Annotated in this window: 411 protein-coding genes, 5 tRNA genes, 4 pseudogenes and 1 other annotated feature (2 of these 421 only partly in view); of the genes and pseudogenes, 174 read left to right on the top strand and 246 right to left on the bottom strand. The window is 61.6% G+C overall.

Going from position 1 to position 456,069, the window contains the following annotated elements; translation table 11 throughout:
- Both KUG85_RS10200 and KUG85_RS10195 read left to right on the top strand, forming a co-directional pair.
- Positions 1-904 carry the 3' portion of an error-prone DNA polymerase gene (locus tag KUG85_RS10200; RefSeq protein WP_223005095.1) on the top strand. 2,411 nt of this gene lie to the left of the window's left edge, so 904 of the gene's 3,315 nt are visible here — the last part of the coding sequence; the start codon falls outside the window, past its left edge; it ends in the stop codon at positions 902-904.
- An 85-nt stretch (positions 905-989) separates the two neighbouring features.
- Positions 990-1,919 (top strand): carbohydrate kinase family protein, encoded by a 930-nt coding sequence (locus tag KUG85_RS10195; RefSeq protein ID WP_223005094.1) that lies wholly within the window; start codon positions 990-992, stop codon positions 1,917-1,919.
- Positions 1,920-2,180: 261 nt separating this feature from the next.
- Here the strand turns inward: KUG85_RS10195 and cysQ are convergent, their stop codons facing one another.
- From cysQ to KUG85_RS10175, 4 genes are all read right to left on the bottom strand, one after another.
- Positions 2,181-2,981 carry a 3'(2'),5'-bisphosphate nucleotidase CysQ gene (gene cysQ, locus KUG85_RS10190; protein ID WP_223005263.1) on the bottom strand — a complete coding sequence of 267 codons (801 nt, stop codon included), beginning with the start codon at positions 2,979-2,981 and terminating at the stop codon, positions 2,181-2,183.
- Between the two features lie 45 nt (positions 2,982-3,026).
- Positions 3,027-4,946 carry a sulfate adenylyltransferase subunit CysN gene (gene cysN / locus KUG85_RS10185; RefSeq protein ID WP_223005093.1) on the bottom strand — a complete coding sequence of 640 codons (1,920 nt, stop codon included), beginning with the start codon at positions 4,944-4,946 and terminating at the stop codon, positions 3,027-3,029.
- A gap of 2 nt (positions 4,947-4,948) precedes the next feature.
- Positions 4,949-5,911 (bottom strand): sulfate adenylyltransferase subunit CysD, encoded by a 963-nt coding sequence (gene cysD, locus KUG85_RS10180; RefSeq protein WP_223005262.1) that lies wholly within the window; start codon positions 5,909-5,911, stop codon positions 4,949-4,951.
- Positions 5,912-6,084: 173 nt separating this feature from the next.
- Entirely contained in the window at positions 6,085-7,203 is a 1,119-nt protein-coding gene (locus KUG85_RS10175) for a DegT/DnrJ/EryC1/StrS family aminotransferase (RefSeq protein ID WP_223005092.1), read from the bottom strand.
- 296 nt (positions 7,204-7,499) lie between these two features.
- Between KUG85_RS10175 and KUG85_RS10170 the strand changes: the two genes are divergently transcribed.
- On the top strand, positions 7,500-8,861 hold the full coding sequence (locus KUG85_RS10170; RefSeq protein WP_223005091.1) for a phosphohexomutase domain-containing protein: 1,362 nt from the start codon (positions 7,500-7,502) through the stop codon (positions 8,859-8,861).
- 140 nt (positions 8,862-9,001) lie between these two features.
- A complete protein-coding gene (locus tag KUG85_RS10165; protein ID WP_223005090.1) occupies positions 9,002-9,259 on the top strand; it encodes a hypothetical protein in 258 nt (85 codons plus the stop codon).
- A 689-nt stretch (positions 9,260-9,948) separates the two neighbouring features.
- Here KUG85_RS10165 and KUG85_RS10160 read toward each other — a convergent pair.
- The 3 genes from KUG85_RS10160 to KUG85_RS10150 all read right to left on the bottom strand — a co-directional run bounded on the left by KUG85_RS10160 (position 9,949) and on the right by KUG85_RS10150 (position 11,563).
- Positions 9,949-10,200, bottom strand: a complete 252-nt coding sequence (locus KUG85_RS10160; protein WP_206554031.1) for a GIY-YIG nuclease family protein — start codon at positions 10,198-10,200, stop codon at positions 9,949-9,951.
- Between the two features lie 90 nt (positions 10,201-10,290).
- A tRNA-Gln gene (locus KUG85_RS10155) sits at positions 10,291-10,365 on the bottom strand.
- Between the two features lie 97 nt (positions 10,366-10,462).
- Positions 10,463-11,563 carry a DUF2793 domain-containing protein gene (locus KUG85_RS10150; protein ID WP_223005089.1) on the bottom strand — a complete coding sequence of 367 codons (1,101 nt, stop codon included), beginning with the start codon at positions 11,561-11,563 and terminating at the stop codon, positions 10,463-10,465.
- Between the two features lie 341 nt (positions 11,564-11,904).
- Between KUG85_RS10150 and KUG85_RS10145 the strand changes: the two genes are divergently transcribed.
- Positions 11,905-13,311, top strand: coding sequence for a mannose-1-phosphate guanylyltransferase/mannose-6-phosphate isomerase (locus tag KUG85_RS10145; protein WP_223005088.1), 1,407 nt, complete (start codon positions 11,905-11,907; stop codon positions 13,309-13,311).
- Between the two features lie 2 nt (positions 13,312-13,313).
- Here KUG85_RS10145 and KUG85_RS10140 read toward each other — a convergent pair whose 3' ends face one another.
- From KUG85_RS10140 to KUG85_RS10130, 3 genes are all read right to left on the bottom strand, one after another.
- Positions 13,314-14,552, bottom strand: a complete 1,239-nt coding sequence (locus tag KUG85_RS10140) for an O-antigen ligase family protein (RefSeq protein WP_255606346.1) — start codon at positions 14,550-14,552, stop codon at positions 13,314-13,316.
- Positions 14,549-15,538 carry a UDP-glucose 4-epimerase GalE gene (gene galE, locus KUG85_RS10135; RefSeq protein ID WP_223005087.1) on the bottom strand — a complete coding sequence of 330 codons (990 nt, stop codon included), beginning with the start codon at positions 15,536-15,538 and terminating at the stop codon, positions 14,549-14,551. The genes KUG85_RS10140 and galE overlap by 4 nt, the downstream gene beginning before the upstream one ends.
- Before the next feature lie 85 nt (positions 15,539-15,623).
- Positions 15,624-16,229: a biotin transporter BioY gene (locus KUG85_RS10130; RefSeq protein ID WP_065816046.1), complete on the bottom strand. Its 606-nt coding sequence runs from the start codon at positions 16,227-16,229 to the stop codon at positions 15,624-15,626.
- Between the two features lie 128 nt (positions 16,230-16,357).
- Here KUG85_RS10130 and KUG85_RS10125 point away from each other — a divergent pair, with 128 nt between their 5' ends.
- The gene (locus KUG85_RS10125) at positions 16,358-17,263 is read left to right on the top strand and encodes an MBL fold metallo-hydrolase (protein ID WP_223005086.1); all 906 of its coding nucleotides are present in this window, start codon (positions 16,358-16,360) and stop codon (positions 17,261-17,263) included.
- A gap of 105 nt (positions 17,264-17,368) precedes the next feature.
- Here KUG85_RS10125 and KUG85_RS10120 read toward each other — a convergent pair whose 3' ends face one another.
- A complete protein-coding gene (locus tag KUG85_RS10120; protein ID WP_223005085.1) occupies positions 17,369-18,148 on the bottom strand; it encodes a DUF1499 domain-containing protein in 780 nt (259 codons plus the stop codon).
- 279 nt (positions 18,149-18,427) lie between these two features.
- Between KUG85_RS10120 and KUG85_RS10115 the strand changes: the two genes are divergently transcribed.
- Both KUG85_RS10115 and KUG85_RS10110 read left to right on the top strand, forming a co-directional pair.
- The gene (locus tag KUG85_RS10115) at positions 18,428-18,790 is read left to right on the top strand and encodes a hypothetical protein (protein ID WP_223005084.1); all 363 of its coding nucleotides are present in this window, start codon (positions 18,428-18,430) and stop codon (positions 18,788-18,790) included.
- Between the two features lie 85 nt (positions 18,791-18,875).
- Complete coding sequence (locus KUG85_RS10110; protein WP_065816050.1) at positions 18,876-19,259, top strand: DUF427 domain-containing protein; 384 nt, start codon at positions 18,876-18,878, stop codon at positions 19,257-19,259.
- Positions 19,260-19,301: 42 nt separating this feature from the next.
- On the opposite strand, the gene ppdK is transcribed toward KUG85_RS10110, so the two are convergent.
- Complete coding sequence (gene ppdK, locus KUG85_RS10105; protein ID WP_223005083.1) at positions 19,302-21,977, bottom strand: pyruvate, phosphate dikinase; 2,676 nt, start codon at positions 21,975-21,977, stop codon at positions 19,302-19,304.
- 220 nt (positions 21,978-22,197) lie between these two features.
- A complete protein-coding gene (locus KUG85_RS10100) occupies positions 22,198-23,397 on the bottom strand; it encodes an MFS transporter (protein WP_223005082.1) in 1,200 nt (399 codons plus the stop codon).
- An 86-nt stretch (positions 23,398-23,483) separates the two neighbouring features.
- On the opposite strand from KUG85_RS10100, the gene KUG85_RS10095 reads away from it, so the two are divergent.
- Positions 23,484-24,515: an AraC family transcriptional regulator gene (locus tag KUG85_RS10095; protein WP_223005081.1), complete on the top strand. Its 1,032-nt coding sequence runs from the start codon at positions 23,484-23,486 to the stop codon at positions 24,513-24,515.
- On the opposite strand, the gene KUG85_RS10090 is transcribed toward KUG85_RS10095, so the two are convergent.
- On the bottom strand, positions 24,475-24,933 hold the full coding sequence (locus tag KUG85_RS10090; protein WP_255606345.1) for a DUF1810 domain-containing protein: 459 nt from the start codon (positions 24,931-24,933) through the stop codon (positions 24,475-24,477). The two genes, KUG85_RS10095 and KUG85_RS10090, sit on opposite strands and share 41 nt — an antisense overlap.
- Positions 24,934-25,061: 128 nt before the next feature.
- On the opposite strand from KUG85_RS10090, the gene KUG85_RS10085 reads away from it, so the two are divergent.
- Positions 25,062-25,406 (top strand): VOC family protein, encoded by a 345-nt coding sequence (locus KUG85_RS10085; RefSeq protein WP_007009305.1) that lies wholly within the window; start codon positions 25,062-25,064, stop codon positions 25,404-25,406.
- 173 nt (positions 25,407-25,579) lie between these two features.
- Here the strand turns inward: KUG85_RS10085 and smc are convergent, their stop codons facing one another.
- From smc to KUG85_RS10065, 4 genes are all read right to left on the bottom strand, one after another.
- Positions 25,580-29,038 (bottom strand): chromosome segregation protein SMC, encoded by a 3,459-nt coding sequence (gene smc / locus KUG85_RS10080; protein WP_223005079.1) that lies wholly within the window; start codon positions 29,036-29,038, stop codon positions 25,580-25,582.
- 54 nt (positions 29,039-29,092) lie between these two features.
- Complete coding sequence (locus KUG85_RS10075) at positions 29,093-29,785, bottom strand: DsbA family protein (protein WP_255606377.1); 693 nt, start codon at positions 29,783-29,785, stop codon at positions 29,093-29,095.
- A gap of 30 nt (positions 29,786-29,815) precedes the next feature.
- On the bottom strand, positions 29,816-30,526 hold the full coding sequence (locus tag KUG85_RS10070) for a DsbA family protein (RefSeq protein ID WP_065816056.1): 711 nt from the start codon (positions 30,524-30,526) through the stop codon (positions 29,816-29,818).
- Positions 30,527-30,665: 139 nt separating this feature from the next.
- On the bottom strand, positions 30,666-31,163 hold the full coding sequence (locus tag KUG85_RS10065; protein ID WP_223005078.1) for a DUF721 domain-containing protein: 498 nt from the start codon (positions 31,161-31,163) through the stop codon (positions 30,666-30,668).
- A 50-nt stretch (positions 31,164-31,213) separates the two neighbouring features.
- Here KUG85_RS10065 and mutY point away from each other — a divergent pair, with 50 nt between their 5' ends.
- The gene (mutY, locus tag KUG85_RS10060) at positions 31,214-32,347 is read left to right on the top strand and encodes an A/G-specific adenine glycosylase (protein ID WP_223005077.1); all 1,134 of its coding nucleotides are present in this window, start codon (positions 31,214-31,216) and stop codon (positions 32,345-32,347) included.
- 6 nt (positions 32,348-32,353) lie between these two features.
- A complete protein-coding gene (locus tag KUG85_RS10055; RefSeq protein ID WP_223005076.1) occupies positions 32,354-32,965 on the top strand; it encodes an HAD family hydrolase in 612 nt (203 codons plus the stop codon).
- Between the two features lie 111 nt (positions 32,966-33,076).
- Here the strand turns inward: KUG85_RS10055 and KUG85_RS10050 are convergent, their stop codons facing one another.
- Positions 33,077-34,210, bottom strand: a complete 1,134-nt coding sequence (locus KUG85_RS10050) for a site-specific DNA-methyltransferase (protein WP_007008003.1) — start codon at positions 34,208-34,210, stop codon at positions 33,077-33,079.
- A 144-nt stretch (positions 34,211-34,354) separates the two neighbouring features.
- Here KUG85_RS10050 and KUG85_RS10045 point away from each other — a divergent pair, with 144 nt between their 5' ends.
- Positions 34,355-36,007, top strand: coding sequence for a vWA domain-containing protein (locus KUG85_RS10045; RefSeq protein ID WP_223005075.1), 1,653 nt, complete (start codon positions 34,355-34,357; stop codon positions 36,005-36,007).
- A gap of 98 nt (positions 36,008-36,105) precedes the next feature.
- A complete protein-coding gene (locus KUG85_RS10040) occupies positions 36,106-36,795 on the top strand; it encodes an HAD family hydrolase (RefSeq protein WP_223005074.1) in 690 nt (229 codons plus the stop codon).
- 215 nt (positions 36,796-37,010) lie between these two features.
- Here KUG85_RS10040 and KUG85_RS10035 read toward each other — a convergent pair whose 3' ends face one another.
- Positions 37,011-37,598 (bottom strand): hypothetical protein, encoded by a 588-nt coding sequence (locus KUG85_RS10035; protein ID WP_223005073.1) that lies wholly within the window; start codon positions 37,596-37,598, stop codon positions 37,011-37,013.
- A 253-nt stretch (positions 37,599-37,851) separates the two neighbouring features.
- Here KUG85_RS10035 and thrC point away from each other — a divergent pair, with 253 nt between their 5' ends.
- Genes thrC through KUG85_RS10015 form a run of 4 tightly spaced genes read left to right on the top strand, consistent with a single transcriptional unit; the run spans position 37,852 to position 44,084 of the window.
- Positions 37,852-39,255, top strand: a complete 1,404-nt coding sequence (gene thrC / locus KUG85_RS10030) for a threonine synthase (RefSeq protein ID WP_223005072.1) — start codon at positions 37,852-37,854, stop codon at positions 39,253-39,255.
- Positions 39,256-39,279: 24 nt separating this feature from the next.
- Entirely contained in the window at positions 39,280-40,572 is a 1,293-nt protein-coding gene (locus KUG85_RS10025) for a M16 family metallopeptidase (RefSeq protein ID WP_065816064.1), read from the top strand.
- 15 nt (positions 40,573-40,587) lie between these two features.
- On the top strand, positions 40,588-41,190 hold the full coding sequence (locus KUG85_RS10020) for a GNAT family N-acetyltransferase (protein ID WP_007008009.1): 603 nt from the start codon (positions 40,588-40,590) through the stop codon (positions 41,188-41,190).
- 5 nt (positions 41,191-41,195) lie between these two features.
- Positions 41,196-44,084 (top strand): EAL domain-containing protein, encoded by a 2,889-nt coding sequence (locus KUG85_RS10015; protein WP_223005071.1) that lies wholly within the window; start codon positions 41,196-41,198, stop codon positions 44,082-44,084.
- A 41-nt stretch (positions 44,085-44,125) separates the two neighbouring features.
- Here KUG85_RS10015 and KUG85_RS10010 read toward each other — a convergent pair whose 3' ends face one another.
- Positions 44,126-44,707 (bottom strand): YqgE/AlgH family protein, encoded by a 582-nt coding sequence (locus tag KUG85_RS10010; protein WP_065816511.1) that lies wholly within the window; start codon positions 44,705-44,707, stop codon positions 44,126-44,128.
- A 179-nt stretch (positions 44,708-44,886) separates the two neighbouring features.
- Here KUG85_RS10010 and KUG85_RS10005 point away from each other — a divergent pair, with 179 nt between their 5' ends.
- Positions 44,887-45,687: a protein-disulfide reductase DsbD domain-containing protein gene (locus KUG85_RS10005; RefSeq protein ID WP_223005070.1), complete on the top strand. Its 801-nt coding sequence runs from the start codon at positions 44,887-44,889 to the stop codon at positions 45,685-45,687.
- A gap of 36 nt (positions 45,688-45,723) precedes the next feature.
- On the top strand, positions 45,724-46,236 hold the full coding sequence (locus KUG85_RS10000; RefSeq protein ID WP_065816068.1) for a peroxiredoxin: 513 nt from the start codon (positions 45,724-45,726) through the stop codon (positions 46,234-46,236).
- A 138-nt stretch (positions 46,237-46,374) separates the two neighbouring features.
- Here KUG85_RS10000 and rnhA read toward each other — a convergent pair whose 3' ends face one another.
- From rnhA to coxB, 11 genes are all read right to left on the bottom strand, one after another.
- A complete protein-coding gene (rnhA, locus tag KUG85_RS09995; protein WP_065816069.1) occupies positions 46,375-46,821 on the bottom strand; it encodes a ribonuclease HI in 447 nt (148 codons plus the stop codon).
- The gene (locus KUG85_RS09990) at positions 46,818-47,786 is read right to left on the bottom strand and encodes a homoserine kinase (protein WP_223005069.1); all 969 of its coding nucleotides are present in this window, start codon (positions 47,784-47,786) and stop codon (positions 46,818-46,820) included. The genes rnhA and KUG85_RS09990 overlap by 4 nt, the downstream gene beginning before the upstream one ends.
- Before the next feature lie 2 nt (positions 47,787-47,788).
- Positions 47,789-48,787, bottom strand: coding sequence for a 4-hydroxy-3-methylbut-2-enyl diphosphate reductase (gene ispH / locus KUG85_RS09985; protein WP_374730114.1), 999 nt, complete (start codon positions 48,785-48,787; stop codon positions 47,789-47,791).
- Between the two features lie 91 nt (positions 48,788-48,878).
- Positions 48,879-49,628 (bottom strand): SURF1 family protein, encoded by a 750-nt coding sequence (locus KUG85_RS09980; RefSeq protein ID WP_223005067.1) that lies wholly within the window; start codon positions 49,626-49,628, stop codon positions 48,879-48,881.
- A complete protein-coding gene (locus KUG85_RS09975) occupies positions 49,628-50,044 on the bottom strand; it encodes a DUF983 domain-containing protein (RefSeq protein ID WP_223005066.1) in 417 nt (138 codons plus the stop codon). The genes KUG85_RS09980 and KUG85_RS09975 overlap by 1 nt, the downstream gene beginning before the upstream one ends.
- 211 nt (positions 50,045-50,255) lie before the next feature.
- On the bottom strand, positions 50,256-51,140 hold the full coding sequence (locus KUG85_RS09970; RefSeq protein WP_223005065.1) for a cytochrome c oxidase subunit 3: 885 nt from the start codon (positions 51,138-51,140) through the stop codon (positions 50,256-50,258).
- A 1-nt stretch (position 51,141) separates the two neighbouring features.
- On the bottom strand, positions 51,142-51,756 hold the full coding sequence (locus KUG85_RS09965; RefSeq protein ID WP_065816074.1) for a cytochrome c oxidase assembly protein: 615 nt from the start codon (positions 51,754-51,756) through the stop codon (positions 51,142-51,144).
- 8 nt (positions 51,757-51,764) lie between these two features.
- Positions 51,765-51,920, bottom strand: a complete 156-nt coding sequence (locus KUG85_RS09960; RefSeq protein WP_223005064.1) for a hypothetical protein — start codon at positions 51,918-51,920, stop codon at positions 51,765-51,767.
- Positions 51,921-51,929: 9 nt separating this feature from the next.
- On the bottom strand, positions 51,930-52,868 hold the full coding sequence (locus KUG85_RS09955) for a heme o synthase (RefSeq protein WP_223005063.1): 939 nt from the start codon (positions 52,866-52,868) through the stop codon (positions 51,930-51,932).
- Positions 52,869-52,951: 83 nt separating this feature from the next.
- Positions 52,952-54,604, bottom strand: a complete 1,653-nt coding sequence (gene ctaD / locus KUG85_RS09950) for a cytochrome c oxidase subunit I (protein WP_007009826.1) — start codon at positions 54,602-54,604, stop codon at positions 52,952-52,954.
- A 38-nt stretch (positions 54,605-54,642) separates the two neighbouring features.
- Positions 54,643-55,503: a cytochrome c oxidase subunit II gene (gene coxB / locus KUG85_RS09945; protein ID WP_083212925.1), complete on the bottom strand. Its 861-nt coding sequence runs from the start codon at positions 55,501-55,503 to the stop codon at positions 54,643-54,645.
- 395 nt (positions 55,504-55,898) lie between these two features.
- On the opposite strand from coxB, the gene KUG85_RS09940 reads away from it, so the two are divergent.
- The 3 genes from KUG85_RS09940 to KUG85_RS09930 all read left to right on the top strand — a co-directional run bounded on the left by KUG85_RS09940 (position 55,899) and on the right by KUG85_RS09930 (position 59,153).
- Positions 55,899-56,369, top strand: a complete 471-nt coding sequence (locus tag KUG85_RS09940) for an invasion associated locus B family protein (RefSeq protein ID WP_244423510.1) — start codon at positions 55,899-55,901, stop codon at positions 56,367-56,369.
- Between the two features lie 83 nt (positions 56,370-56,452).
- A complete protein-coding gene (gene tldD, locus KUG85_RS09935; RefSeq protein ID WP_223005062.1) occupies positions 56,453-57,871 on the top strand; it encodes a metalloprotease TldD in 1,419 nt (472 codons plus the stop codon).
- 136 nt (positions 57,872-58,007) lie between these two features.
- Positions 58,008-59,153, top strand: coding sequence for a Fic family protein (locus tag KUG85_RS09930; RefSeq protein WP_223005061.1), 1,146 nt, complete (start codon positions 58,008-58,010; stop codon positions 59,151-59,153).
- Between the two features lie 19 nt (positions 59,154-59,172).
- On the opposite strand, the gene KUG85_RS09925 is transcribed toward KUG85_RS09930, so the two are convergent.
- From KUG85_RS09925 to KUG85_RS09895, 7 genes are all read right to left on the bottom strand, one after another.
- Positions 59,173-60,414, bottom strand: coding sequence for a class I SAM-dependent RNA methyltransferase (locus KUG85_RS09925; protein WP_223005060.1), 1,242 nt, complete (start codon positions 60,412-60,414; stop codon positions 59,173-59,175).
- Positions 60,411-61,145 carry a TlyA family RNA methyltransferase gene (locus KUG85_RS09920; RefSeq protein WP_223005059.1) on the bottom strand — a complete coding sequence of 245 codons (735 nt, stop codon included), beginning with the start codon at positions 61,143-61,145 and terminating at the stop codon, positions 60,411-60,413. The genes KUG85_RS09925 and KUG85_RS09920 overlap by 4 nt, the downstream gene beginning before the upstream one ends.
- 219 nt (positions 61,146-61,364) lie before the next feature.
- Complete coding sequence (gene dxs / locus KUG85_RS09915) at positions 61,365-63,281, bottom strand: 1-deoxy-D-xylulose-5-phosphate synthase (protein ID WP_223005259.1); 1,917 nt, start codon at positions 63,279-63,281, stop codon at positions 61,365-61,367.
- A gap of 175 nt (positions 63,282-63,456) precedes the next feature.
- The gene (locus KUG85_RS09910; RefSeq protein WP_025029491.1) at positions 63,457-63,708 is read right to left on the bottom strand and encodes an exodeoxyribonuclease VII small subunit; all 252 of its coding nucleotides are present in this window, start codon (positions 63,706-63,708) and stop codon (positions 63,457-63,459) included.
- A 3-nt stretch (positions 63,709-63,711) separates the two neighbouring features.
- A complete protein-coding gene (locus tag KUG85_RS09905; RefSeq protein ID WP_223005258.1) occupies positions 63,712-64,638 on the bottom strand; it encodes a histone deacetylase family protein in 927 nt (308 codons plus the stop codon).
- Between the two features lie 74 nt (positions 64,639-64,712).
- Positions 64,713-65,699 (bottom strand): hypothetical protein, encoded by a 987-nt coding sequence (locus tag KUG85_RS09900; protein WP_223005058.1) that lies wholly within the window; start codon positions 65,697-65,699, stop codon positions 64,713-64,715.
- Positions 65,700-65,765: 66 nt separating this feature from the next.
- Entirely contained in the window at positions 65,766-66,371 is a 606-nt protein-coding gene (locus KUG85_RS09895; RefSeq protein WP_090329658.1) for a TetR/AcrR family transcriptional regulator, read from the bottom strand.
- Between the two features lie 119 nt (positions 66,372-66,490).
- On the opposite strand from KUG85_RS09895, the gene KUG85_RS09890 reads away from it, so the two are divergent.
- A complete protein-coding gene (locus KUG85_RS09890; protein WP_223005057.1) occupies positions 66,491-67,708 on the top strand; it encodes an MFS transporter in 1,218 nt (405 codons plus the stop codon).
- Between the two features lie 56 nt (positions 67,709-67,764).
- Here KUG85_RS09890 and ribB read toward each other — a convergent pair whose 3' ends face one another.
- Positions 67,765-68,865, bottom strand: a complete 1,101-nt coding sequence (gene ribB, locus KUG85_RS09885; protein ID WP_223005056.1) for a 3,4-dihydroxy-2-butanone-4-phosphate synthase — start codon at positions 68,863-68,865, stop codon at positions 67,765-67,767.
- A gap of 13 nt (positions 68,866-68,878) precedes the next feature.
- Entirely contained in the window at positions 68,879-69,979 is a 1,101-nt protein-coding gene (gene aroC / locus KUG85_RS09880; protein WP_223005055.1) for a chorismate synthase, read from the bottom strand.
- Positions 69,980-70,213: 234 nt separating this feature from the next.
- Between aroC and KUG85_RS09875 the strand changes: the two genes are divergently transcribed.
- The gene (locus KUG85_RS09875) at positions 70,214-70,429 is read left to right on the top strand and encodes a DUF1344 domain-containing protein (RefSeq protein WP_322098562.1); all 216 of its coding nucleotides are present in this window, start codon (positions 70,214-70,216) and stop codon (positions 70,427-70,429) included.
- A 3-nt stretch (positions 70,430-70,432) separates the two neighbouring features.
- On the opposite strand, the gene KUG85_RS09870 is transcribed toward KUG85_RS09875, so the two are convergent.
- The 4 genes from KUG85_RS09870 to KUG85_RS09855 all read right to left on the bottom strand — a co-directional run bounded on the left by KUG85_RS09870 (position 70,433) and on the right by KUG85_RS09855 (position 73,466).
- Positions 70,433-71,023 (bottom strand): histidine phosphatase family protein, encoded by a 591-nt coding sequence (locus tag KUG85_RS09870; protein ID WP_223005053.1) that lies wholly within the window; start codon positions 71,021-71,023, stop codon positions 70,433-70,435.
- A gap of 15 nt (positions 71,024-71,038) precedes the next feature.
- Positions 71,039-71,857, bottom strand: coding sequence for an enoyl-ACP reductase FabI (gene fabI, locus KUG85_RS09865; protein ID WP_065816088.1), 819 nt, complete (start codon positions 71,855-71,857; stop codon positions 71,039-71,041).
- Between the two features lie 155 nt (positions 71,858-72,012).
- Entirely contained in the window at positions 72,013-72,969 is a 957-nt protein-coding gene (locus tag KUG85_RS09860; protein WP_223005052.1) for a DnaJ C-terminal domain-containing protein, read from the bottom strand.
- A gap of 119 nt (positions 72,970-73,088) precedes the next feature.
- Positions 73,089-73,466 carry an RT0821/Lpp0805 family surface protein gene (locus tag KUG85_RS09855; RefSeq protein ID WP_223005051.1) on the bottom strand — a complete coding sequence of 126 codons (378 nt, stop codon included), beginning with the start codon at positions 73,464-73,466 and terminating at the stop codon, positions 73,089-73,091.
- 115 nt (positions 73,467-73,581) lie between these two features.
- Here KUG85_RS09855 and pdxH point away from each other — a divergent pair, with 115 nt between their 5' ends.
- Positions 73,582-74,199, top strand: coding sequence for a pyridoxamine 5'-phosphate oxidase (pdxH, locus tag KUG85_RS09850; RefSeq protein WP_223005050.1), 618 nt, complete (start codon positions 73,582-73,584; stop codon positions 74,197-74,199).
- Positions 74,200-74,317: 118 nt separating this feature from the next.
- Here the strand turns inward: pdxH and KUG85_RS09845 are convergent, their stop codons facing one another.
- Complete coding sequence (locus KUG85_RS09845) at positions 74,318-75,064, bottom strand: crotonase/enoyl-CoA hydratase family protein (protein ID WP_223005049.1); 747 nt, start codon at positions 75,062-75,064, stop codon at positions 74,318-74,320.
- Positions 75,065-75,074: 10 nt separating this feature from the next.
- Positions 75,075-76,847 (bottom strand): acyl-CoA dehydrogenase, encoded by a 1,773-nt coding sequence (locus KUG85_RS09840; RefSeq protein ID WP_223005048.1) that lies wholly within the window; start codon positions 76,845-76,847, stop codon positions 75,075-75,077.
- A 214-nt stretch (positions 76,848-77,061) separates the two neighbouring features.
- Here KUG85_RS09840 and KUG85_RS09835 point away from each other — a divergent pair, with 214 nt between their 5' ends.
- The gene (locus KUG85_RS09835) at positions 77,062-77,298 is read left to right on the top strand and encodes a hypothetical protein (RefSeq protein ID WP_223005047.1); all 237 of its coding nucleotides are present in this window, start codon (positions 77,062-77,064) and stop codon (positions 77,296-77,298) included.
- A 36-nt stretch (positions 77,299-77,334) separates the two neighbouring features.
- Here the strand turns inward: KUG85_RS09835 and purD are convergent, their stop codons facing one another.
- Positions 77,335-78,609: a phosphoribosylamine--glycine ligase gene (gene purD, locus KUG85_RS09830; RefSeq protein ID WP_223005046.1), complete on the bottom strand. Its 1,275-nt coding sequence runs from the start codon at positions 78,607-78,609 to the stop codon at positions 77,335-77,337.
- Between the two features lie 159 nt (positions 78,610-78,768).
- Between purD and ubiA the strand changes: the two genes are divergently transcribed.
- On the top strand, positions 78,769-79,752 hold the full coding sequence (gene ubiA / locus KUG85_RS09825; RefSeq protein ID WP_065816094.1) for a 4-hydroxybenzoate octaprenyltransferase: 984 nt from the start codon (positions 78,769-78,771) through the stop codon (positions 79,750-79,752).
- 9 nt (positions 79,753-79,761) lie between these two features.
- Here the strand turns inward: ubiA and KUG85_RS09820 are convergent, their stop codons facing one another.
- The 3 genes from KUG85_RS09820 to KUG85_RS09810 all read right to left on the bottom strand — a co-directional run bounded on the left by KUG85_RS09820 (position 79,762) and on the right by KUG85_RS09810 (position 82,992).
- Positions 79,762-80,325: a DUF6101 family protein gene (locus KUG85_RS09820; RefSeq protein ID WP_025029476.1), complete on the bottom strand. Its 564-nt coding sequence runs from the start codon at positions 80,323-80,325 to the stop codon at positions 79,762-79,764.
- A gap of 272 nt (positions 80,326-80,597) precedes the next feature.
- A complete protein-coding gene (locus KUG85_RS09815; protein ID WP_223005045.1) occupies positions 80,598-82,013 on the bottom strand; it encodes an FAD-binding oxidoreductase in 1,416 nt (471 codons plus the stop codon).
- 22 nt (positions 82,014-82,035) lie between these two features.
- A complete protein-coding gene (locus KUG85_RS09810) occupies positions 82,036-82,992 on the bottom strand; it encodes an L-threonylcarbamoyladenylate synthase (RefSeq protein ID WP_223005044.1) in 957 nt (318 codons plus the stop codon).
- Positions 82,993-83,152: 160 nt separating this feature from the next.
- Here KUG85_RS09810 and KUG85_RS09805 point away from each other — a divergent pair, with 160 nt between their 5' ends.
- Positions 83,153-83,683 (top strand): hypothetical protein, encoded by a 531-nt coding sequence (locus tag KUG85_RS09805; protein ID WP_223005043.1) that lies wholly within the window; start codon positions 83,153-83,155, stop codon positions 83,681-83,683.
- Positions 83,684-83,782: 99 nt separating this feature from the next.
- Positions 83,783-84,196: a hypothetical protein gene (locus KUG85_RS09800; protein WP_223005042.1), complete on the top strand. Its 414-nt coding sequence runs from the start codon at positions 83,783-83,785 to the stop codon at positions 84,194-84,196.
- Positions 84,197-84,299: 103 nt separating this feature from the next.
- On the opposite strand, the gene glyS is transcribed toward KUG85_RS09800, so the two are convergent.
- The gene (gene glyS, locus KUG85_RS09795) at positions 84,300-86,558 is read right to left on the bottom strand and encodes a glycine--tRNA ligase subunit beta (RefSeq protein WP_223005041.1); all 2,259 of its coding nucleotides are present in this window, start codon (positions 86,556-86,558) and stop codon (positions 84,300-84,302) included.
- A gap of 142 nt (positions 86,559-86,700) precedes the next feature.
- Between glyS and KUG85_RS09790 the strand changes: the two genes are divergently transcribed.
- Positions 86,701-86,946, top strand: coding sequence for a hypothetical protein (locus tag KUG85_RS09790; RefSeq protein WP_223005040.1), 246 nt, complete (start codon positions 86,701-86,703; stop codon positions 86,944-86,946).
- An 88-nt stretch (positions 86,947-87,034) separates the two neighbouring features.
- Here the strand turns inward: KUG85_RS09790 and KUG85_RS09785 are convergent, their stop codons facing one another.
- The 4 genes from KUG85_RS09785 to KUG85_RS09770 all read right to left on the bottom strand — a co-directional run bounded on the left by KUG85_RS09785 (position 87,035) and on the right by KUG85_RS09770 (position 91,717).
- On the bottom strand, positions 87,035-87,418 hold the full coding sequence (locus KUG85_RS09785) for a VOC family protein (RefSeq protein ID WP_223005039.1): 384 nt from the start codon (positions 87,416-87,418) through the stop codon (positions 87,035-87,037).
- Positions 87,419-87,499: 81 nt separating this feature from the next.
- On the bottom strand, positions 87,500-88,432 hold the full coding sequence (locus tag KUG85_RS09780; RefSeq protein WP_407673661.1) for a glycine--tRNA ligase subunit alpha: 933 nt from the start codon (positions 88,430-88,432) through the stop codon (positions 87,500-87,502).
- A 103-nt stretch (positions 88,433-88,535) separates the two neighbouring features.
- A complete protein-coding gene (locus KUG85_RS09775; protein ID WP_223005037.1) occupies positions 88,536-90,569 on the bottom strand; it encodes a tetratricopeptide repeat protein in 2,034 nt (677 codons plus the stop codon).
- Between the two features lie 134 nt (positions 90,570-90,703).
- On the bottom strand, positions 90,704-91,717 hold the full coding sequence (locus tag KUG85_RS09770; RefSeq protein ID WP_090329643.1) for a polyprenyl synthetase family protein: 1,014 nt from the start codon (positions 91,715-91,717) through the stop codon (positions 90,704-90,706).
- 180 nt (positions 91,718-91,897) lie between these two features.
- On the opposite strand from KUG85_RS09770, the gene KUG85_RS09765 reads away from it, so the two are divergent.
- The 8 genes from KUG85_RS09765 to KUG85_RS09730 all read left to right on the top strand — a co-directional run bounded on the left by KUG85_RS09765 (position 91,898) and on the right by KUG85_RS09730 (position 97,994).
- The gene (locus tag KUG85_RS09765; RefSeq protein ID WP_223005036.1) at positions 91,898-92,137 is read left to right on the top strand and encodes a putative signal transducing protein; all 240 of its coding nucleotides are present in this window, start codon (positions 91,898-91,900) and stop codon (positions 92,135-92,137) included.
- A complete protein-coding gene (locus tag KUG85_RS09760; RefSeq protein WP_223005035.1) occupies positions 92,130-92,912 on the top strand; it encodes a tRNA1(Val) (adenine(37)-N6)-methyltransferase in 783 nt (260 codons plus the stop codon). Before KUG85_RS09765 ends, KUG85_RS09760 begins: the two co-directional genes overlap by 8 nt.
- An 83-nt stretch (positions 92,913-92,995) precedes the next feature.
- The gene (locus KUG85_RS09755) at positions 92,996-93,871 is read left to right on the top strand and encodes a S49 family peptidase (RefSeq protein WP_223005257.1); all 876 of its coding nucleotides are present in this window, start codon (positions 92,996-92,998) and stop codon (positions 93,869-93,871) included.
- 49 nt (positions 93,872-93,920) lie between these two features.
- Positions 93,921-94,106, top strand: a complete 186-nt coding sequence (locus KUG85_RS09750) for a hypothetical protein (RefSeq protein WP_007006833.1) — start codon at positions 93,921-93,923, stop codon at positions 94,104-94,106.
- Between the two features lie 24 nt (positions 94,107-94,130).
- Positions 94,131-95,027 carry a 4-(cytidine 5'-diphospho)-2-C-methyl-D-erythritol kinase gene (locus KUG85_RS09745; protein ID WP_223005256.1) on the top strand — a complete coding sequence of 299 codons (897 nt, stop codon included), beginning with the start codon at positions 94,131-94,133 and terminating at the stop codon, positions 95,025-95,027.
- The gene (gene moaB / locus KUG85_RS09740) at positions 95,005-95,559 is read left to right on the top strand and encodes a molybdenum cofactor biosynthesis protein B (RefSeq protein ID WP_223005034.1); all 555 of its coding nucleotides are present in this window, start codon (positions 95,005-95,007) and stop codon (positions 95,557-95,559) included. Before KUG85_RS09745 ends, moaB begins: the two co-directional genes overlap by 23 nt.
- A 323-nt stretch (positions 95,560-95,882) precedes the next feature.
- Complete coding sequence (locus tag KUG85_RS09735; RefSeq protein WP_025029464.1) at positions 95,883-97,037, top strand: PA0069 family radical SAM protein; 1,155 nt, start codon at positions 95,883-95,885, stop codon at positions 97,035-97,037.
- A gap of 213 nt (positions 97,038-97,250) precedes the next feature.
- Positions 97,251-97,994, top strand: coding sequence for a ribonuclease HII (locus KUG85_RS09730; RefSeq protein WP_223005033.1), 744 nt, complete (start codon positions 97,251-97,253; stop codon positions 97,992-97,994).
- Here the strand turns inward: KUG85_RS09730 and KUG85_RS09725 are convergent.
- Positions 97,920-98,489 (bottom strand): NnrU family protein, encoded by a 570-nt coding sequence (locus KUG85_RS09725; RefSeq protein ID WP_223005032.1) that lies wholly within the window; start codon positions 98,487-98,489, stop codon positions 97,920-97,922. The genes KUG85_RS09730 and KUG85_RS09725 overlap by 75 nt on opposite strands.
- Positions 98,490-98,553: 64 nt before the next feature.
- Between KUG85_RS09725 and KUG85_RS09720 the strand changes: the two genes are divergently transcribed.
- Positions 98,554-99,297 (top strand): TetR/AcrR family transcriptional regulator, encoded by a 744-nt coding sequence (locus KUG85_RS09720; RefSeq protein WP_223005031.1) that lies wholly within the window; start codon positions 98,554-98,556, stop codon positions 99,295-99,297.
- A 64-nt stretch (positions 99,298-99,361) separates the two neighbouring features.
- On the opposite strand, the gene KUG85_RS09715 is transcribed toward KUG85_RS09720, so the two are convergent.
- The 8 genes from KUG85_RS09715 to KUG85_RS09680 form a co-directional block, all read right to left on the bottom strand.
- Positions 99,362-99,841, bottom strand: coding sequence for a F0F1 ATP synthase subunit B (locus KUG85_RS09715; protein ID WP_065816110.1), 480 nt, complete (start codon positions 99,839-99,841; stop codon positions 99,362-99,364).
- A gap of 9 nt (positions 99,842-99,850) precedes the next feature.
- A complete protein-coding gene (locus tag KUG85_RS09710; protein WP_065816111.1) occupies positions 99,851-100,432 on the bottom strand; it encodes a F0F1 ATP synthase subunit B in 582 nt (193 codons plus the stop codon).
- A 65-nt stretch (positions 100,433-100,497) separates the two neighbouring features.
- Entirely contained in the window at positions 100,498-100,722 is a 225-nt protein-coding gene (locus KUG85_RS09705; protein WP_065816112.1) for a F0F1 ATP synthase subunit C, read from the bottom strand.
- A gap of 127 nt (positions 100,723-100,849) precedes the next feature.
- Complete coding sequence (locus KUG85_RS09700) at positions 100,850-101,599, bottom strand: F0F1 ATP synthase subunit A (RefSeq protein ID WP_223005030.1); 750 nt, start codon at positions 101,597-101,599, stop codon at positions 100,850-100,852.
- A 39-nt stretch (positions 101,600-101,638) separates the two neighbouring features.
- Positions 101,639-101,992 carry an AtpZ/AtpI family protein gene (locus KUG85_RS09695; protein ID WP_065816114.1) on the bottom strand — a complete coding sequence of 118 codons (354 nt, stop codon included), beginning with the start codon at positions 101,990-101,992 and terminating at the stop codon, positions 101,639-101,641.
- A gap of 245 nt (positions 101,993-102,237) precedes the next feature.
- Positions 102,238-103,422, bottom strand: coding sequence for a cell wall hydrolase (locus KUG85_RS09690; RefSeq protein WP_223005029.1), 1,185 nt, complete (start codon positions 103,420-103,422; stop codon positions 102,238-102,240).
- Between the two features lie 168 nt (positions 103,423-103,590).
- Positions 103,591-105,021: a ribosome biogenesis GTPase Der gene (der, locus tag KUG85_RS09685; RefSeq protein WP_065816116.1), complete on the bottom strand. Its 1,431-nt coding sequence runs from the start codon at positions 105,019-105,021 to the stop codon at positions 103,591-103,593.
- A 19-nt stretch (positions 105,022-105,040) separates the two neighbouring features.
- Positions 105,041-105,706 carry a tetratricopeptide repeat protein gene (locus KUG85_RS09680; protein WP_065816117.1) on the bottom strand — a complete coding sequence of 222 codons (666 nt, stop codon included), beginning with the start codon at positions 105,704-105,706 and terminating at the stop codon, positions 105,041-105,043.
- A 215-nt stretch (positions 105,707-105,921) separates the two neighbouring features.
- Between KUG85_RS09680 and KUG85_RS09675 the strand changes: the two genes are divergently transcribed.
- The gene (locus KUG85_RS09675) at positions 105,922-106,911 is read left to right on the top strand and encodes a polysaccharide deacetylase family protein (RefSeq protein ID WP_255606374.1); all 990 of its coding nucleotides are present in this window, start codon (positions 105,922-105,924) and stop codon (positions 106,909-106,911) included.
- Between the two features lie 170 nt (positions 106,912-107,081).
- Here KUG85_RS09675 and KUG85_RS09670 read toward each other — a convergent pair whose 3' ends face one another.
- On the bottom strand, positions 107,082-108,671 hold the full coding sequence (locus tag KUG85_RS09670) for a BCCT family transporter (RefSeq protein ID WP_065816118.1): 1,590 nt from the start codon (positions 108,669-108,671) through the stop codon (positions 107,082-107,084).
- A gap of 424 nt (positions 108,672-109,095) precedes the next feature.
- Between KUG85_RS09670 and KUG85_RS09665 the strand changes: the two genes are divergently transcribed.
- The 3 genes from KUG85_RS09665 (at position 109,096) to KUG85_RS09655 (ending at position 112,807) form a co-directional block, all read left to right on the top strand.
- On the top strand, positions 109,096-109,365 hold the full coding sequence (locus KUG85_RS09665; protein ID WP_065816119.1) for a YMGG-like glycine zipper-containing protein: 270 nt from the start codon (positions 109,096-109,098) through the stop codon (positions 109,363-109,365).
- Between the two features lie 376 nt (positions 109,366-109,741).
- A complete protein-coding gene (locus KUG85_RS09660; protein WP_223005028.1) occupies positions 109,742-110,707 on the top strand; it encodes a sugar-binding transcriptional regulator in 966 nt (321 codons plus the stop codon).
- Between the two features lie 45 nt (positions 110,708-110,752).
- Positions 110,753-112,807, top strand: a complete 2,055-nt coding sequence (locus KUG85_RS09655; protein ID WP_223005027.1) for a bifunctional aldolase/short-chain dehydrogenase — start codon at positions 110,753-110,755, stop codon at positions 112,805-112,807.
- A 688-nt stretch (positions 112,808-113,495) separates the two neighbouring features.
- Here the strand turns inward: KUG85_RS09655 and KUG85_RS09650 are convergent.
- The 3 genes from KUG85_RS09650 to KUG85_RS09640 are packed head-to-tail and all read right to left on the bottom strand — an operon-like array spanning position 113,496 to position 117,180.
- Positions 113,496-114,551, bottom strand: coding sequence for a substrate-binding domain-containing protein (locus KUG85_RS09650; protein ID WP_223005026.1), 1,056 nt, complete (start codon positions 114,549-114,551; stop codon positions 113,496-113,498).
- A 40-nt stretch (positions 114,552-114,591) separates the two neighbouring features.
- Positions 114,592-115,659: an ABC transporter permease gene (locus tag KUG85_RS09645; RefSeq protein WP_245291769.1), complete on the bottom strand. Its 1,068-nt coding sequence runs from the start codon at positions 115,657-115,659 to the stop codon at positions 114,592-114,594.
- Between the two features lie 3 nt (positions 115,660-115,662).
- A complete protein-coding gene (locus KUG85_RS09640; protein ID WP_223005025.1) occupies positions 115,663-117,180 on the bottom strand; it encodes a sugar ABC transporter ATP-binding protein in 1,518 nt (505 codons plus the stop codon).
- A gap of 205 nt (positions 117,181-117,385) precedes the next feature.
- Between KUG85_RS09640 and mtnK the strand changes: the two genes are divergently transcribed.
- Positions 117,386-118,651 carry an S-methyl-5-thioribose kinase gene (mtnK, locus tag KUG85_RS09635; RefSeq protein ID WP_223005024.1) on the top strand — a complete coding sequence of 422 codons (1,266 nt, stop codon included), beginning with the start codon at positions 117,386-117,388 and terminating at the stop codon, positions 118,649-118,651.
- Positions 118,648-119,757: an S-methyl-5-thioribose-1-phosphate isomerase gene (gene mtnA, locus KUG85_RS09630; protein WP_223005023.1), complete on the top strand. Its 1,110-nt coding sequence runs from the start codon at positions 118,648-118,650 to the stop codon at positions 119,755-119,757. The genes mtnK and mtnA overlap by 4 nt, the downstream gene beginning before the upstream one ends.
- A 223-nt stretch (positions 119,758-119,980) precedes the next feature.
- On the opposite strand, the gene KUG85_RS09625 is transcribed toward mtnA, so the two are convergent.
- The 8 genes from KUG85_RS09625 to KUG85_RS09590 form a co-directional block, all read right to left on the bottom strand.
- Entirely contained in the window at positions 119,981-120,748 is a 768-nt protein-coding gene (locus KUG85_RS09625; protein WP_223005022.1) for an SDR family NAD(P)-dependent oxidoreductase, read from the bottom strand.
- Between the two features lie 83 nt (positions 120,749-120,831).
- Positions 120,832-121,614, bottom strand: coding sequence for an SDR family NAD(P)-dependent oxidoreductase (locus tag KUG85_RS09620; protein ID WP_223005021.1), 783 nt, complete (start codon positions 121,612-121,614; stop codon positions 120,832-120,834).
- A gap of 2 nt (positions 121,615-121,616) precedes the next feature.
- Positions 121,617-122,453: a purine-nucleoside phosphorylase gene (locus tag KUG85_RS09615; RefSeq protein ID WP_223005020.1), complete on the bottom strand. Its 837-nt coding sequence runs from the start codon at positions 122,451-122,453 to the stop codon at positions 121,617-121,619.
- Positions 122,454-122,476: 23 nt separating this feature from the next.
- The gene (locus KUG85_RS09610) at positions 122,477-123,796 is read right to left on the bottom strand and encodes an amidohydrolase family protein (RefSeq protein WP_223005019.1); all 1,320 of its coding nucleotides are present in this window, start codon (positions 123,794-123,796) and stop codon (positions 122,477-122,479) included.
- On the bottom strand, positions 123,793-124,707 hold the full coding sequence (locus tag KUG85_RS09605) for an ABC transporter permease (protein WP_223005018.1): 915 nt from the start codon (positions 124,705-124,707) through the stop codon (positions 123,793-123,795). The genes KUG85_RS09610 and KUG85_RS09605 overlap by 4 nt, the downstream gene beginning before the upstream one ends.
- Entirely contained in the window at positions 124,700-125,761 is a 1,062-nt protein-coding gene (locus tag KUG85_RS09600; RefSeq protein WP_223005017.1) for an ABC transporter permease, read from the bottom strand. The genes KUG85_RS09605 and KUG85_RS09600 overlap by 8 nt, the downstream gene beginning before the upstream one ends.
- Complete coding sequence (locus KUG85_RS09595) at positions 125,758-127,293, bottom strand: ABC transporter ATP-binding protein (RefSeq protein ID WP_223005016.1); 1,536 nt, start codon at positions 127,291-127,293, stop codon at positions 125,758-125,760. The genes KUG85_RS09600 and KUG85_RS09595 overlap by 4 nt, the downstream gene beginning before the upstream one ends.
- Before the next feature lie 22 nt (positions 127,294-127,315).
- Entirely contained in the window at positions 127,316-128,326 is a 1,011-nt protein-coding gene (locus tag KUG85_RS09590; protein WP_065816134.1) for a BMP family ABC transporter substrate-binding protein, read from the bottom strand.
- A gap of 215 nt (positions 128,327-128,541) precedes the next feature.
- On the opposite strand from KUG85_RS09590, the gene KUG85_RS09585 reads away from it, so the two are divergent.
- Positions 128,542-128,910 (top strand): cupin domain-containing protein, encoded by a 369-nt coding sequence (locus KUG85_RS09585; protein ID WP_223005015.1) that lies wholly within the window; start codon positions 128,542-128,544, stop codon positions 128,908-128,910.
- Between the two features lie 89 nt (positions 128,911-128,999).
- Here KUG85_RS09585 and KUG85_RS21210 read toward each other — a convergent pair.
- The 5 genes and pseudogenes from KUG85_RS21210 to KUG85_RS09565 form a co-directional block, all read right to left on the bottom strand.
- A pseudogene (locus KUG85_RS21210) lies at positions 129,000-129,146 on the bottom strand (response regulator transcription factor); the annotation flags it as partial.
- A 15-nt stretch (positions 129,147-129,161) separates the two neighbouring features.
- The gene (locus tag KUG85_RS09580; RefSeq protein WP_322098561.1) at positions 129,162-129,713 is read right to left on the bottom strand and encodes a response regulator; all 552 of its coding nucleotides are present in this window, start codon (positions 129,711-129,713) and stop codon (positions 129,162-129,164) included.
- Positions 129,714-130,246: 533 nt separating this feature from the next.
- Complete coding sequence (locus tag KUG85_RS09575) at positions 130,247-130,990, bottom strand: Crp/Fnr family transcriptional regulator (RefSeq protein WP_065816137.1); 744 nt, start codon at positions 130,988-130,990, stop codon at positions 130,247-130,249.
- A gap of 422 nt (positions 130,991-131,412) precedes the next feature.
- Complete coding sequence (locus KUG85_RS09570; RefSeq protein ID WP_223005014.1) at positions 131,413-132,621, bottom strand: polysaccharide pyruvyl transferase family protein; 1,209 nt, start codon at positions 132,619-132,621, stop codon at positions 131,413-131,415.
- The gene (locus KUG85_RS09565) at positions 132,618-133,958 is read right to left on the bottom strand and encodes a hypothetical protein (RefSeq protein WP_223005013.1); all 1,341 of its coding nucleotides are present in this window, start codon (positions 133,956-133,958) and stop codon (positions 132,618-132,620) included. The genes KUG85_RS09570 and KUG85_RS09565 overlap by 4 nt, the downstream gene beginning before the upstream one ends.
- Positions 133,959-134,295: 337 nt before the next feature.
- Between KUG85_RS09565 and KUG85_RS09560 the strand changes: the two genes are divergently transcribed.
- The 5 genes from KUG85_RS09560 to KUG85_RS09540 all read left to right on the top strand — a co-directional run bounded on the left by KUG85_RS09560 (position 134,296) and on the right by KUG85_RS09540 (position 150,028).
- Positions 134,296-135,150: a glycoside hydrolase family 16 protein gene (locus KUG85_RS09560; RefSeq protein WP_255606333.1), complete on the top strand. Its 855-nt coding sequence runs from the start codon at positions 134,296-134,298 to the stop codon at positions 135,148-135,150.
- 521 nt (positions 135,151-135,671) lie between these two features.
- On the top strand, positions 135,672-137,609 hold the full coding sequence (locus tag KUG85_RS09555) for a non-ribosomal peptide synthetase (RefSeq protein WP_223005012.1): 1,938 nt from the start codon (positions 135,672-135,674) through the stop codon (positions 137,607-137,609).
- Positions 137,606-145,606 carry a non-ribosomal peptide synthetase/type I polyketide synthase gene (locus KUG85_RS09550; protein ID WP_255606332.1) on the top strand — a complete coding sequence of 2,667 codons (8,001 nt, stop codon included), beginning with the start codon at positions 137,606-137,608 and terminating at the stop codon, positions 145,604-145,606. Before KUG85_RS09555 ends, KUG85_RS09550 begins: the two co-directional genes overlap by 4 nt.
- Positions 145,603-148,410 carry a condensation domain-containing protein gene (locus KUG85_RS09545; protein WP_223005011.1) on the top strand — a complete coding sequence of 936 codons (2,808 nt, stop codon included), beginning with the start codon at positions 145,603-145,605 and terminating at the stop codon, positions 148,408-148,410. The genes KUG85_RS09550 and KUG85_RS09545 overlap by 4 nt, the downstream gene beginning before the upstream one ends.
- Positions 148,411-148,444: 34 nt before the next feature.
- Entirely contained in the window at positions 148,445-150,028 is a 1,584-nt protein-coding gene (locus KUG85_RS09540) for a glucosamine inositolphosphorylceramide transferase family protein (RefSeq protein ID WP_255606331.1), read from the top strand.
- Here the strand turns inward: KUG85_RS09540 and KUG85_RS09535 are convergent.
- Both KUG85_RS09535 and KUG85_RS09530 read right to left on the bottom strand, forming a co-directional pair.
- Positions 149,998-150,804, bottom strand: a complete 807-nt coding sequence (locus KUG85_RS09535; RefSeq protein ID WP_223005009.1) for a 4'-phosphopantetheinyl transferase family protein — start codon at positions 150,802-150,804, stop codon at positions 149,998-150,000. The genes KUG85_RS09540 and KUG85_RS09535 overlap by 31 nt on opposite strands.
- Positions 150,794-151,972: a DegT/DnrJ/EryC1/StrS family aminotransferase gene (locus tag KUG85_RS09530; RefSeq protein ID WP_223005008.1), complete on the bottom strand. Its 1,179-nt coding sequence runs from the start codon at positions 151,970-151,972 to the stop codon at positions 150,794-150,796. Before KUG85_RS09530 ends, KUG85_RS09535 begins: the two co-directional genes overlap by 11 nt.
- A 290-nt stretch (positions 151,973-152,262) precedes the next feature.
- On the opposite strand from KUG85_RS09530, the gene KUG85_RS09525 reads away from it, so the two are divergent.
- Positions 152,263-153,918: a GMC oxidoreductase gene (locus KUG85_RS09525; RefSeq protein ID WP_083212976.1), complete on the top strand. Its 1,656-nt coding sequence runs from the start codon at positions 152,263-152,265 to the stop codon at positions 153,916-153,918.
- A gap of 24 nt (positions 153,919-153,942) precedes the next feature.
- Here KUG85_RS09525 and KUG85_RS09520 read toward each other — a convergent pair whose 3' ends face one another.
- The gene (locus KUG85_RS09520) at positions 153,943-155,400 is read right to left on the bottom strand and encodes an oligosaccharide flippase family protein (protein WP_245291772.1); all 1,458 of its coding nucleotides are present in this window, start codon (positions 155,398-155,400) and stop codon (positions 153,943-153,945) included.
- Between the two features lie 262 nt (positions 155,401-155,662).
- Between KUG85_RS09520 and KUG85_RS09515 the strand changes: the two genes are divergently transcribed.
- Complete coding sequence (locus tag KUG85_RS09515) at positions 155,663-155,812, top strand: hypothetical protein (protein ID WP_171900080.1); 150 nt, start codon at positions 155,663-155,665, stop codon at positions 155,810-155,812.
- Positions 155,813-155,839: 27 nt separating this feature from the next.
- On the opposite strand, the gene KUG85_RS09510 is transcribed toward KUG85_RS09515, so the two are convergent.
- From KUG85_RS09510 to KUG85_RS09490, 5 genes are all read right to left on the bottom strand, one after another.
- Positions 155,840-156,439, bottom strand: a complete 600-nt coding sequence (locus tag KUG85_RS09510) for a sugar transferase (RefSeq protein ID WP_245291797.1) — start codon at positions 156,437-156,439, stop codon at positions 155,840-155,842.
- 231 nt (positions 156,440-156,670) lie between these two features.
- Positions 156,671-158,023 (bottom strand): glycosyltransferase family 4 protein, encoded by a 1,353-nt coding sequence (locus KUG85_RS09505; RefSeq protein WP_223005007.1) that lies wholly within the window; start codon positions 158,021-158,023, stop codon positions 156,671-156,673.
- Positions 158,024-158,032: 9 nt separating this feature from the next.
- Positions 158,033-158,947 carry a glycosyltransferase family 2 protein gene (locus KUG85_RS09500; RefSeq protein ID WP_223005006.1) on the bottom strand — a complete coding sequence of 305 codons (915 nt, stop codon included), beginning with the start codon at positions 158,945-158,947 and terminating at the stop codon, positions 158,033-158,035.
- Positions 158,937-161,204 (bottom strand): GumC family protein, encoded by a 2,268-nt coding sequence (locus KUG85_RS09495; protein ID WP_255606330.1) that lies wholly within the window; start codon positions 161,202-161,204, stop codon positions 158,937-158,939. The genes KUG85_RS09500 and KUG85_RS09495 overlap by 11 nt, the downstream gene beginning before the upstream one ends.
- Positions 161,205-161,520: 316 nt before the next feature.
- Positions 161,521-162,921 (bottom strand): polysaccharide biosynthesis/export family protein, encoded by a 1,401-nt coding sequence (locus tag KUG85_RS09490; protein WP_255606329.1) that lies wholly within the window; start codon positions 162,919-162,921, stop codon positions 161,521-161,523.
- 255 nt (positions 162,922-163,176) lie between these two features.
- Between KUG85_RS09490 and KUG85_RS09485 the strand changes: the two genes are divergently transcribed.
- The 5 genes from KUG85_RS09485 to panC all read left to right on the top strand — a co-directional run bounded on the left by KUG85_RS09485 (position 163,177) and on the right by panC (position 168,022).
- Positions 163,177-164,373 carry a glycosyltransferase gene (locus KUG85_RS09485; protein WP_223005004.1) on the top strand — a complete coding sequence of 399 codons (1,197 nt, stop codon included), beginning with the start codon at positions 163,177-163,179 and terminating at the stop codon, positions 164,371-164,373.
- Positions 164,374-164,380: 7 nt separating this feature from the next.
- Entirely contained in the window at positions 164,381-164,758 is a 378-nt protein-coding gene (locus KUG85_RS09480) for a hypothetical protein (protein ID WP_223005003.1), read from the top strand.
- A 468-nt stretch (positions 164,759-165,226) separates the two neighbouring features.
- On the top strand, positions 165,227-166,216 hold the full coding sequence (locus KUG85_RS09475) for a hypothetical protein (protein WP_223005002.1): 990 nt from the start codon (positions 165,227-165,229) through the stop codon (positions 166,214-166,216).
- A 118-nt stretch (positions 166,217-166,334) separates the two neighbouring features.
- The gene (gene panB, locus KUG85_RS09470) at positions 166,335-167,168 is read left to right on the top strand and encodes a 3-methyl-2-oxobutanoate hydroxymethyltransferase (protein WP_223005001.1); all 834 of its coding nucleotides are present in this window, start codon (positions 166,335-166,337) and stop codon (positions 167,166-167,168) included.
- Positions 167,165-168,022: a pantoate--beta-alanine ligase gene (panC, locus tag KUG85_RS09465; RefSeq protein WP_223005000.1), complete on the top strand. Its 858-nt coding sequence runs from the start codon at positions 167,165-167,167 to the stop codon at positions 168,020-168,022. Before panB ends, panC begins: the two co-directional genes overlap by 4 nt.
- A 12-nt stretch (positions 168,023-168,034) precedes the next feature.
- Here the strand turns inward: panC and KUG85_RS09460 are convergent, their stop codons facing one another.
- The 14 genes from KUG85_RS09460 to KUG85_RS09395 all read right to left on the bottom strand — a co-directional run bounded on the left by KUG85_RS09460 (position 168,035) and on the right by KUG85_RS09395 (position 181,186).
- Positions 168,035-169,114, bottom strand: coding sequence for an AI-2E family transporter (locus tag KUG85_RS09460; protein ID WP_065816155.1), 1,080 nt, complete (start codon positions 169,112-169,114; stop codon positions 168,035-168,037).
- A complete protein-coding gene (locus tag KUG85_RS09455; protein WP_255606373.1) occupies positions 169,098-169,598 on the bottom strand; it encodes a DUF308 domain-containing protein in 501 nt (166 codons plus the stop codon). Before KUG85_RS09455 ends, KUG85_RS09460 begins: the two co-directional genes overlap by 17 nt.
- Positions 169,599-169,648: 50 nt before the next feature.
- Positions 169,649-171,235, bottom strand: a complete 1,587-nt coding sequence (locus tag KUG85_RS09450; protein WP_245291773.1) for a phospholipase D family protein — start codon at positions 171,233-171,235, stop codon at positions 169,649-169,651.
- Between the two features lie 84 nt (positions 171,236-171,319).
- Positions 171,320-171,685 (bottom strand): ArsC family reductase, encoded by a 366-nt coding sequence (locus KUG85_RS09445; RefSeq protein WP_223004998.1) that lies wholly within the window; start codon positions 171,683-171,685, stop codon positions 171,320-171,322.
- A 181-nt stretch (positions 171,686-171,866) separates the two neighbouring features.
- The gene (locus KUG85_RS09440) at positions 171,867-172,628 is read right to left on the bottom strand and encodes an HpcH/HpaI aldolase family protein (protein WP_223004997.1); all 762 of its coding nucleotides are present in this window, start codon (positions 172,626-172,628) and stop codon (positions 171,867-171,869) included.
- Positions 172,629-172,636: 8 nt separating this feature from the next.
- A complete protein-coding gene (hpaH, locus tag KUG85_RS09435) occupies positions 172,637-173,419 on the bottom strand; it encodes a 2-oxo-hept-4-ene-1,7-dioate hydratase (RefSeq protein WP_223004996.1) in 783 nt (260 codons plus the stop codon).
- Between the two features lie 73 nt (positions 173,420-173,492).
- Positions 173,493-174,947 carry a 2-hydroxymuconic semialdehyde dehydrogenase gene (locus KUG85_RS09430; protein WP_223004995.1) on the bottom strand — a complete coding sequence of 485 codons (1,455 nt, stop codon included), beginning with the start codon at positions 174,945-174,947 and terminating at the stop codon, positions 173,493-173,495.
- A 25-nt stretch (positions 174,948-174,972) separates the two neighbouring features.
- Positions 174,973-175,656 carry a class II aldolase/adducin family protein gene (locus KUG85_RS09425; protein WP_255606328.1) on the bottom strand — a complete coding sequence of 228 codons (684 nt, stop codon included), beginning with the start codon at positions 175,654-175,656 and terminating at the stop codon, positions 174,973-174,975.
- Between the two features lie 3 nt (positions 175,657-175,659).
- Positions 175,660-176,517, bottom strand: coding sequence for a VOC family protein (locus tag KUG85_RS09420; RefSeq protein ID WP_223004994.1), 858 nt, complete (start codon positions 176,515-176,517; stop codon positions 175,660-175,662).
- Between the two features lie 17 nt (positions 176,518-176,534).
- A complete protein-coding gene (locus tag KUG85_RS09415) occupies positions 176,535-177,389 on the bottom strand; it encodes a VOC family protein (protein WP_223004993.1) in 855 nt (284 codons plus the stop codon).
- Positions 177,390-177,451: 62 nt separating this feature from the next.
- The gene (locus KUG85_RS09410; RefSeq protein WP_065816163.1) at positions 177,452-178,420 is read right to left on the bottom strand and encodes a TRAP transporter substrate-binding protein; all 969 of its coding nucleotides are present in this window, start codon (positions 178,418-178,420) and stop codon (positions 177,452-177,454) included.
- Positions 178,414-179,388, bottom strand: coding sequence for a 3-hydroxyacyl-CoA dehydrogenase NAD-binding domain-containing protein (locus KUG85_RS09405; RefSeq protein ID WP_223004992.1), 975 nt, complete (start codon positions 179,386-179,388; stop codon positions 178,414-178,416). The genes KUG85_RS09410 and KUG85_RS09405 overlap by 7 nt, the downstream gene beginning before the upstream one ends.
- Positions 179,388-180,659: a TRAP transporter large permease gene (locus tag KUG85_RS09400; RefSeq protein WP_223004991.1), complete on the bottom strand. Its 1,272-nt coding sequence runs from the start codon at positions 180,657-180,659 to the stop codon at positions 179,388-179,390. The genes KUG85_RS09405 and KUG85_RS09400 overlap by 1 nt, the downstream gene beginning before the upstream one ends.
- Complete coding sequence (locus KUG85_RS09395; RefSeq protein ID WP_255606327.1) at positions 180,656-181,186, bottom strand: TRAP transporter small permease; 531 nt, start codon at positions 181,184-181,186, stop codon at positions 180,656-180,658. The genes KUG85_RS09400 and KUG85_RS09395 overlap by 4 nt, the downstream gene beginning before the upstream one ends.
- A 200-nt stretch (positions 181,187-181,386) precedes the next feature.
- Here KUG85_RS09395 and KUG85_RS09390 point away from each other — a divergent pair, with 200 nt between their 5' ends.
- Positions 181,387-182,115, top strand: coding sequence for a GntR family transcriptional regulator (locus tag KUG85_RS09390; RefSeq protein WP_223004989.1), 729 nt, complete (start codon positions 181,387-181,389; stop codon positions 182,113-182,115).
- Between the two features lie 197 nt (positions 182,116-182,312).
- Here KUG85_RS09390 and KUG85_RS09385 read toward each other — a convergent pair whose 3' ends face one another.
- Genes KUG85_RS09385 through KUG85_RS09375 form a run of 3 tightly spaced genes read right to left on the bottom strand, consistent with a single transcriptional unit; the run spans position 182,313 to position 185,041 of the window.
- Positions 182,313-183,185 carry an isocitrate lyase/PEP mutase family protein gene (locus tag KUG85_RS09385; RefSeq protein ID WP_025029245.1) on the bottom strand — a complete coding sequence of 291 codons (873 nt, stop codon included), beginning with the start codon at positions 183,183-183,185 and terminating at the stop codon, positions 182,313-182,315.
- 48 nt (positions 183,186-183,233) lie between these two features.
- Positions 183,234-184,370, bottom strand: a complete 1,137-nt coding sequence (locus KUG85_RS09380) for a PrpF domain-containing protein (RefSeq protein ID WP_223004988.1) — start codon at positions 184,368-184,370, stop codon at positions 183,234-183,236.
- The gene (locus KUG85_RS09375) at positions 184,367-185,041 is read right to left on the bottom strand and encodes a GntR family transcriptional regulator (RefSeq protein ID WP_223004987.1); all 675 of its coding nucleotides are present in this window, start codon (positions 185,039-185,041) and stop codon (positions 184,367-184,369) included. The genes KUG85_RS09380 and KUG85_RS09375 overlap by 4 nt, the downstream gene beginning before the upstream one ends.
- A gap of 197 nt (positions 185,042-185,238) precedes the next feature.
- On the opposite strand from KUG85_RS09375, the gene KUG85_RS09370 reads away from it, so the two are divergent.
- The 5 genes from KUG85_RS09370 (at position 185,239) to KUG85_RS09350 (ending at position 190,403) form a co-directional block, all read left to right on the top strand.
- Complete coding sequence (locus KUG85_RS09370) at positions 185,239-186,228, top strand: Bug family tripartite tricarboxylate transporter substrate binding protein (RefSeq protein ID WP_223004986.1); 990 nt, start codon at positions 185,239-185,241, stop codon at positions 186,226-186,228.
- Positions 186,229-186,290: 62 nt separating this feature from the next.
- Positions 186,291-186,725, top strand: a complete 435-nt coding sequence (locus KUG85_RS09365; RefSeq protein ID WP_223004985.1) for a tripartite tricarboxylate transporter TctB family protein — start codon at positions 186,291-186,293, stop codon at positions 186,723-186,725.
- A gap of 1 nt (position 186,726) precedes the next feature.
- A complete protein-coding gene (locus KUG85_RS09360) occupies positions 186,727-188,241 on the top strand; it encodes a tripartite tricarboxylate transporter permease (RefSeq protein WP_065816172.1) in 1,515 nt (504 codons plus the stop codon).
- Between the two features lie 2 nt (positions 188,242-188,243).
- Positions 188,244-189,305, top strand: coding sequence for an AbrB family transcriptional regulator (locus KUG85_RS09355; protein WP_223004984.1), 1,062 nt, complete (start codon positions 188,244-188,246; stop codon positions 189,303-189,305).
- Positions 189,306-189,482: 177 nt separating this feature from the next.
- Positions 189,483-190,403, top strand: coding sequence for a LysR family transcriptional regulator (locus tag KUG85_RS09350; RefSeq protein WP_223004983.1), 921 nt, complete (start codon positions 189,483-189,485; stop codon positions 190,401-190,403).
- A 67-nt stretch (positions 190,404-190,470) separates the two neighbouring features.
- On the opposite strand, the gene KUG85_RS09345 is transcribed toward KUG85_RS09350, so the two are convergent.
- The 7 genes from KUG85_RS09345 to KUG85_RS09315 form a co-directional block, all read right to left on the bottom strand.
- Positions 190,471-191,901: an aminobutyraldehyde dehydrogenase gene (locus KUG85_RS09345; RefSeq protein WP_223004982.1), complete on the bottom strand. Its 1,431-nt coding sequence runs from the start codon at positions 191,899-191,901 to the stop codon at positions 190,471-190,473.
- 78 nt (positions 191,902-191,979) lie between these two features.
- Positions 191,980-193,032, bottom strand: coding sequence for an ABC transporter ATP-binding protein (locus tag KUG85_RS09340; RefSeq protein WP_223004981.1), 1,053 nt, complete (start codon positions 193,030-193,032; stop codon positions 191,980-191,982).
- Positions 193,033-193,035: 3 nt separating this feature from the next.
- Positions 193,036-193,839: an ABC transporter permease gene (locus KUG85_RS09335; protein WP_065816175.1), complete on the bottom strand. Its 804-nt coding sequence runs from the start codon at positions 193,837-193,839 to the stop codon at positions 193,036-193,038.
- On the bottom strand, positions 193,832-194,653 hold the full coding sequence (locus KUG85_RS09330; RefSeq protein ID WP_223004980.1) for an ABC transporter permease: 822 nt from the start codon (positions 194,651-194,653) through the stop codon (positions 193,832-193,834). The genes KUG85_RS09335 and KUG85_RS09330 overlap by 8 nt, the downstream gene beginning before the upstream one ends.
- Positions 194,654-194,773: 120 nt before the next feature.
- The gene (locus tag KUG85_RS09325; protein ID WP_223004979.1) at positions 194,774-195,808 is read right to left on the bottom strand and encodes an ABC transporter substrate-binding protein; all 1,035 of its coding nucleotides are present in this window, start codon (positions 195,806-195,808) and stop codon (positions 194,774-194,776) included.
- 78 nt (positions 195,809-195,886) lie between these two features.
- A complete protein-coding gene (locus KUG85_RS09320; protein WP_007009463.1) occupies positions 195,887-196,363 on the bottom strand; it encodes a DUF3830 family protein in 477 nt (158 codons plus the stop codon).
- Between the two features lie 111 nt (positions 196,364-196,474).
- Positions 196,475-197,233, bottom strand: a complete 759-nt coding sequence (locus KUG85_RS09315) for a gamma-glutamyl-gamma-aminobutyrate hydrolase family protein (protein WP_223004978.1) — start codon at positions 197,231-197,233, stop codon at positions 196,475-196,477.
- A gap of 701 nt (positions 197,234-197,934) precedes the next feature.
- Here KUG85_RS09315 and KUG85_RS09310 point away from each other — a divergent pair.
- The gene (locus KUG85_RS09310; RefSeq protein WP_223004977.1) at positions 197,935-198,567 is read left to right on the top strand and encodes a response regulator; all 633 of its coding nucleotides are present in this window, start codon (positions 197,935-197,937) and stop codon (positions 198,565-198,567) included.
- Here KUG85_RS09310 and KUG85_RS09305 read toward each other — a convergent pair.
- From KUG85_RS09305 to KUG85_RS09260, 10 genes and pseudogenes are all read right to left on the bottom strand, one after another.
- Positions 198,559-200,175, bottom strand: coding sequence for a hybrid sensor histidine kinase/response regulator (locus tag KUG85_RS09305; RefSeq protein WP_255606326.1), 1,617 nt, complete (start codon positions 200,173-200,175; stop codon positions 198,559-198,561). The genes KUG85_RS09310 and KUG85_RS09305 overlap by 9 nt on opposite strands.
- A 74-nt stretch (positions 200,176-200,249) precedes the next feature.
- The gene (locus tag KUG85_RS09300; RefSeq protein WP_255606325.1) at positions 200,250-201,185 is read right to left on the bottom strand and encodes an OmpA family protein; all 936 of its coding nucleotides are present in this window, start codon (positions 201,183-201,185) and stop codon (positions 200,250-200,252) included.
- A gap of 74 nt (positions 201,186-201,259) precedes the next feature.
- Positions 201,260-203,425: a peptidase domain-containing ABC transporter gene (locus KUG85_RS09295; protein ID WP_255606324.1), complete on the bottom strand. Its 2,166-nt coding sequence runs from the start codon at positions 203,423-203,425 to the stop codon at positions 201,260-201,262.
- A gap of 4 nt (positions 203,426-203,429) precedes the next feature.
- Positions 203,430-204,770, bottom strand: a complete 1,341-nt coding sequence (locus KUG85_RS09290) for an HlyD family secretion protein (protein WP_223004974.1) — start codon at positions 204,768-204,770, stop codon at positions 203,430-203,432.
- 154 nt (positions 204,771-204,924) lie between these two features.
- Positions 204,925-205,125, bottom strand: coding sequence for a hypothetical protein (locus tag KUG85_RS09285; RefSeq protein ID WP_223004973.1), 201 nt, complete (start codon positions 205,123-205,125; stop codon positions 204,925-204,927).
- A 19-nt stretch (positions 205,126-205,144) separates the two neighbouring features.
- The gene (locus KUG85_RS09280) at positions 205,145-205,333 is read right to left on the bottom strand and encodes a hypothetical protein (RefSeq protein WP_065816183.1); all 189 of its coding nucleotides are present in this window, start codon (positions 205,331-205,333) and stop codon (positions 205,145-205,147) included.
- A gap of 154 nt (positions 205,334-205,487) precedes the next feature.
- Positions 205,488-205,625, bottom strand: a pseudogene (locus KUG85_RS09275) (IS3 family transposase); the annotation flags it as partial.
- Positions 205,626-205,644: 19 nt separating this feature from the next.
- Positions 205,645-206,499, bottom strand: a pseudogene (locus KUG85_RS09270) (NAD(P)/FAD-dependent oxidoreductase); the annotation flags it as partial.
- 431 nt (positions 206,500-206,930) lie between these two features.
- Positions 206,931-208,490, bottom strand: coding sequence for a glutamine-hydrolyzing GMP synthase (gene guaA / locus KUG85_RS09265; protein ID WP_223004972.1), 1,560 nt, complete (start codon positions 208,488-208,490; stop codon positions 206,931-206,933).
- A 38-nt stretch (positions 208,491-208,528) separates the two neighbouring features.
- Positions 208,529-209,008 (bottom strand): MarR family winged helix-turn-helix transcriptional regulator, encoded by a 480-nt coding sequence (locus tag KUG85_RS09260; protein ID WP_223004971.1) that lies wholly within the window; start codon positions 209,006-209,008, stop codon positions 208,529-208,531.
- 91 nt (positions 209,009-209,099) lie between these two features.
- Here KUG85_RS09260 and KUG85_RS09255 point away from each other — a divergent pair, with 91 nt between their 5' ends.
- Positions 209,100-209,417 carry a hypothetical protein gene (locus KUG85_RS09255; RefSeq protein WP_065816186.1) on the top strand — a complete coding sequence of 106 codons (318 nt, stop codon included), beginning with the start codon at positions 209,100-209,102 and terminating at the stop codon, positions 209,415-209,417.
- 5 nt (positions 209,418-209,422) lie between these two features.
- Here KUG85_RS09255 and KUG85_RS09250 read toward each other — a convergent pair whose 3' ends face one another.
- The 4 genes from KUG85_RS09250 to katA form a co-directional block, all read right to left on the bottom strand.
- Positions 209,423-210,070, bottom strand: a complete 648-nt coding sequence (locus tag KUG85_RS09250; protein ID WP_065816187.1) for a 5'-methylthioadenosine/S-adenosylhomocysteine nucleosidase — start codon at positions 210,068-210,070, stop codon at positions 209,423-209,425.
- Positions 210,067-210,522, bottom strand: a complete 456-nt coding sequence (locus tag KUG85_RS09245; protein WP_223004970.1) for a PaaI family thioesterase — start codon at positions 210,520-210,522, stop codon at positions 210,067-210,069. The genes KUG85_RS09250 and KUG85_RS09245 overlap by 4 nt, the downstream gene beginning before the upstream one ends.
- 18 nt (positions 210,523-210,540) lie before the next feature.
- Positions 210,541-211,827, bottom strand: a complete 1,287-nt coding sequence (locus KUG85_RS09240; protein WP_223004969.1) for an RsmB/NOP family class I SAM-dependent RNA methyltransferase — start codon at positions 211,825-211,827, stop codon at positions 210,541-210,543.
- A 119-nt stretch (positions 211,828-211,946) separates the two neighbouring features.
- A complete protein-coding gene (gene katA / locus KUG85_RS09235) occupies positions 211,947-213,452 on the bottom strand; it encodes a catalase KatA (RefSeq protein WP_223004968.1) in 1,506 nt (501 codons plus the stop codon).
- A gap of 140 nt (positions 213,453-213,592) precedes the next feature.
- Between katA and KUG85_RS09230 the strand changes: the two genes are divergently transcribed.
- Entirely contained in the window at positions 213,593-214,504 is a 912-nt protein-coding gene (locus tag KUG85_RS09230; protein ID WP_223004967.1) for a hydrogen peroxide-inducible genes activator, read from the top strand.
- Between the two features lie 3 nt (positions 214,505-214,507).
- Here the strand turns inward: KUG85_RS09230 and KUG85_RS09225 are convergent, their stop codons facing one another.
- Complete coding sequence (locus tag KUG85_RS09225) at positions 214,508-214,927, bottom strand: MAPEG family protein (RefSeq protein WP_223004966.1); 420 nt, start codon at positions 214,925-214,927, stop codon at positions 214,508-214,510.
- Positions 214,928-215,031: 104 nt separating this feature from the next.
- Here KUG85_RS09225 and KUG85_RS09220 point away from each other — a divergent pair.
- Positions 215,032-215,715 (top strand): annotated as a pseudogene (locus tag KUG85_RS09220) (MIP/aquaporin family protein); the annotation flags it as partial.
- A 56-nt stretch (positions 215,716-215,771) separates the two neighbouring features.
- Here the strand turns inward: KUG85_RS09220 and guaB are convergent.
- On the bottom strand, positions 215,772-217,274 hold the full coding sequence (guaB, locus tag KUG85_RS09215; RefSeq protein WP_223004965.1) for an IMP dehydrogenase: 1,503 nt from the start codon (positions 217,272-217,274) through the stop codon (positions 215,772-215,774).
- A 294-nt stretch (positions 217,275-217,568) separates the two neighbouring features.
- On the opposite strand from guaB, the gene KUG85_RS09210 reads away from it, so the two are divergent.
- Positions 217,569-218,984 (top strand): DHA2 family efflux MFS transporter permease subunit, encoded by a 1,416-nt coding sequence (locus KUG85_RS09210; RefSeq protein ID WP_407673654.1) that lies wholly within the window; start codon positions 217,569-217,571, stop codon positions 218,982-218,984.
- Between the two features lie 17 nt (positions 218,985-219,001).
- On the opposite strand, the gene KUG85_RS09205 is transcribed toward KUG85_RS09210, so the two are convergent.
- A complete protein-coding gene (locus KUG85_RS09205; RefSeq protein ID WP_223004964.1) occupies positions 219,002-219,721 on the bottom strand; it encodes an RlmE family RNA methyltransferase in 720 nt (239 codons plus the stop codon).
- A gap of 10 nt (positions 219,722-219,731) precedes the next feature.
- Positions 219,732-221,201, bottom strand: coding sequence for a Ppx/GppA phosphatase family protein (locus tag KUG85_RS09200; RefSeq protein WP_407673653.1), 1,470 nt, complete (start codon positions 221,199-221,201; stop codon positions 219,732-219,734).
- Between the two features lie 235 nt (positions 221,202-221,436).
- Between KUG85_RS09200 and KUG85_RS09195 the strand changes: the two genes are divergently transcribed.
- Positions 221,437-221,510, top strand: a tRNA-Gln gene (locus KUG85_RS09195).
- 85 nt (positions 221,511-221,595) lie between these two features.
- Here KUG85_RS09195 and KUG85_RS09190 read toward each other — a convergent pair.
- The 7 genes from KUG85_RS09190 to KUG85_RS09160 all read right to left on the bottom strand — a co-directional run bounded on the left by KUG85_RS09190 (position 221,596) and on the right by KUG85_RS09160 (position 230,178).
- The gene (locus KUG85_RS09190; RefSeq protein WP_223004963.1) at positions 221,596-223,392 is read right to left on the bottom strand and encodes an ABC transporter ATP-binding protein; all 1,797 of its coding nucleotides are present in this window, start codon (positions 223,390-223,392) and stop codon (positions 221,596-221,598) included.
- The gene (locus KUG85_RS09185; protein WP_083212938.1) at positions 223,389-224,291 is read right to left on the bottom strand and encodes an ABC transporter permease; all 903 of its coding nucleotides are present in this window, start codon (positions 224,289-224,291) and stop codon (positions 223,389-223,391) included. Before KUG85_RS09185 ends, KUG85_RS09190 begins: the two co-directional genes overlap by 4 nt.
- On the bottom strand, positions 224,288-225,229 hold the full coding sequence (locus tag KUG85_RS09180) for an ABC transporter permease (RefSeq protein ID WP_223004962.1): 942 nt from the start codon (positions 225,227-225,229) through the stop codon (positions 224,288-224,290). Before KUG85_RS09180 ends, KUG85_RS09185 begins: the two co-directional genes overlap by 4 nt.
- Positions 225,230-225,327: 98 nt before the next feature.
- Positions 225,328-226,869, bottom strand: coding sequence for an ABC transporter substrate-binding protein (locus tag KUG85_RS09175; protein WP_223004961.1), 1,542 nt, complete (start codon positions 226,867-226,869; stop codon positions 225,328-225,330).
- Positions 226,870-226,911: 42 nt separating this feature from the next.
- Positions 226,912-227,625, bottom strand: a complete 714-nt coding sequence (locus KUG85_RS09170; protein ID WP_255606322.1) for an SDR family NAD(P)-dependent oxidoreductase — start codon at positions 227,623-227,625, stop codon at positions 226,912-226,914.
- A gap of 73 nt (positions 227,626-227,698) precedes the next feature.
- On the bottom strand, positions 227,699-228,865 hold the full coding sequence (locus tag KUG85_RS09165; protein ID WP_223004960.1) for an NAD(P)/FAD-dependent oxidoreductase: 1,167 nt from the start codon (positions 228,863-228,865) through the stop codon (positions 227,699-227,701).
- Entirely contained in the window at positions 228,862-230,178 is a 1,317-nt protein-coding gene (locus KUG85_RS09160; protein ID WP_223004959.1) for an NAD(P)/FAD-dependent oxidoreductase, read from the bottom strand. The genes KUG85_RS09165 and KUG85_RS09160 overlap by 4 nt, the downstream gene beginning before the upstream one ends.
- A gap of 105 nt (positions 230,179-230,283) precedes the next feature.
- Here KUG85_RS09160 and KUG85_RS09155 point away from each other — a divergent pair, with 105 nt between their 5' ends.
- The 5 genes from KUG85_RS09155 to KUG85_RS09135 all read left to right on the top strand — a co-directional run bounded on the left by KUG85_RS09155 (position 230,284) and on the right by KUG85_RS09135 (position 235,996).
- Positions 230,284-231,177 carry a LysR family transcriptional regulator gene (locus tag KUG85_RS09155; protein WP_223004958.1) on the top strand — a complete coding sequence of 298 codons (894 nt, stop codon included), beginning with the start codon at positions 230,284-230,286 and terminating at the stop codon, positions 231,175-231,177.
- Between the two features lie 385 nt (positions 231,178-231,562).
- Entirely contained in the window at positions 231,563-232,570 is a 1,008-nt protein-coding gene (locus KUG85_RS09150; RefSeq protein ID WP_223004957.1) for a hypothetical protein, read from the top strand.
- A gap of 145 nt (positions 232,571-232,715) precedes the next feature.
- The gene (locus KUG85_RS09145; protein WP_223004956.1) at positions 232,716-233,867 is read left to right on the top strand and encodes an MFS transporter; all 1,152 of its coding nucleotides are present in this window, start codon (positions 232,716-232,718) and stop codon (positions 233,865-233,867) included.
- A 120-nt stretch (positions 233,868-233,987) separates the two neighbouring features.
- The gene (locus KUG85_RS09140) at positions 233,988-234,635 is read left to right on the top strand and encodes a LysE family translocator (RefSeq protein ID WP_223004955.1); all 648 of its coding nucleotides are present in this window, start codon (positions 233,988-233,990) and stop codon (positions 234,633-234,635) included.
- A gap of 132 nt (positions 234,636-234,767) precedes the next feature.
- Positions 234,768-235,996, top strand: a protein-coding gene (locus KUG85_RS09135; RefSeq protein ID WP_223004289.1) for an IS3 family transposase whose coding sequence is annotated in 2 segments (ribosomal slippage) — positions 234,768-235,056 and positions 235,056-235,996 — 1,230 coding nt in all. Because the reading frame shifts where the segments join, the coding sequence is not laid out codon by codon here.
- Positions 235,049-235,165: a sequence feature (AL1L pseudoknot), on the top strand. (Overlaps the previous gene by 117 nt.)
- Positions 235,997-236,352: 356 nt before the next feature.
- On the opposite strand, the gene KUG85_RS09130 is transcribed toward KUG85_RS09135, so the two are convergent.
- Positions 236,353-238,878, bottom strand: coding sequence for a glycosyltransferase family 4 protein (locus tag KUG85_RS09130; protein ID WP_223004954.1), 2,526 nt, complete (start codon positions 238,876-238,878; stop codon positions 236,353-236,355).
- Between the two features lie 256 nt (positions 238,879-239,134).
- On the opposite strand from KUG85_RS09130, the gene KUG85_RS09125 reads away from it, so the two are divergent.
- The 4 genes from KUG85_RS09125 (at position 239,135) to KUG85_RS09110 (ending at position 243,256) form a co-directional block, all read left to right on the top strand.
- The gene (locus tag KUG85_RS09125) at positions 239,135-240,433 is read left to right on the top strand and encodes a nucleotide sugar dehydrogenase (protein WP_272491825.1); all 1,299 of its coding nucleotides are present in this window, start codon (positions 239,135-239,137) and stop codon (positions 240,431-240,433) included.
- Between the two features lie 52 nt (positions 240,434-240,485).
- Complete coding sequence (locus tag KUG85_RS09120; protein ID WP_223004953.1) at positions 240,486-241,607, top strand: glycosyltransferase family 4 protein; 1,122 nt, start codon at positions 240,486-240,488, stop codon at positions 241,605-241,607.
- Positions 241,608-241,691: 84 nt separating this feature from the next.
- On the top strand, positions 241,692-242,681 hold the full coding sequence (locus tag KUG85_RS09115; protein WP_223004952.1) for a Gfo/Idh/MocA family protein: 990 nt from the start codon (positions 241,692-241,694) through the stop codon (positions 242,679-242,681).
- A 2-nt stretch (positions 242,682-242,683) separates the two neighbouring features.
- Positions 242,684-243,256, top strand: a complete 573-nt coding sequence (locus KUG85_RS09110) for an acyltransferase (RefSeq protein WP_223004951.1) — start codon at positions 242,684-242,686, stop codon at positions 243,254-243,256.
- 97 nt (positions 243,257-243,353) lie between these two features.
- On the opposite strand, the gene KUG85_RS09105 is transcribed toward KUG85_RS09110, so the two are convergent.
- Positions 243,354-244,628, bottom strand: coding sequence for a glycosyltransferase family 4 protein (locus tag KUG85_RS09105; protein ID WP_223004950.1), 1,275 nt, complete (start codon positions 244,626-244,628; stop codon positions 243,354-243,356).
- Positions 244,629-244,870: 242 nt separating this feature from the next.
- Between KUG85_RS09105 and KUG85_RS09100 the strand changes: the two genes are divergently transcribed.
- Positions 244,871-245,989 (top strand): DegT/DnrJ/EryC1/StrS family aminotransferase, encoded by a 1,119-nt coding sequence (locus KUG85_RS09100; RefSeq protein WP_223004949.1) that lies wholly within the window; start codon positions 244,871-244,873, stop codon positions 245,987-245,989.
- Between the two features lie 440 nt (positions 245,990-246,429).
- Here the strand turns inward: KUG85_RS09100 and KUG85_RS09095 are convergent, their stop codons facing one another.
- Positions 246,430-246,810 (bottom strand): hypothetical protein, encoded by a 381-nt coding sequence (locus KUG85_RS09095; RefSeq protein ID WP_223004948.1) that lies wholly within the window; start codon positions 246,808-246,810, stop codon positions 246,430-246,432.
- Between the two features lie 194 nt (positions 246,811-247,004).
- Between KUG85_RS09095 and KUG85_RS09090 the strand changes: the two genes are divergently transcribed.
- Positions 247,005-247,751 (top strand): ABC transporter ATP-binding protein, encoded by a 747-nt coding sequence (locus KUG85_RS09090; RefSeq protein ID WP_223004947.1) that lies wholly within the window; start codon positions 247,005-247,007, stop codon positions 247,749-247,751.
- Positions 247,752-247,809: 58 nt separating this feature from the next.
- Here KUG85_RS09090 and KUG85_RS09085 read toward each other — a convergent pair whose 3' ends face one another.
- The 4 genes from KUG85_RS09085 to KUG85_RS09070 form a co-directional block, all read right to left on the bottom strand.
- A complete protein-coding gene (locus KUG85_RS09085; RefSeq protein ID WP_223004946.1) occupies positions 247,810-248,478 on the bottom strand; it encodes a helix-turn-helix domain-containing protein in 669 nt (222 codons plus the stop codon).
- A gap of 68 nt (positions 248,479-248,546) precedes the next feature.
- Positions 248,547-248,918 carry a DNA-binding transcriptional response regulator gene (locus tag KUG85_RS09080; RefSeq protein WP_255606321.1) on the bottom strand — a complete coding sequence of 124 codons (372 nt, stop codon included), beginning with the start codon at positions 248,916-248,918 and terminating at the stop codon, positions 248,547-248,549.
- A gap of 116 nt (positions 248,919-249,034) precedes the next feature.
- Complete coding sequence (gene fixJ, locus KUG85_RS09075) at positions 249,035-249,652, bottom strand: response regulator FixJ (RefSeq protein ID WP_223004945.1); 618 nt, start codon at positions 249,650-249,652, stop codon at positions 249,035-249,037.
- Positions 249,645-251,132 (bottom strand): PAS domain S-box protein, encoded by a 1,488-nt coding sequence (locus tag KUG85_RS09070; RefSeq protein WP_223004944.1) that lies wholly within the window; start codon positions 251,130-251,132, stop codon positions 249,645-249,647. The genes fixJ and KUG85_RS09070 overlap by 8 nt, the downstream gene beginning before the upstream one ends.
- Positions 251,133-251,247: 115 nt before the next feature.
- Here KUG85_RS09070 and KUG85_RS09065 point away from each other — a divergent pair, with 115 nt between their 5' ends.
- Entirely contained in the window at positions 251,248-251,613 is a 366-nt protein-coding gene (locus KUG85_RS09065; protein ID WP_255606320.1) for a DUF6455 family protein, read from the top strand.
- 394 nt (positions 251,614-252,007) lie between these two features.
- Here the strand turns inward: KUG85_RS09065 and hemN are convergent, their stop codons facing one another.
- The gene (gene hemN / locus KUG85_RS09060) at positions 252,008-253,384 is read right to left on the bottom strand and encodes an oxygen-independent coproporphyrinogen III oxidase (RefSeq protein WP_223004943.1); all 1,377 of its coding nucleotides are present in this window, start codon (positions 253,382-253,384) and stop codon (positions 252,008-252,010) included.
- A gap of 156 nt (positions 253,385-253,540) precedes the next feature.
- Here hemN and ccoN point away from each other — a divergent pair, with 156 nt between their 5' ends.
- The 8 genes from ccoN to ccoS all read left to right on the top strand — a co-directional run bounded on the left by ccoN (position 253,541) and on the right by ccoS (position 261,630).
- A complete protein-coding gene (gene ccoN / locus KUG85_RS09055; RefSeq protein ID WP_223004942.1) occupies positions 253,541-255,181 on the top strand; it encodes a cytochrome-c oxidase, cbb3-type subunit I in 1,641 nt (546 codons plus the stop codon).
- A gap of 12 nt (positions 255,182-255,193) precedes the next feature.
- Positions 255,194-255,925, top strand: coding sequence for a cytochrome-c oxidase, cbb3-type subunit II (ccoO, locus tag KUG85_RS09050; RefSeq protein WP_025030523.1), 732 nt, complete (start codon positions 255,194-255,196; stop codon positions 255,923-255,925).
- 12 nt (positions 255,926-255,937) lie between these two features.
- Positions 255,938-256,090 carry a cbb3-type cytochrome c oxidase subunit 3 gene (locus KUG85_RS09045; RefSeq protein WP_223004941.1) on the top strand — a complete coding sequence of 51 codons (153 nt, stop codon included), beginning with the start codon at positions 255,938-255,940 and terminating at the stop codon, positions 256,088-256,090.
- Position 256,091: 1 nt separating this feature from the next.
- The gene (ccoP, locus tag KUG85_RS09040; RefSeq protein WP_223004940.1) at positions 256,092-256,958 is read left to right on the top strand and encodes a cytochrome-c oxidase, cbb3-type subunit III; all 867 of its coding nucleotides are present in this window, start codon (positions 256,092-256,094) and stop codon (positions 256,956-256,958) included.
- Positions 256,959-257,094: 136 nt separating this feature from the next.
- Entirely contained in the window at positions 257,095-258,687 is a 1,593-nt protein-coding gene (ccoG, locus tag KUG85_RS09035; protein WP_223004939.1) for a cytochrome c oxidase accessory protein CcoG, read from the top strand.
- Positions 258,684-259,181, top strand: coding sequence for a FixH family protein (locus KUG85_RS09030; protein ID WP_223004938.1), 498 nt, complete (start codon positions 258,684-258,686; stop codon positions 259,179-259,181). Before ccoG ends, KUG85_RS09030 begins: the two co-directional genes overlap by 4 nt.
- Positions 259,178-261,463, top strand: a complete 2,286-nt coding sequence (locus tag KUG85_RS09025) for a cation-translocating P-type ATPase (protein ID WP_223004937.1) — start codon at positions 259,178-259,180, stop codon at positions 261,461-261,463. The genes KUG85_RS09030 and KUG85_RS09025 overlap by 4 nt, the downstream gene beginning before the upstream one ends.
- The gene (gene ccoS / locus KUG85_RS09020) at positions 261,460-261,630 is read left to right on the top strand and encodes a cbb3-type cytochrome oxidase assembly protein CcoS (RefSeq protein ID WP_223004936.1); all 171 of its coding nucleotides are present in this window, start codon (positions 261,460-261,462) and stop codon (positions 261,628-261,630) included. The genes KUG85_RS09025 and ccoS overlap by 4 nt, the downstream gene beginning before the upstream one ends.
- Here ccoS and KUG85_RS09015 read toward each other — a convergent pair.
- From KUG85_RS09015 to KUG85_RS08995, 5 genes are all read right to left on the bottom strand, one after another.
- Positions 261,627-262,052 carry a universal stress protein gene (locus KUG85_RS09015; protein WP_065816238.1) on the bottom strand — a complete coding sequence of 142 codons (426 nt, stop codon included), beginning with the start codon at positions 262,050-262,052 and terminating at the stop codon, positions 261,627-261,629. The two genes, ccoS and KUG85_RS09015, sit on opposite strands and share 4 nt — an antisense overlap.
- Positions 262,053-262,063: 11 nt before the next feature.
- A complete protein-coding gene (locus KUG85_RS09010; RefSeq protein ID WP_223004935.1) occupies positions 262,064-264,757 on the bottom strand; it encodes a TRAP transporter permease in 2,694 nt (897 codons plus the stop codon).
- 87 nt (positions 264,758-264,844) lie between these two features.
- A complete protein-coding gene (locus tag KUG85_RS09005; RefSeq protein ID WP_065816240.1) occupies positions 264,845-265,819 on the bottom strand; it encodes a TAXI family TRAP transporter solute-binding subunit in 975 nt (324 codons plus the stop codon).
- 290 nt (positions 265,820-266,109) lie between these two features.
- Positions 266,110-267,432 carry an aspartate aminotransferase family protein gene (locus tag KUG85_RS09000; RefSeq protein WP_223004934.1) on the bottom strand — a complete coding sequence of 441 codons (1,323 nt, stop codon included), beginning with the start codon at positions 267,430-267,432 and terminating at the stop codon, positions 266,110-266,112.
- Complete coding sequence (locus tag KUG85_RS08995) at positions 267,429-268,334, bottom strand: MurR/RpiR family transcriptional regulator (protein WP_223004933.1); 906 nt, start codon at positions 268,332-268,334, stop codon at positions 267,429-267,431. The genes KUG85_RS09000 and KUG85_RS08995 overlap by 4 nt, the downstream gene beginning before the upstream one ends.
- Positions 268,335-268,394: 60 nt before the next feature.
- Between KUG85_RS08995 and KUG85_RS08990 the strand changes: the two genes are divergently transcribed.
- The 7 genes from KUG85_RS08990 (at position 268,395) to KUG85_RS08960 (ending at position 274,060) form a co-directional block, all read left to right on the top strand.
- A complete protein-coding gene (locus tag KUG85_RS08990; protein WP_223004932.1) occupies positions 268,395-269,258 on the top strand; it encodes a BKACE family enzyme in 864 nt (287 codons plus the stop codon).
- A gap of 81 nt (positions 269,259-269,339) precedes the next feature.
- Positions 269,340-269,753, top strand: a complete 414-nt coding sequence (locus tag KUG85_RS08985) for an OsmC family protein (RefSeq protein WP_223004931.1) — start codon at positions 269,340-269,342, stop codon at positions 269,751-269,753.
- Positions 269,754-269,841: 88 nt separating this feature from the next.
- Positions 269,842-270,639 carry a 3-oxoadipate enol-lactonase gene (gene pcaD / locus KUG85_RS08980; RefSeq protein WP_223004930.1) on the top strand — a complete coding sequence of 266 codons (798 nt, stop codon included), beginning with the start codon at positions 269,842-269,844 and terminating at the stop codon, positions 270,637-270,639.
- A 40-nt stretch (positions 270,640-270,679) separates the two neighbouring features.
- Positions 270,680-272,752: a 3-hydroxyacyl-CoA dehydrogenase NAD-binding domain-containing protein gene (locus KUG85_RS08975; RefSeq protein ID WP_223004929.1), complete on the top strand. Its 2,073-nt coding sequence runs from the start codon at positions 270,680-270,682 to the stop codon at positions 272,750-272,752.
- Positions 272,753-272,840: 88 nt separating this feature from the next.
- A complete protein-coding gene (locus KUG85_RS08970; protein WP_065816247.1) occupies positions 272,841-273,263 on the top strand; it encodes a YeeE/YedE family protein in 423 nt (140 codons plus the stop codon).
- A 3-nt stretch (positions 273,264-273,266) separates the two neighbouring features.
- Positions 273,267-273,713 (top strand): DUF6691 family protein, encoded by a 447-nt coding sequence (locus KUG85_RS08965; RefSeq protein WP_223004928.1) that lies wholly within the window; start codon positions 273,267-273,269, stop codon positions 273,711-273,713.
- Between the two features lie 8 nt (positions 273,714-273,721).
- The gene (locus KUG85_RS08960; RefSeq protein ID WP_065816249.1) at positions 273,722-274,060 is read left to right on the top strand and encodes a TIGR01244 family sulfur transferase; all 339 of its coding nucleotides are present in this window, start codon (positions 273,722-273,724) and stop codon (positions 274,058-274,060) included.
- A 205-nt stretch (positions 274,061-274,265) separates the two neighbouring features.
- On the opposite strand, the gene KUG85_RS08955 is transcribed toward KUG85_RS08960, so the two are convergent.
- The 4 genes from KUG85_RS08955 to KUG85_RS08940 all read right to left on the bottom strand — a co-directional run bounded on the left by KUG85_RS08955 (position 274,266) and on the right by KUG85_RS08940 (position 278,088).
- The gene (locus KUG85_RS08955; RefSeq protein WP_223004927.1) at positions 274,266-275,588 is read right to left on the bottom strand and encodes a TRAP transporter large permease; all 1,323 of its coding nucleotides are present in this window, start codon (positions 275,586-275,588) and stop codon (positions 274,266-274,268) included.
- Positions 275,585-276,115 (bottom strand): TRAP transporter small permease, encoded by a 531-nt coding sequence (locus KUG85_RS08950; RefSeq protein ID WP_223004926.1) that lies wholly within the window; start codon positions 276,113-276,115, stop codon positions 275,585-275,587. Before KUG85_RS08950 ends, KUG85_RS08955 begins: the two co-directional genes overlap by 4 nt.
- A 250-nt stretch (positions 276,116-276,365) precedes the next feature.
- Positions 276,366-277,415, bottom strand: a complete 1,050-nt coding sequence (locus tag KUG85_RS08945; RefSeq protein ID WP_223004925.1) for a TRAP transporter substrate-binding protein — start codon at positions 277,413-277,415, stop codon at positions 276,366-276,368.
- 205 nt (positions 277,416-277,620) lie between these two features.
- On the bottom strand, positions 277,621-278,088 hold the full coding sequence (locus KUG85_RS08940) for an Lrp/AsnC family transcriptional regulator (protein WP_065816253.1): 468 nt from the start codon (positions 278,086-278,088) through the stop codon (positions 277,621-277,623).
- 146 nt (positions 278,089-278,234) lie between these two features.
- On the opposite strand from KUG85_RS08940, the gene hppD reads away from it, so the two are divergent.
- The 3 genes from hppD (at position 278,235) to KUG85_RS08925 (ending at position 281,559) form a co-directional block, all read left to right on the top strand.
- Positions 278,235-279,347 (top strand): 4-hydroxyphenylpyruvate dioxygenase, encoded by a 1,113-nt coding sequence (hppD, locus tag KUG85_RS08935; protein ID WP_223004924.1) that lies wholly within the window; start codon positions 278,235-278,237, stop codon positions 279,345-279,347.
- Between the two features lie 204 nt (positions 279,348-279,551).
- Positions 279,552-281,138, top strand: a complete 1,587-nt coding sequence (locus KUG85_RS08930) for a flavin monoamine oxidase family protein (RefSeq protein ID WP_255606319.1) — start codon at positions 279,552-279,554, stop codon at positions 281,136-281,138.
- Positions 281,139-281,163: 25 nt separating this feature from the next.
- Positions 281,164-281,559 carry a c-type cytochrome gene (locus tag KUG85_RS08925; protein WP_255606317.1) on the top strand — a complete coding sequence of 132 codons (396 nt, stop codon included), beginning with the start codon at positions 281,164-281,166 and terminating at the stop codon, positions 281,557-281,559.
- Between the two features lie 32 nt (positions 281,560-281,591).
- On the opposite strand, the gene KUG85_RS08920 is transcribed toward KUG85_RS08925, so the two are convergent.
- The 6 genes from KUG85_RS08920 to hmgA all read right to left on the bottom strand — a co-directional run bounded on the left by KUG85_RS08920 (position 281,592) and on the right by hmgA (position 287,494).
- Positions 281,592-281,804: a DUF2783 domain-containing protein gene (locus KUG85_RS08920; protein WP_223004923.1), complete on the bottom strand. Its 213-nt coding sequence runs from the start codon at positions 281,802-281,804 to the stop codon at positions 281,592-281,594.
- A gap of 2 nt (positions 281,805-281,806) precedes the next feature.
- Positions 281,807-283,423, bottom strand: a complete 1,617-nt coding sequence (locus KUG85_RS08915) for an FAD-dependent oxidoreductase (RefSeq protein ID WP_223004922.1) — start codon at positions 283,421-283,423, stop codon at positions 281,807-281,809.
- Between the two features lie 336 nt (positions 283,424-283,759).
- On the bottom strand, positions 283,760-284,710 hold the full coding sequence (locus KUG85_RS08910) for an MBL fold metallo-hydrolase (protein ID WP_223004921.1): 951 nt from the start codon (positions 284,708-284,710) through the stop codon (positions 283,760-283,762).
- A 24-nt stretch (positions 284,711-284,734) separates the two neighbouring features.
- Positions 284,735-285,070 (bottom strand): hypothetical protein, encoded by a 336-nt coding sequence (locus tag KUG85_RS08905; protein WP_223004920.1) that lies wholly within the window; start codon positions 285,068-285,070, stop codon positions 284,735-284,737.
- A gap of 2 nt (positions 285,071-285,072) precedes the next feature.
- Positions 285,073-286,089 (bottom strand): fumarylacetoacetate hydrolase family protein, encoded by a 1,017-nt coding sequence (locus KUG85_RS08900; RefSeq protein WP_223004919.1) that lies wholly within the window; start codon positions 286,087-286,089, stop codon positions 285,073-285,075.
- A gap of 91 nt (positions 286,090-286,180) precedes the next feature.
- Entirely contained in the window at positions 286,181-287,494 is a 1,314-nt protein-coding gene (gene hmgA / locus KUG85_RS08895; RefSeq protein WP_223004918.1) for a homogentisate 1,2-dioxygenase, read from the bottom strand.
- Between the two features lie 110 nt (positions 287,495-287,604).
- On the opposite strand from hmgA, the gene KUG85_RS08890 reads away from it, so the two are divergent.
- The 3 genes from KUG85_RS08890 to KUG85_RS08880 are packed head-to-tail and all read left to right on the top strand — an operon-like array spanning position 287,605 to position 288,765.
- The gene (locus KUG85_RS08890; protein WP_223004917.1) at positions 287,605-288,051 is read left to right on the top strand and encodes a MarR family winged helix-turn-helix transcriptional regulator; all 447 of its coding nucleotides are present in this window, start codon (positions 287,605-287,607) and stop codon (positions 288,049-288,051) included.
- Positions 288,052-288,091: 40 nt separating this feature from the next.
- Positions 288,092-288,361, top strand: a complete 270-nt coding sequence (locus KUG85_RS08885; RefSeq protein ID WP_007010132.1) for a type II toxin-antitoxin system Phd/YefM family antitoxin — start codon at positions 288,092-288,094, stop codon at positions 288,359-288,361.
- 8 nt (positions 288,362-288,369) lie between these two features.
- Positions 288,370-288,765, top strand: coding sequence for a type II toxin-antitoxin system VapC family toxin (locus KUG85_RS08880; RefSeq protein ID WP_223004916.1), 396 nt, complete (start codon positions 288,370-288,372; stop codon positions 288,763-288,765).
- A 4-nt stretch (positions 288,766-288,769) separates the two neighbouring features.
- On the opposite strand, the gene tdh is transcribed toward KUG85_RS08880, so the two are convergent.
- The 3 genes from tdh to KUG85_RS08865 form a co-directional block, all read right to left on the bottom strand.
- Positions 288,770-289,804, bottom strand: coding sequence for an L-threonine 3-dehydrogenase (gene tdh / locus KUG85_RS08875; RefSeq protein ID WP_223004915.1), 1,035 nt, complete (start codon positions 289,802-289,804; stop codon positions 288,770-288,772).
- A 183-nt stretch (positions 289,805-289,987) separates the two neighbouring features.
- A complete protein-coding gene (locus tag KUG85_RS08870) occupies positions 289,988-291,175 on the bottom strand; it encodes a glycine C-acetyltransferase (protein ID WP_223004914.1) in 1,188 nt (395 codons plus the stop codon).
- Positions 291,176-291,528: 353 nt separating this feature from the next.
- Positions 291,529-292,740, bottom strand: coding sequence for an acyl-CoA dehydrogenase (locus KUG85_RS08865; RefSeq protein WP_223005241.1), 1,212 nt, complete (start codon positions 292,738-292,740; stop codon positions 291,529-291,531).
- 541 nt (positions 292,741-293,281) lie between these two features.
- On the opposite strand from KUG85_RS08865, the gene KUG85_RS08860 reads away from it, so the two are divergent.
- The 4 genes from KUG85_RS08860 (at position 293,282) to KUG85_RS08845 (ending at position 299,297) form a co-directional block, all read left to right on the top strand.
- Positions 293,282-294,397 carry an SIR2 family protein gene (locus KUG85_RS08860; RefSeq protein ID WP_223004913.1) on the top strand — a complete coding sequence of 372 codons (1,116 nt, stop codon included), beginning with the start codon at positions 293,282-293,284 and terminating at the stop codon, positions 294,395-294,397.
- A gap of 2 nt (positions 294,398-294,399) precedes the next feature.
- Positions 294,400-296,193 (top strand): ATP-binding protein, encoded by a 1,794-nt coding sequence (locus KUG85_RS08855; RefSeq protein WP_223004912.1) that lies wholly within the window; start codon positions 294,400-294,402, stop codon positions 296,191-296,193.
- Positions 296,194-297,147: 954 nt separating this feature from the next.
- Complete coding sequence (gene mutL, locus KUG85_RS08850) at positions 297,148-299,004, top strand: DNA mismatch repair endonuclease MutL (RefSeq protein ID WP_223004911.1); 1,857 nt, start codon at positions 297,148-297,150, stop codon at positions 299,002-299,004.
- Positions 299,005-299,066: 62 nt separating this feature from the next.
- Positions 299,067-299,297 (top strand): DUF2093 domain-containing protein, encoded by a 231-nt coding sequence (locus KUG85_RS08845; RefSeq protein ID WP_223004910.1) that lies wholly within the window; start codon positions 299,067-299,069, stop codon positions 299,295-299,297.
- 62 nt (positions 299,298-299,359) lie between these two features.
- Here the strand turns inward: KUG85_RS08845 and lpxK are convergent, their stop codons facing one another.
- The 6 genes from lpxK to KUG85_RS08815 form a co-directional block, all read right to left on the bottom strand.
- Positions 299,360-300,385 (bottom strand): tetraacyldisaccharide 4'-kinase, encoded by a 1,026-nt coding sequence (gene lpxK, locus KUG85_RS08840; protein WP_223004909.1) that lies wholly within the window; start codon positions 300,383-300,385, stop codon positions 299,360-299,362.
- The gene (gene waaA, locus KUG85_RS08835) at positions 300,378-301,697 is read right to left on the bottom strand and encodes a lipid IV(A) 3-deoxy-D-manno-octulosonic acid transferase (RefSeq protein ID WP_223004908.1); all 1,320 of its coding nucleotides are present in this window, start codon (positions 301,695-301,697) and stop codon (positions 300,378-300,380) included. The genes lpxK and waaA overlap by 8 nt, the downstream gene beginning before the upstream one ends.
- A 3-nt stretch (positions 301,698-301,700) precedes the next feature.
- Positions 301,701-302,486: a lysophospholipid acyltransferase family protein gene (locus KUG85_RS08830; protein WP_007010080.1), complete on the bottom strand. Its 786-nt coding sequence runs from the start codon at positions 302,484-302,486 to the stop codon at positions 301,701-301,703.
- Between the two features lie 26 nt (positions 302,487-302,512).
- On the bottom strand, positions 302,513-302,761 hold the full coding sequence (locus KUG85_RS08825; RefSeq protein WP_223004907.1) for a DUF4170 domain-containing protein: 249 nt from the start codon (positions 302,759-302,761) through the stop codon (positions 302,513-302,515).
- Between the two features lie 92 nt (positions 302,762-302,853).
- Positions 302,854-303,654, bottom strand: a complete 801-nt coding sequence (locus KUG85_RS08820; RefSeq protein ID WP_223004906.1) for a 3'(2'),5'-bisphosphate nucleotidase CysQ — start codon at positions 303,652-303,654, stop codon at positions 302,854-302,856.
- Positions 303,641-304,987: a TldD/PmbA family protein gene (locus KUG85_RS08815; protein WP_065816273.1), complete on the bottom strand. Its 1,347-nt coding sequence runs from the start codon at positions 304,985-304,987 to the stop codon at positions 303,641-303,643. Before KUG85_RS08815 ends, KUG85_RS08820 begins: the two co-directional genes overlap by 14 nt.
- Before the next feature lie 127 nt (positions 304,988-305,114).
- Between KUG85_RS08815 and KUG85_RS08810 the strand changes: the two genes are divergently transcribed.
- Complete coding sequence (locus tag KUG85_RS08810; RefSeq protein WP_065816274.1) at positions 305,115-306,920, top strand: monovalent cation:proton antiporter-2 (CPA2) family protein; 1,806 nt, start codon at positions 305,115-305,117, stop codon at positions 306,918-306,920.
- 211 nt (positions 306,921-307,131) lie between these two features.
- Here the strand turns inward: KUG85_RS08810 and KUG85_RS08805 are convergent, their stop codons facing one another.
- The 5 genes from KUG85_RS08805 to KUG85_RS08785 all read right to left on the bottom strand — a co-directional run bounded on the left by KUG85_RS08805 (position 307,132) and on the right by KUG85_RS08785 (position 312,970).
- Positions 307,132-308,022, bottom strand: coding sequence for a patatin-like phospholipase family protein (locus KUG85_RS08805; protein WP_223004905.1), 891 nt, complete (start codon positions 308,020-308,022; stop codon positions 307,132-307,134).
- Between the two features lie 3 nt (positions 308,023-308,025).
- Complete coding sequence (locus KUG85_RS08800; protein WP_255606316.1) at positions 308,026-309,381, bottom strand: M16 family metallopeptidase; 1,356 nt, start codon at positions 309,379-309,381, stop codon at positions 308,026-308,028.
- Positions 309,378-310,751 (bottom strand): M16 family metallopeptidase, encoded by a 1,374-nt coding sequence (locus tag KUG85_RS08795; protein WP_223004904.1) that lies wholly within the window; start codon positions 310,749-310,751, stop codon positions 309,378-309,380. Before KUG85_RS08795 ends, KUG85_RS08800 begins: the two co-directional genes overlap by 4 nt.
- A gap of 89 nt (positions 310,752-310,840) precedes the next feature.
- Complete coding sequence (rsmD, locus tag KUG85_RS08790; protein WP_065816278.1) at positions 310,841-311,395, bottom strand: 16S rRNA (guanine(966)-N(2))-methyltransferase RsmD; 555 nt, start codon at positions 311,393-311,395, stop codon at positions 310,841-310,843.
- Between the two features lie 3 nt (positions 311,396-311,398).
- A complete protein-coding gene (locus tag KUG85_RS08785; RefSeq protein ID WP_223004903.1) occupies positions 311,399-312,970 on the bottom strand; it encodes a pseudouridine synthase in 1,572 nt (523 codons plus the stop codon).
- A 256-nt stretch (positions 312,971-313,226) separates the two neighbouring features.
- Between KUG85_RS08785 and KUG85_RS08780 the strand changes: the two genes are divergently transcribed.
- Entirely contained in the window at positions 313,227-313,688 is a 462-nt protein-coding gene (locus tag KUG85_RS08780) for a nucleoside deaminase (RefSeq protein ID WP_065816280.1), read from the top strand.
- A gap of 42 nt (positions 313,689-313,730) precedes the next feature.
- Here the strand turns inward: KUG85_RS08780 and KUG85_RS08775 are convergent, their stop codons facing one another.
- From KUG85_RS08775 to KUG85_RS08760, 4 genes are all read right to left on the bottom strand, one after another.
- Entirely contained in the window at positions 313,731-314,399 is a 669-nt protein-coding gene (locus tag KUG85_RS08775) for a hypothetical protein (protein WP_083212944.1), read from the bottom strand.
- Between the two features lie 200 nt (positions 314,400-314,599).
- Positions 314,600-317,656 carry an isoleucine--tRNA ligase gene (ileS, locus tag KUG85_RS08770; protein ID WP_223004902.1) on the bottom strand — a complete coding sequence of 1,019 codons (3,057 nt, stop codon included), beginning with the start codon at positions 317,654-317,656 and terminating at the stop codon, positions 314,600-314,602.
- 227 nt (positions 317,657-317,883) lie between these two features.
- The gene (locus KUG85_RS08765) at positions 317,884-318,882 is read right to left on the bottom strand and encodes a bifunctional riboflavin kinase/FAD synthetase (protein WP_255606315.1); all 999 of its coding nucleotides are present in this window, start codon (positions 318,880-318,882) and stop codon (positions 317,884-317,886) included.
- Positions 318,883-318,891: 9 nt separating this feature from the next.
- Positions 318,892-319,752: a TIGR01459 family HAD-type hydrolase gene (locus tag KUG85_RS08760; protein ID WP_065816282.1), complete on the bottom strand. Its 861-nt coding sequence runs from the start codon at positions 319,750-319,752 to the stop codon at positions 318,892-318,894.
- 234 nt (positions 319,753-319,986) lie between these two features.
- Between KUG85_RS08760 and KUG85_RS08755 the strand changes: the two genes are divergently transcribed.
- From KUG85_RS08755 to hisG, 4 genes are all read left to right on the top strand, one after another.
- The gene (locus tag KUG85_RS08755) at positions 319,987-321,909 is read left to right on the top strand and encodes a TadE/TadG family type IV pilus assembly protein (protein WP_223004901.1); all 1,923 of its coding nucleotides are present in this window, start codon (positions 319,987-319,989) and stop codon (positions 321,907-321,909) included.
- 108 nt (positions 321,910-322,017) lie between these two features.
- Positions 322,018-323,658 (top strand): histidine--tRNA ligase, encoded by a 1,641-nt coding sequence (locus tag KUG85_RS08750; RefSeq protein WP_223004900.1) that lies wholly within the window; start codon positions 322,018-322,020, stop codon positions 323,656-323,658.
- Between the two features lie 217 nt (positions 323,659-323,875).
- The gene (locus KUG85_RS08745) at positions 323,876-324,994 is read left to right on the top strand and encodes an ATP phosphoribosyltransferase regulatory subunit (protein WP_223004899.1); all 1,119 of its coding nucleotides are present in this window, start codon (positions 323,876-323,878) and stop codon (positions 324,992-324,994) included.
- Positions 324,991-325,683 (top strand): ATP phosphoribosyltransferase, encoded by a 693-nt coding sequence (gene hisG / locus KUG85_RS08740; RefSeq protein WP_223004898.1) that lies wholly within the window; start codon positions 324,991-324,993, stop codon positions 325,681-325,683. The genes KUG85_RS08745 and hisG overlap by 4 nt, the downstream gene beginning before the upstream one ends.
- Before the next feature lie 67 nt (positions 325,684-325,750).
- Here the strand turns inward: hisG and KUG85_RS08735 are convergent, their stop codons facing one another.
- Positions 325,751-326,986, bottom strand: coding sequence for an MFS transporter (locus KUG85_RS08735; RefSeq protein WP_223004897.1), 1,236 nt, complete (start codon positions 326,984-326,986; stop codon positions 325,751-325,753).
- A gap of 51 nt (positions 326,987-327,037) precedes the next feature.
- Positions 327,038-328,306, bottom strand: coding sequence for a DNA recombination protein RmuC (locus KUG85_RS08730; RefSeq protein WP_223004896.1), 1,269 nt, complete (start codon positions 328,304-328,306; stop codon positions 327,038-327,040).
- Between the two features lie 98 nt (positions 328,307-328,404).
- Here KUG85_RS08730 and def point away from each other — a divergent pair, with 98 nt between their 5' ends.
- From def to truA, 3 genes are all read left to right on the top strand, one after another.
- Positions 328,405-328,935 carry a peptide deformylase gene (gene def / locus KUG85_RS08725; RefSeq protein ID WP_223004895.1) on the top strand — a complete coding sequence of 177 codons (531 nt, stop codon included), beginning with the start codon at positions 328,405-328,407 and terminating at the stop codon, positions 328,933-328,935.
- A 124-nt stretch (positions 328,936-329,059) separates the two neighbouring features.
- Entirely contained in the window at positions 329,060-329,995 is a 936-nt protein-coding gene (gene fmt, locus KUG85_RS08720) for a methionyl-tRNA formyltransferase (RefSeq protein WP_223004894.1), read from the top strand.
- Between the two features lie 55 nt (positions 329,996-330,050).
- Positions 330,051-330,794 carry a tRNA pseudouridine(38-40) synthase TruA gene (gene truA, locus KUG85_RS08715; protein ID WP_223004893.1) on the top strand — a complete coding sequence of 248 codons (744 nt, stop codon included), beginning with the start codon at positions 330,051-330,053 and terminating at the stop codon, positions 330,792-330,794.
- On the opposite strand, the gene KUG85_RS08710 is transcribed toward truA, so the two are convergent.
- Positions 330,788-331,330: an Lrp/AsnC family transcriptional regulator gene (locus KUG85_RS08710; RefSeq protein ID WP_223004892.1), complete on the bottom strand. Its 543-nt coding sequence runs from the start codon at positions 331,328-331,330 to the stop codon at positions 330,788-330,790. The two genes, truA and KUG85_RS08710, sit on opposite strands and share 7 nt — an antisense overlap.
- A 51-nt stretch (positions 331,331-331,381) precedes the next feature.
- Here KUG85_RS08710 and KUG85_RS08705 point away from each other — a divergent pair, with 51 nt between their 5' ends.
- Positions 331,382-332,557 carry an MFS transporter gene (locus KUG85_RS08705; protein WP_223004891.1) on the top strand — a complete coding sequence of 392 codons (1,176 nt, stop codon included), beginning with the start codon at positions 331,382-331,384 and terminating at the stop codon, positions 332,555-332,557.
- 22 nt (positions 332,558-332,579) lie between these two features.
- Here KUG85_RS08705 and KUG85_RS08700 read toward each other — a convergent pair whose 3' ends face one another.
- From KUG85_RS08700 to dapD, 4 genes are read right to left on the bottom strand one after another with little or no spacing between them, the layout of a single operon-like run.
- On the bottom strand, positions 332,580-333,176 hold the full coding sequence (locus KUG85_RS08700) for a transporter (protein WP_223004890.1): 597 nt from the start codon (positions 333,174-333,176) through the stop codon (positions 332,580-332,582).
- Positions 333,177-334,364, bottom strand: a complete 1,188-nt coding sequence (dapE, locus tag KUG85_RS08695) for a succinyl-diaminopimelate desuccinylase (RefSeq protein WP_223005238.1) — start codon at positions 334,362-334,364, stop codon at positions 333,177-333,179.
- A 59-nt stretch (positions 334,365-334,423) separates the two neighbouring features.
- Complete coding sequence (locus KUG85_RS08690; protein WP_223004889.1) at positions 334,424-334,795, bottom strand: DUF805 domain-containing protein; 372 nt, start codon at positions 334,793-334,795, stop codon at positions 334,424-334,426.
- Positions 334,796-334,815: 20 nt separating this feature from the next.
- The gene (gene dapD, locus KUG85_RS08685) at positions 334,816-335,670 is read right to left on the bottom strand and encodes a 2,3,4,5-tetrahydropyridine-2,6-dicarboxylate N-succinyltransferase (protein WP_007009660.1); all 855 of its coding nucleotides are present in this window, start codon (positions 335,668-335,670) and stop codon (positions 334,816-334,818) included.
- A gap of 144 nt (positions 335,671-335,814) precedes the next feature.
- Here dapD and KUG85_RS08680 point away from each other — a divergent pair, with 144 nt between their 5' ends.
- Together KUG85_RS08680 and KUG85_RS08675 are read left to right on the top strand one after the other, a co-directional pair.
- A complete protein-coding gene (locus KUG85_RS08680) occupies positions 335,815-336,654 on the top strand; it encodes an LOG family protein (protein ID WP_007009661.1) in 840 nt (279 codons plus the stop codon).
- Positions 336,655-337,183: 529 nt separating this feature from the next.
- Complete coding sequence (locus KUG85_RS08675) at positions 337,184-337,726, top strand: copper chaperone PCu(A)C (protein ID WP_255606314.1); 543 nt, start codon at positions 337,184-337,186, stop codon at positions 337,724-337,726.
- A 122-nt stretch (positions 337,727-337,848) separates the two neighbouring features.
- On the opposite strand, the gene KUG85_RS08670 is transcribed toward KUG85_RS08675, so the two are convergent.
- Together KUG85_RS08670 and KUG85_RS08665 are read right to left on the bottom strand one after the other, a co-directional pair.
- Positions 337,849-338,751 (bottom strand): DUF817 domain-containing protein, encoded by a 903-nt coding sequence (locus tag KUG85_RS08670; protein ID WP_223004887.1) that lies wholly within the window; start codon positions 338,749-338,751, stop codon positions 337,849-337,851.
- Positions 338,752-338,756: 5 nt separating this feature from the next.
- Positions 338,757-339,473 (bottom strand): pyrimidine 5'-nucleotidase, encoded by a 717-nt coding sequence (locus tag KUG85_RS08665; protein ID WP_223004886.1) that lies wholly within the window; start codon positions 339,471-339,473, stop codon positions 338,757-338,759.
- Positions 339,474-339,628: 155 nt separating this feature from the next.
- Between KUG85_RS08665 and KUG85_RS08660 the strand changes: the two genes are divergently transcribed.
- Positions 339,629-340,531: an EamA family transporter gene (locus tag KUG85_RS08660; protein ID WP_223004885.1), complete on the top strand. Its 903-nt coding sequence runs from the start codon at positions 339,629-339,631 to the stop codon at positions 340,529-340,531.
- Positions 340,532-340,723: 192 nt separating this feature from the next.
- On the opposite strand, the gene KUG85_RS08655 is transcribed toward KUG85_RS08660, so the two are convergent.
- The 7 genes from KUG85_RS08655 to argB form a co-directional block, all read right to left on the bottom strand.
- On the bottom strand, positions 340,724-341,389 hold the full coding sequence (locus KUG85_RS08655; RefSeq protein ID WP_223004884.1) for an ArsR/SmtB family transcription factor: 666 nt from the start codon (positions 341,387-341,389) through the stop codon (positions 340,724-340,726).
- Between the two features lie 170 nt (positions 341,390-341,559).
- Positions 341,560-342,954, bottom strand: a complete 1,395-nt coding sequence (locus KUG85_RS08650; protein ID WP_255606313.1) for an MFS transporter — start codon at positions 342,952-342,954, stop codon at positions 341,560-341,562.
- A 464-nt stretch (positions 342,955-343,418) separates the two neighbouring features.
- Positions 343,419-344,093, bottom strand: coding sequence for a DUF6920 family protein (locus KUG85_RS08645; protein WP_223004882.1), 675 nt, complete (start codon positions 344,091-344,093; stop codon positions 343,419-343,421).
- On the bottom strand, positions 344,093-344,530 hold the full coding sequence (locus tag KUG85_RS08640) for a carboxymuconolactone decarboxylase family protein (RefSeq protein WP_255606312.1): 438 nt from the start codon (positions 344,528-344,530) through the stop codon (positions 344,093-344,095). Before KUG85_RS08640 ends, KUG85_RS08645 begins: the two co-directional genes overlap by 1 nt.
- Positions 344,511-344,915: a MerR family transcriptional regulator gene (locus tag KUG85_RS08635; protein ID WP_223004881.1), complete on the bottom strand. Its 405-nt coding sequence runs from the start codon at positions 344,913-344,915 to the stop codon at positions 344,511-344,513. Before KUG85_RS08635 ends, KUG85_RS08640 begins: the two co-directional genes overlap by 20 nt.
- The gene (locus tag KUG85_RS08630) at positions 344,912-345,328 is read right to left on the bottom strand and encodes a nuclear transport factor 2 family protein (RefSeq protein ID WP_223004880.1); all 417 of its coding nucleotides are present in this window, start codon (positions 345,326-345,328) and stop codon (positions 344,912-344,914) included. Before KUG85_RS08630 ends, KUG85_RS08635 begins: the two co-directional genes overlap by 4 nt.
- 90 nt (positions 345,329-345,418) lie before the next feature.
- Positions 345,419-346,312 carry an acetylglutamate kinase gene (argB, locus tag KUG85_RS08625; RefSeq protein WP_065816308.1) on the bottom strand — a complete coding sequence of 298 codons (894 nt, stop codon included), beginning with the start codon at positions 346,310-346,312 and terminating at the stop codon, positions 345,419-345,421.
- 191 nt (positions 346,313-346,503) lie between these two features.
- Between argB and KUG85_RS08620 the strand changes: the two genes are divergently transcribed.
- The 4 genes from KUG85_RS08620 to msrB all read left to right on the top strand — a co-directional run bounded on the left by KUG85_RS08620 (position 346,504) and on the right by msrB (position 349,131).
- Positions 346,504-347,043: a sigma-70 family RNA polymerase sigma factor gene (locus KUG85_RS08620; protein ID WP_223004879.1), complete on the top strand. Its 540-nt coding sequence runs from the start codon at positions 346,504-346,506 to the stop codon at positions 347,041-347,043.
- Positions 347,040-347,765 (top strand): anti-sigma factor, encoded by a 726-nt coding sequence (locus KUG85_RS08615; protein WP_083212947.1) that lies wholly within the window; start codon positions 347,040-347,042, stop codon positions 347,763-347,765. The genes KUG85_RS08620 and KUG85_RS08615 overlap by 4 nt, the downstream gene beginning before the upstream one ends.
- 130 nt (positions 347,766-347,895) lie before the next feature.
- Entirely contained in the window at positions 347,896-348,450 is a 555-nt protein-coding gene (locus tag KUG85_RS08610; RefSeq protein ID WP_223004878.1) for a fasciclin domain-containing protein, read from the top strand.
- 171 nt (positions 348,451-348,621) lie between these two features.
- Positions 348,622-349,131, top strand: a complete 510-nt coding sequence (gene msrB / locus KUG85_RS08605; RefSeq protein ID WP_223004877.1) for a peptide-methionine (R)-S-oxide reductase MsrB — start codon at positions 348,622-348,624, stop codon at positions 349,129-349,131.
- Between the two features lie 11 nt (positions 349,132-349,142).
- Here the strand turns inward: msrB and yihA are convergent, their stop codons facing one another.
- The 6 genes from yihA to KUG85_RS08575 all read right to left on the bottom strand — a co-directional run bounded on the left by yihA (position 349,143) and on the right by KUG85_RS08575 (position 352,891).
- Positions 349,143-349,820 carry a ribosome biogenesis GTP-binding protein YihA/YsxC gene (gene yihA, locus KUG85_RS08600; RefSeq protein ID WP_065816313.1) on the bottom strand — a complete coding sequence of 226 codons (678 nt, stop codon included), beginning with the start codon at positions 349,818-349,820 and terminating at the stop codon, positions 349,143-349,145.
- 93 nt (positions 349,821-349,913) lie between these two features.
- The gene (locus KUG85_RS08595; protein WP_223004876.1) at positions 349,914-350,222 is read right to left on the bottom strand and encodes a hypothetical protein; all 309 of its coding nucleotides are present in this window, start codon (positions 350,220-350,222) and stop codon (positions 349,914-349,916) included.
- The gene (locus KUG85_RS08590) at positions 350,209-350,586 is read right to left on the bottom strand and encodes a hypothetical protein (protein WP_065816315.1); all 378 of its coding nucleotides are present in this window, start codon (positions 350,584-350,586) and stop codon (positions 350,209-350,211) included. The genes KUG85_RS08595 and KUG85_RS08590 overlap by 14 nt, the downstream gene beginning before the upstream one ends.
- Before the next feature lie 111 nt (positions 350,587-350,697).
- A complete protein-coding gene (locus KUG85_RS08585; RefSeq protein ID WP_223004875.1) occupies positions 350,698-351,336 on the bottom strand; it encodes a CatB-related O-acetyltransferase in 639 nt (212 codons plus the stop codon).
- Between the two features lie 166 nt (positions 351,337-351,502).
- Positions 351,503-351,991, bottom strand: a complete 489-nt coding sequence (locus KUG85_RS08580) for an anthrone oxygenase family protein (RefSeq protein WP_223004874.1) — start codon at positions 351,989-351,991, stop codon at positions 351,503-351,505.
- 36 nt (positions 351,992-352,027) lie between these two features.
- A complete protein-coding gene (locus tag KUG85_RS08575) occupies positions 352,028-352,891 on the bottom strand; it encodes a Rossmann-fold NAD(P)-binding domain-containing protein (RefSeq protein WP_223004873.1) in 864 nt (287 codons plus the stop codon).
- 105 nt (positions 352,892-352,996) lie between these two features.
- Between KUG85_RS08575 and KUG85_RS08570 the strand changes: the two genes are divergently transcribed.
- Positions 352,997-353,620 (top strand): TetR/AcrR family transcriptional regulator, encoded by a 624-nt coding sequence (locus tag KUG85_RS08570; RefSeq protein WP_223004872.1) that lies wholly within the window; start codon positions 352,997-352,999, stop codon positions 353,618-353,620.
- 65 nt (positions 353,621-353,685) lie between these two features.
- Here KUG85_RS08570 and yidC read toward each other — a convergent pair whose 3' ends face one another.
- From yidC to KUG85_RS08530, 8 genes are all read right to left on the bottom strand, one after another.
- A complete protein-coding gene (yidC, locus tag KUG85_RS08565) occupies positions 353,686-355,503 on the bottom strand; it encodes a membrane protein insertase YidC (protein WP_223004871.1) in 1,818 nt (605 codons plus the stop codon).
- Positions 355,496-355,876 (bottom strand): ribonuclease P protein component, encoded by a 381-nt coding sequence (gene rnpA / locus KUG85_RS08560; RefSeq protein ID WP_065816320.1) that lies wholly within the window; start codon positions 355,874-355,876, stop codon positions 355,496-355,498. Before rnpA ends, yidC begins: the two co-directional genes overlap by 8 nt.
- Positions 355,877-355,899: 23 nt before the next feature.
- Positions 355,900-356,034, bottom strand: coding sequence for a 50S ribosomal protein L34 (gene rpmH, locus KUG85_RS08555; RefSeq protein ID WP_007009688.1), 135 nt, complete (start codon positions 356,032-356,034; stop codon positions 355,900-355,902).
- Positions 356,035-356,250: 216 nt separating this feature from the next.
- A complete protein-coding gene (locus tag KUG85_RS08550; RefSeq protein WP_223004870.1) occupies positions 356,251-356,877 on the bottom strand; it encodes an FMN-binding negative transcriptional regulator in 627 nt (208 codons plus the stop codon).
- A 104-nt stretch (positions 356,878-356,981) separates the two neighbouring features.
- The gene (locus KUG85_RS08545) at positions 356,982-357,881 is read right to left on the bottom strand and encodes a DUF937 domain-containing protein (protein WP_223004869.1); all 900 of its coding nucleotides are present in this window, start codon (positions 357,879-357,881) and stop codon (positions 356,982-356,984) included.
- Positions 357,882-357,984: 103 nt separating this feature from the next.
- On the bottom strand, positions 357,985-359,358 hold the full coding sequence (locus KUG85_RS08540) for a glutamate--cysteine ligase (RefSeq protein ID WP_223004868.1): 1,374 nt from the start codon (positions 359,356-359,358) through the stop codon (positions 357,985-357,987).
- Positions 359,359-359,473: 115 nt separating this feature from the next.
- Positions 359,474-360,211 (bottom strand): 16S rRNA (uracil(1498)-N(3))-methyltransferase, encoded by a 738-nt coding sequence (locus KUG85_RS08535; protein WP_223005236.1) that lies wholly within the window; start codon positions 360,209-360,211, stop codon positions 359,474-359,476.
- Positions 360,212-360,242: 31 nt separating this feature from the next.
- Positions 360,243-360,887, bottom strand: coding sequence for a hypothetical protein (locus KUG85_RS08530; protein WP_223004867.1), 645 nt, complete (start codon positions 360,885-360,887; stop codon positions 360,243-360,245).
- Positions 360,888-361,033: 146 nt separating this feature from the next.
- Between KUG85_RS08530 and KUG85_RS08525 the strand changes: the two genes are divergently transcribed.
- On the top strand, positions 361,034-361,174 hold the full coding sequence (locus KUG85_RS08525; RefSeq protein ID WP_223004866.1) for a hypothetical protein: 141 nt from the start codon (positions 361,034-361,036) through the stop codon (positions 361,172-361,174).
- 7 nt (positions 361,175-361,181) lie between these two features.
- Here KUG85_RS08525 and KUG85_RS08520 read toward each other — a convergent pair whose 3' ends face one another.
- Genes KUG85_RS08520 through KUG85_RS08500 form a run of 5 tightly spaced genes read right to left on the bottom strand, consistent with a single transcriptional unit; the run spans position 361,182 to position 365,628 of the window.
- Positions 361,182-361,922, bottom strand: a complete 741-nt coding sequence (locus KUG85_RS08520; RefSeq protein WP_223004865.1) for a metallophosphoesterase — start codon at positions 361,920-361,922, stop codon at positions 361,182-361,184.
- Positions 361,923-361,925: 3 nt separating this feature from the next.
- A complete protein-coding gene (locus KUG85_RS08515) occupies positions 361,926-362,600 on the bottom strand; it encodes a LutC/YkgG family protein (protein WP_223004864.1) in 675 nt (224 codons plus the stop codon).
- Positions 362,597-364,036 carry a LutB/LldF family L-lactate oxidation iron-sulfur protein gene (locus KUG85_RS08510; protein WP_223004863.1) on the bottom strand — a complete coding sequence of 480 codons (1,440 nt, stop codon included), beginning with the start codon at positions 364,034-364,036 and terminating at the stop codon, positions 362,597-362,599. The genes KUG85_RS08515 and KUG85_RS08510 overlap by 4 nt, the downstream gene beginning before the upstream one ends.
- Complete coding sequence (locus tag KUG85_RS08505) at positions 364,036-364,797, bottom strand: (Fe-S)-binding protein (protein WP_255606311.1); 762 nt, start codon at positions 364,795-364,797, stop codon at positions 364,036-364,038. The genes KUG85_RS08510 and KUG85_RS08505 overlap by 1 nt, the downstream gene beginning before the upstream one ends.
- Positions 364,798-364,842: 45 nt before the next feature.
- Positions 364,843-365,628 (bottom strand): FCD domain-containing protein, encoded by a 786-nt coding sequence (locus KUG85_RS08500; protein ID WP_065816330.1) that lies wholly within the window; start codon positions 365,626-365,628, stop codon positions 364,843-364,845.
- Positions 365,629-365,809: 181 nt separating this feature from the next.
- On the opposite strand from KUG85_RS08500, the gene KUG85_RS08495 reads away from it, so the two are divergent.
- The 5 genes from KUG85_RS08495 to glcF all read left to right on the top strand — a co-directional run bounded on the left by KUG85_RS08495 (position 365,810) and on the right by glcF (position 371,792).
- A complete protein-coding gene (locus tag KUG85_RS08495; protein ID WP_407673652.1) occupies positions 365,810-367,180 on the top strand; it encodes a DUF3422 family protein in 1,371 nt (456 codons plus the stop codon).
- A gap of 78 nt (positions 367,181-367,258) precedes the next feature.
- Complete coding sequence (locus KUG85_RS08490) at positions 367,259-368,755, top strand: FAD-linked oxidase C-terminal domain-containing protein (protein ID WP_223004861.1); 1,497 nt, start codon at positions 367,259-367,261, stop codon at positions 368,753-368,755.
- A 52-nt stretch (positions 368,756-368,807) separates the two neighbouring features.
- Complete coding sequence (locus KUG85_RS08485) at positions 368,808-370,016, top strand: FAD-binding protein (RefSeq protein ID WP_223004860.1); 1,209 nt, start codon at positions 368,808-368,810, stop codon at positions 370,014-370,016.
- Between the two features lie 41 nt (positions 370,017-370,057).
- Positions 370,058-370,438, top strand: a complete 381-nt coding sequence (locus KUG85_RS08480) for a DUF4870 family protein (protein WP_223004859.1) — start codon at positions 370,058-370,060, stop codon at positions 370,436-370,438.
- A gap of 10 nt (positions 370,439-370,448) precedes the next feature.
- Positions 370,449-371,792, top strand: coding sequence for a glycolate oxidase subunit GlcF (gene glcF / locus KUG85_RS08475; protein ID WP_223004858.1), 1,344 nt, complete (start codon positions 370,449-370,451; stop codon positions 371,790-371,792).
- Between the two features lie 81 nt (positions 371,793-371,873).
- Here the strand turns inward: glcF and KUG85_RS08470 are convergent, their stop codons facing one another.
- A complete protein-coding gene (locus KUG85_RS08470) occupies positions 371,874-372,695 on the bottom strand; it encodes a L,D-transpeptidase (protein ID WP_223004857.1) in 822 nt (273 codons plus the stop codon).
- 272 nt (positions 372,696-372,967) lie between these two features.
- On the opposite strand from KUG85_RS08470, the gene KUG85_RS08465 reads away from it, so the two are divergent.
- From KUG85_RS08465 to groL, 3 genes are all read left to right on the top strand, one after another.
- The gene (locus KUG85_RS08465; RefSeq protein WP_223004856.1) at positions 372,968-373,606 is read left to right on the top strand and encodes a DNA-3-methyladenine glycosylase I; all 639 of its coding nucleotides are present in this window, start codon (positions 372,968-372,970) and stop codon (positions 373,604-373,606) included.
- A 214-nt stretch (positions 373,607-373,820) separates the two neighbouring features.
- Positions 373,821-374,117 carry a co-chaperone GroES gene (groES, locus tag KUG85_RS08460; protein ID WP_007009707.1) on the top strand — a complete coding sequence of 99 codons (297 nt, stop codon included), beginning with the start codon at positions 373,821-373,823 and terminating at the stop codon, positions 374,115-374,117.
- Between the two features lie 62 nt (positions 374,118-374,179).
- Positions 374,180-375,823 (top strand): chaperonin GroEL, encoded by a 1,644-nt coding sequence (gene groL / locus KUG85_RS08455; RefSeq protein ID WP_065816337.1) that lies wholly within the window; start codon positions 374,180-374,182, stop codon positions 375,821-375,823.
- 76 nt (positions 375,824-375,899) lie between these two features.
- Here the strand turns inward: groL and KUG85_RS08450 are convergent, their stop codons facing one another.
- Positions 375,900-376,964: a calcium:proton antiporter gene (locus KUG85_RS08450; protein ID WP_223004855.1), complete on the bottom strand. Its 1,065-nt coding sequence runs from the start codon at positions 376,962-376,964 to the stop codon at positions 375,900-375,902.
- 294 nt (positions 376,965-377,258) lie between these two features.
- Between KUG85_RS08450 and fumC the strand changes: the two genes are divergently transcribed.
- From fumC to KUG85_RS08420, 6 genes are all read left to right on the top strand, one after another.
- On the top strand, positions 377,259-378,650 hold the full coding sequence (fumC, locus tag KUG85_RS08445) for a class II fumarate hydratase (RefSeq protein ID WP_223004854.1): 1,392 nt from the start codon (positions 377,259-377,261) through the stop codon (positions 378,648-378,650).
- Between the two features lie 173 nt (positions 378,651-378,823).
- Entirely contained in the window at positions 378,824-379,207 is a 384-nt protein-coding gene (locus KUG85_RS08440) for a DoxX family protein (protein ID WP_223004853.1), read from the top strand.
- A gap of 205 nt (positions 379,208-379,412) precedes the next feature.
- Positions 379,413-380,174 carry a TVP38/TMEM64 family protein gene (locus tag KUG85_RS08435; RefSeq protein WP_065816341.1) on the top strand — a complete coding sequence of 254 codons (762 nt, stop codon included), beginning with the start codon at positions 379,413-379,415 and terminating at the stop codon, positions 380,172-380,174.
- A 27-nt stretch (positions 380,175-380,201) separates the two neighbouring features.
- The gene (locus KUG85_RS08430; RefSeq protein WP_223004852.1) at positions 380,202-381,626 is read left to right on the top strand and encodes a dihydrolipoyl dehydrogenase family protein; all 1,425 of its coding nucleotides are present in this window, start codon (positions 380,202-380,204) and stop codon (positions 381,624-381,626) included.
- 62 nt (positions 381,627-381,688) lie between these two features.
- On the top strand, positions 381,689-383,143 hold the full coding sequence (locus tag KUG85_RS08425) for an ATP-binding protein (protein WP_065816343.1): 1,455 nt from the start codon (positions 381,689-381,691) through the stop codon (positions 383,141-383,143).
- A gap of 140 nt (positions 383,144-383,283) precedes the next feature.
- Positions 383,284-383,360: transfer RNA gene (locus KUG85_RS08420), tRNA-Arg, on the top strand.
- 108 nt (positions 383,361-383,468) lie between these two features.
- Here KUG85_RS08420 and chrA read toward each other — a convergent pair.
- The 3 genes from chrA to KUG85_RS08405 form a co-directional block, all read right to left on the bottom strand.
- Positions 383,469-384,836, bottom strand: coding sequence for a chromate efflux transporter (gene chrA / locus KUG85_RS08415; protein WP_065816377.1), 1,368 nt, complete (start codon positions 384,834-384,836; stop codon positions 383,469-383,471).
- The gene (locus KUG85_RS08410) at positions 384,836-385,657 is read right to left on the bottom strand and encodes a chromate resistance protein ChrB domain-containing protein (protein WP_223005234.1); all 822 of its coding nucleotides are present in this window, start codon (positions 385,655-385,657) and stop codon (positions 384,836-384,838) included. Before KUG85_RS08410 ends, chrA begins: the two co-directional genes overlap by 1 nt.
- A 429-nt stretch (positions 385,658-386,086) precedes the next feature.
- A complete protein-coding gene (locus tag KUG85_RS08405) occupies positions 386,087-386,338 on the bottom strand; it encodes a hypothetical protein (protein ID WP_223004851.1) in 252 nt (83 codons plus the stop codon).
- A 41-nt stretch (positions 386,339-386,379) separates the two neighbouring features.
- On the opposite strand from KUG85_RS08405, the gene KUG85_RS08400 reads away from it, so the two are divergent.
- The 4 genes from KUG85_RS08400 to KUG85_RS08385 all read left to right on the top strand — a co-directional run bounded on the left by KUG85_RS08400 (position 386,380) and on the right by KUG85_RS08385 (position 390,695).
- A complete protein-coding gene (locus KUG85_RS08400; RefSeq protein ID WP_223004850.1) occupies positions 386,380-387,534 on the top strand; it encodes a hypothetical protein in 1,155 nt (384 codons plus the stop codon).
- 968 nt (positions 387,535-388,502) lie between these two features.
- Positions 388,503-389,912 (top strand): PTS galactitol transporter subunit IIC, encoded by a 1,410-nt coding sequence (locus KUG85_RS08395; RefSeq protein WP_065816379.1) that lies wholly within the window; start codon positions 388,503-388,505, stop codon positions 389,910-389,912.
- Between the two features lie 12 nt (positions 389,913-389,924).
- Positions 389,925-390,386 (top strand): PTS sugar transporter subunit IIA, encoded by a 462-nt coding sequence (locus tag KUG85_RS08390; RefSeq protein ID WP_223004849.1) that lies wholly within the window; start codon positions 389,925-389,927, stop codon positions 390,384-390,386.
- A gap of 24 nt (positions 390,387-390,410) precedes the next feature.
- Positions 390,411-390,695 (top strand): PTS sugar transporter subunit IIB, encoded by a 285-nt coding sequence (locus tag KUG85_RS08385; RefSeq protein WP_007008973.1) that lies wholly within the window; start codon positions 390,411-390,413, stop codon positions 390,693-390,695.
- A gap of 233 nt (positions 390,696-390,928) precedes the next feature.
- Here KUG85_RS08385 and arsH read toward each other — a convergent pair whose 3' ends face one another.
- From arsH to KUG85_RS08365, 4 genes are all read right to left on the bottom strand, one after another.
- Positions 390,929-391,696: an arsenical resistance protein ArsH gene (arsH, locus tag KUG85_RS08380; protein WP_223004848.1), complete on the bottom strand. Its 768-nt coding sequence runs from the start codon at positions 391,694-391,696 to the stop codon at positions 390,929-390,931.
- A 116-nt stretch (positions 391,697-391,812) separates the two neighbouring features.
- A complete protein-coding gene (locus tag KUG85_RS08375) occupies positions 391,813-392,154 on the bottom strand; it encodes a PadR family transcriptional regulator (RefSeq protein ID WP_223004847.1) in 342 nt (113 codons plus the stop codon).
- Between the two features lie 177 nt (positions 392,155-392,331).
- A complete protein-coding gene (locus tag KUG85_RS08370) occupies positions 392,332-396,492 on the bottom strand; it encodes a DUF7507 domain-containing protein (RefSeq protein ID WP_223004846.1) in 4,161 nt (1,386 codons plus the stop codon).
- 168 nt (positions 396,493-396,660) lie between these two features.
- Positions 396,661-396,735, bottom strand: a tRNA-Thr gene (locus KUG85_RS08365).
- A 240-nt stretch (positions 396,736-396,975) separates the two neighbouring features.
- Between KUG85_RS08365 and KUG85_RS08360 the strand changes: the two genes are divergently transcribed.
- The 8 genes from KUG85_RS08360 (at position 396,976) to yacG (ending at position 401,365) form a co-directional block, all read left to right on the top strand.
- Positions 396,976-397,179 (top strand): hypothetical protein, encoded by a 204-nt coding sequence (locus tag KUG85_RS08360; RefSeq protein WP_065816390.1) that lies wholly within the window; start codon positions 396,976-396,978, stop codon positions 397,177-397,179.
- Positions 397,180-397,405: 226 nt separating this feature from the next.
- Positions 397,406-398,695 carry a UDP-N-acetylglucosamine 1-carboxyvinyltransferase gene (murA, locus tag KUG85_RS08355; protein WP_223004845.1) on the top strand — a complete coding sequence of 430 codons (1,290 nt, stop codon included), beginning with the start codon at positions 397,406-397,408 and terminating at the stop codon, positions 398,693-398,695.
- Between the two features lie 20 nt (positions 398,696-398,715).
- The gene (locus KUG85_RS08350) at positions 398,716-399,162 is read left to right on the top strand and encodes a DUF2948 family protein (protein ID WP_223004844.1); all 447 of its coding nucleotides are present in this window, start codon (positions 398,716-398,718) and stop codon (positions 399,160-399,162) included.
- A 1-nt stretch (position 399,163) separates the two neighbouring features.
- Positions 399,164-399,649 (top strand): UPF0262 family protein, encoded by a 486-nt coding sequence (locus tag KUG85_RS08345; protein WP_223004843.1) that lies wholly within the window; start codon positions 399,164-399,166, stop codon positions 399,647-399,649.
- Between the two features lie 67 nt (positions 399,650-399,716).
- Entirely contained in the window at positions 399,717-400,163 is a 447-nt protein-coding gene (locus tag KUG85_RS08340) for an arsenate-mycothiol transferase ArsC (protein ID WP_065816393.1), read from the top strand.
- Positions 400,164-400,288: 125 nt separating this feature from the next.
- Positions 400,289-400,507, top strand: coding sequence for a translation initiation factor IF-1 (gene infA / locus KUG85_RS08335; RefSeq protein ID WP_006200926.1), 219 nt, complete (start codon positions 400,289-400,291; stop codon positions 400,505-400,507).
- Positions 400,508-400,533: 26 nt separating this feature from the next.
- Complete coding sequence (locus KUG85_RS08330; protein WP_065816394.1) at positions 400,534-401,166, top strand: Maf-like protein; 633 nt, start codon at positions 400,534-400,536, stop codon at positions 401,164-401,166.
- 1 nt (position 401,167) lies between these two features.
- A complete protein-coding gene (gene yacG / locus KUG85_RS08325) occupies positions 401,168-401,365 on the top strand; it encodes a DNA gyrase inhibitor YacG (protein ID WP_007008982.1) in 198 nt (65 codons plus the stop codon).
- A gap of 118 nt (positions 401,366-401,483) precedes the next feature.
- Here yacG and KUG85_RS08320 read toward each other — a convergent pair whose 3' ends face one another.
- Positions 401,484-401,786 carry a DUF1127 domain-containing protein gene (locus tag KUG85_RS08320; protein ID WP_223004842.1) on the bottom strand — a complete coding sequence of 101 codons (303 nt, stop codon included), beginning with the start codon at positions 401,784-401,786 and terminating at the stop codon, positions 401,484-401,486.
- 160 nt (positions 401,787-401,946) lie between these two features.
- Here KUG85_RS08320 and KUG85_RS08315 point away from each other — a divergent pair, with 160 nt between their 5' ends.
- The 3 genes from KUG85_RS08315 to KUG85_RS08305 all read left to right on the top strand — a co-directional run bounded on the left by KUG85_RS08315 (position 401,947) and on the right by KUG85_RS08305 (position 406,110).
- Positions 401,947-402,909 (top strand): LysR substrate-binding domain-containing protein, encoded by a 963-nt coding sequence (locus KUG85_RS08315; protein WP_223005233.1) that lies wholly within the window; start codon positions 401,947-401,949, stop codon positions 402,907-402,909.
- 334 nt (positions 402,910-403,243) lie between these two features.
- Positions 403,244-404,815 (top strand): exodeoxyribonuclease VII large subunit, encoded by a 1,572-nt coding sequence (gene xseA / locus KUG85_RS08310; RefSeq protein ID WP_223004841.1) that lies wholly within the window; start codon positions 403,244-403,246, stop codon positions 404,813-404,815.
- A 194-nt stretch (positions 404,816-405,009) separates the two neighbouring features.
- Positions 405,010-406,110 (top strand): diguanylate cyclase, encoded by a 1,101-nt coding sequence (locus KUG85_RS08305; RefSeq protein ID WP_223004840.1) that lies wholly within the window; start codon positions 405,010-405,012, stop codon positions 406,108-406,110.
- Between the two features lie 12 nt (positions 406,111-406,122).
- Here the strand turns inward: KUG85_RS08305 and KUG85_RS08300 are convergent, their stop codons facing one another.
- From KUG85_RS08300 to KUG85_RS08285, 4 genes are all read right to left on the bottom strand, one after another.
- Positions 406,123-406,404, bottom strand: a complete 282-nt coding sequence (locus KUG85_RS08300) for a hypothetical protein (RefSeq protein ID WP_065816397.1) — start codon at positions 406,402-406,404, stop codon at positions 406,123-406,125.
- Positions 406,405-406,579: 175 nt separating this feature from the next.
- Positions 406,580-407,194, bottom strand: a complete 615-nt coding sequence (locus KUG85_RS08295; RefSeq protein ID WP_223004839.1) for a hypothetical protein — start codon at positions 407,192-407,194, stop codon at positions 406,580-406,582.
- Between the two features lie 273 nt (positions 407,195-407,467).
- Positions 407,468-407,544, bottom strand: a tRNA-His gene (locus KUG85_RS08290).
- Positions 407,545-407,737: 193 nt separating this feature from the next.
- Complete coding sequence (locus tag KUG85_RS08285; RefSeq protein ID WP_065816557.1) at positions 407,738-408,193, bottom strand: phasin; 456 nt, start codon at positions 408,191-408,193, stop codon at positions 407,738-407,740.
- A gap of 352 nt (positions 408,194-408,545) precedes the next feature.
- Here KUG85_RS08285 and KUG85_RS08280 point away from each other — a divergent pair, with 352 nt between their 5' ends.
- The 3 genes from KUG85_RS08280 to KUG85_RS08270 all read left to right on the top strand — a co-directional run bounded on the left by KUG85_RS08280 (position 408,546) and on the right by KUG85_RS08270 (position 414,937).
- A complete protein-coding gene (locus KUG85_RS08280) occupies positions 408,546-411,911 on the top strand; it encodes a PAS domain S-box protein (RefSeq protein ID WP_223004838.1) in 3,366 nt (1,121 codons plus the stop codon).
- Positions 411,912-412,090: 179 nt separating this feature from the next.
- Entirely contained in the window at positions 412,091-413,149 is a 1,059-nt protein-coding gene (locus KUG85_RS08275; RefSeq protein WP_407673651.1) for a Fe(3+) ABC transporter substrate-binding protein, read from the top strand.
- 90 nt (positions 413,150-413,239) lie between these two features.
- Positions 413,240-414,937, top strand: a complete 1,698-nt coding sequence (locus KUG85_RS08270) for an ABC transporter permease (protein ID WP_255606310.1) — start codon at positions 413,240-413,242, stop codon at positions 414,935-414,937.
- 304 nt (positions 414,938-415,241) lie between these two features.
- Here the strand turns inward: KUG85_RS08270 and KUG85_RS08265 are convergent, their stop codons facing one another.
- Positions 415,242-417,200 (bottom strand): acetoacetate--CoA ligase, encoded by a 1,959-nt coding sequence (locus KUG85_RS08265; RefSeq protein WP_223004837.1) that lies wholly within the window; start codon positions 417,198-417,200, stop codon positions 415,242-415,244.
- Between the two features lie 306 nt (positions 417,201-417,506).
- Here KUG85_RS08265 and KUG85_RS08260 point away from each other — a divergent pair, with 306 nt between their 5' ends.
- Complete coding sequence (locus KUG85_RS08260) at positions 417,507-419,357, top strand: AsmA family protein (RefSeq protein WP_255606309.1); 1,851 nt, start codon at positions 417,507-417,509, stop codon at positions 419,355-419,357.
- Between the two features lie 19 nt (positions 419,358-419,376).
- Here KUG85_RS08260 and KUG85_RS08255 read toward each other — a convergent pair whose 3' ends face one another.
- The 5 genes from KUG85_RS08255 to KUG85_RS08235 form a co-directional block, all read right to left on the bottom strand.
- Positions 419,377-420,201, bottom strand: a complete 825-nt coding sequence (locus tag KUG85_RS08255; protein ID WP_223004836.1) for an ABC transporter permease — start codon at positions 420,199-420,201, stop codon at positions 419,377-419,379.
- A 2-nt stretch (positions 420,202-420,203) separates the two neighbouring features.
- The gene (locus KUG85_RS08250) at positions 420,204-421,115 is read right to left on the bottom strand and encodes an ABC transporter permease subunit (protein ID WP_065816405.1); all 912 of its coding nucleotides are present in this window, start codon (positions 421,113-421,115) and stop codon (positions 420,204-420,206) included.
- 6 nt (positions 421,116-421,121) lie between these two features.
- Positions 421,122-422,261, bottom strand: coding sequence for an ABC transporter ATP-binding protein (locus KUG85_RS08245; protein WP_223004835.1), 1,140 nt, complete (start codon positions 422,259-422,261; stop codon positions 421,122-421,124).
- 24 nt (positions 422,262-422,285) lie between these two features.
- The gene (locus KUG85_RS08240) at positions 422,286-423,398 is read right to left on the bottom strand and encodes a polyamine ABC transporter substrate-binding protein (protein ID WP_407673660.1); all 1,113 of its coding nucleotides are present in this window, start codon (positions 423,396-423,398) and stop codon (positions 422,286-422,288) included.
- Positions 423,399-423,501: 103 nt separating this feature from the next.
- Positions 423,502-424,968, bottom strand: a complete 1,467-nt coding sequence (locus KUG85_RS08235; RefSeq protein ID WP_223004834.1) for a glutamine synthetase family protein — start codon at positions 424,966-424,968, stop codon at positions 423,502-423,504.
- A 109-nt stretch (positions 424,969-425,077) separates the two neighbouring features.
- Here KUG85_RS08235 and KUG85_RS08230 point away from each other — a divergent pair, with 109 nt between their 5' ends.
- Positions 425,078-426,055: an NADPH:quinone reductase gene (locus tag KUG85_RS08230; protein WP_223004833.1), complete on the top strand. Its 978-nt coding sequence runs from the start codon at positions 425,078-425,080 to the stop codon at positions 426,053-426,055.
- Between the two features lie 6 nt (positions 426,056-426,061).
- Here the strand turns inward: KUG85_RS08230 and KUG85_RS08225 are convergent, their stop codons facing one another.
- Positions 426,062-427,507, bottom strand: a complete 1,446-nt coding sequence (locus tag KUG85_RS08225) for a helix-turn-helix domain-containing protein (RefSeq protein WP_223004832.1) — start codon at positions 427,505-427,507, stop codon at positions 426,062-426,064.
- Between the two features lie 326 nt (positions 427,508-427,833).
- Between KUG85_RS08225 and aceA the strand changes: the two genes are divergently transcribed.
- The 5 genes from aceA (at position 427,834) to KUG85_RS08200 (ending at position 432,952) form a co-directional block, all read left to right on the top strand.
- The gene (aceA, locus tag KUG85_RS08220) at positions 427,834-429,123 is read left to right on the top strand and encodes an isocitrate lyase (RefSeq protein WP_223004831.1); all 1,290 of its coding nucleotides are present in this window, start codon (positions 427,834-427,836) and stop codon (positions 429,121-429,123) included.
- Positions 429,124-429,159: 36 nt separating this feature from the next.
- Complete coding sequence (locus KUG85_RS08215) at positions 429,160-429,405, top strand: SMc00767 family acetate metabolism repressor (protein ID WP_007006956.1); 246 nt, start codon at positions 429,160-429,162, stop codon at positions 429,403-429,405.
- Between the two features lie 285 nt (positions 429,406-429,690).
- The gene (locus KUG85_RS08210) at positions 429,691-430,149 is read left to right on the top strand and encodes a response regulator (protein ID WP_223004830.1); all 459 of its coding nucleotides are present in this window, start codon (positions 429,691-429,693) and stop codon (positions 430,147-430,149) included.
- A gap of 71 nt (positions 430,150-430,220) precedes the next feature.
- A complete protein-coding gene (locus KUG85_RS08205) occupies positions 430,221-431,654 on the top strand; it encodes a glutamine synthetase family protein (protein WP_223004829.1) in 1,434 nt (477 codons plus the stop codon).
- A gap of 11 nt (positions 431,655-431,665) precedes the next feature.
- Positions 431,666-432,952 (top strand): NAD(P)/FAD-dependent oxidoreductase, encoded by a 1,287-nt coding sequence (locus KUG85_RS08200; RefSeq protein WP_223004828.1) that lies wholly within the window; start codon positions 431,666-431,668, stop codon positions 432,950-432,952.
- 177 nt (positions 432,953-433,129) lie between these two features.
- Here the strand turns inward: KUG85_RS08200 and KUG85_RS08195 are convergent, their stop codons facing one another.
- The 3 genes from KUG85_RS08195 to KUG85_RS08185 all read right to left on the bottom strand — a co-directional run bounded on the left by KUG85_RS08195 (position 433,130) and on the right by KUG85_RS08185 (position 437,275).
- Positions 433,130-434,902 (bottom strand): SLC13 family permease, encoded by a 1,773-nt coding sequence (locus KUG85_RS08195; protein ID WP_223004827.1) that lies wholly within the window; start codon positions 434,900-434,902, stop codon positions 433,130-433,132.
- Positions 434,903-435,029: 127 nt separating this feature from the next.
- Positions 435,030-435,779, bottom strand: a complete 750-nt coding sequence (locus KUG85_RS08190; protein WP_223004826.1) for an SDR family oxidoreductase — start codon at positions 435,777-435,779, stop codon at positions 435,030-435,032.
- A gap of 20 nt (positions 435,780-435,799) precedes the next feature.
- A complete protein-coding gene (locus KUG85_RS08185) occupies positions 435,800-437,275 on the bottom strand; it encodes an aldehyde dehydrogenase family protein (protein WP_223004825.1) in 1,476 nt (491 codons plus the stop codon).
- A gap of 211 nt (positions 437,276-437,486) precedes the next feature.
- On the opposite strand from KUG85_RS08185, the gene zwf reads away from it, so the two are divergent.
- Genes zwf through KUG85_RS08165 form a run of 4 tightly spaced genes read left to right on the top strand, consistent with a single transcriptional unit; the run spans position 437,487 to position 442,876 of the window.
- Entirely contained in the window at positions 437,487-438,959 is a 1,473-nt protein-coding gene (zwf, locus tag KUG85_RS08180; RefSeq protein ID WP_223004824.1) for a glucose-6-phosphate dehydrogenase, read from the top strand.
- 2 nt (positions 438,960-438,961) lie between these two features.
- Positions 438,962-439,675, top strand: a complete 714-nt coding sequence (gene pgl / locus KUG85_RS08175) for a 6-phosphogluconolactonase (protein WP_223004823.1) — start codon at positions 438,962-438,964, stop codon at positions 439,673-439,675.
- A 36-nt stretch (positions 439,676-439,711) separates the two neighbouring features.
- Positions 439,712-441,526, top strand: coding sequence for a phosphogluconate dehydratase (edd, locus tag KUG85_RS08170; RefSeq protein WP_223004822.1), 1,815 nt, complete (start codon positions 439,712-439,714; stop codon positions 441,524-441,526).
- 51 nt (positions 441,527-441,577) lie between these two features.
- Positions 441,578-442,876, top strand: coding sequence for a DUF2254 domain-containing protein (locus KUG85_RS08165; RefSeq protein ID WP_223004821.1), 1,299 nt, complete (start codon positions 441,578-441,580; stop codon positions 442,874-442,876).
- Between the two features lie 129 nt (positions 442,877-443,005).
- On the opposite strand, the gene KUG85_RS08160 is transcribed toward KUG85_RS08165, so the two are convergent.
- The 3 genes from KUG85_RS08160 to KUG85_RS08150 all read right to left on the bottom strand — a co-directional run bounded on the left by KUG85_RS08160 (position 443,006) and on the right by KUG85_RS08150 (position 447,586).
- Positions 443,006-443,968 (bottom strand): GlxA family transcriptional regulator, encoded by a 963-nt coding sequence (locus KUG85_RS08160; RefSeq protein ID WP_007006944.1) that lies wholly within the window; start codon positions 443,966-443,968, stop codon positions 443,006-443,008.
- 70 nt (positions 443,969-444,038) lie between these two features.
- Positions 444,039-444,935, bottom strand: coding sequence for a bifunctional methylenetetrahydrofolate dehydrogenase/methenyltetrahydrofolate cyclohydrolase FolD (gene folD / locus KUG85_RS08155; protein WP_223004820.1), 897 nt, complete (start codon positions 444,933-444,935; stop codon positions 444,039-444,041).
- A 149-nt stretch (positions 444,936-445,084) separates the two neighbouring features.
- Positions 445,085-447,586, bottom strand: coding sequence for a GumC family protein (locus KUG85_RS08150; RefSeq protein ID WP_255606308.1), 2,502 nt, complete (start codon positions 447,584-447,586; stop codon positions 445,085-445,087).
- Positions 447,587-447,943: 357 nt separating this feature from the next.
- Between KUG85_RS08150 and KUG85_RS08145 the strand changes: the two genes are divergently transcribed.
- Positions 447,944-449,164: a lipopolysaccharide biosynthesis protein gene (locus KUG85_RS08145; protein WP_407673650.1), complete on the top strand. Its 1,221-nt coding sequence runs from the start codon at positions 447,944-447,946 to the stop codon at positions 449,162-449,164.
- 107 nt (positions 449,165-449,271) lie between these two features.
- On the opposite strand, the gene KUG85_RS08140 is transcribed toward KUG85_RS08145, so the two are convergent.
- The 3 genes from KUG85_RS08140 to KUG85_RS08130 are packed head-to-tail and all read right to left on the bottom strand — an operon-like array spanning position 449,272 to position 452,101.
- The gene (locus KUG85_RS08140) at positions 449,272-450,144 is read right to left on the bottom strand and encodes a DUF6492 family protein (RefSeq protein ID WP_223004818.1); all 873 of its coding nucleotides are present in this window, start codon (positions 450,142-450,144) and stop codon (positions 449,272-449,274) included.
- Positions 450,145-450,146: 2 nt separating this feature from the next.
- Positions 450,147-450,929 (bottom strand): WecB/TagA/CpsF family glycosyltransferase, encoded by a 783-nt coding sequence (locus tag KUG85_RS08135; protein WP_065816423.1) that lies wholly within the window; start codon positions 450,927-450,929, stop codon positions 450,147-450,149.
- A complete protein-coding gene (locus KUG85_RS08130; RefSeq protein WP_223004817.1) occupies positions 450,926-452,101 on the bottom strand; it encodes a glycosyltransferase in 1,176 nt (391 codons plus the stop codon). Before KUG85_RS08130 ends, KUG85_RS08135 begins: the two co-directional genes overlap by 4 nt.
- A 181-nt stretch (positions 452,102-452,282) precedes the next feature.
- Here KUG85_RS08130 and KUG85_RS08125 point away from each other — a divergent pair, with 181 nt between their 5' ends.
- The 3 genes from KUG85_RS08125 to proC all read left to right on the top strand — a co-directional run bounded on the left by KUG85_RS08125 (position 452,283) and on the right by proC (position 455,765).
- Complete coding sequence (locus KUG85_RS08125; protein ID WP_223004816.1) at positions 452,283-453,281, top strand: glycosyltransferase family 2 protein; 999 nt, start codon at positions 452,283-452,285, stop codon at positions 453,279-453,281.
- 83 nt (positions 453,282-453,364) lie between these two features.
- The gene (locus tag KUG85_RS08120; protein ID WP_223004815.1) at positions 453,365-454,624 is read left to right on the top strand and encodes an Hsp70 family protein; all 1,260 of its coding nucleotides are present in this window, start codon (positions 453,365-453,367) and stop codon (positions 454,622-454,624) included.
- A 334-nt stretch (positions 454,625-454,958) separates the two neighbouring features.
- Complete coding sequence (gene proC / locus KUG85_RS08115; protein ID WP_223004814.1) at positions 454,959-455,765, top strand: pyrroline-5-carboxylate reductase; 807 nt, start codon at positions 454,959-454,961, stop codon at positions 455,763-455,765.
- Between the two features lie 252 nt (positions 455,766-456,017).
- Here proC and KUG85_RS08110 read toward each other — a convergent pair whose 3' ends face one another.
- Positions 456,018-456,069: the 3' end of an NAD(P)H-dependent oxidoreductase gene (locus tag KUG85_RS08110; RefSeq protein ID WP_223004813.1), read on the bottom strand. 1,268 nt of this gene lie beyond the right edge of the window; the window shows 52 of its 1,320 coding nt (coding positions 1,269-1,320); its start codon lies beyond the right edge, outside the window — the gene reads right to left on this strand; it ends in the stop codon at positions 456,018-456,020.

The raw sequence follows: 456,069 nt of genomic DNA, 5'->3' as shown, positions 1-456,069 counted from the left end.
CCCCGTCGATATCAATCACAGCGGCTGGGATCACACGCTGGAGCCTGCGGCGAAGCCCGGTGCGATCGGCCATGCGCTGCGGCTCGGCCTGCGCCAGGTGGACGGCATGCGCGAGGCGGCGGCGCTCAAGATCATGGCTGCGCGCGGCGCGGGCTTTGCCTCCGTGCGCGATCTCTATTTCCGTTCCGGCATCGATATGTTTTCGTTGCGCCGGCTGGCCGAGGCAGACGCCTTCCGTTCGCTCGGGCTCGACCGGCGCGCCGCCCTTTGGGACGTGCGCGGCCTGAGCGGCCATCAGGGCGTGCGCGCGGCGGCGGAGGAACTGCCGCTCTTTGCCAGCGCCAAAAGCGCAGCCGCAACGCCCCTTCAGGAAGAGGAAAGCGTCGCGCTGACGGACCTTCTTCCCGGCGAGCAGGTGGTGGAGGATTACGGCACGCTCGGCCTCTCGCTCAAGGCGCATCCCGTCTCCTTCCTGCGCCGTCTGCTGGACAGGCGCCGCGTCCTGAAAACCCGCGCCCTTGCCGAGACCCCAGCGGGCCGCTTCGTGCGTGTGTCGGGCCTTGTGCTGGTGCGCCAGCGCCCGGGCACCGCCAGCGGCGTCATCTTCATGACGCTAGAGGATGAAACCGGCATCGCCAACGTCATCGTCTGGCCGCGCGTCTTCCAGCGGTTCCGCCGCATCGTCTTCGGTGCGCGCATGGTGACGGTCGAGGGCATTCTGCAGAAGGAAAGCGATGTCATCCACGTGGTTGCACGGCGTCTCATCGACACGACCCCCGATCTTCTTGTCGCCATGTCCGATCGGGGCGCGGGTGCTGTGGAAGAAAAGGCCGCCACGGCGCAAAACCTCTGGCGGCACCCGCGCGATGTGCGCGTTCTGCCCAAGGGCCGCAATTTCCATTGAACGCAAGAGCCTTTCCGCGTAACCAGACTGCTCCTTGTTGAAAGGGGTGGGAGAACCCCGAAGGGGAACGAACGGGAGGCTTTTCATGATCCTTTGCTGCGGCGAGGCGCTGATCGACATGCTGCCGCGCCAGACAGGCCAGGGCGAGGCTGCATTTGCGCCCTATACGGGTGGCGCGGTCTTCAACAGTGCCATCGCCATTGCGCGCCTTGGTGTGCCGTGCGGCTTCTTTACCGGGCTTTCGAACGATCTTTTCGGACGGATGCTGCGGGAGAAGCTCGAGGAAAGCCATGTCGATCTGAGCCTGGCGCAATTTTCGAGCCGTCCCACCACGCTCGCCTTCGTGACCCTCGCCGACGGCCAGGCCGAGTATGATTTCTACGACGAAGGCACAGCCGGGCGCATGATCGAGCCATCCGATCTGCCGGCCATCGGCGCCGACGTGCCGGCCATGCTCTTCGGTGGCATCAGCCTCGTTTCAGAACCCTGCGGCTCGGCCTATGAGGCGCTGATGGCGCGCGAGGCCAAAAGCCGCGTCCTCATGCTCGACCCCAATATCCGCCCCGCCTTCATCACCGATGCGGCCGCCCACCGCGCCCGCATCGCGCGCATGGTGGCGAACGCCGACATTGTGAAAATTTCAGCCGACGATCTGGAATGGTTCGGAGAGACAGGCAGCACCGACGAAATTCTCACCCGCTGGCTGGAGCGCGGCCCCAGCCTCGTCATCCTCACCGATGGCGGAAAAGGTGCAACAGCCTACACGAAATCGCAAAAGCAGTTCGTTCCGGCAACGCCGGTCGAGGTGGTGGACACGGTCGGGGCCGGAGACACATTCAACGGTGCGCTTCTGGCGGCCCTTGAGACGGCAGGGCTTCTGACGAAGGACAAAATCGCGGTGCTCGACGAGGCGCAGATTTCCAAGGCAATCGCCTACGCCTCCCGCGCCGCCGCCATCACCGTGTCGCGCGCGGGGGCCAATCCGCCATGGAAGAATGAGCTGATGGGGGTCTGATTGGACGGTCAGGCGGAAAAGCCTGTGCTCTGCCTTCCCATCAAGGAGCGCCAAGGTTTCGGCCATCCTCCTTCTCCCCGTGCGCGGGGAGAAGGTCCCGGCAGGGGGATGAGGGGCCGCGCCGGCCTCGACATGAGACCGCCGCCTTCATTCAGAACCCGGCACTGACTGTAGCTGTAGGCGCTCGCCCCTCATCCTCACCTTCTCCCCGCAAGCGGGGAGAAGGGGCATCAACGTTGCGGCCAAACAAGCGAGACGCTATCAGCCCACTCCCTCAGCCACGAAAGAGGGACTCACAAAGGCTTCCAGCCCCTTGCCCCCCTTCGGCCCATAGGTGAGCGGCGCGCCATCGAGCGTGCGTGCCATGCCGCCTGCCGCGCGCAGGATCGCATCGCCTGCCGCCGTGTCCCACTGCATGGTGCGGCCAAAACGCGGATAGAGGTCCGCATCGCCCCGCGCGATCATGCAGAATTTTAGCGACGATCCGATGGAAACCGTCTCGGCATCGGGATAGCGGGCAATGAAGGCGCGCGTTTCGTCGGTGCAGTGCGAGCGGCTGGCAAGAATGGCGGGCGGTGACCGGCGCGGCCGCGCCCTGATCGCGCGCCGCTCCTGCGGCTTTCCGCCCACCACCGGAATTTCAAACGCGGAACCCGGACGCGCCGAATAAAGCAGGTCGCGTGCCGGCGCATAGACAACGCCCGCCACCGGCTCGCCATTGCGGATCAAGCCGATATTGACGGTAAAATCCGGACGCCGCGCGATGAATTCGCGCGTGCCGTCGAGCGGATCGACCAGAAGAAAATTGCCGTCGCCGCACGCCGGAATGACGCCGCCGGACGCGGCCTCTTCGGAGACGCAGGGCGTTCCAAGCCCGACATTCCGGAAACCGTCGAGAATCACCTTCTCCGCCGCGCGGTCGGCTGCCGTCACCGGCGTGTCGTCGGCCTTCTGCTCCACCTCGAAGCCCGCCTCGTAGTGCTGCATGATCGCAGCCCCCGCCGCCAGCGCCAGTTCCTCAAACAGCGCCAGAAGTGCTGCGTCGTCCTTCATCATGCCCATGGGCCAGTCAGTCTTTCCACTCAAGTCATCGGCAACAGCCGCAGATCAGCAATAACCGCGTTCCTTGAGCCAGGCCTCGACCTCGTCGACCAGCTCTTCCGGCGCGCGGGCTGTCGTCTCGATGTGGATATCAGCCCTTTCCGGCGTCTCATAGGGGGAATCGACACCCGTGAAGTTCTGGATCTCGCCGTTGAGCGCCTTGGCATAGAGCCCTTTCGGGTCGCGCCTCGCGCATTCCTCGAAGGGCGTGTCCACGAAAACCTCCACGAATTCGCCCTCGTTCATCAGCTCGCGCGCCATGCGCCGCTCGGCCCTGAAGGGCGAGATGAACGAGACGAGCACGATCAGCCCGGCATCCGCCATCAGCTTCGCCGTCTCAGCCACCCGACGGATGTTCTCCACGCGGTCCTCGTCGGTAAAGCCCAGATCCCGGTTCAGCCCGTGGCGAATATTGTCGCCGTCCAGAACATAGGTGTGCCGGCCGGCCGCGTGCAGCTTCTTTTCCAGAAGGCTGGCAATGGTCGACTTGCCGGAGCCAGAAAGCCCGGTGAACCACAGAACCGCCGGCTTCTGGTGCTTCAGCTCCGCGCGCGACTGGCGCGTCACGTCGAGCGCCTGCCAGTGGATGTTCGCCGCGCGCCGCAATGGCCGCTGGATCATGCCGGCCCCGACCGTCGCATTGGTCAGCCGGTCGATCAGGATGAAAGCGCCCGTGGTGCGGTTGTCGCTGAACGCGTCAAAGGCAATCGGCGCCTGCAGCGAGAAATTGCACAGCCCCACCTCGTTCAGATCGAGGCTGGTCGCCGCTTCCTCGGCAAAATTGTTGATGTTGCGGCGATGCTTGAGCTGGCTCACCGTCGCCGAAACCTCATCCGTTTCGGTGCGCAGAATGTAGGAGCGCCCCGGCAGGAGCGGCTTTTCATCGAACCACACAAGCGTCGCGGAAAACTGATCGGCCACATGCGGGCGCGCCTCTGGCGTCACCAGCATGTTGCCGCGCGAAAGCTCTACCTCGTCTTCGAGCAGAAGCGTCACCGCCTGCCCCTCGGATGCGACCTCCAGATCGCCATCCTGCGTGACGATGCGGCGGATGCGCGTCTGCTTGCCCGACTTGGCGACCGTAACCCGCTCGCCGACGCCGATGCTGCCAGCAGCCACCGTGCCCGAGAAACCGCGAAAATCGAGGTTCGGCCGCGAGACATACTGCACCGGAAAGCGAAAGGGCTTTCCCTCTGCCTCGGCCTCGATGTCGACCGTCTCCAGATGCTCCAGCAGCGAAGGTCCGTCATACCAGGGCGTCTTGCCCGACGAGCGGATGACATTGTCGCCATAGCGCGCCGACATGGGGATCGGCTGGATGGTCGTGAAGCCGAGCTCTTCGGCAAATTCGCGATATTCCGCCGCGATGCGCTCGAACACGGCTTCGTCAAAGCCGACAAGGTCGATCTTGTTCACCGCCAGAACGATGTGACGAATGCCCAGAAGCGAGGCGATCATCGAGTGCCGGCGCGTCTGCGGCAGGATGCCCTGCCGCGCGTCCACCAGCACGATGGCCACATCTGCCGTGGATGCGCCGGTCGCCATGTTGCGCGTGTACTGCTCATGGCCCGGCGTATCGGCCACGATGAACTTGCGACGCGGCGTGGAGAAGAAGCGATAGGCCACGTCGATGGTGATGCCCTGCTCGCGTTCCGCCTCCAGCCCGTCGACCAGAAGTGCGAAATCGATCTCGTCGCCGGCCGTGCCGTGTTTGCGGGAATCGTTCTCAAGCGCTGCCAGCTGGTCCTCGAAGATCAGCTTGGTGTCGAACAGGAGACGCCCGATCAGCGTCGACTTGCCGTCATCCACCGACCCGCAGGTCAGGAACCGCAAAAGCCCCTTGTTCTCCTGCCCGGCCACATAGTCGCGGATATCGACCAAGGCATCGTCATCTTCACGCAGAAGCGCTGTGTTGGCGGTCAACATGATCAGAAATACCCCTCGCGCTTCTTCTTTTCCATGGAGCCCGCCTCATCGCGGTCGATCAGACGCCCCTGCCGTTCGGAGGTGCGGGCCGTCAGCATCTCGCCGACGATTTCCTCGAGCGTGGTGGCGGTCGACGGGATCGCGCCCGTCAGCGGGTAGCAGCCAAGCGTGCGGAAGCGCACCAGACGCTCCTCCACCTTCTCGCCCGGCTGAAGGCGCATCCGGTCGTCATCGACCATGATGGTCATCCCGCCCCGATCCACCACCGGCCGTCTGGCGGCGAAATAGAGCGGAACGATGGGAATGTTCTCCTGCAGGATGTATTGCCAGATGTCCTGCTCGGTCCAGTTGGAGAGCGGGAAGACACGGATCGATTCACCCTGCGCCACGCGCGTGTTGTAGATCTTCCACATTTCCGGGCGCTGGTTCTTCGGGTCCCAGCCATGGCCTGCGGAGCGGAACGAGAAAATGCGTTCCTTGGCGCGGCTTTTCTCTTCGTCGCGCCGCGCGCCGCCAAAGGCCGCGTCAAATCCGTATTTGTCGAGCGCCTGGCGCAGCGCCACCGTCTTCATCACATGGGTGTGCGTGTTGGATCCGTGGTCGAACGGGTTGATGCCGTCGCGCACGCCCTCCTCGTTCACGTGCACCAGAAGGTCAAACCCTTTTTCGCGCGCCATCCGGTCGCGGAACGCGATCATCTCGCGAAACTTCCAGGTGGTGTCCACATGCAGAAAGGGAAATGGCGGTTTGGCGGGATAGAACGCCTTCATCGCCAGATGCATCAGCACGGACGAGTCCTTGCCGACAGAGTAAAGCATTACCGGCTTTGAAAAGGTCGCCGCCACTTCGCGGAAGATGTGGATCGCCTCGGCTTCCAGCCTGTCGAGATGGGTAAGGGCTGCCGGCATGTCTTCGCCTTCGCGTCTTTGTCGCTGCGGCCGGAGCCTTCGCGGCTTCCGGATCATGCCCTTGAGGTACCATGCGGTTTTCGGCCCTCTCAAGGCGCGCACGCCCAACCTCACCCCGGTTTGCGAGGCACATTTTGCGTTGTTTCCGGCAAAGGGGAAAAGGCATTTCAGAATGCGAAAAAGGCCCGTTTTCACGAGCCTTTTAGAGGTTTCCGAGGCCGCTTTTTTGCCTATTCGGCGACAGCGCTGCGAATGGTCTCGATCACGCGGTCCTGGTCGCTCTCGGCCAGATAAGGGTGCATCGGCAGGCACAGGATGCGGTGCGGCAGGCTCTCCGACACGGCAAGCCCACCCGGCGCTTTCGCATGCATCTCATAGGCCTTCTGCAGGTGCAGCGGCTTCTCGTAATAGACAACCGAGGGAATGCCCGCCTCGCCAAGGCGCTTGCGCACCAGGTCGCGCTTCCCGGTCTCGATGGCATATTGCGCCCAGGCCGAGCGATGGCCCTTCGGCGTCACCGCCACCTTCACCACATCGCCAAGGCCTTCGGCATAGCGTGCGGCAACCTTCTGGCGCGCTTCCATCTCGTCTTCGAGGATGGCCAGCTTCTCGATCAGGATCGCGGCCTGGATCGTGTCGAGGCGCGAATTCAGGCCCACGCGCACATTGTCATACTGGCTTTCGCCCTTGCCGTGGAAAGCGATGGAGCGCAGCACATCGGCCAGCTCGTCATCATCGGTGAACATCGCGCCGCCATCGCCATAGCAGCCGAGCGGCTTTGCCGGGTAGAAGCTCGTCGACGCAACATGGCCGAACGCACCGCAGCGCTTGTTGTTGAGCGTGCCACCGATGGACTGAGCAGCGTCCTCGATAATGCGCAGCCCCTCGCGCGCGGCAATGCCTTCGATGGCTCCGTAGTCGGCAGCCAGTCCGAAGAGGTCCACCGGGATCACCGCCTTCGGCGTCAGCCGGCCTTCCGCCTTGATGTGGTCGATGGCAGCCGTCAGGCTCTTGGGGGCCATATTGTAGGTGTCGGCGTCGATTTCCACGAAGACCGGCTCCGCACCCGCGAGCGCCACGACTTCTGCCGTCGCCGCGAAGGTGAAGCTCGGGCAGAACACGGCGTCGCCCGGTCCGATGCCATAGGCCATCAGCGGCATGAGCAGGGCGTCGGTGCCATTGGCGCAGGCAATCGCGTGCTTGGTGCCGACATAGGCTGCGAGTTGTTCTTCGAAAGCGCCGACCTGCGGCCCTAAAATATAACGTCCCTCAGCCACGACCGTGTCGATTGCAGCTGCGAGCCTGTCCTTGATGCGCTCACGCTGAGCGCCGAGATCGATAAATTGCATTTATTGCCCAATCGGTTGCGGGTGATTCCGCGTTAGCCCCGTCCGTTGAATAGGGCCCTCGCGTGCGCTCTGCAACCAAAGCGCCTCTTCAAACTGATGCGCCAGCTGTTACACGAGGTGAACAAGCCCGCATGCAACCGTTTCAGCTCTTGTGTATTTGCGTAGCGTGCGCATTTGTCGCCGCAATTCTGTCTCTGTGTGCGATCACCCGACTCTAACAAAACTTCAATCAATCATTGCAATGCTAAACGATGACAGAGCATTGTTCATCTTCGAGATTATTCAGGAAGGAAAGTATGGGCGCCCCCTTTAAAGCGTATGACGTTCGCGGCCGTATCCCCGCAGAAATCAATGTTCCCTTCGCCTATCGCTTTTCGCAGGCGCTCAAGCAAAGCCTCAATCCCGGCACGGTCGTTATCGGCCACGACATGCGCATGGACAGCCCGGCGCTGGCCGAAGCGCTGACCCAGGGCCTTCTCGACAGCGGCGTCGATGTGCGCCCCGTTGGCCGCTGCGGCACGGAAGAGGTCTATTTCCACACCGCCGCCAGCGGCGCGGATGCCGGCCTCATGGTCACCGCCAGCCACAACCCACCCGATTACAACGGCATCAAAATGGTGCTGAAAGGCGCGTCCGCCGCCACACCGGACAACGCCTTCAACGGGATCGAAGAGATCATGCGTTCCGATGCCGTGCTTCAGCCAGTTGCCGATTATGCCGCGCGCGGCGCCCTGCACGATCTTTGCGACCGCGACGCCTATATCGAACGCCTTCTCAACGAAGTGGCCGGTCAGGACCTGAAACCGATGAAGATCGTCTGCCATGCCGGCAATGGCTGTGCGGGACCGATCATCGACCTTCTGGAAAAGCACCTGCCCTTCACCTTCATCAAGATCGACCATAAGCCCGATCCGCGCCTGCCCAATGGCGTGCCAAACCCGCTGCTGCCGGAGAAGCGCGAGAAGGCCAGCAAGGCAGTGATCGAGCACGGCGCGGATCTCGCCATCGCCTGGGACGGCGATTTCGACCGCTGCTTCCTCTACGACCACAAGGGCCGTTTCGTGGAAGGCTATTATCTGGTCGGCATGATCGCCCAGTCCCTGCTCGCCAAGCATCCGGGCGGCACGATCCTCTACGACCCGCGCCTGACCTGGAACACGATCGACATGGTGGAAAGCGCCGGCGGCGTGGCAAAACCCTGCCGCACCGGCCATGCCTATTTCAAAAAGATGATGCGCGAGGAAAACGCCATCTATGGCGGCGAGATGAGCGCGCACCACTACTTCCGCGATTTCGCCTATTGCGATTCGGGCATGCTTGCATGGCTCGATGTGGTGGCGGACCTTTCGGCCAGCGGCACCACGCTTGCCGAGCGCCTGGAAGAGCGCATCGCCGCCTATCCCTGCTCCGGCGAGATCAATTTCACCGTTTCGGATGCGGCCGAGGTACAAAAACGCATTTCCGACCACTACATGCCGCAGAACCCCGAGATCGAGAGTCAGGACGGCCTCGGCATGGTATTCGACGACTGGCGCTTCAACCTGCGCGCCTCCAACACCGAGCCGCTCTTGCGCCTCAACGTGGAAACCCGCGGCGACAAGGCGCTGTTGAAGGCAAAGGTGGATGAGTTGCGGGGGATGATCGAGGGGGTAGGTTGACCGCATACCTCTATGAAGTTGCCGAAGGCCCGTTGCTCACAGCAGCGGGCTTTTTCAACTGAATGATGTTCGGTGGCTTACCCAGCCGTAGCTTTAGGCTGAATCGACATTCATCACATCCATATTAGTGCGGCAGCGATTTGCAGGAATCCGAGGAAGTATACGGCCTGCCTGTCGAATCGGGTGGCGATACGTCTGAAGTGTTTCAGCTTATTGAAACATCGTTCGACGGTGTTGCGAACCTTGTAGGCCTCAAAGCCGTAGGGGATCGGTTGCTTGGAGGGTTTTTCTTCTCCTGTATTGATGACATCATGCCGGCAAGGAATCGGGGGATGAGCCGCGGGAATCCGAAAGCATTTGCGCGAGTCAATCGCGGCATGGTCGCTGTTGTTAGATGAGTTCGCAGACACAGCATCCAAGAGGACGATTTCACAGCAGTTTGAGAGAACAAAGAAGGTATCTGACTTTATTGGTTTTCTAACTAGGCTTGCCTTTCTCGCCGCTATTCAATCCTTTATCAGCAGCGAGATGGATGATTCTGGTTTTATATGGAAATGGACTTTGGCGGTTTTCGGTTCCATAATCTTCTTTGTTCAGCTATATTTTAGCTACTCGATCTCATATATAATCAAAAAATTTTTCCTAATAGCCCTTCCGATATTACTGGACACTGATAGGGATTTTCGACCGGGCCCAAATTCGAAGAGTGTTATTATGTTTTCGGTCCTGATTATTATTCAGATGTTTTATTTCATTATGTTCTCCTTAATAGTTGGCATGATGTCAGATCGGGTCGGTTAGCGGCGCGCATCTGGACGCGCGCCGCTGCGGAGGCTCAAAGGTTCTGAAGCTGCCGCGCTTCCGGCAGCGGATGCCATTGCAAGCTTGGCATGGGGCACTGATAGGGGTTTTCCCATAGCCCGCGAAGCTCACCGTTGATGACGTTGGTTCCGCATTGCTCCTACGCTTGCACGCATGGAAGAGCCCAGATTGAGAACACACCCGGACAGATCAGGTAATTTTCTGGCAGGCTTTCCTGAGATACCTCCGCATCCAAGCAGCGTAGCGATCGCAATGCAAGATGACGTCAGAAATGTCTCTTCGCGAATGCGCGACCTGAACCGGATTTCAGATACTTTTCGAAGGCAAATGCCTTCGCCTTGTCTTCGAACCCAATCTGGACAACCAGTTTCCACGGACCAAACATGGATGAGTGGCGCGACTGCGATTCTGATCGGCCTGCATTGTGCCTTCTCAGCCGCTCATCAACGTCGTTTGTGCATCCGACATAATGCTTGTCGGGATATGTCAGGCTTTGCAGAATATAGACATAGTGCATGGCGTCTCCGGCCCGCCTTCGCCCTTTGGGCTTCGGCGTGGCAGCCTCCACTCGCGCTCCGGCTTGCCCAGCCGTAGCTTTAGCGGAGGCTGGCTGGGGCGGCAGGATTCGAACCTGCGAATGACGGTACCAAAAACCGTTGCCTTACCACTTGGCGACGCCCCAAGACCGAGCGAAGCGGTGGATAGCAGAAGCGCCGCCCCACGACAAGCAGGCGTTTTGTGCCTTTCTGTGGAGCACGCGCTTCCCATTCCCGCACGTGTCAGGCCATCCACTCTCCCCAGAACCGCGTGACCGTCGCCGGCACATAGCCATCAAGACCGCCGAAGAACTGTGCAAGCTCCACCGTGTCGCCCGCTGTGAGGTTCGCCATCACGTGAAGGTGCAGCGCCGTCTCCGACCCGTCGACCGCGAGACTGGCCACATCGCCCTTCACCAGAGGCGCGCAGAGGTCGCCCACACCATTCAGCACCAGCTTCGCCTTCACCACAATCGGAACGTTCGCACCGTTCTGCTTCCAGCCGATGGCCGCTCCGAAGCGATAGAGCCCGTCGGACGGCGCGGTAAAGCGGTTCGTTCCCGTGTCGAAGGCGATCTGATCGTTGGCCAGCGTGTTGTTGATGGCCACAGTCTGCCAGGTGTCGGCAGCGACATACTGGTCGTAGTTGATGAAGCCCAGAAATTTGGGGTTCGACGGCAGCGCGACACGACCGGAGTTCTCGTCCGCGCGAATCGCATCGTTGAAGGCCGTGCCGTCTGCAGAGACCGCAAGCCGCCAGCCATCCGACCGGAGAAGGCCCATCGTCGCCCTGGTGACAAACCCGCTCTGCAGCAAGAAGCCGACATCGCCGGCAGGTGCCTCCTTGTTCATCGTGCAGAACAGGCTTCCTGTTCCCCCTTCAGCCACGTAGCGGGCCGTCCAGAGTGCCCTGTCGAGTTTTGCGGAAAACGGGTTTGCCGCATCGGCGCTGGTTCCAAGCCCGAACAGGGCCGCGTTCTGGATTTCGGCCCCGCTTTCCGGCACACCGTCGATTGGCTGCCAGCCCACCCCATCGAACACCGCAAAGCATGCCTCGTCCACGATCCAGGCGCGCCAGCCCGTAACCGGCGCAAGCTTTTCCCATGCGCCGTCGACGAAATAGGCGATCGCACCTTCCCAGCCGGTCCATTCACCGCTGGCCGAGAGGCCGACAATGTAACAGTCGCCATCGTCTGGAGTGACCGGCGGTGCCGCGAGGTCGCGGTCGCGCACGGCAAGGTGCACCAGCCCGTCGAGCAACCGGATCGCTTCGTTGTGGGTCACGTGCTTTTGCGCCTGCGAGGGCATGATATAGGGCAGTTTGAGCTTTGCAGTCTGTTCCATGTCGGCCGTTCCTTGTGAAGGCACAAGTCTAAGGGCGGTTGCGCCTACGGGGATAAACGCGTGCGTGCCCGTTCCGGCCTCCCCCCGGCAAAGGGCGCAGCACGCCTGCGCTTTTGGCTGCTTTCACGGGTTGCGGTGGGGAAAAAGAGCCTGTCGGGGTAGCCCCCTCTCCCCATGGACGCACCAAATCCACGGATGGACCTATTGCCTACACCCCGTGTCAACGTTTCCAATCTAGTCTCGGGGCACTCTTCGTGAAGGCATTCTGAAACGCTGAAAAGTGTTTCGCCGCGTTCACGGTCAAGACAACGCATTTTGGACGATGATGGCGGGGTAGGCTCATGTTGGTACCGGTGATCATGGCGGGCGGAATGGGAACGCGGCTGTGGCCGGTTTCGCGCGAGCACTATCCGAAACAGTTCTGCGCGCTGGTTGGCGACACGACAATGCTGCAGCAGACGATCGGGCGTCTCGACGGCCTCGACTGCGCTCCCCCGCTTACCGTCTGCAATGAAGAACACCGTTTTCTGGCCGCCGAGCAGCTTCGACAGGCCGGCATTGAGAATGCCCCGATTCTGCTCGAACCGGTGGGCCGCAACACGGCACCGGCGATCACGCTTGCCGCATTGCAGGCGATGGCACATGGAGCTGATCCGCTGCTTCTGGTAATGCCTGCCGACCATCTGATCCCGGATGTGCCCGCCTTCCACAGAGGTGTCGAAGAGGCAAAGACACTGGCTGAGGAAGGCCGGCTGGTGACCTTCGGCATCGTGCCGACCGGTCCAGAGACCGGCTTCGGCTATATTCGCCGTGGCGAAAAGATCGGCGAGACGGGGTTTGCGGTTTCCGGTTTCGAGGAGAAGCCGGATCTGGCGACCGCAAAATCCTACCTCAAGGATGGCGGATACGACTGGAACAGCGGCATGTTCGTGTTTCGGGCCAGCGTGTATCTGGACGCCATGCAGACGCATGCCCCGGCGATACTGGATGCGTGCAGGACGGCGATAGCGGGCGTAGAAAGCGACGCCTATTTCCTGCGGCCCGAACGCACGGCCTTCGAAGCCTGTCCGTCCGACTCCATCGACTATGCGGTGATGGAAAAAACCGATCGGGCTGCCGTCGTACCGCTCGATGCGGGCTGGAACGATATCGGGTCATGGTCGGCCATATGGGAAGCGCAGGACAAGGATGCCGACGGAAACGCGCTGACCGGCGACGTGTTGCAGGTTGCCTCGAAAAACTCCATCGTCTCCGCCCAGAAGCGCCTCGTCGCCATTGTCGGCGTGGAAGAGCTGGTCGTGGTCGAGACGGCGGACGCGGTCCTCGTCGCCAGCCGCGACGCGGTACAGAACGTCAAGGAGATCGTCACGCAGCTCAGGTCGGCCAAGCGCACCGAACACATGGACCACCGCCGGGTTTACCGCCCATGGGGCGACTACGATTCCATCGATTTCGGCAACCGGTATCAGGTCAAGCGCATTACGGTGAAGCCCGGCGCAAAGCTCTCCGTGCAGAAGCATCACCATCGTTCCGAACACTGGGTGGTCGTGCGCGGCACCGCGCGGGTCCTGAAGGGGGAAGAATCAATCACGCTGACCGAGAACCAGTCGACCTATATCCCGCTTGGCGAGATTCACGCGCTTGAAAACCCTGGCAAAATCCCGCTCGAACTGATCGAAGTGCAGTCGGGATCGTATCTTGGCGAGGACGACATCATTCGGCTGGAGGACCGATACGGCCGCGTTTGACGTTACCGAGAGGGTAGCGGTGCTCCGGCATCGGCCAGGCGCGACGTGCCCCGCGCGAGAAAGAGCCCGATGATCAGGAAGATCATGAAGACCGTGTCGAGAATGTCGTGCCCGAAGATGAGGTTCACGCTTCCACCGCCGGCGTAGACGGCTGCCAATATCAACAGCACCGCACCTCCCAGACGCTCCAGTCGATCCCCGGCCTTCGCGAGACTGCGCACTGCGATGACGGTTATCAGCGCAAACATGGCAATGATGGCAAGACCGGCAACGATGCCGCCTTCCACGAGGATGGTCAGGAAGCCGTTGTGAAAATGTGTGAACCCCACCTCAAGGCCGAAATTCTGCTCCATACGTTCCCGAATCAAGCTGGAAACGTTCTGCATTCCATGACCGAAGATCGGATCCTCGGCAAAGAGCCGCCCGCCGGTGCTCCAAACCGCCACCCGAAGCCCCACGGAGGAGTTGTAGTCTCCTCCTTCCGTCAGCCTGTCCATATTATGCCAGAGTGCCTCGAAGCGGTTTACGATCAAGCCGGATGTGAGTACGGCGATCACGATCGCAATGCCCAACAGCGCGAGGACACGCCCACGAAGAAGAGGCAGAACGCGGCGGCGGAATATGAATAGCTGCCCAAGTGTGAGAACGATCATCACCCCCCAGACTGAGCGCGATCCCGACAGCATCACGGCGCCGAACGCGGCTGCAAAGGCAGCAAGCAGAATCAATGATCGCCTGGTTTCAAGGATGAGAGCGCCTGCAAGGCACATCAACCCCGCCAGACAGATCACATCGGCAAACACCAGCGCATTGCCGGCGCCGCCTTCAGCACGCATTCCCAGAAATCTGTATTGAACGAGCGCGAAGGCGAGCCCCCCAAAACTTGCTATGGCGGCACCCGTAAGCGCCGCATGTGCAACCTCTTCTCTGTCAGCTATCGTCCAAACCGAATAGGAAAAAGGAAACAGCAGAAATGTCGAGAGCGGAAGAAGCTTGTAAACCATTTCCAGCGACGGCTCGTTCACGAGGAACGAAACGACGTTGGCCAGCACATAGACCAGCATGAGCAGCGCGACCCACCGCATCGCGGTGTCGGGGCTCAGCCGCCGCCTGCCGGAAAGAACCTCAAACACACACCAGAGCGCACCGCCATGCCAGACCACGCTGGTGGCTGACCCGACAATGGGCGGCATGGAAAAAACGGCCAGGGTGAACAGCCTGTTGACGACCCGATAATTCATTGTCTGTTCCGCCTGGTGAGCTTCGTTTCCCAGTTCAGTGCGTGGGTCACGATCGTTTTCAGATCGTCGTAGCGCGGCTGCCATGCCAGTTCCCGGCGGCAACGTGCCGCCTCCGCGACGATCGCCACCGCATCGCCCGGCCTGCGACCGGTGGTGCGCACGTCGAAGTCAGTCTGCGCCACGTCCTTCACGGCATTTATAACCTCAAGCACCGAGTAGCCCTTGCCATAACCGCAGTTCGCCACGAGGCTGCCCTTGCCTTCCCGCATGCGCAGAAGCGCCAGATAGTGGGCGTTCACCAGATCGGAAACGTGAATGTAGTCTCGAATGCAGGTTCCGTCCGGCGTGTCGTAGTCGGTGCCGAACACGTCCATATGGTCGCGCTTGCCCGTCGCGGTTTCGCACGCGACCTTGATCAGGTGCGTCGCGCCTTTGGTCGATTGCCCGGTCCGAAGTTCCGGGTCCGCACCGGAGACGTTGAAGTAGCGCAGCGCCGTATAGGCGAAGTCATGCGCCGCAGCACAGTCGCGCAGCATCAGTTCCGTCATCATCTTCGACGTCCCGTAGGGAGATTCAGGCCGCAGTTCCGTATCCTCACCAACCGGGAAACTGGCCGGACTGCCATAGACGGCTGCCGTGGACGAAAAGATGAAATGACGCACGCCACAGCGCACTGCGCTTGCGATCAGGCTCTGCGATTTCACCGTGTTGTTCAGGTAATAGCCCAGCGGATCGGACACGGATTCGGGCACGATGATCGATCCCGCGAAGTGAACGATGGCGTCTATACCGTGCTTGCGGATGATATCATCCACCAGTGCCTCATCGGCAATATCACCGACAACGAGCGTTGCTGCATCTGCGACAGCCCAGTCAAAGCCGGTGCTGAGACGATCCAGAACCACCACCTCTTCGCCGTGGTCCAGCAGTTCCCAAACCATGTGGCTGCCGATGTAACCGGCACCGCCGGTGACCAGAACACTCATCGCAGTCCCCTCGAAAAAAAATCGGGCCAGATACCCCATCCGGCCCGATCTGCATTCCGCTCTAAATCGGCAATTCCATGGCGGGTCAGCGCCCGGAGACGCCCAGTCCCCGCAGCAATGCCCACGCTGCCGGCATGAAACAGGCGGCCAGGGCGACCTTGATCAGGTCGGGCAGGATAAACGGCGCAACGCCGAACTGCCAGGCCTTGTCCGCACCGATCAGTCCGGCGAGCCAGGCAAATCCAAGTGCCATCATGACCATTTCCGCGAACAGCATGGCACCGCCAAGCTTTAACGGGCTGCGGTCCCATCCGCGATCAGCGGCCCAGCCCGCAATTGCGGCCATGGCCACGAATCCAAGCAGATAACCACCTGTCGGCCCCATCATATAGGCAAAGCCAATTCCCTTTTCGGGCGTACCCTGAAACACCGGAAGGCCCATAGCGCCTTCGGCCATGTACAGGAGAAGTGTTGCCACGCCGAGGCGCATGCCGAAGGTCGCACCGATCACGAGCACGGCCAGCGTCTGAAGAGAAAGGTCGACCGGTCCGAGCACGACGCGGGTCTTCGCCGACAGGGCGAGAATCACAGTTGCGCCGATGGCGAGGAAAAGCTGCGTCGCCAGACGCTGGGCGGCGTTGCGCGGAAGCGTCTGCGAAACGAGGGATTTTGAGGCGATAGCGAGCGACATGGCTCCTCCGTTCAGGCTCTTTGCGAAATAATGCGCGTTTCTTCTCCTATAAGCGCTTCCATGATATGCGGCAACCTGAATGCGGCTTCGTGCCGTTCGGTGCCCTTTAATTTCCGGACAATCTGCCAATGGCCCTCGAATTTGAAACGCGTTTCGATCCCGCCTATGGCGACGCGGTCAAGGTCGCACCGGATGTTCTGCGCCTCACGGTCAACAATCCGAGCGCCTTCACCTTCCACGGCACCAACAGCTACATTGTCGGCAGGTCCGTCCTCGCCGTCATCGATCCCGGTCCGGAAGACGAAGCCCATCTGCGAGCACTTCTCAAGGCCATTGACGGACGGCCGGTAAGCCACATCTTCGTCAGCCACACGCACCGGGACCACTCGCCGCTCGCCACACATCTGGCGCGCGAAACCGGGGCGCTGGTCTGCGCAGAAGGCCCGCACCGCGCCGCCAGGCCGTTGAGAATCGGAGAGACCAATCCCCTTGATGCAAGCGCGGATATGGATTTTGTGCCAGACTGGGCGCTCGCCGATGACGAGCTTGTCGAGGGCGACGGCTGGGCCATCCGGGCCATCCACACCCCCGGTCATGCAGCCAACCACGCTGCCTTTGCGCTTGAGAATACGGGCATCCTCTTCTCCGCAGACCATGTGATGGCGTGGGCCACCTCCATCGTTGCTCCGCCCGATGGCGCCATGTCGGATTACATGGCCTCGCTCGACCGCCTGCTGGCGCGTGACGATACGATGTTCTTTCCCGGCCACGGCAGCAGGGTGAAAAACCCACAGCGTTTCATGCGTGGACTGAAAGCTCACCGCAAAATGCGCGAACGCGCCATACTCGACCGCGTCACGCGTGGCGACCGCACAATTCCCGAGATGGTCAGCTCCATCTATCGGGATACGGATCCCAGGCTGCACGGGGCAGCGGCCCTTTCGGTTCTCGCCCATCTGGAAGATCTCGTCGCGCGCGGGGCCGTGACAACCGAGACAGAACCGTCCATCGATGCGGTCTATCTGCCTGGCTGAGCCTGGAACATCGGACCGAAAAGTGGAATCCGGTTTTCGGATTGTTCCGATGCTCTATCAATAATTTAGATCGTCCTTTGTGCGTCCGCATGGACGCACGGCGATCTAGACTGCTGCCAGCAGGGCCATTCTTTCATCGAGTTCTTTGAGAAATCGCTGGATGCGAGCGGCATTGTCTCCCAGATCGTGGCGCGCATAGCGCGAGACGGACCGCATGTCGACGAAAGTTGCGGTCTGGTCGTCCTCTATGCGGATCGCGACGTCTGCCGGGAACCCCAGAATGAAGGAATGGGCAACGCCTTCCAGCGTGATGCTGCCGCCGGCGAGCTGTTCACCTTCCGGGCCTCTGGGCTGCCAGCCCTTGTCCTGCATCATCGAACGCACCACCTCGAGAACCTTGTCCGCCGTGTGCTCGTAGCGCCGTCCGGCGACTTCGGGATATCCCTCTTCCTGCAACGCGCGGTCTTCGGGGGAGATGTCCTTGACCGGATTCATGGCACCGGTGCGCGCGGCCGCAGCCAACGGCATCTGCGGAGGGCGGTCGAGGTCGGTGGAGATGTCGATCAGCCGTGGATGCTCGAACACGCGAACGCCCGATATTCCGTATGGGGTGAGCACGATAGCGGCAATCAATATTCCGGTGCCGGCAATCGACGCGCCGGACGACCCGTGTTCCCAAACCTGAACCAGCGCAATCACACCAAGCGCGAAACCGGTAAGGGCAAGAATGCCGCTCAACCCCAGCAGCCAGAAAAAGGGAACCGTTTCCACCAGTCCGAACCGGTGCCCGGCTCCCGAGACCGCAAGAAGGACCGCCGCGAATACTGCAAGCCTGAGGCTCCAGGGAGCGGCGGGAGCGCGTTGCGGTACCAGAGTTGCCTTCATGTAACGAACCAGGCATGTCTTGATGCTGAAGATAGGTCTCTCTTAAACCAATGCCTGCCTGCGGGAAATGCGGTTTCCGTATATTCCTTGAGGATTCAGTCCCTTGTGTCTTTTGGCTGCGAAACTGATTCACCTTTATGGAGCCGCACTGCGCCATGCAGCGTTCTTCTCTCAAAAGCGTTTCCTTTGGTCGATATAACACGCCACATTCCGGCCATGCTGACCGGCACAATGAACCGGGCGGAGGGGGTGCGTGGGAGAAAGTTATGAGGTTCCGCCATGCAGACAGTGCTTCCAGAACATCATGAAATCGCCTCGAGCTCACTGGAACTGGTTGAGCTGGAACTTGCTCTGAAGCATCAGGATTTCGTCGAGCTCGGCTTCGAAGGCGCGGTGCGACAGGCACTGGACCAGATCAACGGGCGTCTGCTTTTCCACATGCGGCTTGATGGAATGAACGATTGCGACTGGGTGGCTGCCGTCGTGCTGGAGGAGCATGATGAACATGCTTACGCCCTCGTGGTTCAGCGGACCGGAAGCGGATCGCTTGAAGTCGAGGACATCAACACAAGCGAACTGCCGGTGGCCAGGATCGTCAACGCCTATGCAGGCCTCATGACATCGCTCGATCGCGTGCAGTAAACCGGCGCACGGCGTTACAAGCCGTTGCCCCACGCAAGGAACCCACAGCACTCCAGCGCGTTCCCTCCACAACGGAGTGAACGTCATGACTGACAACGGAAATCCAGCCCCCGGCTTCATGCGCAATCCGCACAAGCGCATCACCATCACGCCGCACGCCAAAAAGATCATCGTGAAGGCGGATGGGATTGAAATTGCGGCAACGAAGGCCGCCAAGCTTCTGCGCGAGACCGGCTGCCGGGATGTGCTTTACATCCCCTTCACGGACATCAATTTCGCCGGCCTTGAACCGACCCAGACCAGAACCCACTGCCCTTACAAGGGAGATGCCTCCTACTGGCGGCTGACCGGCGCCGGGGAGCCGGGCAGCGACATCATGTGGGCGTATGAAACGCCGTATGACGAAGCTCAGGAGATCAAGGAGCACGGCGCATTTTATGCCGAGCTCGTTGACATTGAGGAGCACTAGAGTATCGGATCCCAAAGGGGTACGGGCCTACCTCGAACTGCCCTATCCGGCAGCCCTGCTTTCGCTGATGGCAGCCTGCGCGGCAGCCAGCCGGGCGATCGGCACGCGGAATGGCGAGCACGAAACATAGTCCAGCCCCACGCTCTCGCAGAAGCGAATGGAAGCGGGGTCGCCGCCGTGCTCGCCGCAGATGCCCAGCTTGATGTCCGACCGTGTATGGCGTCCCTTCCGGGAGGCAATCCGCACCAGTTCGCCAACGCCGTCGACATCCAGAGACACGAACGGATCCTGCTCGATGATGCCGCGTGTGCGGTAGGTCTCGAGGAACGAGGCCGCATCGTCACGCGAGATGCCGAATGCCGTCTGCGTCAGATCATTGGTTCCGAAAGAGAAAAACTCTGCGCTGGCCGCGATTTCATCCGCTCTGAGAGCTGCACGCGGCAGTTCGATCATTGTGCCGACGAGATAGCTGAACGTGACACCCCGCTCCGCCATCACTGTCTTCGCCACCGCGTCGATGCGGTCCTTCACAAAGGTCAGCTCGGCGGACATGCCGACGAGCGGCACCATCACCTCCGGTACCACCGGCGCGCCTGCCTTTTCCGCAGCCTCGGCGGCCGCCTCGAAGATCGCGCGCGCCTGCATCTCCGCAATCTCCGGATAGGAAATCGCCAGACGACAGCCACGGTGGCCAAGCATCGGATTGAACTCGTGCAAAGCCTCGGTCCGCTGGCGCAGTTTCTCCGCCGAAACGCCCATCGCCTCGGCCACCTCGGCGATTTCCTCCTCGGTCTTGGGCAGGAACTCGTGGAGTGGCGGGTCGAGCAGGCGGATGGTGACGGGAAGCCCCGCCATCACCTCGAATATCTCCACGAAGTCGGAGCGCTGCATTGGCAGAAGCTTGGCGAGTGCCACGCGCCGCTCGCTTTCCGTATCCGCCAGAATCATCTCGCGCATGGCGAGGATGCGGCCGTCGTCGAAGAACATGTGCTCGGTGCGGCAAAGGCCGATGCCCTCCGCGCCGAAGGACCGCGCCGTGCGCGCATCGGCCGGCGTTTCGGCATTGGCGCGCACCCGCATGCGCCGTGCTTCGTCGGCCCAGCCCATGATCGTGGAGAAATCGCCCGAGAGTTCCGGCTGGAGCATCGGCACCGAGCCCTTCAGCACCTGTCCCGTCGCGCCGTCGATGGTGATCGTATCGCCGGCCTTCAGCATCTGCCCCATGGCCAGGAGAACGCCCTTCCTGTGATCGACGCGCAGGGAACCCGCGCCCGAAACGCAGGGCTTGCCCATGCCGCGCGCCACCACCGCCGCGTGGCTCGTCATGCCGCCGCGCGTGGTCAGGATGCCTTCTGCGGCATGCATGCCGTGAATGTCTTCCGGGCTCGTTTCCACCCGCACCAGGATCACCCGGCGCCCTTCCGCCTTCGCCTCTTCGGCAGCCTCCGATGAGAATACGATCTCGCCCGTCGCAGCGCCCGGCGAGGCCGGCAGGCCCATGCCGATGATGTCGCGCGGGGCGGAAGGATCGATGGTGGGATGAAGAAGCTGGTCGAGCGACGCCGCATCAATGCGCGCCACGGCCTCTTCCTTCGTTATGAGCCCCTCATTGGCCATGTCGACCGCAACCTTGAGGGCCGCGCTTGCCGTGCGCTTGCCGGAGCGCGTCTGCAGCATCCACAGCTTGCCACGCTCGATGGTGAACTCCAGATCCTGCATGTCGCGGTAGTGCCGCTCCAGCGTGTCGGCGATCTGAACGAAGGCGGCGAAGGCTTCCGGCATCAGCTTTTCGAGCGAAGGCTTGTCGGAGCCGGCCGCGAGCCGCGCCGCCTCGGTAATGTTCTGCGGCGTGCGGATGCCCGCCACCACGTCCTCACCCTGCGCATTGACGAGAAATTCGCCGTAGAGCGCTTTTTCGCCGGTCGAGGGGTCACGCGTGAAAGCCACGCCCGTTGCCGAATCCTCGCCCCGGTTGCCGAACACCATGGCCTGCACGTTCACCGCCGTGCCCCAGCTTTCGGGAATGTCGTGCAGGCGGCGATAGGTCACCGCGCGCGGGTTCATCCACGAAGAGAAGACGGCGCCCACCGCGCCCCAGAGCTGTTCGTGCGGATCCTGCGGAAACGGCGCGCCCAGTTCGGTCTCGATCCGCCCCTTGTAGAGCGCGATCACGTTCTGCCAGTCTTCGGCCGAGAACTCCGTGTCGACCTCATAGCCGCGCCGCGCCTTTTCCTCTTCGAGGATCTCCTCGAAGACGTCGTGGTCGAGCCCAAGCACCACATTGCAGTACATCTGGATGAAGCGGCGGTAGCTGTCATAGGCAAAGCGCGCATCCCCCGCCTCCGCAGCGATCGCCTCGACCGTCGCATCGTTGAGGCCGAGATTGAGCACCGTGTCCATCATGCCGGGCATGGAAGCGCGGGCACCGGAGCGCACGGAAACCAGAAGCGGCGCACCGGCATCGCCGAAGCGGCGGCCGGCCACACGGCCCACCTCTTCGAGTGCCGCCTCGACCTGTGTTTTCAATTCGTCCGGATAGGTGCGGCCACTGGCGTAATAGTGGGAGCAGAGCTCGGTCGTGATCGTAAAGCCGGGCGGTACGGGCAGCCCGAGGCTGCACATCTCCGCCAGGTTTGCGCCTTTGCCGCCGAGCAGATTCCTGTCGCCCGCGCTGCCTTCGGCACGTCCATCGCCAAACACATAGACCCACTTGGTCATGCTGCATTCCCCTTCCGGTCGATTTGCCGGCACCTGGAACCATAATGCACCGGCCACGGGACGCAGCGTTAAGCGGCAGCGCGCGCCAAGGCAAGGCCGGCTTCCCGGCCATCCGCCTCTTTATCGATTGAAGAGAAGATTTTTTCTGATCAGGCGTCCTTGAACGACGCAGGCGGGGCGAAGCCAAAGCCCCGCCCCGCCCTGATAGCCTTCAGACCGGTCAGGCCGCAGCGGCAACCGCCCTTGGGCGCACCCCGATGAAGATCATCACCGCTGCCAGCACCAGGACAATGCTCGCCACGCTGAACACGCCCTGCGCCCCGCTGATGTCGAAGATCAGCCCGCCGCCGGCGGCCCCAATGGCAATCGCGAGCTGAATCGCCGCGACCAGCAACCCGCCGGCGCTCTCGGCCTGATCGGGCACGGTGCGCGCCAGCCACGTAGACCAGCCGACCGGGACAGCGCCAAATGCAAGTCCCCAGAGCGCGATCATCACCGCGCTGGCCGCCGGCATCGAGCCGGCCGAGACGAGCCCGAAGCCCAGCACGCTCATCAACAGCGGCACGGTCATCAGCGTGCGGCGCAGACTACGCTCGACCAGAAGCCCGCCGAACAGCGAACCGAGGAAATTGGCGAGACCGAAACCCAGCAGAATGCCGGAGACCGCCGTGATGCTCGCATCAGTAATGTTTTCCAGATGCGGCCTGATATAGGTGAAGAAGGCGAAGTGGCCGGCAAAGACCAGCATGGCCGCCAGAAGTCCAAGCCCCACGCCCGGCCGCACCAGCACATCGACCAGCGTGCGCAGTCGTGTCGCGGCATTGGGCGCCAGATTCGGCAGAGTGGCAAACTGGACCACGAACGTGATGACGCCGAGTGCGGTCGCCAGCACGAACACGCTGCGCCAGCCGAACATATCCCCCACATAGCTGCCGACAGGAGCGGCAACGATCGTTGCCGCGGCGACGCCGCTGACGATCATTGAAAGCGCCCTTGGCACCAGCGCATCGGGCACGAGCCGCATGGCGACCGCCGTCGACATGGTCCAGAACCCGCCCAGCCCAATGCCGAGCAGGACCCGCCCTGTGAGCAGCACCGCGATGTTGGGTGCGAATGCCACCATCAAGTTTGATCCGATGAGAAGCAGGGTGAACCCGAGCAACACATAGCGCCGGTCGATGCTGCGTGTGGCAGCCGAAACCAGCAGGCTCGTTAACAGCCCCACCACGGCCGTCGCCGTCACGGCCTGGCCGGCCATCCCTTCCGAAACGCCGAGGTCCAGCGCCATCGGCGTCAGAAGGCTTGCCGGCAGAAATTCCGCCGTCACCAGCCCGAACACGCCGAGCGCCATGGAAACCACCGCACCCCAGGCCGGCTTCCGGCTGGCCTGGGCATTTGTCCACTGCGGGACTTCGTCCATCTGTCTGTCCTTTCACATGCAGGGTGTTTTGCAGTGCGACAGAGATAGGCTGGACACTTCGGACGCACCATGTCATAAAATCCGAAATGCTTGATCGAAACGCCGAAAATTCCTCGCTTCACCCCAACCCTGACCTGGTCAGCGACCTACTCATGGGCATGCGTCTTTATGGGATGGAGTACAATCGCACCCAGATCTCGCCTCCCTTCGGCCTCCGCTTCCCGGCCATTGAGGGGCGCGCTCAATTTCACTTTGTGGGCCGCGGGCCGGTGTTTCTGCGTGGGCCCGGTGACGCGCTTCATGCGCTCGATACCGGCGACGCCGTGCTTCTCCCTCGTGGCGGGGAACATTCGCTTCTGTCCGATGCGGAGATGAAGTGTCACTGCATTACGCAGTTCCAGCCAAAGACACTGTGCCGGAACGTCAATGAGATCATGGCCTGTTCGAACGAGAAGGACCACACGTCCGATGCCCTCATCTTCTCGGGCTGCATGGAGTTCGATCTGGGCAGCATGCATCCCCTTGTCGCCCTGATGCCCGACGTGATGCTGGTCAACACGCTCCTGAAGCGATATCCGGAAATCCTGCCGATCCTTGACGCCATGGAACGCGAAGCGAAGGAAGACCGTGCGGGGTTCGCCGGCATTCTCGCCCGGCTCGCCGACGTGGTCTCGGCCTTCATCGTACGCGCCTGGGTGGAATGCGGCTGCGGTGGTTCAAGCGGCTGGGTGGCCGCCCTGCGCGATCCACGTCTTGGGCGCGTCATCGCCGCCCTGCACCGCGATCCGGGCCGCAACTGGACCGTGGCGGAACTCGCCGGCCAGATGGGCAGTTCCCGCTCCGTCTTCGCCGATCGGTTCCAGGCCGTCACCGGCATGACACCCGTGCGCTACCTTACTGAATTGAGGATGCGGCTTGCCGCGCAATGGATCAGCCGCGAGGGCATGGCCATCGAAACGGCAGCGCAGCGCCTGGGTTACGGCTCCCAGGCCGCGTTCAGCCGCGCATTCAAGCGCGTCATCGGCAAGCCGCCCGGCGCCGTCCGCACGCTCACATCGCCGCGCCCGCATACAGCCGCTACCGTTCACGGAGCGGCCCCCGCCGCGCAGACCCCGTGAGGCGAAGCGTCACCTCATCCACCTGCCCGCCGCACCACCGCGCCAATGCGTCGGAAAAGAGCGTTTCGCTCTCCTGCGAGGCGAGCGCGAAAAGCGTCATACACGAGCAGAATTTCAGGTCATCCGGCGTGCCAAGGATCGCCCGCAGGGACTGGCCGGGCGCCTCCAGCATCACACACGTCACGTCCCGCAATCGTGAACCGAGCACCGGGTGAGCGAGGTAAGCGCGCGCTTCCTCCAGAGAGGAGAGGCCGTAATACTTCGCGGTCGGTGAACGCCCCAGACCGCGCAATTGTGGAAAGACGAACCACATCCAGTGGGTTCGCTTGCGGCCGGTCTGCAGCTCCCGGACAGCCGTCTCGAACACGCCCTCCTGCGCTTCCATGAAACGCTGCAGCTCGAATGGGTCTTTCGCCACCTGTCTCCTCCTGCGCGCGTCACCATACGATCCACAGCTTATCCCTGTCCGGCAACAAGAATGAGGATTTCGGCCTTGCAAAAAGCGCGGAAACGAAATAGAACAAAAATAGAACATTGGAGACCATCATGCGCAAGACCGGAAAGCTCGACTATATTGAAATGCCGGCGGGCGGCGGCAGCATCGACCGGGTTAAAGCCTTTTACGCCAATGCCTTTTCCTGGTCGTTTACCGACTACGGCCCCGGCTACTCAGCCTTTAACGAGGGTCTGGACGGCGGTTTCGACGGCAATCCGGACGGGAACGATAAACCACTTCCGGTGCTCTTCTCTGAAGACCTCGAGGCCACGCTGAAAACGGTCGAGGATGCTGGCGGAAAGATCGTGAGACCGATCTTTTCCTTTCCCGGCGGCCGCCGCTTCCACTTCACCGATCCGGCCGGCAACGAACTGGCGGTCTGGAGCGAGACATGAGGTCGTTGAACGCAGCGTTCGTGGTCGAGGCCGGGCCTTTAGCATTTTGCAGTCAGGTGGAATCACCTGACGTGCGCACGAATGCGGTAAAACAGATAGATAGAGCCGGGCACCGTTTCCAAGGAACGGTGAACCGCTCTAACCCGGATGAAGCGGACGAGCGGGAAGAAATGCTAGCCTGCCTCGCGCAGGCGCTCGGCGGTCTGGAGATCGACAGAGACGAGTTGGCTGACGCCCTGCTCGGCCATGGTCACACCAAAGAGCCGGTTCATGCGCGCCATGGTGATGGGGTTGTGCGTGATGACAACAAAGCGGGTATCCGTTGACGCCGCCATCTCGTCCATAAGATTGCAGAAACGCTCGACATTGTGATCGTCGAGCGGCGCATCCACCTCGTCCAGCACGCAGATGGGGGCGGGATTGGTCAGGAACACGGCGAAGATCAGCGCCATCGCCGTCAGAGCCTGCTCGCCACCTGACAGAAGCGTCATGGTCTGCGGACGCTTGCCGGGCGGGCGGGCGAGAATTTCAAGCCCTGCCTCAAGCGGGTCGTCGGATTCGATCAGTTGCAGTTCCGCGGTACCACCGCCGAAGAGATGGGTGAACAGCCGCTGGAACTGCTCGTTGACCACATCGAATGCAGCCAGCAGGCGCTCGCGCCCTTCCCTGTTCAGGTTCTGGATCGCATGACGCAGTTTGCGAATGGCCTCGATCACGTCCTCGCGCTCGGAAACGATGGTCCCGTGACGTTCTGTGAGTTCCGTCTGCTCCTCCTCGGCGCGCAGATTGACTGCGCCCAGCCGTTCCCGCTCCATCTTGAGGCGCTCCAGCCGACGCTCCACTTCGGCGATCTCCGGCATCGGCGCATCCGGCTCCAGTTCGGCCATCGCCAGAACCCTGTGCGGCGCAACGTTCAACACTTCCTGAATTCGGGCTTCCGCCTCCTTGCGCCGTTCCTCGGCTGCCGTCACGCGCTCCTCGGCACGGGCCCTGGCTTCGCGCGCCGATGAAAGCGCCTGGATGCTCTCGGTCGCCCGCTTGTCGAGCTCCGTCTGGCGGTTTTCGGCTTCCTGCAGAGTGTCAGCCGCTTCCCTGCGCACGGCTTCCGCCTTCGCAATCTCCGAAAGAAGCGAGCGGCCGCGCGCCTCGATCTCCTCGGGCGCTTCGGCGAGTTCTTCAAGCTCGGCTTCCGTATCGGCGCGGCGCTGCAGAAGGGCCGCGGTGTGCCGGTCGGCGTTCTCCACGCGTGACTGCCAGCCACGCCGTTCCGCAGCGATAGCCTCCAGCCGGCGCCGGCGCGCTTCCGCCTCGCGCCGCAATCCCTCATAGGCCGCACGCGCTTCGGCCACCGCCGCGCGTTTGGCGGAAACCTCGGCGGACTGCTGTTCAAGCTGCGCCTGCAGTTCGGTCAGATCGGGCGCGGCTTCCAGCGCTTCCTCCGCAGCCACTGTCGCCGCGGCGGCCTCTTCGTGATCCTCGACCACCCGGCTGCGCGCCTCATCAAGGCTCACGCGGCGACTGGAAAGCTCGCCCGCCGCCTTTTCTGCACCAGCCAGCGCATCGCGCGCCCGGCCAAGCGCGGCCTGCGCTTCGCGCGCTTCCTCGCGGGAGCGGCGTTCGGCTTCCACCGCGCTCTTCACCCCCTGCTCGGCATCGGCCAGCGCGGTTTCTGTCGCGCGGAGCCGCGCGGTCGCCTCGATTACCTCTCCATCGAGCTCGGCAAGGCGGTTCTTCTGCGCCAGCCTCTGCGCCGCCGCCGTGGGCGCGTCGGCGCTGGCGCGATATCCGTCCCAGCGCCACAATGCCCCGTCGCGCGCCACCAGCCGCTGACCGGGCTTCAGCATTTTTTGCAGCCGTGGCCCGTCCCCGGCGTCCACGATGCCGATCTGCGCCAGACGACGCGCAAGCTGCGCGGGCGCTTTCACCACAGAGGAAAGCGCCATCACGCCCTCTGGAAGGGCGGGGTCGTCGGCAGCTATCTCCGAAGGCCCCCAATAAACGGGTGCGGCACTGTCGAGCGGCACATCGAGGTCTTCGCCGAGAGCGGCACCCAGCGCGGTCTCGAAGCCCCGCTCCACACGCAATTGCTCGAGAACCGCCGGAAAGAGATCCGCCCCTCCGGCATTCAGAATCTTGCGCAGGGTCTGCGCTTCTGTCTCCACCCGGCCAAGTTCGGCCCGCGCCTCCTGCAGAGGCGGGCGGGCGGCCTGCTCGGCCTCGCGGGCGGCGGCGACACGCTCCTCGTTTTCGACTGCAGCCGCCTCCGCCATTTCCAGCCGCTCGGCTGCTTCGTCGACGAGCATGCGCTTTTCGACCGGGTCCGGCAGCCCGGCAATCCGGCTGGCGATCTCCGCAAGCTCGGCATCCATACTGGCGATCTGCCGCGCCAGCCGGTCGCGGCGCTCGGCCTGATCGCGGATTGCACGCTCGGCCTGCTGCCGTGTCGCCGAAGCCTCTGCCTTCTCCGCCGTCAGCCGCGAGAGCAGTTCTTCGGCAGCCGAAAGTTCGGTGGAAACCGTTTCGAAGACATTCTGCAGTTCGGTTTCACGCCCTTCAGCGCCTTCTTCAGTCTCTTTGAGCGCTTCTTCCTCTTCTGCCAGTCGCGCCAGCGCATCGGCATTGTCGCGCACCATCTGCTCTTCGCGCGCCACGTCTGCGTTCAGCTGGTCGATGCGCTTCTTCAGTTCCTGCGTGCGCGCGTCTATGCGCTTGGCCTCTTCCTCCACCTGCGTGCGTGCGATGGTCAGCCGTTGCAGGGCAGCGGCGGCGGCGGCTTCAGCATCGCGCAACGCCGGCAGCTTGTGCGCACCGATGGCCTGTGCCTTGGCCGCTTCCATCTGGCCGCTGGCGTTTTCGCCCACCAGTGCCGTCGCCTCAGACAGCGCGCTCTGGGCCTCGGCCTCCTGCGCCTTGGCCGAAGACCAGCGCAGGTGCAGCAGGATCGCCTCGGCCTTGCGCACTTCGGCAGAAAGTTTCTTGAAGCGCGAGGCCTGACGCGCCTGTCGTTTCAGGCTCTCGATCTGGCTGTCGAGCTCGCTCACCACATCGTCGAGCCGTTCCAGATTCTGTTCGGCGGCGCGCAGCCTGAGTTCAGCCTCATGGCGGCGTGAATGAAGCCCGGAAATGCCGGCAGCCTCTTCAAGCAGCGCCCGGCGCGCCTGCGGCTTTGCCTGGATCAGTTCACCGATCCGCCCCTGCCCCACCATGGAGGGCGAGCGCGCGCCGGTCGACTGATCGGCGAACAGAAGCTGTACGTCGCGGGCGCGCGCTTCCTTGCCGTTGATGCGGTAGACCGAGCCTGCCTCACGCTCGATGCGGCGCGACACCTGCAACTCGTCCGCATCGTTGAAAGCGGCCGGCGCAGTGCGGTCGGAATTTTCGAGAAACAGCGTCACCTCGGCCGTGTTTCGGGCCGGGCGCGTGCCCGAACCGGAGAAGATGACATCGTCCATCCCGGAGGCGCGCATGTTCTTGTAGGAGTTTTCGCCCATCACCCAGCGCAGCGCTTCGACCAGATTGGACTTGCCGCAGCCATTCGGACCGACCACCCCGGTCAGCCCGTTCTCGATAACGAACTCACTCGGCTCGACGAAGGATTTGAAGCCCAGAAGGCGCAGTTTGGTGAACTTCATGCCGGTCGCGCCTCAATCAGCGCACACGAAAACGGCGGACAAACGCGTTGTCCGCTAAAGCATGCCGTCGATGATCGCCGACATTTCCTCAATCGACATGGCTCCCGAGTGCTTCATCCCGTTGATGAAGAATGTTGGAACAGCCTCGATCCCCAGACGCTCCAGACCCCAATTGCGCATTGACCTGACTTCATCCAGAAGCTTGCTGTCCGTCAAGCAAGCTTCAAAGCTCTCCTGTGAGAAACCTGCATTTATGGCGGTTTTCAACAGGGCAGAGCGTCCATCCTGCACCCAGGCCCACTGCGTCTGGGTTCTATAGAGGAGATCGGAGACGCGGAAATAATCGTCCTTCGCGCAATAGGCAAGCATCAAGCCGGCCTCAGCGCGCGGGTCCGTTGGCAGCCCGCGCACGACATAGCGCACCTTGCCCGTGTCGATATACCGGCGCTTCAGTGCCGGCAGGGTCTCGACATGATAGCGGGCACAGTGTGCGCAGGTCATCGATGCATATTCGATGACAGTCACCGGCGCTTCGGGATCGCCGAGCGCCTGTTCCTCGAGCCCGCCCGTTTCAGCGAGCGCTTCCATATCCACGCTGGCGGCGATTGCCACCACAGCCCCGTTCAGTGAAAAACCGGCTGCAAAAAGCGTCAATCCCAATGTCAGAATCAAACGACGCCGTTGGCCGCCCCCAAGGCAAGCCAAAAGAAAATTCATCAATAAAAACCCGATAAATAAAAACGCCACCGGCAAAACCGGTGGCGCAGCTACGCTAAATTAAAGCATCCCGTCGATGACAGCCGAGATCTCGTCGATGGACATCGCACCGGAATACTTCTTTCCGTTGATGAAGAAGGTCGGCGTGGCATCGACGCCGAAATCGCTCGCGCCGCGGGCGCGCACGGCCCGCACCTTCGTCAGAAGTTCCTGATCCGTCAGGCAGGCTTCAAAGCTCTCCTGGGTGAACCCGGCGAGCTTGGAAATCTTCAGGAGAGCAGACTGTGCATCCTGCACCGGTGCCCAGTTGTTCTGCTGCTTGAAGAGCACGTCAACCATCGCAAAGTACTTGTCGTCGGAGCAGCGCGCCAGCATGAAGCCCGCTTCCGCGCGCGGATCGAACGGGAACTCGCGCATGATAAAGCGCACCTTGCCCGTCTCAATGTACTTCTTCTTCAGCTCCGGATAGGTCCGGGTGTGGAAGGTGGCGCAGTGGCTACACGTCATGGACGCGTATTCGACAATGGTCACCGGCGCATTTTCATCGCCGAGAACCTTGTCCTCCAGCGCTCCTTCTTCGAGCAGCTTGTCCATGTCCACCGTTCCGCTGGAGGGCGGGGCTTCGACGGCTGCCGTGGTGACGGGATCCGTAGCAGGTGCTTCCGCCTCCGCTTCGGCATTGCTGTCGGTGCACGCCGCCAGTCCAAGCCCAAGCGCCGGCAAGGCGGCCATGGAAAGAAGAAGTCTGCGGCGCTGGATCAGTTCGGACATGAATTTTCACCTGTTCGTCTTGGAGTGTTACCTGCGTTCACGCCACAAAGCGGGCGTTTCGGGCGAATTTGGGTCAGGGGCGCGTTTTTCTGAAGCAAGCGCCCCATCACGTTTTGGTGATCGCCGGGATCATGATCTGTCATTTGCGCCGGCCTAATATGCTCGCCCCCAGCTTTTGCAGCGATTGGCGCAGCCCCTCATCTTCCACCCCGGCGACAAGCGCACCGATCCGGGCGCTTTCCGATCCTGTAAGAGGGCGCGCGGTCGGCGCGCGGCGCACCTGTGGCTGAGCAACCGGCTTCTGCACGATCTTTATGCGCCCCACCGCGGCAAAGCCGAGGAAGGCATTGACGCGGGCGATCACCTCACCCGTCTCGTGCTGCAGGCGCAGCGCCGCCGCACCTTCGCACGCGATCACCAGCGTGGCCGGCTCAAACGGGTCGTCCTCGTGCCGGCGGCGCGGCCAGGCGAGCTTTTCAGGCCGCGTGCTGAGCGCCAGCCGCTCGCCCACGATCTCGCCCCAGCACTGGACAAGCTCCACCGAAAGCCCTGCGCGCTTGCGCATCACCGGATCGAGAATACCGGTGGCAAGATCGCTCACCGCGACGGGATTGCCCGATTGCCTCTTCCCTGTCATGACATGAAGTCTCGAATTGATCCGCAACGCATATTGAGTTTCGCTCCAGTATGGCACGCAGAGAAGCGTCGGTCACCGACGCACAGGCCTCTTCGACCGATTTTTCGCGCCCGCTGCTCGCGTGGTATGACCGCCATCACCGGAGCCTGCCCTGGCGCACTCCGCCCGACGAGACAAAACTCGGTGTCCTTCCCGACCCCTACCGCGTCTGGCTGTCGGAAGTAATGCTTCAGCAGACCACGGTCGGTGCGGTCAAGCGCTATTTCGAGGCATTTACCGATGCATGGCCGACGGTCGAAGCCCTCGCCACCGCCGAAACCGACGACGTGATGAAGGCATGGGCGGGGCTCGGCTATTATTCGCGCGCCCGCAATCTGAAGAAATGCGCCGAGACCGTCGCCAGCGAATATGGTGGCCGCTTTCCAGATACCGAGGCCGGCCTCAAGACCCTTCCCGGCATCGGCGACTACACAGCCGCGGCCATTGCAGCCATTGCCTTCAACCGCCCCGCCGCCGTGGTGGATGGCAATATCGAGCGCGTCATCACACGGCTTCATGCCATCGAGACACCTCTACCGCAGGCCAAACCCGAGATTCGCGCCCGGGTCGCGCAGGCTCTTCCGCATGATCGACCGGGCGACTTCGCGCAGGCCATGATGGATCTGGGTGCAACCATCTGCACGCCGCGCAGGCCAGCCTGCGTGCTTTGCCCCATCGCCGATGGCTGCACGGCGCGGCGCGAAGGCACCGCCGAGCGCTTCCCCGTCAAGGCGCCGAAGATGGAGAAGCCCACCCGCTGCGGCGCGGCCTTCGTCGCCGTACGCACCGACGGCGCGGTGCTTTTACGGCAGCGCCCGCCCACCGGCCTTCTGGGCGGCATGACGGAAGTCCCCGGCAGCCACTGGACCGCGCGGCAGGATGGCAGCACCGACACCTCCGCCGCCCCCTTCCCCGCCGACTGGCGTGAAACCGGGTCGATCCGCCACGTCTTCACGCATTTCGCGCTGGAGCTTTCCGTTTTTCGGGCCGATCTTCACAATGATCAACCGCCCGGCGATCAAATGCCCGGCGATGGCTGGTGGTCGTCCCCCGACACACTGCCCGGCGAAGCCCTGCCCACTGTCATGAAAAAGGCTATCGAGGCTGCGATACCCGGAGCCACCAAGAAGCCCCGCAAAGGATAGAACCGCATGAGCGAGATCCGTCACATCGTTTTCGATATCGGCAGGGTCCTGATCCACTATGATCCAGAAATTCCCTATCGCCGCCTCATCCCCGACGATGCCCAACGTCGCTGGTTTCTGGAGAATGTCTGCACCGGCGACTGGAACATCGAACAGGATCGCGGACGCGGGTGGGAGGACGCCGAGGCGCTTCTTATCGCCGAGCACCCGCAGGAGGAAGAGAACATTCGTGGCTTCCGCCGTCACTGGCACGAAATGGTGCCTTACGCCTATGACGATTCGGTCGCCATGCTCGAAACGCTCATCGACGCCGGCCATGACGTGACCATGCTCACGAATTTTGCGGCAGACACATTCGCCGAGGCCCGCGAGCGCTATACCTTTCTCAACCGGCCACGCGGCGTGACCGTCTCGGGCGAAGTGGGGCTCCTCAAGCCTGACCGCGCGATCTACGACATCCATGTCGAAAGCTTCGGCCTCGAGCCGGCCGCCACGCTGTTCATCGACGACAGCGAGAAGAATGTGGAAGGTGCAAGAGATGCCGGCTGGCAGGCCGTGCATTTCAGCGGCGCAGAGAAGCTGCGAAGCGATCTGGCCGGCTATGGCTTCGCAGTCTGAAAAAAGCGCTCCGCAGAATCATACAGAGATTCATCGAAGCGCTCTATCTTGCTGATAGTCTTTGGCTTTTGCGGCTCCGGGCTTCTCCACCTGAGCCTACGCGCCTGATGCTCAGGCGGCAACGCCCTGCATGTTGTCGCGCATGATCTGGCGCAGATCGTCGATCGGCTTCAGGCTGCCCTTTTCCTCGAAATGCCAGAAGGTCCAGCCATTGCAGGCCTCGAGCCCCTGAACGCGTGCGCCGATTCGGTGGATCGAGCCTGCCTCGTCGCCGATGGCAATCGTGCCGTCGGCACGCACATTGGCGGTCCAGCGACGCTTGGAATCGTGCAATTGCGTGCCCGGCTGCATGAGGCCTGCCTCCAGCAGGCTGCCGAAGGCCACGCGTGGCGCGGAACGCTTGGCCTGCATCTGGGCAAGATCCATCTCGTCCAGCGGTTCGATGCCGGCGATACGAGCGCTCGCCGCTTCGATATACTCATCCTGCCGATCGATGCCGACAAAGTGGCGGCCAAGCCGCTTGGCAACCGCCCCGGTCGTGCCTGAGCCGAAGAATGGATCGAGCACCACATCGCCGGGCTTGGTCGATGCCATCATCACCCGTGCAAGCAGCGCTTCCGGCTTCTGCGTGGGATGCAGCTTGCCGCCATCCTCGTTCTTCAGGCGTTCCTTGCCCGTGCAGATGGGGAAGAGCCAGTCGGAGCGCATCTGCACATCGTCATTGGAGGCCTTCAGCGCTTCATAATTGAAGGTATAGCCCTTGGACGACTTGTCGCGCGAAGCCCAGATCATCGTCTCATGCGCGTTCTGGAACCGGCGCCCGCGAAAATTCGGCATCGGGTTCGTCTTGCGCCAGACAATGTCGTTGAGCAGCCAGTAACCCAGGTCCTGCATCACCGTGCCGACCCGAAAAATGTTGTGATAGGAGCCGATCACCCAGATCGTGCCGTTCGGCTTCAAGACGCGACGCGCTGCCAGCATCCATGCGCGGGTGAAGGCATCATAGGCAGCAAAACTGTCGAACTGGTCCCAGGCATCGTCAACCGCATCGACGCGCGATTGATCGGGGCGGTGGAGGTCTCCACCAAGCTGCAGATTGTAGGGTGGATCGGCAAAGATCACATCGACCGATTTTTCCGGCAGACGGTCAAGTGCGGCGACACAGTCCCCCTTGATGATCGTATCGAGCCATTCGGCCTTTTTCGGTTCGGGTGCAAGCTCATCGATACGACGCACAGCGGACATGGACTGACCTCTAACTCGGACTGTTTACCTGCCGTTATGGTTACGGAAGATGGTAAATATTCCGTAAGGGTCCGCGCCGATTTGCGGCCCATGCGAAGCTGTGCAATCTTCCCTTGCGTCAAGTTTCACCCACGGAGATCCGGTATGATCCGCACCCGCCTGTTGAGCGTCCTGGCAGCCCTGTTGTTTGCCTTCCCCGCGATGGCCGCAGGCAAAACGATCATCGTCCTGGATGGCTCCGGCTCCATGTGGGGACAGATCGACGGCACGACGAAGATCGAGATCGCACGCGATACGCTGCGCAAAGTCTTGGAAACGCTGCCCGAGGACACCGAGCTTGGCCTCGTGGCCTACGGGCACCGGGAGAAAGGTTCCTGTTCCGACATCGAGATCGCCATTCCGCCGGCAACAGGCACGGCAGCCGCGGTCGCCGATTTCGCCGACCGCCTCAACCCGAAGGGAAAGACGCCCCTCACCGATGCGGTTCGGAAGGCCGCCGAGGAACTGCGCATTGAAGAAAATGCTGCGACCGTCATCCTTGTCACCGATGGGCTGGAGACCTGCAATGCGGACCCCTGTGCGCTCGGACGCGAGCTTGAGGCCTCTGGCGTCGATTTTACTGCGCATGTGGTCGGTTTCGGCCTGTCCGAGGAAGAAGGACAGGAAGTTGCCTGTCTCGCGGAAAACACCGGTGGGCTCTATCTCAAGGCTGACGACGCAGGCCAGTTCGCGGAAGCGCTCGAAACCACGGTCGCAAAGGTGCCCGACCCGAAGCCAGAGCCAAAGCCGCAACCGGCCAGTGTCGAGTTCAATGTGCGTGGCATCGCACGCCTTTCGCAGGATGGCCCGGACATGGCCGACAGTTCGGAAGTGCGCTGGGACTTCATCCCTTTGGATGCAAATGGCGAGCCCGCGAACCGCAGCGCAGACGGCGGCTATCGCGGCGTGTTCGCTGCCAGCGTACCCGCCGGATCCTATCGTGCGAAAGCGCGGCTTGGCCGCATCACATTCGAGACCGATGTGGAGCTGACCGACGACAAGACAACGGACGTCATTGCCGTGCTCGATGCCGGGCTCGTCGAAATCACGCCGAAACGGACCCCCGAAGACACCGAGGCCGACACGGGCGCGCGCGTCGACGTGCATTTCGACGGCACGAAGGATGGCGGATATGGCCAGACACGCGTCTGGGCGAAGGCCGGTTCCATCAGGGTCACCGGACGGATCGGCAAGGCCACCGTCGAAGAAAGCCACGAACTCGCCGCCGGCGAGACCCTCAAACTCGACTTGGTCATCGGCTCCGGCCTTGTCGTCCCGTCTGCCGTTTATGCGGAGGGCGGGCCGGAGGTGGAAGGCAACGCAATTCGCTTCGAGGTCCAGGACGCCAGGGCCGACATTAACGGAAAGCGCAAATCGCTTGGCGGCCAGTATGGCCCAGGCAAGCAGGGAATGGATGTTCCACCCGGCGATTACATGCTTTATGCGCGCCTCGGAAAGGCCGAAGCCATGACGCCGATCAGCGTCAGGGCGGGCGAACGCACCGAGGCGACGATCAATATCAATGCCGGCGTCCTCGCCGTCTCCGCTCCGGGCGCCTACAGGATCGAATTTCTTGAGGGCAAGAAAGACATCCAGGGCAACCAGAAGAATCTGGGCGGCACCTATGACGTCGAGGCACAGGAGACTTTGCCGCCGGGAGACTATGAAGTGCTTGTGCGCTACGAAGGCGACAGGGCGGAACAGCGCCGGAAAGCCAGCGTGACCGCTGGCGAGCGCACAGAGGTCGTCGTCGAATAGCGCGTTCAGCCATGGCTTTGTGGAGTTGTCTCGGGGCGGCATAACGGCTATGCCCCCAACGCGCCACCATCAGGCTTCAATTCAGAACAGGTCTTGCCATGCCAGCTCCCGAACTCGTCATCTTCGATTGCGATGGCGTTCTCGTCGATTCGGAAATCATCGCGTCGCGTGTCGAAGCGCGGGTGCTGACGGAAGCGGGCTTCGAGATCACGCCTGAGGAACTGGCCAGCCGCTATGCCGGCCTCACCTTCAAGGACATCCTTTTATCAATCGAGGAAAATGCCGACGCGCCGCTGCAGGCCACGCTGATCGATCAGGCTGAAAGCGAAGTCGACAAGAAAGTACGCAAGGAGGTAAAGCCTCTGGAAGGCGTGCACGAAGCGGTCGCAGCCGTCACCGTGCCGAAATGCGTCTGTTCGAATTCGAGCCACGAGCGCGTGGAGGCGATGCTGTCCCGTACACGGCTCCTGCCCTTCTTCAAGGACCGCATCTATTCCTCTCTGGAAACGCTCTCGCGCCAGCCCAAGCCTGCGCCGGACGTATTCCTTTATGCCGCCGAGAAGATGGGAGCCGCACCCGGGCGCTGCTTCGTCATTGAAGATTCAGTGCATGGGATCGCGGGCGCGAAAGCCGCCGGCATGCGCGTCATCGGCTTCACCGGTGGAGCGCACATCCAGCCCGGCCATGCCGACCTTCTGATGGAAGCGGGCGCGGAGACTGTCATTCACCGTTTCCAGGACCTTGCCGGCGTCATCGAAGCCCTGTCGGAATGGAGCGAGGATGCCTGAGGGCAACCCTGACAGATTGATTCAGCCCGCGCTCCAAACACCCTGATATTCCACAAAAAACGGGGGACTTGCCCCCGCCTTCATCTTGAGCGGTTTAGAGACCGGTCGCAAGGTTAAAGCATTTTGCAGTCAGGTGGAATCACCTGACGTCAGCACAAATGCAGGAAATCAGACAGATAGAGCGGAGCAGCGTTTCCGTGAAACGGTGAACCGCTCTAGCGGCCGCCGTTCGGCCCTTCGTCAAACCCGACCATCAACTGAATGCTGCGATCGGGCGTCCCCGTGATCATCACATTCGGATCGTTGAAGATGAACTGGGTTGCGCCGGCGGTGTCGCTGATCGCGACCTGATGCTGGAACAGCTTTGAATAGACAACCTCGCCGCCACGAACGGCGACGATGCGGATCGGCATTGTGATCGTGCCGGTATTGCCTTTCGGACCCGGGACGACGCGACCGGCCACGGCCACCGTCATGCCGAACGAACCCGTGCCGTAGGTACACTTGCGCGTCACATCGGTGATCGAGGCCTGATAGATCACGCTGCCGGGCTGGTCCTGCCCGCCCTTTTCATAGGTGGTGAAATAGGCCGTGCCTTCTCGCAGGGAGACCGGCGGACAGAAAGCGCGCAATTCGCTTTCGCGCACCACATCCTCAGCCGGTCCGGCTGTCTGGGCACCCTGCTGTTGAAGATTGCCGCCCTGCACGCCCAGTCCGCCCGTCGCATCATCGGACTGGCAGCCCGAAACGATGGCAGTGGCGGAGAGCAGGATAGAACTGATGAAAAGACGATAATTGACCAAGTGACATGCCCCGTGGATCTGCGCATTCTGCAAGCACCGGCAACGACCGGGCAAAAAAGCAACGGAGAGATGACAGATTTTTCCGGCAAATTCCAGAAATCCCGTCATCGACATTCAATTTCCGTGCGGTTTGAGTGGAAAACCGGTTCCCACCCGTCCAGATCATGCTCTATACCAGACGCGCGGCCGGAATGCGACGGGCTCTTGCGGGCGCCGGCTGTCCTCCCTCGCAGTTCATGAGGCAATACGACGAATGGCGACAGATTATATCAGCACGCGTGGCGATGCGCCGGCGCTTGGGTTTTCCGATGCGATGCTGGCAGGGCTTGCCCGCGATGGCGGTCTTTACGTTCCCCGCGCGTGGCCGCAGTTCTCCGATGACGACATCCGCGCCATGCGCGGCCAGAGCTATGGCGAGATCGCCTTTCGCGTGCTCGCTCCCTTCGTAGGCGATGAAATAGACGCGTCGACCCTGCGCCGCATCATTGACGAGAGCTACGCCACTTTCCGCCACCCCGCGGTGTGCCCCCTTGTTCAGACCGGTCCGAACGAGTTCATCCTGGAGCTTTTTCACGGCCCCACCCTCGCCTTCAAGGATGTTGCCATGCAGCTTCTGGCGCGGCTGATGGATCATGTTCTTGCCGAGCGCGGCGAGCGTGTCACCATCGTCGGCGCGACATCGGGCGACACCGGGGGGGCTGCCATAGAGGCCTTTGCCGGGACCGAACGGGCGGATGTCTTCATCCTCTTCCCCGAGGGGCGTGTCTCCCCGGTACAGCAGCGCCAGATGACCACATCCGGCGCCGCCAACGTGCATGCGCTTGCCGTTAAAGGCAATTTCGACGACTGCCAGGGCCTGCTCAAGGACATGTTCAACGATCACGGTTTCCGTGACAGCGTAGCTCTTTCCGGCGTGAATTCGATCAACTGGGCCCGCGTGATGGCCCAGATCGTCTACTACTTCACCGCCGCCGTCTCACTCGGCGGTCCCGACCGCACGATCTCGTTCACCGTACCCACCGGCAATTTCGGCGATATTTTCGCCGGCTATGCGGCAAAGGAAATGGGCCTGCCCATCGATCGTCTCGTGATCGCCACCAACGACAACGACATTCTCGCCCGCACGCTCGCCACCGGTGAATACGCCACGCGTGAAGTGGTGGCGACCACATCGCCCTCGATGGACATTCAGGTTTCCTCCAATTTCGAACGCCTGCTCTATTTTGCTTCCGGCAGGAATGCGGATGAAATCCGCCGCTACATGCAGATGCTGAAGCAGTCAGGCAGCTTCACGGTCGAGCCAGAGACGCTGGAGGTCATCCGCAAAGGCTTTTCTGCCGGTCGCTCGGAGATGGCGGAAACGGCGCAAACGATCGGCGCGGTCCGGCGCGAGAGCGGCTATCTGCTCGACCCGCACACAGCCACGGGCGTGAAAGTTGCGCGTGCAATGCCGGCATCGGCGTCGCCCATGGTGGTTCTGTCGACCGCCCATCCGGCCAAGTTCCCGGCTGCCGTCAGGGATGCCAGCGGCATCGAGCCGGCCCTGCCCGAATGGCTCGGCGACCTGATGAAACGCAAAGAGTCCTTTACAGTCCTTCCCTCAGATTTAAGAATGCTGCAGGATCACATAAGCCGCCACGCCAGAGCGGCACGTTGAGTTCGTTCAAGGAGTAAGAAGCATATGGGTGTTGAGGTAAGCCGTCTGTCGAACGGCCTGACGGTCGCAACCGAAACCCTGCCTCATCTGGAAACCGTTGCGCTGGGCATCTGGGTTAAATCCGGATCGCGCAATGAGCACGAGAATGAGCACGGTATTGCGCATCTCCTTGAGCACATGGCGTTCAAGGGAACGACCAAACGCAGTGCCCGTCAGATTGCGACCGATATCGAGGATGTTGGCGGTGAGATCAACGCTGCGACCAGCGTCGAGACAACCGCATTCTATGCACGCGTTCTCAGCGCAGACATGCCGCTGGCGGTAGAGCTCCTTTCCGACATTCTGACCGATTCCAAATTCGACCCGCACGAGCTGGAACGCGAGCAGCATGTGATCCTCCAGGAGATCGGCGCTGCGCACGACATTCCCGACGACATCGTCTTCGACCGCTTCACCGAGACGGCGTTCCGCCATCAGGCGCTTGGCCGTTCGGTGCTCGGAACCCCCGAGACGGTCCAGTCCTTTACCCCGGACCAGCTTCGCGGCTTTCTCGAACGCCAGTACTCGGCCGATCGCATGGTCATTGTCGCCGCCGGCGGGCTGAAGCACGAAGATTTCGTGCGCGAGGTGGAAAGCCGCCTCGGCAGTTTCCGCAGCAAGGCCGAAGGCACCACACCGCCCTATGCACACTATGTGGGCGGTGACTTCCGCGAGCATCGCGATCTCATGGATGCGCAGATCATTCTGGGCTTTGAGGGCCGTGCCTACCATGTGCGCGACTTCTATGCCTCGCAGGTGCTCTCCACCATTCTCGGCGGCGGCATGTCCTCGAGGCTTTTCCAGGAAATACGTGAGAAGCACGGCCTCTGCTACTCGGTCTACGCCTTCCACTGGGGGTTCTCGGACACCGGCATTTTCGGCATCCACGCTGCGACCGGCAAAAGCGACATCGAAGAGCTTGTGCCCCTGCTCCTCGGCGAGTTGCAGAAAGCGGGACAGGCCATCGGTCAGGACGAGCTCGACCGGGCACGTGCGCAATATCGCGCCGGCCTCATGATGGCGCGTGAAAACCCGGCAAGCCGCGCCTCGCAGATCGCGCGCCAGCTTCTGCTCTACGGCCGGCCGATCGACGTGGACGAATTGATGGATCGCCTGTCCAACCTCACCGTTGATCGCCTGACCGATCTCTCGCAGCGTCTCTTCACCTCCAAGCCGACCGTTGCGGCGATTGGCCCCGTCGGCAGCCTTGCACCCTTCGAATCCATTCAGGATGCGCTCGCCGATCAGGGGTCCATGCCTCGCAAGCTCGCCGTGTAGGACCGTCGCAGACATATGCTGGACGTGCCCTTCTTCCGCCGCCCGCCTCCGGCGCTCAAGGGCGAAACCGTGTTCCTCAGAACACCGGTCATGGGCGATCATGCGGAATGGGCAGCCCTGCGCGACGAAAGCCGCGGCTTTCTCGTGCCCTGGGAGCCAAGCTGGGCACCCGACGAATTGTCCAGAAGCGCTTTCCGGCACCGGCTCAAGCGCTATCGCACCGAATATGAAAACGGCACCGGCATCAGTTTCTTCGTCTTTGATGCGCCGACGGAAGCCCTGGCGGGTGGAATCACACTCTCCAACATCAGGCGCGGCGTCGCGCAGACCGCCAGCATAGGCTACTGGATGGGCGAACGATATGCCGGTCGCGGCATGATGCTTTCGGCCCTGCGGCTGCTCATTCCCTATGCTTTCGACGGCTTGCGGTTGCACCGTCTGGAAGCCGCCTGTATTCCAGACAACAAACGTTCTGTCGGTTTACTTGAAAAAGCCGGATTTCAGCGCGAAGGCCTGCTCAGGTCCTATCTCAGGATCAACGGTACTTGGCGTGATCACTATCTCTATGCGCTGGTCGCTGAGGAGCGTCACGTGCCTGCACTAGAAACACGAGGCTGATTTCCTTGTCGCGTTCCTTCTTCCCCGCTTTTCTGGTGGCCCTGGCCGCGGCATTCATCACCCTTGTTTCAGCCGTCGGCACGGCAGAAGCGATCGAACCGATCAAGATCGCCCGTGATGATGTGGCGCTCGACCTGTCAGGAGCGGTGGAAATCTACCGCGCGCAGGGAGACGCGTTTCAGGTGTCGACAGCGCCCGACGTCGACGGCATCGTCCGGCGCATTGAGGTGGAAGCGCAGGATGAACGCTCCACGGGAGACTGGGCGGTGTTCGCTCTCGCCAACACGACGGACCAGCAGCTTGACCGCCTCATCGTCGCGCCGCATTTCCGTCTGGTCGGCTCAGGCCTTGTCTGGCCCGACCTTGGCTCGCAGCGCATTGCCGCCATTACACCGAGTTCCGGTTTCACGCTCGACAGGCAGGAAAGCCCGGATGCGGATGAGTTTCACGTCACGCTCAATCCCGGCTCTGTCGTTACCTTCGTCGCAGAGCTTTCCTCGCCAAACCTGCCGCAGGTCTATCTGTGGGATCCCGGCGCCTACAAGGACACGGTGAACGCCTACACGCTCTTCCGCGGCATCGTCATCGGCATTGCCGGCCTGCTGGCCCTGTTTTTGACCATCCTGTTCGTGGTCAAGGGAACCTCGATGTTTCCGGCCACGGCGGCACTGGCCTGGGCGGTTCTTGCCTATATCTCCATTGATTTCGGGTTCCTGAGCAAAGTGATCGAGATCACGCCTGGCAATGAGCAGATATGGCGCGCCGGTACCGAGGTCGGTCTGGCTGCCACGCTTGTGGTCTTCCTTTTTGCCTATCTCAATCTCAACCGCTGGCACGACCATTTCAGCTATGGCGTGCTCGCCTGGATCCTGGGTCTCGGCATCATTGCCGGTTTCGCCATCATCGACCCCGCCGTGGCCGCCGGCATCGCCCGCATCTCCTTCGCCGCCACAGCCGTGGTCGGCCTTGGCATCATCATCTATCTCAGTCTCCAGGGCTATGACCGTGCCATCATGCTGGTTCCCAGCTGGGTCATGATCATCGCCTGGATGGTCGGCTCGTGGATGGCGATCACCGGGGTTCTCGACAACGACATCGTCCAGCCGGCAATCGGCGGCGGCCTTATCCTGATCATTCTCCTGATCGGCTTCACAGTCATGCAGCACGCCTTTGCCGGCGGCGCTCTCTTCCAGGGCCTGTTCAGCGACATGGAACGTCAGGCGCTGGCGATTTCCGGCTCGGGAGACGTGGTCTGGGACTGGGACGTTTCGCGCGACCGCATCATCACGCGACCCGATGTCAGCCGCCAACTCGGCCTCCCCTCGGGCAGCCTGCATGGCCCGGCCCGCGACTGGCTTTCCACCCTACACACCGAGGACCGCGACACATTCCGCACGACGCTCGACGTGGTGCTCGAACAGCGCCGCGGACGCATCTCCCAGTGCTTCCGCCTGCGCGGTGCGGACGGCCACTATCACTGGTTCGACCTGCGCGCGCGCCCTGTCATCGGCTCCGATGGCCAGGTCATCCGCTGTGTCGGCACCATGGTTGACGTCACCGAGCAGAAAAAGGCTGAAGAGCGCCTCCTGCACGATGCGGTTCATGACAATCTTACCGGGCTTCCAAGCCGGGAACTGTTCCTCAACCGGCTCGATGCGATCATTTCCATAGCCCGCATGGAGCAGCAGGTGCGGCCGACCGTCTTCGTGATCGACATCGACCGTTTCAAGCAGGTCAATGAGGAGCTCGGCATCTCGGTGGGCGACACGATCCTGCTCACCATTGCCCGCCGGCTGCACAGGCTCCTGAAGCCGCGCGATTCGCTCTGCCGCCTGTCCGGCGACCAGTTCGCCATGATCCTTCTGTCCGAGCAGGAGCCAGCGCGCATCGCCGCCGTGGCAGACGCGGTCAAGCAGGCGATCCGCACCCCGGTGACCTTCGCCCGCCGCGAGATTGTCCTCACCTCCTCCATCGGCCTCATTTCCTGGACCACGACACAGGAATCGGCGGAGGAGATGCTCAAGGACGCCGAGCTCGCCATGTATCAGGCCAAGCGTTTCGGTGGCGACCGGATCGAGCCCTTCCGCCCTGCCTTCCGCTCGAACGACAACAATCGCCTGCGCATGGAGGCGGATCTGCGCCGCGCGATCGAGCGTTCCGAGCTTAAGCTTGTCTATCAGCCGATCATTCGCCTGGAAGACCAGACCATTGCCGGCTTCGAGGCTCTTCTGCGCTGGGATCACCCGCGCCGCGGTGCCATACCGCCATCGGACTTCATACCGATTGCCGAGAGCTCCGGCCTGATCGTCCAGCTCGGCCTTTTTGCCATGCAGCAGGCGGCCGAGGATCTTTATCGCTGGCAGAAGCAGTTTCCGGATTTGCCGCTCGTCATGTCGGTCAATCTCTCAAGCCGGCAGCTTATCCGCCGCGATCTCGTGGGCGACGTACGGTCTGTCATCGCCCGTTCGGGCGTTTCACCGGAGAGCTTCCGGCTTGAGTTGACCGAATCCGTGGTCATGGACAATCCCGAGCAGTCCGCCCATGTGCTCGAGAAGCTGAGGCAGATCGGCATCGGCCTGTCGCTGGACGATTTCGGCACGGGCTATTCTTCGCTGTCCTATCTTTCGAGCTTCCCTTTCGACACCATCAAGATCGACCGGCGGTTTCTGGAAGATCACAGCGCACGTGGGATCGTCATGGTGCGTTCCATGGTCAAGATGGCCAAGGAGCTCGAACTGTCCGTCGTGGCGGAAGGCGTGGTCGATCAACAGGATGCGCAGCAACTTGCCGAGATGGGGTGCGACTACGCCCAGAGCTTCGTTTTCGGCGAACCGGAAGATGCCGAAACCACCGGCAAGCTGCTGTTCGAGCACACAACCGCAGCCAAGTCTTAAAGGGACAGGGCGTTCCGTTCGGCGAGAAGAGGTGTCGCCTCTCAGGCGTGGCCGGCAATCTGGCTGAGATTTGCCGCATCAATGCCAATCGATGCGAGGACGCCATCATATTTCTGTTCGATATTGCCCTCGAACAGAAGCTGCGGCGTTGCCGGACAGGTCAGCCAGCCGTTCTCGCCGATCTCCATTTCAAGCTGCCCGGCGCCCCAGCCGGCATAGCCGAGCGCCATCAGGGCATGACGCGGCCCCTGGCCGAGCGATATGGCTCTAAGCATGTCGACCGTGGCCGTCAGGCAGATGCTGTCGGAAACCGGCATTGAAGATTCCACGACATAGTCGTCCGTATGCAGCACGAAGCCCCGGCTTCGGTCCACGGGACCGCCATTGCGCACGGGCATGTTGCGCGCTTCCTGCGGCAGCCGGATGGCTTCCGACTGTTCTAGAATGCCGAGCTGCACGAGGATATCGGGAAAAGCGAGCTGCTGCGGCTGGTTGATGATCAGCCCCATCGCCCCCTCCTCGCTATGGGCGCACAGATAGATCACCGCGCGCGCAAACCGTTCATCGCGCATGCCGGGCATGGCGATCAGGAAATGGTTTTCCAGATATGGAAGTGCCGTCATTTCCTTTTGTACCCTTGGTCCCTGCTGCATTCTGGGTTTCCGTGCTTTCAGCCTAACCCGTTTTCCCATGGCGTGAAAGGCGGATATCGCCCTGCCGCAGGCCGCCGGTCACGCATTTATGATGCTGCCAGAGCGAAGTGTTCCTTGCCGGCCCGGCGTCTCCGCTGCACTCTCCCACCATGATTCGAGCCCCATCCCTGACCCTTGCACTACTCATGATGGCCCCGCAGGCACATGGCGCGTCCAGCCAATGGCAGGAAACCGAAGGCGGATCGGTTCGTCTCGTTACCGTCGGGCTTCCGGATGAAGACGGCCGTCTCCGTGGGGCTCTCGAAATCAGTCTCAAACCCGGCTGGAAGACCTATTGGCGCAACCCGGGCGCTGCCGGCATTCCCCCGCAGGTCGATGTCTCCCGAAGTTCCCATATCCGCGCGGTCGAAGTGCAGTACCCGGCCCCGGAACGCATTCATGATGGCGGAACCCAGTGGGCGGGCTACAGGCAATCCGTTTCGCTGCCCATCACCTTCACACTCGACCAGGCGAACGCTGCGACACTGATCGATGCGGACGTCTTTCTCGGAATCTGCGAGACGATCTGCATCCCCTTCCAGGCCTCTTTCACCTTCGACCCGGGCGCCGACGCCGACAATGTCAGCGACGCGCTCGCGGTGCGGCGTGCATTCGCATCCCTTCCCGCCCCCGCCGATGCGACGTTTGGAATCGCTTCTGTCGAGAAAACGGGCGGCGCGCTTGTCCTTGAAGGGAGGCTACCCGCCTCGGCGCTGGAACCAGCCCTCTTCCTCGATCATGCCCACGCTCATCTGCTCGGGACACCAAGGCTTGAAGCCCTCAAGGAGGGAGCGGCCAGGTTCGTTGTTGAAATATTGGACGGCGATGTCGGGAAACTTGAAAACAGCGATCTTATATATACGCTGACGGCTGATGGAGAGGCTGTCTCAGGGGATATTGAAATCCCCTGAAAATCATTGATTTTAAATAGTTTTCAGGAGCCCCTGATGAAAGTTTCCGTTGGTGATCGCATTCCCGATACAAACTTCAAGAAAGTGAGCGCCGAAGGCGCGAACGATATCGCAGCGCCCGATTTCTTTGCCGGTCGCAAAGTCGTCCTCTTCGGCGTACCCGGGGCCTTCACCCCGACCTGCAGCAACAGCCATCTGCCGGGCTTTGTCGAAAATGGCGATGCGATCCGCGCTCGTGGCGCCGATGACATCGCCGTCATCTCCGTGAACGACGCCTTCGTGATGAAGGCCTGGGCCGGGTTCACCGGCGCGGAAGACAAGATCACCTTCATTGCCGATGGCAATGGCGATTTCACCAGGGCGCTCGGCCTCGATACAGATCTTTCGGTTGCAGGTCTCGGCAGCCGTTCCAAGCGGTATTCGATGATCGTCGATGACGGCGTCGTGAGCGCGATCAACATCGAGGAGAATCCCGGACAGGCCGAGACAAGCGGCGCCGCCCGCATCCTCGATCAGCTTCAGGCGCAGAACCACCTGGCATCCGCATAGATGCGGAAAAGCAGACAGATAGAACGGAGCGATGTTTCCGTGAAACGGTGAACCGTTCAACTGTGCCGGACCGAAAAACGAATCCGCTTTTCGGTCCGACGCTTCTCGGATGGTCTGGATCGCCGGTATCGCCCTGGCTCAGCGCCGCTTTTTCTTGAAAGGCTCCATGCCGGCGCGTGCAAGCGCGTCGGCGCGTTCATTCTCGGGATGGCCCGCATGGCCCTTGACCCAGTGCCATTTGATTTTGTGGCGCTTCTGCGCCTCGTCCAGCGCCTGCCATAGCTCGGCGTTCTTGACCGGCTTCCTGGCTGCCGTTTTCCAGCCATTGCGCTTCCAGCCCTCGATCCAGCCGGAAATGCCGTCGCGCACATAGACGCTGTCGGTGTAGAGGTCCACGTCGCAGGACCTCTTCAGGGCGTTGAGCGCCTCGATGGCCGCCTTGAGTTCCATCCGGTTGTTGGTGGTCTCGGCCTCGCCGCCCGACAGTTCCTTCTCGACGCCATTGTGGCGCAGAAGCGCGCCCCAGCCGCCGGGACCCGGATTGCCCGAACAGGCGCCGTCGGTAAAAATTTCCACGCTTGTCACTTCAGGCCGATCCCGTATTCAGATGCAGAGCTAATCTGCCGGTGAAAGCGCAGCCGACGCACATATTCCATCGGGTCGCGCTTGTTCACCAGCGCGCCGTTGGAAACGGTCAGCCAGTCATAGAGCCGCGTCAGCATGAAACGCAGCGCGGAACCACGTGCCAGAAGCGGCAGCGCCTCGATCTCGGCCGCGTCCAGCGGGCGCACCGACTGATAGCCCTCGAGCAGTGCCGACCCCTTGGTCAGGTTGTAGGACCCGTCCTTCTCAAAGCACCAGGCATTGAGACAGGTGGCAATGTCGTAGGCCAGCAGATCATTGCAGGCGAAATAGAAATCGATGATCCCCGAAACCCGGTCACCGAGAAAAAAGACATTGTCAGGAAAAAGGTCCGCATGAATGACGCCGGTCGGAAGGTCGGCCGGCCAGCCTTGGGCAAGCTCAGCAAGATCAGCCTCGACCTCCGCCTCCAGTCCCTCTTCCACCTCGTTTGCCCGAGGCTTCGCCTTTTCCCAGAGCGGACGCCAGTCGCCCACGGTCAGCGCATTTGCCCGTGTCGGTTCAAAGCCGCGCGCGGCCAGATGCATCCCCGCCATGGCCCTGCCCACTTCGCGGCAGTGCTGCGGGGCGGGTTTCCTGAGCCACATGCCTTCCAGAAAGGTGATGAGTGCCGCAGGCCGACCGGCAATTTCGCTCACCACCGCGCGATCGTTCCTGCGCACCGGAAGCGGACAGTTCACGCCATGCTGCGCCAGATGCTCCATCAGGCCGAGAAAAAATGGCAGGTCGGAGCGCTCAACGCGCTGCTCGTAAAGGGTCAGGATGAAGGCTGCTTTTGATGTGTGGAGCAGGTAGTTGGAATTCTCCGTCCCCTCGGCGATGCCCTTGTAGGACAACAACTCGCCCACATCGTATTCCTTCAGGAGCGCGCCGAGCTCGACCTCGGAAATATCCGTATAGACCGCCATGCTTATGCGTTGCCGTTCACGAAGGCCATGTCGGCGCTGGTCAGTTCCACGTCGCGGATCGCGCGCATGACGGGGAAATTCTCGGTTTCCTCGGCGGTGATCGCGAGTTCCACCGTCACGTCGAAGCGCTCGCGGAACGCATCGATGATCTCGTTGACGATGATTTCGGGCGCCGAGGCGCCGGCCGAAAGTCCGAGGACGCGAATGCCGTCCACCTCGTCCCAGGGGATTTCAGAAGCCCGCTGCACAAGCAGGGATCGCTTCGCCCCTGCCCGCTCCGCAACCTCCACCAGACGGCGCGAGTTCGACGAGTTGGGTGCGCCCACGACGAGGAAAAGGTCCGATCCGGGTGCCGCCTTCTTCACAGCCTCCTGCCGGTTGGTGGTGGCATAGCAGATGGATTCGGCTGCCGGCGCGTGCAGGTCCGGGAAACGGTCTTCCAGCGCCTTGAGAATATCTGCCGTGTCCTCCACCGAGAGCGTGGTCTGGCTGACAAAGCCAAGCTCCGCACCATCTGGCCGCTCGAGCGTGTTGGCGCCTTCCACCGTCTCCACCAGGGTCACCGTGCCTTCGGGCAGTTGCCCCATCGTGCCGATCACTTCCGGATGTCCCGCATGGCCGATCAGCAGCACGTGACGACCGAGCCTGTGGTGGCGCATGGCCTGTTTGTGGACCTTGGAAACCAGCGGGCAGGTCGCATCAAGATAGAAGAGGTTGCGGTTCTGCGCATCCGCCGGCACCGATTTCGGCACACCATGGGCGGAAAAGACAACCGGGCAATCGCGATGATCTTCCGGAATCTCGCTCAGTTCCTCGATGAAGACGGCGCCGCGCTCCTGCAGCCCCTCAACCACATAGCGGTTGTGGACGATCTCATGGCGCACATAGACCGGCGCACCATATTTCTTCAGCGCCAGCACGACGATCTGAATGGCGCGGTCAACGCCGGCGCAGAAACCGCGTGGCCCGCAAAGCCGCACCGTCAGCTTCTGTCTTGTCATGTCGGCAACCGTCATCTGATTTCCCCTTGCTGGAGCCGGAATTGGGGGCGTGGGGCGCTCAATGTCAAGAGCCCCGGCCAAAGAGCCGCGATCAGGAGCGCCGCCGGTTGCGCCGCCACCAGACGAACAGAACGCCGCAGAGCGCCGCGGCAAGCCCATACCAGGTGATCGCATATTGCAGATGGCTGTTCGGCAGGTCGATGCGTGTCACCCCGCCCACGGGCAAACCGCCGGCATTGGGCGAATCATCGGCGTCGACATAGAACGGCAGCACCCGGGCAGTGTCAGGCAGCCCCGCCGTACGCGCCATCGTGCCGAGGTCCTTCCAGTAGAAGATGTTCTGGCCGATGTTGTTGTCGGGGACGATGAAGGACGGCTTTTCGCCAATCCCGTTGCGCGCCAGCCCGCTGATGCGAACACCGCCGACGATCTGTCCTTCGGCGCGTGTTTCCGCGTCCTTCCGGTCGAAGGGCACGAACCCGCGATTGACGAAGATAAAGCGCCCGTCCTCGAGCCTGAGGGGGGTGTGGACGAAGTAGCCCGACTGTCCCTTCCAGGTTGCGAAATAGTGGCGCTCGCCCGTGTGCCGGAAGGCGCCCTCAACGCGCATGGGCCGGTACTCGACATCGCCGGTTTCAGCGTAGATGCGCTCGATGCTGGCGAGATCCGCCGGTTCTGCGTTGATCCGCGCTTCGATCTGCGCAAGCAGCGCCTCTTTCCATTGAAGCCGCTGCACCTGCCACGTTCCCAGCGCCAGCAGGCACATTAGCACGACAAGGCTCAGGAGCAGGAGAAGCCAGTTGAGGCTCGACCGGGAGGATTTGACTTCAGTCACGGCCATTATCGTTCGAGTTCCCCCTGCTCTGCCTTGTTGCGATATTGCAGTGCTATCAGCAGGCCCTTCATGAGGCGGAGAGCCGTGAGGCAAAGGACCAGCGCAAGCGGTATCCATATGAGGAAATGCACCCAGAGTGCAGGCCCGAGTGAAACCTCCATCCACAGCGCCAGCCCCACGACCAGAAAACCAATGATCAGGATAACGAACACTGCCGGTCCGTCCCCCGCATCGGCAAAACCGTAATCGAGCCCGCAATTGTGACAGCGGTGCCCGACCGTGAGAAAGCCGGAGAAGAGGCGCCCCTCGCCACAGCGCGGGCAGCGTCCGCCAAGTCCGGCGCGGACCGGATCGACCGGCGGCCAGATCGCCTGATCGACGACCGGCTCGTCACCGTGTGTGTTGTTCTGTCGCTCGGTCATGTCGTTTTAGTCCCGCGTCAGGTCAGGGAGAAGTAGGTCCATCCGGTTACATGCCCGTGCGCTCTAGCACGGCGGGTCCAGCCCGGTCGACGCCGCCCCGTGACGCATCCCACGGATAGGACGAGAATGCGTCCCAAAAAAGAAAGCGACCGGGCCAAAAAGAAAGCGGCCGGGTTTCCCCAGCCGCCTCTCGCATTCTCAGGCTGCCATATCAGCCATGCGCGACGGTCGCACCGGCCGAGGCCCAGACATAGACGAAAGTGAAGAGGAACAGCCACACCACGTCAACGAAGTGCCAGTACCAGGCAGCCGCCTCGAAGCCGAAATGCTGCTTCGGCGTAAAGTCGCCGGCCATGGCGCGCAGCAGGCAGACCAGAAGGAAGATGGTTCCGATGAGAACGTGGAAACCGTGGAAGCCGGTCGCCATGTAGAAGGTCGCGCCATAGATCGAGTCGGAGAAGGCAAACGGTGCGTGCATGTACTCGTAAACCTGAACACAGGAGAACAGAGCACCGAGTGCAACCGTTAGCACCAGGCCCCAGACCAGGCCCTTGCGATCGTCTTCGAGCAACGCATGGTGGGCCCAGGTCACCGTCGTGCCGGAGAGCAGCAGGATGATCGTGTTGTAGAGCGGCAGGTGGAAGGGATCGAGAACCTCGACGCCTGCCGGCGGCCACATGCCACCGGTGAACTGGGCGCGCGTTGCCTGCACCGCCTCGCCCGGGAACAGGCTCGCATCGAAGAAGGCCCAGAACCATGCCACGAAGAACATCAGCTCCGAGGCGATGAACATGATCATGCCGTAGCGCAGATGAAGCGAAACGACGCGGGTGTGGTGGCCCTCATGCCCTTCGCGGATGGTGTCGGCCCACCAGGAATACATGGTGAAAAGCACCAGGAAGAGACCGATCAGGAAAAGCCAGAAATTGGTCGCGGCAAGGTCCACACCGAAGATGGTGAACTCCGAGCCGTTGAGCGCCTTCATCCAGGCGATGCCGCCAATGGCCATGATCAGGGCGCCAAGCGAGCCAAGGAAAGGCCATGGGCTCGGGTCGATGATGTGATAGTCGTGATGTTTTGCGTGCGCGTCGGCCATGTCAGCCCCCGAGATTCTCGTTCTGATTGGTGTTGGTCTTGGGCGCGGCAGCCACCGGCGCCTTCTTCTCAAGCGGGAAGAATGTGTAGGAAAGCGTAATCGTTTTCAGGTTCTTCAACTCAGGCACGTTGACGATCTCCGGGTCGACAAAGAACACGACCGGCATGTCATAGGATTGCCCCGGTTGCAACTCCTGTTCCGTAAAGCAGAAGCACTCAACCTTGTTGAAATAGGCACCGGCCCGCGCCGGCGAAACATTGAAGGTTGCCGTGCCCGACGTGGGCACGTTCGAAAGGTTGCGCGAAACGTAGGAGATCTGCTTCGTTTCGCCGAGACGCAGCGTCACTTCGCGCTGTTTCGGCTGGAACTCCCACGGAACACCGTTTGTGTTGGCATCAAACCGGACGGTGATGGTCTGGTCCAGAATCGTATCGGAATACTGCTCGACACGCTGTGTGGTGCCGCCATAGCCCGTCACCTGGCAGAAAAGCTGGTAGAGCGGGACCGCGGCGTAAGCCATGCCGACCATGCCGCCAACCACGGCAACACACAGGATCGCCGCATTGCGATTCCGGTTTCCGGCTGCCGATTTCTGGCTTCCTTGCTCGCCGCTCATGTCACACCTCACATCGCACGCTCGAACAGGCCGGGACCGAGCTTGGCCAGACTGCCGATATAGACGATCACGACAAACACGGCGAGCGCGATGGCAAGCGCAATGGAGCGCTTGCGGCGCGCCTTGAGCTGGGCTTCGGTCGGCTTCATAAATTCCTTGTCCATCATGTCACCTCACGAAACCAGGCCAAGGCTGGCAAGCAGCCGGTCGGCGAGAAGCGCCGTGAACAGGACGAAAAGATAGAGCAACGAATAGCCGAACAATGCCTTGGCGGGCTTCATGGCCGCATCGCTCTCGGGCATGCGCAGCACCTGCCAGGAATACCAGACGAAGCCGGCCCCCAAAATGACCGCAACCGCGCCATAGGCAAAGCTCGCAAAACCTGCCACCACCGGCAGGATACCGCTTGCGGCGAGAAGCAGCGCATAGATGAAAATCTGCTTCTTGGTCGCGGCATGTCCGGCGACATTGGGCAGCATTGGAATGCCCGCGCGCTCGTAGTCGCCCGATTTGAAAAGCGCCAGCGCCCAGAAGTGCGGCGGCGTCCACAGGAAGATGATGAGGAAGAGCACGAGGCTTTCCATGCTCACCGTGCCGGTGACCGCTGCCCAGCCAACGACCGGCGGCAGCGCACCCGCGGCACCGCCGATAACGATGTTCTGCGGCGTCGAGCGTTTGAGCCACATCGTGTAGATCACGGCGTAGAAGAAAATCGTGAAGGCCAGCAGCGCCGCCGCCGTCCAGTTGGCCATCAGGCCGAGTGTGGCGACGGAAAACGCCGAGAGCACCAGACCGAAGCCAAGCGCCTCGCCCGGCGTGACGCGACCGGCCGGAACGGGCCGGCGGGCCGTGCGCCCCATCACCGCATCAATGTCGGCGTCATACCACATGTTGAGCGCGCCCGAGGCGCCTGCACCGACGGCGATGGCCGCGATGGAGATCATGGCGAGCAGCGGGTTCGGCACCCCCGGTGCCATCACCATGCCCACAAAAGCCGTAAAGACGACAAGCGACATCACGCGCGGCTTCAACAGCGCAATGAAATCGCCGGGCGCTGCCTCGGAAAGGCGCAGCCCCGTATCGTCCATATGCTCCTGATCAACCAGTGCCATGTTGTGCCTTCGTTCTGTTAATCGGTTGCGCGGCACATTCGAAGACGGGCCGCGCAACCTTCATGCTTTGTATTTGCCTGCGATCAGCGGATCTTCGGCAGCTGTTCCCACTGGTGGAAAGGCGGCGGCGAAGAAAGCTGCCACTCAAGCGTCGTCGCGCCCTCGCCCCACGGGTTGGCACCGGCCGGACGCTTCTTGGCGAAAGCCTCGAACACACCGAACAGGAACACCAGCACACCGATGGCCGCCAGATAGGAGCCGTAGGACGACACCATGTTCCAGCCGGCAAACGCATCCGGGTAGTCGATATAGCGGCGCGGCATGCCGGCCAGGCCCAGGAAGTGCTGCGGGAAGAAGATGACGTTCACGCCGATGAAGGTGATCCAGAAGTGAACGCGGGCGATGAACGAGTTGTACATGTAGCCCGTCATCTTCGGGAACCAGTAGTACCAGGCCGCGAAAATCGCGAACACGGCGCCCATGGACAGCACGTAATGGAAGTGTGCAACCACGTAGTAGGTGTCGTGCATGGCTCGGTCGAGACCGGCATTGGCAAGCTGCACGCCCGTCACACCGCCAACGGTGAACAGGAAGATGAAGGCGATGGCCCAGATCATCGGCGTGCGGAACTCGATGGAACCGCCCCACATGGTGGCGATCCACGAGAAGATCTTCACGCCCGTCGGAACCGCGATCACCATCGTTGCGAACACGAAGTAACGCTGCGTGTCGAGCGACAGGCCGGTCGTGTACATGTGGTGCGCCCACACGATGAAGCCGACGGCGCCAATGGCGACCATGGCGTAAGCCATGCCGAGATAACCGAAAATCGGCTTTCTCGAGAAGGTCGAGACGATGTGGCTGACAATGCCGAAGCCCGGCAGGATCAGAATGTACACTTCCGGATGACCGAAGAACCAGAACAGATGCTGGAACAGGATCGGGTCGCCGCCGCCTTCAGGCGCAAAGAACGTGGTGCCGAAGTTGCGGTCCGTCAGAAGCATGGTGATGCCGCCGGCCAGAACCGGGAGCGACAAGAGAAGCAGGAACGCGGTAATCAGCACCGACCAGGCAAACAGCGGCATCTTGTGCAGCGTCATGCCCGGAGCGCGCATGTTGAAGATGGTGGTGATGAAGTTGATCGCGCCGAGGATCGACGAAGCACCGGCAATGTGGATCGACAGAATTGCGAGATCCATTGCGGGGCCGGGCTGACCGGACGTCGAAAGCGGCGGATAGATCGTCCAGCCGCCACCCGTACCGTAAGCACCGGCCGGCCCCTGAACGAAGAGGGACATGAGCAGAAGAATGAACGCCGGCGGAAGAAGCCAGAACGAGATGTTGTTCATCCGCGGGAACGCCATATCCGGCGCACCGATCATAATCGGCACCATCCAGTTGGCGAAGCCGCCGATCAGCGCGGGCATGACCATGAAGAAGATCATGATGAGGCCGTGCGCCGTGGTGAACACGTTGAACATGTGCTTGCCGGCGTCGATGGCTGCATCGCCCTCGAAACCGTAGACCATGGCGGCAAGGCCATGGAAAATCTGGATGCCGGGCTCAGCAAGCTCCCAGCGCATCATGACGGACAGGAAGCCGCCGATGATACCCGCGCAGATGGCGAAGATCAGGTAGAGCGTGCCGATGTCCTTGTGGTTGGTGGAATAAACCCACCGGGTCCATCCGGTTGGCTTGTGTTCGCCATGGGCGTCTTGGGTTGTAGCGCCTGCCATTTCCTACCGCTCCATTTCCTCTCTAGACGTCTGCCGGCTCATTCGCCAGCAGACGCAACTTTCGTCTTGCCCTCGATCGCGGCCATCAAAGCCTTGTTGGCGCCGGCGAGGTCCTCGCCCGCGGCTGCGATCCAGGTGTCATATTGGTCTTGAGCCACAACGCGGATGGCAATCGGCATATAGGCATGGTCCTTGCCGCACAGTTCCGAGCACTGGCCATAATAAAGGCCTTCCTTCTCGGCCTTGAACCAGGTCTCGTTGATGCGGCCGGGAACGGCGTCCACCTTGATGCCGAAAGCCGGCATGGCAAAAGCGTGGATCACGTCGCTGGCCGTCACGAGAACGCGCACGGTGGCGTCCACGGGGACAACGATTTCATTGTCCACTGCCAGAAGGCGCGGATAGACGGACTTGTCTTCCTTGCCTGCGTCGGCGCGCTCGTCTTCCTTGAGCATGAGAGAGCTGAAGGAAACGGGCTCTTCAAGCTGGTATTCGTAGTCCCAGTACCACTGGACGCCGGTCGCCTTGATGGTGAATGCCGGCTCCTCCTCAGGCGTGTACTGCGCCGTCAGAAGCTGGAAGGACGGCACCGCCAGGAACAGAAGCACGATCACCGGACCAACAGTCCAGATGACTTCGATCAGCGTGTTGTGGCTGGTGCGCGACGGCGTGGGGTTTGCCTTTGCGCGGAAACGCAGGATGCACCAGGCCAGCAGGGCCATCACCAGAATGGTGATCGGCACGATGAACCACAAAGTGTATTCCTCGAACCAGGTGATCTCATGCATGATGCCGGTTGCGGCCGGTTGAAAGCGCATCTGCCAGGGCTCAGGTTGCGCAGCAACGGCGCCCGTGGCGAGAAACGGCAGAGTGGCAAGGCCAACAGCGATATTCTTCATAACCCTCGTCATCTCCCGTGGCGACACGGCAAGCCGGACGGTCCGGTTTTGCCGCAAAGGGAATTCTGGCTTTTTATAGGCGCGTTCAAACCATACTCTCATTTGAACCGCAAGGAAGGCGTTGGATGCGACGTGCGGCATTTTTGCGCCCCTTCGGCAGGCTCATACTGCCGTCCATATTGAAAGTGCAATAGCACAAAACGCCGGGGCGTCCCATTTCGGTCGGAATTGCCCGCAAATGTCATTATTGATTTCGCATAAACGGGTTTTCCCAATCTTTTGCCGACGCCATCCCTTTTCGCCAACCGCGATCGCAGGATAAATTGCCCTGATTCGTACGGGAGCCAGGAACCATGAGCACGTCCTTCCTCAAATGCGCGGCAGCCGCGCTCGCGATGACCGTTTTCCCCGTCCTGGGCGCGCATGCGCAGCAGAGCGGGACGGTTCGCTCGACTCATGGTGCCTGGTCGATCCTCTGCGACACGCCCGCCGGCGCCTCCAGCGAGCAATGCGCGATGATGCAGAATGTCGTCGCAGAAGACCGGCCGGAAATGGGCCTTTCGGTCGTCGTGCTGCGCACCGCCGATGGAAAGGCCGAGATCCTGCGTGTTCTGGCGCCGCTCGGCGTGCTCCTGCCAAACGGGCTAGGCCTCAATGTGGACGGCAAGGATATCGGCCGCGCCTATTTCGTGCGCTGCTTCCAGGATGGCTGCTATGCCGAGGTGATCCTTGAGGATCAGCTTGTGGAAACCTTCAAGACCGGCCAGTCCGCCACCTTCATCGTCTTCCAGACCCCGGAAGAAGGCATTGGCATCCCCGTCGACCTCAACGGTTTCGCGGAAGGTTTCGACGCCCTGCCCCGCTAATCGCGGAAGTTCCTGTTCAAGCTGCACTGGATTGCGTGCACGTGCTCCCTTAAATGAAAGGGAGTTTCGACAGGATATTGTACATGACCGCCAAATCGCTTCTCGACGCCTTCGACTGCTCCCCTGATCGTCTGAAATCCCTCATTGCCGACACGATCAGCGGCGCGGATGACGGAGAACTTTTCCTTGAATTCAGGGAAGGAGAAGCGCTTGTTTTCGACGATGGACGCCTGAAGACCGCCAGCTTCAACACCGACCAGGGTTTTGGCCTGCGCGCCGTTGCCGGTGAAGCCTCGGGCTATGCCCATTCCAGCGAGTTGACCGAAGCCTCGCTGCGCCGTGCCGCCGATGCCGTCTCGACTGTGAAAGATGGGTATTCCGGCAAGCTCGCCACCGCTCCCGCCGGCACGAATCAGCGTCTTTATGGAGAGGAGAACCCGATCGCCTCACCAGGCTTCGAGGAAAAAGCGAAGCTCCTGCAGGAAATCGATGGCTGGCTTCGAGCGAAAGACCCCCGTGTGCGGCAGGTCACCGCCTCGCTCGCCGCCTCATGGCAGCATGTGGAAATCGTGCGTGCCGACGGCCAGATCGCCCGCGACATCCGCCCGCTCGTTCGCGTCAATGTCTCCGTCATGGTCGGCGATGGCGACCGGCAGGAAACGGGCTCCTATGGCATGGGCGGACGCAAGAGTTTTGGTGAGTTTCTGGCCGAGGATTCCTGGCAGTTCGCCGCGAGCGAGGCGCTGCGCCAGGCGCTCGTCAATCTGGAAGCCGTTCCCGCGCCTGCCGGCACCTTCGATATCGTGCTCGCCAATGGCTGGCCGGGTGTGATGCTGCATGAAGCCGTCGGGCACGGGCTCGAAGGCGACTTCAACCGCAAGAAGACCTCAGCCTTTGCCGGCCTGATGGGCGAACAGGTCGCAGCAAAAGGCGTGACCGTTGTCGATGACGGCACCATCTCGGAGCGCCGCGGCTCGCTCACCATCGACGATGAAGGCACACCGTCGGGCCGCAACGTCCTGATCGAGGACGGAAAGCTGGTCGGCTACATGCAGGACCGCCAGAACGCCCGCCTGATGGGCATGGCCCCCACCGGCAACGGTCGGCGCGAATCCTATGCGCATGAGCCCATGCCCCGCATGACCAACACCTACATGACGGGCGGCGACAGGACGCCCGAAGAAATCATCGCCTCTGTAAAGAAGGGCATTTACGCCGTGTCCTTCGGCGGCGGTCAGGTGGACATCACCTCCGGCAAGTTCGTGTTCGGCTGCACCGAGGCCTACATGATCGAGGACGGCAAGGTTACCCAGCCCGTGAAGGGCGCCATGCTGATCGGCAATGGACCAGACGCCATGCACCGCGTTTCCATGGTCGGCAATGACATGACCCTCGACAATGGCATCGGCATGTGCGGCAAGGCCGGACAGGGCGTGCCCGTCGGCGTCGGCCAGCCGCATCTGCGCATGGACCAGATGACCGTGGGCGGCACGCAGACCTGATGGATTTCCAGCGCAGGTTGATCACACAGATTTCAAATGATACAAAACACCCTTCTTTGTATCACAATCTCGGCTGATTGCTACTTGTGTAACATTCCTTCAAGGTTTTGATACCCAACAGGCTCTTTGGTATCAAATGAACTTGGAACAGTTTTCTCCCATGGCCCCCGGCCATCTCGTCGATACGATTGAGAATGCAAAGGCTTTTGTGCCGGCACCTCTTCCGCCTGAGATTGATTTCGCATCAATCTTCAAGGAGTACGGTGCCGCGATGGCGGCGATCGGGATGCTGAATGCAAAGATGGTCCAGCTCAGCAATCCTGGCCTGATCATAAGGCCGCTACAGCGTCGTGAAGCACTGCTCTCGTCTGCAATGGAGGGGACATTCACGACCAGCGACGAGTTGGCTCTGCTTGAAGCTGGTGCGGAAGGGGCCGGAAAGGCTGATACGCGGGAAGTGCTCAACTACGTGAAGGCATTGACCCATTCGGTAGGCCTCATGAAACAGCTTCCCATTTGCCACCGGTTGATCCGCGAAGCCCATGAAAAACTTCTGACTGGTCTGTCAAATCAAAGGGGCGGTCACAAGCGTCCGGGTGAATACAAGAAAGAGCAGAACTGGATCGGCGGACCGACGCCGGCAAAGGCGAGATTTGTTCCTCCACCCCCGTCTGAAACAATGAAGGCGATGGATGAGCTGGAAGCATTCATCAACCGCGAGACGCCCGCCGACATTCCACCGTTGATCGAAGCAGCGCTGGTTCATTATCAGTTTGAGACGATCCATCCCTTCTCCGATGGAAACGGTCGGGTGGGGCGCATTCTCATCCCACTGATTCTTCTTGCCCGCGGTCTCATCTCCGAACCCGTTTTCTATCCCAGCGCCACCCTGGAAAGCCGGAAGGATACCTACATCGACCGCATGTTCGATGTCTCCGCAAAGGGGGATTGGACAAGCTGGATTCGCTTCTTCCTGAAGGCCTGTGAAGACACCTGCACCTCATCGGTAGAGGTAGTAGACCGGATGCTCAACCTACAGGCTGACTACCGAGAGCGAGCCATGAAAGAATTCAAATCAAACAACGTTATCATCTTGATCGATCATCTTTTCTCCTCCCCTGCGGTCAGCACACCGATTGTACAAAATTTGCTCGGTGTCACTCATCGAGCAGCCCGCATGACGATTGCAAACCTTGAGAAGATAGGAATTCTCGAAAAAATGGATGGCTTTTCGATGCCGGAGTTCTTCGTAGCAAAGGGAGTGTTGAGAGCAGGCAGCTAAAAGCCAGCCTTGGCATCCATCAGCGCCGCTTTGGCTTCTTCTCCAGAAGCGCCACCGCTTCCACATGCGGCGACCAGAGAAACTGATCGATCGGAACAATCCGCGTGACCCGGTAGCCCCCGGCCACAAGGATCGCCAGATCCCGCGCCAGCGTGCCCGGATTGCACGAAACCGCAGCCACCCGTTTCACCTCTGAACGCGCAATCTGCCGGCATTGAAACTCCGCCCCCGCGCGCGGCGGGTCGAACACCAGCCCGTCGAACTGCGCCAGTTCCTTCGTCAGCAGCGGACGATGAAAAAGATCGCGCTTTTCCGCAGTCACCGGCTTCAAAGACGGCCATTGCCGTGCGGCAATATCGAGCGTGACAAGCGCAATCGCATCGCCTTCAGCCGCATAGACCCGTGCTTTCTGCGCCAGCCGCAGCGCGAACGTGCCACTGCCGGCGAAGAGGTCGGCAACGTGCTTGCACCCTTCCAGGTGTTTGCTCACCAATCCGGCCATTGCCTCTTCCGCAGCAAGCGTGGCCTGCAAAAAACCTGCCGGCGGAATGGCCACCGGCACGTCTGCAAACATCACGCTGGGCTTCCGGCCTTCCACGATGATCTCGCCATCGGCCGAAAGCCGGGCAAATCCCTTTGCCAGCGCCAGATCGATCACCGCACGGCGCTGTTTTTCGCCAAGCCGCCCAGCGCCGGCGGCTGCAATGTCGAGGCCGGTGCGGGTTTCCGTCACCGTCAGGTGAAAGGGCTTTGGCGTCGCGGCTATGGCCTTTGCCAGAACCCGCAGGTCCTCAAGCGCGGCGACAATGCCGGGTGTTGCCACCGGACATTCCTCGACCACGACGATGCGATGGGATTGCGCGGCATTGAAGCCCAGAAGAACTTCCGAACCCAACCGCCTTGCGGTAAACGTTACTCGGCGGCGCGAATGCGGCGGGCAGGCAAGCGTCTCATCCACTTCGGTCTTGATGCCGCGTGTTGCCAGTGCGCCCACCACTTTCTCGCGTTTCCAGGCGAGATAGGCTTCGCTCTCGAGGTGCTGCACCGCGCAGCCGCCGCAATCGCCAAAATGCCGGCATGCCGGCTCCACACGCTCGGGAGCGGCCTTGCGCAATATGGTCTTTGCAGCGCGCCCCTTGCGCACGTCCGCTTCCACCACTTCACCCGGAAGAGCAAATGGCACATAGACGGGACCCGCCGGCGAGGCTGCCACACCGTCGCCCTGTGCACCCAGATGATCAATCGTCAGCGTTTCGCTCATTTGTCCTTGCGCCCGGCCAGTAGAAATTCGCGGTTTCCGTCTCCGCCTTCGATGGGTGATGGCGCAAGCCCTGTCGCCTGCCAGCCGGCATTCGTCCCCAGCCAATTCTTCAGATCGTCGGCAATCTCCTCCGCGCGCGCCGGATCGCGCAGCAATCCGCCCTTGCCGATCGCCTCCCGGCCCGCCTCGAATTGCGGCTTCACCAGAAAGATGGCGCGCGCTCCCGGCGCGGCAAGGGCGAGCGCCGGCGGCAGGGCGAGCTTGAGCGAAATGAAGCTCACATCCGAAACGAGAAAATCCGGTGTCCGCGCGCCCAGGTGCTCCGTGCCCAGGTGCCGTGCATTCACCCCTTCCAGCGCGGTCACGCGCGGATCGCCGGCAATGCGCGCATCCATCTGGCCGGTGCCCACATCGATGGCCGTGACATGGTCCGCACCGCGCTCCAGAAGCACCTGCGTGAACCCGCCGGTCGAGGCGCCGATGTCGAGTGCATGGCAACCTGCCGGGTCGAAACCGAAAACGTCGAGGCCGTGCAGGAGTTTCAGTGCGGCGCGCGAAACATAGGCGCTTGCCGGGTCGTCGACGGCGACCCCGGCAGTGGGCGCAACCGTCTGCCCCGGCTTTCTCGCCGGTGCTCCATCCACTTGCACTGTACCGCGCAGAATTGCATCGCGCGCGCGGGCGCGACTGTCGAAAAATCCACGTTCTACGAGAAACTGGTCGAGCCTCATGCCGGCGGTCCGCACGGCATCTTTGGACGGCGCAGTTCACCCCCCTCTGCCTTGCCAGGCATCTCCCCCTCAAGGGGGGAGATTGGAGGTGTCACTGGTCCTGCCAGACGATCAAGGGAGAGTGCTGCTTTCCTGCAGCCCGATCTCCCCGCTTGTGGGGGAGATGGCCGGCAGGCCAGAGGGGTGTAGACTGCGCCCCTCTTCGCCCTCGCCCTATTCTCATGCACGCGCTGCACTCTCGGCACTCTGCCCCAAGGCAGCAAACACGGTGCGCACAATCGCTCCTGCATCGAGCCCCGCATCCTCCACCATACGCTCGGGCCGGGCATGGTTGATGAAGCGATCCGGCATGGCCATGGGTCGCACCTTCACGCCGCTCTCAAGCAGACCTTCATGGGCCAGGAAGTTCAGAACATGCGAGCCGAAGCCGCCAATCGCGCCCTCCTCAATGGGTATCAGCACCTCATGCTCCAGCGCCAGACGCCGGATGAGTGCCGTGTCCAGCGGCTTGGCGAACCGCGCATCGGCCACGGTTGTCGAAAGGCCGGCTGCATCCAGTTCGTCCGCCGCCTTCAAACAGTCCTCAAGTCTGCTTCCGAGCGACAGCAGCGCCACCTTCGTGCCCTCGCGCATCACCCGTCCCCTGCCGAGTTCCAGCACTTCGCCGCGCTCGGGCATCTCCACGCCCACGCCATTGCCACGCGGATAGCGGAAGGCGATGGGGCCCTGATCGTGTTCGACGGCCGTGCGCACCATGTGCCGCAGTTCCGCCTCGTCGCTTGCTGCCATGACGACGAAATTCGGCAGGCTGGCCAGATAGGTGATGTCGAACGCGCCGCAATGGGTGGGGCCATCGGCACCGACAAAACCCGCCCGGTCGATGGCAAAACGCACCGGCAGGTTCTGCAGCGCCACGTCATGCACCACCTGGTCATAGCCGCGCTGCAGAAAGGTCGAATAGATCGCCGCAAACGGGCGCAGCCCCTCGGTTGCCAAACCGGCGGCGAACGTCACCGCGTGCTGCTCGGCAATGCCGACATCGAAGGTGCGCTCGGGGAACTCCTTCTCGAAAAGGTCGAGCCCCGTCCCCGACGGCATGGCGGCCGTCACAGCGACAATCCGCTCGTCCTCGCGCGCTTCCTGAACCAGCGACTGAGCAAACACCTTGGTGTAGCTCGGCGCATTGGCAGGCGCCTTGGCCTGCGCGCCGGTGATGACGTCGAACCTGTTGACGCCATGATACTTGTCGGCAGCGGCCTCGGCTGGTGGATAGCCCTTGCCCTTCTTCGTCACCACATGGATGAGCACCGGCCCGTTTCCGTTGTCGCGCACATTCTTCAAAACCGGAACGAGGTGCTTTAAGTTGTGCCCGTCAATGGGGCCGATATGGAAGAACCCCATTTCCTCAAACAGCGTACCGCCGGTCACATAACCGCGCGCGTGCTCCACGGCGCGCGTGATGGCGCGGTCGATACCCTCGCCGAGATAGGAAGTCAGCTTCTTGCCGAAATCGCGTACACCCTGATAGGTGCGCCCGGAGGCGAGACGCGCCAGATAGGCGCTCATCGCGCCCTGCGGCGGCGCAATCGACATGTCGTTGTCGTTCAAAATGACGATGAGCCGCGCATCGAGCGCACCGGCATTGTTCATCGCCTCATAGGCCATGCCGGCCGACATGGCGCCGTCGCCGATCACCGCAATCACATTGCGCTTTTCCCCTGCGAGCCCATGGGCAACGGCCATGCCGAGGCCGGCCGAGATGGACGTCGAGGAATGCGCAGTGCCGAAGGGATCGTATTCGCTTTCCGACCGCTTGGTGAAGCCGTAGAGCCCCCCTTCCTGGCGCAGCGTGCGGATGCGGTCGCGCCGCCCGGTGAGGATTTTGTGCGGATAGGCCTGGTGGCCCACGTCCCAGATCAGCCGGTCGTCCGGTGTGTCGAACACATAGTGCAGCGCCACGGTCAGTTCGACCACGCCAAGCCCGGCCCCCAGATGGCCACCGGTCTTCGAAACCGCATCGATCAGTTCCGCGCGCAGCTCGTCGGCAAGCTGGGGAAGGTCGTCCTGTGAAAGGCGCTTCAGGTCGGCGGGTGTGCCGACCGTATCAAGAAGGGGTGTGTCGGGCGGCGATTTCACGCGCGTCACCTCGGCTGTTTGCATCACTTCGACATAGGGCTTCGGCCACGCAAAGTAAACGCAATGCGATGAAACAGTACAGTTTCACCGGAACCTGATTTTCGAACCACGAATACAAAACAACCCCCGCACAAACAAATGTACAGAGGTTGCGGGCCCCGGAATTATTTCGGGCTCAGCCCTCGTCGAGCGGCTCGCTGCCGGCGGCCTGGCCTTCACGCGACAGGCGGATCTTCTCCACCTTGTCCTCGGCAGACTTCAGGAGCTGGTCGCAATGCTTCTTCAGCGCCTCGCCGCGCTCATAAATCCTGATCGACTGGTCGAGCGGCACATCGCCACGCTCGAGATCCTCAACGATCTTCTCCAGCGCCTCGAGCGCCTGCTCGAAGCTCATGCCCTTGATGTCGCTGTTGGCTTCTTCGGCCATCTCTTATCCCTTCAATAAACGGCCGACATGCGCAGCGACCGACACGGAAAGCCCCTGCAGGTCGTACCCACCTTCAAGCAGGCTGACAACCCGCCCCTGTGACAAACGGTCGGCCCGCTCCATCAGAACGCCGGTCGCCCAGTCGAAATCATCGGCTTCCAGATTGAGTTCCGCCAGCGGGTCGCGCCGGTGTGCATCGAAACCGGCGGAGATGATGATCAGGTCGGGCGCAAACCGGTCGATCGCCGGCAGCACCTTTTCGTCGAACGCCTCGCGGAAAGCCTCCGAACCGGAGCCTGCAGGCAGCGGCGCGTTGACGATGTTGCCGGCGCCCGTTTCATGGGCTGCACCCGTGCCCGGGTAAAGCGGCATCTGGTGCGTGGAGCAGTAGAGCACGCTCGGATCGTCCCAGAAGACATCCTGGGTTCCATTGCCGTGATGCACATCCCAGTCGACGATGGCGATGCGCTCTGCACCGTGTTTCTTCTGCGCGTAGCGGGCTGCAATGGCGGCATTGTTGAAGAGACAGAAGCCCATGGCCCGGTTCTTCTCGGCATGGTGGCCGGGCGGACGTCCGGCAACAAAAACGTTCCCGGCCTCGCCCGAAAACACGTCGTCCACGCCGGCCAGTGCCCCGCCGATGGCCGTCAGCGCGGCTTCCAGGCTCTTCGGACTCACGGTCGTGTCATCATCAATCACGGCCAGCCCCTCGTCCGGAATGCTGGCCTTCACCTTGTCGAGATGCTCGGCCGGGTGCGCGAGAAGCACCGTCTCTTCATCAGCCAGCGGTGCCTCAAGCCGTTCGAGATAGGCGAAGGGCTCGTCGTCCAGCCGGTCGACGATCACCCGCAGGCGATCGGGCCGCTCGGGGTGGCCGGGCGGTGTGAGGTGCTCACGGCAGATTGGGTGTGTGTAGAAGCGGGTTCTCATCCCATAAGTGTAGTGGCCAAACCATGGCTTGGCCATGATGGGTTGCCGCGCTTTGCGCGCATGTCAACAAGGTTTCACCCGGCTGGTTTTGCCGGCGTTGCACGTGAACGGACACCCACGGTTTCCAGCGCTCGTTCCTTCAATTCGCGGAACTGCCTTGATGCGCTGCTCAGCCGCTCATCCCATTCGCGATTGGGTGTCTGTCCCTCGATAACCTTGAAATAGACGGACATCAGCGCGGCAATGGCAAAGGGCTCGATGAGCGCGGCCTTCACCGCCCATGCGAAGACAATGGCCAGCACAAAGGCCCAGCCCGCCAGTTGCCCCGGCATGGCGTAGAGGATCGCTCCGGCCGGTGCCAGCATGACGAGGAAGACGACAAAAGTCAGAAGCCACATGAAGAGCGCCAGCCAGACAGCGTTCTTCAGCATGGTCCTGCCATTCTGGGCATAGAGCACCACGCCCTGCCGTGCGGTCTCGAACGGTGTGCTGGAACCGATGCGGATGTTGTAACCAAGGATGATCTCATCGACATAGGTAAGCGCAATGCGGATCACCGTGTTGACGAAACGCATGAGTGTGTCGAGGCCGGGAATGGGCAGAAAACCGGCAATCCCGCCCAGCAGTCCGGTCAAGACGCGAATCACGCCCTTTACGAGCTGATCGAGAACAAAAAGCACATTTGCCTCGGCAAAACGCGCCGTCACTTCCTGACGCGCATAGGTGATCTGGTTCTTGCCATCGGGCACATCCCGCCCGTCGATCAGATGCACCATCACCGCGATATGGCCGGCCTTGACGATGTAGAGGATGTATTCGCGTATCCAGTAGACGATTGCGGAAACCAGCCCAAAGCCGACAATGCCGCCCCAGAGCGCAAATGTACCGGGACCGCCGGGATCGCTCGAGATATGGCCCACACCGTAGCCGATGCCCGCCCCCGTTCCGGTGGCGAAGATATAGGCCGTCGTGATACCGAAATAGACCAGCATGCGCAGCACGATGAAAGGCCATGTCCGGCCCATGATCGCCAGCGTCCTGCCAATATCGAAATCCCACATGGAAAAGCCCCCTGCGAACAGCTCTCCTGCCGTTTCCCGGGGAGGATGAACGATGCGGCCGGATTGTCAACCGGAGGAAGGGGCGCCTGTGCGCAGACCTTCGAGCAGGCGCTTGAAGGCGGCGACGGCGCGCTTCGATGTCGCCTCGGGATCATCTGAGTTTGCTATCCAGAGCGATGCATGGAGGCTTGCGCCGCTGACAAGGCGCGCCGTCGCTTCCGGATCCGCCACATCAGCCTGTCCGTCCGCGACAAGCCTTTTGAGACTGTTCGTCAGGGAACGGATGCAGCCCGGCTGGTTGGGCCAGTTGAACGGATTGCCCAGAACCGCCGGCCCATCAAGCAGCATGATGCGCTGGATTTCAGGCTCCAGCGCCATCTCGATATAGCCAACGCATTCCTCCACGAACCCCTGCCAGGGGTCTGAAAAGCGTGCCGAAACACCGTTCAGCCGCGCCGACATTTCCGCATCGATCTGCGTGATGACCGCTTCCAGGAGGCCCTGCTTTCCGCCGAAATGGTGGTAGAGCGCTCCGCGTGTCAGGCCGGCTCCCGCGGTGAAATCGTCCATTGAGGCATTCGCATAGCCGACCCGCCCAAAGGCGTCCCGCGCGGCGGCGACGAGCTTGGCTCTGGTTTCAGCGATCATTTCACTGCGCGGTTTGTGCGCCATTCCAGTCTCCATTCACATACGCGACGTATATCAATTGACATACGCCGCGTATGCAATTATCTAATCCGCATACGCCGCGTATGTAAAACACTCCCGACCCCGCATCAAGGATCATTCCAATGCCTAACCCCTATCGCCAGATATTCAAGGCACCGGGTGCCAAGGGCTTCGCGGCTGCCGGTTTCTTCGCCCGCCTGCCCATTGCCATGGCGCCGATCGGCATCGTCGCCATGCTGTCGCAGACCCATGGCGAATACTGGCTCGCCGGTGCCGTCTCCGCCACCTTCGCCCTGACCAACGCCTTTGTCGCACCGCAGATCTCCCGCCTCGTCGACCGGCGCGGCCAGAGTGCCGTGCTGACGCCGTCTGCCACGATATCCGTCATCGCGTTTCTGGCGCTCATTGTCGCGGCAAACCGCGACTGGCCATTATGGACACTGTTTGCCGCAGCTCTCGCCGCAGCAACCATGCCCAGCATCCCGGCCATGGTGCGCTCCCGCTGGACGGAAATCTTCCACGGCCGCCCGGAACTCAACACCGCCTTCGCCTTCGAGTCGGTCGCCGACGAGCTGGTCTATATCGCCGGCGCTTCTCTCTCTGTGGGCCTGAGCGTCTCATTCTTCCCGGAAGCCGGGATGCTCGCCAGCACGCTCTTCCTTGCCTTCGGCACCGCGGCGTTCGTGCTGCAGCGCTCCACCGAACCGGGCATACGCCCTGCCGGAGACGGGCCGGCGCATTCCGCGATCCGCCTGCGCTCGGTCCAGATCGTCACGCTTGCCCTGATCTTCGTCGGTGCCATCTTCGCAACGGCTGAAGTCAGCTCCGTGGCCATCACCAAGGCCCTCGGCCAGCCAGGTGCCGCCAGCCTTGTCATCGGCGTCTACGCCGTTGGCTCGTTCCTGATCGGCATCGTCATCGGCGCGCTTAACCTCAAAATGCCCCTGCAGCGCCAGCTCGCGATTGCCGTGGCCGTCATCGCGTTCACCACGCTGCCGCTTCTCTTCGCCGATACAGTGCCTCTGCTCGCCGTGGCGGTGTTCGTTAGCGGCCTTGCCGTCTCGCCCACCTTCATTACCGCATTCGGCGTGATCGAGCGCCGCGTGTCTCCGGCCATGCTGACGGAAGGCATTACCTGGGTCATGACCGGTATCGGCATCGGCATGGCGCTCGGCTCGTTTGTTGCCGGCTGGGTGATCGATGCATTCGGGCCGCAGAATGGCTTCTGGGTCTCGGTGGCGGCTGGTTTTTCGGCCCTGTTGACGGTTCTGCTCGGCCAGAGGAGCCTCGCCGGCGAGCGTCGCGCCACGGCTGACGCGGCGTTCCAGCCAGCCGAGTAAAACCGGCTGACGCAGACGGGAGACAGGTCCGGATGAGCCGGACCTGTTTCACCGACTCAAACGATATCGGTCGAGGCGATCTCGATGCCGAAGCCTTCAAGCCCGACATAGTGCCGCTCACGCGAGGCCATCAGCTTGATGGAGGAGATGCCGAGATCCTTGAGGATCTGTGCCCCAAGGCCGATCTCGCGCCACTCGCTTTCCCGCCGCAGCGCCTCATCATGGTCCTCGCGATCGCTGCCTGCCGGGCGCCGCCGGTTCTCATGGGCAACGCCCACCGAACCTTCGCGCAGATAGACCAGAACGCCACGGCCAAGGCCGGCCATGCGGTTCATCGCCTCGCGCAGGCGCTCCTCCCGGCCGAACACATCCGCCATGACATCCTCGGTGTGGAGCCTGACGGGGATATCCACCCCGTCACGAATGTCGCCGAAGACGATTGCCACATGCTGCATCACTTCCCAGGGAAGCGTGTAGGCATGCGCTTTTGCCGGTCCGCTTGGCGTGTCGATGTCAAAACTCGCCACCCGCTCGACCAGCGTTTCCTGCCGCTGGCGATAGGCGATGAGATCGGCAACCGACACCTGCAACAGCCCGTTCTTCTCCGCAAAGGCCGAAACCTGCGGTCCGCGCATCACGGTGCCGTCATCGTTCACCAGCTCGCAGATGACGCCGATGGGGGGTAGCCCGGCGAGCTTGCACAGATCGACGGCAGCCTCCGTGTGGCCCGAGCGCATCAGCACCCCGCCCTCGCGCGCAACCAGCGGGAAGATGTGGCCCGGACGCACGAAATCACCCGGCCCCACATTCGGGTTCGCCAGATTGCGCACCGTCAGTGTGCGATCCTCGGCGGAAATGCCGGTCGTGGTGCCATGTTTGAAATCGACGCTGACAGTGAACGCCGTCGCATGCGGCGCATCGTTCTCGGCCACCATGGGCGCCAGGTTCAGCCGCCGCGCCTCGCCATGCGGCATGGGCGCGCAGACGATGCCCGATGTGTGGCGCACGATGAACGCCATCTTTTCCGGCGTGCAGTGCACCGCCGCAACGATGATGTCGCCCTCGTTCTCGCGTCCGTCATCGTCCATGACGACGACCATCTCGCCCTTCTCAAAGGCGCGCAGGGCTTCAACGACCTTCTTCTGGTCATAGGGCATGCAAAAAACTCCGTCAGATGCGGCCTGTCTGGCCGCGGTGGCGCAGGTAGTGATCGGCGATCGCGCAGGCAACCATCGCCTCGGCGATCGGCACGGCGCGGATGCCCACACACGGGTCGTGCCTGCCCTTGGTCAGAACGTCGACCTCATTGCCATCCCTGTCGATGCTCTGGCGCGGCGTCAGGATCGACGAGGTCGGCTTGACGGCAAAGCGCGCGACAATGGGCTCACCGGTGGAGATGCCGCCCAGAATGCCGCCAGCATTGTTGCTCAGGAAACGCGGCGTGCCGTCATTGCCCATCCTCATCTCGTCGGCGTTGTCCTCGCCGGTAATGCGCGCCGCCTCGAAACCGTTGCCGATCTCAACGCCCTTGACGGCGTTGATCGACATGAGATTGGCGCAGATTTCCTGATCGAGCTTGGCATAGACCGGCGCACCGAGCCCCGCCGGCACCCCTTCCGCCACCACCTCAATGACCGCCCCCACCGAGGAGCCGGCCTTGCGAATGCCATCGAGATATTCGGTAAAGACCGTAACGGACTTCGGATCCGGCGTAAAAAACGGGTTTTCCGCATCACCGATGAAATCCCAGGTCCAGTTCGCCCGGTCGATTTCCTTCTCGCCCATGGCAACCAGAGCGGCACGCACAGTCATGCCCGGCACCACCTTGCGGGCAAGCGCGCCGGCCGCAACCCGCGTTGCCGTCTCGCGCGCCGAAGAGCGCCCGCCACCGCGATAGTCGCGCAGACCGTATTTGGTCTCATAGGTGTAGTCGGCATGCCCCGGCCGGTAGCGTTTTGCGATCTCGCCGTAATCCTTGGAGCGCTGGTCGACGTTCTCGATCAGCATGGAAACCGGTGTCCCTGTGGTGATCAGCGTTTCACCATCCTCATCCGGCAGCACACCTGACAGGATCTTCACTTCATCCGGCTCGCGCCGCTGCGTAACGAAGCGCGACTGCCCCGGCCGCCGCCTGTCGAGCTCGGCCTGGATGTCGGCCTGCGTGAAACGAATGCCGGGCGGGCACCCGTCAACCACACAGCCAATGGCCGGACCATGACTCTCGCCCCAGGTGGTGACACGAAACAGATGACCGAATGTGTTGTGAGACATGAATGCAGGCTTCCACAGATCAGAAAGAGCGACCATTGCGCGGTTGCCGCTGGCCGGTCGCTCCGCTTCTATTGGCCTTTGCGAATGTGGTCAAACCGGATTGCTTAATGCGCAAGTTTTGACACATTTAGGTGGTTTAAGAAATCGTTCGAATCTGCGCCATGAGAACTGGTGCCCAAGTCGAAATCCGAGAGGTATGGAATGCGCATTTTCGCTGCAGCAATGGGCTTATTCATGCTCGCTTCCTCCGCCTTCGCCCTTGATGCCGAGGGTAAGGTCGCCAATGTCGACCCGGAGAAGCTGACCATCACCCTGGACAATGGACAGACCTACAAACTGCCGAGCGAAATGGACGTCTCCGCCATTGAACCGGGCATGAGTGTCATTCTGGCCTACCGCGAAGTCGATGACGGCGTGAAGCAGATCACCGACATGCTGTTGCCTGAATAATCTTCAGAGCCAGTCCGCCGCGCCGTTGTCAAACCGGAGAATCCTGTCCTGCGGGATGGCGAGTGCTGCGGCCTCGTCGCTCGAAGCATGACCCGTCAGATAAAGGAGCGACCGGATGACCCCGCCATGGGTCACGCACACCGTGGGGCCTTCTACTTCTTCCAGCCAGGGTTTTACGCGCTCGGCGAGCGCCTCATAGCTCTCGGCTGCTTCGCCGGGCGGCACAAAACCCCATTTGTCGCTGGAGCGCCCCGCCGTGCAGCCGGGTTCGGCAGCTTCCAGTTCGGCATAGGTAAAGCCCTGCCAGTCGCCGAAATTCAGCTCCATCAGCCGCGGGTCGGTCCGATAGCCTTCGCGCGGGAGGCCAAGCCCGGCACGCACGCGCTCCATGGTTTCGCGGGTGCGCCGCAGCGGGCTTGCAACGAAATCGAAGCCGTCAGCATCGTGGTTCAGAAGATCGGCAAGACGGACGCCATTGCGGTCGGCCTGAACCTGACCAACCGCATTGATGTCCGTATCGGCCTGTCCCTGCAAACGCTCTTCCACGTTCCACGCGGTCTGGCCGTGGCGGATGATGTATAGCAATGGAAGCACAATGCGCCTTCGTGCCTACTCCGTCACGACGGAGATGTCCGGAGCATCAACCGCCTTCATGCCGACGACATGGTAGCCTGAATCCACATGCAGCACTTCGCCGGTTACACCGCGCGAAAGGTGCGAGAGCATATAAAGTGCTGAATCACCCACTTCGTCGGTGGTGACAACGCGCTTCAGGGGCGAGTTGTACTCATTCCAGCGCAGGATATAGCGGAAATCGCCGATGCCGGAAGCGGCAAGCGTCTTGATCGGGCCTGCCGAAATCGCGTTGACCCGGATGTTGCTGCCGCCAAGGTCGACCGCCAGATAACGCACGCTCGCCTCAAGCGCTGCCTTGGCGACGCCCATGACGTTGTAATGCGGCATCACCTTCTCGGCGCCGTAATAGGTCAGCGTCAGGATCGACCCGCCATCGCTCATCAGCGGCTCGGCGCGCTTTGCAAGCGCCGTCAGCGAGTAGACCGAAATATCCATGCTGCGCAGGAAATTGTCGCGGCTCGTGTCGACATAACGGCCGGTCAGCTCGTCCTTGTCGGAGAAAGCGACAGCATGAACCAGGAAGTCCAGCCTGCCCCACTCTTTCTCAAGCTTCTTGAACACCGCATCGACGCTGTCCATGTCGGTCACATCGCAATGACCGGCGACAATCGCACCGAGTTCTTCAGCCAGCGGTTCAACCCGTTTCTTAAGCGCGTCGCCCTGATAGGTGAGCGCCAGTTCCGCACCCGCATTGGCGCATGCCTTGGCGATCCCCCAGGCGATCGAGCGGTTGTTGGCGACCCCCAGAATGAGTCCGCGCTTTCCGGCCATCAGGCCATTGCCATTTGTCATGGAATGGTTCTCCGAATTCAATTGCCGAAGCGTCATGCTTTCACCTGAAGGCGCGGCGCTTCATCATCCTGTGTTCTGCACCCGCACGTGCCGGCGATTCTCCGGTCGCGCAATGCGATAAACCGGCAGCCCTATCGCACAGCCCGGCCAAGGCATCAAGCAGATTGGCGGAACAATGCTTCCAGAGCAGGGTCTCCGCCTTCCGGCAGCATGATCTGGACATGGGCGTAGAGATCGCCATTGCCCTCGGTCTTGCGCGGCAGCCCACGTCCCTTGAGGCGCATCGCCTTGCCCGAGCTGGTCCACGCCGGAACCGTCAGCGCCAGCCTTCCGGTCGGCGTTTCGACAGGCACTTTGGCGCCCAGAACCGCATCACGCAGGCTCACCGGCAGGTCCACATGCAGATCGCGCCCCTCGACCCGGTAGCGTGGATGCGTCCTGAAACGCAGCTTGACCAGCGCATCGCCGCGCTCGCCGAACGGCGTCTCCTCGCCCTGCCCCTTGAGGCGGATGGTCTGCCCATCCTCCACATAACGTGGCAGCTTGACCGCGATGCGCCGTCCACCCGGGAAAATCGCCGTCACCTTGGAAGCCTTTGCCACGTCCTCGATGTCGACATCCAGTGTCGCGTTCAGGTCGCCCATGCCAGTGGGACGTCTGGTGCCACCAGCCGTACGGCGCCCCTGCCCGGTATGCCCTGCAGGGCCGCCCTGAGAGAATGCGTCGCCGAAAATCTGGCTGAAAATGTCCGCACCGCTGAAGCCGGCACCATCGGGACCGCCGCTTCTGAACTCGAAATGCTGGGCTCCGGGCCCGCCACGGCCGGAACGGCGGAAGCCCGCAAACGGGTCGCCCCCTGCACCGGCGCCTTCAAAACCAGCAAAACGGGGCTTGCCCTCGGCATCGATCTCGCCGCGGTCGAAAGCGCCGCGCTGCTTCTCGTCGCCCAGTATCTCATAGGCCTGCCCGATCTCGGCAAAGCGTTCCTTGGCCTTCGGATCGTCAGGCTTCTGATCCGGATGATATTGCTTCGCCAGCTTTCGGTAAGCCGATTTTATCTCCTTGGACGAGGCGTTTTTGGCCACGCCCAAAACGTCATATGGATTGCGCATGTGCAACTCTGTTCCTGGTCGTTCCCCATTATAGGGCAAAACGCTCGTGAATTCGGGATGTTGTTCACTATATGCGTTCGGTTAGGAAGAAATTCCAGACCTTCCACCGGTTTCGTTCGTCAAACCGCTTCAAAAGCCTGAATCTGCCACCCGAATTCCGGGCTTGGGCAAGCGGTGCCGCGATAAAGGCTTATCCCGTCGAAACTTTCGCGCGTGGTCACGAAGCGCCGGCACATCCCCTCATCATATATGTGAGAGATCACACCACGCACACCGTTTTCCTCATCGGCCCAGGAGAGCGGCGGCGCACCGTCGAGCATTTCCCCCATCTCGGCAACCATCGCATACAGCATCGCATCCGTTCCCACGGGCAGATGTGCGGGCGGGGTCGTTTCCGGGGCGGGGGCAATCGAACCGGTCACAACCGAAGGGTCGATGCCCGGCTCCTCCATATCCAGGGCCGACACGCTGCAACCGGCAAGAAGGGCGACCGCCACGGGGAAAAAAAGACGCCGGGAAAGCCGTAGAGCCAAGGCCATACCCCGAACTGGCGCTTGCGTTGCCCCCGACAATCGGCATTCTCCCCGTAGAATAAGCGAACAGGCAGCCAGTATGATTGACGAGACGTTAAAATCCGGTGACTTCACGGAGCGTGAAGAGCCTTTCCGGCTCTTTGCCGAATGGCTTGAAGATGCCACCAAATCCGAGCCCAACGATCCCAATGCGCTGGCTCTGGCCACCGTCGATCCCGATGGAATGCCCAATGTGCGCATGGTGCTTCTGAAGGGCTTCGATGAGCGCGGCTTCGTGTTCTACACAAATTTCGAGAGCGCCAAGGGACAGGAAGTCCTGAGCGCAAAGAAAGCGGCCATGTGCTTTCACTGGAAGAGCCTGCGCCGACAGGTGCGCATTCGCGGGCCGGTTGAAGTTGTGAGCGATGCCGAGGCCGACGAATACTATGCCTCGCGTCCACGCGGCAGCCGTATCGGGGCCTGGGCCTCAAAACAGTCGCGGCCGCTTGAAAGCCGGTTCGCGCTGGAAAAAGCGGTTGCCGAATACACGGCAAAATTCGCCGTCGGCACGATCCCGCGCCCTTCGCACTGGTCGGGTTTCCGGATCGTTCCGCAAACCATCGAATTCTGGCACGACCGCCCCTTCCGCCTGCACGACCGCGTCGTCTTCAGCCGCGACGAAAAGGGAGACTGGCAAACCGAGCGGCTTTATCCGTAAGACAACCGCCCTCAATCACGGCCTCCTTCTCCCCGCGAGCGGGGAGAAGGTCCCGGCAGGGGGATGAGAGGCAGGCGTTGCATCACTGATCGAGGCGTCCAACACTCCTCGACCCACCCTATTTGCGGCTCATAAAGGCCATGAAGGCGGCCCGCGCTTCATCCGATTTCAGACGCGCGCGAAAATGCTCGCCCTCTTCCCTGATGCGTGCGACAATATCGCCGCGCGGCCCGCGCAACAGATTGCGAGCAATGCGCAGCGCCTCCGGCGGTTTTGCGGCAAGCGCCTCTGCCGCCTTGAAAACCGCATCCTCGAGTTCATCCTGCCCAACCACACGGTGGATTAAGCCTGCTGCGCAGGCATCCTGTGCCGGCAGTCCCTCAGCCGCGACGAGCAGCGCAAATGCGCGCTGATGCCCCATGATTGCCGGCCCAAGCAGGCTCGACCCCGCCTCCGGCACGAGGCCCAGATCCACAAACGGCGTTGAAAACACCGTCGCCGGCGTGGCGAAAGTCAGATCACAATGCATGTGGATCGTCGTACCGATCCCCACCGCAATGCCATCCACACCCGAGACCAGCGGCTTTTCCGCCCCAGCCAGCGCCAGAAGAAAATCATAAACCTCCGCACCGCCTTCGCCACCGGCGGCCACGGCCATGAAATCGGCAAGGTCGTTGCCAGCCGAAAACGCGCCGGGCTGGCCCAGAAGCACATGGCAGCGCACTGCCTCACCCGCGTCACCCGCCTTCAGCGCTTCCGCCATCGCCGCATACATGGCACGCGTGATGGCATTCTTCTTCTCCGGGCGATTGAGACGGATGACCTGCACCGCTCCGCGCCGCTCAATGAGAACATGCTCGCTCATGATCGTCTCCTCAGGCCGAAAGCAGGGCGTCGGCCGCCGCATCGAGGCTCCCCGCCCCCTCCGTTACTCTCTGCCTCAGTGCGCCCGTCTCACCAAGCAGGTTCTCCGCCATGAAACGCACCAGCGCGGCATGGCCGGGGTTTTCGTTGCCGGCAACAGCCCGCGCATTGAAGGCCACGCCGATGACGAGCGAGAAAAGGCGGAGATAGGGCGTCGCGCCCGCAAGCGCCTCGTTCACACGCCCCTCGGCCAAAGTGCTGGTCATGAATGCGGTCGCCGCCTCGAGATCATCGAGCGCGTTGGCCAGCTTCTCGCCAGTCGCCCCCAGACCGCGTGCCTGGGCAACCGCCTTCTGGTCCGCGCGCAACTCGTCAATCAGAGCCGCCACCGCCTCACCGCCCTGAAGCGGCAGCTTGCGCATGACCAGATCGATCGCCTGAATGCCGTTCGTGCCCTCATAGATCGGCGCGATCCGCGCATCGCGGTAGAGTGCAGCAGCCCCCGTTTCCTCCACATAGCCCATGCCGCCATGCACCTGCAGGCCGAGCGAGGCAACCTCCACGCCCACATCGGTGGAAAAGGCCTTCGCCATGGGGGTCAGGATATCAGCGCGCGCCTGCCAGGCTGTCGCCTCGTCGCCCTCGTCAAGCCGTGCCCGGTCGATCGCATAGGCGCAGGCATAGGTGATCGCACGCGCCATCTGGGTCTCTGCCTTCATGGTCAAAAGCGTGCGCCTGATGTCGGGATGCTCGACAATCGGGCTCATTCCGCCATCCTTGGGCGCACCGGCGGCGCGGCCCTGCCGGCGCTCCTGCGCATAAGCAATCGCCTTCTGCGTTGCCGCCTCGGCAATCCCCACACCCTGCATTCCGACCGCAAGCCGGGCGTTGTTCATCATGGTGAACATGCAGGCGAGACCCCGATTTTCCTCGCCAATTAGCCAGCCGACAGCGCCCGGCGTGTCGCCAAACTTTCCATCGCCATAGATCATGGTGCAGGTGGGCGAGGCATGAATGCCCAGCTTGTGCTCCATGGAAGCGCAGAAGACATCGTTGCGCGCACCCAACGATCCGTCGTTATTGACGAAAAACTTTGGCACGAGAAACAGCGAAATGCCCTTCGTTCCCGCCGGCGCATCCGGCAGCCTTGCCAGCACCAGATGCACGATGTTGTCGGTGAAATCGTGCTCGCCATAGGTGATGAAGATTTTTTGTCCGAAGATGCGATAGGTGCCGTCGCCCACCGGTTCCGCGCGCGCCTTGAGCGCATTGAGATCGGACCCGGCCTGCGGCTCCGTCAGGTTCATCGTGCCCATCCATTCGCCCGAGACGAGCTTTTCAAGATAGGTCTTTTGCAGTTCCGGCGTCGCGTGCTTTTCCAGCGCCTCGATGGCGCCAACCGTCAATGTCGGACCGATTGCAAAGGCCATGGAGCCGGAGTTCCACATCTCGATTGCCGCAACCGAAAGCAGCGTTGGCAGGCCCTGCCCGCCAAATTCTTCCGGCGCTGCAAGGCCGTTCCATCCGCCCTCGCACCAGCGGCGATAGAGATCGGCCCAGCCCGGCGGCGTGGTGACGGTTCCGTCCTTTAAGACCGCCCCCTTTTCGTCGCCCACTTTCGCAAGCGGCGCGATTTCCTCCGCCGCAAAGCGTCCGGCCTCGCCAATGATCGCATCCACAAGATCTTCGGAGAGATCGCCAAACCGGCCAGCATCCAGATCGGCGCCGAACCCGGTGACATGTTTCAGGGTGAAGGCGATTTCGTCGACCGGGGCTCGATACATGCTGCAATCCTCCTGATGTCCCGACAGCGCCTGGAAGTGCGGCGCGCGCCAAAATGTCCAGCGTGCGGCCGGGCCCAAACCTACCCGCTCGACCACACCCCCGCCATCATACCTTGGCGCAAGATTGCTAGTTTCTTTTTACGTAAACGTCAATGTTGAAAAGCTTGCAGCCTACCCGGCCGAAGGATAGAACCCCTCCAAAGGAAGGGCCTCAATGCTTGCAAGACCGGAAAAGAACCGCTGCATCGAATGCGGAAAAATGTTCGGAACGCCGGGCTTTGCCTATCATGAAGGCCTGATCGAAAACGGCCCCGCCTACTGGGCGGATCGCGGCATTCTCTGTTCCATCGAGTGTTCGCTCACCCACCACAAAAAGCGGATGGCTGACGGCACCGTCCCTGAAAAACCCGCTCCCGATCCGTTCGAGACGGCGCATCTGTTCGAGGAATAGAGCCGCAGAAAGCTACGCGCCCAGCCCTGAGGCCCCTCAGCCTTCGCGTTCCACCGCGCGCCAGCCAATGTCGCGTCGGCAGAAGCCTTCCGACCAGTTGATCAGATCGACCGCACGGTAAGCCTTTTCCTGAGCCTCTTTCACCGAGCCGCCCAGTGCGGTGACATTCAGCACCCGCCCGCCATTGGCCACCAGCGCGCCGTCCTTCATCGCGGTGCCGGCGTGAAATATCTCGACACCTTCATCAGCACCCGCCGCGTCCACGCCGCGGATCACGGTGCCTTTTTCAGGGCTTGCCGGGTAGCCTTTGGCGGCCAGCACCACGGTCAGCGCCGCCTCGTCGCGCCAGCGGGCAGAGACATGCGCGAGTTGCCCGTCCACAGCAGCATTGATCAGAAGCAAAAGGTCTTCCTTGAGCCGCATCATCAGCACCTGGCATTCCGGATCGCCAAAGCGCACATTGTATTCGATGAGCTTGGGGCCGTCCTTCGTCAGCATCAGCCCGGCATAGAGAACGCCGGTGAAGGGCGTGCCCATCTCCGCCATGCCCTTCAGCGTCGGCTCGATGATCTCGGCCATGGTGCGGGCGAGCGTTTCATCATCCAACACCGGAGCCGGCGAATAGGCGCCCATGCCGCCCGTGTTCGGCCCCGTATCGCCATCGCCAACGCGCTTGTGGTCCTGCGCGGTGCCGAAGGGCAGCGCCGTCTTGCCATCGCACAGGCAGAAGAAACTCGCCTCCTCGCCCTCCAGAAACTCTTCCACGACAACAGAAGCACCCGCCTCGCCGAAGCTGCCGTCAAAGCAGTCGTCGATGGCGGCGATGGCCTCATCCTCCGTCATGGCCACAGTCACGCCCTTGCCGGCGGCAAGCCCGTCCGCCTTGATGACGATGGGCGCGCCCTGCTCGCGCACATAGTCGCGTGCGGCCAGCGCGTTGTCGAACCGGCCATAGGCCGCCGTGGGTATCGCGTAGCGGTCGCAGAGTTCCTTGGTGAAGCTCTTGGAGCCTTCAAGCCGGGCAGCGGCGGCGCTCGGACCGAAGACACGGATACCCGCATCAGTCAGCGCATCGGCAAGGCCGGCAACGAGCGGCGCTTCCGGCCCCACCACAACAAGGTCTATCGCCTTTTCGCGGCAGTAGGCGACAACTGCAGCGTGATCGGAAACGTCGAGCGCCACGCATTCGGCATCCCCTGCCATGCCGGGATTACCGGGCGCTGCATAAAGCTTCGTCAGCACAGGAGATGCAGCCAGCTTCCAGGCCAGTGCATGCTCGCGGCCACCGGACCCGATCAGGAGAACATTCATCGTGCGCATCCCCGCTTGTTCAATCACTGCCTCGGGCTATGGCCCTTCGCGCCGAAAATCAAGGCGCTTGTCCGCCGTTCCCCGACAGAAACGCTTGACGCGGAGAGGCGGGCTTGCCACTCCCTGCGGAGAAGACACATAAAACGGACGGTTTGCACGATGGAAAAGATCCAGTCCCGCCAAGGTCAGGGCCGCGTTGCCGATGCCCCATCCGGCCACTGGGTCTATCGCGTCATGCCGCGCGGCATGTGGCCCTATGCACAGCTTGCCCGCTGGGATCGCCCCATCGGCTGGCAGTTGCTTCTGTGGCCCTGCCTCTGGTCCACGGCCCTTGCGGCCTCCGCCTATGCGCAGCCCGGCGCCCCCCTTGCCGAGGTGCTTCCCTCGCTCTGGCACATCCTGCTCTTCCTCGTCGGCGCGATTGCCATGCGCGGGGCCGGCTGCACCTATAATGATCTGGTGGATGAGCGCATCGACAATGCGGTCGAGCGCACGCGCTCACGCCCCCTGCCCTCCGGTCAGGTTTCGCGCGGTCAGGCGTGGGCCTTCCTTCTGGCGCAGGCGCTGCTCGGGCTTCTGGTGCTCGTTCAGTTCAATGCCTTCGCCATCGCGCTTGGCTTCGCCTCGCTCATCGTGGTGGCGATCTACCCCTTCGCGAAGAGATTCACGGACTGGCCGCAACTCTTTCTGGGACTTGCCTTTTCCTGGGGTGCGCTGATGGGCTGGGCGGCCGATTTCGAGAGCCTGTCGCTCGCGCCCGTGCTTCTCTATTTCGGCTCCATCCTATGGGTGATCGGCTATGACACGATCTATGCCCATCAGGACAAGGAAGACGATGCCATAGTCGGCGTTCGCTCCACCGCGCGCCTGTTTGGCGAGAAAACCCGTCAATGGTTGATCGCGCTTTATGGCGGCGCGCTTCTGTTCTTTGCGGTCGCCTTCGCGCTTGCCGAAGTGCCGATGCCAGCACTTGCCGGCCTTGTCGCCGCAGGTGCCCATATGGCACGGCAAATCCGGGTCATCGACATCGACAACCCGGATCAGTGTCTGGCGCTCTTCCGCTCCAACAATGTGGTTGGCTGGCTGATCTTCCTCGGCCTGATCGGCGGTGGCCTGTGGGCCGTGATCAGCCCACAGTTCTGACCGGCGCAATCAGTCGCGAGCGATAATCTCCGCTCCGCCAACAACCATGCGCACACCCAGGCTGCCGCATCGGCGACGCGCGAGGAAACGCGGGCGGCGCGCCCGAACAGCATGGCCCTGACGCCGATGCTTCGGCGGATTTGCCTTCACCTCTCCAATGCTCTCTTCGAGCGGGCGGGCCAGTCCGTCGGCCTCGATCATCAGCATGGGAAGCCCCAGCGCCTCCGACCATGCACGCCAGTCGGCAGCCACATCATCCAGATCACCCGCCACCAGAAGCGGCACGCACAGCATCGCATCCGTGTGAAGCAGTTCGAGCGTCACCGTCACATCGCCGAGATCATCCTCGATGGCGCGTGCCGCAACGCCGCGAAACGCGCGCGTCGGCAGGGCGAACGTCACCGGCAGGCCGCTCTTGTTGAGAACACGCTTCATGCGCACGCCGCGATTGTCCACAGTAAAGGACACTTCGCCGAAATCGTCGTGCGATGCATAGCTCACCGCCTGTGGCAGGCGAAAGGGGTCGAGCCGCATTGCGCGGCCCGCCCAGACTGGCTTGAGCCCACTGTTCATATTCTTGCCTTCCTGTCACTCCTGAGAGCCGGTTTTCCGGTTCTCTCACCGGGCCGTTTTCGGCCTCGTTATGGAAGGCACCCTAGCGCCGAGCCCGTTACCGTCAGGCTTAGAAAGTCGGTTAAATTTTGCTGACCTTACAGTTGGTTAGCGATTTCCAACCAAGTGTAACGATCTGGCAAGAGGCGTGACCGGGAGGTAAATGGCGCAACCCCGGTACGAAGATGCCTGAGCGCAAGACGCATTGCGCGCCCCGCCCAACGCTTTTGAATTCAGATCACCTTGCGCGGGTTCATGATGCCCGCCGGGTCAAACGCTGCCTTCACCCGGCGCATCAGCTCCGTGGCTATGGCGGGTTGCGTGGCGATCAACTCGTCGCGCTTCATACGCCCGATGCCGTGTTCGGCCGAAAAAGACCCGCCCAGATCGCGCACGATGGCGTGGATGGCATCGTTCATCTTCCGGTAGAGGGCCAGATAGGCGTCGCGGTCGCCATCCTTTGGCTGCGAGATGTTGTAGTGCAGATTGCCGTCGCCCATATGGCCGAAGCAGACCACGCGGCAGCCCGGCGCGACCTTCTGCGCCTCGTCGCCGGCACGCTCGATGAATTCGGGGATCGCCGCCACCGGCACGGAAATGTCGTGCTTGATCGAGCCGCCTTCCGGCTTCTGCGCCTCCGACATGGATTCGCGCAGATGGCGGAAGGCATTGGCCTGCCCTTCGTTCTGGGCAATCGCGGCGTCCACCACCAGCCCTTCCTCGAAGGCGACCGTCAGCACTTCCTCCATCAGCTCCTTGGCATCATCACCGGAACGCCCGGAGGAAATCTCTATCATCACATACCAGGGATGCGCCTCGGTCAGCGGATCGACAGAGCCGGGCACATGCGCCAACGTGAAGGCAAGCGGCGTGCGCTCGATAAGCTCGAAGGCCGTCAGGCCATTGCCGGCGCGGTCATTGGCCAGCTCGAAAAAGCGCAGCGCATCGGCAGGCGTCGGCAGAGCCGCCCAGGCCAGTTCCCGCCCCTTGGGCATGGGAAAGAGCTTCACAACCGCCGCCGTGATCACGCCCAGCGTGCCCTCGCCGCCCACAAACAGATCTTTCAAATCGTAGCCGGTGTTGTCCTTCTTGAGCTTGCGCAGATCGTCAAAAACCTCGCCCGTGGGCAGCACCACCTCGACACCGAGGCAAAGATCGCGCGCCGTGCCATAGGCCAGCGCACCGACGCCGCCGGCGTTGGACGAAAGATTGCCACCGATCTGGCAGGAGCCCTGCGAACCGAGCGATAGGGGAAAAAGGCGGTCCTTCTCGGCCGCCGCGTCCTGCAGCACCTGCAGCACCACGCCGGCCTCCACCGTCGCCGTGTTGGATTTCAGATCGATCTCGCGGATCCTGTTGAGGCGCGAAAGCGAAAGCACGATCTCGTTGCCTTCGCCGTCAGGCATCTGGCCGCCTACAAGGCCCGTATTGCCGCCCTGCGGCACGATCGCCGTGCCGGTTTCGCTGGCAAGCTTCAGGATTGCGCTCACCTCGTCCACCGAGCCTGGGCGCAGCACCAGCGGCGTCTTTCCGCGAAACAGCCCGCGTGGCTCTTCCTCGTAAGGCGCGATCTCCTCCGCAGCGGTCAGGGCGTGGCGCTCGCCGACGATTTTGGCAAAACGGGCGAGAAGAGCGGCGTCGATGGTCATGAAGTTGCGGTTTCCTGAAGCGTTAGCGGTCACGGGGTGCGGCTGCGCGCGCGAGGCGATCATTGATGGCTTCGCCAAGCCCTTCAAGGGGCACAGGCTCGACAGCAATTGTGGCAGCGCCCGACCGGTCTAGCGCAAGCAGATGCGAGAACAAATTGGCTGCCGCCTCGCGCATCTCTCCGCTCTCCGAAAGATTGCGCATGGCAACCGCCCTCTCCGCCCCCGCCACACGTTGCGGCCCAAAGGCAAGCAGCGCCTCTCCCGGTTTCACCTCGGCCACCCCAAGCCGCATATGGGCATTGGGCGCATAGTGAGAGGCAAGCATGCCGGGGGCCTGCACCCCCTTGGCACCACGCATCAGCGCCATACCGGTGACGCGCTCGATCTCATCAGCCGCAACGCCGCCCGGACGCAGAAGCGTAATGCCGTTTTCCTCCACCTTCACAATGGTGGATTCCAGCCCCACCGGCGTCGGGCCGCCATCCACGATCAAAGGAATGCGAGCGCCGAGATCAGCCTCCACCGCTTCGGCCGTTGTGCCGCTGATGCGACCCGATGAATTGGCGCTTGGAGCCGCCACCGGTCGCCCCAGCGCTTCGATCACTCGCGCGCCAAACCCTTTCGGGCAGCGCAGCGCAATCGTGTCGAGCCCGGCAGTGACCAGAGGATGAACGCCGGATCCTGCACGATGGGGCAGAACCAGCGTCAGCGGCCCCGGCCAGAAGGCATCCGCAAGGAGGCGCGCGAGCGGGTTGAAAACCGCGATGCGCTCGGCCATCGCCCGATCCGCCACATGCGCGATCAGCGGATTGAACTGCGGGCGTCCCTTGGTCTCATAAATGCGCGCCACCGCCTCGCCATTGGTGGCATCGGCGGCAAGCCCGTAAACCGTTTCCGTGGGGATGGCGATGGCCTCCCCCGCGCGCAACAGTTCAACCGCCCTGGAAAGGGCTTCCCGCTCCGGCAATATGTCGGCCAAGCACATATCCTCTCAAAAAAGCCCCTGCTGAGTATCGCGCCTGCCGCAGTCGGGCAAGGTCGCGAATCCACGGGTTTGCTGAATCTTAAGGGAATTCGCGTCTTGTTGTCCGGGCGATATGAAATGCGCGCAAAGACCGCCAATGATTGGGGGAAGAAGAATGCAGTCATGGCCCGTAAAGCCGCTGCTCGTCACCATGCTGCTTTTTGCGGCCGGGGGCGTTCGTGCTTCATCCCTCCTCGAACTCCTGAACGAAGCATCGCCCCAGCCGCAATCGACCGTGGTTCTACGGCAGATCGAGCGAAAGTCCCCTCCGCAAACAGCACCGAGCCAGCCGCTTCTCTCCTACCCGGCTCCATCCTTCAGCCAGGCGCAGGCAGCGGAGCTGCTCCGGCTTTCTCCGTCCATGATCGGCATTGGAACCCCTTTGCCCGCGCTGCACCCGGAAGCGGGAGAGATCACCAGCGCCATCCCGCGCGGCCAACACCGGATGCCGCAGATGATCCGCGGCGGTGAGACCGGTACCGTGCCGCCACGGCAGGTTTCCGCCCCTCGGCCGTCGCAATCCGAAGCGGCCGCATCGAAGGAGCGCAGGCCTCAGGCGCGACCGGAACCGGAACCTGAAAACACTGCCGCAGTGGAACCTCCCGCACCGCCGCCAGTCGGCGAGCCAGTGGGGCATCCCGAATAGCTCCTGTCATCAGGCTGGCAGGAGAACGGCTCACGCCCGGCTTGACGTCTTGTGCAGCGCGGCGCACCTTCCGCGCATCACTGTTCGGAGACCAACGCCATGCTCACCTTCATGAAAATCCTGCATTTCTTCGGCCTCATGCTGGGGGCGGCCGGTGGCATGGGCGGCATGCTGGTGGCCATACAGGCCAAACGCTCCGACGGCGCGCCGCCACCCGGCCTTCTGGCGCTGCGCCCGCGCTTCACGCTCATCACGCTTTCAGGCGTTGTGCTCCTGTGGCTGACAGGCCTTTGGCTTTGGCTGGTGCGCTATGAGGGCGCGCTTTTGAGCACGGCCTTCCTGCTCAAGCTCGTGGCGGCGGCCTTCATCCTTGCCGTCGCCGTGCTTGGCTTCATGGCCGTGCGGCGCGGCCAGCCCGGCACGCCGCCTCCGGCCTATCTGCAGCGGCTCGGCCCGCTGGCGGGCCTCGCCTCCTATATCGCCGTGGCGCTGGCGGTCTACGTTTTCGGCTAGCTAGATCGCCGTGCGTCCATCCGGACGCACAAAGGACGATCTAGACGATTGATGGAGCATCGGAATAAACCGAAAACCGGTTTCCACTTTTCGGTCCGATGCTCTAGCCAGTGATGCGGGAGAAATCCGCGACCTGTGCCGTGGCGCTGCGAATGCGTGAAAGCAGCGCCAGCCGGTTTGCCCGAACCGCTTCGTCTTCCGCATTGACCATCACGCCATCGAGGAAGGCATCGACCGGCTGGCGCAGCCGCGCCAGGAAGGACAGCGCCTTCACATAATCATTGGCGGCGATGGCCTGAGCGGCAAAGTTCTCCGCCTCTTCCAGACTGTCGAACAGCGCCCGTTCCTCATCGGTTTCAAAGAGCTTCGCATCGACCGTCCCGGCGATGGCCGTTCCCTTCTTCTCGGCATCGGCCACGATGTTCGCCGCCCGCTTGGCGCCCGCCAGAAGGTTCTCGCCATCCGTAGTCGCCAGAAACTCCGAAAGCGCCTCCACGCGCCGCACGATCAGGAGGAGGTCGTCGGCATCATCGGCGATCACCGCATCGATCAGATCATACCGCGCACCCTGATCGCGCAGATAGACTTTGAGGCGATCATGGAAGAAGGAGAGGAGGTCGGCAATCTGCGTATTGATGATCCGCTCGTTTATATTTCTACTAACACTTAGAGATGCAGGACTCCCAAAAATCCCGACATTCTGCTTTGCCATTTGAGCCTTAAGGGCAGCAGTATCTACATCTTTGACAACAGACTGCCGATGTTTTTCACAGATATCTACTAGAGTAGAGAACAAGCCGTTCTCAATCACCGTCCGGATCACCCCCAGAGCCGCGCGTCTCAGCGCATACGGATCCTTGGAGCCCGTGGGCTTCTCGTCAATCGCCCAGAAGCCCACAAGCATGTCCAGCTTGTCCGCCAGCGCAACGGCCACGGCCACCGGGTCGGTCGGCACGGCGTCGTTGGGCCCCTGCGGCTTGTAGTGATCCTCGATGGCCGCTGCCACCGCAGCGCTCTCGCCCTGCAGTTCGGCATATTTTCGGCCCATGAAGCCCTGCAGCTCGGGGAATTCTCCCACCACCTCGGTCTGGAGATCGGCCTTGGCGAGATGCGCCGCGCGCACGGCCTCCGCCGGGTCCGCCCCCACCACAGGCGCAAGCTCCTTTGCCAGTGCCGCAATCCGCGCCACGCGCTGACCCTGCGTGCCGAGCTTGGCATGGAAGGTCACGCCCAGATGGTCGAGCCGCGCCATGCGCTGGTCGAGCGGCTTTGAAAGATCGAGCCCGAATTTTTCAGCCGATTCCTCAAGCCTGCCGAGATCCGGCAGAGAAGCCTGGTCCGTCTTCCAGAAGTAGAGCGCATCGGAAAGCCGTGCCCGCACCACCTTGCCATTGCCATGCGCGATTTCCCTGCCGCCGTCCTTCGCCTCGATATTGGCGGTGATCACGAAGCGGTTGGACAGCTTTTCCGTCTCGCCCTGCGGGCGGCAGACAAAGCATTTCTGGTTGGCGCGGATCGTCAGCCGGATCACCTCCGGCGGAATGGTCAGATAGTCTTCCTCGAATTCGCCGAGCAGCACCACAGGCCATTCCACAAGGCCGGAGACCTCTTCCAGAAGCCCCTCGTCTTCCACAAGCTCCAGCCCGTTGGCGAAGGCCAGATTGCGCGCGTCGTCGAGGATGATGCGCTTGCGGCGATCAGGGTCGAGCACGACCTTCGCCGCTTCCAGTTTCTCCACGTAATCATCGAAGCGCCGCACGGTCATGGCATCGGGCGCATGGAAGCGGTGGCCGAAGGTGATATTTCCGGAGCGGATGTCGTCGATCTCGAAATCGACCACCACCGGCTCCTCGGTTTCCGGCCCGAAGGTGCACAGGATCGATTGCAGCGGGCGCACCCAGCGCAGGCTGCCGGGCTTTGCCGAGGCTGCGCCCCAGCGCATGGATTTCGGCCACGGGAAATTGCGGATGATGCCCGGCATGATCTCGGCAACGATCTCTTCGGCCGCCCGGCCGGGCTTCTCGATCACCGCGACATAGAAATCGCCCTTTTTCGGGTCGCTCTGGATTTCCGCCTCATCGATGGAGGAAAGCCCCGCCCCGCGCAAAAAGCCCTGAATGGCCTTTTCCGGCGCGTCGGTGCGCGGACCCTTGCGCTCCTCGCGCACATCCCTGGAGCGGGCGGTCACGCCGCGAATGTCGAGCGCCAGCCGGCGCGGCGTCCAGTATTCGGTGGCCGCCTCATAGGTCAGCCCCGCATCCACGAGACCGTCCGTCACCAGCTTCTTCAGATCGCCGGCGGCCTTGCGCTGCATGCGGGCGGGAATTTCCTCGGAGCGGAGTTCGAGAAGAAGATCGGGCATTGGGAGGTCTCTGAAAAGCGGACTGTATCGCGCCCGGCAATAGCAACTCCGCCCGCCAATGTCACCCGCCACGCGGCGCGAATGAACCTTTTCGTCGCCCGGTGCGACTGACCGGTATCAGATCACCACCCGGACGAGAACCATGACAGCCGCCCCCGCTCTCCTGCATTCCATCGCGCTCTGCGCCTGCCTGACCATCCAGGCCGTGCCGGGCAGCATCGAGCGCCCCTCCGGCATCCGCCGCGCCCTGCAGACGCTTTCGGCTGAGCGAACACCAGCCACCGTCATCCCGGAAGCCCGAAGGGCTATCCGGGACCCATTGGAAGAACATCAAGAGGCGCGGCCCGGTTCTGTTTGGGCAACCCTTGGCGATGCCGGTCTCTTCTGAGGAAATCGGCCCCGCTGCTCAATGGGTCCCGGCTCTCCCTTTGGTCGGCCGGGATGACGCGGATAAGGTCCGACCGAGAAACCAGAACCTACTCCTGCGGCGCAGGCGTCATCCAGCCGATCGTCGCGCCACCCGGCTCGCGCAGGATGGCAATGCGGCCGACCCCCGGCACATCGAAGGGTTCACGCAGAACCTCGGCACCCTTGCCCTTCGCCTTGTCGAGAGCCCCATCCACGCCGTCGACCGCAAGATAAGGCATCCAGTGTTCGGGGACACCTTCGAAATCCGGGCCGGCCATGGTGAAAATGCCGGCAACCGGCGCTTCGCCCACCATGGCAATCCAGTAGGTCTGCCCGCCGCCCATATCCATGTCGTCAAAGGTCCAGCCCACCGTGTCCGCGTAGAAGCTCTTTATCTTCTCCGCGTCGCGGGTCATCAGTTCGTTCCAGTGGAAATAGCCATGCTGTGTCATGATTTCCTCCCTTGGCCCCGTACGAAAAACGGGGCGCATCCATGATACGCCCCGTCGCTTCAATCACCAAAGGAAGTTGGTTCAGGCCGCAGCTTTCTCCGCGCCGCCCGCATCCGTCTTCAAGAATGCCTCGCCGCAGGCTTTCGCCAGTTCACGCACGCGCAAAATGTAGCTCTGCCGCTCCGTCACGGAGATCACGCCGCGTGCATCCAGCAGGTTGAAGACGTGGCTCGCCTTGATGCACTGGTCATAGGCCGGGAACACGCATTTGTGCAGATGCCCCTCATCCGCCGGCGCGCCGGCCGTAAGGATCGCCTGGCATTCGGCCTCGGCATCCTTGAAATGCTGGAACAGGATGTCCGTGTCGGCATATTCGAAATTGAAGCGCGAATATTCCTGCTCGGCCTGCAGGAAGACGTCGCCATAGGTCACCTTGGCGTCGCCTTCGAGGCCGTTGAAGTTCAGGTCATAGACATTGTCGACGCCCTGCACATACATGGCGAGCCGCTCCAGACCATAGGTCAGTTCGCCGGCAACAGGCGCGCATTCAATGCCGCAGACCTGCTGGAAATAGGTGAACTGCGAAACCTCCATCCCGTCGCACCAGCATTCCCAGCCAAGGCCCCATGCGCCCAGCGTCGGGCTTTCCCAGTCGTCTTCCACGAAGCGCACATCATGCGTCGCCATGTCGAGGCCGATGGCCTCCAGCGAGCCGAGATAAAGCTCCTGCAGGTTCGACGGGTTCGGCTTCAGGAGCACCTGATACTGGTAATAGTGCTGCAGCCGGTTCGGGTTCTCGCCATAGCGGCCATCGCTTGGCCGGCGCGAGGGCTGAACGTAAGCCGCATTCCACGGTTTCGGCCCGAGCGAGCGCAGCGTCGTTGCCGGGTGAAACGTGCCCGCGCCCACTTCCATGTCATAGGGCTGCAGGATCACGCAGCCATGCGCGGCCCAGTAATTGTGCAGGGTCAGGATAAGCCCCTGAAACGAGCGCGTGGGGTGCGTGTTGGGCAGATCGGTGCTTGGCGCGGTCACAATGCTTCTCCGGATGGTGCCGGCACGTCCTATTCCGCGCCCCGGCAAGCGTCAAGGCCGATGGGGCGCGGAAGGAACGAACTCACTCAGGAAGCCGGATTTCCTGGCCTGCGCGAAGCAGGTCGGGATTGCGCCGGAGATCGGGATTGATCGCCAGAATTTCGCGGAACCGTTCGCCGTCGCCAAGCTGCTCGACAGCGATGGACCAGAGCGTCTCGCCGGGTTTTATCGTGTACATCGCATCGCCCATGGCGGCCTTTTCGGCTGCGTCGGGTGCCTTGGCTTCGCTCTTCGGCTCATCTGTCTCGCCGCTGGGTGTCGCTTCGGACACGCCCGTCTCATCAGAGATCACCGTTTCCGGGGACGAAACCTCGGCCACCCGCTTTGCCTCCTTATCGGGCAGCCCTTCTTTCAGCTTCTTTTCCACCTCGGCGAGCAGTTCGGGCTCGGGATCGAGGTCGCGCGCATGCGACCATTGATAGGTGGCTTCCAGCCTGCGGCCCGTGCGCCAGTAGGCATCGCCCAGATGGTCGTTCAGAACCGGGTCTTCAGGACGGAGCGAAACGGCGCGCTCAAGCTCCTTCGCCGCTTCCTCGTAACGGCCAAGACGATAATGCGCCCAACCGAGCGAATCGACGATGTAACCGTCATTGGGGCGCAGTTCGACCGCACGGCCGATAAGCTCCAGCCCCTCCTCCAGCTTGATGTTCATGTCGACCCAGGAATAGCCCAGATAGTTCAGCACCTGAGGCTGATCGGGATAAAGCTCCAGCGCCTTGAAGAAATTCGGCTCCGCCTTTTCCCACTCCTTCAGCCGCTCATAGGCGATGCCGCGCTGGTAGAACAGGCTCCAGTCTTCGCGCTCCGGCTCTTTGATGCGCGCAACAGCGCGGTCATAGACCCCGGCGGCAGAGCGGAAATCCTTCTGCACCGCATAGACGCGGCCCAGAGAAAGATAGGCGCGAATATCGTCAGGGTCCTTTTCGATGGCGGCGTTCAGATAGGTCTCCGCCTCATCGTGCCGGTCGAGATCGGCAAGGTTCAGTCCCGTCTGCAGTTCGGCCAGACGGCGCCACGGCGAGCCCGGCTTGATCCGATCATAAAATCCAATGGCCTTTTCAGGCTCGCTCTGCTGCTCGGCGAGCGAGGCGAGCTGGATCAGGATATCGTCATTGTCGGGGCTCAGCGCCAGTGCATAATTCAGGTAAAGCTTTACGAAAGGCTCGCCGCCACCACGGTTGAGTGCGGTGGCGATGTTGAGCAGGATTTCGGCAGCACCGGCGCGCGGATCAGGCACCGGAAACGCGACCGGTTCGTCTGCCTCGATCTTTTCGCGCAGAATTGTCGTGGCAGCGCGGCCGGTGATGTAGGTTTCCCCCTTCTCGAGCGCGGCAAGCGCCTTGTCCTTTTCGCCCCGGCCGACCAGCCAGGCCGCATAGGCTTCGGCCGCACGCATATAGGTGTCCGGGCCGGCCGATGCGGCTGACACGTCGCCGAGCAGCGCATCGAAAGCCTTCTCGGCTTCGGCATCCCTGCCGCTCTGCGCCAGCATGAGCGCACGGTGATACGACTGGAACAGGCGGTACCAGTCGGGCCCTTCGAGGTCACCGAGGGTTTTGAGCGCCTCATCGGCCCGCCCCTGTCCCAGCTCCGTCCATGTGGACATGATGGACGTGATCAACCGGTCGAGATCCGATTCCAGAACGAGCTTCAGCCAGTTCTCGGCCTGCGCGTATTTCTCCTTGCGCAGCGCATCGACGGCGAGACCGAGCCGCGAAAAGCGCTCCATTTCGGGTACGGATTTCAGAGCCCGGGCGTGCGGCAGCGCATCGTCGAACCGGCCCTCGGCGACCAGCGCCAGGAGCAGGCTTTGCTGGATGCCCTGATTGTCCGGCTCAAAGGCAAGCGCGCGCTCGTAATAATCGATGGCGCTCTCGAAATCATTGTCCGCCTCGGCAGCCCGTGCGGCAAGAAAAGCGCCAGAGAACGAGGAAATCGCGATCAGGTCCCGATCGTCGGCGCCTCCCTCCTTCGCCATGCCCGTTTGAGGAGCAAGCGCGAGGAACCCCGCGAGGCCAACCGTTGCCAACAGTCCCGAGTTGAAGCGCTTTCTCATTTACCGTCCCGCTGCATACTGTCCTCGTCTCTTCTTCCTCCGCCAAAGCGAAGAGGTTGGGAATCCGTTTTTCCCTCGCAGACAAGCATGGCCTTTTTGCGGAAACGCTTCAACGGGGACTGTCTCCCCTGATATCAGGTCACCCGGCTGATGCAGAAATCAATCACATCAAGAAGCGCGTCTTTCTGCGGCGTCGGCCTGAGCGGTGCCAGCGCATCGCGGGCGATTTCGCCAAAGTGGCGCGCCCGTCCGATCGTGTCGCCAATTGCGCCATGCTTGTGCAAAAGCCCGATCGCCTTCTCGAGCGCCGCGTCGTCGCACTGATTGTCCTCGATGGCGCTTTTCCAGAAGGCCCGTTCATCCGGGCTGCCGCGGCGATAGCTCAGGATCACCGGCAGGGTCACTTTGCCCTCGCGAAAATCGTCGCCGACATTCTTGCCGAGGTCCGAGCTCTTGCCGCCATAGTCGAGTGCATCGTCGACAAGCTGGAACGCCAGGCCGAGATTGGTGCCGTAGGAGCGCAGCGCCGCGCGGTCGTTGCGGGTCGCGCCCGCCACAACGGGGCCGACTTCGGCAGCCGCCGAAAAGAGGGCGGCCGTCTTCGCCTTGATGACCGCCAGATACTCGTCTTCGGTCGTCTCGAGGTTCTTGGCGACGCTGAGCTGAAGCACTTCGCCTTCGGCAATGACGGACGCCGCCGTGGACAGGATGTCGAGCGCGTCGAGCGAGCCGACCTCGACCATCATGCGAAACGCCTGGCCAAGCAGGAAGTCGCCCACCAGAACGCTTGCCTGATTGCCCCAGATCATGCGCGCTGTCTTGCGGCCACGGCGCAAATCGCTTTCATCCACCACGTCGTCATGCAGCAGCGTGGCCGTGTGCATGAACTCCACACTGGTGGCGAGCTTCACATGCCCCTCACCCTCATAATCGAACATCTGGGCGGCGGCGAGCGTTACCATCGGGCGCAGGCGCTTGCCGCCGGAATCGATGAGATGTTTTGCCAGTTCCGGGATGAGCTCGACGTCCGAACCGGCCTTCGACAGGATCAGTTCGTTGACGCGCGCCATTTCGTCAGCGGTCAGGTCCATGAGGCTTGCGACGGAGGCTGCGCCACGCTTGCCATCGAGATTCAACACTACACCCACAGATGGTCCTCCAATCACGACCGGACACGGACCGGCACGGCCGGACCGAAACGTTCAAAACATTCCGGGCAATCTAGTGCCCTGCCCCCACGCGGGGCAAGCGGCGAATGCGCACGGTGCGCTTACCCGCCAATCACGAAGTCGTTTACAGGGGTTGCGCAAACTGTCAACGTCGCGCCCATGATCGAACTTGTCCGTACCAATGATCCCGTGGTCATTTCCTTTGTTGAGAGCCTCCTGCGCGACGCCGGCATCGCTTGTTTCGTCGCGGACCAGAACATGAGCATTATGGAAGGCTCGCTCGGCATCCTGCCGCGCCGTGTCATGATCGACGCGAATGACGAGGCGGCGGCCCGGCAATTGCTGAAAGATGCAGGCATCGGGGATGAAGCCCGTTTCGATGATGGAAACAATGCCTGACACGCGTACCGAAGGTTTGCACAGCGTCGATTCCTTCCATCGCGATGCGTTCCGGCTCGTCCAGCCCACGGGTCGCGGCCACCGCTCCGGCGTCGATGCCATGCTCGTGGCCTCCGCCCTGCCGGGCAGCCTTGAAGGCGCAGTTGCCGATCTCGGTGCCGGTGCCGGTGCTGCCGGTTTCGCCGTCGCCGTCCGTTGTCCCAAAACCTGTGTCACCCTTGTCGAGAATGCTCCGGAAATGGCCGAATGCGCCCGCCGCAGCATTGCGCTGCCGGAAAACGCCGCCTTTTCCGACCGTATGCGCCTGATCGAGGCCGATGTCACGCTGTCGGGCGATGCGCGCGAGAGGGCCGGGCTTTTGCGCAATGCCTATGCCGCCACCATCATGAACCCGCCCTTCAACAGCGCCAGCGACCGCGCCACGCCGGATGCATTGAAGCGCGCCGCCCATGTCATGGACGACAACCTTTTCGAGGCATGGCTGCGCACGGCAGCCGCCATCACCAAGCCAGGCGGATTTCTGGCGCTGATCGCTCGCCCCGCCTCGCTGTCGCCCATTCTCCAGGCGCTTGAGGGCCGTTTCGGCAGTGCGCGCATCGTCCCGGTGCATGGGCGCGCCGGCAATCCGGCCATCCGCATTCTCCTGCGAGCGCAGAAGGGCAACCGCGCCGGGCTGACGCTCGAACCGCCCCTCATCCTGCGCGACGCCGACAACCAGGTGACCGAACGCGCCGAGGCGCTGACCAACGGACAGGCGGCGCTTTTCGGCGATTGAACGCGCCCGGCCATTGCACGAACCGCGCAAATGCCTACATGCTCACGAGCAACACGTTCCATTCTTCTGGAGTAAGCACGCCCTTGCGACGCCTTGTCAGCCGTCTCGTCCCCAAAAAACTCCGCGGTGATGCCGTCACCATTCCGGTGATCCGGCTTTCCGGCGCGATCATGCCGTCCAACAGCCTGACACGCCAGAACCTCTCGCTCGCGACCACCGCGACCGTGATCGAGAAGGCGTTTGCCGTGCCCGACGCGCCGGCCGTCGCCATCGCGCTCAATTCGCCGGGCGGCTCGCCCGTGCAGTCGCGCCTGATCTTCCGCCGCATCCGCGATCTGGCGGTGGAGAAAGACAGGAAGGTCTTCATCTTCGTCGAGGATGTGGCCGCTTCCGGCGGCTACATGATTGCCGCAGCGGGCGACGAGATCATCGCCGACCCCTCCTCCATCGTCGGCTCTATCGGCGTCGTGTCCGCCGGCTTCGGCTTTCAGGAGCTTATCAAGAAGATCGGCGTTGAGCGCCGCGTCCACACGGCCGGCCAGAACAAGGCGATCCTCGATCCCTTCCAGCCGGAAAAGAAGGAAGACGTCGAGCGCCTGAAGGCCCTGCAGCTCGAGATGCACGAGATGTTCATCAATCTCGTCAAGGAGCGGCGCGGCGCCAAGCTCGCCGACGATCCGGAGCTTTTCACCGGTGCCTTCTGGACGGGCACGCGCGCGCTCGATCTCGGTCTGGTTGACGGTCTCGGCGACATGCGCTCCGTTCTCAAGGAACGCTATGGCAAGAAAACGAAACTCGCGCTCATCACCCAGCCGCGCGGCCTGTTCGGACGCAAGCTCGGTATTTCCAGCAGCGCCGGCAGCATTCCGGATCTCGGTGCTGCAATCGCCGGCAATGCCGCCACGGGTCTGATCGAGGCTGCCGAGGAACAGGCGCTCTGGCGCCGTTTTGGACTTTGACGAGGCGCGCCCGGGCGTTAAACTCGCGCGCGAAACCGGAGGATCGACAATGCCGCAACTGATCTTCTTTGCCGCGGTGGGCGTGGTGGCCTATGTCGGCTACCGCAAATTCGTCCGCGAGGCAGAGCGCGTCACCGCAAAGGCGCGGCGCGCGCGCAGGGAAGCGGCGAATGGCAGCATGGGAACGCTCGTCTACGACCCGAAGACCGGCGAATACCGCGTCGCCAAAGACTGATACCTGAGTAGAAGCATGCAAAGCATGATCGCCCCCGCCAAGGTGAATCTGGCGTTGCACGTCACCGGACGGCGCGTCGACGGCTATCATCTGCTGCACAGTCTTGTCGCCTTTTCCAGCCATGGCGACCTGCTCGAGGTGGAAGACGGGGCGGAAGACGATTTCTTCGTTTCCGGCCACTTCGCCGCCCATGTCCCCATCGGCGAGACCAATCTGGTCACCCGCGCCCGCGATCTTCTGCGTGAAACATTCGGGGAGAGAGCCGGCGCACCCGTCCATCTGCACCTTGAAAAGAACCTGCCCGTCGCCTCCGGCATCGGTGGCGGTTCGGCCGACGCGGCTGCCGCGCTCAAGCTTCTCGTCCGCCACTGGCAGATCGACGTCGACGAGGTCGCGCTCGCCAGGCTTAGCCTCAGCCTTGGCGCAGATGTCCCCATGTGCCTGTCCTCGAGACCGCTCCTTGCGCGCGGCATCGGCGAAACGCTCGAGGAACTGCCGCATTTCCCGGCCCTGCCGCTTGTTCTGGTGAACCCCAACATCCCGCTCTCCACACCAGATGTCTTTTCAGGGCTTGAGCGGCGCGACAATGCTCCCCTGCCCGCCCTCGACACGTTCCCCGACACCGTATCGGCCGCCAAATGGCTCGAAGGCGCGCGCAACGATCTGGAAGAGCCGGCCTGCCGGCTCGTACCGCAGATCAGGGATGTGCTCGGCGCTCTCAGGGAAGCCGGCGCGCTTGCCGCCCGCATGTCCGGTTCCGGGGCCACCTGTTTCGGCGTCTTCGGCTCGTCGCACAAGGCGCGTCAGGCCGCATCCATTCTTGAAGCCCGTCATCCCGACTGGTTTGTCCTTGCCACCCAAACCACTGCCCCAGAGCACGGCCAGACCGAGCATGACCATGCCCACTACGCCAGCGCGTGATTTCATCCCCGTCCGCTTCGCCGTGCTGACCGTTTCCGACACGCGCGGCCTTGAGGACGACCGTTCCGGCCAGACCCTTGCCGAACGGATCGCGCAGGCCGGCCACACGCTCGCCGACCGGAAAATCGTCGCAGACGATATCGAAGCCATCCGCATGGCTGTCAAACTGTGGTGCGCCGATCCCGGGGTCGATGCCGTCATCACCACGGGTGGCACCGGCTTCACCGGGCGCGACGTGACGCCGGAGGCTCTGGAACCGCTGTTCGACAAGCGCATGGATGGCTTCTCGCAGGTCTTCCACCGCATCTCCTACGAGAAAATCGGCACCTCCACCGTCCAGTCGCGCGCCACCGCAGGGCTTATCGACCAGACCTTCGTCTTTGTCCTGCCCGGCTCCACCGGCGCCTGCCGCGACGCCTGGGACGGTATCCTGAAAGACCAGTTCGACTACCGGCACATGCCGTGCAATTTCGTGGAAATCATGCCGCGCCTGGCCGAACATCTGAAGCGCGGCGGCGGCAAGTCCGCCTGATCCCTTCCTGAGCTTGAAAACCTGAAGCATTTTGCAGTCAGGTGGAATCACCTGACGTCCGCACAAATGCGGAAAAACAGACAGATAGAGCGGAGCAGCGTTTCCGTGAAACGGTGAACCGCTCTGAAGACTGCGGCACCGTCACCGCGATCCCTTCCGCACGCCTGTGGAAAACTCGCGCGCCTCGATTTTGCCAAAAGTTCTTGCTTTGTTCTTATTCTTCGAATAGGAATAGATTCATCGGCAGCGACGCTGATTCTGCTTTCGGCTTTGGTCCCCGCGTACTGGAAAGCCAGCGAAATCGCTCAGTCATGGAGCAAGCCATGGAACAGATTGTGAGAGCAGATGCAGCCGCCTTCGATGGCGGCGGGGCCGCGATGGCCAACACGGTTATCGACCGGTCGGGCATTCGCATCGATTCCGAGCGCCGGCGGGGCCGTGCCGCAGGCATCAATCCATCGGGCCGCTATGAGCCGGTCTCCCGTCATGTCTTTGACGATGGCTGGGGTTCGCTTGAGGAATTGCCGCCCTTCAAGACCGAGGTCCAGGTGGAAAGGCCGCGCACCATCATCACGCGCAACGCCTCGCCCGACATCTCCTTTGACCGTTCCATCAATCCCTATCGCGGCTGCGAACATGGCTGCGTCTATTGTTTCGCCCGCCCCACCCACGCCTATATGGGTCTGTCGGCGGGGCTCGACTTCGAGGCAAAGCTCTTTGCCAAGCCGGATGCCGCCCGGCTTCTGGAGCGTGAGATTTCCAAACCGGGCTATCAGCCGCGCACCATCGCCATCGGCACCAACACCGATCCCTACCAGCCCATCGAGAAGAAATACCGCATCATGCGCGAGATTCTCGAAGTGCTTGAGGCGCACGGGCACCCCGTCGGCATCGTCACCAAGTCGGCGCTCGTCATGCGCGACATGGATATCCTCTCCCGGATGGCCGAACAGGGGCTGGCGAAGGTGGCGCTTTCCATCACGACGCTCGACCGCAAGCTTGCCCGCACCATGGAGCCCCGTGCGGCAACGCCCCCGCGCCGTCTGGAGACCGTGCGAGCGCTGAGTGAAGCCGGCATCCCGACATCGGTGATGATGGGGCCTGTCATTCCCGGCCTCACCGATTGCGAGATAGAACGCATCCTGGAATCCGCGGCCACTGCCGGCGCGCGCGAGGCGGGCTATATCATCCTGCGCCTGCCGCTCGAGGTCAGCCCCATTTTCAAGGAGTGGCTTCTGCGCCATGCACCCGACCGTTATCGCCACGTCCTGTCCCTGATCCGCTCCATGCGCGGCGGCAAGGATTACGACGCCGAATGGGGCAAGCGGATGAAGGGCACCGGCCCCTATGCCTGGCAGATCGGCCGGCGCTTCGAGATCGCGGCAAAGCGGCTCGGGCTCAATCAGGAAAAGCGCAGGCTGAGAACGGACCTGTTCAGGCAGCCGCAGCCGGGAGGCGAACAGCTCATGCTGCTTTGACAGCGCCCTGCCCGATCCGCCTCCTGCTTCGGCATCGCAGATCGACGCATCGGAGCGGCACCCTGTTTCCGTAAGACAGCGCCGTTTCCGACAGCACACCCTTCCCGTCCGGCTTGCATCCCCGTAGCCGACGGAAGCTTCCCGGCCCATCCGCCCCCTCGTTGCCGGGAGGCCCTTGCGGAGAATCGGAAGCGATGCGAGCATCGCCGCATCATGGCTCGCACGCGTTCCGATTCTCCCACTCTTTTCAACCTGCCCGTTCGTCCCGACTTCCAGATGGAGGCAGGCCTTCTGCGCGAGGGGCTTGCCCCCGTGGCAGGGCTCGACGAGGCGGGACGCGGTCCGCTGGCAGGCCCTGTTGTCGCCGCCGCAGTCATTCTCGATGTGAACCGTCTTCCCGACGGGCTGGACGATTCCAAACGGCTTTCCGCCGAGGCGCGCGACAGGCTCTTCGAAGCCATCATCGAGATGGCCGTCAGCGTCTCCGTCGCGTCCCTCAGCGCTGCGAGCATTGACGGATCCGACATCCTGCGCGCCAGCCTTGAGGCCATGCGCCGCGCAGCGGCCGGGCTTTGCGTCACGCCGCTCTTTGCACTGGCCGATGGCCGCGATGTGCCGCCGGGGCTGTGCTGCCCGGCGCGTGCCGTGGTGAAGGGCGATCAGCGCAGCCAGTCCATCGCCGCTGCTTCCATCGTCGCCAAAGTGACGCGGGACCGCATGATGACGCGTGCGGGCGGTGTGACGCCGGCCTACGGTTTCGAGGCGCATATGGGCTACGGCACCAAGCGCCACCGCTCAGCCATAACGGAGCATGGCGCAGTGTCGCGCCTGCACCGGATGAGCTTCGCCCCGCTGCGCGATCTTGGACCGTCGCTACCCGCCTCAGAAAGGCGAAACACCGATCAGCCACTGGTGGAGGCCGGCGACAAACACGCCATAGATCGCCAGCCCGCCTAGAACGGCAACCGCATCCCCCGTCCACCCAACAGGCTGCCTGACCTTGCCGCTGCCGGGCCGGTTCGCAGCCGAAATCCAGTCGATCGCCGCCCAGACGGCGAAGCCGCCGAAAAGCGCTACGTCTGCAAGCGTTCCGTTCGCCATGAGATGAGCGATGCCCCACAGAACCGTCGCGAGCAGCATGGGGTGGCCCACAGCCATCCTGATCCGGCTCGGCACATAGGCGGCGATGAGCAGGGGAAAGACGGGCAGAAGGAGAACAAGCGCCAGATGGCGCAGCGATACAGGCGGTGCGTAAACCAGTGTCGGGGCCATACGGGCCAGGCCATAACCCCACACAATCAACACCAGCCCGACAATCGAGATCCCGGTGTATGTAAGCAGCCACGCGCGTTCGCCATTGCTTGCCATCATCTGCGTTCGGAAGCCCGGCGCTACGATCCGTAAGGAATGGACCGCCAGGAAGAGGACAAGCCCGGTCACGAGTACCGACATGGGGGTCTCCGTTTGCATATCAATCTATAGTTAGATACTATAACTAAAATTAGAAGCTATAGCGATGCAAATGAAATCTGCAGCGAGAGTAGAAGTGCCAAGCCGAAAGGAGGCTCAACGCGCTGCCACCTTGCGCGAGATCCATACAATCGCGCGAGACCTGCTTGTTCATAACGGAAGCAGTGCGGTCACCATCAACGCGATCGCGCGCCAAATGGGCATGAGCGGACCGGCTCTCTATCGCTATTATCCGAGCCAGGCGGCTCTGATTGAAGCACTGCGCGCGCAGTTTTTCGAGGAGTTGATCGCTTTCATGCGGGCGGCTGGCGAGCAGCCAGGGGCCGACACGCCGGGCCGCCGTCTGAATGCCATTTGCCGGGCGCTGCGCCATTGGGCGCTCGCGCATTCAGCCGAGTTCGGCTGGCTGTTCGCAGACCCCGTAGCTGCCAGCCGAGCTGTCGCGCTTCCGCATGACGCGCATCACGCATCTCCCGGTGCGTTTGGGCAGGTATTCCTCGAACAGGTCGCCGCAATCTGGCACACGCAAAGGTTTCCCATCCCGGACCTCGACGGCATGCCGACCACGCAGGTCGAGCAGCTCATCGCGTTCAGCAGCCGTATCGACGGCCTTCTTCCGCCCGATGCGGCGCATGTCTTTTTAAAATGCTGGATCAGGCTCTACGGTCATCTGTGCATGGAAGTCTTTCAGCAGGTCGCCTTTGCCTACACCGACATGGAGCCGTCCTTCGAGGAATGCCTGAGCGAGCTCTGTGCGCTGCTTGATGTGCCCTGTGAGCCGCCGGTCTGAGGCCCAATAAAAAACGCCGCCGGAAACCGGCGGCGTTTCAAAATGTTACGCTTTCGAAAGCTCGTCAGTTCAGCTTCGACTTCACGTCCTGGATTGAAGCCTTGAAAAGCTCTCCGCCGGTCTTGGCGTCGACCTTCTCGGCCAGAATGCTGCGGGCGGCTTCCACGGCGAGGTCGACGGCGCTTGCGCGCACCTCGTTCACCGCGTCCTGCTCGGCCTGCACGATTTTTTGCTCGGCAAGGGCCGTGCGACGGGCGACATACTCGTCCGTCTTCTGCTTGGCTTCCTTGACGATAAGCTCGGCCTCGTGCTTGGCGGCGCTGACGATGTCCTGCGCTTCCTGCTCGGCTTCCTGCCGCTTGCGCTGATACTCGGCGAGCAGCTGCTGCGCGTCCTCACGCAGCTTGCGTGCTTCATCCAGCTCATTGCGGATGCGTTCGGCACGCCCGTCGAGCGCGCCGTTGATCATGCCCGGCACCTTGAAGTAGGCAAGGACACCCAGGAAGATTATCAGGGCAACAAACGCCCAGAATGTCGCGTCCATGGCCCTCTCCTACTGCTTCACGGACTTGACGGCGGCTTTCGCCGCAGTCTTGTCGAGCTGGCCGCCGACCAGTTCCTGAACGATGGACGCCGCTGTGTCTTCGGCGATCGTGCCAACGTCCTTCATGGCCGTTTCCTTGATCGAAGCAATGCGCTTCTCGGCCTCGTCGAGCTTGGCGTCGAGCTGCTTCTCGATCTCGCGACGTTCAGCGTCCGCTTCCGCCTTGGCGGCGTCGCGGGCTTCCTGGCCGATGACATTGGCCTTCTTGCGGGCGTCAGCCAGCTCCTGCTCATAGGCAGCAACAGCCTCGTCCGCCTCTTCCTTCATCCGCGCCGCCTGGTCGAGATCCTGCGCAATGCGGTCGCGCCGCACTTCCAGGATACCGCCGATGCGCGGCAGCACGACGCGCTTCAGGAACAGATAGAACAGCCCGAAGGTGATCGCCAGCCACAGAATCTGCGACGGAAATGTGGACGAATCGAAAGGCGGGAAGCCGGCCTCGTGTGCGCCGTCAGACGCAACGCCGGTTTCCGAATGGGTCGCTTCCGCGGCGTCTTGCGCCGAGGCTGCGAATGCCGATGCCACAAACATTGTCTACCTCTTTTAAAACCGGCCGGACGCCCGAGAGCGGCCGGCCACGCACACGAAAGGCGCGCTTAGGTGAAGAGGAGGAGCAGGGCGATGAGCAGCGAGAAGATGCCGAGAGCTTCCGTCACGGCGAAGCCGAAGATCAGGCGGCCGAACTGGCCGTCTGCTGCCGACGGGTTGCGCAGGGCGCCCGAAAGGTAGCTGCCGAAGATGTTGCCGAGGCCAAGCGCTGCACCGGCCATGCCGAAACAAGCGATACCGGCGCCGATGGCCTTTGCTGCTTCTACTTCCATTTTAAAACTCCTTGTGATCGCGGATTTGCGTGTTTTCTTCAGACTTGGCGGAAACCGCCGGTGAAACCTGTTTTCCTCTGACCGGCCCTTGAGGCCGGAACGAAGCCGATCTTTTCAAACCTCTTGATCAGTGGCCGGGATGAACGGCGTCGTTCAGATACATGCAGGTGAGAACGGCAAAGACGTAGGCCTGCATGAAGGCGACGAGGAATTCGAGACCGGTGATCGCCACGGTCATGATCAGCGGCAGAATGGCACCGGCCACGCCGGCCGCGCCAAGCGCGCTCATGGAGGTGACGAAGCCGGCAAAAACCTTGAGCGTGATGTGTCCCGCCAGCATGTTGGCGAAGAGGCGGACCGAAAGGCTGACCGGACGCGACAGGAACGAGACAATCTCGATCAGCACCACCAGCGGCACCACAATGCCCGGCACGCCCTGCGGCACGAAGAGCTTTAAAAAGCCGAAACCGTGCTTCCAGAAACCGTAGACGACCACCGTTCCGATCACCAGAAGCGCGAGCGCGAAGGTGACGATGATGTGGCTGGTCACGGTGAAGAAGTAAGGGAAGAGGCCGAGCAGGTTGGCCATCAGGACGAACATGAAGATCGAGAACACGAACGGGAAGAACCGCATTCCGTGCGAGCCCGCCGAATCGCGCAGCATGGAGGCCACGAATTCGTAACTCATTTCCGAGATGGACTGCAGCCGGCCGGGAACCAGGCCACGGCTCGACGTCGTCAGGAACAGGAAAGCACCGGCAGCCACCACGGTCGCAACCATGAAGGCGGACGAGTTCGTAAAGGAGAAATCCAGTCCGCCGACCTCAATGGGAATCCACTTGGAGATCTGGAACTGATGGATCGGATCGTTGGCCACCTGGCCCCCCTCACTTCTGGTCTGGCGCCCGGGCGCCGTTCACTTCTTCTCAGGATCCCGCCCATCATCGGATGAGCGGATCCCAAATTCAGCAACAAGTCCCGCCGAGCGCAGGACATTGAGAACACCCGCCCCGAAACCGAGGAGCAGGAAAATGATCAGTCCCCAGGGAGACGTACCGGCAAAATGATCGATGAACCATCCAAGAGCAGCGCCGACACCCACGCCGGCAATAAACTCGCTGGACAGTCTGAGCGCCTGCGCGGCGCCTGCCATATCGCCCTTCGTCTCCCCCTCACCGCCGTCCTGCTTCGCCGGTCGTTTTTCCGCGAGAGCCTTCTCCAGATCGGCGCGCCGGCGCTCCAGGTCGTCCGGCTGATCCTTGTCGGCCACCGCAATCTCCGTACCGGGTTTGCTGGTCAGCGGCTATCCGCTTGAAAGTCGCGCGCAACATAGTGAGCACCCACGCCCCAGTCAAGCCGCTGTCGATGCCATTCACAAAGACGAAAATGTATTGAAAAACAATAATATAAGAAGATGCGACAATGCGCGCAGCGGCAAATGGCACGATGAAAACGGGAATCGCGGCAGGTCCTGCCGCATTTCAGCCTGTCATTTGCGCGATTTCGGCGCCCCTGTCAGTTCCAGCCGCCGCCATAGGTGCGGTAGAAAATGTGCTGACCGATCTTCTTCATGCGCTGCATAGCGCCGGCCCAGCGCGGATGCACATAGGTCGCATGATAGTGCGTGGAGGAGCCCACTTCGGGCAACCAGATCTTGCCGGCGGTCGTGGCCATCGCCACTTCCTGCGCGGTCTTGAAGTGGCCCGGGCTCTTCACACGGTCGCGGATTCCGTCGCAGGCGAATGAAAACTGGCAGCGATTGCGCCACTTCTCGTTCTGGTAGACGACGCCGCAGATAGTGTTCGGATAGGTGGGATTGCGCACGCGGTTCAGGATCACCTGCGCCACGGCGGCCTGACCCTTTACGGATTCGCCCCGCGCCTCGAAATAGATGCCGGCGGCAAGGCACTGCTGCTCCCTGTCGGAGAAAACCGTCTCCGGAAGCGGCTCACGCGCCCAGGGGTGATCCTTTGCGCCGACCGGAGGAATGAAACGGCCACCCGCCGGGTCTTCCTCGCGCAGAATGCTGGCGAACGGCGAGGCCTTCGCATAGTCCGGCTTCTGCGGCGCATAGGCCGTTGCAAGAATGTCTGGCCGATCATTGTTGACGAGTTCGGCAATCGCGCGCGGCAGGGCCGGATCGGCCTTCCTGTCCTTTTTCATGTAGAAAGCGGACGCGATGCGCACCTCCTCACCCTTGATGTCGGGATCGACAAAGGCCATCAGCTTCTGGTCGGGCTTCGGCTTTTCGAGAAGAAAGCTTGTTTTTTCAAAGATCGTGCCGGCTTCAAAGAGTTTGGGGGGCTGCACGGGCACGACCTGCACGAGACGCCCGGTCTTCTCTGCACGGTTGATGCGGGCTTCGTCCGGCGTGGTGCCGGTAAACCCTTTCTTGCCACGGAAGGCGATCTTCCCGATGCCGGGTGCAGCCATGCCCGATCCCGAAATACTGCCGGTCTTCAGATCACCGTCGACAAAGGGCATTTCGGCCTGGTGGATCGAACCGGCGACCGATTTCTCCACGAAAGCCGCCCAGCGCGGCCCCGTGCCTTCTTCTCCTGAGACGAGCCCGGCCATGTCCTGATGCGCGACAATACCTGGAAATCCGATCCAGAACCCCAGCGCCACCAAAGCTGGTGCCAGAAAGGAACGCGATTCATCAACCGCCTTGCGCGGTACTCTTCCACTCCGACGAAGCACCCACACTCTCCGCTACGCAACTCAACCCGATTTCCAAAACCATATTTGGTTAACCTTGATCACTGGTTAACGGGCTGGCCGGTCTTGCAGGCGCAACAGCGAACGCAAACGAAAACGGGCCTTGCGATGCAAAGCCCGTCACCTTTTGAACGCGTGGTGATACCGCCTTCAGCGGCGTTTCTTCGCCCGCCCCGCATAGGGGTTGTCGGAGGTGCGCAGCGCAACACGGATTGGAACACCGTAGAGATTGAACGTCTCTCGCAAGCCGTTCATGAGATAGCGCACATAGGATTGTGGCATCGCTTCAGGCCGCGAACAGGAGACAACGAAGCCCGGCGGCCGTGTCTTGATCTGCGTTATGTACTTCACCTTGAGCCGGCGTCCGGCCACGGCCGGTGGCGGATGCTGGCCCGTCGCGCCTTCCAGCCACCGGTTGAGGCGGCCCGTCGAGATGCGGCTGTTCCAGGTGCGGTGGGTCTTTTCCACCGCTTCCATAAGCTTGTCGAAGCCGCGCCCGGTCTCCGCAGAAATTGGAACGGCCTGCAGCCCGCGCACCTGCGGCAAAAGCCGCGCCGTCTTCTCATGCAGTTCGGCAAGCGTCTCCTGCCGGTCCTCGATCAGATCCCATTTATTGAAGGCGATGACCGGCGCCCTGCCCTCGCGGATGATCAGATCGGCGATCTGCAGGTCCTGTTTCTCGAACGGGATGGTCGCGTCGAAGACCACGATCACCACTTCGGCAAAACGCACCGCGCGCAGCCCGTCGGATACGGAAAGTTTTTCCAGCTTTTCCTGCACGCGCGCCTTGCGGCGCATGCCGGCCGTGTCGAACAGCTTGATCTTGCGGCCACGCCACTGCCAGTCGACGGAAATCGAATCGCGCGTGATGCCGGCTTCGGGGCCCGTCAGCATGCGTTCCTCGCCGAGAAGCGCGTTGATCAGCGTCGACTTGCCGACATTGGGACGCCCTACAATGGCGATCCGCAACGGTTTGGACGAATCGTAAACCGCCTCTTCTTCCGAATCGGGCTCGATGTCCTCGCCGACAGTGATTTCGTCCGTCGTGAGAACGGCCTCTTCCGGCTCTTCCGCCAGTGCCCGGTCCTCGCCGAGCGCCTCGACGATGGCGTCACGCAGGTCGGACATGCCGAGACCGTGTTCCGCCGAAACCTCGACCGGATCGCCCAGCCCCAGTTCCCATGCGTCAAGAACCCCGCTGCGGGCGGCATTCACGTCCATCTTGTTGGCGACGAGGACGACCGGCTTGCCGCTGCGGCGCAGAAGATTGGCGAAGGTCGCATCGTCGGGCATCACCCCGGCACGGGCATCGATCATGAAAAGCGCGATATCGGCCTCATCGATCGCCTGCTCCGTCTGGGCGCGCATGCGGCCTTCCAGCGTCGGTGCGGCGGCGCTTTCCAGACCGGCCGTGTCGATCACCTCGAATTTGAGGTCCTGAAGGCGGGCAGGATGCGAGCGGCGGTCGCGCGTCACGCCCGGTGTGTCATCGACAATGGCCAGGCGTCGGCCGGCAAGCCGGTTGAACAGGGTCGATTTGCCGACATTCGGCCGGCCGATGATTGCAAGCTTGAAGGCCATGGCGGCTTACCGGTTCCGGCTATTCGGCCGGGCTCGAGCCGAGAATCAGCTCGATCATCATCTCGGCACGCTGGCGCGTGTTGCGGGGTGCCTCGGCATCGCCGGAAATCTGCTGGAAGAGCTGCAGCGCATCGTCACGCTTTCCCTCTTTCCATGCGGAGAGCCCGAGCGCTTCGCGCGCAGTGTGGCGCAGCGCGTTACCGTCAGCCGTCAGCGTTTCAACCCGCGCGGAAACATCCGTATAGGAACCGTGATCCACCAGCAGAAGCCCGGAGCGCAGGCGGGCGATGTCGGCGATCACATCGGTCACGGACCTGTCAGCGGCAATCGCATCGAAGGCAGCGACAGCCCCTTCGGTATCGCCATCGGCGGCCAGAACCGTGGCAGCGCGCATGCGCGCGAGAAGCGGGTAGGAGCCGTACCCCCCCTCTTCCAGTTCCCTGAAGGCGGCCAGCGCTTCGTCGTTCTCGCCCTGGCGGGCCAGTTCCAGCGCCTGGGAAAAGGCATCGCCCGAGGCGTTTGCGCGCGAGGAGGTCCAGCGCTCATAGCCGACATAGCCTGCGGTCACGACCACGAGCAGCACGGCGGCACCAATAGCAATGGGCCCGAAACGACGCCAAAGAGATTTGAACTGATCCTGGCGGAGCTCTTCGTTGACTTCGCGAATGAAACTGTCGTCGGACATATGCGACCCATGTCTGGCGGGCATTTCCCGCGCTTTTCCGGTTCCGGGCTTTTTAGACGAAATTTGCCGCCATGGAAGGGGGGGCCGCCATTTCGTCCCGATTCTGTTGATTTGAAGTCAACATCAGCCGCGGCGCAACGGTGCTGCTTTCCAAACTCGGCCATATTTGGGCGGTAACGCTGCCCGCTTCGATTTGCATACTGGATTGCCCGATGATGCTCAAATTTCTCTGCGCCGGCGCGACCGCGCTGGCGTTGACAGGTTCCTGTTTTGCCGGCGACGCCGCGAAAGCGCAAAAGCCGCAATACGTGATCATCTCCTTCGATGGGGCGCTGCATCTGGAACAGTGGGAGCGCAGTCGCGCGCTCGGTCAGAAGACCGGTGCCCGCTTCACCTACTTTCTGTCCTGCGTTTATCTGCTCTCGCCCGAAACGCGCAAAGCCTACGAGGCCCCCGGCTTGCCGCGCGGGCGCTCGAATGTGGGAAGCGGCTATTCACGCGAGGATGTCGAGGGCCGTCTCGGCCAGATCTGGACTGCCCGTTCCGAAGGGCACGAAGTGGCAAGTCATGGCTGCGGGCATTTCGACGGGAAGAACTGGAGCGCCGAGGACTGGGCGCAGGAATTCGACCAGTTCACGACGATTGTCGCCGATGCCTGGAAACTGAACGGGATCGATGGAGAACCCCGGGGCTGGCAGGATTTCGCGCGCAGGGAAATTCGCGGTTTCAGGGCACCGTATCTGTCCACAAACAAAGGGCTTTTCAAGACACTCGAGAATGCGGGGTTCGCCTATGACGCGAGCACCGTTTCAAGCGGCCCTGTCCTGCCCAGAACACGCAATGGCGTCGCGCATTTTTCGCTTCCGCTGATACCGGAGGGGCCGCGCGACAGACAGATCATCGCCATGGACTACAATCTCTATGTGCGCCACTCCGGCGGCAAGGAAAAGCCGGAAGCTGCCGCCGCCTTTGAGCAGCGAACCTATGATGCCTTCATGGCCACCTTCGAGAAGGAGTATGCCGGACGTCGCACACCCTTCCAGCTCGGCTTTCATTTTACACTGATGAACGATGGCGCCTACTGGAACGCGCTGGAGCGTTTCGCAGAAGACGTCTGTGTCATGGAAGATGTGAAATGTGTGAGCTATCGCGACTACCTGGCAGCAGTCTCCGAAGCCGGCACACCCGCCCAGGGGGGAACCTGACTGAATCAATGAGCCCCGGCAGGTCCATGCCGGGGCTCATTGTACATTCAGATGGACGCACGGCGATCTAGAGCATCGGACCGAAAAGTGGAAACCGGTTTTCGGTTTATTCCGATGCTCCATCAATCGTTTAGATCGTCCTTTGTGCGTCCGGATGGACGCACGGCGATCTAGTTCCCGCTTGCCCTTTCATGCCGCAGCGCCTTGAAGGTGGCGTAGAGCATGACCATCAGAAGGATGGCGAAGGGGAAGCCCGTTGCAATCGCACCGGCCTGAAGCGCGGCCAGCCCGCCACCGAGCAGAAGCACGATCGCGACCAGGCCCTCGAAGAGCGCCCAGAAGACACGCTGCGCCACCGGAGCATCGATCTTGCCGCCGGCGGTGATCGTGTCGATCACCAGCGAACCGGAATCCGACGACGTCACGAAGAAGACAACCACCAGAATGATGCCGATCAGTGAGCTGATACCGGCCAGCGGCAGGTCAGCCAGCATCGCGAACAGCGAAAGTTCCGGCACATAATCCACCACCGTCTGCTGAACGCCCGTATAGCCTTCCGCAAGGAACTGGTTCATCGCCGTGCCGCCGAACGTGGTCATCCAGAGGATCGAAACCAGTGTCGGAATGATGAGTACGCAGACGATGAACTCACGCACCGTGCGCCCCTTCGAAACGCGGGCGATGAACATGCCCACGAAGGGCGACCAGGAAATCCACCACGCCCAGTAGAACGTGGTCCAGCCATGCATGAAGCCTGTGTCTTCACGACCGATCCAGTTCGACAGTTCGGGCAGTTCCTTCACATAGGACCATGTGTTGGAGAAAAAGCCTGTGATGATCGCCAGTGTCGGGCCAAATATAATGACGAACAGCAGAAGAAGGATGGCGAGCACCATGTTGATCTCGGAAAGGCGCTTCACACCGGCATCCAGCCCCGCCACCACGGAAACCAGTGCCACACAGGTGATGCCCATGATGAGCAGAACCTTGATCGTGTCCGTGTTCGGAACACCATAAAGCTCGTTCAGCCCGGCAAGGGCCTGCGAGGCGCCAAAGCCGAGGGAAGTTGCAAGACCAAAGAGCGTCGCGAAGACCGCCATAATGTCGATCAAGTGACCGGGCCAGCCGCGCACCCGTTCCCCCAGAATCGGGTAGAATGCCGAACGGATAGATAGCGGCAGCCCCTTGTTGTAGGCGGCAAGCGACAGCGAAAGCGCCAGCACGGCATAAATCGCCCAGGGATGCAGCCCCCAATGGAAGATGGTCGCCGCCATGCCCATTTCACGGGCTGCCGGCACCGCGCTCGCGACAAGTTCGCCATCGGCAAGCGGCGCCTCAAGACCGAGCGGCGGGTTGTTGAAATGATACATCGGTTCGAGAACGCCGAAGAACATCAGACCGATGCCCATGCCAGCGGCGAAGAGCATGGCAAACCAGCCGGAATAGGAATATTCGGGCACCGCATCCTTGCCGCCCAGCCGAACCTTGCCAAGGGGTGTCAGCGCGACCACGATGCAGAACAGCACAAACAGATTGGCCGACAGCATGAACACCCAGTCGAAGGTCGAGGTCAGCCAGACCCGAAGACCGCCCAGAACGTCGCCCGCTGCATCGCGAAAAATCAGTGTGACGATCACGAAAGCGACAATCAGCACGGCGGAAACGAAGAAAACGGGGTTGTGAACGTCGAGACCCAGCAGACGAATATTGTCCTGCCCCGGTTCAAGCCCGTGGTCCTCCTCAATGATTTCATTTGACATGTCTCACTCCATTTCTGTCCGAGAGCTGGAAGCGAACGACAGAATGGCCACCCGTCCCCGGAACACTCCTCCACACATTGAAGGGTGGCCCAAAAGCGCCATCGCACATTGTCTGTATGCGACCTCGACCGTGTGGATTGAGACCAAGGTCGGGCAAATAGAAGGCAGATGGAACCCCATGAGGCCAAATTTCTGCCCAAAAAAAACCAAAATCTGCATTTCGCGACGAAATTCGCGTTGATTTCAGTGGTCTAACTCACACAAGAAGACGAGAAATAGACACAAACTGCGCTTGTCTAACGGAGTTTTGCCGGATTTCATGTCCATGCTATATCGCTATAGGGACATCATTATTCGGACAGCTACAGACGGAACCAAATCAATGTCTGCAGCTTATGAACAAGGAACCAATTGGAGAGGATCCATGAAAAAGTCACTTCTTATCGTACCAGCACTGCTTCTCGGTGTCGCGGCCTGCACGCCAACCGAGCAGGGCGCCGCTTTCGGTGGCGCCAGCGGCGCGGCCATCGGCGCGCTCGCCTCGGGCAACAAGGTTGAGGGCGCCATCATTGGCGGCGCCATCGGCACCGTGGCCGGCGCCCTCGTCGGTCGCGCATCGGAAAACAGCAATCGCTGCATCTACCGCGACGAATACGGCCGTCGCTACGAGGCACGCTGCCCGCGCGGTTACTGATCGCCCGGCAGCGCAGGCCGCGCTGCCCGACGTCACAAAACATGGCGAAGGCCGGGATGCACCGCGCATCCCGGCCTTTCTCATGCCTGCATCCCTTGCGCCCCGGCCAGCCACGTCCTCCCGGAGAAGCGTGCCACGCTAGAGCAGATCACCGTTTCACGGAAACGCCACTCCGCTCTATCTATCTGTTTTTCCGCATTTATGCGGACGTCAGGTGATTCCACCTGACTGCAAAATACTCTAGAACGGCACCGCCTCCCCGACCTCTCGCGTCTTCTCGCTCCCCCGCTCCCCCGCTCCCCAAGCCTGCCCCTTCTTCCCGACGGTGAATTGACTTTTGTCAATCGCCGTGAATAATGTCGAAAGGAGGCGTGGAATGGCTTATCGTCCTGCAGACCAGATCATACACAAGGCCGCCTGGCTTTATTATACGCATGGCCTGCGTCAGGACGAAGTCGCGCGGCGGCTGAACATTTCGCGCGCGTCGGTGGCGCTTTATCTGCGCAAGGCGCGCGAGGCCGGCATCGTCAACATCTCCACCTCCACGCATCTCTTCAGTGGCGAGCGCCTTGCACGCCAGATGGAGGATGCGTTCGGGCTGGAGACCGTCTGGCTTGTGGGCGAGGATGCCTTTTCCCCTTCACCAGCCTCGGAGATTCCCACCCTCGCCGCAAATGTCTTTCTCGAGATGGTCGAGAATGGCGATCGTGTCTGCGTGGCCTGGGGACGTACGGTCTACGACATCGCCGATGCGATGAGCTATGCCGACCGCGAAGGCGTCACTGTCGTTGAAATGTGCGGCAATCTCGGCTCGCCCTATGCCTATCGCCCCGATCAGTGCACGATGGAGATCGCCCGCCGTCTGAACGCCAAGGGTCTGAACTTCTATGCCCCCCTTGTTCTGAGCACCGAGGAACTGGCCCGCGCCCTGCGCGAAGAGCCCGTCATCCGCGAACAGCTCGACGGCATCGGCGACTGCGATCTGGCGCTGTTCACCGTGGGTGCGCTCGATATCGACAGCCATGTCATCAAATGCGGTGCGCTCAGCATCGAGGAACTGGAGAAGCTCAAGGCGATGGGCGCGACCGGCGTCATCGCCGGCCAGATCATCACCGCCACCGGAACGCTGCTCGACTGCGACTACAACCGGCGCATGATCTCGGCCGATTTCGACGCCATCCGCGCCATTCCGAAACGCCTGATGGTGGTTCAGGAAGACGAGAAATTCGAACCCCTGCAGGCCGCAATCGCCGGCCGTTTCTTCACCCATCTGGTGACCACGTCATCCATGGCGACGAAGCTTCTGAAGCATCACATCGCCAGTGAACCCACGCCGGCCTGATCCACGCCGGCAAGCGCAACCCTTCAAGACACATACAGGACAGACATGCAGAACCTCTGGAAAGACAGCGAAGCCGAAAAGCTTGTCGAGCATTACGCCGCAAAGGGCGTCGACCGCGATCTGGCGCTGCGCGTCTACACGACCCGCCTTCTGGGCGGCGAGCCGCGCCTCGTGCTGCATGGCGGCGGCAACACCTCGCTGAAAAGCAAGGCGACCGACATTCTGGGCCGCGAATATGACGTGCTCTGCGTCAAGGGCAGCGGCTGGGACATGGGCGTGATCGAGCCGGAAGGCCTGCCTGCCGTGAAGATGGACGCGCTTCTGGCCGCCCGCAAGCTCGATGCGCTGGCCGACGAAGACATGGTTGCCATGCAGCGCGCCAACCTCATCGATCCGGGTTCCCCAAACCCATCCATCGAGACCCTGCTCCACGCCTTCCTGCCGCACAAATTCGTCGACCACACCCACTCGACCGCCATCCTCGCGCTGGTCGACCAGAAAGATTCCGAAGCGCTCTGCAGAAAGGTCTTTGGCGACCGGCTCGGCTTCGTGCCCTACATCAAGCCGGGCTTCGACCTCGCCAAGGAAGCCGCCGACATCTACGACAAGAACCCGTCCGTCGAGGGCCTGATCCTCGACAAGCACGGCATCTTCACCTTCGCCGAAGACGCGAAGACGGCCTACGATCTCATGATCGAGTTCGTCACCATGGCCGAGGACTATGTGGCCAAAAACGGCAAGGCTCCCTTCAAGCCGGTGGCGCTTCCCAAGGAACTTGCCACGCCGTCCGAGATCATGCCCTATCTGCGCGGCGCGATCGCTATTGACGAGGGCGAGGGCAAATATGGCCGCATGGTCTGCGATTTCCGCACCTCGCCGAAAATCCTCGATTATGTGAACGCCGACACGGCCGAAGAACTCGCCACCCGCGGCGTCTCCACGCCGGACCTTTCGATCCGCATCAAGACCGGCCCCATGGTTCTGCCCGCGCCGGAAGCCGGCAAGCTCAATGACTATGGCAAGGTGATCCGCGAAAAAGTCGCGGAATTCTCCGCCCGCTACAAGGACTATTTCGAGACCAACAACGCCGCCGACGATGTCGAGCGCACCATGCTCGACACCATGCCGCGCCTCACACTGGTGCGCGGGCTCGGCCTCATCGGCCATGGCCGCAGCATGAAGGAGGCGAAGATCGCCGCCGATGTGGGCGAGATGCTGGTGGAAGCGGTCACCGGTGCCGAGGCCATCGGCTCCTTCCACCCGCTCGCGCTCTCCGATCTCTTCGAGTTGGAATACTGGTCGCTTGAACAGGCCAAGCTCGCCTCCAACAAGCCCAAGCCGCTGTCCGGCCAGGTCACGCTGGTCACCGGCGGCGCAGGTGCCATCGGTGCCGCCACGGCAAAACTTTTCGCATCGCAGGGCTCCCATGTGGTGGTCGTCGACATGCATGCCGACAAGGCCGAAGAGGTCGCGAAATCAATCGGCAATGCCGCCATCGGCATTGGTGCCGACGTGACCGACGCGACAGCCGTGCGCGCCGCCTTCGACAAGGCGCGCGATGTGTTCGGCGGTGTCGACATCGTCGTCTCCAATGCGGGTGCGGCATGGGAAGGCAAGATCGGCGAGCTGGAAGACGCCACGCTGCGCAAGAGTTTCGAGCTCAATTTCTTCGCTCATCAGAGCGTTGCGCAGAATGCGGTGCGCCTCTTCAAGCAGCAGGGCACCGGCGGCGTTCTCCTCTTCAACGCCTCCAAGCAGGCGGTCAATCCGGGGGCGAATTTCGGCGCCTACGGCCTGCCCAAGGCGGCAACGCTGTTCCTCTCGCGCCAATATGCGCTGGATTACGGCTCCATCGGGGTCCGTTCCAACGCGGTCAACGCCGACCGCATCCGTTCCGGCCTTCTGACCAACGAGATGATCGCCAACCGCTCCACCGCGCGCGGCGTTTCGGAGAAGGATTATATGGGCGGCAATCTTCTCGGCCTCGAGGTCCGCGCCGAGGATGTGGCGCAGGCTTTCCTCAACCACGCCCTTGCCGAACGCACCACCGCCGACGTCACCACCGTCGACGGCGGCAACATCGCGGCAGCACTGCGCTGATATAGAGAGCCGGCAGGCCCCTCATCCGCCTGCCGGCACCTTCTCCCCGTAAACGGGGAGAAGGAGGAAGCTTCGATTGTCACGCCTCCAATCGCAACGTTGAAACAGCTCCACCACCCTCTCCACGCTTTCCTTCTCCCCGCCAGCGGGGAGAAGGTGCCGGCAGGCGGATGAGGGGCGAGCTCCAACGATCACAAGATCGCGCCCGCCATCCCGCACTCGCCCTTCGACAGGCTCAGGATGAGGGCTTTCGTTGCCACTTCACCGCAAGCCACGTACCCCGTTCAAGCCACCCCCGGCCTCCTTGCCCTTTCCCTCATCCTGAGCATCTTGAGCTTGCCGAAAGGCGAAGGGCCGAGGGAAAGGGCTCGCACAATCATCTCCGCGCTTTCCTTCTCCCCGCCAGCGGGGAGAAGGTGCCGGCAGGCGGATGAGGGGCAAGCGCCAACACTGCAAAGATCGCGCCTGCCATCCCGCCCTCGCCCTTCGACAAGCTCAGGATGAGGGCTTTCGTCGCCACTTCATCGCGAGCCAAGTACCCCGTTCAAGCCGCCCCCCGGCCTCCTTGCCCTTTCCCTCACCCTGAGCTTGTCGAAGGGCCGAGGGAAAGGACACGCACCATCATCTCCGCGCAAAACAAAAAGGGCGACCCGAAAGCCGCCCTCTTCAATCCATCCCACTCGCGGCCTCAGTCCCGCTCAGGCAGCGGCATCCAATCCGGCACCGCCACATCGGCATGGGCAAACTGCGGCATCTTCGCCGAGAGGTCGTCCATGTTCTTGATGTCGCCATCGTTCAGCGCCTGCTGGGTGATCAGCGTCGGCGGAACGATGACGCTCTTGCCCGGCTCCTCGCCGGCCAGAAGCATGGCAAGCGCGCGCACCGAAACCTCGCCCACAACGGCGGGGTTCGTGGCAGCTGTCGCCACCCAGGCGCTGCCCGGCTCACGCATGGCCGAAATGTCAGCCGTCGAAACGTCAGCCGAATAGATCTTGATGCTGTCGGAAAGACCGGCCTCGTCCACGGCGATCTTCACGCCCTTGGCGAATTCGTCATAGGGCGCGAACATGACCTGAATGTCCGGGTTTGCCGTCACCACCGAGCGCGCTTGGTTGGCCACCGAATTGGCGATCGGATTGTCGAGCGTGCCGAACTGCGCCACTTCCTCGATGCCCGAATATTTTTCCTTGAACTCGCGCCAGGTCTCGTCGCGGCGGTCGAGCGGCGCAATGCCGGCCACATAGACATAGCCCGCCTTCCACGCCTCGCCATTGTCCTTGATCGCCTGTTCCAGCGCCAGCCGCGCCAAATCCCGGTCGGACTGCTCGATCTGCGGGATCGCATCATTCTCGACATTCACGTCGAAAGCCACGACCTTGATGCCCGCATCGACGGCGCGCTGTGCGGCTTCCTTCATGGATTCGGTCAGGCCGTGCTGGATGATGATGCCATCAACACCAAGCGCAATCGCCTGATCCACCATGTCGGCCTGAAGGGCGGCGTCCTGCCGGCTGTCGAGCACGCGCAGGTTCACGCCCAGCGCCTCAGCCTGCTTTTCCACGCCCGAAAGATAGGCCTGAAAGAAATCGCCCGTGGAAAGATAACGCACCAGCGCGATCTCCACATCGCCCGGATTGTCGAATGGCGCGGGTTTGTCCTGCGCGCCGGCGGCTGCCGGCAGAAGCATGGTGGCGCCGGCCAGTGCCGCGGCCATCTTGCCCAGAAGTCTGCGTGAAATTTCCATACTCTTACTCCTCCACTGCCTGTTTTCTCTTGAACGGGCGCTACCGGGCATTCCTCCCCAGAAGCGCAAAGGTGAAGATCAGAGCGATGACGAGCACCGCGCCCTTGACGAAATCCTGCGTGTAATACGGCACGTTCATCATGGTGAGCCCCTGCAGGAGCACGCCGACGAACAGCGCCCCGATGGCCGTTCCGAACGCGTTCGGCTTGGCAGCGCCCAGCACCGCAAAACCGATCAGCGCCGCCGCCACCGCATCCAGAAGCAGATTGTTGCCCGATGCGATGTCGCCACGTCCCAGGCGCGCGGCCAGAAGAATGCCGCCGATCGAGGCGAAGACGCCCGAGATCACATAGGCCCAGATGCGGTAGGCCTTGACCGGCGCGCCGGCGAATTCCGCAGCCCGCGCATTGGATCCCACCGCATACATCATGCGGCCAAACCGCGTGTATTCGAGGAAGAACCAGATCAGGATGGCAAGCACGATCAGCACCACCACCGAGGCCGGCACAAGATTTTCGATGAAGAGGTCGAACCGATGTCGGCCGAGCGCCAGAAAGGCCTGGCTGAACGTGCCCTCGGCGGTCGAGCCATCAGGCAGCGTCATGCCGGTGGCGATGGAGCGCCCTTCGGTCGGAATGCGCTGCAGACCGATCAGCAGGAACATCATTCCGAGCGTCGCCAGAAGATCGGGCACCCGCATGTAGCAGATGATCAAACCGTTGATCAGCCCGACCAGCGCGCCGATGGCGAGGCACACCAAAACCGCGACAAGCGCGTTCTGCTCCAGCACCACCATCACATAGGCCGCCGCCATCATCGAGCTTGTGGCAATCGAGCCGATGGAGAGGTCGAAGCCGCCCACCACCAGCGTCGCTGTCACGCCAAGCGCCAGAATGCCGGTAATCGAAACGGATTGTAGGATGAAGACCGCCGCCTGCGGCGAGGTGAAGCCGCGCGTGGCAAGCGAAAAGAAGATGATCAGCCCCACCAGCAGGCTCAGAAAGCCATAGCGGATGGCCAGCTCGCGCAGCGAGCGGCCGTCTTTCGGCTGCGCCAGCGCCTCAGCCGGGGTTTCAACCGGGGTCTTGTCCGCCGTACGGCTGTCCATTCTCTAAACGCTCCCTGCGGGTTCCAGACGCTGGCCGGCCACTTCGGCCAGCAGCCGGTCCATATCCACGTCGGCATTGCGATGCTCGCCGACAATCGTGTTCTCGGACATGACGAGGATGCGGTCGGCCGTCTCCAGCGCCTCGTCCAGTTCGGTCAGAAAGACCAGTGTCGCGCGGTCACGGGCGCTTTCGCGCAGCTTGGCCGCGATGTCGTGGCGCGCGGCAATGTCGACGCCCTGAAACGGCTCGTCCAGGATCAGAAGCCGCGAGGGCTGCGTCAGCCAGCGCGCCACCGTCACCTTTTGCTGATTGCCGCCTGAAAGCGTTGCCAGATCGTCGCGCTCGGAGCGGCAGACGATCTTCAGATCGGCAATCTGGTCACGCGCCGTCTGGCGCTCGCTGCGCCGCCGCATCACGCCCACATTGGCGAAACGCGGCAGAAAGGGCAGGCTCATATTCTCATAAATGTTGAATTCCGGCACGATGCCCGTGGAGGCGCGGTCCTTGGCGACGAGGAAAACGCCATCCCGGATCGCGCTCTGCGGCGTCTTTGGCGCATAGGGTCTGCCGTCCAGCTCCATCGTGCCCGACAGAGGCGCGTGAATGCCAAAAAGGGTTTCTGCTAGCTGCGTCTTGCCCACGCCCACAAGGCCCGTCACGGCCACGATCTCGCCCGCACCCAGTTCAAGCGAGATCGGCTTTGCACCCTGTGCGATCCTCAAATCACGCGCCGAAAAGACCGGCGTCCCCGCCGCGCGCACATCAATGCTGTGGCGGCCGAGATTCTGCCCCAGCATGGCATTGACCGCGCCTTCGTAATCGAGCGGCTTGTCTTCGAACTGGCCGACAATCGCCCCGTCGCGCAGGCTCACGATCCTGTCGGCAACACGGCGGATATCCGACATGCGGTGCGAAATATAGAGAATGGCGACGCCACGCGCCTTCAGCCGGTCGATGAGCGCGAACAGCCGTTCGGCCTCATTGCTCGAAAGCGAAGAGGTTGGTTCATCGAGGATCATCACCTGCGGCTCGTGCGACATGGCGCGCGCAATCGCCACCATCTGCCGGTCGGCCAGCGAAAGGTCGGTCACTTCCGCGCCAAGATCGATCCCCAGCCCCATGCGCTCGGCCACGTCGCGCGCCTCACGCCGCACCTTGCGCGGATTGAAGAAGAAGCCGCTGCCCGCGCCATTCAGCCGGTCGAGCACCAGATTGCTGGCCACGTCGAGCGCGCCCACCACACCGTCATTGATGTTTTGATGCACCGTCACCACGCCGGCGCGCATCGCTTCTGCCGGGGTGGCAGGAGAGAAAGGCTTGTCGCCCAGCATCATCACACCACGGTCGGCGCGGTGAACGCCGCTCATGATCTTGACGAGCGTCGACTTGCCGGCGCCGTTGGCGCCCATCAGAACCGTTACCTCGCCAGCGCGCAGGTCGAGCCCCACTCCACGCAACACAGCGTTGGGTCCGAATGCCTTGGTCAGGCCGGCAATACGAAAAACGGCGGTGTCGCCCATGCTCTCCTCCCAATATGACGCTATCAGGTAACAAGCATTTGTCAACACGATTGACAAATGACAGAGCATTGGTAGCGTGGCATCAGAATTGACGACGCTGGCACCATGGCCATCGTCCTTCTCCCCGCACGCGGGAAGAAGGTGCCGGCAGGCGGATGAGGGGCAAACGTCGCACGCTCGCGTGCGAAAGGGAGGAGACGGAGAGATGAAAGAGAACGCCTTCGAGGCTTTGACGGTGGAAACCCTGCCGGATCGCCTTGGCAGCATCCCCGAGATTGCGGACCGTCTCGGGGGCACGCCCGCCGCTTGGAAAGTCCGCGAAGTGGGCGACGGCAATCTCAATCTCGTCTTCATCGTGGAAGGTGAAGCGCAAACGCTCATCATCAAGCAGGCATTGCCCTATGTGCGGCTCGTCGGCGACAGCTGGCCGCTTCCCCTGAAGCGCTCCTTCTTCGAATATCACGCGCTGACCCGCCAGGAAAAACGCGCGCCGGGAACCGTGCCTGCCGTCTATTACTTCGATGAGGCGCAGGCCCTCATCGCCATGGAGTTCCTGTCCCCGCACATCATTCTGCGCCGCGCCCTTATCGAGGGGCAGGAACTGCCGAAGATCGGCAGGGACCTCGGCCTTTTCATGGCCCGCACCCTCTTCCGAGGGTCCGACCTTTCCATGAAAGCGGCAGACCGCAAGGCCGATCTCGCCCTCTTCGCCGACAATGTCGACCTATGCGACATCACGGAAAATCTCGTCTTTTCCGATCCCTATTTCGAAGCGCCGATGAACCGGCACACGCCCGGTCTCGACGCTTTGGTGAAGGAACTGCGTTCAGACCGCGATCTGAAGGTCGCCGCCCAGCGCATGAAGCACCTCTTTGCTTCAAAAGCCGAGACCATGGTGCATGGCGATCTCCATTCCGGCTCCGTCATGGTCACGAAGGACGATACCCGCGTCATCGATCCGGAATTCGCCTTCTACGGCCCCATGGCCTTCGATGTCGGCATGTTGCTTGCCAATTACTGGATGGCCTATTTCTCCCAGCGCGGGCATGAGGAACAGGGCAGCCGCGCCTCCATGCGCGGCTATCTGCTTGGCGTCATCTCCGAGACATGGACCACCTTCCGCGACGAGTTCGCCCAACTGTGGCGCACCGAGCGCAGCGGAATTCTTTATCAAACCGCCCTATATGAAGATCAGGACGACGGGCTCGCCGCCGAACAGGCGCTCAACCATGTGATCCACGATCTGTGGACCGACATGCTTGGCTTTGCCGGCATCGAGATGCACCGCCGCATTCTGGGGCTTGCCCACAATGCCGACTTTGAGGACATCGCCGACGAGAAGCTTCGTGCCTCCTGCGAGGCACCGGCTCTGAAATTCGGCCGCCACATCGTCGTCAATCGCAACAACATTCAGTCGCTGGCCGAGCTTGATAGGCTGGCCGAAGCACTTGATCAGGGGAAACTGTCATGAAGGTTGGAGACAAGCACTACCGCACCATCTGGGTGAACGAGGATGGCTGGTCTGTCGATCTCATCGACCAGCGCTGGCTGCCGCATGAGCTGCGCATCGAAAACGTGCAGACCGTCGAGGGCATCGCCACTGCCATCCGCGACATGTGGGTACGCGGCGCGCCGCTGATCGGCGTCACCGCCGCCTATGGCGTTGCCATGCGCATGCGCGAGGATGCTTCCGATGCCGCACTCGATGCGGTGTGGGAACAGCTCCACGAGACGCGCCCCACCGCGATCAATCTGCGCTGGGCGCTGGATGAAATGCGCGGCCTCCTGCGCGACATTCCCGAGGCCGACCGCGCCGGGGCGGCCTACAGGCGCGCCGCCGAGATCGCCGATGAAGATGTGGAGTTGAACCGCAGCATCGGCCGGAACGGTCTCGAAATCATTCGCGAGATCGCCGCACGCAAGAAGCCCGGCGAGCCGGTCAACATTCTCACCCACTGCAATGCCGGCTGGCTGGCCACCGTCGATTTCGGCACCGCCACCTCGCCCATCTACCACGCGGTGGAAGAAGGCATTGCCGTTCATGTCTATGTGGACGAAACCCGCCCGCGCAACCAGGGCGCTCAGCTCACCGCCTGGGAAATGGCCGGCCACGGCGTTCCCCACACGCTGGTGGTCGACAATGCCGGTGGCCATCTCATGCAGCACGGCATGGTGGACATGGTGATCGTCGGCACCGACCGCACCACCGCCGATGGCGATGTCTGCAACAAGATCGGCACCTATCTGAAGGCGCTGGCGGCGAAGGACAACAATGTCCCCTTCTATGTCGCACTCCCCTCGCCCACCATCGACTGGACGGTGCATGACGGCGTGAAGGAGATTCCCATCGAGGAACGTTCGGGCGACGAGGTCTCTCTCGTCTGGGGCAAGGATGAGGACGGCAAGGTGCGGCAGGTGCGGATTTCGCCCGAGGCATCGCCTGCCGGAAACCCCGCCTTCGACGTGACGCCGGCCCGGCTTGTCACCGGTCTCATCACCGAGCGCGGCATCGCCGATGCCTCCCCCGAAGGGCTCGCCAAACTCTTCCCCGACCGGGCGAAATCGAACGCTGCGTGAATCTCAGAAAACGATTCAGAAATTCTTGAAAATCACCTGTTTCTGAATCGTTTTCGGGAATTTTCAGGCGTTTTCCGGAAATCCGGAAATCGCCCCGCCCTCGTGGTTCGACAGGCTCACCATGAGGGCTATATCGACGCCTCTCCTGGCGCCTTGATGCCGCCCTCCGCCACGCCAAAGGCCCTCATGGTGAGCCTGTCGAACCACGAGGGCAGCGCGCCCATCAATAAGGCGTGTCGCCACCATCAATGGTGATGGACTGTCCGCGGATGATCATTGCCGCATCAGACAACAGAAAAACAACCACACGCCCCACCTCGACCGGCTGGATGTGACGGCCAAGCTGTGCGGGAACCATCTGCTTCATCATCTCTTCCGACTTCGCCGCATCGCCACCGACGATGAAGTCAGCCACCGTCTTGAGCATGTCGGTTGCCACGCCACCCGGGCACACGGCGTTGACGTTGATCCCGCGTGCTGCCCATTCGAGCGAGAGCGAGCGGGTCAGGTTGATCACCGCCGCCTTGGAGGCGTTGTAGCCGGCCATGTTGGGATAGCCGACCTTGCCGGCATTCGACGCGATGTTAACGATCGCGCCGCCCTTTTCCATCTGGCGCGCGGCTGCCTGCGAGGCGAGCAGAACCCCCTTCACATTGACCGCCATTTCGAGATCGACGTCGTCTCCGGTCAATTTGTCTGCTGCCCCAAGCCGCACCACGCCGGCATTGTTGACCAGACCGTCAAGCCTGCCCATACGGACCACCACCTCGTTGAACGCGGCCTCCATGCTGGCGCTGTCGGTCACGTCGCTTGCAGCCGCCATGACATTGGGTTCGCCGCCCAGATCCTTGAGTGCCGCCTCGAGTTTTGGCCCCGGCAGATCGAGCAGCGCCACGCGCCCGCCCGCCTCGATGATCGCCTGAGCGATGCCACGGCCAATACCGCCGGCTGCCCCGGTAACCGCGATGACCTTGCCTTCAAGTGCCTTCATTCCAAGCCCCTGTCATTCTTCGGAACTCACCTCACGGTCTGATTCCGATTCTTGTTGTAATTGTCTGTTTCAGTTTGGTTTTCTCACCAGGTCGAGCGGGCGCTGACGCCACCGTCGACGGTGATGTTCGTGCCGCTCACCCAGCGCGAAGCCTCTGAGAGAAGGAAGAGCGCGGCGTCGCCGATATCCTCCGGCTGGCCGAGCCGGCCAAGCGGTGCCGCCTCCTTCCAGCGGTTCACACCTTCGGGCCAACCTTCCTCGATGCCGTCGCGGTGGATCAGACCCGGAGAGACGGAATTGACGCGAATGCCAAGCCCGCCAAGCTCCAGCGCTGCCGCCTTGGTGAACATCAAAAGCGCGGCCTTGGAGGCCGCATAATGGGCATGGCCGGGGGCCGGCTGATGCCCTTCGATGGAGGCGATGTTGACGACCGCACCACCGCCACCACGCGCCTCCACATGGTCGGCAAGAGCGCGCGTCAGGAGAAACGGAGCGCCGGTGTTGATCGCCATCATCTGCGCCCAGCCGGCCTCGTCGATCTCCCGCAACGCCTCGACAGGCTGGAAGCCGGCATTGTTGACCACGCCGTGAACAGCGCCGAATTCTTCGAGCGCCGCTTGCATGAGAGAGGCCGCTTCGGCTTCCTTCGAAAGGTCACCGCCGGCAGCGAACGCCCGCGCGCCCAATTCGCCCGCAAGCGCCTCGGCGGCACTTTTGTTGCCATTGTAGTGACACACCACATTCGCACCCGCCTCATGCAGCCGCCGTGCAATGCCGCCGCCAATGCCGCCGCTGGCGCCGGTGACGATGACCGTGCGACCGGTGAGATCAAGCAATGATGCGACGGGTGGGATGGTTGCAGCCATGATCAGGCTCCTTTCAGGTTGGGCAGAAGCTTGGCCAGGATCGCCTCGATTTTGCGCCCGGCAATTTCGGCATTGGCAAACACCTCTTCGATCGTGTCGGGCTGCTGGTCGGGACCGCCGGTCGCCTTGTTGGTGATGGCCGAAAGCCCGATGACGGGCAGCGATGCGTGGCCAGCGGCAATCACCTCGGTCACCGTCGACATGCCGACGGCGTCCGAACCCGAGGCGCGGTAATAGCGGCGCTCCGCCGAGGTTTCGAGGGACGGTCCCAGGACGCCCGCATAGATGCCCTGCCGGACGGCAATGCCAGCCGCATCCGCCGCCTTCTTTGTCATGGCAAGAAGGTCAGGATCATAGGCGCGCGACATGTCGGGAAAGCGCAGGCCGATCTCATCGTCATTGGGCCCGACCAGCGGGTTCAGCCCCGTGAAGTTCATGTGATCCTCGATGAGCATCACGTCTCCGGGGTCGTAATCGGGATTGAGCGAGCCGGCGGCATTGGTGACGATCAGCGTTTGTGCACCGAGGCGCTTGAGCAGATAGACGGCAAGCGCAATGTCGCGCGGCGACCAGCCTTCATAAAGATGCAGCCGGCCCTGCATCATGATCACGCGCTGGCCTTCCAGATGGCCGATCACGAAAGCGCCCTTGTGGCCGGGTGCGGTGGAGACCGGAAAGCCCTCGACCTCTCCGTAAGGGATCGTGACTGCATCCTCCACCCGGTCGGCGAGCTGGCCGAGCCCCGACCCCAGCATGATGGCGATGGGTGCTGGCGCCCCTGCCCGCTTGGCAATCGATGCATGGGCGCGTTCAAGACGCGCGAGTTGGCTTTCGCTCATTTCATTCTCCCAGGGTTTTACTGTCAGGCCACGGTGGCGGCGATGCGCGGCGCAAGCTCTGCCACTGCGTCCAGCGTGTCGTCGATCGAGTGACGGGTGAGCACGCCATCGCGCACCACCTGCTCGCCACCGACGAACACATGGCGCACGTCGGATTTGGCGGTGGAATAGACGAGATGGGTGACGGGATCGAACATCGGCACCGCATGCGGGCGCTTCACATCGATCAGGATCATGTCGGCGAGCTTGCCTTTTTCGAGACTGCCCAGCCTGTCGGACGCGCCCAGCGCCCGCGCGCCGGAGCGTGTCACCATGGCCAACGCCTGATGGGTGGAGACGGCATCGGCCCGCTGGCTCGCGCCCTTGTGCAGCGTGGCGGCCAGCCGCAGCGCCATCCACATGTCGAGATCATTGCCGCTGATCGCGCCATCGGTTCCGAGTGCGACATGGACACCGGCTGCCAGCATGTCAGGTATGCGGGCAATCCCGGAGGCGAGTTTCAGGTTGGACATGGGGTTGTGCGAAACGGTCGTGCCCGTGCGCGCCAGAATGGCGATTTCCTCATCGTCCAGATGGACGCAATGGGCGAGCGTAGTGCGCTCATCAAGGAGATCAAGATGATCGAGATGGCGGATGACGGAACTGCCATAGCGGCCTTCCACATCGGCCTGTTCGGCCTTCGTTTCCGCCGCATGCGTGCTGAAGAGCCCACCGTGTTTGTTTGTGATATCCCTGGCCGTCTTCAGGTTTTCGGGCCCCACCGTATAGGCTCCGTGGGGCATGGTTGCCGGGAAGACATCGTCTGCACCCGCAAACGCTTCAAAGAACGCCTCAGCACTGGCAATGCGGTCATCGAGCGTTGCCCCGTCCACTCCCGGACCGTCGAAGAAGATGCCCCCTGTCGACACCCGCATGCCCACTTCGCGCGCGGCGCGAACCGTTTCCACCGGATACCAGAACATGTCCATCGTGCTGGTGACACCGGAAAGAAGCAGTTCGGAAAAGCCCAAAAGGCTGCCAAGATGCGAGGTCTGCGGATTGAGGATTGCGCCTTCGGCGGTCCACACCTTCTGCAGCCACGGCTCCAGCGGCAGATCCTCCACCAGACCGCGAAACAGGCTGTCGGCGGCATGGCAATGGCTGTTGATCAGCCCCGGCATCAGGATGTGCCCGCTGCCATCAATGACGTTGCGGGCGTTCCCCGCGGCCTGTTCGAGCGCTGCGCTCTCGCCAATCTGCGTGATGCGGCTATTTGAGACCGCAACGCCGCCACCCCGGATCACCGTCTGCTTTTCATCGCAGGTCACGACAATGGCGTTTTTGACAACCAGATCGACGGTCATGAAGCATCTCCTTTTGCGCGTCTTGCCCGCCACCATGACAGGGCAACCAGCACGATAAGGGTCGCCAGATACGGCATCATGTCGGTGAACTGCTGGGCAAGCCCCAGACCCTGCACGCGGAAGGACAGGCTGTCGACGGCACCGAACAGAAGCGCGATGAAGAAGAGCGGCCACGGGCGGCCACGGGTCAAGAGCACCGCGACAACGGCGATCCAGCCGCGCCCGGCGCTCATGTTTTCAACGAAGAGATTGACATTGGCGATGGAAAGCTGCGCCCCGCCCAGACCGCAGAGCGCGCCGCATGCAATGAGCGCCAGAAGCTGGACACGTTTTGGACTGACACCGCCAGCCCGAAGCGCCTGAGGGTTTTCACCCGCCGCCCGAATGCGCAGGCCAAGCCGGTGGCGGGCGAGAAACACATGCAGGAACGGAACGCTGAGAAGCGCCAGATAGAAGGGCAGCGCCTGGCCGCTCAGGATCGGGCCGAGAAGCGGCACATCTTCTATGAAGGGCAAACGGATGGGTGCGAACCCGGCAATCGCCGGATCGCTGAAGGCACCCGTGACATCGAAAATGGCGCGCAGGAAGAAGGTCGTGAGACCCGCTGCCAGAAGGTTGATGGCGATGGAAACGACGATGGAATCGCCACCGCGCCGCACATTGAACTCGGCGAAAACAACACCAAGCGCCATGCCGGCCACCATGGCCGTCAACGCGCCGATATAGGGCGTGCCGGAAAAATAGGCACCCAGCACCGCCGCGAAAGCGCCCACGAGCAGAAAGCCTTCCAGCGCGATGTTGAAGACACCGGCCCGCTCGCACAGCGCGCCGCCAAGGGCGGCCAGAAGGATGGGCGTGACAAAGCGCGGAATGGAGGCGGCGAAGGAGGGATCGGCGATCAGCTCAAACATGGCCGTCTCCATCGCCGCGCGATGCTGTCAGCGCGCCGGAGACGCGGCTTGCCACGAAGAGGATGATGACCGCCTGCACCACCAGCGCGATCTCCTTGGGAACGCCGGCCGCCCGCTCCATGCCGGCCGCCCCCGTCTGGACAGCGGCAAAGAAGAAGCCGGAAATCGGCACCGCCCACGGCACCATGCCCACCAGAAGCACCGCGATGATGCCAGTCCACGCATAGAGCGGCTGTACCAGCATGCCGTCGATATAGCGGTGGTGAATGCCGAACACGGCGATTGCGCCGACCATGCCCGCAATCGCACCGCTGAGCGCCAGTGTCTGCAGCGTGAGCCTGCGCACCGGCAGGCCGACCGTGCGGGCGAACTCGGGCGAAAGCCCGTTGAGCCGCGTGTGATAGCCATGGACGGTCCAGTAGCTGTAGATCAGCGCAAAGGCTGCCGCCACCGCCGTGAAGAGAATGCCGATGTCGAGCCGGGTTCCCGGGAAATAGGCAAACCAGGTTTCCTGCGGCACGAGATGCGACTGCACCATGCCCGACTGCACGTCGCGATAAGGATGCGCCACCAGATAGGAGGCGATGTAGCGGATCGGATAATTGAGGAGGAGCGAACCGACCAGCAGCGGCACGCCCATGAAAAGCTGGAGCACACCGGCAAGCAGTGCCCATAAGGCACCGGCCAGCATGGCAGCGAGGATCGCCACGACAAGCACTAGCAAGGGCGGCCCCGGCAGGAGCACAGCAACAAGGGCTGCCACCAGCCCGCCGGCAACAAGCTGCCCCTCGCCGCCAATGTTGAACAGCCCGGCACGAAAGCTCAGCATGACCGAAAGCGCCATGCCGACAATCAGCGCCGAGCGGCTGAGCGTCGCCATAAGATAGGCGTTTCTGCGCCCGCCGAAAGCGCCGTTCCAGAAGCCGGAAAGCGCCTCGCCCACCGGCGCACCAACAAAAAGCAGCAGCGCCAGAATGATCGCGGCGATCCACAGGAAGGTGAAGAGCCATGGCAGCGCGCTGCGGGTGGCCTTGCCGGCATCGAAAGCCATCATGCAGCAGCTCCCGGCGACGCCGCGCCCAGCGCATCGGCGGCACGTGAGGTCATCAGTGCGCCGACGCGGTCGCGGCTCGCCTCACCGCCATCCACCTCTCCGGCGATTGCGCCGTCATACATGACCAGAATGCGGTCGGACAAAGCGATCACCTCGTCGAGCTCGGTGGAGACCAGAAGAATGGCGTGGCCCGCATCGCGCATGCGCATCAACTCGCCATGAATGAAATCAATCGCGCCGATATCGACGCCCCAAGTGGGATTTTCGGCGATCACCAGCGGCGTGTTGCGCGAGAGTTCGCGCCCGACCACGAGCTTCTGCTTGTTGCCTCCCGACATGGTGGAGGCGGAAGCGCGCGGACCGGCCACGCGAATGCGATAACGCTCGATCAGGGAGCGCGCATATTGGGCCATGGCTCCGTGTTTCAGGAACGGCCCCGCGGTGAAAGCGCCCGCATCGTCGCGGCCCGCATTGGCGTTTTCGCTGACGGAGGCGCGAAGGGCGAGCCCCATACGCTGCCGGTCTTCGGGGATGTAGCTCATGCCGCCCTGCCGGCGCGCCTCCACATCCAGGTTCTGTATCTCATTTCCGCACAGGATGATGGAGCCGGAACGCACGGGCACAAGCCCTGTCAGCGCGCGGATGAGCTCTGCCTGGCCATTGCCGCTCACGCCGGCAATGCCAACGATCTCGCCTGCACGAAGATCGAAGGAAACGGGCCCGACGTCTCGCCCACGCCGTGCGACGGTGAGGTTATCGACGGCAAGCACCGTTCCGCCGGGCGAATGGGCCTTACGGGTTCTGGCCGCCGGCAGATCGCCGCCGACAATGCCACGGGCGATCTCGTCCTTCGAGGTTTCGGCTAGCGGTGAGGAGGCGACAAGACGCCCTGCCCGCATCACGCTCACCCGGTCGGCAATCTCCATCACCTCATCGAGCTTGTGGGTAATGAGGACGATCGCCTTGCCCGCCTCGCGGAAGCTCTTGAGCGTTGCGAAAAGCCGGTCCTTCTCCTGCGGGGTGAGCACGGCGGTCGGCTCGTCGAGGATCAGGACTTCGGCCTCGCGGTAGAGAACTTTGAGGATCTCCACCGCCTGCCGCTCGCCGACGGAAAGGCGGCCGACGCGCCGGTCGAGATCGATGGCGACACCATGGGTTTTGGCGATCTCATCGAGGCGCGACCGCGCGCGGGTGAAATCGACAAAGCCGAAGCGGCCCACCGGCTCTGCGCAAAGCACGATGTTTTCCAGCACCGTCATCTCTTCCTGCAGCATGAAATGCTGATGCACCATGCCCAGCCCATGGGCGATGGCATCCTGCGGCGAGGCCCAGCGGCGCGCCTTACCATCCAGACTGATCGTGCCGCTTGCCGGCATAACCAGCCCGAACAGCGCGTTCATGAGGGTGGACTTGCCAGCACCGTTTTCACCCAGAAGCGCGTGGATTTCGCCCGGCTTGATGCCGAGCGATACATTGTCCACGGCCGTGACCGGGCCAAAACGGACCGTGACGTCCTGCAGGTCGATGCGCATGATGCGTGCTGCTCTGGCGCGCTTACTTGGCGAACATCGGGTCTTCGAGTTTTAGCGAGCCATCCTCGATCTGGCCTGCGACCTCGCGCATCTTGGCCACCACCTCCGGATGATCGGCGATGAGGCAGCCGCTGTCGGCCAGTTCGTCTTCCTCGAGCGCGATGGTCGATACGCCACCTTCCTTGAGGCCGAGCGCCATTGTGAGCTTCTTCTCGCCTTCAAGGATCGCGCCAATGGCCTGAACCATGGCGTTGTCGACGCGCTTCAGCGTGACATCGACCACGTGGCCGGGCGCATTGGGGCACTGGTTCACATCGACGGAATAGACCTGGAAATCCTTTTCCTTCGCCGCCTCGAAGACGCCGAAATCACCGCCCGATGTGGCCGTGAAGATCTGGTCGGCGCCGGCCGCCTGCATGGCCACGGCCTGTTCCTTGGCACGCACCGGATCGGCAAACGGATTTTCGCCACCCACCCAGCGAATGTCGACCGAGGCGTCGGCATTCACCGACTTGACGCCATCGGCATAGGCATCCGTGTAGCGGTGCAGGAAGGGGATATCGAGCGCGCCGACAACGCCAACCTTGTTGCTCTCGGTCAGCATGCCGGCGGCGACGCCGACGAGATAGCTCGCCTCATATTCGCGGAAGACCGCGCAATGCACATTGTCAGGCCGGTCGTCGATGCACTGGTCGACGATGAGGAACTGCGTGTCGGGCGCGGTGGGCGCGACCTGTTTGACGATGTCGTTGAACTCGAAACCGAGGAGCACGACGATGTCCGCGCCCTCGTTGACGGCGGCGTTGACGTTTTCGAGACGATCGGCAGCCGTGCGGCTCTCATAGGTTTCGACATCCGCACCGTATTTTTCGCCAGCCTGCTCGATGCCGGCCTGGCCAAGCTTCAGGAAGGCGTTGACGCCGATCTGGTCGGGAGAGACGTAGACGAAAAATTTATCCGCCGCAGAAGCGGGCACAGTGAACGCTGTCGTTGCCAGAAGCCCCACCGCCAACCAGTTTTTCAAACCCCTCATGCCACCACTCCCTGTCTGGTCCTTAGATCGCCATGCGTTCATCCGGACGCGAAAAGGACGATCTGATCTTCTGATGGAGCATCGGAATAACCCGAGAACCGGTTTCCGCTTTTCGGTCCGATGCTTTAGTCGAAGGCATACTGACGCACCGACAGGACTTTGACAATTGTCAAGCTGACTGATCATTGTGGAAGTTTGCTCGAGAGAGGTTTGTCATGTCCCCTTCATGGTTTGTACAAAATGCCGGTCAGGCGGAGTTCTGGACAGAGGAGCGGTGCTACATCACCGAGTTGATGAACACGCCGGCCTCGCCCGAAACCTCGCTGGCGATCGCCCGTGTGGAACCCGGCGTGACAACACAGCTGCACAGTCTGACAGGAATCTGTGAGCGCTATGTGGTTCGCAGGGGTGAAGGCGTGGTGGAAATCGAGGGTGTGCGGCAGGCCCTTGCGGTCGGGGACCAGGCGATCATTCCAGCGGGCGCGGCGCAGCGCATCGCCAATACGGGGACGGAGGATCTGGAGTTCTACTGCGTCTGCACCCCCCGCTTTAAGCCTGAGACCTATGTGAATCTCGAAGACTGAAAGAAAAAAGGTCGATCTTTCGACCGACCCAAAAAACGTTTGCTGGCCTGAGTGTTTCGCTAGACCGTTAAGGTCGTGCTTCGTGGCCGTCAGGACTGCATTTCACGAATTTTGTAGGCGACCTCGGTTCTGTTGGTCGCGTTCAGCTTTTTCATGATGTTGCGAATGTGCACCTTCACGGTGCTCTCGCATAGCTGCAGTTCATAGGCGATGATCTTGTTGGCCTTGCCGCGCCGGAGCGCCTCGGCGACCTACGCCTCGCGGGCGGTGAAGAGATTGCCAAGCCCGACCACGCGGCTGCTGTTCGAATTGATGACATCGCGCATGGCCAGGACACCGCTGGCGGGAACGAACACACCGCCGGCACGGGCCAGGAGTATGGCCTCCGCGGCGACATCAACGCCGACATTGCTGGGAATGTATCCCTTTGCGCCGGCTTCCAGCGCTTTCAGTATCTGCCCAAGATCATCCGTGTCGGCGATGACAATGACCGGCTGCTCCTCGAACTCTTCGGCAAGATCGTGGATTTCGTTGCAGATGCCCTGCTCGGTGATCTTGCGGCTGCCGACGATCAGAAGCACCGCCTCGGGCTGGCGCCCGTCGGCAATCTTGTGCCATTCCTCAGAAGAGCCGACAGCGAAAATGTCGAGAGACGGGTTCTGCGTTTCCAGACTGCGTGCCAGACATTCCCGGTCCAGCACCCGGGGATCGATCAGAAGCACGAGCTCCCGATCCGTATCCTCGCGAGCCTCATCCCAGTCCTTCGGACCGGTCGCTGCGAGCGCGCCACCCGGCGCTTTCATGATTCCGTGTAGATTATTGCTGCTGCTACTCTGCCCTATCTTTGCGTGTTCCATGACCAATGCTCCCCAACACTCACCCAAAACAAACCCCAGTGATATTGGAGAAGCGCATTTTTGTTTTTATTGCACGCCCCATCCCCCACCGAACAGAGTATCGGCGGCGCGAACCCCTCAGAGAGGCCCCCAAACAGGATTATCACTTGGAGATTTATTATCCTCACGATTAGGGAGTTTGTGCATTAACATGGATCAATTTTATGCAAGAATCATTCAATATGATTATAATCACGAAATACTTTGTTAAAGTTGTACTTCACTCAAAATACCAGACATAATTGAAAAACCGGCCTTGTCGCCGTCTGGTTGTCCCGCACATCAATGGGTTGGCGGTATCCATCATCCTCAAGGGGATGTGGTTTCAGATCATGACTGCATTGTATCGGAGGAAGGCATAGGCCTGACAAGCACCCAAAAGCTGTAACCACAGTCTTTTGATCTATGGCTTATATAATGGGTTATACAGATATGAAAAATTAGGGAGTGACCGGCTCGGCAAGTGCGAGGTAAGACCCCTCAAAGCCCGTGGCCTCGATCAATCCCGCACGGTTCTGAAACGTTACCACACCACTGCGGAAAGACACGTAACCACTTTCGCGCAGTTTTCTCAAAACACGATTGACGTGAACGACCGACAGGCCGAGGGCATCGCCCAGATCCACCTGGGTGAGCGGGCAGGCAAAGGAGCTCGCCCCCTGCCCTTCATAGACACCAACGCGGAATGACAGTTCGAGCAGAAGATGCGCGACCCGCTCAAACGCACCCCGACGGCTGATGTTGACGAAATGCTCGGCCGCGCGCGCATAGCGCCGCGCCATCCCCTTGAGAATGAACTCGCGTACGTGACGCGGATAGGTCGACAGGTTTTCGTAGATCGCGCCAGGAAACTCAAACAGTGTGACAGCCGTGAGCGCCCGCACCTCTTCTCGTGCCCACTCGGTGGTTCCCACGGTAATGACATCGCCGGTCAGGGAAAAGTCGACCACCGTGCGCGAGCCGTCTTCAAGTTCTTTGCCATTGGAAACCCAGCCCGAGACAACCAGGAGAACGGCGCGCTTCTGGCCATCCATATCCGCAATCGTGTCGCCGCTCGAATATATGCGCTTGCGCAGCCCGGTATGGTTCGACTTGTTCGCCGCCATGCCGAACAGTCCGCGAGCCGTTTCAGCCTCCAGATAGTGTAGAATTTCCCTGTAATTTTCGGTGCCCCGAACCGGCATGCTACCCCGCATCCTGCGCTCCCGATCCTCCGCAGATCGACCACTATAGCGATCGGCAGTACTCATGGAGCAAATACCCGAGTTTTAAACGCCCCATCCATAGCCTCGGTTCCACTTATAGTCGTCAGCCGGCAATTAAACGCCTCCGAAATACGACCATCGGACCTTGGAAACACTAGAGCATCGGACCGAAAAGTGGAATTCGGTTTTCGGATTATTCCGATGCTCCATCAATCGTTTAGATCGTCCTTTGTGCGTCTGGATGGACGCACGGCGATCTAGACAAGAAGGCTCGATGCCCAAATCACAATAACGTTAGCTGGCATGACGTGTAGCTAGAACCAACAGCAAACCATGGTGGCTGCCGAACCGGTCTCCAGATATTCGCCGCGTCATCCCGCAAAGCCTCTTCGACGTCGCCGTCATGCGGTCTCGCGTTCCGATCCACGGATCGTCATCTTCAACTCCGCTGCCAGACCATCAATTGCCTTCTCCGCCCTTTCGATACACTGGCGGCGATCATCAAGGTCAATTCCTTCTCCAAGCGTCGTCAAAATGCGTTCTCCAATCATCTCCACGTCTCCTTTGTGCGCGGAAACGAAGAATGGTTCACGGCCGATCAACTGGAAGAAGGACTCCACCTTCTGATCCCAACCGAGACCGACTAGAGGGACCCCGAGCGCATAGGCTGTGATGCAGGCGTGCAGTCGATGCGCTGCCACAGCGTCGAGCGTGCCGAGCAATGCAATCAGCTCCTGCGGAGTGTTTGGCCGTTCAGCAAAGCTGCAGCGGTCCGGCGCCCGGCTTTTTGCCCTGGAGAGCGTATTCCGGATCTGTTCCAGACAGGCCTGATCTTCCACCGCACCATTGGTAAAGAAGACGACGTCGCACCCCGCGTCCATTAGCCATTCAGCCAATGCGCCATACCCCTGCACGGTCCCGAGCGGGATATCCTGCGTGCTCACACTGGCATGCCGCCTGAGAACGAGCGGGTGGGTCACGCATAGACCGACCAGCGGGCGGGCGCGGTCACGCATCGCGTGCATTTCCACCCGCAAGGTCAGGGCCGGGTCGGGCGCGATGTTCGGGCTCGGCCAATCGGGAAAATGCTGCTCCCAGTTCTGCCGTGCCCCATGATCGCGCACCGAAACACCAAGCACATTGCAGGTGCGAAGCGTATCGAACAGTGTTGCAGCACGCCGCGACCAGTGCCGCCCCACACCAACGGCGTGGATCGCCACGGGGCAGTTTTCTTCACGGCAGAGCTCCAGAACCTGCGCGATCTTCAACGGGAAATTCAGATCGTCATCCTGAAAAAGATTGCCGCCGCCGATGACCACCGCATCGGCCCCGGCGATTTTCCCTCGCCACAGAGCGCGTAATGCGGCCAGTCTTGAACCGAGCACACGCGCGACCAGCATGCGGCGTACGGGCGGCGGCATGGCCCGCAACAGGAGCAGGGCACCCGAACGCCGCGCATCCGCAATGCCATAGGCAGTGCGGCCAGCCAGGTCCAGGGTTTCGATTTCCGCGCCTGGCAGCGACACGCCAAGCCGGCGCTCCAGACATTCGGCAAGTACGCCGTCCCCCAGATTGGGGCTGTAGCGGACATTGAAGATGACGATCTTCATTGAGCCGTCTCCGCTTGCTGCGGCCTGTATGCTCCTGCCTGAGCGGGAACCCACCGCAGCGCAGCCGCGCTTCCCGCCAGTATGAAAAAGAGAAGCCCCAGATCGTAGACCGTTCCGGAGATCATCGCTTCACTAAGGCCTGCAAGAACGCCCGCCCTGGCCGCCCGCATCGTCGCGTGCTCGTGGAACCCGCCGGCACTCTTCATCATCAGCGTGTTGCCGACAAACAGCAGGAACAGAACCGTACCGATAAGGCCGACATTGGACAGGAGCACAAGCGCATAGCTGGAAGCGCGCGCGCTGCCCAGACCAGCGCCCCACCCCCAGGTATCGAGGAACACCTGGAAGGCCACGGCGTTCCATTGCATGCGTTCGCGCGCCGACTGACTGTTCAGCTTGGAATAGAGCGTTTCATCCAGAAAATCCTGCACGGCCTTTGCGAATTCCGGCATCAGCACAAGAACGAGCATGAAGCAGAGCGGGACAGCAAGAAGAGCGAGCGCAATCGCAGCAGGCCGTCCCGTGACACGCTTGCCGTAGGAAGCAGGCAATGCCCGCCATAGAAGGAAGACCATCACCATCGCAAGGCTGACCAGCGCCGTTGTCGATGTCGACAGGAGAAGAGCAAGCAACAGCAGGCCTGCGATCCCCCCGGTCGCGACCGTTCGCACGCGGTCGATCCACAGACTGGCCGTGAACGCAAACAGCACGATTGTGTAGCCGGCGAAGGCCGAAGCCTCGGGAAACGTGCCCGAAATGCGTTTGAAGCCTGCCTTCTCCGATCCGGTCAGAAGCGCGTAATTCGCAGTGCGAATGAAGTCGAAAAGATGCGCCGTGCCCGTACGGTACGTGATCACGTCCAGAAGCGCGAAGATCAGATTGGCGACGGCAAGAACCAGCATGGCGTTGATCACGTCGCGAGCGGTGCCGCCGCATTTGAGATAGGCGTAAGTGAAGGCGAAGCAGAAGAGCCCGCCCACCGCATAGACCGTCTGGGTGATGTTGTTGCTTGAAAACGACAATGGCGTCAGATCAATGATGCGATGTCCCGCGGAGGAGCGCAGCACGATCATCGTTTCCGTCACCCCTTCCAGAAGACGCGGGAGGAAGAGCGCGGAGAAGACGCCATAGACAGTTAGCAGGAGAAGCCAGATGCCCGGCGACGAGGAAGACACTGCCGCCAGAACAGGCCTTTCGCCAAAGGCCATGAAAAGACGCAGGCAGTAAAAGGCAAGCAGGAGACTGGGAACCAGCACTGAAGCCCCGCCCAGACCCGGCACGCCGAAGGCAGCAGCAGCACCGAAAAGTGTCGACATGACGATGACATAAAAGGCCATACGGGGCGGCGCCAACAGAACAGCCGCCCCCAGAACCAGCGATAGGACTCCCAATAATTCGATGCGCATGGTGCGCCCCAACCTCTGGTTTCCGCTTTTCGTTGAATTGCGAAAACGCTCTACCGTGTTGTTTTGCGCAATTCCGGACGGAAAACCGGCACCCACTTTTCCTGGAATTGCCCTCGCCGCAAACCGGCGTAAACCCGGCCAAGAATACCATGCGGGCGTTTGAGCGTCCCGCTTCGCCGGGTACCACTTATGGCCAGTGACGCGGCGATTGGCTGAGTTCCTGAGCAAGGCGCAGCGATGATATTCTGCCCGACGGGAGGTAACCGCATTGCCGTTCGCCTCGAACACGTTGCGACATCTGACACGCCGCCGCTTACTTGGTGCCGGCACGGCGGGCCTCTGTGCAGCGCTCGTGACGGCCTTTGGCCCACCTCCCGCGCCAGCCGAAGATCAACTCGCAACCGAAGCCGACGCTCTGGATGTCGATGCGATGCGGCTTTCCTTCGACGAGGATTTCTCCACACTCGACGTTTCGTCCTGGGGCCCCGGCACGCGCTGGATCGCGCACACGCCCTGGTCGGGAGATTTTGGCGGCGCGCGCTTTGCCAATCCCGGTGAACGGTCGCCGTTCCGCATCGAAGACGGCACGCTGCGCATTGAGGCAAAGCGCGATCCGGAGGGCGACTGGCAATCGGGACTGCTTGCCTCAGTCGATCCCGATGGCAACGGATTCTCACAGCAGTATGGCTATTTCGAAATGCGCGCGCAGTTGCCGGAGGGGCCCGGTGTCTGGCCCGCCTTCTGGCTGATCGGCAAGGATCGCTCGAAGGCTACGGCCGAAATCGACGTGATCGAATTCTACGGGGATAAGCCGGACGGCTATTCCTCCGTGGTCCACGTCTGGCATCGCGATGGGCGCCACTACTCGCGCTTTCATCGCAACGCGGTTTTCGTGGAAGCAAGCCCCGGTGCGTTTCACACCTACGGCGTGAAGGTGGACCGCAACTGGATCCGGTTCTATTTCGACCGCGAGTTCATCTGGAAGACCGAAACGCAACCGGAGCACCGGCAGCCACTCTACATTCTGCTCAATCTCGCCCTCGTCGACGGACCGACCAGGGATGCGACCCCGGACCCTTCCTACATGATCGTCGACCATGTGCGGGCCTACCGCCTGGACTGACATTCTAGGGTCAGGACCTATTAATATGATCACAATGGCGTTCGATAGACCAAGAGATGCAAGGAGAAGCCCGCAGAGCGGGGTCTTCCCCCCGGTCAAGGGGTTTGACGCGGCAGATCGCCGGTCTATCGAGCGTCCTTCGGATCGGCCTGATTTGCACGGCCTACTTTGTCGCAAGACCTTGAAAGACATGAAGTCTTCCTGCGGTCCTGCTTCGCGTATCCGCACAAATCAGGCCGACCATTGCGACCATATTAATAGGTCCTGACCCTAATGCTTTGGGATAGGCTTTCTCCTCCACCCAACGGTGGCATCGCCGAATGGTCTATATCCGTGAAACCCTAAGACCTCCGGTCGGCTCGCGGGTCATCCAGATAGCTATCTGTCTCTTTGCCGGCCTGCATGAAATTCTTTCCCTCGAAGGCATGAGAACCATTTTTCTCCCGCGCCTCAACTATAAACAATAAGCGTTTTCGGATGCTTGAAATATAGGCGCGGGCTTTTTCGGGCGGGGCGTCTACATGCATCAGAAAAAGCAACACGCGGAGCGATCCAGCCTCAACGGCGCCGTCACCGCAAGGCAATCCTCGCATCGACGCGCCTATGACCGCAATGCGTCGGTCCACGGCATCGTGGCCGGCATCGCACGCGCCCGACCGGATGCGACAGCCATCTCCTTCGATGACGCACGCATGTCGTATGGCGAACTCGACCGGACAGCCTCGAAACTCGCCGCGCATCTCATCTCAATGGGCATCCGCAAGGGTGACATTGTCGGCCTGCTCTTGCCGCGCGCGCTGAAAACGCTGATCGCCAAGCTGGCGATCCTCAAGGCAGGGGCCGCTTATGCCCCCTTCGACCCCGCCTATCCGATGGAGCATCTCTCCTATATGACCCGGGACTGCGCGCCGCGTGCGCTCATGATCGACCGGGAAAGCGCCGCGCTTGCAGCCGGTCTGCCGATGGAAGCCGACCGGCTTGTCGACATAGACGCAGCGCTTGCCGCACTGGCAGGGCGTGAGATTGCGGCGGCGTTTCCGTCCGTCGGCGGCGGCGATGCCGCCTATGTGATGTACACGTCTGGTTCGACGGGGCGTCCGAAGGGTGTCGTCATTCCCCATCGCGGCATCCAACGGCTTGTGTGCGACCAGAATTTTGTCGACTTCCGCCCGGACGACGTGGTGCTGCATACGGCAACGATTTCGTTCGATGCCGCCACATTCGAGATCTGGGGCGCGCTTCTCAACGGGGCGCGGCTGGCGGGCATCGGCGACCGCACGCTCTCCATGCCGCGCATCGCCGGCACGATCGACGACGAACGAGTCTCGGTGATGCTGCTCACCACCGGGCTCTTCAATCTTCTGGTCGATCATTCCGGCGGTAAGCTCAACTCGCTGCGGCATGTTTTCTTCGGTGGTGAAGTGGCATCCGCCGATCATGCGCGGAGATTTCTCGCCGCTCATCCGAGATGCCGCCTGACCAATGCCTATGGGCCGACGGAAGTTACCGTCATTGCCTCGACCTTCGACATTCCCGCCGACCTCCAGGATGATACGGTGCCCATCGGTTATACCATCGCCAATAACGGCCTTCACATTCTCGACGATGACCTCACCGAGCTTCCGCCGGGACGGGAAGGCCAGCTTGCGGTTTCCGGTGACGGGCTCGCCATCGGCTATCTGAACCGGCCGGAGCTGACGCAGGAACGCTTCGTCACGATCACCGCAAAGAATGGCGAGAGCCTGCGCTGCTATCTGACGGGCGACATGGCTGTGATGGACCCTGACGGGCTCCTGCATTTTCGCGGCCGCCGCGACCGGCAGGTGAAGATCGACGGCAAGCGTATCGAGCTCGATGAGATCGAGACTGCGCTGCGCCGCGACAGGCATCTGGCCGACGCGGTGGTGCAGTGCCACCAGGCTGGGCCGGCCAAGCGGCTGATCGCCTATCTTCGCCCGCACACCATGAACGGGCATGACGAAGGGGACTTTGCCGCCACCGTTCTCGGGCGGCTGAAGGGCGTATTGCCGGCGCATATGGTGCCGGGCCGGGCCATCGTTCTGCAGGAATTCCCAATGAACCGCGCGGGCAAGGTCGATCGCTCCCGCCTGCCGGCCCCGACCGAAGCGCAGGCGCCAGCGGCAACGCCGGCGGAAGGAATGGAAGCCGTCATCGCGCGGCAATGGCGCAGGGTGCTTGGCACCGAAAATTTCGGCACGGATCAGAATTTCTTCGACCTCGGCGGAACGTCGATGCAGCTCATGCGCGTCCACGCAGCGCTGGAACAGGAGCTTGGCCGCAGCATCGATGTGGTGACGGTGTTCGAACACCCGAAGATCCGCAGTCTGGCGCGCTTCCTCGAGAAAGCGCCGGACAGTCTCCAGAAGACAGCCACAGCACAAAGCCGCGCCGCGCGGCAGAGAGAGGTCATGTCTAAATTCCGCCGGAGCAGACAATGAACGAGCGCATCCCGATGAAACACGGGCCGATGGAGCCTGAAACGGGACTGGATGAGGGCATCGGCAGCGTTGCCATCGTCGGCATGGCCGGGCGGTTTCCCGGTGCGCCGTCGGTCGGTGCGCTGTGGCAGATGGTGCGCGAGGGGCGGCATGCCTTCCGCACCTTTGCGGCCGACGAAATCGAGGACGCCTATGACGAGGCGACGCGCGCCTCGCCGGACTATGTGCCCTCCAGGCCCTATCTGGACGATGTGGGCATGTTCGATGCGGAGTTCTTCGGCATGTATCCGCGCGAAGCGGCGGTGCTCGACCCACAGTTCCGTCTGTTTCTGGAAATCTGCTGGGAAGCGCTGGAAAGCGCGGGCTGCGACCCCTTTAGCGCGAAACAGTCGATCGGCGTCTTCGCCGGCTCGGCGATGAGCACCTATCTCATCAACAACATCCTGTCGGACCGGAAAAAGGCCGAAGCCTTCACCTCCGGCTATCAGGTCGACATGTTCAACGAACTGGTGGGCGCGATCAACGACACGCTGGCGACGCGCGTTGCCTACAAGCTCGACCTGAAAGGGCCGGCCTTCACCATCCAGTCGGCCTGCTCCACATCGCTCCTGGCGGTGACGCAGGCCTGCCAGAACCTTTTGACCTATGGTTGCGACATGGCGCTGGCGGGCGGTGTGTCGATCTCGGTGCCGCAGAAGCGCGGCTACATCCACATGGAAGGCGGCATGGTTTCGCCGGACGGTTTCTGCCGGCCTTTCGATGCGCAGGCAGGCGGCACGGTGTTCGGCAGCGGCGGCGGCGTGGTGCTTCTGAAACGGCTCGAAGACGCCATCGACGATGGCAACACGATCCATGCCGTCATTCGCGGCTATGGCGTCAACAATGACGGCGCGGACAAGGTGGGCTACACCGCACCCAGCGTTTCGGGACAGGCCGACGCGATTGCGGCAGCCCTTGCCAGTGCCGGCATCGACCCTGAGAGCATCGGTTATGTGGAGTGCCACGGCACTGCCACACCGCTCGGCGATCCCATCGAGTTCAACGGCCTGATGAACGCTTTTGGCGGCAATGACGCTGAAGGCCACTGCGCGCTCGGGTCCGTGAAGGGGAATATCGGCCATCTGGACGCCGCTGCAGGCGTCACCGGTCTCATCAAGGCGGCACTCGTGGTGCGCGACGGCGAGATCCCGCCGGTGGCGAATTTCGTATCGCCCAACCCGCATATGGCACTGGAAAACAGTCCGTTCCGCATTCCAACGGAACTCGTAGCGTGGGAAGCGGCGGGCGCAAAGCGACGCGCCGGCGTCAGCTCGTTCGGGGTGGGCGGCACCAATGCACATGTGGTGCTCGAACAGGCGCCCGACAGAGACGTTCTTTCGGAGACATCGCCCGACCGCACGTTCATTCTCCCGCTTTCGGCGCGGAACGAGGCGGCGCTCGCCACGATGCGCAAGAATTTGGCCGGGGCACTGCGCGAGAGCACAGAGCCGCTCGCCACCGTGGCGCACACGCTGCAGCGGGGGCGGCACGCTTTTTCGCACCGAACGGCGATTATTGCGCGCACGCGCGACGAGGCGATTGCGGCACTTGAATCTGAACGCCCGATCAGCGGCGAGGCAGCACAGGATGCCCCGCCCGTGGTCTTCATGTTTCCCGGACAGGGCGCGCAGCATGTGGGCATGGGCGGCGCGCTTTATGGGACCGAACCGGTCTTTGCCGAATGGATCGACAAAGGTGCTGATCTTCTTGAGCCTCTGATTGGCCGCGACATTCGCGATTTCATCCGGCTGCCCGACGGCGACGCACCGCAAGAGCTTTCCGAAGCACTGCGCGACACGCAGATCGCCCAGCCTGCCCTCTTTCTCGTCGAATATGCAACGGCAAAGCTCTGGATGAGCCGTGGCCTCATGCCCGAAGCCATGATCGGCCACAGCGTGGGTGAATTCGTTGCCGCCACACTTTCGGGCACGATGCGCTTCGAGGATGCGCTCGGGCTGGTCGCAGCACGCGGGCGGCTGATGCAGAGCCAGCCCAGGGGAGCCATGGTTTCGGTGCGGGCGGATGCGGAAACGGTGGCCGCGCATCTTTGCGACGGGGTGGAGATCGCAGCCCTCAATGCACCGAAGCTCAGCGTCATTTCCGGCACGTTCGACGCGATGGACGAGACATGCGCAGCGCTTGACGCCGCAGGCATCGCCTACAGCCGGTTGCACACCTCGCATGCCTTCCATTCGGCCATGATGGACGAGGCTGCCAGGGCGCTCGAAGAAGAGACGGCGAAGGTCGAATACGGTCCATCCACCATTCCCTACATTTCATGTGTGAGCGGCGACTGGCAGACGGACACGCAGGGCGCTTCGCCCGCATACTGGGCGCGCCACTGCCGCGACGCGGTGCGCTTTGCCGACGGCATCAAGACCGTTGCGCGCGAGCGCAGGCCCGTTTTCATCGAGGTCGGCCCCGGCCGAACGCTTTCGGTTTTCACCGCGCAGACGCTGAAGCGCGATGACATCGCCGCCATTATCCAGTCCCTGCCCGAACACGACCGCGCATCCTTTGGTGAGGAAGTCTTTGCCGAAGCCCATGCGCGGTCGTGGATCGCCGGCTGCGGGCTCGAATGGCCGGCCCTGCCAGAGACGGCGCGGCGGAAAATTCCGCTGCCGACTTATCCCTTCCAGCGCCAGATGCACTGGATCGACGCACCGACGCCGGAGAACCGGGCGCATGCGGCACTTGCCCATACGCTGCCCGAAACACCGGTACAAGCAATCCCGACAGACGGAATGAGCCCAATGACCACCGCACCTGCGACAACCGACCGGCGCGCCACGCTGGAACGCGCCCTGACCGCCCTGCTCTCAGACCTTTCAGGCGAAGACCTGCCAGGCGATGCAGCCGGAGCAACCTTTCTGGAGCTTGGCTTTGATTCCCTCTTCATCGGCCAGTTCGCGCAGAAGGTGGAGAAGGAATACAGGATCAAGCTCTCCTTCCGCGAGCTGCTCGGCAACATTCCGACCATTCATGATTTGGCGCGACACCTCGACACCGAACTGCCGGCAGATGCCGTGCAGGCGGTGTCTCCCTCTCCGGTGGCTCAGGTCCCCCCCACGCCGGACGTCGCGTCTGCTGCGCCATCTTCAGTGGCGAATGGAACTCCACAGGCACCTCAAGGGCTCGAGGCGCTTTTCCAGTCCCAGTTGCAGATGGCGCAGCAACTTTTTGCACAGCAGTTCGCGGCTATCCAGTCGCTTGGCGGCTCCGTGCCGGCGGCCGCGCCTTCAGCAGCGCCGCAGGTTGCACCGGCTCCAGCCGCTGCGCCCGCGCCTGTGCCGGACACAAACGGCGACGAGAGCGAGATCGGCGGGAGCCGCATCCGCGTGTACAAGCCCGGCGCGCAGGCCGGCGAAAAGGCGCTCACGGAGGAAAAACGCGCTTTCATCAACGATCTGGTTGCCCGCTATTGCGAGGAGAATGCCCGCTCCAAAGCGTTCACACAGGAACACCGGCCGCATCTGGCCGATCCGCGCGCGGCCTCCGGCTTTCGCGCCGACTGGAAGGAACTGGTCTTTCCGATAGTCTCCGACCGCTCGAAGGGATCGCGCATCTGGGACATTGACGGCAATGAATATATCGATCTCGTGAACGGCATGGGGCAAACCGCCTTCGGCCACGCCCCCGATTTCGTGGTCGAGGCGATCCGCGCTCAGACCGACAGGGGCTTTGCCATTGGCCCGCAGACACCGCTCGCCGGCGAGGTGGCGGACCTGATCAGCGAACTGACCGGGCACAGCCGCGTCACCTTCTGCAACACGGGATCGGAAGCCGTGATGGCCGCCATGCGGGTTGCCCGCACCGTGACGGGCCGCGACCGCATCGTCGTTTTCGGCAATGACTATCACGGCCAGTTCGACGAGGTTCTGGTCAAGGGCCGCAGCCGTGCGGGGCAGCATCGCACCTTGCCCATAGCCGCCGGCATTCCCACAGATTCCCTGTCGAACATCACGGTCCTGCCCTATGGCGCGCCCGAGAGTCTCGACTGGATCCGCGCCAATGCGGACGAGCTTGCGGCCGTCATCATCGAGCCGGTGCAGAGCCGGCATCCGGAGCTGCAACCGGTCGAATTCGTGCGTGCGCTGCGCGCGCTCGCAACGGAACGCGATTTCGCACTGGTGTTCGACGAGGTGGTGACGGGCTTCCGCGTCGACCCCGGCGGCATGCAGGCCGTTTGGGGCATACGCGGCGACCTCGCCACCTATGGCAAGGTGCTGGGCGGCGGAATGCCGATCGGCGTTCTGGCCGGAGACAGCCGGTATATGGATGCGCTCGATGGCGGTCACTGGGATTATGGCGATGACAGCGTGCCAATGGTCGCGCCGACTTTCTTTGCAGGCACATTCGTGCGCCATCCTGTCGTGCTGGCGGCGACACGCGCCGTGCTAGAGCACATCAAGGGTGAAGGCCGCGCACTCTACGACCGGGTGGCCACCCGCACGGAAACGCTTGTCACGGAGCTGAACGGTCAGCTTTCGGATCGCGGGATTGCGACGCAGATCCATGGCTACAAGAGTTGGTTCGTGACAGATTTCGGCAATGCCGACCCGCTCGGCGCGCTGTTTTATCCCTATGCGCGGATGCAGGGCCTGCATGTCCAGGACGGCTATCCCTGTTTCCTGACGACCGCGCATTCGGAAGAGGACTTTTCGCGCATTGCAACGGTCTTCGGCGAGACGCTCGACGCGCTTCAGGATGCCGGCATTCTGATGTCCGATGGAGAGCGGGCCGAACGACCTGCGGCAAAACCCGCGCAAGAGACGCCGCAACAGGCACCGCTGACCGAAGCGCAGAAGGAAATCTGGCTTGCAGCCCAGGCCGGCGACGAAGCCTCCTGCTCCTTCAACGAATCCTTCAATCTCGCGCTCGATGGCGCGCTGGACGAAGCCGCATTCCGCAAGGCGTTCGATCTTATCGTGGCTCGGCACAATGCGCTTCACATCCGCTTTGCGCGGACGGGCAAGCATTTCGAGGTGACGCCCGATTTACGCATCGACATGCCGTTAACAGAGGCCTCAGACACCGCAGCGCTTGCACAGATCGTTGAGCGCGAGGCGCGCACCCCCTTCGATCTCGTCAACGGTCCGCTGGCGCGCGCAGAACTCGTTCGGCTTTCAAACGAGCGGCACGTACTTGTCTTCACGGCCCATCACATCGTCTGCGACGGCTGGTCGGCGAATGTCCTGATCGATGAACTGGCGACGGCCTATAGCGCGCTTGTGCAGGGCGACACACCTGACCTGCCGTCGGCTCTGGCTTTTTCCACCTATGCGCAGACGCGCGCGAGCCGGACGGACGACGATGCAGAAACGGAGCGGTTCTGGCTTTCGCAATTCGAGACCGTGCCAGACCTGCCGGATATGCCGACCGACCGACCGCGCCCAGAACAGCGCAGCTTTGCCGGCGGCACCGTGACCGCGTTTATCGACGGCGATGTCTACAGGCGGCTGAAGAAGGCCGGCGCGAAGAACGGCGCGACGCTGTTTTCGACCCTGCTCGCAGCCATGCAGTTGATGATCGCGCGGCTTTCGGGCAGCAACGACATCGTGATCGCCGTGCCTTCGGCAGGGCAGAGCCTGCTTGATGATGAAACGCTGGTCGGCCATTGCGTCAATCTTCTGCCCCTGCGGCAGGCGCTTGATGAAGAACGGTCCTTTGCCGAGCATTTGAAGGACACGCAGCAACTGGTTCTTCAAGCCTTCGAGCATCAGGACTTTACCTATGGAACGCTGGTGCGGAAGCTTGGTCTGAAGCGCGATCCGAGCCGCCTTCCCCTGACCGAAATCCAGTTCAACCTGGAGCGGGTAACGAAGGGAATGAATTTTGGCGGGCTTGCCGCCGAGGTCGCGCCCAACCCCAAGGCGTTTTCGAATTTCGACATGTTCGCCAATATGATCGAGAGCGAGGACGGCATCCGCATCGATGTCGATTACAATGGCGACGTGTTCGATCCGGAAACCATCGAGCGCTGGCTCGGCCATTTCGCCACGCTCGTGGGGGCGCTGGCAGAAGATATGTCCAAACCCATCGAGCGCCTGCCGCTCATGTCTCAGGACGAGATGGACTGGCTTGCCTATGGGCTCAACCAGACGCAGGCGGCCTATGATGACGAGCGCTTTGCCTTCGAGCTGTTTGGCGACCGCGCGGCGGAAACGCCCGACGCAATTGCCGCCACTCATGGCAAGGAAAGCATCACCTATGGGGAACTCGATGCGCGAAGCTGGCAGATGGCACGGCTGCTCCAGGAAAAGCTGCTCGTGCCCGGCTGCCGTGTCGCGGTCGCGCTCGACCGCTCCATAGACATGCTGGTGACGCTGCTGGCGATCATGAAAGCCGACCACATCTATGTGCCGCTCGACCCGGATCATCCCGAAGCGCGCCTGCGGCAGACCATGGAGGCGGCCAAAATCTCCGCCGTGATCTGCAAGAGTGACAGGATTGCCGCCCTTGCCGGTGAAGACGTGCTGCCGATCATGCTCGATGAGGAGCGCGATGCGATTGCCGCCAGGGATGCGGCACCGCTCGAGGAGCGGGTTCATGGCATGCAGGCTGCGGCCTACATCATCTTCACTTCAGGTTCGACCGGCGTGCCGAAGGGCGTGGAGGTTCCGCACAACGCGCTGGTCAATTTCCTCACTTCCATGGCGAAGGAACCCGGCTTTGCGGCGGACGACACACTGCTTGCCGTCACCACCATTTCGTTCGACATCGCCGCGCTGGAATTCTACCTGCCGCTGATCTGCGGTGGCCGCGTGGTGATCGCCGACAGGATCGAGGTCCAGGACGGGTTCCGACTGGTCAAGCGTCTCGAGGACTGCGGCGCAACCGTTCTGCAGGCAACGCCAACGCTCTGGCAGATGCTTGTCGAAGCGGGGCTGGGCGAGAGGAAATCGCTCAAGATGCTGTGCGGCGGCGAACCGCTGCCCGCAACGCTGGCGCAGAGCCTGTGCGCGCTGGGCGGCGAATTGTGGAACATGTATGGGCCGACCGAGACCACGATCTGGTCCTCGGTCGCGCGCATCGACGATCCGGATGCACCGATCACCATCGGCCAGCCCATCGCCAACACGCAGCTCTACATTCTGGACGCGCGCAACCGGCTTGCGCCCATGGGCGTGACGGGCGAACTGAACATTGGCGGCGACGGGCTCGCCATCGGCTATTTCAACAATGCCGAGCAGACGCAGGCCGCATTTCGCAATGTGTCGATTGGCGGTGTTCCGCAGCGGCTCTACAAGACAGGCGATGTGGGACGGCGCCTGGCCGATGGCTCGCTCCAGCTTCTGGGGCGCCGCGACAACCAGATCAAGCTGCGCGGCTTCCGCATCGAGCTCGGAGACATCGAGGCGGTTGTCTCGAAGGCAGCGGGCGTGCGCCAGTGCGCCGTTGTCGCCCCCGTGAACCGCAATGGCGACCGGCAGCTCGTGTGTCACATCGTGCCGGACGATCCGGCGAACCCGCCAGACCCAAAGACGCTCAGCGCCCATGCCAAGGCGCATCTTCCCGGCCACATGGTGCCCGCCTTCTGGGTCAATGCCGAAGCGCTTCCCCAGACGGCCAATGGCAAGCTCGACCGCAAGACGCTCGAAAAGCAGGGCATCCCGCGCCAGGAGGCGGCCATCATCCGCACCGCGCCGCGCACGCCTATGGAAGAGAAACTCTCGGCCATCTGGCGCGACGTGCTCAACATTCCCGAAATCGGCGTGGAGGAGAACATCTACGCGCTAGGGGCGGATTCGCTCAGCATTTTCCGCATCGCAGCCCGGATGATCGATGCCGGCCTGCCGCTGGAGGCGCGGCATCTCCTGCAGCACCCCACGATCGGGGAGCTGGCGCTGATCGCCGATGAAGCGGAGGGCGAGACCGTGAATGGTGTCAAGCCGCATGTGCCGTCGCTGAAAGATTTCCGGCATGGCGCGCGGCGGCGCATGGAGGCACACGGATGAGCGACATCGAACACCGCCTGATGGCCTCCGGTTCGGACGACATCATCGGCGAATTTCCCTGCACGCAGACGCAGATGCGCTGCTGGTTTCTGGATCGTCTGAACCCCGGAAACCCCGCGCTCAACGTTGCCGTGCGGTGGGAGATTCGGGGGAACTTCAGGACCGAGAGCATTGAGGAGGCTTTCCGGCAGATCATCCAGCGACACGAGATCCTGCGAACCCGTTTTGTGGAGACGGACGGGCAACCCACGCAGCAGGTGGTGCGCGGGGTCGAGTTTCGTATGCCGGTCATCGACCTGCGTCACGTTCCGGAAGACCAGCGCGAGGCGCGCATCCAGTCGATCAGCAGGGAGACGGCGGCAGCCCCGTTCGACCTCGGCCAGCCGGGGCTCTTTCGTGTCACGCTGCTGATGGTGGAGAACAGGCGCGGCTTCATTCTCATCACCGCGCATCAAAGCTGCTTCGACGGCTGGTCGATCCGCGTTCTGGGGCGCGAAGTGGGAGAGCTGGCAGCGGCGATCGACGCGAAGCGTGCGCCGCACCTGCCGGAGCTGGCGCTGCAATATGGCGACTTCGCGCTGTGGCAGGACGAATACCGCAACAGCTATGGTTTCGAAGCGGAGAAGACCTACTGGCGCGAACAGTTGCGCGATGCGCCCTATTTCGAGATCAGGCCGGACCGGCCCCGTGGCCGCGTAAAAACCAGCCGCGGGGAGATCCTTTCCGCCGTGCTCCCGCTGGAATTCGGCGAGCGGATCGAGGCGGCGGCGCGCGCGCATCACGTATCGCTGTTCAGCTATGGCGCGGCGGTCATCAGTGCTGCACTTCACCACTATTCGGGCGAACGTGAAGTGCTGTTCGGGACGCAGATCGCGGGGCGCGAGGATGTGGATCTGGAGAGCCTGATCGGCGTGTTCATCAACAATCTCGTTCTACGTTTCGATATTGCCGACGAGTTGAGCTTCGCCGATCACCTCTCAAGGGTCAGCGCAACGGTGGGGGCGGCCCTCAACCACCAGAAAATGCCGTTCAACAATCTGGTCGAACTGATCAATCCTGTGCGCGATCCTTCCCGCAATCCGCTCGTCTCGGTGAACTTCAACCAGCAAAAGGCCTTTCTGGAAGATACGCGCTATGGCGATTTCGAGCTGATCAGCGCCCCGTCGCAATCGCCGGGCGTTATCTATGATCTCAACTTCATCATGATCGGCCGGCCGACCGGCTGGCGCATGTCGGTGGAATACAACACCGATCTGTTCGACGAAGCGACCGCGCGGGAGCTGCTCGATCTGTGGCAGAAGGCCTATGCCTTCGCGCTTGACGATCCGCAGGCGCAGATTGGCGCAATGGCGGGGCCGGTTCGTGCCGGCACATTGCCGAAGGAAGCGCAGCCGAAACCGGCATCGCGGCTGGAAGCGCTGCTTCTCGCGCAACCGGATGTCGCCGATGTCGCGGTCCGGCGAGACGGACCGGCCGGCCGGCCCCACGCCTTCGTGGTGCCGACTGCAGGGCTCATGGTGCCACTCGAAACCCTTCCTGCGCTACTGGACGCCTATCTGAGAGAACGGCTGCCAGAGGAAGAGTTACCCGCCGCAATCAGCGTTCTTCTTTCCCTGCCGAGACGGGCGGATGGCGCAGTGGAATTGCCGGCGATGCCGCCACCCACGGCCAATGTCCCTGCCCCGGTCACTGCCGGAAGTCCGGCCCCGCCGGCAGACAGGCAGGCGGAGCTTGGTCGGATATGGGCGCGTGTGCTCGACGTGCCGCGGGTGAATGCAGACGACGACTTTTTTGCGCTGGGCGGTCATTCGCTTCTGGCCCTTAGAATGTTCTCCGGCGTGCGCGAGGCCTTCGGCATCCAGCCTGACCTCGCTCTCCTGTTCAGGGAGCCGACGCTCTCGGGCTTCGCGTCTGCGATCTTCGGCACACAGCCTGCCCCTGTCGCAGAACCGGCGGAAGAACCGGAGACCCCGTCACCGGTCACCGTCGAATGGGAGACAACGACCTACCGGCAGGGCAGCGGAGACTGCGCGGTCTATACGCTCAACCATCCCTTCCTCTATTACCGGATGGCCAAGTCGCTTCCCGGTCATGCCTCCGTCATCAATCTTCACATGTTCAATGCGAGGATCGATGAAGAGACCGAAGGCTTTTCGCTGGAAAAGATCGCCAGCGATGCGGTGGACGCGATGCAGCTTGGCGACACACCCAAAACCGTCGCGCTGGTGGGGCTCTGCGTCAACGGCATCCTGGCCGCCGAGATGACCCGGCAATTGCGGGCCCAGGGGCATGATGTGAGCTTCGTCGCGCTGATCGACAGCTGGGCGCCCGGTTATGTGCGTTCGCAGCCGGCCTTGACGCGCTGGCGCTGGAACACCGAGAAACGGGCAAAACGTCTCGTCTATTTCACTGGCAAGCTTCTGCGCGGGCGCATGTCGCTGATCACCTATCTGAAGGAGTTCAGCCTTTCGCTGAAGCTTGTCGAGCGCTTCGCGCCCGCCCGTGCGATGAACGAGGAAGAGGAAACCACCGAAGCGGTCACCCAGTATCTCGTTCGTGCGGCCCGGCGTTACAGTCCGCGTGCGCTTTCCGGCGAAACCGTGCTCTTCTTCCGCAGCCAGGCCACGCATCGGCGCGCAAGACGGCTTCTGTTCGGGTGGCGTGGTTTCGTGCCGGATGAATCGCCGGTTTTCGATCTCAGCGGCTGGCACGAGGATTCGTTGAGTGACAGGGGCGTCGACAAGCTTTCATCCGTGCTTGGCGAGCGTCTTGAACTGGGAGGCTCCGCTGACCGCTCCTCCTGACAAGCAGGGCAAGCCAAGCCCAGCCCCTGCCTCCTTGCGCATCGGCATCATGCGGCAGGCAGGCCTTCCATTCGAGAACTGGGAATTGCAGCTCATCGAGCGGCTGCTTGCGGACCGCCGTTTCCGGCTCGTCGCGTTTCTGAACGTTTCGAAGCAGAGCGGCGAAAGCCACGCCGACATGCTGACCAGATTGGTCGCACAGCTCGACGGCGCACTTTTCGCACGACAGTCCCGCTATGGCGCAAAACGGTTCGAGCGTGCTCGAAAAACCATACTGAACATCCCGCTGGACAATGCCGTGGAGGATTGGGCCGCGGAGGATGGCGGCCGGCACAGGCTGCAACTCGATATGATCCTGCGTCACTGCGATGCAAAACTGCCCGAGCCTTTGCTTCGGAACCTTCCGCTCGGCGCCTGGTCGCTCAGTCATGTTTTCACGCAGTCGGGCTCGGCAAGCTGGGACGGCATCGCCGACATGGCGGCCGGTGCTCCGACAAGCCAGCTCTCGCTTTTTCTGGAAACGGCACGGCACCCGGAAAGGCGGGTCATTGCGCAGGCCGAGTTCAATGTGAAATTCAGTGCGGCGCGCAACGCCGCTTTCATCAAGGAAAAATCAGTTCTGCTTCTGATGCGTGAACTCAGGCGCGTCGCGGACACCCGCAAACTGCCAAAGCCGCTCAATGCCCCCGATGCCGTCCAGGCGCTCAGGCCGCCCGGCATTTTCAGGACAGGCCGCTATGCAGCGGCACTCACAAAAAACATAGCGCAGCGTGTGCTCAAAAGCGTGCGCCGCGCCTCCCATCAGGAAACCGCCGTCTGGACGCTTTTCAGCGGGCGCGGCGCCATTGACGATTTCGAGCCCAGCGAAGCCATCGAGATCCCGCCGACGGACACGGCCATCAAGGCCGATCCCTTCCTTTTTCACTATGAGGGGCGGACCTATCTGTTCTACGAGAACTATGGACTGGGCGATACCAAAGCGCACATCGCCGTGGGCGAAATCACCCGCAGCGGCTTTGAACCCATCGGCATAGCGCTGGGTGGCAGCGAACACCTCTCGTTTCCCTTCGTTTTCCGCGAGGGGGACGAGATTTTCCTCATGCCGGAGACGCATCAGAGGAAGCGCATCGAAATCTGGCGCGCGGTGAGCTTTCCGTTGATCTGGGAGCCCTATTCCCGGGCCCTCGAGGGATGGTCAACCGCCGACAGCACACTTTTCAAACATCGCGGTCAGTGGTGGCTTTTCACCAATCTTTCAGAGCATCACGCGTTCGAGGATCACTGCTCCGCGCTCTACGCGTTCCAGGTCGACGGACCGGAATTGAAGCGGGTCATTCCCCATCGGCGGAATCCCATTGTTGTGGGCAGCGCCACGGCACGCAATGCCGGCCGCATCTTCTCACGCCATCGCCGGCTTTATCGACCGGCGCAATACAATGCACACGGCATCTATGGCTACGGTCTCAACATCATGGAGATCGAGCAACTGGACCTGGATGATTATCGGGAAACATGTGTGCGCCGCATCCTGCCCGATTTCAAACCGGGCCTGACCGGCTGCCATCATTTCGATGCGAGCGGCTCACGCTATATTCTGGATGCGCGGCTCAACGCCTGATGACGTTCGATCCGTGTTGCGGGCCGCCAGGCCCCGCGCCTCTCTCGCCGGGCCGGCTGAAGCGTGCCGCCGCGATAGTTCAGCGAAACGGCGTTGCCCGCCGTCAGCGCCGCGACCGCGCCGACATAGCCGCGCGGCAGGGTGAGGTTGAGAAACTGCCACTGGGCCGGCGCATCGTCCACGCCATCGAGCCGCAGCAGTCGCGGCTCACCGACGAGATCGATGGTGACGTCAAAGGATTCAAGCGGCAGCGAAAGCCCCGCTCCATGCGCCTTCACGAACGCTTCCTTGCGTGTCCAGCAGCGGAAGAACGCTCCAAGATAATCCTGCGCCGGCACCAGCTTCAGCGCTTCATTCTCCGCTTGGGAGAAAAAATGCTCTGCGAGATTTTCCCGGAACGGGAGTACACGTTCGATGTCTATGCCGAGCTGATAGCGGTCGGAAACGGCGAGAACCGCCGTCGGGCCGCTGTGACTGAGATTGAAATGAAGCGGCGGTTCACCGCGCCCGGCAAGCCGGGGTTTGCCAAAGGCATTGTATGAGAAAGCAAGCCGATTTGGCGCAACGCCGAGATAGGATCCGAGGATCGCCCTCAGCCGGCCCCGCCCGGCGATGAAACGCAGCCGGTGCTGCTCATGCACGAAGCGAGAGGCACGTGCGAACTCAGCCTCGTTAAGCGCCGAAACGAGTGGCGGAAGCGCCTCCAGGGGTACGTCGAGGGACCACTGCCAGACATCGATCGTGCCGGCGCCGATGCTTACGGGTTTAAGCTGCATAGGAGAACCGCCTTTCCTGCGCACTCCGGCCTGCCATGCGGCGGGCAAGATAGGCCATGAGCGCGGTTGGATAGTTTTCACCGAGGCTGATGCGGCAGGTGCGCTTGAGAATATCCAGCGAGCGGGCGCACATATCTGGACCGTACTCCACATCGGCCGAGGCCCAGCCATACGGGTTCATGGCCGGATGAAATGCCCGCTTCTCCAGGATCGGAGTCCAGTGGGTGCAGACGTGGCGGCTTGAATCGAAAACGCGATAGACGCCGCGCCGGTTCCGGGCGGCAAAGGCCTTGGCCTCGCCTTCCGTCTCGAACAGCACATGGAGACCGACGGCGTTTTGCGGGTCGTTGTGCGGCCCCAGCCGGAAGGCGTCGCTGCCCGACAGGATGTGCGACATGACCTGATGCCGCCTGCGCATGCGACCCAGCATGGGATCGAGCTTGGCAAGCTGCACATTGAGCATCGCGCCCTGGATCTGGCTTGCCTTGAAGTTCACGCCGAAAAAACTCGGCTCGTTGTAATTGTCGAGATGCCCGCGAAAGAGTTCACCCACATCATGATACATGCGCGCGCGGGCGAAATACCGGTCGCTCTGGGAGGCCACCGCACCACCCTCGCCGATATTGATGTTCTTGAACTGGTTGAAGCTGAAAGCGCCAATGTCGCCAATCGTGCCGACACGCTGCCCCCGATAACGCACGCCCACCGCCTGGCAGGCATCCTCGATCACCATGAGGCCGTTCTGGCGGGCGAGCGTCGTGATCGCCTCCATGTCGCAGACCATGTTGGCCATATGCACCGGCAGGATGGCACGTGTGCGCGGCGTGATCCTGCGCGCAATGTCCTCGGGATCCATCGTCAGCGTTTCGTCGATATCGACGATGACCGGCACGGCCCCGACAGCAAGGACAGAGGCGGCCGTGGCGATCCAGGTATACGCAGGCACAAGCACCTCGTCGCCGGGCCCCACGCCGGACGCAGCCAATGCACTGATCAACGCGCCTGTGCCGCTGCTGACTGTCAACACATGTTTGACGCCGAACTTTTCGGAAAATGCCTTCTCGAACCGGTCGAGCGGCCCCTCGCCGGGGCCGCCATATCGGGCAAGACGCCCCGAGGCGATGACCCCGCCGATGGCCAGCCACTCACGCAAACCAACTTTTGCCATGGTGTTTTCCCGCTTGGCCGACGGGCAAACCATGCCCGCGGCGCCCCAATTGTTCTTCAAGCGTATGCCCGGGCCATGGGGTTTTCAAATAATCCAATAATGTAGCGACGCGGCGTTGCGCACTACTTCGCAGTGGCCAAAACCCTTAGCAAGTCGCCCCTTCTATGCAATTTGGATGAGTTCGGCCAAGCTTGGGATTTTGCTAGCCTGCTTAAGGGTCAATCGCGATGCGGCGAACCGCTTTCATGGGCGGCTGGCGTGCTGTTCTGATGGCCCGCTCAGGGGGCAACGTGTCCACTCTAGACTTGCGCAACGTGCCTTCGGGCACACAGCTTGACGCCGATCTCGCCCTTGTCGGAGCGGGACCGACCGGGCTGGCGCTGGCGCGGGAGTTTTCCGGTACGCGCCTCAGGATTCTCCTTGTCGAAAGCGGCGGCGTGGACTTCGATCCCGAAGTACAAACCCTCAATCGGGTGGAGAATATCGGCGATCCCAACGCGCGTGACGCCATGCCCCTCCAGCGAGGCTATACGGGCGATCTCGCCTGGCTCAACGACATCCCCGCTTTCGAGCTTCGCAACCGCATGGTCGGCGGCAGCACGCACACATGGGTCGGCAAATGCGCCGCATTCGACGATATCGACTTCGACGCCCGCAAATGGGTTCCCGATTCCGGCTGGCCGCTGCAGCGGCGCGATCTCACGGATGTGCTCGACCGCGCAGCGGCGCTGCTCAATCTCGGCCCCAACATCTACGACAGAGCGCTCTACCACCGGCTGGTCTCGCCGCCCGCCGATATCGACCTGAATGACGATCTCGTGCGCACCTTCTTCTGGCAGTTCAGCCACAGGATCAAGGGCAGCGAGCCGCTGCGGTTTGCAGACATTGCGAGGGGACTGACGGCGGGGAACATCGACATTCTGACCCACGCGACCGTCACCCGCATCGGGCTCTCCGAGAATGGAAGAAGGGTCGAAGCACTCGATGTCAAAAGCCTTTCGGGGGCGAAAGCGGTGATCCGGGCGCCGGTGATCGTGCTGTGCGGCGGGGGGATTGAGAACGCGCGCATGCTTCTGGCCTCCAGAGATGTAGCGGCAAAGGGCATCGGCAACGATCATGACTGCGTGGGCCGCTACCTGGCCGACCATCCGCGCACGGTGATCGCACGGTTCGGGAAGGAGACGCTGCAGGACGTTGCCGAGCATTTCGGTTTTTACGGGCTCAGTCACAACCGCCGCACGCATTTTTATCTGCGTGGGCTGGCGCTTAGCCCGCGCCTGCAGGCGCGCGAGGGGCTGCTCAACTGCGCCACCTACCCGGTACAGGTGTTGGCGCCGAACGACCCTTGGCTGGCACTCAAACGATTTTACTCCGGCAACAGGCGGTTCCGGCTCGACGATCTGAGGACGGCGCTTGCGGCCCCCGGCGGGCTGGCAGCCGGCCTGCACCGGCGGCTCATCATGAAACGGGGCCTGCCGCGCCAGCTCACCGAATTGCGCTTCGACGCCATGGCCGAACAGAGGCCCAACCGCGACAGCCGCGTGACGCTCTCCTCCCTCCGCGATCAGCTTGGCATCCCGCTCGCGCGTGTGGACTGGAAGATCGGCTGGGCGGAAACCGCCAGTGTCGCGCGGCTTGCCGAACTCATCTCGGCCGAGTTCTGGCGGGTCGGCCTGCCACAGCCCAAACTCGAACCCTGGGTCCTGGACGAGGATTTCAGGAACGCACCCTTCAGCGACATGGCCCACCCGGCCTGTACCACGCGCATGGGCGATGATCCGGCGACAAGCGTGGTCGACCGGAACGCCAGGGTTCATGGTGTCGAGGGACTTTACGTTGCGGGCAGTTCGGTGTTTCCAACGGCAGGCCACGCCAATCCGACGCTGATGATCATCGCCATGACCCTGCGCCTTGCCGACCATCTCAAGACGCGGCTTCTTGCCTGAACACACGGACATATATTCACAGGGTCAGTGCCCGGATTTCAGCCAACCCGTCCATTTCCAGCTTGCGTAGAGCACGGTCAGATAGATGGTTGCTCCCACCAGAACCTGCATCGCCATTTGCGAATAGGGCGGCATGTGGGTTTCGGCGGGCCAGTGGGCAAGCGACGACACGCCGACGAACATCACGGCAGCCGCGAGCGCAATCAGCCCGCTATTGGCGGAAATCCCGCCCCAGTCGAGTCTTCCATAGCGTATCTGGAACCAGACAGACAACGCACCCGCAAAGGCGGCGGCCAGGCATTGGCCCAGCGCCGCATATACAAGGCCGAACGGAGCCAGCACCAGGATCATCAGGATCGAAGCAAAGCTTATGAGCAGTGACAGTGGCCAGAGCCGCTTCACCTCACCGCGAACAGTCAGGAGTGGCTCGGTTACATAACCCTGAAACATCAAAAGCTGCCGGACCGCGAGAATTTTGACGACGAGCGCCACCGGTGCCCAGGCGGCGCCCAACGCGATGTCCACCAGATTGCCGGAAACCAGAACCAGACCGAGATACACCGGGGCCGCGATGGCGAAAAGCACAGGCAGGAAAAAACTGCCCGCGCGCGTGACCGGATCACCTGCCGAGGCAACGGCAGCTCGACTGTTGGCGCGGCGAAACACGACCCAGGCCAGCAGTCTGGCCGGTTCGCCAACCAGTTCTGAAAAGGCCGCCACAATGCGCTCGGCCGCGCGGTAGTAACCGGCGTCCGCAAGACCGAGCAAACCACCGACCGCGAGCGTGCCTGAATAAGAACGCGCAAAGACGATGATCCGCACACTCAGAATATACCGCGCGAAATGGATCACCTCGGCAAAAACTGCACGGCTCGGAAGCCTGGGCGTGATCCAGCCGATCACACAGATGCCTCCGGCAAGACCGGAAATGTGTGTGACAAGACGTCCGACCACGAGGGCGACAATGTTCCAGCCGGCCCAGAGCCCGATCAGCGTTACCGTTAGTCCAGCCGCCTCGGCGAGAATGCGAATAACCGCCTGTCTGTTGAGGAGGTTCCGGTGCACCAGCATTCCGTCATAAACCGCGTTGAGAGCAGCGGGGATAAACCAGAGAGCAAACAACACGAACAACCAGGCCTGCCAGGCGGGGAACCAGAACGCACCTGCGAGAAGTGCGAGCATAAGCCCCGCTGCAGTGAAACAGCAGCCGCTCACAATCGCGATGGAAGCGAGCTGCGGCAATTGCTCTTCGCCATGGTCGGCGCGCATGATGTACTCCGCCCACCCTCCTTCGCTGACCACGACGAACAGGAAGGCGATGGCGGAGACAAAAGCAAAGAAGCCGAACTCGGCGGGAGAGAGAACCCGTGCGGCAGCAACGAAGGCAACCAGCTGCGCGACCTGCGAGAACAGCCGCGCGGCCATGACCCACACGCCGCCGCCGAGAAGATTCGAGACGGACAGACCAAGGAATCCGCTCACCTGTGTGTCATCCTGCCGTGGTTTGTGATCCGGTTTCACGTTGCATTCCCCCTGCCGCTATTCACCTGTGCAAGCGCTTCCGCTACGATTTCCATGGGAACACTGATGATTCGTCGTCCCTGGCGATGAAACTTTCAGATGTGCAGCCGCATGGGTTTCGATGTTCGATGCGGCCTGGCATTTAGTGTGGAAACCGGCGCGTTTGCGGTTTCCCGTGTGTGCTTTCCAGTTTTGATGCTTTGCGGCGGACAATGAGCAGCCAGTGCGAGATGCAAGTAAAGAAGACCAGCTGAACCACCGCTTCCTGGCGCGGCCGTTCAAGGCCATCAGCGCCAAGATCACCGTACGCTGGCTCGTTGTCGGTTTATGCCTCATCGTCTGGCTGGCCGTTCTGTTTCTCTTCCTCCTTTAGAGCGCTTCCGGTTTTCGGTCCGATGCTCTAGCAGCCATTGTGATCGAACAGGAAGACGCCGACCGTGCGCCAGACGATCTTCAGATCGAGCCAGGTCGTACGGTTCTGGAAATATTGAGCATCAAGCTGAACCCGCTCGGCATAGGACGTGTCGCTGCGGCCTGACACCTGCCACAGACCGGTAATGCCCGGCTTCATCATGAGATAGTCGTTTATGCACTCGCCATAGCGTGCCATCTCGTCCTCGACGATCGGGCGCGGGCCGACCACACTCATCTCACCGCGCAACACATTCAGGAACTGCGGCAACTCATCCAGGCTCGACACGCGAAGGAAATGGCCAATGGGATGAATGCGTGGATCGTTGCGCAGCTTCTGGCAGGCGCGCCACTCCTGCAGGAGGACGGGATTCTGGTCCAGAAGTTCCTTGAGCAGACGGTCGGCGTCGCGACGCATGGTGCGGAACTTCAGGCAGTCGAACACCCGGCCATCCCGACCGATCCGCTTCTGTCTGTAAAAGACAGGCCGCCCGTCGCTGATCAGAATACAAAGAGAAATCAATGCGATGGCAGGGAGAAGAAAAACAATGACGAGAACGCTGAAAGTGACATCGAACAGTCTCTTCACAACGAAATACGAGCGGAGATGCCTGACTTTCCGCAGCTCCAATCCCTGCTTTACGGAATCATCATATGCGTACAGCATGAACCCGCCCCTGGGTGTTTTGTTTGCCTCGCCGTCGATCATTATAAGGCCCTGCTGACCCCGTGATATAACTCCATCGGGGTATTGGGCGGGGCAATTTAGGTGCAATCCACCGCACAATCGGACCATCCCTACCCCTGCAGCGCCGCCGGACTAATCGGCTTCATTTGACTGGCTGGCTGCGTGGCCAAAAGCATTAGCTCCCGGTGCATTTCCGCGGGTGCCAACAGCCTGCCTCGCCGTGATTTCCATGCGGCGATTCGCCCGCCCACCCCCTGGTGTCGGTCCCCTGATCACGCGGTCCAGAATACCTGCGTAGAGCGCAAGGAGCGCCGCCAGCCAGCTTTCCGTCGTGTTGGAGAGCTGCGGCGCGCATTCAAGGGCGTTTTCGCTCATCGCCGAAATCAGGTCATCGTCATCGGCCAGCCGGCGCAGAGTGGCGGCAAGGGCCTCAATGCCGCCCGTGGGAAAAGTGAAAGCCGCACCCGCCTCCGTCAGCTCGCCGCCGAGCAATGCATGCGATGGAAGCACGACTGGGATGCCGCTTCCCACGGCCTCAAGGGCAGCGAGGCCGAATGGTTCGGGAACCCTCGAGGAGATGACGACACAGCGTGCATTGCCGATGAGGCCGGCAATCTGCGCGCGATTGCACCAGCCATGCAGTGTCACCTCCGGATAGCGAGCCTCAAGGAGCGCGCGCCCGGCACCCTCTCCAATGACATGCAGGGGAACACCGGCAAGACGTGCGGCCCGTGCGGCGTCTTCAAACCCTTTTTCAGGCTCCAGACGCCCTATGAAAAAGAAATCACGCTTCTCCTGCGGACGGGTCCTGGAAGACAGAAAGGGCGCAACCGGGTTGCGAATGGTCACCATGCGGCTCCCATCGATGCCGGCACGGTTGAAAAAGCGCCGCATCCCCTCGTGCACGAGCACGATGTTGGCGGGCTGTCTTTGCAGGGCAGAGAAACGCTGCATCAGAAGGTGTCGCGTGGAACGCCAAGCCTTCTGGTGAAAGCCACGCTTGTCGCACTGCGTCGTGAGGCAGCGTAGCGACATGGGATCGAGGTCGCATATGGATGCTGCCGGATAGTTGATGAAGCCGCCATTGGGGCAGGCGAGAAAATAGTCGTGCGCATGCAGGACCACCCGCTCGCGCACCGGCGCGAGCGCCCGGAAGATGGACGGCGACAGGATCTTGGACCATCCATGAACGTGATAGATTGTCGAGGGCCTGTCGTGCCTTGCAATCCAGCCGCTCAGGGCGCTTTGGGCATTCCGGTTGTAGAGCCCGCCGGCAAGGGCAGAAAAACGCCCGCGCTCGACAAGCGGCTTTCCGTTGACGTGAACGGTCTCAGGCTGCGCCGTCCGGACGGGTTCATCGCCGGCAAAAAAGGTCACGGGCACGCCTGCCTCTCGCAAAAGCCGGGCAGCCAGGCAGGACAGGTTCGAGGCGCCGCCGATCTCCGTCGACCGATCGTTGATGATGACAACCCGCCCCGGACGCATGATCGCCCCCTATTCCAGAACTGTCACGTTCCGGGGGGAGAGCCGGCCGCGCACCAGATCCGCCACGGCGCGCATATTGCCCAGCAGCCGACCGCGCCGGTCCACCCATGGCTCGGGCCGGAAAACCTTCACCGCATTGGCGGCAAGGTTGCGCATGATCTGCGGCGCCGCATGACGCGGGCTCATGGTTCTTTTGCCCATGAGATAGACCGGATTGGCAATTTGCGAATACCCCAGCCGGAGGCCCGATGTGCGGCCAGTCTTGGTGCCGAGATGCACGCCATGGAGACGCTCGGAACTCACGATACGCCCGTGCCGTGCCAGCTGCCGACTGAAATCCACATCCTCGAGCCAGCCATAAAGCGGGAGATTTTCGTCGAAGCGGAGGCCATACCCGCGAACGGTCGACATGCGGACCGCCATGTTGCACCCATAGCCGCTGTAGACGGGCTTTTCGCCACCGGCCGGCTGCGCATCCGATTGCGAGCGGATGATGCGCCAACCGTCATCAAGCGGAATTCCCGGCCCGAGAATGCCGTCCGCATCCACCGTTCCCGTGCTCATGACCACATCGGGATAGCGCTGGAAGATGCGCACCGTCTCTTCCAGATAGGACGGCGTGACAAGGAAATCATCGTCGAGGAACAGGAGGATGTCGGCATCTTCCACACTCTCCAGAATGCAGTTTCGCTGCCGGCAAAGCCCCCGCTCGGCAAACACGACGCTGGTCCGTTGAAAGAGTGCGGCCATTGCATCGGCATCCACATCATCCTTCTCTGCCGCACAGATGACGATCCGGTCCACCGGCCGCGACTGGTCCAGCAGATGCGGCACGACAGCGTGGAGAATTTTCCTGCGTCCGGTGGTGGCGATGCCAACAGCGATCCGAAGATCCATCCGTCCGGGGTAACGTTCAAACTGCATGGCGGCCTCCCGTATCGAGTTTGTTTCGCGCGATGGGATGCCACCATGGCCGGGTTTTGCGCTTGTTGAAGACGACACCCAGAATCCCGACGCGGGACTTGCCGAATGTGGCAAGCGCGCGGGCCAGCCATTCGACAGTCATCTTGCGCCGGTTGCCCAGCATGAGGAGGATGCCGTCGAGATAGGCGCTGGCCGCACGCGTGTCCGCCGAGGACGCAAAGGTGGAGAGGTCCACGATGATCACATCGTAATCCTGACGGAGCTCTTCGAGCTTTTTCTTGAGTGCGGGCAGGTGCCCAAAACGGTGACCGGGGTGCGCTGCCCTTCGAATCTGCTCGACGGTCAGCACGGGTAGGATTGGCACTTCCTCCAGTTGGGCGCGTTTCTCGCCCTTGTGCTTGTCCTCAGGCGCATCATCGGCGTCCATAGCGCCACGATAGACGGAAAGGCCTGCTTTCGGCCCCGCATTGACCGCCTGAATGCTGAGAAACGGATTCTTGAAATTGGCATCGACCAGCACCACCCGCAGGCCCTCATTGGCGTAGAGCTGCCCCAGATTGGCTGCGATCGTGCTTTTTCCCTCACCGCCGCCGACCGACGTCAGTCCCACGACGATCGGCCCACCCGAAGGGAACGCTGCGTCAATGGAGCTTTTCACGCCACGGAGCGCTTCGGAGAAGCCGGAGTAAGGCGCATCCAGAACGAAGCGCAGTGCACCTTTGGCACCCGGCGCCTGAAAGCGTGTAAAGGGAACATGGCCGAGAGTAGGCAGGCCGAGCTCACGGCTGAGGCGCTCGCCGGAGCTGATGCGGCGGTCGAGCACATCGCGCAGGCCTGCAAGCCCCAGACCACCGGCAAAGCCGAGCATCAGGGCCATGGGAATGATGAGTGTCGTTTTCGGCCAGTTCTTTGCAAGCGGCGGGGTTGCCGCCGTCACCATGCGCGCATCACCGATGGGGAAGGACTGCTTCTGCAGCGTCGTGATCAATTGCTGCAAGACGCTTTCATACATGCGCCGATAGGTGGTCGCCCGGCTTTCAAGCTCGGTTAGCTGGACGCGCGCCAGATTTTTCTCCGTAACACTGCCCTTGATCGCGTCGAGCTGCTCCTTGAGCAATCCTTCGCGGGCCTGCGCAGTGTCGAGATTTGATCTGTAGACACCCTGAATGCGCACGAGCTCGGTGTTGATCTGCGTTTCAAGCCGCGCAATCTCGGACTTGGCGGCCAAAGTCGGTTCGCTGTCGGCTCCATAGCGGGTCTGCAACGCCTCGAGCCGTGTGCGCGCCGCTCCAAGATCCGCTCTCAGGCGGTTGATTTCGGTGTTGCTCAGCGCCTCGCCGACATAGCTGTCGGGCAGTTCCCCGGCCAGCATGCGGTTGATGGTCGCCAGCCGCGCCGCCTCGCCTGCGGTCGCCGCCTGCGCTGCCAGCAACTGGCTGCTGATCTCGGCAAGCTGCTGCTGGTCCAGACCGGAAGGTCCGACCTGCGCGATATCATTGCTGTTCCTGTATTCCTCGGCACTCAAAGCGGCTTCCTGCGCCTGCCGGCCAATCTCCACCAGCCGGTCTTCGATCCACTGCGCGCCACGCGCGATGATCTGCGATTTCGCATCGAGGCTCGACTGCATGTAGGTGTTCGCGATGGCGTTGGCGGCCCGCGCCGCCTTGACGGGGTCCGTGGACGTGTAGCCGATCTCCAGAACATAGGACTGGCCCACACGGCGAACCGACACACGGCCGAGAAAACCCGCCATGGTGCGGCGCATGATGTCTTCTTCATTCGGCTTGCCGGCTGCTTCTGCATCCTCCCCGGTCGCTGGATCGAACACCGAGAGCATCGCCGCGACCGCACCACGCACCACCGATCGCCAGGAGCTGCTCGTCTGGATCTCCGGGTCTTCAGTCAGATTGAGCTGCTTGATGACGGAACGGGCAATCGCCTCCGATTTGACGATCTCCACCTCGCTCGCAATTTCCGCGGTCTCGATGATGATGGTGCCGGTGGAAGCGTCCTGCGAGGCGATGCGCGCCTGTTCACGGTCGATGACGATGCGTGCGATGGAGGTGTAGGTGGGTTCCGTATTGGCGATATAGAGCGCGCCGAGCGCCACGCCCGCAGCAGAAGCCAGGGCAAGAATCAGAAAATGCCTTTGCAGGAAGGCCCAGATATCGCGGAAGGAGATGTAGTCCTGCTGCCGTCCGCTTTCCTTCGACGCCATCTCCGTTCCGGTCAGCTTCCTGATTTCCTGCACCACCATGTTCGGCCCCACCCGTCTTGAAGCCCCATGCGTCCTTTCGGAGGCAGAGGGCTATCTCATTGTTTTCCGCATTTTCGCGGACGCCAGGTGACCCAACCTGACTGCAAATGCTCTAAGCATCGGACCGAAAAGTGGAATCCGGTTTTCGGGCCATTCCGATGCTCCATCATTAGTCTAGATCGTCCTTTGTGCGTCCGGATGGACGCACGGCGATCTTGAGCATCGGACCGAAAAGTGGAATCCGGTTTTCGGGCCATTCCGATGCTCCATCATTAGTCTAGATCGTCCTTTGTGCGTCCGGATGGCGCATGGCGATCTAGCGCGACTGCGCCTGCCTGATCCCGCTTTCGAGGGAAGCGCGTGGCATCGAGGCGCGCAGCAGGTCGAGCTGCACGTCCAGAACGTCGCCCGGTTCCAGCCCCGTCGTTTCAACGGCGTCCACGCGCTGTTTCTCATCACCGCCGCGCAGGATGCTGAACCGCAGCGGCTGCTGCTCGAACGCCCTGTCCTCACGACGCAGGATCGACGCCCCGGTTGCCTGAAGAAGCTGCTCCGTCATTCCACGGCGCAATTCCAGGTCGTCGATTTCCAGATTGACCCTTTGCAGTTCGGCGCCGATTTCCGTGCGCCTTGTGCCTTCGAGGCTGAGCGCATCGCGCTCGGTCTCGCTAAGCCTCTGCCGGGCGCGCATGGAGGCAACCGCGAGATCGAGCCGGCTCGACTGGAGGTCGGCAACAATGCGCTCAAGCCCTGTCTCGCGCGATTTCGTGACCGTGCCCTTTTTGACCAGCTGCGCGACATTGCCGAGTTCTTCCTCGGCGATTTTGATCTGGCGGTCCTGCGCCACCATCTTCTCGCCGAGAATCCTGATTTCCTCGCGGAACAACGTGCCGAGTTCATCGAGCGCGCTGCGCTGGCGGTGATAGGCGTTGCGGCGAGCCTCGAATATGGCCCTTTCGTCCCGCACAAACTGGGCCGCGTGCCCGGCCAGAGGCCGTCCCTGAAGAGCGGCGTCGAAATCGACACTCTCGCCCTCGACAAGCTCCGCTTCGAGCCGCGCCCGCCGGGTCGCGAGTTGCAGAAGCTGGAGATCAATGCGGCCGATCTCACCCGCATAGCGAATCTGCTCGAGCTCGGAATAACCGCCCGCCTGATCGGACCGGCGCACGCGCCCGCCGGCCATGGCCAGCGCCTGCAGGACGCTGAGCCCCGGTTTGAACTCGAACTCACCCGGTCGCTCCACGCTGCCGGTGACGAACACAGACGGGTAACGCACCACTTCCACCGTGGTGGCGGGCGGCGCGATAAGGCCTGTCTTCTTCTGAAGTGCCGCGGCTACTTCGCCCGCGAGCGTCTGGCTTGTCCTGCCGTCCGCCGCGATTTGTCCCACCAGCGGAAGGGCGATCATGCCTGCGGGAGAAACGGTATATTCGCCGTTCAAGGCCGCCCATTCCCGGTATTCGCCCTGGGCCTCCACCCATTCGACCACGGCGATCTTCACCCGCGTCTGCGGCATGAGCCGAAAATCGTCTTGTGCCCGTGCGGCATCGTTGCCGACGAGAATGCAGAGGATGAAGACAAGCACCGTGAGGACAAACCATCTCGCGCTGTCGAAAGAAATGGTGCGATCAGTCGTGCCCTGCTTCATCCTGCCCGTTCCGGTGATTTCATTGGCGTTCGGGAAGGACGCAGAACCGCCTCCCCCACCGTCGATCATCGGGCGAAACGGCGCGAGGTAAATTCGGTTGAAATGGTGTGCGGCTAGTTCCTTTCGGCTAGGGCGCCTAAGCCCATTGGGCTTTTGACGCAGAACGGACACCCCACGCGGAGCCTCTACGTCCGATCGGATGATGACCTAGCCCGTTTGAGCGCGCCGCTCCATCGTTCAGACACGCGTTCAACCGTATTGTCGGCGTGCCCCCGCGTGCCGTTTCAAAGCAATATCCCGGAGGGCAAATCCGGGAGAACCATCTTGCGTGTCGCCATCGTCCACTACTGGCTGGTCTCCATGCGTGGGGGCGAAAAGGTCGTCGAAGCCCTGTGCGACATGTATCCCGACGCCGATATCTTCACGCTGGTTTATGACGAAAAACGGGTTTCGGAGAAAATCCGTCGGCACCGTGTCACCCCCTCCTTTCTACAGAAGATACCAGGTGCGAAGCGGCACTATCAGTCGCTCCTGCCGCTGATGCCCTTCGCGCTGGAGAGCCTGGACGTCTCCGGATACGACCTCGTGATCTCCAGCGAATCGGGACCGGCCAAGGGCATCACGCCCGGCCCCCAGGCAACCCATGTCTGCTATTGTCACTCACCCATGCGCTATGTGTGGGACCACTATCATTTCTACCGGGCCAATGCCGGCCTGGCGGCACGGCTGCTCATGCCGTGGATCGCACCGGCACTGCGCACCTGGGACGTGACCACCGCTGCGCGCGTCGATGCCTTTGTCGCCAATTCGCGCCATGTGGCGGACCGGATCGGCAAATACTACCGCCGCCGCGCGACCGTGCTCAATCCTCCGGTGAGCGTCGATGATTTCGCGCCCGTGAGCGACCCTGGCGACCACTATCTCGTCGCCGGCCAGCTGGTCGGCTACAAGCGGGTCGACTTGGCCGTGCGCGCGTTCACACGTATGGACCGCAAGCTCGTCGTAATCGGCGAAGGACCGGAGATGGCGACGCTGAAGCGGCTCGCCGGGCCCAGCGTAACGTTTCTGGGCCGAACCCCCTTCCCGCAGCTCAAAGACATGCTTGCCCGCTGCCGGGCACTCATTTTTCCCGGCACCGAGGATTTCGGGATCGTGCCGGTGGAAGCGATGGCGAGCGGCCGGCCGGTCATCGCCCATGCGAGCGGTGGCGTGCTCGATTCGGTCGTTCCCGACCAGACGGGGCTCCTCTTCGACGAGCAGTCCGAAGCAGGCCTCATCGATGCCGTACGCCGTTTCGAGGCCATGGAAGGGACCTTTCATCCCGAGATCATCCGCCAGCATGCTCAGCAGTTCAGCGATACTCACTTCAGGCAGCGCATGCAGCAGATCATCGATGACGAGATTGCCAGGCGAAAGCCGATGCCGGTTTCGCTCTCGCAGACGGTGCGCAGGCAGCCATCCCTGCGCCCCCGGGTCGCCAGGGTGAAACTCCCCGACACACACTTGAGAAACGGAGCGTGACAGAGCCATGTTTTCAGTCCTACGTATAAGGAGTGCGGCGCGTGACGAGGAAACCGATACACTGCGTTTCAACACGCTTCTGCACACGCTCGACCTTCTCGACAGGGAGTTGCGGGCTGAACGACGCGGCCTGAAGGAGCGCTGTGAGCGGGTCGCGGCAACCGCCGCCTTCGCGCAGGAGCGCTTTGAAAACAACGACCATGAGAACGCGCTCTCGACGCGGATCGACGAGATGACCCGCTCGATGAAGAACTACACGCGACGGATGAATGCGCTTCAGCGCCAGATCGACCTTGTCGGTCAGCTGCGCGCGACCGCGTCGACCTTCACGGCGGACCACCATCCACTCCCAGAACCGCGGGAGGCTCCCGGCTTGCGGCACTAACCCGCGTCGGAACGGGAAGCGTGGGATCGATGCCTTTCAAAATGATTAGAGGAGACCCGCCGATACGCTGACAAGATGAACGCCGTAACACCTAAGCGCAGGGGATTTGCACCAACGTTCTATCTGCACGACGCGCCTGGGCTTTTATGATTTCCAGCAATTGAGAAGATTGAGAATCGTCGAATATGAAACGCTAAGCTACCGCCTTTATTGAGGTTTCGGAACTTGGCGCAGCGCAGAAACGAGGCTCCGGATCGCCAGTGCGAAGGCATGGCGAGGGATGTCTCCCGGTTCAAACGGAGAGGAGCGAACCGGGAGCGGGGGAGGACACGCGAACGATGGACACGTCTCGTGCGGAGAGACTTCGCACCGGGCGGTAGACCAGGAAAGGTCGGCGAACCGGGCAGAACTCTGATGGCAAGCAGTGGCAGTTCAGAAAGAGCAATTCATCACACAGACACAACCGGGATGCTCGCGCTCATCGAAGAGGACATTCGAGCCTTCGACCTGAGCCTTTCGGGACTGCGCGTCGTGGTTCCCGTCGACAGCCGATTTCTGGCAGCAACCGCAGCAACCGCCCTCATGGCGGGTGCCGCTGCCGTGACCGCCGTCACACCGACGGCCACCCGGTTCCAGTCAGCCGAAGAAGCGGCGGAGGCGACGCGTACACTGGTCGGGGCCGCCGGGCTCCTGGAAAATCTCTCGATCGACGAACGAATCGACCACGAGACCTGCCGTGCGACCAATGTTCTTCTCAACGGTCCATCCATCCGCCCGATCACGCGCTCGCTCATCGAACGCCTGCCCGACCATTCGGTCGTGGCGCTGATGCACGAAGCCTGGATGACGCTGGCGGGAGAGGTGGACATCGAAGCCTGCCTTGAGCATGACATCCCGATCTCCGCCGTCAACGAATCTCATCCGCTGGTGGGCGCCAGGGACTACCACCCGGCCCTCTGCCTCGAATTGCTCAAGGATGCGGAAATCCCCGTGGAGGGGGCGGATATAGCGCTGATCTGCGACAATCCCCTCTCCGATACGCTGGAACAGGGGCTGAGGCGGGCCGGTGCGCAGGTGGCCGTCGTCGCGCATGCCAATCAGATTTTCGAGCACGACTGGCGCGCCATCCTTCTCGCCAAGCGTCCCCGCGAGGAGCCGCGCCTCGGGATTCAGGATCTCGGCTGGATCGCCAAGAGCGCGCCGGACGCAACGGTGGTTCAGTACTGGGGAGATGTGGACCGGAAGGCGGCGCGGTATTTCGAACTAAAGGTGTGGCCGCAGCGCACACCCGGCAAGGGCCAGTGGGGAATACCGCTGGATACGCTGGGGCCCGGCCCGATATTGCAGCGCATCACGGGCGGCCTCAAAGCCGCCCAGTCCGTGCTCGCCGGAATGCCGACCGCACCCGACAGCCTGGCGCAAACCCTTACATCGACTGACATTCTCAACGGCGATTGACATTCGGCAATCTGCGCCGTGAGTCTTCGCATCTGCAAAAAACTGTGTCATATCCCTGTCGCAATCGTTCCGGTGCGGCACGTTCCGTACCAGTGGCGATACGCGAAGGGAGGACAGTTTGAGCGCAAACGCACGGATTACGGCACTGACGCCGCCTGACATCCTGGCGCGGAAGGGCGGCGATCCGCTCGTCTGCCTGACCGCCTACACCACCCCGCTTGCCCGTCTCGTGGACCGGCACTGCGACATCGTTCTCGTCGGTGATAGTGTCGGCATGGTCCTGCATGGCCTGCCAAGCACACTCGGCGTTTCGCTCGACATGATGATCATGCACGGCCAGGCTGTTCGGCGTGGCGTGGAACGCGCCCTACTCGTCGTCGACATGCCCTTTGGAAGCTACGAGGAAACGCCGGAGCAGGCTTTTCGCAATGCCGCCCGGATCATGGCGGAGACCGGATGCGCGGCCGTCAAGCTCGAAGGTGGCGAGACGATGGAAAAGACCATCCGGTTTCTGACCCGGCATGGCATTCCGGTCATGGCGCATATCGGCCTCACGCCCCAGGCGGTCAACAGTTTTGGTGGCTACAAAGTGCAGGGCCGCGGCGACGAAGCATTCCACATCCTGCGGGATGCGGAAGCGGTGGCCGATGCGGGCGCATTCTCCGTCGTGCTCGAGAAGGTTCCCGCCACGCTCGCCGATCGCATCACCGAGACAGTTGCCATTCCCACCATCGGTATCGGCGCATCGCGGGCCTGCGACGGGCAGATACTCGTGGTCGATGACATGCTCGGCATGTTCGACGCGTTCAGGCCGAAATTCGTCAAGCGCTTCGCCGAGCTTGGCGAGGCCGCGGATGCGGCCATCGCGGCCTATGCGCAGGAAGTCCGCTCCCGGAAATTTCCGAGCGACGCCCATGTCTTCACCGATGGCAGGAAGGGAAAGACCGAATGAGCCCCAGCATCCTCCGCACGGTTGCGGAACTGCGTGAGCGCGTTCGCACATGGCGGTGCGCCGGCGAGCGGGTTGCCGTCGTGCCCACCATGGGCGCGCTCCACGAAGGGCATCTGAGCCTCGTGGAAGCAGCAAAGGCGCGCGCCGAGCGGGTGATCGTCACGCTGTTCGTCAATCCCAAGCAGTTCAACAACGCCTCCGATCTCGCCGCCTATCCACGCACGGAAGCCGACGATGCGGCCAAACTGGCGCCATTGGCTGTCGATGTCCTTTTCGCCCCTGCGGTAGAGGAGATGTATGGCTCCGGTTTCTCAACCACCGTTTCCGTCACGGGTGTGAGCGATGGGCTGTGCGGAGCGCACCGGCCCGGCCATTTCGATGGCGTTGCGACCGTCGTCAGCAAGCTCCTCCTGCAGAGCGAAGCCGACATAGCCTGCTTTGGCGAGAAGGATTTCCAGCAGCTTCTGGTGGTGCGCCGGCTTGCTGCCGACCTGAACATTCCGGTCGAGATTGTCGGCTGTCCGACGGTGCGGGAAGCCGACCGGCTCGCCCTCTCCTCTCGAAATGTGCGTCTGACACCGGAAGAACGACGCGTTGCGCCGGCCATCGCCAGAATACTCTTCGACAGCGCTGACAGGCTGGCTGCGGGCACCGAAGCTGGCCCCGTTCTCGAACAGGCTCGCCGCGAACTTGAGACCGCGGGTTTCGACCGTGTCGAATATTTCGAGTTACGCGATGCCGAGACCCTCGCTCCCGTGGCCAAGGTGGGGTCCGCCGCCAGACTGCTTGCCGCCGCCTGGCTCGGCAATACGCGTCTGATCGACAATGTCCCCGTTTTGCCCAGCGGGGGCTGATCGGCTCAGCCCCTATCCCTCGCCCGATTTTTCGAGTGCCTGAACATCGTCGGCAAGCATCAGCGCGATCGGCCGCGTGCTCTCGAAACTGGCCATGATGATGGCGATGATCGAGGTCAGGGGAATGGCAAGAATGGCACCGGGAATGCCCCATAGCGACGACCAGACCGCCAGAGACACCAGAACGACGAATGGCGACATGTTGATCCGGCGGCCGATCATGCGCGGTTCAAGGGCATTGCCCACCCACATCTGCGCCGAGGTCAGCAAGACCGCGACCAGAAGCGTGGTCTGGACCGAGCCGTACTGCGCCAGTGTCAGAAGCACGGGGAACATCACACCAAGCAGCGAACCGACATAGGGTATGTAGTTCAAAAGGCCGATCAGAACCGCCCAGAAGAGCGCGAAATCGACGCCGAAGAGCTTGAGCACGACAAAGGAGAGGAGGCCGAGAATGATGTTCACAAACGTCTTGACCGCCAGATACTCTCCAATGCTGCGGTTGATGTCGCGCACGATCGTGTGGGTCTGGCTCGCCCTGTCTCTTGGAAGGGCAGCCGCGATCTTTCTTGCAAAGCCGCCGCGCTCGGCCATCAGAAAGGTCGAATACACGACCGCCATGAAGATGATGCCGGCCAGAGACCCTACAGAGCCAAGCCCGACAGCGGCAAGGCGCTGAAGATTGATGCGTCCCCATAGTGTTTCAATAAGGGTTGAAAGGTTGGGGATCTCTTCGATATCGAAGCGGGAAAGGATGCCGGTGAGCATATCCGTCAGGTTCTTCTGATACACAGGCAAACGCGCGATCACCTGTTCGGCGGTGCCGACCATCACACTGGCCAGCATGACCAGGGCCAGAACGAATATCGCCAAAACGAGGCCGCGCCGCATCCACTCAGGAAGACGGCCGAGCACCGGCAGGCGCCCCAGCGCCTCAGACGCGGTCAAGAGAACATAGACCGAGATCACCGCAATGAAGATCGGCATCAGGACCGAGCGCCCGATCACCAGTATCCACCCGATCAGGACCGTGAGAACGACGGCAAGAACCAGGGTGACAAATGCACGAAGCGGGTCAGTTTTCTCCAGCATGTCTCTTCAACCGCAACGACAGCAGCACCAGCGCGACACCGCTGGCCAACAGTTCCAGAGCCACAACCAGGCCGAAGTTGATCGTCAATCCGAGAAGAACGATCACGCCAAGGATCGCGGAAACGCCACCCGCTCCGAGAAGAACGGGAAACACACGGTCTCCCTGCAGGCTACGCCCCACCCAGAGTTTCGCCGCACCCGATGCAATCAAAAGCGCTCCGAGGAGAAGCCGTAACACACGACCATCCCCGAATGGGCCGAATAGAAGAGACAGGCCGAGAAAGACACCGGCGAGCGCCAGCAGTCCGGCACCGATCATCGTCGGGACACTGGGGGCCTTATAGGCTGCCCATCCCTGCAGGGCGCCGGCGACGATCAACGCCCAGCCGCCCAGTGTCAGTGTCAAACTAGAAGCAGAACCGAGGTTGAAGAGAGCGGCAAGACCGCCGATCAGAGCAACAATCCCCGCGAGCAACCACAACATCCAGTGCTTCATCTTCCCCTCCGTTCGGCCTCAAACGCTTTTGCCCCCCGCTAGAGCAGCCACTCTACCGGAAGCCAGCCGGCAACCACTGTTGCCACCTGCTGGAACCACGTGGCGCCGGGCTCCTCCTGATAGATGACCGGATCCTGCCGCTGCCGCTCCTCCACCCAGACCATTTTGTCCTCTGGTGTCAACCGAGGCTGGTAACTGACGAGGCCCAGCCGTCCATCAAACCCTTCACTGATGCGTCGAGCCATGTTCTCGCTATCGATCAGGAAGCCCATCTCGCAGTTCAGGATCGCGGATCGAGGGTCGAAATTGAAAGAACCGATGAAAATACGCTCGCCATCAACGGCGAAGGTCTTTGCGTGCAGGCTGGCACCCGAAAGACCGAATGGCTTTAGCTGAATCTCGGAGCCCTGCGTCACTCCGCCACGCAGTTTCAGCTCGTAGAGCTTTACCCCTGCCTCGAGGAGCCCTCGCCGATATTTGGCGTAGCCGCTGTGCACCAGGAGCACATCCGTCGTGTTGAGTGCGTTGGTCAGAATGCGCACCTGCCTGCCGGCCTTTGCCAGATCGCTGAAATAGCTGCTTCCGATCTTGCCAGGAACGAAGTAGGCCGAGATCAGATCGAGCCGTTCCTGCGCCTCACCAAGGATCGCGCCGAGCCGCATGATCATTAGCTGATCGCGCGTGGCGATCCCCTCCCCCTTTACCGGATCATCGGCAACGAGCTGGACATCCGTCCATTCCAGCGCCTCACCACCCCCGGCATAGCGTTCGGCACTGCTTTCCAGCTCGGCCAGAACCGCGTGCGCTTCCTCGCTCGAGCGCACCTGCGCGACACGGGCCTCAAATGCCTGCAAATCTCCCGAACCGGGGATGATCGTCTCGACGCCATAGACCGAGGCGCTGTTCCAGTATTCGTCGAACACCGCAGCTGTTTCGGGAAGAATCGCGCCTGTCGCCAGCACATCCATGTCGACGTAGAACGCCTCGCCGATCTGGAAATACTCGTCGCCGATGTTGCGGCCGCCGACGATCGCCGCAGCGCCGTCGACGATAAACGACTTGTTGTGCATGCGCCGGTTCATGCGGAAGAAATCGAAGGTGTAGCCGAGGAGCTTCGGCCGACGAACCGTCGACGGGTTGAACAGGCGAATGTGGAAATTCGGCAGGGCGTTGAGCGAAGCCATGTGGGCATCGAGCCCCGGCACCCCGTTGTCATCAAGCAGGAGCCGCACCCGCACACCGCGTGCCGCCGCTTCGCGCAGCGCAGCCAGCAGAAGGATACCCGACGTATCGTCGTGCCAGATATAGTACTGCGCATCGATGGAGCTTTGCGCGTGCTCGATCAGAGCCAGCCGGCTCGCCAGCGCGTCTTTGCCATCGGCAAGCGGCAGAACGCCTGTCTTGCCCGGATGCGCCGCCTCGCCCGCCTGCAGCAGCCGGCCGAGTTGCGTCGCAGGGTCGGCGGCGATCGCGTTCTGCGGTTCCCTGTCCGAGATATCGGGCAATGGAAAGACAAGCCGGAGGACGACAACCGCCAGCACAACCGCGAGGGCTATGGAAATCAGACCGAACATAATCTGCTTTATACGCACGAAGCCCCCTTCCCGCACGAATGGAGTGCCCATTTTATCCCAACTGTGGGAAAGCAAGGCAAGGAAGGGTTTCACCGGCAGGCATCGCGCACCGGCGGCACTGGTCCCGGCCCGCGCTCAGGCAGAGAACGCAGCTTCGTAGATTTCCGGCTTGAACCCGACCAGCCGCCGGTCTCCGAGATCAAGCACCGGGCGCTTGATCATGGCCGGCTGTTCTTCCATCAGGCGAACCGCCTTCCCGGCATCCATATCGGCCTTGTCTGCGTCGGAAAGTTTTCTGAAAGTGGTGCCGGCGCGGTTGAGAAGCTTCTCCCAGCCAACCTCCTCCACCCACGCCTCCAACCGCGCGCGCTCAATGCCGGCGGCCCTGTAATCATGAAACGCATAGGCAATGTCATGCGCCTCAAGCCAGGCCCGCGCCTTCTTCATCGTGTCGCAGTTCTTGATGCCGTAGATCACGGGGGTCGTTGATTCTGTCACCACCAGTTCGCTCCCATTCCATTATGCCATGACCGCACAGCCACCTGATTTCGCTCATGGTTTTCAGATGGCAGGAATCACGTATCGACAAAATTGCCTCAGTACGCAGGCTCTTGAAAGCGCTGTCCTTCCCACACTTCCGCGGGTAGCGCAATTTGCCGGACACGGGGCTCAAGTGACCTCTTCAGGCCATTTGTGCGGAAAGACGATCTGCAGCCTTCACCAACAGTCCCAGGTCCACGCCGGCGGCAACGAACTGATAGCCCCAGTCGCGGTAGCGCCGCGCATCTTCGGGACTGGTTGCAAGGATACCGGCTGGCTTGCCGAGCAGCCTGAGCTGATCCACCGCCTCACGCAATGCCCTCTGCACATCCTCATGGCCGGGATTGCCCAGATGACCGAGCGATGCCGCGAGATCGGACGGGCCGATGAAAACGCCATCGACCCCGTCAACGGCGGCAATCTCACCCAGCGCCTCCAGCGCCTCGCCCGTCTCGATCTGCACGAGCAGGCAGACCTCGCGATTGGCGACCCTGAAATAGTCCTTCGCGCGGCCGTAGCGGCTGGCGCGCGTGCTGCCGGCGACGCCGCGGATTCCCTCCGGCGGATAGCGCGTGGCAGCGACTGCGGCGCGCGCTTCGGCGGCGTTCTGGACGAAGGGAACGAGAATGGTCTGCGCGCCGATGTCGAGAACGCGCTTGATGAGCACCTTGTCGTTCCAGGCCGGGCGCACGATGGCTTCGGCAGAGCCGCTGGCCGCCGCCTGCAACAGCGGATAAAGCCCCGCCACTTCCACCGGCGAATGCTCGCTGTCGAAGAGCAGCCAGTCGAAACCGGCATCCGCCAGCGCCTCGGCAGCGATGGGGCTGCACAGGCTGCTCCAGAGGCCGATCAGCGTTTCGCCGGCCAGAAGCCGCTTCTTGAATGTGTTTTCCAGGCTCTTCACGGCAGACCTCAGACGAACTGGACGGCAACGCTGCCGAGCGGGCCGAAATCCGCATGCAGCGTATCGCCCTTCTGCGCCCAGACAGGCCGCGTGAAGGAGCCCGACAGCATCATGTGGCCAGGCTCCAGCGTGATGTCGAAGGGCGCGAGTTTGTTGGCGAGCCACGCAATCGCCATCGCCGGATGGCCGAGCACACCGGCGGCAAGGCCCGTCTCCTCGATCTCTGAATTGCGGTAGAAAACCGCACCGACCCAGCGCAGATCCACCTCGTCGGGCCGAACCGGACGGCCACCGAGCACGATGCCGGCGGCGGCGCCATTGTCGGCGACCGTGTCGAAAATCTTGCGCGGTTCGGTAACGCGCGCGTCGATGATCTCGATGGACGGCACCACATATTCGGTGGCGCGCAGCACGTCGATCAGCCCCACATTCGGTCCCTTGAGCGGTTCCTTCAGGATGAAGGTCAGCTCCGGCTCGACACGCGGAACGCAGAAGTTGTCGAAGGGAACTTTCGCGCCGTCATTCAGGATCAGATCGTCGAACAGATAGCCGTAATCCGGCTCGTCGATCTTCGAGCTGGCCTGCATCGCCTTGGAGGTGAGGCCGATCTTGTGGCCGATGATCTTGGCGCCGGCCTTGACCCGTTCTTCTGCGACCGCGGACGAAATGGCGTAGGAATCCTCAATCTGGATGTCCGGGAACATTTCCGAGGGGCGACGGCCCTGCACCTTGGTGCGGTGGCTTTCGAGCAGGGAGCGAACCGCTTCCGCGCGCTGTTCTTCGCTAAGCATTATGAATGTCCTCTGAAGCGATTTCAGGAAAAGTGGGAACCGGACTTCGGTCCTAAGTTGCGCAAAGCAAAGGTCAGAGCTTCACGCAGACATTGCGCAGTTCGGTGTAGAATTCGAGCGAGTGGACGCCGCCCTCGCGGCCGATGCCCGAGCGTTTGGAGCCGCCGAAGGCAGTGCGCAGGTCGCGCAGGAACCAGCAATTGACCCAGGTGATGCCGGCGTCAATCCGGCCGGCCACGCGATGCCCGCGCGACAGGTTCGTGGTCCAGATCGAGGTCGCCAGCCCGTAGGGGCTGTTGTTGGCGAGCTGGATCGCCTCTTCTTCATCGTCGAAAGGCGTGATGTGCGTGCAGGGACCAAAAATCTCGTCGCGCACGACGGGGGAATCTTCTGGCAAGCCGGTCCAGACGGTGGGTTCCACCCAGCTTCCACCTTCATAGCCCTGAATGGAGGGCACACCGCCGCCGGCGAAAATCTCCGCGCCACCGGCCTTCGCCTTCTCGTAATAGGAGAGAACCTTGCGGCGATGCTCCTCGCTGATGAGCGGCCCCATGGTCGTTTTCTGGTCGAACGGGTCGCCATAGGCATAGGTTCTCGCTCTTGCCGCGAGTTTTTCCGCCACCTCGTCGAAGATGCCGCGCTGCACATATAGTCGTTCGGTGCCGAGGCACACCTGCCCCGTATTGGCGAAACAGGACCGTCCAAGCCCCTCTATGGTGATGTCGATATCCGCATCGTCGAACACGATGCCCGGGTTTTTGCCGCCAAGCTCCAGCGAGACCGGGCGCACGCCGCGCGAGGCCGCCGCCATGATGGCCTCGCCGGTCGTCGTTTCGCCTGTGAAGGTGATCGCGTCCACGTCGGGGTGGCTCGACAGGAACTCACCCGTGCTGCCGCCACCGAAACCATGCACGACATTATAGACGCCTTCGGGAATGCCGGCCTCGTTCATCACCTCGCCGAGCAGCGTGGCGGTGGCAGGCGTTTCCTCCGATGGCTTCACCACCACCGTGTTGCCACAGGCCAGCGCCGGCGCGACCTTCCATGTCATCAGGAGCAGTGGCAGGTTCCACGGGCAGACAACGCCAATGACGCCACGCGGCATGCGGATCGCGTAGTTCAGCGCCCCGGCGCCATCCGGCGTCGCCATCTCGAACGCTTCGGTCGCGACGCTCGCGATCTGATCTGCGAAAACGTTGAAATTGGCCGCGCCACGCGGGATGTCGATATGGCTGGCGATGGAAACAGGCTTGCCCGTATCCATGATCTCGGCGCGCAGGAATTCGTCGAAGCGCGCATTGATGCCATCGGCCACCTTGCGCAGAAGCGCGATGCGCTCCTGCACGGTCAGCCGTGCCCATGGCCCCGTGAGCGCCCTTTTTGCCGCCGAAACAGCCGCGTCCACATCCTGCTCGCCTGCTGCGGAGACGAGCGACTGCACCTCGCCCGTGGCGGGGAAACGGTTTTCGAACAGGTCGCCGGTGCCATCGACAAAGCGGCCATTGATAAAATTCTGGATACGCTTCACGTAATCTCGTCCTTCTTGCGGAAACTCAGAGTTCGGGATCGCCTGCGGTCAGGAAATCCCACATGCGCTCGAAAATGCGGCCGGCCTTCGTGGCCCGCTCGTTTGCCCCTTCGGCGGAAAATGTCGGCGGCTCGTCGCCAAGCCCGGCTCCCAGCGCTTCCAGCTCGATGCGGCAGGCATCTTCCAGATACCAGGCAAGCACCACGGCCTCTTCCAGCGTGTCGCCCGCTGTCACCGCGCCGTTGCCGCGCATCAAAACAGCGCGGGCATCGCCCATTGTGGAGAAGACACCCCTCGCCTTTTCATCGTCACGCACCAGCTGCGGATCATCCCAGAGCGGCGGCTCCGGCGCGAAATAGGCGCCAAAGCCGTGACGTGCCTTCGGTGACCTGCCGAGGGCTGCAAGCGCCATCATCTTCGGCGACATGAAGCGCGCCACGCCGCCGACCGTCGGGCGGTTGCGATAGATTTCCTGATGGATACGCACCTCGCCCAGAACGCCTTCCGGCAGCGGACCGCTGACCGGCACAACGGTGCAGGTTTCGCCCCGCTTCACCAGCCCCATGGGGTGTGGTGGACAGACGAGAAAACGTTCCGCATCGATCCGCGCCGAACAATGGCCATAGGCATGAGCAAGCCCATGCCTGCCAAGCGCCCGCGCCGCCATGCGCACCCGGCGCGCCAGATCGTCCATATCGGTCTGTGTCACGGCTCAGTCCTCGAACGCGGCTATGTTGGGCTTCGCACCCCATTGGCAGAAGCCAACGGGTTCGAAGGCGAACTGCCGGTCGCGCCACAGGGGTTCGTCGTGGATTTCGCAGACGCCGGTCGAGTATTCGAAGGTCATGCCATCCGGGCCGCTGAAATAGAGGAACTGCGCGGAGGACGTCGGATGGCGACCGGGGCCGAAAGTGATGTTGATCTGACGGTCGCGGATGAAGTTGGTCGAGCGCTGGATGTCGTCGGTCGACTCCACCTGGTGATTGATGTGCTGGATGCCGGCCTTGTGATAGGGAAACAGCGCAATCGTGTGGTGGATCGAGCCAAGCCGCATCAGCGGCGCGTCTCCAATGCGGTCGGAAACGCGCGCGTTGCAGACCCTGGTCCAGAATTTTTCATCCCGCTCCAGATCGCTGGAGCACAGGCCCACATGGCTGAAGCCCGTGATGCCCGCATCACGCGTGCCGTGGTAGCGCTGGCCGGAAATGGCCGGGCGCACGACAAATTCGATGCTGTTGCCGGTCGGGTCGCTGAAACGGATGAACTCCCGCACATGGCGCGCCTCGCATTCCTCGCGCGTGCCGTAATACACCTTCTGCTGCAAGGTTTCGAGCGTGGCAGCCGCAGCATGCAGGTCGGCAGACGAGCCAAGCTCGAACGCGGTCACCTGGTCTTCCGGATCGCCTTCGAAATAGCACAGCGTGTGGTCGCGGCTGTCGGATTTGAAATGCACCGCGCCCTTTCTGTTTTCGGACACCTCCAGCCCGAGAATGTTCTGCGCAAACCAGACTGCCCCTTCCAGATCGCGCGTGCCGAGACGGCAATAGACCACGTCCTTCAACTCGATCATGTCGCTTCTCCTGTCGGTTACGCGCCCGAAAACTCGGGCTCATTGGTCGGGGAGCCCCATGCGCAATGGGAAAGGGCCGTATCGGGAAACTGGCGTGGCGTGCGCTCGGGCTCGGCCTCGCTCATGCCCGTGGAATAGCTGAAGAGCACATCGCCCGGCCCGCGGGTGGCGACGAAAGTCTTCTCCGACGCCGGCTGACGGCCCGGCCCATGGACGATAGGCAACTGCCGGGCCTGCAGAAAATAGTGGTTCTGCATCACGTTGTTGATCGACTCGACGGCGAAGTCGACACCCAGTATGCCGTCGCGAGCCGAAGGATAGAGCGCGATGCGGTGATGCGCGCCGTCGATGCGGACATAGGCGGCATCGCCGGCCCAGTCGGAGACGGCGCCGCCCAGAACGCGCGTCCAGAAATCCTCATTGGCAGCGATGTCGGTGCAGGCCAGCGACACGGAAGAGATTTCTGTGATGCCCGCATCGCGCGGACCGTGATAGCGCCAGCCGGATGTGAGCGGACGCCAGACGAGTTCAACCGTGACATCGTTGGGCGCGCTGGTCGCGATGCCCTTCTTGATCTTCCGCGCGGCACAGGCCGCCTGATCGAATTCGGAGACGGAGAACCCTTCGGCGCGCAGCCGCCCGGCCATCGCGGTCAGGTCTACGTCGCGGGCGACGGTCAGGGCGACTGCCGCATCCGTTTCAGCGGCGCTGAAGCAGAGCGAATAGGCGCGCGCATCGGAGCGGAAATAGGCGCGCTCCTCTTCCCGCGCAAACTCCTGCAACCCGACGATATCGGTGGCGAAGGCAGCTGCCTGTTTCAGGTCTCCGGTCGCCAGCCGCACATAGCGAAGATCGCGATAGGGTCCGCTCACAATATCCTCCACATTTCCGTGCGGAGCGCTTTACGCGCCCCGCCTTTTTGATCTCGATGGCCTCAGAGCCCTGAGGCTTCCGCTTCCAGTTTTTCAAGCATTGGAGCCTTGGTGCGCCATTCCTTGTACCAGTTATCGATGGCCTCACCGAAGAAGGCGCGGTCGATCGCGATGACGGGCACCTCGGTGCCTTTCAGCTTTTCGAGATAGTCCGCGTCGATTTCGGCATAGGAGCCCACCAGCGTATCGAGATGCGCCTTCAGCACCTCCTCGATGATCGCCTGATCCTCGGCGGGAACCGCACCCCATTTTCGCCCGGAACCGACGGCGATCATCGGGAACATCATGTGGTTGGATTCAATGATCGTGCCTGCATGCTCATAATACTTGCTGTTCCAGGTGCCCTCGAAGTCGATCTGCATGCCGTCGACTTGCCCATTGGCGAAGGCATCATAAAGCGCCGGCAAAGGCATCGGAGTGGGAGCAGCCCCCACCTTGACCCAGAAGTCGAGTTCCGGCGCAAAGGGCACCGTGCGGATTTTCTTGCCCGAAAGCCCGCCGACGTCCTTTACCTCGCCACGCATGACAATCTGGCGCAGGCCGGCCATCGCATAGCCGAAACCTTTCAGGCCGAACTTGTTTACCCCGTCGAGCAGTTCGCCCGCCGTATCGCCCTTCAGGAGCTTTTGCGCGCCGGCGACATCCTTGACGATGTAGGGAGCCAGAAAAATACCGTAGTTCGGATCGCGGTTGGCGAACTCTCCCAGCGTGAGAAAGGCAAAGTCCAGCGCGCCCGTCTGCAATTGCTGGAGCATCTGGGCTTCGTTGCCGAGCTGACCGCTCGGGAAGATCAGAAGCTCGACGCGCCCGTCGGTCTTTTCCTTGAGCTCTTCAGCGATCGTGTTGGCTGTCACCGTCCATTGATGCGGCGGCGGCGTGATGAGGCCGAGCCGGTATTCTGCGGCACCGGCGATCTGCGTTGCCAGCATGACGCCGGTAACGGCCAGCGCGCCCGCTATCTGTTTCAGCATGTTTCTTCCTCCCGTTTGCAATGCTTGGAGCTGCTCCGGCTTCCCGTGCCGGACAGCAGGGTGAGAATGTCAGGCACCTGCGCATCCCGCAGGCTGGCGAGCGCTTCGGGATCCGCCAGATCGAGGCTTTGCGCGACGCCTTCGATGAGAGTGGCGCGGGTTTCCGCGTCGAGATGGGGCGCGCCGAGCGAGGCCCACCACTTTTCCACCTCCGGCCCCAGATCGTCGAAAAACTTCGCCAGACCGGCATCGCCGCCTGCCAGATGGAAGATCGCCGTCGGTCCGGTCACGCACCAGCGCGCGGCAAGCCCCCTGGTGACTGCCTTTTCAATGTCGTCGACCGACGCGACGCCTTCCGCCGCCAGATAGACCGCCTCGCGCCACAGTGCGGCCTGAAGACGGTTGACCAGATGGCCGGGCATTTCGCGTTTGAGCCGCAATACCGTCTTGCCGATGCCGGAATAAACGGCATCCGCAATGTCCATCGCAAGCGCGTCCGTCTTCGCGCCGGCGCAGATTTCCACCACCGGCATGAGGTATGGCGGATTGCAGGGATGACCGATCACAAGGCGTTCGGGATGCACCAGAGCATCCTGAATATCGCTCGGCGACAGGCCCGATGTGCTGGACGCGATCACCGCATCTGCCGGCACATGCCGCTCGACCGCGGCAAGCACCTCTCTCTTGAGTTCCAGCCGCTCCGGCAGGGCTTCCTGCACGAAGGTCACGCCGTCCGCAACGTCATCGAGCCGGGCGATGTGGGACGGCGGTGCCGCACCGGCGCGGGCGCTTCCAAGCCGCTCCAGAACGGGCAGAGCCTTTTGCCGGACCAGATCGAGGCGTGCGGCCGTGCCGGGCGCCGGGTCATAAACCTGTACAGGGTGCCCGGCAGCCGCAAACACCGCCGCCCATCCGCAGCCGATGGTTCCGCCTCCGATGATCAGGACAGGTGCTTTCGCCTCGGCCATCACAGAAGCTCCTTCAGGCCCGTTGCCAGCCATGGAAAAAAGGCCAGAAGAACCAGAACCACGGCGACGGCCACAAAGAACGGCGTGACCAGCCACGCAATGCGCTCGGCCTTCACCCCGCCCATCAGGGCGGCGGCGAAGAGGCCTGTTCCCACCGGCGGCGTCAGCAGACCCAGCGTCAGATTCAGGCAGACGATGACGCCAAACTGGAACGGATCGATGCCGTAGACATCCGTCGCGACCGGCAACAGAACCGGGACCACGAGAATGATGGCGGGGATCGGGTCCGTGACCATGCCGAGCATCAGAAGAAGCAGGTTGAGAAGCAGCAGGAACACGATGGGCGACGCGGTGATGAGCTGCAGCCCTTCCGCCACCCGCGCCGGCAGGTTTTCGAAGGTGATGACCCAGCTGAACACCTGCGCGGCCGCTATGAGAAAGAGCACCACGGCGGCACTGCGCGCGGCATTGGCAAAAGCCGGGAAAATGTCTGCCACGCTCATCTCGCGATAGACGAAGAGACCGGTCAGCATCGCCGCAAGCGTGGCGATGGCGGCGGCTTCCGTCGGCGTTGCAAAACCGCCCAGAATGCTGCCGATAATGACAGCGGGAATGGCCAGCGCCGGGAGCGCATCGAGCAGCGCCGCCAGACGCCGTCGCAACGAAAGCCGTTCCGAACGCGGGAAGGCGTAAAGCCTTGCAAAAACGGCGATCACGACAATGAAGGCGACGAACATCATCGCGCCCGGCACGATACCGGAAATGAACAGGTCGCCGATCGGCATCTGCGCAACCACGCCGAAAATGATGAACAGCATGGAAGGCGGGATGATCGGGGCCAAAAGACCGCCGGCCGCCGTGATGCCCACAGATACATCGCGCGGATAGCCGGCCTTCTCCATCTCCGGCACCGCGATCTTCGACATGATGGTGATCTGCGCCACGGTCGAACCGAGGATCGAGGCCATCAGCATGTTTGCGATGAGATTGACATAGGCGAGACCGCCCCGCACCGACCCAAGCAATGCAAGTGACAGGCTCATGAGGCGCCGGCCTATACCGCCGGCGTTCATGAATTCGCCAAGCAGAATGAACATGGGCAGAGCCAGAAGGCCGTAATTTTCAAGCCCGCCGAAGAGTTGCTGGGCATAGGACTGAATCAGCACCGTGTTGCCGCTGACGGCGATGAACACCAGCGCCGTTGCGGCGAGAACGAAGGCAATGGGCAGGCCGACGAGCAGAAACGCGAGGAATGAGCCGGCAATCGTCATCGTTCGCCCTCCCCACCGCGCAGGCGCGTCGCCAGGTTGGCTGCTGCGTGAAGCGTACCGCTCAGAAAAAAGGCAGGCAGGATCAGCCAGAACCAGACCTTGCGCATGGCGATGGTCGTGGTCGGCTCTTCATAGATGAAGTTGAAGCTCTTCTGGCTGAACTCGGCGAGCGTTTCGGCGGCCAACACACCCACCGGATCGAACCAGTTCCACAGAATGACGCCAAGAATGGCGAAAAAGACCAGCAACGCCGCGTCCACACCGATCAGAAGCGCCCTGCGGCTTCCCACCGGCAGCATGTCGGTGAGAAGCGTCATGGCGATGTGGTCGCGGTTGCGAATGCCGATGGACGCGCCGATGAGCGCGGCCCAGATCATCACATAGATCGCCAGCTCATCCACCCAGATCAGCGGCGAACCGAGGCTGCGCGTCACCACATTCAAAAGCAGCAGCAAAAAGACGACGCAGAGCAGCAGACCGGCGCAATACCACTCGACCGCCGCCAGGCGGGCGCTGACGCGCGCCAAAACCCCAGCCCGCTCGACTCGCTCTTCAGACAATACGCTCGACATCGGCAGAAACCGCCGCCTCCTCCAGGCTCCGTCCCAATGCCCCGAATAAAATATCGATGTTATTTGCAAGTCAATAAAAATATCGATATTTTTTCCATCAGGCAAACGCGCTTGTCGAAGACGGCGCGGGCCGGTTAACTGGGGAAACGAGCGGAATGGCAGAGATCCTCGTCAACATGCGGTATGACGGACCGGAACGAACAATCGCCGAGCGTGCCTACCGGCTGCTCAGGGAAGACATTATTTCAGGCGCGCTTGAACCCGGCCTGAAACTCAAGATCGAAATGCTACGCACGCGCTATGGGCTGGGTGCGGCGCCGATCCGCGAGGCGCTTGCGCGGCTTTCCAGCGACCATCTGGTCAAGCTGGAGGGGCAGCGCGGCTGCGAGGTGGTGCCCATGTCCGTCGGGGATGCACGTGACATCGGCAATATGCGCAAGCTGCTTGAGGTCGAAGCCCTGCGCATATCAATCGACAATGGCGACGACGAATGGGAGAACGGGCTTGCAGCCGCGTTTCATCGGCTGGAGCGGCTCGAGCGGACAATCGATCAGGGCATTGACGACCTGGCCGCATGGGAGACCCTCAATCATCAGTTTCACAAGGCGCTGGTTGCGGCCTGCGATTCGCAATGGCTTCTGCGCATGCGCCAGCTCATGTTCGACCAGCATGAGCGATACCGCCGCCTTTCCCGCGTCAAGACCGTGGCGACCCGCGACATCAGCCTTGAGCACCGCGCCCTCTTCGAGGCCGCTCTTGACCGCGATGTGGAAAAGGCGGTCACCGTCATGGAAACACATATCGGGCGGACCACAGACGCGGTTGTGCATACGTTTGCGCGGCACGATCTGGCAGAGGAGGCTCTCCGGCACAAGGAGGCCTGAGCAGACCGGTCGGCCGATTCAGAGCGCTTCCACTTTTCATTGAATCGTCAAAGCGCTCTATCTCGCCGGTTTTACGCAGTTCCGGCCGGAAAACCGGTTCCCATTTTTCCAGGCGTTGATCTAAATCGGGCGGACTGCATGTCCGCCCGTCGCATCCACTGTCCAGTCAGGTCGTTGCGCGGAGATCGAAAACCATTCTAAATCGCGTAGCGCTTTTCGAGCTCGTCGAACAGATCCTTACGGACCATTCTCTGACGTTCAACGAAGCTTGCCACGGGACCGCCCTCGTCCATTCGGCCCGTTTCCCGGAGCTGGCCCAGCGCCATCTGCATGCCGTAAACGGCGGATTGCAGGGCGACATTGGCGTAAAGCACAAGCGAGAAGCCCATGTCGCCCAGTTCATCAAGATCGAGGATCGGCGTCTTGCCGCCGACGACCAGATTCACGAGTTGCGGCGTGCCTTTGAGAGCTGCCGGAATGCCGCGCATCTCTTCTTTTGACTGCGGCGCTTCAACGAAAGTGATGTCGGCGCCGTCCTCGATGAAGGCGGCGGCACGCTCCAGCGCTTCATCGTACCCGTCCGTGGCGCGGGCATCGGTGCGCGCAACGATGAGCGTGTTCTCATCCTGGCGGGCGTCGACCGCTGCGCGAATGCGCGAACGGGCCTCGTCCAGCGGCACCACTTCCTTGCCCGAAAAGTGCCCGCAGCGCTTGGGTGTCTTCTGGTCTTCGAGCTGCACGGCGCTCGCGCCTGCCCGCTCCAGAGTGCGAATGGTGTGGCGCACATTGAGCGCATTGCCAAAACCGTTATCGGCATCCACCACGATGGGAAGTTCGGTCGCGTCACGAATGGTGGAGGTGTGCTGCGCAATCTCGTTCAGCCCGACGAAACCCATGTCCGGCATGCCGAGATAGGTGTTTGTAAGGCCTGCGCCCGACAGGTAAATCGCCTCGAACCCCTGGTCTTCGATGACCCGTGCCGCAAGCGCATTGGCCGCGCCCGGCATGAGTACGGGGCCGCCCTTCAGAATACGCTGTTTGAAGGCGCGGTTGATTTCGTGGTTCAGCATGAAACGTGTCTCTTTCTTCAGTCCTGTTGGGCGAGGGTTTGGTTCCGGTCAGGGTATGTAGACATGCCCGTCCATCAGACGGCGCTGGGTGCGAACGATGCGTGCGGCGCTGATCACGCCGCTTTCAGCATGACGCGTCGCGCCCACCATGACGATGCCGCTCGGCGTAGCGATGCGCAGATTCAGCGGGTCTGCTGCCTGCGAGAGGCAGGCGCTCACGACCGAGCCGTTGACCACCGCAGCGCATGCGAGTGCCAGCGCACCGGTGACCGGAACCGCACGATGCGCCTGCCCTGCGGAAATCATGCGAATCTGCAGATCCTGTGCTTCAGCCGAATGCGTGATGCCCGCGATATCCCTGTACCCGGCAGCGGGCCCCACCATGGCGACTTTCGGTGTGGCGATGCGTCGCTCCGCAGCCTGGAGATCAGAGCTCAAGCCCATCATCACGGAAGCCTGCCGGCGGATGTCTTCAAGGCGATCCATCAGCGCAGCATCCTCGTCGATCGCGCCGGGGTGGCTGCGCGTGTCGCCAGCGACATCCCCTGCCGCCACGAACACCGAGGGAACGGCTGCATCGATCATCGTCACGCGAACCCCGCGGCCATCGGCCAGCGTCAGTTCGCGGCGTGCGCTGCCACCCGGCAGCGTGCCTCGGCCGAATGTGTCGGAAGGATCGAGAAAATCCAGCGTGACCGGTGCGCCGGTGCCATGCACACCGGGAATAGCCGTGTCGCCCGCCACCACCGCACGACCTTCGGATACAGCGAAGCGGGCAACGATCACCTTGCCCGAATTCGTGTTGTGGATGCGCACGACGGCTTCGCCATCGCGCGGCCCCTCGACCAGCCCTTCATCATAGGCAAAGGGCCCCATGGCAGAGCTCATATTGCCGCAATTGCCGCTGAAGTCGACCCTGTCACTGTCCACGCCAATCTGGGCAAAGGTATAGTCGATATCGGCGTCATCGCGGCTCGCAGGACCGACAACACACACCTTGCTCAGGGAGGAAATCCCCCCGCCCATGCCGTCAAGCTGCCGTTTGCCGGGATCGGGACTGCCCATCAGCCGGGCAAAAAGCTGCGGCCATGCGGCTTCGTCTTCTGGCAGGTCCGCGCGTTTGAGCACCACTGCCTTGGAGGTTCCCCCGCGGATGAAGGCTGCAGGGACGCGTTTCTGGCTCATTCCACCTCCTCGGCTCTCTCGGAAAGCTGCGCCTCAAGCGCGATCCAGCTGTTGCGGATATGACGACGCATGAGAAGCCCGGCGACTTCCGCGTCTCCATCGGCAATCGCCGCTGCGATGCGCTTGTGCTCGTTCAGCGCTTTCGCTCCGCGTCCGGTCACATTGCGGTGCTTCACGCGCAGGAGCGAAAGCTGCGGGTAAAGCTCGCGCGCCAGATAGCGCAGGATAAGCGGGTTGCCGGCCATTCGTGCGATCACCATGTGGAAGTCGCGGTCCCCGGCCCCCTGCAGATAGGCCCCTTCAGGGTGCGCTGCGATCTCACCGGCATGCTGGTCCAGAAGATCGCCAAACAGGGCCGCCGTTTCCGGCCCGGCTTTAGAGGCGGCGAGCATGGCGGCTTCGGCTTCAAGCGCTGCGCGCACCTCGTAAAGTGCGCGCGCATCCGCACGCCCCATTTCGCGCACACGCGCGCCGCTGTTGGGGACAATTGTCACAATACCGGCTTCGCTGAGCAGATTCAGGGCCGCGCGCACAGGCCCCCGGCTGACTTCAAACCGCTCGGCCAGTGCCACCTCGCCCAGCCGCGCCCCTGAAGGAAGACGGCCAGCAAGAATATCTTCCCGCAACACATCGGCCAGCCGCTCGGCCGCGAGCCCACGAGATTTATCCAATATTGTTGACAATTCCTCCTCCCTCAAGCGGGCGATCAAAGCGGGAAACAAAATCACTTTCCATAAAATCCTTAAAAAACATCGATATGTCAATGTCTCCTGTTCTCTTGACATGTAGAGCCTCAGAGCGATAACTGGTCATCGCCAAAGATTGAGCTACAATTTTTCAGCACAATGTCAGGGAGGACAGTCTGACCATGAAAAAATTCGCAATCGCCGCAGCTGCGCTCGGCATGTCGCTGGCCGCTGCCTTGCAGCCGACCACCGCCAAAGCCGAAGAGAGCTGGCCACCGCGCAAGATCACATTCGTCGTTGCACTTGGACCGGGTGGCTCTGCCGACCGCACGGCCCGCGCGCTCGCACAACGCCTTCAGGACGAGCTTGAAACACCGATTTCCGTGATCAATCAGGAAGGCGGCGGCGGCCATGTCGGTCACACCTATTTCTCCCAGATGCCGAAAGACGGCAGCTACTTCCTCGCCACCTCGATCCACCCTTATGTTTCCAATGCGATCCTCCGCTTCGATGCGGATTACACGCTCGACGACTTCGCCTTCATAAACGGCCAGTGGAACGATCACGATCTCTTCGCGGTCAATGCAGAGACGCCCTACAAGACGCTCGCCGAGTTCATGGATGCAGCTAAAGCCGAGCCCGGCAAGCTGAAGGTTTCGGTGGTGCCCGGCTCGACCGGCGCCATCAATCTGGAACTCGCGCTTGAAGCCTTCGGCGTCGACAAGAGCGCCGTCAACATCGTGACCTATCAGTCCGGTGGCAAGGCACGCACGGCCGTGGCCGGCGGGCAGGTCGACATGACCGTTCTGGCAGCAGATGGCACGCTCTCCATCGCCGAATATGTGCGCCCGCTTGCGCTGGCCGCTGATGTGCCGAGCGAAGACTGGGATGCCCCAACGCTCAACCAGGCTCTTGAAAAGAACGGCCTCGAAGCCGTCCCCGTTCTTGCCGGCTCCATGCGCGGGCTGGCGGCGCATGCGGAATTCAGGAAGAACCATCCCGAGGCTTTCCAGAAGATGGTCGATGCCTATAAGGCCGTTCTCGAAGACGAGGCGTTTGTGAAAAGCCTCAAGGAGCAGAAGATCGGCGCGGAATGGCTGGGGCCGGAGCGCACGACCGAGATCATCAACTCCAATTTTGATGTTCTGAAACGCTTCGACACTAAAGAATAGTGACGGGAACGCGGGGGCACAGCCCCCGCTTTCTTTCGATCCTGCACAGGCGAGGGACTTATATGACCACGAGATTCCCGGCCACGCATGCCGCCCTGCTCGGCATCGTGTTTGCCACATCAGGCTTCATACTCTGGAGTGCCGTCTCCGCCTCCTCTTCCCTCAACAATCTGGTGGTGGCTGTTCCGGTCGCCGCCGTGCTCGGTATTCTCGTGCTGCTCGTCATTGCCGGCACAATCCGCAAGCCGATGGACGAAAGCTCAAAAACCGGCGTCTGGGGCGACCTGCTTTTGCTCGCCGGCTTTGCCGCCTTCTGTTTCGCGCTTACCCATATCGGCTTCGATGTCGCGACCTTCGTCTTTGTCTGGGCCGGGGTGGTGATGAGCGGCGGGCGCGGCCTTTGGCAACCACCCCTTTATGCGGCGCTCTTCACCGTGCTTCTGGTCAAGGGGTTCGGCTCACTCTTCCCATACCCGATGCTGACGCTGGTGCTCTGAAATGATCGACCAAGTCGCCCTTTCACAGGCCTTCGGCCTGCTCTTCACCAGCATCGAGCCCTGGCTTTGGGTCATTCCCGGCCTGCTGATCGGCCTGATTTTCGGCTCGATCCCCGGCCTTCAGATCTCGATGGCCATGGCCGTTTTCCTGCCGGTCACATTCGGCATGGATTTTCTGCAGGCCATGCTGTTTCTCACCGCAATCTTCACCGGCGGCGCCTATGGCGGCGGGGTGACCGCGATCCTGATGAACATTCCAGGCTCTTCCTCCTCCATCGCCACCGCCTTCGATGGCTACCCCATGGCGAGACAGGGAAAGCATAACGAGGCGCTGGGCCTGGGGCTTGCCGCGTCGGTTATCGGTGCGTTCGTCGGCTATATTCTCCTGCTGCTGCTCATCAATCCCCTGGCCACGCTTGTGCTGAAAATCGGTCCCATGGAGATGGTCGTGGTGGTGCTCTGGGGCCTGACCCTGATTGCAACACTCAACGACGGCAGCCTGTCGAAGGGGCTGCTTGCTGGCTTTTTCGGACTGATGCTCAGCCAGATCGGCATGTCGACCACAGGCGTCATGCGCACCACCGTCGGCAACCCGCATTTGCTCGACGGCATTCCCGTTGTCCCGGCCATGATCGGCATCTTCGCCGCATCGGAGCTTTTGCGGCTAAGGGGCAGCTCCTATCTGGTGCAGGACGAAGCGCAGCGCGACATTTCGTTTGGCCGCATATTGCGCGGCGCGGGCGAAACCTTCCGCTATCCGGGCGTCCTGATCCGCGGCAGCCTTATCGGCGCGGTGATCGGGGCAATCCCCGGGGTCGGCTCGTCGGTCGCCAATCTGGTGTCTTACGGAGAAGCCAAGAGAACGTCCCGAACGCCAGAAACCTTCGGCAAGGGTGCGCCGGAGGGCGTTATCGCGGCAGAATCCGCCAACAGCAGTTCCGAGGGTGGCTCCATGACCGCGCTTCTGGCGCTCGGCATTCCCGGTGGCGCTGCAACGGCCGTTCTTCTCGCAGCCTTCTCCTTTCACAACATCATCGGCGGCCCCTCCTTCATCCGCAATCAGACCGATGTGGTCTACTCGATCATTCTGGGCAATCTGGGGCAAGTCGTGCTTCTGGCCGTGATCGGCCTCGCGATGCTTCGGGTTCTGGGCATGGTGGTGCGGGTGCCGCTTGCCTATCTCGTGCCCAGCGTTCTGGCCATGTGCGCCTGGGGCGGATACGGCATCACGGGCACGATTGCGGGCCCACTGACCGTTGCCGCATTCGCCGCTCTTGGCTGGCTCATGCGGCGCAACGACTATCCGGTCGCCGCCACCGTCATCGGCCTGCTCCTCGGCCGCATGATGGAAGGCGAGCTGGTGCGCACGCTGCAGATCTCCAACGGCCAACCGCTGAACTATCTACTTGAACGGCCCATGGCGCTTGGTCTTTTCGTGTTCATGGTGATCGTGCTGGTTGGCGCGCCGCTTCTCAAAACACTGCGTCAGCGCAAGGTTCAGCAGGTCGGAAATTGACCATGCTGGCTTCAGCCGTCACCCGCGGCGCTGTAACCATCGGTGTCGGTGCCGCGGGCGGTCTGTCATTCTTCCTGCTCAATCTCCCACTGCCATGGGTCCTCGGCAGCGTTGCGGCCTCGGCGCTGATCACACAGCTCTCACCATTTCGCCCGGAGCTGCCGGCGACATGGCGCAGCTATGCAATGGTTGCCATCGGCACAATGCTCGGCACCGGGTTCACACCCGACGTGATCGCCCGGGCCGGAACATGGGCTGTCAGCCTCCTTGCCATGGCGCTTCTGTCGCTCTGCTTCGGCCTTTTTGCCTATATGGTTTTCCGGCGCTGGGGAGACATGAACCGCGAGACAGCTCTTTTTGCGGCGATGCCCGGCGGTCTCTCCGTGGTTACGATGCTGGCAGAGCAATACGAAACCGAGACGAACCGTGTGGTTCTCTGCCACACGGCGCGTCTGGTGGTGTTGCTCATATCCGCACCGCTTCTCATCCAGTGGATAGCCGGCATCGACCTCTCCGCCGCAAACCGTACGGCCTTTTCAGCCCCCGAAGCGTTCGACCTCACCGAACATGGCAAGCTCGCACTCGTCGCCATCGCCAGCTGGTATGCTGCCACGCGTATCCGCTTTCCGTCGGTCATGCTTCTCCTGCCGCTTTTGAGTTCTGCGGTTCTTCACGCGACCGGTCTGGTCACGGTCCACGTGCCCGCGCCTCTCTCCATTCTTGCGCAGATCGTCATCGGGTCCGGTGTCGGCGCGCGATTTGCCAGCTACACCTTGCGCCAGATCGTCCGCGATGGCTGGCTGGCGGCGCTTGTGGGAGTGGTTCTGGCCGCCGGCTCTCTCGCGGCAGCCTTTCTCGTCGCCCCCTTCGCCGGTGGCGATGTAGCACCGCTGTTCCTTGCCTATCTGCCCGGAGGCGCGCCGGAACTCGGCGTGGTTGCGCTGGCGCTCATGATCGATCCGGCAATGGTCGCCGCGCATCACGTGTTGAGGGTATGCCTCATCGTCGCGATACTGCCCTATGCAGCGCATCGTGTGGGGACACCGCGAACCGGCTCCCCGTGACGGGAAAACACTCCGATATCCGAGACCGGCCTGGGAAACACTGAAGAAAGAAGTCGTCACTCCGGCGCCAATCCGGCGAGCACTTCGTGCAAAATCACATCCATGGATCAGCAAGTTTGGCAGCGGCGCGATGATTGCGGATGCGGTCGCTGCCGAAGCCGTTTATAGAATGGCCGCATGCGCATTCTCGATATCAAGACATTCGTGGCACTCGCCCGCAACCGCCATTTTGGCCGAACCGCGGAAGAGCTGAACACGACACAGCCGGCGATTTCGAGCCGGCTTGCGGCCATTGAGGCCGAACTGGAAAGCCGGCTGATCAACCGCGGCGATGGCAGCTTTGCGCTGACAGCCGACGGCGAGCGCGTGCTGCAGAGTTTTGAGGCGATCCTTGGCGATATCGACCGGTTGCGCGGCACGCTTCAGGGCGACGCCGTGCCGGCGCTGGAGCCGCTGCGGATCGGGGCAATCGATTCCGTATCATCCACCTGGATGCCGCATCTGATCGACTCGCTGCACCGGAGCTTTCCGAACCTGAAGATCGAGCTGACGGTCGATGGCACGAAGCATCTCGTTCAGGGCATGACCAAGGGCGAGTTCGACGTGATCTTCTCGCTGCACCCGGTGCTGGACGACGGTTTCCGCAGCTTCACTTCCTGCGTGCTGCAGATGGTGTGGGCGGGATCGCCCAAGCTCATCGACCCGGACAGAACCTACAGCGTGGCGGAACTGGCGAGCCTGCCGATCATCAGCTTTCCCAAGAACTCGCCACCCTACCAGATGATCGCGCCCTATTTTCACGACGAGCAGGCGCTGGCCTCGAAGCTGACAAGCTGCAACTCCCTCTACGCGATCATCAACCTGATCATTGACGGGTTCGGCGTGGGCGCGATCCCCGCCGTGACCATAAGGCGTGAGTTGAGCATGGGGCTCCTGCATCAGGTGCAGGTGTCGAAGCGTTTTCCGCCCATGCACATCGTGGCCAGCTATCAGGCCTCGACCCATCAGGACTTCATCCGCAAGGTCATCAGCCAGGCGCGCATAAGCGCCGCGCGGTTCTGCGCCAGTGTGGAGCCGGACATGGCCTGGATCGACTGATCCCATCAAAAGGCACAAAAAAGCCCGGCATCTCTGCCGGGCTTTTTCGTATCCTTGCCGTTGCGGCTCAGGCCACCATGATGTGGCGGGCCTGCGTGTATTCCAGCAGCGACTGCATAGAGAGATCCGAGCCATAGCCGGAGTTCTTCATGCCGCCATGCGGCATCTCGGTGGCGAAAACGCCATGGGTGTTGACCCAGGTGACACCGTATTCGAGATCGTTGGCCAGGCGCAGCGCGGCGCTGGTGTCACGCGACCAGACCGACGAGGCAAGGCCGTATTCCGAAGCGTTCGCCCAGCTGAGCGCCGTGTCGGGTTCATCGAACTCGGTGAGCGTGACGACGGGGCCGAACACCTCCTTCTGGACGATCTCGGCGCCGATGGGCGCACGCACCAGCGTCGGCTCGTGGAAGAAGCCGGCACCATCCGGCCTGTTGCCGCCAGCGACGATGTCCGCACCCGATGCGCGGGCGCGCTCGACGAAGCCGGCAACGCGCTCCTGCTGGGCGGCGCTGATCAACGGACCGAACTCCACATCATCACGCTCCGGCGCGCCGTAGATGAGGCTGCCGATCATGGCGGAGAGCTTGTCCGTCAGTTCATCGGCAATCGCCTTGTCGGCGAAGACGCGGCAGGCTGCGGTGCAGTCCTGACCGGCATTGTAGAAGCTGGCCTCGCGCATCGTGTCGACAACGCTGTCGAGATCGGCGTCCTTCATCACGATGACCGGGGCCTTGCCGCCAAGCTCGAGATGGGTGCGCTTGATCTGCTCTCCGGCGGCCGCCTTGAGGATGGCGCGACCGGTGCGCACATCGCCGGTCAGCGAGATCATGCGCACGAGCGGATGGGTGATGAGCGGCTGGCCAACATCCGGGCCGTTGCCGCAGATGACATTGACGACCCCGGCAGGCAGAACCTCGTTGAGGATCGCGGCCAGACGCAGAAGGCTGAGCGGCGTGTTTTCCGACGGCTTGATGACCACGGTGTTGCCCGCGCCGATGGCCGGGGCAATCTTCCACGCGGCCATGAGCAGCGGATAGTTCCACGGCGCGATGGACGCGATGACGCCAAGCGGATCACGACGCAGCATGCTCGTCATGGTGTGGGCGCGGTAGCCGTCTGCGGCGACGCCCGGCATGTTGCGCACGGCGGTCGCGTAGAAGCGGAAAACGTCGGCCACATTGGCGAGCTCGCCGGCTTCGACGAAGCGGCGCGGCTTGCCGGCGTTCAGCGATTCAACCTCGGCGAGACGGGCTGCGTTTTCCTCGATCTTGTCGGCGACGGCCCACAGCATGCGGCTGCGTTCCTTCGGCGTCGTGCGGCGCCAGCGCTGGAACGCGCGGTAGGCGGACTGCACGGCGGTGTCGATCTGGCCAGCGCTGGCCGAGGCGACACGGGCGAGCTCGGTCCCGCGTGCGGGATCGAATGCGGTTTCCTCCGCGCCCTCACCGGCGACGAATTCACCATCGATGAAAAGACGTGTTTCAAGGCTGCTCATGCGTGTCTCCATTCGCTCAAGGGCGATCGGTTTTCAAAACTGTATGTGAATGCGTCCGGCAGAATGCGGCCGAAGCCGCTATTCCCCTTCGGTCAGAACGCGCAGGCGCGCCGGATCGATGGCGAGGCCAACCGTCTCGCCGCGCTCGAAATCGAGATCGTGCGGGGCCAGAACGCGGATTTCTTCCTTGCCGATCTGGATCACGTAGCGATTGCGCGCGCCAAGATAGACGCGGGTGCGCACCTTGCCCTCGACGACGCCCTCGCCCTTCGGCTTGATGGCCACATCTTCCTGACGCAGTGCGACGACCGCCGGGCCGCGGCGTGTCTCGTCCTCGCCGACCGGCAGGGTCTGCCCGTCGGCAAGTGTTGCCACCGGCCCGCCAGCTTCTTCGGTGATGTTGGCCGACACGAGGTTGGCCGCACCAAGGAAGCTCGAAGCGTAACCGGTGGCAGGTTGGGCGTAGATCTCGCGGGGAGCCCCCTCCTGTTCGATCTTGCCCTTGTTCAAAAGAATGATGCGGTCCGACAGGCTGAGCGCCTCTTCCTGATCGTGCGTGACGAACAGGGTGGTGAGGCCGAGGCGCTTGTGGATCTCGATGAGCTCGACCTGCATGTCTTCGCGAAGCCGCGCGTCGAGGTTGGACAGCGGCTCGTCGAGAAGCAGGATCTGCGGACGCGAGACGATGGCGCGGGCAAGCGCCACGCGCTGCTGCTGGCCACCGGAGAGCTGGTTGGGCCGGCGGTCGGCCAGATGGCCGAGCTGCACGGTCTCCAGCGCGTCGCGCACCTTGTCGCGCTGCTCGTCGAGCGTGCCGATGCGGCGCATGCGCAGCGGGAAGCGGACATTCTCGGCAACGCTCAGATGCGGCAGAAGCGCGTAGGACTGGAACATCATGGCGATGTCGCGCTTCTCGGGCGGCAGGTCGGTGACGTCGCGCCCGCCGATCTCGACGGAGCCGGAGGTAACGCTTTCGAGACCCGCAACGATGCGCAGAAGCGTGGTCTTGCCGCAGCCGGAGGAGCCCAGAAGGCTGACGAACTCGCCGGATGCGATATCGATGGAGATGCCGTGAAGAACCTCGACGGGACCGAAGGCTTTCTTGATGGCGTTGAGACGGACTTCAGCCATGGATCAGGTGCTCGCGAAACGGTGCAGGCCGAGCATCCGGTCGATCACGAAGATCAGAAGGACGGTCAGGCCGATCATGATGGAGGAAACGGCAGCCACCGACGGGTCGGGGCTGAATTCGAGTTGGCCGTAGATCTGCACGGGCAGCGTGGTCATGCCGGGCTTGCGCAGAAACAGCGCCAGAACGGCCTCATCGAAAGAGATGTTAAAGGCGAAGAAGGTGCCCGCCGCAAGGCCGGGAAGGCACTGCGGAAGAACCACCAGCCGCAGCCGCTGGAAACGGCTCGCGCCCATGGTCTGCGCCGCTTCCTCGAGGAATGGGTCAGATTCCGAAAGGACAGCCAGCGTGGTGCGGATGACATAGGGCGTGGTGATGATCGTGTGGCTGACCCATAGGGTGAGCACGGACACCGGTCCGAAGATCGCGCTCCACAGCATCAGCATGCCGATGGCGTAGATGATGGTGGGCAGAACCAGCGGCGACAGGAAAAGAGTCGAAAGCAGGCCCGAGAAGGGCAGCTTGCGCCGGTGGAGCGCGATGGCCGCCGCACCGCCAACGAAACAGGAGGTGACGGTGACCAGAAGCGCCACCTGGATGCTGATCCAGGCCGCATTGAGATAGGCGTCGGACGACAGAACCGCCTCGTACCAGCGCAGCGAGAAGCCCGTTGGCGGGAACGAGATGAACTGGCTTTCCGAAACGGACACGCCGACGATCACGACCAGCGGCGCGAGAAGGAAGATGCCCGTCAGGACGACAAAGGCGACAGCGCCGATGCGCAGCGGAGTGGAAACGGCTCTAACCATTGGAGCGCCCCGAAAGTCTGGCGTAGGGCATCAGGAGAACGATGATGCCCAGGAACAGGATGACAGCCTGGGCTGCAGCGAATGGCCAATCGAGCGTCTGTGTGACCGAACGGTAGATGGACGCGGCAAGAACCTGAATGCGGGCGCCGCCCAGAAGGTTCGGCGTGACGAACGAGCTTGCCGAAAGCGTGAAGACCAGCAGCGAGCCGGCGACGATGCCCGGCACGGACAGCGGCAGCACGACCGTGCGCAGCGTCTGCAGGAAGGAGCAGCCCATGGTCCTTGCCGCCTCTTCGAGCCGGCTGTCGATGCGGGTGATCACGCCAAGGATCGACAGGGTCATGAAGGGCAGAAGCACCTGCACCATGCCAATGACGATGGCGGTCTCGGTCTGCATCAGGCTGAAATTGCGCCCGACGAGGCCGAGATCACGCAGGACCTCGGGCACGAGGCCGCTGCGGCTCAGAAGCACCATCCAGCCGAAGGTACGCACGACCACAGAGGTCATCAGCGGCAGGATCACCATGATGACCAGCCAGAGCCTCAGACGCGGGCTGACATGGGCCATGATATAGGCCATCGGGAACCCGATCAGCGCGCAGATGAGCGTAATGATCGCCGACAGACGCACGGTGCGCCAAAGCACATTGAGATAATAGGGATCGCTCAGGAAGCGCGTGAAATGGGCCAGCGTCAGCCCGTTCTCGCCCGAGACAGACAGCATCAGCATCTGTGCAATCGGCACGAAGAAGGCGAGCACCAGAAGCAGGAGGCCCGGCAGGATCAGAAGCGAGTTTTCCGCGCGGTCTGTCATGGCGATCCTTGTGTCGTCTCATTTTAAGCTTGCATTGCCCCGGAACGGGCGACAGCGCGCAGGCGCACGCGCAGGGCGCGGCATCGCAAATCACTCGCGATGCCGCAATCAGGTCTGGACCTATCGGGCGATGGTGCGGTTCCACGCATCGACCCAGGCCGAGCGGTTGGCCTCGATCTTGATCGGGTCGAAGCGGATGAGGCCTTTCACCCCTTCCTCACCATAGGCCACGTCGGCGGCCACTTCGCCGGCGAGCTCGGTCTTCGCATTGGTGGGCGAGTAACGAAGCTTCTCTGCGAAGCAGGCCTGCGCCTCAGGCGAGATCGACATGTCGATTAGCTGGAGAGCGAGATCCTGGTTCGGCCTGCCGGCCACGAGATTGGCCGTGATGAGGCTGGCCGGTGTTCCTTCAGCGCCCTGGGTGAAAGCCGTCGGCAGACCGGCCTTTCGCAGCGTGTAGGCATAGTCGGACGCGTAGGCGGCAATCCATGCATCGTTCTGCGCGAATTCCTGCTGGATCTCCGGTGAGGTGGAAACAACGATGGCGCCGTTGTCGAGAAGTTTGCTGACCGCATCGAGGCCCGGCTGGATGTTGTCGAGATCGCCACCGTTGACCTGATTGATCATCAGGAAGCCGAGCATGCCATAGCCGTTGGAAATGTCGGTCAGGACGATGTGATCGGCATAGGCCTCGTTGGCGAGGTCCTTCCAGGCGGTGGGCTTTGGGTCGGCCGCTTCATTGTTGTAGAGGAGACCGATCGCGGCAATCGAATAGGCGGGGCCTTCGCCTTTGGCGAGGTTGGCCCGGGCAAAATCATAAACATCGCCGGCATTGGACAGTTTGGCTTCGTCGATCGGCGAGAGGAGACCTTCCTGTGCCGCCACGATTTCCTGGCCGCCGGAAAAATGAATGACATCGAACTGCGGCGCATCTTTCTGAGCACGCAACTGGGCGAACGCATCAGCGGAGTACGCAGTGACAACGCGCACTTCAGCGCCGGTCTTCTCCTCGAATGGCGTCAGAATGCACTCGCGGTGCGCTTCTTCATAAGCGCCGCCGAAAGAGTTGATCGTGATCGTTTCGGCCTGTGCAAGTGCGGTGCCGGCCATCAGTGCGCTAACGCCGGCAACGGTGAATTTCGAAATCGTCTTCATGGCTGTTCCCTTGCTTTCTTTATATTTGATGTCTGGAGGCCGGGCGGCCCGCACCGAGGCGGGCGGGCCGCCGGATCGTCAAACGTTGCGGCCGATCTCGACCGTCTTGATGCCTTCCCTGCGGATCAGGCGACACTGCTCGGCGATTGCGTCGAGCCCTTCGGACATGTTTCCGAAGTAGGTGCAGGAAATCCAGCCCGTGGGGCCGAATGTGCGGCCGCCCTCGCCGTAGAACATACCGATCTCCCAGAACTCGTCGGGGTCGATCTTGAAGAAGTTCTTCGGCTGGTAGAACCAGAGCATATCACCAGGTTGCGGGAGAACCGTCTGGTTTTCCGGCGGCAGGCTCGTGGGATCGAAGTTGCGGGCCTCTTCCGGCAGACCCATCATGATCTCCGGGCCAGAGAAGATGGCATGGCTGGCGGGAACCTGAATCGGCTTCTCCAGGGCGCCCCAGATCGCTTCACAGGTTTTCGGTGCGGTATCCCAATAAAGAGAAATGATGCCTTTTACGTCGGCTTCGACGAACTTCAGATAGATATTCTTGTCAGTCATGAACCTAAACCCGTTAGAGAAGCCGATATTTCAAGGCAAGTAATGGGTTGTGTCCAATCGCAATGCGGAATTCGGGTTATAAAAAAATTCTATTGCCCTGACTCCTTTTCGTCATGCTCCGTTTGATCTCGCCCCAAGGCGTGCCTGCTCACCAACATAGCGCCAGAAGGCGATGTCGTGCGGATGCTGATTCACCGGCCATTCCGGATGCCATTGCACGGCAAAAACCGGAGCCCTTGTTCCAGAGGCTGCGACCGCTTCGATCACCCCGTCATCGGCGTGAACCGTGGCGGCAAGCCCGTGACCCAGCCGGTCGATCCGCTGATAATGGACGCTGTTGACCGCGATCGGGCCTGACACGCCCAGCACCTTTTCGAAAGCGGCACCCGGCACGACTGTCGCGCCGTGCGCGTGGGCAAACATGGCCTCGAGAGAAGCGTCGTCGGGAGCGTGATGGGAGAATTCCGGTGTGCCGATGTCGCGTTCATCGGCGAGCGATCCGCCGAATGCGACATTGATCTCCTGAAGTCCGCGGCAAATGCCGAAAAGCGGTGTCCCGCGTTCGACCGCTGCGTCAATGAGCCGGGCGGTAGCGCTGTCACGTGTCGCGTCGAGCATTCCGCGCTGCGCTTCCGTGGAGCCGTAGCGCGAGGGGGCTATGTTGGAATTGCTACCCGTCAGAAGCAGTGCATCCATCCGCGGCAGGAGGTTGATCACATCGTCTGCGTCAAGATTGTTCGGCACGATGAGAGGCAGCGCATCGGCGTTTCGGCGGACTGCATCCAGGTAGCGTTCCTTGACGATCTGGGCGTCCTCTCCTTCCACGGAGCGCCTGCAGGCGATGACGCCGACGACGGGCAGTGCGGGCATTTTCGTGTTCCTTTTGAATTCAGGCCTGAGGCATATAGAGCATTATGCGGACCGGCAAAGAGATGCAGCGTCCTTCATGTGCCCGGATGGACGCTGTAGTGTCTGGCACAATGCCACGAAAATGCGGCACGCCGGGAAAGAGACTGGCCCAATAGCGAGTACGCAGGCGATCTGGTAATCGAGGAGCCGGCCAACGCCCGGATGATGATTGAAGCGAATGATGGCGGCTCGTTTCAGCAACTGCGACGGCCCGATGGACGTCCGGTCCACAGTCGGCGCGTCAGGCGACACCGTGAAGTCCGCCTAGGGCGGTCCGGAACCGGGTCGCCACCGTCGATGCCAGAACGGCCTGCATCGAACCAGACCTCCAGGGGAGGACGGACATTGCGAGCGCCTCAATGCGTGGTTCCGGGACAAGATGCTCATGCGGGTAAATCCCAATCGAGCAATGGAGAGCGTTCGACAACGTCAGGAGACCTCACAGTGCTCTGGACGACCGCCTGCCGACGCTGGAGACCGTCATAGCGATGGGCCAGAGGCCGGTCAGGTTCTATATCCTAATTTTTGCAGAACAGGTCGGCACAAGAGCCAGCATCCGTGCGACGGCCGACGCCTAGTACAATCGCACTATCTGGTCCGCCGTCCGCAGCGGTGCTATTCGTCGCTGGCCGCCGATTTCCAATCAGAAGGGCAGACTCCCATTGCGCCATGACCGGATTATCATCGCCGATGATCACCCTGTATTCCGGGATGGCCTGGCACGGCTCATTCAGCGGCAGCAACCTGAAGCAGAGATCCAACAAGCTGCGACCGTCGAAGAAGTTCTGACGCTAGCCTCGAAAGAACCGACACCGGATACTTTCATTCTCGATCTGATGTTTACGACCGGCAATCTGGAAGCTTCCCTGCCAACGCTGCGCCAGCGCTTTAGCCGTGCCTCAATCATCGTTGTCTCCATGATCGACGACATGGAGACCGCAAAGCGGGTGATGAGTGCCGGTGCCGATGGCTTCATCTGCAAGAGCTTGCCGCCACACGAAATCATGGCTGCAGTCGCTGCGGTGCGCGATGGTGACATGGTCCTGCAACTGGCAGCCTCTGGTTTGCCCATAGGCGAAACCGACGCGCCCCTTCGTGGCCTGACACAGCGCCAGATCGATGTTCTGCGCCTGCTTGCCTGCGGGCTGAGCAACAAGGAGATCGGCCTCAGATTAGACATTTCTCCCTTCACGGTGCGAATTCATGTCTCCGCGGTTCTCAAGGCGCTGAGCGTAACGACTCGCGCCGGCGCCGCCGCCAAGGCGATTGCCTTGGGCCTGGATCAGTCACCCTGAGGCCACGGCCTGGGCTGTCAAAACAGAGCGCAACTCGGCCGGGCGAACCGGCTTTGCAAGGATGGGTATGCGATCATCGCCAAGATCCTGTCGAACGCGCATTTCGTCGTGCCCCGTCACGATGATGGCCGGAATCGCGCGCCCTACCAGTTGACGGACGACTGCGATGCAGTCTGCACCCGTGCGCTTGCCGCCCAGATCGTAGTCTGAAATTACGACATCCCAGCTCACTCCCCTAACCGGAATGCCTGTTTCAGCCTGAACGACACACCCCCATTTCTGAAGCAGGGTGGCACTGGCCAGGAGCACGTCTTCGTCTTCCTCAACGAGCAGTACGCGCATGCCCGATATCGCGGAATGCATCGGCACCGTCGTCGGTTGCGGCGCGGGCACAACCTGTTCAGCGCATGGCACCAAACCGGCAATTGCCACCGATGTGCCCCGCCCGGGAACCGAGCGCAGGGTGACATCCAGACCCATCAGCCCCCCGACACGGCGCACAATCGACAGCCCAAGACCCACGCCTTCCACGTCACGGTCACCACGCTCTCTCACCTGGTAGAATTCGTCGAAAACCTGCTCGAGATGCTCATCTGGTATGCCGGGGCCGCGATCATGCACCTCGATCGTCAACTGACCGTTTCGCCGGCGACAGCCAACCAAAACAGGCGAACCGGGTGCATATTTAAGTGCGTTGCTGACGAGGTTCTGAAGCATGGTCGACAGCAATGCGGCATCAGCGCGAACGACACTTCTGCAGTGCACCGATCGCAATTCCACATCCGCCCATTGCGCCATCTCCGAATACTGTCGCACCACCTCTGCGATCACGTCACCGATGAGCACGGGTTTCAACTTCGGCTTGACCTTGCCACTGTCCAGCGTCGCAATGTCCAGCAATGAGCGAAACAGACCAGCGACACCGTGTAGGGAACGATCGATGTTCTCCACCATCTGCCGTTCTTCCCTGCCAAGTCCGGCATCACGCAGGCACGCCGTGAACAGACTGATCGCGTGGATTGGCTGACGCAGGTCGTGGCTCGCCTGGGCGAGGAAGTTCGATTTGGCGAGGCTCGCCTCACGGGCCTCATCCAGAGCACCGCGCAACGCGCGCTGCAGACCGTCTATATAGGCTGGTACGATCAAAGTGGTCAGAATCAGGGTGATAACCACATACGGATCATTGCGCCACTCGGTGTTGAAAACGGTGGCGATAGCAATGGTGGCCAGCGCCATGCAGGTCGCCACCAAAAGGTAGCGCGAGCCGAACCGCATGCCGTTGCCAACAGTCACCCACAACAGCGTTGCGTAAACTGGCAACATGGCCATGCCACCAACCGACATGGCGAGCGCCATTGCTCCGTAATCGCCAAACATTGCCAGCAACCGGCGCCAGACAATGTGTCCAGGCTGCCGCGTGATGTGCAACAGCAGCAAGAAGGACAGTGGCACATATGCGACGACGGCAATGACCGCGAGCCACTCCCATATCGTATCAAGCCCCTGTAGGGCCAATACGGTGATGATGTAGACATCGAACAGGGGGACAAGGACGATCCGCACAAGCGCCTGGCCGCGCTCTGCATCCACCTTGCCCGTCGCAACCACCAGATTGCGAACGAGCCATTTGCGAAAGTCTGCAACGAAAGTGGCTGCCGTGTTCCCCATCACACCTTTATCCGCTATTGCGCAACGATTTCGACACGGCGGTTGCGCGATCGGCCACTCTCGTCGGCATTGCTCGCAACTGGCGCCAGGGAGGCCACGCCTCTGGCGATCAGGCGTGTTCGTTCAATACCGTAATAGGCTTCAAGCCGCGCCACCACGGCAGCCGCCCGTGCCTCCGATAGGACCGTATTCGCCGCCAGATCACCCACATTGTCGGTATGACCCACGACATAGACCTGCAGATGCGAATTCGCCCGAAGCAATTCTGCAATCTGATCCAGGGCGGGGCCGGATTCCTGCTTCAACTGTGATTTGCCGGTGTCGAAGTAGACGCCCTGTACGGCCACATGGCCCTGGCGTTCCAGAGAACGCTGCAACTCCCCCGCCTGCAACACGTCTACCTGATCGGTCCGCAGCGCAACCCCCTCCACGACCTGCTGGTACAACAGCGTTCTGTTGTTCGACGTGTCCTCCACAACGTGCAGGAACACATGGAAAACGCCATCAATACTCTCCTGCGAAGCCAAAAGGGCCCGCTCCGCTGTACCGCCAAAGAAAGCATCGCCGAATCCTTGCGGCCGAACAGTACCGCTGTTGGCGATAAATGCCATCATGTCGACGCCGCATGTTTCATGGCTTTCACACGCAAACACCGTCTCGAAGCCCGCCTGTGCCAGCGCACTCTCATAATTGCGCATAACCTCCAGCGCCGAGCGCTCACCGGCGATGCGATAGCCGATCCGCGTGATCTTGCCTTCGACTTCAAGCAGATCTCCAGGGGCCTCGCCATCGTCGATCCTTCCAGCCGGCAGGATCGCCACATCGAAATCCCTAACCTGATACGCTCGGATCGTTGCCGTAGGAAAACGGCTCAGCAGTGCATGATCCGAGGCTCCTTCGACGTCTTCCGCGTAAGCCGCGCTCCCCAAAAATGCGCTGCAGATCAACACCGTTCTAACAAAACACTTCCACACGGATCGTCTCCTTCCTCTTTTTCGACCCCGGTTTGTCGGACCGCCCCGCATCACAATCCTGTCGCGCCAATCCGGTTCTGGAGTTGCTCACGCGGGACGAGATCTTGTGATGAAGCCAGGTTTAAAACCCTGTCCGTCATAGCCAGTGTCGATTCGCGATGAGCGATCACAACACGCGTCATCCGCAGCTTGCCGACAGCCAGATTGATAGCCTCTTCGTTGGCGTTATCCAGGTGACTGGTCGCCTCATCCATCAGAAGTATTGCCGGTTTTCTGTAGATCGCGCGTGCGAGAACAATTCGCTGCTTCTGGCCACCGGAAAGGGCGCTGCCCATGTCGCCGACGAGCGTTTCATAGCCCATCGGCATGCTCGCAATCTCATCGTGAACTGCTGCCATGCGGGCGCAGGCAAGAAGCCATTCGGAGTCTGGGGTCATGTCGAACGACGCAATGTTTTCTGCGATTGAGCCGGCAAATAACCGATCGTCCTGCAGCACGCAGCCCACACGACCGCGATAGGCAGAAAGACCGAGGGATGTCATGGGAACTCCGTCTATCAGCACCTGACCGGAGGTCGGCTGGGCAAGTCCGGCCAGCAGTTTGAACAACGTAGACTTGCCAGATCCGGAAGGTCCCGCAATACCAAGGCATTCACCAGGCGCAACGCGGAAACTGATGTTGTTCAGCACTTCTGGCTCGTTGTCAGCATAGCGAAACCGGACGTTTGCGAACTCGAGCGCGCTGGGTCCTTTCGCCAAAAAGCTCTCACCGGCGGTGGCCAAGGATTTCCGCTCTTCTTCCTCCGGCTCAGCCAAGGCAATATCGGCAATGCGTTCTCCATGGAGCGAAAGCATCACGAATTGCAGGACCGTATCGATGAAACTGTTGATGCGGGCGACAAACTGATCTTTGTAGGCGAGGAATGCCACCAGCATACCGATGGACAGATCGCCGACCAGAATGGCCCTTCCGCCGAGATAGATGAGCAGCACCCGGTCCAGACCGAAGAGCGCACTACCGGCAGCCGAGAACAATACGTCGAACTTTCCGACCCGCAGTTCCGCATTCACCCGATCGATAAGATGGTTGATCCAGACGCCCCGGCGTCTTTCCTCAAGATTGAGAACCTTCAGACTGCTTATGCCGCGAACCGATTCCATGAAGTGAGAGTGTTCGTTGGCGGCGTAAACAATGGCCTCCTCCGAAATCGCCCTGTAAGGAGGATAGCACAGGAGTCTGATGACCGCGTAGACTGCGACACTCGCCAAGGCGATCATGACCAGCCAACCTCCGTAGAGCCACATCATAAGCACGAGTGTGACCGACATGACGCCGTCGAGCAGTGCCTGAATTGCGCTCGTCGTAAGCGTGCGCTGAACCGCATCAATCGAGCCGAAGCGGGATACGACGTCGCCGACATGCCGCTTGTCAAAGAAGACGAGCGGCAGGCGCATGAGCCGGTCGAACAGCGATGCTTTCCACTGAAGAGCCAGGCTCGATCCAATAAGCATCGTAGTCCAGGACCGCGCGAGTGCTCCTGTGACCTGAAGGAGGAGGAGTACAACCAACCCAAGCGCGACAATCGTTAGAAGGTCGTAGTCTGCCGCCACGATCACTTCGTCCAGTACAACCTGGAAACCGATCGGCATCGCAAGTGTTGCCAGTTCGATTAACAGCGAGATTGCAAGGATCTGGAGCGCCGCCGCACCGATACCCCTGGTGCGGCGCACGAGATCGCTGATCCTGATGCTGGTCTTCTCGTTCCTGGGTTGAAACCCCTCGGTCGGCCAAGCCTCCAGTGCGACACCAGTAAATTTCTTCGACAGTTCGGCAAGTGAAAGCGTGCGACGTCCAATTGCGGGGTCATGCAACACAGCGCTCGTCACCCCTGCTTTGACAAGCACAACAAAGTGGTTGTGCCCCCAGTGCAGTATGCATGGCAGTTTCAGTCTGGGCAGGTCTTCAAGTTCCAGCCGCAATGCGCGCGTTGCCAGCCGGAGACTGCTGCCAAGCTCAACCAGATCCCTCAGGGTCGTACCCTTGATCGAGGCCGTGAAGCGTCGTCGAATGGCTGGCAGGTCCATCGCGTGGCCGTAATGGCCGGCGACCATCGCCAGGCAAGCCAGCCCACATTCGGCCGCTTCGGTCTGCAGTATGATGGGGGTTCTGGAAAAGAGCCGGCCCGAGATCCGTGATGCAAGTTCCATCGTGGCCATGCGTCTATTCCTCTCCCTTCGTCACGAAGGAACCACCCAGGCTGTAGAGGGGTTCAAGTATCCACTGATACAGAGGGCGTGTTTCCAGGAGCAGGTGCGCTTCCAATTGCATGCCGGCCTGCAAAGGCTCTGCACGCCCATAGGCCATCACCCGTGCACTGTCCGGCTGAACGGTTATGCGATAGAGCGTTGGGGCGGTCTGCAGGTTGAATTTGCCCAGACTGAACTGGGCCACCTCTTCCGGGCTCAAATTCGCGCGTGAGATCAGCGATATCCTGCCCGAATGCTGGCCGAACTTCTGATAGGGAAACGCCTCGTATCGCAAAAGCACTTCTGTGCCTTCACGTATGAAACCGATGGCACTGCTTGGCGCCAGCAATTGTGCAACGAGCGGTCTGTCCTCCGGGACGATGGTCAGCAACGGCGTTCCTGCACCGACCGTCTGTCCCGCCAGGGTTATAATCCCCGTCACCTTGCCGTCGCGAGGCGCGGTAATCAGCAGTTCGCGCTTGGCTTCTCCCTCCGAAAGGCTCTGTTCGGCTGCAAGGATTTGCCGTCTGATCTCCGCCTTTCGGGCCTCCGCTGTCAGATCGAAACCGTAGAGCTGGTTCTCAACCTGATTGAAACGCGACGAAAGCTGGACGAGCTCCCGACGCAGGCCCGCCAATTGCGCCCGCTGAGAATTGAGCGACTGCAAGCGCGCCTCGTATTCGCGCGATACTGAAATACCTTTCGAGATCAATTGTTGCTGCCGCTCGGCGAACTCGGCCATTTGGCTGGTAAATTCTTCCCCCAACCGGATTTGCTCCTCAAGCTGAACAATCTCGCGCTCGAGGTCATGCTTTTGCGTGACGAGGCTCTGCTTTTCGATCACGTCAAGCGCCTTCTGCCTGGAGAAGGCCGCGCGCAGTTCTTCAAGCCCGTCACGGAGAACCTTCGTGATGGCGTCCTGGGTGTTACCGAGCGTCGTTGTGCTGTCGATACTGACACGATAGAGAACGTCGCCCTGGCGAACCCGCGCGCCTTCGCGCACCTTCAGCTCAGCGATCCAGCCCGCTTGCGGTGCCACCATGCGCGTCAGCCCGTCGATCGGAAGGATTACGCCGGAAACCCGGATCCGGCGTGTGTATTCACCAAAGACGAGAAAGAGCAAAGCGGCGACTACAAAGGCCAGCGAGAACCAGGCGAAAGTCGCCGTCGAGATCGTGTTGAGAACAGCCGGCCGGCCCAACCAGGACTGCCGACGCGCCTCAAGCGATTCAGCTCTATAAAGGGGAGAGTTTTGGGACATGCGCACGCCAAACGGCGAAGCGGCGTCCCGGTCGGGACGCCAGCCTCTGAACAACAGTGACCGATCCGGCTAACGGAGCTTCTTGGTCGTGCCCCGTGAGTCCGTGCAGCCACTGCCATCCGACCCCTCAGTCACACCACCGGCAACTGCATTCAACTCATCAATCGATAGCTCCCGCATCGTGCGGTCGGCTTTCTGCTCGTATAGCTTATTTCCAGACATAGCGGACCTCGATGCCACGATTGCCGTTTCGGGAGAAACCCGCCGAAAGGCTCCAGCCATTGTTGAATGAACGGTCAAAGGTTGCCCCATTGCCTCCGACAACCGGAACCGCGCCGTAGCCGAAGCCACGGTAGATCTCAATTCCGCCAGCCGCGGCGTTCATTTCATCTCTCGAAAGTTCGCGCATTTGGATTGCGCCTTCCAAATTATACCTTGGTTTCCTGCCGGTCCACGCTGCCCGTATCAAACTGGTAATACGTCACAATCGTTCCGTCAGCCTTGCAGTAACCCCATTCCTTTGTGATGTTCTGTCCGCCGGTGACACTCGCGATCTCGCAGACGCTCAATTCGCGCAGGGTCCGGTCATCCTGTGAGTGATTTTTGACAATAGTCATGGTCGTATCTCCAAATTCGAAACAGCTTGTTTCCATGGAGATGTCTATTCTTTGAGAATCCTACAGTCCATTAGTACAGATGCACTAAGGGTGTTGTGGTTTCTCGAGGACAATTGGTCATCTGGCCTGCGCCTGTAGAGTGATCCGTCTGGAGTTTTGGTGCGTGCTGGCGCGGCACTTTCAGCCCCTCCCACCGCCAGGTCCGCTCGACCCGTTTCCGTTTGACGTTCACAATCCAGCCGGCCTGGCGCAGCATCGCTGTGATGCGGCGATAGACATAGCGGCCATGCTGGAGATCGGACATACGCCGATCACCGGAAGCGCTCCACGCCATAGGGTTTCGGATCTATGGCAGGATGTCCACCGCCGCAAAGGTCGGCGATGAGCCTGCCCGTTATCGGCGCCATGGTGATGCCACTATGGCCGTGTCCGAAACCATAGATGATATCGGGAGACAGGCGCGATGGACCGATGCAGGGAATGCCGTCAGGCGTCGAGGGACGATTGCCCATCCATCGATCGACGACCCCTTCCTCCAGTCGATCCGACATGGCGGGAAATGCCCGTTTGAGATGTTTCAGGAGGATGTCGGCGCGCCGCCAGTCAGGCGCGGCACCAAGGCTGGCCAGCTCCACCTGCCCTGCGATCCTGAGGCCTGCCTGCGTCCGCGTGAAAATCATCTTCCCGTCCATCATCATGACGGGATAGCGCGGGCCACCTTCGATATCCGGCACCACCACATGGTAGCCGCGCTCCGCTTCGAGCGGCACCTGGTCTCTGCATTGCAGTGCAAGATCACGTGCGTTTATGCCTGCCGTCAGGACAGCCCTGCCGCAATCGATGTCGCCGTGATCGGTCTTCACGGCGCGCAGCCGGTTCCCCTCGAAACGGAACCCCGTCGCCCGGGCTCTTTGCTGAACCGCGCCTCGCCGGGCCGCACCTTCGACCAGACCGGCAACAAAGGCCCCGGGATCGGAAAGATTTGCACCCGCACGAATGTAGACACCGAACCGGTGATGCGCTCCAAGCCCCGGCTCGAAGGCGTGCAGCGCCTCGCCTTCCAGCTCCTGCCACTCGATGCCGTAGCGCTGGCGCAGCCCCCAGGCGAGGCCATCGGCCTCGTAGGTTGCTCTGTCGGGGTAAAGGAAGAGATGCCCGTCACGCCTGAAAAGGGAAGCGAGGCCGTTTGCCTCCGCGACCGCCTCGTAGCGCTGGAATGCACCATGATATCGGGCGCCTGTTGAGGCAGATAAACGCGCCGCGGGTCCTTGACCTGACTGCGGACCTGCCGGATGTCGCCAGGTTCAGTCCCCGTCAGAAGACGGTTCGTGAGCGCCGGAAAGATGTCCCGATCAACGATGGTGTTGCGCATCGATCGGGTACTGTCGTCCATACAGGCTTCCTTTAGCCGTCGCTGCGCTCGCTGTTTCTCTTGAGCGGCTGAACGTCCCTCGGATACCGATTGCCAAACACCGAGGCATTCTTCCCGCGCGATCGCCAGAGAGATCACGGCCCTTCCATATCGAGCCGGGACAATGGTTTGTCGGCGGCCATTGAGACGACTGTGCGTTTAACCGTACCCCCGACAGACGCCGGATCACTCCCACTCGATCGTGCCGGGCGGCTTGGACGTCACGTCGTAGACGACGCGGTTGATGCCCTTCACCTCGTTGATGATGCGAGTGGCGGCACGGCCAAGGAACTCCATGTCGTAGTGGTAGAAATCGGCTGTCATGCCGTCGACGGAGGTCACCGCCCGCAGCGCGCAGACGAATTCATAAGTGCGCCCGTCGCCCATCACGCCCACCGTCTGCACCGGCAGGAGAACGGCAAAGGCCTGCCAGATCGCATCGTAGAGGCCGGCCTTGCGGATCTCGTCGAGATAGATCGCATCGGCGGAACGCAGGATTTCGAGCTTCTCGCGCGTCACGCCGCCGGGGCAGCGAATGGCAAGCCCCGGCCCCGGGAAGGGATGGCGACCGATGAAGCTGCCGGGCAGGCCAAGCTCCTTGCCGAGCACACGCACCTCGTCCTTGAAAAGCTCGCGCAGCGGTTCCACCAGGCTCATGTTCATGCGCTCGGGCAGACCGCCCACATTGTGGTGCGACTTGATGGTCACGGACGGACCGCCCGTGAAGGATACGCTTTCGATCACGTCGGGATAAAGCGTGCCCTGCACCAGGAAATCGGCGCCGCCGAGCTTTTTCGCCTCTTCCTCGAACACTTCAATGAACAGGCGACCAATGGTCTTGCGCTTCTTTTCCGGATCGCTCTCGCCCTCCAGAGCGCCGATGAAGCGGTCGGCGGCATCCACCAGGATCAGCGGCAGATTATAGTGCTCGCGGAACATGGCGACCACTTCGGACGCCTCGTTCTTCCGCATCAGGCCATGATCGACGAGAATGCAGGTGAGCTGATCGCCGACAGCCTCATGCGTCAGAAGGGCTGCCACGGAGGAATCGACACCGCCCGAAAGCGCGCAGATCACCTTGCCGTCGCCGACCTGCTTACGGATCGCCTCAATCGCCTGCTCGCGATAGGCCGCCATCGTCCAGTCGCCCGAAAGACCGGCGATCTTGTGCACGAAATTGGAAAGGAGCTTTGCGCCGTCGGGCGTGTGGACCACCTCGGGGTGGAACTGAACACCGTAATATTTGCGCTCCTCATCGGCAATGGCTGCAAAGGGCGCGCCCGTCGAGGTGCCAACCACGCGGAAGCCGGGCGGTATGGCCGTCACCCGGTCGCCATGGCTCATCCACACCTGATGGCGGGTGCCTTTCGCCCAGACGCCCTCAAACAGCGGGCAATCATTCTCGATCTCGAGGAAGGCACGGCCAAACTCACGATGGTCGGACCCTTCGACCTTACCGCCAAGTTGGGCGCACATGGTCTGCTCGCCATAGCAGATACCGAGCACGGGAAGGCCGGAATCGAAGATCACCTGCGGCGCTCGCGGGCTGCCGATATCGACAGTAGAGGCCGGGCTGCCGGAAAGGATGACCGCCTTGGGCGTAAGGCGCTTAAACGCCTCTTCGGCCGACTGGAACGGAGCGATTTCGCAATAGACTCCGGCCTCGCGCACCCGCCGCGCAATGAGCTGCGTGACCTGGCTGCCGAAATCAATGATGAGAACTGTGTCGGGATTGGATATCGTCATGCTGAGCCTTTAATGAAACGCATGCCGCTTCGCAACCTCTAACCCTCCCGATCTCCCCGAATATCGTCATTGGTCGAGAGTGCCAGCGCTGCTAGTGCAGATTTCAATGCGGCTAGCCCTTCCTGCCCGAGCAGTTTGCGATAACGTTCTTCGAGTTCGATCTTGATGCGGTCGGCGTCCCGGAGAGCCGAACGCCCCTTGGGCGTGTGAGCAACAATTCTTGCACGCCTGTCGCGCGGGTCTGGTAGACGACGAACGATGTCTTCCCCCTCCAGCCCGTCGATCAACTGCTGAACAGCCTGCTTGGAAATCCCCATCCGTTCAATCAAAACGGACTGCGCCGTACCCCGGCTCGCCACATGCCCCAGAAGCGTTGCACGTGCATCGGTCATCCAGTCATGTCCTGCCGCGCGCATCGCACGAACGAAGGCCGTCTGCCAGGCGCGGTTGGCTTTTGAAAGGCGCCACCCCAGATGGTCGGGCCAGGCTTCAGACTTTTTGTCAATACTCTTGACCATTCTTCAATCACACCGTATTTGTCAAGCTACTTGACTACATAGATCACTGTGGTGATCGACGCAAACCGACACCGGAACGCTGGAGCACGTCATGACCATTCTCACCAGAGAAAACCTGCAGTTTCTGATTCCAGGCACGACGCATATTCTGGAGCACAACGGAGCAGATGCCTTCGTCTATCTTGGACAGGACGGAAAGGGGCACATGCTGCTGAATACCGGCGAAACCCGTTCGGGCTCATGGCGTCTTCTCAACGATGGCTACGCAACACACTGGGACGGCGGACAGAAAGGCGACTGGATGCTGGACGCCACCGCCGACGGGCTGTTTTATGTGTCACGTGATGGAAGCCAGCGCCTCAAACTACGCGGCATTCTGTTCGGCAATGCGAAGAACCTGCCGCAGTGAACGGATCAGCCGCCGAGCAGGCCATCGGCAATGGCCCGTTCGAGACGGTCCACCGCGTCGGCAAGCTTTTCATCGATGACATGCAGATATTCGGTCCAGTCGTTCACGTGCTGCAGTTCCGCCGCCCCGTCGGAGATACCGCGCAGCGCCACCAGATCGAGACCGAATCGCTGGCAGGCGCGCAAGACGGCAAAGGTTTCCATATCCACCATGTCGGCATTGATGGCGTCGTAGGCGGCCCCTGAAATCACGTTGCCGCCGGTCGACAGCGTCGCCTCGGGAACGCCCGGAATGCGATGCGGCAGCGGCATGATCGCCGGATGATCTAGGAAAGGCGTCACACCTTTCTCAAATCCAAGCGGCGAAGCATCCATGTCGCGGTAGGAGACCGAAGTCGCCTGATAGACTTCCGTCTGCTTCAGACTGCGGCTTCCGGCGGATCCGAGAGAAACGAGCAGATCCGGCAGATGGCCTTCGGCATCGAGAAGCGCGAGTTCCGCACCAAGGACCACCCCCGCCTCCACCGGACCGACACCTGTCATCAGCGGCGTGAATCGCTTTTTCAGATGCGGTCCGTATTCGGCATCCGCCGCCATGACGAAGAGAACGCGTTTTCCGGCGAGCATCGCCGGCTCCACCGGTGCCCGCGTCATCCCTCGATTCCCTCGCGTCCGATGATGGTCATCATGGTTCCGGTCATGGTGGCGATCAGTTTGGCGTCCCCCTCGGACGAATAGGCGTAGGCCTGCCCGTCAGCCACGATGATGGTGCGACCGGGCTTGGTGACGGTGCCGCGAAACAGGAAACGCTCGCCGCGCCCCGGTGCAAGCAGGTTGACCTTGAATTCGATGGTCAGCACCGCCGCGTCCTCGGGCATCATGGAAAAGGCCGCATAACCGCAGGCCGAATCGAGCGCGGTGGAGATCACGCCCGCATGGAGAAATCCGTGCTGCTGGGTCAGCGCCTCTGCATAGGGCATCTCGATCTCGACAATGCCCGGCGTCACCAGCGTCAGCTCGGCGCCGATGGTCTGCATCATTTTCTGACGGGCGAAGCTGGCGCGAACGCGGGCTTCGACATTGATGGGGTTTGCTGCCTTGCTCATTGTCTCGCCACGCCTGCCTCAGACGCGCTCCAGTGCGGCAAAATGGAAGCCGTCAGTCGCCGTACGGCCGGGTGAAAGGGCGATGCCCGTGGTTCCGTCAATTCTCGCCTTCGCGGCCTTTCCGGAAAAGTGCCTTTCCCACAGTGCCTCATGGTCCACCGGGCGGAAATCCGGATTGGCTTCGAGGAAGGCCCGCACCTGATCGTCGTTTTCCTCTGCAAAGACCGAACAGGTGATATAGGCAAGCCGCCCACCGGAACGCACGAAGCGCGCCGCGCGCCGCAGAATTTCGGCCTGCTCCGCCTGCCGCTGCTCGAGCTGTTTCTCACCGAGCCGCCATTTGGCATCTGGTCTGCGCCGCCAGGTGCCTGCTCCCGTGCATGGCGCGTCGACAACGACCAGGTCGAGCCGTCCCTCATGCGCGGCGAGCGCTTCCTGATCGGCCACCGCCTGCACATTGCGGCAGCCCGCCCGCTTCAGGCGCTCGAAAATAGGCGCAAGTCTCTGTTTCTCGGCGTCGAAAGCCTGAATCTGGCCGGTGTTCTCCATGGCCGCCGACATGGCGAGCGACTTACCGCCAGCGCCGGCACAATAGTCGAGCACCTGCATGCCCGCTGCGGCTTCGGTGAGAGCGGCAACGATCTGCGAGCCCTCGTCCTGAACCTCGAACCAGCCCTTTTGAAAGGCGGGCTCTGCCTGCACATTGGGATGCCGTCCCTGCCCTTCGATCGGGCCGATGCGCAGACCCTGCGGCGCAAGTTCACTCTCGTGAACGCCGGTGCGTGCCAGCGCCTTGGCCACCTTTTCGCGCGTGGATTTTAACGTGTTGACCCGCATGTCGAGCGGCGGGCGTTCCGCAAGGGCCGCAGCCTCGGCCACCCAGTCGTCGCCCCAGGTGCGCCTGAGAAGCGGCTCGCACCATTCAGGGCATTCCGCGCGCACGCCGTCAGGCGCCCCGCCCAGAGGGTGCGCGGCGATGCGGTCTGCTTCCTCGCCTGAAATCAGTGGCGGTGCAAAATTGTCTTCCGCCAGTGCCCCATTCAACGCTTCCGGGTCGTATCCCGCCTCGATCATCAAGGCTCCGAAGGCCAGCGCACGCGGGCTTTCTTCCTGAAACATCCAGGCCGCCGAGCGCTTGCGGCGTAGCGCATCATAGACGAGGTTGCCAATGGCAGCGCGATCCTTGGAGCCGGCGAAACGATGGGACAGGCCCCAGTCTCTCAGCGCTTCCGCAGCCGGGCGATAACGCCGGTCAATGTCTTCCAGAATTTCAATGGCCGCAGCCAGCCGTCCGCCAAGTCGCATATGACACCTTTGCCGGTTACCCGAATGGCGCACAGCTAGCCGGAAGCAGGCCTTTAGACAAGCAAAACGGGCGCGGATCGCTCCACGCCCGCACTTTATCAAAGCCTTTTCAGCCTTGCCTATTCGGCAGCGCGCTGTGGCGTCTTGCCGGTCACGGGTACGGCGTTGGCCTCATATCCATGCGCTTCCTTCAGCGCCTTGCGCACGCCATTGCCGTAGTCCGGGTGGATCTTGTCGAAATGCGCGAGTTGGCGTTCGATGATTTCACCGGGCACGCCACCCATCGCGGCGGCAATGTTGGAGAACAGCCGGTTCTTTTCTCCCTCATCAAAGAGGTTGAACAGCGCGCGGGGCTGGCTGTAATCGTCATTGCCGATGCGGTGATTGTAGCGGTCCGCATCGCCCGAGATTTTGAGCGGTGGCTCCTTGGCAGCCGGGTTCTCGACCGGACCGCCAAAGGAGTTGGGCTCATAAAATGCGTCGGGATTGCCCGTCTTGATGCCTCCGAACGTGTTCATCTCGCCATCGCGATGATAGTGGTGAACCGGGCATTTCGGCTGGTTGACCGGGATCGTCTCGTAATGCGTGCCGAGCCTGTAGCGGTGTGCGTCCGCGTAGGAAAAGATGCGCGCCTGAAGCATCTTGTCGGGCGAATGACTGATCCCCGGCACAATGTTGGACGGCGAAAACGCGGCATTCTCAATCTCGGTGAAGTAGTTGTCCGGATTGCGGTTCAGCTCCATCACACCAATGTCGATCGGGGGATATTCCGCATGCGGCCAGACCTTGGTCAGGTCGAACGGATTGTAGGAGGTTTTCTCCGCATCCGCCTCGGGCATGATCTGAACCTGCACCTTCCACTTCGGAAAGTCGCCATCCTCGATCGTGCCATAGAGCGCTTCCTGATAGCTCTCGCGGGTCTTGCCCACCACCTGCTCGGCCTCCGCATTGGTGTGGTGTTTATGGCCCTGCATGGTCTTGAAGTGGAATTTCACCCAGAAGCGCTCACCCTTGTCGTTCCAGAGCGAATAGGTGTGTGAGCCGTAGCCGTTCATGAACATGGGCGCCGTCGGCAGACCGCGGTCGGACATCAGGATCGTGACCTGATGAAGGCTTTCCGGCGACAGCGACCAGAAGTCCCACATGGCCGTGGGCGAACGCATATTGGTGCGTGGGTGACGCTTCTGCGTGTGGATGAAGTCCGGGAATTTGAGCGGATCGCGGACGAAAAAGACGGGCGTGTTGTTGCCCACCAGGTCCCAGTTGCCGTCCTCGGTGTAGAACTTCAGTGCAAAGCCGCGCACGTCGCGCTCGGCATCGGCCGCGCCCTGCTCGCCGGCAACGGTGGAGAACCGCGCGAGCATCGGCGTTTCCACGCCCGGCTGAAGTGCCTTGGCAATGGTGTATTTCGAAATGTCGCCGGTGATCTTCAAAACGCCATGCGCTCCCCAGCCCTTGGCGTGAACCACGCGCTCGGGGATGCGTTCACGGTTCTGGTGAGCAAGCTTCTCGATGAGCTGGTAGTCCTGAAGAAGAACCGGGCCGCGCTCACCCGCGGTTACGGAATTCTGGTTGTCGCTGACGGGGGCGCCAGCAGACGTGGTCATCGTGCGTTTGTCTGCCATGAAAGAAACTCCCTTGCTTGCTCTCCGGTTTTGCCCGGCTGCCGGTCTCACCTGCGGCGTGGCTTGGAACGGTTCTAAGGTATCGACGCCGCTTGATAAATTCCAATTGTCTTTAATATTCGATGCGATAATCTAAACTTATGATACGCCTCACCATCAGACAGATGCAGTATTTCGAGCGTCTGGCCGAAACGCTTCATTTCGGACGCGCCGCCATGAGCTGCGGCGTCACGCAGCCGGCGCTTTCGGCACAGATTTCTGAAATGGAATCCCAGCTTGGCTTCAGGCTGTTCGAGCGCGGCAGCGGCGGCGTACGCCTCACGGCCGAAGCGCAGGCGATGCTGCCGCGCGTGGCACGCATCCTTTCCGAGGTCCGCGATCTGGAGGGCGAGGCCAGACGGGAACGCAAGGCGCTTGAGGGTCGCTTCCGGCTTGGCGTCATTCCCACAATTGCGCCCTATCTGCTTCCCGAACTTCTTCCGCTCCTGAAGCAAAGATTTCCGCAATTGCGGCTTGAGGTGCGCGAGGCTGTTACCGCCGCTCTGGCTGAAGACACTGCGTCCGGTCGCCTCGACGCCATGATCGCGGCCGAACCCGTCGAAGACAGCCGGCTCGCGCCCGACCTCCTCTTTGAGGACCCGTTCTACCTCGCGGTGCCGACCGCCGACGCTGCGCGCATCGCCCCGCCCGTGGCGCAGGAAAGCATGGCGCTGGAGCGGCTGATGCTTCTGGAAGACGGCCATTGCATGCGAGGCCAGGCGCTCGAAATCTGCGGGCGGGTCAAACCGGTGACGATGGAGACCTTTGGCGCAACGAGCCTGACGACGCTTTTGCACATGGTGTCGCATGGGATGGGTGTTACCCTCATTCCGCGGATGGCGCGCGCCTCGGCGAATCTTCTGCCGTCCGTCAGCGTGCTGCCGTTTCTCGATCCCAGCCCTTCCCGCAGCATATGCCTCGCGGGCCGCAAGTCCAACCCGCGAAAAGACGATTTCGCGGCTTTGCGCGAGACCGTTCTTCAGGCGCACGAGGCTCTGCTCGCACGAGGGTAATCTTCATCCCGCGTTCCAGAGCGTCAGCGCAAGCAGCCCCCACATGGCGCCCAGTGCGAGAAACCCAAGCGTGAACATCGGCTGACGAAAGCGTATCCGGTTCGAGGTGACGTGCACAAAGGCGTGTGCATAACGCGACAACACGAATGCCCAGGCCAGCCAGACTGCAACCGGCCCCGCCCCGCCCGTTACAAACAGTGCCAGGCATACCGCGTGGAAAAGCACCGGCAGTTCAAACTGATTGGCGAGATTGTTGCGCACAAACAGGCTTTCGACCGGCTCGTCACGGTTCTCCCTGAACTGGGAAACGCGTGCACTGCCCGTTTCCACAGCCTTTTTTCGGCGCAGGGCGATCAGCACATACACGGCATAAACGAGCGCGACATGGGCGATCATCGGCCAGAAGATTGCGTGTTGGGACATACCCCTCCCCTCCCGGTTTCCAGGCTTCCAACGCTGATTCCTGATTTTACCATCAGCATTGAAACGCAGACGTTTGGCAAGGGTGGCGCTATCGCAAGGACAAAACCATGAAAGCTTACGTCGCCGAGTGTTTTGGAACGTTCTGCCTTGTCTTCCTGGGATGTGCCAGCGTCACCGCCGGCGGATTCGGAAACCTCCTGCCACTAGGAGGTCTCGGCATTGCCGTTTCATTCGGCGTTGCGGTGATTGCCATGGCCTATGCCGTTGGCCCCGTCTCCGGCGCGCACCTCAACCCTGCCGTGACCGCCGGCGTTTTCCTGGCCGGTCGCATGCCTGTGAAAGACGTGGTGCCCTATATGGTCGCGCAGATCGCCGGAGCCGTGATCGCTGCCGCAGCACTGTGGGGCATGGCGAAGGGCTCTGATGCCGTCGCCCCCATATCCCGTGCAGCCAACGGCTGGGAGGGCGCGGGGCTTTCCCCCATGCCCACCGCCTTCGCACTCGAAGCGCTGGGAACTTTTATATTCGTGACCGTCATCCTCGGCGTAACCGCGAAGAAGCACCGGACCCCGCTGTCCGGCATGGTCATCGGCCTCACGCTGGTCGCAATTCACCTGTGCCTGATCCCTGTCACCGGCACCTCGGTCAATCCCGCACGGTCCATTGGCCCCGCGCTTTTCTCTGGCGCACGCGAAATGAACCAGCTCTGGCTCTTTATCGCTGCCCCCTTTGTCGGTGCGGCCGTTGCCGGCATCGTTGCCAGGACGACACTGATGGAACGAACCTGACGCCATGAAAAAGGGCCTTGCGGCCCTTTCTCGGAAAGCAGGTACTGGACACGCGCTCAGGCGCCGCCCGGGTAGTTCGGGCTTTCACGTGTGATCGTCACGTCATGCGCGTGGCTTTCACGAAGACCCGCGCCCGAAATGCGGACAAAGGTCGCCCGTTCGCGGAATTCTCCAAGATTTGCCGCACCCACATAGCCCATGGCCGCCTTCAGACCACCGGTGAGCTGATGAAGGACACCGCCGGCTGGGCCCTTGTAAGGCACCTGCCCTTCAATGCCCTCGGGGACCAGCTTCAGCGTGTCACGCACTTCGGCCTGGAAATAGCGGTCGGCCGAACCGCGCGCCATCGCGCCGACCGAGCCCATGCCGCGATAGGCTTTGAAGGAGCGCCCCTGATGCAGGTAAACCTCGCCCGGGCTCTCATCGGTGCCCGCGAGGAGCGAACCGACCATCACTGCCGATGCACCGGCTGCCAGTGCCTTTGCCAGATCGCCGGAGAACTTGATGCCGCCGTCGGCGATCAGCGAAACGCCTTCCCTGTCGGCGACCTCCACCGCGGACATGATGGCCGAGAGCTGCGGCACGCCGACACCGGCGACAATGCGCGTGGTGCAGATGGAGCCCGGCCCGATGCCGATCTTGACGCCATCGGCTCCCGCATCGATCAGCGCCTTGGTGCCATCCGCGGTTGCCACATTGCCCGCGATGATGCGCACGGTGTTTGAAAGCTTCTTGGCCCGCGCAACGGCGTCGAGCACACGCTGCGAATGGCCATGGGCGGTATCGATCACCAGAAGGTCCACACCAGCATCGATCAGGCGTTCGGCACGCTCGAAACCGTCATCGCCAACACTCGTTGCCGCCGCTGCGCGAAGACGCCCCTGCGCGTCCTTGCTCGCATGTGGATTGAGCTGCGACTTCTCGATGTCCTTGACCGTGATCAGGCCGACGCAGTTGCCCGCATCGTCGACGACCAGAAGCTTCTCGATACGGTGGTGATGCAGAAGCCGCTTGGCCTCGTCCTGCGCCACGCCTTCCTTCACCGTTACGAGGTTCTGATGTGTCATCAACTCGCGTACAGGCTGCGCGGGATCCGAGGCGAAACGCACATCGCGATTGGTCAGAATGCCGGCCAGCCGCCCGGTCGCATGCCCTCCTGCACCACCATTCTCCACCACAGGAATGCCGGAGATGCCGTGTGCGCGCATCAGGGCCTGCGCTTCGGCCAGTGTCGCATCAGGGCCAATGGTGATCGGGTTCACCACCATGCCGGATTCAAACTTCTTGACCTGGCGCACCTCTTCGGCCTGCTCGACCGGTGTCAGGTTGCGGTGGATAACACCGATACCACCTGCCTGAGCCATGGCGATTGCGAGGCGCGATTCCGTAACCGTGTCCATCGCCGCGGACAGGATCGGGATGTTCAGGTCGATGTCGCCGGCAATGCGCGTGCGCACATCCGTCTGACCGGGCATCACCTCGGAGTGGCCGGGCTGCAGGAGCACGTCGTCGAAAGTGAGCGCCTGGGCGCCGGTTGCTGTCTCGATGATTTTTGCCATGGCCGACCCTTTGGAATGAGAGGACGCGCGACCCCGCCACAAAATGGCACGGCCCCGCTTATGTGATTCCCTTTCAGGATTGGCGCTGGCTGGTACCACGTCAGCGCCGGCTTGAAAAGGTGGTGCTTTTTCAATGCGTGAGAATTGTTTCGTCCACACGACATGACAGCACCAACACAGCCGCACCTCTGCCACAGGACAGACGCGCTTCCCGGTGCTATAGCCCGGACGCTGATCCGGACTGCCTGTCCCCCCACATCTTCACCCGGCAGACCGGCACAGGAACAGAATGCCTTGAACCGCACACTGCCGCTCATACTCGCCGTCGCGCTCTTCATGGAGCAGATGGACTCAACCGTCATCGCCACGTCGCTGCCGGCCATCGCTGCCGATATCGGCACCAGCCCGGTAACGCTGAAACTCGCCCTGACGAGCTATCTCGTTTCTCTGGCGATTTTCATTCCGATCAGTGGCTTCATGGCTGACCGCTTCGGCGCCAAGCGGGTTTTCCGCATAGCCATCGCGGTCTTCGTGATCGGTTCCATCGCCTGCGCCTTTTCCAATTCGCTGGGGGCGTTCGTGCTTTCGCGATTTCTGCAGGGGATGGGCGGCGCGATGATGACACCGGTCGGCCGCCTTGTTCTCGTGCGTGCCGTGCCACGCGAGCAGCTTGTGAAAGCCATGGCCTGGCTGACAGTCCCCGCTCTGATCGGTCCGATTGCCGGCCCACCGCTAGGCGGCTTCGTCACCACCTATTTCTCCTGGCACTGGATCTTTCTGATCAATGTGCCGATCGGGCTTCTGGGCATTGTCGTCTCCGGTTATGTCCTGCCCGATTTCGCAAGGGAAGAAACCGGGCGACTGGACCTTTCCGGCTTCCTGCTTTGCAGTATCGGCGCATCGGGACTGGTGTTTGGCCTCTCGGTCATCAGCCTGCCAGCCCTGCCGCCCGTCATCGGTCTTGTCACGGTGGTGATCGGTGTCATGGCGGCTGCGCTTTACGTTCGCCACGCCCTGCGCACCCCACGTCCCATTCTGAATCTCAGCCTTTTCGCCAACCGTACCTTCCGGGCGGCCATCATCGGCGGCTCGCTGTTCCGCATCGGCGTCGGCGCTGTGCCGTTTCTGCTGCCGCTCATGTTTCAGGTGGTGTTCGGTCTCACCCCGTTTCAGTCGGGTCTTCTGACCTTCGCATCGGCATTCGGTGCCATCGCCATGAAATTCATTGCCACCACCGCGCTGCGCCTCGGCGGGTTCCGGGTTGTTCTGGTCACCGCGTCGGTGCTTGGCGGCGCGAGCATCGCCGTCAATGCGCTCTTCACCCCTGCGACACCGCACTGGGTGATCATCACCGTGCTGGTCGGGTCCGGCCTTCTGCGCTCCCTGTTCTTCACATCGGCCAACGCTCTGGTCTTCGCCGAGCTTGGCGACCGGGAGGCAAGCCAGGCCTCCACCATCTCAGCGGCAGCCCAGCAGGTAAGCATCGCGCTTGGTGTCGCTGTCGGGGGAGGAATCCTGGAGGCGTCCGCCTTCATTACCGGAACGGAGCTGGGTATCGACGCATTCGTCAACGCATTCCTGATCGTCGCCGCGCTTTCGGCGCTGGCGGCCGTACCGTTTCTCACCCTGCCGCCAGAAGCCGGCAGCCGGGTTTCCGGTCACAGCAGACGCCGCGGCAGGCTCACCGAGCCGGCACCGGCGGGCGAGTAGCTACTCCGCGCCTGCCCTCAACCGTCGTTTTCGGGATCGGCTTCGGAGCGGCCCTTGAACCCCTTGGCCAGAAGATAAAGCTCGACGGATTCGGCGCGCGAAGCCTGGGGCTTCACGTGGTGGACGGATTTGAAATTGCGCTTGAGCTGATCGAGCAACCCGGTTTCGGCGCCGCCCTGAAAGGTCTTCGCCAGGAAATGTCCGCCAGGTTTCAGCACGGAAAGCGCGAAATCCGCCGCCGTCTCGCACAGATGCATGGTGCGCAGATGGTCGGTCTGGCGATGCCCGGTGGTCGGCGCAGCCATGTCGGAGATGACCAGATCCGGCGCTTCACCAAGCGTCTCCAGAAGGCGCTCCGGCGCATCATCGTCCAGAAAATCCATCTCCAGAACGATCGCGCCCGGCACGGCATCCATGCCCAGATAATCGATGCCCACCACGAGCGGGTTTTCAGGCGTGGATCCAACACGCTCGGCCGCGACCTGACACCAGCCTCCCGGGGCCGCACCGAGGTCGATCACCCGTGCCCCCGGAAAGAGCAATTTGTGGCGGTCGTCGATTTCCGTCAGCTTGTACGCCGCTCGCGAGCGCATGCCCTCGGCTTGCGCGCGATGCACGTAGGGGTCGTTCAGGTGCCGTTCGAGCCAGCGGCGCGACGAATTTTTCAGGCCGCGCTTCTTCTTGACGCGTGTCTTGAGCGCGCGCGCCCCGCCCGCCTTGGCCGGTTTCTTGCTCATCCGCCCAACCTCATGTCCCTCGTCCCATCCGCCGCCGGCGCCGCCAGGCACCATCGGCGGCCATCATTTCGTTCAGCATGCCTTCGCGCAGGCCGCGGTCGGCCACCCTTAACCGCTCCGAGGGCCAGCGCCGGCGGATCGCCTCCAGGATGGCACAGCCGCCGAGCACAAGGTCGGCGCGATCCGCGCCAATGCAGGGATTGGCCTTGCGCTGTTCAAAATCCCACGAGAGCAGCGTGTCGATCATGCGGTCGACATTGTCCCGCTCCATCCAAAGCCCGTCGACCTGTCGGCGATCATAGCGCGCCAGTCCCAGATGAACGCCGGCAAGCGTCGTGACCGTTCCAGAGGTTCCGATGAGATGAAACCGCCCCCCTGCAGCGATCTTTGAAAGCCGCCCGCCATCATCGAACCGGTCGAGCATCTCGCCCACGGCGTCGACCATGGCGGAGAAGGTTTCGCGCGTCACATGGTGGCCGCCAAAGCGCTCGGCAAGCGACACCACGCCCACGGGCAGTGATGTCCATGCGACGATATGATCGGCGAGCCGTGGCGTGCGGTGCCGCGAAATGTCCACGAGGGCGATCTCGGACGATCCGCCGCCAATGTCGAACAGCACCACGCCCTCCGTGCCGCGTTCCACCAGCGTGCTACAGCCGGCAACCGCCAGCCGGGCCTCGGTCTGCCGGTCGATGATCTCCAGTGTCAGCCCGGTCTCGTGTTTCACGCGTTCGATGAAGGCTTCGCCATTTTCGGCCGAGCGGCAGGCTTCCGTTGCGATCAGCCGCATGCGCCGGGGCTTCCGGTGCCCGAGCTTTTCCGCGCAGATGCCAAGCGCCGTGACAGCCCGGTCCATCGCTGCTTCGCTGAGGCGACCTTCAAGGCTGAGCCCTTCTCCGAGGCGCACGATCCGCGAAAAGGCGTCCACCACGCGAAAGTGCCCGGGCCGCGTCGGCACGGCCACCAGAAGCCGGCAATTGTTGGTGCCAAGATCGAGCGCGGCATAGGACGTGCGCTGGCCTTCCTGCGCCGATTCGCGCCGCCTTGCCGGCTGAGGCCGGTTGAGCTTCCCGGTCTCCAGCTGAGGCGGGGCCTCCTGCTGGGTAGCGGCCTCTCCGACTGCACCGCGCACGAAGGCGCGGCGCCTGCGCCGCTTTCTGCGCTTTCTCTTCGGGGGCTCCCCATCCGGGCGCGAAGAACCATCCGCATGGGCCGCTTCGCCCTGCACACGCGCCTGCGAAGCGCCTTCGTCACGCGATTCTCCAGAGGATGCGTCCTGCGCCGGGCCCTTTGCCGCACCGGGGCGCGTGGCCCCGTTCCGGCGCGACTTCTTTCGCCTGGGCGAGGCAGCCGTCTTGCCCGTACGGGCAGGCTGTCCGGCCGACCGATCGTCGAAGCCGAGGGAAGAGCCCCCATCCGACGCGGCATCCCGGACGACCTCATTTACCGGCGAGACCTCGCCGTGGTCGTGGTTTTCCACCGCTATTCCTTCGCCGCCGCGCAAGCCCTTTTGGGCGCAGCAGGCAGCTCATATCGTTTAGTTGGCGGCAGAGTATCAGCCATAGCAGGTTTCACCAAGAGCGGTGTTGGCCGGAAACGCAATGATCTCTGCACGGCCGGAAATTTTGTCTTTGTCAGAATTGAATCCGCATCCGCCCTTGACTATAAAACTCATATCGCTAAATAGCGTGGCGAAAGCGGCCAGCGCCGCCTGCTGGGGAATAGGTTAACGGTAGACCCACGGACTCTGACTCCGTTAGTCCTGGTTCGAATCCAGGTTCCCCAGCCAAACTTTTCCCTACATTCGCAGTTATCGCATTCTCGCGCAGAAGCCAGCGACTGCATTCCATTTCCGGGATTGGGCGATCTTCAGCCTAGTGCTCCATGACGAAATGATCGGGCGCCACCTCGATCATCCGCCGTTCAGGCTTTTCCCAGTCGAGCGAACGCACCGGGCTCTTCAACTCATCGGCAATCAGACCACGCCGCCGGCCCCGCGTGGCCGGATCGGGGACCGGCACGGCATCAATGAGCTTTCGCGTATAGGGGTGGCGCGGGTTCGACAGAACTGCATCCCGCGGGCCGATTTCAACGATCTCGCCCAGAAGCATGACAGCTATACGATGGCTGACACGCTCCACGACGGCGATGTCATGACTGATGAAGAGATAGGCGAGGCCGAGTTCGCGCTGCAGATCGAGCATCAGATTGACAACCTGCGCCTTGATGGAGGCATCGAGCGCGGAGACAGATTCATCGGCAACGATCAGGCTGGGCTCCAGCGCAAGACTGCGGGCGATGCAAACGCGCTGGCGCTGCCCGCCCGAAAACTCGTGCGGAAACCGCAGCGCATGCTCACGGGTGAGACCGACCAGTTCCAGCAGATGGGCAACCTTGTCCTGCGCCTCCATGGGATTGCCGAGACCGTGCACCCGGATCGGTTCGGCGATAGCGGACCCCACCGTCTGGCGCGGATTGAGCGATCCATAGGGGTCCTGAAAGATCATCTGCATGCGCCGGCGCGCAGCACGCAGGCTGGCTGCATCGGCATCCATAAGGTTTTCCCCCTCGAACGAAACGCGGCCAGCGACCGGCTCGACAAGCCGCAGGATGGAGCGACCGGTGGTCGACTTTCCGCAGCCTGATTCACCCACCAGCGCCAGGGTTTCGCCGGCGCGGACCGAAAACGAAACGTCTTCCACGGCATGCACCTGGCCCCTGACGCCGCCGAGCAGGCCACCTCGCACGGCAAACCGTGTCGTCAGACCCTCAACGTCGAGAATGGGCGTACCGCGTCGATCCGGCTCATCGTCCGGTTCGGGGCCCGGGCCGGACACATCCATTGCCGGAAAGCGGCGCGGCGTCCGGGTGCTGGAGAGCGAACCCAGTTTGGGCACCGCGCCCAGCAGCATCTTCGTATAGCCCTCCTTCGGCGCGGTGAAGAGCTCCGTGGCGGGTGCTTCCTCAACCTTGTCGCCCTTCAGCATAACGACCACGCGATCGGCGATCTCGGCAACCACGCCCATATCGTGCGTGATAAACATCACCGACATGCCAATCTCGTTCTGAAGCTCCCGGATGAGTTCGAGGATCTGGGCCTGGATGGTCACGTCGAGTGCCGTCGTCGGTTCGTCGGCGATCAGCAGCTTGGGCTGGCAGGCGAGCGCCATGGCGATCATCACGCGCTGGCGCATCCCGCCGGAGAAGCTGTGTGGATGCTCACCCGCGCGTCGTTTGCCGTCGGGTATGCGCACGAGCTCGAAGAGCCGCTGCACCTCCGCCTCTGCCTGCGCGGCATCCATATTGCGATGGCGGCGCAGCGCTTCGGCCACCTGGAAGCCGACCGTGAGCACAGGGTTCAGGCTCGTCATGGGTTCCTGGAAGATCATCCCGATCTCACCGCCACGCACATCGCGCATGGCCTCTTCATCGAGCGTGAGAAGCTCCCGGCCATCCAGTTTGATCGAGCCCTCGATACGCCCCATGCCCTGCTGGATGAGCCGCATGATCGACAAAGCCGTGACCGACTTGCCTGAACCGGATTCGCCGACAACGGCAACGGTCTCGCCCCGGCTGATGTCGAAGCTCAGATCGCGCACCACGGGCAGCCAATTGCCATCGACGCGAAAGGAGGTGGTGAGCCCCTGAATGGAGAGGATGGGCGTGGTCATTCTTCACCCCGCAATCTTGGGTCGATGGCGTCGCGCAACCCATCACCGAGCAGGTTCAGGGCGAAGACGACGATAAGGATGGCGATGGACGGGAAGAGGGCCAGCCAGAAACTGTCTAGAATGTTCTCGAACCCCTCACGGATCATGCCGCCCCAGGTGGCGGTCGGCGGCGCAACACCCAGTCCGATGAACGCCAGCGATGCCTCCACGCGAATAGCCGTGGCGAGCCAGAGCGATCCCATGACGAGAATTTCCGGCGCGATGTTCGGCAGGATGTGGCCGAACATCAGCCGCGTGTCTGAATAGCCCAGCGCCCGCCCCGCCTCGATGAACTCGCGATTTTTGACGGCAATCGTGGGCGCGCGCGCGATACGCGCAAAGGGTGGGATGGCCGTCAGCGCGATGGCGATAACCAGATTGGCGATGGACGGCCCGAGCATTGCAACGACGATGAGACCGAGGATCAGAGACGGAAAGGCCAGAAGCACATCCATTATCTGCATGATGATGATGTCGGTTCGCCCGCCATAATAGCCGGCGACCATGCCGATCAACGTGCCAAGAACCATGGCCGAGCCGATGGCGAGCAGGCCGATGGCGAGCGAGATACGCGCACCCCACAGAATGCGCGACAGCGTATCCCGCCCATAATAGTCCGTGCCGAACCAGTGCTCGGCGGATGGTGGCTTGAGGCGGAAGAGAATGTTCTGGTCGAGGGGATCGTAAGGCGCAATCCACGGCGCCAGTATCGCCAGCGCAGCGACAATCAGAAAAACGCCGAGCCCCACCCAGGAGGTCTTGTTGGCGTTAAACGCCTTCAAAAGGCCGCTGCCGGTGGCGACGAGTCCCCTGCGCAGATAAGCGGCGCGGGAGAGGGAAGCTGCGGTCGACTGGGTCATGAATATTTGATCCTCGGGTCGATCAGGCCGTAGGTTAAGTCGGTCAGGAGATTCACCAAAACGACGATCAGCGTGTAGATCACCATCATGCCCTGCAGCATGGTGTAGTCGCGCTGATTGAGCGCACCGATGATCAGCTTTCCAAGGCCGGGGCGGTTGAAGACGATTTCAGTGAGCACCGAATTGCCGATCAGGATACCGAGATAGAGCCCTACAACCGTAACCACCGGGATCATGGCGTTGCGCAGGCAATGCCGCCAGATGATGGTGGCAAAGGCCAGTCCCTTGGCGTAGGCCGTGCGCACATAGTCCTGATTGAGTACCTCCAGCATGGCTGAACGCGCCACGCGGGTGATGTAGGCCGCCATGATGAGGCCGAGATTGATCGCCGGCAGCGCCAGGTCGCGCAGGCGTTCACCCAGTGTCGTGCCCTGCCCGGAGCTGATCACCGGGAACCATCGGAGCTGGATGGCGAAGACCAGAAGCAGAAGAACCGCGGAGACGAAGGCCGGGAAGGACAGCCCGAGCAGCGATGCCATGCGGGTGATGTAATCCGGCAGTTTGTTGCGCCTGACTGCAGACCAGACACCGAGCGGAACCCCCACCACCGCGCCCAGGATGAGCGAAACGATTGTCAGTTCGAGTGTTGCGGGGAGAACCTTCAGGATTTCCTGAATGACGGGACGCCCGGAAACCATGGAGACACCCCAGTCTCCAACGACGACCCCGCCCAAGAACTGGAAGTACTGAATGTAGAGCGGCTGATCGAGGCCGAGCCGGGAACGCAGGGCAACCAGCGCTTCCTGGCTGGCCTGGTCACCGAGGATCGCCATTGCCGGATCGCCCGGCAGAATGCGGACTATGAAAAAAACGATGGTCAAAACGGCAAAGAGCGTGATGACCGCGAAGCCAAGCCGTTTCAAGACGAATGCTGTCATGGCACCTGTCGGTGCACCGATGTCGAACCGGCGGCGCTCCGCCCCTCATCAGCCGACGAGGGGCGGGACCGCTGAAGAGACCGGCGCGATTCCGATCCCTATTCAGTAAAGTGGGCGGCTTCGGTCACCGGCGGGCTCAGATTGAGCGAGCCGTTCACCTCCACACCGAGATCGAGCGTATCCTTCCAGGCCCAGAGCTGCAGGCTCTGCACGATCGGGACGGCGCAGACCTCGTCCATGATCTTACGCTGTGCCTCGGCCCACAGTTCGAGCTGCCTGTCGGCATCCGTTTCGACACGCGCCGCGGTGATCTCGTCATCGGCCACCGCACAATGCGAGAAATTGGTCACTGCCGTTGGCGTGCCGACAATGGCGTCGGAATGGAAGAACTGCGACAGATAGGTGTCGGCCACCGGAAAACGCGCTGCCGCGTAGTGGGTCACCTGACTGAGGTCCTTGCGGATCTGCTCATGAAAGGTGGCATGCTCCACCGTCTCGATTTCGAGATTGATGTCTGCTTCCCGCAGCAAGGCCTGAATGGCTTCCATCGTCGTGATCATGCCCGGCAGCGTGGTGTGGATCGCCTTGATGGTCACGCCATCGGGATGACCGGCCTCGGCGAGCAGGGCCTTCGCCTTTTCGATGGAGTATTCATAGGTCGGCACATCGTCGGTAAAGCCGAGATACCCCTCGGGCACCGGCGAGATCGCCGCCAGCGTCACATCCGGCCCCTTGAACTGCACCATCGCATCGCGATTGATGGCATGCGCCACGGCTCGACGCACGCGCACATCGTCAAGCGGCGGCATCGTCATGTTGAGATGAATGACCGACATTTCACCGGGCTTCATCACCGCAACCTTCGTACCGGGTATTTTCGAGATGCGCTCGACCCAGGTCTGGTCCTGCTTGCCGTAGATCATGTCGATCTCGCCTGATTGGAACGCCAGGTCGCGCGAGGCATCAGACGGGATGTAACGGTAGTAGATTTCCTTGATCTTGGGCTCGCCCCGGAAATACTCGGGATTGGCCACCAGCTTCACATATTGCTGCGGCTGGTATTCCTCGAACATGAAGGGCCCGGTGCCGATCGGTGTGCGCTCAAAATCGGCGCCCAGCGCCTCGACCGCGTCCTTACAGACGATGTTGCCGCCGTGATAGGGCACAAGCATGCCCAGAAGGCTGGGAACCGGGTTCTTGAGCTTGATGGTGACCTCATGGTCGCCGGTCGCCTCAACGCTGTCGAAGGCGCTGTAGTCCTTGGCGAAAGCCGAAACATCGGAATTTGCCGAGCGGTTGAGTGAATAGACCACGTCCTCGGCGTCGAGCGGACCATAGTCGCCGTGACACTCAACGTCCTCGCGCAGCTTGAAGGTCCAGGTCAGCCCGTCATCCGATGCCGTCCAGCTTTCGGCAATGTCGGGCTCGATATCGGCGGGGCTTGCCTCACCGGGCTTGATGCGCACCAGACCGTTGAACATCCAGTGCAGAAGCCCCTTGTCTGGCGTGGACGTGGCCACATGCGGGTCGAGCTTGCCGGCATCGGCACTCCCCATGCCGATATTCAGCGTCTCGCCCGCAGCGAGCGCACTGCCTGCCATCAGCAGGCTTATTAATGTTGTCGCGATTGTTCTTTTCATTGGTTCCACCTCTTCGCGTTTCGATCTGTCGTGACGTGCTCCCTAAAGCGTGTCTTCGAGCCGGCAGTTCACCAGCATTTCAGCCATCGCCGCCGTGTTCGGGAGGGCGATGGCAGTTGCAGCGAGCTCGGCGAGGTCGCCGGGCTCGATCATCTCCTCGCGCGCCACCTTGGTGACGCCGGCGGTGAGATCGGTTGCGACGAAGCTGGGGCAGAGTGCGGTGGCGCGAACGCCATGCTTCCACCCGATGCGGCGTGTGCCGTGCGTCAGCGCCATCATGGCATGCTTCGTCATGTTGTAGGCGATGTTTTCATTGCGGACCCGCTTTCCCGAAAGCGAGACCACATTGACAATGCGCCCGCTTCCAGACGCCTTGAGATGCGGCAGGCAGGCGCGGGTAAGAAAGAGAGGCCCCTTAACATTGATGGTCCAGAGCGCATCGAGATCGGTTTCCTCGCCTTCTTCGATTGAAAACGTGTTGGAGGTGCCTGCGTTGTTGACCAGCGCGTCGAGGCGGCCGAACTTGCCGAGCGTGGCAGCAACCCAGTCGTCATGTGTCCGGCGATCGCTTGCTTCGTAGCGCGCGCAAAGCAGTCGGTCGCCCGCAAGATCGGCAAACGTCGCCTCCAGTGATGCAGCATCCCGAGCACCCGCGCTGACCGCATATCCCCTGGCGTACAGGGTCTCGACCAGCGCCCGGCCGATCCCCCGGTTCGCACCCGACACCATCACGACGCGCCCTTTTGGATCAAGCACCTTTACCTCCAATGATGCATTTCCCGGTCATTCGCGCCTCCCCCAATTCATCCCTAAAGCCATCCCCCTAAAATCATCCATGCAATGTCAGCGCGGCCTGCTGCCCCGGCTTGCTCTTCAAGAAGCGCTCGAAACAGAAGGCGGAAACATCCAGCTTTGGCGGCATTGCCATGACGAGTTGAGCCGCCAGTGCGCCGGTTGTCGGCCCGATGCCGAAACCATGACCTGAAAAGCCCGCGGCAATCACAAGATTGTCCACGCCTGGAACATAATCGATGACCGGCAGCGCGTCGGGCGTCAGATCGAGCACGCCGCCCCAGACATTTTCGATCTCGGCCTCGGCAAACCCCGGCAGAACGTGCGAGACTCTGGCGATCGTCTCCATGATCCTGCCCATGGATGTGCGGGCAACCGGCCCGCCATCCGTTTCATCGAGTGCGCCCCGCCAAATCTCCGCACCACTGGTGGCACGCAGATGCCCGGTGACCTCCTGGCGCACGGCCATATCCGCATTCGCCACGCCCAGCACCGGCGCAAGCATGGGGGGAAGGGCCGCACTGCGCAGAACCGTGACAAGGGGCCGGCGCAGCGGGATGGCCAATCCCAGCGGTTCAAGAAGCGTGTTTGTGAGGATGCCAGGCGCTGCCAAAATGGCGCCGGCGGAAATCGTCCTTGTTCCCGTGACGGCGCCAGTCGCGCGCGCGCCATTCACCTGCAGATGACGCACGCCTTCCCCAGTGGAAATCTTTGCCCCCTGACGCTCAGCCAGGCGCAGATAGGCATTTACCGTGGCAACGGGATCGGCATGACCGTCCGTCGGACACCAAGAGGCGGCCAGAACAGCCTGAGAGAGGGCGGGCACAATCTCACGCGCCGCTCCACCATCGGCCAGAAAGGAAATGTCGAGCCCAGCCGTCTTCTGGTCCTCGACCAGCGCCTTCACCGTCTCCATTTCAGTCTCGGTGCGCGCAAGACGCAGGTTGCCCTCCTGTCGATAGGAGGTCCTTGCCTCAAGTCGACGGTCGAGTTCCTGCCAGCGCTTTACGGCGTCACGCGCCAGCGGCAACTCGGCCGGATGGCGGCCCGACTGACGCACGCCGGCCAGCGTCCAGCCCGATGCCATGGCCGCCGGTCCGTATCGATCGACCACCTCCACTTTTGCGCCCATCTCGGTGAGCTCGAGCGCCGCCACGGCACCTGTTATTCCCGCCCCGATGATCAGAACGTCAGGCGCGCTCATGCGGCGGCCCTCCTCGAAAACCGGGAAAGCGCAAAGGGTGCCGGGTCGACCAGAGGCACTTCCCCGGCCGTCATCTGCGCGGCCAGCAGTCCAACCCCCGGCCCAATGCCGAAACCATGGCCGGACAGCCCGGTTGCGATCAGCAGCCCCTGCCAGCCCGAAGGCGTGTCGACGACCGGGATTTCGTCGGGCATGACGTCGATCATACCGCCCCATGTTTCGGCAGGTCGGGCATCGGCAAGCTGCGGATGCAACCCCCTCGCCGCCTCCATAACGTTTGCCAGAAGACGAGGATCGGGCTTTGGGTCGAGAACACGCGTCCGCTCGAACGGCGTTTCATCGTCGGCATTCCAGCGAGCGGCCCCCAGCGGGCCAAAGAAATCGCGTCCGGCCTTGATCGTCATGATCCGCCAGCGATCACGCAGGACCGGGAGAAAAGCGCCAAAATGGCGAAAGGCGGCGGGGATAAGCTGAAACTCGGCCGCACCGCTGCGAGCGATCGTATAGCCGCCATCCAGACGCCTGCGCACGGAAGCCCGCGTGGCGCCAAGGCCGCCGGGCACGATTTCCGGCGCCGGCGTGGTCCGCAACACCGAAGACTTGACGGCGAGTTGAGGAAAATTCAGGCCGAGATTCTCCAGAAATGTGCGCGACCAGACACCGCCCGCCAGGATCGCCGCCCTGCAGGAGATCTCGCCATGTTCGGTCACAACCCCGGTGACCGAGCCATTCGCCCGTTCGACAAGCCGGACTGCACAGTTCTCAATGATGGTAACACCGAGTTTCGCCGCATGGCGGGCCATGGCCGGAACGGCGAGCCAGGGCTCCGCCGTGGCATCCGAAGGGGTGTGTATTGCGCCTGCGAAACGGCGGTCGCTTCGCCCCAGCATTCTGTCGGTCTGGGATGCGGAGAGGAGAACGGTGTCGAGCTGAAACGGCTTTGCCGCCTCCTGCCAGGCCTCATGAGGCGCAAACTCCGCCTCGTTTTCAGCCAGATATGTGGTGCCACGAACGCCATAGCCGATATCCGTACCAAGCTGCGGCGCGAGCCGCGCCCAGAGACGCGCACTTTCGATCATGAGCGGCAACTCGCGCAGATCGCGGCCCGTCTTGCGAATCCAGCCCCAGTTTCGGGAGGACTGTTCGCCGGCAATCCGGCCCTTTTCGCAAAGTACCGTCGGGATTCCGCGCTCTGCCAGATATATCGCCGCCGTCACCCCCACAATGCCACCGCCAATGATGACCACATCGGTCTGGCGGGGAAAGGAAGACGGGACAGCCTCGTCCTTGGCCCTGGTTCCGTTCACGTTCATGCCCCTCACATGAGCCGGATGGATTTATCCTGTCAGTGAACGGCTGGAGGGGCTATAAGGCAAATAAGGTTTCATTCCATCCCTATCAGGAAATCTTATAGCAGAATGCTCAGTCAGAGATCCCTGGAAGCTTTTCGGGAAGTCATGCGGACCGGCAGCGTGTCGGGCGCGGCGGAAGAGTTGCTGGTCTCCCAGCCCGCCGTCAGCCGCCTGATCCGGGAGCTGGAAGAGCGGCTCGACCTGCGCCTGTTCACACGCCATGGCGGGCGCATCGTCGCAACACCGGCAGCGCACGAATTCTGGCTGGAGGTGGAGCGCAGCTTTACCGGACTGAAGCATATCGAGCGCGCCGCGGAGCAAATCAAACGAGGACAGCGCGCGACACTGAGCATAGCGGCTGCGCCGGCTTTCGCTCAGGCCGCATTGCCGCAGGCGGTGGCCGAGCTGCTCGTGTTGCGCCCAGAATTCAGGGCCGAGTTCTTTTCCATGACGACATTGCCCGTGGTGCGCCAGGTGGCGCTCAGGCAATGTCAGATCGGGTTCGGCATTCCGACGCAGCACAAGTCCGAAATCGATGTGGTCAGGACCGGAACGCTCCCCTATCGCTTCATCGCGCCCGCTGGACATTTCCTGGGGCAAAAGCCGGCAGTTGATATAGAAGATCTCTCTGGTCTCGACTTTGTGGGTTTTGTCGATTCAACCATGACAGGCCGAAATTTCGACCGCCGTTTCGCGCGAATGCGCAAGCCTCCGGTTGTGAAGATGCGCAGCTATCTGTCAATCGTCATCGCGGCGCTGGTCCGGCGCGGTCTGGGGATTGGTCTGGTTGATCCGTTCACCGCAGAAGAGCATGAGCGCGCGGGCGGCATCGTCCGGCCGCTCATCGCCGACGAACGCTTCGAATACTCCGTCATCAAGCCGCTCGGCGAAAAGTTAAGCCCGGAATGCGAGGCGCTGGTGGAAATTTTCGAGCGGCTGGCCGAAGCTCATCGCCACTAGATCGTGCAGAAAAATATTTCCTACGACTTAATTACATTCGTAAAAAATAATTTAATTATAAATAATTATTAACATTTAAAAATTAATACTTAAATTCAATATATTATTGACTGCTTATGGAAGCCACCTTAAAGAGAATTTGAAGAGTATATCTTCTTCTTCAATGAAATTTCCAATAATTGTAATATATATCCAAGAGAATTTTATGACCATTTCCGAAAATCGAAGCAGTGCATCACATGTCGTAGCAGTTTCTGTGAAGCGTTTGGCAAAAGGCGTGAAACCCAGCCTTACACGCCCGGAGTGCACTGACAGCCAGCCCATCTGAGCAGCCCGGCAGGGAGGGCCGGTTTTGCCCCTTCCTGCCGCGCGAATTCAAAGGCTCATGTCGACCAAGGATGCACGGATGCACCAAAGCACGCTCGCTACAGAAGCTCCTTCATTTTCGCTGGACAGGGAATTTGTTCGCGAGTTTTGCCATGACGTTCTGGAGGTTGACGGCCAGTTGCAGTCCCTCGGGGATACAAAGAATGCCGGAGTTCTCGAACATTTGAGTTGCCAGTTCAGATCGAGATTTTCCGACACAGTGGTGGATATCGAGACGCAGATCGCGCACAAGGCGTGCGGTATAGCAGTCGTTGATGTGCCTTCAGTCTATGAAGACGTCACCGACGATGCGATTGCTGGCGCACTCGTCTCAATCGCCGCTACCTCCGCGCTCATCAAGCCGTCGAAAGATATCGAAAATCTCACCCCTTTCACGATGTTCAGCGCCTCTTGCGAAAGCAGCAGAGCACTCAGGAAAGCCGGCCTGCCAGACATTTCACCAACCGATATTCTCGATTTCCACTCAGACGGGCTCATCTGCGGCAAGTCGCTCGGTGTGCCCCGCTATATCGCGATCTACAACACCTTCATCAACTATCGGAAATGCGGTTTCTTCTATTGGGTTCCGACCTCCTCCATCGAAGCACTGCCAGAACACCTTGCTAGGATCGGCCTTGATGACGACTTCACATTCGAACTGACGCCGGCTGTGTACGGCGAGACCGGTTCCAAAATCGATAGAATTGTTGAACGCAGGGTCAGAACCGCAATTTTCAGGAAAGACGTTGATGGAAGTATCGTCACGTTCATGAACGGAAAGTTCACGGGAAAAGATGGAGCAGATGCCGATTTCACCTGGCCACTGAAGGCATTTCAGAACTCAATTGCCAAAAATCCATTCAGATATGCCGTGGAGCAGAGGTCGCGCCGGTTGATCATTTTGAACAATTCCAGCGGGTTCCACGCACGGGATATATTTGAGGATCCTGTCGAGGGGCACGAAGAAACCCGCAACTACCTAAGAAGTGTTTCGGCCGAAGCGTTCCATACGGGACACCTCCTGTAGATTGTGTTGCCGCTTCACTCGCCGGTCAGGACACGCTCGGCAAAAGCAAACCGGTGTTGGCGGAGTAATCGACTTGACAGATCAGGCGCCTGCGACCCTGCCTGCCCGGCATCTCCGTAATCGAGCGACGATCGAGTTTGCCGTCATGGCATTCTCTCTGGCTTCCTTTACAACCATTGGCCTCAGCCTCGTTGTCACCTCATGGATCGCGGCAGTCGAGGGATCGGTGTTCCTGGTCGGGCAGCTGTTTTTCGCCAGCAGCACCACCGCGCTCGTTTTCTCCATTTATGCCGGCGTGGTCACCGACCGGAAAAACCGGCTTTTGATCATCCGGCAGGGGCAGTCTCTGAGGATTCTGGGGGTCTGCGCGCTGGTCGTCGCTACACTGGGCACGTCAGCCGCCCCCTGGCTGTTTGCCTATGCGGTTCTCTTTTCGCTGGGGACGGTCCTCAATGCCGGCGCGCTGGATGGCATTGTCCAACTGGCGGTCGATGAACAACAGCGTATGAAGCTCGCTATCCGCGTCTCGATTTGCCGTCAGCTTGGCATTCTATGCGGGACGGGCCTTGGGGGCGTCTCGCTCCATCACCTTCCGGCGGTCTGGCCGGTGCTGTTGATGGCAGTGCTGATGATGGTTCAGTTCGTCATAATCAGTCTCTTCTTCGCTGACTACCAGAACGCGCCTTCAAAGCCGCCAGGGCACGTCATCTCTGCATGGAAGGGAGGGCTGAGGTCTATCCTCGGGCAGCCCCGGCTCGCCTTCACCATCCTGACCATAGGGCTGCTTTTTTCTGCGTCCCAGATGGCAAATGTCCTCGTTCCGGGTTTTGTCAGGGACAGCCTGCAACAGGGCAGCGATGTTTATGGCCTTCTGGAGATGGCTTGGGCGGCCGGAGGCGGAGCGGCCCTGGCGACTGCGGCGGTGCGGACCAGATTGTCCGGCGCCCATCGCCGGGAGCTTGTGATTCTCATCATGGCCGGGGTCGCCATGGTGGCTTTCGCCAGCTCGAGAAGCCTCCCATTGCTGGTCGCAATCTATGCGATCCTCGGCGGAATGTTCGCATGGGGAAGAGCCATATGTGACGGTCGAATACTGATTCTGGCGAAAAACGAGGAAATCGGCCGTGTGCGGGCAGCCACCTCGATGGTGGTCAGCCTGCTGGGCATGGCAATCTACATATCGCCCACAGTCATCGGCAGCGAAGATGCAATCCTCTACTATGTCTCATGGGGTGTGGTGCTATCGGTCGCCGGCGCCGTGATGCTGGGCCTCTGTGCCCGGGCAGGATGGAATTGAAAACCCATGCCCGCCGCAACTGGCAGAGTTGCGCACGATTGCACCACGAACGTGGCATCACGCGCTCTGGCGTGATACCGATGCCACCTTCATCCTTGAAGCCTGCAAGGGAGGGTTGCGGTGACGGTCGATCTTTGGACACAGTATCTGCCAGGTCTGGCTCTGATACTTTCGATTTTCACCATCGGCGTTGCGAGCCCCGGCCCTGCAACCCTCATGATCATGGGAACGGCGATGTCACGGGGGCGCCCGTCGGCTGTGGCTCTGTCGCTCGGCGTCGTAACCGGTTCAATGTTCTGGGGATGCTTTGCCGCATTCGGTTTTGTCGCCGCCATAAAGGCATCTGCGGAACTCTTTACCGCCATGAAGCTGGCCGGCGGCGGCTACCTCCTTTACCTGGCGTTCAAATCCTGGCGCTCGGCCATGGCTAGAGAAAAGCCGCAACAGGTTCAGGCGATGCAGCCGGTCAGCATCCGCCGATGCTTCGTCCAGGGCCTGCTGATACATCTCACCAATCCAAAGGCACCGCTGGTCTGGCTGGCGACACTTTCTGTCGGCATGGGAAACACCGCTCCCCTGCCGCTCCTGATGCTGACCGTGCTGCTTTGCGCCTTCATGGCGATGATCGTCTTTGTCGGCTACGCATTTCTGTTTTCGACAATGGCGGCGTCGAGGTTTTACATGTCGTTCCGTCGCCCTTTCGATGCCGCGCTGGGTTTCCTGTTCGGTGCAGCAGCCATCAAGATACTGACTGCCAAGGCCGCTTGAAATTGCTGAACGGCGGTGGTTATCGGGGTGGGCTGCGTTGGCCTGTTCTGGTCCTTAAAAACTGCACCGCCCATCGAGGTGAACCGCGCCGGGTTTGCCGGAGGCTCCAACTCCTGAGTAGGATGGAGCACGATGAGCAAAACGACGAACAAGTTTTCCCCTGAAGTCCGCGAGCGGGCGGTTCGCCTTGTGCTGGACAATGAAGGCCAGCACGGGTCTCGCTGGCAGGCGATCGTATCGATTGCGGCGAAGATCGGCTGCTCTGCGCACACGCTGAACGAATGGGTCAAGAGATCCGAGGTTGATAGTGGTGCGCGGGCCGGCATCCCGACGGAGATGACCGAGAAGATGAAGGCCCTGGAGCGGGAGAACCGTGAGCTTCGTCAGGCCAACGAGGTCCTGCGCAAGGCGTCAGCATATTTTGCCCAGGCGGAGCTCGACCGCCCATTGAAGCGATGATTTCCTTCATCGATGAACATCGCCCGGTGTTCGGGGTCGAGCCGATTTGCAGAGTTCTGCCAATTGCCCCGTCGACTTATTACGAGAATATCACCAAGCGGGTGGACGTGGATCGTCTGTCGTCCCGCGCTCGCCGCGATATCGCTCTGAAGATCGAGATACGCCGTGTCTTTGAGGAGAACTTCCGGGTCTATGGTGTGCGCAAGGTCTGGCGGCAATTGCAGCGGGAGGGTTTCGATGTTGCCCGCTGCACGGTGGCACGGCTTATGAGGGCTATGGGGCTTCAGGGGATCATTCGTGGCAAGCCGGTCAAAACGACGTTCCCGGACAAGTCGGCCCCCAGTCCGCTCGACCGTGTGAACCGCCAATTCAAGGCACCGGCGCCGAACAGGCTCTGGGTTTCGGACTTCACGTACGTGGCCACCTGGCAGGGCTTCGTCTACGTCGCCTTCGTCATCGACGCATTTGCCCGGCGTATCGTCGGCTGGCGCGTCAGCCGGACGGCGCATGCGACCTTCGTTCTCGATGCCCTGGAGCAAGCGCTTCATGATCGGCGTCCCGCCTACGGCGGCGGCCTCGTGCACCACTCCGACAGGGGAGTTCAATACGTGTCCATTCGCTATTCCGAGCGACTGGCCGAGGCCGGGATCGAACCGTCGGTCGGCAGCGTCGGTGATTCTTATGACAATGCCCTCGCCGAAACGATCAACGGTCTCTTCAAGGTCGAGGTCATTCATCGGCGCGGGCCGTGGCGAAGCTTCGAAGCCGTCGAGTTCGCAACACTCGAATGGGTCGACTGGTTCAATCACCGGCGCTTGCTGGAGCCCATAGGAAACATCCCTCCGGCTGAAGCTGAGGAACAATATTACGCCATGCTCGATCAAACGGCCGTGGCCGCATAACTTAAACCAAATGGCCTCCGGCAAACCCGGCGCGGTTCACTGGCGAGCTCAACCCCGATCTCGAGAGGTTCGGTCGAGCTTACCGAACCTATAAAGCAAGAGGGCCCAAGACTGGTTAGCGGAACAAGTTGCAAAGCCGTCATTCCGCCAAGCCCCACATGTAAACACCTCACGCCGATTGGTTGCCTCACCCACCGAGTAAGCAACATCCCTTGAACGCATTCCCGCCACTTCAAGGAAGTTCGACCCGAGACAACAATATCCGGCGAGAGAAAAGAAAAAATGCCATCTGTCCAAACTTCCGCGACACTGCTCATTTTGAAAATAAACACACGCCTCGAAATAAAACTATTAAATTAAACATATTTACTATAGAATCTAGCTTTAATTATATAAATAAGCCTCCTTACTGCAAGCTTTGTTGCGCGAAAAAAACCCTCCTGTCCTATCCTGGTGAAATACGAAAAAACCATATCAAAATTAATAAAATTATCTGATTTTCTATATATTTTTACACTTTTATCAATTCCGAATCTAGAATCACTCACCATTACATTCGAGACAAAATCGGTATCTATGCACCTTCCAGGCTTGGAATATATATCAAACAGCTTTTCGGCGATTTTCTTCGAATCGTGATTTTCCTCACAATACCTTCTGGCACGATAACTTAAATCAACTCGACGCATATTGTCCTTAATCAAATCAGCGAGAACTTCGGCGACATCATCCGGGGAGGCAACAGCCAATGGCGGAACACTCCCCAAATGATGCCTAAGATCATCCCGGATATAACAGATAACAGGCTTCCCCAACGCCATCGCTTCAACAGCAAGGACACCGTACCAACCAATCCGGAGTTGATCAATAACAATATCCGCACGCTCGTAGACCTTTCGAGCCTCCTCGTTCGACACCCCCTCAACAAGCCTGAAATCAAAGCAGAGACCTTGCGCCCTCAGACGCTCTACCGCGTCCAATATAATGCGAGTTCCCTTGACGCCTCGCCTTGAAGGAGCATGAACAACAAGCGGGCGCTCGACATCGGCACGCACCCCCACAAAAGACCAACTTTCAAGATCGATCGCGCGTTCAATTATTTTCGCGCCAGGCACATAACTCTGCAACTCAGGATCCGTCACAAAAACACCATCCGCTACAGCAGAAACAAAATTTATATATTTTCTCTTTTCCACTTCCGGAAAATTCGAGATCGTCAAATCTTCATCATCATCGACGTAGTGATAAGGGCTCAATTTTCTAAACTCTGACTGGATCCTTACCTCACTACCTCTGAAATGAACATAAACCTTTTTCCCAGAGGCTCTGAGAAGGAGAATATCGTATCCAGATGGAAAAGACGTATTCTTATTGTTGTAGAAAAATCCCCAGCCATGAAGATGGAATACATCAAACTTTTTTTCAACAGAATGGAAAGCGCCAAGCATATTTTCAGGTTTTTTATTTAAAACCGGATAATAAATATCTGAGCGGTAGCCATACTTCGAAGGAAAAACCGAGAAGCTTCGAGCGCTGATTCCGTCAATGTTATTTAGCGCATCCGCAAGGATAGAGGGTTGTCCGGCGGATCCGAACAGTCCATGAAGAACCCGAATCTCGCCAGCCTTTTTTTCATCGTTTTGCAATGGGTTGGCGACCTCCCCTTCAATCCCCTCGACACGCATATAGAGGGACACCAGCTTGGCCTCCTGCCCTTCCCACGCGTATATCTCGATTGCTTCATCTTGGTCTTTTCTAAATCGCTCCAAATTATCAACCCGGCTCGCCAGCGTTGCCTCAATCGCCTCAACCACTAGGTCGGGATTATCAAAGTCGACGACCTGCCCTAGTGAAAAACGTTCGAAGAACGTTGTGAGCGCGCGTAGCTTGTGCGAAACGACGGGCAGCCCCGCAAAAACATAGTCAAAGAGCTTGTTGGGCAGCGACATTTCGGCATTGCCGTAGTTCTCGATCGGGATTACTCCGAGATCAGCCTCGGCAACGAAGCGCGATACCTGAGTGGGCGCAACATAGGGCAGCCAATGCATGCGCCCAGATACACCTGCTTTTGAAGCCTTTTCTTTCAGCGCTGCCACGAACTCCCCCCTATTCTCGGTCAATAGCACGAAGTGAAGGTCGGGCATTTTTTGCAGAACGGGGATCATGCGTTCGATGCCACGCATTGGCTTCACATTTCCCGCATAGACGGCAATAGGAGCCTGCGGAACGTCAATCATGCTACGCAGTCTTCCCATGGGCGCCGGCGTTGTCGGCCGCATCGCCGGAGAGTTGAAGATAACCGTAACGGGCCGCCTGAACGCGTAGGTGCTTTCGAGCTCATCCTTAAGCTCTTCGGTCACGGTAATGACGTGGTCGGCATCGGCAATCATCTCGCGTTCAAAATCGAGCGCGGCGTTGCGAATATGTGCATCAATGTGGCTACATCCTGCAACGAACTCGTGGACATCGTGTATCCAAGTAAGTGGCCAGCCACCCTCATCTTCGGCGAACCGCTTGATGTCATGCCCCACCGGCAACATGAACATGTCGTGAGTATGGATACAACTGGGTCGAAACTGCCGGGTGAACGCGCTCACCTCTTCTCGAAAACGCTGCAAGCCGTAGCGGCGCTTGCGTATAGCGAAATCCAAATCGCTTTCTCCAGCCTCTCTGACAAGATCGGTCCGGCTGCGATGGGGAAAGAGGACACAACGCATCCCGTGAATAAATGTCTCTTCCGGCGCTTCGTCCCGGAGGCGCCCCTTTTTCATGCCAATCAGCACAAAATCGGGATAGACTCGGCGCATTGCAGCTGCCATCTTCAACACTCGATTGTCATTCTTGATACCGTTGAAAACGACCATCATTCCTTTGCGCGACATCGGTCAAAACCCCTTTAGTGTACTGCGAACACGCATAGTCGTCCTAGTTCAGCAGCTATGAAACGGCGAATCACAAACCCCAACGAACCTACACGCAGAAAACGGCGCCAACCACTAAACACCTGCATATACCCAAGGCTCATCTCCAGACTTCTTGATAGGCATGACGCGGTCTTCAAAGCGCAAAACCTCAGCTTGAAACTCGTCGCAGTCTAAAGTTAGAACGCCCTTAGATTCACAAATCTCGGATTACCTCATGACCCTTATCGAGAAGCTGCAAGCTAAAAGTGCGCACATCGGCATTATTGGCCTAGGCTATGTTGGAATTCCCTTGGCGCTACGCTTTAGCGAGGTCGGCTTTCATGTTCTTGGTTTCGACATAGATGATCAACGTGTCGATACGCTGAATTCCGGAAAAAGCCCGATTGAGCACATCTCGTCAAACGACATCAGACGGATTACGGAGCATGGCTTCGAAGCCACCGCGGATTTTTCCCGTATCGGCGAGGTCGACGCGATCATCATCTGCGTTCCTACACCGCTGAGCAAGCACCGCGAGCCGGACCTGTCTTTCATTACCGGAACGATGGATGCAATCAGTCCCTATCTGCGGAAACAGCAAGTGGTTTCGCTGGAAAGCACAACCTGGCCTGGCACAACTGAAGAGGTTCTGAAACCCTATCTGACTGACCGTGGCTTTGAAGTCGGCCGCGACATCTATCTCGTTTACTCCCCCGAGCGCGAGGATCCTGGAAACCCTGATTTCACCACGCGAACCATACCCAAGGTTGTGGGGGGCTCCTCAGTTGAATGCCTGAAAGTAGGAGAGCTTCTCTACGCACATGCGGTGGATAGGGTTGTTCCTGTCACATCCACCCAGGCGTCTGAGTTGGTGAAACTCCTGGAGAATATTCACCGGGCGGTAAACATTGGCTTGGTGAATGAGATGAAAACCATAGCCGACAGGATGTCGATCGACATTTATGAGGTTATTGATGCGGCCGCTACCAAACCGTTCGGCTTTACGCCCTATTATCCTGGTCCAGGCCTCGGGGGACACTGCATACCGATCGATCCATTCTATCTAACTTGGAAAGCACGCGAGTACGGCCTCAATACGCACTTCATCGAATTGGCAGGCGATACCAACCGCAATATGCCACGCTGGGTGGTTGGGAAGGTGGCCGACGCCTTGAACGACCACCAGAAATCTCTGAACGGAGCGCGCGTTCTCGCGCTGGGTATCGCTTATAAGAAGGATGTTGATGACGTTAGAGAATCTCCGTCAATCATGGTGATGGAACTGCTTCGAGAAAAAGGGGTCCTGGTCGAATACTCTGACCCTCACGCTCCTACCTTCCCGAAGATGCGCGAGCACAGCTTTGATCTTTCGTCAGTGGATCTGACACCCGAGACCCTGTCTGCCTACGATTGCGTGGTGCTGCTGACCGACCATTCAGCATTCGACTATGATCTAATCCTGGAGCATGCACCGCTCATCATTGATACAAGAGGGAAATATCGGGGCATCAACACCAAGGTTGTAAAAGCGTAGCGCTGCTTTGGAAGCGTAGAAGCCGGTTCGCAGTCGGCACAGAAAGACAGCGATGAGGATTGCACATCTGACATCTGCTCATCCGCGCTTCGACGCGCGTATCTTCCTGAAGGAGTGTGGCAGCTTTGCAAAACGCGGCCATGACGTTGTGCTCATCGTCGCGGATGGGCAGGGCCCTGCCTGTGTGGGTGGTGTGGAGATCGTGGATGTTGGTTCGGCTTCAAGTAGGCTCAGACGGATGACTGGAGCCGCGAGGCGCGTCGTCAGCCGGGCCGCAGACCTGAACTGTGACGTCTATCATCTTCACGATCCGGAACTCCTGCCGTATGCTTCTCAGCTTAAAAGGATCGGCAAGGTGATATATGATGCACATGAGGATTTGCCGAGCCAGATTCTGTCCAAACCATACCTAAATCATCGAATGCGCATACCTGTTGCCGCTCTGGCTGCCAAGTTGCAGTATCACTTCTGCAGACGGTTGGATGGGGTAGTCTCCGCCACTCCTCATATCCGCGACACGTTTCTCAAGCAGAATATCGAAAGCATCGATGTAAACAACTTTCCCATCCTGGATGAGTTCGGCAGCGTTGATAATTCAGTAACGCAAAGAGAAGCTCAAATTTCCTATATCGGGTCAATTAGCCTGACGCGCGGTTTTAGAGAAATCGTGAATGCTAGCCAACTTGTAAAATCGAATATCACGATAAACATCGCGGGGCCAATTGGTGATGAAAGCCTGCGTCGTGAAATTCATAGCGGAGGGCGCATAAAGGTACATGGCTTCCTCGAAAGGGAAGACGTGCGGGAGTTGCTCAGTCATTCCACCGCAGGCTTGGTTACTCTGCATCCCACGCCAAGCTACCTGCACGCCCTCCCAGTGAAAATGTTTGAGTACATGGCGGCCGGAATACCGGTTATTGCGTCTGATTTTCCTCTGTGGCGGCATATAGTCAACCAAAACGATTGTGGAATTTGCGTCGATCCCCACTCACCCGAGGAAATTGCTCGGGCGATGAATTACTTTATCGAACACCCGGAGGAGGCGCGTCGAATGGGTGCCAACGGTCGCCAAGCCGTTGAAACCATATACAATTGGAAAACAGAGGAAGATAAACTTATGAATTACTATGAATCAATAACATCAAAGGCGATAAAATCTAATAAAGTTAATTAAAATTATGAATTTTTCGAATTAATATTTTTAATTTACTCACTTAATTCTTGACACATTCTTCTCTAATCTAATACAGGAGCGCTTATGCCATCGATTGCTCACATGGGCTACGGTTACTGGGGCAAGAACATCGCCCGCAACCTTGCTGAGCTCGGCTTTCTTAAGGCTGTTATCGACCCCGATCCGGGAGCTGCCCAGAACGCGGCCGGCACGCTTGGCGTGACCGCGGCGTCTTTGGATGAAGTCCTTGCTGATCCGGGTATAGACGGGCTGTCGATCGCATCTCCTGCAGAAATGCACTTCGATCATGCAGCGGCGGCCCTTCAAGCGGGAAAGCATGTTTTCGTAGAGAAACCACTTGCATTGAAAGCCGACGATGCTCGCGCATTATGTGCCCTTGCAGAAGAAAAAGGGCTTGTTCTGATGGTCGGTCATCTCCTTCAGTATCACCCAATCTACCGCAAACTGAGAGAGCTCGTGGAAGACGGTGCATTGGGTCGAATTCTATACGCGTACTCCAATCGCATGTCGCTCGGAAAATTTCGCATAGAAGAGAACGTTCTTTGGTCCTTTGCCCCGCACGATATTTCGATGCTGCTTGGCATTTTCAACGAAGAGCCCTCCCATGTGAGCGCACAGGGGAATACCTCCTTTACCCACGGTATCGCGGATATTGTGACCGCTCAGATGCATTTTCCAAGCGGGGGCAGTGCCCATATTCAAACCTGCTGGATGCACCCATTCAAGGAACAGCGCCTCACGGTAATCGGCAACAAAGCCATGGCGGTATTCGAAGACAGCAATCCCAACTGGTCGGAGAAACTGAAACTCTATCGGCACAGTTTCGACACAAGCGGTCCCGTCCCGATTCCGCAGAAAGCGGATGCCGAAACGGTAGAGGTGGAACCAGCAGAGCCTCTAAAGAGCGAATGTCTGCATTTCGCTCAATGCATCGATGGGAAACAGAGGCCCAGAACAGACGGAGACGAGGGGCTGCGTGTTCTAACCGTTCTCGAGCGAGCGGAAAGCGCACTCCAGAGAAATCTTGAGTTTCAGCAATCACGAGGGCTCTGAGGATGACTGATACTGCTTTCTTTGTTCACGAAAGCTCCTACATAGATGATGGCGTTGTCTTGGGCCGGGGAACCAAAGTATGGCATTTTTGCCATATCCTTACCGGCAGCCAGATCGGTTCAGCCTGCTCGATCGGACAGAATGTCATGATCGGGCCCGAGGTTTCTGTAGGAAACAACTGCAAAATCCAAAACAACGTCTCGCTTTATAAGGGCGTTGTGTTGGAGGATGATGTTTTCTGTGGTCCCTCCTGCGTCTTCACCAACGTCTTAAATCCTCGGGCAGTGGTCGCGCGAAAGGATGAATTCCGTCAGACAACTGTGAGACGCGGGGCCACGATCGGTGCGAACGCCACTATCGTATGCGGGAACGAACTGGGTGAGTACTGCCTTGTCGCCGCCGGGGCAGTGGTGACAAAGCCTGTTCCAGCGTATGCTTTGATGGCCGGTGTCCCGGCCCGCCGTATCGGATGGGTGTCTCGTGCCGGAGAAATTCTGGATGAGGATCTCATTTGCGCCAGAACCGGAGAACACTACCAGCAGATCGATGAGAATACGTTGAAGCGCATCTCGTAGCGCGGTGTGGGCCTCTCGAGCGCCTGTTCGCCAGGGGACAGGATACAAGTGGAGCCGCTTCTATCCTGCGGGCGGGCCATCATATAGCAATCACATCTCAGGCGCGTTCAATGGCTTCGATGTAGTTTGATGCGATCCGGTCGTAATCATGAATCTTAGCAGCATATCTGCGTCCACGCTCTCCCATTTCGGCTCGCTGGGCAGGTGTCAGAGCTTTCAGCGACAAAATAGCATCAGCAATGTCACGGGCCCGATCACTCCCCGTAACGACACCGCACTGAGCTTCAGAAACAGGATTGTATGATGCATTGATCGGCAATATAATCGGCAATGCCGCCTGCATGAAATCCATGATCTTGTTGAAACTGATTCCGTATCTATAGACACTCGGGGTATCCCTCGCACCGGCATATCCAACGTCTGAATGTCTGATCAGCCAAACCGCCTCCTCATATGGAACGGTCGGACAAAAGACGACGTTGTCCAGCGCCCTTTCGTCGGCAAAAGCCTTGAGCTTGCTGGTCTCCCTGCCTTCACCGACGAGCATTACGCCCAGTTCCTCCGATACCCCCTGCTCTTTAAGAAATGAAATCGCGTTCAGAAGACGATCAAGCGCGTTGGGGGCCCCCTGAGCCCCAGGGTGTATTACTATCAAGCGCCCTTCCCGACGCCAGGCTTCGATCTTGGAAAATGCCTCGGCTCCGAAGGTACTTGTGGGTTTCGAGCCTACAAATTTCCCAGTGTTTGTCCCGTTTGGCACGTAAACAAAGCTGGGCGGCGTTTGAACCATTGTCTGAATGTGTTCATGCGCCCCTGCAAGCAGAGATCCAACAAGATCTGAAACCCTGTAAGCGAAGCGCTCCACCATACCGCATACAATTACGAATGGGTGCCATGCACTTGTTCCGTTTATTTCCACAACAGACAGTGGCCAGATATCCCGTATCTCGAAAACGAGCTTTGCCCGATGCCGGCGAGCCAGCCACCAGGCTGGCACCACGGCGAACGGATGGGGTGACGATACGATGACGACATCAGGCGGATCGATATCCCGCCGCCAAGCCAATCGCAACGCAGAGAAGCAGTAGTCCGCCATGTTCAGGAGACGGCCAACGCCATTTCCTTCATATTGGCGGGCGGGCAACGCGACATAGCGAACACCGTTGATGGTGTTCTCCGGCTCGAGACCCGCGTGGCTTTCCAGTTGATGATGATATTGTGCGACAAAGACAGTGGTTTCATGCCCGGCTGCAACCCACGCGCAGCCCAGGTGATATGCGCGCATAAACTTGCCGATGCCAGGGCCGCCGGCGTAGTGGTTCAGATACCAAACATGCATACAGGGAACTATACCTTCCAGCCCGTCGGACAAATTGGTCCCAGCGCTGATTGGTGACAACGCCTGCCGCCCAAAGAAGCATCACCGAAAGCCAACATCAACACGCAATCCGCCTGCATATGCCGCATCGTCTTCCACTGGTTAAACCAGGTTCGACTGTTTGGCTTGCTGTCATCGCTTTGGCAAGCTAAACACGACCGGATCGCACTTCTGAGCCAATGCACCTCCAGGCCAAAACCGGTGCACCAACCCTCTCTTTCTGGGAAACACCCAAGATGCCCATAGCGTTTATTGATCTCGCAGCCCAACAGGCACGCATCCGTTCAAAGCTGGATAGTGCTATTGCCCGCGTTCTCGACGAAGGCGCCTATATCATGGGCGCGCAGGTTAAGGAACTTGAGGACAAACTGGCAGACTTTTGTGGTGCGAAGCACTGCCTCACCTGCGCGAACGGCACAGACGCGCTGCAACTGGCGCTAATGGCGCTAAAGGTCGGCCCCAATGATGCCGTCTTTGTTCCGTCATTCACTTTTGCTGCGACGGCCGAAGTGGTACCATATGTGAACGCAACGCCTGTGTTTGTCGATTGCCTGCCCGATACGTTCAACATGGATCCAGCGAGTCTAAAACGGGCCATTGTTTTCGCACGCGAGAAAGGGCTGAGACCTGCCTGCGTCATCCCCGTGGATTTGTTCGGGCTACCTGCTGACTACGATTCAATCATCGAGATCGCTCGCGAAAACGGCATGACAACCATTGGTGATAGCGCGCAGGGCTTTGGTGGTCAGTATAAAGGCCGCATGGTTGGCTCGATTGCCGATATCACAACAACCTCCTTTTTTCCGGCCAAACCGCTTGGTTGTTATGGCGACGGCGGCGCGCTGTTCACCGACGATGAGAGTTTAGCAGATCATATTGAATCTCTTCGCGTACACGGCAAAGGGCAGCACAAATACGACAACGAACGTATTGGAATGAACAGCCGTCTTGATACACTTCAGGCTGCGATCCTGATTGAAAAGCTGGCGATTTATCCAGAAGAAATCGTTAGCCGTCAAAAAGTTGCGGAGATCTACAACGCAGGTTTGTCCGCGGATTTTACAGTTCCAGAAACCCCTGACGGACTGAAAAGCGTTTGGGCACAGTATACTCTGACCATGGCTTCGGAAGCTGATCGCGCGTCATTGCAAGCGCGAGCCCGGGACGCCGGCGTCCCGACCGCAATCTACTATCCTCTCCCCCTTCATCAACAGAAAGCATACCGAGCCTTTCCGGCTGACCCGGAAGGCTTACCTGTGAGCGAAGACATTGCAACGCGCGTAGTCAGCCTTCCAATGCATGCCTACCTTGACGAACAGACGCAAGAAAAGATCATTGCAGCGGTCACGCGCTAAGGGATAACTAGCTCAAAGGACGGATACGGCGCCAGCGGTCTGACGATTGAGTTCAATTGTGCAGGCACGTAAAATAGGAGTTGAAAGAAGGTGGAAAATCGGTCGTTCACCTGAATCTTGGTTTCCCGGCGCTTCCAGAAACGAACTCCTGGCGCCACATTCCGCCGTTACTACATGCCGCAACGGCTTCAGCGAAATTTGCAAAGAGTACTGGATAGTTTTCTGATGAACATTTGGAAAAGCATTAGACCGTACATATCTGGCGCGGTTCGCTTCTTCCACATCAGTTATATCGAAGCGAAATCACGCAACCGAGGTGCATATCTCGGGATTCTATGGATTCCGCTTTCTTCGCTAATATTCTCGGCGACACTTGCGCTGATTTTTCGTCATTCTGACACGCTAGATCCTATGAGTTTTTTTCTTTATGTTCTAGCTGGCTACGTCTTCTGGAGCCTCATATCCAGCACAATAACCGGAAGTACCGACATTATACAAACCAAGTTTGATTTTGCAATACACAACAATCTCACACTAGTTGGTCTTTTTTCTAAGAACATCGTTGATCGCCTCTTTGAGTATTTTATAAACGTTATTTTAATAATGTTTATTATGATAATATTTTCTCCGGAAGATTTTTTGTCGTCTATACTTCTTTTTCCTGCATTTATTGCACTAACAGCCATAACATCATTCGCCGCCTCATATATAGTTAACATTACTGTAATTTTTTTTCCGGATACACGCTCTATATTTAATGTTGGCGTAAGATTTATGTTTTTTGCTTCGCCTGTTTTTTGGAGTGCAAACGAAAGTTCCAACGGATTGAGGTCGCTTTTGGTTCAATATAATCCGGCGGCATACTACTTATCGCTGTCGCGCCAGGTTTTTGGCATTTCACCAATCGAGACAACGGCTTGGGTTGTTTGCCTGGCAATTTCTGCAGTGTTGTGCCTCACCGGTTATATCGCGTATCGTTACTCGCATGCTTTCGTTCGGAACTTGAAATAGCACCATGGCCAGAATCGACATTCAGGAAGCCAGCGTGAGCTACTTCCTCCGAAAGCAGCGGCACCCAGACGGCAGCTTGGAGCGCGGTTCTGTTGGCGCACAGATTATCGTCGGTCGGCGATATCTAGAGATAACAGCCCTGAAAAATGTTTCATTGTTGCTGAAGGATGGTGACCGTCTCGGCCTGGTAGGAATCAACGGCTCAGGAAAATCCACATTGCTCAAACTGTGCGCTGGCGCGCTTGCCGCTCAGGAAGGCAAGGTTACCATCGAAGGCCGCGTCAGCCCCCAGTTTGCCTTGGGGTCAGGTCTCCAGCAAACACTGACCGGGCGTCAGAACACCGAATTGAAGTGCCTCTACATGGGCGTGCCACAGAGTGCGATCGCCAGCTATATTGATGAGGTGAAGGAGCTTTCCGGGCTCGGGGGTTACTTCGAGTTGCCTATGCGCAGCTACTCGGCGGGAATGCGCTCGCGACTGGTTATGAGTCTCCTAAGACTTGTACGGGGTGAAATTCTCATCATGGATGAGTGGATCAACGTCGCAGACCCGTCAATGAACACCACGGTCAGTGGACTTCAAAAACAACTCGTCGAGAGAGCGAAAATTCTGATGTTGGCCAGTCATTCCCAACGGGTGCTGGAAGACTGGGTGGATAAACTCGCATGGCTGGACCAAGGTGAAATTCAGGCGATTGGGCCCGTGAAAGATGTCTTTCGCGAGTACAATATGTGGATGAAAAATCGATAAGCGACGGAACCGAATAGATGATATGAAGCTGTAGGCTTCATCCCCGTTTGGTCCCCCCTCAGTCACACATCGCTCTGAGCGCGCCGACGTCAATCACTTCCACTGTGCGCGTGTTCGCCAGGCGCACGAGCCCCCTGGATTTGAATTTCGAAAAGGTCCGGGACACGGTTTCGATCGTCAGGCCGAGATAGTCGCCAATGTCGGTGCGCGACATCGCAAGCTGCACCTCGCGGTCGCTGTTCTGGCGTTCCATCATGTCGAGCAGAAAGGCGGCAACGCGTTCGGCGGCGTTCTGCCGGCCGATCACGAGTAAGTGCTCCTGGGCCCGCACCAGTGCGGCCAGAGCGGCATCCAGCGTCTGGCGCCAGTTGGTCTCGCTCGCCGGCTGCCGGAAAACACGGATGCCCGCATGGCCCACAGCCTCGGCGAAAAAATGATGCTGGCCGTCGGCCTCGAAACCGAAAACCTCACCGGCGATGTGGAAGGCACTGATCTGACGCCGGCCGTCGGCAAGAAGGCGGTAGAGGCGGACCGCGCCAAACTCGACCTGATAGAGCGCACTGGCCTGCTCGCCCTGTGCATAGATCTCTTCGTTGGCATCGTAGAAAACGACCTGGTGAGGCTGATCAGGCGAAAAGGATGCGGGCGTCCTGCGCGGCTCGGCGCGATGCCGGCCTGCGCCGAAAGGAATATTGAGCGTTTGGGCGGTTGCGGCCTGTGCAAACATGGGTGCCTCCGTCATGTGACGGTCCCTATGTGCCGCGATCGCAGGCCGCGCGAAATTCGGTTTTTCCCCTACGGGAATCTACGTAGCGCCGGCTTTTCCCGGCGGCCCGCCCCCTCCAGAAGCGCCTGAACCGCATTCACCACTGCGCTGCCCAGAAGTGGTTTTTCAACAGTGCGCATGTGCTCGGCCTGCGGCATTTCCTGAAGCGTGTCCGCGAGAAGAACAAGCGGGCCTTCATCTGCGGCAAGCCGGGCAATCGGCATTCCCGCCTCGATGAGAATGTCATGGTCGACAATCATGCAGTCCGCATCCGCGCGCAGGCGCAAGGCTTCCTCAACATTGTCCGGTACGACGACATCGAACCCCTCCGTTTCAAGCATGAAACGCAGCGACAGGCGAAAGGCGGAATCAGGCGCCACCACGAGAATCGTTCCAACCACACCGGCATCTCCTCACTGCCGGGAGAATGCGCAATCCGCCACGGCAGCACGCAATGTCAGCCTTGGTCGACCACAGCGCATTGCGCTGGATCAAAATGCCGCATGAATGGCGTTTGTCAGTGCGCCGTATCGCCGGCCAGCAGGGCCATCCGCACCAGCTCTGGCAGATTTCTGGCCTGCATCTTGGCCATCACATTGGCCCGGTGCACTTCAACGGTCCTGGGCGAAATGTCGAGTTCGAAAGCGATCGTCTTGTTGGGCAGGCCCGCGACGATGCGATGCATGACCTGCTGCTCGCGCTCGGAAAGCTGCTGGACCCGCTCGCGCACTATGCCGGCATCCGCGTCTGCCTGAGGCCTCGTTTCCAGTTGCTGGATGGCCCGTGAAACGGCGTCCATAAGCACGTCGTCGGAGAAGGGCTTTTCGATGAAATCCAGCGCCCCGGCCTTCATGGCCTCCACGGCCATCGGCACGTCCCCATGCCCGGTGATGACAATGGTCGGCAGCATGTTTCCATCCTGGCCCAGCCGGCGCAGCAGTTCGACCCCGCTCATGTCGGGCATTCTCAAATCGGTGATCAGGCAGGCGTTGCGCAGGCCGGGCGCACTCTTGAGAAACTCGGTCGCCGAGCTGTGCACCCGCGCTGCGTGGCCGGACATGGTGAGCAGAAAGGCCAGCGACTTGCGAACCGGTTCCTCGTCATCGACAATGTGGATCACCACGTCTTCAGGCATTCTGCAATTCCTGTTCTTTCAGTGCCGGCAGTGTGAAACGGAAGGTGGTGCCTTCCCGTGAACTTTCGATCAGTCTCAGCATACCGCCATGGGCTTCCGCAATTCTCTTGGAGATGGCCAGGCCGACCCCCATACCGCCCCGCTTGGAGGAAACGAAGGGCTTGAACAGGCTTTCGGCGATCTCGTCCGGTACGCCGGAGCCCGTATCCGACACATCGATATCGATCGCGCCGGCTCCATCAGATGCGACTGAGACCCTGAGCTCGCGCTGCGTGCTTTCGCGCATGGCTTCCATCGCATTGCGCATAAGGTTGATCAGGATCTGCTGGATCTGCACCCTGTCCACAAAGACCTCTCCAAGCCCCGCTTCGAACTCGAAAACCGTGCGGATTCCAAGCTCGCGCGAGCCCATCAGCGCCAGCGCAGCAGCTTCCTCGACAAGGTTCTGCAGGTTCTCCGCCTGCTTTTCGCTTTCGCCGCGCGTCACGAATTCACGCAGATGGCGGATAATCTGCCCGGCGCGCAACGATTGCCTTGTGGTTTCTTCAAGAGCGTCGCGCATCCGCTCGGCAACAGGGTGGTCGAGGTCGTTCAGGAGGCGTTTGCAGCCCTGCACATAGTTCGACACAGCGGAGAGCGGCTGGTTCAGCTCATGAGCAAGCGTCGAAGCCATCTCCCCCAGCTCGTTCAGCCGCGCCAGCCTGGCAAGTTCTGCCTGAACCTGCTCCATCTGCGCCTCGGTCTCGGCCCGCTCGGTCAGATCGCGTATGAAACCGGTGAAATAGGTGTGCCCGCCGCTTTGCATTTCGCCCACCGCAAGCTTCATCGGGAAGGTCGAACCATCCTTGCGGCGCCCGACGACCATTCGGTCGATACCGATGATCCGCCGCTCGCCCGTGCGTTTGTAGCGCTCGATATAACCGTCATGCTGCCCCTGATACGGCTCCGGCATGAGCATGCTGACGTTGCGGCCGCGTGCTTCTTCTTCCGTGTAGCCGAACTGGCGCACCGCAGCCCGGTTGAACGAAATCATGATCCCCTTGTCATCAATCACCACCGTGGCATCCGGCACAGTGTCGAGAATGGAACTCAGATGCGCGTCCCGTGCCGCCAATTGCCGGCGAACCTGTCGGCCCGCGCCCTGAGCATTAAAATAAGCACCGCCCACATGGGCGAGCAGCACCAGAAACGCAATCAACGCAGCAAAGGCAGGAATGGAAAGCGGCAATGCCGCCAGAACACCAATGAGAGCGATGGCGCACGCAGTCAGTGCGACAGCCACAAGGCCTGCTGTGCGACCGCCGAAGATGGACGCATAAAGTGCAATGAGAGACGCCAGAAACAAAATCCACGTGTCGCCGAAGGCTGTGCCCAGCCAGAGCCGCGCCGCCAGCAGCACGACGCTTCCGCCGATTGCTATGGCGTACCCCGTCACACCGGCACGGCGGGCCGGTTCAGCCAGATCGAATTCAGGACTCACGCTCGCCCCTTCGCACGCAGTGCCTTGTCGCATGCATTATTTCGATCGCAGAGACATACCGCAAGTGACGTGCTGACGCGGGGCGTGGTGGGCAGTCGCTTTTCCCGCACGACATTTGATCCAGCGCAAAGACGCCCCGCCAAACAGCCGCCAGACTGGGCGATCACAGAGGATTATGCTCATGACGCGCATTTCGAAAAACATCGAAGCCCGTGCAAAGCTGATGGGCAAGATGATGGATCGCTGCGATGTCGATATCCAGCGACTGGCCGCGGAGCGTCTTGGCCTCACGCTTGCTTCGGCGATTCGGTCCTGTGGCCTGTGCCGCAATGCAGTTTCCTGCGAGACATGGCTGGCTGCAACAGCAGGCGAAACAGCGCGCACGCCTCCCTCATTCTGCCCCAACGCCAAAGTCTTCGAGGCAATGGCCCGGACCGTCAGGGAAAATGCCCATAGCGATCGGCCCGGCACAAACGCCTGACAGTTCCAGTCGCATGCGCGGCAATTCAGCATTCAATCCAGTCTGAAAACCTGTCCGAACGGTGGTTCGAGTTTTTTTTCAAACACCATGTGGCAAGAAAAGCCGGGCGGATGCTTCCCCCGAATCCGCCCGGCCGCCATCGCGCTTCGCCGCCAGTGGTTGAACACGACGGCAATTTAGGCACGACGGCAATTCCAAAAAGCGCTTTCTGAGTTGACCTCGTCCCGCGCCCACAATCTGTTTATCGCGTTCCCCAGAGCATCGGACCGAAAAGTGGAATCCGGTTTTCGGATTGTTCTGATGCTCCATCAATAGTTTAGGGTCAGGATTTGCGCTCGCTCAAATATCGCTGCGTAAGCACGGAAAAATGCGATCAGGCGCGAAGCCACACACATCACACCGCAGCGGAATGGCGTGCCCCGCCCTGCTTCAGATACTGGTCGAACAGGGCTGCCGTGAAACGCACAAGCGGCCGCGCGTCATCGCGCACGGTGAAAACACCCGCCTCCTCGACCAGGCCTGCAGCACTTCCGGGTTCCTGCAATCGGGCGCGCGCTTCGGCAACGATCCTGCGGCCGCATTCGCCAAACCGGCGCACGGCCTCATCGCCCGAAAACGCGAAATCGCACATCAGCCGCTCGATCACCCAGGCGCGGGCGTGATCCTCGTCGCTGAGCGCAATGCCGCGAACGGTCGCCAGATTGCCTTCGCGCACCATCCGCTCATACTGCGTGGTCGCCGGCATGTTTTGGGCATAGCCCTGCGGCAGCCGTGAAACCGAGGAAGGACCAAGACCGATCAGTGTGCGGCACGCATCCTCGGTATAACCCTGAAAGTTCCGGAAGAGCCGCCCTTGCCGCGCGGCCACCGCCAGCGGATCGTCCGGCTTTGCAAAATGGTCAAGCCCGATCGCCTCATAGCCCGCTTCCCGAATAATGCGCGCTGTCTCTTGCTGCTGCTCGAAGCGCTCCTCAGGCCCAGGCAGCCAGGCCTCATCGATCATGGTCTGGTGCTTCTTGAACCACGGCACATGCGCATAGCCGAAAAGCGCGATCCGGTCCGGTGAAAGCGTCAGCGCCTGGCGGATCGTGTCGGCGACGCTTTGAAGCGTCTGGTGCGGCAGACCGTAGAGCAGGTCGAGATTGACCGACCGCACACTCCGTGCCCGCACGCCATCCACCACCGCCTTGGTCTGTTCAAACGTCTGTTCGCGGTTGATTGCCTTCTGGACCCTTGGGTCGAAGTCCTGAACGCCGAGACTTGCCCGTGTCATGCCGATTTCGGCGAGCGCGTCGAAGCGGGCTTCGTCCATGTCGTTGGGGTCTAGTTCCACGCTGATTTCGGCATTGTCGGCAAAATTGAAGGCCGTTCTGAGCGCGCTGCCCAACCGCACAATGTCATCCGCACGCAGCATGGTTGGCGAGCCGCCACCGAAATGGAGCGCACGGACCCGCCCGCGCCCATCCAGAATGTCACCCACCGTGCGGATCTCGCAGAAAAGCGCATCGAGAAAGGCAGCCACGGGCTCATAGCGGCGCGTCATCTTCGTGTGGCAGGCGCAGAACCAGCACAGCCGGTCGCAGAACGGGATGTGCACATAGAGTGAAAGATCGTCCCCTTGACCCGTCTCGGCCAGCCAGCCGCGAAACGTTTCGCCCGTCACGCCCGCATGAAAATGCGGCGCGGTGGGATAGCTCGTGTAGCGCGGCACCGCCTCCGCATACCGGGCGGCAGCCCCTGTTCCGCTGATCTGTTCTCCTGCGCGCTGCATGGCAATCATCCCCTGATGTCCGAAAAGCGTCTTTTCACGCAGGCGCGCCGTTGGCTTTGACGCAGATCAAGGCGCGGCTGCCCCCATTGCCCGAAGTGTGACGCGTGAGAATCGGGGAACGGATTCCCGCAAGCTTTTTGAACTGGGGAAACAGCAATGAGATTTGGCACCGAGATCGTACTGGTCAGCCTGGCTGCGTTTGCAGCACTGGCCGCTGCGGGTCTGGCGCAGGATTCAGCCTTTCAGGCCCATATGTGGGTCCTGTTCTTTGTCCTGCTCGGATCGGCGATCGTATTGATGCGCAACACGCACTTCGCGCCCGCGGGGGCAGCATCAATTCCGTTAAGGCCCGACACTGACGCCTATATGGACGGCCCGGTGCGCTATGGCGTCATCGCAACGACGCTGTGGGGCATTGTCGGGTTCCTCGTCGGCGTTCTGGTCGCACTGCAGCTCGCCTACCCCGACCTCAACATCGAGCCCTGGTTCAATTTCGGCCGCACGCGCCCGCTGCACACATCCGCGGTCGTCTTCGCCTTCGGCGGCAACGCGCTCATCGCCACGTCCTTCTATGTGGTGCAGCGCACCTGCCGGGCCCGCCTCTTCGGCGGCAATCTCGCCTGGTTCGTGTTCTGGGGCTATCAGCTCTTCATCGTCATGGCGGCGACCGGCTATCTGCTCGGCATCACCCAGAGCCGTGAATATGCAGAGCCCGAATGGTATGTGGACCTGTTCCTCACCATCGTCTGGGTCGCCTATCTCATCGTCTTCCTCGGCACGATCCTGAGGCGCAAGGAGCCGCATATCTATGTGGCGAACTGGTTCTACCTGTCGTTCATCGTGACCATCGCCATGCTGCATGTGGTGAACAACCTGGCGGTTCCGGTCTCGCCCTTCGGTTCCAAGAGCTATTCGCTTTTCGCCGGCGTGCAGGATGCGCTGACTCAATGGTGGTATGGCCATAATGCGGTAGGCTTCTTCCTGACCGCCGGCTTCCTGGGCATGATGTACTACTTCATCCCCAAGCAGGTGAACCGCCCGGTCTATTCCTACCGCCTGTCGATCATCCACTTCTGGGCGCTGATCTTCCTCTATATCTGGGCCGGCCCGCACCATCTCCACTACACCGCCCTGCCCGACTGGGCGCAGACGCTCGGCATGGTGTTCTCCATCATGCTGTGGATGCCATCCTGGGGCGGCATGATCAACGGCCTGATGACGCTTTCGGGCGCCTGGGACAAGCTGCGCACCGACCCGATCATCCGCATGATGGTTCTGGCCGTCGCCTTCTACGGCATGTCCACTTTCGAGGGCCCCCTGATGTCGGTCAAGGCCGTCAACTCGCTGTCGCACTACACGGACTGGACCATCGGCCACGTCCATTCGGGCGCACTCGGCTGGGTCGGCATGATCACCTTCGGCGCGCTCTATTATCTTGTGCCGAAGCTGTGGAACCGCGAGCGGCTTTATTCGCTGCGGCTCGTCACCTGGCACTTCTGGCTCGCAACCCTCGGCATCGTCGTCTACGCGGCCGTCATGTGGGTGTCGGGCATCCAGCAGGGCCTGATGTGGCGCGAATACGACGATCAGGGCTTCCTGGTCTACTCGTTCGCCGAAACCGTCGCCGCCATGCACCCCTACTATGTGGTGCGCGCGCTGGGCGGTGTGCTCTTCCTGCTCGGTGGCCTCGTCATGGCCTACAATCTGGCCATGACCATCCTTGGCCATGAGCGCAAGGAAGCGCCGATCGGCGGCGCCGTCGCCCAACCCGCCCCTTCCCTTCAAAGTGCCGGTTAAGGAGCCCTGACGATGGCATTGCTGGACAAACACAAGATCATCGAAAAGAACGCCACGCTCCTTCTGGTCGGGTCGTTCCTGGTGGTGACAATCGGCGGCATCGTCGAGATCGTGCCTCTGTTCTATCTGGAGAACACGATCGAGAAGGTAGAGGGCATGCGCCCCTATTCACCGCTGGAGCTGGCCGGTCGCAACATCTACATCCGCGAGGGTTGCTACACCTGCCACAGCCAGATGATCCGTCCCTTCCGCGACGAGGTGGAGCGCTATGGCAATTACAGCCTCGCCGCCGAATCCATGTACGATCATCCCTTCCAGTGGGGGTCGAAGCGCACGGGGCCGGATCTCGCCCGTGTCGGTGCCCGCTACTCCAACGAATGGCATGTGGATCACCTGATCGAGCCGCGCTCCGTGGTGCCGGAATCGATCATGCCCAGCTACGCCTTCCTCAAGGACACGCCGCTGGAGATCAACGATTTCTCGACCGAGTTGATCGCCAATCTGCGTGTCGGCGTTCCCTATACGGAAGACATGATCGCCAACGCCAATGCGGATATTCGCGCCCAGGCCGACCCCAACGCGGACACGTCCGGTCTGGAAGAACGCTATCCCAAGGCGGTGCTCGGCGATTTCGACGGCAACCCCGATGCGCTCACCGAAATGGATGCGCTCGTCGCTTATCTGCAGATGCTCGGCACGCTGGTCGATTTCTCGACCTATGACGAAGCCGCCGGCTACCGCTGAGGAGAAAAGATCATGGAAGCCTATACCGCGCTCCGCCAGTTCGCCGATAGCTGGGGCCTTCTCTTCATGGCCGTCTTCTTCGTCGGCACGGTTCTTTTCGCCTTCCGCCCGGGAAGTAGAAAAAGCGCCGAGGAAGCCGCCCGCATCCCGCTGAAGGACGATTGAGATGAGTGAGAAAGAACATATCGACGAGGTCTCCGGCGTCTCGACCACCGGCCATGAGTGGGACGGCATTCGCGAGCTCGACAACCCCATGCCGCGCTGGTGGGTGTGGACCTTCTACGCCACGATCGTCTGGTCCATTGGCTACACGATCGCCTATCCGGCATGGCCGCTGATCAGCGATGCCACCAGGGGCGTGCTCGGCTATTCGAGCCGGCAGGAACTTACCACCACCATGGAGGCCGTTTCGGCTGAGCAGGCGGATTTGCGCGCAGCCATCGCCGAAAAGCCGCTGGATGAAATCCTCGCCGACGAAACGCTGCGCCGTTTTGCCACCGCAGCCGGCGACGCCGCCTTCAAGGTCAACTGCTCGCAGTGCCATGGGTCCGGTGCGCAGGGCTCTGCCGGTTATCCCAACCTCAACGACGACGACTGGCTGTGGGGCGGCGACATCGAGGCGATCCATCAGACGATTGCGCACGGTGTCAGGTTTGACGGCGACGACGACACGCGTTTTGGCGAAATGCCGGCCTTCGGCGACATTCTGAGCGGTGAGGAGATACGTCAGGTGGCGGCCCATGTGGTCTCCTTCACCGGGACACCGTCCGACCCGGCTCTGGCGGAAGCCGGTGCGCAGGTCTACGCCGACAATTGCGCCTCCTGCCATGGCGATGCCGGACAGGGCGACGTGACCTTCGGCGCGCCGAACCTCGCCGATGCGATCTGGCTCTACGGTTCCAGCGAAGCCCAGATCGCGGCACAGGTGCGCCAGCCCAGACACGGCGTAATGCCGGCCTGGCAGGAGCGCCTCGGCGACCCGACGGTCAAGCAGCTTTCGGTCTACGTCTATTCGCTCGGCGGCGGCGAGTAGACACACACCCACAACGAATCCCGGCCAAACAGGCCGGGGTTCCGCCTCCCTGCCTCCTGCTTTGATCGGGATCAATGCCCGACATGTTCCCGGCCGCTAGACGATAGGCTCAAAGAGCAGTTTGCGAGCCGCAGAAATGACACTTGCCACCGAAACCGCAGCCAGCAACACCGCCTCGGGAGATGCAGTCGAGCGTATCGACGCCGAAGCGGTAAACACCGCCGGCAAACGCCAGCCGCTCTACGCTCCGCGCAAGAAAATCTTCCCGAAACGCGCTTCCGGGCAGTTCCGCCGCTTCAAATGGCTGATCATGTTCGTCACGCTCGGCATCTACTATCTCACCCCATGGCTGCGCTGGGATCGCGGTCCCTACGCACCCGATCAGGCTGTTCTTGTCGATCTCGCCAACCGGCGGTTCTATTTCTTTTTTATCGAGATCTGGCCGCAGGAATTTTTCTACATTGCCGGCCTGCTCGTCATGGCCGGCATCGGTCTCTTCCTGATCACATCCACGGTGGGCCGGGCATGGTGCGGCTATACCTGCCCGCAGACCGTCTGGGTCGACCTCTTCCTCGTGGTCGAGCGCGCCATCGAAGGCGACCGCAATGCCCGCATCAAGCTCGATGCCGCACCGTTCACCGCCGGCAAGCTCGCCAAACGCTCCGCAAAACACCTGATCTGGGTGCTTATCGCCGTGGCGACCGGCGGCGCCTGGGTCTTCTATTTCGCCGACGCGCCATCGCTTCTCGTCGATCTGGCAACCGCTCAGGCTGCGCCCGTCGCCTACATGACCATCGCCGTGCTGACGGCAACCACCTATCTGTTCGGCGGCCTCATGCGCGAGCAGGTCTGCACCTATATGTGCCCGTGGCCACGCATTCAGGCCGCCATGCTGGACGAAAATTCGCTCACCGTCACCTACAATGACTGGCGCGGCGAGCCCCGCTCGCGCCATGCCAAGAAGGCGGCCGCCGAGGGCAGAACCGTGGGCGACTGCGTGGACTGCAATGCCTGCGTCGCCGTCTGCCCCATGGGCATCGACATCCGCGACGGCCAGCAGCTCGAATGCATCACCTGCGCGCTGTGCATCGATGCGTGCGACGGCGTGATGGACAAGCTCGGGCGCGAGCGCGGTCTCATCTCCTACGCAACACTTTCCGACTACAACGCCAATATGGCGCTGGCGACAGCCGGCGGCACGGAGACCATCAATCCCGACCGCGTGCGCCGTGAAGGCGGCGGGCTCTCCGATAAGGTCGCGCATTTCCACTGGCGGAAGATCTTCCGTCTGCGCACCTTCGTCTATTTCGGTGCGTGGTCGCTCGTTGGCCTCGTCATGCTCTATGCCCTGCTGACGCGCGACCGGCTGGAGGTCAACGTGCTCCACGACCGCAATCCGCAATATGTGCTTCTGTCGGATGGTTCGGTGCGCAATGGCTATACGGTCAAGCTCTTGAACATGATCCCGGAACCGCGCGTGATCCTCGTGTCGCTCGAAGGCCTCACCGGCGCAACCATGAATGTGGTCGGGCTCGACCAGCCGGACGACCGTTCTGCAGCCGTGCCTGTCGATCCGGATCGTCTGCGCGAGGTGCGCATCTTCGTCACCCTGCCGGCAGACCGGCTGAGCGCGGCAGACACCTCATTCCGCTTCGTCGTCGAAGACAAGGCGAGTTTCGAAAGCGATGTCTACAGGGCAAGCTTCAACATCCCGGAGGGTTCACGATGAGCGGCAAAGTGCAGAAGCAGAAGGAATTCACCGGCTGGCACATGCTCGCCATCATGGTCGCCTTCTTCGGGGTCATCATCACGGTCAATCTGACCATGGCCTTCTACGCGCAGTCGAGCTGGACCGGCCTGATCGTCAAAAACACCTATGTGGCGAGCCAGACCTTCAACGAGCGCGCGGAAGAAGGCCGCCAGCAGGCAGCACTCGGCTGGAAGGGTGAGCTTTCCGTCGACGGAGATGCAATCACCTACCGCCTTCTCGATGCGAGCGGCGACCCGATCCCGCTCGAGAGCGTCACAATGGTCATGCACCGTCCTGTCACTGCCGACGAAGACGTTTCCCTTCAAATGCAACGTCTTCCCGATGGCGGCTTCGGCGTGGATCACGGCCCCGGCGACGGCACCTGGGTCATCAACATCGCTGCAGAAGCGGGCCTCGCCCATCCCTATCGCGATGTGCGGCGCATCACCATTGCCGGCGGAGAACTCAGATGAGCTGCTGCGCCCCCGGCACCGAAATGGCGCTGGAAGCCGAACAGGCCCGTGAAGCCGGTCCGCGCGCCGAAGAACTCGTACTCGCAAGCCGCTCTGTCGGAGACGGGCTGAAACAGACCGATCTTTCGGTTCCCGGCGTTCATTGCGGCGCGTGCATTCAGACAATCGAATCCGCCCTCGGCAGGCTCGACGGCGTGGCAGGTGCGCGTGTCAATCTCTCCACCAAGCGCGTCAGCGTGAAATGGCGCGAGGGGGCGCTGCCGCCCATCATCGACACGCTGAACAGGCTCGGCTACGCCGCCCACCTTTTCGACAGTGTCGAGACCGGCAGGGATCCCGTTCTCTCCCAGCTCATCCGCGCCGTGGCGATCTCCGGCTTTGCCGCCGGCAACATCATGCTTCTTTCCGTGTCTGTCTGGTCGGGTGCGGAACAGGCGACGCGCGATCTCTTTCACTGGCTTTCAGCGCTGATCGCCCTGCCCGCGCTGGTGTTTGCCGGTGGCATTTTCTACCGCTCGGCCCTCAATGCGCTCCGCCACGGACGCATGAACATGGATGTGCCCATCGCGCTTGGCATCTCGCTGGCCTACGGGCTCAGCCTCTACGAGACCATCAACAGCGGCCAGCACGCCTATTTCGATGCCTCCGTTTCGCTTCTCTTCTTCCTGCTGATCGGCCGTACGCTCGATCACGTGATGCGCGAGCGCGCGCGCACCGCCGTCAAGGGGCTCGCCCGTCTGGCGCCGCGCGGCGCGCTGGTTATTGCCGCAGATGGCGGACGCGATTACCTCCCGCTACAGGAAATAGCAGCCGGAATGAAACTGGTCGTAGCCGCCGGTGAGCGCGTGCCCGTCGACGGCATCGTGATAAGCGGCTCGTCCGAACTCGACTGCTCCATGGCCACCGGCGAAAGCGCACCGCAGCCGGTGAAACCCGGCAGCGATCTACGCGCCGGCATGCTCAATCTCACCCAGCCGCTCATCGTTGAGGCAACCGCCACCGCCGAGACCTCCTTCCTCGCCGAGATGATGCGCCTGATGGAGGCGGCAGAAGGCGGGCGGGCGCGCTATCGCCGGCTGGCGGACCGTGCCTCGGCACTCTATTCGCCCGTGGTTCACGCCACCGCCTTCCTCACCTTTCTCGGCTGGATGGCGGCAAGTGGCGACTGGCACCGCGCCATCACCATCGCCATTGCCGTGCTCATCATCACCTGCCCCTGCGCGCTCGGCCTCGCCGTGCCTATCGTGCAGGTGGTTGCCGCGCGGCGTCTCTTCGAAAACGGCATCATGGTCAAGGATGGCGCGGCGATGGAACGCCTCGCCGAGATCGACACTGCCGTCTTCGACAAGACCGGGACGCTGACGCTCGGCATCCCCGAGCTGCGCAATACGGACGAGATAACGCCGGATGCATTGTCAACCGCCGCCGCCCTTGCCGCACATTCCCGTCACCCCTTCTCGCGCGCCATCCTGCGCGCTGCCGGTTCGCTACGTGCGACGGATACGTTCGACAGTGTTGAGGAAATACCGGGCCTCGGCATCGAAGCCCGCGCGGGCGAGACCGTCTGGCGGCTTGGCCGCGCAGGCTGGTCGCTCGGCAGCCCGAATGCGCATGAGAACCAGGCAGGCGGCACAGTCCTTTCCCGCGATGGCGAGGAATGCGCCACGTTCCGGTTCGAAGACCGGCTTCGCCCCGGGGCGAAAGAGGCAATTTCTCACCTGAAAGAAAACGGCGTCGCCGTGGAAATCATCTCCGGCGATAGCGCCGATCAGGTGAAGGATATCGCAGCAAGGCTGGGCATAAAGCGCTTTCAGGCAAGCGTCCTTCCCGGCGACAAGCTTGAGCGCATGCGTGCGCTTGCCTCCGAAGGCCGCAAAGCGCTGATGGTTGGCGACGGGCTGAACGACGCCCCCGCCCTCGCCGCCGCTCATGTCTCCATGGCGCCTGCCACGGCGGCAGACATCGGCCGCAATGCCGCCGACTTCGTGTTCCTGCGCGAGACCATACTGGCCGTTCCGCTCGCCCGCGACGTGTCGCGCCGCGCCGGCCGCCTGATCCGGCAGAATTTCGGTCTCGCCATTGCCTATAACGTGCTGGCCGTGCCGATCGCCGTTCTCGGCCATGTCACGCCGCTGGTGGCGGCCATCGCCATGTCGCTCTCCTCGCTGATCGTCATCGGCAATGCGCTGCGCCTGCGCACGGACCGGCGTCTGGCCGGCGCCGCCGAAACGTCTGATCCTGCGGGCAAAAAAGCGCAGCGGCTTGTCGAGGTGGCAGCATGACCAATCTCGTCATCCTGATCCCGATAGCGCTTTTTCTGGGAGCCGCCGGCCTCGCCGCCTTTCTCTGGTCGCTGAAGAGCGGCCAGTATGACGATCTCGACGGCGCCGCCGAGCGCATCCTCATAGACGACGATGCGCCCGATGGGACGAAATCCGAAGACGATTAACGCACCACCAGCACCGAGATCGAAGCGTGCCGCACCACGCGCGCGGCGTTGGGCCCGATCAGATAGTCCTCCGGGCTCGGCCGCGCTGCCGAAAGCACGATCAGATCGGCCTTGACCTTATCGGCATAGCGCAGGATTTCCCGATAGATCGAGCCATGGCCGACAATGTGCCGGTGCTTGATCTCCGCCGGCACGTGCTTCTTCGTGAAGTCGTGCAGCGCTTCGTTGGTGTGCTGGATGGCTTCCTGCTCATGGCCCTTCGGGAAGAAACCGCCAACGATCGACATGCCGTAATCGGGCACCACCGTCATCACATGCAGCCGACTGCCGAAGGTGCGCGCGTAGTCCACCGCCGTCTCAAGCGTGCGGACCTCGTCATCGGCATGGCCGAGATCGATCGAAACGAGAATGTCCTTGTACATGGAAATACCTCTCAGGCTTCAGCCGAACGTGGCGCACCGGCTTTCGGATTGCCCGCCAGCGTGCCCCCGCGGCGGCGCTGGAAGAACATCACCAGCACCAGGAGAAGCGCTGCCGGAAGGTAGAAGATTTCACGCGGCATGCGCCCTTCATTGCTCACTTCGACCGCCGTGATCCGGACAGGCTCGTCGGCATAGAAGTCCAGGCTCGAAAGAGTCTTGCCTGCCAGGCTGTTCATGTCGAACGGTTCTTCCAGAAGCACCTGTTCGCCGTCGATCTGCGCGACCAGGCCGGTCGCCGCCTCAAAACGGGATTCACCGGATTCCCCCGCAGCCCCAAGGTTGAACGCCATGGTGCGCTCATCCATCTGGTCGGGGTCGTCGAAATTCGGCCCGCGGATCGTAAAGCGGATTTCCGCATCGTCCGGCTCCTCGGCCACTGCCTCGAATATCTTCGCGGGCTCTGTGGTGATGTAGGGCGGCTGTACCAGATCGAGGAAGAAACCCGGACGCAGCAGCATGAAGGTGACGAGCAGCAGCGCGATGGATTCCCACCACCTGTTGCGCGCCATGAAAAAGCCCTGCGTGGCGGCGGCAAAGATCAGCATCGCCACCGTCGCCTGCAATGTCACCCAGACCGCCTCAAACCAGCTCACATCGATAAGCAGCAGGTCCGTGTTGAACACGAAGATGAAGGGCAGAAGCACCGTGCGTAGCGAATAAAAGAACGCCGTGAAGCCGGTCTTGATCGGGTCACCGCCCGAAACGGCGGCAGCCGCGAACGAGGCAAGCCCCACCGGCGGCGTCACATCCGCCATGATGCCGAAATAGAACACGAACATGTGCGCCGCGATCAGCGGGATCAGAACGCCATTGGCAGCGCCAAGCTCCACGATCACCGGCGCCATGAGCGAGGAGACGACGATGTAGTTCGCCGTCGTCGGCAGACCCATGCCCAACACCAGACTGATCAGCGCCGTGAAGACGAGGATCAGGAAGATGTTGCCGCCCGAGAGCAGTTCCACGAATTCGGCCATCACCTGACCGATGCCCGTCAACGTCACCGTGCCGACGATGATGCCGGCTGCCGCCGTCGCGCAGGCAATGCCGATCATGTTGCGCGCACCGAGGATGAGGCCGACCACCAGATCGTCGAAACCTTCCTTGAAGGCCGCCCGCTGCTCGGCGCTCTGCAGCCCGCGGAACAGCGCCTTGAGCGGCTTCTGCGTGACGATGATGACGATCAGCAGCAGCACCGCGTAGAAAGCCGAGAGCCCGGGCGACTTGCGCTCGACCATCAGCGACCAGACCAGCACGAAGAGCGGGAGCAGGTAGTGCAGACCCGTCTTGATCACCTCACGGGCGATGGGCAGTTCCACAACCGGTGCGTTCGGATCGTCCAGCTCCAGGTCAGGTGATTTTGATGCGTACCAGATGAGCGCCAGATAGGAGACCAGCAGGGCCAGCATCAGCACGGGACCGGAGAGCCCCGGCAGCACGAACTTGATGAAATTGATGGCATAGTAGATCGCGCCAAGAAGGATGACGATCGACGCGATGACGATGCCCGAGCGCATCAGCGCGATCATGGCCGGATGCGTCTCACGCTTTTCAAGCACCGGAAGATCGTTCTTCACGGCTTCCAGATGCACCAGGTAAAGCAGCGCGATGTAGGAGACGACAGCCGGCAGGAAGGCGTGCTTGATGACCTGCAGATAGGGAATGCCGACATACTCGACCATAAGGAAAGCGGCAGCACCCATGACAGGCGGCATGATCTGGCCGTTGACCGAGCTCGCCACCTCGACAGAGCCCGCCTTTTCCGGCGAGAAGCCGACCCGCTTCATCAGCGGAACCGTGAATGTGCCGGTGGTGACCACATTGGCGATGGAGGAGCCGGAGATAAGGCCGGTCATCATGGAGGCAAGAACGGCAGCCTTGGCCGGTCCGCCGCGCAGATGACCAAGCAGCGCGAAGGCCAGCTTGATGAAGAAATTGCCTGCCCCCGCCCGGTCGAGCATCGAGCCGAACAACACGAACAGGAACACGAAGGCGGATGAAACGCCCAGCGCCACGCCGAACACGCCATTGGGCGAAAGCCACATCTGCTCCATGGCGCGACCGAACGAGGCCCCGCCCCAGCGAATCACGTCAGGCAATAATGCCGAGGAGCCGAAGAAGACATAGGCGAGGAAGACGATGGCAACGATGGCGAGCGGCGGTCCGAGCGCCCGGCGCGCGGCCTCCAGAAGCAGCACCATGCCGATGCCCGCGACCACCAGGTCCTGTGTGATCGGCAGGCCCGGGCGCTGCGCCAGCGCATGGTAGAAAACGAAGATGTAGAGCGCGCAACAGGCCGCCAGAATGGCCAGCACCCAGTCGGAAACGGGTATGCGGTCACGCGGGCTGGATGACAGTGCCGGAAACGCCATGAAGGCGAGGAAAAGCCCGAAGGCCAGGTGAATCGCGCGCGACTGGGCGCTGTTGAACACCAGCGACAAACCGGTCGCGCTGCTGAGCATGAATGGCAGGGGGGAGGCGATATAGAGCTGGAACAGCGACCAGCAAAGGGCAACGCCGGCAATGATGTATCCGGCCGTTCCTGCCGGATCGCGTGCACCCGTATCTGCGGATGCAACCAGATCCTGCAATTCGTCTTCATTGAGCGGAGCGGTGCTCTTCTGTGTGTTGTCCGGTTTCGTCACCATATCCCCAATGCCCCCTCGGCAAAGTTTATTGTTATCGGGAAACGGAGAGGCGTCCGCGCTTGTGGCGGACGCCTCGAATGGTCGCGGCTACTCGAGCAGGCCTTTTTCCTTGAAGTAGGCTTCCGCAGCCGGATGGCGCGGTGCCGATGCACCGTTCTGCGCCATACCTTCAGCCGTCAGAACGCCGAATGCCGGGTGCAGTGCCTTGAAGCCTTCGAGATCGCTGAACACGGCGTCGACAAGTGCGGTCACAACGTCATCGGGCACATCCGCCGAGGTCACGAAAGTGGCGCCCACACCGAAGGTGGAAACGTCCGAATCCGTTCCCTTGTACATGCCGGACGGAATGGTGGCCTTGAAGTAGTACGGATTGTCGGCAACCAGCTTGTCGACCGCTTCACCCTCGACGGAAATGATCACCGTGTCGCAGGAGTTCGTCGCTTCCTGGATGGATCCGGACGGGTGACCGACCGTGTAGGCGAATGCGTCGATGTTGTTGTCGCAGAGCTGGCTGGCCTGCTCAGCCGGCGCGAACTCGGCTGCGAGCGCGAAATCGTCATTGCTCCAGCCATTCTCGGAGATCAACAGGTCCATGATGGCACGCTGGCCCGAACCCGGGTTGCCGATGTTGACGCGTTTGCCCTTCAGATCCTCAAACGAAGAAATGCCGGCATCGGCGCGGGCCACGATGGTCAGCGGCTCGGGATGCAGCGAGAAAACGGCACGGAGCTTGTCGTTCGCTTCCTCAAACGGCTCTTCACCTTTTGCGGCCTTGTACTGAACGTCGGACTGGGCAACGCCGAATTCCAGCTCGCCGCCCTTGATCGCGTTCACATTGTAGACCGAACCGCCGGTCGATTCGACCGAGCAGCGAATGCCCGTCTCACGCCGGTTCTTGTTCATGAGGCGGCAGATGGCGCCACCTGCGGGGTAATACACACCGGTCACACCGCCGGTGCCGATGGACACGAAGCGCTGCTCCTGGGCAATGGCCGCACCGGTCGCCAGCGAGCCGAGCATCGCGGCCGCGAGGCCAAAACCGAGAATGCGATGAGGTTTCATATTGCGTCTCCCTACTGATGTTACGCGTTTGCGCATACGTGCACGTCGAAAGATGCTGCGGTCAGTTCGAACCGGCGACCGCAGTCGGGCATTGCGTGCGAGATGCCCGGCAAAGCGCAGTCCGAAAAAGACCCTGCGCAAAGCGTTAAACGCCCCCCGCCTCGAGTCAATGGCCGGAACGCGCAATTTGCAAAAACCTGCAACGGCAGGCTGTGTCAACACAGCCAGCGGACCATACACAAGCTTCTGTTTTTAATGTTTAATATTCTCTCCTCCTCCGTTTACGTAAATTACGCTGTCGCGACGTCCATGGCCTCCCCGAGACGCTCGACGATTGTGTCCGCAACCACCCGGTCAATGATGAAGGGCGGTGCCAGCAATATATGATCACCGCGCGTTCCATCGATTGTGCCGCCGGCCGGATAGACCATGAGACCGCGCTGCATCGCCTCCTTCTTCACTGCCGCGTGGACGCGGCGCGCCGGGTCGAAAGGCTCTTTGCCCGAGCGATCCGCGACCAGTTCGAGACCTAGGAACAGGCCCCGCCCGCGAATGTCGCCCACATGGGCGTGGTTGCCGAAACGCGCTTCAAGGCGCTCGCGCAGATAGCCGCCCATCTCGCGCACATTGGCCAGAAGCCCGTCGCGCTCGATCACGTCCTGCACGGCCAGCGCGGCGGCGCAGGCCATCGGGTGGCAGATATAGGTGTGACCATGCTGAAAGAGGCCCGATCCTTCCGCGAAGGCATCGAAAATGTGCTGCCCCAGAAGCACCGCGCCGATGGGCTGATAGCCGCCGCCGAGCCCCTTGGCGATGGTCATCATGTCCGGCGCGATCCCGTCCTGCTCGCAGGCATGCATAGTGCCCGTGCGCCCCATGCCGCACATCACCTCATCGAGAATGAGCAGCACGCCATAGCGGTCGCAGATCTCGCGGATGCGTTTGAAATAGCCGCTCACGGCCGGCACGGCACCCGCCGTGGCGCCGACCACCGGCTCGGCGACGAACGCCATCACCGTGTCCGGTCCCAGTTCGTTGATCCGGTCTTCCAGCGCCTGTGCCGCGCGAAGGCCATAAGCCTCTTCGCTCTCTCCGGCCTCCTGATAGCGATAGGCATAGCAGGGGTCGATGTGATGCGTTTCGATCAGGAGCGGCCTGAACGGCTCGCGACGCCACTCATTGCCGCCGGTCGCCAGCGTGCCCAGCGTGTTGCCGTGATAGCTCTGCCGGCGGGCGATGATCCTATGCCGCTGCGGCTCGCCTTTTTCGACAAAATACTGGCGCGCCATCTTCAGCGCCGCCTCATTGGCCTCCGAACCGCCGGACACGAAATAGGCATGGCTGATGCCCTCTGGCGCACCGGCAATCAGGCGGTCCGCAAGCTGCTCAGCCGGTTCGTTGGTGAAGAAGCTTGTGTGGGCATAGGCAAGCGTCTCCGCCTGTTTCTTCAGGGCGTCCACCACGTCGGGATGACCGTGACCGAGGCAGGAAACGGCAGCACCGCCGGAGGCGTCGACATAGGCTTTGCCAGCCGCGTCGAAAAGTTCGACCCCGCGGCCACCTCTGGCAACGGGAAGGGAAGCGTGAATCTGACGATGCAGAATGTGTGTCATCTGGATTTTCCGGAGCGATGCGCACGCGGCGCGGGATCGAACAAATGCGTATTGAGACTGGAAAGCAGCGCTTCGGTCTTGGCGATTTCCGCGAGCGCCTCCTCGCCTCCCTCGCCGGCAACGAGCGCCGCCAGAATTTCGGCGGCCGCAAAGGCCGGGGTCATCGTGTGCAGAAAGGAGGGGCTTTCCGTCGAAACGATCACGCACTGGTCTGCGAGGCCCGCCAGCGGTGAGACGGTGCTGTCCGTCAGCGCAACCACGGTCAGGCCCAGCGACCGGGCACTGGCCGCCGCCTCCACCGTCGCCCGCGTATAGGGCGCAACCGTGGTCACGAAGAACACGTCCTCGGCTGTCGCATGGCGCAACCTGTCGAGCCCAGCCCCGTTCATATGGTCGAGCAGATGCGCCTTCTCGCCGAGGAAGGTCATCGAATAGGCAAAATGCGCCGCCACCGCATGGCTGGAGCGCAGCCCGAAGCAATAGATGCGGCGCGCTGCGGCCAGGGTTGCCGCAGCGCGCGCCAGCGCTTCCAGCGTGCCGGCGTCAGCGAGATTGCCAAGCTGGGCCGCCGTCTGCGTGGCGATATCGCGCGCCAGCGCATGACTCCCGCCCTGCCTCTGCCTGGCAACCTGCTCCCCCGCCTTACCGGCAAAGCCAAGCGCCTGTTCCTTCAGCGCGTCGCCGTGAAGCTGACGAAGCTCGTCATAGCCATCGAAGCCGAAACGTTTGGCGAGCCGCGTCATGGTCCAGGGCTGAACGCCCGCACGCCGCGCCTGCTCGCGCATGGAGAGAAGCGCCACATCACCCGGATTGTCGAGAATGTAGCGCGCCGCCGCGCCAAGCTGCCCCGGCAACTCGTTGAAGGAAGCGGTAATGCGGTCAGCAAGCGTGGCGCGATCCATGATCACGCATCCTAGACGGGCGCTTCAGCATATGCAACAAGTGTTGCATCCAATTTATTTATGCATCAAATGGAGTATTCCGTGAGCGCCCACCGCGCAGCCATCGCCGTCGCTCCCAATGGTGGACGACGGACCCGTGCCGATCACCCCGCCCTGCCCCAGACAGCCAGGCAACTGGCAGAGGCTGCATCAGCCTGCCTCGATGCCGGAGCGGCCATGATCCACTGTCATGTGCGCGACGATCAAGGGCGCCACATCCTCGATGCCGATGCCTATCGCGATGCCATAGGGGCCATCCGGAAAGCCGTGGGCGAGCGGCTTGTCATCCAGATCACCACCGAGGCGGTGGGGCGTTATGGCGTGCACGAGCAGATGGACGTGGTGCGCCAGGTGCGCCCGGAGGCGGTATCGCTCGCCCTGCGCGAACTGGTGCCCGACGCCTCGCACGAAGAGGAGTTTTCAAAATTTCTCTCCTTCATGCGCGCCGAGAACATTGCCCCGCAGATCATCCTCTACCATCCGGAAGAGGCGCTGCAGCTCAAGCGCATGATGGCGCACGGCCTCATCCCCTTCCCCGACATTCCGGTTCTCTATGTGCTCGGCCGCTACACGGAAGGCCAGCGCTCCGACCCGGCCGATCTCCTGCCCTTCCTTGACGAGGCCATGCCGGATTTCGCGCATTTCATGGTCTGCGCCTTCGGTCCGCGCGAGGCTGCCTGCGTCACCGCGGGCTGCCTGCTCGGCGGCCATGCGCGCGTGGGGTTTGAAAACAATCTCTATCTGGCCAGCGGTGCCATCGCGCCGGACAATGCGGCCATTGTTTCCGGGGTGGCAGAAACGCTTTCGGCCCTTGGCACCCCGCTGGAGACTGCGAACGGCCTGCGCGAAAGCTGGGGGCTCGGCCCACCGGCAAAAGGTCGCTGAGACTTCCCGCCTTCTCCGGTAGACGCCGGGAGGACGCATCACTACATGTGAGCGATCTGAATTGCCTCTCTGGAGTTTCTCATGGCGATCCGCATCAAAGCAAAAACCTATGGCCCCTTCACCACCGCCATCGGCCCCGGCAAGGTGATTCATGTCGACACCGCGCCGAAGCAGACTGTCGCCATCACCTCGCCCTCCACGGAAGAGGCTGGCACGCCCGTCGACTTCATGATCTCCGCGCTCGGTGCCTGCCTTGCCCTCTCCTTCCATCACGCCGCGCAGGAGATGAAAATCGATGTCGGGCAGGTCTCCGTCGAGGTTTCCGGCAAGAAGGCCGAGGACCTGCCCGACCGTATCGGCAGCTATGACGCCACCGTTTCGCTCGACACCATGCCCGGCGAGGAAGAGTGCGCAGAGCTGATCAAGCGCGCCAAGGCCCGCTGCACGGTCTCCAATTCGCTCAATGGCGCGGTCAACATGAAGATGGTCGGCTGATTGCTTTTCCATTGCCGGGTCGATTGACGACGCTCTCCCCTTCTCCCATACAGAAGCCGCCTTGCGGCGAACCATGGGAGGCAGGTGCATGAACTTCACGCGTGTGAACGGCGTCGTCATTCATCACGAAGTGCGCGGAACGGTCGGCAAACCTGTTCTCGTCTTCTGCAACTCACTTGGAACCGATTTCCGCATCTGGGATGCCGTCGTCGGGCGGCTCGAAGCCGACTACCGCATCGTTCTCTACGACAAGCGCGGCCATGGCCTTTCCGAAGCCACGCCCCAGCCCTATGCGATGACCGATCACGTCGACGATCTCGCAGCCCTGCTCGATCATCTCGACATCACGGGCGCGACTATTGTCGGCCTCTCCGTCGGCGGCATGATCGCGCAGGGGCTTGCCGCGCGCTGGCCGCATCTCGTCTCCCGCCTCGTGCTGTGCGACACGGGCCACAGAATAGGCCATGACGATCTGTGGAACAGCCGGATCGAAGCCGTGAACACCAAAGGCATCAAAGCCATCGCCGACGGCATTCTCGAGCGCTGGTTCACGCCCTCTTTCCGCGCACCGGACAACGATGCTTTCGTCGGCTACACGGCCATGCTCACCCGCACCACGGTCGATGGCTATGCCGGCACCTGCTACGCCCTGCGCGATGCCGACCTAACCGAATCCACCCGCGCCCTGAAGCTGCCCACGCTCTGCATCGTCGGCGATCAGGACGGTTCCACCCCGCCCGAGCTGGTGCAGGAACTGGCGGACCTCATCGGAGGTGCCCGCTTCGAAATCATCGCAGACGCCGGCCACCTGCCCTGTATCGAACAGCCCGAGGCGACTGCCGCCCTGATTGCAGATTTTCTGCGCGAGACCACGCCCGCCGCCTGAGACGCCGCGCCCCGCATGTAGGATGACAAGAGGACCCCGAATGAGCGACACCGTAGAGATCACCCGTGACAATGGCATAGCCGTCCTCACTCTGGACAATCCGCCGGTCAACGCGCTCGGCCACGCACTGCGCGCACCTCTCTTCGAAGCGCTTGGAGAGGCCAATGCGGACGATACGGTTCAGGCCATCGTCATCGCCTGCGCGGGTCGCACCTTCATTGCCGGTGCCGACATTTCCGAGTTCGGCAAGCCGCCGAAGGAGCCAAGCCTTCCCGACCTGATCGAAAAGCTGGAAAGCATCGACAAACCCACCGTTGCCGCCATCCACGGCACGGCGCTCGGCGGCGGGCTGGAACTCGCGCTCGGCTGCCATTACCGTATTGCAGACAGGTCCGCGATGATCGGCCTGCCCGAGGTGAACCTCGGCCTCATTCCCGGCGCCGGCGGCACGGTGCGCCTGCCGCGTCTGGTGGGCCCCGAAGCCGCGCTGAAGATGATCGTCTCCGGCAAACCGATCGGCATGGATGAAGCGGTCCGGCTCGGTGCGGTCGACCGCGTGGCCGAAACGGACCTTGTTGCAGAAGCCATCGCCTTCGCCCGCGAGAAGGCGGCCTCCGGCAACACGCACCCCCACATCCGCGCACGCGCCGAAAAGCTCGCCGTCGACCTCGCCGCCTTTGACGAAGCGGTCAAGGCGGTGACGAAGAAGGCACGCGGCCTCACCGCGCCGCACACGGCGGCAGAAGCCGTCCGCAACGCCATCACCATGGAGTTCGACGCAGCACTCGACCGCGAGCGCGAACTCTTTCTGGAGCGCCGCGACAGCGAAGAATCCGCCGCCCAGCGCCACCTCTTCTTCGCCACCCGCGAGGCGACCCGCGTGCCGGGTATCCCGCGCGAGACGGAGGCGCGAAAGATCGCGCGTGCCGGCGTCATCGGTGCCGGCACCATGGGGGCGGGCATCGCCATGGCGCTTGCCAATGGCGGCATTCCCGTCACCATTCTGGAGATGAACGAGGACGCCATCGCGCGCGGTCTCGCCCACATCGACAAGACCTATTCGGGATCGATAAAGCGCGGCTCCATCACGGCTGAGGAAAAAGAGGCCCGCACGGGCCGCATCTCCGGCACCACCCACTATGCCGACCTTGCCGACTGCGACATCGTCATCGAAGCCGTTTTCGAGGAGATGGGCGTGAAGCGTCAGGTCTTCACCGCGCTCGACCGCGTGCTGAAGCCCGGCGCCATCCTCGCCTCCAACACCTCCTATCTCGATGTCAACGAGATCGCCGCCACCACCAGCCGCCCGCAGGATGTGGTCGGCCTCCATTTCTTCTCGCCCGCCCATGTGATGAAACTTCTGGAGATCGTGCGCGGCGAAGAGACAGCCCCCGATGTCATCAAGACGGCGCTCGCGCTCGCCCGAAAAATCGGCAAGGTTCCGGTCGTGGTCGGCGTGTGCAACGGCTTTGTGGGCAACCGCATGCTCGCCGCCCGGCGCGAGCAGAACGAGGACCTGCTCCTTTCCGGCGCGACGCCCGAACAGGTGGATAAGGTTTTCACCGATTTCGGCTGGCCCATGGGCCCGTTCCAGATGGTCGACCTCGCCGGTCTCGACATCAGCTGGAAGCACCGGCAGTCGCAGGGTCTCACCGCACCCATCGCCGACACGCTTTGCGAGGCAGGCCATTTCGGCCAGAAGTCCGGGCGCGGCTTTTATCTCTATGAAGAAGGCTCCCGCACGCCAAAACCCGATCCCTTCGTTGAGGAGCTCATCGAGAATAAGGCAGCCGAGCTTGGCGTGGAACGCCGCGAAATCAGTGCGGACGAGATCACCGAGCGCACGCTCTACCCGATGATCAACGAGGGCGCGAAGATCCTCGAAGAGCGCATCGCCGCCCGCGCCTCCGACATTGATGTCGTCTGGGTCAATGGCTACGGCTTCCCAGTCGCCAAGGGCGGGCCGATGTTCTGGGCCGAGCGCTTCGGCATCAAGACCATCGTCGAGCGGCTGGAGCACTGGCACCGGAAGACCGGTAATCCCGTTTTCGAGCCCGCTCCCATCCTTCGCCAGCTCGCGCTGACGGGCGGTGGCTTCGGCGATCTTGTTTAGACAACTCGCCGTCATCCCCCTTGGCATTGAGGCAGGCGTGACCCCATATTCAGATCGCCTTTGATCTCGTGGCGACGGAGTTGCAGAAATGACCGAGTTTACACCGATAGCCTCACTCGCCGGCGGCGCGCTGATCGGTCTTGCTGCAGTGGTGCTCATGGCCTTCAATGGCCGGGTGGCCGGCATGACGGGCATTCTGTCAGGCCTCCTACCCCCTCAGGAGAGTGCCTGGCACTGGCGCGCCGCTTTCATCATCGGCGCGATTGCCGCACCCCTGTTCCTGCTGGTGAGCGGCACGGCAATTCCCTTTCAGGTCCCAGTCTCCACCGCCGCGCTCGTTATCGGCGGTTTCCTTGTCGGCATCGGCGTCACCTTCGGCAATGGCTGCCCCAGCGGCCATGGCGTGTGCGGCATATCGCGCGGTTCCATCCGATCCATCGTTGCCGTCATCACCTTCATGGCCACCGCCCTCATCACCGTGTTCATCATTCGTCACGTGATCGGAGGCTGATTGATGAAACAGCTTGTTGCAGCCCTCGTCGCCGGCCTTCTGTTTGGTGCCGGCATCGCGCTATCGGGCATGATCAACCCCGCGAAGGTTCTGAATTTCTTCGATCTCGCGGGCACCTGGGATCCAAGTCTCGCCTTCGTCATGGGCGGTGGGCTTGCGGTCGCGGCCCTCGGCTACAGGCTCCTCTTCGGCACGCGCGTGAAGCCATTTTTTGCCGAGCGTTTCCAGCTTCCGACGCGAAGCGATCTCGATCCGCAACTGATCGGCGGTGCCGCCGTATTCGGCATTGGCTGGGGCATTGCGGGCTTCTGCCCGGGTGCGGCGATCCCGGCCCTTGGGCTCGGCTATTCGGACACGATCGTGTTCCTCGCCTCGCTCATCGCCGGCATTCTCGTTGCCAAATCCCTCAAACGGCGCTTCTCTGCCGCCGAAAAACGCGTCACTCAGTGAGGAAAACCATGGATATCAAGAAAATTTCGGATGACTACGCGGTGTCACCGCAGATCGCCGTGGAAGACGTCGCCGCCATCAAGCAGGCCGGATACAAGAGCATCGTCTGCAACAGGCCCGATGGCGAGGACGCCGGACAGCCCACGGTCGAGACCATTTCGAAAGCGGCGAAAGAGGCCGGTCTGTCCTTCCGTCATGTGCCGGTCGTTTCCGGCGCAATGACAATCGATGACGTCACGGACATGGCCACCGCCCTCAGGGAACTGCCGGGCCCTGTCTTTGCCTATTGCCGCAGCGGTACCCGCTCGGCCAATCTCTACGGCATCATTCAGGAGCGCGGTCTCTAACCGCCCCGAAGCGACTTGGGGTGGCAACAGCGCTGTGCGTGGTTCGACAAGCTCACCATGAGGGAGGGTGTAGGGGCTGCATTGCCTGTGGTGGGCCGCACGAAGCGACCTCCCTGCAGAGCCAAACATCCCTCATGGTGAGCTTCCTGAGTATGTCGAAGGGCGGACCACGCACCCCATCAACGCAAGCGCCCCCACCCCGCCGTCAGTATAGCCAGCGCATCAGGAACAGCGAGATCGCCGGGAACAGCGTCAGAAGCGCCACGCGCAGAATGTCGCTGATCACGAAGGGCATCACGCCACGATAGGTCGCCGAAATCGGCGTGTCCTTCGCCATTGAGTTAAGGACGAAGAGGTTCATCCCCACCGGCGGCGTGATCAGCCCCACCTCCACCACGATCAGAACGAGAATGCCGAACCAGATGGCAAACTCCTCCGCCCCCAGCCCGAAATCGAGGATCGTGACGATCGGGAAGAAGATCGGAATGGTGAGCAGGATCATCGATAGCGAGTCCATCACGCAGCCGAACACGAGATAAAGCAGCAGGATCAGCGTCAGCACCATCCACGGGCTGTAGCCCTGCTCACTCACGAATGCCGCCATCTGCTGCGGCACCTGCGCCAGCGCCAGAAACGAGTTGTAGAAGCCCGCCCCCAGAACGATGAAAAAGATCATCGCCGTGGCGGTTGCCGTGGCAAGGATCGATTCAACGAAGGTCTCGCGGGTCAGCCCGCCATTGACGAGCGCAATCAGCCCCGTGCCGGCAGCCCCTACGGCAGCGCCTTCCGTCGGTGTGAAGACGCCAAGATAAATGCCTCCGACAACCGCCAGAAACACCACCAGAACCGGCCATACGTCGAGCAGCGCCCGCGTCCGCTCCGCATAAGGCGCACGCTCGCGTGTTCCAGCCGAGTCCGGCCATAGCCGCACATAGATCGAGATCGCAATCATGTAGCCGATGGCCGCAAGGACACCCGGCACAAAAGCGGCGACGAAAAGCTTGGCGATGTTCTGCTCGGTCAGGATCGCATAGATGACGAGAATGACCGATGGGGGAATGAGAATGCCCAGCGTGCCGCCTGCCGCGAGCGTGCCCGTGGCGAGCGCGCCCGAATAGCCGTAGCGGCGCAGTTCCGGCAGTGCCACCTGGCTCATGGTCGCCGCCGTCGCCAGCGAGGAGCCGCAGATGGCGCCAAAACCCGCACACGCACCCACCGCCGCCATGGCGACCCCGCCGCGCCTGTGCCCCATCCAGGTCTCCGCCGCCTTGAACAGCGCCCGCGACATGCCGCCCAGCGTCGCGAACTGTCCCATCAGCAGAAACAGTGGAACGATGGAGAGCGAATAGCCCGAAAAGGTGGAATAGGTCTCGTTTTTCAGTTTGGCCAGCACAGGCGTCACATTGCCGAACACGAGCCAGCTTCCGCCAAGCCCGCACAAGAGCATGGCGAGACCGATGGGCAGACGCACGAAGATCAGAAGCAGGAGAAGCGGAAAGGACCAGAGCCCGATTTCAAGATTGGTCAATGGAGGCTCCCCTGTCCGGGCTCAGGCATCGGTGTGCCAACCTTCAGTTCGCGATAGCGCACGAGGATCATGTAAAATGACACGATCACCGCAATCACCGCCGCCACGAGGCAGGCCGCATAGGGCCACCAGAGCGGAAACTGCAGGATGAAGGTGGTCTCGCTATAGCTCAGCTTGTCGAGCATGCCGTAATAGAGCTGAAGGGCGATCAGCACGAGAACCAGCGTCATGATGATCTCGGTCACCAGGTCGATGACGTGGTTGACGCTGTTCGGCAAAAAGGTGGTAAAAATATCCACCGTGGCGTGCCCGCGATTGAGCTGACACCAGGGCAGAAACGCGAATACCGCAAAGCCGACGCCGGCCTGAACCAGCTCGAAATCACCAGGTACGGGTCCAAGGCCGAAGCGCACCAGCGCACGCCCGGTGATGCTGGCCACGGTCATGATGATGACCGCCGCCAGAACGAGACCGCCCAGAATGGCCATCACCCTGGCCAGCCAGACAACAATGCTCGATAGTCTCATGCCCCTTCCCGTCCCATGACCTTCCCGCCTGGTTTTCTCATTTTGCGCCGGGTTCGAAAACGTTAGCCAGCGGTTCCCGCCTTCGCAAGCTTGCGCCTCGACACGATAGAGCGGTTAACCGTTTCACGGAAACGTCTCCCCGCATTTGCGCGGGTGTCAGGTGTTTCCACCCGACTGCAAAATGCTCAACCGTGTCCAAAAAACGGGGCAGGCCTCGCAGCCCGCCCCGTCTCTCATGGCCGTGTCAGCCTCACTGGCTGGTATATTTTTCGATCAGGGCACGGGCCTCGTCGATCAGCATCTGGCCGTCGATCCCCTTGTCCTTCATTTCGGTCACCCACTGTTCGTAGACGGGTGCCGCCGCCTCTTTCCAGGTTTCCGTGTCTTCAGCGCTGATCTCGATGATGTTGTTTCCGCGATCGACCGCGATCTTGCGGCTTGGAACGTCCGCACCGGCCTGCGTCCTGCCGGCAAATGCAGCGAACTCCTGACCGGAATTGTCGTCGAGCACTTTCTTCAGGTCATCCGGCAGGCTGTCATACTTCGCCTTGTTCATCGCCAGCACGAAGGTCGTGGTGTAGAGCGCATGATCGCCGCCAAACTCCGTGTGGTTCGACACGAGCTCCGGCACTTTCAGCGCCGGCGTGACTTCCCACGGGATCACGCAGCCATCGATCACGCCCTTGGAGAGCGCTTCGGTGATCTGCGGCACAGGCATGCCGACAGGCGTCGCGCCAAGCTGGCCAAGCAGCGAGTTGATGATGCGCGTGGGCGCACGGATCTTCATGCCTTTCAGATCCTCGAGCTTCTCGATCGGCTCCTTGGAGTGGAGCATGCCCGGGCCGTGAACCCAGACACCCAGCACATGCGTGTCCTTGAACTCGGTATCCTTCATGTGCTTTTCGAACAGGTCCCAGTAGGCGCGCGAGGTCGCCTCGGCATTCGTCATCATGAAGGGAAGTTCGAACACTTCCGTCGAAGGGAACCGGCCCGGATTGGAGCCCGGCAGGGTCCAGACGATATCAACGATGCCGTCACGCGCCTGATCGTAGAGCTGCGGCGGTGTGCCGCCGAGCTGCATGGCGGGGTAGCGCTCGATCTTGATGCGCCCACCCGATTCCTGTTCCACCTTGTCCGCCCAGGGGTCCAGAACCAGCTTCGGCACATTGGCCTGCGGCGGCAGGAACTGGTGCAGCCTGAGCGTTACCTCCTGCGCCCATGACGAGGCCGTGGCCCCGATGAGCCCGGTGGCGGCGACGGCAGCCGCCAGGGCCAGTTTTCTGACGGAAAATGGTTTCATGCTTCTCCTCCCGATTGCATGCCCCGAAGCGTCGGAAACGACGCTCTATGTTCGCCGGCGATACCGTTTGAAGCTTCTCCCATCTCCGCACGATCGCCTGAGAGCCGAGTATCCACTGGAATCCCGCCCCTCGTCCACCGCGACTTTAGCGGAAATTATGTAACAATAAAGAGGAATTCCCTGCCATATTCGTAACAAAAGAACGTCAGAGCGGCAGGGCGCCGGTTTCCTTGAGCGTTTCGAGCACGATGGCGCTCTTCACATGCTGCACCGAGTCATGAGGCAGGAGCACGCCATTGACGAAATCCGACAGCGATTTCAGGTCGGGTGTCACCACTTTGAGGATGTAGTCCATTTCGCCCGTCAGCGCGTGCGCTTCCTGCACTTCGGGCAGACGGGCAAGCAGTTCGCCGAAACGACGTGCATTGTCGGGGTTGTGCGTGGCAAGCGTCACCGTGATGATGTTGACGAGCGGAAAACCGAGCCTGTCCCGGTCGAGCATGGCCACATAGCCGCGGATATAGCCTTCTTCCTCGAGCCTTTGCCGGCGGCGCGAACATTGCGAGGGGGACAGGTTCACCCGCTCCGACAGATCATTGTTGGTCAGCCGCGCATCGACCTGCAAGAGCGATAATATCTTGCGGTCATAACCATCAACACGCGCATCAGCCATGCAATTTTCCTCCTTGATGCATGATAGGTGCGCATTTCTCCCAAAACACGCCCCATAATGCAAGCCGCGTGCAATCCAGGAAGCGTAAAATGTGCATATGACGTTTGAACACATCCGTATGTTCCCAGATGAGGAGGAGTTAATCCATGGGCCCGTTCCCCCACGACGCACCGCCGCCGAAAATCAGTGAAGAAAACCCCGCCGGCACCGATGGCTTCGAGTTCGTCGAATTTGCCCATTCGGAACCGGAGAAACTCGCCGAACTGTTCACGAAGATGGGCTACACGGAAGTCGCCCGCCACAGGACCAAAAAGGTTTCCGTCTGGCGGCAGGGCGACATCAATTATATCGTCAACGCTGAGCCCGCCAGCCACGCCATGCGCTTTGTCGAGGATCACGGCCCGTGCGCGCCCTCCATGGCCTGGCGTGTGGTCGACGCGAAACACGCTTTCGACCATGCGGTCTCCAAGGGTGCCGAGCCTTATGAAGGCAATGACAAAACACTCGACGTGCCCGCCATTGTCGGCATTGGCGGCTCGCTGATCTATTTCATCGACACCTATGGCGAGAAAGGGTCTGTCTACGACGCGGAATTCGAATGGCTGGGCGAGAAAAACCCGCGACCTGAAGGCGTCGGCTTCTACTACCTCGACCACCTCACCCACAATGTCTATCGCGGCAACATGGACAAATGGTGGGATTTTTACCGTGAGCTTTTCGGTTTCTCGCAGATTCACTATTTCGACATTGACGGTCGCATCACCGGCCTTGTCTCCCGCGCGATCACCAGCCCTTGCGGCAAGATCCGCATCCCGCTCAACGAATCGAAGGACGACACGAGCCAGATCGTCGAGTATCTGAAGAAGTATAAAGGCGAAGGCATCCAGCACATCGCGGTCGGCACGGACGGCATCTACGACGCCACCGACAGGCTCGCCGACAACGGGCTCAAATTCATGCCAGGCCCGCCGGAGGTCTACTATGAGAAGAGCTTCGACCGTGTGCAGGGCCATGACGAGCCCATCGAGCGCATGAAAAAGCACGGCATCCTGATCGATGGCGAAGGCGTGGTGAATGGCGGCATGACCAAGATCCTCCTGCAGATCTTCTCAAAGACCGTCATCGGACCGATCTTCTTCGAGTTCATACAGCGCAAAGGCGACGAAGGCTTCGGCGAAGGCAATTTCCGCGCCCTCTTCGAAAGCATCGAGGAAGACCAGATACGCCGCGGCGTCATCAAGGTGGATGCGGCTGAGTAATTTACACATCGCGTGCAAAACATTTTTCAAAAAGACCGCCGAAAGGCGGTCTTTTATTTTGCCGTCTATATATTTCTAAATACAAATGTCATACATCCATAATAAAAGTGAAATGGTTCAAAATATTTACTCAATATTACCTTTTTTAGTACGCCAGACAGCGCGATGATACCCCTTGGCCAAACAGGCAAGGAGTACAAGATAATGCAACGCGCATTTGGACGGATGTCACGCCGCGACCTCCTGACGATGATCGGTGCAACGGCCGGCGGCGCGGCTCTCTACCAGGCGATGACGACGCTTGGGCATGCCAGGGCATCGACCTATCAGGGACCGATCAAGCTCCAGGGCGATCCCGGGGCAGTGAAGGTTCTCATTCTTGGGGCGGGGCTTGCCGGCATGGCAGCGGCGCTCGAGTTACGGGCGGCTGGCTACGAGGTCGAGTTACTGGAATTCCGGGAAAAAGCCGGCGGACGGTGCTGGACCTTACGCGGAGGCGATACCTACGCGGAGCTTGGCGGTTTCCAGCAGGAGATCAGCTATGCCGAAGGCAACTATTTCAATCCCGGCCCCTGGCGCATTCCTCACCACCACCATGCCGTCCTTGACTATTGCCGGCGCCTCGGCGTCAGGCTTGAGCCCTTTATTCAGAAAAATCACAATGCCTATCTCCACTCCGTCAACGCCTTTGGCGGGCGGCCTCAGCGTTTTCGCGAGATCGCCACCGACTATCGCGGCCACACTGCCGAACTCCTCGCAAAAGCCGCCAATCAGGGTGGGCTCGATGAACTGGTCAGTGATGAAGACAAGGAGATGCTGCTGGAGTCGCTGCGCATCAGTGGCATGCTCGACAAGGACTACACCTATGTGAAGGGGCTACACACCAGCGAATACCGCGGCTTCCAGAGATGGCCGGGTGGCGGTGTGGGAGCCGCGCCAAGCCCCTCCGAACCGATTGGCCCAAGTGCTATTCTTCAATCACGCTTATGGCAATGGCTTGGTGAAGCCGAGACCGTCGATCATCAGGAAACAATGTTCCAGCCCGTCGGCGGCATGGACATGATCGCACTGGCGTTCGAGCGCGAGATCAAGGACCTGATCCGCTACAATTCGAAGGTCACCTCGATCCAGCAGGACGAGACCGGCGTGACCGTAACCTATGAAGACACCGGCAGCGAAAGCGGCAAACAGGAAACCCGGGCTGACTGGTGCATCTGTACCATTCCGTTTTCCATCCTCGGCCAGATCGAGAACAATTTCTCAGACGGGATGAAAGGCGTGATCGACAAGGTTCAATATGCCGGGTCCGTCAAGTTCGGCCTGGAGTTCAACCGCCGGTTCTGGGAAGAGGATGAACAAATCTATGGCGGCATCTCCTATACAGATCTCCCCATCTCCCTAATCGGCTACCCCTCGGGCGACTATCTCTCCGGCGGCAAGGGTGTGCTCGTCGGCGGCTATAGCTGGGACGCCGCAGCTTATCAGTTCACCGCCATGGAACCGGAAGAACGCATCCGCAAGGCCCTCGAGTACGGTGCCATGATCCACCCGCAATACCGGAAGGAATTCTCCAGCGGGGCGAGCGTCGTATGGCATCGCGTGCCCTGGGCGCTGGGCTGCTACGGAGTCTGGAAGAATAGGGAAGCCGATTACAGCCGGGCAACACGGTTCGACGGTCGCACACTGATGGCCGGCGAGCACATTTCCTATCTGCCGGGATGGCAGGAAGGAGCGCTCCTCTCCGGCCTGGACGCCATCTCCCGCCTCCACGACCGCGTCCTGAACGGGTGACAATTTGAGTGTAAAGGAGCCCGCCATGCGAACGAAAGCCTTCGTGCTGTGCTTCGCTGCTTCGATGACGTTTGCCGCCTCTGCGCATACCGAGGACGGCGCACCAGCCAGCGATGCTGGCAGGATTACGGCTACCGGTGGCGAAAACATCTACAAGGCCATATGCCAGGGTTGCCACATGCCCGATGGGAAAGGCGCGACCGGTGCTGGCCGCTATCCCTCCCTGGCAAGCAATGAAAATCTCGAATACCCCGAATATGCGATCTTCGTCATTACACATGGGCAGAAAGCCATGCCGGCAATGGGCGATATGCTCACCGACCAGCAGATCGTCGATGTGGTGACGTATATCCGGACCCATTTCGGCAACAACTATACCGACGAAGTAACGGCGGACCAGATCGTCCCGCCCTGGCCCTGAGCGCGCTCGCGGCAGCCGGTGCGCCTGAACCTTCAGGTTTGCCCTGCCTGGTCGCCACGCGCGGCCCTGAGTGCCGCGCGGATCACCTTCAGGTCGCCCACCTGATTGGCCAGAAGCAGCACGAGCTTTGCGTTGAGCCGCGCGCTTTCTTCAAAGCTCAGCCCCTCATGCGCCGCCATCAGCGCGGCATAGAAATCATCGCCTGCCGCGCCCAGCCGGTCCTGGCCGATCTCGATCCTGTCCATCCTCATTCCCTCCCCATCGCATGGGTCATCGCCGCCGCGATCTCATGCGCGTCCGATGCCGTGAAAACCGCCGCCACATGCTGGTCGGGCCGCACCAGATAGAGCCGCCCCGCGCCGTAGCGGGCGGCAACCACACCTTCGCTATCCTCGACATGTGCCACGCCATCCACCGCCGAAGCGCCGGGCTTCGTCACCTGCACCACATGCAGCCCGGCCGGCAGGCCGATGGGTGGGTCACAGTCGACCGCCAGAAGCACGAAACCGCCACCCGCTTCGCCTAGCAGCCAGGAAGGCTTCCCCCCCGCCAGCACTGGCGCATCGGCCATCGCCATGCCCGGCGCAAGCGGGCTCTCGCCATCCCACGCCGCCTGCAATGTGCAGCCAGCCAGCGAACAGGGCTTTGACAACCGGCCCGAATTCACCAGCCGCCGCGCGAAATCGTGATCCGCCGAAAGCGCCAGAACGCTGTCGCGGAACATGCGCTCCATGTCGCTCTTCGGCGTCATGAAAGAGGTCGACCTCGCCGAGTGCAGAATATTCTCGTCAGCGCCCAGAATGCGCTCCTCGTCATAGGTTCTGATCAGCGAGGCCGGCGCCTCGCCCTTGACCACAAGCGCCAGCTTCCAGCCCAGATTGTCGACGTCCTGAATGCCGCCATTGCCGCCGCGCGCGCCGAAAGGCGAAACGATATGCGCGCTGTCGCCGGCAAAGATCACGCGATCATGCACGAAGCGCTCCAGCCTGCGGCACTGGAAGGTGTAGACCGATACCCAGTCGAGCTCGAATTTCGAATGCCCGATCACCTTGGCAATGCGGGGGATGACGTTCTCCGGCTTTTTTTCCTCGTCCGGATCCGCATCCGGGCCAAGCTGCAGGTCGATACGGTAAATATCGTCCGGCTGCTTGTGCAGAAGCGCCGACTGCCCCTTGTGGAAGGGCGGCTCGAACCAGAACCAGCGCTCGGAGGGAAAGTCCGCTTTCATCTCCACATCGGCGATCAGAAAGCGTTCCTCGAACACCTGGCCCGCAAAATCGAGCCCCATCATGGAGCGCACAGGTGAACGTGCGCCATCGCAGGCGATCACCCAGGCGGCGTCCATTTCATAGGCGCCGTCCGGCGTTTCCACCCGAAGGCGCACATCGCCGCCCGTCTGCTCAAGCCCGACAACCCGGTTTTTCCAGCGCAGATCAATCCGGTCGGAAAGCTCACCCGCCCGTTCCACCAGATATTGCTCTACATAATATTGCTGCAGGTTGATGAAGGCGGGCATCTTGTGCCCCTCCTCCGGCAGAAGGTCGAAGTTCCACACTTCACGGTCGCGGTGAAAAAGCCGCCCGACCTGCCAGGTCACGCCCTTCTCAACCATCTGCTCACCCACCCCCAGCCGGTCGAAAATCTCCAGCGTGCGTTTGGACCAGCAGATGGCCCGGCTGCCCAGCGATACGACATCGTTGTCGTCGAGCACGACCACGGAAACACCGCGCTGCGCAAGGTCGATGGCGGCGGCAAGCCCCACCGGCCCGGCGCCGACGATGACCACCGGATATTGCCCCACATGCCCGCCGGCAAGCTCCGGAGGCTTCATGTATGGAAAGGGGTTGTAGGCGTAATGCGGCATTGAAATTCACCCTCCCTTCGCAGCCGCTTCTCCTCAGAAAAGAAGCGGCTCATACCTCTTCCAGTTGACGACCCTCAACTCCGAGCATGAGATCGGCGGTCGTAAAAAAACAGCGCCAGCGCCGACGCCCCCTTCTCCCCGCGAGCGGGGAGAAGGTAAGGATGAGGGGCAAGCGCCATCGGCAATCAGCGGATGCGCGGCAAAACCATCCTCAATCAGGTCGCAGCCAGCCCCTCATCCCCCTGCCGGGACCTTCTCCCCGCGAGCGGGGAGAAGGAAGCCGGGATCGCGAGCGGCGCGCGTCCTTCAAACGTCGCTCCGGCCCGCTTCATCACGTTACCCCTGCAGCGCGTCCCACATCTGCCGGTCGCGCTCTGCGGTCCAGATGCGTGGGGTGTCGATGCCCAGTGCCTCGTCATAGGCCCGCGCCACGTTGAAGGGCAGGCAATGCTCATAGATCGCATAGTCGGAGAATTTCGGATCGCACACCGCACGGCAGGCGTCCCATGCTTCCTTCAGCGTTCCGCCGCCCTGCGCCACGCGCGCCACCGGCTGATAGGTGGACATCACGAAATCGCTGGTCAGATCCAGTGCTTCATTGACCATGGCCTGCCCCACCAGCGCACCGCCACGTCCCGGCGCAATGGCGTCGAGGTCGAAGGCGCGGATTTCCTCCAGTGTCGTCGGCCAGTCGTGGAAATGCCCGTCGCCGCAATAGCAGGCCGAGTGATGCTCCACGATGTCGCCGGTGAACATCACATTGGCGTCCGACACGAAGGCCACGATGTCGCCAGCCGTGTGCGCCCGGCCAAGGAACATCAGGTCCACCCGGCGCTTGCCGAGATAGACCGTCATGGAACTGGAAAAGGTCGTTGTCGGCCAGGTCAGACCGGGGATCGATTCATGCCCCTGAAAGAGACGCGGGAACCGCACGAATTCCGAATCCCAGTCCTCCTTGCCTCGCTCCACCACCATGGAACGCGCCTTGTCGCTCATGATGATGGTCGGCGCCCTGTAGGCAGAAGCACCCAGCACACGCACGGCATGGTAATGCGTCAAAACCAGATGGCTGATCGGCTTGTCGGTAACGGACCGCACCTTCTCGATCACCTTTTCGGCAAGGCGTGGTGTTGCCTGTGCCTCGATGACCATCACCGACTCGTCGCCGATGATGATGCCAGAATTGGGATCACCCTCGGCCGTGAAAGCCCAGAGGTCCCGCCCGATCTCGTCAAACGAAATGGTTTTTTCTGTCAGGTCACCTGCGGATGCGAACTCTTTGGCCATAACGCGCCTTTCTCATTGACTACACTATGCCCCGACGACGACTGCCAGGGACTTCAGGATATTCCAGGGATCAAGTGCACTGAACACGACTGCGGACACCGCCGAAATCAGCGTCCAGGCGATCATCAGGCGGGTCAGTATCGAACCGCTGTCGATCCGGTATGCACGCCTCGAGAGCCATACATTCACGCCAATGACGGTTATCACGAAGATGAAGGACAACGTGATGCCCAGCCATTGAGGCGCGGTGGTGTAAAGCGCATCAAAAACTGACTTTAACAACCACGCCAGGATGGAAATCCCGACAAGATTGAATACCGCGAAAATAAGCGCCGTGCGCTTGAGAGGGTCGAGTGCCATTTTCAGGGCTCCTGATAGTCCTCGACGCGCTGTTCGATGGCGCCGAAGATGGAATGGCCCCCACTGTCTTTCATCTCGATACGCACCGTATCGCCGAAGCGCAAGAAAGGCGTCCTCGGTTTACCGTGTGCTATCGTCTCGATCATGCGGATTTCAGCGATACAGGAGTAACCAACCCCGCCCTCGTCAACCGGTTTGCCCGGGCCTCCATCGAGCTTGTTGGAAACCGTACCCGAGCCGATGATCGCGCCGGCGCAGAGCGGACGCGTTTTGGCGGCATGGGCAATCAGCGTCGGGAAATCGAAGGTCATGTCGATGCCCGCGTCGGCCCTGCCAAAGGGTTTACCGTTATAATCCACGCAGAGCGGCAGCGAGACCTTGCCGCCATCCCATGCCTCGCCGAGTTCATCAGGCGTTACCGCAACCGGCGAGAAGGCCGAAGACGGCTTCGACTGGAAGAAGCCGAAGCCCTTGCCGAGCTCCGCCGGAATCAGCCCGCGCAGCGATACGTCGTTCACCAGCATCACCAGTCGGATCGCATCCCGCGCCTGTTCCTTTGTCGCGCCCATCGGCACGTCGTCGACGATGACCGCCACTTCGCCTTCCATGTCGATGCCCCAGGCCTCGTCAGCCATGCGAATGGGGTCGCGTGGTGCCAGAAAAGCATCCGACCCGCCCTGATACATCAGCGGATCTTCCCAGAAACTCGAAGGCATCTCCGCCCCACGCGCCTTGCGTACCAGCTCCACGTGATTGACGTAGGCCGAGCCGTCCGCCCACTGATAGGCGCGCGGCAATGGCGAATGCGCATCATGCTCGTGAAAGCGTTCGGCAGGCACCGAGCCGTGCTCCAGGCTTTCGGAAAGGGCTGCCAGATGCGGCGCGATGCGCGCCCAGTCGTCCAGTGCCGCCTGCAGCGTCGGCGCAAGGAAGGATGCGTCCGTGCAGCGTGTCAGATCACGGGAGACGACAACCAGCCTCCCGTCGCGCGTTCCGTTCTTGAGCGTGGCGAGTTTCATGCAGTGTCCTTTATGCGTTGGGGGAGACGCGCAATCGGCGCAGGTCCAGCGAACCGGCGCCGATCATATCTTTTGTGGCCGCTCCGGTCGATCAGGACCAGTCGCCTTCCGGCGTGCCGTTGAAACGCTTTTTCAGATCCTTCCAGCAGTCGATGTAGTTCTCCTGCAGCGTGTCCGTTTCAGCGGCGTAGCGCGTCAGATGCTGGGGAAAGCGTGTCTCGAACATGAAGGCCATGGTCTCTTCCAGCTTGACCGGCTTCAGATCCGCCTGGCTCGCCTTCTCGAAGCCGAAGGCGTCCGGCCCGTGCGGAAGCATCATGTTGTGCAGTGAGGCGCCGCCCGGCACAAAGCCCTCTTCCTTGGCGTCATACTGGCCTTTTATCAGCCCCATGAACTCGCTCATGATGTTGCGGTGATACCAGGGCGGGCGGAATGTATGCTCGGCCACCATCCAGCGCGGCGGGAAGATCACGAAGTCGATATTGGCCGTTCCCTCTTCGCCCGAGGGGGCCGTCAGCACGGTGAAAATCGATGGATCGGGATGGTCGAACAGGATCGCCCCCACCGGCGAGAAGGTGGATAGATCGTATTTGTAAGGCGCGTAATTGCCGTGCCAGGCCACCACATCGAGCGGCGAATGGTCAATCTCGGTCACGTGGAACTGGCCGCACCATTTGACGAACAGCCGGCAGTTTTTTTCCTTTTCTTCGTACCAGGCGACCGGCGTCTTGAAATCGCGCGGGTTGGCGAGGCAGTTGGCGCCGATCGGACCGCGATCCGGCAGGGTGAACTTGGCGCCGTAATTTTCGCACATATAGCCGCGCGCCGGCCCGTCCATCAGCTCGACCTGAAAGATCATGCCGCGCGGCATGACGGCGATTTCGCCGGGCTCGATCTCGATGATGCCCATCTCGGTCTTCAGTCGCACGCCGCCTTCCTGCGGCACCAGCATCAGTTCGCCATCGGCGTTGAAAAAATACTCATCCACCATCGAAATGTTGAAGGCATAGATGTGGGCCGCCATGCCCGCCTGCCCCTGCACGTCACCTGCGGTCGTCATCGTGCGCACGCCGGCCAGGAAATCGGTTTCCCTGTTTGGGATGGGCGTCGGATCCCAGCGCAGCTGACCAAGCGCCAGCTTATGGTCATGCACATTGGGTGCAGATTTCCATTCGTTGAAGCTGACGGCCTTGAAGCGACCTGTGTGCTTCACGCTCGGCCGGATGCGGTAGAGCCAGGAGCGTTCATTGGTCCCGCGCGGCGCGGTAAAGGGCGAACCGGAGAGCTGCTCCGCATAAAGCCCATAGGCCGGCTGCTGCGGCGAATTCTGCCCCTGCGGCAGCGCGCCAGGCAGGCTCTCTGTCTCGAAATCATTGCCGAAACCCGGCATGTACTGCACGGTCATTCGATCCTCCATGCAACGGGGAATTCAGGAATTGGTTGCAATCGTAACCATGGCGAATGTAACTATCAACGACGCGGGAAGAGAAACCTGCCGCGTTGCAAAGGAACACCATGACTGACCGGACCACGCTCGCCCTGGAAGATTTTCTGCCCTACCGCCTGACGCGCCTCACCGACGCGATCAGCCGGGATTTCTCGCAGGCCTATCGCGCCCGCCTGGGGCTCACGCGGCCGGAGTGGCGCACGCTCGCCACCATCGGCCAGTTCGGCACGATGACGGCAACCGAGGTCGGTGCGCATTCCTCCATGCACAAGACCAAGGTCAGCCGCGCCGTGGCCTCGCTGGAAACCCGCCGCTGGCTGGTCCGCACGCCCGACCCGCAGGATCGCCGCGTCGAGCGGCTGACACTCAGCAAAACCGGCCAGAAGGCCTATGAAGACATGGTGCCCGTGGCCCGGTCCTTCGAAACGGGATTGCTGGAACGCATGACACTGGAGGAGCGCGCAGCCCTTCTCGCCGGCCTCGCCGCGCTCGAGCGCACGACCTTGACGGAGTAGCGTTCACATCCCATATTTATGGTCAAATTGACCAGTCAAAATGACCATCGAGATGAAAACACTGACTGCAACAGAAGCAAAGTCCCGGTTCGCGGCCCTTCTTGGTGATGTGGAGCGGGGCGAGACCATACTCATCACACGTCACGGCAAGACGGTGGCGCGCATTGTCCCCGATCAGATCGAGACGGCTGCGCAGACACGCGCTGACAATGCGGTCCGGAAGCTGCGCTCCCTGCGCGATACCCTTCCCAAAACCGCGACGTCACTGGACGACATGCTTGCATGGAAACATGAGGGTCACCGCTATTGACGCGGTTCGTGCTCGATGCGTCAATTATCGCCGCCTGGCTTTTGCCCGACGAGGATCATGATCTGGCCCTGGCGGTGCAGGAAAGTCTTCTCACCTCACAGGCCATCGTGCCGCCGATCTGGTGGTTCGAGATATGCAACCTGCTTGTCATGTGCGAGCGCCGAAAACGACACACGCCGGCCATCACAAAGACCATCCTCGATGCGCTTTACGACCACCCCATCCTCGTCGATGACGACATCGACCCTACGGCAATGCTACGCCTCAGCCGCGCGCACGAACTGACGGTCTATCACGCCTCCTATCTGGAGATTGCACAACGCCACGCCGTGCCGCTGGCAACGCTCGACCGCAGGCTGGCACAAGCGGCGATGGCCGAAACGATCCCCCTGTTCGCCTCGTAAGCGGCTACCAGCTCATCACCACCTTGCCGGCCTTGCCGGAGCGCATGGCGTCAAAACCGTCGCGGAAATCATCCGCCTTGATGCGGTGGGTGATGAGGTCGCGCACATCGAGCCGCGTCTGCACCAGCGCGATCATCTTGTACCAGGTCTCGAACATCTCGCGTCCATAGATGCCCTTCAGGTGCAGCATCTTGAAGATGACCTTGTTCCAGTCGATCTCGAAGCCCGCCGGCGCGATGCCGAGAATCGCGATCTTGCCGCCATTGTTCATGGCGTCGATCATGTCGCGGAAGGCGGGGGCCGCGCCCGACATTTCAAGCCCCACATCGAAGCCCTCGGTCATGCCGAGCTGGCGCATCACTTCCGGCAGCGTTTCGTCCGCCGCGTTCACCGTGTGCTGAACGCCAAGCTTTTTTGCCAGCTCCAGCCGGCCGGGATTGATGTCGGTGATGACCACCTTGCGCGCGCCCACGGCCTGCGCCACCAGCGCGCCCATGATGCCGATGGGCCCCGCCCCCGTTACCAGCACATCCTCGCCAACAAGGTCGAAGGAAAGCGCGGTGTGAACGGCATTGCCCAGCGGATCGAAGATCGCCGCGATCTCGTCTGGAATGTTGTCGGGGATCGGCACCACATTGTGCTGCGGCAGTGCGATGAATTCGGCAAAGGCACCCGCGCGGTGAACGCCCACGCCCAGCGTGTTGTGGCACAGATGCCCGCGGCCTGCCCGGCAGTTGCGGCAATGGCCACACACGATGTGCCCCTCGCCCGAAACCCGCTGGCCGGGTTTGTACTCCGTCACCGCCGAGCCCACTTCCGTCACCTCGCCGACGAATTCATGCCCCGTCACCAGCGGCACCGGCACGGTGTTCCGTGCCCACTCGTCCCAGTTCCAGATGTGCACATCCGTGCCGCAGATCGCCGTCTTGCGCACCTTGATGAGCACATCGTTCGGCCCCACCTCGGGCACCGGAACGCGCTCCATCCAAAGCCCCTCTTCGGGTTTGGATTTCACGAGCGCCTTCATCATGTTGGACATGGTCGATTATCCTTCCAAAGCGAAATCCTGAGCAATTGGCGTGGCCGCCCGCCCCTCACCCTTACCCTCTCCCCGCTTGCGGGGAGAGGGAGGCACCAACGTTTCCGCCATCTTCCTTCTCCCCGCTTGCGGGGAGAAGGTCCCGGCAGGGGGATGAGGGGTCGGTGCCGGCCGTTCCGCCACTCACCCGACCACCCCAAGCTCACGCCCCACTTTCGCGAACGCCTCCACCGCGCGGTCGATATCCTCGGCCGAATGCGCCGCCGACATCTGCGTGCGGATACGCGCAGCCCCTTTCGGAACCACGGGGAAGGAGAAGCCAATCACATAGATGCCCTCTTCCAGAAGCCGCGCCGCCATCTTTTCCGCAAGGGCCGCATCGCCCAGCATCACCGGAATGATCGGATGATCGGCACCGGCAAGCTTAAACCCGTTTTTCTCCATGCCCGCGCGAAAGCGCGCCGCATTGTCGTAAAGCCTTTTGCGCAGGGCCCCGCCGCCCGCCACCATGTCGAACACTTTTAGCGAAGCCGCCGCGATCACCGGCGCGAGCGTGTTGGAAAAGAGATAGGGCCGCGAGCGCTGGCGCAGCCAGTCGACCACTTCCGCCTTCGCACAGGTATAGCCGCCAGACGCGCCGCCCAGCGCCTTGCCCAGCGTGCCCGTCATGATGTCGACCCGCCCTTCCACGCCGCAATGCTCCGGCGTGCCGCGCCCGTTCTCACCCACGAAACCGACCGCATGGCTGTCGTCCACCATCACCATCGCATCGTATTTTTCCGCCAGATCGCAGACCGCGCCCAGATTGGCGACGATGCCATCCATGGAGAAGACGCCATCCGTCGCGATCAGCCTGAAGCGCGCACCTTCCGCCTTCTTCAGGCATTCCTCAAGTGCTGCCATGTCGTTGTTGGCATAGCGGTGGCGCTCGGCCTTGCAAAGCCGCACCCCATCGATGATCGAGGCATGGTTGAGCGCGTCGGAAATGATCGCATCCTCCGGCCCCAGCAGCGTCTCGAAAAGCCCCGCATTCGCATCGAAGCACGAGGAATAGAGGATCGTGTCCTCGTAGCCCAAAAAGCCGGAAATCTTCGCTTCCAGCTCCTTATGCTCTTCCTGCGTGCCGCAGATGAAGCGCACCGAGGCCATGCCGTAACCATAGCGGTCCAGCGCGGCCTTCGCCGCCTCGCGCAATTCCTCATTGTCGGCAAGGCCCAGATAATTGTTGGCGCAGAAATTCAAAACCGTCCGCCCGCCGCTCTCGATCTCAGCCGACTGCATGGAGGTGATGACCCGCTCGGACTTGTAAAGCCCCGCCTCCTTCAGGCCATCGAGTTCCAAGCGCAGATGGGAAAGAAAGGACGCGGTCATGAACACCTCGGATCGAACGGGGACAGGCTTTCCCTCCTCTACTACAGAGTGCCGCCGCTTTCGACCACCTGCTTTTCTGCAAACTCTGTCCGCCACATCTCAAAGCTCCTCCACGTCATCCCGGCCGAGCGGAGCGAGAGCCGGGACCCATTGAGAAGCACGGCCGCGTGCCGCAGAGGGCTCACAGTGTTGTGCAAAGTGAAAACCGGGCCGCACCCTCCCACACTCTGCCAATGGGTCCCGGATAGCCTCCGGCTTCCGGGATGACGCGGAGTTGGTGGGCAAAAAAAGAGGCAGGCACCGCAGCACCCGCCCCTTCTCAATTCACCAGCGCGATACGCGCACTCACCCGATCAGAAAAACGCCTGCAGCCCCGTCTGCGCGCGGCCGAGGATCAGCGCGTGAACGTCATGCGTGCCCTCATAGGTGTTCACCGTCTCCAGGTTCTGCGCATGCCGCATCACGTGATATTCGATCTGGATGCCGTTGCCGCCATGCATGTCACGCGCCATCCGCGCAATGTCCAGCGCCTTGCCGCAATTGTTGCGCTTGACGACCGAGATCATCTCCGGCGCCATCTTGCCCTCGTCGAACAGCCGGCCAACGCGCAAGCTCCCCTGAAGCCCAAGCGCGATTTCCGTCTGCATGTCGGCGAGCTTCTTCTGGAAAAGCTGCGTCTGCGCCAGCGGCCTGTCGAACTGCTTGCGGTCGAGCCCATATTGCCGCGCCCGGTGCCAGCAATCTTCCGCCGCGCCCATCGCGCCCCAGGAAATGCCATAGCGCGCGCGGTTCAGACAGCCAAACGGCCCGCCCAGCCCTTCCGCATTGGGCAAAAGCGCATCCTCGCCCACTTCCACGCCGTCCATCACAATCTCGCCGGTGATCGACGCACGCAGCGAAAGCTTGCCGCCGATCTTCGGCGCGGAAAGCCCCTTCATGCCCTTTTCCAGCACGAAACCGCGGATCTTGCCGCCATGGGCCGCCGATTTCGCCCACACCACGAACACATCGGCAATCGGCGAATTGGAGATCCACATTTTCGAGCCGGTCAGCCTGTAGCCGCCATCGATCTTGTCGGCGCGCGTCTTCATGCCGCCGGGGTCGGAGCCCGCATCCGGCTCGGTCAGGCCGAAACAGCCGATCCACTCGCCCGACGCCAGTTTCGGCAGATATTTCTTGCGCTGCTCTTCCGAGCCATAGGCATGGATCGGGAACATCACCAGCGAGGACTGCACGCTCATCATGGAGCGATAGCCCGAATCGATGCGCTCCACCTCGCGCGCCACCAGCCCGTAGGACACATAGCCCGCGCCCACGCCGCCATATTCCTCCGGCACCGTCACGCCCAAAAGCCCCGCCGCGCCCATCTCGCGGAAGATGTCCGGGTCGGTTTCCTCGTTCATATATGCATGTTCGATGCGGGGGGCGAGCTTGTCGGCGGCGAAGGCGGCAGCCGCATCGCGGATCATGCGCTCTTCATCGGTGAGCTGCTCTTCCATGAGGAAGGGATCGTCCCACACGAATGTCGATCTGGACGATTTCGCCGCGGATTTCTGTGCTTCCATATTCATTCATGCCTTCCTGATGCGGTTGCGCTCTTTCAAGCCTTCTGCAGCCAGATGATCTCACCTGACCTCCGCGCAAATGCGGAAAAACCCTTCGCCAGAGGGTGCCTTGCGCGCCGCAAGGGCGCTTGCACTCCTGACGCCTGAGCGGAGCATACAGCATCCTATGCGAGATTGCTTCAAGCTTAAAATGATTTTTTGGAAGGGGATTGTGACGGGAGGGGATGGATGGGGGGGGGGGGGGCAAATGCGGCAAAGGGACCGTTAGTTGCGCGACGTGCAAAGGTCGATAGGGGCGGAGAGCGGAAGTTCGCTGCGAGTCGCGCGAAGATCTGCTTTTCGCTACGCATTCTTTGAGCTGAAGCCTGAGTTCCAAGACTAGACAAGGCGTGTATCTGCAAAGAATTCTCCAGGGGGTTCTCCCTAGCGTAACGTCTCTCCCCTTTGCTGCACTCGAACAGCATAGTTGATGCCAAAATGCGTGCAATCCCTCCTCAGAAATGCTGTTCTACCTGTATATGCAGTCAAGGGACGAGTCGCTTTGTCGAAGATCAACAAATCAGATATTTATGAGAAGAACCTGAATTTTTTGGTTGGCTCAGGGGCATCATATGGCTTACTGCCGACCCTTGCCCTAAAAGTTAAGAAGAATGGCTCTGATGAAACACATACGGTTGAGACGCTGGCAACCAAGTACGAGGAAGATCACGACTTCTTAGCGCATCTTTTCTCTTGGTATGTCCAAGAAATTATTCTTCCTGCCGCTGAGTATGATCCCGGCGACGTGTCCATGAACACCGAGCAACAAAACACAGCGATTGATAACTACCGTAAGTTCCTGGAAACGATCCTGAATATTCTCAGCAAGAAGAGTCACAAAAAAAGGGCTAATATCTTCACAACTAACTACGATGGGATGATTGCCCACACGGCGGAGGCACTTCTGCGGCTTGGCTCTTATGACTTCCATCTGAATAATGGAACTGATGGATTTGTAAAGCGCACTTTGAATGCACGAAACTTTGGACGGTATTTTCAGGACCACGGGGTTTTTGATCGTCACTCCAAGAGCGTTCCCCAAATAAACCTGATCGAGCTTCATGGAAGTGTTTATTGGTACAAAGACGGTGAAAAAATTGAGGTTTCCTATGATCTGGATCGTGCAAAGAAGCGAATGTCGAAAGTTCCTTTGAGAGAAGATCAGGACTTTTTCGAATATTTGATGGATGCAACCAAAACGGATGAGGATCTAAATCCTCCTCCAGACATCACGCTTACACAAAACGATGCATTTCAAAATGCGTACAAAGCTCTTCCGATTGTGAACCCAACGAAATGGAAGTTCTACGAAACCGTTTTCGAAGAGCACTATTATCAGATGATGCGGCTGCTGAGCTACGAGCTTGAGAAACCCGACACCGTGTTCATCGCATTTGGGTTCTCATTCGCGGACGAACATATCCTCAACCTAATAAAACGTTCGCTTTCAAACCCCTCCCTTCATATGTACGTCTGCTGCTTCAACGACGATGAGAAGCATTTGATGGAGCAGAAGTTTCTTGGCTTTGCGAATGTTGAGTTAATACGGGTAGACGGGGCTCTCGACTTTACGGCTTTCAACGATGAAGTGTTCACAACGAAGCCAGCGAGTGCGTAACAATGAGCATTCAAATTGGCGAAGTTGTAGCGGTAATGGGCGTCGAAGTTTCTGTCAGAGCCTTCGAGAACTCAAACCATGAGACGCACTTTTTCAATGGCAAGAAGTTCAAAGGAATCTCTATCCGGGAATTTATATCCATTTCGCACGGCTTCCGCGAAATTGTCTGCACCATTGACGGTGAATACTTGGACGAGAAAGATTATGAACTTGAGGCAAACGAAAAATTATTTACTAGAAAGTTAAAGTTAAGACCAATTGGATATTTTGAAGACGATGAATTCAAAGATGGGATCAAGTACCTACCCAAGATCGGCGATATTGCTAGGCTTCTATCAGAGCAACAGGTTGCTAGCGTCTTTGAGAGCAAATCTCATGACGGTTACGTTATCGGAAAGCTCCTAAAAGAAGACTTACCAGTCTCTCTTCCTTGGCAGAAGCTATTCAATACACATATGGGAATCTTCGGCAATACGGGGAGCGGAAAGTCAAACACTCTGACGAAGCTGTTTACGGTGCTTTTCGAAAACAAGCGGGAGAGCATTGGAAATACCAGCAAGTTCGTGTTTCTGGATTTCAACGGTGAATACACCGGCGGACAACTCGTGGGAGCCGAGCAGAAGCAGATTGTCAGGCTGACAACTCGGGACTCAGAAGGCGACCGGTTCACGCTTCTAGATGATGACTTTTGGGATGCGGATACACTCGGCATCCTATTTCAGGCTACCGCCTACACTCAGAAACCTTTTCTTCGTCGCGTTATTTCCGGACGGAGAGCATTCGCGAACATCGAAGACAGCTTATCACGCTACGCACAAGCAACGCTAAAAAGGGTTCTCCGCTCGAACGACCCAAGTGTTGAAGCGTTGGAGCAAATTAAATCACTGGTAAAAAATCTACCAAATGCAACTGAATTGCATAGTTTGCTTGAGCGTGTTGGTTTGAGAAGTGTGGCTGATGCCAATAGTTTTCACGTTGGCTCCCCTCCTACTTGGCGTTTCCTAGCTAACGACGATGATTATTTTCAAGCCACATTTGAACCGCTTATTAGTGCACTGAATTTGACCGATATCTCTGGCTTTTCCGAGTTGCAAGTCCGAGCACGATTGCAAATTGTTCGAGATGTTCTTTCCGGCTCAGCCCAGTATGAGCATATTCAGCCATTGTTGGGGCGTATCGACAGCCTGAAAGATGATTTCTCGAAGGTTGTTGCCGTCGGGCCGAGCGAAAAAGCTAGCGCGCTAGTTACCGTTATTTCATTGCGTGAGTGCAAACAGGACGTAAAGAAGATACTCCCTATTCTCCTTGCAAAGCACTTCTGTGAACAGCACAGAAATGTTGTTGCAAGCCCTCCCGCGACGACGCTTCATCTGGTTATTGATGAAGCACATAACATTCTCTCGCAGCAGTCAAATCGTGAAGCAGAGAGCTGGAAGGACTACCGTCTGGAGCTGTTCGAAGAAATTGTCAAAGAGGGCCGTAAGTTCGGAATATTCCTTACTCTCGCAAGCCAACGACCTGCTGACATCTCCCCTACTATCGTCTCGCAACTGCACAACTATTTCATACATCGATTGGTGAATGACAGGGATCTTGCGCTTTTGGAAAACACGATCTCGACGTTGGATAGCCTTTCGCGAGGGCAAATACCGACGCTACCTCAAGGCGCATGCGTTGTAACAGGAACCAGTTTCGACATTCCGATGCTTATGCAGGTTGACAAGCTTCCGAAAGAGCAAGAACCGGACAGCAGCGATGTAGACCTCGTAGAACTGTGGAGCAGTGATGACGGCTGACTTTCAATTGCTGGAGCCATTCTCGCTGACTGCGGCTTCAGGCTGATATACCTTCCGTTGGATGGGTTCTTTGACAAAGACCCTTTCCTCTTCTCATTCCATTCCCCCAAATTTATCCCCGCCCCCAAAACCTCACCTATAATCCCCCCATCGCCCTTGTCGGGAACCGGGTCCGGAGCCGGGGATCAGGAAGGGCGGCGGCAGCCTCCCCCTTGGGCATCGGTGGTCCAGGGCTTGTGAGGGCCCGCGACAGGCCGGCGGCCGGTTTCAAGACCGGTTGCGGAGAAACCGCTAGGGCGCACCCCGCCCGAGTGATCGACCAACAGTCGGGACAGCGGCCGGACGGGCGGCCCGAGGGTCGCACTACTATCTTAGACGCGCGACGCTTTGGCCGCCCGTCTTCCCAAAGCTGTTCAAACCCCGGCGGCGAAGCCGTGCGGGAGCGGAGGTGTGCCCTCATGGAAAGCCGATCGAGCCGCATCTCCACCCCCGTCATCCCGGAAGCCGAAGGCTATCCGGGACCCATTGGAAGAGCATTCAGGGCGCGGACGGGGTCTCGCTCGGGATGACGTGGAGATTCGGAAGCCGAGCCCACACAGCCCTCATCCTGAGTTTGTCGAAGGGCGAGGGCGGCATGAAGCGCGGCAGCGGCAAGCGTGGTGCATGCCTTCACCCCCGCCCTTCGACAAGCTCAGGATGAGGGTGAAGGCACGGTGATGCGGCGACCGTGGAAAGGCACCTGCGCATGCGCCCCCTTCTCCCCGCGAGCGGGGAGAAGGTGAGGATGAGGGGCGAGCGGTGAAGGTGATCAATGAAATGCAGCCAGAAATATCGTGTGCTGGCGCTCGCCCCTCATCCGCCTGCCGGCACCTTCTCCCCACAGGTGGGGAGAAGGCGGCCTTCATCACCGCCCCACCCTTCTCCCCACCCCCGAATCCCCGTAAAATCGCGGCCATGACCATAGCCCCCCGCACCATCCGCCAGCTCACCGATACCGTGATCAACCAGATCGCCGCCGGCGAGGTGATCGAGCGGCCGGCGAGCGTGGTGAAGGAGCTGGTGGAAAACGCGCTCGATGCGGGCGCGACGCGCATCGAGGTGGCGACAGCCGGCGGCGGGCTGTCGCTGATCCGCGTCACCGACAATGGCGGCGGCATGCCGCCGGAGGAACTGCCGCTCGCCGTCTCGCGCCATTGCACCTCGAAACTCGCCGACGATATTCACGACATTCGCTCGCTCGGCTTTCGCGGCGAGGCGCTGCCCTCCATCGGCTCGGTGGCGCGGCTTTCGCTGCGCTCGCGGCCCGAAGCGGCCGACAGTGCGGCGGAGATTTCCGTTGAGGGCGGGCGCGTCTCGGCCGTGAAGCCCGTCGCCGCCAATCGCGGCACGACGGTGGAGGTGCGCGACCTCTTTTTCGCCACGCCCGCAAGGCTCAAATTCATGAAGAGCGAGCGCGCCGAAACCGCCGCCATCACCGAGGTGGTGAAGCGCATGGCGCTCGCCTTCCCGCATGTGCGCTTCACACTGACGGGCTCCGACCGCAACACGCTGGAGCTGCCCGCCGTGCCCGCCGATGGCGAGGGGCTTCTGCGCCGCATCGCGCAGGTGATGGGCCGCGACTTTGCCGAAAACACGCTGCCCATCGAGGCCGCGCGTGAAGGCGTTTCCCTTTCGGGCCATGCGTCGATCCCCTCCTTTTCGCGCGGCAATGCGATGCTGCAATATTTCTATGTGAATGGCCGGCCCGTGCGCGACAAGCTGCTCACCGGCGCCATTCGCGGCGCCTATATGGATGCGCTGCCGCGCGACCGGCATGCGGTGGCGGCGCTGTTCATCACGCTCGATCCGGCGCTGGTCGATGTCAATGTGCACCCGGCCAAGGCGGACGTGCGCTTTCGCGATCCGGGGCTGGTGCGCGGGCTGATTGTCGGCGCGATCCGCCATGCGCTGGAAATCAGCGGCATGCGCGCCTCCACCTCCGGGGCCGACGCCATGCTCGCCGCCTTCCAGAGGCCGGAGCAGCGGGCAGCGGGCCACGCCGCGCCTCAGCGCTACACGCCGCCACCCCGCCCTGCAAATGGCTGGAGTGCGGCCACCTCCCCCACCCGCCCGCTGGAGATGAGCACGGCACCGGGCTTTGCCGAGCCCGGCCAGGCGGCGTTCGATGTGGGCGCGGCCCTTTCCGCCGATGCACGCGCGGGCGAGATGGAGGCGGCGCCAGAGCTGATGCGCACCCCGCTCGGGGCCGCGCGGGCGCAGGTGCATGAAAATTACATCGTCGCGCAGACGGAGGATTCGCTCGTCATCGTCGACCAGCACGCCGCCCATGAGCGCCTCGTTTATGAGGCGCTGAAAGGGGCGCTGCATGCCCGTCCCCTCCCCGCGCAGATGCTGCTTTTGCCGGAGATCGTCGACATGCCGGAAGAGGATGCCGACCGGCTGTCCGCCCATGCGGCGTTCCTCGCCCGGTTCGGGCTGGGGCTGGAGCGGTTCGGCCCCGGCGCCATCGCCGTGCGCGAAACGCCGTCCATGCTGGGCAAGGTGGATGTGCCGCAGCTGGTGCGCGATCTCGCCGACGAGATCGCCGAGAACGATACCGCCGACACGCTGAAGGAGCGGATCGACCACATCGCCGCCACCATGGCCTGCCATGGCTCGGTGCGCTCGGGGCGGCGGCTCAGGGCCGAAGAGATGAACGCGCTGTTGCGCCAGATGGAGGCGACGCCCGGCTCCGGCACGTGCAATCACGGCCGCCCGACCTATATCGAACTAAAGCTGACCGATATCGAGCGGCTGTTCGGGCGGCGGTGATGCGATGCGCTTGACCTTGGCCTCGAAATATGGCGCAAGGAACCCGATGAGAGGTTTTACCGATGAACCGTTTTGAAGGACCCGGCGCCCGCGAGGCGCGCATTCGCTATCTGGATGGCGATTTTCAGGTCATGACGCCCGGCGCCTTCGTGCGCTGCGCCGTGACCGAACAGCCGATCCAGCTCGACGATCTGAAATACTGGAGCGTCGCGCGGCAGGAAGCCTATGTGAACGCCGAGACCTCGCTCGCCCGCGAGCTGGAAATGCATCCGGAACTCAGGAAGCGCGGATAGAGCATTTTGCAGTCAGGTGGCATCACCTGACGTCCGCACAAATGCGGAAAAACAAGAGACACCTATTTCAGAATGCGCTCGCGCCAAGCCCCGATTGTGCTTTCGATGATGGTCACCGGCATGTCGGGCGCATCGAACTGCGCTTCCACCTGCAGCACACGGCAGTGTTCGGCCAGCGCGGAAAGCGCCTCGCTCCCGCCGCGCAGCCGCACGAGATCCTTCTCGGTGGTGATGAGCTGAAGCTCCCCCTTCTCCGCCGCCGCGATCAGGTCGCGCGCATCGTCATCATCGTAGGGGTGATGATCGGGAAAACTCTTCCCCTCCACCACCGCGCCGCCGGCTTGCGCCACACTGTCGAAGAATTTCTTCGGGTTGCCGATCCCGGCGAAGGCGAGAAACCGCCCGCCCTTGATCGCGCGCACGCCGCGCGGCTTGAGCCTGGCATGAAACACCGGTCGCCCCGCCCGCGAGGCCTTGCGCACCACATGGTCGGCCGCACTCCCTTCGCCCATGGTGAGAAGGGCGTCGGCATAGCGCAGCTGGTCGATCAGCCGCGCTCTCAAAGGCCCGCCGGGAATGACATGGCCATTGCCCAGCCCGCGCCGCGCATCCACCACCATTACCGCATAATCCATGTGCAGCCGCGCGCTCTGGAAGCCATCGTCCATGATGATGAAGTCGCAGCCAAGACCAATCAGCTCGCGCGCGCCCGTCAGGCGGTCGGGGGCGACCAGCGTCGGCGCATGCCGCGCCAGTAGCAGGGGCTCGTCGCCCACATGGCGTGAGAGGTCTTTCTTCGCATCCACCAGATGCGCCGTCGCCATCGAGCCGCCATGCCCGCGGGTGAGAAATCCCGGTTTCCGACCAAGCTTCTTCGCCTGTTTGGCAAGCGCGATGGAAACCGGCGTCTTGCCCTCGCCGCCGACGGTGAAATTGCCGACACACAGGACCGGCACATCCACCTTCGCCCGCTTTGCCGAGGCCATCCGGTATCCGGCCACGAGGCCATAGAGCGCGGACAGCGGCGAAAGGCTCCAGGCCCGCCAGTCCGCCGCCTCCCACCAGAATGGAGGTGCCTCGCTAGCCATGCCCCTCGTCGCCCTCGAGCCTGCTCTTGACGATCAGCGGATGGATATACGGGTCGAGCGCCTGCAGTGTGCGGTTCAGCGCGCCAGACATATCGTCGACTGCAGCGCGCCCCGCCTTGATCATGGTGCGGCGCGCCGAGTAATTGTTGAGAAGGAAGTTCACGCCACCGGCCAGCATCTCGCCGTCGCGCACCAGCCGCGCCCCGCCGGCGTCGATCAACCGGCGATAGGCATCGCGGAAATTCTGCACATTGCAGCCTGAAAGCACCGCCGTGCCCAGACGAGCCGGCTCGATCGGGTTCTGCCCGCCCGACTGCACCAGCGAGCGCCCGACAAAGGCCACTTCAGTCAATCGAAGATAAAGTCCCATCTCGCCGATCGTATCGCCAAGCAGAATGTTGGTCTCCGCAAGGACCGTATCGTTACGGCTGCGCCGCGCCACCTTGAGGCCGCGGGCGGTGAACTCTTCTTCCAGCGCGTCCGCCCTTTCGGGATGACGCGGTACGATGATCGTCAGAAGGTCCGGGTGGCGGGACTTCAGCTTTTCATGCACATCGGCGGCGATCGTCTCTTCGCCTTCATGGGTGGAGACGGCAGCCCAGGTTTCCCGGTCGCCAATCTGCTCTTCAAGCGTGGCAAGCGCTTCCTTCTCCACCGGTGGCGCATGGGTGTCGACCTTGAGATTGCCCGAAACGGTGACCGGTCTCGCCCCCAGTGTGCGGAAGCGCTCGCCATCCACCTCGGACTGCGCCACCACATGGGCAAGGTTTTCGAAAAGCGCCTCGGCCAGATAGGCCCGCTTCTTCCAGCGTTCGAAGGAGCGGTCGGAAAGCCGGCCGTTGACGAGCACCTGCGGCACTCGCCGCGCACCGAGCTCGAGAATGGTCATCGGCCAGATCTCAGACTCGGCCATGATGGCCAGATCCGGCTGCCAGTGATTGAGAAACCGGCTGACGGCCGGCTTCAGGTCGAGCGGCACATATTGGTGGATCACGCCCTCGCCAAGGCGTTCTTCTGCCACCTGGGCAGAGGTCACGGTTCCGGTGGTCAGAACAATGTTGATCCCATAGCCCAAAAGATGCTCGATCAGGCCGATCACGGCCATGGTTTCGCCCACGCTGGCCGCATGCATCCAGATCAACGGGCCGTCCGGGCGCGGATGGCCGGCGCGTCCATAGCGCTCGTGCCGGCGGACGCGGTCCTCCTTGCCCTTTCCGGCGCGCCAGACGATGTAGCCACCAATCATGGGGAAGGCTGCTGCACCCACCCAGCGATAGGTTGTGAGGATGGCGCGCGCCCAGCGTTCACTCATGGTTCACTGACCGTCGACCAGGGAGTAGGCCTGCCGCGTCGCCTCATTGAGCGAGTTGGTAACCTCACGGCGCTTCTCTTCCATTGTCGCCTCGTCCGCATCGGACGTGACATAGATGGGTTCGCCCAGGATGACCGCGCTTCGGCCAAAAGGCAGGTTGATCGTGGTCTTGTCCCAGGTCCGTTCCAGCACCTTGCGGCGGCTGGTGGCAATGGCAACAGGAACGATGGGGCGACCGGAAATGCGCGCCAGAGTGACGATGCCAAGTCCGGCTTCGCGCGGCGTGCCATGCGGAATGTCGGCGATCATCGCAACATTGCAGCCACGATCGATGGTTTTTTTCAGCATGATCAGCGCCTTCGCACCGCCTTTGCGGACGTCGCGCTCCCCCTTGCGGCCACCGGAGCCGCGAACGGTTTCAAAACCGAGTTTTTCCGCCACGAGCGCGTTCAGTTCCGCATCGGCGCTGCGGGAAAACATGGCCACGATTTTGTGCCGGCGGGGATTGATGGCCGGTCCCAGAATGTGCTGGCCGTGCCAGAGAGCGGCAATTGCCGGCGAATGGGCGTCGATTGCCGCCTGCAGGTCGTGCGATCCCTCGACACGCGGATTGGTGCGGTCGATCAGGCGAATGGCGCCCGCCATGAGCGTTGCCAGCGCCTGTTTCACAAAGCGCGACTTCGCCAGCGGCTTGCGAATACGACGCCACAGCTCCTTCAAAGGGCGCGGGCCGGTCTTCTTCCGATTGGCGGTCATGGCAGGGGAAGGCGCACTCGCCTTGTTTTCCATATGCAGTTCCTTGCTATCCCCAGGGGCTATCCCCGGCTCTCATCGGACGCAGGGTCCAGCAGGCGGTGAAGGTGAACGATGAAATAACGCATATGCGCGTTGTCAACGGTCTCCTGCGCCTTGGCGCGCCACGCCTTTTCCGCGGATTTGTAATCCGGATAGATCCCGACGATATCGACCCCGTCGAGATCGCGGAATGTTACGCCGGTCAGCGACGTCAACTCGCCGCCGAAGACCAGATGCAGAAGCTGGGAGTTCTCTTTTTTCTCGGACATGTTCGAGCCCATTTGCAGACGAATGTGGCAATAAGCAAATCGCTAACCGCCCGTGTAGAGGAATTCCTGAGATTTTGGAACCGCAAACCCGCTCATTCACCGATTGAGAGCGTTTGCGTCATGGCCTGCAGGAGTGAGCCACTGCCGGCAGCCAGTGCGCCCTTCTTGAGATCAGGCCCCGCATAGGAGGGCGTGTTTCCACTGGCGTCCCTGATCACGCCTCCCGCCTCGCGGAGGATCACGTCGGCAGCCGCCAGGTCCCAGTCATGCGCGTTGGGTTTGACGAAAGTGGCGTCAAGCGCCCCGCTCGCGACCATGGCGATGCGAAAGGCAAGTGACGGCACATAGCCGTAAGCCCTGGTTTTTTGCAGAATTTTGGAAGGCAATTCAGAAACCATCGCCTTGGGACCGGCAACAACAAACGCATCGCCTTCCGGTTTTACCGCCAGGCGCTCCCCGTTGCGGAATGCGCCTCCGCCCCTCAATGCATGATAGGTTTCAGAAAGCTCCGGGCATTCGAGAACGCCCACAATGCTCTCTCCGCGATGCACCACACCGATGCTGACACACCAGATAGGCCGCCCGGCAATAAACGCGCGTGTTCCATCGATGGGATCGACGACAAACACCCGCTCACGGGCCAGTTCCTGATCTTCCAGTGCCGTTTCTTCCGACAGCCAGCCATAATCGGGGCGCGCTGCAAGGAGTTCTTTCCTCAAAAAGCGGTCGACCGCATAGTCAGCCTCGCTGACCGGCGAAACACCGCCTTTCCACCAGACCTCGGGATCACGACGGAAGTATTTGAGCGCGATGGCTCCCGCCTCGCGCGCCACATCCGCGATCAATTCGAGATCGGCTTCAGGTGCCGCCTTCTGCGGTTCACTTTCCGGCAAGCGTCATGCCTTCCACAAGCAGGGTCGGAGCGGCCGTTCCAAAATTGCGGTCGATGTCACTGGCCGGTGTCATGTTGAGGAACATATCCTTCAGGTTCGAGGCTATGGTCACTTCCGAGACCGGATAAGTGATCTCGCCATTCTCGATCCAGAAACCCGCCGCACCGCGGCTGTATTCACCGGTCACGAGATTTACGCCCTGACCGAACACTTCGGTGACGTAGAAGCCCGAGCTGATACCCTTGATCAGCCCTTCCGGCGTTTGCGTGCCGGGTTCAAGCGCCAGATTGGTGGAGGACGGATTGACAGACGAGGCGCCGCGCGTCCCTCGTCCATTGGTGCCCGAAAGACCGAGCTGACGGGCGACCGAGGTCGACAGGAACCAGTGTTTCAGGAAACCGTCCTCGATCATGACAAGCCGTTGGCCGGCAACGCCCTCGCCATCGAAAGGCCGTGAGGAAGGCCCCCGCCTGCGCTGGGGGTCGTCCGTCACCGTTATGCCGGCAGCCGCAACCTTTTTCCCCATCATGTCGCGCAGGAAGCTCGACTTGCGCGCAACCGATGCGCCATTGATCGCCGAAGCCAGGTGGCCGGCAATCCCGCGCGCCACGCGCGGGTCGTAGACGACCGGGTAGCGGCCGGTGTCCACCTTGCGGGGGTTGAGCCGCCGGACGGCCCGTTCACCGGCGCTGCGACCGATCTCTTCAGGTGCGTCGAGATCGACGAAATGCAGGCGTGAGGAGAAATCGTAATCACGTTCCATTCCGGTGCCTTCGCCGGCCAGAACGCTCACGGACCGGGAAAAGCGTGTCGCTTCATAGGCACCGATAAACCCTTCCGATGTCGCAAGCACCAGACCGCCCGAACCTGCATTCGCCCCACTGCCCGATGAATTGGTAACGCCGGACACATCGAGCGCCGCAGCTTCGGCGGCGAGCGCATCCTCCTTAAGGCGCTCGGCGGAGACCTCGGTTGTGTCAAAAAGATCGAGATCGGCAATGGCATGCGCGAGCATATCCGGCTCGGCCAGCCCCTGATACGGGTCCTCCGGCGAAGCCTTCGCCATCGCGACGGCGCGTTCGGCCAACGGGGCCGGATCGGCATTCGCAGGGGCCGAGACACTGGCGACCCGCCTGCCAACGAACACGCGCAACGACATGTCATCGCTTTCGGACGCTTCCGTGCCTTCCACTTTGCCTAGCCGGACCGACACGCTTCTCGAGCGTGCGCGCACCACCACCGCATCGGACGCATCGGCACCAGCCTTCTTCGCAGCCTCCACAAGGGCAACGACCCGATCGGTCAGTTGCTGCTTTTCATTCTGATCTGTCATCGTAGTCCTGGCTGGAAATTGGTCGCGCATGGGAAACACCGGTCTGTTCCATTTATGATTCGCAGCGCACATGTGCAATGGTAAGCTGAGATTCCCCGGATACGCCCCGAGATACGCTGGAGACCCGATGGCCGTCGAAGCTGCTGCTGCCCCGCTCTACTACGAACCTCTGCTGCTCCTGGGCGGTGCAGTGATCGCCGCGCCCCTGTTCGCCCGCATCGGTCTTGGCACGATCCTCGGCTACCTCGCCGCAGGCATCGCCATCGGCCCGGTTCTCCTGCTCATATCGGACGGAGAGGAACTGCTCCACGTGGCAGAGCTCGGCGTGGTGCTGCTATTGTTCATCATCGGTCTTGAGCTGAAGCCGGCGCGCCTTTGGGCGATGCGGCGCAGCATATTCGGCATGGGGCTGATCCAGGTGACCGTGACCGGTGTCGTCCTCGCCATGATCACGCTGCTTCTGACGGATCTTTCCTATGGCGCCGCTTTCGTGGTCGGCTTTGGTCTTGCCCTGTCATCCACCGCATTCTCGGTACAAACGCTGGAATCGCAGGGGGCGCTCAACAGCCGGTATGGGCAGACATCCTTCTCCATCCTGTTGTTTCAGGATCTCGCAATCGCCCCTCTCCTGGCACTGGTTCCGCTGCTTTCGCCCGGTGGCGAGGGGGCCGAAGCCATCAGCCTCGAACGGTTTGCGCTCGCCATTGCCAGCGTGATCGCGCTGATTGTTGCCGGGCGCTATCTGCTCAATCCGCTCTTTCGCGTCATTGCCAACACCGGTGCGAAGGAAGTGATGATCGCCGCAGCGCTTCTGGTGGTGCTCGGCTCCGCAACGGTGATGCAGATGGCCGGGCTCTCGATGGCGCTGGGGGCATTCATCGCCGGTGTCCTGCTCGCAGAATCCTCTTTCCGGCATGAGCTGGAAGCCGATATCGAACCCTTTCGCGGCATTCTTCTTGGCCTGTTCTTCATGGCCATCGGTCTTTCGCTCGACCTGCGCATCGTGCTGGAAAACTGGCTGTCGATCCTGATCGCCGTGCCCATCCTGATGCTGGTGAAGGCCGTTATTCTTTACGGTATCAGCCGTGTCTTCGGCTGTGAGCACAACGGCGCCGTTCGCGTTGCAGCCCTGCTGCCACAGGGCGGTGAGTTCGGTTTCGTGCTGTTCACGGCCGCCGCCTCGGCTTTCATTTTCCCGCAGTCTACTGCATCCCTGCTAATCGCCATCGTCACCGTTTCCATGGCGCTGACGCCGCTTTCCGTGCGGCTTGGCGAAATGCTCATCCGCACGGAACCGGCAGAAGAGATGGACGAGGATTTCGAGGGTGCGGGTGCCGATGTGATGATGATCGGCTTTTCCCGTTTCGGGCAGATGGTTTCGCAGGTGCTGCTTTCGGGCGGAACCGAGGTGACCATCATCGATCATTCAGCCGACCGGGTGCGGGCTGCCGAGCGTTTCGGGTTTCGCATCTATTTCGGCGACGGCCGGCGCATGGAAGTGCTGGAAGCAGCGGGCATCCGCAACACGAAGATCGTGGCTGTCTGCACCAACGGCGCAACCGCGACGGATCAGATCGTCAATCTGATCCGCGACGAGTACCCGCATGTGCGGCTTTACGTGCGCTCGTACGACCGGGCCCACACGCTCTCGCTGCGCGACCGCGACGTGGAGTATGAGATACGCGAAACCGTGGAATCAGCTCTCATTTTCGGCGGCAGGACCCTGCAGGCGCTGGGGACCAGCGAAGAGATCGCCAGCGAAATCGTCGAGGATGTGCGCCGGCGCGATGAGGAACGGCTGGCGATCCAGTCCGTCGAAGGCATTTATGCCGGAAACGACAAGATGCGCGTGCGTCCGGTCACGCCCGAACCGCTGATCAAGCCGAAGCGCGAAAGCCAGCGGATCGATCAGGACGAAGAACCCGTTGGCTAATGCATGTCGCTTTCAAATGAATTCATTTGAAAGACAACGAACATGCATTATTTCAAAGTGTTACAGCGTCCTTTGCGCGCCTTATAAGACGCGCGGCGCTGTAGGGCATTTTGCAGTCAGGTGGAATCACCTGACGTCCGCACAAATGCGGAGAAACACACAGATAGAGCGGAGCGGCGTTCCGTGAAACGGTGAACCGCTCTATCTGATATTACGCGCGGGCTTTTTCGAAATCGGCGACGGCAGCGTCGATGGCGCGTTTCAGTTCTTCGCGAATGGCTTCGGTTTCGGCGAGAATCGCGTCGATTTTCATGAAATCGAGCACGCGAAAGCGCGAAACGGCCGGGCGAATGAGAATATCCGGGCGCCCGTGTTCCAGCTTCATGGCGATGATCGACTGCATCATCAGCTGGCTTGCGCCGAACATGAGCTCGATGGAGGTCGGAGGCTTGCCGCCCGTGTCGTTCGGTGCGCCCACGACGTCGACGGCAATCAGAATGTCGGCACGCCCCTCGACCAGATCGAAAGGCACGGGATTGTAGATTCCGCCGTCGATCAAAGTGCGCCCGGCCCGCTCCACGGGACGGAACACAGCCGGGATCGCCGCCGACGCGGCGAGCGCTTCCGCAAGGGCTCCGCTTTCAAGCACCGCTAGCTCGTGGCGGAAATAGTCGGTGGCGGTGACACGCAGCGGAATTTTCAGTTCTTCGAAGGTCCGCGGCACACCCGCCGGCAGGAATGCGCTGATGATGCGTTCCGCGTTGAACTGGCCAACGCGAAAGCCGCCTTCCATCATTTCGGCGAAATTTCCGGGCCGCGCTTTCCACAGGCGGCTGGCGACCTCGGTGCGGCTGCCCAGAATGGCGCGCGCATGGGCGTGGATGTCCTTGCCGCTGATGCCGGCGGCAAAGCCCGCGCCCATGAGCGCACCGATGGAGGAGCCGGCGATGACGGTCGGCGTGATGCCCAGCTCATCGAGCGTTTCGATGATGTGGATGTGCGACAGGCCGCGCGCGCCACCACCGCCGAGCGCAAGCGCGAAGCTTGGTCCGCCGGCTGGCGCCCTGCCTTTCGTCTCGTCGTTCGCCAACGCCGTTTCCATCCGTCAGCCTCCGTTCTGGGCCTGCTCCGCAGGGCCGACCACCAGCAGCGCGGGTTCCTGTGAAAGAAGACGCTTTGCGGCTTCCTTCACATCGTCCAGCGTGACGGCATTGATAAGATCGGCGCGGCGCCCGAGATAATCAATCCCCAGATCGTCCTGCTGCAACCCGACCAGCGTGCGGGCGATGGCAGTGGAGGAATCCAGATTGTTGATCGCATAGGAGCCGATGACGTAGGTCTTGGCCGCTTCCAGTTCCTGCTCCGTCGGGCCCTCGTCGCGCAGGCCGGCGATCACATCCTCGATGACCGAAAGCGTTTCACCGGCCCGTTCGGCGCTGGTGGCCGTCTGGATGGCGAGCGACTGGGCATGGTCGCGGCTGTGAAGATAGGACGACGCGCCATAGGCAAGGCCGCGCTTCTCGCGCACCTCGTTGAAAAGACGCGAGGAAAACACGCCGCCGCCGAGTATCTGGTTGAGCAGATAGGCGGAGAAGAACTCCGGATCGTCGCGTTCCACGCCGGGATAGACGAGCTGCAGCGTGGCCTGCGGCAGGGGGTATTCGACGCGGATTTCCTGGCCGAGCTTCGGCGCGATGTCGGCGACGGGCTGAAGCCCGGCCTCCTCCGGCAGACCGCCGAACACCGTGTCGAGAACACCGGCAAGACGCCCGGCATCGATCGCGCCCACAACGCCGATGGTCAGGTTCGAGCGGGCAAAGACGCGGGCATGGAAGGCCTTCAGGTCTTCCGGTGAAATGCTGGCCAGGCTTTCAAGCGTGCCCTCGTCGGGATGGGCGTAAGGATGGTCACCATAGAGCGCCTCGGAGAGTTTTAGAAAACCCTGCTTGCGCGGATCGCGTTCGTCCGAGCGAATGCCGACGGCAATCTGGCTGCGGATACGCTCGACCGGGTCGGCATCGAAGCGCGGGCTGGTGATGGCAAGCCGCACCAGGTCGAGAACCTCGTCGCTGTTTTCGGCAAGCATCCGCACCTGCCCGGATATCTCGTCGGAGTTGGTGCGAAACGACATTTCCGCGCCCAGTTCCTCCAGCTTCAGCTGAAACGCATCGGAATCGAGATCGCCCGCGCCTTCGTCGAACAGGCCGGTCATGAGATTGGCGATACCCTCCTTGCCTTCCGGGTCCTGCGCGGAGCCACCCTTGAAGGAGAACTGGAAGGTGATGATCGGCAGCGAGTGATCCTCGACCAGCCAGGCTTCGATGCCTTTCTGCGAGGTCACATCCTGTATCTGCACCGCCGCCTTTGCGGGCACGACGACGAGGATCAGGGCGAGCAGCGCCCCCGCGTTCAGGAAACTGCGCATAAAAACACCTGGATGAAAATTCAGTCTCTGTCTCACGAGCGGTCTCCCTCTTGCGGAAGGAGGTAGCCCTTCACGGCATGATCCATGTCGAGATAGCGTCTGGCGGCGGCCTGAACGGCCTCGACGGTCACGGCGTCAAGCCGCTCCGGCAGGCCGGTTATGTCCTCAACCTTGCCGCCCGTCGCCAGGACGGCGCCGAAAAGGTTGGCACTGCGCACCTGGCTGTCGCGCATGAAAATCTGGTCCCGCAGGATTTTTGTGCGCGCGGTCTCCAGTTCCTCCGGGGTAATGCCTTCGTTCCTGATTTTGTCGATCTGGGCCACAAGCGCGGCCTCGACCGTTTCAAGATCGGCACCGCCGCGCGGCTCGCCGTAAACGACGAGGGCGGAATAATCATACGCCGCACCCTGCAGATAGCTGCCGGCGCTGGACGCGATCCCCTGCTTGACGACGAGATCCTGGTAGAGCCGGCTGCGCAGCCCCTCGCCCAGAACCTCGGACAGGATGGCGAGCGCCTCGAATTCACCCTTCGCGGCCCTGCGCGCGGAAGGCACATACCAGTTGATCGACAGGTTGGGCACGGTGACGCGCGGATCGCGGAATGTGACATCGCGCGTGGTCTTCTGGTCAGGCTCCATCGGGCGGGCGCGTGGCGGCAGATCGGGTCCGCGGGCGATCTTGCCGTAGGTCTCTTCGGCCATCGCGCGCACCGCATCGGCGTTCACGTCGCCGGCAACCACCAGAACGGCATTGTTGGGCGTGTAAAACCGGTCGTAGAAGCTCTTGAGGTCGTCGTGCGTAAGCCCCTCGATCTCCTGCTGCCAGCCAATGACTGGAATGCCATAGGGGTGATTCTGGTAGAGCGTGGCATTGAGCTCCTCCGAGAGAATGGAGGATGGCACATTGTCGGTACGCTGGCGCCGCTCCTCAAGCACCACCTGGCGCTCGGTCTCGATGTTCTCTTCCGAAAGCACCAGATTGCGCATCCGGTCGGCCTCGAAGCGCATCATGTCCGGCAGTTCGGACGGTGCGATCTGCTGGTAATAGGCCGTGTAGTCATAGGAGGTGAAAGCGTTCTCACTGCCGCCCACCGCTGCAATTGCCGCAGAGAACTCGCCCGATGGATAGGTGCTCGTGCCCTTGAACATCAGGTGCTCAAAGAAATGGGCGATGCCCGATTTTCCCGGCTCCTCATCGGCGCTGCCCACCTTGTACCAGAGCATGTGCGTGGCAACAGGCGCCCGGTGATCCGGGATGACGACAACGTCAAGGCCGTTTTCTAGGGTGAAGCTGGAAACGGCAGTGTCATCCTCGGCTTCCTGCGCGGTGGCTATGGACGGCGCTGCGACTGCAACGATGAAGGCGAACGCCGCGCTCAGAGCGACATTCGCTATGGAATTTCTCATGGACAAGCCCTGTACGGTTTGTGGTGCGCCCGCGCACAATGCCACGGGCTCATGACAAGGCAAAGCTATCGGCGCAAAAGTGACGAAACTCAGGCGCGCTCGGCAAAGGTTGCGCAGGAGGTACCGTATTCACGCCGTTCAATGAGCCGAAAACCTTCCGGCGGCTGGAACGGTGAGCCTGCCGCTTCCTCGACCATGACCAGCGCGCCGGGTGCAAGCCAGCCACCGGCCAGCGCGGCAGCGAGCGCCTTTTCGCCAAAGCCCCTGCCATAGGGCGGGTCGGCCAGAACGACATCAAACGGCTGTATCGTCCCCACCTCGCCGATCCGCGTCGCATCGCGGCGGAAAATCTTGGCGCGCCCCTGAAGGCCGAAATTCTCCACATTGGTGCGGATCAGCGCGCGGGCGGCAGCCGCCTCCTCGATAAAGAGCGCAAACGCGGAACCGCGCGAAAGCGCCTCGAGCCCGAGCGCGCCCGTGCCGGCGAAGAGATCCAGCACGCGCGCGTTTTCCAGCCGGCCGGCATGGCGGTGCTCGAAAATGTTGAACAGCGCCTGGCGGGTGCGGTCCGTCGTCGGCCGGATCGCGTCCGACTTCGGCGCCGCCAGCGTGCGGCCGCGAAACTCCCCGCCCACAATGCGCATGGGTCAGCCTTCCCCACCGGGTTTGCCGGGCTTGCGGCCGCCGGGACGTCCCTTGCCGGGGCGCGATCCGCCACCCGGCTTGCCCGAGAACCTGCCTGCCGGCTTTCCGGAGGGCTTGCCGCCGGGCTTGCCGAAACGCCTCTCCTCTCCGGGCTTTCCGCCAGGTTTTCCGCCTGGCTTGCCACCCTTCGAGAAACGGGGCCTGTCACCGGAAGCCGGGCGGTCGTCGCGCGAACGGAAGGGCCTGCCTTCCCGCGTCTCGCCGGCGGGGTTTTCGCTTTTCGAAAAACGGGGCCTGTCGCCACCGCGCGCGCGGTCGCCCCGCTCCGGACGATCCTTGTCGAATGGCTTGTCCCCGCGTGAACGGAACGGCTTGTCGCCACGTGCCGGAGCGGGCCCTTCCCGGCGCGGCTTGCGCGGCTTCTGCGCCCGCTCGTCGGCCTCCGCCTCGGCTGCGGCCTGTTTGCGCTTTCCCTGCGGGCGCGCACCGGGCGCCATCCACACATGGCTGCCGCGGTTCTGGCGCGGTCCGCGCTCCTCTTCACGACGACCGGGACGTGAAGTCTGGAGCCGGTCGCGCGCGGCCTCGCGTTTTTCCTCGCGGTCGCGCTTGCGGTTTTTCACAAAGGTCTTGCCACCCTCACGCTCGCGGCCACCCTGCTTCTCCTCCGCGTCGCCGTCGCGCGGCTTGCGCTCGGCGCGAACCGGCTTGTTGGAGAACGGATTGACGATGGGTGCGTCGAAATTCGCACCCGCCTTCTCGATCAGGCGTTCGCCAAGCTGATCGCGCAGGGTGCGGCCCTTGACCTCCTGCACCTCACCCTCGCCCAGCGTGCCAAGCTGGAAGGGACCGTAGGAAATGCGGATCAGGCGCGTGACCTCGAGCCCCAGCGCGCCGAGCACGTTCTTGACCTCGCGGTTCTTGCCTTCGCGCAGGCCGAGCGTCAGCCACGCATTGCTGCCCTGCTCGCGGTCGAGCGTGGCCTCGATTGCGCCATAGAAAACGCCATCCACGGCGATACCGTCCTTGAGGCCTTCAAGAGCTGTCGCATCGACCTTGCCATGCACGCGCACGCGATAGCGGCGCAGCCAGCCGGTTTCCGGCAGTTCCAGCGCGCGCGCCAGCCCGCCATCATTGGTCAGGACGATCAGACCTTCCGTGTTGATGTCGAGACGACCGACCGTGATCAGGCGCGGCAGACCTTCCGGCAGCGCGTCGAAAATGGTCTTGCGGCCTTCCGGATCGCGGTTGGTGGTGACCACGCCACCGGGCTTGTGGAAGAGAAAGAGCCGCGTGCGCTCAACCGCCGGCAGCGGTTCTCCGTCCACCAGAATGCGGTCGGAAGCGCTCACATTGAAGGCCGGAGAATCAAGAACCCTGCCGTTGACCGTGACGCGGCCGGCCTCGATCATCGCTTCGGCATCGCGGCGTGAGGCAACGCCCGCGCGCGCCAGACGCTTGGCAATGCGCTCGCCACCAGCCTTGTCGGCCTCCTTCGGGGTCGCGTCCCTGCCCCTGTCCGGCTTGCCCGGTTTCTTTTCCCGCTTGGTGTCGTTGGGTCGGTCTTTGGTCATGATGGCCTTTTGCCCTGGGATTCCGTCTTGCGCCCCATGCGCCGGAACCACTCCAGTGTTTTAATCAGAGATCGGACTGCAGGAAAATCGATTCCGAATTCGCACCCGATGCTATAGAGGCGGCTATAGCATTTTGCAGTCAGGTGGAATCACCTGACGGGCGCATAAATGCTGAAAATAGCAAGATTGAGCACCCTTCCGGGCGCTTGGCGCTCTAGGTATCAATTCGCACCGCCAGTTGCGAGCAAAAAGATTGATGAGACCGACGAAAGCGAACTACACCAGCTTCATGGATGCAGCACTCGAAGAAGCACACCTTGCCGCAGAACGTGGCGAGGTGCCGGTCGGTGCAGTGATCGTGCATGAAGGCAGGGTGATCGCGCGCGCGGGAAACCGCACCCGCGAATGCAACGATCCGACCGCCCACGCGGAAATCGTCGCTATCCGCGCGGCCTGCGATCTTCTGGGTTCGGAACGGCTGGTCGACGCCGATCTCTACGTCACGCTTGAACCGTGCGCGATGTGCGCCGCCGCGATCTCATTTGCCCGCATTCGCCGTCTCTATTTCGGAGCCGGCGACGAGAAAGGCGGAGCGGTGACCAATGGCGCGCGCTTCTACTCACAGCCGACATGCCATCACGCACCGGATGTCTATCCCGGTATTGGCGAGGCGGAAGCCGCTGCATTGCTGAGGCGCTTTTTCAGGCAGCAGCGCTAAAAAGAAAAGCGGGCGCACGGCCCGCTTTTATGGGAATTTCTATCAGGAGCCCCAGGGCCACAGACGGCGCAGGTCGAAACCGCCGCCATCCTTCTGCGCGGCACGTTTTGCGGCGCGGGCCTTCTTGGCCTCATCCTCGCCGAGCTCGCCGGTGGGTGCGCTGTCGGCGGGCTGACGATAGTTGACCGGCGGCTCGCTCAGATAGCGGCGGGTGGTCGGGCTTCCCTGTGCGGTGGCAGCGCGGCGCTTGAAGTATTCTTCGCGCTGCTTCTTGGCCATTTCCGGGTTCACAAAGCCATCCTCATTACGCGCATTGACACCAATGTCGCGCTCGATGGGAGACTTGTAGAACGGATTGTCCTGATTCTCGGTCGCTTCCGCGCGAATGCGTGCGAGGCGCTCTTCAGGCGATTCGGGCCAGGCGGGGTTGCCGGCGGAGGCAACGTCTTCCTGCGGCGGCGGCAGAACCTCGGTCGAAGAAGGCATGACAATGCCCGCGCGCGGCTTGTATTCTACGCGTTGCCTGTCCTTCGGGCCAAGCGATAGAACGCCGGTGACATCTTCGAGCAATTGCTGATCGGCAGGCTTGTCGGTTCCGTAAGTCGGTGCACCGATGCAACCGGACAAAAGAACGGCCGAGAGGCACAAAGTGCCCGAAGCCGCAACCATGCGCGCGGAACGCCGCGACGTTGTGGTTTCCGTTCTCTTCACTGCCACCTCTCTCCCAGAACGCTGCCGGCAAGGCAATGCATTCTGCTTGTCGTCCCGTTGTACCAGACCGTCGGGAAACTCAAATCACGCATGTCGCGCACGAATCCGGCGACAACGTGGCATCCTTAACCCGGCGGCATTTGTAGCGAAGGAGGCGGCGGGAAGCAATCGGCCGTGCCGAAGCTTCCCCCACCAACCGTTCAAAGGCGGCCGAGCGCCTGGAGTTCATGCAGCGCTGCCGCATCGCGTGCCGACACATCCGGAAATTCCGGATCGGAGCCCACATCGTCCGTGTAGCGCCAGGAACGCGCGCATTTCTCGCCCGTCGCTCGCGCAAAAACGACGCCGACACCCGGCACCTCGTCCAGCGCGAAGGCACCGGCAGGCGGTGCCTCATGGCGAATGTCGATGCCGGAGGTGATGCAGATTTCGGCCATGTCGCGGTCGGCGATCGCCTTTTGCAGCTCCTCATCGTTCACATAGACGACCGGGGCCGCCTCCAGCGAGGAGCCGATGGTCTTTTCCTTGCGCTCGATCTCCAGCGCGCCGGTGACGACACGGCGGACCTGACGGATTTTCCGCCACTTCTCGGCAAGCGCTGCATCGCGCCATTCCTGCGGCACGGCGGGGAACTGCTCCAGATGCACCGAGCGCGCTTCGGGATGACGCTCAAGCCATGCCTCTTCCATGGTGAAGGGCAGCATGGGCGCAAGCCAGGTCACGACGCAGTCGAACAGGGTGCGGACCACCTGGAGCGAAGCCTTGCGGCGCGTGCTCGACGGCGCATCGCAGTAAAGCGCATCCTTGCGGACATCGAAATAGAAGGCCGAAAGCTCGACCACCATGAAATCGAGCAGCGAGCGGATGATGCGCTTGAAGTCGAAATTGTCATAGCCCTTGCGCACCAGCTCATCGAGCTCGGCCAGACGATGGAGCATCAAGCGCTCCAGCTCCGGCATCTCGGCCAGCGGCACATCCTCGCCCGTGTCATGGGCCAGCGTGCCGAGCATCCAGCGGATGGTGTTTCTGAGCTTGCGATAGGCATCGACATTGGTCTGGATGATCGCCTTGCCGAGACGCTGGTCTTCCCAGTAATCGGTGGTGGCGACCCACAGGCGCAGAATGTCGGCGCCCGACTGGTTCATGATGTCCTGCGGAAAGGTCTGGTTGCCGAGCGATTTCGACATCTTGCGGCCGTCTTCCGCCATGGTGAAACCATGGGTGATGACGGTGTCGTAAGGCGCCCTGCCCCGCGTCGCACAGCTTTCCAGCAGGGAAGAGTGGAACCAGCCGCGATGCTGGTCGGAGCCTTCCAGATACACATCGGCGGGCCATTTCATGTCCGGCCGGTCTTCCAGCGTAAAGGTGTGGGTGGAGCCGGAATCGAACCAGACATCGAGAATGTCCATGACCTGCTGCCACGGCTCGCCGGCACGCTCGCCCAGAAAACGCTCACGCGCGCCTTCGGCAAACCATGCATCCGCGCCCTCGGCCTCGAAGGCGTCGAGAATGCGCTGGTTGACGGCCTCGTCCTGAAGCACATTGCCGTCTTCATCGGCAAAAACACAGATCGGCACGCCCCAGGCCCGCTGGCGGGAAAGCACCCAATCGGGCCGGTCGGCGATCATGGCGCGCAGACGTGCCTGACCCGCAGAAGGCACGAAGCGGGTCTCGTCGATGGCCTTGAGCGCACGGCTACGCAGTGTGTCGGGTTGGTTTGCGCTCACGGCCGTACGCTCGCTAGGCGAGCTGGCCTCCGCGTGGGCGGGCGAAACATCGCCCGGCGTCCGGTCGGACGCTCGGCCTTCTACCGGAAGGCCGTAGCCGCCAAGATCCTTGTCCATATAGACGAACCATTGCGGCGTGTTGCGGAAGATGACCGGCTTTTTCGACCGCCACGAATGCGGATAGGAGTGTTTCAGGCGGCCACGCGCGAAAAGCATGTTGCGCGCGATCAGCGCCTCGATCACGGCCTTGTTGGCGTCGCCTTTCTTGCCCTTGTCGTCGATGACGCGCGCCGCGCCGCCTTCGCGGTCGGGACCGAAGCCCGGCGCATCCTTGGTGAAATAGCCCGCGTCGTCCACGGTGAAGGGGATGGCCGGATCGATGCCGCGTGCCGCAAGATCGCGGGCCGCATCCATCCAGGCGTCAAAATCCTCGCGGCCATGGCCGGGAGCGGTGTGGACGAAGCCGGTACCGGCATCGTCTGTGACATGATCGCCGGCAAGCAGCGGCACGGTGAAATCATACCCGCCGCCGAGGCCCTTGAGGGGGTGGGCGCATTCGAGGTTGGAAAGCATCTCTGCGGACACATCGCGCAGACGCTTGTATTCAAGCTTTGCCTTGGCGAAAGACTCTTCCGCCAGCGCATCGGCGAAGATCAGCTTCTCACCCGCCTGCGGGCCAAAATCGTTTTCCGCTGCCGTAACCTCGAAGAGGCCATACGAGATGCGCGGCGAATAGGCGACAGCCCGGTTGCCCGGGATCGTCCAGGGCGTAGTGGTCCAGATAACCACGTTGGCCTTGAGCATATCAGAGATAGCGGCCTCGCCTTCCGCTCCTCCAATGCCTTCGGCACCGACGACCGGAAACTTCACCCAGATCATGTCGCTTTCGACATCCTGGTATTCCACTTCCGCCTCGGCGAGTGCGGTGCGCTCCACCACGGACCACATCACCGGCTTGGAGCCGCGGTAGAGCTGGCCGGACATGGCGAATTTCAACAGCTCGCCGGCGATCCGCGCCTCGGCGTGGAAGTTCATCGTCGTATAAGGGTTCTTGAAGTCGCCCTCGATGCCCAGACGCAGAAACTCTTCCGACTGGACCTTGATCCAGTGGCTGGCGAACTCGCGGCATTCCTGACGGAACTCGTTGACCGGAACCTCATCCTTGTTCTTGCCTTTGGCGCGGTACTGTTCCTCGATCTTCCATTCGATCGGCAGGCCATGGCAGTCCCAGCCGGGCACATAGTTGGAATCATAGCCGCGCATCTGGAAGGAGCGCGTGATGATGTCCTTCAAAACCTTGTTCAGCGCATGACCGATATGGATGTTGCCATTGGCATAGGGCGGGCCGTCATGCAGCACGAATTTTTCGCGCCCCGCCGCGTCCTCGCGCAGGAGGCGGTAAAGATCCATCTCCTGCCAGCGGGCGACGATCTCGGGCTCCTTCTTCGGGAGGCCGGCGCGCATGGGAAACTCGGTCTGCGGCAGGTTGAGGGTCTTGGAATAGTCGATCTTTTCGGACGTATCGGTCATTTTATCGCCGTGAGGTGGGCAAAGCGTCGGAGGGCTTCGCCATAGCCATTATGGAAAATCGGAAAATGCGCGTTTGACGCGCGGCAGAACCCGGACCTTCCGCAGCACTCAGGCCGCACGGAAGGCCGGGCCAATAATTCGTATGGCAATCGGTATGAAACCGGCGCGTGTCATCATGGGAAGGGCTTTTAGCCGACGCTGCGCCAAGAATAAAGAGGCGAATGGCCTCACACGACCAACCCGTCGAATGCGAGCACCGTATCGAGGGCGGATATGGGCTTCACCCCGGCAAGCAGCGCGCGGGCCTCCGCCTCGTCGCGCTTCATCTGCGCCACCAGCGGGTCGAGCCCGTCGAACTTCTCCTCGCCGCGCAGGAAAGAAAACAGCGAGACCGAGCAGGTTTCGCCGTAGAGATCGCCGTCGAAGTCGAACAGGAAGGTTTCCAGAAGCGGCGCGCCCTCTTCCGTCACGGTCGGGCGGCGGCCGAAGCTGGCAACGCCATTGTGCAGCGTGCCATCGGCCCGGCGAAAGCGCACCGCATAGATGCCGTGGCGCAGATCGGTCTCAGGCGGGAGCGCCATGTTTGCCGTCGGGAAGCCCAGTGTGCGGCCAAGCTTCTGGCCACCGCTCACCTCGGCCTCCACCGTATGGCGATAGCCGAGAAGACCGGCCGCTTCCGCCACTTCGCCCTCTGCCAGAAGACCGCGAATGCGGCTTGAGGAAATGACCGCTCCGCCTTCGTCGGCATAGGCATCGACCACAGTGACGCCGAAACCGTTTTCCTTTCCTGCGGCTGCGAGAAGTTCGGGCGTGCCGCCCCGGTTTTTTCCGAAATGAAAGTCGAACCCCGTCACCACATGGGTGATGCCAAGGCCCGCAACCAGCACGGAGCTGACGAATTCCTGCGGTGACAGGCCGGAGAATGCGCGGTCGAAGTGCTGTTCGACCACCACATCGAAGCCGAGCGCGCCGAGTAGTTCGGCCTTCATGGGCGCAGGCGTGAGGCGAAAAAGCGGGACATCGGGCCGGAAGACCTGGCGCGGGTGCGGCTCGAAGGTGAGAACGAGCGCCGGCACTCTTTCGCGCCGGGCGATCTCCAGCGCGGGTTCGAGCACCGACTGATGCCCGCGATGCACACCATCAAAATTGCCGATGGCGACCACACCGCCGCGCAGCGCGGCGGGCAAATCCTTCAGATATGCAATGCGCTTGATCGGACCGGCCACGCGCACACCCTATCTGAGACGCGGAATGGCCGCCACGGGATTGTGGCCGTGCGTTTCCAGAAACGCGGCGAGCCGCTCGGGCTCTGGCCCCTTGCCGTTGCCATATTCGCGCGCATGGATGCCATCGGTGACGAAGAGCACGTCGATGCCGTACTGATCCGCGCCCTTCACATCCGTCAGCACGCCATCGCCGATGGCCAGAGCCCTGTCGCGCGCAAGCTCGCGCCCCATGATCTCGCCAGCCGCCTTGAACGCCGCCTCATAGATCGGACGATGCGGCTTGCCGGCAATCAGCGTGCGGCCGCCCAGAAGACCGTAGTCGCGCGCCAGCGCGCCGGCGCACCAGATATGCCGGTCGCCGCGCTCAACGATGATGTCGGGATTGGCGCAGATAAACGGAAGATCGCGCATCCTGAGGCGCTCCAGCATTTCCGCATAATCCTCGGGCGTCTCGTTCTCGTCGTCGAACAGCCCCGTGCACACCACGCCCGAAGCCTCGAAATCCTCGACAAGATCCACGTCGATCCCGTCGAAGATTGCCTGATCGCGGTCCGGTCCGATGTGAAAAAGACGGCGCGGCGCGGTGCGGATCAGGTCGCGGGTGACATCGCCGGATGTCACGACGCGGTCCCACGCGTCGTCGGGGACGCCAAGCACGCCAAGCTGCTCCTCAACGCCCCGGTGCGGACGCGGCGAATTGGTGATCAGCACAACCGCCTTGCCGGCGGCCCGTGCCCGCGAAAGCGCTGCGCACGCCTCTGGAAAAACGCTGACGCCGTTGTGAACCACGCCCCACACATCGCACAGGACGGCGTCATAGGAACCGGTAAGGCGGTCGAGTGTATCGATGATCTGCGGGGCCTGTGGCATGGGAAAACGGGTCGTCTCGGACATTTGAGGATGCGGCGGGAATGGCTCAGGCCGGGAATTATCGGATGCGGGCTTCGCTGTCACCCGGTTTTATCGGCACGGGCAAATTGCCACGCATTTGCAACAGGGGGTTAACCCGGTGGGAACCAATAAAACATCCGCGATCGCACCAGTTACGACCGGTTAAGCACTCAAGGGCGAATTTGGGCCAGCACTGATATTGGGGTGGCACAAATGCTCAGGAAATTCGTGCATGACCGTCGCGGCAATTTCGCCATGATGACGGCGCTTGCCATGGCGCCGATCATGGGTGTTGCCGCGCTCGTGGTGGATTACAGCCAGATTTCGCGCCAGCGGCAGATGACGCTCAACGCGCTGGATGCGGCCGGCATCGCAACCGCCCGCTATCTCACCCAGGGTGCCACCGACGAGGAGGCCAAGGCCTACGCACTGGACTTCTTTAAAGCGAACCTCGGCGGCGTGAAGCCGGAGAATACGAAACTCATCATAACCCTGCCCAATCAGAACACCGGTGGCGGCACGCTGAAGCTGGAAGCGGAACTGAAGTACGCCCCGATCTTCTATCCCGTGTTTCAGAAGCTGCGCGGGGAGGCTGCCGATGCGGAACAGAAAATCGATTTCCGCGCACAAAGCGAGGTCCGGCTCAAAAACACGCTGGAAGTGGCCCTCGTGCTCGATAATTCGGGCTCCATGGACTACACTTCGACCGGCTCTTTCGAGAAGCGTCTGGCAATCCTGAAGAAGGCTGCCAAGGAACTGGTGAAAACCATCGCCGCCGAAGGCGCGCAGATGAAGCAGATCCAGAAACCGGTACAGTTCGGCGTGGTACCGTTCGCGGCTTCCGTGAATGTGGGCGCGGACAATGCCGGTGCAAGCTGGATGGACACGGAAGGCCGCTCGCCCATCCACCACGAAAATTTCGACTGGTCGACCATGAAGGACGACAATCCGGACAAGCGCGTGGAATTGTCCGGTGGCGTCTACTACAAGCGCGGCGGCGCCTGGGGAGACGAGGTGGGCCAGAAGGTCACGCGGTTCACGCTCTACAACGAAATGAAGCGGATCGTGGGCACCCAGCGCGAGCGCGAGTGGGGCTGCACTAATTCCTGGGCTGGACACTGTTTCACGTATGGCTGGATTTACAAGGACGTCGATGTCACCGCTTCTTACACAAACTGGGGCGGCTGTGTGGAGATGCGTCCCTACCCGTACAATCTGAACGACGATGCGCCTGTCAACAGCAGACCCGAGACCTATTTCGTTCCCATGTTCGCGCCCGACGAAACAAACCAGACGGATGGGGGGCGCCCCGCCAACAACAACTGGTGGGATGACGATGACAATGTGGGAAGAAATCCCGCAAGGGATCTTGCCTACATGCCCAAATACTTCAAACCTTCGGAGACGGCTGCAACCGGGGCCGGCGAAGGGCCGAATGCGAGCTGCACCACAAAGCCGATCACGCCGCTGACCGATGTTGGCAAGGTGGAAGGGCTGAACAAGATTAATACTGCCATCGACGGCATGGATGCTGGCGGTGCAACCAATGTCACCGAGGGTCTCGCCTGGGGCTGGCGCGTTGTTTCCGGCCGCGCGCCGTTCAGCGAGGGCCGTCCGGACACCGAAAAAGGCAATGACAAGGTGGTGATCGTTCTGACCGACGGCGCCAACACCTACTACACGCCCACAAGCATCACCGCGCAGAGCTATTCCGGCTCCAATTATCGCTACGGCGGAAACGACCTCGCCGGTTCGAAGTCGATCTACTCCAACTATGGCTATGTGCGGAACCGGGCGGGCGAAAGCCGTCTTTTCAAGGGCGCCACCGGTGTCAGCGAATACAACTATTCAAACAGCAACTATTCGGCGGCGATGACCAGCCATATGAGCGCCATCTGCGAGAACGCCAAGAGCGACAACATCATCGTGATGACGGTCGCACTCGATCTCGACAGCCGCGATACCACCGAGAAGAAGCAGATCGATGCACTGAAGGCCTGCTCTTCCGACTCGCGCACGCGCAAGGACGGCAGCGGCAAGCCGGTGAAACTCTTCTGGAACGCCACGGGCGGCGATCTGGACGATGCCTTCAAGGCCATCGGCGACGAGCTTTCCAACCTGCGCATCGTCGGCTGACGCCAAGCGACCTCCCGCGTCGGCCTTGCCGCTTCGGTTCTGATCGGCTAGGACAGCCGCGCCCCCTTTCAGGGCGCGGTTTTCTTCTTTTCACGGACGGATTTCGACATGGCTAAAAAGGCTGACAAGACCCGGGCGAGGCTCCCACGCGGCTTTGTCGACCGCCATGCGAGCGACATTCGCGCCGTGGACGAGATGTGCGCGAAGATCCGCGAGGTTTATGAGCGCTATGGCTTCGACCCGGTCGAGACCCCGATCTTCGAATACACGGACGCACTGGGCAAATTCCTGCCCGATCAGGACCGGCCCAATGAGGGCGTGTTCTCCGTTCAGGACGATGACGAGCAGTGGCTCTCGCTGCGCTACGATCTAACCGCCCCGCTGGCCCGCCACGTGGCCGAGAATTTCAACGACATCCAGCTTCCCTACCGCACCTACCGGGCGGGCTATGTGTTCCGCAACGAGAAGCCGGGACCGGGCCGTTTCCGCCAGTTCATGCAGTTCGACGCCGACACGGTGGGGGCACCCGGCGTCGCCGCCGATGCCGAAATGTGCATGATGATGGCCGATGTCATGGAGGCGCTCGGCATTGCCCGCGGCGACTATGTGATCCGTGTCAACAACCGCAAGGTGCTCGACGGCGTGATGGAGGCAATCGGCGTCACCGACGAGGCGCAAAAGCTGACCGTGCTGCGGAGTCTTGATAAGTTTGACAAGGTGGGACGCGAAGGTGTTGCTGAGTTGCTTACCAGTGGTCGCCGCGACGAAAGCGGCGACTTCACTCCTGGAGCTAATCTGCCGGGTTCTGCTGCAGAAAAACTACTGAGACTTTTTCAGCGGCCAGAGATTATAAGCGGGGAAGAAGAAAATTTAGCCGTCAAGTTCGGAGATGCCGTAGCTCAGTTCTCTCTTACTTGGAAGCAGTACCTTCAAAGCTTTAAAGTCAACGGCGAACCTGTGTTCGCATCGGGCGATACGGGACAAGTGGATATAGCTTGGACAATTCCGATCTCGTTGGCCTTGGCAGATCCGGTAGGAGACCCAACATCTGGCTTCGTAGGCGTTAGCGAGCTTCTAGCGATTTATACGCAAATTCAAGCTGCCGGATACGGCGAAGATCGCATCAACATCGACCCCTCCGTCGTGCGTGGCCTCGAATACTACACCGGCCCCGTTTTCGAAGCAGAGCTGACCGCCGAAATCCCCAACGAGAAGGGCGAGATCGTGCGCTTCGGCTCCGTTGGCGGTGGCGGGCGTTATGACGGGCTCGTCTCGCGCTTTCGCGGCCAGCCGGTTCCGGCGACAGGCTTTTCCATCGGCGTGTCGCGTCTGGCGACCGCGCTCAAGAATCTCGGCAAGCTCGGTCAGGATCCCGTCCTGCCGCCGGTGCTGATCACCGTCATGGATGGCGACACGGAGGCGATGGCGAAGTACCAGCAGTTCACGCAGGCGCTGCGCGCTGCCGGCATTCGCGCCGAGATGTATCAGGGCAACTGGAAGAAGTTCGGCAACCAGCTCAAATATGCCGACCGCCGCGGTTCGCCGCTTGCCATCATTCAGGGCGCGGACGAGCGCGCCAATGGCGAAGTGCAGATCAAGGACCTGATCGAGGGCAAGAAGCTTTCCGCCGAGATCGAAAGCAATGAGGAATGGCGCGAGGCCCGCGTGGCGCAGCTGACCGTCAGCGAAGACGAGCTCGTCGAGACGGTGCGCAAAATGCTTGCCGCGCAGGCCGGCGGGGCTGCGTGATGACAGCCGCCGATGCCAACGCCGTCATCCCGGCCGACCGGAGGGAGAGCCGGGACCCATTGGAAGACCGCGACAGTGCGCGGCCCGGTTCCGATCTTGGCACCCGTCAGCGCGGCGGGCTTCTTCTGCGGTGGCCGGCCGCACCTCTCAATGGGTCCCGGCTCTCCCTCCGGTCGGCCGGGATGACGGACGTCAGCTTCTTCAGGGACACGCCCCAATGACCCTGCGCGCGCCCGACTTCGCCGACGACATCTTCGCACTCTTCAATGAACGCGAGGCGGAGCTGACCGACATCGCCATCATCCAGCCCGCCGATCCCTTTCTGGACATGGCGGGCGAGGATCTGCGCCGCCGCATCTTCCTGACGGAGAGCGAGACCGGCGCCAATCTCTGCCTCAGGCCGGAGTTCACCATTCCCGTCTGCCGCGACCATATCGAAAAGCGCGCTGCCACACCGCAGCGCTATGCCTATCTGGGCGAGGTGTTCCGACAACAGCGCGAGGGCGGAGCCGAGTTCTTTCAGGCGGGCATCGAGGATCTTGGCGCAAGCGACCGCGCCGGCGCGGATGCGCGCTCGCTGGCCGATGCACATGCGCTTTTGACGCGTGTTCTGCCGGGCCATGCGCTCTCCGTCACACTTGGCGATCAGGCCGTGTTCGAGGCGGTGCTTTCGGCCCTTGGCCTGCCGCGCGGTTGGCAGATGCGCCTTACCCGCGCCTTCGGTTCGCAAAAGCTTCTGCAGGCCGCCCTCGACGATCTCGCCAACCCGCAGGGGGCAACCAATCTGCCACGCGCGGTTGCCGGGCTTGTGGCCCGTGGCGACGAGGCAGCCCTTGCCGAGCATGTCAGCGTGGTCATGGAAGAGACAGGCCTTTCACCCTCAGCCGGACGCACGCCGCAGGAGATCGCCCGGCGGCTGATCGAAAAAGCGGAACTGCGCAGCGTGCGGCTGACGGACGAAGCGATGAGCGCGCTCAAGGCTTTCGTTTCCATGCGCACGCCGTTTGCCGAGGCGGGCGAGCGGCTCTCGGCTTTCGCCGCCGACAACGGGCTGATCCTCGACGATGCGCTCGAAACCTTCGCCGCGCGCGCTGAGCGGATTTCTGCCGAGGGCCTGCCGCTCGACGCGCTGACCTATGATGCCGGCTTCGGCCGCCCGCTCGATTATTACACCGGCTTCGTGTTCGAGATCGCCTCTCCCACAGGCACGGTGTTGGCTGGCGGTGGGCGCTATGACCGGCTTCTGACCCTTCTGGGCGCGGAGACGCCCATTCCCGGCGTCGGTTTTTCCATCTGGCTCGATCGCGTGGCAGGTCTGAAGGAGACGGCGGCATGAGCATCACCCTTGCCCTGCCCTCCAAGGGCCGCCTGAAGGAAAACGCGCTGGCACAGCTCGAAAAGGCCGGCCTGACCGTGCACCTGCCGGAAAACGACCGGCGCTACCGCGCCGAGCTCGAAGGCGTGGACGGTGTCGAGATCGCCTTCCTTTCCGCATCCGAAATCGCGCGGGAACTGGAGCGCGGCACGGTCGATCTCGGCGTGACCGGCGAGGATCTCGTCCGCGAGACCATTCCCGACTGGCAGCGCAAGGTGGAGATCGCCGCAAGGCTGGGCTTTGGCCGCGCCGATGTGGTGGTCGCGGTGCCGGAGGTCTGGTTCGACGTGTCGACCATGGCCGATCTCGACGATGTCGCCGCCGACTTTCGCCACCGACACGGACGCCGGCTCAGGATCGCCACCAAATACTGGCGGCTGACCCAGCAGTTCTTCTCGCAAAAGCACGGCATTCAGGTCTACCGGATCGTGGAAAGCCTCGGCGCAACCGAAGGCGCGCCGGCAGCGGGTTCGGCCGACGTGATCGTCGATATCACCTCGACGGGATCGACGCTCACGGCCAACCATCTCAAGGTGCTTGACGACGGAATCATCCTTCGTTCCGAGGCCTGTCTCGTGACAGCCCTTCGAGAGCGATCCACGGGTGACCAGGCGGCTCTTGACGCGTTGACGGAGCGGTTTTCAGGCTAGGTTCGTTTTCTGCAATTTCGACCGGAATTCCGGAAAAATCCGCAAAATGAAACGGAATTTCACCGTTTCAGGCGGTTTTCGGGAATTTCGGCCGCGCCATGAATGACGCCGTCCAGAACGCCCCGACCATGACCAGTGTCGCGGCGAAAGCGAGCATCAGATAAAGGTCATATCCGCCGCTTGCCGCCCATAGGGCAGCAACGCCCAGAGGCGCAACCGCCTCCACCATGCGGGATGGGGTGATCAGCGCGCCATTGATCGCGCCATAGGCCTCGCGGCTCAGCATTTCCGGCACGGCCAGCCCGCGCACGATGGTCATCATGCCATTGGCAGCGCCATAGAATGCGGCAATGGCAGCAATCACAAACATTTGCGGCGGCGCAAAAGCGTAGCCTATGAGCACCAGCGGAAACACGCCCACCATGATCGCGCCGATGCGGCGGACGGGTGCGTCGGGCGCAAAAGTCCAGATGGCAATGCGGCCCGCCACCTGCGCCGGGCCGATGACGGCGACGATGCTGACGACTTCCCCTGCACTCAATCCACGTTCGAGGAGAAGCGGGTAAAGGTGAAAGCTCAGGCTGGAGAAAACGCCGGCATAAAGCACGAGAAACAGAACCAGCGCCCAGAAGACCGGCTGGCGAAACGCCCAGAAAACGGCAGCGCGGCCGGCGAGTTCGGGCGTTCCGGTTTCCCTTGCCGGCTCTTTCGGCCTGTCTTTTGTGGGGTCGATCACCGCGACATAGAGGCTGGCGCACAGGAAGGCGTTGATTGCGCCCAGCACCATCAACGCACCGCGCCAGTCGAGCATGTCGATAAGCCATTGAACCAGCGGCACGAACACGGTGCTGGCGAAGCCGCCCCAAAGCGTGAGCGCGGTGATGGCGCGCCGCGCCTCCAGTGCGCCGACGCGGCGGGCGAGCACAGCAAAGGCCGGTTCATAGAGGGTGGCCGCCTGAAGCCCGCCAAGCAGCGGGACGACGACGTAGAACAGGGCGATGCTGTCGACCTGTGACCACAGGAGGTAGAGAAGCCCGGCCATGAGCGACGCGCCGCTCATCACCCAGCGCCCCTGCCCCCGGTCGATCGCCGCACCCACCGGATAGGCGGCGAGTGCAGCGAGGATCAGGCCCGCCGTGGCACCGCCATAGAGAAGCGGCTTTGACCAGCCAAGCTCCATCCGCATCGCTTCGGCGATGAGCGGGAAACTGTAGAAGATCGAGCCCCAGGAACAAATCTGGGCAATGCCGAGCGCCGTGATCATGCGCCTGTAGCCAGGCTCTGAAACGGAAGCGCTCGCCATCTTCACTTTCCCCTCAGCCCGGAGGCCCGACCGTTCCCGCGCACACAGGGATTATTCGTCAACCACACGCAGGCGCAGTTGTCCGCCACCCGGTCCGCCCTCATCGTTCGACTTTTTGGGCGCCAGACGGTTGTCGCTTCCTCCGGACTTTTCGGCCTCGCCCGCGCCCAGCTCCAGCGCCTCGATCTTCGCCCCGCGCTTGGTGACCTTGTCGGTCGAGGTGAGGATCATGTCGATGTCCTTGTTGGCCTGCATGAAATGGGTCTGCAGCTTGCGCACCCGGTCATCGAGCCGGCTGACATCCTCCATCAGGCGCACCACTTCGGCCTGGATCAAATGTGCCTGCTCGCGCATGCGCGCATCCTTCAGAACGGCCTGAATGACCTGGATCGAAAGCATCAGGAGCGAAGGCGAAACAATCACCACCCGTGCCCGGTGAGCACGCTGAACGAGGGTTTCGAAATTTTCATGGATCTCGGCAAAGATGGATTCCGACGGCACGAACATGAAGGCCGTATCCTGCGTCTCGCCGGTCAGCAGATATTTCTCCGAGATCGCCTTGATATGCACCTCGACATCCCGGCGAAACGCCGATTCTGCGGCCTTTCGGGCTTCGGGAGAACCACCTTCACCTTCGGATGCCGCGCGAATGGCATTCCACGCTTCAAGCGGAAACTTGGCGTCGATCACCAGCGAGGGCGCATCATTGGGCATCTTGACGACACAGTCGGGCCGGCTGCCATTGGAGAGCGTTGCCTGAAACTCATAGGCCGTGTGCGGCAGGCCGTCGGCGATGATTGCCTCCATGCGCGACTGGCCAAAGGCGCCACGCGTCTGCTTGTTGGAGAGGATCTGCTGCAGTTGCACCACCTGGCCGGCGAGCGACTGGATGTTGTTCTGTGCCGTGTCGATGACCGCCAGCCGCTCCTGCAGTTTTGCGAGGTTCTCATGCGTCGATCTGGTCTGCTCGGTGATGGACTGGCCAAGCCGCGAGCTCATGCCGTCGAGCCGGTCTGACAGGGCCTTGGTCAATTCCGCCTGCCGGCTGCCGAACACTTCGGCAATCGAGCCCATACGCCCCTGAAGCTCGGCCTGCGCCCGGGTGAGCTCGGCCATGCGGGCTTCCGCCTCGCGGGCGTGCTGGGCAGCCTCGACTGCCGCCACCGCCCGCGCGCGCGCGGCGCGCCACAGGCCGGTGACAAGCACGCCCATCAGCACAAAAAGCAGGACGCCGCCGGCAAGCAAGAGCTGGCCAAGCGTGAATGTGCTCGCGCCAAGCTGCGCCACGGGCGTGGAGAAAATGTCGGACATCTCGTTCATGCGCGGCACTCTAGACGATTCGCAATGGCACCATAAGACCAAAACGTGAACAGGCGTTCCGTATTGACGTTCCCGCAGGCAGGGCTTACCTGACTGCCATGACGATTAAACCACTTGTTCTTCTTCCTGACCCGATCCTGCGCGAAACCTCCAAACCGGTCGAGCGCTTTGACGAGCAGTTACGCACATTCGCCGACGACATGCTGGCGACCATGTATGACGCGCCGGGCATCGGCCTTGCCGCCATTCAGGTCGGCGAGCCGTTGCGCATGCTGGTGATCGACGTTTCGGAGAAGGACGAAGAGCCGGCGCCGATGGTGGTGATCAACCCGCAGATCGTTGCCAGCACCGATCAGCGCAATGTGCATGAGGAAGGATGCCTTTCCATTCCCGATTACTATGCGGAAGTGGAGCGGCCTGCCGGCGTGACCGTCAATTATTTCGATTTGGACGGCAAGCAGCAGACGGTGGAGGCCGACGGCCTGCTCGCCACCTGCCTGCAGCACGAAATCGACCATCTGAACGGCGTTCTTTTCATCGATTATCTGTCGAAGCTCAAGCGCGACATGGTGGTGCGCAAGTTCAGGAAACTCGCCAAGGACCGTCCGCCCGCGCGCATGGTCGGCTGATCCAGTCCTGCCATGTGAGGCAATTGGCCCTGCAGGGCTTGACCGGGAGCGGATAAATCCGCTTCAAGCACCGCAGGAGCGCGGGTGCGCTCGTTTGACTGACTGAACGCATCGGACACGCGGCATGGCACTTCGTCTCATCTTCATGGGCACTCCGGATTTCTCCGTCGGCACGTTGCAGGCGCTGGCTGGGGCCGGGCACGAGATCGTCGCCGTCTATTCGCAGCCGCCGCGACCTGCCGGACGACGCGGACTGGAGCTCACCAAGTCGCCCGTTCATCAAGCGGCCGAAGCGCTCGGTGTCGAGGTGCGGACGCCGAAATCGCTCAAGGGCGAGGACGAACAGGCCGCGTTTGCCGCGCTAGAAGCGGATGCGGCCATCGTGGTGGCTTACGGGCTTCTTCTTCCAAAGCCCATTCTGGAAGGCACACGGCTTGGCTGTTTCAACGGTCACGCCTCGCTTCTCCCCCGCTGGCGAGGGGCTGCACCGATCCAGCGCGCGATCATGGCCGGAGACACAGAAACCGGCATGATGGTGATGAAGATGGACGAAGGGCTCGACACCGGACCCGTGGCCATGACATCCCGCGTTGCCATCACCCCGGACATGACCGGCGGCGAACTGCACGATGTGCTGAAGGAAACGGGCGCTTCTCTCATGGTCGAAGCCATGGATGCGCTCGAAAAAGGGGCGCTCACGCTGACACCGCAGCCCGAGGAGGGCGCGACCTATGCCAAGAAAATCCTGAAGGATGAAACCCGCGTCGACTGGAACAGCCCTGCCCGCGCGGTTCACGATCACATTCGTGGGCTTTCACCCTTTCCCGGCGCCTGGTGCGAAATGACCCTCGGCAGCAAGCCGGAGCGCGTCAAGCTTTTGCGGGCCGAACGCGCCGACGGCAAAGGCGCGCCCGGTGAAGTTCTGGACGACGCCCTGACGATTGCCTGCGGCGATGGCGCGGTGCAGCTGACCGAAGTGCAACGCGCAGGCGGCAAGCCGATGCGCGCCGTGGACTTCCTGCGCGGGGCGAAGCTCGGCAAAGGGACCGTGCTTCCATGATTGCCCTGATTGCACTTCGCGCGGCCAGTCCCTCAAGCGCGGGCGGGCTTTGACCATGGCGCGTTTTCGCATCGACATCGAATATGATGGTGGCCCCTATTTTGGCTGGCAGCGGCAGGCGACGCACCATTCCGTGCAGGCGGCACTGGAGAATGCCATTGCCGCGTTTTCCGGGGAGGAGGTGACACTGTTTGGCGCGGGACGCACCGACACGGGCGTTCATGCGCTGGCACAGGTGGCGCATTTCAACCTCTCGCGGGATTGGACCGCCCGCACCGTGCAAAATGCAATCAACGCACATCTCGCCATGGCGGAAGAGACGGTTGCCGTGATCGAGGCCGCGCAGGTGCCGGACGATTTCGACGCGCGGTTTTCCGCAAAAGCCCGGCACTATCTCTACCGCATTCACAACCGCCGCCCGCCCCTGACCGTTGACCGCGCCCATGCCTGGCATGTGGCGGCACCGCTCGATGCGGAAGCCATGCACGAGGCGGCGCAGCGGCTGGTGGGAACGCATGATTTCACCACGTTCCGCGCCGCTCAGTGTCAGGCAAAAAGTCCGATCAAGACGCTGGAAAAGCTGGAAGTAACGCGCAATGGCGAATTCGTGGAAATCCGCGCCTCGGCCCGCTCCTTCCTGCACAACCAGGTGCGGTCCTTCGCGGGAACGCTGAAGCGTGTGGGCGAAGGTGGCTGGAGTGCAGACGACGTGACGGCGGCGCTTGAAGCCCGCGATCGCAAGGCCTGCGGCCCGGTCGCCCCGCCGCACGGGCTCTATCTCACGCGTGTGGACTACTGAACGATCTCCGCCGGCCGCGCGGCCTTCGGCACCGGCCATGACAAGGTGACACCCGGCTGCGGTGGCCGCTCCAGATAGGTGGAGAGCACCACATAGCTGCGTGTGGCCTTGACGCCCGGCGTGTCATAGAGACGGGCAAGAAGACCTTCCAGCGCGCGGGTCGAAGCCGCGCGCACTTTCAGCAACATGCAGGCATCGCCCGCCACCGAATGCACCTCTTCCACCTCGGGACACTCGGCGATTGCCATCAATGCCGGCGTCTTGCCCCAGCCGCTCGTGTCCACATGGATGAAGGCGAGCAGCCCCTTGCCCACCGCGCCCGGATCGATCAACGCCGCCATGCGGCGAATCGCACCGCTTTTCTTGAGCCGCTTGACCCGTTCATGGGCGGCGGGTGCAGAAAGGCCCACCCGCTTGCCCAGCTCGGCGTAGCTGACTGTCGCATCCTCGACCAGAACGGCTAATATTTTTCGGTCCATCGGGTCCAGCTGCTGTGTCGCGGCAGCCAGCGAGCGAATATCATCTGTTTCTTTCATGGTTCGGCATTTTCCGATTGATGCTTAATTTCATTCGGTCACTATGCGCTTATGTCGAAGATCAATCAAACGCCTATCGAAGAGCCTCTGGCGCTCGCGCTCGACGGCCGCATTCCGCCGGCCGTCTTTCTGCTGACGGGATGCGTCGCCGTGATCGGCTGCAACTCGCTTGTTCTATCCCCGATCGCACCGGAGGTTTCACGTTCGCTCGACGCTTCGGTTCAGGGTGTGATGATCGCCTCGGCCGCTTTCGGCCTGGGCACGGCTGGCAGCGCCCTTTTTCTGGCGCGCCATATCGACCGTCTCGGCGCATGGCGCATGCTGCGGCTGGCCTTTGCAGCGCTTGCAGCCGCACTCGGTGTCAGCGCGCTCGCCCCGGTTCTGGCGATGCTGGTGGCCGCGCAGCTTGTCGCGGGGCTTGCTGCGGGCGTCGCCCTGCCGGCGATCTATACCAATGCCGCTACGGTTGCCCCTGCCGGGCGCGAGACGGAAACCGTGGGGATCGTTCTGACAGGCTGGACGCTCAGTCTTGTCGCCGGTGTCTCTCTTTCAGCGGTGCTGGCAGACATATTGCACTGGCGCGCCGTGTTTGCCCTTGTATGTCTGCTGGCCGTGGGCGCCTTTCTGATACTGGCTCTCAACGGGCGGCGCGACACGCCATCCGACGAGCCCGCCATGGCGCCGCTGGCAGCCCTTCGCACGCCGGGTCTTCTTCCGCTGCTGCTGGCCTGCGGTGCTTTCATGGCCTCGTTCTACGGCGTTTATGGCTATATCGGCGCCCATCTTGCCGGTGCACTTGGCAAACCCGTTAGCGCGAACGGACTTTTGACACTGGTCTACGGGCTCGGATTTGGCGGAGCGGTGCTGCTCGACAGACCCGTTCAGCGCCTCGGCGCTCACAATCTTCTGCCCTTTGCCTTTGCCTTCGTGGCTGCGATCTACCTCTTCATGATGTGGGGTGCGCATAGCTTTGGCATCCTGCTTGCCGTGGCCTTTGTGTGGGGTCTGGCAAACCATCTCGGTCTCAACATGCTGATCGTGCGGCTGAGCGGCATCGCGCCCGCCAGACGCGGGGCGATCATGGGGCTGAACAGTGCCACCACCTATATCGCCGCCTTTGCCGGCACGCTGGGCTTCGGCCCTGTTTATGCCGGGTTTGGACTGCCAGCGGCCGCGGCAATGGCAGCCCTCCTGACGCTGGTTGCCGCTTTGTCGGCCGCGCGCTGAGAGACTTGCTTGGGCCCTGCCCCTAACCCACTCCGCGCGACAGGCCAAGCAGCCCTTCTGCCGTGAAAAGCACCGCGAGGGACGCCGCAAACATGGCCGCGAACACAGCCGTTGCGACGGCTGGCCCCTTGCCGATGGCGACATTGGTGAGGCGCCAGGACAGGATCATCGTGCCGATGAAAACGAGGAAGGTCAAAAAGCCCGTGAGATCGGCAGCCTCCGGCAAAAGCAGCTGGAGGAGCATGACAGGAAGCATGACCCAGGAAAACAGGGCAGAGGCCCAGTTGCTCGCCACCACGTAATGCACGAAACGATCAGCAACGCCGGCTGGGCGCGCGGCGAGCGCCAGAATAACGTAGGGCAGGACCCAGGTCGCCAGGTCCGTCAGCAGCAACCGCGCGAACAGTGAAAAGCGGGAGCTGAAAACATCTGCACCCGCCAGTTCGTTGGAAATCGTCACCCATCCCACCACCATGGGCGGAACAGCGACGAGAATGGCGAAAAATGAATTCCAGAAACCGTCCGCCGACAGATCAAGCAGGCGCAACCCCTCCGAACGCCCCATCATCATGCGCCAGACACCGGCAAAATACTGCTGGATCTCGGCGAAGGAGGGCATTCAGGCAAACCAGTCTTGAAGAAAACGCAGATAGATCTGCGTCAGGGTTTCAAGATCGGACAGCGCCACCCGCTCATCGACCATGTGCATGGTCTGGCCGACAAGACCGAACTCCACCACGGGGCAATGGTCCTTGATGAAGCGTGCATCTGAGGTGCCGCCGGAGGTGGAGAGTTCCGGGCGTACACCGACTACGGCCTCGACCGAAGCCGACAGGGTTTCGACGAGTTTCTCGTCCCGCGTCAGGAAGACGGGGCTCGGGCGGCCAAGCCAGTCAATGTCGAAATCGACTGGCTGTTCGGCGCCTTTGCGCAGGCGATTCTCTTCTGCGGCGCGGTCGAGCCTGTTGTGGATTTCGGCCTGCAGGCTTTCCACGCTCCACGTGTCGTTGAAGCGGATGTTGAAGACCGCTGTCGCCTTTGCGGGAATGACGTTTGTCGCCGTGTTGCCCACGTCAACCGTGGTGACTTCCAGATTGCTCGGCTGGAAATCGACCGTGCCTTCATCGAAGGGCTTTTCGAGGAGTGCGCCAAGCAGCTGCATGAGGCCCGGCACCGGATTGTCTGCCCGGTGCGGATAAGCCACATGACCCTGGCGACCATTGACGGTAATGCGGCCTGTGAGCGAACCGCGCCGGCCGATCTTGATCATGTCGCCAAGCCGGTCCGGATTGGTGGGTTCGCCGACGATCGATGCGTCCCACTTCTCGCCGCGTTCCACGGCCCATTCAAGAAGCTTGACCGTGCCGTTGATGGCGGGGCCTTCCTCGTCACCGGTGATGAGGAAAGAGACGGAGCCTTTCGGCCTGCCGCGGGTCTTCACATAGCGGGCGAGTGCGGCCACGAAGCAGGCAATGCCGCCCTTCATGTCGACGGCACCCCGGCCATACATCTGGCCATCGGCAATGGCGGCGGCAAAGGGCGGGTGCTTCCATGCACCTTCATCGCCGGGCGGCACCACATCGGTGTGACCGGCGAACATGAGGTGCGGGCCCTCGCCTGCAAGCTTGCCATAGAGATTTTCGATGTCGGGCGTGCCCTCTTCGGAGAAGATCGGGCGCTCGACCGAGCAGTCAAGCGCCTTCAGCATGCCCTGAAGCACGGAAAGCGCCCGGCCTTCAGCCGGCGTGACGGAGGGGCAGCGGATGAGTTCGGCGAGATTCGCGGCGGGATCGGTCGGCAGTGTCATGCGCAAGGGATAATCCAACATCAGGCCGCTGTCACGCAACAAGCGGCCCAGCCTTTCGGCTACTGCTTCGGCGCGTTTGTCCGATCACCATATTCGTTGGCGCCCGCATCGCCCGGATAGAGGCAAAGCACGATAAAAGCGAGGATCGACACCATCGGGATGAAGAGCGAAACGGCAAAAATGCCCGGCTTGCCGAAATCATGCAGACGCTTGACGCCCAGCGCTACGGACGAGAAGACCGAAACCACAGCCAGACCCCAGAAAAGCAGGGCCCATAGGCCGCTGGCGCCGCTCCCTTCCGGCGCCAGGGTGAAGCGATAGAGCACAAAGATCTGCAGGACAATGAGAAGCATGCCCGCCAGGAAAAAGGCGGCACGGCTCACCCGTCCGGAAAATCCGAAAAACAGCCAGGCCATCTGTCCCTTGGGCATTGTGCTTCTCCGCAGGCCGGTCAATCGCGCAGGAGTTCGTTGATCGACGTCTTGGAGCGGGTCTTTTCATCGACGCGCTTGACGATCACGGCGCAGTAGAGGCTCGGACCCCAATTCTCGCCAGGTACGTTTTTACCAGGCATGGTGCCTGCGACGACCACCGAATAGGGCGGGACTTCGCCGTAGAACACTTCGCCGGTGGCGCGGTCGACGATCTTGGTCGACTTGCCGATATAGACGCCCATGCCGAGCACGGAGCCCTCACGCACGATGCAGCCTTCGACCACCTCCGAGCGCGCACCGATGAAGCAATGATCCTCGATGATGGTGGGACCGGCCTGCATGGGCTCCAGAACGCCGCCGATGCCGACGCCGCCGGAAAGATGAACATTCTTGCCGATCTGCGCGCAGGAGCCGACGGTGGCCCAGGTGTCGACCATGGTGCCCTCGCCCACATAGGCGCCGAGATTGACGAAGGAGGGCATCAGCACGACGCCGGGCGCGACATAGGCCGAGTGGCGCACAACTGCATTGGGAACAGCGCGGAAGCCGGCCTTCTCGAACTCGTTGGCGCTCCAGCCGTCGAATTTGGAAGCGACCTTGTCCCACCAGACGGCATCCCCGGGCCCGCCCTTGATGACCTGCATCGGGTTCAGCCGGAACGAAAGCAGCACTGCCTTCTTGAGCCACTGGTTCACCTTCCAGGAGCCGTCCTCCTGACGCTCTGCAACACGCGCCTTGCCGCTGTCGAGCAAATGAAGCGAGGTTTCCACCGCATCGCGAATCTCGCCGCGTGTGTCTGTCGAAACGCCGTCGCGCTCGTCGAATGCCTTTTCAATTGTCTTTTCCAGCGCGGCGGCATCGGTGTTCGTCATGCTTGCGGCTCCATTGAACAAGCTGTTAAGGGCTCAGCCATAGTTTGGGAGAAGGACCCAGATCGGCGCGGAAACTATGCGAAGCGTCACTAGGGGTCAATCTCGGGATCGCGCGGGGACGCGCCAACGGACGGATAAATGACGATGGATTCAAAAGACGAGAACGGCTGGACACCTCTACCGCATTCCGATGAAGACCTGCGTCGTGCAAGACAGGTGCCCGATACGCCGCAGACGCGCGCGGAAACCTATCGTCTTGCCTGGGACGACGAAGATTTCATGACCCGGCGCGAACTGCGGCCGGTGCGCCTGCAGCTCGAACTCCTCAAGCCGGAAATGGCACTTGCAGAACGTGGCATCCGATCGACGGTGATCCTGTTCGGTGGCGCGCGCCTGCCCGAGCCCGGTGGAGAGGCCTGGGCCGCCAAGAACGAGACGCAGAAGAAGAACCTCGAAAAGAACAGCCGCTACTATCAGGAAGCCCGCAAATTCGCGCGGCTCTGCTCGGAAGAATCGGCCAAGTCCTATTACCGCGAATATGTCGTCGTAACGGGCGGCGGACCCGGCGTGATGGAAGCCGGCAATCGCGGTGCTGCCGATTGCGGCGCCCCCTCCATAGGCCTCAACATCGTGCTGCCGCATGAGCAGGCACCGAACCTCTATGTGACGCCCGAGCTCTGCTTCAACTTCCACTATTTCGCGATCCGCAAGATGCATTTCATGATGCGTGCGAAGGCGGTCGCCGTGTTCCCCGGCGGCTTCGGGACAATGGACGAACTGTTCGAGACGCTGACCCTGATCCAGACCGGGCGCATGGAGCGTTTACCGGTGGTGCTGTTCGGCAAGGATTTCTGGGAAGGCGCGATCAATCTGGCCTTCCTGGCCGAACAGGGCACGATCTCGCCTGGAGACGATGAGCTGATCACTTTCGTCGACACGGCCGAGGAAGCCTGGGCGAAGATCGCCGAGTTCTACGAACTCTGATCCCGAATGCCGTCATGCCGCAGTCCGCGGCACTGGCGGCATGAACGACAATCGGCTAGGCATTTGCAGATGATCCCATGCCGAGGCAATACAAGCTGGTTTGGAAGCCTGCGCCGCGATGCGAAGCTTTTCGCGGCGGTCGGGTGTCTTTCTCTGCTCATGGGGCTGCTGCAGCCGCTGGCCCTGGCTGCGGCTGCGCCGGCATCCTACGGCTTCGTCATCTGCACGACTTACGGGATTGGAACAGCCTCCAATGACAGCCGTGAACATCCCCGCACGACCGAATGCCCCCTATGCGTGAGTAGCCATACTTGCGGCTTTCAGTTTTCATCGTCCACGTCGCAGCTTCCGGCGCTGGTGCTGCCAATACCGCAAGAGAACGGTGCCGCTGTATCCCATTGGGGCGACGGACCACATGCCAACCCTGCCAGCGACACTGCACACGGCATTCGCGCGCCCCCTGCCCCTGCCTGATCTTTTAAAGCCCGGGTTTCCGGCAACTCAAAGCTCAGACATGAAAGGCAGAACCATGCGTTTAAACATTCTTATCGCGGCAGCGGCTGCGTTCCCGCTAATCACAACGGGAGCAGTGGCTCACGGCACGAATGCCGACCATCACGCCTCCAATCAAGGGGCCACGGAAACGACCGCGGACCACCACGCCGTTGAGGCCGGCGATCTGAAAATCGCACACCCCCGGGTGCGGGCCATGCTGCCCGGTCAACCGTCTGGCGGCGGATACATGGTCATCGAAAACACCGGCACCGACGATGACCGGCTGTTGACCCTGACCTCGCCACGGGCCGGCAAGGTGGAGGTCCACACCATGGAAATGAACAATGACGTCATGGTCATGCGCCCGGTAAAGGGCGGCCTGACGATACCCGCCGGCGAAACGGTGACGCTGGAACCCGGCGGCCTGCACGTCATGTTCATGCAGGTGGAAAAGGGTTTTCAGGAGGGCGAATCCATACCGCTGACGCTCGAATTCGAGAAGGCGGGAAAGGTCGATCTGGAGCTCACCGCAGGCCCGGCACGCGGCAGCGCGTCCGATACCGGGCACAGCCACTGACGCCGAGACGCGGCCTCCCGCTGGAACGGTTCACCGTCTCATGGAAGCGCCGCTCCGCTCCATCTGCCTGTTTTTGCGCATTTGTGCGAACGTCAGGTGATTCCACCTGACTGCAAAATGCTCTACAGGGCGGCGTCGGCCTGGCCGGCGCCTGCCCGAACATCCTCCAGACGGGCTTCGTCGGGCGTTCGAGGACGGTGAACCACGGACACCAGAACGAACGAAATGATCATCAGGAGATACCACGAGCCCAGCTTGGAAATGGAAACCGGCGTCCATCCACCGGACTGATCCGGGTAGATCCAGGCACGCGACCAGGTGCCGATGTTCTCTGCAAACCAGATGAACAGCGCCACCAGCAGAAACCCGAGCAAGAGCGGCATCCGATGGCGAAACCGAAACACGCGGTAGTGCACGGACGTGCGCGCGAAAAGCAGCGCAGTGGCCGCAAAGAGCCCATAGCGCACATCGACCGTATAATGATGGGCGAAAAAATTCACATAGATCGCTGCCGCCAGAGCCAATGTCATCCAGAAAGCCGGATAACGGGTATAGCGCATGTCGAAAATCCGGCTGATGCGGGCGAGGTAGGACCCCACGGCGGCATACATGAAGCCTGAAAAGAGCGGCACAGCGGCGATGCGGAAGAAGCTCTCTTCCGGATAGATCCACGAGCCGGCCGAAGTCTTGAATATCTCCATCACCGTGCCGACCACGTGGAAAATAAGGATGACCTTCGCCTCAGACGGTTGTTCTAGGCCGGCGGCCAGCATGACCATCTGTATGGCAAGCGCTGCCAGAAACAGGAAATCGTAGCGCGCCAGAAAGGCGTTTTGTGGCCACAGGTAGTGTGTTGCGATGATGAGGGCGAGGAGCAGCCCGCCGAAAAGGCAGGCCCATGCCTGCTTCAGCCCAAATACGACGAACTCAACCAGAGCGCCCGCCAGACCGTGCGCAGGCAACCTGTCGAGCACGCGATGCGCGAGTGCGTCGATGCGCGCTTCAAGAGACGTGAAACGCCGCACCGGCGTCAGGCCTTCATCGCCGCTTCGAGGAAGTCCGCGAGGTTGTCGGTAACGAAGTCGACATCGTCTTCCTCGTTCGCGTCCTGCTCCCATATCTCGGTGAAGGTCGGCTCGAAATTGTTGGGTACGACCAGAACCGTGGTCATGCCAAGCTTCTTCGGCACCGCCAGATTGCGCGCCAGATCCTCGAACATGACCGCGTTTTCGCCCACCACCCGATGCAGGGCGACAAACTTGTCATAGGTGGCCGCAGCCGGCTTCGGAAGAAGACCGGCCGCAACGATGTCGAAAATGTCGTCGAAATGGTCGAACACGCCGAGCTGGCGCGCCGCACGCTCGGCATGACCGCGATCACCATTGGTGAAAATGAACTTGCGGCCCGGCAGGGCCCGGATCGCATCACCAAGCCTCGGGTCGGGATCGAGCCAAGAATAATCGATGTCGTGCACCTTCTCGAGAAAATCATCCGGGTCGATGCTGTAGCGCTCCATCAGCCCGTTGAGCGTCGTTCCGTATTCCCGGTAGAGGTTTTTCTGGAGCGTTCTGGCTTCGTCGCGCTCCATCTGCAGGAGTTCGGACACATAAGCCGTCATCTTCACGTCGATCTGCGAAAACAGATTGCTGTGATGCGGATAGAGCGTGTTGTCGAGATCGAACACCCAGTCGGTGACATGGGAAAAGCGATCTGCGGTGATGCGGTGGGCTGAGAGCTGGTTTGTCATACATTCCTTATGGCAGACACGCCCCTTGCGCGACAATCTGCACAACCGGCTTTTGCAGAGCATTCGTGTCGGCTCGGGCGGTAGCCCAGTTTGGTATACCGATTTGTTCCGTCTGCGCCTTGCGCAATTTGCATCGGGATAGCAAAAGGCGCGGCATGGAACTCTGGATCCCGATCACCATCGCCGCAGCCTTTCTGCAAAACCTGCGCTCCGTTGGCCAAAAGCACCTCAAAGGCGTGATGGGCACGACGGGCGCAACCTTTGTGCGCTTCGGCTTCGGCATGCCGTTCGTTCTTGTCCTGTGGCTTCTGCTGCACTCGGCCGCCGGTTACGAGTTTCCGGAAATCCACGGCACGTTTCTCGCCTGGACGCTGCTCGGCGGACTGGGGCAGATTTCCGCGCAGTTTCTACTGATCTATCTGTTTTCCTTCCGCAATTTTGCGGTCGGCACGGCCTATTCGCGCACCGAACCGGCGCAGGCGGCCATCTTTGGCCTTGTGCTGCTTGGCGAAATGGCAGGCTTCGGCGCGCTCATTGCCATCGCGGTCACGGTGATCGGCGTGATGCTGATCTCGGTCGCCCGCGTGCCGATGAGCTGGGGCAATCTGTTCCGCTCGCTCATCAGCCGCACAGCGCTGATCGGCCTTGCCTCCGGCACGCTTTTCGGCGTGACGGCCGTGGCCTATCGGGCCGCCTCGCTTTCTCTCGGCGGACCGAACTATCTGATGCAGGCGACAACGACGCTGGCCGTTACCATCACGTTCCAGACCGTCATCATGCTTGCATGGATGCTCTGGCGCGACCGCGCCGAGGTGGGGCGCATCGCAAAGGCGTGGAAGCCTTCGCTTTTCGTGGGCTTTGTCGGCGCTGCCGCCTCGCTCGGCTGGTTCACGGCCATGACGCTGCAACAGGCAGCGGTAGTGAAGGCGCTGGCGCAGATCGAGATGATCTTCACCTTCGCTTCATCCGTGTTCTTCTTCCGCGAGCACATCAACCGCACGGAAGTGGCGGGATGCCTGCTGATCGTCGCGGGCATCGTGCTTTTGGTGCTGCTTTAGATGTGGTGCGTGGTTCGACAGGCTCACCATGAGGGGCGTTTTGGCTGCCGCCCCTGAGGCACATCTGTGAAACAGACTTTCTGCCAGGCACTCCCCTCCCTCATGGTGAGCCTGTCGAACCACGCACAACGCTGTTGCCGCGAATTCGGAAACCCGCTTGCGTTTTCGGGCCAGTGTCACTGGCTCAAAAAATCAGGCACCGGTCTCGACGGAAAGGCCGGCGGCTTTCCAGTCGGGGAAGCCGGCGTTCAGGAGGCGTGTCCTGATGCCCTTTCGGCGCAGCAGGGCGGCGGCATTGACCGAGAGAACGCAGTGAGGCCCACGGCAATAAGCGATCACTTCATGCTCCACGGGCAGCGCTGAAAGGCGCTCTTCCAGCTCTTCCACCGGGATGTTTATCGCGCCCGGCAGATGGCCCATGGCAAACTCCTCGCGCGGCCTGACATCGAGAAGCGTCACGGAGGAATCGCGAAGGCGCTCCAGAAGCTCTTCGCGTGAAATGCCCTCCAGCCGTTCGGTCTGGTTTACGCTGTCGGAGATGACCGACTGGATTTCGGCCCGCCGATGCTCGGCAAGATATGTGAGCGCGGCAAGAAGCTCGTTGATGGGCCCGCTGGCAAGATCGTAGAGAATGCGCTTGCCATCGCGCCTTGCCACCACAAGACCGCTGCGCTTCAAATGCTGCAGATGCTGCGAGGTGTTGGCGACCGAAAGGCCCGTCAGTTCCGCAAGCCGCTCGACCGAGCGCGCACCCTGCGACACATGCTGGAGAAGCATCAGGCGCTGGGGACTGCCCAAAGTGCGCGCGATCTCCGCGAGTTCGGTGAGAAGGGCAAGCTGGGCGCGTTCGATATCCATTTGCAACATATAGGAAAAATAGCTTTATCAATCAATCTATTGAGTGTTCTCAATCCAGGGGTGTGGGAGGGCGAGTGACTGCGTTGCCCTTCCCGCCACTGGCAAGGTGCCACCGTCAGGCGGCACCTTGCCAGTGGCCTTGAGAATGGGACCTAACCCGGTGACTACTTTTACTCTGCCGGGTGCGTTGCAGTGGCTGCAATCCGCCGGCCTGACGCAAAGGACAGAAGTGCCGCCACCAGATAGGCGACCGCTGCCGTGCCGAACGCCCAGGCATAGCCTGCGACGGTGTCGATCTGCGTGGCCGCCACCGCCATCAGGATCGCAAGCCCCACGGTGGGGCCGAGCTCCATCGCCGTGTTCATGACGCCGCCGGCGAGGCCTGCCCGGTTCTGGGGGACGTTTGCGGTGGAAAGGACTGCAGAACCGGAAAAGGCGAACGAGATGCCAACCGCCACAAGGACGATCCCCGGCAGAAGGCCCGGAAGATAGCGCGTATCGGGCGCAATCTGCGTGAGCAGCGCGAGCCCGACGGCGGCGATCAGCAAGCCGATGCCGGTCATGCGGGCCGGCCCGAAACGGCCGACCAGCGGACCCGCTGCCCGCCCCATGGCGATGAGGGCCACTGCGAAGGGCAGGAAGGCCATGGCCGTCATGAAGGGCGACCAGCCGAGCACCTGTTGCAGATAGAGGGAGAGCACGAAGTTGACGACGCCCGAGCCCGCTGCCGCCAGAAACATGCCGAAAAGACCGGTCAGGCGCACCGGCTCCAGAATGAACCCCGGAGGGAGAAGCGGATCGCGGACGCGGCGCTCGATCGCAAAGAATGCGGCGAGCAGGACAAGGCCTGTCAGCAGGGGGACAAGCACCATGGCGGAACGCCAGCCATGATCGTCGGTGGCGATGAGCGCAAAGCTCGAAAGGGATATGCCCAATGTGGCGAACACCGCGCCAATGGGATCGAGGCCCGGTCTGCGCTCCGTGCTTTCGCTGACCCCGCGTGGCAGAAGCCCCGCCGAAGCACTCAAACCGAGCAGGGAGACCGCCACCGGCACGGCAAACATCCAGCGCCACGAAATCCAGCTCGTCAAAACGCCCGATACGATGAAGCCGAGCACCGCGCCCAGAACGGAGACACCGCCCCAGGTGACCATGGCGCGGCCGAACGCCGCCGGCTCCGGAAAGAGCGCTCGAAGAACGGCCATGGCGGCGGGGGCCACCATGGCGCCGCCAACGCCCTGAAGGAGACGCATCGCCACAAGAATGCGATAGCTGGGCGCCAGCGCCGCGATGGCCGACGCCACACCGAAGACGATGAGACCGATGGCAAACATGCGCCGGCCACCGAAACGGTCGGCAAGCCTGCCGCCGAAAAGAAGCAGGCCGCTGAATGGCAGCCCATAGGCTGCAAGCACAAGAAGCAGGTCCGCCGCCGTCAGGCCGAACTCACCGGCGATGATTGGCAGCGGCACGGTGATGAGCGCGATGGTGAAGATGAGCGTTGCCTGCACGGTCGCCAGAATGGCGAATGCGGGCGAACGGGCGATTGGGGGAGCTTGGTGCATGGGAGCCATGATTGTCCTGTAGCTGTGGAGGGACCTGAAGCCGATCCGAGACGGCGCACGCGTTGAGCGCACAGAGCCACCGCATCTTTCCGGCCTAATCAATCATTCAATTACATAATTGAATGATTGATTCAAGACGACTTGAGGACCCGCCTGCAGGATACTTGCCGACCTGGTCGAGGCATCAGCGACGGGGTGATTTTGCCAGACGATTGCGCGAGGGTGGGGACCGCGCTCTGACACCAACGGGATGGTGTCGATGAAAGCAGCGCTGCGCGCATCCTGCACTCGGGGCGTGCGGTTCGGCGGGCTTGAGCTGCATTGGGCTATGGAAGTCGGGGGGTGCCGGAATGGCTCACCGTTTCCTGAAACGCTGCGCCGCTCCATGCGTCTGGTAATCCGGTTCTATGCGATGACGGGTGATCCCACCTGACGGAATCCTTCTGCAGGATCAGCGCCGCATCTCATTCTGGCGCGGCAATCTTCCAGCGTTCCAGACGGCCCTGCCAGACGCAGAAGCGCCGGCCAGCCACCTCCCAGCCGACTTCTGCGGCGTGTGGGATCCAGCGGCTACCGACCCGGCGATAGTCGCTGAAAGCACCGTGCCACGGGCGCTCCCGCAGGCCTGTCTCCTCCTGCCGTGGCCGGTTGTGAGCCGTGACGGTTGCAACGTGGCCATTGGCATCCAGCGTGAAGATCACCGATGCCTCGACCGACCCGATATTTGCCGTCGCCCGTAGACTGCCATTCGGCAGGCCCTCCCAGCGCAGGTGGCTGTTGTGCAGGATCGCATCGGGGGCCCAGGGCAACTCCGCCAGATATCGCATGAGCTCGCCCTTTGTGAGCGCATCGGAAGCATGGGAGCGGTTCAGAGGCACAACCCCGAACAGAAAAAGGCCCGCTTCCGGCTTCCCGTTCATGACACCGTCCCTGACGGTCAGAGCACCGAAAGGCCCTGTTCTTGCGACCCAACTGAATGCGGGGCTTCCAAGGGCGATCCACTGGTGCGCCGTAAAGCGCATCCAGCGGCTTTGCTCACCTGTCCGCAGCCGCCCGGACTGGGCAAGCGTGACCCGGTGCCCGGCAGACGTGGCCGAAGCACCCAGTCGCGCTGCAAGCTCGCGGGCTGCCCGTTGCATCAGATACCGTCCCAGGCCGACGCCGACTCTCCGCTTTTCCGTTCGGAGAACAGCTCCAAAGCCGCATTGATGCCGTTGATGGCGGCCGGCCAGCCACCATAGGCGGCCATTTGCAGGATCACTTCCAGGATTTCGCGTTCGCTTGCCCCGACTGCGAGCGTATGCTCGATGTTCACCCTGAGCTGAGGTGCGGTTTGTCCACCGAGCGCCGTCAGCGCCGCCACGGTGGCGAGTTGCCGCGTTTTGAGATCGAGACCTTCCCGGGCATAGAAGCGCCCATAAGCCCCCTCGATCAGCGTTTCGGAAAAACCCGGAAGCGCCGCATCGTAGCGTCCGGCCAGGATGGCCTCCAGATCGGGATTGAGCGTTTCCGCGATCGCGCGTCCCTTCTCAAGCGCGCTGGCGGTTGGTCCCATCTCATGTGTCAGGTCGGTCACTCTCGTCTTCCTTCCTGCCGCCCTCGGCGCGATGGCGCGCTTCGATTTCGGCATAATTCATGATCTTGTAGTCGAGCAGTTCGACGCATTCCTGGAGCCCGGCAATTTTTGCCAGAACCGCCGCGCGTTGACGCTCAAGCATGCCGCGGCGTTCGGCCGACGTGTCATCGCCCTTCCGACGCAGGCTTGCATAGGTCTCCACATCGGCAAGCGGCATGCCTGTTGCCTTGAGCATCTTGATGAAACCGAGCCAGGGGACGATGGCGTCATCATAGGCCCGCTGGCCGCCCTGCCGCCATGGCGGGTCGATAAGCCCCAGCTTTTCGTAATAGCGTAGCGTATCGATGCTCAGGCCCGTACGCCGCGCGACCTCGCCTATTTTCATGCGGCCTCCATATGGGCTGAAAGCGCTTCTTCAAGCCGGGCACTGTCCTCACAGAACTGATAGTGCGCGATCTTTCCGTCGCGCACGCGGCAACGCAGAACCCATTCGCTGAAGAAGCGCTTTCCGGTGGCAGCGACGGTGTGGTCGAGCTGACCGCTGGCGAAGGCCACGCCCTCGCCCGCTCCAAGGTGCTCCACGGTGAGCGACTGATTGCTGAAGGTGTTGCCGAGCGCGGCGAGAAAGGCGCGAAATCCTTCATGCCCTCTGCGCGCTCCGTAAGGCGGAACAGACGGTTTCGCTTCCGCTCGAACGCCAATGAATACGGCATCCGCGGCCACGAAGGCGCAGGCCGCATCGACATCGCCCGCTTTCAGCGCCGCAAGGAATTTCTCGATGATGTTCTGCTCATGCATATGTGCATCTCCATAGTGTGCACATATGCATCTACTTTCTGGAGTGAACTCCAGGTCAAGCGGTTTCTGGCGATTCTATTGTCCGTGCCCTCACGGAACGATCAGCGTGCCCGCACCATGCTCGGTGAAGAGTTCCAGAAGAACGGAGTGCGGGGTCTTGCCGTTCAGGATCACGACGCCCTCCACACCGCGCTCGATGGCCTCGATGCAGGTTTCCACCTTGGGGATCATACCGCCGGAGATCGTGCCATCCCTGATGAGCGCGCGCGCCTCTGAGACGGTCAGCTCGTCGATCAGCTTCTTGTCTCTGTCGAGAACGCCGGGAACATCGGTGAGGAACAGAAGACGCGTGGCGCGCACCGCGCCCGCGATTGCCCCGGCGAAGGTGTCGGCATTGATGTTGTAGGTGTGGCCGTCGCGGCCCGGCGCCACCGGTGCGATGACGGGGATCATCTCGGAATGGGCGAGCAGATCGAGCAGCGTGCGGTCGACCTCGACCGGCTCGCCGACAAAACCGAGATCGAGCACGCGCTCGATGTTGGAATCGGGATCGACCACGGTCTTGTGCGCCTTTTCGGCGAAGACCATGTTGCCGTCCTTGCCGCACAGGCCGATGGCCCACTCGCCCTCGGCGTTGATGAGTGCCACGATTTCCTTGTTGATGGATCCGGCCAGCACCATCTCCACGATCTCGACGGTCTTTTCGTCGGTAACACGCAGGCCGCCCTCGAATTTCGATTCGATGCCCATTTTCTTGAGCATGGCGGCGATCTGCGGTCCTCCGCCATGAACGACGATGGGGCTGACGCCGGACTGCTTCAGGAGTGCGATGTCGCGGGCGAACGCCTGACCAAGCTCCGCATCGCCCATAGCGTGGCCGCCATATTTCACGACGATGGTCTTGTTTTCATAACGCTGCATGTAAGGCAGTGCCGCCGAGAGAAAGCGGGCCTGGGCTTCAGCAGTTTCCGTCATGTCCGTCATCGCGTTGTTCCCCAAAGTCAAAACGGCGGTTTCTTAAAGCATTTTTCGCGGCAAGTGAAACGATCTTGCAGGCGAGCCGGCAAAAAGCTGCGTTCTAGCCCCGCAGGCAGGCTTGCCTTTGCGCGAACGTGCGCTAACTCTGTTGCGAGCCTGCCTTTCCCATTGTCAATTTTGCACCTAATCTCCCCTACATGACACCAGACGAGATAACGAAGCTGATCTTTCGCACCGCGCTCAGGGAGCGTGCCGCGTTTGACCTTCTTTATCGGCACACCAGTGCGAAACTCTTTGGCGTCTGTCTGCGTGTCTTGAAAGACAGGGCGGAGGCCGAAGAGGCCTTGCAGGACGTTTATATAAAAATCTGGACCAAGGCCGACCGGTTCGCCGCGACGGACCTCAGTCCCATCACGTGGCTGGTCGCGGTGGCGCGCAATCATGCGATCGATCGGCTGCGGGCACGAAAGACGCCCGCTGCGGAGCTGGATGAGGCGCAGGCGATTGCCGATCCAAAGCCGGATCCGGAGAGACAGGCCGAGGCCGGCAGCGAGCGCCGGCGGATCGATGCCTGCCTCGGCGAGCTTGAAACCGACCGAGCCACGGCGGTGCGCGGGGCCTATCTCAACGGTGACAGCTACGCCGAACTTGCAGCGCGTTTCGATGTGCCGCTCAATACGATGCGAACCTGGCTGCGGCGCAGCCTTTTGAAGCTCAGGGAATGCCTGGAACGATGACGGTGGCAGACGAACACGGACCGGACAGGCGCGACGACGATCTCGTTGCGGCCGAGTATGTGCTCGGTGTGCTCGCAGCCGAAGAGCGCGCCGCTGCTGCGCGGCGCATCGAAACGGAACCGGACTTTGCGCATCTCGTGGAGCACTGGGAAGCCCGTCTTGCCCCCATGGCGGACGCCTTTGAAGCGGTGGCGCCCCCGGCAAACGCGAAGTCCGTCATCGACGCACGGCTTTTTGGTGCCGCGCCGTCAGCGCAAGACAAGGCCGGCCTATGGTCGAGCCTTGCCTTCTGGCGCGGTATCGCGGTGGCGGCACTCCTGGCATTCGGCACCTATGTCGCCCTCACCTATACGAGCCTGCCCTTCGGCAGCCAGCCGCTTGAAGAGCAGCGCTTTGTTGCCTCGCTCGCTCATGACGATACCGACGTGCGCTATCTCGCAGTCTATGACAGCAGCAAACGCGACGTGGCGCTCTCCCATGTTTCGGGTGCACGGCCCGATGGGCGCGATTTCGAGCTCTGGGCCATCGAGGGCGATAAACCGCCCGTCTCTCTCGGCGTGATTCCGGTCGGCTCGAGCGTGCACGTGGCACTCAGCGAGGCGCTCGGAGCGGCCATCGATGCCGGTGCCGTTTTCGCCATTACAACCGAACCGCTGGGCGGTTCGCCCTCGGGTGAGCCAACCGGCCCGGTGGTTGCGCTCGGCGACCTGCGCGATATCTGATTTCGGGCTTTCCAAAAAAATAAACCAGATTTTTTGAAACTTCCCGGAGTGTCCCTCCGTGTTTCCTCATGTTCCCAAAAACGGGCCGACCACGAAGGCGGTCCCGCAAACGAACCTGAGGAGTTCAAACATGCGTAAGTTCACTGCTTCCCTTCTCGCCGGCTCGCTCGCTCTCGCTTTCACGGGATCGGCTCTGGCCGAAAACCCGATGGTTGGCGGCGCAGCGATGTATGCTGACAAGACCATCGTCGAAAATGCGGTCAACTCGAAGGATCACACCACGCTGGTCGCGGCCGTGAAGGCTGCCGGCCTGGTCGAGACGCTTTCGGGCGAAGGTCCGTTCACCGTTTTCGCACCGACCAACGCCGCTTTCGAGAAGCTGCCCGACGGCACTGTCGACACGCTTCTGAAGCCCGAGAACAAGGAAACGCTCGCAACGGTGCTGACCTGCCATGTGGTGGCGACCGAAGCCATGTCCGATGCCATTGGCAAGATGATTTCCGACGATGGCGGCAACCACCCGGTCAAGACTGTCGGCGGCTGCATGCTGGAAGCCAAGATGGACGGCGACAGCATCACGCTGACCGACGAGAACGGGAATGTGGCGACCGTCACCATCGCGGATGTGGATCAGTCCAACGGCGTTATCCACGTGATCGACACGGTTCTTCTGCCGAAGGGCTGATTGGGTCCCTGCAGAAGGACAGGCAGGTTCCGAACGGGGCTTTCGGAACCGCGAAGGGCGGCGCATTGCCGCCCTTCGCACCTCACACCGACTTGACTTTGAGGTGAAGGCCGATCCGGCTTACGGTCCGCCGGAATTTGATGCGCACCAGAAGCGCAAAGGAGCTTGACGATGAAACGCCGCAAATTTCTCTATGGCACCGCTGGCGCCCTGGCTGCCTTGACGGGCGGAGCTTTCGTGCTGCGCGACCGGCCCGGCGGCAGCGCCATGGCTGAAACGTTCGAAATCACCAAAACCGAGGAAGAGTGGCGCGCGATCCTGACGGAACAGCAATTCGCCGTGCTGCGGCAGGAGGCAACGGAACGCGCCTTTACGAGCCCGCTCAACGATGAGAAGCGTGCCGGCCTCTTTCACTGCGCCGGCTGCGATCTGCCGCTCTACTCATCCGAGGCGAAATATGATTCGGGCACGGGATGGCCGAGCTTCTGGGAAGCGCTGCCCGATGCCATCGGCACAAGGCCGGACAATTCCCTCTTCATGACCCGCACAGAGTGCCATTGCCGGCGCTGTGGCGGCCATCAGGGCCACATCTTCGATGACGGCCCGCCGCCGACCGGCAAGCGCCACTGCATCAATGGCATTGCTTTGACGTTCAAACCGGGTGCAACAACGCCGAGCTGAAGTTTCCGCGCTCAGCCGTCGGTCACGGCGCGGGCGATGGCGTCGCGCAGTTCGTCCATGCCGTGGCCCTTTTCCGATGAGGTTGCGACAATTTCCGGAAAAGCGGCTGCGCGTTTCCTGAGCTGCGTCTCGGTGGCGGCAAGCAGTTTTTCCACCGCCGGCTGCTTGATCTTGTCGATCTTGGTCAACACCACCTGATAAGAGACTGCGGCCTTGTCGAGCAGGTCCATCACCTCCTCGTCATTCTTCTTGATGCCATGGCGGGCATCGATCAGCAGGAAGACACGCTTCAGCGTGACGCGCCCCCTGAGATAGTCGAAAACCATTTCGGTCCAGGCGTCTACCTGCGCCTTGGGTGCCTTGGCGAAACCGTAGCCGGGCATGTCGATGATGGCCATGGGCGGCAAGTCGCCATCCGCACCGGAATAACCGTCAGGAACAAAAAAGTTCAGTTCCTGCGTGCGGCCGGGCGTGTTGGATGTGCGGGCGAGACCACGCTGGACAATCAACGCGTTTATCAGCGACGACTTGCCGACATTCGAGCGGCCGGCGAACGCCACTTCGGGCGGCCCTTCCGGTGGCAGAAACTTCATGGCCGGCGCACCACGCAGGAAAACCCACGGACGCAGGAAGGTCCCGCGATCAATCTGCGCCCTGCCGGCGGCTGCGCCATCCTGTGATGCGTTCACGCCATCATCTCCATTGCCGTTCAGATCACGGCATCAAGACTGACGGGGCATTTGTCAACTGCGCTGTTGCGGAAACCGTATTTTGCAGGTCATTCAGGCGGTGCCGAGAACCTGCATTCCGCCCAGATCACGTGCGCGGGGCCTGCGGCTCGCCTCAAGCAGCGCCTGGCCGAGATATTCGAGATCGCAGGCTTCCTGCGGGCGCCAACCGCAGGAACAACAGGCCGGCTCCCGATGTGCTGCGGCGGTCTCGCGATAAATAAGCCCGATGGCGCGCACCGCCTCGCGCATGACAACCATTGGCGGCAGGCCGGTCCGGCGCATCAGCTCGCTCATTTCCTTCATCATCTGCATCTTGAGATGCGCTTCCGCCTCCTGGCGGCGGCGTTCAAATCCATTCATCGGTGCCAGTCAATCCTTCTAAGTGCGCAGAGTTTCTGCGCGAGATCCCCTCGGCGACCTGCATTCCGCCCGCCATCGCGTGCAATTCGCCACTGGCCTCGTCGAGTTCACGCATCGTCTCGAAGAGCGCTTCGCGGTCCCGGCAGTGGGCGTCGAACAGGGCAACGAAGATCGTGTTGCTGCCGTCATGCGGCTCCGGTGCGTCATTCGCACGTGCCAGGCTTTCGGCGGCAGCCCGCTTGGCGGCCTGCACCTTGGAACGCAGCCGCTCCACGCGCAGATATTTGCCGCGGTAGCGCTCAAGCTCTTCCGCTTCAAAGGCATGATGGGATGCAAAATCGTCGATTGGGCTCAAATGCATCATGTCACTCACCTCTCGGCCTCCGGTCGCCTCTGATGAACAAAGCGACCGGAGACACAGACACAATACTATACTAAAAATGTCAAGTTTAATGATGCGGGCGGCGGTGTGGGTTCAGGCGGCTGCCGCAAGAGCATCAAGGTCTGCACCGCGGATGGCAGCAAGGTTGCGGCTAATCTTCTCCGCAGGCCAGTTCCACCAGGCGATCTCAACGAGGGCGGCAACGGTCTCGGGCGCAAAACGCACACGCAGGACCCGCGCCGGATTGCCCACGGCGATGGCGTAGGGGGGAATATCGGAGGCGACGACAGCGTGGGCTCCGATCACCGCCCCATCGCCGATGGCGACACCCGGCATGATCTGCGCCTGCCGCCCGATCCACACATCATTGCCGACGATCGTGTCACCCCGGCTGTGCTGGACATAGGCCTTGCCATCAAACCCCTCCTCCCAGCCATTGCCGAAGATATTGAACGGGAAGGTGGAGAAGCCCGTCATGAGATGGTTTGCTCCATTCATCACGAATGTGGCGCCGTGGGCGATGGCCACGAACTTGCCGATAACCAGCCGGTCGCCGAGAAAGTCGAAGTGATAGAGGACGTTCCGTTCCTCGAAGCGCTCCGCGCCGCAGGGATCGTCGTAATAGGAAAAGTCCCCCACTTCGATGTTGGGCCGGGTAATGAAATTCTTGAGAAAAACGGTTCGGGGAAAGCCCGCCATCGGATATGGCGTAGCAGGATCTGGCCCGTGCATGCAGACCTCCTTGATCAAAAAGGGGAAATAACCAACCACCTCCGTCAAACGGCAAAGGACCGGACCTCAAGCCCCGGCGGCGTGTTCTTCGGTCCCCTTAGCTGATCATCGAAGCCTCTCCCTCATTGCAGGAGCATCTTTTAGAGGAAATCCTCCGGTCAGACAATCATGCCTGCTGCACCAGTGCCACGGCAAAGCTGGCAAGCGCGGCCAGCGAAGCCAATGTGCGCACGTGGTTCCACATGCCCCATCGCGAGAGATATTCGCGCCAGAGATCGGCACCCTGCGTCGACGCCGGATCGACTTTTGCCAGAGCCTCGTTCATGGGAACGTTGAAAACGACGGTGACGAGAAACGTGCCCACCACATAGAAAAGCCCGCCGGCAACGAGCCAGATGCCGCCGGACGGCACCAGCCCGAGCAACGCCAGAACACCAAGCAGAATTCCCAGGAGCCCGGTGCCGAAGAACGCCGCGAAAAAGACGGGGTTGAGCACGGTGACATTGATCTCCTGCATGGCCTGAATGCCTGCCGGAACCGGAATGCGTGCCAGCGCCTGCATCACCGTGTTTGAAAATGTGAAGAAGAAGCCCGCCATGACACCGGCGCCGAGCGCGGCGAGTAGCGCGAGCGCGAGGACAAGTCCGTCAGTCATGGCGGTTCTCCGTTTTCTTGAGATTACGGGATTTCTTCAGATCGTGTCAGCGGCGGGCGCTGTGTTCCAGACACCTGTTGCCACCGTGCGGCGCACGTAATCCGAGAAGTCCACCGGCGGGCGGCCGAGAGCCTGCTCGACACCGTCGGCCACGCTTTCGTTGCGACCGTCAAGCACCTCGGTGAAAAGTTCGCGCATCAGATCGACCAGCGGTTCATCGAGCCCCTCATTGCGTGCACCCTCAACGAATGCACCGACCGGGATGCGCGTGAAGCGGATGTCCCGCCCGCATGCCGCGCCGATCTCGTGCACCATCTCGGGAAAGCTCATCAGGCGCGGGCCCGTGAGGGTGTAGAGCTTCCGCTCGTGGCCCTTTTCGGTCAGGGCCGCAAACGCGACATCGGCGATGTCGTCCGCGTCGACGAAAGGCTCGCGCACGTCGCCCACCGGAAGGGCGAGTTCGCCGGCCCTGATCGCATCGAGGAAGAAGGCCTCGCTAAAGTTCTGAAAAAACCAGTCGGCGCGCAGGATTGTCCACTCGGCGCCGCTTCGTCTGAAGAGTTCTTCAGCCCTTTCCGCGCCCACCTCGCCGCGACCCGACAGAAGCACCAGCCGGGTGACACCCATTTTCACGGCCAGCCTTGAGAAGGCCTCCACTGTTTCGGCAGCGCCCGGCACGGCAAGGTCTGGATAGTAAGCCACATAGGCAGCCTCAACGCCATCGAGCGCGGCATCCCAGGTGCTCGGGTTTTCCCAGTCGAACGGGATCGCAGCCCCGCGCGAACCGATGCGTACGGGTACGCCTGCGTTTGTCAGTCGCTCGGCAAGACGGCGGCCCGTCTTGCCCGTGCCACCGGTGACGAGAACGGGTTTGCTGCGGTCGGAATCGTGCCTGGTCATTTCACTCTCCATAAAGTGATAAACTCTCACATTTGCAAAAGTGATAAATCCTCATATTATGGATGTCAACAGAAATATGAGAAACACTCATAAAATGGATCAGGCATGACGGAGACAGAGACGCCCGGCGCCATCGCGGCACGCAGAATGCCCACGCAAAAGCGCGCGCGGGAGCGCGTGGAACGCATTCTTGACGTCGCGCGGGGCATCATTGCCGAGAGCGGCAGCGAGGCGATGAAGATGAGTGAGGTGGCACAGCGTGCCGGAATTTCAATCGGCTCGCTCTACCAGTATTTTCCCGACAAGGCGGCGATCATTCGCACGCTTGCGGAACACTACAACGCGCTCGGCAGGGCGTGCATCTGCGACGGGCTGGAAGAGGTTCATGACCTGGCGAGCCTCAGGAAGGAATTCACCGCGCTGATCGACGAATACTACGCGATGTTCCTGTCCGAGCCGGTCATGCGCGATATCTGGTCGGGCACGCAGGCAGACAAGACGCTGTCTTTGCTCGATCTCGAAGATGCGAGAGCCAATGCGCAGGAACTGGCGCAGGCAATGCTGCGCGCGTCACCCGAGCGCGATCCCGATTCCACCGCCTCGACCGCCCTGCTGATCATCCATCTGGGCGAAGCCACCATGCGGCTTGCCATTCAGGTGGGCGAAGCAGAGGGGCGACAGCTGGTGGAGGATTACAAGCGCATCGCCCTGCGCGAAATGCTGGGGTAGAAGCACACTTGAACATTTAAAAAAAGGAAAAAGGCCCGCTTTCGCGAGCCTTTTCGTTTGTTTGGCTATTCGGCCGGTTTCGGCTTTTTCTTGAACAGGCCTGCCAGATTGTCCCAGAGTTCGATCTTGGCGCCCTGGCGCTTCATGATCACGCCCTGCTGGACGATGGACAGGAAGTTGTTCCATGCCCAGTAGATCACCAGACCAGCCGGGAATGTGGCCAGCATGAAGGTGAAGATCACCGGCATCCAGTTGAAGATCATGGCCTGTGTCGGATCGGGCGGCGTCGGGTTCATGCGCATCTGCAGGAACATGGTGATGCCCATGATCAGCGGCCAGACACCGATCAGCAGGAAGGCCGGCACGTCATAAGGCAGCAGGCCGAACAGGTTGAAGACCGAGGTCGGATCGGGGGCCGACAGATCCTGAATCCAGCCGAAGAACGGCGCGTGACGCATCTCGATGGTGACGTAGAGAACCTTATAGAGCGAGAAGAACACAGGGATCTGGATCAGGATGGGCCAACAGCCGGCCAGCGGATTGATCTTCTCTTTCTTGTAGAGCTCCATCATCGCCTGCTGCTGCTTCATCTTGTCATCCGCGTATTTCTCGCGGATTTCGAGCATGGCAGGCTGAACCTTCTTCATGTTCGCCATGGACTTGTAGGACTTGTTGGCGAGCGGGAAGAAGATGAGCTTCACGACCACCGTGGTGGCCAGAATGGCAACGCCGAAATTGCCGAGCAACTTGAACAGCCAGTCGATGAGATAGAACATCGGCTTGGTGATGAAGTAGAACCAGCCCCAGTCGATCAGAAGCTCGAACTGGCGGATGCCGCGGTCTTCTTCATAAGCATCGACGACATTGACCTCCTTGGCACCGGCGAAGACCATGAGCTCGCTGGTGGCGGAGGCGCCATCGGCGACCGTGATTTCGTCGGTCAGATAATCGGCCTGGTAGCGCGGCTTTCCGTCGCCCGAATAGGTGTAGCGCGGCTGGAATTCGCGGCCGTTCTGCGGGACCATGGTCACCGCCCAGTATTTGTCGGTGATGCCCAGCCAGCCGTCAGAAGACATCGCCGGCGTAATGCGCTTTTCCTCTTCGACATCCGAATAATCGATTTCCTGCAGGCCTTCCTCGCCGGTCACGCCGATCAGGCCTTCGTGCAGGATGTAGATGCCGGAGGTCTTGGGCGTTCCGATGCGGGTGGTGCGGCCATAATTGCGCAGTGCGACAGGAGCACCAGAAGCGTTTTCCACCGTGTCGGAAACCGTGAACATGTAGTTCTCGTCGACCGAGAAGGTGCGCTTGAAGGTGAGGCCCTTGTCATTGGTGTAGGAGAGCGTGACGGGGCTCGACGGGGTGAGCGTCTCGCCTTCGGCAAGCGTCCACTCGGTCGAAGGACCCGGCAGCGTTCCGGCAGCCTCACCGCCCACATAGCCCGTCTCGACGTAATAGCCATCGGGGCCGGTCGAGGGGTTGAGCAGCTGAATGTTGGGCGAATCCTTCTTGACCGTGACCCGGTAGTCCTTGAGGAGCAGATCATCAAGACGCGCGCCGGCCAGATTGATGGACCCGGAAATGCGCGGCGTATCGATCTTCACACGCTCACTGCCGGCTACGGCTGCGGCCCGGTCAAGCGGAGCGGCGGACTGGCTGGCCGTGCCGGGCACGGCGCCATCACCGCCCGAAGGTGCCGGTATATCGCTGTTCTCACCACTTGAAGCCGTCCCGGCCGGGGCCGTTTCAGCAGCCTGCCGCTCTTCGATCTGGGCCGTCTCACGCTGCGCCTCGATGCGCGGGTTCATGTAGAAAACCTGCCAGAGCGTCAGGATCAACACGGACAGCGCGATCGTGATGAGGAAATTGCGATTGTTATCCATCGATGTCCTTGCCCTTTCCACGCCCGGCATCGGTTTCTCCGATGCGACGGGAAAGCTCGTCTTTCAGGGAGGCGAACGGCGCGTCAAGCACAGAACGCCGCGCCACGATCACATAATCCTTGCCGGCGGCCATGTCGTGAACCGCATGGAGGCGGCAGGCTTCCTTGAGCCGCCGGCGCACGCGGTTTCGAACCACCGCGTTGCCGACTTTCTTCGTGACTGTAATGCCCAGCCGTGGCGGGTCCTGGTCGCCGCGGTCGAGCACTTCCAGCAGAAAGAGCCGCCCGCGTCGCTTTTCACCGCGACGGACGGCCAGAAACTCGGCGCGCTTTTTGAGACGCGCCGGGGGTGGGACGGCTGGCCGGTCCGTCATCTTTCCGGCCTCGCCTCCAAACCTTATGCGGACAGCCGCTTGCGGCCGCGATTGCGGCGGGCTGCGATCACGCGACGGCCGCCCTTGGTGGCCATGCGCGCACGGAAACCGTGCCGACGTTTACGGACGATCTTGGAAGGCTGATATGTACGCTTCATTTGTTTTAATACCGCGGAGTGCGGCCCTTCTTAGTTCTGTTTCAATGAACAGGAGCTTTGCTTTCAGGGCTGGACCGAAGGCACGAATACGCGCCGCCGGACGCAAGGCCCAAGCGTGGCCGGGCTTATAGGAGCATGGATGCGCGGAGTCAATCAAAACGGCGCGAATGCGCGGCCATCGCGGCAAGGGGTCTCACCCCGTCCGGAAAACGGGCATCAGTCCTGCGGTATCTGCGCTGCCGCAAGCCGCTCGCCCGGATGCGCGCTCGCAGCCAGCCCCGAGGCCACACCAGCCCGGTCGGCCGCGCTGCGATTCTGGCTCATCTTGCGCTTGCCTTCGAGGCTCGTGATGGCAAGACGCAGCCCGACGATCCCGCGCAGTTGGCCTCGGATGAACTTTTCAGGCGCGTCCGAGACGGACCAGATTTCCGGGCGGCCCGCTTCATGCAGGGCCGTCAGGCGCTCAACCACGCTGCGGAGCCGGGTTTCGTCATCGAAGAACTCGATCGGTCCCCGCGCCTGAACCACACTGTAATTCCAGGTGGGAACGACCTTCCCGTGCTCCTTCTTGGAGGCATACCAGGACGGGGTCACGTACGCGTCAGGGCCCATGAAGATGGCCAGCGCATCGCCAACGGGCGTATCCTTCCACTGCTCGTTGGCGCGTGCGAGATGCCCATACAGGGTACCGAAAGGCCCCTCTGTCTCGTCAAGGAAGAGTGGCAGAGGGCTCGCATGGAGGCCATTCGAACCGGATGTCACCACATTGGCAAGCCGCGCCGCCCGCATCAGTTCATGAAGCGCGGGCAGATCTTCCTCGCGAAATGCGGGTGGACAATACATTCGGGTTCGTCTCCCTGAAAAACACCTGATCCTAGCGCGCACGAAGGAGTGGAAAAAGGCAGAGAACCGCCTTGCACAACAGGAAAACGGCTGTGGCGCAAGGCCTACCGGCGGCGTTCCATCCCCTGCCGGAACTGCTCGAAGATGTTTTCCACGCCGCGCTCATAGTCATCGCGCGTCTTGCGGCCGGTCTCGAACATCTGACCGAACAGGTCGTCATAGGGATTGCGGGGGCGGCCACTCGGATTGGCTTCCGGCTCGGGCTGCGGTGCGTGGCGGCTCTGCGGTTCAGGTTGCCCGGCACCCTGCCCGCCGCGCAGGAACTGGTCGAAGATTTCCCCCAGAGGGTTGTTGCCCTGACCGCCAGAGGGAGCGCCGCGGCCGGTGGAACCACCACCACCAAACATGCCCTCGAGAATCTGGCCGAGCGGGTTGTCGGACGGGCTCATGCCAGAGGGGGCCCGGCCCCGCGGCTGAGCGCCCGGCTGCTGCTGGCCCATCTGGCGCATCATCTGCTCCATGAGGTCACCGAGCATGCCACCGCCGCCAGCCTGTGCCTGGCGCGGCTGCGCGCCCTGCATCTGGCCGGTGGACTGTTTGAACAAGCCGCCCATGAGCATGGAAGCGAGCACGGGAAGCATCTGCTTGAGCATGTCCTGACCGAGCCCCGTGGCCTGTGCGGCGTGGCTTGCCACGGCGCGGCTCACATCCTTGGAACCGAACAGATGCCCCAGAATGCCATTCCCCTCGGCCACACCCTGCGGCGTGAAGGCGTTGGCGGCATCCTCGAAATATTTTGCGTGCTGGCCGGAGGCAAGCGCACCGAGAAAATTGCCGGCACCGTAGGGATCGGCCGCGTTGCGCTTCAGCCCCTGGCTGAAAGCCGGCAGGAGCGCCTCCATGGCCTCCTGCGCCTGTGCCTGCGAAATGCCAAACTGCCTGGCGAGTTGATCCACGCCTTGCCCCTGACCGGCATTGTTGAGCATCTCGAAGAGCGGAAGCATGGGTTTTCTCCTTCAATCAATCGGTGCCGGGCACCTATCGGACCATTGTTTCAGGAAGATAACCCGACAAAGCGGCTTTGTCTTTGCCGCCTTGAATGGAAGTCTAATATGCCTGTTCGAGAAACACCGGCTCGATGGAACCGTCCCAGCGGGTGTTGAAGGCATTGGCGAGTTCTTCCGCGCTGGTGGTGCCGCGCGCAACGATCTCGTCCAACGGGCTCAGGAAGCTTGCCTCATCATAGCCTTCCGGATTGAGTCGCCTGCGGGCGGAAAGCCCTTTGCGCGAAATGGCCAGAACCTCGCGGGCGATCTCACGCAAATCGTGATTGCGGAAGCGCGTGGCCAGCCCCTCTTTCGGCACCGCGTTGCGCATGGCATCCACCTCCTCGAACGACCAGTCGGCCGTGAGGTCGTGGGCGGCGTCGAGTGCTGCCTGATCATAGAGCAGCCCCACCCAGAAGGCCGGCAGCGCGCAGATGCGCCGCCACGGGCCGCCATCGGCGCCGCGCATTTCAAGAAAGCGCTTGAGGCGCACATCGGGAAAGAGCGTGGAAAGATGGTTCGACCAGTCGCCAATGGTCGGCAGGCCGTCGGTCACCTCGTCCTTGAGCGCGCCCTCCATGAACTGGCGGAAGGTAATGTGTGTGCAGTCGTGATAGCGCCCGTCGCGAAGGATGAAATACATCGGCACATCGAGCGCCCATTCCACATAATCGGCAAAGCCGAAGCGCTCGGAGAAGACGAAGGGCAGAAGACCGGCGCGCTGGTTGTCCGTGTCGCGCCAGATATTGCCACGCCAGGACTGGAGCCCGTTGAGCCGTCCCTCCGTGAAAGGCGAATTGGCAAAGAGCGCGGTGGAGAGCGGCTGCAGACGCTGGGCGACCTGCATCTTGCGGCGCATGTCCGCTTCCGTCTCGAAATCGAGGTTCACCTGAATCGTGCAGGTGCGGTACATCATGTCGAGGCCCTGCGTGCCGACCTTCGGCATGTAGGCGGTCATGATCCTGTAGCGCGACTTCGGCATCCGGGGCGTTTCGGCAAGCGACCATTTCGGACTGCCGCCGAGGCCCAGAAAGCGAATGCCGAGCGGTTCGGCGATCTCGCGCAGCTGCGCCAGATGGGCGTTGCCCTCGCGGCAGGTCTGGTGGAGCGTTTCCAGTGGCGCACCGGAGAGCTCGAACTGGCCGCCCGGCTCCAGCGAGATGGCGCCCTGCCCGGTCGGCTCGACGAGGCCGATGATTTTTCCGTCATCGTTGATGGCGTCCCATCCGAGAATCCGCTGCATGCCTTCCAGCACGGCCTTGATGCCGCGCTCGCCCTCATAGGGAACGGGCCGGTTGCCATCGACATAAAAAGGGAACTTCTCGTGCTCGGTGCCGATGCGCCATTTTTCGCGGGGCTTGCAACCCATTGCGAGATCGGCGGCAAGTTCTTCGACCCGTTCGATCGGCCGATTATCGGTGGTGTCACGGGCCATAACTGCTCTCCTGGCAAACCATCAGCGATCTGATGGACCATGCTGACAATCCGCTTCAAGTAAAAAGTGCTGACAGGAGCGTCAACCTCTCTTCACAAGCGCTTTACCGCTCCACCTATTCCCAGTCGCCCACGCTCGCCTGAATGACGGCGAGAGCGGCCACGGCTGCCGTGTCGGCCCGCAGAATGCGGGGGCCGAGCGGGATGGACGTCACGAAGGGCAGCGCGCGCAACTGAGCGCGTTCGGCCTCGGAAAACCCGCCTTCCGGGCCGACCAGAAGCGCAAGCTTCTTCTCGGTGACGCCCGAAAGCGCCTGCATGGGATTGTTGGTCGCCGCATCCTCATCGCAGAAAATGAGACGTCGTTCGGGATCCCAGTCAGCAAGAAGCCGGTCGAGTTTCACGGGCTCCAGCACCTCGGGCACGGCCAATATGCCGCACTGCTCGGAAGCCTCCATCACATTGGCCTCGAGGCGCTGCGTGCCCGGTTTGGCCACCTGCGTGTGCTGGGTGATGACCGGCTGGAGACGCCCTGCCCCCATTTCCACGGCCTTTTGCACAAGATAGTCGAGGCGTCCCTTCTTCAAAGGGGCAAAGCAATAGAGAAGGTCGGGATGTGGTGTCTGGGGGCGGGCCTGGCTGGTCATCCGCAGGCGCACCGCCTTGCGGCCGGTCTGAACCACTTCGGCATGCCATTCGCCATCGCGCCCATTGAAAACGAGCACTTCGCCGCCTTCGCGCAGGCGCAGCACATTCGTCAGGTAGTGAGCCTGTTCCCGGCTGGTTTCCACCTCGGCACCGGAAGCGAGGGCGGCATCGATGAACAGCCGCTGCAGTTTGTAGTTCGCACGCATTCCGGTCTGATGGTGGATCGACGATGCCGCGTCAAGAGGCGAGGCTTTCATGCCAGACCGGCGCATAGCCGGCCTGCAGTACGGCCACGCTCAGAGGCGGCGTGAGCAAATGAACGGCGGGCGGGAGTTTGTCGAACGACAGGGCGGAACCGTAACCCTCAAAATGCCACTCGTGAAGCAGCCCTGCGCGCAGCGCATATGCCTGCTCTCCAACAGCGACCATGGAGCCATCCGGCAGATCCGGCACGGCCTTCGAGGCAAGGGGACGTGTTTTTCCCGTCACGGCAAACCTTTGCCTGTGGAGAATGGCGTCCACATCGGGGGCCTTCAGCGCCTGATCGTTCTCCGCCGCACGCGCGCATGCCAGGAACCGCATCGCCGCCTCGCGCCGGCACAAGAAACATGGGCGGTGGCCCGCAGCAAGGGCTGTCACCTCATCGAGAAAAAAGAGCTCCGTCCATCCCGCCCTGCCTGTCGGGCTGTTCCTCCCCATCACCTCACGACGGCGCCCCCTGAAATCGCAGGCGCAGATAATCCAGGCCCCTGTCGTCCAGCGGCGGCGCAGAAGTGTCTTCGTATCGGGGTCATGGATCACACCGCGATTGCCGGTGAAGAGACCGCGCGCGGGAGTTGTATCAATGCGACCGAACGGATCAACGCGATTTTGCAGCGGCATGAACTTTTCCCCGTTTCGCAGGGGCTGTCATAAACAATGTGGGTATTGGCATATAAGTTCTTTCAATCTTAAGCTGTTTGCGTTTATAGCAACCTGCGCGGCACGGGGAGCCGTGTTTTATTGACCTTCAAGGGGACTTTGGCCGGATGACCATCGGGCGTGCGACTGTCGTTTTTCTAATCACTGTTTCTGCGTTCACGCTGATCGGGGCCAGGCTGCTTTCGGCTGGAGCCACCGGGGACCATCATCCCGTGGACGGCTACGGCATTTCCGCCGCCATGGACTAGGCCGCCTTCAGCAGGCAGCCTCGATCAAGGTCTTTTCCCGACCTTCCATCCTGAGCGCCGTCAACCGACCGCTGTGCCATGCGCCCGTGTCAAGGTTGATGCGGTTCTTACGGAGTTCCGCCGCGCGCACGGGCGTGTGGCCATGCACGATCAATTTGGGATGAAGCCCTTCGAATGCGTGGAACTCACGCCTGATCCAGATGAGATCGTCCGCCGACTGGGCATCCAGGGCGACGCCTGGCCGGACGCCTGCGTGGCAGAAGAAGAAATCACCGAAAGAAACTGAATAGGGCAGCGTGGCCAGAAACGCCCTGTGGCGCCGCGGCACTGCGCGAACGAGCGCCGTGTGACCCGGCATCATCCTCTCTCGCGATGTCAGATCGATCTCGACACCGTAGGAAAGCGCCGTCTCGAAACCGCCATTGCACGCGAACAGGCCGAACGGGTCGGGGTTCGACAGGAAATCGAGAAAGCCCAGATCGTGATTTCCGGCAAGCGTTATGACGCGCGGGTCGCGCTCGCGCAGATTGGCGAGATACTCGATCACGCCGCGTGAATTGGCACCGCGATCCACATAGTCTCCAAGGTAGACGATGCGCCAGTCGGCGGGGCGGTCATGAAGGATTTCCTCCATGAGCCGCGCATGCATCGCGGCTAGCAGATCGTGCCGGCCGTGAATGTCTCCGACCGCGTAGAGGCGCAGGCCATGGGGCGTCGAAGCCTCATCATATGAGACCCCGGCGGCCATCCCTCACCCGTCGACGACGATGAGATGCAGCGCGCGCGGCCCATGCGCGCCAAGAAGCATGGTCTGCTCGATGTCGCCGGAGCGCGATGGCCCGGTGATGAGGTTCAGCAGTCTTGGCATGTCACCTCTGCCATATTTGCGCCTGAGGCGCGAAATCACCGTTTCAAGATCACCGGCAATGTCCTTTGCGTCAATGACGATGATGTGGTGATCGGGCACGAAGTTGACGGTGGTCGGATTGTCCTTGCCCGATGGCAGAGCGACCGTGCCCGTTTCAGCAACGGCGGCGAATGCGTGGCTCACGCCGACTTCATCTTCAGGTTCGGCCCGTCCGCGTTTCACCTCAAGCGACTTCTGACTTGCCCAGTCCATGCGCTTCAGACGTCTGTCATCGCCCATGCGGACGGAGGGCGCCAGGTTCTTGGAGCGCAGATAATGGGTCACGGCGTTCGGCACATCGTCTGACTTTTTCACGCGCTCCACCGTGGCCGTGACGGCCTCGGCCATGCGGCAGAAAAGAGCGACGCGCTCTTCACCTTCCACCTGACCGCGGGCCGGAATGAGCCCGCGCGGTGTCTTTGCAAGGCGCTTTTCGACGGTTTCGCGCCGTGCAGCGTCATCGGTGGAAACGGACGCCGCCGCCCGCAGCTTGCCAAGAATGGCCTCGCGCGTGCTCATGCTGACGTCCCTCCCTGCTTCAAGGTCTCGCGGTCGCGCCATTGCTGCATGAAGGTGCGGCTCTCGGGCGCTGGAAGATCGCGGTGTCGTGTCCAGCCCCCGGCAAAGGGAAGCGAGCGGAACCAGCGGCGACGCCCGGCGAGACCCGACAGGGTCGGGATCGCCATCGACGTGGCAAGACGATAAAGCCCTGGCCGGCGGGCGAAGAACGCCCAGAAACCGAGGCCGAAGCGCTGCGCCGCTGGGTTGAGCCCCCGCTCGAACTCGCGCTCGCGCCAGTTGCGCATCATGCGCGGCAGCGGAATCTGCATGGGACAGACGGATTCACAGCGCCCGCAGAAGGTGGAGGCGTTGGGCAGATGCCCCGCCTTGTCGACGCCAACCAGCGAAGGCGTGAGCACCGAGCCCATCGGCCCCGGATAGACCCAGCCATAGGCATGGCCGCCGACCGCGTGATAGACGGGACAATGGTTCATGCACGCGCCGCAGCGGATGCAGCGCAGCATCTCGTGGAACTCCGTGCCGAGCATCGATGAGCGGCCATTGTCGAGCAGGATGACGTGATATTCGTCCGGCCCGTCGGGATCCTCCGGGCGGCGCGGGCCGGTGGAGAGCGTCGTGTAGACGCTCATGTCCTGACCGGTGGCCGAGCGGGCAAGCACGCGCAGGATCTGGCTCGCGTCCTCCAGCGTCGGCACGACCTTTTCGATTGAGGCAACGACGATGTGGACGCGCGGCAGCGTCTGCGTGAGATCGCCATTGCCCTCATTGGTGACAATGATGGAAGTGCCGGTCTCCGCCACGAGAAAATTCGCGCCTGTAATGCCGACATCCGCCTGAAAATATTGCGGGCGCAGGATCTGCCGCGCCTCGCCAAGCAAGGACTCCGGCTGCGAAAGATCGCGCCCGGACGGTAGCTCGGTGTGAACGCGGCGGAAATCCTCTTCCACCTGTTCCTTGTTCAGATGAAGTGCGGGACCGATGATGTGGCTTGGATGTTCGCCGCGCAGCTGGATGATGTATTCGCCGAGATCGGTCTCGACCGGTCGGACACCTTCCTTCTCAAGGAAATCGTTGAGCGCGATCTCCTCGGTGATCATCGACTTGCCCTTTGTGACGGTTCGTGCGCCCGCCGCGCGGCAGATGTCGAGCACGGCCTGGCGGGCATCTTCCGCCGTCTCGGCCCAGTGCACCCGGCCGCCCGAGGCAATGACCTTGCGCTCATAGGCTTCCAGATAGAGATCGAGATGTTCGAGCGTGTGATCCTTGATCGCGCGGGCGGAAGAGCGAAGATCGTCGAACTCCGGCAGCGCGTCGACCGCCTTCTTGCGCTTGCCGACGAAACCGATCTTCGCCTTGCCCATGGCACGCTGCAACTGCTCGTCGGCAATCGCCTTGCGCGCCTTCTGCTTGAATTGCGGAGACTGAATTTCCATCAGCGTCCTCCCCCGCCGATTGCCGGCTTGTCTGTCATGCCGGCCAGAACCTCCGCCACATGGCGGACCTCAACCCTGCTGCCCTGCCGATGCAGTTTTCCGGCCATGTTCATGAGACAGCCGAGATCACCGGCAAGCAGCGTGCCCGCCCCGGCACCCTCGATGCTGGCCGTCTTTTCCTCAACAATCTTGTTGGAAATGTCGGGATATTTGACACAGAACGTGCCGCCGAAGCCGCAGCAGACATCCGAATTCTGCATCTCCTTGAGCTCCAGCCCCTCGACCGAAGACAGAAGCTTTCGCGGCTGTTTCTGAATGCCGAGCTCGCGCAGGCCCGAGCAGGAATCGTGATAGGTGACACTGCCCTCGTGGCGGACCGGCACTTGCCTGATGCCGAGCACATCGACCAGGAAGCTTACCAGCTCGTGCACGCGGCCGGAAAAGGCTTCCGCCCTCGCCTCATAGGACGTACCCTTGAGAAGCGAGGGATAATGTTTCCTGAGCATGCCCGCGCAGGAGCCCGATGGCGCGACGACATAATCGAACTCCTCGAAGGCCTCGATGGTCTGGCGCGCGATGGCGGCTGCGTCTTCCCGGTCGCCGGAATTATACGCCGGCTGGCCGCAGCAGGTCTGCGCCATGGGCACCTCGACGGTGCAGCCTGCCTCTTCCAGAAGCTTGACGGCGGCAAACCCGACAGTGGGCCGGAACAGGTCCACCAGGCAGGTGACGAAAAGGCCGACGCGCTTGGGTTGGGTCATGTCTTCTTTCAACGGTTCTTCTTTCGCTGGCTCAGGTTCGCTTGCTCATGCTTGTGCCGCCTCGCCGCCGCGCTGCTGAAGCCGGAGCCGCGATATGCGCTGCCAGTCATCTGTGCGTTCGGCATGAAAGGTGGCCTTTTCGACGAAATCGATATGCGCGATCGCGGCACTGCGCGCGGCTTCCGGATCGCCGGCGGCGATTGCCGCATGGATCGCGCGGTGCTGGGCAAGCAGCATGTCGCGCGCATCCGGCAGTTCGTAAATGCGGACGCGGTTGAGGAAGACGCCATCGGCGAGCAGCCGGTAGCAGGCGCGCAGCGTGTGCAGGAGCACAATGTTGTGCGCGCATTCGCCCACCGCATTGTGAAACTCCACGTCGCAGGCCGCTTCCGCCTCGAAATCCTCCGCAGCGTGGGCTTCGTCCATCCGCGTCATGATCGCCGCAAGGAGCACCAGGTCTTCGGGCGTCGCACGTTTTGCCGCGAATTCGGCGGCGACGGCCTCCATCTCGCGGCGGTATTCCAGATAATCGGCGGTCGCCTTGTGATGCGTGGCGATCAGTTCACGCACCGGCTTTGTGAACACCTGGCCGATAATGTCGGCCACATAGGTGCCGCCGCCGTGGCGCGTGAGGATCAGGCCCCGCTCTTCCAGCGTTTTCAGGGCGTCGCGCAGGATCGGACGGGATACATCGAGCTGGCGCGCAAGCTCGCGCTCGCCCGGCAGCCGGTCGCCATCGCGCAGCACGCCCTCGAGAATCAGCGTCTCGATCTGCCGGATGACGCCATCCGCCGTGCGGGCATGCTCAATTCTGGAAAAAACCGCGTCCACCGGCTTCGCCGTCTCGCTATCCACTCTCTTTGTTGGCGCAGATTAGCGCGACCGAACACGACTGGTCAATTAATTTGCCCAATTCTGCCATCGACGGGTGCTGGCAGACACGCATTGCGCCCCGCGCAAAGACAATAGCATACTTGCAGAAGGTCCATCCTGAGACAGACGGCAAGGCACAATGAGCCAACAAGACGGGGAACAGCTTGTCGTGATCGGCACCGACAGGCCCGAGGCTTCATCCACAGAAACACTGGTGACAGGCAGCGTTATGGGCTTTCCCGCCCACGACGGGCGCGCCGGGGCGCTGGGCGAGGTGCATGCGCGGCCGCACGCGCTGCTTGAAGCGCCGCGCCTCATCATACAGCTCTCCTTCATGACCGAGGGTGGCTCGGCGGTCGACCAGGCCGTGCTTGCCGATCTTTCGCGCCGCCTTGGCGTCGCCCCGCCACAGGCCAATGCGCGCCACCACGCGATGAAGTGGGGCAAGGGCACGCTACGCTGGGAGCGGCACACGGAATTTTCGAGCTATCAGTGGGATTGTCCGATCTCGCCGCGCACCGGAAAGCCGCTTGAGGAATCCCCGTTCGGAAACGGCTTCAGCCCGCCCGGAACCGCCATATCGGGCACGCGGGTGGAAATCCGCAAATGGACGAGCGCGACGGAAAGGCTGGTCGGCGCGTTCGATCCGGCAAGCCTCGGCTATTCGGTGGTGGAAGGCGGGCGTGCCGCCGTCGCTACGGATTTCCGGCAGGATGGCGACGGGCTGACCCGCATCCTGATCCTCGAGAAGGATCTGGCGCCGGCCCGTATCGGCGCGCTCTCGCAGCGCCTGATCGACATCGAAACCTACCGCACGCTTGCCATGCTGGGCCTGCCGCTGGCGCAGTCGCTTTCGCCGCGCCTGCGACGCATGGAGGATCAGCTCGCGGCCCTGACGGCACGCATGCGCCAACGCGAGAAGCATGACAGTCACGCGCTTCTGAGCGAGTTGACGGAGCTTGCCGCCGACCTGGAGGCCGATGCCGCCGCCAGCCTCTATCGTTTTGGCGCAAGCCGCGCCTATCACGGCATAGTCGAGGAGCGGCTGGAAACGCTGAACGAGGCGCCCATGGCGGGCTATGAAACATGGACGGCGTTTCTGCAGCGCCGTGTGGCACCCGCCATGCGCACCTGTCGCTCTGTGGAAGAGCGCCAGGCCAATCTTTCGCGCAAGCTGACGCGTGCAGCAAACCTGCTGAGAAGCTGGGTGGACGTGGAAGTGGAGCGACAGAACCGCGACCTGCTCGCCTCCATGAACCGCCGCGCGCAGCTGCAATTGCGCCTGCAACAGACGGTCGAAGGCCTTTCCGTTGCCGCCATCTCCTACTATGTGGTGGGGCTGGTGGGCTATGTGGCCAAGGGCGCAAAACCCGCCCTGCCCGGCCTGTCGAGCGAAGCGGTCACCGCCGCCGCCGTTCCCATGGCCGTTTTGTGCATCTGGCTCCTGGTGCGGCGCATACGCCGCCACCACGCCCGTGAAGACGCCAATATCGGCACCGGGGCGGATTGACGCAGGCACGCTTTCCACGCAGCATTTACAGAACCGTCAACACACTGGTAAATTGAATGAACCAGTGAGGGAGTTCTGATGTCCGGCCTGAAAATGCCGCAGGCCAATGCGGCAACCCTGAAGAAGCGCGCCGAGATCGTCGCCGACATGCGCATCATCGTGCCCGGTGAAGGCGTGGTGGACACGGACAACGAAATGCGCGCCTTCGAGAGCGACGGGCTGACCGCCTACCGCCAGATGCCGCTCGTCGTGGTCCTGCCCGAAACGACGGCGCAGGTGTCACGCATCCTGAAATATTGCCATGAGCGCGATATCCGCGTCGTGCCACGCGGCTCGGGCACCTCGCTTTCCGGCGGCGCGCTGCCGCTTGAAGACGCGGTGCTTCTGGTGATGAGCCGCTTCAACCGCATTCTCGATATCGACTATGCGAACCGGGCCGTGGTTGCGCAGCCGGGCGTCACCAATCTGGGGATCACGCATGCAGTCGAGCAGGAGGGCTTTTATTATGCGCCCGACCCCTCCTCGCAGATCGCCTGCTCCATCGGCGGCAATGTGGCTGAGAATTCCGGCGGCGTGCACTGCCTGAAATACGGGCTCACCGCCAACAATGTTTTGGGCATCGAGATGGTGCTGATGAATGGCGATATCATCCGGCTCGGCGGCAGACATCTGGATGCGGAGGGCTATGACCTGCTGGGTCTCATGACGGGCTCGGAGGGCCTGCTCGGCGTGGTGACCGAGGTGACCGTGCGCATCCTCCAGAAGCCGGAGACGGCGCGCGCGCTTCTGATCGGCTTCCCATCAAGCGAACAGGCGGGCCAGTGCGTGGCCGAGATCATCGGTGCGGGCATCATTCCAGGCGGGATGGAAATGATGGACGGGCCGGCCATTCGCGCTGCCGAGGATTTCGTTCATGCCGGCTATCCGCTGGATGTGGAAGCGCTGCTGATCGTCGAGCTCGATGGGCCGCAGGCGGAGGTCGACCATCTGATCGACCGGGTGGAAGCGATTGCCGGGGAGAACGGAGCAACCACCAGCCGCGCCTCGACATCGGATGAAGAACGCGCCGTGTTCTGGGCCGGACGCAAGGCCGCCTTCCCGGCTGTGGGCCGCATCTCGCCCGATTATTACTGCATGGACGGCACGATCCCCCGCAAGCAGTTGCCGCGGGTTCTGGCGGGCATGCGCGCGCTGTCTGAAAAATACGGGCTGCGCGTCGCCAATGTATTTCATGCGGGCGACGGCAATCTGCACCCGCTCATTCTCTACGATGCAAACAAGCCGGGCGAACTGGAGAAGGCCGAGGATTTCGGCGCCGACATTCTGCGGCTGTGTGTGGAGGTCGGCGGGGTTCTGACCGGGGAGCATGGTGTGGGCGTGGAGAAACGCGACCTGATGCCCGAAATGTTCACCGAGGACGATCTGAACCAGCAGATCCGCGTCAAGTGCGCTTTCGATCCGAACCATCTGCTCAATCCCGGCAAAGTGTTTCCCCAACTGCACCGCTGCGCCGAGCTTGGCCGGATGCACATTCACCGCGGGCAGGTTCCTTTCCCGGAACTGGAGCGGTTTTGAGCGTGCCGTTCGCATCCAACTTCGCCCGCAGTTTTTCAATGAGTGGTTTGCCGTGACCGAATTCCTTCCCAACAGCGCTGAAGAGGTTCTGGAAACCATCCAGTGGGCGGTTTCCGAAGAATCCCCGCTCGAAATTGTCGGCCATGGTTCGAAGCGCGGCATCGGTCAACCGCTCCAGACCGAGCACACGCTCGATCTGTCGAGGCTGGCCGGCATCACACTTTATGAACCGGAAGAGCTGGTGCTTTCAGCGAAAGCCGGCACACCGGTTGCCGAGATCAAGGCTGCGCTGCGCGAGCACAATCAGGAATTCGCCTTCGAGCCGATGGACTACGGCCCGCTTCTCGGCGGCGAGGCTGGACGCGGCACGCTGGGCGGGCTGCTTGCGGCCAATCTCTCGGGCCCACGCCGGCTGAAGGCCGGGGCCGCGCGCGACCATGTGCTCGGCGTTCACGCGGTTTCAGGCCGTGGCGAAGGCTTCAAGTCGGGCGGGCGCGTGGTGAAGAACGTGACGGGGTACGACCTTTCCAAGGGGCTTGCCGGCTCCTGGGGCACGCTCGCCGTTGCCACCGACATTACGATGAAGGTTCTGCCGGCGGCGGAAACCGAGACCACATTGTGCATTGCCGGATTGGAAGACGCAGTTGCGACCGAAGCCATGGCGACCGCCATGGGGTCGAGTGCCGAGGTTTCGGGCGCGGCGCATCTGCCCGAAGGGGTGGTGGGCCGTTTCATCGATGGTGCGTTTTCGGGCGGCGGACAGACCGTGCTGCGGGTGGAAGGTTTTGGACCTTCCGTTGCCTATCGGATTGACCTTCTTGCCCGGCTTCTGCGTGGGTATGGAACCATCGGCACGCTGGAAGGAGATGCCTCACGCCGGCTGTGGCGCGAAATCCGCGATTGCCAGCCTTTTGCGGACGGGACGCCCGCGCCCGTCTGGCGTGTCTCCGTCACACCGTCGCGCGGTCACGAACTGGTGGACGCCTACCGCCGGGCCGCCGGTGCAAATGTCTATTACGACTGGCAGGGCGGCCTGATCTGGATGCGCATGGAGGCCGACCCCGAGGCGGAAATTCTGCGGAAAATGATTGCGCATTTCGGTGGCGGGCACGCCACACTGGTGCGTGCACCGCTCGCGGTGCGTGCGGCGACGCCCGTCTTCGAGCCGCAATCGCCGGCGCTTGCCGCCCTCTCCGCCCGCCTGAGGGAGCAGTTCGACCCCAAGGGCATCCTCAATCCGGGACGCATGGCGTTCACCTGAAGCCATGATAGATTGCCGCTGAAACAATGGAGGGCGAACCCATGAGTGACATGCAGCAGACCCCTGATGAAACCCGCAAGACGGACCGCTGGCTGGAACCCGGACCGACCAACATTCAGGTCATCTATATTCTTTATCTGGTCGGCTTCGTCATTGGTATTTCGGCTCTGGTGGGCATCGTGATTGCCTATATGAACCGCGGCAAGGCCAGCGGATGGCTCGAAACGCACTACACCTGGGCCATTCGCACATTCTGGATCGGTGTTCTGTTCGGTTTCGTCTCGGCCCTTTTGATGGTCGTCGGCATCGGATTCCTTTTGATAATTGCGGTTGCGATCTGGGTCGTGGTGCGCTGCGTGATCGGCCTGCAGGCCGTGGGCCGGAACGAGCCGATCAAGAACCCGCAAAGCTGGCTGATATAGAAGAAGCGCCGTGCAGACCAATTTCACTCCCGAGCAGCTTTCCGATCCGCATGTCGCGGAGGCGGAATCGATCCTGCGCAAATGCGTGCATTGCGGCTTCTGCACGGCCACCTGCCCGACCTATGTCACGCTCGGCAATGAGCTCGACAGCCCGCGCGGGCGCATTTATCTCATCAAGGACATGCTGGAGAACGGCAGGCCGGCCGACCGGGAAATCGTCACCCATATTGATCGCTGCCTTTCCTGCCTTGCCTGCATGACCACCTGCCCCTCGGGCGTGAACTACATGCACCTGGTCGATCACGCCCGCGCGCATATCGAAAAAACCTATCGCAGGCCGGTGCTCGACCGGCTGATGCGGTCGGTCCTGGCGCAAATCCTGCCCTATCCGTCGCGTTTTCGCGCCGCCTTGAAGCTAGCCCGCTTCGGCCGGCCCTTCGCGGGGCTCTTCCGAAATCTGCCGGGCATGAAGCTCGTCGCAGCGATGCTGGACCTCGCCCCGCGAACATTGCCGCGAAAGCCTGAAGACAGCCAGCCTCTTTCGGTGGAAAAGCGTGGACGTGTCGCGCTTCTGACAGGCTGCGCGCAATCGGTTCTCGATCCTGGTATCAACGCCGCGACCGTCCGGCTGCTTGCGCGGCTCGGCGTGGAAGTGGTGCAGAACCCGGAAGGTGAAGGGTGTTGCGGCGCGCTGGTGCATCATATGGGCCGCGAAGAGGATGCTCTGGCCGCCGCGCGGCGCAATGTGGATGCCTGGACACGTGAAATCGAGACCGGCGGGCTCGACGCGATCGTCATCACGGCGTCCGGCTGCGGTACGACCGTCAAGGATTACGGGCACATGCTGCGGCTCGACCCCGCCTATGCCGAAAAGGCTGCCCGCGTGGCGGCGCTTGCCAGGGACATCACCGAATATCTGGAAACGCTGAGCCTCCCCGAGCCGACTGTCGAACCCGGTCTCACCGTCGCCTATCACTCCGCGTGCTCCATGCAACATGGGCAGAAGATCAGCCGCGAGCCGCGCGCGCTCCTACGCAGGGCGGGCTTCGTGGTGCGAGAACCGCGCGAGGGGCATCTGTGCTGTGGCTCCGCCGGCACATACAACATTCTCCAGCCGGAGATCGCCACGCGGTTGCGCGACCGCAAGGTTCGGAACATCGAAGCGACGGGGGCGGCGCTCGTCGCCACCGGAAATATCGGCTGCATGACCCAGATCGGTTCGGGCACGGAAATGCCGGTCGTTCACACCGTGGAGCTTCTCGACTGGGCCTATGGCGGGCCGAAGCCGGCAGCTCTGCCCGACGCAATCGTGAGCCGGGAACAACGAGAGGCGGCACTGACTGCAGCGGAATGAGAAAAGGGCGATGCTCCCCCAAGCATCGCCCTTCTCCATCCACCCGGCAGTCCCCTTGCCGGGCATCCCCCGCTTATCCAGTCACTTCACCACCACATTGGTGCCGACCGGAATGCGGTTATAAAGGTCGACCACATCCTCGTTGCGCATGCGGATGCAGCCGGAAGACACCGCACGGCCGATGGTCCAGGGCGCGTTGGTGCCGTGAATGCGATAGAGCGTCGATCCGAGATACAGCGCGCGCGCGCCGAGGGGATTGGCCGGGCCGCCCTCCATTTTCACCGGCAGGATCCTGCCCTTCGCTTTTTCGCGTTCGATCATCTCAGCCGGCGGATGCCAGTCCGGCCATTTACGCTTGTTGGAAACCTTCTCCGTTCCGGTCCAGCCGAAACCTTCCTTGCCGACGCCAACGCCGTAACGCTTCGCCTTGCCGCCTTTCAGCACCAGGAAGAGGAAACGCTGCCTGGTATCGACAACAATGGTTCCTGGAGACTCGTCGGTTTCGTACTCCACGACCTGCGGCAGCCATTTGGGATCGCTCATCCGCCAGGAGCGTTCATTCAGGGGAAAGGGCTCGCTCGCACGTGGTATAAACGCCACCTTCTGCGCGTTTTTCTTCTGCTGCTCGCCACGGACCGCCATTTGATGACGCGGCCGGTAATCGCGCCGTGCGCTGTCGCGTTCACGTGCATTGCGGGCACGCTGATAAGTGCGGTACTCCACCGCCTGCTGGGTGCGATGCTGCGCCAGCACCGGCGAGCTGCGGAGCTGCATCACCCAGGGAGCGGAAAGATCAGGACTGACGAGAACCGGCGGCGGCTCCACATATCGATCCTGGGCCTGTGCCCCCCAGGAAAACAGCAGCACGGTCGCAAGGCCGGCCGCAGACAACATCGACTTCATGACAAACTTCTCTCTACCATTCGTCACAGATCAAACTGACCACGCGTTCCGAAAACAGGCTCGAAAACAGGTGGCGGCGAAGGGCAAACGCACCCTATGCGCCTGTCCGTGTCAGGATGCTGACTCGAAGCTGCAACCGAATGGTGAATCGACATCGATAAAATGCGATGTATTCAAAAAACCATTTGGCGTGGTTACCGGCGCGTTCAAAAAGCTGGTGAACATATCGCTAAACCGGGCTGATTTCACATTAACCAGGGAATTCAACACACATGAGCGAAGAAAAGACCGGCCTGATCCTCGGCGCCGACGGCAAGACCCGATGCTTCTGGCCGGGTGAACTGCCGGACTATCTCGATTACCACGACAATGAATGGGGACACCCCGTTTCCGACAATCACCGGCTGTTCGAGAAGATTTGCCTGGAAGGGTTTCAGTCCGGGCTTTCATGGCTGACGATCCTGCGCAAGCGCGAGAATTTCCGTGAAGCCTTCGAGGGTTTCGACTTCGAGCGTGTCGCGCGTTTCACCGAGAAGGATGTGGAGCGTCTGCTGGGCAATGCCGGCATCATTCGTCACGGCGGCAAGATCCGCTCCACCATCAACAATGCACAGCGCGCGATCGAACTGTGCGAGCAGGAAGGGTCTCTTGCCCACTATTTCTGGCGCTACGAGCCGCAGCCGCATGAACGCCCTGATCCCGTCGACTACAAAACGCTCACGACCAATCCGACGACGGAGATATCCACCCGCATCTCAAAGGACCTGAAAAAGCGTGGCTGGTCCTTCGTTGGCCCCACCACCGTCTATGCCTTCATGCAGGCCATGGGGCTGGTCAACGATCATATCGAGGGGTGCTGCTGCCGGGCAGCAGTGGAGAGGAAGCGCGAAGCGTTCAAGAGACCCGCCTGAGCCGGGCAGGGTTTTCCGCGCCAGATCGAAAAACCGGTCGGCGGCTGCGAAAATTGTACCAGATTCCGCGCACGAAAATCTTGACTCCGAATTTGGGGCTTACTATCTCAAAGCCGCGTTAGCACTCTTACCAAGGGAGTGCTAACGAGAGGTCCGGCGTCCGCCGGACGGAGGAAAAGCCTAATTCATCATCCGAATCAAGGGTTCAGAGAACATGGCCAACACGAACTTTCGCCCGCTTCATGACCGCGTGGTCGTCCGCCGGGTCGAGTCTGAAGAAAAGACGGCAGGTGGCATCATCATTCCCGACACCGCCAAGGAGAAGCCGCAGGAAGGCGAAATCGTTGCAGTCGGTTCCGGCGCGCGCGACGAGGCGGGCAAGCTTGTCCCGCTGGACGTCAAGGCTGGCGACCGCGTGCTCTTCGGCAAGTGGTCGGGCACCGAAGTCAAGCTCAATGGCGAGGATCTCCTGATCATGAAGGAATCCGACATCATGGGCGTCATCGGCTAATCCACGCCACCACATCAAAACGGTAACAGAGTTTCTCGAAGAAGCTCAGGAGCTAGAGAAATATGGCTGCAAAAGACGTAAAATTCTCCCGCGACGCACGCGAGCGCATGCTGCGCGGCGTTAACATCCTCGCCGACGCGGTGAAGGTGACCCTCGGCCCGAAAGGCCGCAACGTCGTCATCGACAAGTCCTTCGGCGCACCGCGCATCACCAAGGATGGCGTGACGGTTGCCAAGGAAATCGAGCTTGAGGACAAGTTCGAGAACATGGGCGCACAGATGGTGCGTGAGGTCGCTTCCAAGACCAACGACATCGCTGGTGACGGCACGACGACCGCCACGGTTCTCGCTCAGGCGATCGTTCAGGAAGGCGCCAAGGCAGTTGCCGCCGGCATGAACCCGATGGACCTGAAGCGCGGCATCGACAAGGCCGTTGCCGACGTCATCGACTATCTCGGCAACTCCACCAAGAAGATCAACACCTCCGCAGAGGTCGCCCAGGTCGGCACGATCTCCGCGAATGGTGAGAAGGAAATCGGCGACATGATCGCCGAGGCCATGCAGAAGGTCGGCAACGAGGGTGTCATCACCGTCGAGGAAGCCAAGACCGCCGAGACCGAGCTCGAAGTGGTCGAGGGCATGCAGTTCGACCGCGGCTACCTCTCCCCGTATTTCGTCACGAACCCGGAGAAGATGGTTGCCGAGCTCGAGGACGCATACATCCTGCTCCACGAGAAGAAGCTCTCCAACCTGCAGGCCATGCTGCCGGTTCTGGAATCGGTCGTTCAGTCGTCCAAGCCGCTCCTCATCATCGCCGAGGACGTGGAAGGCGAGGCTCTGGCCACGCTCGTCGTCAACAAGCTGCGCGGTGGTCTGAAGATCGCTGCCGTCAAGGCTCCGGGCTTCGGCGACCGCCGCAAGGCCATGCTCGAGGACATCGCGATCCTCACCGGCGGCCAGGTCATCTCCGAAGACCTCGGCATCAAGCTTGAAAATGTCACGCTCGACATGCTCGGCCGTGCGAAGAAGGTTGCGATCTCCAAGGAGAACACGACCATCGTCGACGGTGCCGGCCAGAAGTCCGAGATCGAAGGTCGCGTTGCCCAGATCAAGCAGCAGATCGAAGAGACCTCTTCCGATTACGACCGCGAGAAGCTGCAGGAGCGTCTTGCAAAGCTCGCTGGCGGTGTTGCCGTGATCCGCGTCGGCGGCTCGACCGAGGTCGAGGTGAAGGAGCGCAAGGACCGCGTCGACGACGCGCTCAACGCAACCCGCGCTGCCGTTGAAGAGGGCATCGTTCCCGGCGGTGGCACCGCGCTTCTGCGCGCTTCCACGCAGATCAAGGCGAAGGGTGACAATGCCGACCAGGAAGCCGGCATCAACATCGTGCGCCGTGCCGTTCAGGCTCCGGTTCGCCAGATTGCCGCAAACGCTGGTGCAGAATCCTCCATCGTTGCCGGCAAGATCCTGGAAAACGAAGGCGTCACCTTCGGCTACAACGCGCAGACCGGTGAGTATGGCGACATGATCGCCATGGGCATCGTCGACCCGATGAAGGTTGTCCGCACCGCGCTGCAGGATGCCGCTTCGGTTGCCGGCCTGCTCGTCACCACCGAGGCCATGGTTGCCGAGCTTCCGAAGAAGGACGCTCCGGCAGCTGCTCCCGACATGGGTGGCATGGGCGGTATGGGTGGCATGGGCTTCTAAGCCAGCCACGCATCGCTTGAATATCGAGGGCGCTCCTTTTCGGGGCGCCCTTTTTCATGGGCAATCCCGAGGCTGCTCAGGGCACCGCGGCCAGCAGAAGAAAGCAGAAAAACACGACCAGATGCACCGCGCCCTGCATGATCGTGGTGCGCCCCGTCGCCAGGGTGAGCATGCCAACGAAGAGCGACAGGACCAGAAGCACGATGTGTTCCGGGTCGAGCCCGAGCGTGATCGGCTCGCCAAGAAGCAGCGATGCAATGGCAATTGTGGGGATCGACAGACCGACACTGGCAAGTGCCGAGCCGGTGGCCACATTCATGCTCGTCTGGAGACGGTTCGAGGCTGCAGCACGCAGGGCCGTCATGCCCTCCGGCAGCAAGACCACAGCCGCGATGATCAGTCCGACAAAGGATTCTGCCAGCCCGAGAACGGACACCCCCTCCTCTATGGCAGGCGCCAGCGCTTCCGCCAGAACGATGACCATGAGAAGCGACACAGCGAGCATCAGACCGCTCCATGCGGTTTCTCCCCCGCCGGGTTTGACATGGACGGCCGCATCGGCTGCTGCAATGTCGAGAAAGTCGCCACGGTGACGCACGGTCTGCACAAACAGGAACAGCCCGTAGAGCAGAAGCGATACGACCGTCACGAAGACCAACTGCACGATCGAATAGTACGGCCCCTCAACGGCCAGCGTGAAGTTGGGCAGGATCAGTGTGAGCGTTGCCAGCGTGCCAAGCACACTGAATGCCGCCACAGCGCCATGGCTCTGAAAAGACTGCTCGCGATGGCGCAGACCTCCGGCCAGCAGGCAAAGTCCGACCACGCCGTTCAGAACCAGCATGACCGTGGCAAACACCGTGTCGCGCGCCACGGTCGGATCTCCTTCCGATGGCGACAGCATCATGGAAATGATCAGCGAGGCCTCGATCACGGTGACGGCAATTGCCAGCAGAACCGAGCCGAAAGGCTGCCCGATGCGAACGGATATGACCTCGGCAAAATGCACCGATGAGAAGACGGTGGCGATAAGGAACAGCCCAGCCAGGACAGAAAAGACAATGCCGGTTTCTTCAAGAAACCCAAGATGCACTGCCGCGATCAGCAGGGCCGCAGCAAAAGGGGGACCAGAGGTCCGCACCGTCTGCGCATTCGTAAAATGTCTAAACACATTCCCCCCAGAAGCCTTCAATGCATACGAGAGCCGTCTGGCTGACGGCGCGCGACATCGCCTGTGATAATCCAATGCCGGAAAGGAGCGCAATGAACAGTTTGCCGGCAGTCGCGGACGCGACCGCAGCGCGGGCCGCACGGGCTATTGCCAAATCCCTTCACCCGCGCCATTAAACGGCAGCACTTTTGGGGTAGTGGCAACAGGGCTCGTCGAGCCGCACCCGCCCACCCGACGCGCGAAATGACAATGGAGCACGATCGCATGTCCAAGACCCGCACCGAGACAGATACATTCGGCCCCCTGGAGGTTGCCGCAGACCGTTACTGGGGCGCGCAAACACAACGGTCGCTGGGCAATTTCAAGATCGGTACGGAAAAGATGCCCATCCCCCTCGTGCGGGCGCTCGGCATCGTCAAGCAGGCTGCCGCCGAGGCGAACCTCGAAAACGGCAAGCTCGACCGGAAGATCGGCGAGGCGATGATCGAGGCGGCCAGGGAAGTCGTCGCGGGCAAGCTCGACGATCACTTTCCGCTCTCCGTCTGGCAGACCGGTTCCGGCACGCAGTCGAACATGAACACCAATGAGGTGATCTCCAACCGCGCCATCGAAATCCTGGGCGGCGAGATGGGTTCCAAGAAGCCGGTCCACCCCAATGATCACGTCAATATGGGGCAGTCCTCGAACGATACTTTCCCCACGGCGATGCATATTGCAGCCGGCCGCGAGGCGGCAGCCGAGCTTCTGCCTGCGCTGCAATATCTGACCGAAGCGCTCGAAGAGAAAGCCCGGGCATTCGACGGGATCGTAAAAATCGGCCGCACCCATACGCAGGATGCCACTCCGCTCACGCTCGGTCAGGAGTTTTCCGGCTATGTGGCGGCTCTCCAGCTTGGTGCCAGACGCATCGAGGAGAGCCTGAACGATGTCTATGCGCTGGCACAGGGCGGCACGGCCGTCGGCACGGGCCTCAACGCTCCGATCGGCTTCGACAAGGCGTTCGCGGCAAAAGTGGCCGCCATCACCGGCTTGCCCTTCCGCACCGCCGAGAACAAGTTCGAGGCGCTGGCGAGCCATGGAGCGCTGAACGCCTTCCACGGCATGCTGAACGCGCTCGCCGCCGATCTCTTCAAGATCGCCAACGACATTCGCTTCCTGGGCTCCGGACCGCGCTCGGGCCTGGGTGAGCTGAAGCTGCCGGAGAACGAGCCGGGCTCTTCCATCATGCCGGGCAAGGTGAACCCGACCCAGGCCGAGGCGCTGACCATGGTCGCTACACAGGTCATGGGCAACCAGACCACCGTCAGCATCGCCGCGAGCCAGGGCCATTTCGAGCTCAACGTTTTCAAGCCGGTCGTTGCAAACGCCGTGCTGCAGTCGATCCGCATCCTCACCGATGCAATGCGCTCCTTCGCCGACAATTGCGTAAAAGGCATCGAAGCCGACGAAACGCGCATTGCCGACCTGATGCAGCGCTCGCTCATGCTGGTGACGGCGCTCGCGCCGGCGATCGGTTACGACAATGCGGCTGCCATTGCCAAGGCAGCGCACAAGAATGGCACCACGCTGCGTGAGGAAGCGCTCAAGAGCGGTCTCGTCTCCGAAGAAGATTACGAGCGGCTTGTGCGTCCCGAAAAGATGATCGCGCCGTCCTGATCGCCGCCTTTCACACCTCACCGGCCTGAAGCGCGACCGTCTTCAGGCCGGGAATTCCGGCTCATTGTCGCTCGTTTTGATAACACAGCGTAACCAATGGGGCAGTTTTTCTGCACAATCCACTGGCGTATATGCCTGATCGAAGAATATCACTTCTCACAGGAAACCCAGCAATGTCCCAGAATGCACTCGTTCTCATCGGCCGGATTCTGATCGCGGTCATCTTCATCGTTTCCGGCTTCGGAAAGATCACCAATATTGGCGGCACCGCCGGCTATTTCGGCAGCATGGGCCTGCCCCTGCCGGTCGTGACGGCCTGGATCGTCGCCCTGCTCGAGCTCGTCGGCGGCCTTGCCATCGTCGTTGGCTTTCAGACACGCATTGCCGCACTGCTTCTTGCGCTGTTCAGCGTCGCCTCCGGCCTGATCGCCCATTTCGACTTTGCCGATCAGATGCAGAGCATCATGTTCATGAAGAACATCTCCATGGCTGGCGGCCTTCTCATACTCGCCGCCTTTGGCCCCGGCGCACTCTCGCTGGAGCGGGCAAAAGTCTGACGCAGACGCCTGATCCCTCCGAAAAGCCCGCTTTCGAGCGGGCTTTTTTCATTCTCCCTGCGCTTCACGGATCGGTGATATCCATGCGACCGCGCCTCAAAAGGCGGTGAGACCGCGTATCTTTCGTTGCGCGGACGGGTCGCAACACGCATGTACGGGCCTGTTGCCGCACGACATGGAGCCTTTGGCGGCGGAGACCCGAAAGATGACGATGATGCAGACGACCGAAAATGGCAGCCACGAAAACACAAGGCGCTCGCCTCTGAAGCGCTTTCTTCCGCTGCTCATCGTGCTCGCGGGCCTGGCCGGCGGTTATGCGCTCGGACTGCATCAGTATCTGTCGCTCGAATTCCTTTCCGAAAGCCGCGGTGTTTTACGAGGCTTCGTCGCAGAAAATCCGTTTCTTGCTCCGCTTGGCTTCGCCGTTCTCTACGCCATGGCCGTCGCCTTTTCCTTTCCCGCCGCTTCCATATTGACGCTGTTTGCCGGCTTCCTCTTCGGCTGGCTTCTCGGCGGTGCGCTCGTGGCGGTCGCTGCCACCGTCGGTGCGTCCGCCGTCTTTCTGGCGGCACGCGGCGCGCTTTCAGGTGTTCTGGCACAAAAGATCGGCGGGCGCGTTTCGCGCATGGCGAAGGGCTTCGAGGAGGATGCCTTCAACTATCTTCTGGTGCTGAGGCTCGCTCCGATTTTTCCGTTCTGGGTCGTCAACATCGCGCCGGCACTGTTCAATGTACCGTTGCGTACCTATGCAACAGCCACCTTTCTCGGCATTCTGCCAGGCACCTTCGCCTACGCCTATCTCGGCCACGGGCTGGACAGCGTGCTTGTCGCCGCCGCCGAAGCCGGGCGCGAGGTGACGCTCGGCGATCTCATAACGCCGCAGCTCACCCTCGCCTTTGCTGCGCTGGCGCTGGTTGCCGCCATCCCGGTCGCGGTGAAGAAACTGCGCCGGTCGCCCGACACCTGATTGCCGAACAACCACGAGACTGCCTGAATGACCCTTCTAACTCCCGACATCTGCGTCATTGGCGCCGGCTCCGGCGGCCTGAGCGTCGCAGCCGCCGCTGCCGCCTTCGGTGTTCCCGTCGTGCTTGTCGAGCGCGGCAAGATGGGCGGCGACTGCCTCAATTATGGCTGCGTGCCTTCCAAGGCGTTGATCGCCGCCGGCAAACAGGCCCATCTGATGCAGGGCGGTGCCGCCTTTGGCATCGCCCCTGCGGAAGCGGAGGTCAATTTCCGCCAGGTGATGAAGCATGTGGACGCGACCATTGCAGCCATTGCGCCCAACGATTCCGTCGAACGCTTTACCGCGCTCGGCGTGCAGGTCATCCAGGAGGAAGCGCGTTTCAAAGACGGGCGCACGGTGATCGCCGGCGATTATGAGATCCGCGCCCGCCGCTTTGTCATTGCAACCGGATCATCGCCTCTTGTTCCACCGATACAGGGCGTCGAAGATGTTCCTTACCTCACCAATGAGACGATTTTCTCTCAGACCCGCAGGCCAGCGCATCTGATCGTCGTCGGTGGCGGCCCCATCGGCATGGAGCTGGCGCAGGCCCACCGTCGCCTGGGCAGTGAAGTCACGGTGGTGGAAGCACTGGCCGCGCTCGGCAAGGACGACCCCGAGCTGACCGCCTTCGCACTCCGAAACATCCGCTCCGAAGGCGTGGATGTGCTCGAACACACGAAAGTCACACAAGTGGAGAAGCGTGGCCGTTCGGGCGTGCGTGTTCATGTGGAAGATGCCGAGGGAACCCGCAGCATCGACGGCTCTCACCTTTTGATCGCCGCGGGCCGCACACCCAATATCGCGTCACTGGAGCTCGACAGGGCCGGAATCCAGCACGACCGGCGCAGCATCAAGGTTTCCGACAAGCTGCGTACCAGCAATCGCCGTGTCTATGCGATCGGCGACGTGGCGGGCGGGCTGCAGTTCACCCATGTGGCGGGGTATCATGCCGGGCTGGTGATACGCGCCCTGCTCTTCCGCCTGCCCGCACGCGAAGACCGGAACATCATTCCCTGGGCAACCTATACGGACCCCGAAATCGCCCATGTGGGACTGAATGAGGACGAGGCCCGCAAGAGCCACCGGAAGATCAGCATTCTGCGCTGGCCCTATTGCGAAAACGACCGCGCGCAGGCCGAGCGCAAAACCGAGGGTCTGATCAAGCTCGTCACCGACCGCAAGGGCCGCATTCTCGGCGCATCCATCGCCGGTGCCAATGCGGGCGAAATGATCAATTTCTGGGCGCTCGCCATCTCCCGAAAACTCGGCGTGCGCGACATCGCCGGCTATGTCTCCCCCTACCCGACCATGACCGAGATTGGCAAACGGGCCGCGATCACGTATTTCACGGAGACGACACGCAAGCCTCTGGTACGCGCGGTGGTGCGGTTTCTGCGCCGTTTCGGCTGATGCATGCTTCAGGCCGCGTGAGCAGGAAAACAACCGCAAGCGGCCCCGGAAAACGCTGAGCGATGGCAGAAAGAACAGCGGGCGACATCAGCGAACAACCGCACGAGACGGGCTCCGTTCCGCTCACGCGCGGGCTCTCGACCAAGCTTCTTCTGCTGACCGTGCTTTTCGTGATGATCGCGGAAGTCCTGATCTTCATCCCGTCGGTGGCCAATTTCGGCATGCAGTGGATGCAGCAGCGGCTCGACAATGCAGCCGCCGTCAGCATCATTCTCATGGAGGGCGAGGACGAGACGCTTACTCCGCAGATCCGCGACGAACTCCTGATGGCGACAGGCGTGAAGGCGATTGCCGTGCGCGATGCAGACGTCTCGCGCATTCTGGTCGTCACCGACATGCCGCCGGAAGTGGACGAGCACATCGACCTCGATGCAATCGCTCCGCCTGCGGCCATCGCCCAGACCTTTTCGACGCTCTTCTTCGGCGGCGATCGCGTGTTCCGTATTTTCGGCACCGTGGGCGACACGGGAAAGATATTTGAGATCCTGATCGCCGACACAGGTCTCAGGGATGCCATGCTGACCTATGCGCGCAATGTCGCGTTTCTCTCGCTGATCATTTCACTCTTTACGGCGACGCTGGTCTTTTACGCCATCAACCGCATCATGATCCGCCCCATACGCGGCATGACGCAGTCCATGCTGTCTTTCGCCGCCGCACCTGACGAACCCGGCCGCGTCATCACACCTGAAGTTCGCGGCGATGAGATCGGCGTGGCCGAGCGCGAACTGGCACGCATGCAGGCAGCCCTGCAAAAGACGCTGGGGGAACAAAAGCGCCTCGCCGACCTTGGCCTGGCCGTCTCCAAGATCAACCACGACATGCGCAACATGCTGGCTTCGGCGCATCTCATCTCCGATCGGTTGAGCACAATCGACGACCCGGCGGTCAAAACACTGACACCACGCCTCTTGCGTACGCTCGACCGCGCGGTGACCTATTCGGAGGGGGTGCTCAATTACGGCCGCACCCAGGAAGCGCCTCCCAGCCGCCGCCGGCTGCGCCTGCATGCCCTGGTCGAAGAGGTGCGCAATGTGCTGCCGCTCGATGCCGACAACAGCATCGAATTCGCCAATGCGGTGGATGAGGACTTTGAAATCAGCGCCGATTCGGAGCACCTCTTCCGGGTTCTCTCAAACCTCAGCAGAAACGCCGTTCAGGCAATGGCGGGCGACCATGGCCCGTCGGTCGTCAGGCGCCTGACCATCTCGGCCGAACGGGTGGACCATACCGCGCGCATTTATGTGACCGACACAGGTCCAGGCCTTCCCCAGAAGGCGCGCGAAAATCTCTTCGCCCCGTTCCGCGGTTCCGCAAAAAGCGGTGGAACCGGTCTCGGCCTGGCCATCGCACAGGAACTGGTGCGGGCTCATGGCGGTGCGCTCGAACTGGTGGAAAGCATTGGTGGGCATACGGTTTTCGCCATCACCATACCCGACGCAACGCCCCCGGCCTGAGGCACCAGAACTGCGTTGACGCCGCCTGTGCAGATATCAGGAAAATTCCTTCGATAGCGCTTGCAATTCTGCGCCGCACTCGCTAGTTAACCGCGGTCGGCGGCAACAATGACTGCTTCGACGGTCGCTCACGCGATCACGCGCCCGTAGCTCAGCTGGATAGAGCACCAGACTACGAATCTGGGGGTCAGAGGTTCGAATCCTTTCGGGCGCGCCATTTCCATATCATTCCGGAATGAAAGTGGGCACAGCGGTTGCCGATGACCGCTACACAACGATGCGTCGCAGAAAGCAATGTTCTGCCGCGACCGGAAGGCGCTCTGGGTCAGGCAATTCCGGCCAGGCCAAGCACCACACCTGCAACCGCGCAGCCCGCAAGGACCGTCACCGGGCCAAGCTTGACGTGGAACACCGCCACAAGCGCGGACAGCACCAGTGCCGCCGCCGCCAGGTTCACCGTGGACCAAATGGGGACATCGAGATCGAGGCCGAACGCTGTAAGCGTCCGGACCTCGTCGAAGATGACGTGCAAACCGAACCAGACGGCGAGGTTCAGGATGACGCCCACGACGGCTGCGGTAATGGCGGTCAGCGCGGCCGTCAGCACCGCGTTGTCGCGCAAACGCTCGATGAAGGGCGCGCCGAGGAATATCCACAGGAAGCAGGGCGTGAACGTCACCCACGTGGTCAGCAGCCCACCCAAGGTTCCCGCAATCAGGGGCGATAGCCCGCTTGCGTCGCGGAAGGCGCCCATGAAGCCAACGAACTGCGTCACCATGATCAGCGGGCCCGGTGTGGTCTCCGCCATGCTAAGCCCGTCGAGCATCTCACCGGGGGCAAGCCAGCCGTAATTTTGCACCGCCTCCTGCGCGACATACGCCAGCACTGCATAAGCGCCGCCGAAAGTGACCACCGCCATTACGCTGAAGAAGCTCGCGATCTGGGCAAAGACGTTGGCAGGGCCGAGAGCCGCGAACAGCAAGGCGACCGGTGCTAGCCAGAGCACGAGGAATACCGAGGAGATACGAAACGCCCAGCCTCGTTTGATCTGCGTGTGGTCGGGCGTTTCCTCACCGAGCAGGGTATCGGCGTCATCGACTTGGAGCTTACCGACCTTGCCGTGTCCGCCCCCGTCTTGGAATGCGGGCAGATCTGACCGGGCCCCGAGGAACCCGACTAGACCGGCTATCAGGATGATCAACGGAAACGGCACGGCGAAGCCAAAAATCGCCACGAACGAGGCGGCGGCAATGGCGATCATCGCGCTGTTTTTGAGCGCTCGCGATCCGATACGGATAACCGCCTGCACCACAATGGCGAGCACCGCTGCCTTAAGGCCAAAGAACAGCGCATCGACGGGCCCGACATTGCCGTAGAGCGCGTAGATCCAGCTGAGAGCCATGATCGCCACAACGCCGGGCAGCACGAACAGGACGCCCGCGATGATGCCGCCGAGCGTGCGGTGCATCAGCCAGCCGATATAAACGGCGAGCTGCATGGCCTCCGGCCCCGGCAAGAGCATGCAGTAATTGAGCGCGTGCAGGAACCGCTTTTCGCCCAGCCAGCGCTGCTCTTCGACCAGAATCCGGTGCATGAGCGCGATCTGTCCGGCGGGACCGCCGAAGCTCAAGAGACCGATGCGGGCCCAGATGCGAGTGGCCCCGGCCAGAGTTGGATATGCGCGGCCCTGCATCAGTCTGCTTTCGGCTTGTTGGTGGGCCAGTTGTGGGTCTCACCGGTTGCGTCCCGCGCCCATCGATAGAAGGCGTCATAGAGCAGCATCCCGGCCTCAAGCTGCTCCAGATCGTCGGAATACATCCTCGACAGGCCGAGCGAAGCGGCAAGCAAGCCGGCAGCTTCGGGGGCGAGGTCGAGGCGAGCGGTATCGGCGCCGCGCACGATGGTGGCCAGGCGGTCGAGGGCCGAAATACCGAGGCCGAACTCAGCCAGCATCACATCAAAGGTGCAGAGGTCGCCCCGGTGGCTCCAGAACACGCCCTCGATGTCGAAAGGCGCGGCGTCGTGGCGCTCGGCGACGCCCACCACTTCGGCGGGCGCGACAAACAGGATGATTGCGCGAGGATCAAGAAAACGGCGGATCAGCCAGGGACATGCGATTCGGTCAATCTTCGGCCGTGACCGCGTGACCCATACGGTACGACCCTGTGCATCGCGCGCGGGTAACTTTGTCGGATTGACCAAGGGCAGTCCGTTTACCCGCCAGCCCTCGAACCCGCCTTCGAGATATTCAGATGGGCAACCCTCGGCGCGGAGCCAGGCAGCAGTGCCCTGGCTGCGACGGTGTCCGGCTTGACAGACGACAATGGAGGGTTGACCGGCCAACTGCGAAGCGAGCGCAGGCAGCGCGCGGTCGTCGCTTCGGATCGCGCCGGGCAGAAGTCGGGGGTCCGCAGCGAAATCCTCCTCGGCGCGCACGTCAATGAGCAACGGCGCTCGTGGAGTGCCGATGATGCGGGAGAGTTTGTCGAATGAAATGGCATTGGGCGCAGGCATAAGCGTTCCTCCGTCGCCGGGGTTGAACAGGAACGCGATCTTCGGCTGGCGCCTCGTGGGGAGCTCGCGGATCCCCATGCAGAAAGATTCACAGTGTGGGCGGATAAAGTCAAGGATTACCGCCTGAGCAGCCTTGGCGATGGTCGGTTCTGTCACCCGTAGGCGCTCTTCTGTTTACATATATAAAACAATCACATAACAGCTCCCAGTTTAATCCTCTCCGGCGCGCCATTTTCTCACGGTCCATTCTTGTCACATGGTTTACATTTGATACCGGAAAGATGGGTTACACTTTCTCCGGTGCGCATGGGTTTTGTCCCGGTTCGGTGCGTTCTTCATTTTTCTGACGAAATCGGGATAGCTGTCGTGGAACACGACACCAGAGCGACCATCCGAAAGCGCCCGCACAAGGTTATCGCGGCCAGCGGCTCATAACCTGGCGATCACCAGATATGTATGTTGCTCGGTGGAAGCGCCATTACGGTCTTCAAAGCCCTGAATGACACGCCAAATTACCTGCGTGGGCTTACGGCTTACTTGTTCATAAGCCATGCCGAATGCTTGTTTGAAGCGTCGGCGATAACCGTATCGTCCGGGATAATTCAACTCAGTTTTGCGTCCCCTGTGCTGTCTGTTCGAGCAAAAGCCATCGGTGTCGCTGGAGCACGCCAGCAATTTCACCGTATCGTTTCGTGCATCTTCCGGGCGACACCCCTGCGGGGATGCGCGCCGCTTTTGCCCGAAGACTGCATGGCGCTCCTGTTGCGTACACGACAAAAATCCAGATCGGCGAGGGCCGCGCGGACCATGTTTCAGGTGTGCCGGGCACCCTCCAGACTTGCGAAAAGCGAGAGATAATGCTGCAGAAATACGAGGCTGAAACACACAGGAACGGGGTGTCGAAACAGGAAAGAAAGGAGATATCTCAGATCATATCACCGGGGGATGGGGGCACCGGAGAAGAACAGCTTGCAGTTTTGGACGCGCTTCTACAGAGCCCGGATTTCCGGGCATCGGATCGCAACAGGCGCTTCCTGCGTTTCGTTGTCGAAGAAACGCTCGCTGGGCGTGCTGACCGGATCAAGGCATTCACGATTGCAGTCGACGTCTTTGGCAGGGATGCCAGCTTTGATGCAACGGTCGATCCGATCGTCCGGATCGCAGCGGGACAATTGCGAAAGTCCCTGCGCGATTACTATGCGGGCCCCGGAAAGGCGGACCCTGTCCACATTTCCATACCGCTGGGAGCCTATGTTCCCGTTTTTGAAAGGCGCAGCCCAAGAAACATGTTCGTCGCGCTCGCGTCCCGGCATCTTTCCAGATCACGGTCTCTGGCTGTGGGCGCCGGGCTCGTTGCCACCCTCGGCCTTGCACTATCGGTTGCAACGCCGTTCTGGCTGGACTTGACCACCCATGTGGGCCGCAGGGCCGCCCCTGTGCTTGTACTCGATACCGCACGAACCAGCCAGGCAAATGCCAACGCCAACCAGCTCGCAGAGATGCTGAACGATGCATTGTGGTTGAATGTCGGTCGTGAGAGGGCCGTGCGTTCCGTCGGTGTGCGTCCGCATGAGAAGCTTGAAACGGTCGTCTCCCGGATCAGGGCGATGTTCGGTCCTGAAAACGATGTGTACGAACTGCTGACAAGCGTTCAGATAGAGGGAGACGAGGTACGGATCTACTGGCATCTCCTGGATTCGGCCTCTCGGGAGGTACAGGCCTCCTCTCTTGTGAAGGAGACCTTCCAACCTGCCGGCAAGGCGGCATTGGTCGAAACGGCCGCGGCCAAAGTGGCAGCAGCCCTGTTCGGATATGAAGGCGCCCTGGCGCAATATCAGGCCGATGCCACGGTGGCTTCACACAGCACAGAGAACTAGAGAAATCTCTCAGGCGAACTTGAAATGTGGTCGCGCCAAAACAGGAGGCGCGGCCACACCGACGAGGTGCTGAGCCGCCTGAGCTCCTGCTTCCGTTGCTAACCAACCATGGTGCGGTGCGGTGCGGATCGCTTCAACACTTCAAAAGCAAACCCAGGAAACGCGGTAACTTTTTTGACCCGGAACTGCGGAAACCGGATATTCGGGCCACTTTATCGACTCCGTGAAACGATGAAGCGTTCAGGCACCGCATAACCGCGAGAATGGCGTGTCGGGCATGTCGGCCCTAACGCTTGATGCGTAGAAGGCGCCGCTTCGGGCGTGATGCGCGACTGAATACGGGATGATTGCGTTTGCACTCCTGAAGAACGTCCAGATCCACAGCGCCCTGTCGGACAAGCATGATGTCGACTTCGGCGCTGGAGAATCCCAGTTCAGCCATTTCATCGAGGAGTCTGCAGATCGAGACGCGATCAATGAGAGGTTTTGCGGGCACGGGCAGGTCCGGTGAGTTTGGCCAGTCACGCGAGACACACGAGCCGATGCATGGGAGGGTCCCAAAGCCTCACCTGCACTTTCAGAAAGTGAGGCAAGGCTTTGGGAGAAAGCCGACCCGGGGGGCGGGAGGGCCGGCTTTGGCGGCCACTTCACAGGATGTGAAGTGAATTTCTGTTCCGCTTGTTACGGAGGGGAAGCGTGTGGACCGGTCGTTTCAGACCGGATGACTATGTTGTAACCAGAGAGCATCGTCGCCCCGTCCGTTCTGATTTCATCTTATGATTGTAGTTTGCGAGAAACGCTACTTATGAGGAAATCAGGAAGTAGATTTTTTTGCGGTCCCGCGCATTTTTTTCGAACGGATTCGCCGATTGACAGCAAAGTGGCTGCGCGCCATAAACTTGCGTCTACGTTGAGAAACAAATGTTCTGATCGCGAATGATTATGAGCAGGGATTCAGGGGGAGGAAAATGGACGCATTCCTGAGCGGCCTCAAAGCGGCCGTTGATACGCTTGGCGCAACGGTTCTGTTGCCCATCGTCATTTTTGTCATTGCCGCAGTGCTGGGGGCCAAGATCGGCAAGGCATTCCGTGCCGCCGTGACTATCGGCGTGGCTTTCATCGGCATCAATCTGGTTCTCGGGCTGATGCTCGGCTCCATTGGCGACGTGGCGCAGGCCATCGTTACCAATACCGGCATTCAGCGCGACATTGTCGATGTCGGCTGGCCGTCTGCTGCCGCGATCGCCTTTGGCTCGTCGGTGGGCCTGTGGGTGATCCCGATCGGCATTGCGGTCAACATCGCGCTTCTGATGACGCGAATGACCCGCACGCTCAATGTCGATGTCTGGAATTTCTGGCACTTCGCGTTCATCGGCTCGCTTGCCGTGGCAGCGACAGGCAGCCTTGTCTACGGCCTCGTCGTGGCGGCTCTCATGGCAGCACTTTCGCTGCTGTTCGCCGACTGGTCGGCCCGTGCCGTCCAGAAATTCTATGGCATTCCCGGCGTTTCAGTTCCGCATCTGGCATCCGCTCAGATCCTGCCGATCGCCATCGTGGTCAACTGGATCATCGAGCGCATTCCCGGCATCAACAAGGTCAACATCTCGACCGAAACCATTGAGCGCCGGTTTGGCGTGTTCGGCGAACCGGTCGTGCTCGGTCTGATCATCGGCCTGGTGCTCGGTGTCATCGCCTATTACAACGCCGGCGATTTCGGCACGATCCTGTCCAAGGTGCTGCAGACGGGCATGACGCTCGCTGCCGTGATGCTGCTCCTGCCGCGCATGGTGAAGATCCTCATGGAGGGGCTTCTGCCAGTGTCGGAAGCAGCACAGGAATTCGTGCGCAAGCGCACCGGCGACCGCGAGCTCCTGGTCGGTCTCGACTCGGCGATCCTTATCGGTCACCCGGCGGCAATCTCGTCGTCGCTCATTCTGGTGCCGATTGCCATCGTCCTGTCAATCATCCTGCCGGGCAATCGCGTGATCCTGTTTGCCGACCTGGCGGTCATTCCGTTCATCGTTGCGATGACGGCGCCCTTGATGCGCGGCAACGTGTTCCGCATGGTGATCGTCGGCACGGTGACACTGGCCGTGGGTTTCTATGTGGCCAACGCGCTTGCGCCCCTGTTCACCAGCGCTGCCGTGGATTCGGGCTTCGAAATGCCTGAGAACGCGGTGCAGATCACCTCGGTGGTCGACGGCTTCCTGTGGATTTCCTACGTGGTCATCGCAGCGATCCGGAACCTGGGCGCTGCCGGGCTGGGCGTGCTTGCCGCCATCATCGCGGCGTGCTTCTGGCTCTACCGCCGCAACACGCTGGCCTGGGAACGGGCGGCTGGTGCGGAAGACGACGACACCACTGCACAAGAAGGCTGAATAGGTTAGTGAATGGCTGAAGCCCTTATGAACCACATCGACCCCGAGGCGATTGTCCTCGGGGTCGATACCGATAGCCGTGAGGCTGTCATCCGACTGCTTGCCGGCAAGCTCAAGGATGCTGGCTATGTGAAAGACAGCTTTGCCGATGCGGTTCTCGCCCGCGAAGCCACGATGCCGACCGGACTTCCGCTCGGCCACGCGGTTAATGTGGCGGTGCCGCATACCGATCCGGAACATGTCGTGAAGCCGGGCATTGCTCTTGCGACACTGAAAAAGCCGGTAACCTTCGCAAACATGGAAGACCCGGATGAGGCAGTCGAAGTCGGTCTCGTCTTCCTGATGGCGCTCAACGACAAAGACCGGCAGATCGAAATGCTGCAGGAAATCATGGCGACCATCCAGAGCAAGGAAGCCATTTCCGGCCTCATGCAGGCATCGTCGCTTGATGATGTCGCTGCGGTTCTGAAATAATGCCCAATTGATCGGGAGAGACCCATGAGCAAGAAGACCGTCCTGTTTGCCTGCGGCACCGGCATTGCCACCTCGACAGTGGTGGCCAACGCGGTAACCGAGGCCATGAAGGAACGTGGCATCACCATCGATTCACGCCAGTGCAAGGCCACGGAAGTGCGCTCTGAGCTGAACGGCGTGGATCTCATCGTTTCGACCACGCAGCTGCCGTCCGATCTCGGTGTGCCGTCCATTGTGACGCTCGCCTTCCTGACCGGCATGGGCAAGGCCGAGGCGCTCGACAAGATCGAGGCGGAACTGCGCAAGTAGGCCACAGTTCACCACACAAGAACATCAGGGCCCGCTGCCGGATCGGCTGCGGGCCTTTTCTTTTGCCGGCGGGGAGGTTTCAGCGCCGGCCCCGGCCATATCCGGACACGCAGGGTTACCCGAGCGGGGCTGCCTGTCTGCTTTTCAATAGCCGTGACCGCCAAGCCGGCCCGCAGGCTGGCCGACCCCTGCCATGACTGACGAGCGGGTGGCTATCAGCCAGATCGATTTTGTCACGTCCCGGTCTTTTTCTCCTGCGGAGCCACGGCGATTGCCGAAAGATCACGACTGGCATCAACCGGCTTTCGCCCGGCCTGTCTGCGCTCGGAATAGCGGTCGGTCAGAAGATCCACATGCGACCGCAGCAAAATCGTGAAGCGCACGAGTTCCTCAACCACGTCGACGATGCGCTCATAATAGCTGGACGGAAGCATCCTTCCGTCCCCGTCAAACTCCTGAAAAGCCTTCGCCACACTCGACTGATTTGGGATGGTGAACATCCGCATCCATCGTCCGAGCAGGCGCAGCGTGTTCACGGCGTTGAAGGACTGCGAGCCACCCGAGACCTGCATGACTGCGAGTGTCCGCCCCTGGGTCGGCCGCATGCCGCCCATCTTTAGCGGCAGATGATCGATCTGCGCCTTCATGACGCCGGTGATCTGCCCGTGCCTTTCAGGACTACACCAAATCTGGCCCTCGGACCACATCGCGTGCTCACGCAGCTCGCGCACCGCCGGATGGTCATCGCCCCTCACCTGGTCCGGAAGGGGAAGATCGGAAGGATCGAAGATGCGCGGTTCGCCACCGAAAAAGCGCACGAGGCGCGCCGCCTCCTCCACGGCGAAGCGAGAGTAGGAACGATCCCGCAGCGATCCGTAAAGCAGCAGAATGCGTGGCGGATGCTGCAGTCCTCCCGGGAGCCCGTTCGCAGGTTTTTCAACGGCATGGTCGCGGTCGAGTGACGGCAGCGAATCGGGATCGGGAAGCGTGCGAAGTCTCATTGACAGTCTTCTTTCGACGGAGTTGACGAGAAGGGAGGCCCAGGTAGAGGGTCTCCCTCAAAGACATCGGCTATCGATGCATCGATGGGCGATGTATATATGCAAAAAAATCGACCTCATGGGGAACGCGCCCGTCCCTGTGAATGCTGCACGGCATCGGCGGTGGCCTTGCCGGCAAGGATGCAGTCCGTGGCCTCGAGCCAGGCCGCGACAGCGGTCTGGAACGCGTCGCGCCCCTTGTCGGTCAGCCCGTAGATTTTCCGCTCCCTGCCCTGGACCACCTCGCGTTTCGAGGAGAGGTACCCCCCGGCCTCGAACTCGTTGAGCATGGGATAGACTGTGCCCTCGGTGGGGCTGCAGCAGCCATTGGTCGTTTTCTCGACGGCCTGGACAATTTCGTATCCATGCATCGGCCTGTGATGCAGCACGCTCAAAACGAAGAACTTGGACAGCGACATCTTAATCGTTCCCTGCCAGTAGGCGGGGTCGGTGTAGTCGGGCGCTGGCCGGGAAACAGGACGAAGTGATGTTGAAGTGCGAGCCATGAACGCTGCTTATACCTCGACGATCAAGGCGTCAAGTCGCACTGGCGTATTGTGCTCCAGCAGCATCATTTGCTTTTCCCCCTCACCCATTCACTCCTCGTTCGATGTCTGCAGGCGCGTCTCAATCTCCAGCCTGTAGCGTGCTCCAATGTTGCGCCATTCTGTTGCAATCAGTTGCCGGATCGCCGCCAATCGCTGTCTGGCCAGTCGATCCCTTTCGCCCGCATAGGACAGCCGCAGTACCGATGGCTCCTGGTCGAGCAGGCTGATCAACTGGTCGACACGCGAACGCCACTCCGGTTTCAGCTCTTTCTCCCCGGGTTCGAAGGCACCCGCGGCAAGATCAACCCGTACAATCCGACCGATAGAAACTCCGAAAAGAAATTCAGTTGCCTTGCCTGCAGTCAGACGAGCGATCCGGGGATTTTCCGTCGTGACACGATAGCCGGAAGGAAGTGACCGCAGATCGAGCTTCAGGATGTAGTTCGTACCAATGCGCTGATCGGGAAGGTCTGCGCACGCAACGTGGAACCGGCCGTGATCATCCGTCGTGACAAGCAGCCCTTTCACGGCTGCGACCCGGGCACCAGGCAGACCGGGCTCCCCCTTGTCCTGATAACCATTGCGGTTCCTGTCATCGAACACTTTTCCCAGAAGGTCACCACAGTCGAAAAGCGGTTCCGGCATGATCTCAACTTCGGCTGTCGCAACGCGCGAGACCATCTGCCCGTCGGCATCCTCCAGCCACGCCCGGTTGATGTATGTGTCGGGTTTCGCCGCCGCAGTCACGCGGAGCTCCAGTGTGATTTCAATCTCTTCATCCGGATTCAGCGTAATGTCTTCGAAGGTAAGCTGGCGACCGTCGATTTTCGGGGTCAGCGCAGTGTTTCCAAGCATGGCCGAGCCAGAAACATACGCAAATGCGATCGGTATCTCGTCAACGACGTCGACCACGCTCGGTGCATCAAATCCGATTCCCTTGGCCCGGATCACGTAGCGCGCCGTGCCACCACGCTGGACCTCTGATAATTCGGCTGTCTTACTGATCAGGTAGCCCGGGAGGTTGAGAACTGCGGTGACCTCCGGCGACGTCGTTTCGTCTCCTTTCGGCCCCGTACCTGTTGCCGTTGCCGAGTTCTGAACGCCATTTTCGACATCCTGAGCATTCGCAATGTCTGCCGCCGTCAGCTTGTAGGTCGCCGAAAACGTCGTGCTTTTGTCCGGCCCTATATTGGCCCTTGTCGGTGTGAAAGCTGAAAGCGAACCAGTTCCCGGCCTGCCAGCGAATGTCGGGCCGGGGTCGTGCGGCTGCACGTCGGATGCCGTGACATTACCGTCATTTGTTACCGTTACCGAATAGAGGATGGTATCGCCAGGCTGTGCCAGCCCGCTTTCCGCTCCCTGAAACTTGCCCGTTTTCTCCAGTGCCAGCGATAGATTCTGAGGCAACTGAAGAACCGTCGGATCGTCCGGATCACCATCGCCGTCCTGATCCCGGTCCTCCGTGTTCTCCGGGTCGTCAGAAAGGTCAGTCACCGGTGTACCCGTGACCGTCTCACCGCGCGCGGTTGCCTGGTTCATGATCTCACCGGCGTCGACTTCGTCCTGGGTCAGCACATGCGTTGCTGAAATTGTTTCGTCATCGCTTTCACCAGAAGCAAGAGCTGAGATCGGTCCGCCGTTTATGTTCGCGAACGGGTCATCAACAGCAATGTTCGAGATCGTCACATTCCCCGTATTCTTGATCTCGAATTTGTAGCGAACAAGCTCACCTGCATCGGGGTAACCATTGCCATTCGTATCGTCAGCAAGGTCGAACGAGGCCGATTTCAAAAAGCTTAGTCCGGGAAAGCTCGGGATGTCGAGTTCGGTAGCACCACCCGGTTCCCCGCCCGGCGGACGGGAGTCGACGGTCACGTCTTCTCCTTTCGGGTTCTTTGCCCTGCCTTCCGCCACATTCTCTATCGTGCCAGCATCCGCATCTTCCTGCGTGACGATGTAGGAGCCCTTGAAGGTGGTCGTGTCTTCTGCATCTGGCTCCAGGCTTGCCAGTGGACCACCCTCAACGTCTACCTTTTCATCCTCGACGGTCACATCGGTCAGCGTGACATTGCCGGTGTTCTTGACTGCGAATGTGTAGAGGATCGTCTCACCAACATCGATCACACCATCATTGTCGGCATCCTGATGCTCGGCCTTCTTGACCAGGTCCATGTGGCTGTTCTGATCAAGCGGCGTCACCGTCTTGTCGCCCGGACTGCCGCCTGGCGGGGAGGAGGTTGCGTGAACCGGGTCTCCTCTCGGGTCCGACCCGGTGGACTCGGCGCTGTTTTCGACCTCACCAGCGTCGATATCGGCCTGCGTGAGTTCATAGGTGCCTTTGACATTCGAATCTGTCTCTCCCGGCCCGAGCGACGAAATCGGGCTGCCCGTAACATTGACCTTTTCATCCGTCACTTCGATGTCAGATAGCGTCACATTGCCAGTGTTCACGACGGTGAAGGTGTATTCCAGGGTCTCACCCAGATCGGGCTGCCCGTTGCCATTGGCGTCGATTAGCACAGCCTGCTTCTCAAGTGTGTGTTCTCCATTGGCGGCGAGTCTGAGAATGGTTATGTCGTCCGGGTCGCCATCGTCCTCCAGATCCTCGTCTGTGGCATTGTTGGGGTCGTCGGAAAGGTCCTGGATCTCATGGCCGGTGGCCGTGACATTCCCGGTGACAATGGCCTGATTTTCGAGAATCCCGGCATCCACATCCGCCTGGGTCAATGTGTAGGTAGCCGAAAATGCAGTATCGTTCGATGTGCCTGCCGCAAGGTTGATGGGACCGCCGGAAACCGGAATGCCCGGAAGAGGTGCTTCGACTGAAATCCCGCTCAGATCAACCGAACTGGTGTTGGTCACCCCGAATTGATACGAAACCGTCTCGCCGGCATCCGGCACCCCGTTGCCATTCGCATCGTTGAGTGTCACCACATTGGTGAGTTCGATTTTCTCTTCCTGGATCGTATGCGTACTCAGAGCAATGGGAGCCCCCCCGCAGGTCTGAGTGCTTTTCAAAATGTAGTCGCTGCCCTCGACGAGTTCGAACTCGATTGTCTCGTCTTCCTCTGTCAGAGTGTCTTCAATCACACTGACACCGATATCGAAATCTGTATCGGTATACGTTCCTGCCGGGATGGAAACGGTGAAAGTCGACCCGCCGCCGGGGGTTGTGTAGTCATTGCCGAGTTCCGCCGTCCCTCCGACCACATTCACTGTCACCGTCAGCGGGTCTTCGAGGTATCCGCTCACCCTGAGTTTGGGCAGATTCGAGTCCTCCCCGCTTTCCGGGTAGGCGGTCTCGCTCTGCGCAAACTCGATCAGAGGGTCGATGCGCAGCTGAATGTCGTCGATGTGGTTGCCTGTATCTGGATTGCCATCCGAAGTGGAAACAGCTGCGAAACCGAACTGTTGGAGGTTGGTGGGGCCGGTCCAGGTGAATGTGCCCGAATAATCACTCCAGGTGTTTGTCTGGACAGAGGTACACGTGGCGTCGCTGATGGCGGCACCACTGCCGCAAAGGCTGGGATTGCCGACGCCAGCATTGCTTGTTGATGCCCGAACAACCCGATCAGCGTTTCCGATTCTGAAATCCATAACATCGGTGCCTGAAAGCCCACGGTGACTGAACCTCCAATCGATTTCATCGCCTTCGAGCAGGCACACAGTCTGATAGATACGAGAATTCTGGCGGGCATTGAGTTCGGCATGTTGCGACCCGGACCGCGACAGCACACCGTTGAAACCGCTCCGCCAAATCTCAATCAGAGGGCCAGTTCCGTAGCCGCAGTTTCCGGCCATCTGAGCATGGGTTGTTGACCAGCCCTCAACTGCTCCGCTGGTCACGTGGGCGTAACTGCAGTTAATGCTGGGCGATTCAAAGCCAAGGTTGAGAAAGCTTCGCTGAACCTGTGCTTCAGCAGGGGCGACGGTCACGGCGACGGCCATCGCAATGCCAAGCCATACGGAGATGCCGCGCAGGCCAAGCAGATCCGTCGCCTGAGGAAAGCGCCAGTGCCGCAGAGCTATACCGTCCAAAGACCTGATCCGTTCTTCGATCGGTCGTTTTCGGTCGGCATTTTTGAACCGCCTGATACCCACTCTGGGCACCCACGGCAGATTGTCCATCTCGCGCTCCCGCAAAGAATTATCAATTGCGCCAGTCGCTTCGCCGAACAGAATGCGACACCCGGAAGCGGTGCCCTTCATGATCGAACGCCGACCAAACCCGGCACATCCTGATGAGAACAGCGGCCTTGGCAATATTCCTGGGTGATTCAACGGGTAACCGTTACGGCCTGAGCGCGTGTCAATGGCGGGCAACCGCTCCCGCCGCAGCAAGCCGCGAACAGGGTTCCATCAATGAATTGTGGAGACTGGTGCTGCCGGAGAGATTTGAACTCTCGACCTCTCCCTTACCAAGGGAGTGCTCTACCCCTGAGCTACGGCAGCAGCGCCGGAACGGAAACGCCTGATGAACGAACGGGCAGCAGGCGTCCTGAACACGAACGGGCAGCATCGCGCCCGCCCTTGTGATGCGGCGGACTTCTGCCACAATGATCGGCATTGCGCAAGCACACATTCGCATTCATTTGCTCACTTTGATAAAGGGCTGTGAAAATCGCCCCCGGGGCCGGTGCTGCGCCGCTTGCAGTGCGAGGACAGAGGGGTAGAGTTACAGACCGGTGCTCCATGGAGTTTCACTTGAGCAAAGCCAGAAAGCCAGATGCCTCATCCCCCGCCAGCAAGGGCGATGACGAGCGCAAGGAGCGCCTTGCCGCGCAGTTGCGCGCCAATCTTGCCCGCCGGAAGGCGCAAGCCCGCTCGCGCCGCCAGGGCGAAGCCGACCAGCGCCCCGACGGGCTGCGCCCGGATACGGCAGATACCGACGAATAGCCTATCCGCATGCAGCATTCCCTGCCTTGCGCCGCGCGCGGCCATGTTTTAGGACCATTTGAAACGAATATGTCTTGCAACTACTGCTTCGCGGCATCGCATCCAGCGCCTGCCGCATCAGAAGCAACCTTTACGATACGGCAAGGCAATCGGCGCATTCTGGCAAGTCGGGGACAATCCGAAAAGACGGACGACATCGGGAACTGCGCCCGGAAAGTGAGAACGGATGGATCGCATACGCATAACCGGTGGCAACGTGCTCAACGGCACGCTGCCCATCTCCGGCGCCAAGAACGCCGCCCTGCCGCTGATGATCGCGTCGCTTCTGACCGATGATACGCTGACACTCGACAACGTGCCGCACCTGGCGGATGTGGAGAGCCTGATCCGCATCCTTGGCAATCACGGTGTCGACTACTCGGTCAACGGCCGCCGCGAGAACCAGCAGAAAGGTTATTCGCGGACGATCCATTTCACCGCGCGCAGCATCGTCGATACCGTCGCGCCCTATGAGCTCGTCTCGAAGATGCGCGCAAGCTTCTGGGTCATCGGCCCGCTTCTGGCGCGCATGGGCGAGGCGCGTGTGTCGCTGCCCGGCGGCTGCGCCATCGGCACACGCCCCGTCGATCTCTTCATCGACGGCCTGCGCGCGCTGGGTGCCGAGATCGAGATCGAACAGGGCTATGTGCATGCAAAGGCCAAAAACGGCCTCATCGGCAATCGCTACGTGTTTCCGAAGGTTTCCGTCGGCGCCACGCATGTGCTGATGATGGCTGCCGCGCTCGCAAAGGGCGAGACCGTTCTGGAAAACGCGGCACGCGAGCCGGAAATCGTCAATCTGGCCGACTGCCTCAATGCCATGGGCGCGAAGATTTCCGGCGCCGGAACGGACACGATCAGGATTGACGGTGTCACGAGCCTTTCAGGCGCGCGGCACCGGGTCATCCCCGACCGGATCGAAACCGGCACCTATGCGATGGCGGTGGCGATGACAGGCGGCGACGTTATGCTGGAGGGGGCGCAGGCCGATCTTCTGGAATCAGCGCTTGGCACGCTGGAGCAGACCGGCGCCGAGATTACCCGCGCCAACACCGGCATTCGCGTGCGGCGCAATGGCGGCGGCATCAATCCCGTCGACATCACAACCCAGCCCTTTCCCGGCTTCCCCACCGACCTGCAGGCGCAGTTCATGGGGCTCATGACCATGGCCAGGGGGCGTTCGCACATTACCGAAACCATCTTCGAGAACCGGTTCATGCATGTGCAGGAGCTGGCACGCCTCGGCGCGAAGATCTCGCTTTCCGGCCAGACCGCCGTCGTGGACGGCGTGGCGCAACTGCGTGGCGCTCCGGTCATGGCGACCGATCTGCGCGCTTCGGTCTCCCTCGTCATTGCCGCGCTTGCAGCGGAAGGGCAGACGGAGGTAAACCGCGTTTATCATCTGGATCGCGGTTTCGAGCGGCTTGAAGAGAAGCTGTCCGCTTGCGGCGCTGCGGTCGAGCGTATCTCAAGCTGAATCTGACAGGCGCAGTGGTCATGGATTTTCTCAAGCTCGTAGCGCTCGACGATGTCGATCTCGGCATCCTTTCGGCGCACCTGCAGGATGCCGTCGTCAAGGTCGGCGATCTGGCTTTCGAGCCGTCGAACCGGCGCTTTGCCGTCGCCTGCAACCGGTTTGTATGGGAAAATGAGACCAGGCGCAGCTTCCTGAAAAAAACACCGCATGAACGCCGTCGCAGCATTCTTCACTTCGACCGCGTGCAGCATGTGCGCGCGGCAGGCATCGACCGCAGCCGCCCCGATGAGGTGCTGTCCCTTCTGGCACTCAATTTCATACCGTCCGAGGAGGCTCCGGCCGGTGTTGTCGAACTGATTTTCTCCGGCGGTGCCGCTTTGCGGCTCGATGTCGAGTGCATCGAGGCGCGGCTGACCGATCTCGGCGCGGCGTGGGAGACGCCGAGCCGACCAAGACACGACGTCTGACATGGCCTGTCAGGACTCCGATACGGCACGTTTGATCGATGTCGAACTCGACGAGTCCGTTGGCCGCGGCACACCGGATGTCGAACATGAGCGCGCAGTCGCCATTTTCGATCTGGTCGAAGAAAACAGTTTCAGGCCAGTCGGCGACAGCGGAGAGGGGCCCTACAAGCTGAAACTGTCGCTCGTTGAGGCCAGGCTTGTCTTCGCCATCTCGCGCGAAAATGGCGAGGCGGTGGTCACGCACATTCTCTCGCTCACCCCGTTTCGCCGCATTGTGAAAGACTATTTTCTGATCTGCGAAAGCTATTACGATGCCATTCGCAGTGCCACGCCCAGCAAGATCGAAGCGATCGACATGGGGCGACGCGGCCTGCACAATGAGGGATCGCAAACGCTGATGGACCGCCTGAAGGACAAGATCGACGTGGATTTCGACACCGCGCGGCGGCTTTTCACGCTGGTTTGCGTGCTGCATTGGCGGGGCTGATACGCGTCATGGGTGCCGCCTCCAGGGGTGCCGCCTCCAGGGGTGCCGCCCCGGTGGGAGTGCGGCCATGAGCGCCGGTGCGACAGGCAAACCGCCGGCGCCGCAGTCGGTGCTGTTTCTGTGCGGCATGAATGCCATTCGCTCGCCCATGGCCGAGGCCCTGGCACGCCAGATATTGCCATCCCGCGTCTTTCTGGCCTCTGCGGGACTGCGCGCCGGGGAGCGCGATCCCTTTGTGGATGCGGTGCTGGATGAAAAGGGGCTTTCGCTCGGAGAGCGCCAGCCGCAATCCATCGAAGAGCTGGCCGACACGAATTTCGATCTCATCATCACCCTGTCGCCGGAGGCGCATCACCGCGCACTCGACATGACCCGGACAATCGCGGCCGATGTCGAATACTGGCCGACAATGGACCCCACCGTGGTCAGCGGCACACGCGACCAGATCATCGCCGCATACCGCGATGTGCGCGACCGGCTGGCCGCTTCCATTGCGCAGCGCTTTGAAACATGAAACAAAACCGACACAAATTGGCGTTTACCGGGGTTTGGCTTGTTCACAAAGAGTGATGAATGAGCTAGGTTCCGCGCCAAATTCCGGTCGTCGGCCGGGAAAATCTTTAAAACCGAAGGTAACGGATGCCAAAGGAAGAAGTCCTGGAGTTTCCAGGCGTGGTCACCGAACTGCTGCCCAACGCGATGTTTCGCGTCAAACTGGAAAACGAACACGAGATCATTGCCCACACGGCCGGGCGTATGCGCAAGAACCGCATTCGCGTCCTGACGGGTGACAAGGTGCTCGTCGAAATGACGCCCTACGACCTGACCAAGGGTCGCATCACCTACCGCTTCAAATAGAAGCTGTCGCGGTCGGTGATATAGCGATGAGCGCACTGCAGAAACTCGTGCTGGCTTCCGGCTCACCCCGCCGCGTCGAGCTCCTGCAGCAGGCCGGCCTCGAACCTGATCGCCTTGCCCCTGCAAACATCGATGAAACGCCGCTCAAAAGCGAACACCCGCGTTCGCTTGCCAAGCGCCTGGCGCTCGGCAAGGCCGAGAAAGCGCATGAACGCCTGAAGCAGGATGGCGAGGCAGAGGGCTGCTACCTCCTGGCTGCCGACACGGTCGTCGCTGTCGGGCGTCGCATTCTGCCCAAGGCCGAGATGGTGGACGAGGCCTCCAACTGCCTTCAACTCCTGTCCGGACGCACCCACCGGGTCTATACCGGGCTTTGCCTCATCACCCCATCGGGCAAGCTTCGCCAGCGCCTTGTCGAATCGCGCGTGCGTTTCAAGCGTCTTTCGCACGAAGAGCTCGAAAGCTACCTGGCATCCGGCGAATGGCGCGGCAAGGCCGGCGGATATGCCATTCAGGGCCTGGCCGGAACCTTTGTGGTCAAGCTTGTCGGCTCCTATTCCAATGTGGTGGGCCTGCCACTCTACGAGACTGTCAATCTGCTGGTGGCCGATGGCTACAAGGTCCATTTCAACTGGCTCTCCGGCGCCGGAGCGCATTGAAATGGATCAGAACCAGCCCGAAAAGGTCACGCCGCTGCGCCCCAAGCGCCCCTGCCCCGAATGCGGCAAGCCCTCGCAGCGTGCGTTTTATCCATTCTGCTCGAAACGCTGCAAGGATGTGGACCTCAATCGCTGGCTATCGGGCAGCTATGCGATCCCCGGTCGCTCGATAGACGAAGAAGACGGCGACCCGGCCTGAACTCTCTTTCCGGAACGGACCATAAAAAAGCCCGGTCCAGAGGACCGGGCAATGTGCAGGCTGCCGGGGGGAAACCGGCCTTGCGGGAGTCAGGCCTGCATTGGGAAACTTTGAGCTGTCAGGGCTTCGGGTCGGTTCCGCCGTGGAGCGCTGTCATTCGCGTGCGTTCATAAGCGATTTCCTGCAGCGCCTGCGTTGCAAGCTTTCGCGGGTTGCGCAACGCCACCATGTCCACATCGCTGCGTGTCAGGCCGATATCGGCAAGTTGCCAGTCGGACATCTCGGAGAGATGTCGCATTGCCGTTCGTACCTTCCAGTAACGCGTTGCCCTGGCCAGAAGCGATGCCGTAATCGCGCGCACCACGCCGGCCGGCTGCGCGACAGCGGTCATAGCGAAGGTCTGGGTTTCGGCGCGGGTCATCGTTCTGATCCTTTGTGTCTTGAACGAAAAAGTGGTGAGCGGGCTTCCCGATGAAATCGAAAGGCCCGCCCCATGAACAGGCACATGGTGTCAAAGCCTTATTGATTAGTCGAACGAATGTTTCTAATCTCTATCATCAACATCAATGATAGGTGTCGCCATGGCCGCCCCGCTCGATCTCGATCAGCTATCCACATTCATCGCGATTGCCGACACGGGCAGCTTCACCCGGGCCGCCGAGGAGGTGCATCGCACCCAGTCCGCCGTTTCGATGCAGATGCGCCGGCTCGAAGAGCGCATCGGCAAGGCGCTTTTCCAGAAGGACGGTAGGACCAACCGGCTGACGGAAGAAGGCGAACGGCTTCTGACCTATGCGCGCCGCATGCTGCGGCTTAACCGCGAAACACTCGCAGCGTTCGACGATGCGAGCCTCGAAGGGCACATCCGCATCGGCACGCCGGACGACTATGCCGACCGTTTCCTGCCGGAGATCATGGCGCGTTTCTCGCGCTCCAATCCACGTGTCGAACTTTCAGTGGCCTGCGAACCCACCACCAATCTTGTGGAGCACATCCGGCGCGGTAATCTCGATCTCGCTCTGGTGACCCACGACGATTCCAAGGGCGGATCGGAGCCGGTCCGCCGCGAACCCGTGCTCTGGGTGAGCTCGGCAAACCACACGGTTCACGAGCGCGAAGTGCTGCCCATGGCGTTCGGACGCCCCAACTGCCTGTGGCGACGTACCGCCTGTGCGGCTCTGGAGGAGGACGGCCGGCAGTATCGTGTTCTCTTCACCAGTTTTTCGGCCACGGTCATCGCAACGGCCGTTCTTTCCGGTCTGGCCGTCTCGGTTCTGCCGGAATGCGCGTTGCGGCCCGGCATGCGCGTTCTGGGCGAGGCCGATGGTTTCAAGCCGCTGCCCGATTGCCATATCGGTCTGATGCGCGGCCATACCGGCCAGGTGGAAATCATCGATGCGCTCGCGCGGCATATCAGCGAAAGCCTCGACAACCTCTCCGTCCCGGCTTTCATCGAAGAAACCGGCAGTTTCGACTTCCAGAGCGCCTTTCTCAATCCGCGTAGCAAACGGCTGCGCCCCGGCCACGTGATGAATGGCTGGTAGGGTCAGGACCTATTAATATGGTCGCAATGGTCGGCCTGATTTGTGCGGATACGCGAAGCAGGACCGCAGGAAGACTTCACGTCTTTCAAGGTCTTGCGACAAAGTAGGCCGTGCAAATCAGGCCGATCCGAAGGACGCTCGATAGACCGGCGATCTGCCGCGTCAAACCCCTTGACCGGGGGGAAGACCCCGCTCTGCGGGCTTCTCCTTGCATCTCTTGGTCTATCGAACGCCATTGTGATCATATTAATAGGTCCTGACCCTGGGGAACCATGTGGATGGAATTTCCCCACGGGCTTGACCCTGCCTGCGCGGCCCGTCTCAATCACGTGCCATGAACACATCCCGCCAAGCCGATTCGCAGAGCAATGTCGCGGAGTTTTCCGTCAGCGAGATTTCCGGTGCCCTGAAGCGCACCGTGGAAGACGCATTCGGCCATGTGCGCGTGCGCGGCGAAGTCTCCGGCTATCGCGGTCCGCATTCCTCCGGCCACGCCTATTTCGCCCTCAAGGACGACCGTGCGCGGCTTGAAGCCGTGATCTGGCGCGGCGTCTTCTCCAAGCTCAAATTCCTTCCGCAGGAAGGGCTGGAGATTATTGCCACCGGAAAGCTGACCACCTATCCGGGCTCGTCCAAATATCAGATCGTGATCGACAGCGTCGAGCCGGCCGGTGCCGGCGCGCTCATGGCGCTTCTGGAAGAGCGCAAGAAGAAGCTTGCCGCCGAGGGGCTGTTCGACGACAGCCGCAAGAAGCCCCTACCCTTCATGCCGCGCGTCATCGGCGTGGTGACCTCGCCCACCGGGGCTGTCATCCGCGATATCATCCACCGGATTTCCGACCGCTTTCCCGCGCACGTCATGGTCTGGCCCGTACGCGTGCAGGGGGAGACCACCGGTGATGAAGTTTCCAACGCCGTGGCCGGCTTCAATGCACTGCCCGAGGAAGGCCCCCTGCCCCGGCCGGACCTCCTGATCGTCGCGCGCGGTGGCGGCAGCCTGGAGGATCTCTGGGGCTTTAACGACGAAGCCGTGGTGCGTGCGGTCGCAGCCTCCGACATCCCGGTGATTTCCGCTGTCGGCCACGAGACGGACTGGACGCTGATCGACCTCGTCGCCGATCGGCGCGCACCCACGCCCACGGGTGCTGCGGAAATGGCGGTGCCAGTCAGGGCCGAGCTTGAAGCCTCCCTCGCCCGGCTTTCCGCGCGTCTCAAGGGCGCGATTTCACGCGAGGGCGACCGCAAACGGCAGGCGCTGCGCGCGCTTTCACGCGCCCTGCCCTCTCCCGATCAGCTTCTTGCCCTGCCGCGCCGCCGCTTCGATGAAGCCGCAGGCCGGCTTGGCCGCGCGCTCTCGGCAGCAACACAGCGCAAGCGCATCGCATTCAACAGCCTGCGCCTTTCGCCCGCGACGCTTGAACGCCGCCTCATCGAGGTGCGCCGCCGCACGGCTGCCTCCGGCGAGCGGCTGCCGGGCGTGTTTCTTGCCCTCGTGCGCGCCCAGCGCACGCGGTTCGACCGCGATGCGGCACGCGTTTCCCCCATGGCGCTCAACCAGCGCATTGCCCATTGGCGCGACCGCCTTGCCCAGGCGCGGCGCCGGGCGGACACGCAGGTCGACATGCTGTTGAAGCAGGGGCATGCAAGTGCGGAGCAGGCCATGCGGCTCGCCAGATCGCTTTCGCATGAAGGCGTTCTGGAACGGGGATTTGCGCTTGTACGCGGTCCCGACGACCTGCCGTTGAAGCGTGCCGTGGACATCCAGCCCGGCCTTGAACTACAGATTCAGTTTGCCGACGGCGTTGCCCGCGCGGTGGCTGCCAGCGATGGCCGCAAGGCCGTAGCGGCCACGAAGAAGAGCAAACCGCCGAATGACGGACCGAAGGGTCAGGGAAGTCTGTTTTAAGGCACCGGCCCGAAAAGCGAAAACCGGTCTCGGATTATCCCGATGCTCCATCAACAATTTGGATCGTCCTTTGTGCGTTCTGACGCGGCGCGGCGATCTGGCTTCAGATCAGCGGGAGTGGGACGAATGCCAGTCATCCTTTACCGCATCGAAACCTTGAACCTGTAGCGTTCCGACGGAATGAGGATGGTGTGATGACGACAGCGCTGCTGGTTTCCGGCGTTTTGCAGAATTTGGGGATCGCCGCAGTCGCTGCACTGTTTTACGACATCGTCCTGCGCAGCTGCCCGACGCCAAGCGCGCGGCATACGCTGGTTGCACTTGTCTTCGCCGCCGGTGCCGTCGGCTCGATGACGCTCCCAGTGGAGGTTGCACCCGGCATCATCTTCGATTTGCGCAACGCTTTCGTCATTCTTGCCATGAGCTTCGGAGGGTGGCTCGCCGTCGGCGCCACCACGCTTGCCGCTTTCGCCTACAGGCTCTGGCTGGGCGGTGCCGGAGCGCTCCCCGGTGGTGTCGGCATAGTGATGTGTGCTGCTGCCGGCATTGTTTTCGCTCTCCATTTCAAAGGCCGGCGCACCGGGCTTTTCGCATTCGCCGTGCTCGGTGTTTTCTGCGCCGCTTCGCTCGTCTCGATGTTTCTGTTGCCCTTTGAAACAGCCGTGGCCATCTTGATGAAAGTGGGTCCGGTGATGCTCGTCATGAACATTCTGGGCACCATGATTGTCGGCGGCATTGTTGATCGGCAGAAGCGTCAGTTTGAGCGCGAGAACACGCTAACGCGGGAAGCCTCCACCGATTCTCTGACGCGTCTCGCAAACCGGCGCGCCTTCGACATGCGCGGCCCCGACCTGATGGAAGCGGCAAGCCAGCGCGGCGATGCCTGTGCACTGATGCTGATCGACATCGATCATTTCAAACAGATCAACGATGCGCACGGGCACGATGTCGGCGACAAGGTTCTGCAGCATCTGGCCGTTCTCGTCCGCTCCAATGTGCGAAAGACCGACCTCGTGGCCCGCTATGGCGGCGAGGAGATCGCGCTCGTTCTTCCCTCGCATGATGCAAAACGCGCCTTCGGCCTCGGCGAGCGCCTTCGCAAGGCCGTTGCCGGCACGCCCTATCGCCACGAAGGCACGCTGGAGATCAATCTGAGCGTAAGCATCGGTCTCTACGCCAGCGACGGCGTCGAAGATGTCGAACCTTTTGCGACTGCTTTCAAACGCGCAGACATGGCGCTCTACCGTGCCAAGGAAGCAGGCCGGAATCGCGTCGAGATCGCGCTCGCCGCGTAATTCGCTCTCTGGTCAGCGGTCAATCCGTCTCCACCGCTGAAGCAGTTCCGCCTCCATCCCCTTGAAGCAGAAATACAGGGTTACGATCAGAAACCCCTTGGTGAGGATGGAAAGGAACTGCAAAAGCCCTCCATCGACGATGCCCATCAGGCCGTGGGTGGCGATGAATTCCAGATTCGCCATGGCGATGTTGATCAACTGAAAAGACAGGAACGCGGTGGCGAAGGCGCAGAACGCCATGACCAGAAACAGAAACAGCCAATGGTAACGCGACAGTCGAAACAGGTCTTTCATCGGCCTTACCAAATCTCCCCCGGCTTCACTTCAGATCGTCGCTCCCGCGACAGCGGGTGAGATTATACCCGCTCCCGGCGCCTTTCGCACTCGGGTGAACCCGGCTGGCGGTGCGGCAATGACGCTGTCAAAACCGGCGCGCGCGCCGCCCCTTCAATGCCCACTATGAAGCGGCCTACAGGCGCCGTCGCACCACACCGTAGATCAACAGGCTTCCGCCGATGATTGACGTGGGCTCCCATGCGGTCGTGTCGATCGCAATCATGGCGCCGCCTCCGACAAGTTCGAGTGCATCGTGGACCAGTTTGCTGCGATCTTCAGGCGTCGCCTGGATCGCTTCCCTTCTGGCCCGTTCGGCATAGCCGCAGCAAATGTCTCGCGCATTGTGGAATAGGCGATCGAGGTTCTCGGCCTCGGCAATCCAGTTCTCGGCCTCGCCGGTTCCCACAACAACATCCTGAAGCGCAGTCAGCAACCGGACCGCGACCCGTTCGTCCATCTGGGATTGTACGAGAAGCGCGCGCTCGCGCTGTGCAAATCTTTCGAAGAAGCCGCGGAAATCCTCAAGCCATCCCGGTGCATCGGTGTCGACCGTGTCGCGCAGGGCGATGACTTCCTCGAGATCCCTTGCGTAATCCGGATCGGCAAGCACCTCGGAGAAGGTCCGGCAACCGATTTCCAGGATCTCGGCCAGTTCCTCGTTTGAGATGGGCCGGTCAGGCGGCGGGAAACTCAGCCACATCCGGTTTGTCGCCATCACCCAAAATTTCTCGTCGACCAGAACGCCCATATCATCCTCCCGTCCGCAGGCATGCCGACAGTCTGGGAGAACGATCACCGATCGGCAAATGATAAAAAGGCGTAGGTTGCCGATGGCCGGACCGGCCCAGGACCCGCCAGCCGCGCCTTTTGGACAGTCCCGAATCGCATCAAGACTCGGCCTGCCGCTCCCGCACAGCCGGGCGTGGCAGCGTCATCAACGATGAAGAAAATCGGAGCGCCCAGCGCCCGAACAAGCCTGCGCGGCGATGAACGATGTAATCGGAATGGATCTTGGGGGAAATGGTACGGTTGGGTGGATTCGAACCACCGACCTCAGGAGCCACAATCCTGCGCTCTAACCAACTGAGCTACAACCGCACACGACCGGTGACCGGCAGCCGCGTCAATACGGGCAAATGATCGCTTTTTCAAGCCAAAAGAACAAAAGAAAAAAGACCGGGGGGAGGATCCCGGTCTTTTTCACAAGGGACCGAAGGGAGGAGGTTTCGGCCCCACTCGGCAGCGACGGGAGGAAGAGTGCGCTGCCGGACTTTTCTAAGCGCTAAACGCCTCAGGCGACGCGCAGTTCCTTGACGGTCTTCTCGAAGACGTCCTTCATCGGCTTGGCCACGGTTTCGGCCGACTTCTGCGAGGCAGCCTGAAAATCCTTGATCTGGTCCACAGCCACTTCCATACGCTTGCGCATGAAGTTGCTCTGCATCTCGATCAGCTCGGCGAAGGAGCGGGCGCCGGCCAGAGCCTCAAGATGGGCCAGGTTGGCTTCGGTGCCCTCGCGCAGCGCGGCAATCGACTTCGAGGTGAACTCGTTGCCAGCCGATTTCGCATTCTCAAAGGTCGCCTCAAGAGCCTTCTGGGTCTCTTCGGCATTCACCTTCATGCGGGCATAAACTTCTTTCGTCTGCTCGGCGCTCTTTTCGGCGAAAGCGCGGAACTGCTCGCTCGCCTGCGTCGCGTCAAACGTCGGGAACTCGACGGTCCCGTTGTCCTTCTGCGTGGTCTTGGTCATATCCGCGGTCCTTTGGTTCTCGTTCATGGCGGTTCTCCGTTGGGTTGACACCCGCCCGACAATTCATGGTGGCTATATAGCACCGCTTATTGTGCATTGCAACATCATTGTTGCGATGCAGCATTTTGCCCGTCTGCAGTTAACCAATCAGCGAGAATTCGTGCCCGCGCGCCATTGGCATTTGTGGACCTCGCCGCCACATGCTTTTATTAATAAGGTGTTAACGTCGTTGTCGGGATGCCGCGTTCTGCGGTTGAGGATGGCAGCCCGATGCTGTTTGAACCGTTGCGGTTGTCGCGCCCTGCGAATCTTCGGCCGACCCGCGTGAAGAAAAATTGTCTGGCTCGTTTGAATGGCGTCTGTTTCATATTCCTTCGTTGACATTGCGGTTCTGGATCAGGTGCGCGAGCGCTTTGCCGCCGGCGACGCACTGCTCATCCTCACCACGGCGCTCGACACGGTGATCTGGGCAAACGGCCCCGGGGCGGCAATGATCGGCCATCGCAACATCGACGAGGCGATCGGCGCCGAAAGCGGCCTGTCCATGACGACCCGGCGTCAGATCTCCGCCACCCCCGGCTTTCCGAGAATTTCCAGCGAACGCACCGTCGCCACGCGCCTTGGGCGTGGGCTCAGATCGCCCATTGTCAATCTGAGCGCATCCACAGTCGTTTTGCCCGGTGGCGAAGAGGCTATTCTTCTCGCGCGCAAGGCGGTTTCGACCCGCATGCGCGAGGACAGTTTCCGCGCCACCGCTGCCGTTGAGGGCTTCGACGCCGCAGACCAGTTCGCCGCCCTTGTGGATGAACATGGCTTCGTTGCCGCTGCCTCAGGCAGTTTCCAGGCGCTCGGCATAGAGCGCGAAACGCTGCGCGCCCTGGTCGGCGAAGTGCGCTATGAGGAAGACCGGCTGGTCAAGCGCATGGTGGAAGGCGGCGGGCGCCGCCGGCCCGCCGCTTTTGCCAGGCTGACTGACGATCCCGCCTGGCATCTGCTTGTCGTCGTTGACGAGCAGAACGCACCGCTTCAGCAGGATGAGCCTCAGCCTCCGCAGCCGGTTCTAGCCGCCGGGGACACCACGCCGCCACCGACTGTTTCGGCTCCGGAAGAACCGGCCGGCACACCGGCACCGGTCGATGGCCCGCCGCCGGTCGAGAGCAACAGCGACGATGAAACTGCGCCGGAAGGCCCGCAGGTCATTATGGATGGCGCCCCTGCCGGTCCGATCAAAGACGAAACGGAAAGCGCACCTTCGGCTCCGGTGGAGCGCCCGCGAGGAACGGTCCGTTTTGCCTGGCGCACGGACGCGGAAGGCCGCTTTACTGCGCTGTCGGACGCCTTTGCCGAGGCGGTTGGCCCGGCGGCGGCCGATGTGATGGGCCGGCGTTTCCGCGATGTCTCAAACGCGTTCGGGCTCGATCCCGAAGGGCGCATTTCGGCATTGCTCGAGCGCCGCGACACCTGGTCCGGCAGGACCGTCATGTGGCCACTGGAAGGCACGGATCTCAAAATTCCGGTCGATCTGGCCGCCCTGCCCATCTATGGCCGCGGCCGCATCTTCGAAGGGTTTCACGGGTTCGGTCTGGCGCGCATGAACGACGCGGTGACAGACCCGGAGGGCATCGGCCTCGTGCTGACTCCTGGCGCTCCCCTGCCGACACGCGACATGCCGGCGGACCCGACCACGGAATCTGCAGACGAAGAGGCCACGGAGCCGCTGCCGCTCGATGATCATCGACCGGCCGGGGACCTTTCCGAACCGGCACCGGAATCCGCCGCTGATGCTGAACACGAGCCGGTCAAGATCATCCGTCTCGCCGAACATCGCGCTGCACCGGCCACGGAAGGCGGGCTGTCGCCGACGGAGACGACGGCTTTCCGGGAGATCGGTGAGCGCCTGCGCCAGGAAAACCGGCAGGAACAGGAACCCGAAAATCTCGATGCTTCGCCCGACACCGTTTCACCCGATACAGGCGATACGGAACCGAACACCACACCGAACGCACCCGGCGAGGCTTCCGGCGTTGTAAAGGCAGGGGAAGAAGTGCCGGCGGCCTCAAAAAGCGAGGAACCGGTCAAGGATGACGCGCAGGCAAAGCCTGCCGGGGATCGTTCCGAGGATGCGCCCGCCCCACGGGCGTCGTCTTCGGCGATCGTTCCTTCGGCGTTCTACACCATGCCTGCCGATAGTGACGAGAACAGCCCCGGCCTCCTGGCCGGCCTGCCGCTGCCCATCGTGATCCATGCTGGAGACACACTCCACTACGCCAACAGGGCCTTTTTCGATCTGACCGGCTACGCGGACTTGAAAGCGCTTGAGGCAAGCGGCGGTCTCGATGTGCTTTTCCCGGAAAGCTACGAGGTTTCGCAGGCCCCTGCCGACGCGCAGGCTCTGAAAATCAGGACCGCTCAGGGCGGCGAGCTCGATGTGCACGCGCATCTTCAGTCTGTTCCCTGGCGCGATGGAAAGGCTTTGCTTCTTGCGCTGCAACCCATCGAAACCGGGACGGAAGCCGTTGCCGCGATCGCGGGAACAGGCGCAGCCGATGCGCAAGCCGAAGCGGTGAGCGATGCCGAGCTGGACGCCCAGACCGCCGAGCTGCAGATGCATCTGGCCGAGATGCGGGCCATCGTCGACACGGCGACGGATGGCGTGGTGGTCATCGACAATGACGGCAATGTCCGCTCGACCAATCGGCCGGCGGAAGCGCTTTTCGGTTTCGACGATCAGGATGTAACCGGCAAACCCTTCACCGCACTCTTCGCCATCGAAAGCCAGGGAGCGGTGAGGACGCATCTGGAAAGCCTTTCCGACAATGGCGTTGCCAGCGTCCTCAATGACGGTCTGGAAGTGATCGGGCGCGAGGCCCAGGGGCGGTTCATCCCGCTCTTCATGACCATGGGGCGCCTGCCACACAGCAGCGGCTTCTGCGCTGTCCTGCGCGACGTTACGCAATGGAAACGCGCTGCGGAGGAGCTGACCCAGGCGCGCGCCGAGGCCGAGCGCGCCTCCTCGCAGAAGTCGGAGTTTCTGGCGCGTGTCAGCCACGAGGTGCGGACACCGCTCAACGCGATCATCGGCTTTTCCGAGCTGATGCTCGATGAAAAGTTCGGCCCCATCGGCAATGACCGCTACCGCGACTACCTGCAGGACATCAACCGTTCGGGCAATCATGTGCTCGACCTCGTCAACGATCTGCTGGACATTTCCAAGATCGAAGCCGGCGAGCAGGAGATGCACTATGAGGCGGTGTCGCTCAACGATGTGCTCGGCGAAACCGTGGCCATGATGCAGCCGCAGGCCAATCGAGAGCGCGTCATCATCCGTTCGAGCTTCGCCTCGAACCTGCCGGATGTGGTCGCCGACCCGCGCAGCGTTCGCCAGATCGCGCTCAACCTTCTGTCCAATGCGGTGCGTTACACGCCCGCCGGCGGCCAGGTGATCATCTCGACAGCCTATAGTTCTGACGGGTCGGTCATCATGCGCGTGCGCGACACCGGCATCGGCATGAACCCGGCAGAAATCGAGGAAGCGCTAAAGCCTTTCAAGCAAATCAACAGCTTGAAGCGCAAACGTGGTGACGGGACCGGCCTTGGCCTGCCGCTGACCCGCGCCATGGTGGAAGCCAATCGTGCCGCCTTTGCCATCAACTCGGTGCCCGGCGAAGGCACGCTTGTCGAGGTTTCGTTTCCGCCGACACGCGTGCTTGCCGACTGAGCAGCCGGCCAGGCCACGGCCAGAAAAGATGACATTCGTAGTTTAGAATATTTCTAAACTAATGATATTGTTCGCATTTTTCTTGACGATCGGTGTTTTTTCCGCGAGATACAGCCGCACTGCGGAGCAAGAGCTGCGCATTCCCTGGGACCTTGAATCCCAAAGGTTTGGAGACACCAATGCTGACAAACAAACTGATCGCTGCCCGCGCCGGTCTTGCCGCGCTTGCCGCCGCGGGAACGCTTGCCACCACCCTGCCTGCGGCCCAGGCCGAGGGAACGGTGAACATCTATTCCTACCGCCAGCCCTTCCTCATCCAGCCGCTGCTCGACGCCTTCACCGAGAAGACGGGTATCGAGACCGAAGTCCTGTTCCTCGACAAGGGCCTTGAGGACCGCATCGCGGCGGAAGGCTCCAATTCGCCGGCAGACGTCATCCTTACGGTCGACATCGGCCGCCTGATGAACGCCAAGGAGAAGGGCATCACCCAGACCGTCGAAGACGAGACGGTGAATTCCGAAATTCCCTCCGAGTTCCGCGATCCGGAAGGCCACTGGTTCGGCGTCACCACGCGCGGCCGTGTTGTCTATGCCTCCAAAGAGCGCGTCGAGCAGGACACGATCACTTATGAAGAGCTCGCCGATCCCAAGTGGAAGGGCAAGATCTGCATGCGCAGCGGCCAGCACAATTACAACATCGCCCTGTTCGCCTCCATGATCGCCCATCACGGCGAGGAGAAGGCCGAAGAGTGGATGAAGGGCCTCAAGGCCAATCTCGCTCGCAAGCCAAGCGGCAACGACCGCGCGCAGGCACAGGCCATCTATGCCGGCGAATGCGATCTGGGCATCGGCAACACCTATTATGTCGGCCTCATGATCAACAATGAGAAAGAGCCGGAGCAGAAGGACTGGGCCGCTTCGATGAAGGTCCTGTTCCCCAATTCCGAGGATCGCGGCACCCATGTCAATATTTCCGGCATGGCTATGGCGAAGCACGCGCCGAACCGTGACAACGCGCTCGAGCTGATGCGCTTCCTGGGCAGCTCCGAGGCCCAGTCGATCTATGCCGAGACCAATTACGAGTATCCGGTTCTTCCCGGCGCCACGGTTTCGGAAACCGTGCAGTCCTTCGGCAAGATCAAGCCGGACAGCCTGCCGCTTGCCGAGATCGCGAAGAACCGCAAGGCGGCCTCCGAAATGGTCGACCGTGTCGGTCTCGATGACGGCCCGGCGAGCTGATCCATCTTTAACACGTAAGAGCCGGGTCCTTTGCGGGGCCCGGCTTTTTGCATTTGCGGGGACACCCGCAAACGTATCGCACCTGTTGCCATGACCCTCCAGCCAGCGCCGACAGCACCTCTTCGTGAACACCGTTTTCCCCGCGTTCGGGGAGAGCGCCACGGTGCCGCGCGGCTTGGCAGTCTCATAATCGCGCTGACGGTCCTTCTTCCCATCGCCACGATCCTGTTCGTTGCTCTCTCCGGCACGGGCGAAGCCTGGCCGCATCTGTTGCGCTACGTGCTGCCGCAGTCGCTCGGCACCACATTTGTCCTGCTCGGCCTCGTAGCTATTGGTACGGCAACCATCGGGGTCGGATCCGCCTGGCTGGTGGTCGGCTACGAGTTTCCGCTGCGCCGGCTCCTCTCATGGGCTCTGGTGCTGCCGCTCGCCGTGCCCACCTATCTGGCCGCTTATGCCTTTGGCGAATTCTTCCACTATGTCGGCCCCTTGCAGACCGCGTTCCGTGCCGTCTTTGGTTTCGAAAGCGCGCGCGACTACTGGTTTCCCGACATCCGCTCCACCTGGGGCGCCGCCCTCGTGGTGACGTCCGTCACCTTCCCCTATGTCTATCTCACGGCTCGCGTCGTCTTTCTCATGCAGGGGCGCAACATCGCCGATGTGGCGCGCACGCTGGGCGCGCGGCCGGCGCGCGTCTTCTTCCGCATTCTTCTGCCCGTCGCCCGCCCGGCCATTGTCGCAGGCCTGGCGCTGGTGATGATGGAAACGCTTAACGACATCGGCGCGGTGGAATATCTCGGCGTTCGCACGCTCACGCTGTCGGTCTATTCCACCTGGCTCAATCGCGGGAGCCTCGAAGGGGCGGCACAGATCGCTTCCGTGATGCTGGTGATCGTGTTCCTGCTTCTAACAGCCGAGCAATGGGCGCGCCGCAAACAGCGCTTTCACAGCGCACGCGGCACCCAGATGCATGTACGCCCACCCCGTCTGCCGCTCCCGGGCTTCAAAGGCATTCTCGCAACCGGCGCCCTCATCCTGCCCATCCTGTCGGGCTTCGGCGTTCCGCTTTTCGTCTTTGGCCGCTATGTCTCGAAGCGGCTCTACCAGTTTGCGGACCCGCAGGTTCTGCAGGCATTCCTGACCAGTGTCACAGTGGCCAGCATCACCGCCATCGCGACCGTTGTCATCGCCCTTCTGCTTCTCAATGCCATGCGCCTCTCGCGCTCGCCCTACACCATGGCGCTGGTGCGGCTTGCCTCGATCGGATATGCCCTGCCCGGCACGATCCTCGGCCTCGGCCTGCTTCTCTCGCTCGCCGCCATCGACAACACGGTCGACAACGCTGCGCGCAGCTATGGCGGTTTTTCCACCGGGCTTCTCCTGACCGGCACAGCGGCATCCATTGTCATCGCCTGCACGATCCGCTTTCTCGCACTGGCTGAAAGCGCGGTCCGCTCGGGTCTGGAAAAACTGCCTCCCAATCTGGATCAGGCCGCCCGTAGCCTCGGCAAGACGGCAAACCAGAGCGCCCTGACCATTCTCCTGCCGCTTCTGAAGCCCGCTATCCTGACGGCGGCCATCCTCGTCTTTGTGGACACGGTGAAGGAACTTTCTGCGACCATTCTCCTGCGCCCCTTCGGCTTCCGCACGCTCGCCACGCATGTTTATGAAAACGCGTCCCGCGGCGTGGTGGAGGATGGCGCCGTCGCTGCGCTCCTCATCATCGCCACGGCCATCGTGCCGGTGATCCTGCTGTCACGCCCCCTGATGCGCGACCACAACACCTGACACTCCCTTCCGAAGGCTTACGCATCCCTGCGCCGTGCACGCGTGGACGCACCGACAGTTCGGGCAAAAAAAAGCGCCCGTTAAAGGGCGCCTGAAGGATCTTGAATGCTGTCAAAAACGGGGCTTGGCGAACATCTGCATGAACAGAAGGAACCTGTGTCCGGCTCGTCAAGTTAGCCGACACTATCGCGGGCAAACCCTTAACAGAATCTTACCGGATCGCAGAGAAATTTACCGATCCGTACCACTTGTGAAGTCTCGGTAAATTTCGGCTTCATCCTTCCTTAACCAAGCCGCGCCGACATCAGGTGCTAAGCTCGGGAATGTCGCGGTAAAGGTCCAGCGCCTCGGGGTTGGCAAGCGCTTCCCTGTTTTTCACCGCGCGGCCATGAACGATGTCGCGCACGGCAAGCTCCGTGATCTTGCCGGATTTCGTGCGCGGGATGTCCGCCACGGCGACGATGCGCGCCGGCACGTGACGCGGGCTTGCTCCTGTCCTGATCTTGGTGCGAATCGTCTTCTCCAGCGCCTCGTCAAGCGTCACGCCATCGGCAAGCCGCACAAAAAGGACGACGCGCACATCGTCTTCCCACTCCTGACCGATGCAGATCGCCTCGAGGATTTCCGGCAGCTGCTCGACCTGGTTGTAGATTTCCGCTGTGCCGATGCGCACGCCGCCGGGGTTCAGCGTCGCGTCGGAGCGGCCATGGATGACAATGCCGCCATGCTCCGTCCACTCGGCGAAATCGCCGTGGCACCACACATTGTCGAACCGGTCGAAATAGGCTGCGTGATACTTTTCGCCTTCCGGATCGTTCCAGAATCCGATCGGCATGGCCGGGAAGGCGCGCGTGCACACGAGCTCGCCCTTTCCTTTCTCAAGCGGACGCCCTTCGTCATCCCAGACTTCGACCGCCATGCCGAGCCCGGCCGCCTGGATCTCGCCGACCCAGACCGGCAGCGTCGGTACACCGAGCACAAAGCAGGACACGATGTCCGTTCCGCCGGAAATCGAGGCGAGATGGACGTCCTTCTTGATCCCCTCATAGACGAAGGCGAAGTTTTCCGGCGCCAGCGGCGAGCCGGTCGACGAGATCGTTTCGACCGTTGAGAGATCGTGGCTTTCCATCGGCTTCAGGCCGGCCTTGCGCACCGCATCGATGAACTTGGCAGACGTGCCGAAATAGGTCATGCCCTCGGCATCGGCATAGTCGAAAAGCACGTTGCCGTCGGGATGGAAGGGAGAACCGTCATAAAGCAGCAGCGTGGCCTCGGAAGCCAGCCCGCTCATCAGCCAGTTCCACATCATCCAGCCGCAGGTGGTGAAGTAGAAGAGCAGGTCGCCGGGCTTGAGCCCGGCATGCAGGCGATGCTCCTTCACATGCTGGAGAAGCGTGCCACCCGCCGAATGCACAATGCATTTCGGGATGCCGGTCGTGCCGGAAGAAAACAGGATGTAAAGCGGATGCGAAAATGGGAACCGCTCAAAGGCGAGTTCCCCTGCCTCGTAGCCTGCCACCGCTTCGTCATAGGCCTCGGCCCTGTCGATCTTTGCGGCGGCCTCCTGCGCATTACCGAGATAGTCGACAATCAAAGCCAGCTTAACGCCCGGCAGTTTGTCGAGAACCGTCGCCGTCTTGTCTGAAACGTCGAAGGCCTTGCCGCCATACCAGTAGCCGTCGGGCGCAATGAAGACAGTCGGCTCAATCTGACCGAACCGGTCGAGCACGCCCTGGATGCCGAAATCGGGCGAGCAGGAGGACCAGACGGCACCAAGCGACGTGGCAGCGAGCATCGCCGCGAGTGTCTCGGGCATGTTGGGCATCATCGCCGCCACCCGGTCGCCGGCTTTCAGCCCCCTGTCACGGAAAAGCTGTTGCAGACGCGATACCTGCGCACGCAGCGCATCCCAGGAGAGCCGGCGCTCAACCTTGTCTTCGCCGCGAAAAACCACCGCATCGCCGTTTCCCGAACCGCGCAGAAGGTTCTCCGCGAAATTCAGCCGTGCATCGGGAAAGAACGACGCGCCGGGCATGCGCTCGCCATCGACCAGAATGCGCTCGCCCCTGTCACCTATAACGCCGCAGAAATCCCAGACCAGCGACCAGAACGCCTCACGATCTTCAACCGACCAGGCGTGGAGCGCGTCGTAGTCGGGCAGGCTACGCCCGGCCAACTTCTCGGCGCGCCTTGCGAAAGCCGACACGGGCGCCTCGTTCTTCCGGGTTTCAGATGGTCTCCAAAGCGGCTCGGCTGCCCTCATCCTGTCCTCCTCATTGCCGTTCAGGCGATTGCTCTTCTTATGCGTTTCCGCACAGGAACGGCAATGGTCTCATGCGAAACAATTCCCCGCACCGCAGACCGACCGGCCATTGCATCGCAGAAAGCGGTGCAATACCCGCCTGCGGCGCGACAAGTCCTTGAATTGCCATACGCCATGTTTAAACCCGTAAGGAGCTGTGAAGTCGGTTTGCCGGCATCGCTGCGCCGTGGCATTTCAGAGCCACCAGTTAGACAGCGTTGAGTCCGGTTTGAAATTCGCCGGGCGGAGCGCCAGGGATGAGGTTCCATGCCCTCGTCGGCAATGAAGAAGAGCATATGGGCACTGGTGATCGCCGCCGTCATTGCGGTGGCAGTGGTGGTATGCCTGCCGATCCTGGCCTCTACACAGATCGTGCGCGACAGCGTGGCCCAGCAGCTAAGCGCCTGGAGCGGCTATCGCGTCCGGCTGGACGATGCCCCCCAAATCCGTGTGTGGCCCTCTTTCAGCGCGGTGCTGAACGACGTCGTTCTGTCCGACTGGAACGACGATGGCGCCGCCGCCGTCATGGAAGCAGAGCGTGTCGAAGTCGACCTGTCGGCGCTCGCGGCCCTGCGCGGCAAGGTCGTTTTCACCAAAATACGCCTCGTGCGTCCGGTCCTGCGGCTTGACGATACGGACGGGGTGATGCGCGTGCCGTCGATCCCGAATTGGGGCAGGCTCGCCCAGTCGGTGGAGGTGGCGCGCGAGCTGCTTGCAGCCGATCCCGCAGCACCCGACAAATCTGCGCTGCCGAGCGACAGTTTTGCGACGGTTGAAGTAGAGGACGGTCGCGTGATCACCCTCAGCGGGGCCAACAGACCGCCGCTTCTGAGCGGTTTCACCGGGACATTCAACTGGCCTGCGCTCAACCGTGCCGCCACCCTTTCCGCCAGAGGCATCTGGCATGGCGAAAGCATCACTGTTGACGCTTCCACGGAAGAGCCACTCCTGCTGCTTGCTGGTGGAAAGACCGCCCTTTCGCTTTCGGTCAAAAGCGCGCCCCTGACGCTCTCTTTCAAGGGCGAAGCCGATCTCGTTGGCGGTGCCTTCGTCAACGGGACTCTGGAAAGCTCCGCCCCGTCATTGCAGCGGGTGCTGGAATGGACCCTGCTGGAAGACTGGCCCGGCAGCACGATCAAGCCCGCAAAGCTTCGCAGCACAATCATCGGCGATGCCAAACGCATAAAATTCGAGACCGCGGAGTTCAGCCTTGGGGACAGCAACGCGACCGGCGTGTTCGACGTGGCGTTTACCGATCCGCGTCCGACCATCTCCGGCACGCTTGCCTTCAATGCACTCGATCTCGGCACGCTGCTGAAGACCCTAGCGCCCGAGCCCGACGCGCCAACCCAGGCGGCGGCCGCTCCGTGGGCGCATGATCTCAATTTCGACCTTCGCCTTTCGGCCACGCAGGCGACAGCCGGATCCGTGTCGATGACCGACGTGGCCGCAACCGCACAGGTTCGTGACGGGCTGGTCAGCCTCGATATTTCCGACGCCACGGCTTTTGGCGGCATGCTTCAGCTCGGCATCCGGCTCGACAATGTGGAAGGCCGCGATCATGCCGAGCTCCGCGTTGCGGCCGAGAACATCGATGGCGGTCTGATGGGGGAGAAGCTCCATTTCACCGCCTTCATGCCGAAGGCCAAAGGGTCGTTTTCCGTGTTTCTGAAAGGGCATGGAGAAACGCTGAACCAGGTTCTTGAAACATCCGACGGCTCCATCTCGGCCAGCTTCGGCAAAGGCAGCATTGTCGGCCTCAATCTCGAGACCTTTCGGGAGCATAACGACAAGGGCAGCTTTTTCCCCTTGCAGGACATCGCCGATGGCGAACTCCCCATCGAGGGTGCGGATTTGAAGGCCACACTGGCTGGCGGCATTGCGTGGATCGATACCGCCGAAGCGCGCCTGACAACCGGAGAAAAGATCACAATCGGCGGGCTCGTGCCGTTTGCCGGACGCGGCATCGCCCTTTCCGGAAGCATCCTTCCACCGCAAGCACCTTCCAGCGGGGAGACTGCTGCGGAGGAAAGCACTTCGGATCAGGGACCGCGCGAAACCTTCTTCGTCGGCGGCTCCTGGAATGCGCCCTTTATCGCGCCGTTTCTGATCGAATAGCCCACCACCTGCGTCTGCCTCAGGCCGCCACCCTTATCGCCGCCTGCTCGTCGCGGCGACGCTGAATTTCCTGCCGCTTGGTGACAATCGATGCGGCAATCACGCCCATCGCCACAATCCCGATCAGTATGGTGCAGACCGCGTTTATTTCCGGCGTCACACCAAGGCGCACCTGGCTGTAGATCTTCATTGGCAGGGTCGTCGCACCGGGGCCGGATGTGAAGCTCGCAATCACCAGATCGTCGAGTGACAGGGTGAAGGCCAGCATCCAGCCTGAAATCACCGCTGGCAAAATCACCGGCAGCGTGACCTGGAAAAACGCCTTCACCGGCGTCGCGCCGAGATCGAGCGCAGCCTCTTCAAGCGACTGATCGAAGCTCATGAGGCGGGACTGCACCACCACGGCAACGAAACACATGGAGAAGGTGATGTGCGCGATGGTGACGGTGAAAAACCCGCGATCGAAATTGATCGCCACAAAGAGAACCAGAAGCGAAAGGCCGGTGATGACTTCCGGCATGACGAGCGGCGCAAACACCATTCCGGAGAACAGAAGCCGTCCGCGAAAACGCGTGTAGCGTGTCAGAGCGATGGCCGCCATCGTGCCGAGCACGGTTGCCACCGTCGCCGACAGGAAGGCGACCCGTGCTGTCACCCAGGCCGCATCCATCAGGCCACGATTGGAGAAAAGCTCCACATACCACTTCGTCGAGAAGCCCGCCCACACCGTGACAAGACGCGACTCGTTGAACGAGTAGATCACCAGGAGAAGGATCGGCAGGTACAGAAAGGCAAAGCCCAGCACCAGCGATACGATGTTGAAGCGTCCCCAGCTTCCGGCCATGGCTAATTCCCCGCCTCGCGTGAGCGCGCCTGTGAGCGCTGGAAAAGCATGATGGGCACGATCAGGATCAAAAGCAGGATCACCGCCACGGCGGAGGAGACCGGCCAGTCGCGATTGTTGAAGAACTCGGTCCAGAGCGTCTTGCCGATCATCAGGGTCTGCGATCCGCCGAGCAGATCGGGAATAACGAATTCGCCCACCGCCGGAATGAACACCAGCATGCAACCGGCCACCACGCCCGGCAGAGACATGGGGAACGTCACCTTCCAGAATGCGGCCATGGGCGGACAGCCGAGATCGCGCGCAGCCTCGATCAGAGACCCATCCATCTTTTCCAGCGTCGAATAGAGCGGCAGAACCATGAAGGGCAGATAGGAATAGACGATGCCGATATAGATGGCGGTTGTCGTGTTGAGGATGACGAGCGGCTCGTCGATCACCCCCAGGAACATCAGGAACTGGTTGAGCAGCCCCTCCGGTTTCAGGATGCCGATCCAGGCATAGACGCGGATCAGGAAGCTGGTCCAGAAAGGCAGGATCACCAGCATGAGCAGCGTCGGCCTGATCGAGGCCGGTGCACGGGCCATGCCGTAGGCGATGGGATAGCCCACGGCCAGCGTGATCAGGGTCGAAACCGTGGCGATCCAGATGCTCGAAAGATAGGCATTCACATAGAGCGGATCGTCCAGAAGCCACAGGTAATTGCTGAACGAAAGAGCGCGGGCTTTCTCGAAGAACGCCGCAAATCCGGCGAAGAGGTCGAAAACCGGCTGATAAGGCGGCATCGCGAGTGCCGGTTCCGAAAGCGAAATCTTGAAGACGATCAGAAACGGCGCGAGGAAGAACACCAGCAGCCACAGATAGGGCACGGCAACGACGAGGCGGGCTGCGATTGCGGAGATGAAGCGCGCCATCGCCGGTTACCGCGTCAACACGACGCCGGCATCCGCCGGGAAGGACACCCATGCCCGGTCATGCCATGTCAGCACATCTTCCACCGCACGGCGCCGGTTGATGCTGCTGGCCTTGACGATTCGGCCATCATCGAGCTTGACGTGGTGGATGGTCATGTCGCCCAGATAGGCGATGTCCCAGACCTCGCCCTCCACAGCATTGACCGCGCTTTCCGGGCGGTTGCGGGATATGTCTACCTTCTCGGGACGGACGGCGAACCACACATTCGCGCCCTTCTGCGCACCGGCGCCATTGAGCACCGAAAGCTCGAAGCCGGATGCGTCCGCAATCCGGGCCATCTCGCTGTCGGCAGCCGTCACGGTTCCCTCGAACATGTTGATCGAGCCCACGAAATCGGCAACGAAGCGCGAATTCGGCGCCTCGTAGATCTCCGCCGGGGTGGCCACCTGGATGACATTGCCCCTGTCCATCACGGCAATGCGGTCGGCCATGGTCATCGCCTCTTCCTGATCGTGGGTGACGACCATGAAGGTGAGGCCGAGATCGTATTGCAGGTCGACCAGTTCGAACTGTGTCTCTTCGCGCAGTTTCTTGTCGAGCGCGCCCAGCGGCTCGTCCAGCAATAAGAGCTTCGGCCTTTTGGCGAGCGAGCGAGCGAGCGCCACACGCTGACGCTGGCCGCCCGATAGCTGGTGCGGCTTGCGCTTGGCGAAGGGTTCGAGCTTCACTAGCTTCAGCATGGCAGCGACGCGGTCGGCGATCTCGTCTGCCGGCATCCGGTCCTGCTTCAGGCCGAAGGCGATGTTCTTCTCCACCGTCATATGCGGGAACAGCGCATAGGACTGGAACATCATGTTGACGGGCCGCCTGTGCGGGGGGATGCCCGAAAGATCCTGCCCGTCAAGCAAGATGCGGCCGGAAGTGGGCTGTTCGAACCCCGCCAGCATGCGCAGCAGCGTGGTCTTGCCGCAACCCGAAGCGCCCAGGAGCGCGAAGAACTCGCGCTCATAGATGTTGAGGGACAGGTCATCGACCGCCGTGAAATCGCCGAACGTCTTGGTGACATTCTCGAACGAGATATACGGCTTCGCCTGGGGATCGGCCCAGGGTGCGAAGCTGCGACGTGTGCTGCCGAGCGACTTCATCGGCGTCCCCTGCCTTGAAACCGCCTATTGGCCGGTCACCACCTTGGTCCACATACGCGTCACCTGACGCTGCGTGCGCATGTCATAGGGGAGCGGTGCCTGCAGTTTCTCCATGGTCGCCTCGTCGGGATAGACAGCCGGGTCGCCCACGACTTCTTCGTCCATCTCTGCCTGCGCGGCCTTGTTGCCATTGGCATAGACGACATAGTTCGACGCCTTGGCGATCACATCGGGACGCATGATGTAGTTGAGGAACTCGTGCGCCTCCTCGACATTCTTCGCGTCCGCCGGGATCGCCATCTGGTCGAACCACAGCATCGCGCCCTCCTTGGGGATCGCATAGCCGACCGTCACGCCCTGATCGGCTTCCGCCGCACGGTCGCGCGCCTGGAAGATGTCGCCCGAATAACCGAGCGCCAGGCAGATGTCGCCATTGGCAAGGCCGTTGATGTATTCGGAAGAATGAAACTTGCGTACATAGGGGCGAACCGAAAGAAGCAGCTCTTCCGCCTTGGCAAGATCGTCCGCGGATGGCGTATTCGGGTCGAGGCCGAGATAAATCAGGACCGAGCGCACCACCTCACTGGCTGAATCCAGCATATAGATGCCGCAATCCTTGAATTTCGCGGCCAGTTCCGGCGTGAACATCACATCCCAGGTATCGACCTTCGCCGTGCCGAGGATTTCCTCAGCCTTGCCGACATTGTAGCCAACGCCCGTCGTGCCCCACATATAGTTGATGGAGTGTTCGTTGCCCGGATCGTAGACGGCCACGCGGTCGCTGATCATGTCCCACATGTTGGAAATGTTGGGAAGCTTGTCCTTGTCGAGCTTCTGGAAGACGCCGGCGCTGATCTGACGGCCAAGAAACTCGCCCGACGGCACCACCACGTCATAGCCCGAGCCGCCCGCGAGCAGCTTCGTCTCCAGGATTTCGTTGGAATCGTAGACGTCGTAGACGACCTTTATGCCCGTTTCCTCGGTGAAATCCTCAAGGATCGTATCATCGATATAGTCCGACCAGTTGTAGACGTTGACGACGCGATCCTGCGCATTCGCCGCCACCGAAATCGAGAGCGCGGCAAGGGAAACGCAGGAGGCAAGAAGGGTTTTACGCAGCATGGAATTTCTCCCCAAGGGACTGTTTTTGCCGGCGCGCAAATCGCCACCGGCACCCGCAAGTTTTTTCAACCCTATTGTCGTTTCGGAAATGCGACAAGCGGCAAATTTCTGTTTGGGCTCAAAGATAAGTGGTGCGTTCAAGCGGCGTGATCTCGCTCCAGAAGGCGATGATTTCCGCGCGCTTCAGATCGCGATAGACCTTTGCCAGAAGGGGCCCGAGCGCCCGGTCGATGAAACGGCTTTTTAACGCAAGCTGCAGGGCGTCATCCATGTCGTCGGGCAGCTCGCGTCCGAGATCCGCCGTCTCGTCATAGGCGCTGCCTTCCACCGGCGGCGGCGGCTTCGCACCCGCTTCGATCCCCTCGATCATGCCCTGTATGATCGCCGCCATGACAAGATACGGATTGGCGTCCGCGCCCGAGATCCGGTGCTCGACGCGCCGGTTTTCCTCCGTCGAGACCGGGATGCGCAGCGCCACCGAGCGGTTGTTTTCCGCCCACACTGCGTGGGTGGGCGCATAGGAGCCGGGCGTTATGCGCCGAAACCCGTTCCAGGTGTTGATGTAGAGAATGAGCGATTCGGGCATGGTGTCGATGAGGCCGGCAACCGCCGAAAGCAGCCGCTCGCGGCCCGTCTCTCCGGCAAATATGTTCTGCCCGTCCGCACCGAGCATCGAGGTATGCACATGCATGCCGTTGCCGGCGTAGTCGATGAAGGGCTTGGCCATGAAGGTGGCTGTCAGCCCATGCGCGCGCGCGCAGCCCATCACGATACGGCGCAGCAGGATCACGTCGTCGGCCGCCCGCAGCGGGTCCGCCCGGTGTTTCAGATTGACCTCGAACTGGCCGGGCGCGGCCTCCTTGATGATCGTGTCGATGGGCAGGTTCTGGGCGGCCGCAGCATCGCGGATCATGTCGAAGAGCGCTGCATTCTCGGCCAGATCGTCGAGCCCGTACATGCGCAGACGGTCCGGTCCCTCGCCGGCGCCAAGCGGCGTGGGCATGCCGGCCGGGTCCTGTTTTTCGGGATCGAGCAGATAGAACTCCAGCTCAAACGCGGCGACAGGGAAAAATCCCTTCGCGTTCGCCTCCACCACCTTGTGCTTCAGCACCTGGCGCGAATCCGCCATGAAGGGCTCCCCCTCCGGCGTGAAGGTCTGGAGCAAAACCTGCGCCGTTTTGCGTCTGGCCCATGGAACGATGGAAAGCGAGCCGCGCGTCGCCCGGCAATAGCCGTCCTTGTCTCCGGTTTCGATGTGAAGCCCGGTCTCGTCGACTTCCCGGCCCCAGACATCGAGGCCGTGAAGAGACATGGGAAAGTTCACACCTTCCTGAAACGCCTTTTTGAGGCTGTCGCCGGGCGCCCATTTCCCGCGAATGATGCCGTTGGGATCGACAATGAGAAACTCGACCGCCTCCAGGTCTGGATGCTGTTCAACAAAAGCGCGGTATTCGGCCTCGTGATCGGCGGAGATGAAATCTCCACAGGCAGGATCAGCTTCTGTTGAAATTTCCTCGCCGACTTCTGGCGAAACGGCAGGACTGGGCTTAACGTCTGTATCGATATTCGTTTCGGGGCGGTTCAAGATTGGCCTGTTTCATGATTGCGGATGACAAAGCCTGCGCCGGATTTTCAAACCTTGTCAATGGCTGGAGCGGCTGGCGCTGTGGCGGCGATCGGTGCGGGAGTAAGAAGTGAGAGCAGCATGGTATGAACGCAACGGCACGGCGCGCGACGTTCTGGAAGTGGGTGACATGCCTCTTCCCGCGCCCGGCCCCGGCGAAGTGCGTGTTCGACTGGCCACCTCGGGCGTCAACCCGTCCGACGTGAAGGCGCGGCGTGGACGCCCGCTCAATGCCGGGCGGGTCATTCCACACAGCGATGGCGCCGGCGAGATCGACACCGTCGGGCCGGGAGTGGATCATGGCCGTGTCGGCCAGCGTGTCTGGGTGTGGAACGGCCAGTGGCGACGTCCCTTCGGCACCGCCGCCGAGGCGATCGTGCTGCCGGAAGCGCAGGCGGTCCCCCTGCCCGCGAATGTCGACTACGCGACAGGCGCCTGTCTTGGCATACCCGCGCTTACAGCCATACATGCCGTCAATCTCTTCGAGACCGTCAAGGGCAAGACAATTCTCGTCACGGGCGCCGGCTCTTCGGTGGGGCATTATGCCACCCAGGTCGCCAAAGCCCGCGGCGCGCGGGTTATCGCCACCGCCTCGCCCGGTCGCGCCGCCCACGCCCGCGCCGCGGGCGCTGATTTCGTCATCGACTACAAGGCCAAGGACGTGGCCGCCACGGTGAAAGGGCTTACCACAGGCAAGGGTGTGGACGGCCTCATCGACATGGACCTCTATTCCACCACCGCGACCATCTCCAATGGTGCGCTGGCGCCCCATGGCAAGATCGTCTGCTACGGTTCCAGCATGCAGGGCGACATACCCGTTTCGTTTCCCACACTGTTGTGGAACAGCCTGACCCTGCAGGTCTTTGTGGTCTACGAACTGCTCGCGAAAGAACGGGAAACCGCGATCGGCCAGCTCACCGCCATGCTCGAAAAGAACAGCCTCAAACACGCCATCGGCGAGCGCTTCGCCCTGCGCGACATCGTCAAGGCGCACGAAGCTGTGGAACGCGGCGACGTTGTCGGCAATGTTGTGCTCGACATCGCCTGACCGACATTACTGAAAGTCGAACGCGGAGAGGCCCGTCACCATCTCATCGAGCCCGAGCGGCCTTGTCACCGGCGGCTCGGCACGGGCAAGACAGCCTGCCCGTTCGCACAGACGGCAGGCCGGCCCAACCGGCGTGAGCGCATGGGTCGGCGCGCCTCCCGCCTTGCCCGGCGCACCCGGCAGCGCATCGCCATAGACCACGCTCTCTCGAAATCCGAGATCGCACCCCAGCAGAAGCGCCGTGCGGCGCGGGCGTTCGGCAAAAGCGCCCTGCGGCCCCTCCAGCGTGCGTGCGACCGTCAGGAATTCGGCGCCATCGGGCATTTCCACCGCCTCGACCAGAACCTGCCCCGGCTGCGCGAATGCTGCATGGACGGCAAGTTTCGGGCACCCGCCGCCGAAGCGCGCCTGCGGAAAGCCCAGCGCGCCCGCCTTGCGGAAACGGTTGCCCGCATTGTCCACTTCGAGCATGAAGAATGGCACGCCAGATGCACCCGGCCGCGCGAGCGTCGTCAGCCGGTTCGCCGCCTGCTCGAATGACACGCCGAAGCGCGATTTCAGCACATCCACATCGTAGTGCGCGCGTTCGGCCGCCGACAGGAATGCCTGATAGGGCATCATCAGCGCGTGTGCCGCATAGCGCCCGAGTTCAAACCGCGCGAGCCTGCGTGCCTCGTTGCTCGACAGTTTCAGCATCTCGATCTCAGCGGCAATCGCCACTGACATGCGCAGCAGGCATGCCTCCATGGCGATCTCGCGCAGTTGGTCGGCCGGCGACAACCGTTCGGAAATGAAGAGGCGCTGCGAATGGCGGTCGTAGCGCCGCCGCCAGTTCGGCATGGTCGCCACGGGAAGCAGGCGCACCACGATGCCGTGCTCCTGTTTCAGCCAACCCCTGATGGCTCCGGAAAGATCGTCGCCCGGCCCAATCAGCTTGTGGAAGCTCTCAGCCTCCTCTTCGATCGAGGCGAAATGGTTCGCATGCCGCTCGAAGGTCTCGCGCACCTCGTCAATCGGCAGGCGTGTTGCCGAAATAGCTGTGGTGCGCCCTTCCCGCGCCAGCATTTCCGACAGGTCCGACATGCGGTCCGCCTGCTCGCGATAGGCGCGATAGAGCTTGACGAGCGCCGCCGCCGCATTGGGCGCAGCCTCGGCCACATCCACCAGTTCCTGCTCACCGGGCAGTTCTCCGGCCAGAAGCGGATCGGAAAACACCTCTCGCAGCGCCGCGAGCGAAAGCCCCGCCTCGCCCTGCAGCTCGTCCGGGTCGACCTTATAGACGGAAGCGAGTTTCAGAATGAGCGAAACGGTGAGCGGCCGCTGGTTGCGTTCGATCAGGTTCAAATAGGACGGTGAGATGCCCAGACCTTCGGCCATGGCCGTCTGGGTCAGCCCCTTTGCTGTGCGAATGCGCCTGATGCGCGGCCCGGCGAATATCTTCTGGTTGGCCATGATCGAATCCCGTTGTTCTCCGCGTCCCGGCGAGAGGCGACCGTTCTGGCATGGATCCTCGGGCTTGCTCCGAGGATCCATGCCAGAACGGTCGCCGCTTTACACGACTTTACAAAACTGTTGCACAAACCCGTCCTTACACAATTTACAAATTTACACATCCTCTCTGTCAAATTCCAGACATGCTGACACGAAAATTTCGGCAAAAATCCCGTTTTCTCTCCGCTTTCGCTGCGCCGCAATGTAAATTCTGTAACGAAATCGGGGCGCAATGACACCCAGTCAGGCAGCTCCGCCAGCGAAACAAATCCTGTACGGAGGCAATTATGACGGATTTTTACAACCTTGTTCCCGGCGCTGCGGAAGGCCGCTTCAACGGCATTGAGCGTCCCTACACGCCGCAGGATGTGCAGCGCCTGCGCGGCTCGGTCACCATCCGTCACACGCTCGCCGAGGAAGGCGCAAAACGCCTGTGGAAGCTGATCCACGAAGAGGACTTCGTCAACGCGCTGGGCGCGCTCTCCGGCAACCAGGCCATGCAGATGGTCCGCGCCGGGCTGAAGGCGATCTACCTCTCCGGCTGGCAGGTCGCAGCCGATGCCAACACCGCTTCGGCCATGTATCCGGACCAGTCGCTCTACCCGGCCAATGCCGGCCCGGAGCTTGCCAAGCGCATCAACCGCACGCTGCAGCGCGCCGACCAGATCGAGACGGCGGAAGGCAAGGGCCTTTCGGTCGACACCTGGTTCGCGCCCATCGTGGCCGACGCGGAAGCCGGTTTCGGCGGCCCGCTCAACGCTTTCGAGCTGATGAAAGCCTATATCGAGGCAGGTGCAGCAGGCGTCCACTTCGAGGACCAGCTTGCGTCTGAAAAGAAGTGCGGCCATCTGGGCGGCAAGGTTCTGATCCCGACGGCACAGCACATCCGCAATCTCGACGCCGCGCGGCTGGCAGCCGACGTCATGGGCGTGCCGAGCCTCGTCATCGCCCGCACCGATGCTGAAGCCGCCAAGCTTCTGACCTCCGACATCGATGAGCGTGACCAGCCCTTCGTCGATTATGAGGCAGGCCGCACGGTCGAGGGCTTCTACCGCGTGAAGAACGGGCTCGACGCCTGCATCGCCCGCGCTGTCGCCTATGCACCGCACACGGACCTGATCTGGTGCGAAACATCGAAGCCGGATCTGGAGCAGGCGCGCAAATTCGCAGAGGGCGTGCACAAGGCGCATCCGGGCAAGCTGCTCGCCTACAATTGCTCGCCGTCCTTCAACTGGAAGAAGAACCTGGACGACGCGACCATCGCCAAGTTCCAGCGCGAGCTGGGTGCCATGGGCTACAAGTTCCAGTTCATCACGCTGGCCGGTTTCCACCAGCTCAACTTCGGCATGTTCGAGCTGGCACGCGGCTACAAGGACCGGCAGATGGCGGCCTATTCGGAGCTGCAGGAAGCGGAGTTCGCGGCAGAAGCCAACGGCTACACCGCCACCAAGCACCAGCGCGAGGTCGGCACCGGCTATTTCGACGCCGTGTCCATGGCCATCACCGGCGGGCAGTCTTCGACCACCGCCATGAAGGAATCCACCGAAACCGACCAATTCCGCCCGGCAGCGGAGTAACCCAACGGCCGAAACGGCCGGGAAAGGAGAACGGATATGACACCGAACACCCGCGTCAAGGAACGAGCAGAGGAACAGTCGAGCGCCATGTCGTCCGACCAGCAGGCCCTGATCCGGATGGTGGCAAACGACCTCCACAGGCTCAACCAGTCGGTCATGAAAGCGGTCGATTCCGGTGTGTCCGTGGAACTGGTCCGCTCAGCACGCCATCATGGCGGGGAGGGAAACTGGGGCGACCTCTTGGTGCCGGTCATCGTCACCAATCGTCTGGCCGGCTCCTGACACCGGCCTGACGACCTCCAGTCGAGCGCCCGCGCAAGGTCTCCTGCGCGGGCGCTTTTTCTTGTTCACGGGCAGTCCGCGACCCGGTGATCAAACAACACAAACGATTCAGGTTTGAAGAAAATCTTCGCCACCACACCGATGGCAAACAAATATTGATTGCGAAACAGGCACATGCCGATTCTGACGTATTTGTAACTTGACTTCTCAACTACAGTGACATTGATTTCCCATAAATCTCAACCGGGCATTGAAATCCACAATCCAGCCGATGGCGAACATATGATGGTAGACAGACATGCAACCGACCGGCCTTCCGATGGGAACGGTGCGGCCGTAGCGGGGTCCTGTGTTGCCGACCCAACGCAGGCCCTGGTCATCGCCGCCTCCCCAATCAACCGCATCGTGCTCACGCGCATTGCCCAGCGCGCCTACCTGAAAGTTCAGGCGATGGAGCCGGTGGAAGCGAGACGCATACTCTCTGCGACTTCCCCGCTGGCCCGTCCGGGTCTGGTGATCGTCGACATCGACGCCCAGATGCAGATGTCGGACGACCTGTTCCTGCATCTGGAGCAGCACAGAAGCGCCTCGCCACGCCGGCTCCCGCTCGTCATCACCATCGTCCCTTCCCGCCTTGATGCTTCTCCAACGGTCGAGCATGTGGATGCGCGCGTGGTTCGCCCCGTGACACCGGAGACGCTGCAGCCCGTCATCCAGCGCCTGCTGACGGCTGTGCAGGCGTGAGACTGGGCTCTTCCCTTTCCTCCGGCCGCAAGTCTATACTCCGGCATCCAAACAATAATCCCTGGTGATTGATGCCTGACAGGAAGAAGCTAGCCCGCCGCGCCGGCCGAGGTGAATCCGTACGCGCGCCCGCATTTCTGAAAAACCTTCGCGGTGTGAAGGACTGGAAGCAGGCCACGGCCTGGCTGGAATGGCGCGGCATCGAGGACATTGAGTGCATCACACCCGATCAGGCCGGTGTTGCCCGCGGCAAGATGATGCCCTCCAAGAAATTCACGTCGAACACGTCGCTGGCGCTGCCCTCGGCCGTCTTCATGACGACGATTTCCGGCGAGTATCCCGAGAACAGCGGCGATTTCGTCTATCCGGAAGACGATGGTGACCTGAAGCTCCTGCCGGATCTCTCCACGCTCTCTTCGGTCCCGTGGGAGACCGATCCGACCGCGCAGGTGATCTGCGATCTCGTGCACCAGGATGGGCGCGATGTTGCGTTCAGCCCGCGCAACGTCTTGAAGCGTGTGGTGGCCGAATATGCCAAACATGGCCTGAAACCCATCGTCGCGCCGGAAATCGAATTCTACCTCGTCCACAAGAACCCCGACCCGGACTATCCGCTCACCCCGCCTGTCGGGCGCTCCGGTCGTCCCATCGGTGGCGGTCAGGGTTATTCCATTGCCGGCGTCAACGAGTTCGACGAGCTGATCGACGACATCTACCATTTCTCCGAGGGCCAGGGGCTCGAGATCGACACGCTGATCCACGAAGAAGGGGCCGGCCAGCTCGAGATCAATCTGCGCCATGGCGACCCGATCGAGCTTGCCGATCAGGTGTTCATGTTCAAGCGCACGATTCGCGAGGCAGCGCTGAAACACGATACCTACGCGACCTTTATGGCCAAGCCGATCCAGAACCAGCCGGGTTCCGCGATGCACATCCACCAGTCGGTCGTGTCGCTTAAAACCGGCCAGAACGTCTTTTCCGACGAGAAGGGCGAGGAGACCGACGTGTTCCGCCACTTCATCGGTGGGCTGCAAAGGCACATTCCCAACGCCCTCATCATGCTGGCGCCCTATGTGAATTCCTATCGCAGGCTCACCCAGGGCACGGCGGTTCCCGTCAACACACGCTGGGGCTATGACAACCGCACAACGGCCTTCCGTGTGCCACGTTCCGATCCCGCCGCGCGGCGCGTTGAAAACCGCATTCCCTCTTCCGATGCCAATCCCTATCTGGCGCTGGCGGCCTCGCTCGCCTGTGGCCTTGTCGGCATTCTGGAGAAGAACAAGCCCGATGCCCCTGCCGGCACCGCCGTCAACCAGGATGAAATCGAACTGCCGCGCGGCCTTCTGGAAGCCGTTGCGCTGTTTGAAGATGACGAGAGCCTGAAAGAGATGCTCGGCGCGCCGTTCGTCTCCACCTTCGCGGCGATCAAGCGGGCAGAGTTCGAGACCTTCATGCAGGTCATCAGCCCGTGGGAGCGCGAATACCTGCTGCTCAACGTTTAGGGTCAGGCCCCATGCCCTACCAGTCGCCCGTATCGCCCGGCCTCTCGTGGTATGAAGCGACCGTTGGCGCGCGTCCAGAATATCCGGCACTTGATGGCGGCTGCCGCGTCGATATCGCCGTCATCGGCGGTGGCTTCACCGGCCTTTCCGCCGCCGCACATCTCGCAAAGGCAGGCGTCAACGTTGCGCTGATCGAGGCGCACCGTTTCGGTGACGGTGCATCGGGCCGCAATGGCGGGCAGCTCGGCACCGGCCAGCGCGCCTGGGCCGAGGAGCTTGAGGCCGAGCTCGGCTTTACCCGCGCAAAAGCCCTGTTCGACCTCGCCGAAGAGGCCAAGGCCCATCTGCTCGATTTCACCACCGCCAACGCCATCGAAATCGACTATCGGCCCGGCCAGCTTTCGGTGGTTCACAAGCGGCGCTATCTGGACGAATACCGCCGACACGCGGACATCATGCGCGAGCGCTTCGGCTATCCCCACATCACCTATATGGACGAGGCCCAGACCGCCCAACGCCTCGGCTCGACACGCTATTTCGGGGGCATTCGCGACACCGGCACCGGCCATATTCACCCGCTCAAACTGGTGGTTGGCACCGCACGCGTGGCAGCGGAGGCTGGCGCAAAGCTCTTTGAAAACACTCCCGCCACGAAGATCGCTTCAGATGCTGGCGGTGTTCGCATCGAGACGCCCACCGGCACCATCACCGCCGACAAATGCCTGATCGCCACCAATGCCTATGGCGGCGATCTGGAACCGAAGAGCGCGGCCCATGTCATGCCCATCGGCTCCTTCATCGGCGCCACGCCGCCGCTCGGCGACGACAGCCCGGTCCTTCCGGGCGGCGAGGCGGTGGACGATTCCCGTTTCGTCGTGCGGTATTTCCGGCGCTCTGCCGACGGGCGTCTGCTCTTCGGGGGGCGTGAAATCTATGCACCCGGCGAAGACAGGGCGATCCACCAGCACATCCGCCGCCAGATCGCAGAGCTCTATCCGGCCTTGAGCGATGTGGAGCTCACTCATGCATGGGGTGGTTATGTGGGCATAACCATGCCCAGAAAACCCTATGTGCGTGAGGTCATGCCGAATGTGATCTTCGCCGGCGGCTATTCCGGCCATGGCGTCATGCTGTCGAACTTTGTCGGCAGGCTCTATGCCGAAACCGTGTGTGGAAACCGCGATCGGCTACGCCTCTTCGAGGAGCTCAAGATACCGCCCTTCCCCGGCGGACGGCGCCTGCGCCCGATCCTGATGTTTCTGGCCCTCAACTGGTACGCCCTGCGCGATCGGCTTTAGAGGCAGAATGCTCACCGTTGCATTGCGGTCGTTCGTGGTTCGACAAGCTCACCATGAGGGTGGGTAGAGACCTGCAGGAACAATCCCAGCATCGCGTGGCCAGTCTCTCCCGAAAGCGCCCACATCCCTCATGGTGAGCTTGTCGAACCACGCACCACGCACAGCGCCGTCATCATGCTACAACGGCCAGAAGAACAGGATCGCCGGCACCGACACCGCAATGATCAGCACTTCCAGCGGCAGACCCATGCGCCAATAATCGCCAAATCGATAACCACCCGGCCCCATGATGATCGTGTTGTTCTTGTGGCCGATGGGTGTGAGGAACGCGCAGGAAGCGGCCACGGCGACCCCCATCAGGAAAGGATCAGGCGAAACGTCGAGCCCCTTGGCGATGGAAAGCCCCACCGGAGCAGCAATCAGCGCCGTCGCCACATTGTTCAAAAAGTCCGAAAGCGTCATCGTCACGATCATCAGGATCGCAAGGATCGCCCAGGCGGGCAGTGCGCCAGTCAGCGAAAGAATGGAATCGGCAATCAGCTTGGTGCCGCCGGAATCCTCGAGTGCCAGCCCGAGCGGAATGAGCGAGGCTAGGAGCACGATCACCGGCCATTCGACGGATTCGTAGACTTCGCGCGCGCCAACCACATTGAACAGCGCATAGATGGCGACTGCACCGGCCAGTGCCACGGCGAGCGGCACGAAGCCCATGACCGAAGTCGCCACCGCCGCCGCAAAAACGCCCACGGCAAACAGCGCCTTGCCGCGCTGGATCACCGTATGGCTCTTTTCAGCCAGCGGCAGCACGCCCAGCCAGTCGGCAGCATCGTTCACCCGGCTTTCAGGCCCTAGAAGAAGCACCACGTCGCCCGGCTTGATGACCAGCTTGCGCACCCGCTCGCGGAACCTGCGCCCCTGACGCGAGACACCCAGCAGGGTCACGCCGCGGCGATAAAGCAGCCGCAGATCGTTCGCGGTGCGTCCCACCATATGGGCGTTGTCGGGAACGATGGCTTCCACCAGCACCAGAGACTTGCCGCGAATGCCACCGTGTTCTTCGGAACCCGGCGCATCGAGGTCAGCAGCGCCGATGAAGGCTTCAATGGATTTCGGATCGCCTTCGAGAATGACGTGATCGCTCTTGCGCAATTCCTCGCCGGCGGCAAATCCCGGCAGGCGCTTGCCGCGACGCACGAGACCGAGAACGGTCACATCGTGCTCATCGGCAAGCGGGTAGAGTTCGCTGACCGCCTTGCCAATGAAACCGGACTTTTCTTTCACGCCCGCTTCCGCAACGAACAGGCCAGCCGCCCCGTCTTCTCCGACAGCCGCCGCCTGTCCAGTATCAGGGATCAGCCGCCACCCGACCGTTGTCACGAACGCAATGCCGACAATGGCACACACCAGCCCCACCGGCGAAAAATCGAACATGGAGAAGGATTCACCCAGCGCCCGCCCGCGAAATTCTGCGATGACGATGTTGGGCGGCGTGCCGATCAGCGTGATCATGCCGCCGAGGATCGTCGCAAAGGATAGCGGCATCAGCGATTGCGAGACGGGGCGCTTGGCCTTCTTTGCCGCCTCGATGTCGAGGGTCATCAGCATGACCAGCGCGGCCACATTGTTGATGACAGCGGAGAGACCCGCGCCGATCACCGACATGAAGCCGATATGCGTGGAAAGGGAACGCCCCGACGAGAGTACGAAACGTGCGATCAGTTCCACCGCGCCCGCGTTCATCATGGCGCGCGAGACGATCAGCACCAGGGCGATGATGACCACAGCCTCGTGGCCAAAGCCCATGAATGCGTCATGCGCATCCACAACACCCGCCACCACCGCGATGATCAGAGCCGCGAAGGCAACCAGATCATAGCGAATGCGACCCCAGACAAGGAAAGCAAAGACGACGCCCAGCAGACTGAAGAGAAAGATCTGCTCATAGGTCATGCATGTGCCCCCTGCCTGCGGTCGCTGATTGTCTCGGTAGCGGTCTGTTGGTCGATCCGACTATAGGAAAGTCCGCGCTGGACGTCTGGTTCCCGTATCCGTTGAATTGCCGTTCAACTCCGCATCCTCAGATGCAGCGCCCGCCGTCCACTTCCAGCGCAACACCGGTGATGAATTCCGCTTCGTCGGAAGCAAGCCACAGGGCCGCATTGGCGATGTCTAGCGGGGTGGAAAGCCGGCCGAGCGGAATGGATGCGCGGAACTGCGCGCGCTTCTCCGGCGTGTCCTCGCCCATGAACTGATCGAGCATGCCGGTTTCGCCCGCCACCGGGCAAAGGCAGTTCACGCGGATGTTCTGCGGCGCGAGCTCCACGGCCATGGACTTGGTCGCGGTGATCGCCCAGCCCTTCGAGGCATTGTACCAGGTAAGACCCGGACGCGGGCGCAGGCCGGCCGTCGACGCGGTGGTGATGATCGAGCCGCCGCCCTGCTTGTCCATGATCGGCACCACGGCCTGGGCTGCGTGATAGATCGCCTTCATGTTGACGGCGGTGATGAGATCGAAGGTTTCCTCGCCCACGTCAAGCATGGGGCCATTGCGATGCGTATAGCCTGCATTGTTGACCATGATGTCGAGCCGGCCATGGGCCTGCATGGCGGCATCCACCATCGCGTCCACATCGGCCTTCATGGAAACATCGGCGGTGACGGGCAGCGCAGCTTCGCCAATCTCGCCGGCGATCTTTTCCGCACCCTTCGCATTCAGATCGGCGACGATGACCTTCGCGCCTTCCTCGGCGAAACGCTTTGCCATTCCTGCGCCAAAACCGGACGCCGCGCCGGTGATGACGGCGACCTTGCCTTCAAGTCGTGCCATTTCAAAATTTCCTGTCAGTGTTAGCCGTGGTTGAAAACGATTGTCTTTGTGGCGGACATGTCGAACAGGGCTTCAAAGCCCTTTTCGCGCCCGTGGCCGGACTTCTTGAAACCGCCAAAGGGGAGTTCGATGCCGCCGCCCGCACCATAGCCATTGACGAAGACCTGACCGGCACGCACGCGTTTTGCCACACGGTGCTGGCGCGCGCCGTCGCGGGTCCAAATGCCGGCCACGAGGCCAAATTCGGTATCGTTGGCAAGCCGGATGGCATCCGCCTCATCCTCGAAGGGAAAGAGCGAGAGGACAGGCCCGAACACCTCTTCTTGTGCCAACGCTGCCTTCGGGTCGACCGCACCGAAAAGCGCCGGCGCCTGATAATAGCCGCCCTCCGGCGCATCCGGATGCACCGTGCCCTCGGCCAGAAGCGGGATGCCGGCTTCCTTTGCGGCCGCGATAAATCCGGCGACCTTGTCGCGCTGTGCCGGGTTGACCAGCGGGCCGATGTCGAGATCGGCATCATGCGGCCCTGCAACCAGCTTCGAGAAGCGCTCCGCCAGGGCCGAAGCCACTTTCTCGTAAATCGGCTTTTCGATCAGCACGCGGCTGCCGGCAGAGCAGGTCTGCCCGCCATTCTGGATGATGGCATTGACGAGCACCGGAAGCGCCGCCTCGATATCCGCGTCGGCGAACACGATCTGGGGCGACTTACCGCCCAGTTCCATGGTCACGCCGCGATTGTTCACCGCTGCTGCCTGCTGGATTGCCGTGCCGGTCATCGGCGAGCCGGTAAAGGTCACGTAATCCACCAGCGGATGCGCGGAAAGGGCGGCACCGGCGCTGCGGCCATAGCCGGTGATGACGTTGAACACGCCTTCGGGAATGCCCGCCTCATGCGCCAGTTCGGCGATGCGGATCGTGGTCAGAGATGCGTCCTCGGCGGGCTTCACCACCAGCGTGTTGCCCATGGCAAGGGCCGCGCCCACAACGCGGGCGAGAATCTGCATCGGGTAGTTCCACGGCGTGATGCCCACCACCACGCCATGCGGCTCGCGCAGCGTCAGCGCCGTGTAGCCGTCGAGAAACGGGATCGTGTCGCCGTGTATCTTGTCGGCCGCGCCGCCGTAAAACTCGTAATAGCGCATGGTGGCCGTCACATCGGCCTTGCCCTGGCGGATCGGCTTGCCGGTGTCGCGCGATTCAAGTGCTGCCAGTTCCTCGCCGTGCTTTTCTACCAGATGAAAGAGCCGCGTCAGGCAGCGTCCGCGCTCCACCGCCGGCATGCGGCTCCATGGCCCCTCGTCAAACGCCTTGCGGGCGGACTTCACCGCCAGATCCACATCCGCCTCATTCGAAGCGGGGATGGACGCGAAAACCCTGCCGTCGGACGGGCAGCGAACGTCGATCCGTTCGCCCGAGAGCGAATCGACGGAGCGCCCGTCGATGAACTGCATGAAAGCGCGGCCCTCAGCCACGCTGCGCGAAAAATGGGTTCCCATCCCTGCCGCTCCGGTTTGTAATGTCAGTGCGCAAGCCTATGCTCGCGAAGGGAACCATGGGAAACCCGCCATGCGAAGACATGTCAAGGCACAAATGGTTATGCAGGCTTGGCTCAGCCTCGATATGCGCGTGCGACGGAATCCCATCTGGCTTTCTTAAATCGATTAGACTATAGCAACGGCAAGCTCTACGGACGCAGACGGAGAAACCATGACCAGCCAGACAATTCCGGTCGAACCTTTCGATCTCGTGGTGTTCGGCGCCACGGGCGACCTCTCCGAACGCAAGCTTCTGCCGGCGCTCTATCAGCGTCAGCGGGCGGGGCAATTCACCGACCCGACCCGCATTATCGGTTCCTCGCGCACCAAACTCTCCGACGAAGAGTTTCGCACCTTTGCCGAGAAAGCGATCCGCGAGCATGTCGCCAAGGACGATATCGAGCCGAAGGAGCTCAAGCATTTTCTGGCTCGTCTTTCCTATGTGCCAGCGGATGCGAAATCGGGGGAAGGCTTTGCCGACCTCAAAACCGAAGTCGGTGACAGCAAGAGCGTACGCGCCTTCTACATGGCCGTCGCCCCAAGCCTTTTCGACGACATTGTCGGACAGGTGGACAAGCACGGCCTGTCGACGGACACGGCCCGCGTGATCGTTGAAAAGCCCATTGGCCGTTCGCTGGCCTCCGCGCACGAATTGAACGACGCCATCGCCCGCGTCTTTGACGAGCACAATGTGTTCCGCATCGACCACTATCTCGGCAAGGAGACGGTGCAGAACCTGATGGCGCTGCGCTTTGCCAATGCGCTCTACGAACCGCTCTGGAACTCCGCCCATATCGACCATGTGCAGATCACGGTGGCCGAATCCGTCGGGCTGGAAGGCCGTGCCGGCTATTACGACAAGGCCGGCGCGCTGCGCGACATGGTGCAGAACCACATCCTCCAGCTTCTCTGCCTCGTTGCCATGGAGGCGCCCGCCTCGATGGACGCCGATACGGTGCGCGATGAAAAGCTGAAAGTGCTGCGCGCGCTGAAGCCCATCACCACCGCAAGCGCGGAAAAGGCGACCGTGCGCGGCCAGTACCGCGCCGGCGCTTCCAATGGCGGCGCGGTGAAGGGCTATACGGAAGAGCTGGAAAGCGGTGAAAGCAACACCGAAACCTTCGTCGCCATCAAGGCGGAGATCGAGAACTGGCGCTGGGCGGGCGTGCCCTTCTATCTGCGCACCGGAAAGCGGCTCGCCACCCGCGTTTCGGAAATCGTCATCGAGTTCAAGCCGATCCCGCATTCCATCTTCGAGGATGGCGCCGGCAAGGTCTTTGCCAATCAGCTCGTCATCCGCCTGCAGCCGGACGAAGGCGTCAAACAGTGGATCATGATCAAGGATCCAGGCCCCGGCGGCATGCGGCTGCGCCATGTGCCGCTCGACATGAGCTTTGCCGAATCCTTCAGCGTGCGCAATCCCGATGCCTATGAGCGGCTGATCATGGATGTGATCCGTGGCAACCAGACCCTGTTCATGCGCCGCGACGAGGTGGAAGCTGCATGGCGCTGGATCGACCCGATCATTGCCGCCTGGGAAGACAATGAACAGCCGGCGCAGGGTTATACCGCCGGAACGTGGGGGCCATCTTCCTCCATTGCGCTGATCGAGCGCGACGGCCGCACCTGGCACGAGAGCATCTGACCATGGTGGACTGCAAATGGCATGAATTCGCCTCGCCCGAGGCGCTGGCAAAAGAGCTTTCAGCAAACGTTGCCGAAAAGCTGGCCACCGCCGTCAAGGAGCGGGGTCATGCGGTGATCGCCGTCTCCGGCGGCCGCACGCCTGCCCTCTTTTTCGACCATCTGTCACGACGCGACATCCCGTGGGACAAAGTTACCGTCACCCTTGTGGACGAGCGTTTCGTTCCGGCCGATTCACCACGCTCCAATGCCCGGCTGGTCGCCCAGCACCTTTTGCAGAACAAGGCCGCCCGAGCCGCCTTTGTCGGCCTCTACCAACCAGCCGACAGCATTGCCGAGGCGGCCGAAAAAGCCGCAGGCGTGGTCGCGGAAATACCGGCACCCCTCGACGTGGTGGTGCTCGGCATGGGCAATGACATGCACACTGCGTCATTCTTCCCTGATGCCACCACCATCGAGACGCTGCTCAAACCGGTGGAAGGACCAGACGTGCTCCCTGTCTCTTCCGAAAGTGCCGGCGAGCCGCGCCTGACGCTCTCCATGAACCGCATTGCCGGCACGCGTTTCCTTGCCATCCATATCGAGGGAGACGACAAGCGCGAAACGCTTGAAGGAGCGCTTGCCATGCAACCCGGCCCGGCCGCACCCATCACCGCGGTGCTTGCCGGAGCAAAACACCCGGCCCGGATCTTCTGGGCACCCGCCAGCCAGAGCTAAGGCGCGGGACCAAACGTAAAAACAGGACGCAACGCCATGACCGCCAGACCCGAAATCGAAGCCGTCACAGCCCGCATCCGCGAGCGTTCTCGCGCCAGCCGCGAAGCCTATCTGGAGCGCCTCGACCATGCTGCCGGTCAAGCGGTGCACCGCTCCGTTCTCTCCTGCGGAAACCTCGCCCATGGGTTCGCCGCCTGCGGTCCGACCGACAAGGTAGCACTTTCCGGCGACCGGGTCCCCAATCTCGGCATCATCACCGCCTATAACGACATGCTCTCGGCGCACCAGCCCTTCGAGCCCTATCCCAACATGATCAAGGAGGCCGCGCGCGCGGCCGGCGGTGTGGCGCAGGTGGCAGGCGGCGTGCCGGCCATGTGCGACGGCGTTACCCAGGGTCAGCCCGGCATGGAGCTTTCGCTCTTCTCGCGCGATGTCATCGCCATGGCTGCCGCCGTCGGCCTGTCGCACAACATGTTCGATGCCGCCGTCTATCTCGGCGTCTGCGACAAGATCGTGCCGGGCCTCGTAATCGCCGCGCTCACCTTCGGCCATCTGCCTGCCGTCTTCATCCCCGCCGGTCCCATGACGTCGGGCCTGCCCAATGACGAAAAGGCGCGCATTCGCCAGCTTTATGCGGAGGGCAAGGTGGACCGCGCGGCCCTTCTTGAAGCGGAGTCCAAATCCTATCACGGACCCGGCACCTGCACCTTCTACGGCACCGCCAATTCCAACCAGATGCTGATGGAGATCATGGGCCTGCACACGCCCGGCTCCTCCTTCATCAACCCCAACACGCCGCTGCGCGACGCCCTGACGAAGGAAGCGGCCAAACGCGCGCTTGCCATCACGGCGCTCGGAAACGAGTTCACGCCCGTTGGCCGCATGATCGACGAGCGCTCCATCGTCAATGGCGTGGTCGGGCTCAACGCCACGGGCGGCTCCACCAACCACACCATGCATCTCGTTGCCATGGCGGCGGCAGCCGGCATCAAGCTCACCTGGGACGACATTGCCGAAATCTCCGACCACGTGCCGCTTCTCGCGCGCGTCTATCCCAACGGGCTTGCGGACGTGAACCATTTCAACGCCGCGGGCGGCATGGGCTTCCTGATTCGCGAACTGCTCGATGACGGCTATCTGCATGAAGATGTGCGCACCATCTGGGGCGAAGGTCTGCGGCCTTACACGGTGGAGGCGAAGCTTGCCGATGATGGCACTGTCGCGCGCCTGCCCGCGCCCGCCACCAGCGGCAACGAAAAGGTGCTCACCACTGCGGCCAAACCCTTCCAGCAGACCGGAGGCATTCGTGTCCTGTCCGGCAATCTCGGCAAGTCCATCATCAAGATTTCCGCCGTCAAGCCCGAGCACCGGCTGATCGAGGCGCCGGCAATCATCTTCCATTCGCAGGACGAGATGCAGGAGGCCTTCAAGGCCGGCAAGCTCGACCGCGACTTTATCGCGGTCATCCGCTTTCAGGGTCCCAAGGCCAATGGCATGCCCGAGCTCCACAAGCTCACGCCTGCCCTCGGCGTCTTGCAGGATCGTGGCCGGCGCATCGCGCTTGTCACCGATGGCCGAATGTCTGGCGCCTCCGGCAAGGTGCCGGCAGCCATCCATGTGACACCCGAAGCGCTCGACGGCGGCATGATCGGCAAGCTGCGTGACGGCGACCCGATGCGCCTTGACGCCGAGAAAGGCACAATCGAAGTGCTGGTCGACGCGGACGAACTCGCCGCGCGCGAAAGTGCTGCACCGGATCTTTCGGCCAACCAGTTCGGCATGGGGCGCGAGCTTTTTGCGGGTTTCCGCCAGCTCGCGGGACGGGCCGATCAGGGGGCTGCCGTTTTCTGATCTGGAACAATCAGCCGTCCCGGTGCATTCTCTCCATGATCGGAGGGGGCGGTGAACGGCTACTGGTTTCTTTTCAGACGGTTTTCAAGAGCCCTTTGGTTTCTGCCCGCGCTGTTCTGCGCGTCGGCGGTGCTCGTCGTCATACTCGCTTATCTCTCCGCCAACCTCTTCCCCGAGGGGCTTGAAGAAAGCGCGATCCCCATCACCGTCTCCGCAGACGCCCTGCGCAATATTCTCGGCATCGTTGCCTCGAGCATGCTGGCGGTGGCGGTGTTTGCACTCTCCACCCTCGTGAATCTTCTGACCAGCGCCGCGCAGACCGGTTCGCCGCGCGCTGTTCCGCTCTTTTCAGGCAATCGCGCCGCCCGCACCACGATATCAGTCTTCATCGGCGCATTCCTCTTCTCGATCATCGGCATTATCGGCCTGTCGAGCGGCATCTATACGCTGGGCGGACGTCTGATCCTGTTCATCGCCACCCTCTTTGTCGTCTTCGCGGTTGTCTGGGCTTTGATCCGTTGGGTACGCGAAATCTCGGTTGTGGGCCGCGTGGTGGAAATGACGAGCCGTCTGGAAGATGCCACCCGCCAGGCGCTCGACCGGCTTGGCCGCGACGGACTTTATGGGTGCAGCGCTGGCGAGGGTTCACCCATCGGGCACGAGGTTGCAGCAGGCAGTGTCGGTTTCGTGCAACATTTCGACCCCCACGCGCTACAGGACCTGGCGGAAGACAACGGGCTTGTCATCCATGTCCGTGTCCGGCCCGGAGACTATGTCGACCATGCGGCGATCATTGCCGTGGTGGTTGGCGAGGCGGATGAGGCGGTGCTGAAGGCCATCCGCGGCGATTTCATCATCGGCGAGGAGCGCACCTTCGATTCCGATCCCGGTTTCGGCTTTCTCGTTCTGGCCGATGTGGCGCGGCGAGCCCTGTCACCCGGGGTCAACGATCCCTCCACCGCCAACCATGTCCTCACGGTGCAGACGCGTCTTCTGGCCAACTGGGCGCTAAAGAAGAAGGAAGAGGAACGGAAGGATCCACCTTATCCGCGTATTCGCTTTATGCCGGTCAGCCCGGAGCGCTTGCTGGACAAGGCCTTTCGGCCGATCTCCTATGAAGCCGCATCTGCGGCGCCTGATGTTCAACAGGCACTGTTGCGCGGCCTGACCTCGCTCGCCCGCATCTCACCGAATGCTTTCGCAAAGGCCGCAGCGACCCTTGCAGAGGATTTCATGGCCCGCGCTGCCTCCGAGGGCTCGCACCAGCCCGACATTGCAGCTCTGAGAAAAGTGGCAGCCGACTTGACCGAAGGCACCGAGCGCCCTCGCCCTTCGACAAGCTCAGGATGAGGGCTACTTCAGCGTCGTCGGATAGCGTGGCTGGTGACATGCGTCTTGCGCCTCACCAGCCCTCATCCTGAGCTTGTCGAAGGGCGAGGGCGCCTGGCACAACCATCAAAATGAGCCAGAACACCAATCTCAATAGGTGGTGCGCCGCTCTTCGGAGGGCGGTCGCCCGAACTGCTGGCGGTAGCTCTGCGCGAAATAGGAGTGCGAGGTGAAACCCGTGGCAATCGCCACGTCGAGGATCGCCATATTGGTCTGACGCAGAAGCTCGCGCGCGCGCTCCAATCTCAACCGCATGTAATAACGCCCCGGCGTCATGCCCAGATGCCGCAGAAACAGCCGTTCCACCTGCCGCACTGAGAGGCTTGCGGCTCGTGCGAGCTGCACCGCCGAATAAGGTTCGTCCAGATTGTCGGCCATCAGCTCGACAATCTTCTTCAGCTTTTCCGATTTTCCTGTGAGATCGCGCTCCGGCCCCGTCCGCTGGCGGTCGCCCGGCGAGCGGATGCGCTCGTGCTGGAACTGGTTGGCCACCTCGTTGGCCAGTTCCACACCCAGGTCATTGCGCACGATTTCCAGCATCAGGTCTATGGAAGTGGTCACGCCGGCGCAGGTATAGCGCTTCCGGTCGATCTCATAGACATTGCCAGTGCACTCGATCTCTGGAAAGCGCTCCATGAAGGAGGCCCGGTTTTCCCAGTGGATCGTGCAGCGATGCCCCTCAAGCTGGCCGGCCTCTGCCAGAAGATAGGATCCCGCCGCCAGCGCCCCGAGAGCCGCGCCGCGACGGCCGAGCGAACGCAGACCCGCCAGCACCGTGCTCTTGCCGGGAAACTCCGTCGTCAGCCCGACACAGACAAACAGAATATCGACCGGTGGCAGGTCGGCGATCGCATAGTCGATCTTGATCGGCAGACCGTTGGAGGCCATCACCGCTTCACCATCGGCGGAGACGGTGACCCAGCTATAGACATCCCGTCCCAGAAGACGATTGGCCGAGCGCACGGTGTCGATGGCCGCCGCCAGCGAAAACATCGAGAATTTATCTACCAGCAGAAAGGCAAACTGCCGGGTGTCCTGCCGTGCCTCGCCCATGGCCAATTGTTGTAAAGCAGGCTGGTCGGGCAGGAAAGACATGGCTGATGATCCAGATCTGGCTCAGGCGCTAGAAGGCAGGAGGCTCAAGTCCCGCCTTGCGGAATGCCGATGTCAGCGTGTTCGCCATCAGCATGGCGATTGTCATCGGCCCGACGCCACCCGGCACCGGCGTGATCGCGCCGGCGTTTTCCTTCGCCTCGGCAAAAGCGACATCGCCGACAAGCCGGGTCTTTCCCTCGCCCTTTTCCGGTGCGGGGATGCGGTTGATGCCCACGTCGATCACCGTGGCGCCGGGTTTCACCCAGTCACCCCTGATCATTTCAGGGCGCCCAACCGCTGCCACCAGAATGTCGGCGGTCCTTGCAAGTGCGGGAAGGTCCTTCGTTCGACTGTGGGCAATCGTCACCGTGGCATTGGCGGCCAGAAGCAGGTTCGCCATCGGCTTGCCGACAATGTTGGAGCGTCCGATCACCACCGCCGAGAGGCCGGAAAGGTCGCGGCCGCGCACCCGTTCCAGCATCAGCATCGCACCGGCTGGCGTGCAGGGCACAAAGGCGCTGTCCAGTTCGCCGGTGCCGAGGCGGCCCACATTGATGAAATGGAAGCCATCAACATCTTTGTCGGGGTCGATGGTCTGGATGATGCGACCCTCATCGATATGTTTCGGCAGGGGGAGCTGCACCAGAATGCCATGGATCGCGGGATCGGCATTGAGCTCCTCGACCAACGCCACCAATTCTTCCTCGCCGGTCTCCTCCGGCAGCGAATGCTGCACAGAGTGAAACCCGCATTCCTTCGCGCGGCGCGATTTGGACGCGACATAGACCTGGCTGGCCGGATCCTCACCGACGATCACCACAGCAAGCCCCGGCGTCACCCCGGTCTCAGTGAGCCTGACGGTCTCGGTCTTGACCTTCGCCACCACATCCTCGGCGAGGGCTTTTCCGTCAATGATTTCGGCCATGTCTTTCCCCGGTGCAGCTATCAAGCGGTGCAAGGTGACTCTTCACGGGAAGAGGCTCGCACATGAGCCCGCATAATGGGGAAAACACAGAACCGCAATCCCGTCACAGCGCCGTTCCCTGACGTTATTGGAAAAGGCGGTGTTTCAGATCAGTAACGATGCCTGTTTGACCGGCGTGCCGTCAGCGCATCCACTTCGCGGCGCACAGCCTTGAGGCGGTCGTGTATCTCATCGAAGCGTTCGCTGCCCTCATCCTCGTCTTCGACACGCTCCCGCGCCTGCTGCGGCAGGACACCGAAGTCAGACTGAAACGGCATGGGAGCCTGCTGCCACATCGGATAGGTCTGCATCATAGGCATTCCCACCACCTGCGGCACCGGATGCATCATCGGCATCGGACCGGAGATCATCATGCCGGGGTGCATCGCCATCTGCGCTGCCGGCCACGCGGGCTGGGCAGCGAGCGCAGCGGCTGCCGGCGCATTCTGCTCCGGAGCGGGGCGGGGCTGGTAACGCTTTTCCCGGTGTTCCGCAGCGTATTCCACGAAATCCTCGCCCGCGTCCGTATCGAGATCGTCTGGAAACGCCTCATCGTCCTCCCAATCGGTTTCCGCACGCGCCATCGCACGGCGTTCACCCGACCGGAGAGACCAGTCCCGCGGACGCTCCCGCGATGCGGCACGGCGATCGTCACGCCCTTCATCTTCCCGCCAGTGCGAGCCGCCACCCGGCGGCGTGGGGTCCGGTTCGGGATCAGGGTCGCGCTCGTCGGCGCGCCGGCTGCCGTTACCGCCTGCATTCTCACCTGCGTAACCGCTCTGCCGCTCTGCCATGTTTTCGCGCAGGCTGCGGATCGCTCCACCGACAGCGCCAAGGCCCACACCAGCCATGAAACCCAGAATCATGCCCGCCATCGCGATCGAGGAGCGCGACGGACCCGTGGGATCGAGCGGCGGCACGGCCTGGGAAATCACGCTCACATTCGCGGTGTTGAGGCGCTCCTGCTGCCCGGTCTCGCGCGCCCTCAGGAGCAGCGCTTCATAAACCGAGCGTTTCGCATTGGCTTCGCGCTCCAGTTCACGAAGCGTGACGCGCTCCGACTCCAGATTGCCTTTCTGCACCTTGAGCCGCGCAAGCTGGCCGGAGAGATCCTGTTCAAGTTGCACCGCCCGCTGCAGCTCCACCTGGTTGGAGGCCACGACACGGCGCAGTTCGCGTGCGATCTCGTCGCGCGCGCCGACCAGTTCCGCGTCAACGGCCTGCCGGTCGGGATGGCGTGGGCCGAACCGCACCGCCAGCCTGCCGGCCTGCTGCTTCAGGCTCGAATATTGGGCAAGCAGTTCCGTCATCACCGGTGAGGCAACCTGCTCCGGCAGAGCGCCGCCAAGAACCGTTTCAACGTCCAGCGACCGTGCGGCGGCTGCGCGCGCATTCAGCTCCGACGTCCGCGCCCGCGCTGCCGAAAGCTGGTCGTTGAGACGCAGGATTTCCTCATCGGTGATCAGGCGTCCCTGCGCGTCGACAATGTCGTTCTTGGACTTGAAGTCGGCAACGGCGCGCTCGGCCTGCTCCACCTCATCGCGCAATGACTGCAACTGATCCGTGATTTCACGGTTGGCCCGGCCTGCCGTGGCGGACTGGAGCTCGCCATAGGTCGAGAGGAAAACATCCCGCGTGGTCGTTGCGATCAGTGCGGATTTGTCGGCATTCTTGGTGGTTGCGCCGATGGTGATGATGAAGGTTTTCGCGTTGCGTCCCACATCAAGCGCTTCGGCCAGGTTTTCGACGGCAATCGTGTGCCGTGCCGTGCCACTGTCATCATCGCCACTGCTGATCAGTGCCGAAATCAGCGCCCGCGGGCTAAGCAGCAGACCGAGAATACTCCCGCCACCCGTGCCGTTGAACTCCGGGTCGTCGGCCAGGTCGAGCTCATCCACAACCCTGGCAAGAACATTGCCTGAGGTGATGACGGCGACCTGGTTCTCGATCAGGGCGAGTGTCGCATCGGAGGGCAGTCCACCGCGCGTCAAATCGCGCTCGACGATCTGCAGATCACGCGGGTCGAACAGGAGCTGCGTGGCAGCATAGTACATTTTCGGCGTGGAAAGCGCGACCATCACGCCGATCACCGCACCGATAATCGTCGTCAGGACGATCAGCCATCTGGCACGCAGAATCCCGCCGATCACCTGAACGGGGTCGATCAACGGTCGCCACACCTGCTCGTCGGAGGCATGCCTTTGCGTCTGGTTCACATGCCGACGCTGCTGCGCGCGGCCGGAATTCTCATCGTTGGATACCGTGCGACCGCGCGGTTCCCGGCTCTCGGTAACGCGTTCGGCTTCGCGCAACGCCCAGGCCGGCTGCTGCCTCTGCGAACGGCTCTCGACCTCCGGCAAAGGGAAAAACTGGTCAAGCAAGCGCTTCCGCAGGGACGGACTTTCCGGTTTCTTCTTTTCAGTTGGCTCCGTACGTGACCGGAGCTTTTCGCGGGGCTGTCCGGTGGGTTTCGCCACGTTCCGGCCCGTCTCGGCACGGCGCAGATAGGCGTCCGCCGAAGCGGCCCGCTCCAGCCTCGATTCCTTCGCACCGGGCGACTGCTGCGGCCGGTCGGGCAGCGCCCAGCCATCGTGTCCCTTCCGCGCCTGCACCTGTTCCTGTCCAGCCTCCGGCCCAGGCTCCTGCATCGACAGCAGGGAACGTGCGCGCCCGCCACTCCGAGGCCTTTTCTTGCTTGGGTTTTCGGCGTCGAACATCGCGCGTGCAGCTTTCACTCATGAACATGAAGCGGGCGCATAAGCCCGCGATTATGTTAACTCAAGCTAAAGAGGCACGGGTAACAAAGGGTTAACGGTAAGCATTTCGAAACAGGTTTTTTGCCGCTGCGTCAGGCCACGGAACAGCGCATTAAGTTTTGTCGGATAGTGTCGCCGCAAACCGCTTATCGAAACCAGGCGACCCGGGGTCTTCTCATTTCGTTCCGTGACATCATAACCAGCCAGCGACAGGTGCTGCGCGATTATCTTGCGGCGATCAGCGGCTCAGCCGGTCGGCTGGTTTTTTCGCTCATTTATTTCGTGATCCTGGCAAACAGCCTGACGATTGCCGATTTCGGCCTGTTCGCCACCGCATCCGCCGCCGGTGTGATGGTCGGGCGCATCCTCGCGTTCGGCTTTACCGCCACACTATACCGCATCGCTACTGTCAAGCGCCGGCTCCTTGGAACCTACGCCGCCGGCTTCCTGCTGCTGGCGCTTGCATCGCTGCCGCTCATAGCGCTCGCGAGCGCGGTTCTGTATCTGGTCTTCTTCGCCGGCGATATGCGCGTACTGCCCTTCGTGCTTGTCATCGCTTCCGAGGCGATCGCCTGGCGGCTCACGGAAACCGTGATCGTTGTCAACAACGGTCTCAACCGTTTCGGTCGTGCCGCGACGATCCTCATAATCAGCGTTGCAATCCGCGCGTTCGCAGCCTTTCTCTTCACATTTCACGCGAGTCACGACCTTTTAAGCTGGACCGTGTTCTACCTCGCAGCCAACAGCGCCGCGCTTGTGTTCTCGCTTGTGTTCTACTGCCCCCGGCAGCGACTGCGCATCCGACCGGCACTCTACAGGCACCGCCTGCCCGACGCGCTTTATGTCGCCGGGGCGGAGGTTCTTTTCTATCTTCAGATGGAGCTCGACAAACTCCTCGTTCTGGCCCTTGGAAATCCCACACTTGCGGGCATCTATGCGATCATCATGCGACTGGTCGATCTTACCGCGATCCCGATCCGGTCCTTCTCCATGCTGCTCGTTCAGCGCATGATGCGAACGCCGGAAATGCTGAACCGCTGGAAGCTGCGCCTCGGCATCGAGGGCGCGATCTTCGCCATCTCGACACTCGCACTTGCGGCTCTTGCGATCATCCTCGTCTTTTATCCGACCCTGCTCGGCAGCAATGTGGCGCAGGCCGCTCCACTGGTCATCCTGGCGCTCGCCGTTCCCGGCCTGCGCAACCTGACCGAATACCAGGCCGACCTGCTCTTCGCCCGCGGCCAGACCCTCACTCGCGCGATCAACCTCGCTGTGCTCGCCGCGGCCAAGGCCGCGCTGCTCTCGCTGATTCTGAAATCGTTTCATGAAACCAGCGACATCGTCCTGTCACTAAACGCGGTGTTCGCGGTGCTCTACCTGTTGTCGATGGTGTTGACCTACCGCGCCCTCGCAAAGCCCGCCAGGCGGGTCTGATCCGCCCAGAGCACCGGACCGAAAGTGGAATCCGGTTTTCGGATTGTTCCGGTGCTCCATCAATGGTCTGGATCGTCCTTTGCGCGTCCGGATGGACGCATGGCGATCTAGCCGATCATGCGGCGGAGCGGTTCGAGATCGGTTTCGATAAATGACTGGATGCCAATCGCCACCTGGTAGGGCTGCATCCTGGCGACGACGTCCTCCACCCCGACGGCATCGAGCTCACTGCCGAACCAGAGGACATGACACAGCGCGCGGTCATCGTGGAAATGCCCCTCGCCCGCAAGCACCTCATCCACATAGCGGCCATAGAGAATGCACTCGGAGAACCGGCGGTCTGCAGCCACCGCCCTGATCCACGGCGTGCCATTCACCTTTTCGACATGCCGCAGCATGCGGACAACCGTGTCGCGGCGCCACGAGATCAGCGTCGTGATGTAATCGTGTTCGGTTTCCTGGCCCGCGGGCAGGCCAAGCGCGCGCGCGGCATTCGCCGACCAGTCGCGATGGCCGAGATCGACCAGCGAGTTCATTCCCCCGTTGCGGCGATAAAGCCGCACCTGCCCGTCCTGCCAGAAGGCACTGCAATCGAAAGGCTTCAGGAACACGACATCGGAATCGCAATAGACCAGGGTCTCTTCCTCGGCCTTCTCGGCAAAGGCGATCCGCCGCAATTGCTGCACATGCCAGCCGCGCAGGGGCGCAAGCCGCGTGCTCAGCCATACATGACGCCGGAAGAAAACGGTGGGATCGCGCACCGCATGGAGCCAGGAGGGCAGGAGATCGCGCTCGTCCACCACCACGCGCCGATCCGTCTCCAGTGTGCGAAAGCGCTCGACATCGTGTCCGGCCACCAGCAGGTAATGCCGCTTGTGGCCGGTCACAAAACGGTCCATCGTCTCGCAAAGAAGCCGGCAACGATCGAAGTCGCCTGCATAGCTGGGCGTGACGATTGCCGTGCTGTGCTCACCGGCCATGGCTACGCCCCGCCCCGCCTGCCCAGAAACTTCTGCCGAAGCACCCGCAGGAGGAAGACGGGATTGCCCACCACATAGCGCCGCCACAGTCGGCGTGGCTCGAGCCCCAGACGAAACAGCCATTCCAGCCGCAGACGCCGCACCCAAAGCGGCGCGCGCGGCACTGCGCCGCTGAGAAAATCGAGCAGCGCTCCCACGGCAATCGGCACCGTGCAGTGTTCGGGGCCGATATGATCGGCGATCCACAGTTCCTGGCGCGGCACGCCCATGGCGACGAGCAGCACATGGGGTTTCAACGCCCTGAGACGCGCGAGAATCGCTTCCTCGTCCCGCGCTTCGAAATAGCCATCGTGCAGGAAGACGAATTCATGCTGCGGTGCCTGCTCGGACAGTTTTTCGGCAGCCGCAAGAGCGTTCTCACGCCGTGCGCCGAGCAGGGCGACCGTGAGCTTCTCCTTCTGCCGGCGGAAAAACTCCGGCACGAAGTCCGTCCCGTTCAGATTGTCGGGGAATGGCTCGCCGTAGAGCATCCGGGAGGCGATGTCGACGCCGATACCGTCTGCGAGCACCAGGAACCCCGGCAGGGCCTCACGAAAACGCGCATCGACGATGGCCACATTCGCATTGTGCGCGTTGAGAAACGTGACGGGCATAAACCGGCGGGCGGCGATGTTTTCAGCCAACAGGGCCATCGCGCCATCACGGCTGATGACCGAAACGTCCGTCCCCAGGACGTCGCGCCGCGGATGGGCCGCATGCGCACATTTCGGTGTCGCAACGTTCATGCCGCTTTATCCCGCCGGTTGAAACCAGCCTGATCAAGCCCGTGAAGAATGGCCGTGTCCAGTGCTTTGCGCTGCGCCATGTGGAAGGCACGCCCGTCAAGATCGACAGGATTTTTCGCCGCACGCACCAGCGCTTCGGCGAAGGCGCGCGGATCGTCGGCCACGATGCAGTTTTCCGGCTTGTGAGAAATGCCGCGCAGCGCGCTCTGCGTCGCCACGCTCGGCAGGCCGAGTTCGAATGTTTCGATGGTCTTGAGCTGCACTCCCGTGCCGGCACGGCTGATCAGGGGCACCACCCTGCCGCTTCGCACGAACTCCACCGCATCCGGCACACGCCCGACGAAAGTCACACGTCCGTGCCTTTGCGCGAGATCTGCCGGGGCATCGCCCGCCACCGCGATGCGGAAGCCCTCGGGGAGATGCGGAACCACCTCTTCCAGAAACCAGTCGAGGCCGATCCGGTTCGGCGCCCAGCTCCATGTGCCGATGAGCGCCGCGTCATGGGTCGTCTGACGCTCACCCGGCCCGGAACCGGCAGGCTCGTGCGCCACAAGCGGCAGAACCGCCGAGCACCTGTCGTCGGCCACGCCCAGAAGCCGCCGGTCGTCCTCGGAGAACGTATAGACAAAACGCGCCTGCGTGCACAGGTCCGCTTCCAGTGCCTTCAAAAGGCGCGCCTCGCGGCGAAACATGAAGCGCCCCACCAGCCCGCGCGCGGCATCAGCATTCTGACGGGCGGAAAGATGTTCCACATTGTGCGCCACATAGATGCACGGCAGGTCGGCAAAGACCCGACGAAACGCACCGGCAAACTGCACGGAATTGAAGACCACGCCGTCAACCCGCCCGAGCCCTTCCAGCGCCCGGCGCACCTCTCCCGGCGAGGCCAGCAGCATCTTGGCGGACGAAAACGTCATGCCCCGCATCATTGCTCTGGCAAGCCAGCCGAGCTTCGTCAGCCCGCCGGCTGCTTCGGTACGCGGGTCAAGCTCTCCAAGAACCACCGTGCCGTCGGCGATTTGTCGTTCCTCGCGCCCCTTCCAGGCGAACCCCATAACGGACATCCGGCAGCCGGCCCGCGTGAGCGCGTCGAGAACGGCCGCGTTGGCGATCTCGTAGCCGCTCTTTGGCGTTCCGTCGGGAACGATGGATGTCGCAAAAATCAGATGCATGCACTTTTCCTGTTTGGATTGTTTTTTCAAACAGCAATGAACTCTTGATTAAGGAGACGGGGCCACCGACCACTTTTCGCGGGCATAGCACCATCTGCCACCCGCAAAAACCAGCCGTATTTAACGCCGCCTTAATCGCCAGCACTGCTTATGAGGAGCGAAAAAGGGGGTTGGCGGGATCGTGACGGAAAGCAACGCGGAAAAATCGGTTTCAGTGGTCGCGCGCACGCCATCGCTTGCCGCGCAGGCCATTGCATGCGTTGTAACGGTTCCAACGTTCAAGCGGCCGGAGCAACTGTTGAACACGTTGCACTCGCTTGCCTCCCAGGCTACCGAGCGGCCCTTTGCCGTCATCGTCATGGAAAATGAGGCCGGAGAGCGCGCCGGAGCCAACGCCGCCGCACCGCTTTTTGCCGATGGAACCCTCAACGGCCTCGTGATCATCGCCCACAAGCGGGGCAATTGCTGCGCCTACAATGCCGGCTGGGAAACGGCGCTCACCGAATTCCCGAACTTCCGCCATCTCGCCGTTATCGATGATGACGAACTGGCATCCCCGCACTGGCTGGAGAATCTCTGTGCCACGGCCGAGCGCTTCGAGGCCGATATCGTTGGCGGCCCTCAGGTGCCCGTCTTTGCGAGGCCCGCTCATGAGCGCTGGGCCAGCCACCCGGTCTTCGCGCCGCCCTATGATGAAACGGGCCCTGTTCCGGCGCTGTACTCATCAGGCAATCTGCTCCTGTCGCGGCGGGTTCTGGAGGCGATGCCGCGCCCCTTTCTCGACCTGCGCTTCAATTTCATGGGCGGGGGCGATTCGGATTTTCTGAGCCGCGCCAGTCAGAAGGGCTTCCGCCTCGCCTGGTCGGCGGAGGCCGAGACACAGGAGATCGTGCCCGCGCGCCGCGTCGAACGGGACTGGATCCGGGCCCGTGCGCTGCGCAATGGCGTCATCTCCACGCTTGTCGAGAAGAAGAAGCGGCGAGATCAGGGTTTTGGCAAGCTACGCGTCTTTGCAAAGAGTCTCGCGCTGCTTGCCGCCTCGCCGTTTCGCGGCGCGCTTCGCCTTGCTGCCACTGGCTCCGTCTCTACAGCTATGTACCCGATCTATGTCGGACTGGGCCGCGTCATGGCCGAGTTCGGCTACGCCAACGAACAATACCGCGAGCCGGAGAAGAATTAACCTCGCAGACGGTCGACTCCTAACCGCCGATTGTGTATCGCTCCCCTCCCCCAATCGATCCACATTCCGGCAAGGATAGTCCCATGCGAGCGCTCAGCGGCGGCATCGACTTCGGCACGTCGAATTCCACAGTGGGCTTCATGGAGAACGGCGCGCCCCGCCTCATCGCGCTCGAAGCGGGCGAGGTCACCATGCCGAGCGCCGTGTTCTTCAGTTTCGAAGATGACCGCACCTATTTCGGGCGCGGCGCCGTCAGCCGCTATACGGAGAATGTGGAGGGCCGCCTCCTGCGGGCGCTCAAGAGCGTTCTGGGTTCATCCCTCATTCACGAGAAAACGCGCATAAAGGCGCATTCCATCGCATTTTCCGACATTATCGGCTCGTTTCTGCATTTCCTGAAAGAAAATCTGGAAAACCATCTCGGAGGTCCGATCGACAACATCGTGCTTGGGCGCCCGGTGCAGTTTGTCGATGACAATCCGCAAGCCGACCGGCGCGCGCAGGACGAACTGGAAAGGGCCGCGCAACGCCGCGGCTTTGCCAATATCGAGTTTCAGTTCGAGCCGATCGCCGCCGCCCTCGACTATGAGCAGCAGGTCACGGGCGAGCAACTGGCGTTGATCGTCGATATCGGCGGCGGTACGTCCGACTTTTCCATTGTCCGCGTTTCCTCCGACCGTGCGAAACAGGCGGACCGCAAGGAGGATATTCTCGCAAATCATGGTGTGCATATCGGCGGTACGGATTTCGACCGGCTCTTGAGTCTCGCCCGCCTCATGCCCGAATTCGGCTATCGCACGCAGACAAAAGACGGCAAGCGCTTTCTGCCGGCTGGCTATTACAACGATCTGGCCACCTGGCAGCGCATCCACATGCTCTACACAAACCGCGCCATGACGGACCTGAAACAGATCCGCTTTGAGGCGGCCCAGCCCGATCTGGTCGAGCGGATGATCGACGTGGTCGCCAACCGGCAGGGCCATGCGGCGGTCGGTGCGGTGGAACGGTCAAAGATTGCGCTCACGGACGAAACCGAAAGCGCCATCAAGCTTCAGCTTACCGACGAGACGCTCGACCTGCCGGTCACACGCGACCAGTTGAATGATGCCATTTCAGCCACGGTGGACCGCGTTCAGAATGCCGTTTCGGAAACGCTCGCCCTTGCCGGCATCGCGCCTGAACAGATCACCGCCCTCTTCCTCACCGGCGGTTCCTCGGCCATCCCGCTCCTGCGCGAGAACGTCCTGCGCATGCTGCCCGCGGCGACCGTCGTCGAAGGCGACATGTTCGGCTCCGTCGGACGCGGCCTTGCGCTGGACGCAGGCCGCAGGTTCGGCACCTAGGGTCAGGACCCATTAATATGGCCGCAATGGCGATCGATAAACCAAGAGATGCAAGGAGAAGCCCGCAGAGCGGGGTCCTCCCCCCGGTCAAGGGGTTTGACGCAGCAGGTCGCCGGTCTATCGAACGTCCTTCGGATCGGCCTGATTTGCACGGCCTACTTTGTCGCAAGACCTTGAAAGACATGAAGTCTTCCTGCGGCCTTGCTTCGCGTATCCGCACAAATCAGGCCGACCATTGCGGCCATATTAATGGGTCCTGACCCTAGGCACGCTTCCCCATTGCATTCCAAGCTCGCACACGGCATTCCTTTGCCATCATCAAGGGAGAAGTTTCATGGGCAAATCGGTCATCCTCGTCGGCTGCGGCAATATGGGGTACGCCATGCTGAAGGGCTGGATCGCCGCGGGCAAGCTGGCCTCGAAGGACGCCACCGTCATAGAGCCAAACGAGGGACTGCGCGCACGCGCTGCGGCGCTGGGCGTCACGGTCGCGGAAAGCGTCGACGAGCTTGCCGCCGGGGCGGACATGATCGTGTTCGCCGTCAAGCCGCAGGTCATTCGCGAGATCGCCCCCGCCTATGCCCGTTTTGCCGACGAGGCCACCTTCGTCAGCGTTCTGGCCGGTACCGGCACGGCCACATTCGAGGAAATTCTTGGCCGTCATGCCGCCATCATGCGCTGCATGCCCAACACGCCCGCCGCCATCGGCAAGGGCATGATGGTGCTCTTCTCCAATCGCAATGTGACCGGCGAGGCAAAAGCTTTCGCCGAGGAACTGCTTGCCACCAGCGGCGCTGTCACCACCATCGACAATGAAGAGCTGATGGACGCCGTCACCGCCGTTTCCGGCTCCGGTCCGGCTTACGTCTTCCACTTCATCGAATGCCTGACGGCTGCCGGTGAGAAGGCCGGCCTGCCTGCGGAAACCGCGAAGCTTCTTGCCATGCAGACGGTTTTCGGTGCGGTCTCTCTGGCGAAAGAGAGCGACGATGAGCCAGGCAAGCTGCGCGAGCAGGTGACGAGCCCCAACGGCACCACCGCCGCCGCGCTCTCCGTTTTCATGGATGAAAACCGGCTTCTGGATCTGGTCAGCGACGCAGTGGATGCGGCCAAGAAGCGCTCCATCGAACTCGGGAAATAGAGGATCGGCGCAGGCCCCTCATCCGCCTGCCGGCACCTTCTCCCCGCCAGCGGGGAGAAGGAAGAAAATCGGAAAGGGAAGCGCCAGCTTCAAGGCCCCCAAAGCAGCCCGCACGGCGCCGCCTCGCCTTCTCCTCACAAACGGGAGAAGGGGACATTAAAGGTGACGCGCCTTCCGGTTACGACGCGCTTCCTTCTCCCCGCCTGCGGGGAGAAGGTGCCGGCAGGCGGATGAGGGGCGAGCGCCCCAGCATCACCCTTCGCCGAACACCATCGCATCCTGCCGCGCCCTGAGCGCCACCAGC

The sequence above is a fragment of the Nitratireductor rhodophyticola genome (genome assembly GCF_019891355.1).
Classification (GTDB): domain Bacteria; phylum Pseudomonadota; class Alphaproteobacteria; order Rhizobiales; family Rhizobiaceae; genus Nitratireductor; species Nitratireductor rhodophyticola.
This window is presented reverse-complemented; position numbering and strand designations above follow the sequence as displayed.

What these genes read in the sequence shown, in the direction of transcription:
- KUG85_RS10195 (WP_223005094.1), top strand. Translation starts at nt 990, where the DNA reads ATGATCCTTTGCTGCGGCGAGGCGCTGATCGACATGCTGCCGCGCCAG.
- cysQ (WP_223005263.1), bottom strand. Translation starts at nt 2,981, where the DNA reads ATGGGCATGATGAAGGACGACGCAGCACTTCTGGCGCTGTTTGAGGAA.
- cysN (WP_223005093.1), bottom strand. Translation starts at nt 4,946, where the DNA reads ATGTTGACCGCCAACACAGCGCTTCTGCGTGAAGATGACGATGCCTTG.
- cysD (WP_223005262.1), bottom strand. Translation starts at nt 5,911, where the DNA reads ATGATCCGGAAGCCGCGAAGGCTCCGGCCGCAGCGACAAAGACGCGAA.
- KUG85_RS10175 (WP_223005092.1), bottom strand. Translation starts at nt 7,203, where the DNA reads ATGCAATTTATCGATCTCGGCGCTCAGCGTGAGCGCATCAAGGACAGG.
- KUG85_RS10170 (WP_223005091.1), top strand. Translation starts at nt 7,500, where the DNA reads ATGGGCGCCCCCTTTAAAGCGTATGACGTTCGCGGCCGTATCCCCGCA.
- KUG85_RS10160 (WP_206554031.1), bottom strand. Translation starts at nt 10,200, where the DNA reads ATGCACTATGTCTATATTCTGCAAAGCCTGACATATCCCGACAAGCAT.
- KUG85_RS10150 (WP_223005089.1), bottom strand. Translation starts at nt 11,563, where the DNA reads ATGGAACAGACTGCAAAGCTCAAACTGCCCTATATCATGCCCTCGCAG.
- KUG85_RS10145 (WP_223005088.1), top strand. Translation starts at nt 11,905, where the DNA reads ATGTTGGTACCGGTGATCATGGCGGGCGGAATGGGAACGCGGCTGTGG.
- KUG85_RS10140 (WP_255606346.1), bottom strand. Translation starts at nt 14,552, where the DNA reads ATGAATTATCGGGTCGTCAACAGGCTGTTCACCCTGGCCGTTTTTTCC.
- galE (WP_223005087.1), bottom strand. Translation starts at nt 15,538, where the DNA reads ATGAGTGTTCTGGTCACCGGCGGTGCCGGTTACATCGGCAGCCACATG.
- KUG85_RS10130 (WP_065816046.1), bottom strand. Translation starts at nt 16,229, where the DNA reads ATGTCGCTCGCTATCGCCTCAAAATCCCTCGTTTCGCAGACGCTTCCG.
- KUG85_RS10125 (WP_223005086.1), top strand. Translation starts at nt 16,358, where the DNA reads ATGGCCCTCGAATTTGAAACGCGTTTCGATCCCGCCTATGGCGACGCG.
- KUG85_RS10120 (WP_223005085.1), bottom strand. Translation starts at nt 18,148, where the DNA reads ATGAAGGCAACTCTGGTACCGCAACGCGCTCCCGCCGCTCCCTGGAGC.
- KUG85_RS10115 (WP_223005084.1), top strand. Translation starts at nt 18,428, where the DNA reads ATGCAGACAGTGCTTCCAGAACATCATGAAATCGCCTCGAGCTCACTG.
- KUG85_RS10110 (WP_065816050.1), top strand. Translation starts at nt 18,876, where the DNA reads ATGACTGACAACGGAAATCCAGCCCCCGGCTTCATGCGCAATCCGCAC.
- ppdK (WP_223005083.1), bottom strand. Translation starts at nt 21,977, where the DNA reads ATGACCAAGTGGGTCTATGTGTTTGGCGATGGACGTGCCGAAGGCAGC.
- KUG85_RS10100 (WP_223005082.1), bottom strand. Translation starts at nt 23,397, where the DNA reads ATGGACGAAGTCCCGCAGTGGACAAATGCCCAGGCCAGCCGGAAGCCG.
- KUG85_RS10095 (WP_223005081.1), top strand. Translation starts at nt 23,484, where the DNA reads ATGCTTGATCGAAACGCCGAAAATTCCTCGCTTCACCCCAACCCTGAC.
- KUG85_RS10085 (WP_007009305.1), top strand. Translation starts at nt 25,062, where the DNA reads ATGCGCAAGACCGGAAAGCTCGACTATATTGAAATGCCGGCGGGCGGC.
- smc (WP_223005079.1), bottom strand. Translation starts at nt 29,038, where the DNA reads ATGAAGTTCACCAAACTGCGCCTTCTGGGCTTCAAATCCTTCGTCGAG.
- KUG85_RS10070 (WP_065816056.1), bottom strand. Translation starts at nt 30,526, where the DNA reads ATGTCCGAACTGATCCAGCGCCGCAGACTTCTTCTTTCCATGGCCGCC.
- KUG85_RS10065 (WP_223005078.1), bottom strand. Translation starts at nt 31,163, where the DNA reads ATGACAGGGAAGAGGCAATCGGGCAATCCCGTCGCGGTGAGCGATCTT.
- mutY (WP_223005077.1), top strand. Translation starts at nt 31,214, where the DNA reads ATGGCACGCAGAGAAGCGTCGGTCACCGACGCACAGGCCTCTTCGACC.
- KUG85_RS10055 (WP_223005076.1), top strand. Translation starts at nt 32,354, where the DNA reads ATGAGCGAGATCCGTCACATCGTTTTCGATATCGGCAGGGTCCTGATC.
- KUG85_RS10050 (WP_007008003.1), bottom strand. Translation starts at nt 34,210, where the DNA reads ATGTCCGCTGTGCGTCGTATCGATGAGCTTGCACCCGAACCGAAAAAG.
- KUG85_RS10045 (WP_223005075.1), top strand. Translation starts at nt 34,355, where the DNA reads ATGATCCGCACCCGCCTGTTGAGCGTCCTGGCAGCCCTGTTGTTTGCC.
- KUG85_RS10040 (WP_223005074.1), top strand. Translation starts at nt 36,106, where the DNA reads ATGCCAGCTCCCGAACTCGTCATCTTCGATTGCGATGGCGTTCTCGTC.
- thrC (WP_223005072.1), top strand. Translation starts at nt 37,852, where the DNA reads ATGGCGACAGATTATATCAGCACGCGTGGCGATGCGCCGGCGCTTGGG.
- KUG85_RS10025 (WP_065816064.1), top strand. Translation starts at nt 39,280, where the DNA reads ATGGGTGTTGAGGTAAGCCGTCTGTCGAACGGCCTGACGGTCGCAACC.
- KUG85_RS10020 (WP_007008009.1), top strand. Translation starts at nt 40,588, where the DNA reads ATGCTGGACGTGCCCTTCTTCCGCCGCCCGCCTCCGGCGCTCAAGGGC.
- KUG85_RS10010 (WP_065816511.1), bottom strand. Translation starts at nt 44,707, where the DNA reads ATGACGGCACTTCCATATCTGGAAAACCATTTCCTGATCGCCATGCCC.
- KUG85_RS10005 (WP_223005070.1), top strand. Translation starts at nt 44,887, where the DNA reads ATGATTCGAGCCCCATCCCTGACCCTTGCACTACTCATGATGGCCCCG.
- KUG85_RS10000 (WP_065816068.1), top strand. Translation starts at nt 45,724, where the DNA reads ATGAAAGTTTCCGTTGGTGATCGCATTCCCGATACAAACTTCAAGAAA.
- KUG85_RS09990 (WP_223005069.1), bottom strand. Translation starts at nt 47,786, where the DNA reads ATGGCGGTCTATACGGATATTTCCGAGGTCGAGCTCGGCGCGCTCCTG.
- ispH (WP_374730114.1), bottom strand. Translation starts at nt 48,787, where the DNA reads ATGACAAGACAGAAGCTGACGGTGCGGCTTTGCGGGCCACGCGGTTTC.
- KUG85_RS09980 (WP_223005067.1), bottom strand. Translation starts at nt 49,628, where the DNA reads ATGGCCGTGACTGAAGTCAAATCCTCCCGGTCGAGCCTCAACTGGCTT.
- KUG85_RS09975 (WP_223005066.1), bottom strand. Translation starts at nt 50,044, where the DNA reads ATGACCGAGCGACAGAACAACACACACGGTGACGAGCCGGTCGTCGAT.
- KUG85_RS09970 (WP_223005065.1), bottom strand. Translation starts at nt 51,140, where the DNA reads ATGGCCGACGCGCACGCAAAACATCACGACTATCACATCATCGACCCG.
- KUG85_RS09965 (WP_065816074.1), bottom strand. Translation starts at nt 51,756, where the DNA reads ATGAGCGGCGAGCAAGGAAGCCAGAAATCGGCAGCCGGAAACCGGAAT.
- KUG85_RS09960 (WP_223005064.1), bottom strand. Translation starts at nt 51,920, where the DNA reads ATGGACAAGGAATTTATGAAGCCGACCGAAGCCCAGCTCAAGGCGCGC.
- KUG85_RS09955 (WP_223005063.1), bottom strand. Translation starts at nt 52,868, where the DNA reads ATGGCACTGGTTGATCAGGAGCATATGGACGATACGGGGCTGCGCCTT.
- ctaD (WP_007009826.1), bottom strand. Translation starts at nt 54,604, where the DNA reads ATGGCAGGCGCTACAACCCAAGACGCCCATGGCGAACACAAGCCAACC.
- coxB (WP_083212925.1), bottom strand. Translation starts at nt 55,503, where the DNA reads ATGAAGAATATCGCTGTTGGCCTTGCCACTCTGCCGTTTCTCGCCACG.
- KUG85_RS09940 (WP_244423510.1), top strand. Translation starts at nt 55,899, where the DNA reads ATGACCGTTTTCCCCGTCCTGGGCGCGCATGCGCAGCAGAGCGGGACG.
- tldD (WP_223005062.1), top strand. Translation starts at nt 56,453, where the DNA reads ATGACCGCCAAATCGCTTCTCGACGCCTTCGACTGCTCCCCTGATCGT.
- KUG85_RS09930 (WP_223005061.1), top strand. Translation starts at nt 58,008, where the DNA reads ATGAACTTGGAACAGTTTTCTCCCATGGCCCCCGGCCATCTCGTCGAT.
- KUG85_RS09925 (WP_223005060.1), bottom strand. Translation starts at nt 60,414, where the DNA reads ATGAGCGAAACGCTGACGATTGATCATCTGGGTGCACAGGGCGACGGT.
- KUG85_RS09920 (WP_223005059.1), bottom strand. Translation starts at nt 61,145, where the DNA reads ATGAGGCTCGACCAGTTTCTCGTAGAACGTGGATTTTTCGACAGTCGC.
- KUG85_RS09910 (WP_025029491.1), bottom strand. Translation starts at nt 63,708, where the DNA reads ATGGCCGAAGAAGCCAACAGCGACATCAAGGGCATGAGCTTCGAGCAG.
- KUG85_RS09905 (WP_223005258.1), bottom strand. Translation starts at nt 64,638, where the DNA reads ATGAGAACCCGCTTCTACACACACCCAATCTGCCGTGAGCACCTCACA.
- KUG85_RS09900 (WP_223005058.1), bottom strand. Translation starts at nt 65,699, where the DNA reads ATGTGGGATTTCGATATTGGCAGGACGCTGGCGATCATGGGCCGGACA.
- KUG85_RS09895 (WP_090329658.1), bottom strand. Translation starts at nt 66,371, where the DNA reads ATGGCGCACAAACCGCGCAGTGAAATGATCGCTGAAACCAGAGCCAAG.
- KUG85_RS09890 (WP_223005057.1), top strand. Translation starts at nt 66,491, where the DNA reads ATGCCTAACCCCTATCGCCAGATATTCAAGGCACCGGGTGCCAAGGGC.
- ribB (WP_223005056.1), bottom strand. Translation starts at nt 68,865, where the DNA reads ATGCCCTATGACCAGAAGAAGGTCGTTGAAGCCCTGCGCGCCTTTGAG.
- aroC (WP_223005055.1), bottom strand. Translation starts at nt 69,979, where the DNA reads ATGTCTCACAACACATTCGGTCATCTGTTTCGTGTCACCACCTGGGGC.
- KUG85_RS09875 (WP_322098562.1), top strand. Translation starts at nt 70,214, where the DNA reads ATGCTCGCTTCCTCCGCCTTCGCCCTTGATGCCGAGGGTAAGGTCGCC.
- fabI (WP_065816088.1), bottom strand. Translation starts at nt 71,857, where the DNA reads ATGACAAATGGCAATGGCCTGATGGCCGGAAAGCGCGGACTCATTCTG.
- KUG85_RS09860 (WP_223005052.1), bottom strand. Translation starts at nt 72,969, where the DNA reads ATGCGCAATCCATATGACGTTTTGGGCGTGGCCAAAAACGCCTCGTCC.
- pdxH (WP_223005050.1), top strand. Translation starts at nt 73,582, where the DNA reads ATGATTGACGAGACGTTAAAATCCGGTGACTTCACGGAGCGTGAAGAG.
- KUG85_RS09845 (WP_223005049.1), bottom strand. Translation starts at nt 75,064, where the DNA reads ATGAGCGAGCATGTTCTCATTGAGCGGCGCGGAGCGGTGCAGGTCATC.
- KUG85_RS09840 (WP_223005048.1), bottom strand. Translation starts at nt 76,847, where the DNA reads ATGTATCGAGCCCCGGTCGACGAAATCGCCTTCACCCTGAAACATGTC.
- KUG85_RS09835 (WP_223005047.1), top strand. Translation starts at nt 77,062, where the DNA reads ATGCTTGCAAGACCGGAAAAGAACCGCTGCATCGAATGCGGAAAAATG.
- purD (WP_223005046.1), bottom strand. Translation starts at nt 78,609, where the DNA reads ATGAATGTTCTCCTGATCGGGTCCGGTGGCCGCGAGCATGCACTGGCC.
- ubiA (WP_065816094.1), top strand. Translation starts at nt 78,769, where the DNA reads ATGGAAAAGATCCAGTCCCGCCAAGGTCAGGGCCGCGTTGCCGATGCC.
- KUG85_RS09820 (WP_025029476.1), bottom strand. Translation starts at nt 80,325, where the DNA reads ATGAACAGTGGGCTCAAGCCAGTCTGGGCGGGCCGCGCAATGCGGCTC.
- KUG85_RS09815 (WP_223005045.1), bottom strand. Translation starts at nt 82,013, where the DNA reads ATGACCATCGACGCCGCTCTTCTCGCCCGTTTTGCCAAAATCGTCGGC.
- KUG85_RS09805 (WP_223005043.1), top strand. Translation starts at nt 83,153, where the DNA reads ATGCAGTCATGGCCCGTAAAGCCGCTGCTCGTCACCATGCTGCTTTTT.
- KUG85_RS09800 (WP_223005042.1), top strand. Translation starts at nt 83,783, where the DNA reads ATGCTCACCTTCATGAAAATCCTGCATTTCTTCGGCCTCATGCTGGGG.
- glyS (WP_223005041.1), bottom strand. Translation starts at nt 86,558, where the DNA reads ATGCCCGATCTTCTTCTCGAACTCCGCTCCGAGGAAATTCCCGCCCGC.
- KUG85_RS09790 (WP_223005040.1), top strand. Translation starts at nt 86,701, where the DNA reads ATGACAGCCGCCCCCGCTCTCCTGCATTCCATCGCGCTCTGCGCCTGC.
- KUG85_RS09785 (WP_223005039.1), bottom strand. Translation starts at nt 87,418, where the DNA reads ATGACACAGCATGGCTATTTCCACTGGAACGAACTGATGACCCGCGAC.
- KUG85_RS09775 (WP_223005037.1), bottom strand. Translation starts at nt 90,569, where the DNA reads ATGAGAAAGCGCTTCAACTCGGGACTGTTGGCAACGGTTGGCCTCGCG.
- KUG85_RS09765 (WP_223005036.1), top strand. Translation starts at nt 91,898, where the DNA reads ATGATCGAACTTGTCCGTACCAATGATCCCGTGGTCATTTCCTTTGTT.
- KUG85_RS09760 (WP_223005035.1), top strand. Translation starts at nt 92,130, where the DNA reads ATGCCTGACACGCGTACCGAAGGTTTGCACAGCGTCGATTCCTTCCAT.
- KUG85_RS09750 (WP_007006833.1), top strand. Translation starts at nt 93,921, where the DNA reads ATGCCGCAACTGATCTTCTTTGCCGCGGTGGGCGTGGTGGCCTATGTC.
- KUG85_RS09745 (WP_223005256.1), top strand. Translation starts at nt 94,131, where the DNA reads ATGATCGCCCCCGCCAAGGTGAATCTGGCGTTGCACGTCACCGGACGG.
- moaB (WP_223005034.1), top strand. Translation starts at nt 95,005, where the DNA reads ATGCCCACTACGCCAGCGCGTGATTTCATCCCCGTCCGCTTCGCCGTG.
- KUG85_RS09735 (WP_025029464.1), top strand. Translation starts at nt 95,883, where the DNA reads ATGGAACAGATTGTGAGAGCAGATGCAGCCGCCTTCGATGGCGGCGGG.
- KUG85_RS09730 (WP_223005033.1), top strand. Translation starts at nt 97,251, where the DNA reads ATGGCTCGCACGCGTTCCGATTCTCCCACTCTTTTCAACCTGCCCGTT.
- KUG85_RS09725 (WP_223005032.1), bottom strand. Translation starts at nt 98,489, where the DNA reads ATGTCGGTACTCGTGACCGGGCTTGTCCTCTTCCTGGCGGTCCATTCC.
- KUG85_RS09720 (WP_223005031.1), top strand. Translation starts at nt 98,554, where the DNA reads ATGCAAATGAAATCTGCAGCGAGAGTAGAAGTGCCAAGCCGAAAGGAG.
- KUG85_RS09715 (WP_065816110.1), bottom strand. Translation starts at nt 99,841, where the DNA reads ATGGACGCGACATTCTGGGCGTTTGTTGCCCTGATAATCTTCCTGGGT.
- KUG85_RS09710 (WP_065816111.1), bottom strand. Translation starts at nt 100,432, where the DNA reads ATGTTTGTGGCATCGGCATTCGCAGCCTCGGCGCAAGACGCCGCGGAA.
- KUG85_RS09705 (WP_065816112.1), bottom strand. Translation starts at nt 100,722, where the DNA reads ATGGAAGTAGAAGCAGCAAAGGCCATCGGCGCCGGTATCGCTTGTTTC.
- der (WP_065816116.1), bottom strand. Translation starts at nt 105,021, where the DNA reads ATGGCCTTCAAGCTTGCAATCATCGGCCGGCCGAATGTCGGCAAATCG.
- KUG85_RS09680 (WP_065816117.1), bottom strand. Translation starts at nt 105,706, where the DNA reads ATGTCCGACGACAGTTTCATTCGCGAAGTCAACGAAGAGCTCCGCCAG.
- KUG85_RS09675 (WP_255606374.1), top strand. Translation starts at nt 105,922, where the DNA reads ATGCTCAAATTTCTCTGCGCCGGCGCGACCGCGCTGGCGTTGACAGGT.
- KUG85_RS09670 (WP_065816118.1), bottom strand. Translation starts at nt 108,671, where the DNA reads ATGTCAAATGAAATCATTGAGGAGGACCACGGGCTTGAACCGGGGCAG.
- KUG85_RS09665 (WP_065816119.1), top strand. Translation starts at nt 109,096, where the DNA reads ATGAAAAAGTCACTTCTTATCGTACCAGCACTGCTTCTCGGTGTCGCG.
- KUG85_RS09660 (WP_223005028.1), top strand. Translation starts at nt 109,742, where the DNA reads ATGGCTTATCGTCCTGCAGACCAGATCATACACAAGGCCGCCTGGCTT.
- KUG85_RS09655 (WP_223005027.1), top strand. Translation starts at nt 110,753, where the DNA reads ATGCAGAACCTCTGGAAAGACAGCGAAGCCGAAAAGCTTGTCGAGCAT.
- KUG85_RS09650 (WP_223005026.1), bottom strand. Translation starts at nt 114,551, where the DNA reads ATGGAAATTTCACGCAGACTTCTGGGCAAGATGGCCGCGGCACTGGCC.
- KUG85_RS09645 (WP_245291769.1), bottom strand. Translation starts at nt 115,659, where the DNA reads ATGGACAGCCGTACGGCGGACAAGACCCCGGTTGAAACCCCGGCTGAG.
- KUG85_RS09640 (WP_223005025.1), bottom strand. Translation starts at nt 117,180, where the DNA reads ATGGGCGACACCGCCGTTTTTCGTATTGCCGGCCTGACCAAGGCATTC.
- mtnK (WP_223005024.1), top strand. Translation starts at nt 117,386, where the DNA reads ATGAAAGAGAACGCCTTCGAGGCTTTGACGGTGGAAACCCTGCCGGAT.
- mtnA (WP_223005023.1), top strand. Translation starts at nt 118,648, where the DNA reads ATGAAGGTTGGAGACAAGCACTACCGCACCATCTGGGTGAACGAGGAT.
- KUG85_RS09625 (WP_223005022.1), bottom strand. Translation starts at nt 120,748, where the DNA reads ATGAAGGCACTTGAAGGCAAGGTCATCGCGGTTACCGGGGCAGCCGGC.
- KUG85_RS09620 (WP_223005021.1), bottom strand. Translation starts at nt 121,614, where the DNA reads ATGGCTGCAACCATCCCACCCGTCGCATCATTGCTTGATCTCACCGGT.
- KUG85_RS09615 (WP_223005020.1), bottom strand. Translation starts at nt 122,453, where the DNA reads ATGAGCGAAAGCCAACTCGCGCGTCTTGAACGCGCCCATGCATCGATT.
- KUG85_RS09610 (WP_223005019.1), bottom strand. Translation starts at nt 123,796, where the DNA reads ATGACCGTCGATCTGGTTGTCAAAAACGCCATTGTCGTGACCTGCGAT.
- KUG85_RS09605 (WP_223005018.1), bottom strand. Translation starts at nt 124,707, where the DNA reads ATGTTTGAGCTGATCGCCGATCCCTCCTTCGCCGCCTCCATTCCGCGC.
- KUG85_RS09600 (WP_223005017.1), bottom strand. Translation starts at nt 125,761, where the DNA reads ATGATGGCTTTCGATGCCGGCAAGGCCACCCGCAGCGCGCTGCCATGG.
- KUG85_RS09595 (WP_223005016.1), bottom strand. Translation starts at nt 127,293, where the DNA reads ATGCGCATCGACCTGCAGGACGTCACGGTCCGTTTTGGCCCGGTCACG.
- KUG85_RS09590 (WP_065816134.1), bottom strand. Translation starts at nt 128,326, where the DNA reads ATGAGGGGTTTGAAAAACTGGTTGGCGGTGGGGCTTCTGGCAACGACA.
- KUG85_RS09585 (WP_223005015.1), top strand. Translation starts at nt 128,542, where the DNA reads ATGTCCCCTTCATGGTTTGTACAAAATGCCGGTCAGGCGGAGTTCTGG.
- KUG85_RS09580 (WP_322098561.1), bottom strand. Translation starts at nt 129,713, where the DNA reads ATGAAAGCGCCGGGTGGCGCGCTCGCAGCGACCGGTCCGAAGGACTGG.
- KUG85_RS09575 (WP_065816137.1), bottom strand. Translation starts at nt 130,990, where the DNA reads ATGCCGGTTCGGGGCACCGAAAATTACAGGGAAATTCTACACTATCTG.
- KUG85_RS09570 (WP_223005014.1), bottom strand. Translation starts at nt 132,621, where the DNA reads ATGAAGATCGTCATCTTCAATGTCCGCTACAGCCCCAATCTGGGGGAC.
- KUG85_RS09565 (WP_223005013.1), bottom strand. Translation starts at nt 133,958, where the DNA reads ATGGCCTTTTATGTCATCGTCATGTCGACACTTTTCGGTGCTGCTGCT.
- KUG85_RS09555 (WP_223005012.1), top strand. Translation starts at nt 135,672, where the DNA reads ATGCATCAGAAAAAGCAACACGCGGAGCGATCCAGCCTCAACGGCGCC.
- KUG85_RS09550 (WP_255606332.1), top strand. Translation starts at nt 137,606, where the DNA reads ATGAACGAGCGCATCCCGATGAAACACGGGCCGATGGAGCCTGAAACG.
- KUG85_RS09545 (WP_223005011.1), top strand. Translation starts at nt 145,603, where the DNA reads ATGAGCGACATCGAACACCGCCTGATGGCCTCCGGTTCGGACGACATC.
- KUG85_RS09535 (WP_223005009.1), bottom strand. Translation starts at nt 150,804, where the DNA reads ATGCAGCTTAAACCCGTAAGCATCGGCGCCGGCACGATCGATGTCTGG.
- KUG85_RS09530 (WP_223005008.1), bottom strand. Translation starts at nt 151,972, where the DNA reads ATGGCAAAAGTTGGTTTGCGTGAGTGGCTGGCCATCGGCGGGGTCATC.
- KUG85_RS09505 (WP_223005007.1), bottom strand. Translation starts at nt 158,023, where the DNA reads ATGCGTCCGGGGCGGGTTGTCATCATCAACGATCGGTCGACGGAGATC.
- KUG85_RS09500 (WP_223005006.1), bottom strand. Translation starts at nt 158,947, where the DNA reads ATGCAGTTTGAACGTTACCCCGGACGGATGGATCTTCGGATCGCTGTT.
- KUG85_RS09495 (WP_255606330.1), bottom strand. Translation starts at nt 161,204, where the DNA reads ATGGTGGTGCAGGAAATCAGGAAGCTGACCGGAACGGAGATGGCGTCG.
- KUG85_RS09490 (WP_255606329.1), bottom strand. Translation starts at nt 162,921, where the DNA reads ATGATCGACGGTGGGGGAGGCGGTTCTGCGTCCTTCCCGAACGCCAAT.
- KUG85_RS09480 (WP_223005003.1), top strand. Translation starts at nt 164,381, where the DNA reads ATGTTTTCAGTCCTACGTATAAGGAGTGCGGCGCGTGACGAGGAAACC.
- KUG85_RS09475 (WP_223005002.1), top strand. Translation starts at nt 165,227, where the DNA reads ATGCTCGCGCTCATCGAAGAGGACATTCGAGCCTTCGACCTGAGCCTT.
- panC (WP_223005000.1), top strand. Translation starts at nt 167,165, where the DNA reads ATGAGCCCCAGCATCCTCCGCACGGTTGCGGAACTGCGTGAGCGCGTT.
- KUG85_RS09460 (WP_065816155.1), bottom strand. Translation starts at nt 169,114, where the DNA reads ATGCTGGAGAAAACTGACCCGCTTCGTGCATTTGTCACCCTGGTTCTT.
- KUG85_RS09455 (WP_255606373.1), bottom strand. Translation starts at nt 169,598, where the DNA reads ATGTTGTGGTTGCTCGCGGGGATTGTTGCTCTGATCGGCGGTCTTGCC.
- KUG85_RS09450 (WP_245291773.1), bottom strand. Translation starts at nt 171,235, where the DNA reads ATGGGCACTCCATTCGTGCGGGAAGGGGGCTTCGTGCGTATAAAGCAG.
- hpaH (WP_223004996.1), bottom strand. Translation starts at nt 173,419, where the DNA reads ATGCTTAGCGAAGAACAGCGCGCGGAAGCGGTTCGCTCCCTGCTCGAA.
- KUG85_RS09420 (WP_223004994.1), bottom strand. Translation starts at nt 176,517, where the DNA reads ATGATCGAGTTGAAGGACGTGGTCTATTGCCGTCTCGGCACGCGCGAT.
- KUG85_RS09410 (WP_065816163.1), bottom strand. Translation starts at nt 178,420, where the DNA reads ATGCTGAAACAGATAGCGGGCGCGCTGGCCGTTACCGGCGTCATGCTG.
- KUG85_RS09405 (WP_223004992.1), bottom strand. Translation starts at nt 179,388, where the DNA reads ATGGCCGAGGCGAAAGCACCTGTCCTGATCATCGGAGGCGGAACCATC.
- KUG85_RS09400 (WP_223004991.1), bottom strand. Translation starts at nt 180,659, where the DNA reads ATGACGATTGCCGGCTCATTCCTCGCGTTTCTGCTCGTCGGCCTGCCC.
- KUG85_RS09390 (WP_223004989.1), top strand. Translation starts at nt 181,387, where the DNA reads ATGGCAGAGATCCTCGTCAACATGCGGTATGACGGACCGGAACGAACA.
- KUG85_RS09385 (WP_025029245.1), bottom strand. Translation starts at nt 183,185, where the DNA reads ATGCTGAACCACGAAATCAACCGCGCCTTCAAACAGCGTATTCTGAAG.
- KUG85_RS09380 (WP_223004988.1), bottom strand. Translation starts at nt 184,370, where the DNA reads ATGAGCCAGAAACGCGTCCCTGCAGCCTTCATCCGCGGGGGAACCTCC.
- KUG85_RS09370 (WP_223004986.1), top strand. Translation starts at nt 185,239, where the DNA reads ATGAAAAAATTCGCAATCGCCGCAGCTGCGCTCGGCATGTCGCTGGCC.
- KUG85_RS09365 (WP_223004985.1), top strand. Translation starts at nt 186,291, where the DNA reads ATGACCACGAGATTCCCGGCCACGCATGCCGCCCTGCTCGGCATCGTG.
- KUG85_RS09360 (WP_065816172.1), top strand. Translation starts at nt 186,727, where the DNA reads ATGATCGACCAAGTCGCCCTTTCACAGGCCTTCGGCCTGCTCTTCACC.
- KUG85_RS09355 (WP_223004984.1), top strand. Translation starts at nt 188,244, where the DNA reads ATGCTGGCTTCAGCCGTCACCCGCGGCGCTGTAACCATCGGTGTCGGT.
- KUG85_RS09350 (WP_223004983.1), top strand. Translation starts at nt 189,483, where the DNA reads ATGCGCATTCTCGATATCAAGACATTCGTGGCACTCGCCCGCAACCGC.
- KUG85_RS09345 (WP_223004982.1), bottom strand. Translation starts at nt 191,901, where the DNA reads ATGAGCAGCCTTGAAACACGTCTTTTCATCGATGGTGAATTCGTCGCC.
- KUG85_RS09340 (WP_223004981.1), bottom strand. Translation starts at nt 193,032, where the DNA reads ATGGCTGAAGTCCGTCTCAACGCCATCAAGAAAGCCTTCGGTCCCGTC.
- KUG85_RS09335 (WP_065816175.1), bottom strand. Translation starts at nt 193,839, where the DNA reads ATGGTTAGAGCCGTTTCCACTCCGCTGCGCATCGGCGCTGTCGCCTTT.
- KUG85_RS09330 (WP_223004980.1), bottom strand. Translation starts at nt 194,653, where the DNA reads ATGACAGACCGCGCGGAAAACTCGCTTCTGATCCTGCCGGGCCTCCTG.
- KUG85_RS09325 (WP_223004979.1), bottom strand. Translation starts at nt 195,808, where the DNA reads ATGAAGACGATTTCGAAATTCACCGTTGCCGGCGTTAGCGCACTGATG.
- KUG85_RS09320 (WP_007009463.1), bottom strand. Translation starts at nt 196,363, where the DNA reads ATGACTGACAAGAATATCTATCTGAAGTTCGTCGAAGCCGACGTAAAA.
- KUG85_RS09315 (WP_223004978.1), bottom strand. Translation starts at nt 197,233, where the DNA reads ATGCCCGCACTGCCCGTCGTCGGCGTCATCGCCTGCAGGCGCTCCGTG.
- KUG85_RS09295 (WP_255606324.1), bottom strand. Translation starts at nt 203,425, where the DNA reads ATGGCCACGATGGAACTTGCATCACGGATCTCGGGCCGGCTCTTTTCC.
- KUG85_RS09285 (WP_223004973.1), bottom strand. Translation starts at nt 205,125, where the DNA reads ATGCGCGAACTTTCGAGAGATGAAATGAACGCCGCGGCTGGCGGAATT.
- KUG85_RS09280 (WP_065816183.1), bottom strand. Translation starts at nt 205,333, where the DNA reads ATGACTATTGTCAAAAATCACTCACAGGATGACCGGACCCTGCGCGAA.
- guaA (WP_223004972.1), bottom strand. Translation starts at nt 208,490, where the DNA reads ATGACGATATCCAATCCCGACACAGTTCTCATCATTGATTTCGGCAGC.
- KUG85_RS09260 (WP_223004971.1), bottom strand. Translation starts at nt 209,008, where the DNA reads ATGGTCAAGAGTATTGACAAAAAGTCTGAAGCCTGGCCCGACCATCTG.
- KUG85_RS09255 (WP_065816186.1), top strand. Translation starts at nt 209,100, where the DNA reads ATGACCATTCTCACCAGAGAAAACCTGCAGTTTCTGATTCCAGGCACG.
- KUG85_RS09250 (WP_065816187.1), bottom strand. Translation starts at nt 210,070, where the DNA reads ATGACGCGGGCACCGGTGGAGCCGGCGATGCTCGCCGGAAAACGCGTT.
- KUG85_RS09245 (WP_223004970.1), bottom strand. Translation starts at nt 210,522, where the DNA reads ATGAGCAAGGCAGCAAACCCCATCAATGTCGAAGCCCGCGTTCGCGCC.
- KUG85_RS09240 (WP_223004969.1), bottom strand. Translation starts at nt 211,827, where the DNA reads ATGCGACTTGGCGGACGGCTGGCTGCGGCCATTGAAATTCTGGAAGAC.
- katA (WP_223004968.1), bottom strand. Translation starts at nt 213,452, where the DNA reads ATGGCAGACAAACGCACGATGACCACGTCTGCTGGCGCCCCCGTCAGC.
- KUG85_RS09230 (WP_223004967.1), top strand. Translation starts at nt 213,593, where the DNA reads ATGATACGCCTCACCATCAGACAGATGCAGTATTTCGAGCGTCTGGCC.
- KUG85_RS09225 (WP_223004966.1), bottom strand. Translation starts at nt 214,927, where the DNA reads ATGTCCCAACACGCAATCTTCTGGCCGATGATCGCCCATGTCGCGCTC.
- guaB (WP_223004965.1), bottom strand. Translation starts at nt 217,274, where the DNA reads ATGGCAAAAATCATCGAGACAGCAACCGGCGCCCAGGCGCTCACTTTC.
- KUG85_RS09205 (WP_223004964.1), bottom strand. Translation starts at nt 219,721, where the DNA reads ATGAGCAAGAAACCGGCCAAGGCGGGCGGGGCGCGCGCGCTCAAGACA.
- KUG85_RS09190 (WP_223004963.1), bottom strand. Translation starts at nt 223,392, where the DNA reads ATGACCACGCCCATCCTCTCCATTCAGGGGCTCACCACCTCCTTTCGC.
- KUG85_RS09185 (WP_083212938.1), bottom strand. Translation starts at nt 224,291, where the DNA reads ATGACCCAGTCGACCGCAGCTTCCCTCTCCCGCGCCGCTTATCTGCGC.
- KUG85_RS09180 (WP_223004962.1), bottom strand. Translation starts at nt 225,229, where the DNA reads ATGACAGCATTCGTCTTGAAACGGCTTGGCTTCGCGGTCATCACGCTC.
- KUG85_RS09175 (WP_223004961.1), bottom strand. Translation starts at nt 226,869, where the DNA reads ATGAAAAGAACAATCGCGACAACATTAATAAGCCTGCTGATGGCAGGC.
- KUG85_RS09165 (WP_223004960.1), bottom strand. Translation starts at nt 228,865, where the DNA reads ATGAGCGCGCCTGACGTTCTGATCATCGGGGCGGGAATAACAGGTGCC.
- KUG85_RS09160 (WP_223004959.1), bottom strand. Translation starts at nt 230,178, where the DNA reads ATGAACGTGAACGGAACCAGGGCCAAGGACGAGGCTGTCCCGTCTTCC.
- KUG85_RS09155 (WP_223004958.1), top strand. Translation starts at nt 230,284, where the DNA reads ATGCTCAGTCAGAGATCCCTGGAAGCTTTTCGGGAAGTCATGCGGACC.
- KUG85_RS09150 (WP_223004957.1), top strand. Translation starts at nt 231,563, where the DNA reads ATGTCGACCAAGGATGCACGGATGCACCAAAGCACGCTCGCTACAGAA.
- KUG85_RS09145 (WP_223004956.1), top strand. Translation starts at nt 232,716, where the DNA reads ATGGCATTCTCTCTGGCTTCCTTTACAACCATTGGCCTCAGCCTCGTT.
- KUG85_RS09130 (WP_223004954.1), bottom strand. Translation starts at nt 238,878, where the DNA reads ATGTCGCGCAAAGGAATGATGGTCGTTTTCAACGGTATCAAGAATGAC.
- KUG85_RS09125 (WP_272491825.1), top strand. Translation starts at nt 239,135, where the DNA reads ATGACCCTTATCGAGAAGCTGCAAGCTAAAAGTGCGCACATCGGCATT.
- KUG85_RS09120 (WP_223004953.1), top strand. Translation starts at nt 240,486, where the DNA reads ATGAGGATTGCACATCTGACATCTGCTCATCCGCGCTTCGACGCGCGT.
- KUG85_RS09115 (WP_223004952.1), top strand. Translation starts at nt 241,692, where the DNA reads ATGCCATCGATTGCTCACATGGGCTACGGTTACTGGGGCAAGAACATC.
- KUG85_RS09110 (WP_223004951.1), top strand. Translation starts at nt 242,684, where the DNA reads ATGACTGATACTGCTTTCTTTGTTCACGAAAGCTCCTACATAGATGAT.
- KUG85_RS09100 (WP_223004949.1), top strand. Translation starts at nt 244,871, where the DNA reads ATGCCCATAGCGTTTATTGATCTCGCAGCCCAACAGGCACGCATCCGT.
- KUG85_RS09090 (WP_223004947.1), top strand. Translation starts at nt 247,005, where the DNA reads ATGGCCAGAATCGACATTCAGGAAGCCAGCGTGAGCTACTTCCTCCGA.
- KUG85_RS09085 (WP_223004946.1), bottom strand. Translation starts at nt 248,478, where the DNA reads ATGTTTGCACAGGCCGCAACCGCCCAAACGCTCAATATTCCTTTCGGC.
- fixJ (WP_223004945.1), bottom strand. Translation starts at nt 249,652, where the DNA reads ATGCCTGAAGACGTGGTGATCCACATTGTCGATGACGAGGAACCGGTT.
- hemN (WP_223004943.1), bottom strand. Translation starts at nt 253,384, where the DNA reads ATGCAGCGCGCAGGAGAACAGATCAGCGGAACAGGGGCTGCCGCCCGG.
- ccoN (WP_223004942.1), top strand. Translation starts at nt 253,541, where the DNA reads ATGAGATTTGGCACCGAGATCGTACTGGTCAGCCTGGCTGCGTTTGCA.
- ccoO (WP_025030523.1), top strand. Translation starts at nt 255,194, where the DNA reads ATGGCATTGCTGGACAAACACAAGATCATCGAAAAGAACGCCACGCTC.
- KUG85_RS09045 (WP_223004941.1), top strand. Translation starts at nt 255,938, where the DNA reads ATGGAAGCCTATACCGCGCTCCGCCAGTTCGCCGATAGCTGGGGCCTT.
- ccoP (WP_223004940.1), top strand. Translation starts at nt 256,092, where the DNA reads ATGAGTGAGAAAGAACATATCGACGAGGTCTCCGGCGTCTCGACCACC.
- ccoG (WP_223004939.1), top strand. Translation starts at nt 257,095, where the DNA reads ATGACACTTGCCACCGAAACCGCAGCCAGCAACACCGCCTCGGGAGAT.
- KUG85_RS09030 (WP_223004938.1), top strand. Translation starts at nt 258,684, where the DNA reads ATGAGCGGCAAAGTGCAGAAGCAGAAGGAATTCACCGGCTGGCACATG.
- KUG85_RS09025 (WP_223004937.1), top strand. Translation starts at nt 259,178, where the DNA reads ATGAGCTGCTGCGCCCCCGGCACCGAAATGGCGCTGGAAGCCGAACAG.
- ccoS (WP_223004936.1), top strand. Translation starts at nt 261,460, where the DNA reads ATGACCAATCTCGTCATCCTGATCCCGATAGCGCTTTTTCTGGGAGCC.
- KUG85_RS09015 (WP_065816238.1), bottom strand. Translation starts at nt 262,052, where the DNA reads ATGTACAAGGACATTCTCGTTTCGATCGATCTCGGCCATGCCGATGAC.
- KUG85_RS09010 (WP_223004935.1), bottom strand. Translation starts at nt 264,757, where the DNA reads ATGGTGACGAAACCGGACAACACACAGAAGAGCACCGCTCCGCTCAAT.
- KUG85_RS09005 (WP_065816240.1), bottom strand. Translation starts at nt 265,819, where the DNA reads ATGAAACCTCATCGCATTCTCGGTTTTGGCCTCGCGGCCGCGATGCTC.
- KUG85_RS09000 (WP_223004934.1), bottom strand. Translation starts at nt 267,432, where the DNA reads ATGACACACATTCTGCATCGTCAGATTCACGCTTCCCTTCCCGTTGCC.
- KUG85_RS08995 (WP_223004933.1), bottom strand. Translation starts at nt 268,334, where the DNA reads ATGGATCGCGCCACGCTTGCTGACCGCATTACCGCTTCCTTCAACGAG.
- KUG85_RS08990 (WP_223004932.1), top strand. Translation starts at nt 268,395, where the DNA reads ATGCATCAAATGGAGTATTCCGTGAGCGCCCACCGCGCAGCCATCGCC.
- KUG85_RS08985 (WP_223004931.1), top strand. Translation starts at nt 269,340, where the DNA reads ATGGCGATCCGCATCAAAGCAAAAACCTATGGCCCCTTCACCACCGCC.
- pcaD (WP_223004930.1), top strand. Translation starts at nt 269,842, where the DNA reads ATGAACTTCACGCGTGTGAACGGCGTCGTCATTCATCACGAAGTGCGC.
- KUG85_RS08975 (WP_223004929.1), top strand. Translation starts at nt 270,680, where the DNA reads ATGAGCGACACCGTAGAGATCACCCGTGACAATGGCATAGCCGTCCTC.
- KUG85_RS08970 (WP_065816247.1), top strand. Translation starts at nt 272,841, where the DNA reads ATGACCGAGTTTACACCGATAGCCTCACTCGCCGGCGGCGCGCTGATC.
- KUG85_RS08965 (WP_223004928.1), top strand. Translation starts at nt 273,267, where the DNA reads ATGAAACAGCTTGTTGCAGCCCTCGTCGCCGGCCTTCTGTTTGGTGCC.
- KUG85_RS08960 (WP_065816249.1), top strand. Translation starts at nt 273,722, where the DNA reads ATGGATATCAAGAAAATTTCGGATGACTACGCGGTGTCACCGCAGATC.
- KUG85_RS08950 (WP_223004926.1), bottom strand. Translation starts at nt 276,115, where the DNA reads ATGAGACTATCGAGCATTGTTGTCTGGCTGGCCAGGGTGATGGCCATT.
- KUG85_RS08945 (WP_223004925.1), bottom strand. Translation starts at nt 277,415, where the DNA reads ATGAAACCATTTTCCGTCAGAAAACTGGCCCTGGCGGCTGCCGTCGCC.
- KUG85_RS08940 (WP_065816253.1), bottom strand. Translation starts at nt 278,088, where the DNA reads ATGGCTGATGCGCGTGTTGATGGTTATGACCGCAAGATATTATCGCTC.
- hppD (WP_223004924.1), top strand. Translation starts at nt 278,235, where the DNA reads ATGGGCCCGTTCCCCCACGACGCACCGCCGCCGAAAATCAGTGAAGAA.
- KUG85_RS08930 (WP_255606319.1), top strand. Translation starts at nt 279,552, where the DNA reads ATGCAACGCGCATTTGGACGGATGTCACGCCGCGACCTCCTGACGATG.
- KUG85_RS08925 (WP_255606317.1), top strand. Translation starts at nt 281,164, where the DNA reads ATGCGAACGAAAGCCTTCGTGCTGTGCTTCGCTGCTTCGATGACGTTT.
- KUG85_RS08920 (WP_223004923.1), bottom strand. Translation starts at nt 281,804, where the DNA reads ATGGACAGGATCGAGATCGGCCAGGACCGGCTGGGCGCGGCAGGCGAT.
- KUG85_RS08915 (WP_223004922.1), bottom strand. Translation starts at nt 283,423, where the DNA reads ATGCCGCATTACGCCTACAACCCCTTTCCATACATGAAGCCTCCGGAG.
- KUG85_RS08910 (WP_223004921.1), bottom strand. Translation starts at nt 284,710, where the DNA reads ATGGCCAAAGAGTTCGCATCCGCAGGTGACCTGACAGAAAAAACCATT.
- KUG85_RS08905 (WP_223004920.1), bottom strand. Translation starts at nt 285,070, where the DNA reads ATGGCACTCGACCCTCTCAAGCGCACGGCGCTTATTTTCGCGGTATTC.
- KUG85_RS08900 (WP_223004919.1), bottom strand. Translation starts at nt 286,089, where the DNA reads ATGAAACTCGCCACGCTCAAGAACGGAACGCGCGACGGGAGGCTGGTT.
- hmgA (WP_223004918.1), bottom strand. Translation starts at nt 287,494, where the DNA reads ATGACCGTGCAGTACATGCCGGGTTTCGGCAATGATTTCGAGACAGAG.
- KUG85_RS08890 (WP_223004917.1), top strand. Translation starts at nt 287,605, where the DNA reads ATGACTGACCGGACCACGCTCGCCCTGGAAGATTTTCTGCCCTACCGC.
- KUG85_RS08885 (WP_007010132.1), top strand. Translation starts at nt 288,092, where the DNA reads ATGACCATCGAGATGAAAACACTGACTGCAACAGAAGCAAAGTCCCGG.
- tdh (WP_223004915.1), bottom strand. Translation starts at nt 289,804, where the DNA reads ATGTCCAACATGATGAAGGCGCTCGTGAAATCCAAACCCGAAGAGGGG.
- KUG85_RS08870 (WP_223004914.1), bottom strand. Translation starts at nt 291,175, where the DNA reads ATGACCGCGTCCTTTCTTTCCCATCTGCGCTTGGAACTCGATGGCCTG.
- KUG85_RS08865 (WP_223005241.1), bottom strand. Translation starts at nt 292,740, where the DNA reads ATGGAAGCACAGAAATCCGCGGCGAAATCGTCCAGATCGACATTCGTG.
- KUG85_RS08855 (WP_223004912.1), top strand. Translation starts at nt 294,400, where the DNA reads ATGAGCATTCAAATTGGCGAAGTTGTAGCGGTAATGGGCGTCGAAGTT.
- mutL (WP_223004911.1), top strand. Translation starts at nt 297,148, where the DNA reads ATGACCATAGCCCCCCGCACCATCCGCCAGCTCACCGATACCGTGATC.
- KUG85_RS08845 (WP_223004910.1), top strand. Translation starts at nt 299,067, where the DNA reads ATGAACCGTTTTGAAGGACCCGGCGCCCGCGAGGCGCGCATTCGCTAT.
- lpxK (WP_223004909.1), bottom strand. Translation starts at nt 300,385, where the DNA reads ATGGCTAGCGAGGCACCTCCATTCTGGTGGGAGGCGGCGGACTGGCGG.
- waaA (WP_223004908.1), bottom strand. Translation starts at nt 301,697, where the DNA reads ATGAGTGAACGCTGGGCGCGCGCCATCCTCACAACCTATCGCTGGGTG.
- KUG85_RS08830 (WP_007010080.1), bottom strand. Translation starts at nt 302,486, where the DNA reads ATGGAAAACAAGGCGAGTGCGCCTTCCCCTGCCATGACCGCCAATCGG.
- KUG85_RS08825 (WP_223004907.1), bottom strand. Translation starts at nt 302,761, where the DNA reads ATGTCCGAGAAAAAAGAGAACTCCCAGCTTCTGCATCTGGTCTTCGGC.
- KUG85_RS08815 (WP_065816273.1), bottom strand. Translation starts at nt 304,987, where the DNA reads ATGACAGATCAGAATGAAAAGCAGCAACTGACCGATCGGGTCGTTGCC.
- KUG85_RS08810 (WP_065816274.1), top strand. Translation starts at nt 305,115, where the DNA reads ATGGCCGTCGAAGCTGCTGCTGCCCCGCTCTACTACGAACCTCTGCTG.
- KUG85_RS08805 (WP_223004905.1), bottom strand. Translation starts at nt 308,022, where the DNA reads ATGGAAACGGCGTTGGCGAACGACGAGACGAAAGGCAGGGCGCCAGCC.
- KUG85_RS08795 (WP_223004904.1), bottom strand. Translation starts at nt 310,751, where the DNA reads ATGAGAAATTCCATAGCGAATGTCGCTCTGAGCGCGGCGTTCGCCTTC.
- rsmD (WP_065816278.1), bottom strand. Translation starts at nt 311,395, where the DNA reads ATGCGCATTGTGGGCGGGGAGTTTCGCGGCCGCACGCTGGCGGCGCCG.
- KUG85_RS08785 (WP_223004903.1), bottom strand. Translation starts at nt 312,970, where the DNA reads ATGACCAAAGACCGACCCAACGACACCAAGCGGGAAAAGAAACCGGGC.
- KUG85_RS08780 (WP_065816280.1), top strand. Translation starts at nt 313,227, where the DNA reads ATGAGACCGACGAAAGCGAACTACACCAGCTTCATGGATGCAGCACTC.
- ileS (WP_223004902.1), bottom strand. Translation starts at nt 317,656, where the DNA reads ATGACCGATACGTCCGAAAAGATCGACTATTCCAAGACCCTCAACCTG.
- KUG85_RS08760 (WP_065816282.1), bottom strand. Translation starts at nt 319,752, where the DNA reads ATGCCACAGGCCCCGCAGATCATCGATACACTCGACCGCCTTACCGGT.
- KUG85_RS08755 (WP_223004901.1), top strand. Translation starts at nt 319,987, where the DNA reads ATGCTCAGGAAATTCGTGCATGACCGTCGCGGCAATTTCGCCATGATG.
- KUG85_RS08750 (WP_223004900.1), top strand. Translation starts at nt 322,018, where the DNA reads ATGGCTAAAAAGGCTGACAAGACCCGGGCGAGGCTCCCACGCGGCTTT.
- KUG85_RS08745 (WP_223004899.1), top strand. Translation starts at nt 323,876, where the DNA reads ATGACCCTGCGCGCGCCCGACTTCGCCGACGACATCTTCGCACTCTTC.
- hisG (WP_223004898.1), top strand. Translation starts at nt 324,991, where the DNA reads ATGAGCATCACCCTTGCCCTGCCCTCCAAGGGCCGCCTGAAGGAAAAC.
- KUG85_RS08735 (WP_223004897.1), bottom strand. Translation starts at nt 326,986, where the DNA reads ATGGCGAGCGCTTCCGTTTCAGAGCCTGGCTACAGGCGCATGATCACG.
- KUG85_RS08730 (WP_223004896.1), bottom strand. Translation starts at nt 328,306, where the DNA reads ATGAACGAGATGTCCGACATTTTCTCCACGCCCGTGGCGCAGCTTGGC.
- def (WP_223004895.1), top strand. Translation starts at nt 328,405, where the DNA reads ATGACGATTAAACCACTTGTTCTTCTTCCTGACCCGATCCTGCGCGAA.
- fmt (WP_223004894.1), top strand. Translation starts at nt 329,060, where the DNA reads ATGGCACTTCGTCTCATCTTCATGGGCACTCCGGATTTCTCCGTCGGC.
- truA (WP_223004893.1), top strand. Translation starts at nt 330,051, where the DNA reads ATGGCGCGTTTTCGCATCGACATCGAATATGATGGTGGCCCCTATTTT.
- KUG85_RS08710 (WP_223004892.1), bottom strand. Translation starts at nt 331,330, where the DNA reads ATGAAAGAAACAGATGATATTCGCTCGCTGGCTGCCGCGACACAGCAG.
- KUG85_RS08705 (WP_223004891.1), top strand. Translation starts at nt 331,382, where the DNA reads ATGTCGAAGATCAATCAAACGCCTATCGAAGAGCCTCTGGCGCTCGCG.
- KUG85_RS08700 (WP_223004890.1), bottom strand. Translation starts at nt 333,176, where the DNA reads ATGCCCTCCTTCGCCGAGATCCAGCAGTATTTTGCCGGTGTCTGGCGC.
- dapE (WP_223005238.1), bottom strand. Translation starts at nt 334,364, where the DNA reads ATGACACTGCCGACCGATCCCGCCGCGAATCTCGCCGAACTCATCCGC.
- KUG85_RS08690 (WP_223004889.1), bottom strand. Translation starts at nt 334,795, where the DNA reads ATGCCCAAGGGACAGATGGCCTGGCTGTTTTTCGGATTTTCCGGACGG.
- dapD (WP_007009660.1), bottom strand. Translation starts at nt 335,670, where the DNA reads ATGACGAACACCGATGCCGCCGCGCTGGAAAAGACAATTGAAAAGGCA.
- KUG85_RS08680 (WP_007009661.1), top strand. Translation starts at nt 335,815, where the DNA reads ATGGATTCAAAAGACGAGAACGGCTGGACACCTCTACCGCATTCCGAT.
- KUG85_RS08675 (WP_255606314.1), top strand. Translation starts at nt 337,184, where the DNA reads ATGCGTTTAAACATTCTTATCGCGGCAGCGGCTGCGTTCCCGCTAATC.
- KUG85_RS08665 (WP_223004886.1), bottom strand. Translation starts at nt 339,473, where the DNA reads ATGACAAACCAGCTCTCAGCCCACCGCATCACCGCAGATCGCTTTTCC.
- KUG85_RS08660 (WP_223004885.1), top strand. Translation starts at nt 339,629, where the DNA reads ATGGAACTCTGGATCCCGATCACCATCGCCGCAGCCTTTCTGCAAAAC.
- KUG85_RS08655 (WP_223004884.1), bottom strand. Translation starts at nt 341,389, where the DNA reads ATGGATATCGAACGCGCCCAGCTTGCCCTTCTCACCGAACTCGCGGAG.
- KUG85_RS08650 (WP_255606313.1), bottom strand. Translation starts at nt 342,954, where the DNA reads ATGCACCAAGCTCCCCCAATCGCCCGTTCGCCCGCATTCGCCATTCTG.
- KUG85_RS08645 (WP_223004882.1), bottom strand. Translation starts at nt 344,093, where the DNA reads ATGCAACGGGCAGCCCGCGAGCTTGCAGCGCGACTGGGTGCTTCGGCC.
- KUG85_RS08635 (WP_223004881.1), bottom strand. Translation starts at nt 344,915, where the DNA reads ATGAAAATAGGCGAGGTCGCGCGGCGTACGGGCCTGAGCATCGATACG.
- KUG85_RS08630 (WP_223004880.1), bottom strand. Translation starts at nt 345,328, where the DNA reads ATGCATGAGCAGAACATCATCGAGAAATTCCTTGCGGCGCTGAAAGCG.
- argB (WP_065816308.1), bottom strand. Translation starts at nt 346,312, where the DNA reads ATGACGGACATGACGGAAACTGCTGAAGCCCAGGCCCGCTTTCTCTCG.
- KUG85_RS08620 (WP_223004879.1), top strand. Translation starts at nt 346,504, where the DNA reads ATGACACCAGACGAGATAACGAAGCTGATCTTTCGCACCGCGCTCAGG.
- KUG85_RS08615 (WP_083212947.1), top strand. Translation starts at nt 347,040, where the DNA reads ATGACGGTGGCAGACGAACACGGACCGGACAGGCGCGACGACGATCTC.
- KUG85_RS08610 (WP_223004878.1), top strand. Translation starts at nt 347,896, where the DNA reads ATGCGTAAGTTCACTGCTTCCCTTCTCGCCGGCTCGCTCGCTCTCGCT.
- msrB (WP_223004877.1), top strand. Translation starts at nt 348,622, where the DNA reads ATGAAACGCCGCAAATTTCTCTATGGCACCGCTGGCGCCCTGGCTGCC.
- KUG85_RS08595 (WP_223004876.1), bottom strand. Translation starts at nt 350,222, where the DNA reads ATGAATGGATTTGAACGCCGCCGCCAGGAGGCGGAAGCGCATCTCAAG.
- KUG85_RS08590 (WP_065816315.1), bottom strand. Translation starts at nt 350,586, where the DNA reads ATGATGCATTTGAGCCCAATCGACGATTTTGCATCCCATCATGCCTTT.
- KUG85_RS08585 (WP_223004875.1), bottom strand. Translation starts at nt 351,336, where the DNA reads ATGCACGGGCCAGATCCTGCTACGCCATATCCGATGGCGGGCTTTCCC.
- KUG85_RS08580 (WP_223004874.1), bottom strand. Translation starts at nt 351,991, where the DNA reads ATGACTGACGGACTTGTCCTCGCGCTCGCGCTACTCGCCGCGCTCGGC.
- KUG85_RS08575 (WP_223004873.1), bottom strand. Translation starts at nt 352,891, where the DNA reads ATGACCAGGCACGATTCCGACCGCAGCAAACCCGTTCTCGTCACCGGT.
- KUG85_RS08570 (WP_223004872.1), top strand. Translation starts at nt 352,997, where the DNA reads ATGACGGAGACAGAGACGCCCGGCGCCATCGCGGCACGCAGAATGCCC.
- yidC (WP_223004871.1), bottom strand. Translation starts at nt 355,503, where the DNA reads ATGGATAACAATCGCAATTTCCTCATCACGATCGCGCTGTCCGTGTTG.
- rnpA (WP_065816320.1), bottom strand. Translation starts at nt 355,876, where the DNA reads ATGACGGACCGGCCAGCCGTCCCACCCCCGGCGCGTCTCAAAAAGCGC.
- rpmH (WP_007009688.1), bottom strand. Translation starts at nt 356,034, where the DNA reads ATGAAGCGTACATATCAGCCTTCCAAGATCGTCCGTAAACGTCGGCAC.
- KUG85_RS08550 (WP_223004870.1), bottom strand. Translation starts at nt 356,877, where the DNA reads ATGTATTGTCCACCCGCATTTCGCGAGGAAGATCTGCCCGCGCTTCAT.
- KUG85_RS08545 (WP_223004869.1), bottom strand. Translation starts at nt 357,881, where the DNA reads ATGCTTCCGCTCTTCGAGATGCTCAACAATGCCGGTCAGGGGCAAGGC.
- KUG85_RS08540 (WP_223004868.1), bottom strand. Translation starts at nt 359,358, where the DNA reads ATGGCCCGTGACACCACCGATAATCGGCCGATCGAACGGGTCGAAGAA.
- KUG85_RS08535 (WP_223005236.1), bottom strand. Translation starts at nt 360,211, where the DNA reads ATGCGTGCGAACTACAAACTGCAGCGGCTGTTCATCGATGCCGCCCTC.
- KUG85_RS08530 (WP_223004867.1), bottom strand. Translation starts at nt 360,887, where the DNA reads ATGCCGCTGCAAAATCGCGTTGATCCGTTCGGTCGCATTGATACAACT.
- KUG85_RS08525 (WP_223004866.1), top strand. Translation starts at nt 361,034, where the DNA reads ATGACCATCGGGCGTGCGACTGTCGTTTTTCTAATCACTGTTTCTGCG.
- KUG85_RS08520 (WP_223004865.1), bottom strand. Translation starts at nt 361,922, where the DNA reads ATGGCCGCCGGGGTCTCATATGATGAGGCTTCGACGCCCCATGGCCTG.
- KUG85_RS08515 (WP_223004864.1), bottom strand. Translation starts at nt 362,600, where the DNA reads ATGAGCACGCGCGAGGCCATTCTTGGCAAGCTGCGGGCGGCGGCGTCC.
- KUG85_RS08510 (WP_223004863.1), bottom strand. Translation starts at nt 364,036, where the DNA reads ATGGAAATTCAGTCTCCGCAATTCAAGCAGAAGGCGCGCAAGGCGATT.
- KUG85_RS08505 (WP_255606311.1), bottom strand. Translation starts at nt 364,797, where the DNA reads ATGACCCAACCCAAGCGCGTCGGCCTTTTCGTCACCTGCCTGGTGGAC.
- KUG85_RS08495 (WP_407673652.1), top strand. Translation starts at nt 365,810, where the DNA reads ATGAGCCAACAAGACGGGGAACAGCTTGTCGTGATCGGCACCGACAGG.
- KUG85_RS08490 (WP_223004861.1), top strand. Translation starts at nt 367,259, where the DNA reads ATGTCCGGCCTGAAAATGCCGCAGGCCAATGCGGCAACCCTGAAGAAG.
- KUG85_RS08480 (WP_223004859.1), top strand. Translation starts at nt 370,058, where the DNA reads ATGAGTGACATGCAGCAGACCCCTGATGAAACCCGCAAGACGGACCGC.
- KUG85_RS08470 (WP_223004857.1), bottom strand. Translation starts at nt 372,695, where the DNA reads ATGAAGTCGATGTTGTCTGCGGCCGGCCTTGCGACCGTGCTGCTGTTT.
- KUG85_RS08465 (WP_223004856.1), top strand. Translation starts at nt 372,968, where the DNA reads ATGAGCGAAGAAAAGACCGGCCTGATCCTCGGCGCCGACGGCAAGACC.
- groES (WP_007009707.1), top strand. Translation starts at nt 373,821, where the DNA reads ATGGCCAACACGAACTTTCGCCCGCTTCATGACCGCGTGGTCGTCCGC.
- groL (WP_065816337.1), top strand. Translation starts at nt 374,180, where the DNA reads ATGGCTGCAAAAGACGTAAAATTCTCCCGCGACGCACGCGAGCGCATG.
- fumC (WP_223004854.1), top strand. Translation starts at nt 377,259, where the DNA reads ATGTCCAAGACCCGCACCGAGACAGATACATTCGGCCCCCTGGAGGTT.
- KUG85_RS08440 (WP_223004853.1), top strand. Translation starts at nt 378,824, where the DNA reads ATGTCCCAGAATGCACTCGTTCTCATCGGCCGGATTCTGATCGCGGTC.
- KUG85_RS08435 (WP_065816341.1), top strand. Translation starts at nt 379,413, where the DNA reads ATGACGATGATGCAGACGACCGAAAATGGCAGCCACGAAAACACAAGG.
- KUG85_RS08430 (WP_223004852.1), top strand. Translation starts at nt 380,202, where the DNA reads ATGACCCTTCTAACTCCCGACATCTGCGTCATTGGCGCCGGCTCCGGC.
- KUG85_RS08425 (WP_065816343.1), top strand. Translation starts at nt 381,689, where the DNA reads ATGGCAGAAAGAACAGCGGGCGACATCAGCGAACAACCGCACGAGACG.
- chrA (WP_065816377.1), bottom strand. Translation starts at nt 384,836, where the DNA reads ATGCAGGGCCGCGCATATCCAACTCTGGCCGGGGCCACTCGCATCTGG.
- KUG85_RS08410 (WP_223005234.1), bottom strand. Translation starts at nt 385,657, where the DNA reads ATGCCTGCGCCCAATGCCATTTCATTCGACAAACTCTCCCGCATCATC.
- KUG85_RS08400 (WP_223004850.1), top strand. Translation starts at nt 386,380, where the DNA reads ATGCGCGCCGCTTTTGCCCGAAGACTGCATGGCGCTCCTGTTGCGTAC.
- KUG85_RS08395 (WP_065816379.1), top strand. Translation starts at nt 388,503, where the DNA reads ATGGACGCATTCCTGAGCGGCCTCAAAGCGGCCGTTGATACGCTTGGC.
- KUG85_RS08390 (WP_223004849.1), top strand. Translation starts at nt 389,925, where the DNA reads ATGGCTGAAGCCCTTATGAACCACATCGACCCCGAGGCGATTGTCCTC.
- KUG85_RS08385 (WP_007008973.1), top strand. Translation starts at nt 390,411, where the DNA reads ATGAGCAAGAAGACCGTCCTGTTTGCCTGCGGCACCGGCATTGCCACC.
- arsH (WP_223004848.1), bottom strand. Translation starts at nt 391,696, where the DNA reads ATGAGACTTCGCACGCTTCCCGATCCCGATTCGCTGCCGTCACTCGAC.
- KUG85_RS08375 (WP_223004847.1), bottom strand. Translation starts at nt 392,154, where the DNA reads ATGTCGCTGTCCAAGTTCTTCGTTTTGAGCGTGCTGCATCACAGGCCG.
- KUG85_RS08370 (WP_223004846.1), bottom strand. Translation starts at nt 396,492, where the DNA reads ATGAAGGGCACCGCTTCCGGGTGTCGCATTCTGTTCGGCGAAGCGACT.
- KUG85_RS08360 (WP_065816390.1), top strand. Translation starts at nt 396,976, where the DNA reads ATGGAGTTTCACTTGAGCAAAGCCAGAAAGCCAGATGCCTCATCCCCC.
- murA (WP_223004845.1), top strand. Translation starts at nt 397,406, where the DNA reads ATGGATCGCATACGCATAACCGGTGGCAACGTGCTCAACGGCACGCTG.
- KUG85_RS08350 (WP_223004844.1), top strand. Translation starts at nt 398,716, where the DNA reads ATGGATTTTCTCAAGCTCGTAGCGCTCGACGATGTCGATCTCGGCATC.
- KUG85_RS08345 (WP_223004843.1), top strand. Translation starts at nt 399,164, where the DNA reads ATGGCCTGTCAGGACTCCGATACGGCACGTTTGATCGATGTCGAACTC.
- KUG85_RS08340 (WP_065816393.1), top strand. Translation starts at nt 399,717, where the DNA reads ATGAGCGCCGGTGCGACAGGCAAACCGCCGGCGCCGCAGTCGGTGCTG.
- infA (WP_006200926.1), top strand. Translation starts at nt 400,289, where the DNA reads ATGCCAAAGGAAGAAGTCCTGGAGTTTCCAGGCGTGGTCACCGAACTG.
- KUG85_RS08330 (WP_065816394.1), top strand. Translation starts at nt 400,534, where the DNA reads ATGAGCGCACTGCAGAAACTCGTGCTGGCTTCCGGCTCACCCCGCCGC.
- yacG (WP_007008982.1), top strand. Translation starts at nt 401,168, where the DNA reads ATGGATCAGAACCAGCCCGAAAAGGTCACGCCGCTGCGCCCCAAGCGC.
- KUG85_RS08320 (WP_223004842.1), bottom strand. Translation starts at nt 401,786, where the DNA reads ATGACCCGCGCCGAAACCCAGACCTTCGCTATGACCGCTGTCGCGCAG.
- KUG85_RS08315 (WP_223005233.1), top strand. Translation starts at nt 401,947, where the DNA reads ATGGCCGCCCCGCTCGATCTCGATCAGCTATCCACATTCATCGCGATT.
- xseA (WP_223004841.1), top strand. Translation starts at nt 403,244, where the DNA reads ATGAACACATCCCGCCAAGCCGATTCGCAGAGCAATGTCGCGGAGTTT.
- KUG85_RS08305 (WP_223004840.1), top strand. Translation starts at nt 405,010, where the DNA reads ATGACGACAGCGCTGCTGGTTTCCGGCGTTTTGCAGAATTTGGGGATC.
- KUG85_RS08300 (WP_065816397.1), bottom strand. Translation starts at nt 406,404, where the DNA reads ATGAAAGACCTGTTTCGACTGTCGCGTTACCATTGGCTGTTTCTGTTT.
- KUG85_RS08295 (WP_223004839.1), bottom strand. Translation starts at nt 407,194, where the DNA reads ATGGGCGTTCTGGTCGACGAGAAATTTTGGGTGATGGCGACAAACCGG.
- KUG85_RS08285 (WP_065816557.1), bottom strand. Translation starts at nt 408,193, where the DNA reads ATGACCAAGACCACGCAGAAGGACAACGGGACCGTCGAGTTCCCGACG.
- KUG85_RS08280 (WP_223004838.1), top strand. Translation starts at nt 408,546, where the DNA reads ATGGCGTCTGTTTCATATTCCTTCGTTGACATTGCGGTTCTGGATCAG.
- KUG85_RS08275 (WP_407673651.1), top strand. Translation starts at nt 412,091, where the DNA reads ATGCTGACAAACAAACTGATCGCTGCCCGCGCCGGTCTTGCCGCGCTT.
- KUG85_RS08270 (WP_255606310.1), top strand. Translation starts at nt 413,240, where the DNA reads ATGACCCTCCAGCCAGCGCCGACAGCACCTCTTCGTGAACACCGTTTT.
- KUG85_RS08265 (WP_223004837.1), bottom strand. Translation starts at nt 417,200, where the DNA reads ATGAGGGCAGCCGAGCCGCTTTGGAGACCATCTGAAACCCGGAAGAAC.
- KUG85_RS08260 (WP_255606309.1), top strand. Translation starts at nt 417,507, where the DNA reads ATGCCCTCGTCGGCAATGAAGAAGAGCATATGGGCACTGGTGATCGCC.
- KUG85_RS08255 (WP_223004836.1), bottom strand. Translation starts at nt 420,201, where the DNA reads ATGGCCGGAAGCTGGGGACGCTTCAACATCGTATCGCTGGTGCTGGGC.
- KUG85_RS08250 (WP_065816405.1), bottom strand. Translation starts at nt 421,115, where the DNA reads ATGGCGCGCTTCATCTCCGCAATCGCAGCCCGCCTCGTCGTTGCCGTG.
- KUG85_RS08245 (WP_223004835.1), bottom strand. Translation starts at nt 422,261, where the DNA reads ATGAAGTCGCTCGGCAGCACACGTCGCAGCTTCGCACCCTGGGCCGAT.
- KUG85_RS08225 (WP_223004832.1), bottom strand. Translation starts at nt 427,507, where the DNA reads ATGGCCAACCAGAAGATATTCGCCGGGCCGCGCATCAGGCGCATTCGC.
- aceA (WP_223004831.1), top strand. Translation starts at nt 427,834, where the DNA reads ATGACGGATTTTTACAACCTTGTTCCCGGCGCTGCGGAAGGCCGCTTC.
- KUG85_RS08215 (WP_007006956.1), top strand. Translation starts at nt 429,160, where the DNA reads ATGACACCGAACACCCGCGTCAAGGAACGAGCAGAGGAACAGTCGAGC.
- KUG85_RS08210 (WP_223004830.1), top strand. Translation starts at nt 429,691, where the DNA reads ATGGTAGACAGACATGCAACCGACCGGCCTTCCGATGGGAACGGTGCG.
- KUG85_RS08205 (WP_223004829.1), top strand. Translation starts at nt 430,221, where the DNA reads ATGCCTGACAGGAAGAAGCTAGCCCGCCGCGCCGGCCGAGGTGAATCC.
- KUG85_RS08200 (WP_223004828.1), top strand. Translation starts at nt 431,666, where the DNA reads ATGCCCTACCAGTCGCCCGTATCGCCCGGCCTCTCGTGGTATGAAGCG.
- KUG85_RS08195 (WP_223004827.1), bottom strand. Translation starts at nt 434,902, where the DNA reads ATGACCTATGAGCAGATCTTTCTCTTCAGTCTGCTGGGCGTCGTCTTT.
- KUG85_RS08190 (WP_223004826.1), bottom strand. Translation starts at nt 435,779, where the DNA reads ATGGCACGACTTGAAGGCAAGGTCGCCGTCATCACCGGCGCGGCGTCC.
- KUG85_RS08185 (WP_223004825.1), bottom strand. Translation starts at nt 437,275, where the DNA reads ATGGGAACCCATTTTTCGCGCAGCGTGGCTGAGGGCCGCGCTTTCATG.
- zwf (WP_223004824.1), top strand. Translation starts at nt 437,487, where the DNA reads ATGACCAGCCAGACAATTCCGGTCGAACCTTTCGATCTCGTGGTGTTC.
- pgl (WP_223004823.1), top strand. Translation starts at nt 438,962, where the DNA reads ATGGTGGACTGCAAATGGCATGAATTCGCCTCGCCCGAGGCGCTGGCA.
- edd (WP_223004822.1), top strand. Translation starts at nt 439,712, where the DNA reads ATGACCGCCAGACCCGAAATCGAAGCCGTCACAGCCCGCATCCGCGAG.
- KUG85_RS08160 (WP_007006944.1), bottom strand. Translation starts at nt 443,968, where the DNA reads ATGGGCGAGGCACGGCAGGACACCCGGCAGTTTGCCTTTCTGCTGGTA.
- folD (WP_223004820.1), bottom strand. Translation starts at nt 444,935, where the DNA reads ATGGCCGAAATCATTGACGGAAAAGCCCTCGCCGAGGATGTGGTGGCG.
- KUG85_RS08140 (WP_223004818.1), bottom strand. Translation starts at nt 450,144, where the DNA reads ATGGCCGGTGAGCACAGCACGGCAATCGTCACGCCCAGCTATGCAGGC.
- KUG85_RS08135 (WP_065816423.1), bottom strand. Translation starts at nt 450,929, where the DNA reads ATGAACGTTGCGACACCGAAATGTGCGCATGCGGCCCATCCGCGGCGC.
- KUG85_RS08130 (WP_223004817.1), bottom strand. Translation starts at nt 452,101, where the DNA reads ATGCATCTGATTTTTGCGACATCCATCGTTCCCGACGGAACGCCAAAG.
- KUG85_RS08120 (WP_223004815.1), top strand. Translation starts at nt 453,365, where the DNA reads ATGCGAGCGCTCAGCGGCGGCATCGACTTCGGCACGTCGAATTCCACA.
- proC (WP_223004814.1), top strand. Translation starts at nt 454,959, where the DNA reads ATGGGCAAATCGGTCATCCTCGTCGGCTGCGGCAATATGGGGTACGCC.